Raw genomic sequence first — 461373 nt, 5'->3', positions numbered from 1 at the left:
CGCACGAATTCGTCGACGCGGCGCATCTGGCGCACGATCGCCCACACGGCCAGGCCCACGCCGATCATGGGACTGGCCAGCACCAGGGTGCGCGCCAGGCCGTCGGGCATGCCTTTGCCACAGACGATGGCCAGCGTCAGGATCGCGCCGTAGATGCCGATGGCGCCGAACAGTTCGCGCAGGTAGCGCCGGCCGATGGTCTTTTCGTGCATGTCCGCCTCCTCGTTTGTCAAGTATGCTTTACATGGTAGGCAGGAAGCGGGACGATGTCAAGCATGCTTTACATCTGTTTTTCGCCCGCTGAAGTCGACTACAATGCGGGTCGTCCAACCGCCGCACCGAGAATCCCATGCCCGAAACGTCACCCCAAGCCCGCGTCGCCGTCATCGGCGGCGGTCCGGCCGGCCTGATGGCCGCCGAAGTCCTGAGCCAGGGCGGGGTGGCGGTCGACCTGTACGACGCGATGCCCTCGGTCGGACGCAAGTTCCTGCTGGCCGGCAAGGGCGGGATGAACATCACGCATTCGGAGCCGGCCGCCGATTTCCTCAGGCGCTATGGCGCGCGCGCCGCGCAGGTGGCGCCCTGGCTGGCCGGCTTCGACGCCCGGGCCGTGCGCGAGTGGATCCATGGCCTCGGCGTCGACACCTTCGTCGGCAGCTCCGGCCGCGTGTTCCCGACCGATATGAAGGCCGCGCCGCTGCTGCGCGCCTGGCTGCACCGCTTGCGCGAGGCCGGGGTGCGCTTCCACATGCGCCATCGCTGGCTCGGCTGGCACGGCGCCGCGCTGCGCTTCGCCACACCGGAGGGCGAGCGCGAAGCGCGCGTCGATGCGGTGATCCTGGCCTTGGGCGGCGCAAGCTGGGCGCGTTTGGGCTCGGACGGCGCCTGGGTGCCGCTGCTGCGGCAGCGCGACGTGCCGGTGGCGCCCCTGGCGCCGTCGAACTGCGGCTTCGACACCGACTGGAGCGCGCATTTCAGCAGCCGCCACGCGGGCGCGCCGCTGACCACCGTGGCCGTTACCGCGCTGGGCGCCGACGGCGTGCCGCACAAGCGCCAGGGCCAGTTCGTGATCACCGCCGGCGGCGTCGAAGGCAGCCTCATTTACGCGCTGTCGGCCGACCTGCGCGAGCAGATCGCCGCCACGGGCAGCGCCACCATCTGGCTCGACCTGGTCCCCGATTTCAGCGGGCAGAAGGTGTTCGAGGAAGTGACGCGCCCGCGCGGTTCGCGCTCGATGTCGAGCCACCTGCAAAGCCGCCTGGGGATCAAGGGCGTCAAATCGGGATTGCTGCGCGAATGCCTGTCGGCGCAGGAATTCGGCGACACGGCGCGCCTGGCCGCCGCCCTGAAAATGCTGCCGCTGACCTTAAGGCGCGCGCGTCCGATCGATGAGGCCATCAGCAGCGCCGGCGGGGTGCGCTTCGACGCGCTCGACGCCAATGCCATGCTGCGCGCCGTGCCCGGCGTGTTCGTGGCCGGCGAAATGCTCGACTGGGAAGCGCCGACCGGCGGCTACCTGCTCACCGCCTGCTTCGCCAGCGGGCGCGCCGCCGGCCGAGGCGCGCTGGACTGGATTACTCGAAGCTGACGTCGCCCGAGCCGTTGTGGGTGATGTGGCGATCTTCCGGATTGCCGTGCACCGTGATGTCGCCGCTGCCGCGCAGGACCGCCGTGGCGCTCTTGCGGGCCTGGACGATGGCGCTGCCCGAGCCGATCAGTTCGATGCTGACGGCGTCCGCGCTCAGGTGCTCGGCGTCGAGGTCGCCCGAACCCATCTGCACCACCTTGAAGGCCTTGGCCGCGCCCACCACCGTCATGCTGCCGGAGCCGACCACATGGACGTCGACCTTGTCGCTGCTGCCGCCATTGAGTTCGAGGTCGCCGCTGCCTTGCAGGCCGGCTTCCACCTCGCGGTAGCGGCCGTTGAACTTGACGTTGCCGGAACCGTTCAGTTGCAGCTCCAGCCTGTCGCCGCTGAAACCGTTGACGGTGCTGTCGCCGCTGCCCCGGATGCGGACGGTGTCGAGCTCGGGCAGCACCAGCACCACTTGCAGCGGCTGCTTGTGATGCAGCAGCATGCCCTTGGTGTCGATATTGAGGGTATTGCCTTCGCTGATGGTTTCCACGTTGCCCAGCAGGCGCTGTTCGCCGCGCACGGTCAGCGACGCCACCGCGCCCTGGCGCAGGGTCATGTCGATCGGCCCGCCCAGGTTGATGGTGGTAACGCCGCCGCCCACCGGGCGCACTTCGCTGGCCACGATCCGGCCTTCGGGATTGGCCGGGCGCGACGTTCCCTGTGCGCGCAGCATGCTGTAGAACAGGCCGATCAGCACGAACGCGAGGAGCAGCAGGCCGAAGCCGACTTTGAGTAATGAGCGCATACGATTCTCCGGTTTCGCGTTTAGTTGCCCTTGAGCAGGGAAACATTCATGTCGACATAGCGCCGGATGCCGATCAGGGTGTATTTCGTGATGAGCAGGCACAGCAGGAACACGACGATCCCGGCCAGCACGATACCGAGGCCGAACAAGGTCTGGGTGGTGCGCGAACCGGGTTCGAGTTCGGTGGTGATGCGCACGCCGCGCCCGGCCGCTTCCTCGGCACGGCGCACCACGCTGGGTTTCCTGGCGGCCGTGGCGCTCGCCGCCGCGCGCACGGCGTCGCCCGCTTCTTTCGCCACGCTGGCCGCTTCCCCGCTGCTGGCGATGGCCTGCTCGACCGCTTCGCCGACTTCGTCGACGGCGGCATGCGCCTCGCGCACGGCATCCTTGACGGCGTCGCGGTCGAGGCGCTCCTGGCGGAAATGCACGCCATCTTCGCCGATGGTCACGATCGCCTGCAGCTTGTCGCGCTCTTCTTCCGAGGCATGGCTGAGGATCATGTCGCGAAACGGGCCGTCCAGCACCAGTTCGTTGGCGCCCGCCAGGCCGCTGGCGGTAATGGCGATTCCGGCCACGTAGAACGCCAGGCCGACCGCGTACAGGATCGCCAGCAGCGAGGCGTACACCAGCGCCGGCACCACCATGAAGAGATTGAAAATGGCCAGTCCGACCACCGATACCAGCAGGCGCATCAGGTTGGCCGGATTCTTCGTTTGCTCGAAAGAATGCATGTGCACGCTGGCGCGCAGTGTCATGGCGATCTTTTTCGGGTCGTCCAGTTCGGCGGCGACCTCGGCTTCGGTGCGGCCGGCGGCCACGCCGTCGACGAAGCGCTGTTCGTAGTAGGCCAGGGTCTTGGCCTGGGTGTCGGCGGAAATGCCGGCCATGGCGCGCCGCAGCGCGTCCAGATAGTCGAGTTTGCCCATGATGGTCGCCTTATGCATCAGGAATGGCTCAGCGCCACGCCGGCATGGAAAAGTTGCAGGTCGCCGCCGAGCAGGTGCGGGAAGACGATCACGGCGGTGCTCGCGGCAACGAAGGCCAGGAGTGCGAGTGCGCGAAGTCCGAGTGCGATGTTCATGTGCTGTCCGTGTAAAAAGCCTGTGTCGATGGTGCTACTGTACGAAAACGGACAGTTCAGCTCCACCGGAATGCGACAGGCTGCACTTTCAGCGCCGCAAACGACCGAATCGGGGGATAGCCGTTCACTTGCGTTTGCGGCCAATGGCCGTGAGCAGGCGCGCGGCGGCCACGCCGCTGCGCACGGCGGACTCGATCGTTGCCGGATAGTCACTGGCGGTGTAGTCGCCGGCCAGCGCCAGGCCGGCCAGGCCGGTGGCGTTGGCCGGGCGCGCCAGGCCAGGGGTGCAGGCGAAGGTGGCGCGCTTTTCGCTGATGACCTGGACCCAGTCCGGCCGCGCCAGTTCGGGGCGGCCGAGGACCTGGGCCAGTTGCTCGGCGACGGCCTGGGCCAGCGCCTCGCGCCCCAGTTCCGAGGCCGCGCCCGAGGCGCTGATGACCACCGAAAACAGCCCGCCCTGGGTGGCGTCGAGCTGGCCGCGGTCGAACACGAACTGGCCCCAGTGGCCGCTGGCGGCGTTGTCGCGCAGGGCGTAGAAGGGCAGTGCAAGCCGGGTGGCGGGCGGATATTGCAGGTAGCAGGTGGTGATCGGTTCGTACTCGAAGTGCCCGAGCGAGGCCGCCAGCCCGGGCGCGCCAGCCTGTTCCAGCAGGCTGGCCGCCGCCGGCGGGGCGGTGGCGATCACGACCGCGTCGAAGGTGTCGGCGTCGCCGAGCCGCCAGCGGCCCTGGTCGGGCGCCAGCGCGGCCACCTTGGCGCCGCTGCGCACCGTGCCACCCTTGCTTTCGATAAGAGCGGCGGCCGCCAGCGGAAACAGCGCGCTCAGGTCGAGGCGCGGCAGCAGCATGTCGGAACTGGCGCGCGCGGCGCCCAGGCTGTCGCGCAGCACGGCCAGGAAGACCTGGGCCGAGGCCCGTTCGGGCGGAGTGTTGAGCGCGGCCAGGCACAGCGGGCGCCACATCAGTTCGATCAGGCGCTCGGTCTGGCCGTAGCGCTCCAGCAATTCGCTGACGCTGCAATCGTTGTGCAGGCGCCAGTCCATCCAGCGCGCGGTCGAGGAAAAGCGCGCCAGCGACAGTTTGTCGGCCCACGCCAGGCCGTCCGCGCGCAGCAGGGCGAGCGCCAGGTGCAGCGGGGCCGGCAGGCGCGGGGCGACGAAGTCCATGCCGCCGCTGCCCTTGGGATAGCGCATCTGCAACGGCAGGTGCAGCATGGCGGCGCGCAGGTCGATGCCGACCGCGCGCATCAGGCGCAGCGATTCCTTGTAGGCGCCCAGCAGGATGTGCTGGCCGTTGTCGAGCTGGCGGCCCTGCACCTCGACCGCGCGCGCCCGTCCGCCCAGCGTGCGCGCCGCTTCGAACAGGGTGACCTTGCAGCCGGCGCGCGCCAGTTCGACCGCCGCGCTGCAGCCGGCCCAGCCGGCGCCGATGACGGCAACCGCGTCAGCCACGGACGTAGGTCTTCCACGCCAGCCACAGCTTGCGCAGCGGCGTGAGGGAAATACGCTGGTTCAGGACGTGGAAACTGTCGCGTTCGATCTCGTCGAGCACGGTGCGGTAGATGGCCGCCATCATCAGGCCGGGACGCTGGGCGCGCCGGTCTTCCTTCGGCAGCAGGGCGAAGGCGTCGTCGTAGACGGTTTGCGCGCGTTCGGTCTGGAAACGCATCAGGTTTTCGAACTTGTCGCTGTGGCGCGCGTTGAGCAGGTCGGCCGCCGTCACGCCGAACTGTTGCAGTTCGTTCACGGGCAGGTAGATCCGGCCCTTGCGCGCATCTTCGCCGACATCGCGGATGATGTTGGTCAGCTGAAATGCCAGGCCCAGCTGTTCGGCGTATTCCAGGGTCTTCGGATTGGTCACGCCGAAAATGCTGGCCGACAGGATGCCGACCACGCTCGCCACGTGCCAGCAGTAGCGCTTCATGGCGGTGTAGTCGAGGTAGCGGGTCTGGTCGAGGTCCATTTCCATGCCGTCGACGATGGCCTGCATATGCTTTTCCTGCAGGTTGTAGACGGTCAGGTGCGGCTGCAGGGCTTGCGTGACCGGGTGCGTGGGCGCGCCGGCGTACATGGCCCCGAGCTCGTTGCGCCACCAGGCCAGCTTGATGCGCGCGATCGACTGGTCGGTGCATTCGTCGACCGTGTCGTCCACCTCGCGGCAAAAGGCGTACAGCGCGGTGATCGCGCGGCGCCGCTCCGGGGGCAGGAACAGGAAGCTGTAATAGAAGCTGGAGCCGCTCTGGACGGTCTTTTGTTGGCAGTATTCGTCAGGAGACATGGTCAAAAATGCAAGGGTGTGCGAAGCGAAGCCGCTATTCTATAGCCGATGGGCCCCGGGCGAGGGGGCCGGCGGCGCTTTTTTCACGGGCCAGGGGCGAGACAGCGGGTCACATGCGCACGGCGCGCCACAGAATCGCCATCCAGTCCAGGGTCTTGAGCTGCGGACGCTGGTTGAAGACGTCGTAGTCGACCTTCTCGATTTCTTCCAGGATGCGCAAGCCGCCCTGGATTACCAGGCGCAACTCCCAGCCGATGCGGCCCGGCAGGCGGCGCGCCAGCGGGGCGCCGCTCTGCATCAGGGCGCGCGCCCGCGCCACTTGGAAGGCCATCAGGCTGCGCCAGTTGCCGCCCACCGTCGGTTGATCGAGCTCGGCCGGGGCCACGCCGAAGCGCTGCAAATCGTCCAGGGGGATGTAAATACGGTCTTTTTGGCGGTCGATGCCGACGTCTTGCAGGAAGTTGATCAGCTGCAGGGCGGAGCAGATGGCGTCCGAGTCGCGCACATTGTTCTCGTCGACGGCGCCGTACAGCGACAGCATCAGCAAGCCGACCGGATTGGCCGAGCGCCGGCAATAGTCGAGCAGCAGCTCGAAGCTGGGGTAGCGCTTGGTCGAGACATCCTGCTTGAAGGCCGACAGCAGGTCGTAGAACGGTTGCAGCGGCAGCCTGTACTGGGCAATGACGGCGGCCAGGCGCGCGAACATGGGATCGGGCTGGACCTCGGCGCGGCCGATGGCGTCCAGGGCGGCTTCGTAGGCGCCCAGCGCCGCCAGCCGTTCCGGGCCGCTGGCCTCGCCTTCGTCGGCGATATCGTCAGCGCTGCGGGCGAAGGCGTAGATCGCTTCGACCGCCGGCACCAGCCGTTTCGGCAGCAGGATCGAGGCGACGGGGAAATTCTCGTAGTGATCGACGGGCATGGGATATTAATGACGCAAAAGTCATTTGCAAATACAATTTGCATGATTATAATTACTAACCAGAAAGTCAGTTAGCTCTCAGGGGCGAACGAGTAGTAGCATCTCGACATCATCGCCAGAGTGGCGCCCACCGCATAGTAAAGGAAAACACCGTGTTCCCCGTGAAAAACCTGCGCCAAAGACCTTTGGCACCGATGACTGTAATCAGTGCCGCCGTCATGGCCACCTTGCTGGCCGCCTGCTCCAAGCCGGCCGAAAAAAAGGAAGACATCCGTCCGGTGCGCGCCATCGTGCTCTCGTCCAGTACCGTGGGCGTGAACGCCGAGTTTGCCGGCGAGGTGCGCGCGCGGGTCGAATCGCGGCTCGGCTTCCAGGTGGGCGGCAAGATTACCGCGCGTAAAGTCGATCCCGGCACGGTGGTGAAAAAAGGCCAGGTGCTGATGCAGCTCGACGCCAAGGACTTGCAGTTGTCGCAGGCCCAGGCCCGCGCCAACCTGCGCGCCGCCGAAACCGCGCGCGACCTGGCCAAGGCGGAACTGAAGCGCTATCAGGAATTGCGCGTGAAGAATTTTGTCAGCCAGGCGGTTCTCGATGCCAGGCTGTCCGCCTTCAATTCGGCCCAGGCCAGCGTCGACGCGGCCCAGGCCGGGTATGCCGGCCAGTCGAACCAGGCCGGCTACGCCACCCTGGTCTCGGATGTCGACGGCGTGGTCACCGCCGTGGACGCCGAAGTGGGGCAGGTGGTCGCGCCCGGCACCCCGGTGGTGCGCGTGGCCAAGACGGGCGAGAAGGAAATCGTCATCGGCTTGCCGGAAGACAAGGTCGACGCCCTGCGCAAGCTGGAAGACGTGACCGTGCGCCTGTGGGCCAACCAGGATGTCGTGATTCCGGGCAAGGTGCGCGAAGTCTCGCCGGTGGCCGATCCCGCCACCCGGACCTACGCGGTCAAGGTCTCGATTCCCGATAGCGCGACCGACGTCAAGCTGGGCATGACCGCGATGGTGCAGTTCGCCAGCACCATGGCCACGCCGCAGATCAAGGTGCCGCTCACCGCCCTGTATCACGAAAAGAACACCACCTCGGTGTGGGTGGTCGAGAAGGGCGTGGTGCGCATGGTGCCGGTGACCGTGGCCGGCAGCTCGGCCAACGAGGTGGTGCTGGGCAGCGGCGTGACGGTCGGGCAGACCGTGGTGACGGCCGGCGTGAACCTGATCAAGCAAGGCCAGAAAGTGACGATTTTGCCGCCGGAGACGGCCTCGGGCACGCCAGCGCCGGCGCCGGCGCAGAAGGGCACGGGGGTAGGCACGGCCGCTCCGAAGGTTGAGGTTGCCAAATGAAGGGATTCAATCTTTCTCGCTGGGCACTCGAACATATTCCGCTGACGCGCTACCTGATCGTGGCGCTGCTGCTGGGCGGCGTGATCAGCTACATGAACCTGGGGCAGGATGAAGATCCGCCGTTTACCTTCCGCGTGATGGTGGTGCGCGCGATCTGGCCGGGCGCGACCGCCGTGCAGATGGCCGAGCAGGTCACCGACAAGCTGGAGAAGAAGCTGCAGGAAACGCCCTACATCGACAAGATCAAGAGCTATTCCAAGCCGGGCGAAACCATCATTATTTTGCAGCTGCGCGAATCGACGCCGCCGCGCGAGACCGCCAACTCCTGGTACCAGGTACGGAAAAAAATCGGCGACATCGGCGGCACCCTGCCGCCGGGCGTGATCGGACCGTTCTTCAACGATGAATTCGGCGACACCTACGGCTCGATCTTCGCGCTCTCGGCCGACGGCTTCAACTATGCCGAAGTCAAGGAATACGCCGACTTCGTGCGCCAGCAACTGCTGCGCGTGCCGCTGGTATCGAAAGTCGAACAGTTCGGCGTGCAGGCCGAGAAGGTGAACATCGAGTTCTCGCACAAGAAATTCGCGCAGCTCGGCGTGCCCTTCGAAGTCATCGCCAACCAGATCGCCACGCAGAACGCGGTCGAAGCGACCGGCGTGCTGGTCACCGACAGCGACAACCTGCAGGTGCGCGTCACCGGCGCCCTGACCACCGCCAAGGACCTGGAAAACCTGGAACTGCGCGCCAACGGCACCACCATCCGCCTGGGCGACTTTGCCACCATCAAGCGCGAGTACGAAGACCCGCCGCGCGAAAAGATGCGCTTTAACGGCAAGGAAGTGATCGGCCTGGGCGTGTCGATGGAAAAGGGCGGCAACATCATTCAGATGGGCAAAGGCCTGGAAGAGACCGTGGCGCGCATCAAGTCGCAACTGCCGGTCGGCATCGAACTCGAACGGGTATCGGACCAGCCGCGCGCGGTGACGGCCTCGGTGAGCGAATTCATCAAGGTGCTGATCGAAGCGGTGGTGATCGTGCTGGCGGTCAGTTTCCTGGCGCTGGGCCTGCACACCAAGCCGCTGCGCATCGATGCGCGGCCCGGCCTGGTGGTCGCCCTGACGATTCCGCTGGTGCTGGCCATTACCTTCCTGTTCATGCGCTTTTTCGACATCGACCTGCACAAGATTTCGCTGGGGGCGCTGATCATCGCGCTCGGCCTGCTGGTCGATGACGCCATCATCGCCGTCGAAATGATGGTGCGCAAGATGGAGGAGGGCATGTCGCGCTTCGAAGCGGCCACCTTCGCCTACACCTCGACCGCGATGCCGATGCTGACCGGTACCCTGATCACGGCGGCCGGCTTCCTGCCGATCGGCCTGGCCAAGTCGGCGGCCGGCGAATACACCTTTTCGATGTTCTCGGTCAATGCGCTGGCGCTGCTGATCTCCTGGCTGGTGGCGGTGGTGTTTACGCCGTATATCGGCTACATGATCCTCAAGGTCAAGCCGCATAACGCCGGCGAAAGCGAGCACGACCTGTTCAACACGCCGGGCTTCCAGCGCTTCCGCCGCATCGTCACCTGGTGCGTGGAGTGGCGCAAGACCACCATCGCGCTGAGCCTGGGCGTGTTCTTCCTCGGCGTGTACGGCTTTAACTTCATCGAGAAGCAGTTCTTCCCGGATTCGAGCCGGCCCGAACTGATGGTCGAGATGTGGACGCCGGAAGGCACCTCGTTCAAGGCCAACGAAGCGCTGGTGAAAAAATTCGAGAAGCTGATGGCCAAGGAAACCAACGTCGAGAGCGTGACCAGCTACGTCGGCAACGGCAGCCCGCGCTTCTACCTGCCGCTGGATCAGATCTTCCCGCAATCGAACGTCTCGCAGGTGGTGGTGCTGGCCAAGGGCCTGGAGCACCGCGAAGCGCTGCGCCTGAAGATCGTCGACATTTTCAGCAAGGATTTCCCGGAAGTGCGCGGGCGGGTCAAGCTGCTGCCGAACGGGCCGCCGGTGCCGTATCCGGTGCAGTTCCGCGTCGCCGGTCCCGAAATCGCGGTCGTGCGCGACTTTGCCGACAAGGTCAAGGACATCATGCGCGCCAACCCGAACGCCATCGGCGTGAACGACAACTGGAACGAATCGGTCAAGGTGCTGCGCCTCGACCTGGACCAGGAAAAACTGCGCGCGCTGGGCGTGACCTCGCAGACGGTGATGCGCGCGGCGAACACGATCCTGTCGGGCACCACCATCGGCCAGTTCCGCGAAGACAACAAGCTGATCGACATCGTGGTGCGCCAGCCGGTCGAGGAGCGCGCCACCATCGCGGTGCTCAACGACACCAATATCCCGACCGCCTCGGGCAAGTCGGTGACCATGTCGCAGATTGCGCGCGCGCACTTCGTGTGGGAACCGGGCGTGGTCTGGCGCGAGGGCCGCGAATGGGCGATCACGGCGCAGGCCGATGTGGTTGACGGCATCCAGGGGCCGACCGTGTCGGACCAGATCGGCCTGAAGCTGGCCGACCTGCGCGCGGCGCTGCCGCCGGGCTACACCATCTCGCTGGCGGGCGCTGCTGCCGACAGCGCGGCGGCGGAAGCGTCGATCGCGGCGAATGTGCCGCTGGTGCTGTTCATCGTGTTCACCCTGCTGATGCTGCAGCTGCACAGCTTCTCGCGCTCGCTGCTGGTGTTCCTGACCGGTCCGCTGGGCGTGGCCGGCGCGGCGATGGCGCTGCTGATCCTGGACCGTCCGTTCGGCTTTGTCGCGAACCTGGGCGTAATTGCGCTGTTCGGCATGATCATCCGTAACTCGGTGATCCTGGTGGACCAGATCGAGCAGGATATCGCGGCCGGCGCGGAGCCGTGGAACGCGGTGATCGAAGCGGCGGTGCGTCGTTGCCGGCCGATCATCCTGACGGCGGCCGCTGCCGCGCTGGCGATGATTCCGCTGTCGCGTTCGGTGTTCTGGGGACCGATGGCCGTTGCCATCATGGGCGGGCTGGTGGTGGCGACGGCGCTGACCCTGCTGTTTTTGCCGGCCCTGTATGCGGCCTGGTTCCGGGTCAAGAAGCCGGTCGACGCCGTTGCGCTGCGGACGTAATCGCCGTCCAATCCGCTAGATAAGGCCGTCGTCCCCGCGCAGGCGGGGACCCAAGTTTTCCGCAGCCTCCGGCTGAGCGACGACGGCGGGCTGGTGGTGGCGACGGCGCTGACCCTGCTGTTTTTGCCGGCCCTGTATGCGGCCTGGTTCCGGGTCAAGAAGCCGGTCGACGCCGTTGCGCTGCGGACGTAATCGCCGTCCAATCCGCTAGATAAGGCCGTCGTCCCCGCGCAGGCGGGGACCCAAGTTTTCCGCAGCCTCCGGCTGAGCGACGACNGGCGGCCGCTGCCGCGCTGGCGATGATTCCGCTGTCGCGTTCGGTGTTCTGGGGACCGATGGCCGTTGCCATCATGGGCGGGCTGGTGGTGGCGACGGCGCTGACCCTGCTGTTTTTGCCGGCCCTGTATGCGGCCTGGTTCCGGGTCAAGAAGCCGGTCGACGCCGTTGCGCTGCGGACGTAATCGCCGTCCAATCCGCTAGCTTAAAGCTGTCGTCCCCGCGCAGGCGGGGACCCAAGTTTTCCGCAGCCTTCGGCTGAGCGGCGACATTGGGTCCCCGCCTTCGCGGGGACGACGCCTTTCTGTCGCGGGGATGACGCCTTTCTGTCGCGGGGATGACGCCTTTCTGTCGCGGGGATGACGCCTTTCTGTCGCGGGGATGACGCCTTTCTGTCGCGGGGATGACGCCTTTCTGTCGCGGGGATGACGCCTTTCTGTCGCGGGGATGACGCCTTTCTGTCGCGGGGATGACGCCTTTCTGTCGCGGGGATGACGCCTTTCTGTCGCGGGGATGACGCCTTTCTGTCGCGGGGATGACGCCTTTCTGTCGCGGGGATGACGCCTTTCTGTCGCGGGGATGACGCCTTTCTGTCGCGGGGATGACGCCTTTCTGTCGCGGGGATGACGCCTTTCTGTCGCGGGGATGACGCCTTTCTGTCGCGGGGATGACGCCTTTCTGTCGCGGGGATGACGCCTTTCTGTCGCGGGGATGACGCCTTTCTGTCGCGGGGATGACGCCTTTCTGTCGCGGGGATGACGCCTTTCTGTCGCGGGGATGACGCCTTTCTGTCGCGGGGATGACGCCTTTCTGTCGCGGGGATGACGCCTTTCTGTCGCGGGGATGACGCCTTTCTGTCGCGGGGATGACGCCTTTCTGTCGCGGGGATGACGCCTTTCTGTCGCGGGGATGACGCCTTTCTGTCGCGGGGATGACGCCTTTCTATCTCGGGGGTGACGCCATTCCGTCGCGCGGACGACGCTTTTCTGTCGCGGGGATGACGCCATTCCGTCGGGGGGATGACGCCTTTCTGTCGCGGGGACGACGCCTTTCTGGCCGCGGTCTTTTTGAGTCAAGCCGCCACATGCGCGCGTACCGCGCGTGCATGTTTTTCCCATACCCGGCTTTTCCACCTGGCATACATCGCCAGCCCGCGCACCCACTCGTCGCACGTAAACGCGATCCACACACCAATCAATCCCCAGCCCAGATGCAGGCCCAGCAGCCATGCCAGCGGCACCGCCACGCCCCACATCGAACACACACCCATCAGCACCGGAAAACGCGCATCGCCCGTCGCCCGCAGCGAGTTGATCACCACCAGATTAAAGGTGCGGCCCGGTTCCAGCAGCAGGCTGATCCTGAGCAGCACCGCGCCACCGGCGACGATCGCCGGGTCCTTGCTGAAAAAACCCAGCAGCCACGGCGCCAGCAGGACCACCACGCAGGTGGTCGCCACTGTCACGCCCAGCCCCACGCGCAGGCTGCGCAGCAGTTGCCGGTAGGCTTGGTCGAACTCGCCCGCGCCGATCATGTGGCCGATCATGATCTCGGTACTGATGCCGATTGAAATGCCGAGCATCATCATGATCATCGACAGCTGGATCGCATACGAAAACGTGGCCAGCTGCGCCACGCCCATCTGCCCGACGAAATAGGTGATTACCATGAAGCTGGCTTGCCAGCACAGATTCTCGCCGGCGGCCGGCAAGCCGATCCGCAGGATGCGCGCCAGGGTCGCGCGCGACAGGTCCATCAGCCACGACAGCCGCACGCCCAGCTTGAGCTGGCGCCGCACCAGCCAGGCCAGCGCCACGCAGGCCACGGCGCGGCTGATGACGGTCGACAGCGCGGCGCCGATCACGCCCATCTTCGGCGCGCCCAGCAGGCCGAAAATGAGCACCACGTTCAGGATCAGGTTGAGCACGTTCATGCCGATGGCGACGAACATCGCTTCGCGCGTGTGCCCGTGCGCGCGCAGCACCGAGCCGAAGGCGATGTTGATCGATTCGATGAACAAGGTGCCGCCCATCAGCGCCAGGAAGGGCTGGGCGTAGGGCATCAGTTGCGGCGGCAGGTGCAGCAGGCGCAGCATGTCGGCCGAGAAGGCCCAGATCGCCATGCTGACCACCATCCCCAGCCAGAAATTGATGCCGACCGCCGTGGCCGCCACGCGCTCGGCGCCGGCCCGGTCGCCCGCGCCGAGATAATGGGTCAGCACCACCGCGCTGCCGATCCCGACAAACGAAAACAGGATGATGCAGAAGCCGACAATCTGATTGGCCACCGCCAGCCCGGCCACCGCCGAATCGCCGAGGTGGCTGACCATGAAGGTATCGACCACGCCGGGCAGGATATGCGAGAGCTGTTCGATAAAGATCGGCCAGGTCATGGCGAACAGACTGGCGTTGCGGACTTTGTTGATCTGATTGGAGGGCATGCGGAGGTATTTCTTTAGAGGACTGAAAACGTTTCCAAATTATACGCCGCCCGAGCTCGATTCAAAAAACGCCCTATGTGGTCAGAAAATCCAGTAAAATACCGGGTTGAAGTTGTAGCCCCTAACAAAGGCAGTGCAGGGCGGCCGGTTTCACTGTCGGGCGCCCTTTGTTTTTTCAGATGGAAAGGTGCATGCGGCCGCCCATGGTGGCGCCGGATGCGATCCCGCGAGGATGGCGAAATTGGTAGACGCACCAGGTTTAGGTCCTGACGCCAGCAATGGTGTGGGGGTTCGAGTCCCCCTCCTCGCACCACGAGTTTAATACTATTTTTTGGACGATTTTTACATGGCAACTGCAGTCGAAACCCTGGGTAAACTCGAACGTCGCTTGACGATCTCTTTTCCGCTGACTGACGTCCGTACGGAAGTGGAAAAGCGCCTGAAACAGCAGGCCAAATCGGCCAAGGCACCTGGCTTCCGTCCAGGTAAAGTGCCAATGAAAATGGTTGCCCAGCAATATGGCTACCAGATCGAATCGGACGTACTGAACGACAAAGTCGGCCGCGCATTCAACGAAGCTGCGAACGAGAACCAGCTGCGCGTTGCCGGTTTCCCAAAAATCGAACCAAAGGAAGATTCCGCCGAAGGCGTGCTGTCGTTCGACGCCACCTTCGAAGTCTATCCTGAAGTCGTCATCGGCGACCTGTCGGGCGTCGAGATCGAGACCGTGAAAGCCGACGTGTCGGAAGCGGAAATCGAAAAGACCATCGAAATCCTGCGCAAGCAGCGCGTGCACTACCACACCAAGGGTGAAGCCGGCGAACACGGCGACGGCGGCGAAGCCATCGCAGCCAACGGCGACCGCGTCACCGTCGACTTCGTCGGCGTGATCGATGGCGTCGAATTCCCAGGCGGCAAAGCCGAAGACTACGCCTTCGTGCTCGGCGAAGGCCGCATGCTGCCGGAATTCGAAGCCGCGACCGTCGGCCTGAAGGTCGGCGAAGCAAAGACCTTCCCGCTGGCTTTCCCTGAGGACTACCACGGCGCCGACGTGGCAGGCAAAACCGCCGAGTTCACCATCACCCTGAAAAAGCTGGAATGGGCGCACCTGCCGGCAGTCGATGCCGAGTTCGCCAAATCGCTGGGCATGGAAGATGGCGACCTGGACAAGATGCGCGCCGACATCAAGGTCAACCTGGAACGCGAAGTCGCGGGCCGCGTCAAGGCACGCAACAAGGAAGCCGTGATGGATGCCCTGGTCAAGGTCACCGAAATGGAAGTGCCGAAGGTCATGATCGCCCAGGACGCCGAGCGCCTGGCCGAAATGACCCGCCAGGACATGGCGCAGCGCGGCATGGATGTCAAGGACATGCCATTCCCGCAAGAACTGTTCGCCACCAAGGCCGAGCGCCGCGTGCGCCTGGGCCTGATCCTGTCGCAGCTGGTCGGCGACAACAAGCTGCAGGCAACCCCTGAGCAGGTCAAGGCACAGATCGAAGATTTCGCCCAAAGCTACGAAGATCCGCGCGAAGTGCTGAAGTACTACTACAGCGATCGCCGCCGCCTGTCGGAAGTCGAAGCTCTTGTATTGGAAGAAAACGTCGTTAACTATGTACTCGGTATCGCGAAAGTCACAGCCAAGGCTGTTGCATTCGACGAGTTGATGGGAAGCAACGCACAAGCTTAAGATTGTTTTAGGCTGCTTACAAAGGAAGAGACAGGTATGAATCATAATCCGGCATTGGATACACAAGCACTCGGCCTCGTCCCGATGGTCGTGGAGCAAAGCGGCCGCGGCGAGCGCTCGTACGACATCTACTCGCGCCTGCTCAAGGAACGCGTGATTTTCATGGTCGGGCCGGTGCATGACCAGATGGCCAACCTGATCGTCGCCCAGCTGCTGTTCCTCGAGAGCGAGAATCCGGACAAGGATATTTCGCTCTACATCAACTCGCCTGGCGGATCGGTTTCGGCCGGCCTGGCGATCTTCGATACGATGAACTTCATCAAGCCTGACGTGTCGACCCTGTGCACCGGGATGGCGGCCTCGATGGGCGCCTTCCTGCTGGCGGCCGGCGCCAAGGGCAAGCGTTTCTCGCTGCCGAACTCGCGCATCATGATTCACCAGCCGTCGGGCGGCTCGCAAGGGCAGGCCTCGGACATCGAAATCCAGGCCAAGGAAATCCTGTACCTGCGTGAGCGCCTGAACCACATCCTGGCCGAACGCACGGGCAAGACGATGGAACAGATCCACAAGGATACCGACCGCGATCGTTTCATGTCCGGCGAAGAAGCTGCTGAGTATGGTCTGATCGACAAAGTCCTTGCGAAGCGCGAATAAGTTGTCAGCGCGGGTCGTGCCGGCCGGCGTCGCACAAGGGGGCAACCCCGCGTGCGGCGGCGCGGTTGTCGCGTTCACCTGAGGTGTTGCTGAAAGAACGCCCGGCGCTACAACGTTCGGGCGTTTCGTTTTTATTTCGGGTAGCATGCTGTTAGCGCACACTCATGTTGCGCCTCTGTTCGCGTTACATTTATAGCAATTCAATAGAAACCTGCCCCATGTCAGACAAAAAATCCTCCAGCGGCGAAAAACTCCTCTACTGCTCGTTCTGCGGCAAGAGCCAGCACGAGGTGAAGAAACTCATCGCAGGTCCGTCCGTCTTCATTTGCGACGAGTGCATCGACCTGTGTAACGACATCATCCGCGACGAGACCTCGAACGTCGAAACGGTGGCCGGCGCCAAGTCGGACCTGCCAACCCCGAACGAGATCAAGGAATTGCTGGACCAGTACGTGATCGGCCAGCAGACGGCCAAGCGCATCCTGTCCGTTGCGGTCTACAACCATTACAAGCGCCTCAAGCACCTGGGCAAAAAAGACGAAGTCGAACTGGCAAAGAGCAATATCCTGCTGGTCGGTCCTACCGGTTCGGGCAAGACCCTGCTGGCACAGACCCTGGCGCGCATGCTCAACGTGCCGTTCGTGATCGCCGACGCCACCACCCTGACCGAAGCCGGTTATGTGGGCGAGGACGTCGAGAACATCATCCAGAAACTGCTGCAAAGCTGCAATTACGAAGTCGACAAGGCCCAGCGCGGCATCGTCTACATCGATGAGATCGACAAGATTTCGCGCAAATCGGACAATCCGTCGATCACCCGCGACGTCTCCGGCGAAGGCGTGCAGCAGGCGCTGCTCAAGCTGATCGAAGGCACCATGGCATCGGTACCGCCACAAGGCGGGCGCAAGCATCCGAACCAGGATTTCGTCCAGATCGACACGACCAATATCATGTTCATCTGCGGCGGCGCGTTCGACGGCCTGGTCAAGATCATCCAGAACCGTTCGGAAAAGAGCGGCATCGGCTTCTCGGCCAGCGTCAAGAGCGAGTCGCAGCGCTCCAGCGCCGACGTGCTGCTGGAAGCGGAACCGGAAGACCTGATCAAGTTCGGCCTGATTCCCGAGCTGGTGGGCCGCCTGCCGGTGGTCGCCGCCTTGTCGGAACTGACCGAGGAAGCGCTGATCCAGATCCTGATCGAGCCGAAGAATGCCTTGATCAAGCAGTATTCCAAGCTGCTCGAAATGGAAGGCGCGGAACTGGAAATCCGTCCGGCCGCCTTGCACGCGATTGCCCGCAAGGCATTGGCACGCAAGACCGGTGCGCGCGGTTTGCGTTCGATTCTCGAACATGCGCTGCTCGACGTGATGTACGAATTGCCGAATCAGCAGAATGTGATCAAGGTCGTTATCGATGAAAATTCGATCACGAACGGCGCGAAACCTTTACTGATTTACAGCGAAAGCGCCAAGGCATCCGGCGAAAACTGAAATTCTGCGCCGCGCACGCAACAAAAGCATTGATTCCTGAATTCTTGGCGGTACAATTTACCTCAATAAAAGAATCAGGCTTCATTCGAAAAGCCACTCGCAGCGCATACGCTGCGCAGTGGCTTTTTTATTTGATGTTCCGATAAAGTTTTTTTAGATTATTCCGGTTGTATTTGAATCAAGTTGATGAATACTCAAATAACTTGTAGAAATATTTTATCCGCCGGTCTTGTGTTTTGGCAGATGGTGCCAATATTGTAAACACGCTTTCTATAAGGTATGCCATGACAACTTCCAAATTAACCGAGCAAACGACGCTGCCCTTACTGCCGTTGCGCGACGTGGTCGTCTTCCCGCATATGGTGATCCCGCTGTTTGTCGGCCGCCCCAAGTCCATCAAGGCGCTGGAAGCGGCCATGGAACAGGGCAAGAGCATCATGCTGGCGGCCCAGAAAGCCGCTGCCAAAGACGAGCCGTCCGCGTCCGACATCTACGAGATCGGTTGCGTGGCCAACATCCTGCAAATGCTTAAGCTGCCCGACGGCACCGTCAAGGTGCTGGTCGAAGGCGCCCAGCGTGCGCGCATCAACCACATCAGCGATGCGCCGACGCACTTTATCGCCGACCTGACCCCGCTCAATTCCGAAATCGGCGACGATTCGGAAGTCGAGGCGATGCGCCGCGCGATCGTCCAGCAGTTCGACCAGTACGTCAAACTGAACAAAAAAATTCCGCCTGAAATCCTCGCTTCGCTGGCAGGGATCGACGACGCCGGCCGCCTGGCCGATACCGTCGCCGCCCATCTGCCGCTCAAGCTCGAGCAGAAACAGGTGATCCTCGAAATCTTCAACGTCGCCAAGCGCCTCGAGCACCTGCTCGGCCAGCTCGAAGGCGAGCTCGACATCCTGCAGGTGGAAAAGCGCATCCGCGGCCGCGTCAAGCGCCAGATGGAAAAATCGCAGCGCGAGTACTATCTGAACGAACAGGTCAAGGCGATCCAGAAAGAACTGGGCGAGGGCGAAGATGGCGCCGATATCGACGAACTCGAAAAGAAAGTCATCGCCGCCAAGATGCCGAAGGAAGCGCTGGACAAGGCGACCAACGAACTCAAGAAGCTCAAGCTGATGTCGCCGATGTCGGCCGAAGCGACCGTGGTGCGCAACTACATCGACACCCTGGTCAATCTGCCGTGGAAGAAAAAATCCAAGGTCAATAACGATCTGTCGAACGCCGAAAAAGTGCTCGAAGGCGATCACTACGGTCTCGACAAGGTCAAGGAACGCATCCTGGAATATCTCGCGGTCCAGCAACGCGTCGACAAACTGAAGGCGCCGATCCTGTGCTTCGTCGGTCCTCCCGGCGTCGGCAAGACCTCGCTCGGCCAGTCGATCGCCAAGGCCACGAACCGCAAGTTCGTGCGCATGGCCTTGGGCGGCGTGCGCGACGAAGCCGAGATCCGCGGCCACCGCCGCACCTACATCGGTTCGATGCCGGGCAAGGTGCTGCAATCGCTGGCCAAGGTCGGCGTGCGCAACCCGCTGTTCCTGCTCGACGAAATCGACAAGATGGGCGCGGACTTCCGTGGCGATCCGTCCTCGGCCCTGCTCGAAGTGCTGGACCCGGAACAGAACCACACGTTCTCGGACCACTACATCGAAGTCGACTTCGACCTGTCGGACGTGATGTTCGTGGCGACCTCGAATTCGTTCAACATTCCGCCGGCGCTGCTCGACCGCATGGAAGTCATCCGCCTGTCCGGTTATACGGAAGACGAAAAGACCAGCATCGCCCAGCGTTACCTGCTGCCCAAGCAGATCAAGGCGAATGGCCTGAAGGAAGAAGAAATCGCCGTGGCCGAAGGCGCGATCCGCGACATCATCCGCTACTACACCCGGGAAGCCGGCGTGCGTTCGCTCGAGCGCGAAATCTCGAAGATCTGCCGCAAGGTCGTCAAGATGCTGTTGCTGAAAAAGGCCGATAAAAAGGTCGCCGTCACCAACAAGAATATCGACAAGTTCCTGGGCGTGCGCCGTTACGACTTCGGCGTGGCCGAGAAGGAAAACCAGATCGGCCAGGTGGTCGGCCTTGCATGGACCGAAGTGGGCGGCGATCTGCTGACCATCGAGGCGGTGCAGATGCCGGGCAAGGGCGGCGTGATCCGCACCGGCACCCTGGGCGACGTGATGAAGGAATCGATCGAAGCGGCGCGCACCGTGGTGCGTTCGCGCGCCAACCGCCTCGGCATCAAGAATGACGTGTTCGAAAAAGCCGACATTCACATTCACGTGCCGGAAGGCGCCACCCCGAAAGACGGTCCATCGGCCGGTATTGCGATGACTACCGCGCTGGTGTCGGTGTTTACCGGGATTCCGGTGCGCGCCGATGTGGCGATGACGGGCGAGATTACCCTGCGCGGCGAAGTGCTGCCGATCGGCGGACTGAAAGAGAAACTGCTGGCGGCGCATCGCGGCGGCATCAAGACGGTCCTGATTCCCGAGCAGAACGTCAAGGACCTGGCCGACATTCCGGACAACGTGAAGAACAAGCTCGAAATCGTTCCGGTGCGCTGGATCGACAAGGTGCTTGAAATCGCGCTGGCCAGCATGCCGGTGCCGGTGGTGGAAGTGCCGGCCGTCGCTGCCGTTCCGGCTGCCGCCGGTGTCGATGGCGCGGTTGCGCAGACGGACGTCGTCAAGCACTAAGCCGTCCCTACAGCCGTTCCCAAGCAAGCGTCCTCGTGGCGCTTGTTTCTTTTCAGGGGTGGTATTTGGCTTGACACGCAAGTGGACGGCTTGTTTAATACGCGCTGCGGATTTCTTTTTGCCGCATATCTTATGTAATGGGGCACAAGTGAACAAAACAGAATTGATCGAAGAAATCGCGAAGTCGGCGGACATCACCAAGGCCTCGGCCACGCGCGCACTCGACGCCATGATCGATGCCGTCACCGCAAGCCTGCAGAAGAACGACAGCGTCACGCTGGTCGGCTTCGGCACCTTCTCGGTGGGCGAGCGTGCCGCGCGCACCGGGCGCAATCCGCGCACCAAGGAAGCGATCAAGATCGCGGCGGCGAAAGTTCCTAAATTTAAAGCTGGTAAAGCGCTTAAAGATGCAGTAAACTAATGTCCTTCGGTGAGGTGACAATCACCGGAAAATGTCAGCAACACCTGGTGACACAGGTGTGCTTGCGGGGGTTTAGCTCAGTTGGTAGAGCAGCGCCCTTACAAGGCGCGGGTCGGGAGTTCGAGCCTCTCAGCCCCCACCAGAGCCTGGCATGCAGTACCTAGTATCTTTTACGGAGTGGTAGTTCAGTTGGTTAGAATACCGGCCTGTCACGTCGGGGGTCGCGGGTTCGAGTCCCGTCCGCTCCGCCAGTAAAAGATGCGCATTCGGATTTGAGGAGTGGTAGTTCAGTTGGTTAGAATGCCGGCCTGTCACGTCGGAGGTCGCGGGTTCGAGTCCCGTCCGCTCCGCCAATGAAGAAAAGAAATGATGTTGTGGAGTGGTAGTTCAGTTGGTTAGAATACCGGCCTGTCACGTCGGGGGTCGCGGGTTCGAGTCCCGTCCGCTCCGCCAATGAAAAAGAAGAAACGATTGAGGAGTGGTAGTTCAGTTGGTTAGAATACCGGCCTGTCACGTCGGGGGTCGCGGGTTCGAGTCCCGTCCGCTCCGCCAGTAAAAGATGCGCATTCGGATTTGAGGAGTGGTAGTTCAGTTGGTTAGAATGCCGGCCTGTCACGTCGGAGGTCGCGGGTTCGAGTCCCGTCCGCTCCGCCAATGAAGAAAAGAAATGATGTTGTGGAGTGGTAGTTCAGTTGGTTAGAATACCGGCCTGTCACGTCGGGGGTCGCGGGTTCGAGTCCCGTCCGCTCCGCCAATGAAAAAGAAGAAACGATTTAGGAGTGGTAGTTCAGTTGGTTAGAATACCGGCCTGTCACGTCGGGGGTCGCGGGTTCGAGTCCCGTCCGCTCCGCCAGCATATAGCAGTACGATGGTGCAGTCCCTGATCGGGGAGTGCGCCGGGGTTCAGGAGTCGCCAGCACGCCGATTCCATGGTTCGCACAAGGCGGCCGGGTCCTGGCAGTCCTGTCAAAAAAAAGAAGAGGCGAACGCAAGTTCGCCTTTTTTTATATGTGCGTCTCGATCGCATTCAATCGCAGTTTTATTTATCTCGAATTGGCAAACCATGTTTGAATTTATTCGTAGTCACAAACGCTGGATCCAGATCATGCTGGTCTTGCTGGCTGCCTCGTTCCTGGTGGTCGGCGGCATGGCCACCAACGAAAACACCGACAGCACCATTGAAGTGGCGAACGTGAACGGCAGGAAGATCACGCAGCCCGAGTGGGAAGAAGCCCAGCGCCGTCAGGTCGACCAGTATCGCGCCATGCTCGGTGCGCAGTTCGACCAGAAGCGCTTCGACACCCCTGAATTCAAGCGCGAAGTGCTCGATACCATGATCGCGCAGCGCGCCGTCGAAGCGGAAATCGACCGCAGCCACCTGACCGTGGGCGACGAGGTGCTGGTGAACACGATCCAGCAGAACGAGGAATTCAAAACCAACGGCAAGTTCGACGTCGAGGTCTACAAGGCGGCCCTGCGCAACGCGCGCATGACGGCCGACCAGTACGAGGCCGGCCTGCGCCGCGATTTCGTGGTGCGCCAGGTGACCGGCACCGTGCAGGAAACGGCTTTCCTGCCGCGCACGGTCGGCGACCGCCTGTCGAACATCATCGACGAAGAACGCGAAGTCCAGGAAATGCTGTTCCCGGCCAGCGAGCAGCAAGCCCAGGTCAAGGTCACCGACGAGATGGTCAAGGCGTTCTACGACAAGAACGCGACCCTGTTCCAGGTGCCTGAAAAAGCCAGGATCGAATACGTCGTGCTGGACGCGGCCGCGGTCGAAGGCCTGGTCAGCGTGAGCGATGCGGAAGTGACCGCCTTCTACGAAGCCAACAAGGCGCGTTTCGGCACGCCGGAAGAGCGCCAGTACAGCCACATCCTGTTCACGGCCGCCAAGAACGCGAGCGCGGCCGACAAGGCCGCCGCCAAGGCCAAGGCCGACGCCGCGCTGGCCGAGCTGCGCAAGGCGCCAGCCACCTTCGCCGACGTCGCCAAGGCCAAGTCGCAGGACGTGGCGACCGCCGAGCAGGGCGGCGACCTGGGCGTGGCCAAGAAGGGCACCATGATCAGCCCGGCGGTGGAAGACGCCGTGTACAAGCTCAAGCAGGGTGAGATCAGCGACGTGGTCGAGTCGGAATACGGCTACCACATCGTGACCGTCACCAAGCTGGTGCCGGAAACCATCAAGCCGTTCGCCGACGTCAAGGACACCATCCTGGCCGAAGTGAAGAAGCCGAAGATGTCGAAGAAGTTTTCGGAACTGCAGCAGATCTTCAGCGAAGGCGTGTACGACCAGTCCGCCAGCCTGAAACCGGTGGCCGACAAGCTGAAACTGAAGATCGAGACGCTGGAGAACGTGACGCGTACGCCGAACCCGGCCCTGGGCCAGTCGCCGCTGAACAATCCGAAGTTCCTGAACGCCGTGTTCTCGGACAGCGTGGTCAAGAACAAGCACAATACCGAGGCGATCGAAGTCAAGCCGGGCATGCTGGTATCGGCCCGCATCGTCGAGTACTCGCCGTCGAGCAAGCGTCCGCTGGCGGAAGTGCAGGACATCATCAAAGTGCGCGTGGCCCAGCAGGAAGCGGCCAGCCTGGCCAAGAAAGCCGGCGAAGCCAGGATCGCAGCAGCCAAGGCCAGCGGCGACGCCACCGGCTTCGGCGCGCCGAAAGTCGTCAGCCGCGTGGCACCGACAGCGGTCAACCCGGCAGCGACGCCGGCGCTGCTGAAGGCCGACGCCTCCAAGCTGCCGGCGTATGTGGGCGTGGATCTGCCGGGCATCGGTTACGGTGTCTACCGGATCAGCAAGGTATCGCAGCCGGCCAAGCCGGACGCTGCCCGCCGTAGCGCCGAGCAGCAAGAGATCGCCGGCGTGCTGGGCCAGATCGAGATGCGCGGTTACGTCGACGCGCTCAAGGAAAAAGCCAAGGTCAAGATCGTCGCCAAGACCCAGGTTGCCGCGGCGGATGATAAGGATGCGCCGGCAGTGAAGTAATCGCTGTCGAGTCGGATCGAAACCCGGTCGCTTGCGCTGCCGGGTTTTTTTTCGTCCCTTGCTTGCTCGGGGCGGCAGTCGATCTTGTAAGATCGAGGGCGCAAACCGATCACCCGATCGGCGCACCGGCATGCCGGAATGGGAGATGAATATGGATCAGATCGAAGGACGGGCTCACGACGCGGCCGCCGCTGCAGTCGTGCTCATCGGGAAGGCGGCCTATTCGGTGAATGGTGTCGGCGTAATGCAGGCGTTCGAGATGGTCGATCTGCTTGCGGCGCGAGGAGCCGGGCATATCGCGGTGCGCATCGCGCCGGAGGCAAGGACCGATTTCGACCGTATCGGCAAATTGATCTTTGCGCTCGCGCGTCAGGGCTGGCAAGCGGACACTCCGGACAGCATGCACTGGACGCTGAAACCCGCCGACACAGCGCTGGCAGTGGGCTAAACCTGGAATCCCGTGCCGTTTCCCTTTTCGTACAGCCTAATTCCCTGGAATATTAACAGCAGCAATAGCGGCAGCGCTGCAAAGACGGCGGTGCCGTACCGGCGAATATCCTCGGGGCCAGGCGATTCGGATGCAAGCGGAAAAAAGGCAATCGGAATAAGCGATGATCGGCTTTGCCGCCACAGCGGCCGTGCATTGCGCGCGGCTTTTTCGAATCGGATATTGGCAGGCACCATGTCGTATTCGCGTCATTGGGATATCCGGCGCGCGGCGGATATTATCAGGCGCGGAGAGTGGTAATCCGAAACCCCTGTTTTTATCCAATATAATCACGGCGACACCGGCAACCAATATCTGGATCGCGATGCATACAGATTATCCCGCACTGACATCCTGGAACGATTATCCGCGCATCGGTATCGACGATTTTATCGAGCGCTTTCCCGAGGTGGCGGAACGCGAAGAATCGGCAGAAGACGAGATGGATTGCTGCTCTTGCTTCAGCGATCTGGACGAGGATACGGCATTGATATGGATCGAAGGCGATATCGCGATCAGCGCCGTGCAACTCGAGGAATTGCGCGATGAGCGTGGCGTCCTGCTGGTGATTGACGGCAACGTCGCCATCGAGGGACCTGCGCGTGTTTCCTGCCAAGCAGAGGGGCTTGCGCAACGACGCTGCAAATCAGGGCGCTGTATGCGCCCTGGTATGCCGCCAGCTGGACGTCGCGCGCGATCTTGCCACGTTGTCGATCGCGCATCTGCGCGAAGGTGGCTACGACCGCGACCTGCTGGGGCAGGCGTTCAATGTACGCGCCGAAGCGCAACTGCTGGCCGGCGAGCTGGAGGGCGCGCATGCGGATCTGGCCCGCCAGCGCATCTACCAGCCTGGCCAGGCCAGCGCGCACTGGCTGCTCGGGCTGTATCACTACAAACGCGGCGAGCATGCCGAAGCGCTGGCGTCGCATGCCCTGGCAGTGGCACAGGATGACAAGTTCGCCCCCTTTTACGATGCGGCGGTGAGCCTCGACTTCTTGTACAAACAGCCAGTGCATGTCGATTGGGCGGACGATATGGGCGAACCGTCGAACATCGGGGCAGGCTGACCGCCGGCCCCGGTCTGGTCCGTTGAAAGCGGCTTTACACGCCGCCCACGTCGCCGATCAAGGCGCCAGCACGAAGGCGCGCGCGGCGCTGTTGTCGTAGCCGCTCAAGCGCGACCAGCCGTCGGTCCCCGTGTGCGCGACATACAGCTGCTCGGTAAAACCCGCCAGCGGGCAAGCGTCGAGCAGGCTGCCGACCGTCGGCAGCGGGGCGGCCGGCGGCGACGGCGGAATCGCGCCGGGCATGCCGGCAGCGTTGGCCGCTGCCGTTCCAGCAACGCCATATTCCGGCGGCGACACCGCGCCACGCTGCACGTAGAAGGAATAGGTGGCGAAGCGATTCCTCTGCAGCGCCAGGAAAGGGACCGCCACCGCCTGGTCCGATTCGCCGTAATGCATCACGCCGCACTCGTCGGCCGCCGTGCTGCCGCCCACGGCGGGCGCGTCGATGCGGGCGAAGGTGGGATTATTGTCCACCCGAACCGTCACCACCATGCGGTTGAGCGCCGCATCCACCAGTCCGAGCAAGGCCGCGTCGCGCGTTTGAATCGTCCCGCTCAGGGTCGCGCTGGCCGGGACGCGCCATTTGATGCCCAGCGCCTCCGGATCGACCAGCGTGCCGGCGGCGTCGAACAGCTCGATCCTGATCTGCCAGGTGCCGCCCTGGTCCGGCCCGCTTGCCACGCCGTTGGCATCGAAAGGCACGCCTGGCGCGACCGCCGTGGTGGGAATCACGGCGTTTTGCGTGTCCAGCACGGCGTTCGGGATCGACCATTGGCCGGTCGGGGGCAGCGCCGGCGGAATCTCGTACAGATGGGCGGTCGAACCGACCGTGCGCGGGCCGAGCGGGTATTGCTCAAGGATCAGGTCGCCCGCCACCTCGTGCGTGTAGTGCCGGTTGATCGCGTCGATGCTGGGGCGCCAGGCATGCTCGTCCTCGCCGCTGCGCTTGTACGATACGCGGTAGTAGCGCACGCCCAGGTCGTTGCGCAGGGAACTGTCGAATTCGAGCCGGGGCCGCAACGATCCGCCCCACGGCGCGCTGTCGTCCAGGAGGCCCAGCTGGTCCGGCTGGTGGCCGGGCGCGCCGATCCGGGTGGTGTCGTTGGCGCCGTGGATGCGCCACACCGACGTGTTGCCGATTGCCATGAACAACACCCAGTTGTTGGGCGCGACGACGGGCGGGCAGGGCGGGCAGGCGCGCGCCAGCGGGTGCGTGGTGACCAGCGTGACTTCCGACCCGCACACATAGTTCCACCAGGTGTGGCAGATGACCGGTTTCGGTTCGTAGATGGTCACCCAGAAGCCGGGCCAGATGCGCTGGCGCGCTGTGAAGTACAGGTCGGGCTGGTCGACGTTGAAGATCGAACGCCAGATCAGGGCGCGGAAGTGGCCGCATTCGTCGGTAGTCACCGTGGCGATCCGGGTCCTGCGCACGGGGAAGGGAAACAGCCAGCACAGGAGCGGGCGCAGCAGGTCCAGGTGGCTGAGGACGGCGCGCTCGAAGACCATGCGGGGCGCTCTGGCCGCCAGTACCAAGTCGGCGGGCAGGGTCAAGGCGTTGAGCGCGGTCCGGTCGACGGCGTGCGACTCGATGGCGTGCGGGTCGGCAAGCTGCAATGCGTGGGCGTGCAGCTGGCGCGGCGGCAGCGGTTGCGGATTCAAGGCAACGCTCAGCAGGGGATCGGTCGCGTCCATGTCGGCGCCAAGGAAAGGCTCGGGCGGACGCGGCGGGATCGGCAGGCGCAGCGGCGGCCAGGGGCCGTCGACGATGTCGCGCAGCCGGTCGAGCTCGATCTGAGGCAACTCGGCGATGATGATCGGCCATGGGTCGACTTCGTCGATGTCGACGCTGGCGTTGCATACCGGAAGGTTCAGCACGACGCCGCCGGAAACGATGCGCTTGAGCAGCGTGCCGTTGACCACGCACAGGCGGCCGATCCAGCGGCGCCAGCGGTCCGGTCCCAGTTCGAAGAGGAGCGGCGGCACGCGCTCGGTATTCGGCCGCACCGGCACATGGCGGTCGATGCCGCCGCGCCGCAGCACTTCGCCGATATCGAGCGCGTCCTTGCCCACCTCCGGACCGAGCACCACGCGCACCAGTTGCCCTTCCGCGCCGACGGGCACGGCGAGCCGCGCGCGGCCCTCCTTGTCGAGCGGCTGGAGGTCGAGCAGGGCGCCGCCCTGGCTGAACGCATAGCCGACAATGGCGGGGAGGTCGTCCTGCCGTTCGGTAATGCTCGCCTGGATTTCCAGCGTGACGCTGCGCTCTTGCGTTTGTTTCGTTGACATCGCGGCTCCTTTGTTGTTGGTCTGAGATCCCAACGTAGGCCCGGGCGCGCGGGCGCGCCACCGGCAATGTCATGAAAGCCATGATTTGCTCACTACAGATCTGATAGCTTGCGGCGGACGCAATGGCGGCGCGCTGTGGCAGAATGCGGCACTGGCTACGCCGCGTGGCCTGTCCGCTTGAAGGAAACAGATGCAGAAAATGATGTTGGAACTGAGCCGCTTGTACCTCCCCGCCGGGGCCTTGTCGCCGGAGTCGCTTGCGCAGCGCCGCGGTGGCAATCACGCCCTGCCGGTCGACCTGGTGGAGGCGGGCATGACGCGTGCGCTTGTCATTCCCTTTCGCAAGCAATCCGGCGCGGACGAGGCGCAGCACTGGACCGACCTGTGCACGGTGGCGAATGCGGTCCAGTCCGAGCACGGCTTCCCCGCGCCTGCGGTGAGCATTTCCGGTTCGAATGGCTACTATCTGTGGATGTCGCTGGAAGCGCCGGTGCCCATCGCGCAGGCCCGGACCTTTTTCGAACTGGTCCGCAAGGCTTACGTGCCCGGCATGGCGTCGTTTTCCGACGCGGCCGGCGCGGCGGTGGAATTGCCGCCTTGCCGCGACCCGCAGAGCGGCAAGTGGGCCGCCTTCATCGATGCGGGGCTGGGCGCCGCGTTCGCCGACGAATCGGGCCTGGAGATGGCGCCGCCGCTGGCGGCCCAGGCAGCGTTGCTGGAACGCCTGGAGCGGATCGGCGCCGCCCAGTTCCGCCAGGCCCTGGAGGTGCTCGGGCAAGCGCATGGCGCGGCGACCCCCGCCAGCGCGCCAGCGGGTCTCCCGGCCGCCAGCGCGCCCGATGGGCTGCTGCTGCGCGACGCCACGCTGGAAGACATCGTGCGTTTCCTGCACTCGAAGAATATCGAACCGACGTTCCGGCATCTGCTGAACGCCGGCGACAGAACTGGACAATGACACTACAGCAAAAACCGCGCTAGGCGGACGAGGTGTGCGGCTTTCTTGTCGACGGCGGCTGCGCGAGCAAATCCCGACAACAGACGGCGTCGTCGAGCGCTTCCGGAATCGCCGTCCCGAACTTCAGCGAAATTTGCCATTCGCATCGTCCAGGATCGTCGTGCAACGGCGATGTCAGGCGTGCAGGCGCCGCGCCGCCGCCAGGAAATCGTCCGCGCCGATGTCGTCCAGCTGCACCACCTCGGCCTTGCCGACCTGGATGAAATTGCGGTCGATCGAGCGCAGGTAAGCCGGGTCGTAGTGCGACGCCAGCAGTTCGTCGACCAGCACCGGCATCTGCCCGCCGCTGGCCAGCGCGTGCCAGCTGTCGATCTTGTCGCGCCCGTGCAGCTGGGTCAGGCAATCGAGCTGGGCATTGAGCGTGTCCGGACTGTTGGTGAAATGCTCGTAATCCTCCATCAGCAGGCGCACCCGGTTCGGCCGCGACAGCGTCAGCGACACGCACGGCGACTGGCGCATCTTGTTCATGAGCGCATCGGGCACGCGCAGCTGGCCGACCTTCTTGCTTTCGGACTCGACGAACACCGGCCGCGCCGGATCGAACTTGCGCAGCTTGTCCCAGATCATCGTCTCGAACATTTTCTGCGATGGCTGCGGCTTGCTCGGCAAATTGCCCAGTACCGAACCGCGGTGCGCCGCCAGCTGTTCCAGGTCCAGCACCTGCGCGCCGATCGAATCGAGCACCTGCAGCAGGCGGCTCTTGCCGCTGCCGGTGGTGCCGCAGATGACCTTGAAATCGGGCAGCGGCGTCTCCAGCAGCGCCGCGCTGACATGCGCGCGATAGGCTTTGTAGCCGCCGTCGAGCTGCACCGACGGCCAGCCGATCTTGGCCAGGATCAGCGCCATCGAACCGCTGCGGTTGCCGCCGCGCCAGCAGTAAATCAGGGGACGCCATTCCTTCGGCTTGTCCAGCCACAGCGTCTCGATGTGGCGCGCGATGTTCTTCGATACCAGCGCCGCGCCCACCTTCTTGGCTTCGAACGCGCCGATCTGCTTGTACATGGTGCCGACCCGCACCCGCTCGGCGTCGCTCAGCACCGGGCAATTGATGGCGCCGGGAAGATGGTCGAGCGCGAATTCGGATTCGCTGCGCGCATCGATGATGCAGTCGAACTGGTCGAGCTGCGGCAGCAGGTCCGCAAAATTGTCGAGGGCGGGATATTTCATTGTCATTTCACCAGTGGCAGGATGTGCGGCCAGATATTCGCCAGGATGATCGGATGCGCGTTGGCGGCCGGATGCAGGCGGTCGGCCTGGAACAGCGCCGGCTTGTCGGCCACGCCATCGAGCATGAACGGCACCAGCGGCGTCTTGTACTTGGAGGAGAGCGTCTTGTACATGCCGAAAAAGCTGTCGGTGTATTGACGTCCGTAATTGGGCGGAATGCGCATGCCGACCAGCAGCACGCGCGCCTTGTTCTTTTGCGCCAGCTCGATCATGGTGCGCATGTTCGCTTCGGCGGCCGGCACCGGCAGGCCGCGCAGGCCGTCGTTGGCGCCCAGTTCGATGACCACGACGTCGGGCTTGTGCTGGGTGAGCAGGGCGGGCAGGCGCGCGCGCCCGCCGCTGGTGGTCTCGCCGCTGATGCTGGCGTTGACGATGGCGGCATCGACTTTTTCGGCCTTGAGTTTCTGCTCCATCAGCGCGACCCAGCCGGCGCCGCGGTTCAGTCCATACTCGGCCGAGAGGCTGTCGCCCAGCACAAGCACGGTTTTTGGTGCAGAATAGGCGCTCGCCGAGGCGGCCATCATCAGCAGCCCGCAAACAGACCATTTTTTGAGATAAACAAGCATGCGTGACATTCCTGACTCTTCCAATCGTTACGTAAGTGACCATGCAAAGGCGCCCGCGGCGATCGAGGTGATCGGCCTGTCGAAACGCGTGGCCGACGCCAGCGGCGAACTGACCATCCTGCACAGCGTCGATTTTACAGTGCAACCGGCCGAGACGCTCGCCATCGTGGGCGCGTCCGGTTCCGGCAAGTCGACTTTGCTCGGCCTGCTGGCCGGCCTGGACACGCCATCGGCCGGCAAGGTGATCCTGGCCGGCGACGATATCTTCGCGTTGGATGAAGACGGCCGCGCCAGCCTGCGCAAGGCCAAGCTGGGCTTCGTGTTCCAGTCCTTCCAGTTACTGGCGCATCTGAACGCGCTCGAAAACGTGATGCTGCCGATGGAACTGCGCGGCGAGAGCGATGCCAAAGAAAAGGCGGCCGCCATGCTGGGACGGGTGGGCCTGTCGAGCCGCCTGAAGCATTACCCCAAATTCCTGTCGGGCGGCGAGCAGCAGCGCGTGGCCCTGGCGCGCGCCTTCGTGACCGAGCCGCCGCTGCTGTTTGCCGACGAGCCGACCGGCAGCCTCGATGCGGCCACCGGCGAGGCCGTGATCCAGCTGATGTTCGAATTGAACCGCGAGCGCGGTTCGACCCTGGTGCTGGTGACGCACGATCCGTCGATCGCGGCGCGCTGCGGACGGACGATCACGATTGCGGGCGGACGCCTGGTGTAAGGGAGCGTCTCTCAGCGCGCCAGCGCGTTGAGCACCGCGCGCGCCGCCGCCGGCAGCTCGCCCGCCGTCAAGCCGATCGGCCCGCTGCCGTGCGCCACCAGCCGGTCGGCCGCCGCGCCATGCACCCACACGGCGCCCAACGCCGCTTCGCGCGGCTCCCAGCCCTGCGCCAGCAGACTGCCGCAGATCCCCGCCAGCACATCGCCGCTGCCCGCCGTGGCCAGCCCCGCATTCCCGGTCGGATTGATCGCCACCGCGCCGTCGGCATCGGCGATCACGGTGCCCGAGCCCTTGAGCACCACCACCGCATGCAGGCGCGATGCCAGTTCGCGCGCCGCCGCCAGCCGGTCGCCCTGCACCACGGCGCTGGTCACGCCGAGCAGGCGCGCCGCTTCCAGCGGATGCGGCGTGACGATCGCCGGCGCCTCGCGCTGCGCCAGGCGCCCCTGCAAATCCGGACTGTCGGCGATCAGGTTGAGCGCATCGGCGTCGAGCACCAGCGCCGCCTTGCCTTCGAGTGCCTTGAACAGCACCCGCATCGCGGTCACCGAGTCGCCCATGCCCGGGCCCATGACCAGTGTGGCCGCGCCGCTGTCGAAGTCCTGCGCGTCGCGCAGCATGATCTCGGGATGCACGAAGTCGACCGCGCCGACCGGCTCGATGGCCGCCACGAAGACCCGCCCGGCCCCGGCAAACAATGCTGCGCGCGCCGACAGCAAGGGCGCGCCGGCCATGCCCCTGGCGCCGCCGATCACCGCCACGTCGCCGAAGCTGCCTTTGTGGCTGTTATGCCGGCGCGGCGCCAGGTGGCGCGCGAACAGCGCCGGCTCGTTCAGGCGCGCGCCGGCCGGCGGGCGCTGGCCCGGATCGATGCCGAGCGGCGCCACCTGCACCTGGCCCGCGTAATCGCGTCCCTCGAAAGTGTGCAGGCCCGGTTTGTTGCCGATGAAGGTAATCGTGCGCGTGGCCTGGATCGCCACCCCATCGGGTCCGATCACGGCGCCGGTATCGGCATCGAGCCCGCTCGGCACGTCGAGCGCCAGTACCGGCCGGCCCAGGGCGTTGATGGCCTCGACCAGCGCGCGCATGTCGCCCTCGATCGGGCGCGCCAGGCCGATGCCGAACAAGCCGTCGACGATCAGGCTCCAGTCGCGCCCGAGCGGCAGGGCATCGACGAAGTGCGCCTTGCTGGCGCGCGCGCGGGCCAGCGCTTTTTGCGTTTCCGGCGAAGGCGGCGCCGAGCCGGGGCGATGCAGGACCGTCACCTCGGCATCCAGGTCGGTGTCCGGGCCGGCCAGGATGGCCGCCGCTTCGAGGGCGTCGCCGCCGTTGTTGCCCGGGCCGGCCAGCAGCAGGATCTTGCGCCCGCTCAGCATGGCGCGCGCCGCACTGGCGGCCGCTTCGCCGGCGCGCTGCATCAGCGTGCCTGGCGGCAGCGTTTCTGCCAAGCTGTGTTCGATCTTGCGGATTTCGGCGATGCTAAACAGTGATTTCATCATAACTCCGTTGCAAAGGCGCTAATATTGCGCCATTTTCAAGACGTGTTGGCTAAAAATTTCGGGATGGGCACTACAATATGCGCCATCCCAAACTCATTTAAGGACGGCACATGGATTGGCAATTCTGGATCGATCGCGGCGGCACATTTACCGACATCGTGGCGCGTCGGCCCGACGGCAGCCTGGTGACCCATAAATTGTTGTCCGAGAATCCGGAACAGTACAGCGACGCCGCCGTCGCCGGCATCCGCCATCTGCTCGGCCTCGCGGCCGACGCGCCGATGCCGGTCGAGGCCATCGAAGCCGTCAAGATGGGCACCACGGTTGCCACCAATGCCTTGCTCGAACGCAAAGGCGAACGCACGGCGCTGGCCATCACGCGTGGCTTTCGCGACGCGCTGCGCATAGCGTATCAGAACCGGCCAAAATTGTTCGATCGTCATATCGTGCTGCCGGAATTGCTGTACAGCCACGTGGTGGAAATCGACGAGCGCATGGGCGCCCATGGCGACGTGCTCACCGCCCTCGACGACGACGCCACCCGCGCCGCCCTGCAGACCGCCTACGACGACGGCGCCCGTTCGCTGGCCATCGTCTTCATGCACGGCTACCGCTACAGCGCCCACGAAGCGGCGTGCGCGCGCATCGCCCGCGCGATCGGCTTTACGCAGGTGTCGGTCTCGCACGAAGTGAGCCCGATGATGAAGCTCGTCGCGCGCGGCGACACCACCGTGGTCGACGCCTACCTGTCGCCGATCCTGCGCCGCTACGTCGACCAGGTGGCCGCCGAGATGCCGAGCGTGAACCTGCAGTTCATGCAGTCCAACGGCGGCCTGACCGACGCCCGCGCGTTCCAGGGCAAGGACAGCATCCTGTCCGGTCCCGCCGGCGGCATTGTCGGCATGGCGCGCGCCAGCCAGCTGGCCGGCTTCGACAAGGTGATCGGCTTCGACATGGGCGGCACCTCGACCGACGTGTCGCATTTTTCGGGCGAATTCGAACGCGTGTTCGAAACCCAGGTGGCCGGCGTGCGCATGCGCGCCCCGATGATGAGCATTCACACGGTGGCCGCCGGCGGCGGCTCGCTGCTGCATTTCGACGGCAGCCGCTATCGGGTGGGACCGGACAGCGCCGGCGCCAATCCGGGGCCGGCCAGCTACCGGCGCGGCGGGCCGCTCGCGGTCACCGACTGCAACGTCATGCTGGGCAAAATCCAGCCGGCGCATTTTCCGCGCCTGTTCGGCCCCGACGCCAATCAGCCGCTCGACGTCGAGCGCGTGCGCGCCCAGTTCCTCGCCATGGCGCAGCGCATCGGCGCCGCCACCGGCGTCACGCCGGCGCCGGAACAGGTGGCCGAAGGCTTCATCCAGATCGCGGTCGGGAACATGGCCAACGCGATCAAGCAGATCTCGGTGCAGCGCGGGCACGATGTGACCGACTACGCGCTCACCAGTTTCGGCGGCGCCGGCGGCCAGCACGCTTGCCTGGTGGCCGACGCCCTCGGCATGAAGACGGTATTCGTGCATTCGCTGGCCGGCGTGCTGTCGGCCTACGGCATGGGCCTGGCCGACCAGCGCGCCATGCGCGAGCGCGCGGTCGAACTGCGCCTGCCCGACACCACGCCCGATCTGCTCGACGGCTACCTGAACGCGCTGGGCGACGGCCTGACAAAGGAACTGAGGCACCAGGGCGTGGCCGCCGCGCGCATCCGCCTGGTGCGGCGCGTGCACCTGCGCTACGAAGGCACCGACTCGGCCATCATCGTCCTGTTCGATAATCCCGAGCGCATGAAGAACCAGTTCGAAGCGGCCTACAAGAAGCGCTTCTCGTTCCTGATGCCGTCCAAGGCGCTGCTGGTCGAAGCGGTGTCGGTCGAAGCCATCGGCGCTTCCGACGCGCCGGCCGAGAGCCCGGCGCCGCAGGCCACGCGCGAAGGGCCGCTCAAGGCGCGCGAGACGGTGCGCATGTTCGGCGCCGACTCGTGGCACAACACGGGCCTGTACAAGCGCGCCGACATGCGCCCGGGCGACGTGATCAAGGGGCCGGCCATCGTCGCCGAGGACAACGCCACCACCGTGGTGGAACTGGGCTGGCAGGCCAGGGTCACGCCGCATCATCACCTGGTGCTGACGCGGATCGAGGCGATGCCCGAACGGCGCGCCATCGGCACCACGGCCGACCCGGTGATGCTGGAGATATTCAACAACCTGTTCATGTCGATCGCCGAGCAAATGGGGCTGCGCCTGCAGAACACCGCGTATTCGGTCAACATCAAGGAGCGGCTCGACTTCAGCTGCGCGATTTTCGACGCCGCCGGCAACCTGATCGCCAACGCCCCGCACATGCCGGTGCATCTGGGCTCGATGGGCGAATCGATCAAGACCGTCATGACCGAAAACGCGGGCAGGATGCGCCAGGGCGACGTCTTCATGCTCAACGACCCTTACCACGGCGGCACCCACCTGCCCGACGTCACGGTGATCACGCCGGTGTTCGACGAAGCGGGGAGCGCGATCCTGTTCTACGTCGGCTCGCGCGGCCACCATGCCGACATCGGCGGCACCACGCCGGGGTCGATGCCGCCGGACTCGGTCTTCATCGAGCAGGAGGGCGTGTTGATCGATAACTTCAAGCTGGTCGACGGCGCCGACGGCCTGCTGCGCGACGCCGAAGCGCGCGCGCTGCTGTCCGGCGCGCGCTACCCGGCGCGCAATCCCGACCAGAACATGGCCGACCTGCGCGCGCAGGTGGCGGCCAACCAGAAGGGCGTGGACGAACTGCGCAAGATGGTCGCGCACTTCGGACTGGCCGTGGTGCAGGCCTACATGGGCCACGTGCAGGACAACGCCGAGGAAGCGGTGCGACGCGTGATTGGCGCGCTCAAGGATGGCGACTTCACCACGCAGCTCGATAACGGCGCGCAGATCCAGGTGGCGATCCGGGTCGACCAGGCCGCGCGCAGCGCGACGATCGACTTTTCCGGCACCTCGCCGCAACTGGCGAACAATTTCAACGCGCCGTCGGCGGTGTGCATGGCGGCGGTACTGTACGTGTTCCGCACCCTGGTGGACGACGAGATTCCGCTCAACGCGGGCTGCCTGAAACCGCTCAAGGTAATCATCCCGCCCGGTTCCATGCTCAATCCGCACTATCCGGCGTCTGTCGTCTCGGGCAATGTGGAGACCTCGACCTGCATCACCAACACCCTGTATGGCGCGCTGGGCGTGATGGCTGCCTCGCAGGGCACGATGAACAACTTCACCTTCGGGAACGCCCGGTACCAGTATTACGAAACCATTTCCGGCGGCTCCGGCGCGGGCGAGGGCTTCGACGGCACCGACGTGGTGCAGACGAATATGACCAATTCGCGCCTGACCGACCCCGAAATCCTCGAATTCCGCTTCCCGGTGCGGCTCGAAAGCTACGAAATCCGGCATGGCTCGGGCGGGGCGGGGCGCTGGCATGGGGGTAACGGCGGCGTGCGCAAGGTGCGCTTCCTGGAGCCGATGACGGCGGCGATCCTGTCGAACAACCGCATCCATGCGCCGTTCGGCATGGCCGGCGGCGAACCGGGCGCGTGCGGCGTCAACAGCGTGGTGCGGGCCGACGGCACGGTCGAGCAGCTGGCGCACATCGGCAAAACCGAGATGGCGGCGGGCGACCTGTTTGTGATCGAAACGCCCGGCGGCGGCGGATTTGGCGATTTGTGCTCCAAAAGTTTGTAATATTGGCTACACTTGTGGCTTCGTGCACAAATTAGTGTCGGATCAATAAGGGTTAGATTTTGGAATCACATGAGCAAAATGGGCCTCGGCGGGTCGAGCCGAGCCTGACACCGGACGATGCGACGTTCGACCCCGCACCGCCGGCACCGCCTGCGAGGACGCCGATGCCGTCGCTGTTGCCCGACGAGCCGACCGGGGCGCCGGTGTTGTCGGGTATCCTGCCGGAACAAAAGCCGCCAGCGAGCAACTGGATCGGCACAGCGGTAACGTGGGGCGGTGGTGTGCTTGCGCTGGCGGCGCTGGTCGGCGGCGGATTCTGGTTCTACAACGAGCGCAAGGTCGACAATGCCATGCATGCCGTGGCCATGAGCGCAAAGCTCGATCCCGCCGCGCCGCGCAAAGCGGCCGGTACGCCGCCGCCGGCCGCGGTTCCTCCGGCAGTGTCCGAACCGGTACCGGATAACACCTCGCCGCCGCCCGGCAGGATCACGCCCGCGCCGGATCCGGTGCCGCCGCTGGTCGTCCTGCCGCCCGAGCCGGAAAAGCCGGTCGTCAAAAAGCCGGTCGAGCCTGCGCCAGCGCCGAAGTCCGTGCATCCGCTTGCCACAGCCGTGGTGAAGAAGGCAGCGCCGGCCAAGCCCGTCGTCAAGGCCAAGGCGCCGGTGGCCGTTCCGAAAAAGCCGGCGCCCAAGGCAAAAGCGCCGGTGAAGCCGGGGGTAAAGAAATCCGTCGCGCCGCTGCCAGCCAAAGCGGGCGCGAAGAAAAAGCCGGCGGCCCTGCCGCTCAAGCCGGGCGCCAAGCCCAAGGCCACCCCAAAGCCGGGAGCCAAGCCGGCTCCCAAGGCCAAGCCTGCCGCCGCGAAACCGGTGGCGCGCAAGGAACCTGCCTTCAAGCTGCACACGCCGGCCAGCGCCACACCATGCAAGAGCGGGGCGCTGGCGCGCGAGTGCTGAAACTCGGCGGGACCGATCGATAGCGCGGAGCGGTGTGTGAACGCGGCTTCTCGACATGCCGATGCCGACAAGATGGCGGTAACTCATCGATCTGTTGGCGGCCGTATCGAGCTGCCCAGAGTACGTCACTGGTGATGGATGGGGAATAGATATCATGCGAGAAAATCACGAAATTCGTTTTATCAAGCCTTGTCGTCATCGTTTCGAGCAGCATCGTGACCTTACGCCACAATACGCCAGAAGTGTTTTTGCAACGGGCCGTTTGATCCAGATTAATTTGGACAATTGCTCAATACAGCGCATGGAGCAATTGCCAGCGAATCCGTCACGATCGGACGCGGAAGAGGTAGGATTGCTCCCCTTGGTCGAGATCCTGACCCAGGCGCCTGTTTGTCTCACCGCTATCGGTGTTAATGAAATGCCCGATAATAAGGTAGGGTTCGCCAAGACGGCATACGAGAACTTTTGCTCCAGCTTTTGGCCCGGGCATCAGGATGACATCGAGGCAACCCATCGTCCATACGATCCGGCATCCACGGACAAGAAGGTGAGCTTCGGTCACCTTGACGACGGAGATCGCCTTGCTTACGGCTGCGCTTATGTGGCACTGTTGCAAATGCAAAACATAGCTCGGCGCTATCCGAACATGCGTCCCGAGCAGCGCTTCGAATGCTATTTATACAGCATGATCGGATTGCTGGGGATCGTTAACGCTTTTGAACTCGAGTTGGCGAAATTTGCTTTTTGGTCATTGACTCCGACCGAAATTAATCAGCTGCCGGAGCCCTTGCAACTCCGCCGCCGCGACATCAAGGCAAACTTTACCAAGTTATGGTCGACCTTGGCCAAATGCAGGTTAGCCGCTTATAACGGGGCGATGGATATTTTCTGGCTGAATGGATCGAATTTCGCCGATGAAATAGGATTAACATTGGATGTCGGCGGGAAAAAACTAATTCTCGAAAACTGGGTAGGTACCAACGATCATAAGCTTTATAGAATTTCCAAAGACATCCATTCAACGTTCGGCGACGGAAGTCAAGCCAGATATTTAGCCAGGTCTCGTCACCTTCTCGATGACATCATGTACTGGAAGAACGTCGACGGCATCGCAAACGACATTCTTTCTTATCGACGCAGGATGGGCTACGGTGCAGTGGACACGTTGCTGGAGCGCATTGATGCTGCTGTAAAACATGTAGAGTTCGAGTTGGCCGAGGTGCTAGTCGAATGTGTGCAGTAATCCGTTTTGCATGGAGAGATGAAAAGCCTCGCAGTCCTCATCGCGAGGGCGGGATGGCGCCGGCAATCGGATGTCAGCTCGAAATACCATACTTGCGCTGCGCCCCATGATAATCCTCGGTCAGCCCCGGCAGCAAGGGATTGCCCGGATCGACCTTGCGCACGGCATCGAGCTGGGTGACGCAGACCTCGGCCAGCGGATGGTCCCAGCCCAGGTCTTCGAGCTGGCGCAGGATCGCCTTGGCCAGCGCAATCATGACCTGCACGTTCTTGGGCGCCATGTGCTGGGCTTCGAGCAGGGTCTGCACCGCGCCCTTGACGTCGCCCATATTGCCCTTTTCGGCCGCCAGGTCGAGCAATTCCTGCACCTGGGTCATCAGGCGCGAATTCATGCCTTCCGCCAGGTCCGGACGGCCGGCCTTGACGAACACGCTCATCGCATCCTGCATCGATACCTTGCTGTCGACATCGTTCATCACCGTCAGCATGACTTCCGCCGCCGCATTGTCGAGCCGGTTCGACAGGCAGGTGCGCGCCAGGCCGATCTTGAAGTCGCTCGACAAGCCCTTGCTGAGCCGGGTCGCCGCCACCGCCGCATTCAGTTCCGTTACCGCCGCCGAGGTGTTGCCCGCCGATTCATGCAGCAGCGCCACCGAAATGGCCTTGCAGGCATCGATCGCCGAGTTGCCGCGCAGTGACTTTTCCATATCGCGGATCACGCTGCCGGCCTGGCTGGTGTCGCCCTTCTTCAGCAGGGTCTTGACCAGCTTGACATGGTCTTCCGGATCGCGAAATTCCGAGTATTTGGACTTGGTGACCACCTGCTTGAACGATTTTTCGGCCACCACCACGTCGCCCGCTTCCAGCGCCACCTCGCCCAGGCGGCGCAGGCGGCGCACCATGTGCGGCGAAATCGACACCGCTTCCTCCAGGATCTTCTGCGCGCGATAGGCGGCGCCGTTCATCTCGTGGCATTTGGCCAGCAGGTCGTAGGCGGCCATGTACTTCGGATTGTCTTCGATGAGCTTGGTGACAACGGTTTCCGCTTCCTCGATCTTGTCTTGCGAAAACAGCACACGCGCCAGGCCCAGGCTGGCCCAGCCAATGGATTTGCTGGCCAGGATGCCGCTATAGATCTCTTCGGCCTGCGGCAGTTCGTCGAGCGCCACATGCATTTCCGCGCGCAGGCGGGCAAAATCGGCCACGAAGCGGGGATGCGACGCTTCGCCGGCCGACGCCGACCGGATCGCCTCGCGCAGGTTGCCCTGGGCCATCAGGTTGTAGGTGGGCAGGAACACCGCGCGGCGCTCGATGGCGCGATTGATGCGCGAACTGAGCATGTCCACCGTAAACGGCTTGAGAATGTAATCGGTCGGGGTCAGCTCGGCGGCACTGACCACCTTGCTGTAGACGCCTTCCGACGTGATCATGATAAAGATGGTGGACAGGCCGATCAGCTTGTGATGGCGCATATCCTCCAGCAACTGCTGGCCATCCTGGCCGCTGTCGGCGCCGCCGCCTTCCAGGTCGTATTCGCACAGGATCAGGTCGTACTTGCGCTTGTCCACCTGCTTGATGGCCGTGCTGGCGTTGACCGCGAAGTCGATTTTCGTGATGCTGGACTGCACCAGCATGTTTTGCAGGCTGCCGCGCATGCCCGGATTCGGGTCGATCACCAATACGGACAAGTTGCTGTTATCTTGCATCTGCTCACTCTCGTGCCCCCTGGGATGGGGGTAGTACCACTATTAACGGTTCATGCGGGAAACTCTTGAAACCCTACGATACGCTAATGTCCCGGCCGGCGGCAACTGGCACGCGAGGGCGGTGAGGCGAATACGCCGCGCTGGCAGGGGAGCAACACGGTATAATGTCGGCCTAAAGGATTTCAGCCATACAAGAATTAGTGCCTTCATTACCTTTAACCCTGCAGCCTCGCTGCAACAACCACCATCCCACCATGTTGATACTACCGGGTTCCAATGCCCTGTCCGTATTTCGCAGCCAACGCCTCCTGAGCCAATTGCAAGCTGTCGCCCCGGCGATCACGGCGGTCCAGGCGCGTTTTTATCACTTTATCGATACCAGCGCCGCGCTGTCGGCCGACGACACGTCGCGCCTGGACGCGATGCTGACCTACGGCGAACCTGCCGCAGCGAGCCCGCGCGAGGGCGCCACCGAGGAATTCTTCGTGATTCCGCGCCTGGGCACCATCTCGCCCTGGGCATCGAAAGCGACCGATATCGCGCACAACTGCGGCATGGCGCATGTGCACCGGATCGAGCGCGGGATCGCCTTTACGGTCAGCCTGAAGACCGGCCTGCTCGGTTCCAGCATCGGCGCGGCCAAGAAGCTCTCCGACGAGGAAACCCAGGCCGTCGCAGCCCTGCTGCACGACCGCATGACCGAGAGCGTGCTGCGTAGCGCCGACCAGGCATCGAGCCTGTTCCGCGAACTCGAAGCGCGGCCGCTGGAATCGGTGGACGTGATCGGTGCGGGCAAGCAGGCGCTCGACAAGGCCAACACCGAACTTGGCCTGGCCATGTCGGACGACGAGATCGACTACCTGTTCGACGCATTCACCAAGGCCGGACGCAACCCGACCGACGTCGAACTGATGATGTTCGCGCAGGCGAACAGTGAACATTGCCGCCACAAGATCTTCAACGCCGACTGGATCGTCGACGGCGTGGCGCAGGATAAGTCGCTGTTCCAGATGATCAAGAATACCCACCAGTTGCAGCCGAAGGGGACCATCGTCGCCTACAGCGACAACTCGTCGATCATGGAAGGCGCGACCGTGATGCGCTTCTATCCGCGCGGCGCCGGGCACGAATACGCCCCGTCGACGGAACTGACGCACACCCTGATGAAGGTCGAGACGCACAATCACCCGACCGCGATTTCGCCATTTCCGGGCGCCTCCACCGGCGCCGGCGGCGAGATCCGCGACGAAGGCGCAACCGGCCGTGGCGCCAAGCCGAAAGCTGGCCTGACCGGCTTCACGGTGTCGAACCTGATGATCCCGGACGCTGTGCGTCCATGGGAAAACGCCGCCAACGTCAACCAGCCCGTGAGCCAGCGCGCCCAGGCCGCAGCCTACGGCAAGCCTGACCGCATCGCCTCGCCGCTGCAGATCATGATCGAAGGCCCGCTCGGCGGCGCCGCGTTCAGCAACGAGTTCGGACGTCCGGTCCTGGGCGGCTACTTCCGCACCTACGAACAGAATGTCGGCGCCCTGGTTGCGGGCACGCCCGACGCGGTGTTCGGCTACCACAAGCCGATCATGATCGCCGGCGGCATCGGCAATATCTCCGGCCAGCACACGCACAAGAACGACATCCCGGTCGGCAGCCTGCTGATCCAGCTGGGCGGTCCCGGCATGCGCATCGGGATGGGCGGCAGCGCCGCGTCCTCGATGGCGACCGGCACCAACACGGCCGACCTGGACTTCGACTCGGTCCAGCGCGGCAATCCGGAGATGGAACGGCGCGCGCAGGAAGTCATCAACGCCTGCTGGCAGATGGGTGAGGACAATCCGATCATCTCGATCCACGACGTGGGCGCAGGCGGCCTGTCGAACGCCTTCCCCGAAATCACCAACGACGCCAAGCGCGGCGCGATCTTCGACCTGCGCAAAGTGCCGCTCGAAGAAAGCGGCATGGCGCCGAAGGAGATCTGGTCCAACGAATCGCAGGAACGCTACGTGCTGGCGATCGCGCCGCAAAGCCTGCCGCTGTTCGCCGCCATGTGCGAGCGTGAGCGCTGCCTGTACGCCGCCGTCGGCGTGGCCACCGAAGAACGCCAGCTCAAGCTGATCGATCCGGAGCTGGGCAACTCGCCGGTCGACATGCCGATGGACGTCCTGCTCGGCAAACCGCCGAAGATGCAGCGCGACGTCACGCACGTGCACAACGCATTCCCCGCCATCGATCTGACCGGCCTCGATCTGGCCGATGTGGCCAAGCGCGTGCTGCTGCTGCCGGCAGTGGCCGACAAATCGTTCCTGATCACCATCGGCGACCGCACGGTCGGCGGCACCACGGTGCGCGACCAGATGGTCGGCCCGTGGCAGGTGCCGGTGGCCGATTGCGCCGTCACCGCCATGAGCTTCGAAGGCTACCTGGGCGAAGCGATGGCGATGGGCGAACGCACCCCGCTGGCGGTGATCGACGCCGCCGCGTCGGGCCGCATGGCGGTCGGCGAAGCGGTGACCAACATCGCCGCCGCGCCGATCCGCGACATCTCGGACATCAAGCTGTCCGCCAACTGGATGGCCGCCTGCGGCCAGCCGGGGCAGGATGCCGCGCTGTTCGACACCGTCAAGGCGGTTGGCATGGAACTGTGCCCGGCGCTGGGGATCAGTATCCCGGTCGGCAAGGATTCGCTGTCGATGCGCACGACCTGGAAAGACGAGGGCGATGCCAAAGCTGACAGCTTCGGCATTGCCAAAGCTGTCACCTCGCCGGTTTCGCTGATCGTGTCCTCGTTCGCGCCGGTGTACGATGTGCGCCGTTCGCTCACGCCGCAGATCAAGCAGGACGCCGGCGAGACCGCGCTGATCCTGATCGACCTCGGACGCGGCAAGAACCGCCTTGGCGCGTCGGCCCTGTCGCTGGTGGTCCAGCAGCTCGGCAACGAAACGCCGGACGTGGACAGCGCCGACGACCTGAAAGGCTTCTTCGCCGCAATCCAGCAGCTGAACGCCGACGGCAAGCTGCTGGCCTACCACGACCGTTCCGACGGCGGCCTGTTTGCGACCTTGTGCGAAATGGCTTTCGCGGGCCGCAGCGGCGTGTCGGTCAATCTGGACATCCTCACCCTGGAAGCCGGCCATGGCGCCGACTGGGGCGACGCCAAGAACTGGGCGGGCCAGGTGGCCGAACGGCGCAACGAGCAGACCCTGAGCGCCCTGTTCAACGAAGAACTGGGCGCCGTGATCCAGGTGCGCGCCGATGAGAAGACGCTCGTCATGAACGTCCTGCGCGAGCATAAGCTGGGCGCGTGCAGCCACATCATCGGCAAGCCGAACGAGCGTGGCGTGATCGAATTCACGCGCGACGCCAAGGTGATCTACACCGAAGCGCGCAGCGCGCTGCACCGTGTCTGGAGCGAGACCAGCTGGCGCATCGCGCGCCTGCGCGACAACCCGGCCTGCGCCGACGCCGAATACGACCGCCTGCTGGACGAAACCGATCCCGGCATCACGCCGAAGGTCACTTTCGACGCCAGCGAGAACATCGCTGCGCCGTTTTTGGCGACCGGCGTGCGTCCGCGCGTGGCGATCCTGCGCGAGCAGGGCGTCAACTCGCATATCGAAACCGCGTGGGTGATGCACCAGGCCGGGTTTGCGGCGGTGGACGTGCACATGAGCGACCTGATTGCCGGCCGCGCGAAGCTGGACGACTTCCAGGGCATCATCGCCGTCGGCGGCTTCTCGTACGGCGACGTGCTGGGAGCGGGCGAGGGCTGGGCCAAGACGATCCTGTTCAACGCGCAGCTGGCGGAACAGTTTGCGCGCTTCTTCAACCGTGGCGACACATTCGGGCTTGGGGTGTGCAACGGTTGCCAGATGATGAGCAACCTGAAATCGATCATTCCGGGCGCGCATGCGTGGCCGAAGTTCACGCGCAACAAGTCGGAGCAGTTCGAGGCGCGCTTTGCGATGGTCGAAGTGCTCGATTCGCCGTCGATCTTCTTCAGCGGCATGGCGGGCACGCAGGCGGCGATTGCGATTGCGCACGGCGAAGGCTTTGCCGATTTCTCGCAGACGGGCGACATCGACGCGGTGGTCAAGGCCATGCGCTTTGTCGACAACCGCGGCGCGGCCACCGAAGCGTATCCGTTCAACCCGAACGGTTCGCCGCAGGGCTTGACGTCGGTGACGACGGCGGATGGGCGTTTCAGCGTGCTGATGCCGCACGCGGAACGTGTATTCCGTTCGGTGCAGCAGTCGTGGCATCCGGAGTCGTGGGGCGAGGACTCGCCGTGGATGCGCATGTTCCGCAATGCGCGCAAGTGGGTTGGTTAAACTAAGCTAAGCTGAACGTAGAAGGCAAAAGCGCAGAATGCAGACGGCTGGATGCAGAATGCAGAATGCAGAATGCAGAACGCAGAATGCAGAATGCAGACAGCAGACAGCAGAACGCAGACCGCTGAACGCTGAACGCTGAACGCAGAACGCAGAACGCAGACAGCAGAACGCAGACAGCAGAACGCAGAACGCAGACAGCAGAACGCAAACAGCAGACCGCTGAACGCTGAACGTAAGCCGCCAACCTGAAAACCGTCATTCCCGCGCAGGCGGGAATCCAAGGCCTCTACGCTAAGCGACGGTGCCTTGGATTCCCGCCTGCGCGGGAAAGACGGTTTTTCGGTTAACGTAATTCGATAGAGTCGGTGGGCATCCAGGCAGAGTCGGTGGGCATCCAGGCAGAGTCGGTGGGCATCCAGGCAGAGTCGGTGGGCATCCGGGCAAAGTCGGTGGGCATCAAGGCAAAGTCGATGGGCATCTGGACACACTCGGTGAGCATCTGGCCGAACAGTCCTTTAAGTGGAGCATCCGCGATGAGAATTACAATTGAAGAAATCGATAGCGCATCCATGCGCCTGATCGGTTATACCCCGCAACCGAGCTTCGTGGTTCGCTTTCGCAGCGCTGCCTTCAGTGGCGTCGCGCGCCTGGTTCCGGCGCTCGACAACGCCGAAGACTGCGCCGGCATCGAGATAAGCGTGGAGATCACCCAGGGTTCCGTTACGCAGTTCAGCGTGATCGACCACCCCGAAATGAACTCCGTGGAAGCGCTGGACGAACCCGGATCGTTCAAGGTCGTCGGTACCGTCGAAAGCCAGTCGGGCGAACCGGGCGCGCAGGGCTACGCCTTCATCATGGCCGGCGAAGCGTGCTTCTGCCTGTCCGAGGAAGAAATGGGCGGCATCTGGCCGGACCCGGGCAGCGCCGTCGCCTTCATCGCCCGCGACGTCACCCTCTGGGACGAAGCGCTGTAATACCTGCCGACAGTTCGCTCCACGCCGAACCATTCGCCAGCCAGGCGGCGGTATAGTCAGGTCCTTACCCAACAGAGGACCACCATGACCATCGCCTGCTTCATCCGTTACGAAATCGATCCCTTCCAGCGCGACGCCTTCCGCGCATACGCCGAGAACTGGGGCCGCATTATCCCGCGCTGCGGCGGCAACCTGATCGGCTACTTCCTGCCGCTCGAGGGCACCAACTACGAAGCCTGGGGCCTGGTCGGCTTCGACAGCCTGGCCGCCTACGAAGCCTATCGCGCGCGCCTGCGCACCGACCCCGAAAGCCGCGCCAACTTCGCCATGGCGCAGGAAAAGCGCTTCATCGTGCGCGAAGAACGCACCTTCACCGAGGTGGTCGACGGCGCCTTCCAGCGGCCCGCCCAATGATCGCCGTGATCTTCGAAGTCGTCCCGCACGAGGCCGAGCGCCAGGCCTACCTGGATGCCGCGGCGGCCCTCAAGCCGCACCTGGAACGGATGGACGGCTTCGTATCGATCGAACGCTTCCAGAGCCTGTCCAATCCCGGCAAGATCCTGTCGCTCTCGTTCTGGCGCGACGAGGAGGCCGTGCGCGCATGGCGCAATCAGGGCATGCATCGCGAAACCCAGGCGCAGGGGCGCGCCTTCATCTTCGCCGATTACCGTTTGCGGGTGGCGGCCGTGCTGCGCGACTACGGCATGCAGGAGCGCGCCGAAGCGCCTGCCGATTCGCGCGCCGCGCACGGCTAGTACGGACGTAAAAAAAGCGCATCCTCGGATGCGCTTCTTTCGGCGAACGACCAGCTCTTACTTGATCGTCGCTTTCTTCATCAGCTCTTCGCGGAACGCTTGCAGCTTGCGCTGTTGCAGCTGTTCGCCGATCTGCTGTTTGACTTCTTCCATCGGCGGGATCTTCGCGGCGCGCGTGTCTTCCAGCTTGATGACGTGGTAGCCGAACTGCGACTTGACCGGGGTATCGGTGATGGCGCCTTTTTGCAGGGCGACCATGGCTTTCGAGAACTCGGGCACGTAGGACGCTGGGCTGGCCCAATCCAGGTCGCCGCCGTTGGCAGCCGAACCGTCTTTCGACGAGGCCTTGGCCAGGTCTTCGAACTTGCTGCCGGTCTTCAACTTGGCGATCAGGGCCTTGGCTTCTTCTTCGGTCGGCACCAGGATGTGCTTGGCGTGGTATTCCTTGTCGCCCATCGTGGCCTTGAACTTGTCGTACTCGGCCTTGATGTCGGCATCCTTGACCGGGTTCTTCTTGACGTAGTCGGCCAGCATCGCGTTGATGATGATGCTCTGGCGCGCGTTTTCCAGCGCCGACTTGACTTCAGGACGGATGCCGAAGCCTTGCTTGTCGGCTTCCTGGATCATCACTTCGCGGCCGATCAGGTCTTTCTTGATCGCTTCGCGCAGTTGCGGGGAATCGGTTTGCTTGCCTTGGGCAACGACTTGCTTGACGACTTGGTCTACCTTGGCGGCAGGAATGCCTTTACCGTTGACGGTAGCAATATTTTGCGCGAACGCAGGCACGGCGACCAGCGCGATCAACGCCAACGACAGGCGGGCAGGCTTCAACATCATTATTTTGGATCCTTTAAAAATACGAAAGTAGGCGGCTGGACGGGATCATACCGCCAATCGGTCCAGCGAGCCGCGGCGCACGCGTGCGCCGGGTCTCCGATCTTATTTGATCGACGCTTTCTTGACCATGTCTTCCTGGTAGGCTTGCAGCTTCTTCTGCTGCAGCGACTCGGCGATCTGCGGTTTGACTTCCTCGAACGCAGGCAGTTTTGCCGCGCGGGTGTCGTCGAGCTTGACGACGTGGAAGCCGGCTGGCGTTTGCACCGGGTTCTCGCCTACTGCGCCTTTTTGCAGGCTGACGAAGGCGTCGCTGAACGGTTTCGGGAACGACGACGGCAGTGCCCAGTCGAGGTCGCCGCCATTGTTGGCGGTGCCGGTGTCCTTGGAGGTCTTGGCCAGCTCTTCGAACTTGGCGCCGCCCTTCAGCTTGGCGATGATGGCCTTGGCGTCGGCTTCGGTCTCGGCCAGGATATGGCGCACATGGTATTCCTTGTCGCCGGCCTGGGCCTTGTAGCGGTCGTATTCGGCCTTGATGTCGGCATCGCTGATGGCGTTCTTGCTCACGAAGTCACGTACCAGGGCGTTGATGACGATGGTCTGGCGCGCGCTTTCGAGCTGCTGCTTGACGGTGGCGTCCTTCTCGAAACCCTTCTTGACGGCTTCCTGCATCATGACTTCGCGGGCGATCAGGTCTTTCTTGACCATCTCGCGCAGCTCTGGAGAATCCGGCTGCTGGCCTTGGGCGACAACTTGCTTGACGACTGCTTCGACGCGGGCCGAAGGAATGGGCTTGCCGTTGACAACTGCAACGTTCTGCGCGAAGGCAGGCATGGCGGCAACGGCGATCAGTGCTAACAGCAAGCGGGCTGGCTTAAAGGTCATTATTCGTTCCTGTTCGGGGGATAGTTACTTGGACAAAGATTAGATTAGTTTTTGTACTTTACGTTCAATTGTCGGACAGATTTCTTAAGGCGCTCTGAAAGCGCACGGTTCACAGCTCGGACGGCGCCAGCGCGGTGATGGCCAGTGCGTGTATCTCATTGTGCATCATATCGTGCACGGAATCATACACGAGTCGATGTCGCATGACGAGCCTGAGCCCCTCGAATCGCTCGGAGACGATCCTGAGGCGGAAGTGGCTGCCTCCGGAAGCGGCCCCGGCGTGGCCTGCGTGCAGGGCCGATTCGTCTGTCAGCTCGAGCACGCTGGGCGCCAGCGCGGCGGAAAGGAGGGCGTTGATGCGCTCTGCGCGGCTGGCGTGACTCATGCTTTTTCTTCCTCTTCAATGTACTTCGACAACATCAGCGTCTGCACGATGATGAAGCCGAACAGCAGGCCGTTGATGCCGAACAGCTTGAAGCTGACCCAGGCGCTGGTGTTGCCCTTGAAAATCACAAACGCGGCCAGCAGGTTGATCACGCCGAGCGCGAAAAAGAAGATCATCCACGACAGGCCGACGTTCTTCCATACCGGCTCGGGCAGCTTGATCTGCGCTTCCATCGCCTGGCGCATCAGGTTCTTGCCGAAGCCAAACTGCGTCACGCCCAGCACCAGCGCGAAGATCCAGTAGATGATGGTCGGTTTCCATTTGATGAAAATATCGTCGTGGAAATAGATGGTCATGCTGCCGAACACCGTGATGATGAGAAAGGAGACCCACAGCATGGCGTCGATCTTGCGGCCGCGCAGCTTGAGGTAGACCAGCTGGAAGGTGGTGGCGATGATCGCCACCACCGTGGCGATCATGATCGGCGCCTGGTCCGGCTTGATGTTCCCACCCGAGACGAGTCCGCTCAAGAACTTGGTGGCGATGGCGAACGAGGTCTGCTCGTACATCTCGGCGACCTTGAAGACGCCGAAGAACAGCAGGATGGGGAAAAAGTCGAACAGAAATTTCATTTTATTATTCGTGGATCAGGTTGGGTCGAAGCGCAAGGATGCGGAATTAATGCAATAACGCAGTCCGGTCGGCGGCGGGCCGTCCGGAAACACGTGGCCGAGATGCGCGTCGCAGACCGCGCAGATAATCTCGGTGCGCAGCATACCATGCGTGCGGTCGGTTTTTTCGATCACATTGGCAGGATCGAGCGCCTTGAAGTAGCTTGGCCAGCCGCAGCCGGAATCGAACTTGGCGTCGGAGGCGAACAGCGGCGTCTCGCAGCACACGCAGGTGTAGATGCCGTGTTCGTGGTGGTCCCAGAACTTGCCGGTGAAGGCGCGTTCGGTGGCGGCGTGGCGCGTGACCTCGTATTCCATGGGATCGAGCATGGCACGCCATTCGGCGTCGGTTTTGGTGACTTTGTCGGACATGGTGGACTCTTTCAGGAAGAACAGCTCACTGCCAGGTGGCTCGCCCAATCGGGCGGCAAGGCGGCATAGTGCTCGTTGTGGGGTTGCTCGTCGAATGGATGCTCCAGCACGGCCAGCAGGCGCGCGACTTCGGAGAAATCCCTGGCTTGCGCTTTCTCGATGGCTACCTGGGCCAGGTGATTGCGCAATACATACTTTGGGTTGACACGGTCCATTGCAAGCTTGCGTTCCGCGTCGACGCTGTTTTCCAGGCGCAGGCGGGCGCGGTAGCGCAGCGCCCAGGCGTCGAAGTCCTCGCGCGCGACGAACATGTCGCGCAGCGGGGCGTCGTGTTCCGGCGCGTCCAGGCGCAGCGCGCCCAGCCGGCGGAAGAACAGGGTAAAGTCGGCGTGGCTGGCGTCCATCAGGGTGAACATGGCGTCGAACAGTTGCGCGTCGTCATCTTGCGCGGTCGCCAGGCCCAGCTTGGCACGCAGCAATTCGTCGATCTTGCCGGCGAAGGCCGGCTGGTAGACTTCCAGCGCGTCCTGCGCCTCCTCCACGCTGCCGATCAGCGGCAGCAAGGCCTGCGCCAGCGCATAGCAGTTCCAGTGGCCGACCTGCGGCTGGTTGGCGTAGGAATAGCGGCCCTGCTGGTCGGTGTGGTTGCAGATGTGATCGGAATCGAAGGCATCCATGAAGCCGAAGGGGCCGTAATCGAGGGTCAGGCCGAGGATCGACATATTGTCTGTGTTCATCACGCCATGCATGAAGCCGACCGCTTGCCAGTGCGCAATCATGTGCGCGGTGCGGCGCGTGACTTCTTCCAGCAAGGCGCGGTAGGGATTCGGCGCGCCGGCGAGTTCCGGGTAGAAGGTGGCGATGACGTAATCGGCCAGGATGCGCAGTTCGTCGGGCTTGTCGCGCGAGGACCAGTGCTCGAAGGAGCCGAAGCGCACGAAACTGGGCGCCATGCGGGTGACCACGGAAGCGCTTTCGACCGTCTCGCGCAGCACGCCCTGGTCGGAACCGGTCATGGTCAGTGCGCGGGTGGTGGGGATGCCGAGCGCTGCCATGGCCTCGGAACACAGGAATTCGCGGATCGACGAGCGCAGCACGGCGCGGCCGTCGCCCATGCGCGAGTAGGGCGTCTTGCCGGCGCCCTTGAGTTGCAGTTCCATCGGGCCGTGCGGGCCGGCGAGCTGGCCGAGCAGGATGGCGCGGCCGTCGCCGAGCTGGCCGGCCCAGACACCGAACTGGTGGCCCGAATAGACGGCGGCCAGCGGCTTGGCGCGTGCCAGCACGTGGTTGCCGGCGAAGGTGGCGACGAAATCGTCCCGCGCCAGCAGGGCAGGGTCGAGCCCGACCAGGGCGGCGGCGCGCGCGCTGGCGGCGACGAAATAGGGCGCCGGCAGCGGCGTCGGCATCAGGCGGGTATAGAAAGCGGGAGGCAATTCGGCGAACGAATTGTCCAGCGGCAAGTCATCGACGTTAATGGCGGATCCAGTCGCGGTAAAGGGGTGAAAATAATAGCGGGATTCTACCGTACCGCCCGTGTTTTGGCGGGGCCGTACGCACCGGCAAGGGCGATGCACAGGCGTGGTGCATTGGACCATCCGGTCTGGATGCGCTGCACCATCGAAAATGATTGACTGTTTTAGCACGGTCGTACGAAACTAAGTCCACGGCTGACTTGGCGCAGCCGCAACGCGATGACAGGAGTATCGATGACGTCTTACCCGATGAGCCCACTGATGGGGCAAATGATGGACCAGCCTTTGCTCATCTCTACCATTATCGAATTCGCAGCCAGGCATTACGGCCATACCGAAATCGTTTCACGCCGGGTCGAAGGCGATCTCCACCGCTATACGTACAGCGACTGCCACCAGCGCGCGCGCCAGATGGCCAATGCGCTGACCGGCCTGGGCGTCAAGCTCGGCGACAGGGTCGCCACCCTGGCCTGGAATGGCTACCGCCACATGGAACTGTACTACGCCGTGTCCGGATCGGGCGCCGTGCTGCATACGATCAATCCGCGCCTGCACCCGGAACAGATCGCCTATATCGCCAACCACGCCGAAGACCAGTACCTGTTCTTCGACCTGACCTTCCTGCCGCTGATCGAGGCCGTGGCCACGCACTGCAAGACGGTCAAGGGTTTCATCCTGATGACCGGCCGCGAACACATGCCGGCCGAGACGAAAATTCCTCACCTGCTGTGCTACGAAGACCTGATCTCCAGCAGTTCGGCCGACTACGTCTGGCCGCTGTTCGACGAGAATTCGGCCGCCTCGCTGTGCTACACCTCGGGCACCACCGGCAACCCCAAGGGCGCCCTGTATTCGCACCGCTCCACGGTGCTGCACGCCTTCGGTTCGGCGATGCCGAATGCGCTCAATGTGTCGTCGGCCGATACCGTGCTGCCGGTGGTGCCGATGTTCCACGTCAACGCCTGGGGCTTGCCGTATTCGGTGCTGCTGTCCGGCGCGAAGATGGTTTATCCGGGCGCGGCGCTGGACGGCAAATCGCTGTACGACCTGTTCGAGTCCGAAAAAGTCACGTTTTCGGCCGGCGTGCCGACGGTGTGGCTGGGCCTGGTCAACTATGCGCTGCAGAACCAGCTGCAGTTTTCGACCTTCCGCCGCACGGTGATCGGCGGTTCGGCCTGTCCGCCGGCGATGATGGACACCCTGATCGACAAATTCAACGTCGAGGTCGTCCATGCCTGGGGCATGACCGAAATGTCGCCTTTGGGCACGGCGGGCGGCTTGCAGACCAAGCATCTGGCCCTGCCGAAAGATGCGCAGCGCAAGATCTTGCAGAAGCAGGGCCACGCGATCTATGGCGTGGACATGAAGATCGTCGACGACAACGGCACCGAGTTGCCGTGGGATGGCAGCACTTACGGCCATTTGCTGGTCAAGGGGCCATGGATCGTCAAGAGTTACTTCAAGAACGAGGGCGGCGACGTGCTCCAGGATGGCTGGTTCCCGACCGGCGACGTGGCCACCATCGATGCCGACGGGTACTTGCAGATTACCGACCGCAGCAAGGATGTGATCAAGTCCGGCGGCGAGTGGATCGGCACCATCGACCTCGAGAACATTGCCATGTCGCATCCGGCTGTGCTGCAGGCGGCGTGTATCGGCATCGCGCATCCAAAATGGGATGAACGTCCGCTGTTATTGGTGGTCAAACGTCCAGGCATGACGGTAACGCGCGAGGAGATGCTGGCGTTTTTTGAAGGCAAGATCGCCAAGTTCTGGATGCCCGACGATGTGCTGTTCATCGATGCATTGCCGATGGGCGCGACGGGCAAGATTCAAAAGAACAAACTGCGCGAACAGTTCAAGACGCACCAGTTGCCGGTGGGCTGAGTTCTGAGGGCACGCGCGACGTCGTCGTCCCTGCCTTCGCGGGGACGACGGTAAGGAATTTGTACAGCCACAAGATTAACTTTTAACACGGGGTTTTCAGCATCAGGATGGGCAGCACTTGCTGCAAGGGCATTAGACCCGCATAGACAATAGAGAAGGATGGAGACGCATGAACAAGACTATTCGCCCGTTGACACTGGCTGTTTCGTTTGCATTGCTGTCGGCATCGGCCCATGCCGATACCGTGAAGGTGGCCTTCATCGACCCTCTATCGGGGCCCTTCGCGCCGGTCGGGCAGAACCAGCTCAAGAGCTTCCAGCTGATCGCCGACATGGCGACCCAGCAGAAGTGGGCCGGCGATCACAAGATCGAGGTGGTCGGCTTCGACAACAAGGCCAGCCCGCAGGAATCGCTCACCCTGCTGAAAACCGTCATCGACCAGGGTTACCGCTACATCACCCAGGGCAACGGCTCCGGTGTCGGCCTGGCCCTGCTCGACGCCATCAACAAGCATAACGAGCGCAATCCGGGCAAGGAAGTCGTGTTCCTCAACTACGCGGCCATCGATCCGGACATGACTAACAGCAAGTGCAGCTTCTGGCACTTCCGCTTCGACGCCAATTCCGACATGAAAATGGAGGCGCTGACCTCCTACATGGCGCCCAACAAGGACATCAAGAGCGTCTACATCATCGGCCAGAACTATGCCTTCGGCCAGGCCGTGAGCCGTTCGGCCAAGGAGTACCTCAAGCGCAAGCGGCCGGACATCAAGATCGCCGGCGACGACCTGCATCCGATCGCCCAGGTCAAGGATTTTTCGCCCTACATCGCCAAGATCAAGGCGTCCGGGGCCGACACCGTCATCACCGGCAACTGGGGCGCCGACCTGGCCCTGCTGATCCGCGCCGCCAAGGATGCCGACCTCAAGGCCAATTTCTACACCTACTACGGCGTCACCACCGGCGTGCCGACCGCCATGGGCGCGGCCGGCGCCGACCGCGTCAAGATCGTCGGCAACTGGATGGTCAACAACGAAAAATTCGCCGGCAAGGAGATCGTCGAGGCCTTCAAGAAGAAGTACAACGACGATTACTACGCCGCCCAGACCCATAGCGGCATCGGCATGCTGGCCCAGGCCATCAAGGCCGCCAAGAGCACCGATCCGGTCAAAGTGGCGTTCGCCATGGAAGGCGCCAAGTTCAACAGCGTCAACGGCGAAGTGATGATGAACAAGGCCGATCACCAGCTCCAGCAGCCGCTCTACATCGGCACCTGGACCAAGACCAACGGCAAGGACATCAAGTACGACCAGGAAAATACCGGCTACGGCTGGAGAATGGACAAGAAGATCGACGCCTACCTGGCGAACCAGCCGACTTCCTGCCAGATGAAGCGGCCCGGGGCATAAAGCCACGGCTGCGGGACCGGCCGGCCACAAGCCGGCGGTGCGGTCCCGGTAAGACTGCATGGTGGACGGGCCCGGCTCCGGTAGCCAGGGCGCGCATGTCCACCACCTTCGCGTTGCCGACAACGGTGGGGCGCGCACGCCCACCCAACCTGATCACACCTATGGAATTTACGCTGTTCACCCTGCTGAACGGGATCAGTTACGGACTGCTGCTGTTCATGCTCTCGTCCGGACTGACCCTGATTTTCAGCATGATGGGCGTGCTCAACTTTGCGCACGCCAGTTTCTACATGCTCGGCGCCTACATCGCCTACACCATCAGCAGCGTGCTCGGCTTCTGGCCGGCGCTGGTGCTCGCACCGGTGGCGGTCGGCCTGATCGGCGCGCTGGTGGAGCGCTACGGCCTGCGTCCGCTGCACAAGTTCGGCCACATTCCCGAACTGCTGTTCACCTTCGGCCTGTCCTTCCTGGTGGTCGAGCTGGTCCAGCTGATCTGGGGCAGGGCGGCGGTGCCGTATGCGATTCCCAGGGAGCTCGACGGCCCGCTGTTCACCCTGTTCTCGACCAGTTTCCCGATCTATCGCGGCTTCATGATGGTCGTCGCCCTGTCGATGCTGGCGGCGATCTACCTGGTGCTCACGCGCACCCGGGTCGGGCTGGTGATCCAGGCGGCGCTGACCCATCCGGACGCGGTCGAAGCGCTCGGCCATAACGTGCCGCGCATCTTCATGTGGGTGTTCGGCGGCGGCTGCGCCCTGGCCGGACTGGCGGGCGTAATCGGCGGCAATGCCTTCGTGACCGAGCCCGGCATGGCGGCCACGGTCGGCAGCATCATCTTCGTGGTGGTCGTGGTCGGCGGCATGGGCTCGCTGGCGGGGGCGTTTTATGCCTCGATCCTGATCGGCGTGCTGCAAACCTTTGCCGTGGCGCTCGACTATTCGCTGATGAGCCTGTTCAACGGACTCGGCGCCAACATCACCATGGACACGCCCGGCTACGAAGTGCTCAAGCTGACCATTTCGCAAAGCGCGGCCATCCTGCCGTTCCTGCTGCTGGTGCTGATCCTGATCTTCCGCCCGAAAGGCTTGATGGGGACGCGCGAATGAGGCTCACCTACACCCCCGTCAATGTCGGCCGCTACCTTGTGTGGGGCGGCTTTGCCCTGCTGCTGGTGTTCGCTCCCATGATTTTCAGCAAGGGCGCGGCGCTGTCGATCCTGTCCCAGATCGGCACGCTGATGATCTTCGGCCTGTCCTACAATATGTTGCTGGGACAGGGCGGCATGCTCTCCTTCGGCCATGCCGTCTATTCCGGGCTGGGCGCCTTCTTCGCCATCCATGCGATGAACAGCAGCGGCATCGGCGCGGCGGTGCCGACGTCGCTGATTCCGCTGGTGGGCGGCGTGGCCGGGATGGGCTTCGGCATCCTGTTCGGCTATGTGACGACCAAGAAGTCCGGCACCACCTTCGCCATGATCACGCTGGGACTGGTGGAGCTGGTGTTTGCCTGCTCGCTGATGTTCCCCGGTTTTTTTGGCGGCGAAGGCGGCATCACCACCAACCGCGTGCGCGGCGCAGCATTCATGGGCGTCACCTACGGGCCGCAGGCGCAGGTGTACTACCTGATCGCCGCGTGGCTGTTCGTCAGCACGGTCGCCATGTTCGCCTTCACGCAAACCCCGCTCGGGCGCATGACCAACGCCGTGCGCGACAATCCCGAACGCGTCGAATTCATCGGCTACGACACGCAATGGGTGCGCTACCTGACCCTGATCCTGTCCGCCTTCTTCGCGGGCATTTCGGGCGGGCTGTCGGCGATCAACTTCGAGATCGTCAGCGCCGAAAACGTCAGCGCGATCCGCTCGGGCAGCATCCTGTTGTTCGTGTTCATCGGCGGGATCGGCTTTTTCTTCGGGCCGCTGCTCGGCACCATCGTCGGCGTGTTCTTTTCGGTCATGCTGTCGGAATTCACGCCGGCCTGGCAGCTGTACCTGGGCCTGTTCTTCATCTTGCTGGTGCGCTACGCTCCGGCTGGATTGTCGAGCCTGATCCTGATGCTGCTGCGGGTGGCCGGCGCGCGCAAGTTCGGGCGCATCTGGAAGCCGCTGCTGGGCGTGAGCCTGTGGACGCTGCTCGGGCTGAGCGGACTGGTGATAGGCATCGAGATGCTGTACCACCTGACCCTGGATGCCGCCAACGGCAGCGTCATGACCCGCTTCGGGCAGGCGATCGACACCAAGACGGCCTTGCCGTGGCTGGTAGCCGGCGCGCTGCTGCTCGCAGGCATTGTTGGCTACCGGCGCTTCCAGCCGGGATATTACGCAGTCTGGAGTGACGTCAATGCAGAAATCGTGGCCCAACAGCGCGGAGGTGTCGCATGACGACGGCCGCGCTTGAACTGAAAGACGTGCGCAAGAGTTTCGGCCGCTCCGAGATTATCCGGGGCGCCAACCTGACCGTGCAAAAGGGCGAACGCTGCGCGGTGATCGGGCCGAACGGGGCCGGCAAATCGACCTTGTTCAACCTGGTATCGGGACGCTTCGATATCACTTCGGGCGATATCTGCCTCAATGGCAGCAGCATCAGCGGCTTGCGGCCGTTCGAGATCAACCGCCGCGGTTTATCGCGCAGCTTCCAGATCAGCAATCTGTTCGACAAGCTGTCGGTGTATGAAAACCTGCGCTGCGCGGTATTGTGGTCGCTCGGTTATAAATACTCGTTCTGGCAGCGCTTGAACGGCCTGCGCGACGCCCACGAGCGCGCCGAGGAAGTCTTGGAGCAGATCGGCATGCAGCGCCAGCGCAAGGTGCTGGCCGGGGTATTGACCTATGCCGAACAGCGCGCGCTGGAAATCGGCATTACGATTGCCGGCGGCGCCGATGTGATTCTGCTGGACGAGCCGACCGCCGGCATGAGCCGGTCCGAGTCCGATGCGGCGGTCGAATTGATCCGCAAGGTCACGGTCGGCAAATCGCTGGTGATGGTGGAACACGATATGAGCGTGGTATTCGGGCTGGCCGATAAGATCGCGGTGCTGGTGTACGGTGAAGTCATTGCCTGCGACACGCCGGCGAATATCCGCTCGAATGCGGCGGTGCAGGCGGCTTATCTGGGCATTGACGCCAGCGAGGAAGCGGCATGAGCGCCATCCTGGAGATTCAGAACCTGCATGCGTTTTACGGCAAGGGGCATATTTTGCACGGTGTCGATCTGCAGATCGGCAAAGGCGAGATCGTCAGCCTGCTGGGACGCAATGGGGTGGGCCGCTCGACCCTGGTCAAGGCGGCGATGGGGCAGGTCAATGCGACCGGGTCTGTGCGGTTCAAGGGCGAGGAAGTGCTGGGATTGAAGGCATTCCAGATCGCGCATAAGGGGCTGGCGTATGTGCCGGAGAACCGCGATATCTTTCCGACCCTGACGGTGGAGCAGAACCTGATTCTGGGGCAGAAAAAGACCGGCGCGTCCGGGCGCTGGTCGCTCGACGATATGTACCGGATGTTCCCGCGCTTGCTGGAACGGCGCACCGTGGCGGCCGGGTTTTTATCGGGCGGGGAGCAGCAGATGCTGACCCTTTGCAGGAGTCTGATGGGCGACCCGGACCTGATCATGATCGACGAGCCGACCGAAGGCCTGGCGCCGAAGATCGTGGCGCTGGTGGCCGAGTATTTGCTTGCGCTGAAAGAAAAAGGGATTTCGGTGCTGCTGGTGGAGCAGAAACTGGCCATTGCGCTGGAGATTTCGCAGCGGGTGTATGTGATGGGGCATGGCGCGATTGTGTTCGAGGGGACGCCGCAGGCGTTGAAGGCCGATGCCGGGGTGCGGAAGGAGTGGCTGGAGGTGTAGGGGGAATCGGAACTTGGGTTCCCGCCTGCGCGGGAAGTCCACCACCCTCAAGACCGTCTTTCCCGCGCAGGCGGGAATCCAAGTTCGTCGGCCAATCCCCCACAAAAAATAATACGACCGTTCTATTATCATGTATAGTCGAAGACTGCTGAACCCACTAACAAAGGAAGAGACATGAGCGCCGAATACCTGGTCAATGGCAGCGTTGCCGTCATCACACTGAACAATCCACCGGTCAATGGACTGGGTCTTGAGACGCGTACCGCCGCGGTCGCCGGCATTCGCCGCGCGCTGGCTGACGACGCCGTCAAGGCGATCGTCATCACCGGCGCCGGCAAGGCGTTTTCCGGTGGCGCCGACATCAAGGAATTCAACTCGCCCAAGGCCCTCACCGAGCCGTCGCTGCACTCGCTGATCCACGTCGCCGAAAGCTCGACCAAGCCCGTCATCGCCGCGATCCACACGGTCTGCATGGGCGGCGGGCTCGAACTGGCCCTCGGCTGCAACTACCGCGTCGCCATGCCGGGGGCGCAGATTGCGCTGCCGGAAGTCAAGCTCGGCCTCTTGCCGGGCGCCGGCGGCACCCAGCGCCTGCCGCGCGTGGTCGGCCTGGAAATGGCCCTGAACATGATCGTGTCCGGCACCCCGGTGCCGTCCGAAAAATTCGCCGGCACGGCGCTGTTCGACGAAGTCTTCGCGTCCGACGCCAAGCTGATCGACTCGGCCGTGGCCTTCGCCAACAAGGTCGCCGACGTGCGCCCGCTCCCGCGCGTGCGCGACCGCAAGGTCAACTACCCGAACCACGAAGCCTTCCTGCAATTTTCGCGCAACACGGTCAAGGCCATGTCGGGCGCCTTCCCGGCGCCGCTGGAATGCGTCGAAACCGTGGCCGCCTCGGTCACCAAGAAGTTTGAAGACGGCATCAAGTTCGAACGCGAACGCTTCCTGCACCTGATCCAGACGCCGGAATCGAAGTCGCTGCGCCATGCTTTCTTCGCCGAACGCCTCGCCAGCAAGATTCCGGACGTGCCAGGCGACACGCCGACCCGCGACATCAAGCAGGCGGCGATCATCGGCGCAGGCACCATGGGCGGCGGCATTGCGATGAATTTCGTCAACGCCGGCATTCCCGTCATCCTGCTCGAAACCAAGCAGGAAGCGCTCGACAAAGGCATCGCCACGATCCGCAAGAACTACGAAAACACGATGAAGAAGGGCAAGCTCACGCCCGAGAAGTTCGAACAGCGCGTCGGCCTCATCAGCGGCACCCTGAACTATGCGGACATCGCCCAGGCCGACATCGTCGTCGAAGCCGTGTTCGAAGACATGGGCGTGAAGGAATCGGTCTTCAAGCAGCTCGACGCAGTCATGAAGCCGGGCGCGATCCTGGCGTCCAATACCTCGACCCTGGACGTGAACAGGATCGCCGATTTCACCAGCCGCCCGCAGGATGTGGTCGGTACCCACTTCTTCAGCCCGGCCAACGTGATGAAGCTGCTGGAAATCGTGCGCGGCGCCAAGACCGGCAAGGACGTGCTGGCCACCACCCTGGCGCTGTCGAAAAAGCTGCGCAAGACCGGCGTGGTGTCGGGCGTGTGCGACGGCTTCATCGGTAACCGCATGATCGAACAGTACAGCCGCCAGGCCGGTTTCCTGCTGGAAGAAGGCTGCTTGCCGGAACAGGTCGACAAGGCCGTCGAGAAATTCGGCTTCGCCATGGGCCCGTTCCGCATGGGCGACCTGGCCGGCAACGATATCGGCTGGTATATCCGCAAGCGCCGCTATGTGGAATCGCCCGAGATCACGTATTCGAAAACCGCCGACCTGCTGTGCGAAATGGGCCGCTACGGCCAGAAGACCGGCGCCGGCTGGTACGACTACAAGGCGGGGGACCGCAAGGCTTACGCCTCGCAGGACGTCAACGACATGATCGTCAGGCACTCGGCCGACATCGGCGTCGAGCGCCGCAAGATCAGCGATGAAGAAATCGTCGAGCGCCTGGTGTATTCGCTGGTCAACGAAGGCGCGCTGATCCTGGAAGAAGGCATTGCGATGCGCGCTTCCGATATCGACATGGTGTACCTGACCGGCTACGGCTTCCCGGTCTTCCGCGGCGGTCCGATGTTCTACGCGGACACGGTCGGCCTGGCCAACGTCCTCATGGCGATGGAAAAATACGCCAAGGGCCGCCATGGCGACGCCTGGAAACCGGCTCCGCTGATGGTGCGCCTTGCTGCCGAAGGCAAGGGCTTCAACAGCTGATCCGGCGTCATCCGGCCAAGAAGGCAGCCCCGGTCATCCGGCGCTGCCTTTTTTTTCGCTACAGGGACTTGCCTGGATTCACGGCGTCCATTATATTGGACGGATGGATGCATTAATGGACGATACGGGAAAGGCCATCGCGCGCCGCCTGCGCCTCGAACGCGATGCGCGCGGCTGGTCGCTGGCGGACCTGGCGGCACGCTCCGGCGTCGCCAAGGCCACCATCAGCAAGATCGAGCGCGAGGAGACCAGTCCCACGGCGGTCATCCTGGTGCGGCTGGCCGGCGCCTTCGACCTGACCCTGGCCGGTCTGCTGCTGCGCGCCGAAGGGCATGACGACGCCAGCCGCGTCATGCGCGCGGCGCAGCAGGCGGTGTGGCGCGACCCGGAGAGCGGCTATGCGCGCAGGCAAATCTACGCGCGCCCCGATCACCCCGTCGAAATCGTGCAGGTCGACATGCCGCCGGGCCAGCGCGTGGTGCTGCCCGCGTCATCGTACGCGCACATCCGCCAGGCGCTCTGGGTCCGGAACGGGCCCTTGACGGTAGTCGAGGGGGGCGAGCAGCATCGCCTGGAGGCCGGCGACTGCCTCGGTTTCGGGCTGCCGTCCGAGGTGACGATTGCCAACGAGGGCACGGAGCCCTGCCAGTACGTGGTGGTTCTTTCGAGGAGTTGAGCATGTCCGGCATTCACATTCGTCCCCTGTCGGCCACGCCGGCGCTGATCGACACCCTTGCGGCACTGCTGGCCGAGGTGGTCGCGCAAGGCGGCTCGGTCGGCTTCATGCACCCGCTCGACAAGGCGCAAGGGCGCGCCTTCTGGGAGCGCGCGCTGCAGGCGGCGGCCGATGGCCAGCGCATCGTGTATGGCGCGTTCGACGGCGCTACGCTGGCGGCAACGGTGAGCCTGCTGCTCGACTGTCCGCCCAACCAGCCGCACCGCGCGGAAATCGCCAAGATGATGACCTTGCCGCGCTACCGTGGGCGCGGGATCGCGGCGGCCTTGCTGCGGGAGGCTGAAGCGGCTGCCGTGGAGCGGGGAAAGACCTTGCTGGTGCTCGACACCGCCAGCGAGGGCGGCGCGGCCGGGCTCTACGAGAAACACGGCTTCACCCTGACCGGGGAAATCCCCGACTACGCGCTCAAGCCGCATGGCGGCCTGACGGGCACGCTGTTGTACTGGAAACGGATCGGGATTGAGCGCGCCTGACACCGCTTCGGCTTGCCGATGCAGCAAAAAGACCCGGACACCTGCCTGCAAGGGGCAGCGATCATCGTACTAACAAAGGTTAAATATGGACGCAAAAATCAGTGTTGACAAGCTATGGATCGATGACGATATGGTTGAGCTACATATCGTGGTGAGCGATGGCACGTCGACATTCAGTAACAAGGTGTATGCAGGACATCGCAAACTGAAGGATGTCGTCGCAGGATTGGACCAGTTTAGGCATCAGGTCCATGGTGGCATCTACGACCTGCGATTCGGGCAATTCGGCCCTGAATATGCGTCCGGCGCATTTCATGCCCGGCTGCATTTTCAGGATGGGGGACGGCTGTACATCACTGTCGTTGCTCAGTCAGAGTATATCGATTTCGGCAAGAAGCATGTCGCTCGCGAAAGCACTTTATATCTGACCACCGAACCGGCGCAGCTCGATGATTTCGTGCGCGCCTTGCGAGCCGTCAGCGACGGCCACAGCGACAATGCCACCCTGGACGCGTCGCCGCCTTGGGGCGGCTGACAGTCCGCGCAGAAAAAAAGCGGGCGGTTATGCCGGAAGGGGGTAGACGTAGAAGAAGTCGTCGTCGCGCGTCCACCCTTTCGCTTCATATAGCGCTTGCGCGTTCGCGTTGGTATGCGCGGTCGACAGCGCAAGACGGATTGCCCCAACCGTCTTCGCAAAATCGATGGAAGCGGAAAGCAGCCCGGCACCGACGCCCTTGCGCCGCCCCGCCGCATTCACGAACAGATCGTTGACGATATAAATCCGCCCGAGCGACACACTCGAAAAGCTCGGGTATAACTGGGCAAACCCGACAGGCTCGGTGCCGTCATGCGCGATAAACACGACCGACTCGCCGTGATTAAACCGGTCTGTCAGAAACTGCTTCGCGGCCGCCACATCGCTTTCGCGTTCGTAGAACTGGCGGTAGCCGTCGAACAAAACTGACAATGCGTCGAGATCGGCAAGTACGGCCTGTCGAATCTGAATAGTGCTCATGCGTTTTTCATCCATGAAAGATTTTAAGAAGCAGGGTATCCTGCTTAAATTGCAATGTATCACCAAAATTGAAAAGGCTTGCGTGCGATGGATGAAGCGACCAGGAAGGAAATTCTGGATGGGGGACGCAAGGCGCACGAGCTCACCGAGTCGGCCTACCGCGATAACCCGGCAACGCGCGGCCAAGCGGCCTGGGCGGAAAAGCAGAGAATTCTCCTCGCCGACATGGCCCTGCACCTGCTGCAGACGGCGCTGCGGGACGGCGCACTTCCAGCCGATGAGCTCAAGCGCAATCTGCATGCCATCCTGACGGTGTCCGAGCAATTCATCCCGGACCAAGGCCTGAAAGCGATTGCCGACCGCTTGTACGCCGACTGACGGTAGAATGTCCATAGGAAAACAATTCTAAAAGGACAATCCATGCGCGTTAGCTTCGTGTTTCTGTTTGCCGCCCTGGTCGGCGCCACCTCCGTGCAGGCCGATCCGCTCGATGACGCCATCGTCGCCGAGATGAAACGCGGCAAAGTGCCCGGTCTCGGCATCGCCGTCGTCAAGGATGGCAAGATCGTCAAGGAAATGGGGTATGGCGACGCCGATGTCGAAAACGGCGTGCGGGTGACGCCGCAGACCGTTTTCCAGTCCGGCTCCGTCGGCAAGACGTTCACGGCCGCGCTGGTGATGCTGCTCGCGGAAGACGGCAAGCTCTCGCTCGACGATCCCATCTCGCGCCACCTGGCCAAGACCCCCAGGGCATGGCAAAAGATCACGATCCGCCACTTGCTGACCCACACGTCCGGCCTGGGCGACCCCTACGCGAAGCTGGACATGCGCAAGGATTACACGGACGAGGAACTGATCGCACTGGAAGCGGCCATCCCGGTCCTGTCCGCGCCCGGTGAGAAGTGGTCGTACAGCAATATGGGCTACCACTTGCTGGGCTTCATCTGCAACAAGGTCGGCGGCAAGTTCTACGGCGACCAGCTACGCGAGCGCATTTTTGCGCCGCTGGGCATGAGCACGCGGGTCATCAGCGAAAGCGACATCATCCCGCACCGCGCCCGTGGCTACGAGCGCATCGATGGCGTCCTGAAGAACCAGCAATGGGTGGCGCCGCGCCTGAACACCACCGCCGACGGCAGCCTGTACCTGACCGCGCGCGACCTGGCGCTGTGGGATCTGGCGCTGTACGACGACAAGATCCTTAACGCGCGCGTGCGCGAAGCGAGCTGGACGCCGGCAAAACTCAACGATGGCAAGACCGCGCAATATGGCCTGGGCTGGCAGCTCGATTCGCGCAACGGGCACCGCGTGATCGGCCATGGCGGTGCATGGCAGGGATTCAAAGCCGATTTCGTGCGCTATGTGGATGACAAGCTGACGGTCGTGGTGCTCGCCAATTCGGCGGCGGCCCGCCCGAACAGGTTTGCCGATCTGATCGCGGCCCATTACGAGCCGGCGCTGGCGCGCAAGCTGGCGGTAGCGATTGCGGAAACCGAACCGGCCGTCAACACGCGCGTGCGCGAGCTGGTCGAACAGCTGGCCGGCGGCGTGTTGCCCGCGGGGCTGGACGCCAGCGTCAACAAGCAGTTTTCGCCGGCATTCCTGAAAATGCTGGCATCGGAAGGCCGCGAATGGGGCGCTGTGCAATCGGTCGAGGCACTCGCGCGCGAGACCGAGGGAGAAAAGCGGCGCTACCGTTATCGGGTCAACTACGCCGACACTGCGGTGCTGGTGAACATCGGCTTCGGCAAGGACGGCGTCGTCGATGTACTGAAACTGCGCCTCGAATAGATCGCACCAGAGGGGTGGGAGCGTCGGGTTGGCTTTACGTCAAGCATTGGAGTTGTCAATGTGATTCGGTATGATAACGATATGGACGATAAAAAGAACAGACAGAGCTGGCTCGGCGCCGGCTTGCAGGCACTTGCCGACGACGGCCCCGAAGGTTTGCGCATCATGACGATCGCGCAAAAGATGGGGGTCACCAAGGGCAGTTTTTACTGGCACTTCAAGAATCTGGAAGACTACCAATCCGCGCTGCTGGAAGAGTGGGAGCAGGTGCACACCCAGCAGGTGATGGATATTGTCGACCAGCAGGATGTGGATGTCGCCAGCAAACTCGCCAAGCTGTTCACGGGTGGGCCGCCGCACCTGTTCACCTTGGGCCGGGCGATCCGCGCCTGGTCGATGACCAACGAGCAGGTCAGGGAAGTGCAGGAGCGGGTCGACCGCAAGCGGGTCGATTACGTCGCCAGGCTGCTGACCGATATCGGCTGGCCGGCCGATCAGGCGCCGGTGATCGCACGCTGGAACTACTGCGCCTTCATCGGACACGCCGCCATTGGCGCGCCCGAAATGAGCGAGGCCGAAATCGGCACGGTGGTGCAGTTGCTGACGCCGCCGCGCAAAGGGTAGGTTTCACTTTCGCTGGCGCCTGCCGCCCGCGATATCAGTCCGGACCGCCACTACCTATGCCATCTATCGACCTATGGTGCGCAGCGTCGCGCTCGATGTTGCGCATCCTTTCTTTGGCGCCGCAATGACGAAGTCGGCCGGGTAGCCGACTTCGTTTGGAGCGTGTCACGTTCAAGGCAACATGGCGGCCATCTCGTTTTCAATCCGGAAGCGTGAGTGTCAACCGCCGATGATCGACGTTACTAGTCGAAGTTTACCCGGACTTCCGGGCCGTTCAGCTTCCAGGCGTTACGTGCAATCGGCGAATCCTTCGCCTGCGATAATTTCGTCAATGCCTTGTTAATCGCTGCATCGTATGCGGCAGGAGAGACTGCCGAAAATTGCGAACGGCTTTGGCTGAATGTGAGTGTGAGCTTTTTTGAACCACTTTGCGCGGTGATCGACGTCGGCCGCAATGTCTCGAACTTGCCGATCAATTCATTCAGGAGAAAGGTTACGGCAACGACGGTAAGCGCAGTTGTAAAGGTGGCTGCATAAACCACCACATTGGATGCCGCCCTGATGGCCGGATCGAGTATCAGGTCGCGCGACGCGAGGGGGCCGCTTTCCCAGGCGCCAGCCTCCGTATAGCTGATGACCTCGGTGCTGGATCCGGAGAACGTAACAACGCCTGCATTGCTGACATTGTTCGCAATGATCGTGCCGGTATCTTGCAGATTGCCAAACCATAACTGATACTGATCGATCGGGGTGAGTACTGCCTGGCCGATGTCCATGCCGCTCGCGGTATTGACGAAAATTGTGTTGCCGGCCATATCGCTAAGAATTTCATGCGGATTGCGGGCAAGAGAGTTGTTAACGGTTAAGGTTCCAGCCGTCCCGCCATTGGCGGGGGACGAAAACTCCCCGCCGGAGCTGAGGCTCACCGTCTGCCCCAGGTTCATCGTCACCGGTTTGCCACCAGCACTGAATGTTACCGATCCATCGACCTCGGTCACCGTCCCATAATTGACTTGGTAGGATGGCACCGAGATTTGAAAATTGTTTTCGTACTCATAGCTCGGGCTGCTTGCCGTCGCAATGGGGCCGAGGGACTGCCAGATGACGGTGTATTGGCCGTTAACCATTTTGGCCAGATAGAGGCTGTAATTATTGTTCTGCTGGTTGGTCAGTTGGGTTGGATCGATGTAAACAGTGATGGTTTCGGCAGACATGCTCATCTCCTTGAAAGCGCCGCATAATTGCGGCGTAGTTCCAAGATAAACTTGCTCTGTTTATATTGTAATCACTCCAATAGGGTAGTTGTTTCCGAGCGTAGCCGAATGGCTAGCTCAGCCACGCTATGTACCGCAAATGCGCGAAAGATTGAACGGCGGTGCACGGCAACGGTTTGGTGGCTGATCGCCATATATCGAGCAATCTGTTTGCTGGTAAGCCCTCGTACGACATGGTTTGCAACTTCACGTTGTCGAGGCGTCAGGGCGGCCCACGTATCCGGGATGCTGATTCCGTGTTGTTATTTATTAATTTTGATGCGGATGCGGATGTGGGCGCTGAGGGAGGAAACAAAGCTGTCTGGACCGCAACGCACGCTAATTGTGCGGCCGTGTTTAGCTGCAGTTTGATAAGTATGTTTGAGCGGTGTTTGCGTACCGTGTAGTACGCTATATCGAGTATGGCGGCGATGTGTCGGGTATCTAGTCCTTGGCCAAGCAACTCAAGAATCTGAGTCTCGCGCGTCGTGAGTTTTTTGTTCTGCTGACGCGACATCATGCCCTTAAGTGTTCGTGGAAAAGGTGAAAGGGTGCCTCGCCCATTATGACTGTTTCAACGTAAATACAACATGATGGCGTTTATTAATTCATAACTTTTTGAGAATTAGCGCCGGAGCTCGATCGGATATGCAGATTGGTTTATGTCCGATTTAACTTCGCTTAATTGGCGGCAACTAAAAGGTCCCGCTGGCACTATGCGAATCGCACCCGAGGCATGTTGCGGCATATTTGTGCGCGGATAAAATCAAGGAATGCCCTTGACTTCAGCGGCAGGTGATTGCGGTGTGGGTAATGCAAATACACCGTCCGCCAGGACGCTGTGTTACCGCGCAGTTTTGGCTATCTGGCTCCAAGGGAATAACGGTGGCGAGGGCAGTTGCGCCTTGCAGTAGGGCCAAACCTGGCACAGAGATTGACATTATGTCGAAGTCTGACATAATGTCATCCATGACGATCACCGAAAACGAACTACTCCTACGCGAAGGCAAGAAGATTGTCGAAGCGCTCGGCCGCACCCTGGCGCCCATGGTGGAAGTCGTGCTGCACGACCTCACCCGACCGGCCTCGTCCATCGTCGCGATCTCGAACAGCCTGTCCGGCCGCGAAGTGGGCGATCCGACCACCGAGATCGGCATGGCGCGGATCACCGATCCCGGCTTTCCGGACATCCTGCAGAACTACCCCAACCAGTTTCCCGACGGCCGTCCGGCAAAAAGCACCTCGATCGGCTTGCGCAACAGCGCCGGCGAATACGTGGCCGCGCTGTGCATGAACGTGGACATTTCCATGCTGACCAGCGTCGCCGCCAGCCTGTCGCAGCTCGCGCAAACCCAGCCGGCGGACATGCCCATCCGTGAAACGCTGGCCGCCCCGCGCCTCGACGAACTGCGCGCCGCGCTCGACGCCTTCGCCGGCCGGCTTAACAAGACACCGCACACCCTCACGCCCGCCCAGCGCCGCGACGCCGTGCATCAACTGGCCAACGCCGGCCTGATGGACCTGAAAAACGCCCAGGCGGTCGTGGCGAGCATGCTCGGCGTCGCCCGGCCCACCGTCTATTCCTATCTTCCACAGAAAGATCCATCGCCATGATCCAGCTTCCCATTTCCTTCGACGATGTGGCGCGGGCGCACGAGCGCATCGCCGCCGCAGTCCACCGCACGCCCGTGCTGACCTCGACCACCGCCAACGAGCGCAGCGGCGCCCAGATCTTCTTCAAGTGCGAGAATCTGCAGCGCACCGGCGCCTTCAAGATGCGCGGCGCCTACAACGCGCTGGCGCAGTTTTCGCCGGAGCAGCGCGCCTGCGGCGTCGTCACTTTCTCGTCCGGCAACCACGCTCAGGGCATCGCGCTGGCGGCCAGACTGCTGGGCATCAAGGCGGTGATCGTGATGCCGCTCGACGCGCCGGCGATCAAGGTGGCGGCCACGCGCGGCTACGGCGCCGAGGTCGTCACCTACGACCGCTACACCGAAGACCGCGAAGCGATCGGCAGGGCGCTGGCGGCCGAGCGCGGCCTGACCCTGATTCCGCCCTACGACCACGTGCACGTGATGGCCGGGCAGGGCACCGCCGCCAAGGAACTGATCGAAGACGCCGGCCCGCTCGACGTCCTGCTGGTGCCGCTCGGCGGCGGCGGCCTGCTGTCCGGCTGCGCGACCGCCGCCAAGGCCATGAACCCGGACTGCCGCGTGTTCGGCGTGGAGCCGGAGGCGGGCAACGACGGCCAGCGCAGTTTCCGCAGCGGCGAGATCGTCCACATCGCCACGCCCGACACCATCGCCGACGGCGCCCAGACCCAGCACCTGGGCCAGCACACCTTTGCCGTCATCCGCGAGCGGGTCGACGATATTCTGACCGTGTCCGACGCCGAACTGGTCGAGGCGATGACGTTTTTCGCCGGCCACATGAAAATCACCGTGGAGCCGTCCGGTTGCCTGGGCGCGGCGGTGGCGCTCAATCCGCGCTACGACTTCAGGAACAAGCGCGTCGGGGTGATTCTCTCGGGCGGCAATATCGACCTGCAGCGCATGGCGATGCTGATCCAGAAGGCGGCCTGATGGCACTGACTTCCTACCTCGGTTCCCACCCGCGTATCGGCGGGCAGACCTATATCCATCCTTCGGCGCAAGTCATCGGCGAGGTGACCCTGGGTGAGGATTCATCAATCTGGTGCAATGCGGTGGTGCGCGGCGACGTCAATCGCATCGTGGTCGGGCGCTGCTCGAATATCCAGGATTTCGTGATGTGCCATGTCTCGCACAAGCATCCCGGCAAGCCGCTCGGCTCGCCGCTGGTCATCGGCGACTACGTCACCATCGGGCATAACGCGATCCTGCACGGATGTACCATCGGCGACGAATGCCTGGTCGGGATGGGCGCCATCGTGATGGACGATGCCGTCATTTCATCGCGGGTAATGGTCGGTGCGGGCAGCCTGGTGCCGCCTGGCAAAGTGCTGGAAAGCGGCTTTTTGTATGTCGGCCGCCCGGTGCGCAAGGTGCGCGCGCTGACGGAGGAAGAATCGGCCTTCCTCAGATACTCGGCCGAGCATTATGTGCGGGTGAAGAACAATTATCTCTCCGGAGCGTAAGACAAAAAAAATGCCGCTCCGGAGAGCGGCATTTTTCATCCTGCATCCGGACCGCTTAGTCGGCGGCGTAGATGTCGTTGTCCTTGGTTTCGCGGACAAACAGGCCACCGATAACGACCGTGATCAGCGCCACGATAATCGGGTACCACAGGCCGTAGTAAATATCGCCCTTGTACGCCACCAGTGCGAACGCGGTGGTTGGCAGCAGGCCGCCGAACCAGCCGTTACCGATATGGTAAGGCAGCGACATCGAGGTGTAGCGGATGCGGGTCGGGAACATTTCCACCAGCATGGCCGCAATCGGGCCGTACACGGCGGTCACATACAGTACCAGGATGAACAGCAGCAGCACCACCATCGGTTTGTTGATCTGCTCGCTGTCGGCCTTGGCAGGATAGCCGGCCGCCTTGATCGCGCCGCCGATTTCCGCTTTCAGCGCGGTTTCCTTGGCTTTGCTGTCGGCGTCGAAGTTCAGGCCGTCCGGGGTCATGACCGCATTGAACGAGGTGTATTCCTTCTCGCCGATGCGCACCTTGGCGATCGCGCCGGCTGGCGCGTCTTCCTTGGTGTAGCTGACCGAGGACTGGGTCAGCATGCCGGAGGCAATATCGCAGGACGACGGGAATTTCTTGGTGCCGGTCAGGTTGAACTGGAAGTGGCAGGATTGCGGATCGGCAACGACGACCACTGGCGAGCTTTGCAGCGCGGCTTCGAGGGCCGGGTTGGCGTAGTGGGTGATGCCCTTGAAGATCGGGAAGTAGGTGACCGCGGCAATCGCGCAGCCCGCCAGGATGATCCATTTACGGCCGATCTTGTCCGACAGCGTACCGAATACGATGAAGAACGGCGTCGCCAGCAGCAGCGAAATGGCGATCAGGATGTTGGCGGTGGCGCCGTCGACCTTGAGCGTCTGGGTCAGGAAGAACAGGGCGTAGAACTGGCCGGTGTACCACACCACTGCCTGGCCCATGGTCAGGCCGACCAGTGCGAGGAAGACGATCTTGGCGTTCTTCGGCTTGAGGAAGGCTTCCGACAGCGGTGCCTTGGAGGTCTTGCCTTCGGCTTTCATCTTGGCAAACGCCGGCGATTCGTTCATCGACAGGCGGATCCAAACGGACACGCCCAGCAGCAGGACGGAAACCAGGAACGGGATGCGCCAGCCCCATGCGGCGAACTCGGGTTCGCCGAGGGCGGTACGCGTGCCCAGGATCACCAGCAGCGACAGGAACAGGCCCATGGTGGCGGTGGTCTGGATCCAGGAGGTGAAGAAACCGCGCTTGCCGTGCGGCGCGTGCTCGGCCACATAAGTTGCCGCGCCGCCGTACTCGCCGCCCAGTGCCAGGCCCTGCAGAATGCGCAGGGTGACCAGGATGATTGGCGCGGCAATGCCGATGCTGGCGTAGCTCGGCAGCAGGCCCACGAAGAAGGTCGATGCGCCCATCAGCAGGATGGTGACCAGGAAGGTGTACTTGCGGCCGATCATGTCGCCGAGGCGGCCGAACACCAGCGCCCCGAACGGACGCACGATGAAGCCGGCGGCGAAGGCGAGCAGGGCGAAGATGAAGGTGGTGGTGGGATCGCCGACGAAAAACTGCTTGGCGATGATCGGCGCGAGCGCGCCGTACAGGTAGAAGTCGTACCATTCGAACACCGTGCCCAGGGAAGAGGCAAAAATGACCTTGCGTTCTTCCTTGGTGAGTCCCTCGGCGGCGGGATTCCCCCTGCGCCCGTCGATCGCGTTGCCGGGTGTGATTGCCATATGTGTCTCCGTGTTTAATATAGTTATTGCGTCATCGGAATAGCCGTATGTATCCAGCTAGGTCCGAGTGTGGACTGCGAAACTTACGCGATGCTTGCTTGGAACTTACATGGAACTTACTTTTTCGATATCGAAAAAGCAGGTGTTTTGTGTAAATACAATCATCTGTTGTCGGAGGGGATTTGTGGGCATGCGCCATGGGTTTTTCAGAGGTGCCCGGCCGCGCCCGATGCGGTGCCAGCGCCGCCGATGCTCGGCATCGCAGCAGTTCAAGCGGCGCGCAGCGTGGCCAACAGAAAGAATTTCGGAAAGCCGAGATGATCATCAGCTCAGGCCGGCTGGCCGAGGTGTTTCGCCGCCTCGCGCCGGGTCAGCGGCGACAGCGCCTCGCCCTGCGCCAGCAGGAATGCGCGTACCGCCGCCGGGTCATGGCGGGCGTAGTCGCGCAAGCCCCAGCCGATCGCCTTGCGGATGAAAAAATCGTCCTCGTGCGCCAGCCGCGCCGCATAGCCGAACAGCCGCGCCGGATCGGTGTCGGCGCGCCACCCCAGCTGATGCAGCATGGCGACGCGGCGCGTCCACAGGTCCGCGTGGCGCACGGCCTCGTCCATGCGCGGCTGGCGCAGCGCCCTGTCCGCGCGCACCACTGTGCCGGTCACGACCGCCAGCGCATCGACCGTGTCCCACCACGAGGCCTGGCGCGCCAGCGCGAGCAGCGCATCGATGTGCGCGCAGTCGAGCCGCTTTGCATGGGCGGCGAGCAGGTCGATGGCGGCATACTGGCATTCGCGCTGCGGCGCCCGCCACAGCGCGGCGGCGGCGTCGAGCAGCACATCGGCATCGGCACCCTTGAGGCTGCGCACCAGCGGCGCGATCGCCGCGCGCCGCGCCGGCGTGGGGACGCCGTGGAAGGCGAACTGGCCGCGCATGTAGGCGCTCATGCGCGCCGCCTGCGCCGGATCGGCCAGCGCGGCCAGCGTTGTTTTCATTTGTTCGGCAATACGCATGGTCGGGTTTTTCGAGGCGTTGGGGGAGGGCGCGATTGCTGCAAATAATTTTGCGAACGACCGTACTAAAATGTGCTATTCTCGTAGCGATCAACACAGCGCATTGCGCATACTAATCCAACTCAGGAGACACAAATGATAGATGCCGTCATCGTATCGACCGCCCGCACCGGCCTGGCCAAATCGTGGAAAGGTGCGTTCAACATGACGCACGGCGCCACTCTCGGCGGCCATGTGCTGCAGGCCGCCATCGCGCGCGCCGGGATCGAGCCGGGCGAGGTGGAGGATGTCATCATCGGCTGTGCCAATCCGGAAGGCGCCACCGGCGCCAACATCGCGCGCCAGATCGCCTTGCGCGGCGGCTGCCCGGTGTCCACGGCCGGCATGACGGTCAACCGTTTCTGCTCGTCGGGCCTGCAGACCATCGCCCTGGCGGCGCAGCGCATCATTGCCGGCGAGGGCGATATCTACGCCGCCGGCGGCGTCGAATCGATTTCCTGCGTGCAGCAGGAGATGAACCAGCACATGCTGGCCGATCCCTGGCTCAAGGAACACAAGCCGGAAATCTACTGGCCCATGCTGCAAACGGCCGAAACCGTCGCCAGGCGCTATAACATCGGGCGCGACCGCCAGGACGAATATGGCGTGCAGAGCCAGCAGCGTGCCGCCAATGCCCAGGCCGCCGGCCTGTTCAACGCCGAAATCGTGCCGATGACCACCACCATGGGCGTGGCCGACAAGGCCTCGGGCATGCTGCTCACGCGCGAAGTGACCATCGGCGCCGACGAAGGCATCCGTGCCGACACCACGCTCGAAGCCGTTTCCAAGATCCGCAGCGCGGTGCCGGGCGGCGTGATTTCGGCCGGTAACGCCAGCCAGTTCTCGGACGGCGCCTCGGTTGCCATCCTGATGAGCAGCAATGTCGCGCAAGCGCGCGGCCTGCAGCCGCTCGGCATCTTCCGTGGCTTTGCCGTGGCCGGATGCGAGCCGGACGAGATGGGCATCGGCCCCGTGTTTGCGATTCCCAAGCTGCTGAAAAAGGCGGGCCTGTCGGTGGCCGACATCGGCCTGTGGGAACTGAACGAAGCGTTCGCGGTCCAGGTCTTGTACTGCGCCGACCGCCTCGGCATCCCGATGGACCGCCTCAACGTCAACGGCGGCGCCATTGCCGTCGGCCATCCCTACGGCGTCTCCGGCGCCCGTTTGGTCGGTCACGCCCTCATCGAAGGCAAGCGCCGTGGCGTCAAGTACGTCGTTGCCACGATGTGCATCGGTGGCGGCCAGGGCGCCGCAGGCCTGTTCGAAGTCGTCTGATCCACGCCGGGGCGCGCCGCTCCGGCGCCGCCCCGCTTCCAACCCGGGACACTAGATGCAATCAAAGATATTGTCGCGCCGCGACCTCGACTTCCTGCTCTACGAATGGCTGGATGTCGAGGCGCTGACCGCGCGTCCGCGCTTTTCCGACCACAGCCGCGAAACCTTCAACGCGGCCATCGATACCGCCGAACAGATCGCCACCGACCTGTTTGCGCCGCATAACAAAAAGAACGATCAGCACGAGCCGCATTTCGATGGGCAGACGGTGACGATCATTCCCGAAGTAAAAACCGCACTCGACGCCTTTTCCGCCGCCGGCCTGATGGCGGCCGGGCAAGACTACGAATTCGACGGCATGCAGCTGCCCTGCGTGCTGGAAAAAGCGGTGACTGCCTATTTTACGGCTGCCAACGTGGCCACCTCGGCCTATATCTTCCTTACCATCGGCAACGCCAACACCTTGCTCAAGACGGCCACGCCGCAGCAGATCGCGCGTTTCGTGCGGCCTTTGTATGCGGGCAAGTTCTTCGGGACGATGTGCCTGTCGGAACCGCAGGCCGGTTCCAGCCTGTCCGACATCAGCACCCGCGCCGAACCGGACCCGGTCGACGGCCCCGACGGCGAGCGCCAGTACCGCCTGTCCGGCAACAAGATGTGGATTTCCGCAGGCGAGCACGAGCTCGCAGGCAATATCGTGCACCTGGTGCTGGCCAAGATTCCCGGTCCGGACGGCCGCCTGATTCCGGGCGTTAAGGGCATCTCCCTGTTCATCGTGCCCAAGTTCCTGGTCGGCGACGATGGCGAGCCGGGCGAACGCAACGACGTCGTGCTGGCCGGCCTGAACCACAAGATGGGCAACCGCGGCACCACCAACTGCCTGCTCAACTTCGGCGAAGGCCGCTACAAGCCGCTCGGCAAGGCCGGTGCGGTCGGCTACCTGGTCGGCCAGCCGCACCAGGGCCTGGCGAATATGTTCCACATGATGAACGAAGCGCGCATCGGCGTGGGCCTGGGCGCGGCCGTGCTGGGCGTGACCGGCTACCTGCACGCGCTCGATTACGCGCGCAGCCGTCCGCAAGGGCGCCATCCGGCCGAAAAAGACCCGGTCAAGCCGCAGTTGCCGATCATCGAACACACCGACGTGCGGCGCATGCTGCTGGCCCAGAAAGCCTACGCCGAAGGCGCCATGGCGCTGGTGCTGTACTCGGCGCGCCTGGTCGACGAGCAGCGCACCGCGCCCGATGCGGATGCGCGCGCCCACGCCGGCCGCCTGCTCGACTTCCTCACGCCGATCACCAAATCGTGGCCGTCGCAGTGGTGCGTGGAAGCGAACAGCCTGGCCATCCAGGTACACGGCGGCTACGGCTACACGCGCGAATACAATGTCGAACAGTTCTACCGCGACAACCGCCTCAACGCCATCCATGAGGGCACGCACGGCATCCACGGGCTCGACCTGCTGGGCCGCAAGGCATCGATCCAGGAAGGTGCGCTGTTCAAGGCCATCGGCGGTGAAATTGCCGCCACGATTGCCAGGGCGCGCGCGGCGGATGTGTCGGTGGACCTGCACGCCAACGCCGACCTGCTCGAAGAGCAATGGCAGCGCATCGCCGGCGTCACCAAGACGCTGTACGCGGCCGGCGACATGAACAAGACCCTGGCCAACGCCAGCCTGTACCTGGAAGCGGTCGGCCACACCGTGGTCGCCTGGATCTGGCTGGAACAGGCGCTGGTGGCCACGCGTGCGCTGTCGGCGTCGCCGTCCGCCGACGACAGCAACTTTTATCACGGCAAGCTGCAAGCGAGCCGTTATTTCTTCCACTGGGAGCTGCCCAAGGTCCAGCAACAGCTCGACCTGCTGGCCAGCATCGACACCACCACGCTCGACATGCAGGATGCGTGGTTCTGAGGACCGACCGAACAATGATCAAACACATCGTCATGTGGAAGCTGAAGGACTTTGCCGAAGGCGCCGACCGCGCCACCAACGCGCGCAAGATGAAGGAGCAGCTCGAAGCGTGCAGGAATATCGTGCCGGGCATGTTCGCCTTCGACGTCGCGCTGGCCCAGCCGGGCCTGGAAGCGACCTACGACGTGGTGCTGTACTCGGAATTTGCCGACCAGGAAGCCTTGAAGGCGTACGCCGGGCATCCGACCCACCACGCACTCAAACCATTCTTTGGCGCCATTCGTGAAGCGCGCCAATGCATGGATTACCACATCTGAACACGACAGCAGACCAACAAGGACAAGCGATGCGCACTACGCAAGAATTATTTTCCCTCGCCGGCAAGACGGCACTGATCACCGGCGGCTCGCGCGGACTGGGCCTGCAAATGGCCGAAGCGCTGGGCGAGCAGGGCGCCAAAATCGTCATCTCCTCGCGCAAGCAGGCCGACCTGGACGAAGCGTGCGCCCATCTGAAGGCGCGCGGCATCGATGCCAGCGCCATCGCCGCCGACCTGGCGCAGGAAGCGCACATCCAGCCGCTGGTGGACGAAACGATGAAGCGCCTCGGCCACATCGACATCCTCATCAACAACGCCGGCGCCAGCTGGGGTGCGGCGGCCGAAGACTATCCGGTCGAGGCCTGGGACAAGGTCATGAACCTGAACATCCGCAGCATCTTTCTGGTGACGCAGGCGGTCGGCAAGGCATCGATGATTCCGCGCAAATACGGCCGCATCGTCAACATCGCTTCCATCGCCGGCCTGGCGGGCAATCCGCCGGGGACCATGAAAACCATCGCCTACAACACCTCCAAGGGCGCGGTGGTCAACTTCACCCGCACCCTGGCCGGCGAGTGGGGCCCGTACGGCATTACGGTGAACGCCATCGCGCCGGGATTCTTCCCGTCCAAGATGACCAAGGGCGTGCTGGAGAGCATCGGCGAAGAAGCGCTGGCCAGGAATGCGCCGCTGGGCCGCATCGGCGACGACGAGGATTTAAAAGGGGCAACCTTGCTGTTCGCGTCCGACGCGGGCAAGCACATCACCGGCCAGACGCTGGCGGTGGACGGCGGAGTATCGGCGGTATGACGGCCGCCACCTACCAGCGCGTGGTCCTGGCGTCGCGTCCGCGCGGCGAAGTCCAGCCAGATAACTTCCGCATCGAGAGCGCGCAACTGCCCGAGCTGGCCGACGGCCAGGTGCTGGTGCGCAACCATTACCTTTCGCTCGATCCGTACATGCGCGGGCGCATGAGCGAAGCGAAGAGCTACGCGGCCTCGCAGGCGATCGGCGAGACCATGATCGGCGGCACGGCCGGCGAGGTGCTGGCATCGAAACATCCCAAGTTTGCCGTCGGCGACAAGGTGGTCGGCATGCTGGGCTGGGCCGAGATGGGCGTGGCCGACGGCGCCACCTTGCGCCGTGTCGACACCACGCACATTCCGCTGTCCGCCTACCTAGGCGTGGTCGGCATGCCGGGCATGACCGCCTGGTACGGCCTGAACCAGATCATGATGCCGAAAGAGGGTGAGACCATTCTCGTCTCGGCCGCCAGCGGCGCGGTCGGCAGCGCGGTGGGCCAGCTGGCCAGGCTGAAAGGCTGCCGCGCGGTCGGGATCGCCGGCGGGCCTGAAAAATGCGCCTACGTCGTCGACGAGCTCGGCTTCGATGCCTGCATCGACTACAAGGCCGGCAAGCTGGCCGAGGACCTGGCCGCCGCCACGCCGGACGGCATCGACGCCATTTTCGAGAACGTCGGCGGGGCCGGCTTCGACGCCGCCTTGCCGCGCATGAATGCCTTCGGCCGGATCGCCCTGTGCGGCCTGATCGCCGGCTACAACGGCGACGAGGTACCGATCCGCAATATGCGCTACATGCTGACCAGCCGCCTGACGGTGCGCGGTTTCATCGTCAGCGAGCACATGGACCTGTGGCCGCAAGGATTGGGCGAACTGGGCCAGCTGGTGGCGGGCGGCAAGATCAAGTATCGCGAAACGGTGGCGCCAGGCCTGGCATCGGCGCCGGACGCCTTCATCGGCCTGCTCAAGGGCCGCAACTTCGGCAAACAACTGGTAAAGCTCATCTGACATGAAAAACTTCCAAGACAAAGTCGCCGTGATCACCGGCGGCGCGAGCGGCCTCGGCCGCGAATTCGCGAAGCGTGCCGCCGGCCTCGGCATGAAGCTGGTGCTGGCCGACGTGCAGCAGGATGCGCTCGACGCCACCCGGGCCGAGCTCGAAGGCGAGGGCGCCCAGGTGCTGGCCATGATCTGCGACGTGCGCAAGGGCGAGCAGGTCCAGGCGCTGGCGGACGCCACCATGGCGCGCTACGGCGCGGTGCATCTGGTGTTCAACAATGCGGGCGTGGGCTCGGGTGGCTTGATCTGGGAAAATTCCGAAGCCGATTGGGAATGGGTGCTTGGCGTCAACCTGTGGGGCGTGATCCATGGCGTGCGCATTTTCACGAAGCTGATGCTCGACTGCGCCAAGGACGATCCCCAGTACGAAGGGCATATCGTCAACACGGCATCGATGGCGGGCCTGCTGAACGCGCCGACCATGGGCGTGTACAACGTGTCCAAGCATGCGGTGGTGTCCTTGACCGAAACCTTGTACCAGGACTTGCAGCTGGTGGAAGCGCCGGTCGGGGCGTCGGTGCTGTGCCCGTATTTTGTACCGACCGGCATCAGCCAGTCGCACCGCAACCGGCCCGAGGACGTCAAGATGACGGGCGGGCCGACCGCCAGCCAGAAGGCGGCGCAGGCGATGACGGTCAAGGCGGTCGAGTCGGGCAAGGTGTCGGCCGGCGACGTGGCGCAGATCACCTTCGACGCGATCCGCGACGGGCAGTTCTACATCTATTCGCATCCGGGCGCGCTGGGCAATGTCGGCGAGCGGATGGACGAGATCGTCAAGGGCATCAATCCGGGCGACCCGTACAAGGCCGCGCCGCATATCCGCGATATGTTGCGGGCCAAGATGAAGGGCTAGGCCGGCCGAGGGGCAGGTGGCAACGGTGCGTTGGCGCTAGTGCATATTTGGCCGGTGCTTCGCCAGAACCTCACACGGCGCCACCGGTGGCGATTGCGTTCAATACTTGAGGAGCGGTCGGTCAGCTGTCATTTACCCACCCTCGCAAGGCTTGTCACGCCAGCATCCGCTCGTGCAATTCCGCCGGGGCATCGTCATACAGCTTGACCACGGTCGAGGTGCGCGTGCCGTACCCCGGAATCTCGATGCACACCGCCGACAGCCCGCGTTCCAGGTCGAGCGCGATGCCCGTGTCGGGCAAGCGCATGTCGGCCGCGCGCGTGGTATCGGCCAGCATTTCGAAGTACGCGTCTTCGGGCGCGCCCTGGCACAGCAGACTGGCAAACTGCGCCTTGGTCCGCACCACTTTCGGCCACGGCGCATCGAGCAAGCTGTTGGAAATGCCGTAAATTCCCGGCTCCAGCGCCTGCCCGTTGCGCGCGTCGCCGCTGCCGCGATTCGAAAACCAGTACATGCCGGTCCGGTCGCCCAGCACCAGGTTAAAACCGTTGTACGCCCCGCTGCCGTCGGCAATCTGCGCGATGTACTCGGCGGCCGTCATCGCGCCCGCCAGGAAGTCGGCCACCAGCGCCCCGCGCGAAGGCGCATCGGTACGGCGTTCCTCGGGCGCACGGATATTGGTCAGCGCCGCAAAGCGCGGACCGTTCGCGCCCTCCTGCGTGATGCCCATCCAGCTGCCGCCGAACTTGAGGTCGCGCCCGGCATAGATGTTCGGATGCTCGGGCCAGATGCCGGCCGGCGCGGTCGGGCGGTCGTAGAATTCGTCGCGGTTGGCGGCGGCGATCAGGGGCACGCCGGGAACGACCTGCCATGCAAAAACAATCAGGCACATGTGCTTATATCCGTAAAAACTTCCGTGTGGCGCGGGCCATCGGTGAACTCATCCAGTCCAGCCTGCCGGACCGCCTGCGCCAATGCAATGTCGAACCCCTCAGGGGTGGCAAGGTAGATTTCCATCCAGGTCTGGCGTGCATCGGACGAGCCCGGACGGCGCTTGACCGTGCCCGCCACGCCCGTTTGCGAAGCCAGCCCGGCCTGCATCGCGCGCACGCGCGGAGCAAGCTGCGCCGCGTGCTCGTCGCGCACCTTGTAGTAAATATACAGGTCGACCATGGCAGTCTAGAGGTCGAGGGCGTCGAGCGCGTAGGGCATGGGCAGCATGCGCAGCGGCACGCCGCTGGCCGAGCCGAGGCGCACGTCGCCCTGCTCGATGGCGGCCAGCTTCATTTCCACCAGCGCATCGACGCCACCGGCGCCATTCGGCGCGCTGTTGACGATCATGCCGCATGGCTGGTCGGGGTCGTCGACGGCGAACACCTCGTCGCCAGCCTGGGCCGGCGCGTTGATGGTCGCCAGCGCGGTGCGGCGCTTGAGCTTGCCCAGATACTGGCTGCGGGCCACGATTTCCTGGCCCGGATAGCAGCCTTTCTTGAAATTCACGCCACCCAGCAACTCGAAATTGACCATCTGCGGAACGAACTGTTCCTGGGTGCGCAGCGTTACCTGGGGCACGCCGGCATGGATCTCGGCCAGGCGCCAGGCATCGCTGCCGGCCTGGCGCAGGGCGGCCGAGAGCGCCGGCCAGGCTGCCTGGGCCGCTTCGGGTGTCGCCAGCCACTGGTAGCGGGCCGCGCCGAAGGCGTCGGCCACGCGCACCAGGGTGCCGAGCGCGTGATCGATGCGGGAATAGGGCGTGGCCGGCAAGCTGCCGAACAGGGGCAGCAGCGCGCCATCGGCCGCGGCCCCGCCAATGCCCAGCAGCACCAGCCCGGCGCCAGCGTCGCTGAGCCTGGCCTTGGCGCGCAGCACGAACATCGACAGGCGCTTTTGCAGCGCCGGCTGGAGTTCGCGCGCCAGCTGCAGGAATACCGACTCGCCGCTGCGCCACATCAGGAAGGTCGCCTGCAGGCGGCCCTTGGGCGTGCAGTAACCCGCCAGGCGCACATCGGCCAGGCCCAGGTGTTCGACGTCGTTGGTCAGCTGATTGTGCAGGAAACTGGCGGCATCGTCGCCGCTGACGGCGATCAGGCCCTGGTCGGTGATGGGGGCGACAAAGCCCATCGCCAGCTCGGGAGCGGTGAGCGCATGGCCGAAATCGGGCACGTGGCCCGAGCCGTCGGCGGCGAGTTGCGCGCCCTGCGACGAGAGATATTCATTCCAGTTGTTCATAAATTCCAAATATTTCCCGGTTTAAGCTTTATCATTACGGGCTCATTATAGAGATGTCGCGAAAATCGCGCCGGACACGGCGTAAAACCACAGAATCGGGTACGGACTTGTTCAAAAAACTTCTCATATTGATCCTCCTGCTGTGTACCGCAGCGATGATGGTCTTCTTCAACTGGGCCAAGGAGCCGATCACCACAGCCGGCGAGCCGATCGCGTTCACGATCCATCCCGGCAGCAGCGTGGTCACGGCCGCCCAGGAGATCGCCGACGCCGGCGTGCCGGTCAACCCCTACATGCTGTCGTTGCTGGCGCGCGCCACCCAGACGGCGTCGAAGATCAAGGCCGGCAGCTACGAGCTCAAGCCCAACACCTCGCCGCGCCGCCTGCTCGACCAGCTGGTGCGCGGCGAATTCGCCCAGGAATCGCTGACCATCATCGAAGGCTGGACCTTCAAGCAGATGCGCCAGGCGGTGGCCGCCAACAAGGGCCTCAAGCACGACACGGCAAGCCTGTCCGATACCGAGCTGCTGGCCAGGATCACCACCGACTACAAGGCGGCCGAAGGTTTGTTCTTCCCGGACACCTACCTGTTCGCCAAGGGATCGAGCGACATGCATATCTACAAGCAGGCGCACACCCTGATGATGAACCGGCTCGGCGCCGCCTGGGAAAAGCGCGACCCCAGCCTGCCTTACGAAAACGCCTACCAGGCGCTGGTGATGGCCTCGATTGTCGAAAAAGAAACCGGGCAGAAGTCCGAGCGCGCCATGATCGCCGGCGTCTTCGTGAACCGCCTGCGCCTGGGCATGATGCTGCAGACCGACCCGACCGTCATCTACGGCATGGGCGACAAGTATGCCGGCAACATCCGCAAACGCGACCTCGAAACCGACACCCCTTACAATACCTATACGCGCACCGGCCTGCCGCCGACCCCGATTGCCTTGCCTGGCGTGCAATCGCTGGCGGCGGCGATGGGCCCGGCCAAGACCGACGCCCTGTATTTCGTGGCGCGCAAGGATGGCACCAGCCAGTTTTCCAGTAATCTGTCCGACCATAACCGGGCAGTGAATCAATATCAACGATAGGCGTTTCCCGTTCCATGACCGACAGTACCGCCTCAAAAGGCAAGTTCATCAGCTTTGAAGGCATCGACGGCGCCGGCAAGTCCACCCACATCGGCTTTGTGGCCGCGACCCTGGCGGCGCGGGGCAAGCGCGTCGTGTCCTCGCGCGAGCCGGGCGGCACCGCGCTCGGCGAAAAGCTGCGCGACCTGCTGCTGCACGAAAAAATGCACCTCGAAACCGAGGCGCTGCTGATGTTCGCCAGCCGCCGCGAGCACATCGCGCAAGTCATCGAGCCGGCCCTGGCGCGCGGCGACTGGGTCATCTCGGACCGGTTCACCGACGCCAGCTTTGCCTACCAGGGCGGCGGACGCGGCCTCGACCGCGCCAAGATGGAAGCGCTGGAGCAGTGGGTCCACCCGCACTTGCAACCGGACCTGACCCTGCTGTTCGACGTGCCGCTCGACGTGGCCCGCGCCCGCCTCGACGCGACCCGCACCCTCGACAAGTTCGAACAGGAAAAAGCCGATTTTTTTGCCGCTTGCCGCAATGAATACCTGCGCCGCGCGGCCCAGTTCCCGGCCCGGATCGTGGTCATCGATTCCACGCAATCGATTGCGCAGATCCAGGCCGCGCTCGGCGACATCCTCGACAAACTGCTGCAAGTGATTGATTAAACAAGACTATCGCGATGAGTAAGAGAATTTATCCCTGGCAGGAAAGCGCATGGCAGCAGTTGCAGCTGATGCGCGAGCGCCTGCCGCACGCGATCCTGTTCCATGGCGCCGCCGGCACCGGCAAGGCCGATTTCATCGAAGCCTTTGCCCAGTCCCTGCTGTGCGAGAACGTGCGCCAGGACGGCCACGCCTGCGGCGGCTGCGCTTCCTGCGGCTGGTTTTCCCAGCAAAACCACCCGGACTACCGCCGTGTGCGGCCCGAGGCGCTGGAAGACGAGCCGCCGGCAGAAGGCGAGGAGGGCGCCGACTCCGATGGCGGCAAAAAATCCAAGTCGACCAAGGCGCCGTCGAAAGAGATCAAGATCGAGCAGATCCGCGCGCTGGCCGACTTCATGAACATTTCCACCCACCGCCAGGGGCTGCGGGTGGTGGTCGTGTATCCGGCCGAAGCGCTTAACATGCCGGCCTCCAACGCCTTGCTCAAGACGCTGGAAGAGCCGCCCCCGGAGACGGTGTTCCTGCTCTCCTCGAACAGCCTGGACCGGCTGCTGCCGACCATCCTGTCGCGCTGCCGCAAATTCGCCCTGCCGATGCCCGACCACGCCGCCGCCCTGGCCTGGCTCAAGGAGCAGGGACTGCCTGATGCCGACAGCTGGCTGCGCGAACAGGGCGGCGCGCCGCTGGCCGCGCTGGCCCAATCCGACACGGGGAACCGCGAGGATCTGGAAGCACTATTGCAATGCCTGGCCCATCCCAGCATCGATGGCGCGCTGCGGACTGCCGACAAATTAAGCAAAGCGCCCCTGTCGACGTTGGTTTCTTGGTTGCAGCGCTGGCTTTACGATCTGTTTTCCTACAAACTAGCGGGTAGTATCCGGTATTATCCACGTTACCAGAAGGAACTCGCCGTGCTTGCTGGCAAAGTGCACACCGCGAACCTGCTGCGCGCGATGAAAAACGCAAACGACCGGCGCGCGATCGCGGACCATCCGCTGTCGCCGAAACTGTTTGTCGAAGAACTGTTGCTTGATTACACTGCATGCTGTACTTGAAAGGAATTTAATGTCTGGCAACCCCACTGACCCGAGCGCTCCGCAAATCACGCGTCCCTCGGTCCTGTCGCTTGCCATCAAGGAAAAGGCGGCGCTGTATGCCGCGTATATGCCTTTCCTGCGCAACGGCGGCATGTTCGTGCCCACCGTGAAGCCGTACAAGATCGGCGATGAGATTTACCTGATTCTGGCGTTGATGGACGATACCAACAAGTACCCGATCGCAGGCAAGGTGGCCTGGATCACGCCTGCCGGCGCCAACAATAACAAGGCGCAAGGCATCGGCGTGCATTTCCCCGAGGACGAAACCGGCCAGCGCGCCAAGTTGCGCATCGAAGAGATCCTGGGCGCGGCCCTGCGTTCCTCGCGCGCCACGCACACGCTGTAACCCCCTTTAACCTGACTGTCGCCGCCCGCCGTATGCCGTCTTTCGTTCACCGTGTTGCCCGTCCCGACGACCTGCCTGTCATCGTCGACATTTACAATTCGACAATCGCCTCGCGCGAAGTGACGGCCGATACCGAGCCGGTGTCGGTGGCCTCGCGCCAGCAATGGTTCGACGACCACGATCCGGAACGGCGCCCCCTATGGGTGCTGCACGCGGCCGACGACACGAGCGCCAGCCCGGCCGTGATCGGCTGGATGTCGTACTCCAACTTCTACGGCCGCCCGGCCTACTCGGGCACCGCCGAACTGTCGATTTATATCGCGGAAAGCTGGCGCGGCAAGGGCATCGGACGCTATTGCCTGGAGCAGGCCATTGCCTACGCGCCCAATATTGCCGTCCATACCTTGCTCGGTTTCATTTTCGGCCACAACGCGCCGAGCCTGGCGCTGTTCAAGAAGTTCGGCTTCGATACCTGGGCCAATCTGCCGCGCGTGGCCAAGCTCGACGGTGTCGAGCGCGACCTGATCATTCTGGGCAAGCGTGTAGCCTAGCGTTTACAATGGCGGGATGTATATCGACTCCCACTGCCATATCAATTTCCCCGAGCTTGCCGAGCGCATGCCCGAGATCCTCGCCAAGATGGCGGACAACAAGGTCACCCACGCTTTGTGCGTGTCGGTCGACCTGCCGGATTTTCCGCAGGTGCTGGCCCTGGCCAGGGAATATCCCCACATCTACGCCTCGGTCGGGGTCCATCCCGATTACGAGGACACGCCGGAACCCTCGGTCGACCAGCTGGTCGAACTGTCGGCGCACCCGAAAATCGTCGCGATCGGCGAAACCGGCCTCGACTATTTCCGCCTCCAGGGCGACCTGGAGTGGCAGCGCGAGCGCTTCCGCGTGCATATCCGTGCTTCAAGGATCACGCGCAAGCCCCTGATTATCCACACCCGCGCCGCCAGCGAAGACACCATCCGCATCATGCGGGAAGAGGGCGCCGGTACCGACAAGGGTGGCGTGGCCGGGGTCATGCATTGCTTTACAGAATCGCTGGAAGTGGCCGAGGCCGCCATTGCGATGGGTTTTTACATCTCGTTTTCGGGCATCGTCACCTTTAAAAGCGCCAAGGAGCTGCATGCCGTGGCCAAAGCCGTCCCGCTCGAGCGCATCCTGATCGAGACCGACTCGCCTTACCTGGCGCCGGTGCCGCACCGGGGCAAGATGAACGAACCGGGTTTCGTGTGCCACGTGGCCGAATATCTGGCGGCGCTCAAGGATGTGCCGCTCGCCACCGTAGCGCAGCAGACGACCGACAATTTCTTCAATCTTTTCAACGTTGTACGGGATGAAGTGAAGGTCGAATCTGGAAGTGTGCAATAGTTAAAGCAGTTTCGAGGTTTTTTGATTTTCCTTAATCAATTCAAGGGGCTAGGGCGTTAACCTCATGTTGAATATGATGACTGCTTCGGTGCTCGCCGCCGTCCTTGCAGGGGGCAGCGCGAGCGCCACGGCCGAGCCGGTGCGCGACTTCGTCGTGGCCGCCCAGATGGACAACGCGTCGATGGTGCGCAAGCTGCTCAAAAACGGCGGCAACCCCAACACGGTCGATCCCATCACCGGCCAGAGCGTGCTGATCCTCGCCCTGCGCGAGGGCGCCAACGACGTCGTCATGCTGTTGCTGGCCCAGCCCGGCATCGACCTCGAACTGGCCGCGCCCAACGGCAACCGCGCGCTGATGATGGCCGCTTTCAAGCGCAACAAGCCGGCGCTGCTGGCCTTGCTGGCCAAAGGCGCGATCGTCACCTATCCCGGCTGGACCCCGCTGCATTACGCGGCCGCCGGCGGGGACGAGGAGATCGTCCGCATCCTGCTCGAGCACCACGCGTATATTGACGCCGAAACGCCCAGCAAGCTGACCCCGCTGATGATCGCCGCGCGCGAGGGCCACGAATCGGCCGCCGGGGTACTGCTGCAGGAAGGCGCCGACGCCACCCTCAGGAACAACGAGAGCCTGACCGCCGTCCAGATCGCCGAGCGGGCCGACAAGCCGCGCATCGCCGCCGCCATTGCCGCCCATCTGGCCCAGGCCCGGCGCGAGCCCTGACGGCTCGGCCGCGCCTGCAAGCGTCGAACTGGCACGGAAAAGCGAGTTATCTCGCCGCATCGAAAAGCACCCAGGTTGTCGATAATGAAGACGTCGTACTGATCAAGCCAAGCAAGGGCGCAGGACGGCCTGGCCGCCAATCCAAAGGGAAAACTATGCTGAACGAACGCGAAATCGAAAGCTGCTATCTGGGGCAGTTCATTCCTGTCCATTATCACCACAATATGTTGATGGACCAAAACCGGATGCACGGTTTCAAGTCGGCGATCCATTACGCGGTTTTCCCTGGCGCCAAGGTGCTGGAACTCGGGGGCGGCACCGGCGTGCTGTCCTGGTTCGCCGCCGCCAAGGCCGAAAAAGTCTATTGCGTCGAATTCAATCCGGACATGGTCAAGGAAGCGCGCAAGATGATGTCGATGAACCCCAACGGCCACAAGGTCGAGGTGGTGCATGCCGACGCCTTCGAATACCTGCCGCCGGAGCCGGTCGACATCGTCATCTGCGAAATGATCCACGTCGGCATGCTGCGCGAAAAGCAGGTGGAAGTGATCGAATCGTTCAAACGGCGTTACCTGGCGCGCTTTGGCGGCCCGCTGCCGCGCTTCCTGCCGGAAGCGGTCATCATGGCGGTCCAGCCCTTGCAGCAGGAATACGATTTCGAAGGCTTCTACGCGCCGATCGTGCAGTTCCAGGAAACCCATGTCATCCATCCCGGCACGGTCGAACTGGCGCCGCCGTCGGTGTACAGCATTCTCGACTTCAGCCAGCCGACCGACACCCGTATCGCCTGGCAAGGCAAGTTTGTTGTCGAAAAGAACGGTGTCGTCAACGCGATGCGTTTCATCACCAAAAATGTGCTGGCGGTCGTGAGCGAAGAGAACGCCACCATCGACTGGCTGAACCATTACATGACCTTGCCCTTGCAACAAGGAATCCAGTGCAAGGCCGGCGATGTGCTGCAGGTGAGTTTTCATTACCGCGCCGGCGGCGCGATTCCCGCGCTCGAAGCGGCCATCCGCGTCGACGTGCTGCACGCGGTGGCGCCGGAAACCGCCGAACGGGTCCGTGTCTACGCCTGATCGCCCCGGCCTGCCTGCCGATGCATTTGCCGCGCGGCAGGCAAGCCCGTAAAATGCGGGATTGACCGTTTAATTAAGTGCATATGGAAAAAATTGACCAGCGTTACCTCGTCCAGCAAAACAAACTCAGCGACGACGCGCTGAAACCGCCCGTGTTCGCCAAAGTCATGCGCAGCAAGGAAGGCAAGTTCGAAGGCGTTTCCTTTATCAAGAACAAGGAAAAAGCTACCGTCATGACCGTCGAGCAAGCCCAGGAAGTGATCGACTGGGCAACCAACAAGAAGTCCAACGCCCGCGAGTACGCCACCAAGATCATCTGCGTCGGCCAGTGACCGCCGGCGGGGCGGACCGTGGCGCTTCCGCTTATTTGCCTTGTTCCGCCGCGTTACGCCTCGTTCCGCCTCGTTCCGCTTTTTTCCCTTTTATCCGCGATTTGCGCACTTTGCGCGCCTCCTGGCGCGTTTGGTCGCACGCGCATTGCGGCGCGGCCCCCATGTCCTTACAGTGAACTCACCTGAACTTTTTCCATAGGGAGAAAACGATGTTGAGTTTCCTGGTGTGGCTGGTGGTTCTCTTCCTCTGCTGGCCGTTGGCCCTGCTTGCACTCGTGCTGTATCCGCTGGTGTGGCTGGTCCTGCTGCCGTTCCGCCTGCTGGGCATGGGGGTCGACGCGGTCTTCGAACTGCTGCGCGCGATCGTCATGCTGCCGGCGCGCGTGCTGCGCGGCAGCCCGGGGCGCTGAAGGTCGCTCCCGGGCGCCGCCAGCCCCGGTTCAAGCGTGTTTCAGCTGCCGCTGCCCGGCGCCCGCCAGTCGGCGGGGCGACGCTGCGGCAACGCGCGCGGGCGCGTCCGGCCGTTGTGCGGCTGCTGCTGCCTCATTTCCGAGCGTAAAAATACTCATCGCCTGCACCAGGCTGGCCGCCTGCTCCTGCAAACTGCTCGAGGCGGCGGCGGTCTGCTCGACCAGGGCGGCGTTTTGCTGCGTCATGTCATCCATCTGGGTGACCGCATGGTTGATCTGCTCGATCCCGGCCCCTTGCTGGGCCGAGGCAACGGCGATCTCCGCCATGATGCTGGTGATGCGGGTCACGCTGTTCAGGATGTCGCCCATCGCGCTGCCGGCGTCGCTGGCCAGCTGGTTGCCCGCTTCCACCCGGTCCACGCTGTGATTGATCAGCACCTTGATTTCCTTGGCCGCCGAGGCGGAGCGCTGGGCCAGGTTACGGACCTCGCTCGCCACCACCGCGAAGCCACGGCCCTGTTCGCCGGCGCGCGCCGCTTCCACTGCCGCATTCAGGGCCAGGATATTTGTCTGGAAAGCAATGCCGTCGATGACCGAGATGATGTCGACGATCTTGCGCGAGCCGTCGTTGATGTCGCCCATGGTCTGCACCACCTGCGATACCACCGCCGCACCCTTGGTCGCCGCCTGCGAGGCGCCCAGCACCAGTTCGTTGGCCTGATGGGCGTTGTCGGCGTTCTGCCGCACAGTCGAGGTCAGTTCTTCCATGGACGAGGCCGTCTCTTCCAGGTTCGAGGCCTGCGATTCGAGGCGCGAGGAAACGTCGTTATTGCCCGAGGCAATATCGCGCGTGGCGGCGCTGATGTTTTCGATACTGTCGCGCACATCGCCCACGATGCCGCGCAGGCTGTCGTTCATCTCTTTCAGCGCGCGCAGCATGTGTCCGACTTCATTGTCGGCGCCGACCTCGAATTCGTTGACCAGGTTGCCGCTGGCGACGCTTTGCGCCACCGCCACCGCGTTGTTGAGAGGCACCGTCACAGCCCGCGTAACGAGCACCGTGAACCAGCCGGCGGCAGCCAGCAGCGCCAGCATGATGCCGGCCATGGTCCAGCGCTCCGTATGGAAATTGCCGATCTTGGCGACGAACATGGCGTCCAGATCGGTCTTGGCGGCAGTGTTCAGTGCGAACTGGGCATCGATGGCACTGGTGGCGGCCGCCACGTACTCGCTCGGGCTGTAGCTGAGCGTGTCGGGCTTGAGAATCTGTTCGTTCGCCAGCCCGGTGATGGTGGAGGACAGCGCGACCGCGTCGTTCATCAGCGGCGCGAGACTCTTGCCGATCGCCGGATTGTAGTTGACCGCCTTGCCGAAGGCATTCGAGGTCTGCAGCACGCGGTCGTTGATCTTGCCGATCATCGATGAAATGATCTGGCGCTCGTCCTGGCTGGCTTCTTTTTTCCCGAGCAAACCGGCGCCCTTGGCCCGCAGCTGTCCCAGCTCTTCGGTCAGATACGGCAACTGGTAATACATGGCCTGGATCAACTGGTAGGAATCCTTGTCCGGATCGAGGCTCAGCCCGTAGTAGTCGCCGATCAGTTCGTTCACCTTGAGCGCCTTGGACAGGAGGGCGGTGTGGGCGGCATAGCTTTGCGCCACCGACAAGGTCTTGCCGGCCACGCCCGCGCGCAAGGCATCCCATTCGCGCCGCGGTTCGGCCCAGCGCCGGGCGATGGCGGGATCGCTGATGTGTCCGATGAGGGTATCGACCGCCGCAAACGCCGCGTCGGCCTCCGCCTGCTTGGCCGTGCGCTTGTCTTCGGCCGCGCCGGTGCCGCCCAGCACCAGCGCCGACAGGCCCCGGTGCTGCTGCGTGTACTGGATTACCCGCAGCATGCTGGCCACCCCGGGCATGCCCGCCTGCTCGGAGGAATAGGCGGTCAAGCCCTTGGCCGCTTCCTTGATATACAAATAGGTCGGGATGCTGGCCAACAGGATACCCAGGATGCTGAGGATCAGATAGGTGTGCCACACCTTGAGTTTGCCGAGGTACGATTGCGCAGACATGATGACTCCTCCATAAGGCCGCTCACGACTGCGTCAAGCAAAGTTGCTTTGAGCAATCAGTGATTTCATCATAGCTTGATCAATCTCAATATGCACCAAATGTAACAGCTGAGCAGATAAATACATTGGCACAAAAAAGACATCCGATGTTGAATACTTAACAGACGGGGAGGGAGATGTCCCCTACAGTCAGGCACGAACACCCGCCTCCACGCGGAGCGGGCGTTCGTCTTTTCACTTTATAGGAAAACCATCATGCGCTTGGACATCTACCGCAGGGCCGAACACGACGGCAAGTACTCGTACCTGGCAGTTCCGCAGGATCGCAACATTCCGAATGAAGCGACCAATACCGATTGGGAAGTGGAGGCAAGGGCCTTCGAAATTCCCGACGAGGACGATCGCCTGGCCGACTATGCGATCGAGCACCTCAACGAGCAGATCGCCGAAAAAGGCTATGCCGTCACCGCGCTGATGAACTAGGCAGATCCTTCTTCTTGTCGTGGCAGGCGCTCATGCGCCTGCCTTTTCAGGCACGTCTAGTGGATGCCGAATGCTCCAGCATCCTGCGCCACACCCATCAGCAACGTCGGAACGGCGCTGGACGCCCCTTCCGCCTGGTTATAACCCGGGCTGCCGGCGTTGACGAAAACACCGGCAGTCACTTCCAGCAGCAGGTCCGAGTCGCGAAAGAGGATCTGGCCTTCCCGGGTCGCCACCGCATTTCCCGGCCCGGCGGGGTCGACAATCGAATAAAAGTCCGCCGAATGGCGATCCCAGCTTACCGCCGCATACACGTGGGTCTGCGCGACCGCATTGTCGGCATTGAACAGCGCGCCGATGCCGGCTGCGGTGGAGGTGGCGTCAGTCACTTCGGCGAACGTGATCGACTTGTCCACGGTCAGCGAATTGCTCAGGATTTCTCCGCCCAGCGCGCTCAGATCCACGTGATCGATGCCCGGACCGGTGAAGTCGAAGCCGACAATCCTGTCCAGGCCGAAATCGCGCCCGACGATCAAGGTGTGGTTGCTCGATTGCGCAGGCGTCGCACCTTCCACCGTATCGAGCATGACCAGGTCGACGCCCGGCCCGGGGAGAATCAGGTTATCGCTGGCAGTGTCCACGCTACCGGGGGAGGCGTCGAACAGGACCACATAATCGTCGCCTGCCCCGGCGTCGATGATGGCATCGCCCGTGCCCGACTTGCGGATCGCATCGTCGCCTTCGCCGCCGCCGATCCTGACATTGTTGTTGCGGTCCTGGTCGATGGCCCAGCCCTCCAGCCCCACTGCCGGTGGCAGGATGCGTACATTCAATTGGTCGTGGCCGGCGCCGCCCTGGACGTCGAAACGAAAATCTTCCTGGCCCGCAAGCCGGATAGCGCGGCTGCTCGCGATGGCGGCATCGATATCCACCGAGATGATGTCGCGATTGTTGCCACCAGTATATTGAAAGTCGATCGTCCCGGTGACCGAGCCGGTCTGGGTGCCGGGCGTTGCCAGATATTTCTTCGCGGACGCGGACGTGATCACGGCCGTCAGGTCGACTGCGCCGCTCATCGCACGGGCGTCGACCAGGCGCACATCGTGAAATCCGTAGGGTGCGCCCGGAGCGCCGCGCACGGCAAGGTCGCCTTTGATCGTGCCATTGGACAGGGTCACGATCTGCAGCATATTGTCGGTCGAATCGATCGACTGGAGCGAACTGCTGCGTTCCACGCTGATGTTGAAGGCTTCAAACCCGGAGCGCACGCGTGTCGACAAATACGGCGTGCCGCCGACGATCAGGTCGCCGCTGCTGGCGCCCCGGCCGACATTGTCCAGTTCGATAGTCCCGGTAATGAGGGGCACCGCACCGGAAGACAGGCCAGGCACCAGCGTGCCTTTCTCGCCGGCGCCCGGCATCAGCCAGCCTGCGCCGGGGGCGACGCCAAGGATGCCGGGGCCGGTATTGGCGATCACAATCTCGCGTCCGCTCAGCAACTGCCCGGTCCCGGTGTCGTAGGCCTGGAACGGCTCGCCCAGGCTGACGACCAGCTTTTCCAGCGCGGGCGTCGCGGCCACCTCGGCGCGGATCGCGCTCAACAATGCCTCGTAGGTCTGGGCCTGGTCGATGGCAGCCGACCGTATCTGCACCGGCATCTTGTTCAAAAGGAAGCGAAAGCCATCGTAGGGGCTCTCTTTCAGGGGCGGGCCGCCGGCTTCGCTGGCGGCGGTGTCCATCAGTTGCAGGCGCAACGTTGCCGGAGCGGCAGCAGGCATGCCCGCGCGCAGGGCATGGGGATTGAAATACACCGAAAAATCGGCATCCCCGGCAGTGCTGCCGACCATGGCGATGGTGACGTCTTCCGGCAGTTGCGCGGCGTTGATGTCGACGTTCCGAATGGTCAGGTCGCCATGGCTATGATCGTTTTCCCAGCGCGTCACCCCGTTCATGCGAGCGCCGTCGAGCACTGTCAGGCCGGCCGCGTCGGTGGTGCCGGCGGCATGCACGCGGATCTGCTCGACGCTGACGGTGGCCGGCATCGCGAGCTGGCTGTCCGCCGACGGACGCAGAAACGCGCGCAGGGTGTCGATACCATCGCCCCCGGCGACGCTGTCGCCTGCCTGTAGTGTATTGCCGTTGCCGACGAGGTCGGCCAGGAACAGATTCGCACGGGCGTCGCCTTCCAGCTTGTCGGCCCCCGCTGTCAGCTTGAACGCCGTATCCAGCTGGGCCAGGCCGCTGTCGATCGTCGCCTGGAAGGTCGATGGATCGCTGCTCGCGGTCACGCGCGCGAGCATCTCGCGGGCATACTGGGCTGCCATATTGCCCTGGTAGACGTCGATCTCGTGGGGGGTGTCCAGGGAGGCGGTGAACATGTTGGCGAAAGCGACTTTCTGGTTGACCAGCGCCGCATCGTTGGCATTGGCGGCCAGCGCGCCGGTCAGGATCGCATGCGCGGCGGCGGCCCGGGTCAGCGAACCGGCATCGATCGCATTGATCCAGAACACGAGGCCAACGACATCCGGCGTGCGGCCGAACAGGTTGTTGTAGATCTGGCTGACGAAGCTGTCGGTTCCGAAGCCGGGCGCTGCGGCGCCGTACAGCAGGGCCGACTCCGCGCTGCTGCCGAAAGCGTCGATCAAGGTGCGCACCGCGGCATTGCTTGCGTAGGCGGCGTTGAGACCGGCGGTGTCGGTCGGCGCAGCGGCTGCGGCCAGCGCGGCAGTCATCGCCAGCAAACCGTTGGTATCGGCGGGGCGGCCGAAGTAGGAAACATAGAGTTCCTGCGCTACCTTGTTATATGCACTTGCCGCAGGCATGATCGTTCCTTTGCAGAGTCGTCGGAAGCAGGACCGGCGCCTTGATGCGCGGTCTTGCAAATATGGCTATATTGCCATAATACCGACAAGAATTCCTCAGTTATTTATCGGGCAGGGCCGCTGTCAACGCCTGCGCCTCCAGCACCCGGCGCGCCGTGCCCAGCCAGGCGCCCAGGTCGAGCAGGGCGGCGGCGCGTTCGTTCATCGGCGCCTCTTCCCGCGCCAGGGTCAGGAACAGGCCGCCGGTCTGGCGCCAGCCGAGCAGCTCGCCGTGCTGCTGCCAGGCGCGCCCCCGGTCGAGCAGTTCGCGCCCGGCCATGCTCAAGCCGATTTTCTGCACCTGCGCCAGCCATGCGCAGCCTTCGTCGAGCCAGTCATCGAACGTCATGGTTTTTTCTCCTTGTCGGCGCGCAGCCATGGCGCGCTCAGGTCGCGCCAGCGGGGATTGCCGCTCCAGCGCACGCTGACCGGGCGGATCGACAGTGCGCCGCGTTCGATCCGCAGGTAGCCGAACAGCGCCTCCATGCGCCATCCCGCGCGCTGCGCCTTGTGCAGCTCCTGATGGACGGTGGCGTCCATGCCGTCGAATCCGCCCTGCAGGCGCAGCGGATTGCCTGCCGCATCGCAGGCCGCCATCGACCAGGCGCCGCCGCCACGGTCGCCCTGCAAGGCTTCCTGCCGCGCGATGCCGATGCAGACGGCGGCCGGCGCGGCGACGCGCCACGGGTCCTCGTGCAGGTCGGCGGCCATGCGCGCGATCAGGGGTGTCAGGTCCTCGATCAGCGGCAGGCAAAGTTCGCCCGCCAAGGCGTGCACGCGCGTCCCGTCCCGGCCCGACAACCTGCCATTGCCGCTAACCCAGCCCGACGCCAGCACGCAGGGCGCCGCCAGCATCGATGTCAGGGCCAGGCCCCCGAGGTCGGCGTGCATCAGCGCGTGGTCCGGGTCCCATTCGGGCGCGAGGGCTTGCTGGCGCACCTCCGACCAGACCAGGTAGTCCTGGCGCGCCGGCGCCCAGAAATGCAGCGAAAAGCCGTGATGCCCGCCCGCCGACGACCAGCGTTCGACGCCGGTGCAATGCAGTTCCAGGCCGCCGACCGCGCCGTAACCGCGCCGGTGCACGCCGGTCAGTTCGCGCAGGGGGCGCGGCAGCGGCGACGCCTGCAAGCCGCGCAGCAGCATCCACAGCGCCGCCAGCGCATCCTGCGCGGCGCCGCTATCCTGCCGCAACAGTCCCACCAGCTGCTGCAGGGCCGCGCACACGCGCGGCATCTGCGCCTGTTTCAGTTCCATCGCCAGCGCCTCGCCCTGGTCGAGGAAGGCCTGGCCGCTGCCCGACCATCCCTGGATCACCAGCGATGCCATCCAGCCGCGCAGATGCCCCAGCCGATCGGCGGCGTCGGCGTCGAGCGCCACCGGCGGCAAGGGCGGAATCGGCTGGCCGGACTCGCGCCTGGCTTGCAGCACCACCAGCGCCCGGTGCGCGCAGGCCGGCTTGCGGCAACTGCACAGGGCAGCGGCCAGGCCGCCCACGGCCGGCAAGCGCACGATTACCGGCTCGGTCAGCTCCAGGGTGCCGGTAACGACGCCGGGCAGGTGTTCCAGCTCGGCTTCGGTGTCGTTGGCCAGCCACTGCAAGGCCTTGCGCAGCGCCGCCGTGCCGAGGAGGGCGCCCAGCCTGTCGCTGTCGGCCAGCAGCCAGTCCGCCGGCGCCGGCGCGGCCTCGGCTGCGCTATCGGGCAGGTGCTGGCGCAGGCCGAGCAGGAAGGCGCACAGGTGGTGGCAGGTGACCTGCGCCGGGCAGTCGCAGCGCGCATGCTCGAAACCCAGCTTGCCGATCTGCTGGGTAAATCCTTCGATGCGCGCGCCGGCTTCGCCGTCGCCGATGCGCCATTGCGGGTCGGCGCCGTCGGCCAGCACTTTCAGGCCGCGCCGCACCAGGCCCTTGTTGGCCCAGGCGGCCACGCCGTCGTCGTCGAGACTGCGGATCCAGTCGAACAAGCTCGTCATCAGCGCTGCATCCTCGTGGCCAGCCAGTCGATCAGGGCGTCCGGCGTCATGGCCGCCACCTCGGCGCCGCAGGCCATCATCTGTTGCGCGGTGGTCCGGTCGTAATCGGGTTCGGCCTGGCGGTCGAGCGCCGCCAGCGCCAGCGTGGTCACGCCGCTGCGGGTGAGCGAGGCCACTTCGCGCAGCATCGGCGCGCGCGAGCCGCCTTCGTACAGGTCGCTGATCAGCACCACCACGCTGCGCCGGGGCGTCTCGATCTGCGCGCGCGCGCAGGCCAGCGCCGCGCCGATGTTGGTGCCGCCGCCGATCTGCACCGACATCAGCAGCTTTTCGGGGGCGTGCAACTGGCTGCTGGCATCGGTCACCTGGTCGGCGAACAGCAGCATGCGGGTGCGCACCGCTTTGAGGCGCGCGAAAATGCTGGCCATGACGGCGCTGTGGATCACCGATTCCGACATCGAACCGCTCTGGTCGACCAGGACCCACAAGTGCCAGGGCAGGCGCTGTTCGTGGCGGCGCCGGAAGAACAGGCGTTCGACCACCAGTTCGCCCGTATCGACCTGGTAGTGGCGCAGGTTGTGGCGCATGGTGCGGGCCCAGTCGAGGTCCGACAGGCGCGGCCGCCCGCCATGCGCATGGCGCTGGCGGCGCGGCGCGAAGGCGCTCAAGGCGCGCGGCGCCAGCCGTGCTTCCAGCTCCGCCACCACCTTGGCGACAATCTCCTGCGCCTTGGCCAGCACCGGCGCGGGCAGCATGTGGCGCAGCCCGAGCAGGATGCGCACCAGGTCCATGCTGGGCGCGACCGTGTCGAGCACGGCGGGGTCGCTCAGCAGGCCGTGCAGCTGGTAGCGTTCCAGCGCGTCGCGTTGCAGCACGTCGGCCGCCGTCTGCGGGAACAGGGTACGCACCTTGCCCAGCCATTCCACCGCCGCCGGATCGGCGCGGCCGATGCCGCCGCTGCGATCGCGCTGCTGCCCGTCGCGTTCGCGGTCGTACAGATAGCCGAGCGCCTGGTCGCGCTGCTGGTCGGTCTTGTCCAGCCGCGTGCCCTGCATGGCCTCGCCGGCGGCCGCGCCCAGCACCAGGCGCCAGCGGCGCAAGGTGTCCGCATCGAGTTCGCGCCGGGTCATGGGCCGACTCCCCAGCGCTGCATGATGCCCGCCACCTGTTCCAGGCACAGGCGGCTCTGGTGCAGCGTGTCCATGTCGGGAATGCGCTCGCCGGCCAGGCTCGGGGCCTGCGCTGGCCCGGCCAGCACGCGTGCCAGTTCGTCGGTCTCGCGCCGCGAGAACTGCGAAAACGCCAGCCGCATCGACGGCAGCGCGCTCAAAAAGTCATCCTCGCTCCACGCCGCGAGCACGGCGCTCAGTTGATCGAGGTGCTGCGGACTGGCCAGCATCGAGCTGCGCGCGATGCGCAGGAAGCCCTGCATGTAATCGGCGATCGATTGCGGCGCCATGTGCGCCAGCGCGAAGGTGCCTGTCAGCGCGGCGCTGGTCTGGCTCGGCGACCATGTGCCCGATACCGTCAGGATGGCGGCCGCGCCGCCGCGCACCTGGGCCGCCACGTCCGCCTCGTGCAGGGTGGCGCAGGCGCCGTAGAACAGGGCCGCGTCGGTCCATTGGGCCTGGCGCCGGATCATGCCGTGCATATCGTCGAGGGCGGCCAGCATCGCTTGCGAGCGCGCCGCATCGGTCGTGCCCAGCCAGGGCAGGCGGATGCAGGTCTGGCTGAACGCCCGTTCCAGCAGCGGCAGCAGGCGCGCCATGCCGACGCCGCCGAGCGTGAGCCGCGCTTCGAAGGCCAGCGCCAGCCTGGCCGTGCCCTGGGCCAGCGCCAGCGCGTCGTAACTGTCGCCCAGCCAGCGTTCGACCGCGTCGAGCACCCTGTCGGCCACCTTGTCGAGGCCCATGACCAGCACTTGCAGCACCAGGTCGGCCGGCGAACCGGAAGGCAGCGCCAGTCGTTCCAGCAGTTTGTTGACGGCGGCGTCGGCCAGGCTGGCGCCATAGCGGCTGTTCTCGGTCAGGCTGGTGGCCGTTTCGGTGATCCAGCGCAGGGTCCAGATCTCGCGTACCCGGCCAAGGTCGGTGGCGTTGACGAAATCCGGTCCGGCCAGGCGTTCGCCGTACGGTACCTCCAGGAAGCGCAGCTGGTGCAGAAATTGCGAGACGGCCCGGTGCCGCTCGCTGCGGTAGATGTCCAGGTCCTTCTTCTTGCTTTCGCCAAAACGGCTGGGCATGCGGTGGCGCAGGCAAAAGGCGATGGTTTCAGCCAGCAGCGGCGCCACCGGCATCTTCGGCGGCAGCACGCCGTCCGGCCCCTGTGCCAGCAGGCTGGCCAGGGTGGCGCCGAAGGCTGCTTCGTCGCTGCCGTCCTTGACCATCGTACTGCGCAGCGATTCGCGCAATTCGGCCAGGCCGGGACGGCAGCCGCGCATCCCCGCCAGCCGGTGCGCCATGGAGACCGCTTCCATCGCATCGGGCAGGCTGGCCGGGATGCCGTTCTCGCGCAGGTCCCTGGCCAGCTCGATCGCCAGCGCCGCAAACGGTTCCTGGTAGGGCGCCGGCTCGCCCGCCTGCCAGGCGTGCCACACGCGCTGGTAGAACCCTGGCGCGGGCATGCCGGCGCCGTAGCGCTGCGAACGCTCGAAGCGCGCCAAAGGGTAGGCGATCAGGTGCGCGCCGACTTGCTGCGCCGCCGTCGGGACTTGCGCTGCGGGTGAGTCGAGCATGGCCTCGATGCCGGCCACGTGGTAGGCCCCGCACACCACCAGGCAGCGCTCGCCGTGCGCCAGCGCGGCGCCGATGCGGGCGGCCATGTGCGCCTCGCGCGCTTCGTTGTCGGGCTGCGGGTCCTGGTCGCCCTCGCGCAGCAAGGCGCCGAAGGCCAGCAGGGAGGCAAAATAATCGCGCGCGCCGGGCGCATCGAGCCCCGATTCGAAATGGCGTTCCCACCACGCGTCGAAATCCTGGCAGTCGCTCGACGCCAGCAGGGAGGCGATCACGCCGGGGCGCGGTTCGTCGGCCAGGGTCGGCTCGGGCGCGCGCGCAAAGTAGGCGCTGTTGTCGGCGTCGGCCACGCGGGTGGCGAACGGCAGGTCGATGAAGCTGGCCGGAATGCGCAGGCGCGCCGCTTCGCGCAGGGCCACCCATTCGGGCGAAAACGCCGCCAGCGGCACGTAGGCGCGGCAGCGCAGCGCGTCCTCGCCGGCCACCGCGTGCAGGTACGCCGCCACCGGCGGGCTGGTTTGCCTGTGCTGGAGCAGCGGCAGGAGCGCATTGAGATCGTCCGGCCCTTCGATCAGGATGCGCTGCGGCGCAAAATCGGCGATCAGTTCGCGCAGATGGTGGGCGCAGCGCGGGCTGTGATGGCGCACCGGCGCGAACATCAGCCCCGGGCGTGGCGATAAGCGCGCGACCGCGTCACTCTTCACGCGCGCCTGCCACGAAGTCCATCCAGTCCGGGCGCAGGTTGCGCTTTTTCGCGACGATGCGCAGGTATTCGCTGAAACGGCGCCGGTCTTCCTGGTCGTCCTGGATCACGGTACCGAGCAGGTAGCGCGCCACGTGCGCCGGGCGCAGGGTGGTTTCGCCAAAATACCAGCACTGCGAGGCGGCGTCGCACACCACGCTGATCGCCTGCGCGGTCGAGAGCACGGTGCCCGGACGCTCGATGGCGATGCCTTCGACGGCGCCGGCGCGCAGTTCGTGGAAGGCGCTTGCCAGCAGTGTCAATACGTCGGGCGGCACCGCCACGCCGATGTCGGCCGCCGCCAGTTCGCGCCGCACCTCGTCGCCGATCAGGGTGATCTGGGTGGCGATGCTGTCGAGCGGCTGCATGGTTTCGAAGTTGAAGCGGCGCTTGAGCGCGGCCGACATCTCGTTCACGCCACGGTCGCGCAGGTTGGCGGTGGCGATCACGTTAAATCCCGGCTGCGCCAGCAGGTAGGGCTGTTCTTCCTTCAGTTCCGGAATCTGCAGCAGGCGCTCGGACAGCACCGGTACCAGGCAATCCTGCACTTCGGTGGCGCAGCGGGTGATTTCTTCGAAGCGCAGCAGCAGGCCCAGTTGCATCGCCCGGTGCAGGGGGCCGGGCACGAGCGAGGCGTTGCCGGGACCGTCGCGCAGCAGCAGGGCGTAGTTCCAGCCGTAGCGGATCTGCTCCTCGACCACGCCGGCGCCGCCCTGCACCGAAATGGTGGTGTTGCCCGAAATGGCGGCCGCCAGCAGTTCCGACAGCAGCGATTTGGCGGTGCCCGGCTCGCCCGCGAGCATCAGGCCGCGCTGGCCGGCCAGGGTGACGATGGCGCGTTCGACCAGCGCATCGTTGCCGTGGATTTTGCGGGTAATGCGCATGCCGCCGGCTTGGGCTGCGCCGCTGCCGAGGATGAAGGTGCGCGCCGCGCGCGGCGACAGGCGCCAGCCGGCCGGCCGCAGGCCGCTGTCGGCCTGGGCCAACGCATCGAGTTCGGCGGCAAAGCGCATCTCGGCCGGCAGCCGCTGGGCGGCGATCTTCTTGTTCATGCGTGTACGTCCTTTGTGTTCATGAAGGTGATAGCGTATCAGGCCAGACGCTTTGCATCCAGCAACAAAAGCTGCGACCAGACCGTCGCCAGCAGCGCGGCCGGCCAGTCGGCGGTCGGCACCAGGGCGTCATCGTTGGCGCCATCGCGCAGTTCGACCGAGGCCACGCCGACCGGCGTGCCGGGACTGGGAAACGGCGGGCACGCGCCGTTCATGACCCGCACTTCCAGACCGGCCATCCTCAGGGGCCAGGCGTGCCAGCTGATGTCCGTGGAATGCCCTTCGGCGCGCGTTCCCTCGCGATAGCCGGCCTTGCTCAGGATGGCGGCCAGGTGCTCGTACGTCACAGCCAGTCCGGCCGGCGCCTGCAAACGGTCGCTGCTCAATTGCGCCGCCGGCGGCAGGGCGGCCGGTGCGCCGGTCTGGTCGATCAGCGGCGCCAGCCGGTAGTCGGCCAGGTGGGTGCGCCATGCCTCGGCCTCGCCCGGCTGCGCGCCGGCCGGATGCCACAGGGTGACGCGGGCGTCCGCAGCCAGGTCGCATGGTTCGTCATCGGCCCGGATCAGCGAAAAATCCTCGGCGATGCGGAAACTGGCGCCGTCCGCCTGCCAGATCAGGCTGCGGCCGATAATCCGCAGCAAGGCATGTTCACGGAACAGCCGGGTCCAGCGCGGCGCGCTCCATGATTTGCCCGTCATGAGCGCGCACATCATGCGCGGCGCCTGCAGGCGGGCGCTGTGTTTGACTGCCGCAGCGAGCATGGCGAAGCGGCTGCTGTCCGCGTTCGCCGGTAGCGATTTAAGGGACTTGCCCCTGGCGTCGATCAGGCGCAGGCTCAGGTCGTCCTGGAGTGCGATGCGGTAGCTGTGCGCGCCGGCGCTGAGCGTGGCGCCCTCGGCCAGGCCGAAATCCGGGCTCAGCTCGTCGACCAGCTCGCCCACTGTGCAGTTGCGCCGCCGCGCCGCCGCTGCCAGCGTATCGATGGCGGGATTGACGACGGCGTCTTTGAGCTTGCTGGACTCGGCCGCCTCCATCACGCGCAACAGGGCGTAGGGGGAATCGAGCGCGCTCAACTGCGCCATGGCGACCAGCGCGCGCGGGTATCTGGCTTTCTTGCCCCAGGCGACGATGGCTGCGGCGAGCGGATCGACAATCCGGTCGTCGGCGCCGTCCGCCGCCAGCCGCAGCATCCAGCGCAGTCTGGGCTCGCCTTCGCCGGCGGTCCAGGTCCGTACCGCGTGCAGGGCCAGGCGGGCACGGTTGTCGGCGGAAAGTTGAGCCAGCAAGGCCGTGGCCAGCGGCGGCAGCGCATCGTCGCCCGTGGCCGCCAGGTGCAGCGCGGCGCGCGCGGCGTGTTCGGACAGGGGCTGGAACAGCGCCAGCACCTCGGCATGCTCGAACGGCTTGATGGCAGTCGACCAGCGTGTGACGGCGGCGGCCTGCGTTTCCAGCTCCGCCAGCGAGCAAGCGCCAGAGGGGGCCAGCACGGCCGACAGCGAACTCGATGCCGCCGCATCGAAGCCGCCCGAAGCGAGCATCTTTTCCAGCAGCGGCGTGGCGGCGGCCTGGTCCGGGTGGGCCAGCAGGATGTCGCGGCACGCCAGGCGCAGGTTTTTGCTGCGCACCTCAAACCAGCCTGCCGCTTTCATCTCGTCGATAGCGAAGTGCCCGGACGCGGCGACGATGGCATCGCGCACCGCTTTCGAGGTGGTTTTGGCGATCCTTGTTCCCAGTTGCGGCAGGATCGCACGCAGCTGGTCCGGGGACAGCAGCGCGATCAGCAGGTCGAGATGTCCGGGCAAGGCCGTGAGCACGCGTTGCGGTTCGGACGACAGCAGCGCGCGCAGGGTGTCCGGGTGCTCGGCGATACGGCGGCGTGTTTCTGTCATCAGGGGAAACAGCAAGGGCAGCAAGGCAGGATATTGCTTTTCCCATATCAGTCTGGACAGCGCAACGCCGAACGGCGCGCTGTGCTCCTGCAGCAGCGCCGCGAACAGGGCCTCGTCCCGGCGCATCAGCTGGTCGGCCGCGTCCAGGCCATGGTCGTCCGCGATCGCGCCCAGCAAGGTAAGGCCCATGTCCTTGCGCACCGCCGGCGAAGCGCCGGGCCAGCGCCGCAGGATCAGCGCCGGATCGGGGACGTCCTGGTGAAATTTGTCGTACAGGTCGGGATGGTGCGCAAAGAAGTCGTGCCACGGCAGCCAGCGCTGGCCGGCGGGCAGTTCAAGGCTACGGCGCTGGTACTCGTCCAGCGCTTGCTGGCAGAGACACGCGGCCCTGGCGGCAGCGGCGATCAGGTCCGCCGTGCTCGCCAGGCAGGCGACCAGGCTGGCCCCGTCCCGCCGGCGCAGATTGTCGTCAGCAATGCCGTTTTTCCGCCGCAATGCCAGGATCCAGTCGAGCAGAGCCAATGCCTCGTCCAGCGGCATGCCGGGATAGGGAAGCAGATCGGCGATCTGGTCCAGAACGAAGCGGCGTCCCTCGGCGTCACCGCTGCAGCGTTGGCCCAGCGTGCGCATGTCGGCAGAAAAGGCGGCGTTGCGTTGCTTGTGCAAATTCTCCGCTTCGGTGAACAGGACCTGGCGGCCGACGGTCACGCGCGCCATTCTCAGCCACAGCGCATCATCCTGCTGCCAGACCGCGCGCCCGCCGCCGAGACGCCCCAGAGAGCGCAACAGCGCGATATCGCATCCGGCCAGGTAGGCCATGACCTCCGGTTCGCGCCCCGCCCGCAGCCGGGCGGCGATTTCCCGCGCGACCACCCAGGCGCCGTCCACCCCAAAGTCGAACGCCATCGCCGCCAGGGGAATGGGGAAGCAATTGTCGCCATCCATCGCTCAGGCAAGCCGTTTCGCATCGAGTAATTGCAGGTGCGACCACAGCGTCGCCTGCAGCGCTTTGGGCAAGCTGGCCGGCGCCACCCGCTTGTAGCCGCCGCCTGTGGCGAGGACGGTGATCGACTCGACCTCGACGGGCGAACCGAGCATCATGTACGGCGAGCAGTAGCCGTTCGTCAGCCGGACCGACAGTTGCGCCGCCGGCAACAGCCATTCGTGCCACTCGATGGACGGGCCGTCGCCCACCGGACCCTGGCGGTAGCCGCATTTGCTCACGATCGCAGCAAAATGCTCCTGCGCCACTTTCAGGCCGGCCGGGGCCAGCAGGGCTTCCTTCGTCATCGACGCCGCGGGCGGCAGTTCGGACGGGGCGCCGGTCTGGTCGATCATCGGCGTGAGCGCGTAATCGGCAAAATTGCTGCGCCAGGCCGCGATTTCTTCCGTGGACGCGGTCGCCGGATGCCACAGGGTGACCTGCGCATCGGACGGCAGCGTGAATACCTCATCGTTCGCTTGCAGCAGCGAAAAGTCTTCGGCGATACGGAAACTGGCGCCCCCGGTCTGCCAGATCAGGCTGCGGCCCATGATTTTCAGCAGCGCGTGATCGAGGAATAAGTGGGTCCAGCGCGGCGCGCTCCAGCTCTTGGCGGTCACGAACGCGGCCAGCATGCGCGGCGCCTGGAGCTTGGCAACGGCTTTCAGGCTGGCGGACAGGGTCTTGAACTGGCTGGCGGCCGCGTCCCAGGCCTGTGTCAGGCTGTCGTCCTTGTTCGCAGGCAGCGATTTCGACACCTTGCCCTTGGCATCGACCAGGCGCAGGCTCAGGTCGCCCTGCAGCACGACCTGATACGTCTGCGCGCCGACAGTCAGCGCGATACCCTTGCCGAGCCCGAAATCCGGGGTCAGTTCGTCGAGCAGGTCGCCCAGGGTCAGCTTGCGCCGCTTGGCGGCCGCGCGCAGGGCCATCGCGGCCGCATCGAGCACCATGCTCTTGACCTTGCGCGATTCCGAGATCTCCAGCACGCGGGCCAGCGCGTACGGTGAATCGATCAGCGCCAGTTGCTCCACGGCCACGACCGCGCGCTGTTTCTTGATTTTGCCCCAGGCAAACACCGTCGCACTGAGCAGGTCGACGATGCGGTCGTCCGCGCCGCTCGCCGCCAGGCGCAGCATCCAGCGCATTTTCGGCTCGCCGTCGTTGCCGATCCAGGTTTCGGCCAGGCGCTGGGCCAGGCGCGCCCGGTTTTCAGGCGTCAGTTGCGCCAGCAGGTCGAGCGCCAGCGGCGGCAGGGCGTCGGTGGCGGTCGCGGCAAGGTGCAGGGTGGCGCGCGCCGCGTGCTCGGACAGGGGCTGGAACAGGGCCAGGGTGTCGGCATTGTCGAAGGCGGCAATGGCCACCGACATGCGCTTGACGGCGGCCGCCTCGAATTCGACCCGTTCCAGTTCGCTCGCAAACGGGCCCGCTGGCGCTGGTGCGCGGGCTGCGGCGGCGGCCGCTGCGTCAGCGTCGGCTGCGAGCAGGGTGTCGAGCAGGGGTTTGGCGCCCGCCTTGTCGGGATGGGATTGCAAAATGTCCTTGCAGACCTGGCGCAGGTTCTTGCTGCGCACGTCCAGCCAGCCGGCGCCGGCGATATCGTCGATCGTGAGCTTTTTGGCGGCCTTGACCATGGCCGTGCCGAGCGCCTTCGAGCTGCTCTTGGCGAGCACCGTGCCCAGCACCGGCAGCAGCGCGCGCACGAGTTCCGTGGTCAGCAGCGGGATCACTTTTTCCAGGCTGGCGCCCGGCACGCTCAGCAGCAGGTCGGGCTGGCTGGTCAGCATCGCACGCAGCACGTCGCGGTACTCGTCGAGCGAGTAGCGGTCCTGCAGGATCGTCGGCAGCAGCACCGGCAGCAGGCCGGGATATTGCTTTTTCCAGATCAGGGAGGTGATCTTGCCCCGGAACAGGTAGCTATTTTCCACCATCAGGGCGGCAAAAAAGGCTTCATTGTCGGGAATGAGCCGGTCGAGCGCCTCCAGGAAAGCGGCCTGGTCGGCTTTGTCGTCGTTGTCGCGCGCGTTTTCGAGCAGGGTTTCCGCCATCGCCCGCCGCACTTCCGGCGTCGCTTGCGGCCAGCGCCAGACGATCAGGGCCGGATCGCGCATGGTTTCCTGGCGCTTGTCGAAGCAGGCCGGATGCAGGTGAAAGAAATCGTGCCAGGGCAGCCAGCGCGCGTGCCGGGGCAGCTTGTTGCTGCGGTATTTGTGCACCGAGAACGCGGTATCGAAGTAGCGTTCGTTCTGGCCGGCGAGGGCGATCAGGTCGGCCGGATCGGACAGGCACTCCATCAGGCCCTGCAGGTTGTAGTCGTACTGGTCGTCGGCGATGCCGTTCGCCTGGCGCAATTCCTTGTTCCATTCGAGCAACTCCAGAGCCTCGTCGCGCGGCATGCCCTCGTACGGCAGTCGCTCGATGATGCTGTCCAGCACGAAATGCAGGGCATCCTTGTGGCTGCGTCCCCCCTTGCCGGCCTGGGCGTCGGCGATCAGTTGCTTGCCCATCGCCCGCATTTCATGCGACAACGCGGCGTCGCGCTGTTGCAGGTCGCGGTAGGGCTCGGGAAACAGGATATGGCGCGGCGCGGTCAGGCGCGCAAACGCCAGCCACATGGCGGCACTGCGGCGCCAGACGGCAAATTCGGGTTCGACCATCTGCAACTGCTTGAGCGCATAGCGGTCGCAGTGCTTGATGAAGGCGATCACCTCCTGTTCGCGGCCGTTTTCGAAGCGCTGGCTGATTTCCGTGGCCAGCGCATCTTCGCCGTAGGCTTTGATGCCGATCTCATTCAATGGTTTCGCGGAAAGGACGGTGTCGTTCATGGGCTTCTCTTGTCGGTGAAGGGTAAGGATGGATCGATCAGACGCGCCTGGCGTCAAGCGCGTGCAGATGCGACCACAAGGTGGCCAGCAGCGGCACGGGGAGGCTGGCGGGCGCCACCGTCTCGTAGGTCTCGGCATGCCAGACCCGGATCCCGTTGATCTCGATCGGGCTGCCGATTTCCATCATCGGCGAGCAATAGCCATTTTCCAGGTGCACCGACAGCTGGGCCGCCGGCAGATGCCATTCGTGCCAGTCGATGGACGGACCGTCGTTCACCGGCCCCTTGCGGTAGCCGAAGCGGGCCAGGGTCGACGCCAGTTGCTCCTGCGGGACCCTCAGGCCGGCCGGCGCCAGCAGGCACTCGGCGCTCATCGACGCTGCCGGCGGCAAGGCGGTCGGGGCGCCGATCTGGTCGATCAGGGCCACGATCTCGTAGTCGGCGAAATTGCTGCGCCATGCCTCGGCTTCACCGTCGCGCGCGGTGGCCGGATGCCACAGGCTGAGCTGGGCGTCCGGCGCCAGCGTCACCACCTCGTCGTTCGCCTGCAGCAGCGAAAAGTCTTCGGCGATGCGGAAACTGAGCGGATCGGCGCCCTGGGTCTGCCAGATCAGGCTGCGGCCCATGATTCTCAGCACGGCGTGATCGAGGAACAGCTGGGTCCAGCGCGGCGCGCTCCAGGTCTTGGCGGTCACCAGCGCGGCCAGCATGCGCGGTGCTTGCAGCTTGGCAACCGCCTTCAGGGCCGCGCTGACGGTCTTGAACTGGCTGCTGGCCGCATCCCAGGCCGCCGTCAGTGCGGGGTCCTTGTTGGCCGGCAGGGTTTTCGAGACCTTGCCCCTGGCGTCCACCAGGCGCAGGCTCAGGTCGCCCTGCAGGACGAGCTGCCAGGTCTGGGCGCCGACGCAGAGCGCAATGCCCTGGCCGAGGCCGAAATCCGGGGTCAGCTCGTCGAGCAGTTCGCCCAGGGCCAGCTGGCGGCGCGCCGCTGCCGCCTTCAGGGCATGCAGGGCTGTCTCGGGAATCGCGCCCTTGAGCTTTTTCGATTCCGCGATTTCCAGCACCCGCGCCAGCGCGTACAGCGAATCGATCAGCGCCAGTTGCTCGACGGCGATCACGGCGCGCTGCTTGCGCGTCTTCGCCCAGGCATACACGGTCGCGCTGAGCAGGTCGACGATGCGGTCGTCGGCGCCGTTCAGGGCCAGCCGCAGTATCCAGCGCAGCTTGGGATTGCCGTCGTTGCCGATCCACAGTTCCACCAGATAGCGCGCCAGGCGCGCACGCGCCTCGGCCGGCAGTTGCGCCAGCAGGGAGACAGCCAGCGGCGGCAAACCTTCTTCGGCGGTGGCTGCCAGGTGCAGCGCGGCGCGCGCGGCGTGCCCGGACAAGGGCTGGAACAGGGCCAGCGTGTCCGGCGTGTCGAACTGCTTGATGGCGGCCGACCAGCGCTTGATCGAGGCGGCCTGGGTTTCCAGGCGCGCCAGGGCGTCTTCGCCGGTAGCCGGCGCGGCGTCCGGGCTGCCCTGGGCCAGGTGCGCTTGCACCGTGCTGGCCGTGGCGGCATCGAGCTGGCCGCCGGCGAGCATGGCCGCCAGCAGGGGGCTGGCGCTGGCCTGGTCCGGGTGCGCCATCAGCAAATCCTTGCAGGCCAGGCGCAGGTTCTTGTTGCGCACGTCCAGCCAGCCGGCCTGGACGATGTCGGCGATGTCCAGCCGCCTGCCCATCCGGCTCACCGCTTCGCGCAGCGTTTTCGAGGCGCTCTTGCCGATCAGTGTGCCCAGGTCCGGCAGGACGCTGCGCAGGATGTCCTCGCTCAGCAGCGGAATCAGCGCGTCCAGGCTGGCCGGCACCGCGCTCAGCATCAGCTCGGGCCTGCTGGAGAGCGCATCGAGCAGGACCTCGCGGTACTCGCCGATCGAACCGGGATAGGCCATCGTCAAGGGCAGGAGCAGCGTCGACAGCGCCGGGTATTGGCGCGCCCAGATCAGCCGGGCGGCCGCCGGGTTGAAGCGGTAGAACTGCTCCTGCAGCACGGTGCCGAAAAAGTCTTCGTTGGCGCGGATCAGGGGATCGATGGTCTCGCCGATGTAGTCCAGGTCGGCGCCTTCGTGCCAGCGCAGCGCGTGCAGCAGGCTGCCGATCATATTCTTCCGCACTGTGGTCGAGGCGAGGTCCCAGCGCTCCAGGATCAGTGCGGGGTCGGCCAGTGCTTCGTGGTTGAGGTCGATGTATTCCGGGTGGCGCTGGAAAAAATCGTGCCATGCCGCCCAGCGTCCGCGCAAGGGTTTGCCGGATACGCGGTCGCGAAAGACGTACATGGCCGTCTCGAAATAGCGTTCGGCGATGCCGGACAAGGCGATCAGGTCGGCCGTCTCGGTCAGTTGCCGCACCAGCAGGTGGACCTGATTCGGCGTCTGGTCGTCGGCAAAGCCCGCCGCCCGGGACAGCGTCAGGTTCCATTCGAGCACCTCGAATACTTCCTCGCGCGGCATGCCGGGATACGCCAGGCGGTCGACAATGGCGCTCATGACGAACATGATGGCATCGCGCTGAGCGCCGGCGGCGGCCAGCAATTGCTCGCCCAGCGAGCGCATTTCGTGCGAAAAGGCGGCGTCGCGCTGCCTGAGGGCGTGCCCCGGTTCGCGCAGCAGGACGGCGCGCGGCACGGTGATCCGGGCCAGCGCCAGCCAGACGGCCGGATCGGTTTCCCACGCCAGGTCGCCGCTTGCCCGCGACAGCGAATTGAGGACGTATTTGTCGCACTGGCGGAAGTAGTCGAAGGCTTCTTGGGCGCGGCCATCGCGCAGGCGCAGGCTGATTTCGCTTGCCAGGACGGACTCGTCCGCATGGGTGGTGTCGATCTCGGCGAGCGGCGTCGCAGAATAAATGGTGTCGCTCATGGTCATTGGGCTCCCTCGATGGCCTCGGCCATCCGTTTGGTGTCGAGTAATTGTAATTGCGCCCACAGGGTCGCCAGCAGCGGCACCGGCAAGCCGGCCGGCGCTACCAGCGCCTGGCGGCCATCGGTGCTCCAGACTTCGATGCTGTCGATGTCGATGGGGCTGCCGATGTTCATGTACGGCGACATGATGCCGTTCTGCAGGCGCACTTCGAGCTGGGCGGCGGCCAGCGGCCACGCATGCCAGGTGATCCAGGCGCCGTCGCCGGTCGGTCCCTGGCGGTAGCCGCATTTGTTCATGATCGAGGCCAGCTGCTCCTGGGCCACGCGCAGGCCGGCCGGCGCCAGCAGGCGCTCGGCGTTCATCGACGCCGCCGGCGGCAGCGCGGATGGCGCGTTGAGCTGGTCGATCAGCGGGGTCAGTTCATAGTCGGCCAGGTGCGCACGCCAGGCGTCGAGCTCGCCGGCGGCGGCGCTCGCCGGATGCCACAGCGTGACCATGGCGTCGTCCGGCAATGAAAACACGCTGTCGTCGGCCTGCACCAGCGACAGGTCTTCGGCGATGCGGAAGCTGGCCGGCGCCGTTCCCTGGCTCTGCCAGATCAGGCTGCGCCCCAGGATCTTGAGCAAGGCGTGGTCGCGGAACAGGCGCGTCCAGCGCTGCGCGCTCCAGCGTTTGCCGGTGACCAGGGCCACCAGCATGCGCGGCGTCAATTGTTTAGCGACCGTCTTGAGGGCCGCGCCGAGGGTCTTGAAGCGGCTGTTGGCAGCCTCCCAGGCGGGCTTGAGGCTGTCGTCCCGGACCGCCGGCAGGGTTTTCGACAGCTTGCCCCTGGCGTCGACCAGGCGCAGGCTCAGGTCGCCCTGGAGCGCGACCTGGTAGTGCTGGGCGCCGACGCTCAGCGCGACCCCGTCGCCCAGGCCGAAGTCCGGCGTCAGTTCGTCGAGCAGCTCGCCGATGCCCAGCTGGCGCCGTGCCGCCGCCGCGTGCAGGGCCGCCAGCGCGGCCTCGACCACCATCGGCTTGATCTTGCGCGATTCGGCAATTTCCAGCACCCGCGCCAGCGCGTACAGGGAATCGAGTGCCGCCAGCTGATCGATGGCGATGACGGCGCGCTGCTTGCGCGTCTTGCCCCAAGCAAAGACGGCCGCGCTGAGCAGGTCGACGCTGCGGTCGTCGGCGGCGCCCTGCGCCAGGCGCAGCATCCAGCGCAGCTTCGGTTCGCCATTGCTGGCGATCCAGGTTTCCATGGCTTGCCGGGCGAGGCGCGCCCGATTCTCCGGCGGCACCTGGACCAGCAAGTCGACGGCCAGCGGCGGCAGGCCTTCCTCGCCGGTGGCCGCCAGTTGCAGGGTGGCGCGCGCGGCGTGTTCCGACAGCGGCTGGAACAGGGCCAGGGTCTCGGGATGGTCGAGCGGCTTGATGGCGGCCGACCAGCGCTTGATGCCTGCCGCTTCCGCTTCGAGCCGTGCGCGGTCCTCGTCGCAGGCGAGGACTGGCGCCGCCGGGGCCGCAGCCGGCGCGCGCTGCGCCACCGCCGCCGACACCGTGCTGGCCGAGGCCGCGTCCAGCGCGCCGGCGGCCAGCATCCGGGCCAGCAGGGGCGCGGCGCCATCCTGGTCCGGATGGGCCAGCAGGATGTCCTTGCAGGCCAGGCGCAGGTTCTTGCTGCGCACGGCGAGCCAGCCGGCGCCGACGAGATCGGCGATGTCGAGGCGTTTGGCCGCCTCGGCCATGGCGGCGCGCAGCGACTTCGAGCTGCTGCCGCCGATGACGGTGGTCAACACCGGCAGGCCGGCGCGCAAGGTCGCGGCCGGCAGGAGCACGAGCACGCGGTCCAGGCTGGCCGCCGGCACGGTCAGCATCAGCTCCGGCTGCGCGGCCAGCATGGCGCGCAGCGTGTCGGCATGGGATTCGACGCACTCGTTGCGGCCGAAGATCCTCGGGAACAGCTGGGGCAGCAGCAGCGGATACCGCTCTTTCCAGATCAGGCTGGCGAGCCGCTCGTTGAAAACATAGGACTTTGCGCTGAGAAAATCGGCGAAGCCCGCTTCGTCAGCCCGGATGATCCAGTCCAGGGCCTCGACCAAGTAGTCCTCGTCGGCGCCCATGTCGTAGCGCAGCTTGCGCACCACGGTATTGCGCAGTTCGTCGCGCAGTTCGGGCGAGGCATGCGGCCAGCGCCCGACGATCAATGCCGGGTCGCCCACCACCTCGTGGAATGTGTCGAGATAGCCGGGGTGGGCCTGAAAAAACGCGTGCCATGGCAGCCAGTGCTGGCGCGCCTCGCCTTCCCGCAGGCGGCTGCCGTGCTCGCGCAGGGCGAACTCGCACAGGCGCTTGGCCTGGCCGGCCAGCGCGATCAGGTCGGCCGTATCAGGCAGGCAGGCGAGCAGCTGCGGCAGGCCGCAGCTGGCCTCGGCGTCGTCGCGGATGCCGGCCGCGCGCCGCAGGGACAGGGTCCAGTCGACCAGTTCCAGCACTTCGTCGCGCCCGATGCCGGGATAGGGAAGGGTGTGCACCACGCTGTGCAGCACGAAATAGCGGGCCTCGTTGCCGGGCACCGTGGCGGCGTCCGCCAGGTGCCGGTCGGCGATGGCGCGCAGCTCGTGCGAAAAACTGGCGTCGCCGGGCATGATCTCCGGGTCCGGTGCGCGCCACAGGAAGCCGCGCGGCGCCGTTGTCCGCGCCAGCGTGCGCCATAGGGCCGGGTCGCGTTTCCAGATGGGCGCATAGATATAGGGATCGATATGGCGCACCAGCTCGATGTCGCAGCTGCCCAGGAAGTCGAGTACCTCTTGCAGATGGCCGTTTTGCAAGCGTTCGTCGATTGCCGCAGCCAGGGCCGCCTGCTTGTTGGGCAGCGCGCTCAGCGCGGCGAGGGAGCTTGGGGGCGGTGTCTGGTCGTTCATCGCGTCTTGTCGTCTTATACAGTCGTTGGTGGATTAATGCGGCGTGGCGGCGAGCTCCTGGCGCAGCAGGACGGCCGTTTCGCCAGCTTCGAATTGCTTCAGGAATAGCGGAATGGCGAACATGAAGCCGCCCTCGCAGCGGCGCAGCACGTACGCCAGTTGCAAACGGGCCAGGGCCTGGCGCAGCGCTTCCGGTTCGGTGGCGCGGCCGCTGCCGGCGAACAGGTCGGCCAGTGCGGCCAGGCTGGTTTTGCCGTGCAATGCCGTGTGATAGACGGCGATGCGGTCGATGCGGCAGGCTGTTTCGTCATTGCTCAGCCGGCCCCAGCCGGCCAGTGCATCCTGCACCGCGGTCGAGGCCATCGCTTGCGCGGTGTGGCGCGCTTCGATCACGCGTTCGCCGCTGCCGAGCAGTTCCAGGCATTCGTGGCACAGGATTGCCAGCAGGTTGGCGCGCTGGCCGCTGGCCTCGACCAGCTGCTCGACCAGGCGTGGGTTGTCGACGCCGTAGCGCAGGCGCGCCAGCGGCTTGGTCGCCAGCTCGCGGCAGGCCTCGGTTTCCAGGCCGCCGATGGTCAGCACTTCGCCGAAATTGCGCAGCGGCGACTGATAATCGAGCACCGCCGTCGCGTACAGGTCCCAGAAGCCGGCCAGCATGAACCAGCAGCGCCCTTCGTCGCTCAGGGCGCGCAGCGCCGCCAGCTGGCGGTAGCCGTTGCCGGACTCGTCGCGGAAGAACAGGTCGGCTTCGTCGATCATCAGGAACAGGCGCTTGCCGGCGTAGGTGCTTTCGAGGTGGGCGATGATGTCGTCGAGCGTTGTCGCGGCGGGCAGGCCGAACTGCAGGGCCATGCGCGGCGCCAGCCGGTGGTCGCGCAGCGAGAGGTAATGGCAGACGATGTGCGGATGGTCTTGCAGGCGCCGCTGGACCGCCTTGAGCAGGCTGCTCTTGCCCAGCTGGCGTCCGCCTACCACCAGGTAATTGGCCGGCTCGCGCCCGATCACCCGGGCCAGCAGTTGCTCGCGCCCGAAAAAGGCGCCGGCGCTGGTGATGGCGCCCCGTGTCTGGTAGGGCGAAATGCGGGTCACGCGCAGTTGCGCCGCCAGCAGCCGCAGCAGGACATCGGCCGGGTTGCGGCTCAGCAGGCATTCGGACTGGGCCGCGCCATCGATCATGACGAACAGATTGGTGCGGTCCTCGCAGTAGCCCTGCAGGCGCGGCATTGGCGCCTGCGCCGTGTTGGGCGCCAGGACAAGCATCACATCCGAGCCGGTCGGGGCCGCCATCAGGCGGCGGATCAGCTCGTCTTCATCGCAGCCGGTCTCCGGCACAAAGGCCAGGCAGCGGTCCAGCGAGACGGGCAGGGCGTTGGCGAATTGCCATTCGACGACGATGCCCGGCAGGTCCCAGCCGTCGGCCGGCCTGGCGCGCGTGCCGAGCCGCTCGGCCAGGGTGGCCAGGCGCCGGTCGGCGCCGTGGCGGGCATAGGCGACCGCCCGTTGCCATTCCGGCAAGGCGATCTGGGCGGCCTGCAAGACGGCGCGCAGGCGCCCGCTCAGGCGCAGCAGGCGGTCCACCTGCGGCAGCTGCGGGTAGGGCGTGCGGCGCAGGCGACCCGGACGCAGTTGTCCGGGGCCGATCAGGGGATGGCGCAGCACCCAGAAGATGGCGGCGCCGATGAACAGCAGGGCGCACCAGAGCAGCAGGGTGCCGGGCATGCCGGTCTCGCCGGGGGACGCGTCCATGCCTTCGCAGGAGATCGGCATGTACCCGGCCGGCATCGGCGGGGCGCCGTTGCGGCAGCGCCAGTGCATGCTGGCGGGATCGTAGGTGAACAGCAGTTGCGTGCCGGCCAGGATGCCGAGCTCGGCGTCGCGGGAGATAGTCGCTTCCAGCTGCCACGGGCCCGGCGAGCGCACGCCGATGTGGGGGCCGACGCCTTGCGGGCGGTGTTGCTGGATATCGGCCGGCCAAGCGCCGTCGTCGCTTTCGCGCACGGCCTGGGACAGGGCGATGCGCCACAGGTTGATGTCGTTCCAGACGAGGCCGATGTTCTCGGCCGCCATCACACGCGAGCGCGTGAGCGGATTGAGCTTGGGCGTGAGCACGGCGCTGGCCACCAGCAGGGTCAGGCCGCCGATGATGAGGGCGCGCCGCAGCGTGCGCGGTGGCGTCGCCGGGGTGGTCATGCCAGTACCGCCAGTCCGGCGTCGCGGATCGTGTCGCAGCGCCAATGCAGGCGCGCCTCGTCGCCCTGGCCGCGCACGTGCACCAGGTTGCCCCAGAACAGGCGGCGCAGCTCGTCATCCTGCAGGTAGGGACGGGCGCGGCCCAGGTCCGGGGCGTGCAGCAGTTCGCGCAGGCGCTCGCGCGAGGCCGGCGTGGCGGTCAGCGGCAGGAAGGTTTGCCACAGGCGCGCGCTGTTGGCCAGGTGGACGCGCAGGTCCGGCAAGGCGTCGGGCAGGGTGGCGCCGCGTTCGCTCAGCCACTGCATGCCTTCTTCGAACAGGGCCGGGTGGCCGCCGCACAGGTTCGCCAGCGCCGCGACGGCCCCCGGCGCCAGGCCGTGCGCGGGCCAGCGCTGGCCGGCCAGGATGCGCAGGTCGTCGGCGTCGGCATCCGGCCAGTGGGCCACGCGCGCGATATTGAGCAGCGACAGGTCGCCGCTGCGGTATTTGAGGTCGGCCAGCGCTTCGCCGCCGCACAGCAGCAGATGCAGGCGGCCGCTGTACATTTCGCTCAGGCTGCGCAGGATCCCGGCCAGCGCCTCGCGCAAGGCGGGCGTGCCCTGTTCGAAGCGGCTGACCAGGCAAAACACGCGCTCGCCGGCGCCCAGGCGCTGTTCCATGGCGGCCTCGAACTCGTAGTCCGATGCCACGTTGTCGAAGCCGCACTGGCGGCCGATGGCGGCAAAATACTCGCCGCTGTTGGCGCTGACGCTGTACGGCGGCTGGATGTGCAGGGTGGCGCCGGCCCCGTACTGGGCGCGCGCGCGGGCCAGCAGTTCGTGCCGGAACGGCGGCTGGCCCCAGTGCGCCTGCGACAGCAGCAAGGTGATCGGGTAGGGCGTCGATTGCGCCAATTGCATGAACAATTGCTCGATGAAGGCGGCGAACGGGGTTTCGCCGTCGCCCGCGCCGTCGCCTTGCAGGGGAAATTCGGGTTCCAGGCCGGCGGCGGCGAAGAACTGGTTGGTTTCGGTTTCGGTCAGCCGCAGATAGCGCGCGCAGGCGTGCAGGCGGTCGCGCGACTTGGGGCTGGGCAGCGACGAGCCGTTGCGCCAGTTATTCACCGATTCGCGCGAGAGGCCGATTTCGGTCGCCACGCCGGACGCGCTGGCCCGGATGCGGCGCATGTGTTGGGACAGCAGCAGGGAAAAAGCGTCGTTCGGCATCGCAGGTGGTCGTTACCCCGCTGAGCCAGGTGGGGATGTTCTTGTTCAGGCGTGATGAAAGCGATGCCGGCCAATGCATGCTGAATGGAATTGTAGCATTGTGGAAACTTGCCGGAGACTACACATTTGTCTGGCGGCCGTCGCGCGCTTGACGGCGTGTCAAGCGCGCGACGGCCGCGATCGTCTAACGAGGGGCGGGCGATGCCTGGGACGCCTGGTCTGCCTGCCTGGTCAACATGTCATCGGGAAACGTAATGTGAAAGCCTGCCACGATCTTGTCCATATTGCCCTCCTTGGGCCATCCGGAAAATTGCGACTCCAGCCTGCCGTCCCGAAAGAACAGGAACACGGGCGAGACCCAGTGGGACACTTCGGGCCATTCGTCCCGATCGTGCGTGAGCGTGAACGGGAGGGAAGGATGCGCCTGGTTCCATGCCGCATAGTGCGCGTAGTCGAAGCTGAAATCGTTCATCGCCATCACCGTGATCCTGCTCGCCAGCAGCGGCGCGAGCGTGGGATTGTCCTCGATGGCGGTCAGCGCCGCCCGGGCGAAATGGCAATAAGGCGACGCAATCATCACCAGGTGGCGGCCCTTGTCCAGATTGAGCTCGCGTCGCGTCAGGCCACCTTGTCCCTGAAAGATCCAGGCGGTTCGCTTTACCAGCGGGCCGGAGCGGACTTGCGCGACGATGGGGCGGTACTGTGGGATATCCCGGCCATGGCGCTCGGCGAACGCATTCGCCTTGTTGAATTCACGCAGCGCAAAATACGCCTGCATCAGTTTTTTGTGGTGCTCGGGCGTCGCTTTCCCGGCGAGGTTCAAGCGTTCCACGATCTGCTCGAACAGCGGCAGCCTGGCCTTATCCAGGGTATAAAACATGAGGTATTGGGTGGCCTCGAAATGGGCATCGAGCTCCTCGTCGGGGATGGCCGACGGATCCGCCGCAAAACTGGCGCTGTATGCGGCGTCGATGATAGCGGCCTTTTCCCTGGTCGGTTTGCCGCTGCTGGCGACGGTGTCGGTTTTGGCGATAAACCTCTCGAGCCGGTGAGAAACGTCGGTGCCCGCAAAACAGATGGAAGCATGCCCGAGCAGGGCCATTCCGAAGAAGGTATTGAAGAATATGAGTTTCAGCATGAAGTTACCTTTAAGGAGATCGATGGAAAGGTGGGGTGCTAGTTGAATGGCGAGGCGAATATCGACAGCCGGTGCTGGTCGCCGGCAACGCTGCAGCGCTTGAGCAAGGAGTGCGCATCGTTCAGTTCGGAAGCGGACAGGTGGGAGCGCAGATAGGCGAGGCGCTCGCGCTGTCCGGCGCTTCCCGAGCGGGCCCATGCATGCGTGATCGCATACGCGCTCGCCGCATCTTTGCGGCCGAAGGCGCCAGTCAGGTAGCTGTGCGCAAGCCAGGCCATGGCGCTTTCCGATCCGGAGCGGGCTGCGTCCAGACCGTAACGTTCGGCAAGCGTTCTCAATTCGGAAATGGCTTGTGTGGACGAATCGCCGGCAATCGCCATGACCGACGCCACGGTGGGCGCGTTTTTCGAAATCAGGATCCTGGCGGGCGCGGAACCCGCATCGGCTGCCCGCAGGAGGATGCCGATCGGATTGCGCAGCACGGCATCGGGCAGTTGCGCGCATTCGCGAGCGGAAAAATCGTCGACATCGGCTGCCTCGAATTCCATGTTATCCACATATCGAGTTGCTTCTGAGCATGGCCGCAGGCGCTGAAACAGCAGCAGGGCCGCCGCCGTGTTGCCTTGTTGAGATAATTGGAGCAGCGTCGGGACATCGTACTGTTTCGCGATAAGCGCTTGCATTCCGGCCAGCACGCGTGACTCCTGCTCGGGCGCCATAGCGACCGTCGCGCCGAACATGGGCGGGCACATGGCGGCGGCGACGGTCACGGAAGCGGGCGCTGCCGGCCGGCCATCGCCGTTGCCGTGATCCGGATGCGGCGCGGGCGCGCCGGCATGCGAAGCCGGCCGCTGCGAATAGGTCGTGCGCACGCCCTTATCGGCATGCGAGAAAATCATCGAGGTAGTCAATAGCCCCGCCGCCACGCAGGCGAGCGCAATTATTCTTCGTTTCATCATGTGCCAATGCATTGATGTGCCAATGCGATAAGCCCTTGTCCGGATAGGACTCCATCCCGGGTGTTGTAGATAGTCCCGCTCGATCAATCGAGCGGATCAGCACTTCGCTTTGCAGATCCAGTTATTGTGCGGCGAGCAGGTGCTGCCTGTTACCGCGCATTCCATGTGGTAAATGTCCCCATTTGGCAAAGGCACCGGATGTATGCTGCCCGGAACCGGGTCCGGGCTGGGCGGAATCGGTATCGGAATTTTCGGCTCCGGATGGGGGTGGAACGGTTCGTCCCAAATGCCGTCGCCGGGATCGCAGTTTCCCGGGGAGAATTGCGGCCGTTCGGGATCGGCGTCGAAACAAAAACCCTTGTCGGCGCGTGGACGGGCCTGGGCCGGACGCTTTTGCGCAGCGATGATGCGCGCCGAACTCTCGGAGCCGAACAAGGCGAGAATCTTGGCGATCTGCGCCTCGGAGAGCTCCCGTTGCAGGTCGGTCGTATTAAAACCGGTCAGGCCTTTGGCATTGAATGTCACGCTGGCGATAAAACGTTCCCTTGCGTTTGGTGAAAGCAGGTAAAGCGCATTCGATTTTGGCGGCACCATATGAAGATAGCGTTCCAGGTCGGCCCGGGATTTAATTGGCGCTACCTCCTGGGATAATCGCTCGCGCGCGAGCAGCGCGCTTTTTTCGGCTTCTGTCAAGGAATGCTGCTGCGTCGGGTGGGCATATGCCGCAGCAGAAATACCGAGCGCCATTGCGATCCATCCCGCCAGTAAATATTGTGGTTTCATAATATCAGTCCTTCCATTGTTGGGGCTGATAAGGTTGTTTGCCTCGATCAGTCCTTGGGCGAAACGATCAATGCTACTGACGGAAATGGCGCCTGTCCACGATGGCGCGTTACGCGTATGCGTGAATACTACGTTGTCGATTCGTGCGAATCTGATGATGGCGCAAATGGCGTGAGGATTATCTGGAGTTAATTGTTACGTTGAAATTATGATGCGCAGAAGGGTATGGCGCGCATTGCTTGATGGATAAGGCGCAAGGCCTGATGCAATCATGTTTTGTATTCGGGTATTCTTCCCGATTGGGAATTGATACGATGAAAAATATAATCCGGCCTGAACTGTGATTCGACAAGCCGGAGTGTGCTCAAGCGTACGCGCGCGGGCCGGACGCCCCGATCGTCAATCCCAGTCCGGCGCCAGCCCGGCGGGATCGACCTGGCGGCCATTGCGCTCCAGCGCGGCGATATGGGCCATGTCGTCGGCGCTCAAGCGCAATGCCTGTGCCTGCAAATTACTGGCGAGATTCTCCCGCTTGGTCGACGAGGGAATCACGGCGTAGCCGAGTTGCAGCGCCCAGGCCAGCGCCACCTGAGCGGGCGTCGCCTGATGACGAGCCGCAATCTCGCCGAGCACCGGGTCGCCCAGCACCTTGCCGTAGGCAAGCGTCATGTAGGACGTCACGGGAATGCCCTGTTCCTGCAGGTAGGCGACGAGCTTGCGGTTTTGCAGGTAGGGACTCAGTTCGATCTGGTTGGTGGCGATGGCGTCCTTGCCGACGGCGCCGATGGCCTGCGCGGTGTTGGCAATATTGAAGTTCGACACGCCGATCCGGCGCGTCAGTCCTTGCTGCATGGCGCGCGCCAGGTTGCTCACGGCCGCCTCGAGCGGCACGCCCTTGCCGGGGGCGGGCCAGTGGATCAGGGTCAGGTCGACCTGGTCGAGGCGCAGCTTGTCGAGGCTCTGGCGCAGGCTCGGCATCAGCTTGTCCTCGCTATAGTTGTCGACCCAGATCTTGGTGGTGACGAACAGTTGGTCGCGCGCAATGCCGGATTCGGCGATGGCCTGGCCAAGCTCGGCCTCGTTGCCATAGATTTGCGCGGTATCGATGGCGCGGTAGCCGAGTTCGAGTGCGTTGCGGACCGCATCGATCACGACCTGCCCCTGCAGTCGAAAAGTTCCTGCGCCAAAGGTTGGAATGCCCATGTGAAGTTCCTGGATGATGTTGGAATCGATCCAGTATGAGGCGAGGCCTGCCCCTTAAAAAGGCGTGATTACGCAAAACATCTTTGCCACCACGTCAAGAATGAGCGCGCAGCGGCGGATCGCGCCGCCGTCCAGGGGCAGGCTCGACGCTACGTTCGCGCGCGGTGCGTCATGCCCATCGGAGCACCTGCCAGAGAAGAAAAAGATAGGCCAGCAGTGCGAACGGGGCGCGCGATCCGGCGGCCTCGGCGACACGGATGCCGAGCAGTACGAGGACTAGCGCCATGGCCGCCCAGAGTGCCACCGTAAAATAGTCGGAGGCGACCGTCAGCCAGTTCGGCTGACGCTTCTCATTCCTGCCGCTCAAGGCGGCGCCGGGCGTGGGAATGATAAATTCGCTGATCCCGTCGCGTTCTTCGGTAAACGCGCCATGTCCTCCGGTGAGGAACTTGAAATTCTCGATGTGGCCGCTGGTCGCCGCGTGGTCGGCCGCGTTGAAGCCGTTATAACCAGCGCTGCCGATCTCGTCGCCGAAGAGGAGCCTGGGGCGGTTTTCGAAGAACCTCGGGAGCAGCGCCACGACGAGGTCGTCCTTCGCCACGTAGTTCCTCACCTTCTTGACCTGGCCGTTTTCAAAGTGGGGCGCCCAGGCATAATCTCTCGGCGCCACGCTGCCTGCCAGGACCGCGCGGTCGACGTTGAGCGAGCGGTAGTCTTTCAGTGCCCGCGTGAACAGATAGGTGCCGTTGCTATGCCCGATAAAGTCGATTTCCTTGGTTTTGGGATACCTGGCGACGGCTTCTGTATATTCGTCCATGAACCAGCGCACATAGTAGTCTCGTTCCATTTTCATCAGGAATTGACCCATGCCGAAATAGCCGTAGCGCATCGACTCGACCATCAGTTTTCCTTTGCCGTTCATCACCACATCGTGGCGTTTGCGCAGGTCGCTTTCGAGCGTGGACGACCAGCGCCCCAGGTCGCGGATGCCGTGCAGGATGAAGACGAGTTTCGTCACCGCCGGATCGCTGGGCGAAGGCAGGACCTCGGACTGGCCACGGATGTCGCTGAAACAGGCAGTCGCGGCCAGCATGACTTTGGCCAGGCGATATTGGCCGATATTGTGATCGCTGGTGTCGTCATACGAGAGAATCTCCCTGTGGTTGGTGCCGCGCACCCTCAACCACGCGAAGTCGCCCTGGGGCGCGGCGGCCAGGTCTTCATTGTCTCCCGCGCTGACAATTTCGTCGATATCTCCCAGCAGTTGCACGACCTCCGGGTGCTCGACACCGGTTTGCCTGAAGTGACGCATCCAGTCGAGGCGCAGGTCCGCAACGAAGGGGGTGCCGGTTTGCATGGACATGATCAAGGAGGCGCTGCGGGTGAGGTTGGCCAGCCAGGCGCCGACCGCATACATGGTGTGCGTATGCCATCGCATGTCCGATGGTCGCGGCCCCGACAGGGACCAGCCGCGGTTCATGCCGGCAAGAAGCACAAAGCGGGTCACGATCGTCGACCATGGCTTCCCGGTCCTGGCCGCTTCAAGAAATGCGCGCCGGGCAAGCAGGGCGCCCATGCTAAAGCCGACGATAACGATTTTTTGATAGTTCTTTCCTTGCGACTGGGCCTGGACCAGGGTGCTGATCTGGGCGGAGACATCGTCTGGACGGGCATTCGACCAAGCCGGGAAGTCCAGCAGCAAGACATCGCCGAATGACAGGAGTTGGTCGCGCAAGGGGTGCATCCTGCCCGCACCGCTCAGGCCGTGTACCACGACGAACAAGGTGGTGGAATTGCTGCCGTCAGCGTAATGCGGCTCGACTTGCCGTATCGACGGCCGGCAGCTGGCCGGCAGCAGTCCGTAGAGAGCGCAGAGAGCGAGGGTGATCAGCAGGATCTGGGGCGCTTTTGCGGAAATGTTCATTAACATTTGCATACGACGTGCCTTTCATTCAGTGCAGCGGGGTGTAGGAGGCTAGGAAATAGTCGTGAGTGGATGACAAGAGAAAGGTAGAGATGGCAAGTGTAGATCTTGTATTTACAAAAATACTATTCAATTGTCACGATGCAAACCGAAAGCGGGCGTGTCCGTCGGCCGCTATGCCCTGGGGGCAAAAACGACGATAATGCTGACTCGCTCAATCTGAACACTTTTTTAGAATTCCCCCATGGAAATTAAGGTCAACTTTCTCGATAAGCTTCGTCTCGAAGCCAAGTTCGATGATTTCACAGTGGTCGCCGACCAGCCTGTCCGCTACAAGGGCGACGGTTCCGCGCCCGGTCCGTTCGATTACTTCCTGGCCTCATCGGCTTTGTGCGCCGCTTATTTTGTGAAGTTGTATTGCGTAACTCGCAATATTCCCACCGAAAATATCCGTCTGTCGCAGAATAATATTGTCGATCCGGAAAACCGCTACCAGCAGATTTTCAAGATCGACGTCGAGCTGCCGGCCGATATTTCCGATAAAGACCGCCAGGGCATTCTTCGCTCGATCGAGCGTTGTACGGTCAAAAAAGTGGTGCAGGCCGGGCCCGAGTTCGTGATCAACGAGGTCGAGAATCTGGATGCGGACGCGCAGGCGCTGCTGACGCTGACACCAGGGGCCGACACGAGCACCTACATTACGGGCAAGGATCTGCCGCTGGAGCAAACCATCGCCAATATGTCGGGCGTGCTGGCCGGCCTGGGCATGAAGATCGAGATCGCTTCGTGGCGCAATATCGTTCCCAATGTGTGGTCGCTGCATATCCGCGATGCGCATTCGCCGATGTGTTTTACCAATGGCAAGGGGGCGACCAAGGAAAGCGCGCTGGCGTCGGCCTTGGGGGAGTTTATCGAGCGACTCAATTTCAACCATTTCTACGGCGGTACGTTCTGGGGCGACGACATCGCCAATGCGCCGTTTGTGCATTTCCCTGACGAGCGCTGGTTCAAGCCTGGGCGCAAGGATGCGCTGCCCGCCGGGATTCTGGACGAGTACTGCCTGGAAATTTACAACCCCGACGACGAGCTGCTTGGCTCGCATCTGATCGACACCAATTCCGGCAATGCGGAACGCGGTATCTGCGCGCTGCCGTTCGTACGCAAGTCGGACGGCGCGGTGGTGTATTTCCCGTCCAACCTGGTCGAGAACCTCTACGTCAGCAACGGCATGAGCGCCGGTAACACGCTGGCCGAAGCCCAGGTGCAATGCCTGTCGGAGATTTTCGAAAGGGCGGTCAAACGCGAGATTATCGAAGGGGAAATCGCCTTGCCCGACGTGCCGCAGGAGGTGCTGGCGAAATACCCCGGCATCCTGGCCGGCATCCAGGGATTGGAAGAGCAGGGCTTTCCGGTGCTGGTGAAGGATGCATCGCTCGGTGGCGTCTACCCGGTAATGTGTGTGACCCTGATGAATCCCAAGACGGGCGGGGTGTTTGCCTCGTTCGGCGCGCATCCGAGCCTGGAGGTCGCGCTGGAACGTAGTCTGACGGAATTGCTGCAGGGCCGCAGCTTTGAAGGTCTGAACGATTTACCTCGTCCTACGTTTGTCAGTAACGCCGTCACTGAGCCGAATAATTTTGTCGAACACTTCATCGATTCCAGCGGAATCGTCTCGTGGCGCTTTTTCAGCGCCAAAGCCGACCATGCATTTGTCGAATGGGATTTCAGCAGCCAGGGCGCGAACGCCAATGCCGAGGAAGCCGCGACCTTGTTCGGTATTCTTGAAGGCATGGGCAAAGAGGTGTACATGGCGGTATACGAGAATCTTGGCGCCGCTGCCTGCCGTATCCTGGTGCCGGGGTACTCCGAAGTCTATCCGGTCGACGATCTGGTCTGGGATAACACCAACAAGGCGCTGTTGTTCCGCGCCGATATCCTGAACCTGCATCGCCTGGACGACGCCAGCCTGGAAGCGCTGCTCGACCGCCTGGAAAACAGCGAGCTGGACGAGTACGCCGACATCGCCACGTTGATCGGGATCGAATTCGATGAAAATACGGTCTGGGGACAGCTGACCACGCTGGAATTGAAGCTGCTGATCCATCTGGCCTTGAAGCAGTTCGACGAGGCCAAAGAGCTGGTGGAAGCCTTCCTGCAGTACAACGACAACACGGTCGAGCGCGGATTGTTTTACCAGGCATTGAATGTCGTGCTGGAGGTGGAGCTGGACGACGAGCTGGAACTGGACGATTACGTGGTCAATTTCCGCCGGATGTTCGGCGACGCGCGCATGGATGCCGTCATCGGGTCGGTGGATGGCAGTGTGCGCTTCTACGGCTTGACGCCGACCAGCATGAGACTGGAGGGACTCGACCGGCATGCGCGCCTGATCGACAGCTACAAGAAAGTGCACAGCGCGCGGGCCAAGGCTGCGGCGAAGTCCAGCTAGGTAAAGTGTTGGCGCTCTGTCGATTCCTCGACGGGCGCCACGCGTTCAGTCGACAGAACCGCTTTCATGTCAATCCGAAAAGGGCCGGGAGAAAAAATTCCGGCCTTTTGATTTCCCATCGATAAAAGCAGCTCCACCTATATTTTTACGACGATTTTGCGCCATACAGCCTGACTAGCTTAACTTCGCATAATCTATATTATGTTAAATAAAAGGTGGAAATTGCGCCGTCGTCGGCACGACTGTCCGATAGCTCGGCAGTGCCCAGGGTCGGGATTGGGCGCCCCGAACGGGATGACTTGTCCGGATACGGAGGCAGGCCGGCGGTAAAGTTCAGCTTGTGGGCCTCTCGGGTGCATTTACCGCAATGGGCTGGTTCCATTCGATCATCGATTGATAACTTCCCCGCTCCGATGAGGACCGCGTCAACCAATCCCGGCCGCGATTGCCGCTGGCGTCGGCAGCGAGGCCAGCGCGCAGATTTGCAAGCTGACCTGCATTCGCCGCTGAAGTTGACTGTGGTACACACCATCCTCAACAGGACGGTGCGCAACGACGATTCTGATCTGCACCGGAACCGCCCCAGCAACGTGCTGTGCGCCAGACGAAAGCGGCCGCGATTGCCGCCCAGGGCATGCAAGGAGACGATCCACTCGCCACACGTGATTGACAGTCCACGCAAGACGGCGGCGCCATAAGGCTGCCGGACCTTCCAATATGAATGGGAACGTTTGATGAAAAAGGTCGACGACATTGCCAGTGCGGACAGTCTCTTTCGCATTGAGCTGTTCATGCGCAACGACGGGACGTTCGCTTATGTCGAGTTCACGCACTCCGGTGACGCACTGAACCCACTATGGAAGCGCAGCTCGAAGGCCGAATCGCGCTTCGGATCGTACGCGATTGCGCTGTACGAAGCACGTAAACGACTTTCCTGGCGAAACAATGAGATGGCCTGGCCGGCCAGGGATGCGGAACCGCTCGCCGCACTCAACGAGGTGCCGGACTGGCTGACGTGCCCAGCCTGCGGTATTCGCTTCTGCATGCGCGGCCGCGATCGATGGGCGGCGTTCGCCATCTCAGCTGTGGCCAGCGCATCATCCCGATGGCCCCGGTGTGATCTCCGCTCGCAATGGCCGAGCGAGCCGGCCAATCGGTTTGGCTGCGCAAACGCACATTGCGACGGAGTGGATCGCCTGCCTCGGCTGTCGACAATATCCGTAATTTAAATCGACAATATTTCGGGTAATGTCGATTTAAAGGTTTTACCCAAAAACGATCGGGCATCGCCGCGACCATTGATTGTCCGAGGCATGCCGGTGCCGGCGCGAAGTATCTCGCGCCGTTTCACCGCACAGCCCGGCTTATTCCGCGCCGTTCTGCGCATGCCCCTCGACCCGTTCGATCAGGACTGTGGCAATGCGCCGTTCCATCACCTGCAGGACCTCGAACCGCAGGCCATCGAGTTCGAAGGAATCGCCGACCGCCGGCAAGGTGGCAAAGCGCTCCAGCATGAAACCGGCCAGCGACGTGAATTCGTCACTGTCCCCCAGCAGCGCATCCGTATGCAGCACCTGCTGAAGATAATGCAGGTCCGCCGTGCCGTCGACGCGCCATGTGCCCTTCCCCGTTTCCTGCACCACCGGCTGTTCGTCCTCGTCCGGGAATTCGCCGGCGATCGCCTCCAGGATATCGATCGGCGTTACCAAACCCTGGATCGTTCCGTATTCGTCCGCAATCAGGACCAGCTGCCCTTGCGAGCGCTTCAAGGTATCCATGATTTTCAGCACCCCTACCGATTCGGGCATGATGATCGGCGCGCGCACGCTGCGGCCCAGGTCGATTTTCCCATCCGTGTTCAAGTCCGCGATCACGTCCTTGGCCCGCGCCACGCCCATGATGTCGTCCAGTTCCCCCCGGCAGACGGGAAAGAAACTATGCGGCGTGCCCAGGATCTGGCGCCGGATCGTCGCACTGTCGCTATCGACGTTAATCCAGGTCATGTCCGAGCGCGTGGTCATGATCGACCGGACCGAACGCTGCGACAGGCTCAATACCCCGCTGACCATATTGCGCTCCTCGCTACCGAAAGCGGCAACGTCCGGTGTTTCCGAGGGCACTTCCAATTCCTGGCTGATTTCGGCCCGCGTGCGGCTGCCGAGCAGTCGCAGGACGGCATCGGCGGTGCGTTCGCGCAGCGGCACATGGTCGTCCTTTTTGGTGAAATTGCGGTGCGCCAGCTGATTGAAGAATTCGATCACGATCGAGAATCCGATGGCGGCGTAGAGATAACCTTTCGGAATCTTGAAGCCGAGTCCTTCCGCGACCAGGCTCAGACCGATCATCAGCAGGAAACTCAGGCACAGCACCACCACGCTCGGGTGCGCGTTGACGAAACGGGTCAAGGGCTTCGATGCGAAAATCATCACCGCCATCGAGATAATCACCGCCGCCATCATCACGCCGAGCTGTTCGACCATGCCGACGGCTGTAATCACCGCGTCGAGCGAAAACACCGCATCGAGCACGATAATCTGCGCGATCACGGCCGACAGGCTGGCATACACCTTCGGCCCGGCGTGGACATGGGTCTTGCCCTCGACCCGCTCGTGCAGTTCCATTGTTGCCTTGAACAATAGAAAAACGCCGCCGATCAGCAGAATCAGGTCGCGCCCCGACAAGGCCTTTCCCGCCACCGAAAACAGCGGCTCGGTCAAGGCCACCATCCATGAAATCACGGTGAGCAGCCCCAGGCGCATCAGCATGGCCAGCGATAAGCCGATCAGGCGCGCCTTGTCGCGCTGATGCGGCGGCACTTTTTCGGCAAGGATGGCAATAAAAATCAGGTTATCGATGCCGAGGACGATTTCCAGGACCACGAGTGTGAGTAAACCTACCCAGATATTCGGGTCGAACAGCCATTCCATTGTTTGCCTATAAGTAATTCGGGAAGGTAATTGTAAAGGAATGTAAGCAAGCGAGGCGTTGTGTTGGAGCAGCCAGCCGGCGGTGCGGGCCGAGGCGGCGAAAATGTCGGGCGAGACCGGGCCCGGATAGCCCGGAAACGGCGATAATCCCACACCGTCCGGCGGACTACAGGGAGAAGCGAGCAATGTCATTCAATCGAAGGGGCCATGCCGCCCGAAGCTGGCTGGCCGGCATGGCGCTGTGCCTGCTGGCGGCCGGGGCCGCCGCCCACGGCGTCTCGGAATCGGACCAGGGTTTCCTGCAGGGCGCGACCGGCGTGCACTTCCTGCCTTATCTCTACCTGGGCGCCAAGCATATGGTCACCGGTTACGACCACCTGCTGTTCCTGTGCGGCGTGATTTTCTTCCTGTACCGGATGAAGGACATCGGGGTCTACGTGACCCTGTTCGCGCTCGGCCACAGCACGACGCTGCTGCTTGGCGTGCTCAAGGGCTGGCATATCGATGCCTACCTGGTCGACGCCGTCATCGGCCTGTCGATCGTCTACCGCGCCTTTGACAACTTGGGCGGCTTCAGGACCGTCTTCGGGATTGCGCCGAACAGGAAGGCGGCGGTGCTGATCTTCGGCTTCTTCCACGGCCTGGGACTGGCCACGAAGCTGCAGGATTTTTCTCTCTCGCCCGATGGCCTGGTGCCGAACATGATCGCGTTCAACCTCGGGGTGGAAATCGGCCAGCTGCTCGCGCTCGGCATGATCCTGATCGTCATGCGCTACTGGCGCACCACCGCCAGTTTCGCGCGGCATGCCCTGGCCAGCAATGTTGCGCTCATGAGCGCCGGTTTCGTCCTGGCCGGCCACCAATTCACCGGCTTTCTCAGCCAATAGGAATCACCATGTCCTTGCCTCCATCGAACGCCGGCGTCGCCGCGCCGAAAAAAGAACTCCTGCGCGGCACCCTGCTCGCCGCTGCCGTGGCCGCCGTGCTGCTGACCGTGGCGATCCTGCCTGCCGAATACGGCATCGACCCGACCGGCGCCGGCAAGGCCCTCGGCCTTTCCCGGCTGCACAGCCCGGCCGCGCCGCACGCCGTGCCGCTCAAGGCTGCCGCTCCTGCGGTGCCGCCAGGCGGATCGACCGTGTCGGCGCCCGGCGAAGTGCGCGCGGTGACCATCGCATCGAAGCAAACCGCTGCCTACCGGACCGACACCAGGGAAATCACGCTCGCTCCCGGCAAGGGCGTGGAGCTGAAAACCCATCTCGCCAAGGGCGCGGCCCTGATGTTCTCGTGGAAAACCACCAGGGGCGAAGTGCTCGACCATGACTTTCATGGCGAGCCGGTCAACGCAAAGAACGACGAATTCGAGAGCTTCATCCTCGAAGACGAGGTGAGCCAGTCGCGCGGCGTGCTGATTGCCCCATTCACAGGCGTGCACGGCTGGTATTGGAAGAACCGGACCGACGAGCCGGTGACGGTGGTACTGCAAGCCAGCGGCTTCTACAGCGATATGTTCAAAAAATAGCGGCCGGCATCCATCAGAATGGCCGGACTTGCGCCATCCCATCGGCGCTGGCGCCGGCAAACATCGCTTCCAGAATCAGGCGCATCGACGCCATCGGCGCCTGGCCGAACTTGGCTGCAAGATCTTGCTCGAATTGCTGGTGAAATCGCTGCGCTTCCGCCATGGCCGCCAGCGCCCTCGGCGTCAGTGCCAGGCGCTTGACGCGGCCGTCGCCCGGTTCCTCATGGCGTTCGACGTAGCCCTTCGCGACCATGTCGTTGATGACCTTCAAGGCCCCCTGCGAGGTAATCCCGAGCCCGGAGGCGACCTGGCTCAGGCTCTGCGGCTGCGCCTGCAACATGCGGAACACGTAGCCGAAGGACGATCCCAGGTCGTCGAACCCTGCCTGCGCCAGGCGGGCGTGCAATTGCGCCTTGAACGTGCCGAACGCCACGTTCAGCAAAATCCCGAAATCGGTCGTCCCTGCTGTCGACATTTAATTCACCTAAGCTTATAATCCAAGGTGAATTATATCACAGGAGACTCTCATGCCCTTCATTGCACCTTCCGACGCCCCTGCATTCACACTGCACGGTGCCGTTTTTACCGGTCTGGCCTCGCCCTCGCGCGGCGCGGCCGAAACCGCAACCTGGATCGTCACGCTGCCTGCGGGCGTGCCGGCCACCCCGCACCAGCTTACCCGCGAAGAAATCTTTGTCGGCCTCGAAGGGCGCGCCCTGGCGACCGTCGGCGGGCAGGCATACGAGGTCACCCCCGGCAGCGCGCTGGTGGTCCCGCCCCACACCATGTTTACGATTACCAATCCGGATGCCGCGCCGTTCAAGGCGGTCGCGCTGCTACCCGTCGGCGGGCAGGCCGTGATTGCGGGCCAGGCGCCATTCACGCCGCCCTGGGCCGCCTGAGGCGCCCTACTCGTCCACCAGCCGCACCACCACCTTGCCTTTGGCGCGCCCCGTTTCCAGGTAGGCCAGCGCCTGCTTCGCCTGCGCGAACGGAAACACCCTGTCGATCACGGGGCGGATGCGCGCCTGCGCGAGCAGCTCGCCGATAGCGGCCAGCTGCCTGCCGTCCGGGCGCACGAACAGGAAGGAATAGCGCGCCTGGCGCCGTTTCGCCAGGCCGATGATCTTGCGGCTCAGCATGCCGAAGATGAAGCGCATCAGCGCATTCATCCCGCGTTGACGGGCGAAGGCGGCGTCCGGCGGGCCGATCAGGGACACGACGGCACTGCCCGGCTTGACGATCCGCAAGGCCTTTTCCAGTCCGTCGCCCTTGATCGTGCCCAGCACGGCATCGTAGCCGTGCAGGACCTGTTCGAATTGCTGCTCCTTGTAGTCGACCACCTCGTCCGCGCCGAGTTCGCGCACCATCCGCACATTGGGGGTGCTGGTGGTCGTTCCCACGGTCGCGCCCAGGTGTTTCGCCAGCTGGATCGCAAACGTGCCGATCCCGCCCGATCCGGCCGGAATGAACACTTTCTACCCCGGCCCGACGCGCGCGCGTTCGGCCAGCGCCTGCCACGAGGTCAACCCGACCATGGGCACCGACGCCGCTTGCACGAAGTCCAGATTGGCCGGTTTCAGGGCCGCCGCGTGCTCGGGAACGGCGGCGTACTCGGCCAGCGAGCCGGCGCCCAGGTCGAACAGGCTGGCAAACACCGCGTCGCCGACCTTGAAACGGGTGACGCGGCTGCCGGTTTCCACCACCACACCGGCCAGGTCGCTGCCCATGGTGGCCGGCAGCGTGAGCTTGATGATGGGCTTGAAGTCGCCTTTCGGGATCATGTTGTCGATCGGATCGAGCCCGGCGGCGTGTACACGCACCAGGATCTCGTCCGGCGCGATCGTGGGACGCTCCAGGTCGGCAAATCCGACCGCATCCGGCCCGCCATAGCGCTTCAGTATCAGTGCTTGCATCATGTTCCTTCCGGTGTGGTGGTTACGCTCAGCCTGCTGTCGCGACAGGATAGTCGGTGTAGCCTTTTTCGCCGGGCGTGTAGAAGGTGCCCGGATCCGGATCGTTCAAGGGGGCATTCTCGCGCAGGCGCGCCGGCAGGTCGGGATTGGCCAGGAAGGCGCGGCCGAAAGCGATCAGGTCGGCCTGCCCCGCCGCCAGCGCCTGCTCGGCGCTGGCCTTGTCGAAGCCGCCAGCCAGGATGAAGGGGCCGTCGAAGGCGGCGCGCAGGCTTGCCTTGAGGCTGGCCGGCACCGCGGGCGCACCCATCGCCGAGTGGTCCAGCAGGTGCACGTACATCAGGCCCAGCGCCGACAATGCCTTGACCAGTGCCAGGTATTGCTCGTCGACGCCATCGAAGCTGCCGGTGGCGTTGAACGCGCCGTGCGGCGACAGGCGAATCCCGACCCGCGCCGCGCCGATCGCGGCGGCCGTGGCGCGCGCGACTTCCAGCACGAGCCGGTTGCGGGCGTCGGGCGTGCCGCCGTAGCCGTCGGTCCGCTGGTTCACATTGGCGTTGAGGAACTGTTCGAGCAGATAGCCGTTGGCGGCGTGCAGTTCGATGCCGTCGAAGCCCGCGGCAATCGCCAGGCGCGCGGCGGCGACGTACTCATCGATCGTGCCGGCAATGTCGGCGCTTGTCATGGCGCGCGCCGGCGTATGCGGCACGCTGCCCTGGCCGTCGGTCCAGATCTCGCCCGGGCAGGCGCCGGCCGATGGCCCGAGTACCTCGGCGCCGGACGGCAGGTTGGCCTGCTGCCCTACCCTGCCGGTGTGCATCAGCTGCACCACGATCTTGCCGCCGTTGGCGTGCACGGCGTCCGTGACTTCTTTCCATCCCTGCACCTGGGCGTCGTCGAACAGGCCCGGGATGCGCGCGTAGCCGAGGCCGTTCGGCGAGGGCGAGGTGCCTTCGGTGACGATCAGTCCGGCGCCGGCGCGCTGGGCATAGTAGGTCGCCATCAGGCTGTTGGGAATGTTGCCGATGGCGCGGGTGCGCGTCAGCGGGGACATCACGGCCCGGTTGGCGAGGGAGGTGGCGCGCAGGGAAAAGGTGTCGAATAGCATGTCGGGTCCTTGTTGGCGTGTTATGGAGATCGGCGGCTTCAGGCGGCCAGAAGACGCGGGGCGACCTTGCCGGTTTGCGAGGCGGCGAACAGGGCAGCACGGGCGGCGTCGAAATGCGCGACCAGCTCGCCGTCGGCGACCGACGGCATGGTCATGCTTTCGCCTTTGTCGAGTGCGACCAGGGCGGCGTCGACCATGTGTTCGGTCAGCATGACCGCCTCGGGCGCCAGGGCCGCCAGCGGAACGCCGGACTGGTCCCAGATTTCGGTGGCCGTGGACGCTGGCAGCACGACCTGCACCGTGACGCCGCTCCCGCTCAGTTCTTCCTGCAGACCCTGGCTGAAGGCCAGCACGAAGGCCTTGGTGCCGCTGTAGACCGCGCTGAAGGCCAGCGATTTGAGCGCCAGGACCGAGGCCACGTTGATGATGGTTCCCTCGTTGCGCGCTTTCATGGCGGGCAGGACCGCGTGCGCCAGGCGCGTCAGCGCGGTGATGTTCAGGGCGATCTGGGACAGGGAATCGGGCAGCGGGCCGCCGGTCAGCGGGGCCAGGCGTGCGATGCCGGCGTTGTTGACCAGCACGTTGACCGGGGTCGACGACAGGTAGTGCTCGACCTGCGCCTGGCCCTCCTCCGTGCCGAGGTCGGCGATCAGGTTCTCTACGCGCACGCCGTGCGCCCTGGTAATCGTGTCCGCCAGCGCTTGCAGGCGCTCGGCGCGGCGCGCCACCAGGACCAGGTCGTAGCCGCGCCGGGCCAGGCGCTCGGCGTAGACCGCGCCGATGCCGGACGAGGCGCCTGTGACGAGGGCAATCTTGCGGGAAGTCGTGTTCATGTTCGTTTCCTTATTGTGTGAAGTGGTGACGGTGAAGTGCTTAAACCAGTTGCAAGTCTTTGCGCATGCCGGCGTCGAGCATGCTTGCCGGTGCGAAGGTGCGCAGCAGGCGCAGGCGGGCGGCCAGTCCGCCGGCGGTGTAACGCAGTTTCGGGCGCGCCGCGCTGGCCGCCTTGAGGACCGTTTCGGCAACGACCTCGGGGCCTTCGGCGCCGGCCATGATGTCGTGGATGCGGCGCACCAGCGCCGTGCGCACGGCGTGGTAGGCGTCCAGCTTGGCGTCCGCTTCCAGCAGGTTGGCGTCGAACGGCGTTCTGGTGTAAGCCGGTTCGATCACCACCGAGCGAATGCCCCAGTTGCGCAGTTCGTGGTCGAGCGATTCGGAATAGCCTTCGATGGCGTGCTTGCTGGCGGCGTACAGGGCGCCGTAGGGCATCGGTAAAAAGCCCAGCACGGAGCCGATGTGGACGATGCGCCCGCCGCCCTGCGCCCGCATCTGCGGCAGCACGGCGCGCGTCATGCGCACCGCGCCGAAAAAGTTGGTGTCGAACACGGCCTGGGCCTGGGCGATGGAACTTTCTTCCGCGCCGGCCGCCGCCACGCCGACGCCGGCGTTGTTGACCAGCAGGTCGATCCGCCCTTCCCTCTGCACCACCGCTTCGACGGCCGCCGCCACCGAAGCGTCGCTGGTCACGTCCAGGGCCAGCAGCTCGCCACCGGGCGTGGCGCCTTGCGCCGCGCGCCGGCTGGTGCCGATCACTTTCCAGCCGGCTTGCGCCAGGCGTGCCGCCGTGGCCTGGCCGATACCGGACGAGGCGCCGGTGACCAGTGCGATCTTGCTATTCATGGTGATTCCTCTCAAAAAAACCGACGCAGGGCAGCGTCGGAAAGCGCAAAAATATGATGGTCATCATATTCAAGGTCAAAAAAAAGGACGGCCGCGGTCCTGCTCACTGCGCGGCCGGGTTCAGGTGTTTCCGGGTGGCGGCGCACAAGGCCGCCGACAGCGTGGGGTCGTCCACCGCCCGTGCCAGCATGGTGGTGCCGATCAGGGCGCAGACCATGGCCATGGCCTGTTCGTGGGCGCGCGGCTGGCCCCAGTCGGGCATCTGGCGGGCGAACAGGTCGATCACCTCCTTGATGCGCAAGGTGGCGGCGTGCCGCACTTCCGGCGCCTGGCGCGGCATTTCCGAGCCAAGTGCGCAGACCGGGCAACCGTTTTCGATCGAGGCGACATGCTCGGGCGACAGGTAGGCGTCCATCAGCGCCTGCAGGGCCTGCCCCTTGGGGGCGCCGGCGGCGATGCGCGCCACCAGGGCCACCGAGTCGGCCCCGGCGCGGTCGCCCGCCTCGGCCAGCAAGGCGTCGCGCGATTCGAAGTGGGCGTAGAAGCCGCCGTGGGTCAGGCCGGCCTCTTTCATGATGTCGGCTACGCCGGTGCCGCCGTAGCCGCTGCGGCGGATGGCGCGCGAGGCCACTTCCACGATCCGTTCGTGGGTGGCCTCCTTGCGGCTGGCGGTCGGGCTCTTGGCGGGTTTCGATTTCATGATGGTCATCATATACCATTTCGAAACCGGGTGCACGCCGGCGCGCAAAAATTGCGAGTGCCGGGTTTTGGCTCAGCCAGCCAGTGCTGTGTCCTTGAGCAGGGTTTTCCAGGTCAGCGCCTGCCTGGCAAGGCGCGCATTGCGGCCGATGTAGGACCAGGGGTTGACGAAGCGGGTCATGTAGCGCCAGACCACCAGCGCCGTATCGCCGCTGCGGCGCGGAATGACGTGCAGGTGCACATGCGGCACGTGCTGATTGGCCGCCTTGCCGTTGTTGAGGACGACGGCGGTGGCTTCGCTTTCGCCGTTTTGCCTGAGCACGGCCGAGAATCTGGCCCCGAGCTGGAACAGGTAGGCCACGGTTTCGGGCGGCAAGTCTTCGATGTGTTGCTGGTGTTGATGCGGGATCAGCAGCAGGTGCCCGCGCGTCAGCGGAAAGGCGTCGAGGATCGCAACGCAGTGCGCGTCGCGATAGACGACGGCCGCGGGGCTGCGGTTGGCAATGATCTCGCAAAAGATGCAGGTGTGGGTTGCAGCCATTCTGTCTCCCTCGTTGTTGGTGTTGTTCTCTGTCGGGCGCATAAGGACCAAGCCCGCCGGTGCACGGCGGGCTTGCTGGTACGAACCGCCTCAGGCGACGGTCGGCTCGCCGTCGCGCGCCATCCGCTGCAAGGCGCCGTAGTCGATCTTGCCGTTGGCGTTGAACGGCATCTTGTGCAGGCCGATCACATCTTGCGGCACCATATAGGCCGGCAAGTGCAAGGTGCAGCCCTTGAGGATCTCGGTCGATGATACGGTAAAGCCCCAACCGTAAGCAAGCAGGCCCTGCACGCTGCCGTCGGCCGCGATCGGCCATGGCACCACGGCCACCACGTCCGAGCCGCCGAGGCGGCGGATCACGGCTTCGACCTCCTGCATCTCCACCCGGTAGCCGCGGATCTTGACCTGGTTGTCGATGCGGCCGCTGTACAGCAGGCCCGCTTCCGGATCGATGCTGGCAAGGTCGCCGGTGCGGTACCAGCGCCTCGCCTGCTTGCCGTCGAACGTCATGTCGAGGAAGCGCAGGCGGGTCAGTTCGGTATTTTCCCAGTAGCCCTGCGCGACCTGGGAGCCGCCCAGGTACAGCTCGCCCGTTTCGCCGTCGGCGACCGGCTGGAACGTCTCGTCGAGGACGATGGTTTCCTGGTCCGGCAACGGGGTGCCGATCGGCACCACCGGCAGCGCATCGATCCGTGCGTCACCGGCCTGGTAGCGGTAGGTGGTGAAGGCGATGGTCGCTTCGGTCGGGCCGTACAGATTGTCGATGGTCGAGTTGGGCGCGGCCGGCTGCCAATCCTTGGCCAGGCTGGTCGGCAATGCCTCGCCGCAGAACAAGCTCCATTTCAGGCTCGGCAGAATGCCGGGACGCAGCACGTTGTAGCGCTTCAGGGTGCCGGCCAGGGACGGCACCGAGAACCAGAAGGTCAGCTCGTGGTCCTGCACGAAGCGCAGCGGCATCATCATCACGCGCGAGGGCACGCAGTACAGGCAGGAGCCGGCGGACAGGCTGACGAAGATATCGTGCACCGACAGGTCGAAGGTGAAATCGAAAAACTGGGTGAAGCGGTCTGACGGCCCGGGCTGGTAGCGCGCGATGATGCCGGCCACGTAGGTGCTGGCATTCGCATTCGTGACCGCTACCCCCTTCGGCAGGCCGGTACTGCCCGAGGTAAACATGATGTAGGCGACCGGATTGGCGTCGGCCGGCAGCGTCAGGGAATGCGGATCGGCCTCCGCCATCTGCTGCTTGAGGATGTAGGTGTGCTGGCTGGCGCTCGCGGCCCAGGCCGGCAGGGTGTCGGTTTCCGGCATCAGTACCAGCAGCGGATCGGGATAGGCGCGCAGGATCTCCCCTGCCGTGTCGATCGCGCGGCCGTCCACCACGATGGCCGACGAGGACGACAGCTCGACCATGCGCAGATTGCGCTGGACCGGGAAGCGGGTGTTCAGCGGCACATAGCTCATGCCTGCCAACAAGGTGCCCAGCACCGAGGCATAGGCGGTGACGCTGCGGTCGACCAGCAAGGCGCACTGGCCGGCCGGCGCCACGCCCTCGCGCGCCAGGGTGCGGGCAATCCGGGCCGCGCGCACCAGCAGTTCGGCGTACGTATAGGTTTGTTCGTCGACCCAGAGCGCGTTGCCGTTCGGGTGGCGGCGGGCGCTGTTGAGGAACCCGGCAATCAATAAGCCGGCATCGTCTGTCATCATGAAAACTGTCTCCTTGCTGCAACCATGGCCTGTCGTCGGCCATTACGGAAAATCGGTCGGATGGCTGGGGCCGGATGCGCGCACCGGCGGCGCGCGCATCCGGCCCAGGCGCGATCAGGGGTTGGCAAGCGACGATGGCTGCGCGACCTGCGCTTGCGGCTGGTGTTGCGCCACAAACTGCTTGATCATCGTCGCCACGTCTTCATCGTAGAAGTGCGAGAAGTGGTCGCCGTCCTCGTCGAGGGAAAGCTTACCATTTTGCAGGCCTTCCACCAGGAAGCGGCCGACGTCCGCGTGCGTGACCTGGTCCTTGCCGCCCACGTGCACCAGTACCGGCTGCTTGACGTCGGCAGTCCAGGCGTCGCCGCGCTCGTTGAACAGGCCGTTCATCATGTTGGCGTAGCGGAACAGCGCTTCCGGGGTGCGGAACGGCACGCTGGTCATGTACAGCAGGAACGGGTCGGTGCTGGTCAGGATGGCGGAAATCATCTTGCGGTCTTCGCCGTCGTCGGCGGTCGCGTGGGCGCCGTAGATCAGGTCGCAGTATTTCTGGGCGAAGCGGTAGTTGGCGGCGATTTTCGGGAACAGGGTGCGGATGTTCTTCTCGAACTCGGTGATCTTGATGTCGCCCGAGGCCGGGATCGAGACGCCGCCGTTGAGCAGGATGCCGCACTGGATGCGGTCCGGGAACTCGGCCATGGCGCGCAGGCTGACCTGGGCGCCGCTGCTCCAGCCGGCCACCGGCGCGCTGGCGATGCCGAAGTGGTCGAGAATCGCGATCAGGTCCGACGCGTGGGTCAGCGAATGGCATTTGGCCAGGTCGAATTCGTGCGTGATGGCGGGCACCCAGCGGCTGTCCCAGGTAATGACGCGGAACTGGTCGGCCAGGCGCTTGGCCAGCGGGAACATGAAGTCCGAGGGCATGCCGTAGGCGTTGGCCAGGACCAGCGCCGGCTTGCCGCTGTCGCCGAAGGTCGAGACGCACAGCTCGATGCCGTCCGCCGCCGTGACCTGGGTGCGGGTGAAGGTTTCGCCGCTCTTTTCTTCGTCGAGTTCCTTGATGAAGGCGGTCAGGTAGGTGCCGTAATCGCTCCAGCTCACGCCGGTCTGGGCCGGCAGGCTGCGCGCGAAGCGCTTGATGGTGCGGTAGTAGCCGCCGTAGAACACGGTGCGCTTGTCGAACAGTTCTTCGATGGCCGAGGCCGGCGTATCGCGTTCGGACACGAAGTTGAGGCTCTTCATGCCGAGGGCGACGTCGATTTTTTCCAGCATGGCCTTGATGTTCAGGTCGCTGGAGTTGCTCAGGTGGTAGACCTTGTGCTCGCCGAAGCCGGTGTTGCTGAGGTAGAGCATGTCGAATACGCATTGGTCGACCGGCACCAGGTTGCCGACCGCCGCCATGTCGCCGATCAGGCGCATCGGGGTTTTGAGCTGGCTCAGGGTGTCGCGCAGGCGGTACATTTCTTGCGTGAGGCCATACACGCCGAAGCGCGTGCCGCCGCTGCGGCGCGATGCCAGCGGCCCCATGATGATGGCCGGACGCAGGATGCGGTAATCGATGCCTTGCGCGTCGCAGTATTTGACGACTTCATGCTCGGCGGCGTTCTTGCTGCTTTCGTAGAAGTTGTTGTAGCTGATGTCGAGCGGATGCAGCGTTTCCGGAATGTCGCCCGCCATGTGGCCGGAGGTGTAGGCGGTCGAAATGTGCAGGTAGGTCGGGCAATGGATGCGGTGCGCCAGGTCCATCACATTGTGGGTGCCGTTGATATTGTGGTGATAGATTTCTTCTTTGTGGCGGTCTTCGAATTTCAGGCTGGCGGCGCAATGCCAGAATTCGCTGATGCCGGCCGCGGCCAGTTTTTCCAGGTCGCTCTTGCTGATCGCGCACAGGGTTTCGGTCATGTCGCCCAGAATATAGTCGACCTTGCTGTCGATATCGGCCTTGGGCACCGGCTGGTTGTAGCCGACCGCGCAGACGGCCAGCGCATCGTAGACGCGCTGCCTGGCGTGGGCGATCGATTCGCCGCGCACCAGGACATACACCTTGCCGGGCTGGCGCAGTTTCCAGAACAGGAAATTACTGCCCAAAAAGCCGGTGGCGCCGGTCAGGATGATATTGCGTGCTTCGTTGCGGAAGTGATTGGTCATTGCGAGCAAGTCGCCATACCGGTAATCGGCCGAATGTGTGTCCATGTGCATCTCCTAGTTATTGTCTTGTTTGCGATTGGATTGTCCTGGCTGGGCGGACGGCGGCCCTATTCCATGTAATTGACCTGTACGCGGCCCAGGGTCCGCACTTTGTCCAGCACGGCGTCGTCGACGACGACTTCCTTGCCGCTGATTTCTTCGATCACCAGCACGTATTCCACGAAGCTCAAGGAATCGACGACCGCGTTTTCAATCAGGTCGAGGTCCATCGGGATATCGGTCAGGTATTTCTTCGACGAGAGCAGCCATTGTTTGACTTCGTTGATCTTGTCGAGACTAAGCACTTGGTTCAAGGGACATCTCCTTCTTCAGTAAATGGGTATCGCGCAGCAGGCCGAGGATTTTCTTAAGCAGCTCGTTGGAATGAAAGTGCTGACGCCGTGGATCGGCCAGCAAGGCAGTGCGGATCGCAATCCCGCTGGTGAATCCGGCATCGCGGTACATCGCCGGGTTGTACAGCGATTCGATGGTCAGCTGTATGTACCGGTTCAGATGAACCGAAATCGTTTGCAGCGTTTCCGGCGGATATTCCTGGTCGATGCCGTCGGCAAGCCTGGCGAGCAAGGCGCGGCCGAAGGTGATGTGGCGCGATTCGTCGTTGCGGTGCGCTTCGTTGATTTCGCGGATGAAGGGATGGACCCGCTCGTCGAGCGCGACCTTCAGGTTGTAGTAATGGCCGACTTCCTCGAAGATGAAAATCTGGGCGAAGCGCACCAGGATCGACAGCTTGGCATCGAGCTTCATGTCGGACAGCTGGATCTTCTTGTTGCCGTAGATTTTGCCGCCGTATTTTTCGCAAAACTGGGCGAAGTACCACATGTGCTGGTTCTCTTCGTCGATGAAGTGATGCAGGTACTCGTTGGCCTCTTTCAGCATCGGCGTGTGCAGCAGCTGCGCGACGCCGGCGATCAGTTCCTGTTCGCCGGTGACGTTCAGGCTGAACAGGTTGATGCATTCCCATTTGCTCAACAACTTGCGCTGCGCTTCCGAGGCTTGCTCGTAATACGGCGTGTTGTAGATGGTCAGAAGCTCGGGGCTCATCCACCAGTCGGATTCGGGGATCGATTCGCTCCAGTCGAAGCGGGTGAAGCTGAACACATGCCTGTCACGGGAAAGCTTGACCAGCTTGGCAACGCGATCGTGATAAACCGTCTGTGTGGTAGTCATGGGGATGTCTTTCAAGAGTGTGCCGACCTAAGGTACTGAATTCGCTTGAATATTTGATGCTTCCTTGCATATATTGACAATCTTTAAACCCTCTCATCAATCGAAATTGCTAGAATCTTCCGTCTAGATTTCTGGCACAGAAAATGAGTGCCCCCTCATGCCAGGGCAGCCGCCGCAATCGTCAGATTCAGGCCCAGCAGCGACACGCCGCTGGCCTGCGCAGCCAGCCTGTTGAACGGCGCGGAGGGACGCAGCGCGAGCCTGGCGTGTACCGACAGCACCAGTCCAAACAGGCCGGCCGCCATCGCCACCCCCCACCAGCGTCCGGACAGAAGCAGGCTGAGCACGGCCGCCGCCAGCGAGGCCAGCAAGCTGAAGCAGACGATCAGCAGGCAGCCCGTTCCCAGCCCGAGCACATGGCGGTAGCCTCCCGCCGGTTCCAGCTTGCGGCTCAGTTCGTACTGCATGGCGCCCCCGTAAAACACGGCCATCAGCAGCACATGACTTGTATACACATGGCAGCCGCCGCTGGCCAGGGCGAACTGCCACCATGCGAAGCCCGGCAGCAGCAGGTAGTGCAGCAGCGAGTACAGCAAGGGCCTGGCGGCCAGCACGGGATGGGCCAGCAGCCAGGCGCAGGCCAGCAGCGCGATCCAGACCAGCGCCGGGGCGGCGGCCCCGGCCCGCAAGGTGCAGGCGCCCTGCACTGCCACGATGACCACCAGCAAGGCGCGCAGCTCGCCCAGGCCGACCTCGCCGCGCAGCAGGAAGGAATCGCGTCCGGCGGCCCGGTCCTGGTCGTAGTCCATGGTCTCGTCGAGCAACTTGAGGAGGACGAAAAAGCTCAGGCCGGCCAGCAGGTCGAGCGGCAGCGACCAGCCCGGCCAGCCGGTCCGGCTCACGGCCCGCACGGATAAATACATGCTGGCGAACAGCAGCCATTCGGGCCAGGAAAACGCTTGCCGCAACCAGCGCGCGCAGGACCCGATCCGGTTCACGCGCGGCACACCATGCCGGCCGCGCCGTCCAGGCGCACGCTGTCGCCGTCTTTCAGTAATGTCGTGATGCCGCGCAGGCCGACCACCGCCGGGATGCCCATTTCGCGCGCCACCACGGCCGAATGCGACAGCACGCTGCCGCGCTCGACGATCAGGCCCGAAATGCACGGGAAAAACGGCACCCAGCCGGGATCGGTGCGGCGCGTGACCAGGATTTCGCCGTTCAGCTGTACCTCGGTGGTGTCGTGCACCACCTTCACGCGGCCCTGCACCGTGCCCGAGCTGCATGGCGTGCCCTTGAACAGGCCGGCGATGTCGTCGATCGTGCCGTCGGCCGCCGCATCGCTGGAACTGACCGCCACCATGTTCTCCGGAATCAGCTCGCCGTAGAACTGCAGCCTCGGCGGCAGCTCGGCGGCCCTGGCGAAGGCGGCCTGCTCGCGCAGGCGCACGCCGACGATCTCGCGCACCGTGTCGTGGCTGACGGCGCGCCGTTCGATCAGGCCGAAGGCTTCGTCCAGGGTCAGTGCGTAAATATCCTGCGCCTTCTCCAGCTGGCCCTGCCTGGCGAAGTTGGCGCCCATGGCGTTCGTGATGTAGCGCAGGAAGCCGAAGATCTTGGTGCGGTAGAAACGCAATTCTTCGCGCTCCATCACGCACTGGCGCGAATTGCGGATCAGCCAGCCGGTCGCCGCCCGCAGCAGCCAGTTCTTGCCGCAACGCTCGGCCACGATGCGCTCGGCCGCGCGCGCGGTCTGCTGCTTGTCGCCGTCCATGCTGCGGCGGCCGTCGACGCCCTGCAGCACATAATTCTTCAGCGCCTGGATCACGAAGCTGGGATCGTCCTTGATGCTGGTTTCTTCCAGCTTCAGTTCATTGATGCAGCGGAAACCGAAGTCGCTGCGATAGGCGTCGACGCGCTCCTTCAGCAAGGCATAGCCGGGCGTCGCCGCCTGTTCGATGCGCAGGCGCAGCGCCTGCACGTCCAGCGCGCGCATGTCGGCGCGCAGGTCCGGCGCGTTCTCGATCCAGGCCGCGATTTCGAGCAGCAATCGGGTCGGCGCCACGCTGGCCATGCCGCCTTGGCCGCACAGCAAATCGTTGTGCAGGCGCGAGACTTCCTGCTCGTCGCGCGCGATGTGTTTGACCAGCACGTGACGCAGCACGCCATGGAAGGTTTCCGCAAAAAAATCGTTGATGATGGGCGCGCGCCAGTTGTTCAGCATGCGGTCTTCCACCCGGTCGTAGGTCGCCAGCAGCGCGGTATTGTCCATCGCGGCGAAGTCCAGCTTCATGTAGGGATCCATGAAGCTGTCGAAATCGCGCGCGAAGCGGCGGCACAGCGCATGGCGGCGCAGGTAGAACCAGCCGATCCGGGCGCTGGCGGACAGGGTAAACAATGCCGCGCCGATCCGGCTGTGGCCCCGGCCCTGGCGCACGGTGTCGGCGCTGGCATTGGCCTGCACGCCGATCGAGGCATCGAAATTGTTCTTGTTGGTATCGAAAAAGGGCAACAGCGACAGGCTGCGATACCAGCTGTTCAGGTTGTAATACACATGGCCGTCGTAGTAAGCGAGCATGTTGCGGAACACCGGCTTGAGGCGCCGGATTTCATCGGCCGGCACGCCGAACAGGCCGTAGAACTGCTCGTAGACCTTTTCGTAGACCCGGCTGGCGAAGGAAAAGGTCAGCGGCGAGGTGACGCCCGAAAAGCTTTCGACAATGTTGGAATTGTCGAGAATGGTCCGGGGCCGCGACTTGCTGATGTGGCTCAGGTTGGTGACCGGGCGCGTTTGCAGGATATACAGATCGCTGCCGATGATGGCCCATTCGATATCCTGCGGCGTGCCGCCGTACAGGGTTTCGATGCGCCGTCCCGCCTGCGCGATCTGGGCGATTTGCCGCTCGTCGAGGCAGGCAGCGCTGGCGCGCGCGGCGTCGACGGTTTCATGGCGCAGACCGGCGCCGGCGCTGTCGTCGAAGAACAGGCCGGTGCTCTTGTCGGCAAGTTGCCGCCGCGCTAACGCGCCCGCCTCGTCCAGATACCAGGTGTCGCAATCCATCTCGCCCGACACCACGCCTTCGCCGGCGCCGTAGGTGGCGCTGATGACCGCCTCGTCGGGATTGCAGGTCATCGGATTGCCGGTAAAGATCAGCCCCGACACTTCGGCGAACACCATCGCCTGCACCACCACCGCCGGACGGATGCGCGACGTCGCCAGGCCGCTCTCGCAGCGGTAGGCGAAGCTGCGCTCGTTGTAGGCCGAAGCGAAGCAGTCGACGATGGTGTGGAACAGGCTGTCGTCGGTGCGCACGAACAGGAAGCTGTCGAGTTGACCGGCGAACGAGCTGCCGGCCCCGTCTTCGTCGATGGCCGAGGAGCGCACGGCAAAATAATCGCCCTGCCCGGCCAGCAGCCGCAGGATGGCCGCGCGCTCGTCCTTGCCCAGGTGCCGGGCCAGGACCAGGTCCCTGGCTTGCGCCAGCAAGGCCTTGCGCTCGGCGCCGGCCGCCGCTGCGGCGCAGGCGCACAGGCGGTCGAGCAGCGGCAGCTCGGCGCCCATCAGCTCCTCGAAGAACGCCACCGGCAAGACCACGAAAAACGGTACATTGAAACCGGCCCGGCGCAGCGCGAGCAGGTTTTTCCCCTTGCCGCCCAACTGGCCGGCATCGGCGGCGGTGGACGCGTCCAGGGACGATACGATGGCACAACTGCTTTGCATAGGCTTCCTTGCGACGAGCTCAGCTTGCAGACGAACGGCCGATCCGTTCGCCCTGCAAGACAATGGTTTCGATTCCTTGCGCGGAATAGCTGCGGATATCCGCATCGAGTTCCACCGCGCCGGCCTTGAACAGCAAAATGACGGTCGAGCCGCCGAATTCGAAATAACCCTTCTCTTCACCGCGCTCGACCGGCCCGCCTTCGGGACGGTGCTGGACGATGCGCCCGACCACCATCGCGCCCACATCGACATGGATTACCGGGCCGAACTGCTCGGTCTCGATACGGCAGTATTCCCTTGCATTCTCGGTAAATACCGCCAGCATGTTGCGCAGTGCCAAGGGGCTGACCGAATGCAGGTAGCCGTTGATGCGCCGCACCGGGCCCTGGGTGCCGCGATCGATATGGATGAAGCGGTGGTAATCGGCCGGCGCCAGGCGCAGCACGCAACAGGTGCCGCCCCAATACTCGTGCGCCAGCGTGTCGTCGCCCAGTAACTGCGCCACCGTGAAGGCGCGGCTCTTGACCGGCACCACCAGGCCGTCCACGATGTCCCAGGCCAGCACGCGGGCATCGGCCGGCGACGCCAGCGTCTTGCAATCGGCCGGCAACGGCCGGGCGCCGGGTTTCAGGCGGCGCGTAAAGAAATCGTTGAAGCTGCGGTAATCCTCGACCGGCAGTTCCACCTCGGACAGATCGATCCCGTATTGACGGACGAAGCCGTCGATCTGCCGCCGCGAGGCGGCCCGCTTCCTGGAGGCGCCATAGGCGCGCGAAAACCAGCGCCGCTTCAACAGCAGCTCGGACAAGATCAGTCCCACGCGGCTGCCGTAAAAGAAATCCATGAAGCCGCGCTCGAAGACCTGCTCGGCCACCAGCGTCGAGCTCGCCCGGGAGTGCAGCAGGATCGGCGCGCCGCTCACGCGACGGAACCGCGATACACCAGCGCGCCGCACAAGCCCAGCAGGACCAGCAGGCAGCCGGCATACGCCTTGCCGCTCGGTTTCTTGAACGGCATCCGGCTCACGAACAGGCTGCCGACGGCCAGCAGCCAGGCGCAGCCCAGCCATTCCCATCCCGCCTGCCAGGGCAGCAAGGACGCCAGCGCGACACTGGCCGGCAGCAGAAAGGCGGCGTAGGTGACCGGCATGCCGGTGTAGTACTTGCCGTTTCCCTTGCCGGCGGCCTCCTCCGCCAGGCCGTGCACCGAAAAGTACGACAGGCGCAGCACGGCAGCGGCCAGATACAGAAAGGCGCACACATGCAGCGAATACGATGGCGTGCCTTGCAGCGCGTACAGGAAGGCGCACGGCGCCACGCCGAAGCTGAGCACGTCGACCAGGCTGTCGAGCGCCTGCCCGAACTGGCGCTGCTGCTCGGTGCGCGCGGTGCGGCGCGCGACGGCGCCGTCGAGCAGGTCGCACACGCCGGCCAGCAGCAGCGCCGCCAGCGAGAATGCCAGCGCCCCCTGCAAGGCCAGGGATATACTTGCCAGCGCGAACAGCATCCCGATCAGGGTAATGGCGTTGGGAAGATTGAGATAAGCGATCACCAGCATGCAGCGCCCTTAGAATTGTTGATTTTTGAGTTTGAGACGGAACAAGAGCTGGTTCACCAGCAGATGCAGGCCGCCGCACAGCAGCACGATCATGGCCGCATCGCTCCAGCGCAGCGGCGTGACCAGCATGGCCGCCAGCAGGCAACCGAGCACCGAATCGATCTGGTCGATGACGACGAACAGCATGCCGGTCCAGCCGTTCGCGTTGGCGCCCGGCGCAATGTCGAGGCGCCGCTTGATGTAACTGTTGGGCAATTCGGCCAGCACATAGGCGAATCCGAACAGGGCGCCGCCGGCGACAGCGCCGATGGGCGCGCGCGGCAGCCTGGCGCCGGACCACGCGATGGCGAGGTCGATCATGACGGCGCACAGCGCCGTGAGCACGACCATGCCCCAAAAGCCCTTCCAGGTCTTGTTGGCGCCGAACAGGCGGCGGCCATCCTGTGCCCGGCGGGCGCCGTCGATGGGACGCTTCAAGCCGTCGAGCCAGGGCGACTTGACGAACATCATGTTGAAAACGCCGCCCAGCAGCACCGGCAGGATCACATGCAGCAGCAAGCCGCTGTACTCATTCATGGGGCACCTCGATCACTTCGACCAGGCCGCGTCCGCCGTCGATGCGCACCAGTTGCCCGTCCACCAGCAAGGCGGTCAGGTTCTTGACGGCCAGCACCGCCGGAATCCCGTACTCGCGCGAGATGACGGCCGCGTGCGACAGCAGGCCGCCGGTCTCGGTCGCCACCGCCGCCAGCAGCGGGAACTTGGCGGTCCAGCCGGGGTCGGTGAAGCGCGTGATCAGGATGTCGCCTTTTTCCAGCCGCTCCGCGTCGTGGATGTCGGCAATGATCTTGACCCTGCCTTCGACCATGCCCTGGCTGCAGGGAATGCCGTGGAAACGGGTGGCCGAGGCCGCCCCGGCGCTGGCCGGTTCGTCCTGCAGGAAGCGCGCGCCGATCTCGTCGGGCGGAGAGAACTTGCGGAAGGATAAGTAATAGTCTTTATTCTTCTGGCAACGCACCCTTGCCGTTGCGCCATCCATTTTGTCGCTGAGGACGGCGTTGATGTCGTCTTTCGGCAAGTGGAAGATATCTTCCACGCTGTCGATGATGCCCTCGCGCACGAAACGCTGGCCGACGCGCAGGGTCAGCTGGCGCACCCAGTGGTAATACGCGGTCGACAGGTCGCGCAATTCCTCGCGCCACCACAGGTAAAAGCGCAGTTCCTCGATGCGCTTGATCATGCCGCCGCGCTTGTGGACAGGCAGGCTGGCGGCAAAATCGCGCAGGGTCTTCTCATGCCGGTCGGCCTGGTCCCTGACGCCGTCGTGCGGATTGCTGCCGGCCCCCAGGGCCAGGCATTGCTTGATATTATCGAAAAGGAACTCGGGATTTTCGCCGAAGCGCTCGACCGTAATGTCGAGCTCGCGAGTGGAACGGTACTTGTGGCGCTCCACCACGGCCGCCGCCCTGGCCATGCCATGCTCCTGGGAACCGGCGCGCCAGGCGGCGATCAGCGCCGGCGTCGGGGTCTCGGCCCAATACGCGGCCGTGGCGGGATCGGCGCGCAGTTCCTGCGCCACATCCCACAGGTCCACATTCAGGTGCAGGTGCGACAGGCCGGCCAGGCCGGAGATCAGGTCGAGCACGGTGTAGCGCGATTTGAGCTTCTTGAAGCCGTCCCGGAACAGGGTCATCGCGTTGTTGGTGCTGAAAATATGGTGGAAATAACTGTATTCGCTGCGGAAAAATTCCTCATTCACGAAGCGAATATAGAATGCCGGCAGCGCCTGTTCGGACAGCGCGGCCAGCACGCGCGGCAATTCTGCCAGGCGGGCGGCCTGCTCCCGCTTGAAGCCGGGCAGGCGCGACTTGCTGCGCCACAGGATCCATTTCAGGCGCGCCAGCACACTGACGCCGCGCGCCAGGATTTTCAGGCTCAGCGGCGTGACGTGGCCGTTGCCTTCGTAGGTGACCTTGACCCCCACGCCCTCGTCGAATTCGCGCTCGACAAAACCGGGCAGCGACTTGACGCCGGCCTTGATCGCGGTGAGGTTCCAGTAAGGACGGGAAAAGAACATGCGTCCCCAGGCATCGACCTTGAAGTCGGGGTGGACCCGGATGCTGGACGTGTAATTGGGACAGATCGCTTCCCACACCGCGTCGTACAGGGACCACATGAAGGCCGAACACACCGACGAGGACACGCCGCCGTCCTTGAAGTCGGCATTGCTCCATTCCATCTGCAGCGCGCCGTAATGGATGGCGGTGACCGGCCGCGCCTGCACAAAGTAAAACTTCCCGCCTTCCAGCGCCCATTCGATGTCGACCGGGAAGCCGTAGGCTTTCTGGATGCGCAGGCACTCCCTGGCCAGGGTGGCGACCTGGGCATCGGTCAGTACGGCGCGCGTGGCGGCCTGCTCGTCCAGCATCTCGGTCAGGTTGCTGCCGTCCGGCTGGGCCAGGATGCGCAAGCCCTTGTGGTTGACCTGGCGGCCGGTCTCCTGGTCCCGATACCAGTCGTAGCGGTACTGGTCGGGCGTGATGTGGCCCGACACCAGCGCCTCGCCCAGGCCGAAACAGGCTTCGATCACCATTTCGGTATCGTGGCCGCTTTGCGGATTGACGGAAAAGGCGACGCCGCTGGCATCGGAATTGACCATGCGCTGCAGGATCACGGCCATGCCGCCCTGCCCCAGGTCGATCCGGTTGCGCGCGCAGTAGCGCTCGGCCATGTCGCTGAACATCGATGCCCAGCATTGTTTCACCGCCGCGTGCAAGGCGGCCTCGCCGCGTACATTGAGCACCGATTCGTAAATGCCGGCAAAGGAGGCGCCGGCCATGTCTTCCTGCGTGCAACTGCTGCGCACGGCCCAGGCCGCCTGTGGCGCGCCGTCGGCGATGGCGGCTATCGCGCTGGCGATGCCCTGCGGCATGCGCGCTTCGTGCATCGCCTGCTTCAAGGCCGCGATGGCGTCGGCGACGCCGCCCGCATCCGGCGTGCGCAGGCGCAGCAGGACCTCGCTGACCTGCGACTCCAGGCGGTTGAAGGCGGCGAATTGCTTGAAGGCGACGGTCGTGAGCACCGCGCCATCCGGCACCGGGACCCCGATTTTCAGGAGTTCGACCAGCGAAACCGCCTTGCGGCCGGCCACAGCCACGGCATCGTCCTGCGCCGCCAGTTCGGCGAATGTGTAAGAGGTATTCATATCAGTAGCTCGCTTCCAGGCGCGGACGCGCCAGTGTCAGGCCGTGTTGCCTTGCCAGGCGCGAAATTTCTTCGACCTGGCCCTTGGTGATCTTGCCGTAGCTGTAATGCGATGTCATATTGGCCAGGCCCATGAGGATGGTTTCGGCATTGCAGGCAAATGCCAGCCCCGGTTCCAGCGGCATGCCGGGAATCGTGTAGGCCGATTCTTGCGGCAATCTCACCAGCCCGCCCTGGATCGTCAGGACGTTCGGGCACTGCGCGTGCACCGAGGGATGCACGTCGAGCGGCACCGCGATGTCGCAGATGACCACCGGGCCGCTGCCGATATGGTGCGGATAGATCAGGGCCGCGGGCGTGCTGCTGGCACTGAGGATCAGGTTGGCGGAGCGCAGGTCGGCGAGCTCTTCGCTGATCCGGATCGGCGCTTCCTTCTCGCCTGCCGCCACGGCATCGAACAGCCAGGCGCCGATGTCGGCCGGGCGTTCGCCGGCTGGCAGGGCCAGCAGGCGGAGGGTGCAGGGATGGGCCACCAGGGCGCCCGCCACCCCGGCCAGGGCGGCCGCCTCGCCGGCGGCCATTTTCGCGGTCAGGTCGGCGAAGGCGCTGGCGTAGATATGCCTGGCCACCTGCTCGACGCGCTTGCGCGAGCCGGCCGTGCCGATCAGCAGCAGGCGCGGCACGCGGTTGGCCATCAGCTCGGCGTAGATGCTGGCGATATTGCCGGCCGCGCCGACGGCCGCAAAGCAGCTCTGCTCCAGGTCCACGCCCTGCTCGGCGGCCGAATCGAGCAGCGCCTGCACGCCCATGGCCACGGTCAGCGAATTGCCGGTCGTCAGCGCCACGTTCTGGCGCAGCTGCACCCGCTTGCAATTGCCGGTGACGATGGAACTGTAGCCGCCGAAACCGATCGCTTCGCAGCCGCGTTCGGTCGCAAAATCGACCGCGCGCTGGATCCGGTCCTTGATCGCGTCCTGTTTGCCGGCCTTGACCTGCTCGGAGATCATTTCCGAATCAAAATACAGGGTGATGAACTCCAGCAGGACGCGCTCGCCGGTGATCGATTCGATCACCTCGGACTTGTGCACCAGCGGCCCGACCATGGGACTGAGGATGCGCAGCCAGGCCGCCGCTTCCTCGTCGCTCAATTGCGCCAGCGACGGGTCCCAGTGGCGCAGGTTGGAAATGGTCGACAGGTGGCCCAGGAAGGCGACCTTGCGCTGGATTTTCCCGGGCGCCGCCGCCCAGCTTCCGCTGCCGCTGCCGCGTGCAGGGAACAGCGGGCGGCAGTCGGCGATCTGGTCGAGCGCCTTGGGGGCCTGGCTGCCGACAATATAATTGGTCAATTCGTAGGCGTTTTGCCGGCGCAGGATTTCGCACACCAGCGCCAGGGCGTCGAGCAGGCGCCGGCACTCGTCGGGGCCGATCAGGGCGGACGGCTCCAGCCGGATGGTGGCCGGACTGGACAGGGTGGGCGCCACGCGGATGCCGTGCTTGTTCAGCAGGTAGCCGGCAATAATATAGCCGAGCCGGCCTTCCATGAAGATATCGCGCAGGGTCGGGCTGCCATCTTCGCGCGGCACGAATTCGAGGCCGATCAGCAGGCCGACGCCGCGCACCTCGCGGATCACGTCGGGATAGCGCTGTTGCAGTTCACGCAGCATGACGCCCAGCAAACGGCCCTTGTCCGCGCACTGTTGCAGGATGCCTTCGCTGGCCATCACATCGAGCACGCGGCAGGCCATGCTGGACGAATAATCGTCCTCGGCGAAGGTGGAACTGTGCAGCAGGCCGAAATCGGGCTCGTACCATTGCTCGTCGACCATGATGGCGCTGATCTTGGCGAGTGCGCCGCCCAGGCTTTTGCCGAGCAGATAAAAGTCGCCGCGCACGCCCAGTTGCTCGGCATAAAACAGGGTGCCGGTGCGGCCCATGCCGGTCTGGATTTCGTCTAGCACCAGCGGAAAATCGTGCCGGTCGGCACGCTCGCGGATGCGCTGCAGGTAGCCGGCGTCGAGCGGGTGGATGCCGCCCTCGCCCTGGATCGGTTCGGCGAAAAAGGCGGCGATGTTCGAAAAGGCGCTTTTGCTCAGGCGTAGCTCGCCGGCGCTGTCGGTCACCGAATACAGGCTCACTTCGCTGTCGGCGATCGCCTCGTCGGCCGCCGCGAGATCGCCGGGATCGAGAAAGCGCACAGGCGTGCCCAGCCGTTCGAAGGGGGCGCGATACGCCTCGTTGTGGGTCAACTGCAGCGCCCCCGTGGTCTTGCCGTGAAAGCCGCGCCGCAGTCCCAGCAACATGGGACGCGCTGCGGCGGCACGGCGGTTGTAGCGCTCGAGCGCGCCGAACAGCTCGGCCGGGGAAGCGTCGCCGCCGCCCGCCACCAGTGCCCGGATCGCCTCCAGGTCGCCGGCGCGCAGGCGCTTGCCGGCTTGCGCGGCGCAGGACGATGCGTACAGTTCGGTCTCGATCCGCTTGAGCGCCTGCGATATCCTGGCGCGCTTGGCAAATTCGGCCGCTTTCAGGGCCAGTTCCACCGCCTCCGCCCCGGAATTGGCCTGCAGGACCATGAAGCGGCGCCCGGTGGCGGCGTGAAGATGTTCGCTGAGACGCCGTCCCAGCTGGCCCGCATGCGCCCGCACACTGAGCTGGCCGTGATGGACCATGTTTCCCTGCAGGTTGGCGATGGCATGGCGGATCAGTTCCGGATGGTTGTGTCCGAGCAAAGTCGAACCGTAGCCGCCCAGAAAGTCGATGACCTCGCGCTCGGCACCGTCGGCGCCGCGATAGCGGATGCGGCTGCCCTCACCTTGGAAATAGTGCTTGTCCAGTCCGACGATGCCCATCATTTCCGTCAGCCGGGGCTGGCAGTAGGTGGCGTAATCGGTAGACGGCGGCGCTGCGGTGTTCGGTTGCGGATTCATGACATGCCTGCTTTCTGGATGCGGTGGACATTGGCTGCCCACCGACGACGTCCTGCGGTCGAAACTGACGATGTGAACGCCCCCGCACCCGGGCCATCAGGCAGGTGGACGATCACGGCGAGGTGGAAAAAATTGTTAAATGGTCAGCCGGCTGCGAGGTGTGGGTGGCGTTAAGCGCTGCATTTTGCTGCGTTTCCCAAAATTTAATTCAGAAATGTATTTGCCTATCCAAACTTCGGATGCCTTCGATTCTATTTTTAATATATTGAATAGTTGACATGCACCGCAATTATTTCGTTAGAGCATTTAGACTATTTTGCTGGCATAAAAAATGAGACTAGCAGATGTGCTAGGTGTGTCTTGCACGCAACGTCGGCATCGATGCACATGTCAATACGAAATGCAGGTGTAAGATTAGAGGGATTCTTCGAATTTTTTCAATAAAGCTTGCTATCAAGTCAGGCGCTCGCTAGCATCGATTGCAACAATAATAAGCACCGCCTTGCAGCTCACGTCAGGGAAGCCCGAAAACACCGTCGCGAGCGGCGTCAATGTCGTTTCAAAAGCGCAATCGCAGGCCGGAGGTGTTCCCCAGGTTCCCGTCAGACGTGCCGCCGCAATTCCGGTGCGCCACACCATTCCTATTACAAAAAGAGAACGGAGACGGAGATGGAAAAGATTTGGCTTGAATCCTACCCAAAGGGCATGCCGGCGGAGATCGACCCCACGCAGTACAGGTCCCTCGTGCATTTGATGGAAGAGTCTTTCCAGAAATACGCGCAGCGCAATGCCTACGTGTGCATGGACAAGTACATGACGTATGGCGAAGTCGATCAGTTGTCGAAGACCTTCGCCGCCTGGCTGCAGAGCCGGGGCCTGGCAAAGGGCGCGCGCGTCGCCATCATGATGCCGAACGTGCTGCAGTACCCGGTGGTGATCGCGGCCGTGCTGCGCGCCGGCTACACCGCGGTCAACGTCAATCCCCTGTATACGCCGCGCGAACTGGAGCACCAGTTGAACGATTCCGGTTCGGAAGCGATCATCATCCTGGAAAACTTCGCCACGACGCTGGAACAGGTCATCACCAAAACCAGGATCAAGCATGTGGTCGTGACCAGCATGGGCGAGATGCTGGGCGGCCTGAAAGGCATGATCGTCAATTTCGTCGTGCGTAATATCAAGAAAATGGTGCCTGCGTTTTCTTTACCACACGCGATTCGCTTCAAGCAGGCCCTGTCCGATGGGGCCGGCATGCCCTTGTCGCCGGCAACGCTCGGCCATGACGACATTGCATTCCTCCAGTACACGGGCGGCACGACCGGGGTGTCGAAAGGCGCCGCCCTCTCGCACCGCAATGTGGTCGCCAACGTTCTGCAGAACGAAGCCTGGGCCCAGCCGGCGCTGAACAAGGCGCCCAAGGTCGAGTCCATGACCATCGTGTGCGCGCTGCCGCTGTACCATATCTTCGCGCTGACCGGCTGCTGCCTGATGGGCACGCGCCTGGGTGCGCTCAACGTGCTCATTCCCAACCCGCGCGACATTCCCGGCCTGGTCAAGACCCTCTCCAGCCACAAGATCAGCATGCTGCCGGCCGTAAACACCCTGTACAACGGCTTGCTGAACAATCCCGACTTCGCCAAGCTCGATTTTTCGCTGCTCAAGGTGTGCAACGGCGGCGGCACGGCAGTCCAGAGCGCCGTGGCGGAACGCTGGAAGAGCGTTACCGGCTGCACCATCGTCGAGGGCTACGGCTTGTCCGAAACCTCGCCGGTGGCCACCTGCAACCCGACCGACGCCACCACCTTCAGCGCCACCATCGGCTTGCCGCTGCCCTCCACCGAGATCGCCATCCTCGACGACGCGGGCAATCCGGTCGCCCTGGGCGAAGCCGGCGAAATCTCGATCCGCGGACCGCAGGTCATGGTCGGCTACTGGAATCGCCCCGACGAGACGGCCAAGGTCATGACCTCGGACGGCTACTTCAAGTCGGGCGACGTCGGCATCATGGACGCCAAGGGCTACATCAAGGTGGTCGACCGCAAGAAAGACATGATCCTCGTTTCCGGCTTCAATGTGTACCCGAACGAGATCGAAGGCGTCGCCGCCGCCCATCCGGGCGTGCTGGAATGCGCCTGCATCGGCGTGCCGGACGACAATTCGGGCGAAGCCGTCAAGCTCTACGTGGTGCGCAAGGATCCCCAGCTGACCACCGAGCAGTTGATGGATTTCTGCAAACAGCAGTTGACCGGGTACAAGCGGCCGAAGCTCATCGAGTTCCGTACCGAACTGCCGAAGTCGAACGTCGGCAAGATCCTGCGGCGCGAACTGCGCGACGAAAAGAAGGTCGCGTAAGCGAAACAGCCTGGCGCGGAAGCCCTGCGCCAGGCAGCCCTGCCCGCGCTCGCCGGGCAGGCGCGGGCGCTACTTCACGATCAGGTCGTTCTTCACTTCGCGCACGCCGTCGACACGCCGGGCCACATCGGTGGCGCGCCGTACGTTCTCTTGGGAATCGACGAATCCGCTCAATTGCACGACGCCACGATAGGTTTCGACCTGCACATCGCGCGCCTTGACATCCGGGGCGCCGGCCAGGGCCGCCTTGACACGGGTGCTGATGGCGGCATCCTCGACAACGACCCCGACGGAGCGGTCGGCCGGCGCCGACGCGCAGCCTGACAGCGCCAGGGCGGCGGCGAGGAAGATGCTGCGAATGACAGTCGATCTGCTTGTGTTGGCAAGATTCATGGCGTTCTCCATAGGAATACGATCCGGCCCGAGAATCCGGGCAACCATGATTGGATCGAAAAAATCGCCGGCGGTTCCGGCGTCAGCGCCGCGCGCGTACAAGCCAGGCGCGTACCTGGTTGGCGTCGCTGGCGCGCGAAAACTTTCCCTGGGAGTCGAGGAACACCATCACCACCGCCCGTCCCTTCACCTTTGCGTGCAGCACCATGCAGCGCCCCGCTTCCGAGATGTAACCGGTCTTCTGGGTGCCGATCTGCCAGCCCGGACTGGCGATCAGGCGGTTCGAGTTGCGGTAGCGCGTGGACTGGCGGCCTTGCGCGATCGTATGGTCGCGATCGGTCGAATAGCGCCGGATCAGGGGCTCGCGCTGCGCCGCCAGCACCAGTTTGGCCAGGTCCTCGGGGGTCGACACGTTCAGGCTCGACAAGCCGGTCGGTTCGACGAAGCGCGTGCGTCCCATGCCCAGCTCGCGCGCCTTGGCATTCATGGCCCGCACCAACGCCGGCGTGCCGCCGGGATAATGGCGCCCCAGGGCCGAGGCCGCGCGGTTCTCCGAACTCATCAGGGCAATGTGCAGCATGCCCGAGCGCGTCAGGCGCGTGCCGACCTTCAGGCGCGAGGAAGAGTACTTGAGGCGGTCGACGTCGGCGTCGCTCACCGTCAGCATCTCGCCCAGGTCCTGCCCGGCCCCGATCACCACCAGCGCCGTCATCAGCTTGGTGAGCGAGGCAATCGGCATGACCGCATCGGCGTTCTTTTGGTACAGCACCTTGTGCGCCGCCGGATCGAGAATCAGCACCGCGCTCGACCTGAGCGCGGCCAGCGTCACCTGGCGCGGCGCGCTCGCGCGGTGGCGCGACGCAGCCTTGCGCCCGCTCACGTCCTTGCGCTTGGCGAGCCGCACCCTCGGCTTCGCCTTGAGTTTGACAATCGGCTTCACTTGCGCGTGGCGCACGCTGCCTGCGACCGCGTGGGCGCCGGCCCTGGCGCTGCGGGCCAGGGCCGGCGCCGCCAGCACGGCCAGCGCCATGGCCGCCACGCCGATCGCGACTGGAATGGATAGTTTCATGCTTGCCTGAATGTGACAGTGACCCGCAGCCCCGTTTGCGGGGGCCGCGCATCGGACAAGGCGATGCTCGCCTGCATGCTCTCGGCGACGCTGCGGGTAATCGCCAGGCCCAGGCCCGAGCCGATCTCGCCGTTGCCCAGGACCCGGTAGAAGGCATCGAAGACGCGCTCGCGCTCGTCAAGCGCGATGCCCGGGCCGGTATCGTCCACCTGCAAGATCAGCGCGCCGCCTTCGCGCCGCACCGCCAGGTCGACCCGGCCGCCGGGCGGGGTGTAGCGCACGGCATTGTCGAGCAGGTTCTTGACCAGCACCTTGAGGTCGACCTGGCGCGCCCGGATGTCGCCGTCGGCCTCGCCGATCACGCCCAGGTCGATCTGCTTCGCTTCGGCCAGCGGAATCAGGTCTTCCAGCACCTCGCGAATGACCAGCGCGATGGAGACCGTGGCGGCCGTCTCGCGCGGCGCTTCCTGGGCGCGCGCCAGGGTCAGCAGCTGGTCGAGCAGGATGCGGGTGCGCTGCAGGCCGGCGCTGAGGGCGTCGAGGCGCGCGCGCGCTTCCTGCGGCATGTTGGCCGCGCCGAGGCGTTCGGCCTGCAGCGACATCGCCGTCAGCGGCGAGCGCAGCTCGTGCGCGGCATCGGCGATGAAGCGGCGCTGCGCCGCCAGCGACCGGCCCATCCTGACCAGCAGCGCATTGATCGCCACCACGAACGGCCAGACTTCCGACGGCAGGCCCGTATGGCGCAAGGGGCCGAGCTCGGCTTCGCTGCGCCCGCCAAGTTCGGCGGCAAGCGTCTCGAACGGCTTGAACATTTGCCGCAGCAGCACCCCCACCAGCAACACCAGCACCGGCACCAGCAGCAGGATCGGGGTCAGGGTGCGCATGGCGCTGGCGCGGGCGGCGGCGTCGCGCACCGTGGTCTGCTGGCCGACCGCGACCCGCACGCCCCTGGCGTTGGTCTTGACGAAGACCCGCCATTGCTCGCTGCCGACGAACACCGTCTGCAGGCCGTCGCTGAGCAGGCTGGAAAACACCGGCGGGCGCGGCGGCGTGGCCGCCGGTTTGCCGTTGCCGGAATTGAGGAAGCGCACCACCACGCGCGCATCGAAGTCGACGTCGCCCACCTTTTCGCGCGCCAGCGGCGAGGCCGGCACCGCATCGAGGCGGCTGATCAGGTAGCCGGTCTGGCGCAATTGCAAGTCCTGCAGGCTGTGCGCTTCCGCCGTCGCCCAGACATAGGAAATGACGCCGGTGCCGGCCGCGATCGCCACGATCGCCAATGTCAGCCACAGCGACAGGCGCCAGCGCAGCGAGGCCCCTAGCGGCCCTTCGACACCATCCATCCGACACCCCTCACATTTTTGATGACCTCGGCGCCGAGTTTCTTGCGCAGGCCATGGATCAGGAATTCGACCGCATTGCTTTCCACCTCTTCGTTCCAGCCGTACAGCCGGTTTTCGAGTTCGGCGCGCGACAGGATCGCGCCCGGACGCAGCAACAGGGACTGCAACAGGGAAAACTCGCGCGCCGTCAGGCGCACCTCGACCTCGCCGACCCGGGCCTCGTGGGTGGCCGGATCGAGGGTGACGATGCCGTTGCTCAGGTTCGGGCCGATGGCCTGCTCCTTGCGACGGGTCAGCGCGCGCATGCGCGCCAGCAGCTCGCTCATCGCAAACGGCTTGACCAGGTAGTCGTCGGCGCCGCCATCGAGTCCGGCCACCCGGTCGTCGGTGGCGTCGCGCGCGGTCAGCACCAGCACCGGCACATCGTTGCGGGCCAGGCGCAGCGCGCGCAGCACCGCCATGCCGTCCATCCTGGGCAAGCCCAGGTCCAGCAGCACGAAGGAGTAGCCGTGCGCCACGGCGATGCTGGTCAGCGCCGCCTGGCCGTCGCGCACCCAGTCGACCGCGTAGCCGGCGTCGCGCAGTTCCTGCTGCACCACGCTGCCGATCATCGGGTCGTCCTCGACCAGCAGCACCCTCATGCGCCCGCCCCGCCCGGCGCGCGGTCGAACAGTTCGCTGGCCACGCGCGCCAGGTCGTTCATGCCCGAGCCGGCGTCCAGGTGGGCCCTGAGCCAGCGCGCCTGCCCGCCCCTCTCCATCAGTTCCCCGATGGTGCGGCGCGCCTCGGGGAAGCCGGGGTCGGTCGAGCGCGCGGCCAGGCGTTCGAGGTCGTCCAGCACCACCTGGCGCACCGGCAGGCCGATCCCGGTGCAGGGATCGATCCAGACCGCCTCGACCCCGTCCTTGGCGGCGTTAAACCGGTTCCAGGCGTACAGCTCGCGCGAATCGTCGCTCGGCCAGGTGCCCGGCGCCTGGTAGGCCTCGATGCACAGTTCGCGCGCATAGCAGGCCAGCGCGGCCGCATACGAGGCATGCAGCGGGGTATCGAGCACGCGCAGTTCGATCGTGCCGAATTCGGGCTTGGGCCGCACGTCCCAGTAAAAATCCTTGATGCTGTTGACGATGCCATGGCCCGCCAGGCGCGCGAAATGCTGCTCGAAATCGTGCCAGCTGCGGATGTGGGACGGCATGGTGCCGCTCATCGGAAAGGCGCCGACCACATTGCTGCGGGCGCTGCAAAAGCCGGAATCCTCCCCCTGCCAGCAGGGCGAGTTGGCCGACAGCGCAATGAACAGCGGTGCGCGCTGGGTCAGCCAGGCGCACAGGCGAATGGCTTCGTCGGCGCTGGGCACGCCCACGTGCACGTGCATGCCGAACACGGTGAACATCTTGGCCAGGTAGCCGTACTTCCTGGCCGACTCGCGGTAGCGTTCCTTCGGATAGATGCGCTGTTCGTTCCAGCGCTGGAAAGGATGGGCGCCGCCGCCCGAGATGGCCGCGCCCACCTGGAAGGCGGCGCGCTGCACGCTGGCGCGGATTTCCTCGATCTCGGCGGCCGCTTCGGCATAGCTGCCGAGGATGGAACTGGCCACTTCCAGCATGGAGGTGGTGATTTCGGGCGTGGCGATCCATTTCTTGGTCTGCATGTCGAGCAGGCGCAGGATGTCGGGCGCGGCCGGCATCAGGTCGTGGGTGAGCCGGTCGAGCACCATCAGTTCGAGTTCGATGCCCATCGTCCCGAGTCGCGATTCGGTGAACGGCGGCAGGTAGGCCGGTCCCTGGCCGGCCACCGCCAGGGCCTGCGCGGCGGCGAGGTGCGCCTGTTCCGTGACGGCGTCAGCCATGTTCATCTCCTTCGTGCGTTTCGTCGGCCAGCTTCAGGCCCCACCAGGTCAGGCCGGGTCCGGCCAGCACGTTCAGGGCCAGCAGCGCCGCCATGACGGCGGCCGCGCCCTCGCTCATGTACGACGCCCCGCTCATCGAATTATCCACCACCAGCGAGCCGAAACTGACCAGCGAGCAGAGCGACAGCGCAATGGCGTTCTTCTTGTTGCCGCTCCAGGCAGCGCTCGGCATCAGGGCCAGCCGGGTCAGCCCGATGCGCAGTGCAAACACCAGCAGCGCCGCCAGCATCGGCAGCCACTGGAACAGCTGTTGCACCTGGACCAGCGCGGCCGACATCATGAACAATAGCGCATAGCCGATATCCTGGGCGGTCTTGACCTGGGCCTGGAACACATTGTCGCGCGTTTCGGCATTCCGCAGCAGCAGTCCCATCAGCAGGAGCGACAACAGCGCGCTGGCCGAGGTCACCGAGCACAGGCCCAGGTCCATCATCAGGGCGGCCAGCAGGATTCCAGGACGCAATCCGGCCTGGGCCTTCGAGATGCGCGCGGCCAGCGCGTACAGGCCGTAACAGAGCAGCGCGATGGCGACGCCCAGCGCGAGCTGGCTGCCCTGGCGCAGCAATTCGCGTCCGAAACCGAACTCGGCGTTGATATTATGGCTGCGCATCCACGCCAGCGACAGCGACAGGGCCAGCAAGGCCAGCAGGTTGCTGATGCCGACCGTGTTCGCCGCCGCGTAGGTGGCCACGCCGCTCGCGTTCGAGTCCGACACCATCGACGTAAACACCACCGGATTGACGGCGATCAGGATGGCGGCGATGAAGGCCGCCTCGCCCCAGCCCAGGCCGAAGGCCGCCAGCAGCGCCCACGCGCCCATGCCGCGCAGCACGCAGCCGAGTACCAGCGCGCCACCCTGGCGGCCGCTGCGCCACAGCCACGCCAGGTCCATCTTGCGCCCGACTTCGAACAGGACCAGCGCCGAGGCCGCATTGAACAGTTCCTGGAACTGCGCCAGCAGCGCGGCGTCGACCATGCCGGCGCCGCTTACCCCGAGCAGCAGGCCGGCGATCACCGCGCCGTACAGCTTGGGCAGGCCGCGCGCCTGCAGCACGACCCCGATCACCTGGGACAGCAGCAGTCCCGCGCCGATGACGGCCAGCGGCGACAGCAGCCACAGCGGCAGCGTTGCAACGTCCTCATTCATGTTCGGCCACCCAGCGCGCGGCCAGCGCCCGCAATTCCCGCAGCATCAGCTGTTCGGCGCGCGCACGGGCTTCGTCCTGCGCCGCCGCGCCCGGCGCCAGCGCGGTGACCAGGCGCAGCCGCACCAGCGGGCCGTCGCCCCTGGTCGGTATCCACAGCTGGCCTTTGAGGGTGGTGTTTTCGATCCACACGGCGTGGAACTTGGCGCCGCCACGGGCATGCGGCGCCGCCGGCACCAGGCTGAACGGCGTGAGCCAGGTCGCCTTGGGATAGCGCCGCGCCAGTTGCAGCTGCATCGCGGCGCGCTGCTCGCGGCGGCTGTCGTCGGCCGCGTACGGCAGTTGCATCAGTTGCTGGCCCAGCCCGAGGGCGTCGACGCCGATGCACAGGTTCTGCGCCGGCCATTGCCAGGCCTGCCCGGCAGCCTCGGCCACGCGCCCGCCGAGGTGCGCTTCGAGGACGCGCTGCAGCATGCGCGCCTCGGCCGCTCCCGAGGCCGGCTCGGGAGCCGATTGCCATTGCGCGGCCCTGGCCTTGAGCAGCGCCCAGCGCTGCTCCTGCCAGCGCCGGGTGGCGGCGCGTGCGGACGGGTCCCAGCGCCACTCCGTCACGTTCCAGCCGCCGTCGTCCAGGCGGCGCAGCGCGACGATGCGTTTCAGCGGCCCCTGCTCGTCGACGATGCTCTGGCTGGTCCAGCCGCTGCGCCAGACCGGCGCCCCGGTACCGGCGCGGGCCCAGGCCCACCAGTGCGCCTGCGCGCTGACGCACGCTCCCGGCACGGCTGCGCCCGCACCGCTCCAGCGCCGCATGCGCAAACGGTTTTGCCAGGCGCATTCGGCTTGCCCGCCGCTCAGGCCCGGTCCGGGCGCCTGTGCGCCGCCCTGGTCGGGGCAGGCCCACGGCCGTTGCTGGGCAAGCGCGCGCAATTGCGTACCGACATCGGTCTCCGGCGCCTTGCGCGTCGTCGCGGCGATGGCGCCGGCAGGCCAGGCGAACGCCACGAAGACGGCTGGCAATATGCTGCATAACAAGGACGTACCGGGGCTAAACTGTCGGGGCAATATGCTCTCCTCCGCATGATGGGCGTGTTGACGCGCAGCATCGTCGTGCATGCCGGCGCAGCCATGGTAGAGCGGCTCACTTAGCGAATACTTAGTGACTTCGCTTTCTTGCCCGATCGTTGAAATAGGCCATATCGCGGCGGAAAACCGCTGCGCGCCTGCGTATCCTCGATATACAATTATTGCCCCTTAAACATTACGGGCGGCCATTGCACCGTTCCGTACCACCGCAACAATGGCGAAAAAACCGATTCCTCGCGCGGTACGCCGCCTGATCGCGGAGCATCTTGTTTCCGTACCGCACCTCGAAGCGCTGATGCTGTTGCATGCCAGCGCGCCGGCCCCGTGGTCCGCAGCGGAGCTGGCGCAACGCCTGTATATCCAGACTGCCGCAGCCCGGGAAGTGCTCGACGCGCTGCGGCAAGCGGGCATGCTGGCCGGCGCCGAGTCGCCGTCGCGCTTCAGTTTCGGCCCACAGGACGACGCGCTGGCCGCGCTGGTCGACAGCCTCGCGCAGCTGTATTCGAGCCACCTGGTGGAAATTACCCTGCTCATCCATGCGCGCGCCGTCGCTGCCGGCCCGGATGGCGGGAAAACGTAGCGCTTGGGGCCGATCTGCTGAGATGGGCGCTCAGGCAGCGCCCCTGCCGATCACCGACGCGAGGATCTCGTCGTGGCGTTCGTTGTCGGTCTTGTGCAGGTAGGCCGCCGTGGTGGCGATGTTGGCGTGCCCGGCGGTATCCTGCAGGGTTTTGAGTTGCACGCCGTTGTTGGCATGGTTGGTCAGCATGCTGTGGCGCAGCCAGTGCGGCGAGGCCTGGCGCAGCACGGCGGCGGTTTCCGTGTCGCCCCGGGCGGCGGCGGCCGAGGCGGCTTCACCGAACACGGCCTTGAGCGCCTGGGCGGCCGCTTCGTCGGTGATGCGCGCCAGCGAATGGGTGCGGCTCGACAGGACCAGCGGCGTGCGGTCGGTGCGCGCGGTCTGCGGCAGCAGCCCGTACGCCTGGCGGTAGTCGCGCAAGGCGTCCAGCATGTCCGGCGGCACCGGCAGGCGGCGCGGCTTGTTGCCCTTGCCGATGACGTCGAGCCACCAGCGGCCGTTGCCTTCGGTATAAATCGCGCCCATGTGCGCGCTGACGATTTCGTTCAGGCGCGCGCCCGTATGCGTGAACGCCACCAGCAGGAAGCGGTCGCGCGCGCGCCGGCGCAGGGCCGAGGGCGTGTCGGCGGCGCGCGCCGACACCGTGGCCAGGGCCAGCGCGATGGCGTCCGGCGTCAGGTAGCGCGTGATGCGGCTGGCCACCGGCGCCCTGACATTCTTGACCAGGCGCGCCGGATTGCGCCGCATGTAGCCGGTCTGTTCCGCGAAAGCCAGCAAACCCTTGACGGCGATCATCGCCTGGCGCCGGCTGGCATCCGACAGCGGCCCCGTAAACGGGCGGTAGCGCGGATCGGTGCGCGGCCACTTGGTGGTGGCGACCCAGTCGGGCGGCGGGTTCTTGAGGAATTCCTTGTACAGGTTCAGGTCGGCCACGCTGAGCTGGTGGAAAGACCGGCCCGCTTCTTCGCGGCACCAGGTGAGAAAGCGAAACAATTCCTTTTGCGTGTTGGCGATCGACTTTTCGCTCAGTTCGCCGTGGGCGATGAATTCGCGCGCGATTTCGCTGTCGGTGGCGGCGTTCGTGATGGCGTCGTCGGCCACGTGGAAAATGCCGATGTCCGGGCGTTTGGTTTCGCTGGGAACAGGACCGCTGCGGGCCACCGGTTCCAGGTTGATCGGCGTGAATTTGTGCATGCGGAATGGGTCGGGTACTGTGTTAACGTACAGTATAGCATTTCGGCCACTTCCTGGTACGCATCCGGACGCGGCGCAATGGCCGTCCCGAGCTGTCGGCCGCGGCCGTTTCATGGCTCATCGGTGGCTATATAAGAGGTATAATCTGCCGCCTTTTCCGCGAGCGCCACAGGCGCCGGATGCATCGCCCGGCTGGTCCGGGTCGATCGGCAACGTTATTCGCTTCCCGGAGTCGACGGCATGTCCAAATTTCCCTTGTTGCCATTGTTGTTTGCGATTGCGCTGGCCTTCCTGCTTCAGCATTTCCTGCGCTCGCTGGCCTGGGCCGGACTGCTTGCCGTCATCACCTGGCCGCTGCACGAACGGCTGCTGCGACGCGGATGGTCGCGCCTGGCCAGCGCGGCCTCGCTGGTTGCGGTGCTGGTGGTCAGCTTCATGGGACCGACCGTGTTCCTGTTCAATACCCTCAGCAACGAGCTGGCCACGGTCGAGCGCTTGCTGGGCCAGATCAACCAGACCGGCGTGCCGGCGCCGGAATGGCTCGCGCGCGTGCCCCTGGTCGCCGCCTCGGCACTGAAATGGTGGGAACAGCACCTGGCGCAACCGGGCGGACTCGGCACCCTGATCCAGACCACGGCGGGCGACTTCGTGCCCTTCCTGACCGGTACCGCCCGCACCCTGGGCGCGACCATCCTGACCCAGGCCCTGTACCTGTTCCTGGCGATGCTCACCCTGTTCATCCTGTACCTGCACGGCCCCGCCGTGGCGCATTACGTCGATCACGCGGGCGACCGGCTGATGCCGAAGCACTACCCCGTGCTGCGCCGCCTGCTGCCGCTGTCCGTGCGCGGCACCGCGCTGGGCCTGTGCTCGGTGGCGATCCTGGAAGGGGTGGTCCTGGGGCTGGCCTACGCGGTGGCCGGCGCGCCCGCCCCGGTACTGCTGGGCGTCATCACCGGCTACCTCGCGCTGATACCGGGCGGCGCGCCGCTGGCGTTCACCTCGGTATCGCTGCTGCTGCTGGGACAGGGCCATCCCGGCCCGGCGCTCGGCCTGTTCTGCTGGGGCGCGTTCGAATTGTTCCTGGTCGATAAATTCGTGCGCCCGAAGCTGATCGGCCAGCGCGTCAACCTGCCCTTCCTGGCCGTGCTCTTCGGCTTGCTGGGCGGCGTCTCGACCATCGGCGTGCTCGGCCTGTTTATCGGTCCCTTCATGATGGCGGTGCTGTTCTGGTGGCTGCGCGGCGCGCAGCCGGACCCCGCGCCGGCCGCTCCGGACCAGCACGCGGCCTGAGCCGCCCGCCCGTTTCCCCCTGCCGCAGGTAGCCAGGCGCTGCCTGCGCGCGTCAATACGCACGACTGTTTTCGTCGCGCCCTCCCAACACATCCTCACAAAAAACCACCAAATGCCATGGTAACGTTTCCAGATTGCCATATGTGCATGTTATAAAGATGCAAATTGAAAGCAGTGTATTCAAGAAACTGCGCGGCGCCAGGATGGCCGATCACCCTGGCCACAACAAGAGAAGCATGCGGGCCGAACCGACACTGCCCGTATCACTTTTTAATGAAGTCCGACTACAACGAGGTAAACATGAGGTATTCAACATCGGGATCGCGCCGGCCTGGAGCGACGCGGGGACCATTGCGCAAGCTGTCGGTCCAGGGCCTGCCCCTTGCCCTGACCCTGCTGCTGGCCGCTTGCGGCGGCAATGGCGGCGGCGAATCGGCACCGGTCGGCCAGGGCGGCATGAGCGGCACGTCGCGCATGGCGGCCGGCGCGGCGGCCGAAACCGCGCTCACGCCGGTTGGCGCCAGTGCCAGTTCGGCCGAGCGCGGCGACCTGGGCGGCGCTTCCGCCATCGACCACAACGACAAGACGCGCTGGGGCAGCGGCTTCAACGACGGCGAATCGCTCACGCTCGACTTCGGCAAGTCCGAACTCGTCACCCGCGTGCGGATCGACTGGGAAAACGCCCACGCCAGCGCCTACCTCTTGCAAGTATCGGAAGACAACGCCAACTGGACCACGATCCGCAGCGTCGAGAACAGCCAGGGCGGCACCGAAGACATCGCCGGCCTGAACGGCAAAGGCCGCTATCTGCGCATGCAGGGCGTCAAGCGCTCCTCGCAGTACGGCTACTCGATCTTCGAAATCCAGGCCTTCACGGGCGCGCCGGTGCCGGCCACGCCGACCCCGACGCCGGTCCCCGCCCCCGGCCCGGTCGACCCCGGCCAGCCTGGCGTGGCGATCAAACCGGTCGCGGCAACGTCCTCGGCGGTGGAAAACCAGGGCATGTCGGCCGCCCAGGCCATCGACGGCAAGGCGGGCACGCGCTGGGCCAGCCGGTCGGAAGACGGCGCCTGGATCGAATTCGACTTCGGCGCGAAGACCCAGGTCGGCTACATGAAGCTGCAATGGGAAAACGCCTACGGCAAGCAGTACGAACTGCGCGTATCCGATGACGGCCAGAACTGGACCCAGGTGCGCAGCGTCAGCAACGGCCGCGGCGGCATCGAAGAATTCTTCAACCTGGGCATCAACGCCCGCTTCATCCGCCTGCAGGGCGTGGCCCGCGCCACCCAGTACGGCTACTCGCTGTTCGAAGTCGAATTCAAGACGCCGGGCAGCGACAACACGGTGCCGCCGACGGTCACCTCGGCCCATCCCTTCCCGGCCAACGGCAGCGCCCTCACGCCCCTGCCGACCAGCGCCGAACCGCTCGAAACGCTGCAGTTCACCCTGCCCGACGGCACCCTGGTCACCCGCTTCGGCGCACGCGGCCTGGCGCGCCACGGCCGCGAGCGCGGCGAGGACTGGAACGAAATCGGCTACGGTCCCAACGAAACGGTCGACCCGGCCACCGGCCAGGCCGTCGACAAAGGCCCGGGCAACTACCTCACCTTCGTGCCGCAGTACTTCAAGAACCGCACCTGGGGCGTGGAGATCATCGACAACAGCCGCGTGGCCGGCGTCACCAAGCCGCAGCTGATCGTCAACCAGTACACCCAGACCGACTTTTTGTCGGGCGGGATCGCCTTCTTCCGCGCCTTCGACCGTCCCGGCGTGACCGGCTACGGCTGGATGAATCCCGGCGAACTGGTCGACCGCAGCGTGGCCCAGTGCGCCCCGATCCCCTACCCCGCCAACAGCAAGCTGACCAATGCCAACGGCATCAACGGCGCCTGCACCCTGCTGGTCAAGGGCTATCCGGGCCACGGCGGCATCGACGCCAACGGCATGCCGAACGGTAAGAGCGTGCCGGGACGGCCGCTGGTCGCCGGCGACATCATCGAAGTGTCGCCCTCGTTCTTCTCGACCAAGGAATCGATGGCCGCCAAGGGCGATACCGGCGGCATCCGCTATTACTCCTACGAATGGGTGTACGTGGTCGGCGCCGGCCTGAAGCCGTGGTACGGCGTGCAGCCGCGCCTGAATTCGGTGCCGCTGCCGGAAGAGACCCTGTCCGGCGGCCAGGGTTCGATTTCGTACAACTACACCGACAACGGCCTGTTCATGTTCCAGCAGCCGCACAACAACGTCGGCATGCAGAACATGCAGCGTTTCGTCGAAGGCCGGCGCCTGGTGCACACCAACTTCCTGACCGGCGACCATAACGAGGGCGGCAACGACCGCTATGCTCCGGCGGTCGGCCTGCAAGGCCAGCGCTACAACCAGTCGGCCTGTATCGCCTGCCACGTCAACAACGGCCGCAGCCCGGCGCCGGCCGCACTCGGTCAGCGCCTGGACAGCATGTCGGTGCGCGTCGCTGCCAGCGGCGCCAACGGCCAGCAGGTACCGCATCCGCTGTACGGCACCGCGGTCCAGATGAACGCCGTGTCGCCGAGCGGCACTGCGCAGAACTGGGGCATGGGCGCGCGCGTGGCCGGCTTCGAGACCCGTTCGGTCAAGCTGGCCGACGGCACCACGGTCGAACTGCGCAAGCCGACGCTGGGCTTCGAAGGCCCGGTCCCGGACGCCTTTTCGCTGCGCGCGGCGCAGCCGATGATCGGCACCGGCCTGCTCGAAGCGATTCCTGAAAGCGACATCCTGGCGCGCGCGGCCCAGCCGGCCGACGCCGACGGGATCAAGGGCGTTGCCAACTTCGTGTTCGACCCGGAAAGCGGCGCGGTGCGCCTCGGCCGCTTCGGCTGGAAGGCTTCCAAGGCGACCCTGCGTCACCAGAGCGCCGACGCGCTGCTGCTCGACATGTCGGTCACCTCGCCGGTGTACCCGAACCGCAGCTGCGCCGCCGATCCGGCCGGTTGCGCCTCGAAAGGCGCGCAGAAAGGCATCATCGAAGCCGACCTGAAGTCGATCTCGCACTACCTGGCCCTGGTCGGCGTGCCGGCCCAGCGCAGCGTTGCCAGCGGCTTTCCGAAGGGTGTGGCACCGCTCGACGAGCACCGCGTCGACGCCCAGCAGATCAGCGCCGGCGCCAAGCTGTTCCAGGGCATGCGCTGCGCCGCCTGCCACACGGTCCAGATGAAGACCGGCCCCGGCCACCTGTTCGCCGAGCTGCGCAACCAGACCATCCGTCCGTACACCGACATGCTGCTGCATGACATGGGACCCGGACTGGCCGACAAGTTCGCCGAAGGCCAGGCCAAGGGCAATATGTGGCGTACCGCGCCGCTGTGGGGGATCGGGTACACCGACATGGTCATGGGCAAGGAAGGCAAGTCCGGCTACCTGCACGACGGCCGCGCGCGCAACCTGACCGAAGCGATCCTGTGGCACGGCGGCGAAGCCGATCGCTCGCGCCAGCGTTTCGAAGCGCTCTCGGCGCAGGACCGCGAAGCCTTGCTGGGATTCCTCAAGTCGCTGTAAGGACTTAACGAGGAGCAAGCGAACAGAGCGCCGGACCGAACGATGTCCGGCGCTCTTTTTTTATCGTGTCCACTCCGGTGCCTGTCACCGGGTCGGACATAGCCGATTAGTCAATGATGAGCCTGTGTCCACTCCGGTGCCTGTCACCGCTTTGGACAATTATTAAATGATGAGCCTGTGTCCACTCCGGTGCCTGTCACCGCTTTGGACAATTATTAAATGATGAGCCTGTGTCCACTCCGGTGCCTGTCACCGGTTCGGACATAACCGATTAGTGGATGATGAGCCTGTGTCCACTTCGGTGCCTGTCCACTCCGGTGCCTGTCACCGGTTCGGACATAACCGATTAGTGGATGATGAGCCTGTGTCCACTTCGGTGCCTGTCACCGGTTCGGACATAACCGATTAGTGGATGATGAGCCTGTGTCCACTTCGGTGCCTGTCACCGCTTTGGACATGGGGCCGCTTAGGAGCAGCCGAGGTTGTTGCCTGGACAAAAGAATCTGCACTACGTACACTGAGGAAACATTAATGAACAGGAATCAGTGTCATGAAATTCAATTCAGTGGTGATCTTGCTTGGCATGATCTTTCTCGCGCCGGCCGCATCCGCCCACGCTCCCGCTAAAAAGGCGAGGCCGCGCGATACGGCGCCGGCACCGCAGGCCAGGCCCGAAGCGGCGCCGCCGACACCGTTCGTTCCCGTGTTTTGGGACCCTGCCTTGCCGGCCATGGCCTATGAAAAGAACACGCCTGAACTGGTCTACCGCTGGCTGGAAGAAAAACGCAATGCGGTCCCCGGCAAGATCGACGAATTTTCGTCGACGGCGGACCGGGCGGCGCACGCGCTTGCCGTCAACGATGCGCTGGCCGGCGTCGCGCCGATCGCCTTTCCGCTTCCTTGCTACGCAAGCTACGACGGCGACAAGAAGATGTTCAGGGTCGAGCGCAGCGCTCCCCCATTCAAGGACGTGTTGATGAAGGCCCCGGCCGCCGATAAACTGAATATGCGCAAGCTCAGCGATGCGCGCCGTTTTATCAGCAGAGAAGAAACCCGCCTCTCCTCGTCCGGAACGCTGGTCGGCCAAAACAAGTCGGTCTATTATGAATTTGTGCTGGGGATTCCCGCCGGCCCGGCGAACGAACCGGCAGCGGCCGTCGTCAATCCCGATTACAAAGTGTGGACCTACACCCAGAATTCGGCGCTTTATGTGTCCTATGTGTCGATGCCGGCGGAGCAGGCACGCGAACAGCACAAGCAGATTGCCTGTCTGGCGGTCTTGTCGGTGCAGGCGCCCTACGTTTTCACGTATACCGAGGGGGAGTCGTCCGATTCCTTCCCCAAGCGGTATACGGACATCCTGGGTTTTGGCGTGTTCGGCAAGCTGGACCGCTGGGCCGTCGTCAACAAGGCGAGCGGCGAAACCTACGTCGAGGATGTGCGCACCGGGCTGTAAGCCGGCGGCAGCGCCGGCCGGTTCCCGCCAGCCCGGGAATCGGCTATACTGCACCCTGGGTGTCCACACGTCCGTGTGGCAGGTGTAGCGATGGTCGGGCCGCCACGCGGCTTTTCTGCGACCTATGAACCCACTTTCCCTTCCCTTTCCGCTTTCCCGCACTCTTCCCATTGCTCGTCCAGGGCACCGCTTTTCCTGATCGAACCACCATGCCAATCTTTGGCGAAAGGAATTACATGGCGATTATCGCAAGAAGCCTGTCCAACAGTTTCAAGGAGTTCTTTGCATCGAGCAAAGCCGGAGGCATCGTCCTGATTGTCTGCACCCTGTTGTCGCTGGCGTTGGCGAACTCCGCCTTCGGCAGCGATTACCTGGCCTTCTGGCACCTCAAGCTGGCCGGACTCAGCGTCGAGCACTGGATCAACGATGCCCTGATGGCCATTTTCTTCCTGCTGATCGGGCTGGAACTGGAACGCGAGCTGTATAACGGCGAACTGTCCAACTTCAAGAACGCGCTGCTGCCGATCGTGGCGGCGGTGGGCGGCATTTGCGTGCCGGCGCTGATTCATTTCGGCTTCAACAGCGGTTCGCCCAAGCAGGCCGGCATCGGCATTCCGATGGCGACCGACATCGCCTTCGCCCTCGGCGTACTGGCCCTGCTGGGCAGCCGCGTGCCGGCCTCGCTCAAGATTTTCCTCACCGCGCTGGCGGTCATGGACGACCTCGGCGCCATCATCGTGATCGCCGTCTTCTACACCGCGCAATTGTCGGTGCCATACCTGCTGGGCGCAATGGCCGTGTTCGGGCTGCTGGTCTGCATGAACCGTGTCATGCGCATCATGGCGCTGGCGCCCTACCTGCTCGGCGGCGCCATCATGTGGTTCCTGATGCTCAAGTCGGGCGTGCATGCGACGATTGCCGGCGTGCTGCTGGCCTTCGCCATCCCCTTCTCGGCCAAGCAGGACGACCAGCAAGCGCCCTCGCACCGGCTCGAACACTTCCTGCACAAGCCGGTCGCCTTTGTCATCCTGCCGATTTTTGCGTTGGCCAATACCGGCATCATCATCGCATCGGGCTGGACCGCCGACCTGGCGTCCACCAACAGCGCCGGCATCCTGGCCGGGCTGGTGATCGGCAAGCCGCTCGGCATCACCCTGTTTTGCCTGGCGGCGGTGACCATGGGGATCTGCCGGCTGCCGCTGGACCTCGGCTGGCGCCATGTGTTCGGCGCCGGCTTGCTGGGCGGAATCGGATTTACGATGTCGATCTTTATCACCAACCTGGCCTTCGCTGGTCAGGCCGAGGTCGTCAATGCCTCGAAAATGGCGATCCTGCTGGCCTCGCTGGTTGCCGGTGTGATCGGATTTACCTGGCTCAAATTGTTCGGCCGACCGCAGGCGAACGACAGCGATCCGGATACGCTCGACTTCGACGACGGCCTGGCGACGCCACCCCCGAAGGGCTGACGCCGCCCGCGCCTACGCCTTGTTCCCGTCCCCCGGGAACAGGCGCGCCAGGCGCCGTTCGATCTCCTTGATATCGGTGCCGGTCTCGCGCACATTGTCCCAGATGCTATGGTCGAGCCGCATCTTGTGGTTCATGGCGCTGATCAGGGGCAGCAGGGCTTGTTCGTAGGAGTCCGCCAGGCGCAGCACCGCATCCTGCAGGCGAACCTGTTCCGGCACGTTGACGTGCACCGCCGGCGCCATGGATTGCCCGAGCGCGGCGATCTGCCTGCCGATCTCGGACAGGGTGTTGGCCACGCGCGTGGCGCCGTCGGCATCGGCCCCGCCCTGCTTGCGCAGGCGCACGAAATCGGCCACCAGCGCCGTCCAGCGCGCTTGCTCGGCCTCGCTCGGCTGCCCCAGCAGGTGCGCCAGCTTGAGCAGGTTTTCCTCGGCCCCCGTGGTCAGCGTCTGCGCTTCGCCGCGATAATGGTCGCGCAGCAGCGCATCGAGCTCGGCATCGTTCATCAGGGCCGATACCTTGGGCGCGAGCTTGCTCATGTTGCGGTAGCTGCCCTGCAGCTTGAAGGGCGGCTCGGTGCGGTAGGCGTCGTCCTGCGCGGCCGAGGCGATGTAGGCCATGTTCACGCCCAGCAGCGCGTCGCGCACCTTGAACAGGCGCTGCAAGACCTTGACGATCTCGGCCACCTCGGCACTGCTGTAGGGATGCGCCAGTTCGCCCGCGGAAAGCGCTTCGCCCTGCGCCATGCGGATCAGGCGCAGCACATCCCGCGGCTCGCGCATGGCCAGCGCCTGCAGTTCCGGATGCGATACCAGCGCATTTTCGATGTAGGACATGGCAAACACGTCTTCCCGTCCGCTGAGCACGTCGCCGAGATTGTAGATGTCGGCCCGGTTGGCCAGCATGTCGGGAATCTTGAAAACATCGCCCGATTCGGTGTAGGGGTTGCCGGCCATGACGATGGCAAAGCGCTTGCCGCGCAGGTCGTAGCTGCGGCTGCCGCCCTGCCAGATGCCTTCGATGCGGCGCGTGCCGTCGGCCAGGCCGATGAACTTTTGCAGGAATTCCGGGTTGGTGTGCTGGATGTCGTCCAGGTACAGCATGACGTTGTTACCCATCGCCAGGCCCAGGTTCAGTTTTTCCAGTTCGGCGCGCGCCGCGCTGTTGTCGGCCCGGGCCGGATCGAGCGAGGTGATTCCATGCCCCAGCACCGGGCAGTTGATGCGCACGAAGATCATGCCGAGGCGGTCGGCCAGGTATTCCATCAGCGTGGTCTTGCCATAGCCTGGCGGTGAAATCAGCAGCAGCATGCCCATGGAATCGGTGCGGCGGGCGTCGCCTGCCGCCCCGATCTGCTTGGCGAGGTTGTCGCCCACCAGCGGCAGGTAGACTTCGTCGATCAGGCGGTTGCGCACGAAACTCGACAGCGGCCTGGCCTGGAACTGTTCCAGCCGCAGGCGCCGCTTTTCTTCCTGGACCAGGCTCTGGCGCAGTTGCCGCAATTGCTCGCAGGCCGGCACGATCACGCTTGCATGCCAGTCCAGGCGCCGCAGGTAGTCGTTCAGATGCAGCGGCATGGCCTGGTTGCCGATGCGCGCATGCTCGCCCAGCAAACCGTCGACGCGCGCGGCCAGCTCGGCCGGCTGGACCCGGCGCGGCAGGCCGCACAAGAGGCTGGCGGCCGCTTCCGGCAACAGGGCCAGGTCATGCTGTCCTTGCCGCATGAAGGCATGCAGCCATTCCGTGGCGAGTTGCCAGCGGGCGCGCCAGGCGAGCGTGGTGTCGAGCCATGGCAGCGCGATGGCATGCCGTTCCAGGTGCTGACGCAAGGCGTGGGCGAGGTCGGTGCCGGCGCGGCTGGCGACCCATTCGTGCGGGGCGGCATGGTGCGCATCGGCCGCCTGCGCGCCGAGTTCGGCCAGCAGGTAGGCGGCGCCCTGGTCGAGCACCGTGTCGGGCGTTTCGGTCGCGCTGTCGAGCCAGGGGGCGAGATCGAGCGCGTGCTGCGCCACGAATTCGCGCAGCGCGCCGGTCAACTGCGCCCGCACCTGCCGGCCCATGCGTTCGCTGCCGAACTGGATGCGCATCAGCTCGGCTTGTTCGGCCTGCTGTTTCGCGGCCTGGGCCGCGGCGTGCAGGCCGGGGGTGTCTTGCAGGTGTTGCCAGTAGATCAGGGCAACGGCGCGCGCGAGCGGGCTGTAGCGCAGCAGGCCGGCGTCTTCCAGCATCGGCAGCAGCTGGCGCAGGATCAGGCTGGCGTCGTGGTCGTGGATGCCTTTCTGGTAGCCTTCGTGAAAGCGCGGCGCGGCGAAGCGGCGCACGGCCTCTTCCAGCGCCGGGTCGGCCGGGTCGCGCGCGGCCTGCACCAGCGCAGTCCATTCCAGTTCGGCCTGCCCCTGCTGCGCGGCCAGCACCACTTGCCAGGCCAGGTATTCGGCGCGGTAGACCTGGGCGCTTTCGGAGACGGTGTCAAAGCCCCAGTAGACCTGCAGCGCGTCGAGGCGCGGCTCGGCGAGCGGCATGAAGTAGTCGGTGCCGGCCAGGTGATAGGCCGGCTTGCCCTCGTGCGTGACCAGGGCCAGGTCGAGCGCCTGCTGGTTGACGGTGAAGGCGTGCTTGCCGAGGCGGATGGTGTTGCCGGTCACCAGTTCGTTGCGGTCGCGCAGGGTGCGCTGGCCCTGCTCGCGCAGCGCCTTCAATTGCCCGGCCAGGTCGTCGGCGCCGACCGCGCCGCCCAGCTTGCGCAGTTCGGCGATGCTGGCGCGCAGCTTGTTCAGCAAGGCGTCGGAAGCGAAGTAGGCTTCCATCTGGGCGGCATCGTTCAGCTGCGCCAGGCGCTTGGGGACGCCGGCCAGGATGCGCCGCGCCGCGTCGGCGATGGCTTGCACGCGCCGGCCGCGCTGCTCCAGCAGGGACTGCTTGCGGCCTTCCAGCGCTTCGTAGACCGATTCGCGCTTGTGGCCGATTTCGGCCAGATAATCTTCTTGCTCGGAAAAGCGGGCTTCCAGGTCTTCCAGCTGAGCCAGCAGTCGGGTCAGCAGCTCGTCGCAGCGTTCGGGCGTGTCGCATTGTTCCAGCGCGCTCTCGACCGACTGGCCGAACAGCTGGAACTGGGCGGCGAATTCGGCCGCCGACTCGCCCTGCGAGAGTTGCTTGCGCCGCTGGCGCGCCTGGGCGCGCAACTTGTTGAGGTCGGCGTAGATGGCGGAAATGGTGTTGAGGATGCGGGTGCGCAAGGTGGCGTCGCCCACGGCCAGCGTGCCCAGCAGTTCGGTCAGGCCGTCCAGGCGCGCGGCGTTCCGGTCCAGCGTGTCGTTGAGCGGGGCTAGCGCGGCCGTGGTGTGCATCTCCGGCAACTGGGCGCGCTGCCTGGCCAGTTCCTCGGTGAAGCGGGCGAAGGCATCTTCGCGCGCCAGGAAGGTGACGGTATTGGCGGCCACGCGCGCTTCTTCCGCCGCCAGTTCCTCGTCCAGCGCGCCGAGCCGCGCCACGTCCATGTAGCGTTGCTCCCTGAGGCTGGCCAGGCGCCCGCGCGCCAGCCGGATCGCGTCCGCCGCGTCGATGAAGTCGGCCGGCGAGTTCCACAGGCGGCTGGCGGTATCGGTGAGCAACTGGCGCTGCGCCAGCGCGGCCTGCGCCAGGGTGGCGGCAGCGTCGCGCCGCACGGCGGCCGCCTTGTCGAATTCGTCGAGGGTGGCTTCGGCCACCGTGATCATGGCCTGCACGTCGCCGCCGGCGTCGTGCGCCTGCGGCGTGCCCAGCCAGTGGAAGGCGTCGGCGATGCGGCGGCACTGGCGCAGCAGCGTTTCGAACACGAAGCGGCCCGGCAGCTGGTCGCGCGGGGCGTCGGCCTGCTCGCGCACCAGGCGCGCCACCGACAGCAGTTCCGACAGGCCGCGCACCAGCTCGCGGTTGCCGATCTTGCCCAGGAAGCTCTGGCGCGGCGCCTGCAGCGCGGCATGGTCGTCGCTCAGAAAGGCGGTCTGCCACAGCTGCATGGGGTGGTTGCGGGTCGGTTCCTCGCTTTCGGCGGTAAACAGCAGCATGGCGCCGTCGGCGTAGTGGGCATAGCCGTGCGCCACCAGCGGCTGGGCCAGCGTCTTGCCGATCAGATTGTAGGTGAGCAGGACGTACACGCCCTGCTCCACGCCGTAGAACACGTACAGCACGTCTTCGCCATTGGGCGACATCACGCGCCGTTCGAACTGCAGTCCTTGCGGCATGTCGGCGAACACCTTGGCCTCGCCGCTTTGCAGGATGTAGCCTTCGGGGAAGACGATGCCGTGGTCTTCGGGCAGCTGGACGCAGGAGGCGCCGATGGCGTCGACCCGGCTCACCTGCGCGGTGCGGCGGTTGAACACCAGGTAGCGGAACAGCGCTTCGCGGTAGGGCTTGATGCGCAGCAGGATCAGTTCGCCCACGGCGGCGTAGGCGATGTCGCCATCGTTGAGCGACTGGTTGCGGTCCTCGACCGCTTCGGCGTAGATCCCGAGGCCGGTTTCGGTATTGTTTTCGATCTTGACGGTCAGGTCGCCGCCCACCGTCTCGACGAACAGGGTGTCGAGGATGTTGATGTGGGGATGCTTGCCGAGCACGTGCTGCTCGCGCGTGGTCTGGGTCCACTCGAAATCGTGGGTCGGCGGCAGCGCAATGTCGCGCTCGCCACGGTTGTCGATGTAGCTGGCCCGGCCCTCATTGTCGAGCTGCCAGCGGAACACCCGCACATCGCTGATGCGCTCGCCGATCTTGAAGGCGGCCAGCAGCTTGCCCTGGTGCACACGCAGCTGGACCAGCTGGGCGTTCTTGTAATAGCTGTACAGCTCGCGGAATTCGGCCAGGAAGCGCGCTTCGGCGAGAAAGGTGTTTTCCAGCGCGAGCGCTTCGAGTTCGGCCTCGCCGCCGTCGGCGCGCAGGCGGTACAGGGCGAACACGTCGGCAACCTGGGTTTCCTGGCGCAAGCCCATGAACACCTTGTAGCCGAACAGCAGCACATCGCCCACCAGGACCAGGTCGCGCGCGACGCAATTGTTCTCGGTGCGGGCGCGGGTGCGGGCGCGCAGCAGCATGTCCTGGCGCCCGAATTCGGCCAGGCGCGATGCGTTGAGCAAGCCGGCCTTGGCTTGCAGGGCTTTGCCGTGCTCGCCCAGGCGCGCGCGCAGCAGGTCGACACTGCTCGATGCGAGCGCGCTGTCGGCGCTGTCGGCGATATCGGATGGGGTGCCGGAATCGGCCGGCGCCGGTGCTGCGTGTGCGTCGTTCATTGACTTAATCCGCTTTGGCGTTGAGGAAGGCGATCATCTCGGACTGGTTCGGCTGGGCCGTCAGCCAGCTGCGCATCTGCACCAGCTGCTCGTAGGCGGCGTCGCCGAAGCGCAGGCGCATGGCTTTGTCGGCGCGCTCGCGCGAGGCGGCGTGCTTCAGGTCGTTCTGCCAGCGCTCCGACACGATCGCGTCGAGCTGATCGTGCAAGCCCATGGCGAGCAGGCGTTCCCACTCGCCCTTGTCGAGCCAGACCGCCTGCGCCATGGCGCTGTAGTCGAGGCGCAGCGGATTGTCGTTGCTGACCTTGATGCGCGTCATCAGGCGGCCGGTGGTGGCGCATACGCGCACCGGTTCGTTGACCTGGGAAATCTCGCCGGCGTACTCGGGCGCGGCGACCTGGGGCCGGGTACGGCGCCAGTCGCGGTAGCGCTCCAGTTCGACCCAGGCGCCGTGGCAGTCGGCGCAACGCTCGGCCGGCAGGCCGCCTTCGATCTTCACTGGCGCAAAATGGCGGCTGCCGCATGCTGGACACATCATGGTCACTCCTGAAAATGGTGAATGCCGGCGGGGCCGCGCCCCGCCGTGCGACAGGTACTCAGTTGGCGCGTGGCGCGTCGAGGGCCGGCTGGAAGGTGGCCAGCAAGCTTTGCAGCGCTTGCTGCTGCTGCGCCGTGCCGTCGCGGCCGACCTTGGCCAGCAGGGCCGAGACGGTCAGGTTCTGCAGTTCGCCCGAGGAGCTGCCCAGTGCGCCGATCAGGCCGCGGATATCGCCCACCATGTCGCGCTCGCCGCTGAGGTGGTCTTTCAGGCCCACCTGCAGGGTACGGCTTTTTTCGACGGTGGCGTCGATCCCCTTGCCGATCGAGAGCGCCTTGACGAAGCGGTCGAAATAATCGCCTTCGCCGCCGACGATGTCGATTTTCGCGTTCTGCAGGGCCTTGCCCAGCACCTCGGCCTGGTCCTTGGCGATCAGGGTTTGCGCATCGATGCCCTTGTTGATCTGCTGGTTGGCGATTTCAAGCTGCATGCGGAACTCTTCGTGGGCCCGGGTTTCCTGGCTCATGGCCGACATGGCTTCGAATTTCAGGGCCAGCCCCTTCGATTCGGCTTCGAAGCGCGCCTGGATCACTTGCGCCTCGGCGTCGCCGTGGGTGGCGGTGGCGGCGGCGTCGGCGCTCTTGACGGCCGCTTGCGCCAGACCCATCTGTTCGACACCGGCCGCTTCGGCCTGCATGCGCAGGCGCATCGCTTCGGCTTCGGCCGTGCCCTGCTTGAGGATCGCTTCGGACGAGGCGACCATCACCCTGGCGCTGGCCAGCCCTGGCGCTGCCAGTTCGGCTTCCTTGCCTTCGGCTTCGCGCTTTTGCGCTTCGGCATGGCGTTCGGCCACTTTCAGGGCGGCGTCGGCGGCGGTCAGGTCTTGCATGGCGCGGTGCTTGGCCGACCGTTCATCGGCCTCGGCCGCCTTGACGGTCATGACCATTTTTTCCTCGGCGGATGCTTCGGCCGAGATGATGACCGATTTTTTCAGGCGGTCGGCTTCGGCGATCGCGCGCACATCCTTGATCGCTTCTTCCTGCTCGGCGACCGTGCGCTCGACCACGATGCGCTCGCGCACCACGTCGGCGATCGCCTTCTTCTGGATTTCGATGGCCTTTTCCTTCTCGATGGTTTGCAGCGCGACCTCCTTTTCGCGCTCGACCACTTCCAGCTGGCGCGCGCGGGTGACGCGTTCTTCCTCGATGGCGACGGCGCGCTTGCGGTTGTTTTCGGCCACTTCCTTCTCGCGCGTGGTGTTTTCCTGCTGCACCATCACCAATTGCTCGGACTGCAGGCGCGCCAGTTCGGACTTGGTGAATTCTTCCGACTGCACTTTCTGCGTCTCGGCCTGCTCGCGCGCGCGCACCGAACTCACTTCGCGGCCCTGGCGCGACTCGGCGTCGGCCTGCTGGCGTTCCAGTTCGAGGATCGCTTCGCGCGTTTCCACATCCTTCTTCTTGATGCGCATTTCTTCATCGCGCTTGAGCTCGTTGGTGCGGATGTTTTCGATGGCGGTCAGCTCGGTGATCTTCTTGATGCCCTGGGCGTCGAGGATGTTGTGGCCGTCGAGTTTTTCGAGCGGGGTTTGCTCGATGTAGTCGATGGCCGCGTCTTCCAGCACATAGCCGGACAGGTCGTCGCCGATCTGGCGGATGATGTCGTCGCGGAAGCGGTCGCGCGCCTGGTACAGCTCGACGAAATCCATGGCCTTGCCGACCGTCTTGAGCGCCTCGGCGAACTTGGCGGCGAACAGGTTTTCCAGGGTTTGCTGGTTCGATGCGCGCACGCAGCCGACCGCCTGCGCCACTTTCAGCACGTCCTGGGTGGTCTTGTTGACGCGCAGGAAGAACGTGACCTTGATGTCGGCGCGGATATTGTCCTGGCAAATCAGGCCATCCTTGCCGAGGCGATTGATTTCGATCGTCTTGAGCGAGATTTCCATCATCTCTTTTTTATGGATGATCGGATACACCATGCCGCCGGTGAAGGTGACTTCCGGCTCGGCGCGCAGGGTATTGATGATCATGACGTGGCCCTGTTCCACCTTGTGGTAAAACTTGGAGAACAGCGCAAAACAGCCCAGTACGATGACGGTGATGATGCCGATCGAGAGCAACAGTATGTCCATGGTTTCTTTCAGGTTCTGATTATGGGTGATTAAAAAGCGGCGGGTGCGGCTTCGACTTCATATTGTTGTGTGGCCGGGTCGTAGGCCACGATGATCGCCCTCGCCCCCTTGTCCAGCGCATTCGGCACGGCGGCCCAGACCCGGATATTGATGCTGGCGCCGTGCGCTTCGACGTCGGCGCGGCCGAAGTGCCGGTCCACGCTGCCGGTGCTGATCCGGCAGTCGAAGCCGACCAGGCTTTCGTTGCTGCGCGCGCCGTGCTTGACGAACAGGCCGCGCAGGGGTTTGAGCACGCGCGCCGCGATCGGGATCGACAAGGCGCCCGCGAACAGCAGCACCCCCACCCCGGCCGCCACGCGCAGCGGCGCCGTCGGCACCCAGGCCAGCAGGTACTGCTGCAGCAGGGCGGTGGCGAGCCAGGTGCAAAACACCAGCACGCTGGCCACCACCGACAGCGGCACCCCGCCCAGGCCCAGCGCCACCAGGTAGCCGGCCAGGGTGTGCACGTCGGGCAGCTCGTGGGCGCCGTCGACGCCGTCGACGTGAAGATCGACCGATTCGCCCATGTCGACCAGACCCACGATCGACAGCGTCCAGTACACCATCAGGACGGCCAGCAGCACCGTGGGGATGGCGGTCGGAAAACTGCTTAAGAGCTGCCAGAGAGTCATGCCGGGTATTCCTTCTTGTCGAGGTTGGTCGTTGTCATTATGCGGTGTCGGTATCGGGCGCTTTTTGCCGCATGGCGAACGCGATCAGGGCTTCGTGCAGGGCTTCCTTGATCTTGCGCCTGTCGTCCGCCGCCAGGCCGAAGCGCTCTCCCAGGAGGGCGTAGTCGGCATCGCTGAGCGAGACGGTCAGGCGCGGCCGCACCGGCTTGGTGGTGCACGGCAAGCCGAGGATGTGGCGGATCTGGTCCGAGGGCGAGCACTGGTTTCGGAAGGCGGCGTAGCGCACCGCATCGATCACCTGTTTTTCGACGTCGAAAGCGACCTGGAGCGAGCGCAAGGCGGCGTCCGATCCTGTCCAGCGTGGGGAACTGCGTACCATCGCGCCCCCTTATGCCGGCTTGTCGCCGCCATCGGCGGCCGCGCTGGCGGCGATGGCGGCGCGCTGTTGCAGGCGCGCCATCACGTCGGCCTTGCGGTTGGGAGCGTCGCCGATGCCGGCGGCGGCCAGCTTGCGTTCGAGCGCCTTGTCGCCGAATTCGCCGTCGAGGGCGTCGGCCGCCTGCATGCGGTCGGCGGTATCCTGGTGGCGCTGCTTGATGCGTTCGAGCGATTCCTTGGCGCTCATCAGCTTCGAGCCGCTGTTGCCCATGCTGCTGGAAATGGTGGCGGTGGCGCGGTACACGCTCTCGGTGGTCTTGGCCATCGCCAGTTCGCGCTCATGGTCGCGCAGCAATGCCTCGGCGCCGCGGATCAGGTCTTTCAGGCGTGCGATATGGCCCGCCAGATCGTCGCGCACGGCGCTCTGGCCGGCGATCGCCACTTCGATGTCGGCCACCTTGCCGGCCACCTCCTCGGCCAGCGCGCCGTGGTCCTTTTGCAGCGCTTCCAGGGCCAGGCTTTCGTAGCGCCGCAGTTCGCCTTGCAGGCGCGCGATCTCGCGGCTGGCCTGCATTTCCTTGGCCATGACGGCGGTCAGGTCCTGGCGCGCGCTGGCGACGTGGGCCTTGGCTTCGACGATTTCCTGCTCGTAGATGCGGTTGGCGTTGTTGTCGACGATGCTCTGCCCGATCGCATGCACGTCGCCGCGCAGCATGGTGAGGATTTTTGAAAAGACAGCCATGATGGACTCCTTATTTTAAGAATTCTGAAAAGACGTCGAGGGCCTCGTACGCGTTGTCGGCGACCATCGCCACATCGGTTGCAATGCTGTCGGCGCTGGCGTCGTGCGCGAGCGAGCCGAAAATCACGTAGTGCTCCCCGACCCGACCGAAGTTCGACAGCGGAATGGCCATGTTCAGGTCCATCATCGCTTCGAGCATCTCGGCGCGGCGCTCGGCGCGGATTTCGGCCTCGGTCCACAGGTAGCAGATGCATAGCACCTGGCTGGGCGTGGCGGTGATGAACACCGGCAGCTCTTCCAGACCTTCGATGCTGATGCGCATCACGGGCACGCCGTCGGCGTCGGCCGGCGGCAGCAGGTTGCTGCTCACGCCTGCGGCATTCGGCCTGCGCAGCATCGCCCGCTCGATTTCCATCATCTGTTTCATTGCTATTTCCATCGTCCTGCTCCTTGCACGGTGCGCTAAATCGATCATCCCTCATGGGCTCGCCAGACATATTATGTCCAAAGTATAGATGCGTGACATAAAATGTCAAGCTGCGCTGCAACATGCCGAAGCGCGAGAACCGATGGGAGAATGGGGATGGCGCCGGACGCTCAGCGCCCGGGCCCGGATGGAAGGAAGCGGCGCGGGGGAACGCCGCGTTCGGATGGCGCGGCGCCGTGGGTCGATCGGAAGCGGTGCTGGCCGATCAGAAGCGGTACTTCGCGCTGAGCGTGAAGGAACGCGGCGCGCCCGGATAGGTCGGGTTGCCCTGCGAATGGAAGGCCAGGTGCCGCTTCCATCCATCGAAAGGGAATGCGACTCGCTCCGACCGCATGCCGGCATGCCCTTGCAAAAAATGTGCAACTGCAATATATTCAAGCCATGAACACGCCCTTCGCCCTCCTCTCGCGCACCCGCCCGGCTACGAACGCCGAAGCCGGCTTGCGCACGGGCGCAGGTGTTGCACGAATTATCCGAGCGGCTGCATGCGTCGCTCGCTTTCGTGTGCCAGTCGTCGGATAAACTTCAAGCGAGCACTTGGCGGTAATTCGCGAAGCGTTCCGCGCAAGTCTCACCCAGCTTTGCTCCCGACTTTATCGGAGCACACCATGTCTACCTCGTTTTCCCCATCGCACGACCACGCCGCCGGCGCGCCCGCCGCCCCCAAATACGCCCTGCGCCTGAAGCAGCCGGCCTTCTGGAACACCCCCAATCCCGCCATGGAAGAGCGCCTGCTGGCCGACTGGCGCGCAACAGGCCAGCGCCGGCAGGTCGGCGCCGAACGCCAGGGCCGGCCGCGCTACTGGCTGCTCGACGGTCCGCCTTACGCCAACGGCAACGCCCACTTCGGCCACCTGCTCAACAAAACCCTCAAGGACGTACATGCCCGCTACGCCAGCGCGTGCGGGCACGCCGTGACCTGGCGCGCGGGCTGGGATTGCCACGGCCTGCCGCTCGAACTGGCGGTGGAAAAGCGCCACGGCCCGCAAGCGAAGCAAGACCCGCTGCGCTTCATGCGCCAATGCCGCGACGAAGCGGCGCACTGGAAGGATCTGCAGGCGGGCGCGATGTCGCGCCTGGGCCTGATGGCCGACATGGACCGGCCATGGCTGACCATGGACCCGGCGCGCGAGGCGGCGTCGCTGTCGCTGCTGCTGGAGTTGTGGCAGGCCGGCCTGCTGGTGGAACGGCACTCGCCCGTGCACTGGTGTCCCGCCTGCCGCAGCGCGCTGGCCGCGAGCGAACTGGAACGCACCGTCAAGGAGCGCATGGAAACCTTCTTCAGCGTGCCGTTGACGCCTGCCTCCTGCGAAGCGATGGCGCGGCGCGCGCGCCGGAACGGGGCGGCCTGGCCGGAGGGGCCGCTGCATCTGCTGTCGTGGACCACGACGCCATGGACCTTGTGGGCCAACGCCGGTTTCGGCCATCCGCGGACCGGCGCGCTGACCGTGGCCACGCTGGCCGGCGGCGTGCGGGTCGTGCTCGCCGTGCAGGCGCGCGATCGCCTGCTGCGCGACGATCCATCGATGTTCAGCCATGCCGGCCAGGGATTCGACGGCGCGCTGGACTTCGCCGAACTGCGTGCCTTGTCGCTGGCCGCCGCCAGTCCCCTCACCGCCCTGGAGGCGCCCTTGCTGGCGGCGGCGTTTGCCAGCGAGAGCGAGGGTTCCGGCTTCGTCCACCTGGCGCCGGCCTTCGGGCCGGACGACTTTGCGCTGCACGAATCCGATGGCGTGCGCCTCGACTGCCATGTGGGCAAGGATGGCCGCCTGGTGGACGTGGGGCCGGTGCCGATGCCGGCCGCGCTGCAGGGCGCCACGCTGGAGGTGGCGTCGCAGGTATCGTGCGCGATGCTGGCCGACGCCGGCCTGCTGGTGCGCATGGCGCGCAGGAGCGTCGAGACGACTATGTGCTGGCGCCACAAGAAGGCCGTGTTCTACCGCGCCAGCGGCCAATGGGCGCTCGATTTGCACAAGGGCTTCGATGGCTGTCCCGAGGGCCTGGCGCAGCGCGCGCTGGCCGCGCTGGACGCCACCGTGTTCCTGCCGGACGACAAAGCGCGCGCGCCGCTGACGCTGATGATGTCGACGCGCCGCTTCTGGACCCTGTCGCGCGACCGTTTGTGGGGCGTGCCGCTGCCGTTCTTCCGGCACCAGACCAGCGGCGAACTGCATCCCGATACCGCCGCCCTGTGGCGCGCGCTGCTCGATCGGGTGCGCACCGAGGGCGTGGAAGCCTGGCAGGCGTGCGAGACGCCGGCCGGCTACGTGAAGAGCGCGCAGAGCGTCGACGTCTGGTTTGACGCCGGCGCCGCGTGGCACAGCGCGGCCGAAGATGGCGGCGGCCAGGCCGACATGGTGGTCGAAGGCCAGGACCAGACGCGCGGCTGGTTCTTATCGTCGTTCCTGCTGCATGCCTTCAAGAGTCCCCTGCCCCCGTTCAAAAAAGTGATGACCCATCGCTTCGTGGTCGATGAAGAAGGGATGAAGTTTTCCAAGGAAAAGGGCAATGCGCCGGACAGCGCGGCGCTGTTCGCCCGGTCCGGCGCCGACGTGTTCCGCCTGTGGGCATGCAGCCAGGACGTGGGCGACGAGATGAAGTGGTCCGCCACCTCGCTCAGGCAGGCGACCCAGGACGCCAAGGACTGGCGCAGCTTCCTGCGCTTTCATCTGGCGAACATGGAAGACGCGGCCCACACCGCCCGCCCATCCACGCTGCGCGATCTCGACCGCCTGGCGCTGCGCAAACTGCAGGCGGCGCGCGCCGAATGGCATGCGTGCATGGACGGCGGGCGCTTTTACCAGGCGCTGGGCTGCCTGGCACAGTTCCGCCAGTGGGCCAGTGCGGAGTGGTTCGAGCTGTCGAAACGCACCCTGTACTGCGCAAACGACGGCAGCGCCGAACTGGCGAGCGTGCAATGGGCGCTGCGCGAATCGTTTCTGCTCTGCGCGCAGATGCTGGCGACGGTGATGCCGTTCGCCTGCGAGGAGGCTTACCTGGCGTGGCCCGGCCATCCGCGTGCGTCGCTGTTCCTGCATGCGCTGCCCGCACGGGAGGCGGTCTCGGAGCCGGATGCCGCGCTGCGCCGGGCCGAGTCGATGCTGGCCTGGCGCCGCGCGTTGCAGCCCCTGGTCGAACGCACCCGCGCGCTGGTCGAGAAAGGAACGCCGGTGTGCCTGGTGTTCGGTGCGGGACAAGACCCGGAGGTCCCGCAAGACGCGCAAAATCCGCAAAATCCGCAAGACCCGCACGGGGAGGAGCGCCTGCGCGCCCTCTTCCCCGGTTGCTTTGTGCTGCAGGGCGAGCATGCGCGCGCGCTCGACATGTGGGAGGCCGGTCCGGTCGGTGACGGGGTGCCGGTCAGGGTCGGCAAGCCGGCCGTCCGTCCGCACCGGTGCGGCCGCTGCCGCGACTATGTGGGCGCTGCGCTTGAGGCGCCGGGCTTGTGCCGCCAGTGCGTCGCCGACATGACGCCGGGGGTGACGCCGATGTGACGCCGATGTGACGCAAAGGCGCCAGGGGCATCCGGCCAGGCCGGACGCCCCTGCGCTTACGCCGCCATGTTCGGTACGGTGCCCGCAGCCAGCAGCCAGGAAAGGAAGAGGATGAAGACCATGACGACCTGGAATATCACGACCAGGCGGCGGCAATCGGACTCGCTATCGAACATTTTCGGCCGGTCGTATCCGATGCCGACCATGTAGGCCGCAAATACCGTGGCGAGGTAGTGCACCGCACCGAACATCTCGCCCAATTCTCCCTTGCGCGGATGATCGATCAGAACATGCGACAGGATGACCAGCACCAGATAGATAATCGACACCGGCAGCGGCGGCAGGTAGAGGCCGACCGACTCGACGTAGCGCTTGATCGCCGGACGCGAGCGCGCCAGCAGCGGCAGCACCAGGTTGTGCGCGAGTCCGGTGATAAGGATCAGCTTCAGGATGACGGTTTTATGCAGGCTGCCGCTGCCCAGCGCCAGATTGTGCAGATTGGTTTCGGCCTGACGGTTATTCTGGCGGAAGAATTCGGAACTTTCCACGCCAAGCACACGCTGGAACCAGCTGATTTCTTCCAGGGCGGCCAGTCCCACCAGCAAGCTCAGGCCCGCAATGCCCAGCACTTCCAGGCTCAACGGCGAAACATGGCGCGCGCGCTCCACCGCCACCAGGCCAAGCATCACCGAGATAACGGTGAAGCAGAGAAACTGCATCCATTCGACCAGGCGGTCCTCGGCGAGCAGGCCCCAGAGCGGGGCCGGATCGGTGCCGGACAGGGCGCACGCATACACGAGGACGCCGGCGTTGATGCCGATAGCAGCGAAGTACGCCGGATGAATATACCAATTGCGTTTTGTCACAGACCTAACTCCACTTAAGATTAAAAAACGACCGGACTGGCTTGCGCGGCATCGGCAGTCGTCGAGGCGGCACGCGTCGAGCGATGGCGGAAACGGGCCGCAAGCGATAACAATGCCCAAGCCCATAAAAAGGGGTCGAGCAGCGTGTCCCAAAGATTGCCCGTCGGAAGGCGCAGAACGGCAAACAGCAGCAATGCCGCGAGCACGGCCGCCGCTTGCGGCCGTGCATGGCCGCGGACGATCGCCGCCGAACAGAGTACCGCGAGCAGCAGCGCCAGCAGCGGTGCGCCGCGCGGACCGAAGCCCGCATAGAAGAATCCCTGCGACAGCAGGCCGATGGCGTCGAGGTAAAGTGCCACGCCCGCCAGCGCAACCAGCGCCGCCAGCGGAGCGGGCATGACCTTGGTCGCGGGCCGGCCTTGCCAGGCGCAGTGTAACTTGAGCGCACTGAGTCTCACAAGCAAGGCGCTTGGCCATTGAAAGACCAGGCCCAGCCAGAACGCCGGCGATGCTTCGCCCGGCAGCATCTGCGGCAAGGCGGCGCATGCGGCGATGGCGGCCAGCCTGGCGCGCGCGAGCTGCCATGCGCGCGGCCACAGCGCCACGATCAAGGCGGCGAGCACGATCGCCCACGCCGCCCGCCCGTACACGATCTGCCAGGCCAGTTCCGGCAAGCTCATTATGATCCCCTGCCGTAGCTGATCTGGTATACGTGGTGCGCGATGGCGGTGCGGCGCGATGTGTAGGTGACATGCAGTTCGTTACCGAGCTGCTGCAGGGTCGGATACGAAAACTCTTCGCCCGGCCCACCGCTCGCCACGTCGAAAAGATGCTCCCATGCGCGCGCGTCTTTTGAGATGGAAAGACGAAGTACGTTGCGATCCGAGCCCCCCGCGCCCACGTGGTTGTGCAGGAGCAGGAAACCGCCTTTGCTCAACTGCTGCGCAGCCAGCGAACTGGAATGATTGGCAATATCGAGCGCGGGCAAGTCCTCCCAGCTGGCGCCGCCGTCGCGGCTGAATGCCTGCTGCACGCGGCGTTCCGGCCCGGAATCGCGCATCCAGGCATGCGCCTCGAACGCCGACACCGGCACCAGGGCCGGTTGCAGCGAGGTGGTCCTGGTACCGATGCGCGTGAGCGAACGCGGATTCCCGGCGTCGTCGAAGGCCATGAAGATCGGGTACTTGATGCCGAGCTCAAAGTAGGCGGGCAACCACCATCCGCCGTCCGGGTGCGCGACCGGCGACGTCCGGACCAGGACGCTCGTGTTGAACATCGGCGACATCGGGAGCACGCGCCTGACGTCGAAGCGCTCGCCGGCATCGGACGAGACCAGGTGGACGACGCGCGATGCGGCCCAGCCACCGAGCCCGGTCACTACCACGTACAGATTGATCTTGCCGTCGCGGGCGGTCCAGGCCACCGGGTTGCCGATGCGCCGCACGCCGAAGCCCAGCGCGGCAGCGAGGGAATCGCGGCTGGCGATTTCGCGCGGCGGGCCCCAGATACCCGCGCTCCAGCGGGCGGCGTAGACTTTCACGTCGGGTCCGCTCTCCCGGCTTCCCGCCCACCAGAACGCCATCATGCGCTCGCCGGGCAATGACGCCAATGCGCTCGCATGGGCCGATGGCACGCCCGCAGGCATGGGAATAAGGGTGGAGGAAAGCGTCGTCAGCGTGACGCCCCCGGCCGCCGCCGCGATCGCGGCGACCGCTGTCGACTTCGCGGGGGCGCGAAACCATCGATGGAGCTCGGCCGCCGACATCGCCAGCAGCGCGAGCAGGCAGGCCACTGCCAGCAGCCTGGAGGCGCCGGCGGGCAGGTGCGGCGCCGGATCGCCCCGCGTGGGCGCCGGGCCTGCTTCGATGCCAGCCGCATAAGGCGCGCCGGGTAGTTTTCTGGAAAACATGCTTTTGGGTCCATTCATACGACAGTACCCTTGACGGAGGACGAATGCGCAGCGCCGCCTGTCGAATGGCGCACGACTGGACATGCGGTACCAGGGGCGATGCGGATGGCGGACGAACAGGAACAGCCAGATGTCTCGAAGCCTGCCGGCTGCCGGCACCTGATCGTCACGACATTGAAACGGTGAGCGGGTTGCGGAAGGCTCCGCGTGATATGGGAAGACTACATAGGTCGATCGCGGTGAATTGTGGGTTTCGTCCTCAGCGCAAAGCATGGCAGCACACATGCGCCGTCATGAGAATGCTCACTCGACCTGCTGGCAAGTATTGAGAATCTCGCAACTTCAGACTGCCGCCAGTATGCCACGCGGTCGTTCCCAGCATCAAGCTTTTCCACCAGTTGTTACTCTTCGCTACATGACGCACTACGCGGCGCACTACTTGACGCACTACGTGACGCACTACGTGACGCACAATGTGGCGCACTACGTGACGCACTACGTGGCGCACTAAACACCTCGCCAGTTGCGCGCCGCCCGCTAAAGAAGGCTGTCAATACAAGTCCTCATTGAAAAGCGGCGCGCAGCCGATTACCTTGGGCGCTCCCTCACCGCTGGAGAGACACCATGACCCACCAACGCACGGCGGCCATCCGCCTGCTCGCCCTGACGGCCGCCCTGGCGCTGCCCGCACACACCCAGGCGGCCGATCCCGGCACCTGCTCCGTCAACCAGAAAACCTGGCCCATCTGCGGCACGGATAACCGAGGCTGGAACGTCGAAAACGGTAACTACTGCGTGTCGCGCAGCTTTTGCACCAGCGCGCCGCCGACGGCCAGCCGCAGCGCCCCGGTCGACGCCAGCGCCAACGGCAAAACGCGCGCGGTGTTCAGCTATCTGCGCAGCGTCTGGGGCAAGCAGGTCATCGCCGGCCAGGCCGACCTGACCTGGAGGGATGCGATCGACATGGAAGCGCGGGTGCGCGACGATACCGGCAAGACGCCCGCGCTGATGGGCTACGACTTCATGAACTACGGCCTGACCGCAAACTGGGTCGAAGGCCGGCACCAGACCGAGGAAGCGATCGCCTTCGCCGGCAAGGGCGGGCTGGTGACGTTCGCCTGGCACTGGCGCGACCCGGCGCTGCTCAAGACAGCGCAGGTCAACAGTGCCAACTTCTATGCGCGCGAGAGCGACGCCAGCAAAAATACGAATTTCATGATCCCGATGGCCAATGGTGCGCTGGACAGGAACAGCCCGGCCTACCAGCACATCAACGATGGCATCGACCTGATCGCGGTGGAGCTCAAGCGGCTCTCGGACGCGGGGGTGACGGTGCTGTGGCGGCCCTTGCACGAAGCTTCGGGCTACAAGGGCGACGGCTGGTTCTGGTGGGGCCGCACCCGTACCGACGGCGCGCCGCAGGCGTATGCCAACATCCTCCTGTGGCGCCATATGTACGACCGCCTGGTGAACCGGCATGGCCTGCATAACCTGATCTGGGTGTGGAACGGCCAGGACCCGGCCTGGTATCCGGGCGACGATGTGGTGGACATCGTCAGTCACGATATTTACGACGGCAACGACAACAAGAGCTATGGGGCGCAACTGGCCACCTATCAGCAGGCGCTGAACACGCCGGTCAAGCGCAAACCGGTCGCCCTGAGCGAGAACAGCTACATTCCCGACCCGGACAAGATCGCGCTCGACAAGGCGTGGTGGCTATGGTTCATGACCTGGAGCGATGGCGACGGTCCCGCCGGCGTCAGTAGTCCGAACAACTTCTGGACCGGCGAGTACTACAACACCAATGCGCACAAACAGAAGGTCTACCACCATCCGAATGTGATTACGCTGGAGCGCCTGCCACGCTTCTGAGTCAGTGCATGTCGGTCGCGTCGAGGAAGGCCTTGACCATCGCTTCGAGGCCGACCCGGTCTTCTTCGCTGAAGCGGTCCAGCAGCGGGCTGTCGATGTCGAACACGCCGTACAGCTGGCCGTCCTTGATCAGGGGGATGACGATTTCGGCGTTCGAGGCGCTGTCGCAGGCGATGTGGCCGTCGAACGCGTGCACGTCGGCGACCACGATGGTGCGGCGCTCCTGTGCGGAAGTGCCGCACACGCCCCGGCCCAGGGGAATGCGCGCGCACGCGACCTTGCCCTGGAAGGGGCCGACCAGCAGTTCCTGCGCGTCGCCCTTTTTGCCCGGACGGAGCAGGTAGAAGCCTGCCCAGTTCAGGTCGGGGATGGTGGAATACACCAGGGCGGAAAATTGCGAGGCGTTTGCGGTCAGATCGCGCTCGCCTTCGAGGATGCTGCTCACCTGGCGCGCGAGAAGAGGATAGTCACCTGAGTTGCTTGTCATGTCGGAGTGCATACGGCTGGCTGATTGTCTGGTAGTTGAAGAAAAGCCGCGATGTGCGCGGAGGTGCGCATTGTAGCGCGTTACGGCCGATCCTTGCGGCGCCGGGCGTGCCGATGGCGTCGTAGTGCCCCCCCCGGCGACGAACGGCAGCGCGCCGCCATCGATCCTGAATCGCCCCTGCCGGCCACGCCAGCCCTCGCGGATTGCCCTTCAGACTAATAAGATTCAGTTTGAATCTAATCGTCGAATCATGACGAATTTAGCCCTTCAATCGAATTTCGCTTGCTGTTTCATTTTGAAACTAAGTACAATGCAAGCATGTCAACTCAATCCAACCTTCCACAGGAGCCCCGCGTGAATGACGTCATCTGCACGGTCGACACGGTCCTGCTGACCCTGGGCGACGACGGCCTGTCGGTCGCCCTGCTCAAGCGCGAACGCGAACCGTACAAGGGCGTGGCCGCCCTCCCCGGCGGCTACATCCACACCGACAAGGACCTGGACGGCTACGGCGCCGCCCTGCGCGTCCTCAAGACCAAGACCGGCATCGACGTGCCCTACCTCGAACAGCTGGCCGCGTTTACCGGCGCGGCGCGCGATCCGCGCGGCTGGTCGGTGTCGCTGGCCTATTACGCGCTGGTGCCGCACGCGGTCATCGCGGCGGCCGGCCATCCCGGCGTGAAGCTGGTCGGCGTCGATCGCCTGCACACGCTGCCGTTCGACCACGCGGCCATCGTGGCGGCGGCCGTGCAGCGCCTGCGCGGCAAGACCCAGTATTCGTCGCTGCCGTGCTTCCTGGTCGGGGAGCTGTTCACGCTCCCGCAGCTGCAGCGCGTGTACGAGGCACTGATGGGCGAGCCGCTGAACAAGGTCAGCTTTCGCCGCAAGATGGCCGAACTCGATGTGCTGGAGGCGGCCGAAGGACAGATGGATGCGTCGAGCCCGAGCCGCCCGGCGCAGTTGTACCGCTTGCGGCCGGAATTTCGCGACCGCTTAGGGCTGCTCAAGCGCGGCCTGTGAGCATTCAACCAAGGAGAACACGATCATGGCCATTATCGACAGGGTAAAGTGGGACGGCAGCCCGAGCCAGCTCGCATGGAAGTACCCTTCGCAGGAGCTGTCCACGGGCACGCAGCTGATTGTCAACGAGTCGCAGCTCGCCTTTATGGTGCGCGACGGCGTGTACGAAGGCCCGTTCGGGGCCGGCCGCCACACGCTTTCGACCAGCAACATGCCTTTGCTGCGCAAGCTGGTGGGCTTGCCCTTCGGCGGCCAGTCGCCGTTTTCGGCCGAAGTCTGGTTCGTCAACCTGGCCACCACGCTCGATGTGCGCTGGGGGACGCCCGATCCGATCCAGCTGCAGGACCCGAAGTTCGGGATCATGGTGCCGGTGCGCGCCTTCGGCCAGTACGGCATCCGGATCGACGATCCGAAGCTGTTCCTGATGTCGCTGGTCGGCACCGCGCGCGGCATGGATGCGGCCACGCTGGCCGACTATTTCCGCGCCGTGAACACGACCCGCATCAAGACTGCGATCGCCGCTGCGATCGGTGGGAGCGGCGTATCGGTGCTGGAGATCTCGACCCGGCTCGATGCGCTGTCAGGCGCCTTGAAGGATTCGCTGGCCGATGAAACCGCGCAGTACGGTGTGGCGCTGACACACTTCAGTATCGAATCGGTCAACGTACCGGAGGCCGATCCGGCCGTCCAGACACTCAAGGCGGCGCTGGCGCGGCGCGCTGAAATGAATATCGTCGGCTTCGACTACCAGCAGGAGCGCCGTTTCGACGTGCTGCAGACAGCTGCCGCCAACCAGGGCAGCGCCGCAACGGTGCTCGGCGCCGGCATGGGCCTGGCCATGGGCGGTGCGCTGGGGGCCAGCGTGGGCCAGATGGCCCAGGCCATCGCGCCGGCCGCCCACGGCGAGCGCATCGCCCTGCTGCGCGAGCTGGCCGCGCTGCGCGAACGGAACATCCTGACCGACGCCGAATTCGACGCCGAGAAAAAACGCATCCTGGCTTGATTCCGACATGACGCCGCTCACCCTCCTTTGCCCCCAATGCGGCAGCCCGCTGCCCCGGCAGGCGCTGTGGCGCATCGTCAGCTGCACCTACTGCGGGGCGGACGTGACGCACAGCGAAGACCTGGTGCGCGCCGCCGATTTTCGTGCCGCCTACCTGCGCTCGCGCGCAGGCGACGCGGAGGCGGACATTGCCTGCGGCGGCCAGCGCTACAAAACCATCGCCCACCTGGGCGCCGGCGGCTGCGCAACCGTGTCGCTGGCCGACCGGAGCGGCGCCATGCCGGGACGCGTGGTGCTCAAGCTCGCCCACCCCGGTGCGCCCGCCGGCCATCTGGCACGCGAAAAAGCCATCCTCGACCAGTTGCAGGCCGACGACGGGCCGGGCGCCGCTTACTATACCCAGCGCCTGCCGCAGGCGGTCGCCGTGGGCGCGGGCGCCGGCGCGGATGGCCAGCGGCGCGAGGTGCTGGTGCTGCGCCACCCCACCGGATTCTGGGGCAGCCTGGCCGACGTGCGGCTGTCCTATGGGCGCGCCATCGACCCGCGCCATGCAGTGTGGATGTGGCGCCGCGTGCTCGAAGTGCTGGCGTACGTACACGCCGGCGGCTGGAGCCATGGCCGGCTGGCGCCCGAGCACCTGCTGGTGCACCCGGCCGACCATGGCGTGCTGATTATCGGCTGGTCCGGCGCAACCCGCAGGCACGATCGCGGCGCCCAGGCGCGCGACCTGGTGCAGCTGGCCTGGGCCATGCGCGCGATGCTGTCCGACTCCCCGGGCGAGCCGGCCTTGTCAAACGCCATTCCGGCCCCGCTGGCGCGGTTGCTGGAGCGGGCCAGCATGGACGCCGCATGGTGCGCGTCACTCGGCGCGGAAGGCATGCGCCAGGCGGTCGGCGGCGCGGCGAAAGACGCGTTCGGCCCGGCCAGATTTATCGATTTCAGTCCCACTCCGTAACCAATAAAGGAACTATCATGGGTCAAGGTAACTATTCCCACGCTGCGCACGCAGCACTGGTCGCCGACCGCGCGTCGGCATCCCGCACCGAGGTGTTCACCCAGCGCGGATGCCACCCGCTGATGAACCCCAAAGGCCTGAAAATCCGCGAATCGCGCGACAGCGAGGACCATCCCAACTCGCTGGGCATCGTGTTCGCGCTCGACGTCACCGGCTCGATGGGCGACATTCCGCAAAGCCTGGCCACCAAAGAGCTGCCGACTTTCATGGCGCTGCTCGGCGCGGTCGGCGTCGCCGATCCGCAACTGCTGTTCATGGCCATCGGCGACGCCACGTCCGACCGCGCCCCGCTGCAGGTCGGCCAGTTCGAGTCGACCGCCGAACTGATGGACCAGTGGCTGACCTGGAGCTACCTCGAAGGCGGCGGTGGCGGCAGCGGCGAAGAGAGCTACGAGCTGGCCTTCTATATGGTGGCGCAGCACACCGACATCGACTGCTGGGTCAAGCGCCGCAAAAAGGGCTATCTGTTCATCACCGGCGACGAGCTGCCCTACCCGGCGGTCTCGCGCCACCAGATCGGCAGCCTGGTGGGCGACAAGCTCGATGCGGACGTGCCGATCGCCGAGGCGATTGCGGCGGCGGCCGAAACGTACCATGTGTTCTTCCTGATTCCCGACCTGGGCCGGCGCGCCCGCTGCGAAAAACGCTGGCGCGACCTGCTGGGCGACCATGTGATCTGCATGGAGGAGCCGGGCGACGCCTGCGCGGTGGCCGCCGCCATCGTCGGCCTGACCGAGCGCGCCATTCCGGACATGGATGCGCTGGTGACCACGCTGGGCGCCAACGGCATTGCGCCGCAGCGCGTCTCGGCCATCGTGCGCGCCCTGCGCCCGTACGCCGACCTGCTCGATCCGGATGCCGCCGCACGCGTGCATGTGCCGGCGGCGGGTACGCCGGCGACGCCGTCGGCGTGGTGGAAACGCATGTTCGCATAAGGATAGCCATGTCTTCGACACGTCTGGTGTCCCTGCTGGGGCTTGGCTTCGGCGATTGCGGCAAGGGCCTGTTCACCGATTTCCTGTGCCGGCAATGGGGCGCGCACACGGTGGTGCGCTTCAATGGCGGCGCCCAGGCGGGCCACAATGTGGTGCTGCCGGACGGACGGCATCATACCTTCGCGCAGTTCGGCGCGGGCAGCTTTGTGCCGGGTACGGTCACCTTGCTCGCCTCTCCGGTGGTCGTGCATCCGACCGCGCTGCTGGTGGAAGACGCTTACTTGCGCCGCGCCGGCGTAGATGACGCCCTGCGGAGGATCGTCATCGACGGCCGCTGCCGCGTCACCACACCGTATCACCAGGCTGCGGGCCGCATGCGCGAACTGCGGCGCGGTGCGCAGGCGCACGGCAGCTGCGGCGTCGGCGTGGGCGAAACGGTGGGCCACGGCATCGATTATCCCGCACAGATCGTGCATTACGCCGATCTGGTGCAGCCGGCGGTGGCGCTGGCCAAACTGGAGCTGATGCGGCGCACACTGCGCGCCGGTTTCAGCGAGCATTGCGAGGAACCGGCCAACCAGCGTGCCTATGCGGCGGAACTGGCGGTGCTGGACGACCCGGGCATCGCCGCGCGCTGGCTCGACCAGGTGGCGCAGCTGACCCAGCAGGTGCCGCCGGCCCCGCGCGCACAGGTGTCCGAGCGGCTGCACCTGCCCGGCTGCGTGCTGTTCGAAGGCGCGCAGGGCGTGCTGCTGGACGAATGGCGCGGTTTTCATCCGCATACGACGTGGAGCAGCATCCATCCGGCGTCGGTGCAGGCGGTGGCGGCCGACGCGGGCCAGCATGCGCGCATCGAACACCTTGGCATCCTGCGTTCGTACATGACCCGGCATGGCAACGGGCCGCTGCCGACGCACGATGCGCGCCTCGATCGGCTGCCCGAGCCGCACAATGCGTCGGACGGCTGGCAAGGGCGCTTCCGGCGCGGGCATCCCGATGCGCTACTGCTGCGCTATGCGCTTCAGGTGGCGGGGCCGCTCGACGGCCTGCTGGTGAGTCATCTGGATGTATTCGACCGCGCGCCGGGCCTGCACTGGTGCACCGGGTACGAGGCGGACGATGCGAATGGTGCGAATGGTGCGGATTGTGGGAGTGGTTCGAATGGTGCGGATTGTGGGAGCGGTTCGAATGGTGCGGATGACGGCTTGTGCACGCGCGATCCGGTGTCGGGACGGATCGACGCCATCCTGCCTGGTGCGGCGCACGACCTGGCGCATCAGGAGCGGCTGGGCCGACTGCTCGCGCGGGTCACGCCACACTACGCGAACGAGCCAGTGCCCGATGCGGCGGCATTCGTGGCGCAGCTGGAGGCGCTGGCCGGCGTCCCGGTGTTGTTCGGCTCGCATGGGCCGACGTACGCCACGGTGAGAAGCCTGAAACCGTTGCCAACGCCGCGCGGAGCGTTATAAAAAGATATTCATTTTTGAATTGAGGTTGTTTTGCCTGATTCGGATGTCTTCGAGGCGTGCTATACCCAGGCCGGGCCGCGCCACTTGGCTGCATTCCGTTTTATAATGGCCCGGTGCCAACTCGAAACAAAGCGAAACAAGAAATGGAAAATCCGAACGGCGCAGCGCCGGAACGAAACCCGGGCCCCGACAAGGGCCGCCTCCTGGCCGAACGACGGCGCCAGATCGTGGAACTGGTCGAAGCGCAGGAACAGGTCACGGTCGAAGAACTGTCGGCCCGCTTCGGCATTTCGGTCGTGACCATCCGCAGCGACCTGAAAGCGCTGGAAGACGTCGGCGCGCTGGTACGCACCCACGGCGGCGCGCTGGTGCAGCGCGATGGCGACGACCTGCCCATCAGCGTCAAGGAAAACCAGCATCACGCCGAGAAGAAGCGCATCGCCGCCGCCGCCGCGCGCCTGATCGCCGACGGCGATACCATCATCCTCGATTCGGGCACCACCACGGCCGAAATCGCCAAGCTCATTCGCGGCATGAAGCTCACGTCCATCAACGTGATCACCAACGCGCTCAATATCGCGGTCCTGTTGGCCAATGTGCAGCATGTGAACCTGATCATGCTGGGCGGGCAGCTGCGTTCGCGCTCGTATTCGCTGTCCGGGCCACAGGCCGAAGCCGCGCTGGAGCACCTGCAGGCGGACCGCCTGTTCCTCGGCGTCGACTGCCTCGACCCAGAGATCGGCCTGATGACGCCCTACCTGCTCGAAGCGCAGCTCAATGCGAAAATGATGAAGGTGGCGCGCCATGTGGTGGCGGTGGCCGATTCGTCCAAGCTGCTGCGCCGCACCTTGTCGGTGATCGCGCGCGTCGACGATATCCACATGCTCATCACCGACCGTGGCGCCGACCAGCAAGTGGTCGATACCCTGATCGAAAAAGGCGTCGAGGTCGTGCTGGCCTAGCGCCACACCCTGCGCAGTTTTTTACCCGCTTTTCCCTCCCCGCTTGTCCGACCCGCGCCGCTGCCGGCTGTGCGCAGGTCACGCCCGCCGCTACCCATCTCGCATGAAACCGTCTTGCTTTTGCTTTCGCGTTGGACGAAAACGACATTGCGAAAGTTTTCGAAAGTTTCTTGTTCTTTCGAATTGATTACTTTAGTATGACTTCATCTTCTCTCCACCGCAAAAGGTCAGGCCGATGATTATCAGAAATGGAAACAGGTTTACGCGCACGCTCATGGTCGTGGCGATCGAACTGGCGCTGTATGGCAGCGCCAGCGCGCAGGAAGCGGCGGCGCCGGTGGCGGCGCCCCTGGCCGATCCCGCGGTTCCGGCCGCGGCCACGGTGACCGTCAGCGGAACCCGCGCCAGCCTGGCCAAATCGCGCGAACGCAAGCGCGACGCCGCCATCGTCATGGATACCATCACCGCCGAAGACCTGGGCCGCTTCCCGGACGATAACGTGGCCGATTCGCTGTCGCATATCAGCGGCATCACCGTGTCGCGCACCCATGGCGGCGAAGGCCAGTACGTCAATGTGCGCGGCCTGGGGCCGGCCTACAGCATCGTCACCCTGAACAACCGTACCCTGGCCACCGATGGCGACGGCCGCGAATTCGCTTTCGACGTGCTGCCGTCGGAGACCATCTCCGGTGCGGACGTGATGAAGTCGGCGGACGCCACCCAGATCGAAGGCAGCATCGGCGGGGCGATCAACCTGCGCTCGGCACGCCCGCTCGACACGCCCGGCTTTCGGTCCAACTGGCGCGTGGAGAGCGACTACAACGACCTGTCGCGCAACCATGGCGGCAAAATCTCGGGCGTGGTGAAGAATACCTACGACGACAATCGCCTCGGCGTACAGCTCGGCCTCGTGCTCGGCAAGAGCAAGACGCGCTCGGACACGCTCAACGAATTCGCCTACACCACCTTGCACGCAAGCCTGGACAAGAACGGCAAGCAGATCGATTCGCCCGATGGCCGCGACCTGCTGGCGCCCTGCTGCTTTTCGGTCGGCACGCTGGACCAGGAAAAGAAGCGCGGCGCGCTGTCGGGCGCCATCGAATGGAAGCCGAGCACGAACATTCGCATGGCATTCGACGTGCTGGCCACGAAGCTGGACGCGCCTTCCACCGGCTACAACCAGTCGTATTTCGTGGACCACGCGGAAGGCCGCTACAGCGATGTGGCCATCAAGGACAACCTGGTCACCGGCATGACGGTCAAGCACCTGACGCCGGAAATCATCAATCGCACCGACAACCGCGTCGTCAACAGCGGCCAGATCGGATGGAACGGCGAATGGAAGGTCAACGAAGCACTGAAACTGACGGGCGACGTGTACCGTTCGACTGCCAAGCGCGATTCGGGCGGCAAGAACAGCTGGGCGGTGGCCGGGATCCCGGGCGACCATACCGGTTACTACAGCATCAGGGACGGCCTGCCCCACATGCGCGTCACGCTCGCCGACGGGCGCGACCTGGCGGCGGCCGCGCCGACCCTGGGCGACAAGGACTACGCGCTGCACTGGGCGCAGCTCGATGGCACCAGGATCAAGGACACCGTCGATGGCGCTTCGCTGGCGGGCAGGCTGCAACTCGACAAAGGCGTGTTGAACAGCCTGCGCTTCGGCGCCAGCAACACCAGGCGCGCCAAGACGCGCAGCACCTTCGACAATCTCGATTACGCCTGCCAGTACTGCAATTACCAGCATACCTTCGCGTCGCTGGGTGCGAACGTGATCGGCTCGATCACGCCGCGCGACTTCATGCGCCATGGCGGCGGGAGTTTTCCGGGCACCCTGGGCACCTTCGACCTGCCGGCCTACTTCAATGCGATGAAGGCGCTCGATGGCAAGGAGATCGTCGACGCCCTGGGCCAGCCGACCGGCACCTTCTACAACGCCGCGCTGATGACGCCCGCGTTCAACCCCACGGCGTCGTACGACGTGACAGAAAAGACGCTGGCCTCGTACGTCTCGGCGGAACTGGCCGGCGACGACTGGTTCGGCAGCGTCGGGCTGCGCTGGGTGCGCACCAGAACCGCATCGGAAAGCGCGGTGCGGCGCGTGCTCAAGGTCGACGACCTGACCCCGAACGACCCGACCTCCAGCCCGACCATTACCTACAGCCTGCCGACGCCCGACATCGTCGACGGCAAATACAGCAAGCTGCTGCCGTCCCTGAACCTCGGTTACTGGGCGCAGAAAAACCTGCTGGCGCGCTTTGCGCTGGCCAGGACCATGGCGCGTCCTTCGCTCGACCAGCTGGCGCCCCTGACCACCGACGGCTCGGTCAACCGCATCTGGGAAGTCAGCGTCCAGGGCGACGCCCACCTGAAACCGGTCGAAGCGCGCCAGGGCGACCTGTCGCTGGAGTGGTATTACAACCCCAAGTCGATGCTGACCGGGGCGCTCTACTGGAAGAACATCAAGAACTTCGTCACCTATGCGCGCGACGAGAATGTGGACATCGGCGTACCGGGACAGCTCTACACCGTGATCCACCCGATCAATGGCGATGGCGCCAGGGTGCGCGGGCTGGAACTGGGCGTGCAGCACCTGTTCTCGAACGGCTTCGGCGTGAACTATAAATACAGCTACACCAGGACCAGGTCGCAGGTGGGCGGGGTCGATGTGGGACCGCTGGAAGGCGTGGCGCGCACCTCGTCGGCGGCAGCGCTGCTGTACGAGGACGACAGGATCAATGCGCAGATCGCACTCGACTACACCGGGCGCACGGTGGAAGTACGCGAGTCCTACGGCGGCATGGCCAAGATCGCCGACCCGATCACCTGGATTTCGGCCTCGCTTTCGTACAGCATCAACAAGAGCCTGAATGTGTTCATCGAAGGGAAAAACCTGGGCGACGCGGTCTACAAGGCGAACCTGAACCGCCGCAGCGACGCGCTGGCCGGATTCGAAACCTGGGGCCGCACGGTCACCATCGGCGCCACCGCCAAATTCTGAGCGGGGCACTCATGTTCAAGCATGTATTGAAACGCTTGCCGGCACTGGCGCTCAGTTGCGCGGCCAGCCTGGCGGGGGCCGCGCCGCTGGCGCAGACGCCGCCCATGGGCTGGGTGAGCTGGCTGCAATTTGCCGACAACATCAACGAGCAGTTGATTATCGAGACCATCGACGCCATGGCATCGAACGGGATGCGCGAGGCCGGCTACCGGTATGTGAACCTGGACGATGGCTGGCAGCGCTACAAGGGAAACCGGCGCGACCATCCGCTGGAGGCCGATCCGGTCAAGTTCCCGCGCGGGATCAGGTACCTGGCCGACTATGCCCATGCGAAAGGACTCAAGTTCGGGATCTATTCGGGTCCCGGCCAGAGCACCTGCGCCGGCTATACCGGCAGCGAGGGCCACGAGGCGCAGGATGCGAAGCTGTTCGCGTCGTGGGGCGTGGACCACCTCAAGTACGACAGCTGCTGCTCGCACAAGGATGCGCCGGTGCCGGTCCTGAAAACCATTTTCGGGGCGATGTCGCGCGCGCTGGTGGCGCAACAGCGCGACATCGTGCTCAACGCATGCCACTGCGGCTGGGGCAAGCCGTGGGAATGGGCGGCTGATCTGGGAGCGCATCACTGGCGCATCGGGCAGGATATTTCGGACGATTTCGATTATCCGGCCAGGCGCGAGAAGTACTTTTTCGATGTGCTGGACCTGATCGACCACGGCATCGGACTGGAAAAATACTCGGGACCGGGGCACTGGAACGACTACGACATGCTGATCGTGGGCCTGAACGGCAACAGCATGCAGCTACCGGGCGCCGGTGCGTCGAACGTCGAATACCGGACCCACTTCAGCATGTGGGCGATGCTGGCCTCGCCCCTGCTGGCGGGGGCCGACCTGCGCAAGCTCGACCCCTACTCGCTGGAGACGCTGACCAACAAGGAGATCACGGCGCTCAACCAGGACAGCCTGGGCAAACCGGCGCGCAAGGTGCGCGACGACGGCCAGCTGCAAGTGTATGCGAAGGAGCTGGCCGACGGCAGCTGGGCGGTCGCCCTGCTCAATCGCGGCAGCGCCACGGCCGACATGAGCTTCAGCCCCCGGCGCGACCTGACCCTGACCTGGGACGCGTACACCGTGCGCGACCTGTGGCAGCACAAGGACCTGGGCAGTTTCACGATTCCTTTCACGACCGAAGTGACCAGCCACGAGGCGCGCATCCTGCGCATCGCGCCCATCGCCAGACCAGGGAAAACACCATGAAATCAAGTAATTGGCTTACCTACGCCGGCATTACGACGCTGCTGTGGGGCGTATGGGGCGCGTTTGCGGGAGCGCCCAGCGGGAATGGCTTTCCCGAGACGCTCAATTATGTCGTGTGGGCGCTGACGATGATCGTGCCGGCCTGGGTGGTGATGCGGCGCGCGGGCTGGCGCCTGCAGCGCGATGCGCGTTCGGTGTGGCTCGGGATGGTGATCGGCGTGCTTGGCGCGGGCGGCCAGATGATCCTGTTCCATGCGGTGAAAATCGGACCGACCTACCTGATCTTCCCCATCATCTCGCTCTCGCCGATGGTGACCATCGCCCTCTCCTTCTTCTTGCTCAAGGAGCGGGTCGGCAAGCTGGGGATGGCCGGCATCGTGCTGGCGGCATGCGCGCTGCCGCTGTTCGACTATGCGCCCGGCCAGCCGGCCAGTATGGGCCTGTGGTTCGCACTGTCGCTGGCGGTGCTGCTGGCATGGGGCTTGCAGTCGTACTTCATCCGCCTTGCCAACGCCAGCATGGACGCGGAGAGCATCTTCTTTTACATGACCGTCAGCGGCCTGGCGTTCATTCCGGTGGCGCTGCTGCTGACGGACTTCAGCCAGCCGGTCAACTATGGCATGAGCGGGCCGGGGCTGGCGGCGGCGATCCAGGTTCTCAATGCCATCGGCGCGCTGACGCTGGTGTACGCCTTCCGCTTCGGCAAAGCGATCGTGGTCTCGCCGATGGTCAATGCGGGCGCCCCTTTGCTTACCGCGATCGTCGCCATGGCCGTGGCGGGCGTGATGCCGGGGCAGTTCAAGCTGGCCGGGATCCTGCTTGCGCTGCTGGCCGCGCTGCTGCTTGCCTTGCCCGAGGGCGAAGCCGAACCCGATACCGATTTTTCTAACAGGACGCAACCATGAAGGCTTTACTGAACATCATCCGCCAACACAAGGCCGGCGCGCCGGTCGGTATTTACTCGGTCTGCTCGGCCCATCCCGTGGTGCTGGAAGCGGCGCTGCGCGAAGGGCTGGCGCATGGCACGCCGGTGCTGATCGAGGCGACGTCGAACCAGGTCAACCAGTTCGGCGGCTACACCGGCATGAAGCCGGCCGACTTCCACCGCTTCGTGATGGCGATCGCCGACCGCGTCGGCTTCCCGCGCGACCTGGTGCTGCTCGGGGGCGACCATCTGGGGCCGAACTGCTGGCAGTCCGCCCCGTCGGACGAGGCCATGAACAAGTCCGATGTGCTGATCGAGCAGTATGTGGCGGCGGGCTTTCGCAAGATCCATCTCGATTGTTCGATGTCGTGCAAGGACGATCCGGCGCCGCTTCCCGAACATGTGGTGGCGGCGCGCGCGGCGCGCCTGTGCGCGGTGGCCGAGCGCACCTGGCGCCGCTGCGGCGGCGAGGCGCCGGTGTATGTGATCGGCACCGAAGTGCCGGTGCCCGGCGGTGCGCAGGAAGACCTGCACGACCTGCAGGCGACCAGCCCGGAGGCGGCGGCCGGCACCATCGCTGCGCACCGCGCGGCGTTTGCGGCGGCCGGGCTGGAAGCGGCGTGGGAGCGCATCGTCGGCCTGGTGGTGCAGCCGGGGGTGGAATTCGACCATCACAAGGTGATCGACTATCGCGCGCCGCTGGCGCAAGCGCTCAGCGCCTACATCGAAAGCGATGCGCTGATGGTGTACGAGGCCCATTCGACCGATTACCAGACGCCCGCCAACCTGAAGTCGCTGGTGCGCGACCACTTTGCGATCCTCAAGGTCGGACCGGCGGCCACCTTCGCGCTGCGCGAGACCCTGTGGGCGCTGGCGGACATCGAGCATGAATGGCTGGGCGCGCGCCGCAGCGCGGGCCTCAAGTCCGTGGTGCTCGACACCATGCGCGCGCGGCCCGCCTACTGGCGCGGCTATTACGCCGACCCGGCGCGCGAGCAGGTCGACCTGCAGTTTTCGCTGAGCGACCGGATTCGCTACTATTGGCCGGCGCCCGAAGTGCGGCAGGCATGCGAGGCGATGCTGGCCAACCTGGATCGCGATCCGCCGCCCTTGACGCTGGTCAGTCAATACCTGCCGGACCAGTATGCGGCGATCCGCGCAGGCCGGATCGCGGCGAACACCGGACACCTGCTGCAGGCGGGCGTGTCCGCCCTGCTGCGTCAATATCGATATGCATGCTCGCCGACGGCGGGACACCTGGAGCTGGCACAATGAACGATGCACTGAACGAGCGCCGACTCGGATACGCGCTGACGGAGCTGGAAGCGCTCGGCGCCGGCTGGACCGCGCGCGAAATCGACCAGCAACCGCAGGTCTGGGCCAGGGTCCTCGACCTGCTGCGCCAGCGGCGCGGCGCCATCGACGATTTTTTGCGGCCGCTGCTGGCCAACCCGGATTTGCGCATTGTGCTGACCGGCGCCGGCACGTCGGCCTTCATCGGCGCGTGCCTGGTGCCGGCGCTGTCGCGCGGACCGGCGCGCGCGGTGGAAGCCGTGCCCACCACCGACCTGGTGGCGGGACCGGACCGCTACCTGCGCGCGGACGTGCCGACCCTGCTGGTGTCGTTTGCGCGCTCGGGCAGCAGCCCGGAAAGCGTGGCGGCCTTCGATCTGGCCGAGCGCCTGGTAAAGAACTGCCATCACCTGGTCGTGACCTGCAACGTGGCCGGCGCGCTGTATGCACGCTGCCAGTCGCATCCCAGGGCATTCGCGCTGCTGCTGCCGGACGAAACGCACGACCGCGCGTTTGCGATGACGTCCAGCTTTTCGTCGATGCTGCTGGCGGCGGCGTCGATGTTCGGGGCGATCGTTGCGCCGCCGGAAGGCGAAGCCCGGTTTGCCGGCGCCGCGCAGGCGCTGCTGCGGGACGCGCTGCCGCTGGCGCGGGAGCTGGCCGACGCGGGTTTCGAGCGCGTGGTATACCTGGGCAGCAATGAGCTGGGCGGGCTGGCGCGCGAAGCGGCCTTGAAGCTGCTGGAACTGACCGACGGCCGGGTGGTGGCCAGCTTCGATTCGCCGCTGGGCTTCCGGCACGGGCCGAAAAGCGTCGTCAACGATAGCACGCTGGTGGTGCTGTTCCTGTCGAACGACGCCTACACGCGGCGCTACGACCTGGACCTGCTGGGCGAACTGCGCAGGGATGGCCGCGCGGCCCGGGTGCTGGCGTTGAGCGCCCAGGCGGACGGCATCGGGGCCGGCGACCTGCTGCTCGACGGGGCGGCCGCGGCGCCGGACATCGAACTGGCGCTGCCTTTCGTGGTGTTCGCCCAGATGTTCGCGCTGCTGCAATCGCTGCGGCTGGGGATCCGCTCCGATACGCCGAGCGTGTCGGGCACGGTGAACCGTGTGGTGGCGGGCGTGACGATCTACCCGTGGGAAGGAAAGGACGATCATGTACCTGGGCGTTGACGGCGGCGGCACCAAGACCGCGTTCGCCCTGCTCGACGCGGACGGACGCCTGCTGGCGCGGCACGAGAGCGGCAGCGCCTATTATCTCGTAACGGGGCTGGAGCGGACCGCCGCCATGCTCAATGCCGGCGTGGCCGAGACGCTGGCATTGGCGGGGGCGACGCCGGACGCGGTGGCGTTCGCGTTTTTCGGCTTGCCCGCCTATGGCGAAGACAGCCTGCTGCACGCGGCGCTCGATGCGCTGCCCGGCGAGCTGTTTGCGCCGCAGCGCTACCGCTGCGGTAACGACATGGTGTGCAGCTGGGCCGGATCGCTGGCCTGCGCCGACGGCATCAGCATCGTGGCCGGCACCGGCTCGATCGGCTACGGCCGTTACGATGGCCGCGAAGCGCGCGCCGGCGGCTGGGGGGAACTGTTCAGCGACGAAGGCTCGGCGTACTGGATCGCACGCGAAGGACTGGCCCTGTTCGCGCGCATGAGCGACGGCCGGACCCCGCGCGGGCCGCTGCATGCTATTTTCCGGCGCGGCCTGGCGCTCGGCGCGGACCTGGACCTGTGCGCGGAAGTATACAGCCGGCGCAAGGGCGAACGCAGCCAGCTCGCGCAACTGGCGCGCCTGGTGCAGCAGGCGGCGCTGGAGGGGGATGCCGAGGCGAACGCGATTTTCGAACAGGCCGCGCACGAACTGGCGGCGATCGTGGACGCGGTGCGGCGCCAGCTGGGCGTGCCGGCGGACGTGGCGCTGCCGGTCTCGTACAGCGGCGGGGTATTTAACAGCGCATCGCCGCTACTTGGTCCATTTACGCAGCGGCTGGCGCGGCACGGCGGCTTTGCCTTGCAGGAGCCGCAGTTCGAGCCGGTCATCGGCGCGGCCTTGTACGCTGCGCAGTGCGACGGCAAGCTTCCCGGGCGCGTGGCGCTGGCGCGGCTGGCGCAGCGCACATGAGGCGCATCGCGGGCGCCGCCCTGCTGCTGGCCGCAGGCGTGGCGGCGGCGGCGCCGACTTACAGCCGGGCCGACTTTTACCGGGTCGAGAAGATCGACGCCCACATGCACCTGCACGGCGAACTGCCGGCCTTTTTTGCCAGGGCCAAGGCGGACAAGGTGCGCGTGCTGACGATCAACGTCGATTATCCGGATTTTCCGGCGCTCGACGCGCAGCGCGAGGCCGCGCTGTCCCTGCTGCGGCGCCACCCCGCCGAGGTGGCGTTTGCGGCCACCTTTCCGGTGGCGCGCTTCGAGCAGCCCGAGTGGGCGGCGCGGACCATCGCCGATCTCGACAAGGCCGTGGCCGACGGCGCGGTCGGGGTCAAGGTCTGGAAGAATATCGGCATGGCCTTGCGCGGCAAGGATGGCCGGCCGGTGATGGTGGACGACGCCCGCTTCGCACCGGTGTTCGCCCATCTGGCCGAACGCGGCGTGCCGGTGCTGGGCCATCAGGGCGAGCCGAAAAACTGCTGGCTGCCGCTCGCCAAGATGACTGTCGACAGCGACCGCCAGTACTTCCGCGAGCACCCCCAGTACCATATGTACAGGCAAGCCGCGTGGCCGGGCTACGCGCAGCAGCTGGCGGCGCGCGACCATCTGCTCGAGCGGCACCCGACGATGCGCTTTGTGGCGGTGCACCTGGCGTCGCTGGAATGGGACGTGGAAGCGCTGGCGCGCTTCCTGGACGCGCATCCCGACGCGCGGGTCGACCTGGCGGCACGCATGGTGCATTTGCAGCAGCAGGCGATCGGGCGCCGCGCCAAGGTGCGCGCCTTCCTGATCCGCTACCAGGACCGGGTGCTGTACGGGACCGACCTGGCCAGTTCCCCCGGCCAGGGCGACACCGGGTTCGCCGGCGCGGCGCATGCGGCATGGCTCGACGACTGGGCCTTCCTCACTTCCGGGCGCGTGATGCGTTCGCCCGACCTCGACGCCCCTTTCCGCGGCCTGGCGCTGCCGCGCCGGGTGGTCGACAAAATCTATTCGCGCAACGCGCGCAAGCTGTTCCCGCAGGCCTGGCCGACGGCCGGCGCCTCCCTTTCAACGCACGCATCGGATCAACCATGACGACATCTCTTCTTCGCAGCGCCAGGCGCTGTGCGCTGGCCCTTCTTGCACCGCTGGTGCTGTCCATGCCGGCGGCCGCGGCCAAACCTGTCAGCAACGGGCTGGCGTTGACGCCGCCGATGGGCTGGAGCAGCTGGAACAACTTCGGCGACAGCATCGACGAAAAGCTGATCGTCGAGACCATCGACGCGATGGTGGCCAACGGCATGCGCGACGCCGGCTACCAGTATGTGAACCTGGACGACGGCTGGCAGCGCTACAAGGGCAACCGGCGCGACAGGCCGCTGGAATTCGACCCGGTGCGCTTCCCGCGCGGGATCAAGTACCTGGCCGACTACGCGCATGCGAAGGGCATGAAGTTCGGGATTTACTCGGGGCCGGGCCAGACCACCTGCGCCGGCTACACCGGCAGCGAGGGCCACGAGGCGGAAGACGCGAAGCTGTTCGCGTCGTGGGGCGTCGATCACCTGAAATACGACAGCTGCTGTTCGCACAAGGAGGCGCCGGTACCGGTGCTGAAGACGATTTTCGGGACCATGTCGCGCGCCCTGATGGCGCAGCGGCGCGGCATCGTGCTGCACGCCTGCCATTGCGGCTGGGGCCAGCCGTGGGAATGGGCGGCGGACATGGGCATCAATCACTGGCGCATCGGGCAGGATATCTCGGACGATTTCGATTATCCGGGCAACCGCGAGAAGTACTATTTCGACGTGCTCGATACGCTCGATCGCGGCATCGGGCTGGAAAAGCATTCCGGTCCCGGACACTGGAACGATTACGACATGCTGATCGTGGGCCTCAATGGGCGCAGCAAGGAGCTGGTCGGGGCGGGTGCGTCGAACGTCGAGTACCGCACGCATTTCAGCATGTGGGCGATGGTCGGCTCGCCCCTGCTGGCCGGCGCCGACCTGCGTTCGCTCGATGCGGACACGCTGGCGACCTTCACCAACAAGGAAATCATCGCGCTCAATCAGGACCCGCTGGGCAAACCTGCCGAGAAGGTGCGCGACGATGGCGTGCTGCAGGTGTATGCCAAGGAGCTGGCGGACGGCAGTTACGCGGTGGCCCTGCTCAATCGCGGCAGCGCCACGGCCGACATGACCCTGAGCCTGCGGCGCGACCTGGCGCTGACCTGGAAAAAATACAGGGTGCGCGACCTGTGGCGGCACCAGGATATCGGGACCTACGATATTCCGTTCACCACGGAGGTGATCAGCCACGAGGCGCGGGTGCTGCGGCTGTATCCGGTGGCCGAGTAGGAGCGCCTGCTATTTTTTCCAGAGCGGATTGAAAAAACTGCCCGCGCTGCTGCAACTCGGTCCGCTGTGCGGCCGGTCCTGGCCGACCGTCCAGTAGCCCGGATGGGCTTTCCAGCCGGCTCCCTGGCGCGCCGGCTCGCCATTGAGGACGAGGTTGCGCACATCGTTCAGCAGCGGCAGGGTCGAGGCGATGTAGGTATGCGAGGGAAAATCCTCGGGCACGAAGGAGACGACGCTGTCGATCTCCTTGATGCGGGCCTGCGGTTTGTCGCCGCAGCCGACGCGCGGATAAAAATGGAGGTCCTGCGAGAGGCCCAGCGCGACGTCGAATGGCGACAGGTACACCGTGGTGCGTTCGGCCACCCTGAGGTAGTTGTGCGCATGGTGCGTGAAGACGTCGCGATCGACATCGGGCGCGGCCAGGATGATCTGCCCGAACGGTTTGCTCTCCCCCGGCGCCAGCTGCAGGCGCGAGATGACGCGCATCAGCGGGCGGTTTCCCATGCTGTGCGCGATGATGTGCACCTTTCTCGCGCCGGCCGCCGCGCGCACGGTTTTCAGGAACGCTTCCAGGTGAATCTCGCTGGCGTCGGCGGTCGCTTCATCGTAGGTGTAGGTGCGGTAGTCCTTTTTTGCCGCCCACGAGAAGAACATCATGTCGTTCGGCGCCACATCCAGGTCGTAGCCGAGTTGCGCCGCCCGCAGCGCGGCATCGTCGAAGGAGCTGTTATAGCCGTGGATGAACACCAGGAGGTAGCTGCCCTTCCCAGGACGTCCGGCCGCCAGTTTCATGAAGCTGTCCGGGCTATGGAATTCGATATTGCCGGGCGCGATAAACAGGCGCGTATCGGGCGAAAACAGGGTCCCCTTCTCGCCCAGCGAACCGGTCGCGTGGCCCTTGGGGATGGTGACGATCACCCTGCCGTATTGCACTCCGGGGCCGCGTTCGTCCAGATAGCCGGTCCGGGCACCATTCGGCTTGCGCGAGGTGCCGTACAGGACCGGGTAGCGAACGTCATTCTCGGTGTAGGTCGACCTCAATTCGGGCAGCGGCGCCGCGCCACGCTCGGGCATCGCGCAGGCGCTCAGCAGCAAGGGCAGGAAGACAAGCGCGAAGGCACGGTTCATTGAATTGGTCGATTCCTTGAGTAATGCTACAGCGGGGTAAAAACCGGCAAACAGGCCGGTATAATAATGCAAAGACAATCTTGAAAGAATTTATATGTTCGCACGTCCGACGGTGCCTGGCGCCCTGCTCCTGTTATCGCTGTCGGCCGCCCAGGCGCAGACGGCGCCGGATCCGCCGCCACCGCCCATGTCGATATCGGGCGACAGTAGCGGCCCGGGACGCAAGCAGGCGCCGCTGGCGTCGATGACAACGCAATGGCAGCGCGAGCTGCGCAAGGATGCGCGCGTCGACAAGCGCGGTTTTCGTGCGGTGGTCGTGCCTGCAGCGTTCATCGGCCAGCTCGACGCGGTGAAAACGCTGCCCGCCTTCGTGCCGGTGCGCTTCGGCGGCGCCGCGCGGGTCGGCGAACTCGATTTGCTGGGCAGCGTCGAAGAGAGCAAACGCCGGAAGAACTACCTGTTCGGCCGGCAGGGACGCGCCGGCGCGATGCTGACCGTGTGGCGCTACAAGGAAGATGGCGCCTCGTACACCGTGGTCAGCGAATTGCTGAACCAGACGGTCGACGGCACGCCTGCCACGCTGTCATTGGCGACGACCGGGGACAGCCGGCAATGCCAGTGGAAACTGCTCGCTGTGGGCGACGCGGTGTCGCACGAGATCGTCATTGCCGATGCCCTGAACGACAAGAACGAAGCGGGCATGACGGTGGCGCAGGTGATGGCGACGGCAAAGGCGCTGGTCGGCTTCGCCGCGAAGCAGCGATAGTCGACACCCGGTCCCAGGCTGCGCACTGTTTCTGCACGAAGGCGAGGTGCGGCCGGGTGCGCCGCACCGCGCCCTGCCTTACACGTTGACGCCGAACGACGATGCCAGGGGACCGAGGCCGCCGTTGAAGCCCTGGCCGACCGCGCGGAATTTCCAGTCGCCGGAATGGCGGTAGATTTCACCGAAAATCATGGCCGCTTCGGTCGAGCCGTCTTCGGACAGGTCGAAACGCGCGATTTCGGTATTGCCGCTGGCATTGACGCAGCGGATGAAGGCATTCGACACCATGCCGAAGTTCTGCTTGCGCGCCGCCGCGTCGTGGATGGTGACGCAGACGGAGATTTTTTCGACATCGGCCGGCACGCGGCTCAGGTCCACGGTGAGGCTTTCGTCGTCGCCATCGCCGTCGCCGGTGCGGTTGTCGCCCGAGTGAACCACGCTGCCGTCGACCGATTTGAGGTTGTTATAGAAAATCATGTCGGTGTCGGCGCGGACTTTGCCGTCGGCCTTCAACAAGAACACGCTGCCGTCAAGGTCGAACTCGGCGCCGCTGGTGGAACGGGCGTCCCAGCCAAGACCGACGACCATTTTCGTCAGGCCGGGCGCTTCCTTGCTCAGGTTGACGTTGCCACCCTTGGTCAGACTAATTGCCATCTTTGATTCTCCTGTTGTAATGACTGCACGAGCCATCATTATAGAGGGTGCGTGGCGGATGGGAGGCGAGCGCGCGTAAAAATCGGCGGCCGGCGGCAGGCCGCAGGCCGCCTCCGGACGGGCCGGAGCGGCCTGCATGGCGGCGCGGTCACAGCCGCTTCAGGTACTCGAGCAGGTCGAGGCGCTCCTGTTCCGTGAGCGCCGGCAGCGGTTTGCCGTCCTGGACGGTGTCGGCCGTGCCGTATTCGTGCCCGGTGTTGGCGTTGCCTGGCAGCGTGGTGTCGAACCGGAAGCCCTCGTAGCCTTCGCTGCGCAATCCGACTTTGACGGGGTCGAATTCGCGCGAGCCGACCATGAAGTTGGCGGGCCGGCATTCGCCCTGTTTGGCGGCGGGTGCGCAGGCAGCCGGCAGCAGCAGGTCGTACAGGGTCGGCACCGAGCCGTTGTGCAGATAGGGCGCGGTGGCCCAGATACCGTTCAAGGCGCGGCCCTTGTAGGCATGCAAGGAGGCGTAGGGGGTGATGGTGGTGTCGATCGGATAGCTGCCCTGCTTGTTGGACGGCTTGATTTCATTGCCGAAAAAGGCGATGGCCATATTGCGCAGCCACTCGGCCCAGCGCCGCACGAACGATTTGTCGGGGTCGCGCGTTTCGAGCACGCTCATGGTGGCCTTGGTCAGCAGCGCGGCGATCGGCGCCTTTTTATCGAGCAGGATGTTGCCGACGTTCGCGCCCACATATTCGTTGCGCAGGATACCGGAATAGCCCTGGTACTTGACGCTGTTATTGGCCATGGTGGGATCGGTGCCGACCTCGTCCAGTCCGGACATGTGGGCGACGATGCGCCGCGCCGGCGAATCGCGGTCGATATTGGCGTGGCAGCTGGCGCAGTAACTGTTGAACAGGCGCTTGCCGTTGAGCAGGCGCCCCTGGTCGCTCGTGGCATGGCCGACCACGTCGACGGGCCACATCGGCGATTGCAGGGAGACCAGGTGATTCTCGATGCGGCGCAGGTTCTCCACGTTGACCGAGGAATCGAAGCGGATGGCTTTCTGGACGATGCCTTTGCCGGCCAGCAGGGAGCCGAGCGAATACTCGGTCGACTCGTGCCAGTTGAGGGTGCCGAACACGCCGATCACTTCGCCGGCATTGCGGCCCAGCGGACCGAGGCCGGCGTTGTTGCCCAGGCCGTTCCACTGGACCACGTCGTGCTGGGGAATGTCCCACAGGAAGGGATAGCTGACGGGGGCGTCGGCGTTGATGAAGAGCTCTTTCTTCAGCGCTTCGACGGCGGAGGTGTTGGCCACTTGCTGGATGATCGTGTCGCGCTGGGTCGAGGTCAGTGTGTCGCCGGTTCCGGTTCCGGCCATGGCGGCCTGCACCTGGGCGGGGCTGAGGAAATTCTGCAGGACGTTGTCGAGCTGCCTGCGGTTGAGCAGGTGTTCGAGGGTGCGGTTGTAGATGCGGCCGAAGGCGTCCAGGCGCGCGTAGCCGTAGTCGGTCGGGCTGTGGTTGATGATGTTGTAGCTGACCAGGCGCTGGGTGTAGACGGCGACGTCCTTGACGACGTCGTCGGCCGTGGCGTAGCCGCCGCGCGCCAGCACCGCCTTGACGAAACGCTGCTGCACCGCCGGCTGGTCGCGCACCGCGCGCATCGAGTCGGTCAAGGCCTTGAGGAAGCCCACCATGTCGGCCGCGCCAGGGCCGCCGTCGATGCGCATGGCGATGCCGCGATAGTTGATCTGCGCCGTGTGGCAGGCGGCGCAGGTCAGGCCGATGTAATCCTTTTTCAGGTAGCCGTCCTTGACGAAGCCGACCGGCAAGCCGTCGGGATTGGACGCCGTGGCGCGCTGCGGCAGGTAGCGGAAGCGGTTCATGTTTTCGTTGGCGCGGAACGGCGGCGCGGCGACGGCGGGCGTGGCACTCGGCTGTTCGAGCGCGATGAAAAAATCGTAGGGCAGCAGGTTCGAGCCCTGGGTGGTGTTGTAGAACCACAGGCTGTCTTCGGGCTTCCAGTTCTGCTCCAGGTACGTCACCTTGGTGAAGCTGTCGCCGAAGATGTCCTGGGTGACCAGGGCGGCGCCCCGGCCGGGGTCGGTATCGGACTTTTCCTGCCTGTCCGACAGCGACAGCAGCAGCGGCGGCGCGGCCACCAGCAGGATCAGGAGAAGGACGATGATGAGCAGCCAGTGCTTGAGCAAGCGGCGAATGATGGTCACGAATCCTCCGGCGTGTAGGTGGCGTACAGAGCAAAGCGTTTTTTCATGGTACGTCGGCCGAGCAAGTCATGCAATGCTGTCGAAACGACCAGAGTGAAATATTCCTTGATTTGTGCACACGCGCGCGGCGCCGGCTAGGTTGCGGGTTCGGGCTTGCGCCGTCCGGCGCGCAGCAAGGCGCCGGCGGCGTTGTCGTCGAAGCGGCCGGCTTCTTCGATATATCCCTGCACCGTGCCGTCGTGGCGCCAGCCGCCCTGCCGCTTGATGTCGCGGAAGTTGGCGCCGGCGCGGTGCGCGCTGGTGGCCATGCCGCGCCGCAGGCTGTGGCTCGACAGATCGGGCACATAGTCGAGGCCGGCCAGGCGCGCGCACTGTGCCAGGATGGTGTTGACGCTGCCTTCGTGCAGGCCGGACTGCGCGACCTCGCCCCATTTGCTGATCGGGCGGAACACCGGACCGGCGCGAATGCCGGCGGCGTCCAGCCAGGCGCGCAGCGCAGTGCCGGGGCAGCAGGCGCCGTCGCCGTAGGGGATGGCCTTGACGATGCCCTCCCCCATCTGGTCGGTCTTGGAGCGCGGGAGCGTGATGGTGACGCCCTCGGTTTGCCAGCCAAGGTGGGCGACGTCGATGGCGACCAGCTCGCTGCGGCGCAATCCGCCGAAAAAACCGATCTGCAGCAAGGCCTTGTCGCGCGCCGCTTTCAGGGTGGCCAGGCCGGCGAGCTGCACGACGATGCGTTCCAGGTCTTCCACCGGCAAGGCCTTGGCTTTCTTTTTGGGCTTGCCGTTGGTGCGCGCGATGCCGGCCAGGGTTTTGCGGACGGTGGGCGTGGAGGCGGCGTCCGCAAAACCCTGGTGTACGTGCCATTGCGACAGCGCGGTCAGGCGCAGCGCCAGGGTGCGCGGGTTGAGCGCGTTGGCGAAAGCGAGCAGGTAGCCAATCATGCCGGCTTCGTCGGCGGGAAGGACGCCGCCCCATGCCAGGTAATGCCTGAGCGCCGAGCGGTAGGCGCGGCGCGTGTTATCGGAGGTCGCGGCGGCCAGGAAGGCCCGGTGCTGGGCGCTGAGCTCGGCATCGAGCGGGGTCAGGGCGTGAGGCGGCAGCGTCACGCCATCGGCGGACGGTGCCGCGACGGGAGCGATTTCATCAGGCATGGAAAAACGCGGCAAAACGCGATCTGTAACGAGAGTGACGCAGGATACCACGCGGCGGTGGCGGATCACTCACGATAATGGTTCTTATCGCGATCAAGAATACCGCATTCATTGATCCAATTTTAACGTAATCTGCTATCATATTACGTAACACGTAATACGGTATCTAATTCAGGAGTCCCCACATGGCACGTCCCGGCATCCTCTATTCCCACGTCGCAGCCGCCGCTGCCGGCCTTGCTGCCGATAACAAGAATCCCACGGTCGATACCGTGCGCGAGGCGCTGGGCGGCACGGGCAGCAAAAGTACGATCGCGCCCATGCTCAAACGCTGGAAGGAAGAACACCAGCAGGCCCCCTCGCCCGCCGGTCCCGGCGTGCCGGCCGGCTTGCTGCAAGCGGTCAAGGGCGTGTACGAGTCGATCAAGACCGATTTCGCGCAAGACCTGGACCTCGAAAAGCGCGCCCATGCCGAGGGCATGCGGGCACTGGCCGATGAACTGGACAAATCCCGCCAGGAACGGGCCGCACTGGAAGAGCGCGTCAAGGCGCTCGACGCCGAGCTGGCCGGCGCCAACGCCACCATCGCCCAAACCAGGCAGGCCAATCACCTGTTGACGGTCGACCTGGCCGGCGCGCGCAGCGAACAGGCCGGCCTGCAGCAGCGCCTGGCCGACCGCGCGGCGGAAGTCGCTGCGCTCAACGCCCAGCTGACCCAGGCGCGCGCCCAGTTCGACCATTACCACCAAGCCACCGCCACCCAGCGCGCCGAGGAGCGCCAGGGTTTCGAGCAGCGCGCCGCCCTGGTCGAGCGCGAGTTGGTGACCCTGCGCCAGCAATTGCTGCACCACAAAGGACAATCCGCCCAGTTCTCCGGCCAGCTATCCCAGGCGAGTGCGGAAAACGCCCGCCTGCACCAGGCTGCCGAAGCTGCGCTAAGCGAAGCAAGCCGTGAACGCAGCGCCGCCGAGCGCGCCGCGTTCGAGGCGGCGGCCCTCTCCGCCCAGCTGGACAAATTGCAGGCGCGGCACGACGCCATGCAGGCCCAGCTCGGGGAAAGCAGGATTGCCCTGGCAGTCAGGGCGCGCGAAGCAGAAATCGCGGCGTCGCGGCTGGCAGCCGCCGAAAGCGAAGCGCATGCGGGCGCCGAGGAAAAACAGGCGCTGATGCGGGAATTGACGGTACGCGACACCGAATTGCGACAGGAACGGGAGGCGCGCCAGCGCGAAGCGACGCAACGGCCGACATAGTGGCATTACTGCCACAGTGCGGGCCGCTGCATCCGCTGCATGACATACTGGAGGCTGGGTCACTTTGATACGCAATGGGAGCGCAGATGAATCCAGCAATGCAATATAGTGCGACCGGCCTGAGCTTGACAGAACAATGCGAAGGTTGCCGCCTGAGCGCCTATCAGGATAGCGCGGGCGTGTGGACCAACGGCTACGGCAATACCCACGGCGTCGTGCCGGGTTCCACCATCACACAGCAACAAGCCGACGCCGATCTGAAGGCGAATATCCAGAATAGCGTCAACGACGTCAATCGCCTGGTAACTGTCCAGCTGACGCCGGGAGAATTCGACGCGCTGGTCGATTTCGATTTCAATCTCGGCCGAGGCAACCTGGCCTCGTCCACCCTGTTATCCCGATTGAACGCCGGCGACTTCGCTGGCGCCGCCGCGCAGTTCGACAGGTGGGACCGCTCCAAGGGGACGGTGCTGGCCGGCTTGCTGCGGCGCCGCCAGGCTGAAACGGCTGAATTTACCGGCAAGCCCGATCCTGCGGCTTGAATCGCGTGTCGCCCCAGCGCGATGGCGGCGCGCGCCGGTCCATTTATTCGGCCTCGATAACGCCCTTGTGTATCCGGGTGCCGCCGGCGCGCCGACAGGCGCGCTGCGCGCTCGTCATTGCCGTGCCGGAGAACGGAAAAATCGACGACTTCCGCCTGTTCCACGGCGCCCTGGGCGGCGCCGACGTGGCTGCGCCGATGCGCATCCAGGATGGACCTTGGCGGCCTATCGACCTGCGAAAGGAGCACGATGATCACCCCGGAACCGCTGGAAGCACTGAGGGAAGCCTTTCAATCCGACGACGGCTTCCTGCTCGAACTGCGCAGCACGGGCCGCTGGAACAAGGCGTCGTTTGCCCGCCTTGTCGCCGCCATGCAGCGCTATCTGGAGACCACCCGGCACGGCGCGCATCTCGAACGCTGGATCGCCGAAGGCTTCTGGATTCACGACAGCCTGGCGCGGGACTTGTCGTCCTCGATTTCGCGCGGTGAGTTGAACCAGGCGTATCTCGACGCCGCGTGCCAGCGCCTCAACGTGCTGGCCTCCTGGTTCTTCATCGGCGAGTCGGTCCATCTGGGCGACATGCCGCCCTTCGACGCCTAGCCGGTCCGCTTAGTCAGCCGCGTTCCGGTCGGGAATCTCCAGCCCCTTGGCCACCGCCGGCCGCGCCACGAAGCCTTCCAGCGCGCGCGTCACATGCGGGAAGTCGGCGATGCCGACCAGGTCCCCGGCTTCGTAATAGCCGATCAGGTTGCGCACCCAAGGGAAGATGGCGATATCGGCGATGGTGTAGGTCTCGCCCATGATCCAGGCGCGCTGCGCCAGCCGCTCGTCGAGCACCCCGAGCAGGCGCTTCGATTCCGCCACGTAGCGCTCGCGCGGCCGCTTGTCCTCGTAGTCCTTGCCTGCGAATTTGTGAAAGAAGCCGAGCTGCCCGAACATCGGGCCGATGCCGCCCATCTGGAACATCAGCCACTGGATGGTTTCGTAGCGTCCGGCCGCATCGGGCGGCAGGAACCGGCCGCTCTTCTCGGCCAGGTAGATCAGGATTGCACCGGATTCGAACAGCGCCAACGGTTTGCCGTCCGGGCCATTCGGGTCGATGATGGCCGGGATCTTGTTGTTCGGGTTCAGCGACAGGAACTCCGGCGTGAGCTGGTCGTTGTGATCGAAGCGCACCAGGTGCGGCTCGTACGCCAGCCCGGTTTCTTCCAGCATGATGGAAACCTTCACGCCGTTCGGCGTCGGCAGCGAATACAGCTGGATGCGCTCGGGATGCGCAGCAGGCCATTTTTTCGTGATCGGGAAAGTCGACAGGTCGTTCATGGCTCACTCCTTTAAAGCGGTTCTGATGACGCTCCTCGTGGGAGCATCCGGCCCGACAACATAGCAGAAATTTCACGTTTGCTGTTCTCGCCCCTTCTCCGCGCTCACGGCGATGAGCAGCGCCGCCGCCAGCAGCAGGGCCGCCAGCGCAAAGGTCCTGTGCATGCCCACAGTGACCGTCGCTCCACCGTAGGCAAACACGGCCCCCATCAGCGACGCCCCGCTGACCAGCCCCAGGTTGCGCGCCAGGTTCAGCATGCTCGAGACCAGCCCGCGCCGGTCGGCGCCCGCCGCGTCCATCAGCGCCGTATTGTTCGCCGCCTGGAACAGCGCGTAGCCGATGGTGATGACCGCCATCGGCACGAGGTAGCCCGGCACCCCGGCCGCTGGCGACAGGAGCGCCAGCGGCACGGCTCCGGCCAGCATCAGTCCCAGCCCGGCGATAGTGACCCTGGCCGTCCCGGCACAGTCGACCAGACGCCCGGCCGGCACGCCCGACAGCGCCGCCACCAGCGGACCGCTGGATAACACCAGGCCGACGGCGGCCGGTTCCAAGGCCAGTGCGCGCGACAGGTAAAACGGCCCGACCACCAGCGTCGCCATCATCACGGTCGACACCAGCGCCGTGGTAGCGAGGCGCGCACCGAGCAGGCGGTCGCGCAGCAATGCCAGCGGAATCAGGGGCGAGTCCGCCCGTCTCGCGGCCAGCACGAACAGCCAGGCACCCACGGCCGCGCCACCAAGCAAGACCAGGTTGCCGCCTGCCGTCATGGCCAGCGCGTAGGCGCCCAGGGTCGACGCCAGCAGGACCGTTCCGACGCCATCGAATGCCATCCGTTCGCCGTCCGCCCGCGCCATATCGGCCGGCAGAGCGCGATACGCCAGCAGCCACGCCGCGATCGCGAGCGGCGCGGTGACGAGAAACAGCGCGCGCCAGCCGGCCGCCCCGATCAGCAAGCCGCCCAGGGTTGGCCCCAGCGCGGTGCCGACGGCCGACATGGTTCCCAACAGGCCCATGACGCTGCCGGTGCCGCCCGCGGATGCGGCGCCGGCGGCAAAACTCATGGTCAGCCCCATCATCGCCGCCGCGCCCAGGCCCTGCAGCGCGCGCGCGGCGATCAGCCACGCCAGCGTCGGCGCCGCTGCGCACAGGATCGATGCCGCCGCAAACAGTGCAATGCCCGCCAACAGCAGCCGGCGCCGCCCGGCGATGTCGCCGAGCCGGCCCACGCCGACGATCAGCGTCGTCACCGCCAGCAGGTAGGCCAGCACGATCCATTGCACCTGGGCGAACGTGGCGCCGAAGGCCTGCGCCAGTGTCGGCAGGCCGACGTTGGCAATGCTGGTGCCGAGCGACGACAGCAGCATCGACATTGCCAGCGCCGCCAGCATCGCACGCCGCTCGCCTACGAAAGCAGCCATACCGCTTCCAGCGCCGGGAAACGGCCCTTGAAGCCGCCCGCCACCTCGGCCCGCTCCAGCAAGGTCAATCCATACGCGTCGCCGTAGCGCTCCCGCACCTCTTCGTCGCTGATCGAAAACGGCGGCCCGGCCATGATGGCCTGCTCGTACTGGTAGCAGATCAGCACTTGCGGCGCCCTGGCCGCCAGCTGCGTCACATGGGCGGCGTAAGGAACGCGCATCGCTTCCGGCAGCGCGACCAGCGCCGCCCTGTCGTACACGGCGTCGACAGCACCGAGCATGTCGGCGGACAGCGAAAAAATATCGCCCACGAAGATATCGATCTTTTCGGCGCGGTAATGCAGCAGCTCGCCGGCCACGCTGACGTCCGGCCGCACGCCCAGCCTTGCAAACAGCTGGTCCACGGCAAGCCGGCTCAGCTCGACACCGGCCACGCGGTAGCCTTCGGACAGCATCCAGTCAAGATCGAGCGACTTGCCGCACAGCGGCACGAACACCCGGCTGCCGGCCGCCAGCGCCAGCCTGCCGAAATGCGCCAGCATCAGCGCGTTGGCGGCGCCCTCATGAAAAGCGATCTCCTCGCTTGCCCACTTGCGATGCCAAAAATCTGTGTCCATATGCAACATCCTTGTCTGATCGTGCCGACGTCCGGCACCCAAACCCAGTGTACCCGGCGGCAATGCATGGCGGAAGACGCACCATTTGCACTATATTGCTGCACCAGACGCCACATCGACGCCGAACTGCGCTATCGTTAAGCCCATGTCCCTGCCCGACCTGAACCTCCTGATTACCCTCGACGTGCTGCTGAGCGAAGCCAGCGTCGCCCGTGCCGCCCGCCGTTTGCACCTCAGTCCCTCCGCCATGAGCCGCGCGCTGGCGCGCCTGCGCGAGGCCACCGGCGACCCTCTGCTGGTGCGCGCCGGACGCGGCCTGGTGCCCACGCCGCGCGCCATCGCCCTGCGCGAACAGGTCGGCCAACTGGTGCACGACAGCGCGGCCGTGCTGCGCCCCGTCGACAGGCTCGACCTGGCGCAATTGGCACGCACCTTCACGATCCGCACCAGGGAAGGATTCGTGGAAAATTTCGGCGCCGGACTGATCGCGCGCTTACGGGCCGACGCTCCCGGCGTGCGCCTGCGCTTCGTCCCCAAGTCCGACAAGGACAGCACCGGCCTGCGCGACGGCAGCATCGACCTCGAAACCGGCGTCATCGGCAAGTCGACCGGCCCCGAAGTGCGCACCCAGGCCCTGTTGCGCGACCGCTTCGTCGGCGTCGTGCGCGCCGGCCACGCCCTGGCGAGCGGAGCGATGACCCCCGCGCGCTACGCGGCCGCCGAGCATGTCGGCATCTCGCGCCAGGGTAGGGACAAGGGCCCTGTCGACGACGCCCTCCTGCCGCTCGGCCTGCATCGCGCGATCGTCGCCACCGTGGCCGGATTCGCTCCCGCCCTGTCGCTGGCGCGCGCGAGCGAGCTGGTCGCCACTGTCCCGGAACGCCATACCGGCCTGCTGCGCGACGGCATGCACAGTTTCCCCCTGCCCTTTCCGATGCCCGACTTGACGGTTTCGATGCTGTGGCATCCCCGGCTCGACGCCGACCCCGCCCACCGCTGGTTGCGGGCACACGTCAGGGAAGTTTGCCGCGAGGAATCCATATAGATTTAAACTATCGATACGATATTTATAATTGCGTATACATATCAGCTTGAATTCCTTATTGTTTAGACACATTTACAAAAAAAGGAATCGAGATGACCATCACAACCGAACCGCGTAGTTCCGGAGAACGCTACGCGGCCCGCTCGGCCATGGCATTTGCCATCGCCGCACTGATCTCCCCCTTCACCTCGGCGGCACCCCAGCTCACACGCGACAACGGGGCGCCGGTCGGCGACAACCAGAACTCGCAGACGGCCGGCCAGAACGGCCCGACCCTGCTGCAGGATGTGCACCTCCTGCAAAAACTCCAGCGCTTCGACCGCGAACGCATCCCCGAACGCGTGGTCCACGCACGCGGTACCGGCGCCCACGGCGTCTTCGTCGCCAGCAACGATGTCTCGGCCCTGACCCGCGCCAAGGTCTTTGCCAAAGGCACGGAAACGCCGGTCTTCGTGCGCTTCTCGACCGTTATCCACGGCAACCATTCGCCCGAAACCCTGCGCGATCCGCGCGGCTTTGCCACCAAGTTCTACACCAGCGAAGGCAACTGGGATCTGGTCGGCAATAACCTGCCGATTTTCTTCATCCGCGACGCCATCAAGTTCCCGGACATGGTGCATTCGCTGAAACCCGCACCGGAAACCAATGTGCAGGACCCGAACCGCTTCTTCGACTTCTTCTCGCACCAGCCGGAATCGACCCACATGCTGACCCAGGTGTATTCCGACCTCGGCACGCCCAAGGGTTACCGCTTCATGGACGGCCACGGCGTGCACGCCTATAAATTCGTCAACGCCGCCGGCAACGTCAACTACGTCAAACTCCACTGGAAGTCGCTGCAAGGCATCCAGAGCCTGACCGGACCGGAGGCCACGGCGGTCCAGGGCAAGGACTTCAACCACGCCAGCAACGACCTGGTCAACGCCATCAAGGCGAAGCAATTCCCGCGCTGGGACCTGTACGTGCAGGTGCTCAAGCCCGCCGAGCTGTCCAGATTCGACTTCGACGCCCTCGACGCCACCAAGGAATGGACCGGCGTGCCCGAAACCAGGGTCGGCACCATGACCCTGAACCGCAATCCGGCCAACATCTTCCAGGAAACCGAGCAAAGCGCGTTTGCGCCGTCGAACCTGGTGCCCGGCATCGAACCGTCGGAAGACAAATTGCTGCAAGGCCGCGTGTTCTCCTACGCCGACACCCAGATGTACCGCCTCGGCGCCAACGCGCTGCAATTGCCGATCAACCAGCCGCGCGTGGTCGCCACCAATCACCACCAGGACGGCGCCATGAATCCCGGCAAGCGCACCGGCAACGTCAACTACGAGCCGAGCCGCCAGTTCCCGCTGACGGTCGACGCCACGTTCAAGCCGAGCCAGCTTCCCCTCTCGGGCAGCACGCTGCAGCAGCGCATCGCCAAGACCTTGAACTTCCGCCAGGCCGGCGAGTTCTACCGCGCATTGCCCGCGCAGCAGCAAAAGAATCTGGTGGCCAACCTGGCCGGCGACCTGGGCCAGGTCAAGGACGAGGAAGTGCGCTACACCATGCTGTCGCACTTCTACAAGGCGGACGCCGCTTACGGCACGGCGCTGGCGGCCGCGCTGGGCGACAAGGTCGCGCAGGTGGCGTCGCGCGCCAAGGCACTGGCCGACTGATGGAAATGACGGCCGCCTGCGGGCGGCCGTCCGGGAGACTGCCATGAACTACCTGATCGCCCTCGCGGCGCTGGCACTGGCCCAACTGGCCCATGCCGCGCCGCCAGAGCCTGCCCGCCTGGCCGACCAGCTGAAGGGCTACTATTTCGACGCCGCGCGCCGTGGCGATGTGGCGATGCTCCAGGAATTCACCAAGGCATCGTACGACCTCGACACGCGCGACGACAAAGGCTACACCGCCCTGATCCTGGCCGCCTACCATGGCCGGGGCGCGGCGGTCGACTTGCTGATCGGCGCCGGCGCCGATCCCTGCGCCGCGGACAAGCGCGGCAACACGGCCCTGATGGGGGCGATTTTCAAGGGCGAGCTGCGCATCGCCAGGCGCCTGGCCGATACCGCCTGCCAGCCGAACCAGCGCAACAACGCCGGCCAGACCGCCGCCATGTACGCAGCCTTGTTCCAGCGCAGCGAGATCCTGCAGGCACTGGTCGAGCGCGGCGCCGACCTGAAAGCCGCCGACGCCGCCGGCAATACCCCGGCCAGCCTCGCGCGCGGCGAATTTCGCCAGGCCGGCCGCCAACCCTGAGCACCGATCAACCCTGGTCGAATAAGCGCCTGCAGTCGATTTTTCACGCCCAGGACGCTTGCGAAAAATATATATAAGCGCTTATATAAATGGTGCTAACATAGCGCCATGAAACAAGGACTCGGAACCCAATTACGCCATTTGATCGAACTGCTCGATGGCGCGGTCCTGCAAGCCTATATGGATGCGGGCCTCGACTACCGGCCGCGCTACACCCCCGTGATGCGGGTACTGGCGCAGCAGGAAAGCGCGACCATCGGCCAGCTCGCCGCGCTGGCCGGCATCACCCAGCCGGCCGCAACCCAGACCGTGGCGCTGATGAAAAAGGAAGGCTTGCTGCTGGTGGTAGCCGGCGGCGGCGATGGGCGGCAACGCGTGGTGCGCCTGAGCCCGCAGGGCGAGCAGCTGTTGCCACGCTTGCAAGCCTGCTGGCAAGCCACCAAGCGCGCGGCCGACAGCCTCGATGCGGAACTGGCGTTTCCCTTGTCCGCCTGCCTGGCGCAAGCCATCGCCGTCCTGGAGCAACGCCCCTTTGGCGAGCGGATTGCACAGGCAGGCAAGCCAACACCTCCCACCACCTGACGAAAGCGTTTATGGAAAACACATTGGACACGCCGCTCGACAAACCCGGACTGGCCTCGCGCTGCCTGGCGTATCCCCTGGTGCGGATCGTGCTCGGCATCCTGCTGACCTTCGCCTGGGTGCCGCTGGTCATGATCGCCGCGTCGACACTGGTGGACAAGCCCTACCGCATCGTCTGGCCGCAATTGCTGGCTGCCGCGCTGGTATGGTTCGGCTACCGCTGTTACGTGCGCCGCATCGACAAGCGCCAGCCGGCCGAACTGGCGCTGCCGGGCATGCCGCGACAACTCGGGCTCGGCTTGCTGATCGGCGCCGGCCTGGTGATCCTGACGTTCGCCACCCTGGCGGCGCTGGGCGTGTACCGCTTCGACGGCGTCGGCAGCCCCGGCCTGACAGCGATGCTCGTCCCGCTGGCCGAACTGCTGCTGGTCGGCATGGCCGAAGAAATGGTATTCCGGGGCATCATTTTTGGCGTCACCCGGCGTGCGCTGGGGACCAGGGCCGCCATCGTCATCTCGGCGCTGGCGTTCAGCCTGGCGCACCTGCCCAATGACGGCGTGTCGCTGCTGGCCATGGCGGTGATTGCCGCCTACGCCGTCATGCAGGCCGCGCTGTACATGACAACGCGCACCCTGTGGGCGTGCATCGGTACCCATGTCGCCTGGAACTACTGTGTCGGCCAGCTGTTTTCGTCGACCGTGTCGGGGCATGCCGGCAGCGGCGGGCTGCTGCGCGGCGAGCTGGTCGGCAACACCATGCTCACCGGCGGCGCGTTCGGGGTCGAAGCGTCGCTGGTCGCGCTGCTGCTGATCGGTGGCGCCGCCGCAGTCCTGCTACGCCGGTCGCCGTCTAGCCCGCGTACTTGATCGAGCAGCCGTAGGGCCTGGTATTGGCCTTCTCGACCGGTTTTCCGGCGCTGATGGCGGCCAGTGCGGCGCTCACGTAGTTTTCGGCTTTCGGCAAATCGTTCTTGTCGGCCGTGGGAATGCTGTCGATGCCACCCTTGTAGACCAGCTGGCCGGCCGCATTGACGATGAAGATGTGCGGCGTCGTTTGTGCGCCGTACAGCTTGCCGATCTTGCCGTCCGGATCGAGCACGGTAGCGGTCGGCGCGGCCTTGCGGCTGCCATTGAGCTTCTGGGCTGTCGCGCCGTCCACATGGCCTTGCTTGCCGGGCGCCGACGACAGCACCTGCAGCCACACTACGCCTTTGCCAGCGGCATCTTTCTGCAGGTTCGGGATGTTGCCGCTGTCATAGTGCTTGGCGACGAAGGGGCACTCATGGTTGGTCCATTCCAGCACCACCGTCTTGCCCTTGTAGCCATCGAGCTTGAGCGGCTTGCCATCGGCCCCGAGCGCGTCGAACGCCGGCGCCGCCTTGTTCAGTTCAGCGTTCGCCAGCGCGGCCGTTGCGGCGGCCAGAAAACCCGCCGCAACGGCGGCCTTGAGCAGATGCTTGATTGTGTCCGACATGGCGTTTCTCCTTGAAATATCAGTTGAACGAACAATGGCCCGGCGCTATTTCGAGCGTAATGCCGAGCTGACGATGTCATGCGTCAGGATCTGGGGCAGCACCTGCGCCTCCGATCCCGTGCCTGATGGATAAAACAGGTACAGCGGCACGCCCGAGCGCCCGTATTCCTTGAGCAAGGCGCTGATCCGGGCATCCTGGTTGGTCCAGTCGCCTTTTAAATAGGTGATGCCCTCTTCCCGCAACAATGCCTTGAAGGCCGGCTGGCTCAGCGCCACCTTTTCGTTGACCAGGCAGGTGATGCACCAGGCGGCGGTCAGGTTGACGAACACGGGCTTGCCCTGCTGGCGCAGTTCGGCAAGGCGCGGCGGGGAATACGCTTCCCACTCCTGCCCTGCCCCGCCTTGCGCCAGTTGCGCAGGCACAGCAGCCAGCACGCCCACCGCCTGGAAACTGATTCCGACCGTGATCAGCATGCCTGCCAGCAGCACGCCGTTGGCCGCCAGACGGGCCCTCCCGCTGGTGTTGCGGGTGCTGTCGAACAGCCAGGCGATCAATGCCAGTACGGTCATGCCGCCCAGCGCCACCGGCACCGAGTTGACGCCGGCCTGCTGCGCCAGCACCCACACCAGCCACACCGCCGCCGCGTACATCGGAAAGGCCAGCGCCTGCTTGAGCCGCTCCATCCACAGGCCGGGTTTGGGCAGTACCCGGTGCAGCGCCGGCCAGGCGCTGACCAGCATGTACGGCAGCGCCAGGCCCAGGCCGAGCGAGAGGAAGACCAGCCACAGCACGAGCGGCGGCTGGGTCAGCGCGAAACCGAGCGCCGCTCCCATGAAAGGCGCCGTGCACGGGGTGGCGACAATGGTGGCCAATACCCCCGTGAAAAAACTGCCGCTGTAGCCCTGGCGCTCGGCCAGGCCCGCGCCGAGGTTGGCCGGGCCCGCCAGCGCGAACACACCGGACAGGCTGAGGCCGACGACAAAGATCAGGTAAGCCACCCCCAGCACGAAATACGGCGACTGGAACTGGAAGCCCCAGCCCACTTGCGCGCCCAGGCTCTTGATGACGATCAGCGCCAGGGCCAGCAGGCTGAAACTGGCCAGCACGCCGGCCGTGTAGGCCACGCCCTGCATGCGTTTCTGCGCGCCGCTGAGGTCGGAGTGCTTGAGCAGGCCGAGGGCCTTGATCGACAACACCGGAAAGACGCAGGGCATCAGGTTGAGCACGATGCCGCCGGCAAAGGCCAGCAGCAGCGCACGGGCCAGCGTCATGCCGTCCTCGTTCCCGGCGGGCGCCGGCGCCGCCTTGGCGGCTGGCGGCGCCAGCGCGCCCGCGCCCAGTTCCACCGCGTGGACAATCGCGCCATGGCCGCCGGAGGACGATTTTTCTTCCGCCACCAATACGCCACGCACCGGGCTGCCTTCCGCAGGCGGCGTCTCGCCGGGCGACAGCGCGATCGTGAGCTGTTGTCCCTCCAGTTTGAATGTCTGGGCGGCATTGTGGGCCGCCATTCCCCATTCGGCCGGATAAAAGCGCAAGGTATGCCGCTGGACGAAGGCCGTGGCGCTCATGGCGCCCACGTCCGCCGGCAAGGTCAGCCGTGCCAGCAGTTTGCCGTCCTGCCGCTGATAGGCAGCCTTCCAGTCGACCGCTTGCGGGATCTTGCCGAGGGCCGCGTCGATGATCGCCTTGTGCTCGCTGTCGACCGACGCCGTGGCCGCCACCGTCAGCGTGGTCCGCAAGGTGGCGTCCTGCGGAATGCAGCTTTCCTCGCACACCAGCCAGCTGGTCTTGGCTTCGAGCGGGATGTCGCTGCCGACCGCCTGCGACGCCGGTATTGTGAGTTTTGTCAGCAGGACGACCTGGTCCGAGTACCCGTAGTTGCTGATGGGGCCGATGTCGAAGCGGCTCGGCGCCGGCCAGAGGATCTCGCCTGCCGTCACCCCGGCCGGAAGTGTCCAGGCGATGCGGGTACTGGTGCCCGAGTCGCCCGGATTTTTCCAGTAGGTATGCCAGTGCGGAATGATCTTTTGTTCGAGGCCCAGATAGACCGTCTGTCCGGGCGCCACCGTGGCATGGTCGCTGATCAGCCTTACCGCCACCTGCTCGGTGCGCGCGCTATCGGGCGGCAACTGCGCCGCTGCGCAGAGGGGCGCAAGCGTCAGCGCCACGGCGCCAATCCAGCGAACGGAAACAGGGACCATGAAGACACTCCGGGTAGCGTAAAGACGCGCTCTGCGCTGCAAGAAACATGCGCGATCCGGCTATACTAATCAAACTGCGGCGCCGAGGCAACGCATGCGCGCGCTGCGCCAAACGGCAAAAAGCCCGCCGGCGCGAGGCGCGGGCGGGCTTTTTGCTACTTGCAAGGACGGATCAGCGCAGGTCGAGCGCCTCGGCCAGCGACCACTTGAGCGGCTTGCCGCTGCTGTCGGTGATCGTGGTCAGGTCGCCGAAGATGCGGCCCTGCATGGTGTCCGGCAGGCGCACGAAGTTGGCGTTGCCGACGATCGAATCGCCGTGCGCGAAGCCCCAGGCGAAGAACTTCAGCGTGGCAATCGTCTTTTCCGGATTGTTGGTCGCCTGCGACGCCACGATGAAGGTGCCGGACGTGATCGGCCAGGTGGTCGGACCGACGCGGTCGGTCAGCATTTCTTCATACTTGGCCTGGCTGACCCACGGGCTGTTCAGCAGCGCGGCAGTGAAACTTTCGGCGCCCGGCGCGACCACTTTGCCGTCGCGGTTTTTCAGGCGGGTATAGGCCAGCTTGTCCTGCACCACATACTGATAGTCGACATAGGCAATCGCACCCGGCGTCTGCTTGAGCGCGCTGACCGCACCGTTGCTGCCGTTTACCTGCGTTACGCCATTGGCCCAGGCGACAGTGAAGTTGCGGCCGTAGGCCTGCTTCCATGCCGGGCTGACCTTGCTCAGGTAATCGCTGAAGTTATACGTCGTGCCCGAACCGTCCTGGCGCGCGATTACGGCAATGGCCAGGTCCGGCAAGGCCACGCCCGGGTTGGCGGCGGTCAGCTTCGGATCGTTCCATTTGGTAATCTTGCGCGAGAAAATGTCGGCCAGCAGTTCGCCAGTCAACTGCACATCACCGCGCTTGAGGCCCGGCAGGTTGACGACAGGTACCACGCCCGATACCGCGCTCGGGAAGCAGATCATTTTGCCGGCCTTGAGGTCGGCTTGCGACGGTGCGATGTCGGTCGCGCCGAATTCGACGGTCTTGGCCTTGACCTGCTTGATGCCTTCGCTGGAACCGTTGGCCTGGTAGCTCAGTTTCAGGTTTTGCGATTTGCCGTAAACATCGGCAAGTTTGACGTACAGCGGTTGTGCCGCGGACGAGCCGGCGCCGCTGATATCGACGGCGTTGGCAGAAAATGCGGAAAGGAGTAATGACAGCGTGACAGTAGTTTTAGCGACAGAGAACATAAATCCCATGGGTCTTGAAGAAATCGGAAACGCGCCGGCTGCCAGGGCAGCCGGGAAACGAGCAACCGATGATCATAACAGACGGACAACACCCCGACAATCCGTGTAAATACTTAGTTTCGCGTCATTGGATAAAAAAACCCTCTAATAAACAGGCACTTATGATCGCTGCATTAAATATATTCCGTTCGCATGAGCGGCCCGCCGGCGGCTTGTCGCGAGACGAGCGGGTTCGCCTCGCTGCTGTTACAATTCGCCCATGCGACGTTTGTTCATCATTTTCATGCTGCTGATCTTTCCGCTCCAGGTGAGCTGGGCGGTTGCGAGCGCATATTGCGCGCATGAGACGTCGTCGACCATGTCCCATCCCGGGCATCACGAGCACGCCGACGACAATCACGCCAGCCACGGCGACACCCCGTTCGGCATCGACCAGGATTGCGGCGACTGCCACTTCACCAGCGTCGGCATCACGACCACCACCAGCGGCAACATCGCGCCCCCTCCCACGGCGTATGCGCACGCAGCCGAGGCCGCTCGTCTGGGCACCTTGCGCCCCGCGCGTCCCGAACGTCCCAAGTGGCAAGGCCCTGCCTGATCCGGCTGCCGCTGCCGCACTGTTGATGCCACTACGCTGCTGATGCCAGCACCCTGCTGGCCATCACTGCCGTCAACGACACTTGCACCGCTGGCGCGCCCGGCCGGATTCCCTTGCCATTTCAACCAGGAGAATTCGATGTACAAACTCGTCTTGCCGATTGCAATCGCCGCGGCATGGCCTTGCCATACGCAGGCCCGGACTGCGCCCGCCACCGCGTCTGCTGTCATGAAAGCCGATCCGGCCGACACGACCTTACTGACCAAAATCGATGCGGCGTCCCCGTCCGGCTCGCCACTATTGCTGGCCGGCGCCCTGGCGCGCGTACTGCAAGCCAATCCCGAACTGCGCGCCGGCACCCTCGAAATCGATGCCCAGGCCGGCGCCGTCATGCAGGCCGGGGCCGCGCCCAATCCCGAGCTGGCCACGCTGGTCGAAGACGCGCGCGAGCCGACCCGGACCACGACCATGCAGCTCAACGTCCCTATCGAACTGGGCGGCAAGCGCACGGCGCGCATCAATGCCGCCCAGCTCGGGCAGGATGCGGCAAACGCCGAACTGGCCGTGAAGCGCAATGCCGTGCTCGCCTCCGCCCGCGCCGCCTTCTACGACCTGCTGGCTGCCCAGCAACGCCAGCACATCGCCAACGAAGCGCTGGCCCTGGCCGACGGCGCGCTCGCAGCGGCAGCCAAGCGCGTCCTGGCCGGCAAGAACTCGCCGGTCGACGAAACGCGCGCCCGCATCGCCGCCTCCGGCGTCAAGGTCGACCTGGCCCAGGCCGGCGGCGAGCTGGCCGGCGCCCGACACCGCCTGGCCGCGCTATGGGGCGGCACTGGACGCGACATCGGCCGCGTGGAAGGCCGGCTCGACCAGCTGCCGGCGCAAGCACCCCTGTCCCGCCTGATGGACCAACTCAACGCCGCACCCGCAGTACGACTGGCGCAGATCGAACTGGCGCGCCGCCAGGCCCTGTCGCAAGTCGAACGGACCAGCCGCGTGCCCGACCTGACCGTCAGCATCGGCGCCAAGCGCGACCGGCAAGCGGGCCGCAACCAGGCGCTCTTCGGACTGGCCATTCCCCTGCCCCTGTTCGACCGCAACCAGGGCAAGCTGCACGAAGCGCTGCAACGCAGCGAAAAAGCCCGTGTCGAACTCGATGGCGCCCGCGCGCGCCTCACCGGCGAACTGGCTCAGGCGCACGAAGCCCTGGCCGTCGCCCGCGAACAAGCGCGCCTGCTGAACGAGGACATTCTGCCCGGCGCGCACAGCGCCTACGAGGCCGCGCGCACCGGTTTCGAGTACGGGAAGTTCAACTTTATCGATGTGATCGACGCCCAGCGCACCTTGCTGCAAGCCCGCACCCAGCACCTGCGCGCCCTGGCCGACGCCCACCGCGCCGCCGCCGACATCGACAGCATCCTTGGCGCCCCAGGCGCCGCACAGACAGTGGAGTAATGCATGACATCCCCTTTGAACAAGAAACAAACCATCGTCATCGTCGCCGCCCTGCTGATCGGCGCCCTGCTCGCGGCGCTGATCCTGGCGCGCAAGCCCGCGCAGTCGCATGACGACCATGACGAACACGGCGGCCATGCGGACAGCGAACAGGTCGACCACGGCGGCAAACCGCACCAGGAAGACGCGGTACCGGCGCGCGGCCCCCATGGCGGCAAGCTCTTCGTCAGCAACGGCTACGGCCTGGAAGCATCTATCTTCGACCACAGCGCCGGTCCGCAGTTCCGTATTTATACCTACCAGGACGGCAAAGCGCTCGATCCCTCGGCCAGCAAGGTGCAGGTGACCCTGGAACGCCTGGGCCGCGCCGCGCAGACCATGCGCTTCGCGCGCGAAGAAGACTACCTGCGCGGCGACGCCGTGGTCGGCGAGCCGCATTCCTTCAAGGTCGGCATCCTGGCCGAACACGGCGGCAAGACCTACCGCTTCGGCTACGAGCAGGTCGAGGCGCGGGTGACGATGTCGGAGACCCAGGTCGCCCAGAATGGCGTCGATATCCACACGGCCGGTCCGGCGCGCATCAAGAGCGTGCTCAAACTCAATGGCGAGATCGCCCTCAACGCCGACCGCACCGTGCACGTGGCCCCGCGCCTGGCCGGCATGGTCGAGTCGGTCAGCGCCAACGCGGGCCAGTCGGTGCGCAAGGGCCAGGTGCTGGCCGTGCTGTCGAGCCAGGCCCTGGCCGGCGAACGCAGCGCCTTGCTGGCCGCGCAGCAGCGGCTGGGGCTGGCGCGCAGCGTGTTCGAGCGCGAACGCAGCTTGTGGCAACAGAAAATCACGGCGGAACAGGATTACCAGCAAGCCCGCGCCGCCCTGCAGGAAGCCGAGATCGCCACCCAGAGCGCGCGCCAGAAGCTCGACGCGCTCGGTGTCGGCGCCGGCAGCCTCAAGCAACTGGCGCGCTATGAAGTGCGGGCGCCGATCGATGGCGTGATCACGCAAAAGACCGTTGCCGCCGGCGAATCGGTGAAGGAAGAAGCGAGCCTGTTCGTGGTGGCCGACATGTCCACCGTCTGGGCCGAGCTGAGCGTGAGCGCGCGCGACCTGGAAACCATCCGCCAGGGCCAGGACGCCACCGTGCGCGCGGCCGACGCCAGCGCCGGCGGCACCATTTCCTACGTCAGCACCCTGGTCGGCGAGCAGACCCGCGCCGCCAGGGCGCGCGTGGTCTTGCCGAACCCCAAGGGCGTCTGGCGTCCCGGCCTGCCGGTGACGGTCGACGTGGTCGCCGCCGAAGTCACCGTGCCGGTCGCGGTGCTGCTCGAAGCGGTGCAGAACGTCAACGAATTGCCCTCGGTGTTCGGGCGCTACGGCGACCATTTCGAAGCGCGTCCGCTGGTGCTGGGGCGCAGCGACGGCGAGTCGGTCGAGGTGGTCAGCGGCCTGCTGGCCGGTGAAAAATATGCCGCCAAGAACAGCTTCCTGATCAAGGCCGACCTCGGTAAAGCCGGCGCCAGCCACGACCATTAAGGACCGCCATGTTCGATACCCTGATTCGTTTTTCCATCGAACGCCGGTGGCTGGTGCTGATGCTGGCCGCTTTCATGGCCGCGCTCGGCGTCTACAGTTACCGCCAGTTGCCGATCGACGCCGTGCCGGACATTACCAATGTCCAGGTCCAGGTCAACACCGCCCTGCCCGGCTATTCGCCGCTCGAAGCCGAGCAGCGCATCACCTTCCCGGTAGAAACGGCGATGGCCGGCCTGCCCAACCTGGAACAGACCCGTTCGCTCTCGCGCTACGGCCTGTCGCAGGTGACGGTGATCTTCAAGGATGGCACCGACATCTACTTCGCGCGCCAGCTGGTCAACGAACGCCTGCAGCAGGCGCGCGCCAGCCTGCCCGCCGGCGCCTCGCCCGAGATGGGGCCGATGTCGACCGGCCTGGGCGAAATCTATATGTGGACCGTGGAGGCCAAGCCCGGCGCTCTGAAGACCGACGGCACGCCCTACGATTCGACCGACCTGCGCCAGATCCAGGACTGGATCGTCAAGCCGCAGCTGCGCAATGTGCCCGGCGTGACCGACATCAATACCATCGGCGGCTACGCGCGCGAGCTGCACGTGGCCCCGAATCCCGGGCAGATGGTGGCGCACGGCCTGGCCCTGTCCGACATCGTCGAGGCGCTGGAGCGCAACAACAGCAATGTCGGCGCCGGCTACATCGAGCGCGGCGGCGAACAATACCTGGTGCGCGTGCCGGGCCAGGTCGGTTCGAGCGAGGATATCGGCGGCATCATCCTGCGCTCGTCCCAGGGCGTGCCGCTGTACATCCGCGACGTGGCCGAAGTGGGCGTGGGCAAGGAATTGCGCACCGGGGCCGCCTCCGAAAACGGCCAGGAAGTCGTGCTCGGCACGGTATTCATGCTGATCGGCGAAAACAGCCGCGCCGTCTCCGCCGCCGTGGACAAGAAACTCGGCGAGATCAACCGCACCCTGCCGCCCGGCGTGATCGCCCGCACCGTCTACGACCGTACCGACCTGGTCGACAAGGCGATCGCCACCGTGCGCCAGAACCTGCTGGAAGGCGCGGCGCTGGTGATCGTCGTGCTGTTCCTGTTCCTCGGTAACATCCGGGCCGCGCTGATCACTGCCATGGTGATTCCCCTGGCCATGCTGGCCACCTTCAGCGGCATGGTCGCCAAGGGCGTCAGCGCCAACCTGATGAGCCTGGGCGCCCTCGATTTCGGCATCATCATCGACGGCGCGGTGGTGATCGTGGAAAACTGCGTGCGGCGCCTGGCCCATGCGCAGGCCGCCGCCGGCCGCCCGCTCACGCGCGAGGAACGCCTGCGCGAAGTGTTCGCCGCCGCCGGCGAAGCGCGCCGCCCGCTGCTGTTCGGCCAGCTGATCATCATGGTGGTGTACCTGCCGATCTTCGCCCTCACCGGCGTCGAAGGCAAGATGTTCCATCCGATGGCGTTCACGGTCGTGGCCGCGCTGCTGGCGGCGACGGTGCTGTCGGTCACCTTCATCCCGGCCGCCGTGGCCCTGCTGATCGGCAACAAGGTGAGCGAGCACGACAGCCGCCTGATGGCCTGGGCGCGCCGCGCCTACCTGCCCCTGCTGCGCCGCACGACGGCCAACAAGGCGCCGGTGATGGTCATCGCCGGCGTGGCGATCGGCCTGTCGGCATTGCTGGCAACGCGCCTGGGCAGCGAATTCGTGCCCAGCCTGAACGAAGGCGACGTCACCATGCACGCCCTGCGCATTCCCGGCACCAGCCTGTCGCAGGCGGTCGAGATGCAACTGGCGCTGGAACGCACCATCAAGCAGATGCCCGAAGTCGACACGGTGTTTTCCAAGATGGGCACGGCGGAAGTGGCGACCGACCCCATGCCGCCCAGCGTGGCGGACACCTTCATCATGCTCAAACCCGAGTCCGAATGGCCGAAGCCGAAGCGCAGCCGGGAAGCGTTTCTCGCCGCGCTGGAGCAGGCGGTCGGCAAGGTTCCCGGCAATAACTACGAGTTCACCCAGCCGATCCAGATGCGCTTCAACGAGTTGCTCTCCGGCGTGCGCAGCGACGTGGCGATCAAGGTCTTCGGCGACGACAGCGCCGTCATGAGCCGCAGCGCCGGACAGATCGCCGCCGTGCTCGACACCATCCCCGGCGCGGCCGATGTGAAGGTCGAGCAGACCACGGGCTTGCCGATGCTCACCATCCGCATCGACCGCGCCCGCACCGCGCGCGTCGGCGTCAACGTCGGCGACGTGCAGCAGGCGATCGCCACCGCCATCGGCGGGTCCGGCGCCGGCTCGCTGTTCGAAGGCGACCGCCGGGTCGACATCGTGGTGCGCCTGCCGGAACCTCTGCGCGCCGACCTGGAAGCGATCCGGCGCCTGCCGATCCGGGTGGCCCAGCGCGAAGGCAACCAGCCGGCCGCCTATGTGCCGCTCGGCGATGTGGCGCAGCTGGACATGGCGCCCGGCCCGAACCAGGTCAGCCGCGAGAATGGCAAGCGTCTCGTGATCGTGACCGCCAACGTGCGCGGGCGCGACATCGGCTCGTTCGTGGCGGATGCGGGCGCGGCCATCGGCCAGCAGGTGAAGATTCCGCCGGGATACTGGATTACCTGGGGCGGCACCTTCGAGCAGTTGCAGTCGGCCACCAGCCGCCTGCAACTCGTGGTGCCGGCTACCCTGGCGCTGGTGTTCATGCTGCTGTTCTTCATGTTCGGGAATGTGCGCGACGGCTTGCTGGTGTTTACGGGCGTGCCGTTCGCGCTGACCGGCGGCATCGTGGCGCTGTGGATGCGCGGCATTCCGCTGTCGATCTCGGCGGCGGTCGGTTTCATTGCCCTGTCCGGCGTGGCGGTGCTCAATGGGCTGGTGATGATTTCCTTCATTCGCGGCTTGCGGGCGGAAGGCATGCCGCTCGCGCTGGCGGTCGAGACCGGCGCCATGACCAGGCTGCGCCCGGTGCTGATGACGGCGCTGGTGGCCTCGCTCGGCTTCGTGCCGATGGCGCTGGCGACCGGCACCGGAGCGGAAGTGCAGCGTCCGCTGGCGACGGTGGTGATCGGCGGCGTGTTGTCGTCGACCTTGCTGACCTTACTGGTGCTGCCGCTGCTGTATCAGTGGGCGCACCGGCGCGACGACTGATCCTGTTATCCGGCGCAGGCGCCAGCCACGCCTGCGCCGTCAGGCACGCTGGCGGCCGTCGCGGCTGCGCAGCCCGGAGCGAATCGACATCGCGGGCTGGCCGTTGGCCGCAGCGATGCCGGAACAATCGCAAGGACTGAATGGACTATTCCGAGACCTTCGACAGCATCATCCCGGTATCGACGTCAAGGTGATTATTCATTGACTGCCCCTGCGCATAATTACTGAGGCCGAATAACGACACAAATCGCTCTTATTTTCTGTTCGTGCTTTTGCTAAGCGGAAATCCAATACGTAATGAATCGACACATACATTGCTTTCGATGTTCGTTCGGGTGATAAAGCAAGCAAATCGTCCGCCAGGGAGCAATTGCCAATATCACCTTCTTATGTAATAGGGTTGCTCGGCAAGGTTCATATTTTATGAGGAAGGTCGTCGCTCGCCCCTGTATTGACAGCTGAATATCGATTGCAATTATCAATGCTTTAACAAGGTCGCTGCGCCCCATACTCGTACCGCCATGTGGCGCACACTTTAGGAGGCAGACATGAAGCCGTATCTGAACAAGCTATGCATCGGACTCGCTGTGGCAGCACTGAATCTGCCGCTGTCGGCGGCAGCGGCTACATACACCCTCACCTCCCCCGGAACGGACCAGGTCGCATGGGTCAATGGCGGACAGTTCGAAATCGGTCGCTTCTCGCTCCAGTCGACGGTCGGCGACATACTCGGCCTCAATACATCGGTGACCTTGATGGATCAGGGATGGGGCGGCCAGGACCCGACCAATGGCGTGTACGTCGGTTTGTTTGCCGGGGAGACCGCCTTGTACACCCTGCACGTCGCCGGTGCCAACCACAGCTGGAAGACGGATAACTACTCCCTCACCGCCAATCAAGGCGACTTCGCCGGCCTCAATGCCGCACTCGACAGCGCCCAATGGAACGCCGGCGTCACCGTTCGCATGTACACCAACGCCTGGGACTACCAGGGATGGCAGCTCCACACCCGCAACGTCAGCCTCGACATGACGTCGGGCGTCATGGCCCCGGTGCCGGAACCGGCAAGCTACGCAATGCTGCTGGGCGGCCTGACCTTGCTCGGCGCGGCCGCCCGGCGCCGGCAGGGTCGGGCAGTGTCGTAAGGTCGACCCGGCCTTGCCGCTGGCGTACCGTGGCGTCGCCCGGCGCCGCCGGTACGCCAGCATGCTCCCGCTGGCGGCGGCGCCTCCGAGTATCCTTTCTCCCCTTATTCGAAAAAGTGATGCACGTGCGCGCTTCGGCCGGCAGGCGAGAATTGCCCCGGGCTGCCGGATCACCTGGAGCGGCGTTTTTCGCTTTGCCTCAGCTCACGACCCGGACGGGGACCGCATCGCCCGGGCGCGTCCGCCCTCGACACATCGATTACGCTGGCCGGCGTGCGGCACTGTGCGGTTCCGGCACGCCCACTAGCGCAGAGCTTGCCTTGTCGATGCGCGTGCGTTAGCATGATGACACCTCGAACTTCGGGATCGTGCCATGCAAACGTCAACGCCCGTCAGCACAGTCAAGATCGACCAGTGGCAGCGCAAGCGCCAGCAGGGGTTCAAATCGGTCCCCGGCGCGGGACGCACCATCACCTACCTGGGCAAGGCGTTTCATGTCTACCCCGACACCTTCTGGCCATTCCTGGACAGCCAGCCGCTGGTGCGCGCGATGCGCATCGCGCCCGGCCAGAGCGTGCTCGATGTCGGTACCGGCTCCGGCGTGATCGCCGTCTTCGCCGGCCTCGGCGGGGCCAGCCGGGTGCTGGCGGTCGACATCAATCCCGCCGCCATCCGCAGCGCGCGCCGCAACGCGCGCCAGCACGGCGTCGACAGCGTGATGGAAGTGCGCCGTTCCGACCTGTTCGACGAGGTGGGCGACGAGCGCTTCGATGTCATCACCGCCAACCTGCCTTTTCGCAACAAGCCCGCGCCCGATGTGGTGGCGCGCTCCCAGTGGGATACCGGCTTCCAGACCAATACCCGTTTTTTCGAACAGGTGGGCGCCCACCTCAAGCCGGGCGGGCGCGTGTACTTTGCGCACGCCAATTTCGGCGAGGTCGACCTGGTCAGGCGCCTGGCCAGGCAGGCCGGCATGCGCGTGCGCCTGCTCGCCAGCAGTGTCCCCGGCGAGGCCGAGGAGCGTCAGTTTCACGTATTCCTGATCAAGCCCGCAGCCTCGGCGTAGCGCCGGTGGAGCGTTTGCTGGCGAAGGTCAATGCCTTGCGCGCCGTGCCGCCGGCGCCCTGGCGCGGGCGGGTACGGCGCGTGCTCGTGATACTGACCAGTTCCCGCTCCGGCTCGACCGTGTTCAAGGACGCGCTCAGCCGCCATCCCGACATCGCCGCGCTGGAAGGCGAAATGGAACCCTTCCTGGCACTTTGCGGCAACGGCTTCGGGCACGACCCCGCGTGCGCCAGCGACGCGCTGGGGCGCCTGCGCAATCCCGATGCGCTGGCCGACAATGTCTTCGATGGGCTGACCGTGGCGTGCCCCGCATGGGCGCCGCGCGCCGAACTGGCGGCGCGCTGGTGCAAGCGCATGCTGCTGCAGTTCCCGGCGCTGTTCGCAGCGCCGGCGCCGTACGCGCAACTGCGGCGCGCGGTCGAGCAGGCCCTGGACGAGGCCTGCCACGGCGCCGCCCGCCCCAGCGCGCGCGCTGCCGCGCAAGCCGTGCTCGAACGCGTGTTTCGGCACAGCGACTGGCGCATCGACTATTACGACGGCGCGGCCGGGCCCGGAAAGTGCAGCCCGTTCGCCGAAGCGGCCAAACTCGAGGAACCGCCCTTCGTCCAGCCCGACCCGCTGCGGCGCCGCTTTACCGGGGACGATGCGCACACCAAGGTCTTGCTGTTCAAGACCCCCTCCGATGCCTACCGGCCCGGCCTGTACCAGCAATTGTTTCCGCAGGCCGAGGTGCGCTATGTGCACCTGAGCCGCGGTTTCGCCCAGAGCGTCAACGGCCTGATGGACGGCTGGCTGTCGCCGACCGGCTTCTTCGCCCACGACATGGCGCGCGCCGGCGTGCGCCTGCGTATCGGCGGCTATTCGCGGCGCCGCGCGTTCGGGCGGCGCTGGTGGAAGTTCGACCTCCCGCCCAACTGGCCGGCCTTCACCTGCGCGCGCCTGGAAGAGGTCTGCCTGAACCAGTGGCTGTCCTGCCACCGCGCCATTCTCGACAGCGGCGTGCGCGCGCACCGGATCGCCTTCGAAGACTTCCTCGACGATCCCGGCGGCGTCCTCGACGCGCTCGGGCGCTGGCTCGGACTCGCCCTGGCGCCGGCGCCGGGGCCGCTGCCGGTGACCATGGCCACCGCCGATCCGGCCCCGTGCCGCTGGCACAAGCGCGCGGCCCTGCTGATGCCGATGGCGCGCCGGGTGGCGGTGGCGCGCACCATGGACCAGCTGGGATACCGGCAAGACGCGGAAAGCTGGCGTTGATCAAGCCCCTGCTCGTTCCCTACCTGATGGGGCAGCGGCGCGACGGCTTGCGCCGCGTGGCGCCGCTGCGCGGCCAGCCATGGCAGGTCGTCAGCGCGGCCGATCCGGGGCCCGAGCGCATCGTCGCCAAGGACCAGCAATTGCGCAGCATGGAAGCGGTCTATGCGCGCCTGGCGGCGGCGGTGCGCGGCGTGCTCCGGGACGGCCACTTCCCGTGCAGCCTGGCGGGCGACTGCGTCTCGGCCATGGGCATGCTGGCCGGACTGCAGCAGGCCGGCCGCGCGCCGCGCCGCATCCTGTGGCTCGATGCGCACGGCGACTTCCACACCTGGGGCACGACCCAGACCCAGTACCTGGGTGGCATGCCGCTGGCGATGCTGGTCGGACGCCCGGACCGGCGCGGCGAGCAGCGCGACGCCATCGCCTCCTTGCGCAACGCGCTCGGCGTGCGCCCCTATCCCGAACGGCGCGTGGTGCTCTCCGACGCGCGCGACCTCGACCCGGGCGAGGACCAGGCCCTGCGCCGCTCCGCCATCGTGCACTGCCCGCTGGACGCGGTGTTGTCCCATCTGCACCCGCAGGAAAGCCTGTACGTGCATTTCGATACCGACGTGCTCGACGAACCGCTGCGCATGCCGGCCCTGAAATACCACGTGCCCGGCGGGCCGCGCCTGGAACAGATGGCGCAGCTGTTCGACCGCCTGCGCGGCTACCGGCTGGTGGCCCTGTCGGTCTCGGCATGGCATGCCGAGCAGGACGAGGATGGCCAGGCCGCGCGCGCCTGCCTGGCCCTGATCGAGCGCCTGCTGCCCGACTCGGGAGACTAGCCTGGCGCCCCGGCCCGCTCGCCCAGCGCGCGCTCGACGACGGAAACGAACACGTCGATGTCGAGCGGCTTGGTGAGATAGCAGTAGAAGCCGGCGTCCTTGCCGAGCGCCATATCGTCCGGCATGGCGCGCGCCGAGACGGCGATGACGGGAATGCCGGCCGTTTGCGGGTCCTCCAGCAGGGCGCGCCGGATTGCATAGCCGTCGATCCCGGGCAGGTTGATGTCGACCAGGATCAGCTGCGGCAGATGGCGGCGCGCCAGCGCGATGCCGCTTTGCCCGTCGCGCGCCGACAGCAGGCGCAGGTCTGCGCGCGGGCGCACGATTTCTTCCACCAGGCACAGGCTGGCGGGATTGTCCTCGATGTACAGCAGCGTGCTCACCGGCTGCGCCGCGCGCGCGGGGCCGGCGCCGGCCCCGCTGGCGGCCCGCGCCGCCGGCGCGCACGGGGCGAACGCGACCCGGAACGTGGTGCCGGCCCCGGGCACGCTCTCGACCTCGATGGTTCCGCCCATCAGTTGCACCAGGTGGCGCGTCAGCGCCAGGCCGATCCCGGTTCCCTCTTCCGTGCCGGCCTCGCGTCCGAGGCGGTTGAACGGCTCGAACAGCTGCGCCAGCTGTCCCGGATCGAGGCCGGCGCCGGTGTCGCGCACCGCGATGCGCACCGCGCCGGTGGCGCCGGTGTCGCAGCCGACCGTGACGCAGCCGTGTTCGCGGTTGTACTTGATCGCATTCGACAGGATATTGATCAGCACCTGTTTCAGGCGCAGGCGGTCGCACAGCAGATGCACAGGGCCGGGGGCGGGAAAGCACAGCGCGACCTTGTGCCGGTCCGCCAGCGGCGCCATCAGGGCCTGGCATTCGGCCAGCACCGGCGCCAGCGCCACCGGCTCCATGGTCACACTCAGGGCGCCCGATTCGACCCTGGCCAGGTCCAGCACTTCATTGATCAGGGCCAGCAGGTGCTTGCCGGCCTGCAGGATGTGGCCGACGAACACCTTCTTCTGAACCGGCGTCGATGGCAGGCTGTCCGAATTGAGGATCTGGGCGAAGCCGAGGATGGCGTTGAGCGGGGTGCGCAATTCGTGGCTCATGGTGGCCAGGAAGGCCGATTTCATGGCGCTGGCGCGCTCGGCTTCGCGCCGCGCCCGTTCAAGGTCCGCATTCATGGCGGCCAGTTCGGCGGCGTGCTGGCGCACCTGCCGCTCCAGGGTGGCGTTATCGATGCGCAGCTGGCGCGTTTCGATGGCGCGGCCCAGCACCGGCAGGATGGCCGCCAGCCGGCACGGCTTCAGAATGTAGTCGAGGGCGCCGACCTGCATGGCCTGGACCGCCGAGGCAATGCTGCCTTCGCCGGTCATGATGATGCAGGCCAGGTCCGGGTCGAGCGCGCGCGCCTCGCGCACCAGGGCGATGCCGCCCGTGCCCGGCATGACCAGGTCGGCCAGCAGCAGCTCGAAGCGCCCCTGGCGCAGCAGCTCCAGCGCCTGCGCCGCACTGGTGCAGCCGCTCATCGCATAGCCCTGCGCGCCGAGCGTGTCGCACAGCGCGCGCACATGGTTCTGTTCATCGTCGGCGACCAGGATCCGGATCGCGGCGTTGCTCGGCTCGGCTTGTTCCTGCATCACGCATCGTCTCCGTCGGGTACGCACGCGGCCAGCGCCTCGCGCAATTCGTGCAGCTTGGGTGGCTTGCTGATGACCAGGTTCACGTCGGCCGGCAAGTCCTCGTCGTTGGCGATGCGCTGTCCCCATCCGGTCAGCAGGATCACCGGCGTGTGCGGCGCCATGGCCTTGACGGCGGCGGCCACGCGCCGTCCGTCCACATGCGGCATGCCGAGGTCGGTGATGACCAGGGCGAACGGCGCACCGTCCTGCAAGGCGCTGCGGAACTGGTCGATGCCGGCCTGGCCGCCGTCGGCCGCCAGCACCTGGTGGCCATCGCTTTCGAGCACCGTGCGCAGCGCCTTTTGCACCAGCGGATCGTCGTCCACGGTCAGGATGCGCAGCGGCGCCTTCCTGCGCGCCGGCGCCCCCGGCGCCGCGGCGGCGGCGGGCGTGTCCGGCAGCGAGAAGGCCAGGCGCATGGTGGTGCCCTGGCCGCGCACCGATTCGATGTCGATGCGGGCGCCGTGGCGTTCGACCATGCCGTACACCATCGCCAGGCCGAGTCCGGTGCCGCGCTCGCCCTTGGTCGTGAAAAACGGTTCCAGGCAGCGGCGCCGGGTATCCTCGTCCATGCCGACGCCGCTGTCGCCCACTTCCAGCACGACCTCGGCCTGCGCGCCGGCGCTGCCGGCCACGCCGCGCGTGGCCAGGGTCAGGGTGCCGCCGTCGGGCATGGCGTCGACCGCGTTGAAGACCAGGTTGGTCAGCGCCTCGCGAATTTCGCTGTCGATGCCCGGCAGCGGCGCCAGGCCGGCCTCGAAGCGCCGGCACAGTTCGATCACGATGCCGCGTTGCTGCGGCATGTCGCTCCAGCGCGCGCGCGTGAGGTCGGCCACTTCCTGCATCAGGCGGTTGGCGTCGACCTGGCCCAGGTGGACCCGGGTTTCGCGCTGGCGATAGAATTCGCGCATGCGCGCCACGGTCGCAGCCACGTCGTCGATGGCGCGTTTGATCACTTCCAGGCTGGCGCGCGCCCTGTCGCTGAGGCCGGGCTCGGTTTCGAGCAGCGACTCGGTGTACAGCGCCACCGGCGAAATCGCATTGTTGATGTCGTGCGCGATGCCGCTGGCCATTTGCCCGAGCGCGCGCAGGCGCTCCTGCTGCACCGCCGTCTTCTGGCTCTGGCGCAAGTCTTCGTAGGCGCGCTGCAGCGCGCCATGGAGTTCGGTCTGGTTGGAGGCCAGCGCCACATGCTCGCTCAGCTGGCGCAGGAATTCGCATTCGCCGCTGCTGAAGCTCGACGGCGCCACGCGCGCCGTCACCAGCACCCCGAACACGGTCGACTCGACCAGCAGTGGCGCCATCACCAGCGCGCGCAGGCCGCCGCCGGCCAGCCGTTGCGGAAACGGAAACGGCACCTCGGCCACGTCCGGTTCGTACACGAGTTCGCCCGCGACGCAGCGCGACAGGCCGTTCTGGCCGACTTCGATGCGGGCATGCTCGCGCATCGCGAACTCCTCGGCCAGGGCGGCGCTGCGCAAGCCCACGCAACTGACCTGGAGCGCCGCGCTGCCTTGCCGGTACAGGCAGATGCAGCAGAAATCGACCGGCAGCTGCTCTTCCAGGCTGCGGATGACGACCTGGAAAATGCTGCGCATGTCCTGGCGTTCGCCCACCGAGCGGGTGATGTGTTGCAGCAGACTCAAGCGTGCGAGCTGGGATCGGACCTTGTTTTCGGCCTGCGCCCGTTCGGCGATCTCGGCCTGCAAGGCCAGGTTGGCGGCGCTCAGCTCGCGCCGCGAGACCGTGCTTTGCTTGAGTTTTTCGGTCATGCCGTCGAAGGCGCTGGCCAGTTCGCCCAGTTCGTCGCGGCCGTGCCAGCCCAGCTTGAAATCGAGATCGCCGGCGCCGACCTTCCTGGTGCCTTCGCGCAGGCGCTCGAGCGGGCCCACCAGGCTGCGAAAGGTCAGCAGGCTGCTGGCCACGATCGTGGCCAGCACCACCGCTCCGAAGGCCGCCACGGCGGCGATCTCGCGCTGCTGCGCAGCCAGCACGCCCTGGCGGCTGCGTTCCGCCAGGGCCATGGCGTCGGCGATCATGGCCTGGGTCTTGCCCGAGATTTGCCCGGTCAGGCGCGAAGCGAGTTCGTCGGAGACCGCGTCGGCGGGCTGGGCGCGCGAGGCCACCAGCTGCGAGAACAGGCGGCCGACGCTGGCGAAGCTGGTGCGCAGCGAGGCCATGCTGGCCGCGTCCTCGGCGCCGCTGAAGGTCGTGTCGGAGGCCAGCAGCGTGGCCAGCGATGCGCTGCGCAGGCGCCATTGGGCAAACACCCGGCGTTCGCTGCGCAAGCCGTATTCGAGGGACAGGTAGCGCAGGGCGGTCACCGCGTTGAGCACCTCGTCGGCCGCCTGGTTCTTGTTCAGCTCGCGCCGCACCTGGTTCGTGGTCGACAGCAGGATGGCCGCCACCAGGGCGACCACGATGGCGCAGAACAGGCCGATCAGTTTAAGGCGGGTTGCAATCTTCATCGCCGCTCCTCAGCGAACCACGGTGACCGCCGCTGGGGCCACCTGGACCAGGGCGTCGAGATACATATTGTCGAGGAAATTCGGCGTCTCGCCGGGCGCGGCCAGCCCGTTCGCGACGGCCCAGCGCGACTGGTCCTCGAGCGCCAGGATCAAGCCCTGGTCGAGCGTCAGCCTGAAGCCCGGGCGCGGCCAGCGCGCGCGCCACGCGCCGCCGTCGGTGCCCAGCACGGCGCCCATCACGGCGCGCGCCTGCTCGGGCCGTTCGCGGCAATCGCGCACGCCGTGCTGCAGGGCGCGCAAGACGCGCCGCATCAACTCCGGGTTGGCGGCGACGTAGGCACGGCTGCCGGCCAGGCTGTAGGGGATTTCGTAGATGTCGTCCGCATGGAACAGCGCGCCGTTCTTGCCCAGCGCGCCCAGCAGCGAGTCGAGGAAGGGTTCCCAGGTCGACACGGCATCGACCTCGCCGGCGCCGAGCGCGGCGGCGAAGCGTTCCGGCTTCATGTCGACCACCGTCACCTGGTGCGCAGCCAGATGCTGGCGGCTGAGGAAACCGTCGAGCACGAAATGGGCCGAGGTGCCCAGGGTGACGCCGATCCGCTTGCCTCTCAGGTCGGCCAGGCTGGCGATCCCGCTGTCGCGCCGCGCCACCAGGCCGTGATCGTGTTCGGTCTTGAAAAAGGTCGCCACCACCGACACCGGCATGTTTTGCATGGCCGCGAACATGATCGGGATATCGGCGGTCGTCGCCAGGTCGGCCTGTCCGGACAGCGCCGCCGCCAGCGCCCCTTTTCCGGTCAGGTGGGTCTGCAGCCGGGCCGCCACCCCCTCCTGCCTGAAATACCCGCTGCCGAAGGCCACCGTGACGGGGCAGGTGCCGACGTACGCCGAGTTCGACGCGATGGTCAGCGTATATGCGGCGGGCGGGTGGCCGGACGCGCGCGGCTGGCGCAGCCACAGCCACAGCGTTCCCGCCAGGACGAGCGCCAGCAACGCTGCCAGCGCATACCGGTAAACGTGCGTCGGAACTGTTCCCGCCATCGCGCCCTCCTCGCGGATGATCCGCGCAGCAACACCAGCGTGACATAAATACACGAAGAAATTCTATCCAATACTCACGGTGTCGCAAAATAATTGCAATTTCGCCATCTCAGGGCGCGGCGCGGCCCCAAGCTGGCCGTTTGCGCACGACATCGGACAGCGTTTTCAGCTGTTCGTACTGGGTTGAAAGGTTCGAAGGACAGGCGCAAAGATCGTCGGAAGCGACCTCGGCAGCACCAACAGCCTCACACTGGGCCAGGCGTGCCGGCCTGGGCGGTCCTGCGGCGCGCCTCGGTCAAGCGCGACACCGGCCAGCATCGCTAACTGCAGCCAAAGTGTCGCGCATCAAAGACGTTCCGCACCAGCCTTTGATGCCGCGCAAAGTCCGTGCACATGATGCCGGTTGGGTGAAGGGGGATGCCTATACTTTAGGCAGCAGACAGCCTCAGCATTAACGCCTGGGACGGCGCTGCCGGGGACAATGCGACGCATTTCCCGAGGAAACTTTCCAATCACCCATACCACAGGAGCGCCACGTCATGGATAGCAACGCCGTCGATCTGCGTACCACCCTGGCTGCACAGCCCGCCACCCGGGCCGTCAGCGTTTCGCTGCCGAGCCAGGTCTACTTCGACCTGGACCAGTTCCAGCGCGTCCAGAAAGAGCTGCTCGGGCAGCTCGGCTGCCCGGCCTGCACCTCGGGCTTCGATATCCGCTACGATATCCAGCGCCGTTTCGTCGTCGATGCCAGCTTGTCGGTGCAGGCAAGCGGGCTGGCGCAAGACCCGCTTTCGCCCTGACATGCGCGAGCTGCCCGAGTCAGGCGTCGGCATGGTCTGCCTGCCCGGCCTCGAAGCGTTCATCGAAGCCGCGCACGACCTGATCGACGTGATCGAAATCGAGCCCCAGCCGCTGTGGTTCAAATCGGCGGCCGCCGGCGTGCCGTACGCCGTCAATGGCGCCGCACTGGCGCAGCTGTGCGCCGATCCGCATCCGAAACTCGTGCATGGCGTGGGATTCCCGGTCGGCGGCAGCGTGGCGCCCGAGCCGGACCAGGTGGCGCTGTTCGTCGATGTCATCGAGGCGCTGGACGCTTCCTGGGCCAGCGAGCACCTGAGTTTTTCGCGCGTCGACGGCGCCGGCGGCGTTTTCAATACCGGCTTTTTGCTGCCTCCGCTGCAAAGCGCGCACACCGTGGCGCTGGCGGCGGCCAATATCCGCGCCTTGAGCAGGCAGTTGCCGGTGCCGTTCGCGTTCGAAACCGGCGTCAACTACCTGCGCCCGGTGCCTGGCGAAATGTCGGACGGCGCGTTTTTCGGGGCGATCGCCGAGGAAGCCGATTGCGCCATCCTGCTCGACTTGCATAATCTGTGGTGCAACGAGCGCAATGGCCGCCAGGGCGTGCTGGCCGCGCTCGACGACATGCCGCTCGAACGCGTGTGCGAAGTCCATCTGGCCGGCGGCGACTATCTCGACGGCTATTATCTCGACGCCCATTCCGGACTGGTGCCGCCGGAGCTGATGCAATTGGCGCAGGCGGTGCTGCCACGGCTGCCCAACGTGAAGGCGCTGATCTTCGAAATCGTTCCCGCCTATATGCCGGCGCGCGACATCGCCCAGGGCCAGTTGACGGCGCAACTGCTCGACCTGCGCCGCCTGTGGGACTCGCGCAAGAAGACGCTGCAGGTGGCATGCGCCCCACGCGCGACAGGCTGCCCCCCCGCGCCCTGCGCTACAGCCTTGCCGTCGCCGGTCGAATGGGAACGCGCGCTGGCCGCGCGCGTGCTGGAACGCGATCCGGACGCGCCGTTTGCGCCGATATTCGACGCCGACAATGGCGTGGCGGTATTGCGCCAGCTGGTCGCGGCGGTGCGCAGCGGGACCGTGGTCGATTCGATGACGCTCAGTTACCGCCTGATCGTCCTGAGCCTGGGCGAGCCGGCCTTTTTGTCGCTGCTGCGGGCATTCTGGAAAACCCGCCCGCCCGAGCCGTTTGCGACCGAGGAAGCGCTCAATTTCGCCGAGTTCCTGCGCGCCCAGGCGCTCCCGATACCGCATCTGGGCGAGGTGCTGGCCTTCGAACTGGCGTCGCACCAGGTGCGCATGTACGCGCAGCGGAAAACCGTGCGCTTCACCTGTTCGCCGCTGCCCCTGCTGATGGCCCTGCGCCACGCGCGCATGCCCGATTTTGCCGACCATGGCGAATTTGCGCTGACCATCGAGCCGCAAGGCCGCTGACGGGCGCCGGCCTCAGCGCGCCTGGCGCCGCACCAGTTCGATCTCGAACAGCCGCGGCCACAGCTTGCCGGTGACGAACAGGCGCTTTTTCTTGCTGTCGTAGGCGATGCCGTTGAGGACATCGACCGTCGCGCCGGCGCGGCTTTTTTCGTCCAGCAGGCCGGCCAGGTCGATCCAGCCGACCACCTTGCCGCTGGCGGGGTCGATGCGCGCGATCACGTCCGAACCCCACACATTCGCATACAGCTCGCCGTCGATCCATTCCATTTCGTTAAGGCGGTCGATCGGCTTGCCCTCGGCCGTGACCTGGATGCGGCGCACTTCCGCCAGCGTCCCGGGATTGAGCACGCGAATGACGGCGGTGCCGTCGCTCATGAACACATCGCTGCCGTTGCTGGCCAGCCCCCAGCCTTCGCCGGGATACGAAAACGTCTGCTTCATCTTCAGCGTTGCCTTGTCGAACACGAAGCCGACGCGCGAGGTCCAGGTCAGGCCGACGATGGTGTTGCCGACATCGGTAATGCCTTCCGCAAAGTAGTCGGCCGCGATATCGGTCTTCATCAGCACCTTGCCGGTTTTCAGGTCGGTCTTGCGGACCGAGGACTTGCCGTTCAGGCCGGTGCTTTCGTACAAAACGCCGTCGCTATAGAACAAGCCCTGGGTGAACGCGTCCGGATCGTGCGGATAGCTGTTCTTGACGATGAAGCCGTACACGGGAATCGCAGCCTGCGCCGCGCCGGCGCCGGCCAACAGCAAAGCGGCGGCCAAAATGGTCAATCTCTTCAAATAACACCTCGGGTCGGATCGATGAAACAGCCGTCTGACCGTTTCTCAAGGCATGAATACTAATACAATTGTGCCAGCACGGCGCCGCAAGCACGGGCGCTGCCGAAAAATCGATCACTCGCCATGGGAGTCCTGCTTGAACATTCGTGATGCCAGCGCCGCCGACGCGGCCGACATTGTCGCCATCTATAACCACTACATCCTCACGACCACCATTTCGTTCGAAGAAGAAAGCGTCAGCGCCGACACCATGGCTGGCCGCATCGCGGACATCCAGGGCGGCGGCCACCCCTTCCTGGTCCTGACCGAGGGCGACACCCTCGTCGGCTATGCCTACGCCACCAAATGGCGCGCGCGCCGCGCCTACCGCTTTGCCGTCGAAAGCTCGGTTTACCTGCAACCCGGCAACGGCGGCAAGGGCCACGGCGCCGCACTGTACACCGCTTTGCTGGCGCGCCTGGCCGATGACGGCTTTCATATGGTCATCGGCGGCATCGCCCAACCGAACCCGGCCAGCGTGGCGCTGCACGAAAAGTTCGGCTTCAGGAAGGTCGCGCATTTCAGCGACAGCGGCTTCAAATTCGGGCGCTGGATCGACGTCGGGTACTGGGAATTGAAACTGAAGGACGCGTAAAAGGCGACCAACGATCTGCCGGTAGCGGTTTCCCTTGGGACTGATAGTATGCAAATTGCCAGGTTTGCAAGCCAAGGAAAATTGGATGGACGTCTTTTTGTTATTGCTATCGGTCGCCTTCTACGCGCACTTCCTCAGTGCGCGCAAGGCATTTCGACGGCGCGCCGATGCGCTGGAAAGCCAGCTCGCCGACCTGCGCTCGCAAGTCGCGCAGCTCAGGGACGACGCGGGCCGGCGCCCGCCGGGCGCGCAAGCGACGCCAGCGCCCGTACAGCCTAGCCTGGCGCGCAATGCGGCGCATGCCGCTTCCGCCCCCATCGCGCCGCCGACACCGCCTGTCCCGCCCGCCGCCCCAGTTGCCCCCGCCGCCCCAGCTGCCCCAGCTGCGGCACCGGCTCGCGCGGCGCCGGCCGTCGCGCCCCTGCCGCCCCAGCCTGCCGAGGCAGCGCCTGCCCCATCGCGCCCTGCTCCGCGCCCTACTCCGCGCCCGCAGCGCGACAGCGCCGCCCGCACGTGGTTCATGGCGGCCAAGACATGGCTGTTCACCGGCAACCTGGTCGCCAAGCTCGGCTTGCTGATCCTGTTTATCGGCGTTAGTTTCCTGCTCAAATACGCGGCCGAACGCACCGTCGTGCCGATCGAACTGCGCCTGGCCGGCATCGTCATTGCCGACATCGCCTTGCTGGTGTGGGGCTGGCGTATCCGCGACAGCCGGCGCGGCATCGGCCTGCCGGTCCAGGGCGCGGCCCTGGGCATCCTGATGCTGGTCACCTTCGGCGCGTTCCGGATCTACGGACTGATTCCAAGCGGCATGGCGTTCGGCCTGCTGTTCGCCCTGACCTTGTTCACCTGCCTGCTGGCAGTGCTGCAAAATGCCTTCTGGCTGGCCGTGTTCGGCATTTCCGGCGGCTTCCTGGCGCCGGTCATGACCTCCACCGGCCAGGGCAGCCATATCGCGCTGTTCTCCTACTACAGCTTGCTAAACGCCGGCATCCTCGGCATTGCCTTCAAGCGCGCCTGGCGCACGCTCAACCTGATCGGCTTCGCCTTCACCTTCGTCATCGGCAGCGCCTGGGGCGTGTTGCGTTACGCGCCAGAACACTATCTGTCGACGCAGCTGTTCCTGATCCTGTTCGTGCTCTTCTACGTCGCCATCGCGATTGCCTACGCCACGCGCCAGGCGCCGGCGCTGAAAAACTACGTCGACGCCACCCTGGTGTTCGGCGTGCCGCTGGTCGCCTTCGGCCTGCAGTACGGCATGGTCAAGGACAGCCGATTCGGGGTGGCATTCTCGGCGCTCGGCCTGGGCCTGTTCTATACCACCGTCGCCCTGCTCATGTGGCGGCGCGGCAAACAGAACTTCAGGCTGCTGGTCGAATCCTTCCTGGCCATGGGCCTGGTCTTCGGCACGCTGGCCCTGCCTTTCGCCCTGGACGGACGCTGGACCTCGGCCGCCTGGGCGCTGGAAGGCGCCGGCGTGGTCTGGGTCGGCCTGCGCCAGCGCCAGGCCCTCACTTGCGCCTTCGGGCTGCTGGTGCAGGCCGGCGCCTGGATCGCCTTCCTTGCGGCCACGACCGGCATGAGCGACGCGGCCGATGCCAATCTGTGGCTCGGCTTCCTGCTGCTGACCGGAACCGCTTTCCTGATGGCCACCAATTTCCGCGCCCGCGCCGCCGACCTGCCGTCGCCGCTGCCGGCCTGGCTGGCCGGCGCCTTCCTGACGGTGGCGGCGATCTGGCTGGTCGCCGGCGCCTGGACCGAAGCGATTCTGCGTACCGACGGCGGCGTCCTGACCAGCCTGCTGGCCGCCAGCGCGCTGGCGGCATCGGCGCTTCTCGCGCTCGTCGCCAGGCGCATGCAGTGGCCGCTGGCGCGCACCCTGGCGCTGATCGTGCAGGCGGTGACGGGCGCCCTGCTTGCGCTGCTGATCTGCGTCATGCTGCTGCTCGCATGGACCCAGGACAAGAACCTGTTCGACACGCCCTTCCTGGCCGCGCTGCTGATCTTTGCCGGCGCCATCTTCAGCAGCTGGGCCATGCAGCGCGGGCCGCAGCCGCAGCAGCCGGCACTGTCGCAAGCCATGCTGCTGTGGTCGGCCGCGTGGTGGTACGGGCCGGTACTGATGGTGTTGTGCGCATGGCTGAACCGCCGCTACCAGCTGATCGGCGGCGGCGGCACGCCCGACGGCGCCGCCGTGTCGGCCTACGGCGTGGCACTGGCCTTGTCGGCGCTGGCCTTCGCGGCGGCCGCACAGCGCCTGGCCTGGCCGGCGTTGCGCTGGCTGAGCGCCGTCGCCTGGGCCGGCCTGCTGGCGGCCAGCGTCTGGATCCTGGCGCTCCTGTACGGCGGCGACACGGTGTCGCTCGAAGCCGGCCTGGCGCTGGCCTGTCTATGGCTGAGCTCGGAATACATGCTCAGGCGCTGGCCGGCCAATGGCTGGGCCGTGGTCGAGCCCTGGCTGCAAGCCCTGCACACGGTGCGCACCGCCGGCCCGTGGCTGATGATCTGGCCGGCCGTCTCGATCGCCGTATCGCGCTGGCTGTATGGCGTCGACGACGCCGACGCCCTGCTGCTCGGCATGGCCGGCTGGCAGACCAGCGGCAGCTGGGCGCGCTTCATCCCGGCCTGGCTGATGATGCTCGCCATCATGTGGATGATCGGCCGCGCGCGCGCCGCCAAATGGCCTGCGGCGCCGGTCGCCGCCTGGCACCGCGGCGTGCTGATTCCGCTGGCGACCGGCTGGTCGCTGTTGCTGGCTGCCGTGTGGAACCTGAGCCAGGATGGCGCCATGACGCCGCTGCCCTATCTGCCCGTGCTCAATCCGCTCGACCTGACCAGCGGCTTCGCCATGGTGCTGGCGGTGGCCTGCTACCGCATGTGCCTGGCTGATGCGCGCAGCGGGGCGGACCGCCTGCCGCTGGCGCGCGTACCCACGGCGCTGGCCTGGGCCGGCTACGCCTGGTTCAACCTGATGCTGCTGCGCACGGCGGCGCATTATCTGGGCATCCCGTATGACTTTGAACAGCTGTTCGGCTCGCAGTTCATCCAGGCCATGCTGTCGCTGGTGTGGAGCGTGTCGGCGCTGCTGCTGATGTGGCGCGCGGCACAACAGGCGTCGCGCAAGCAATGGGTGGTCGGCGCGGTGCTGCTCGGGCTGGTGGTCGGCAAGCTGTTCCTGGTCGACCTGTCGGCTGTCGGCGGGGTGGCGCGCATCGTCAGCTTTGTCGGGGTCGGCTTGCTGATGGTCGTGATCGGCTATATTGCACCGTTCCCAACGCAACAAGAAACAGCGCCGCCAGTGGCGGCGCAATGAACCAAGGATCCATGCCGATGTCGAACCTATCCCTGGCTGCGCTGTGCCTGGCGGCGCTGGCTGCCACAGCTTCTCCCCTGGCGGCGGCCAAGGCCCCGGCCAGCGACGTGCCGGCAGACTACCGTTACGCCTTGCCCCTCACCGTCGGCGGCAGGGAGTCGGTGGTCCAGTTGCGCCTTCCCAAGGACGTGTACCTGCACGCCCGCACGGCGGACTTGCGCGATGTGCGCCTGTTCGATGCGCTAGGCAACAAGTTGCCGTTCAGCTTGCAGGAACCGATGCCACGGCCCGAGCGGTCGCGGCGCGACCTGCCGGTGCGCCTGTTCGGGGTGCGGGCGGCGCGCCCGGCCGGGCCCGTGGGCGAGATGGACATCGACGTGCGGCGCTCCGGCGATGGCACGGTGCTGTCGGTCAGCACAAGCACGCGGCCGGCCGCGCCGGAGGCGGCCGATGGCATCGACACGCTGGTGCTCGACCTCGGCGCGGCCGCCACCACCGCCGCCATCGATGCGCTGCGCTTCAGCTTGCCTGCCGGCGTGAGCGGCTACAGTGCGCGCGTGGCGCTGGAAGTGAGCGACGATCTCACGCGCTGGGACGCGGTCGGCGAGAGCGAGCTGTCCTGGCTGGTCAACGAGCGCAAGGAAACCCTGGCCAGCGCCCGCATGGAATTCGACGCGCGCGCCTTTCGCTATGCGCGCCTGAGCTGGCGCCAGGGCAGGCCGCTGCGCTTCGCGTCGATCACCGCCGAGTCGCCCCTCGATACCTGGGTCGCGCCGCAGCTGGAACGCCTGGTGATCGAGCCCGGACCGGGGCGCTTCCCAGGAGACCATGTGTATCCGGCCTCGCTGGCGATTCCCGTGCAGCGCATCGGCCTCGACCTGGGCGAGCAGAACGCGGTGGTGCCGGCCCAGCTCGGCCATTACGTGGAATTGCCCGACCGCCAGGCAGGCAAGGCCAGCACCTGGCACTTTGCACCGCTGGCGGCCGCGACGTTCTATCAGTTGACCCAGGGCAGCAAGCGCCGCGCCTCGGGCGAGATCAGCATTCCACCGGCGCACCGGGCCGAGTGGGTGCTGCGGACGCAAGCGGCCGGCGTGGCTGCGCCGCGCCTGCGCCTGGCCTGGACGCCGTCCACGCTGGTCTTCCTGGCCAACGGCAAGCCGCCCTACCGGCTGGCCTTCGGACGGGCCGACGCCAGGCCGGCCGCCGTGGACCTGACGCAGGTCGCGCCCGGGTTCAGCGCGGCGGAAATTGCAAGCCTCGGCAACGCGGTGGCCGGGCCGCTGGAAACGCGCACGGCCGCTGTGTCGGACGGGCCTGGGGCGGCGGAACAAGCCGCCGCCGCCGCGCGCATGCGCCTGTTCGCCCTGTGGGGCGCCCTGCTGGCCGGCGTCGGCGTGCTCGGTTTCATGGCGTGGCGCCTGATCAGGCAGATGAGATAGAACGGCCGCTTGCGGCAGCGCTCAGGTGAACAACAGCGAAACGCAATGCAGCGTCAGCCCGACCAGTCCGCCGACGATGGTGCCGTTGATGCGGATATATTGCAGGTCGCGCCCCACATGCAGCTCGAACTTGCGCGAAATGGTTTCCGCATCCCAGCTGCGGATCACGCGCCGCACCAGGGCGATGATCAGCTCGCGCTTGGCGACGATGGTCTCGGCCGCGAAGGTGCGCAGCCAGTCGTTGATGCGCGTCTGGATCGCCGGATTGCGCTCCAGTGCGCGGCTGAAGGCCTGCAAGGCCGTTTGCAGATGGGCCGACAGCTGCGAATCGTCCGACTCGGCATCGGCCAGCAAGCGGTCGCGCACATCTTCCCACACCTGGCCCACATAGGTGCGGAACAGCGGATGATTCAGGCTGCTTTCGAGCAGGGCACGCAGTTTTTCCTCGTATTCCGGCGAATGCGCGAGATTGTCGATCAGCTCTTCGGTGGCGGCCTGGAAACGGACGCGCCATTCGCTGTCTTCGCCGCGGATCTCTTCCAGCGTATTGTGCACCCCTTCCATCAGGCGCTCGTAGAATTTTTCGTCTATGGCGCGCGGCAACCAGCGCGGGCTATGATCGTGCACCTTCTGGCGGATGTACGGACGGTGCGCCTCCAGCGCGCCGGACACCAGTTCCAGCAAGCGCTCCAGCAGCACATGATGCTGGCGTCCCGCCACCAGCACCGAGAGCACCTGTGACAGGATCGGCGCCAGCTTGACGTCCTGCAAGGCCCCCGACAGCGCTTCGCGCAGGAAACCGGCGGCATCCTTGTCGTCGATCATGCGCAGCAGCACCGGTACCGCGCTGACAGCCTGGTCGGCCACGGCGCGGCTGTTGTCCGGCTGAGCCAGCCAGTGCGCGGCCGAGCCGGCGAAGTCGATGCGCACCAGTTCGGCATGCACCACCTCGTAGCTCATGAAATTCGTTTCGAGAAAATTGCCCAGGTTCTCGCCGATCTTTTCCTTATTCGTCGGAATGATGGCGGTATGCGGGATGGGCAAGCCCAGCGGGTGGCGGAACAGGGCGGTCACGGCGAACCAGTCGGCAATCGCGCCGACCATGGCCGCTTCCGCGAACGCGGCCACGAAAGCGAAGGCCGCGTGGCGCGGCTCGAGCAGGCGCGCGGCAACGAACACCAGCGCCATCGCCACCAGCAGGCCGGTGGCGATCAGGCGCATGCGCGTCAACCCTGCCTGCTGTTCGCTTTCACGCACGGAGCGGGGCGGGATCAGAGCTTGATCGTGCCGTGTTCGCCCGGTTCCACCTCGGGCGTGGAGCCGGTGAGGACGGCCTTGGCCATCTCGAACAGGCTGACCACCTTGCCGGCGTTCGAATCCCAGTATTCGGCGCTGGAAGACACCACGCGCACCAGCACGACATGCGGATCATCCGGGCCGTGCGGATACCAGGCCTGGACCGCCGGGTTCCACATGGCCTTGATCCTGGCGCGGTCGACGATGCGCTCGGCGCGGCCGCTGACCGACACGTAGGTGTGGTCGTCCGGTTCGGCGAAGCTGACATTGACTTCCGGACGGGAAACGATGTCTTCCCACAGTTCGGTATCGGTCGAGGTGTAGAACCAGAGGTTGCCGTCGGCATCGGTTTCCTGGTTGGTCATCGGACGGCTGACCAGGCGGTTCTGCTCGTTAACGGTGGTGAACATGGCGAAGCGAATCGACTTGATCTTGGACTTCAACTCAGCCACTTGATCGGAATGGTTATATGCTGACATGGGCTTTTCCTTCACGCAGTTCTAGGTTATTAAGAAACTGTATCGTAATCGTAATACCCATGTGCTTCTGTGCGCAAGCGAACGTATGGCACAGCATGGCTCAGCGGGATCGTGAGGTCCCCAGATGCGCCACATACCAGTCCAGCGCTTCCTTCAAGCCGTCTTCCAGGCGGTGCGTCGGCTGGTAGCCGAGCAGGCGTGCCGCTTTCGAAATATCGGCTTGCGAATGGCGCACGTCGCCGGCCCGGAATGCGCCGTATTCCGGCCGGTAACCGTCCAGATGGGCAAAGCGGCCGGCCAGCAGCCCATGCATCATCGCGAACAGCTCGTTCAGGGTGGTGCGCGCGTTCACCGCCACGTTATAGACCTGGTTGACCGCCGCGCGGTCGTCGACCAGGCTGGCCAGCAGATTGGCCTGCACCACGTTGTCGATGAAGCAGAAATCGCGGCTGCTGTCGCCATCGCCGTTGATGCGCAGCGGGCGGTTGTGGATCATGGCGTCAAACCACTGCGGAATCACGGCCGCGTAGTCGCCGCGCGGGTCCTGGCGCGGGCCGAACACATTAAAGTAGCGCAAGCCGATGGCATCGGTCGCGTAACAGCGGGCGAACATGTCGGCATACACTTCATTGACGTGTTTGGTCAGCGCATACGGCGAGAGCGGCCGGCCGATGTGCTCTTCCACCTTGGGCAGGTCGGGATGGTCGCCGTAGGCGGCGCTCGACGCCGCGTAGACGAGGCGCCGCACGCGGGCGTCGCGCGCGGCCACCAGCACGTTCAGGAAGCCGATCAGGTTGACGTCGCTGGTAAGGATCGGATCGGCGATCGAGCGCCCGACCGATCCGAGCGCAGCCTGGTGCAGCACGATATCGACGCCCTGGCAGGCGCGCCGGCAACTGTCGAGGCAGCGGATATCGCCCTCGATGAAGTCGAATCGCGCCCAGGCCGAGGCCGGCACCACGGCGCGCACCTGCGCCAGGTTGGCGCGGTACCCGGTCATCAGATTATCCAGGCCGGTCACGCGCTGGCCCAGGCCGAGCAGGGTTTCCAGCAGATTCGAGCCGACAAAACCGGCCACGCCCGTGATCAGCCAGTGGTGTCGCGTCTCGCGCAGGCCGGACAAGGCCAGCTGGTAAGCGCTGTTTTCGGGGGGGCTTTGCATCGACATCTCCAGGCAGTGCAGACAGCACCAGGGCGCATCGGCCAGGGTGCAACGATCGGCCAGCCGGCGTCAGGCACGCCGGCATCTCAGGAAATTCTACGGAGCATGGCCAGGAAAATTTTTGATTCTGAGCAACATCATGCCGATCGGCGCGCCATTTCCACAGATGAAGAATATTGACGCGACACAATGACCTGCTGCGCCGACTCCCTACCCTAGGCAAGATGCCAGTGCGCTGGCGCATCAGGAGAAACGCCATGTCCCGTACGATTTCCCGCTTGCCGCGTCCCTTGGCTGCGGCCGCCATCGCCCTTGCCCTGCTCTTTGCCGCCGTGCTCGGCGCATGCAAGTCGGGCGACCCCGCCGCCCTGGTGGCCGAGGCCCGCCGGCACAGGGCCAACGGGGATTTGCGGGCGGCGGTGATCGTGCTCAAGAATGCGATCCAGCTGGATGGCGCCCACCGCGACGCCCGCCTTCTGCTGGGCGAGGTCTATCTGGCGCAAGGCGACGCGCCCTCGGCCGACAAGGAATTGCGGCGCGCGCGCCAACTCGGCGCGGCCGCGCCGGGACTGCAACTGCTGCTGGGCAGGGCCATGCTGATGCAGGGCCAGCACGAGCGCGTGCTGGCCGAAATCGGCCCGGCGGCCCCGGCAGCCGAGCTTCCCGCCATCCTGGCCCTGCGCGCCAACGCCCATCTCGGCAGCGGCGACAAGGCGCGGGCCGACGCGCTGTTCGCGCAGGCGCTCGGCCTGCAAGCGAACCTGCCGGAGGCCCTGCTCGGCCTGGCCCGCATCGCGCTGGACGGTAACCGGGACGCCGAGGCCGCCGCCCTGGTCGCGCGGGCATTGGCCGCCCATCCCGACGACGTCGAGTGCCTGCGTTTCCATGCCGACTTGCGGCGGGCCGCCGGCCGGCCGGCAGAGGCACTGGCCGCGCACGAGCGCATCCTGGCCTTGCAACCTTACAATGTGCAAGCCCGGCTCGACGTGGCCACGCTGCACATCGATGGCGCGCGTTTCAGCGACGCGCGCCAGGCGATCGCCGCCGCCCGCAAGCTGGGCGGCGCCTCGCTCGCGGTGCTGTACGCCGACGCCATGGTCGACTTCCGCGAGCACAAGCTGAAATCCGCCCTGGCATCGCTGCAGCAGGTGCTGCGCGTGGCGCCGGACTACTACCCCGCCATCCTGCTCGCCGGCGCGGTGCAGTCGGGGCTGGGCGCGACGGGACAGGCGGAACAGCACTTGCAGAAGTTTCTTGCAGCCTATCCCGGCGACCTGTATGCCACCAAGCTGATGAGCGCCCTGCACGTGCGCGCCGACGCTCCCCAGTCCGCGCTCGCGCTGCTCACCCCCTTGCTGGCCCGGTATCCCGCCGATGTCGAACTCCTGACGCTGGCCGGTGAAGCGAACTTGCGCGCGCGCCGCTTTGACGCGGCCAGCGTGCTCTTCGAACAAGCGCTGGCGCTCGCTCCGGACGGCGCCGCCCTGCACACCTCGCTGGCATTGAGCCGCCTGGGCAGCGGCGACACGGGACGCGCGCTGGCGGAACTGGAACGTGCCTCGGCGCTCGACGCCGGCGGGCCGCGCACCGGTTTGCTGCTGGTCATGGCGCATCTGCGCGCCAACAAGCCCGACAAGGCGCTCGCCGCTGTGCAGGACATGGAACGGCGCGGCGACAATCCGCTGGTCCAGAACCTGAAAGGCGGCATCCACCTGGCGCGGCGCGATGCCCGTCTGGCCCGGGCCAGTTTCGACAAGGCCTTGCTGCTGGAACCGCTCTACCTGCCCGCGCTCGCCAATCTCGCCCAACTCGACCTGGTCGAACGCAAGCCGGCCGCTGCCCGCCAGCGCTACGAAGCGGCGCTGCGGAAGGCGCCGCGCAACACCGCGCTGCTCGACGCGCTGGCCGGCCTGGCGCAACGCGAAGGCAGGGCCGCCGACGCCGTCGCCTTGCTCGAGCGCGCCCGCCAGATCGAGCCAGACTCCCTGCCGCTCGGTTTACGGCTTGCCGACCTGTATGCCCGCGCGGGCAGCAAGGACAAAGCCCTGCGGCTGGCGCGCACGCTGCAGACGGCCAATCCGTCGAATCCGCAAGCGGCGGCGATGCTCGCCCAGGCCCACGTGCTCAAGCAGGACCTGGACGCCGCCATCGAGGCCTACGGCCGCCTTGCGGCCCTGCTCCCGGCCTCGCCCGCGCCGCTGCTGCGGATGGCCAGCCTGCATAGCGAAAAGCAGGATGATGGCGCCGCGCTGGCCCTGCTGCGCCAGGCGCTCACCATCGAGCCCGCCTCGTTCGAAGCCCAGATGACCATGATCAACATCCTGCTGCGGCAAAAGAACTACGCCGAAGCGCGTAGCGTCGCCCTGGACGCCCAGCAGCGCGCACCGGCGTCGGCGAGCGGCTACAAGCTCGAAGGCGACGTCCACGCCGCCCAGGGCCAGCACGCTGCGGCGCTCGGCGCATGGGAACGCGCCTTTTCCCGCAAGCCCGACGGCGCCTTGCTGATCCAGATCAACGGCGCCCTCAGGGCGCTCGGCCGCAGCGCCGAGGCGGATGCGCGCATGGCCGCCTGGTTCAGGGAGCATCCAGCCGACGTGCCCGCACGCCTTTACTACGCCAGCAGCAAGCTGGTCGCGAACGACCACAAGGGCGCCATCGCCCATCTGGAAGCGGTGCTCAACGCCGATCCCGACAACGTTATTGCGCTCAACGACCTTGCCTGGGCTTGCCAGCAGGCGGGCGATGCGCGCGCCCTGGCGTACGCCGAGCGTGCGCACGCGCTCGCGCCAGGCAACCCGGCCGTGCTCGACACGCTCGGCTGGATCGATGTCGAGCGCGGCAACCTGGCGCGCGCCCTGCCCTTGCTGCGCAAAGCCAATTCCCTGGCGCCGGCCGCGGGCAACATCCACTTCCACCTGGGCACGGCGCTTGCGCGCTCGGGCGACAAACGGGCGGCGCGGCGCGAACTCGAACGCTTGCTGGCGCAACCGCAGCGTTCGGCCCATCATGAACAGGCCGCCGCGCTGCTGCGCACCTTGTAGAGCGGCGGCCAGCGCGATCCCGCCGCTGGGCGCTTCGCATGGGCGCCTTGGGCAGCTGGGCGCTTCGCATGGACGCCCTGGCTGGCGTTTCCGCCTGGCGGCCGGAGCGCCTGTTGTTCCGGCCGGCGTGAGGTCTCCGCGCCATGCTTGCTCCTGGCGTGCCGGCCGCTACAGCTGGCGTGCCCGTGCTCGCGCCGCATCCGCGCCGCGCCGCCTGCGGTCGATGGCGCGTGGCGCAAGCGCGCTTACGCCCGCCCCGGCTCGTAACGTCCCGGCGCAATGATGCCGGCGGGATCGAGCGCAGCCTTGATCCGCGCCACCGTTTTCCAGTACACATCGCCGTGCGGGTCGAGCTGCCCCATCGACTGGTTGCCGACCCGATAGGGAATATAGCCGGCGCCCATCACGCTGTCGAATACCGCCTGGTAGCACGCCATGGCGCTCCCCGCTTCATCCGCATCCTCCTTGTCGTAGGCAATCGTCAACACCGCACCGAGCGCGCGCTCGTTGATCATGCTGAACGTGACAAACAGATCGAAACCATGCACGGCGAACAGCGGTTCGACCAGCGCATGCAACGCCATCACGTCGGCCCCGCGCATGGGCAGCACCGGCGAGATCCACAACATGCCGCAATTGTCCTGCGCCGGGTCGGCCCGGTGCGGAAATCCGGCCGGCAGCGCCGCGCGCCGCCGCCAGTAGGCGCCCGCGAGAAAGCGCCCGTTCGGTTTGCCCCGATTCATCGCGAGCAGCGCTTCGCCGAGCGCGACCTGCGCGCGCAGGCGCTGTCCGGCGCGCGACGTACCGAGCAGGCGTGCCAGCATCCCACCCCAGCGCAGCTTGCGTTCGCTCAAGAACGCCGTGCGCGCCCGCGTCGCGCGCAGGGCGTTCTTGAGCGCCGCACGCGCCGCCGCCACCTGCGCGGCGCTGCCATGCAGCGCGCCCGACACGGTCCACGCGCCGACCGCCGCCGCCGCGCGCAGGGTGCCACGCACGTCCGGCGGCAGGCAGGACCGGTCCGGCGCCAAGGAACGCGGAAACACGCGTCCGCCCGAAATCACGCGCAGATCGTTACCGATATGAACAATGCTGCGCAAGGTGCCATTCATGCGCAGCGGACGCAACGCGTCGACCACCGCAGCGATCTCCTCATGTTCAGACACCGTGCACAGAAAATGGTTCACGCAATCGGCGGCCGGCATCAGCCAGATGCCGATGCGCGTCACGATGCCGAAGTTCGATTGGGTGAACATGCCATCGATGAACGGCCCCACGCCGTAAGGAAACAGGTGCGTCGCGCGGGCGCCCGGATAGTGCCCGAAGCCGGTTTCGAGCACCTCGCCGCTGGCCAGCACGACCCGCATGCCGGCAACGTGCTGCAGGCGGTTGCCATACGGCGAGTGGCCGAAGCCCCGTTCCAGGATATTGCCCATGAAGCTGGTGTCGGGACCGGCGCCGGTGCAGTCGATCCACCAGTCGAGTTTCTCGGCCTGTAAATAGTCCGACAACTGCTGCTGGGTCACGCCGGGCTCGATCACCGCATAGCCGAGCTCGGCATCGACGGCGACGATCCGGTTCATCCGTCCCAGGTCGACGATCAGCTGGGCCTCGCCCACCGCGCAGGCGTCGCCGTATCCCCAGTTGCGGCCGGTGCTGAGCGGATACAGGGGCAAGCCCAGCTCCGCGCCCAGCCGCACCACGCCCACCACCTCGGCCTCGGTGGCCGGCGCCACCACCGCCAGCGGCGTGGTGGCGCGCGCGGCGGTGCTGCAGCGGTAGCGCCGCAGCGCGTCGAGCTCCGCGCTGGCATGCGCATGGCCGACGATGGCGCGCAAGGCGGCCAGCACCCGGTCTTGCCCGAGCGCGGCGCCGTCCGGCCCGCCGTGTCGGCATATCTGCTCATCGAGAATCCGCATCGCCCCCCCGTGTCAGTCATGTCCGCCGCGCAGGCGCGCGCTGATGCCCGGCTCGTCCCACAGCGGAAAAAAATAGGGATAGAAGGAGCGCTCGTCGCCATGCTGCTCCATCAGGCCGCCCCATTTGCGGATCTGCACGCCCATCTGGTCGAGCGGCAGGCGCAGCAGCACCGCCGGCGCCCCGACCCGGCTGCACGGACGCTCGCCGCCGAAATCGCTGAAACCGAGCATGCGCTTGTAGAACATCACATGGCGCGGATTGACTTCGATCACGTAATCGCTGAACCCGTGCAGCTTGTGCGAATACAGGTAAGAAATATGAATCAGTGCGGCGAACACGCGCTTGCTCACGCCCTTGTCGATCGCCAGGCGCGACGGCTCGCACAGGCGCCGGCCCTGGCTGCGCAGCGCATCGAGCCTGTCGCGAAAATTGTCATCGGCCGGCAGGCCGAATTCGCTGTCCAGGCACAAGCTCATGGTACCGACCAGTTCGCCGCCGGTCTCGGCATACAGGGTCACCTTGTTCGGATCGTGTTGCAGACTGGGCTCGAAGGCGTAACCGCGCCAGCCATACATCTTGCGGATCAGCAGGCTGGCAGCCTCGCGCCGCCCGGCCGAATTGGCCAGGCGGATATGGAAAACCTGCATCTCCCGCCCGGGCTCGGGCAACGCCGGCGGCGTCGCGCACGGTTGCGGCGCGCGCAGGCAGGCCGGCATTTCGAACGTTGCAATCGGTAGCTCGTCTTGAAACATGGTTGTCATCCTTCCACGTGATCGCGCAGTCCGCCTGTCGGTCCGCACGCAAAGTTGTGTAGGTCAGACAGGGCCATCGGGACGGAAGTTCGCACAGTCGGACAAGACATTGTTCTGCGACAAACGCGCGACGTCGGGAAATTTTGCATGCCTGCCAGCACCCATCAAGACTGCTGAGCTCGAATTCGCAAGTCGTTGATTACACAGATGAATTCGTGCTGGCACGCTTGCTGCATACAGGGTTGGCACGGCGGCGCCGCCAGCTGTCGACGCTACCCCACCTGATCCCCACCGGAGAGTTAACTATGAAACTAGTCCCGACATCCCTGATGAAACATGCGGCGATTGCCGGTCTCTGCCTGGCCGCCATGAACGGCGCGCGCGCCGATGCGTTTGCCCAGGCCGTCCTCGTGATCGACAATTTCCGCCTGCTCCATTCCAGCGGTGCTGCCTTCAAGTCGACGGATTTCACGATGCTCGACGGCACCAACTCGGCCCATGCCACCGCCTCCCTGAACGGCGTCGCGTCGACCGCGATCCCGCAAAACCGCGGCATCCTGAGCGGCACCGGTCCCGATGTGGCGCACCAGTTCGTCGGCCTGCCCAATCCGCCGCGCGCGGAAAACAATTTCACCGCCTTTTCCGGGACGCCGCCGGTGCCGGGCACCTTCGGCTACGCCGACCAGAACATGACCGGCAGCGCCATGAGCATCGGGGCCCAGCAGGCCGGCGTACGCGCCGAAACCCGCGCCGACGCTTCCCTCGCCAACGATGGCGAGGCCGCCGGCGACTCCGACGTCGGCACCTCGACCGCGTTCAACTTCATGCTCGGGGTGGGTGAAAGCATCACCTTCGCCTTCGACGGCACGCCGTTCACCCAGGCCTATGCCAGCACCGGTAGCGGCATGGAAACGAACGCCATCGCGCGCCTGTCGTGGAGCGTGAACATCATGAACCTGCAGACCGGCCAGATGGTGTTCGCCTACCAGCCGGGTGAGCTCAACGGCTACGGCAACGTCAGCCGCACCGACAGCTTCCCCGGCATGTCGACCTACAACCCCGGCAAGCTCAGCTTCACGGCCACCACGCCCATGCTCAAGGCGTCGGAAACCTACCAGCTGACCATCAACCAGACCACCCTCGCCAATGCCCTGCAGGATACGGTCGCGGTGCCGGAACCGGGCAGCCTGGCGATCTTCGGCCTCGGCCTGCTGGGCATGTCGCTGATGGCGCGGCGCCGCAACTAGGCCGGCCATGAAGACAAGAAGAACAAGATGGCCGTGCCGTTCCCGGCCGATCCAGGGCCCGCAGCCGCTGCTGCGCGGTCGGCGCCGGCTGGGGATGCGGGCGTCGGACCGCCCCGGAGGACCCTGATGCGCGGCTCGCAGTCAGCCGCCATTTTTCCGGTCAGGAGCGCGCCTGACCGGGCAGTTTTTTTGGTGCGGACAGGCGCCGCGCCCATGCGCTTTTTAATTTTGACGCCAATCAACGCGTCACTGATCAGCGGGAACCACAAGTTTCCACGGACATATAATCGAACGAGTAGTGAAGCTGGCAGTGTCGCTTCCGATCGCCGCCCGACTTACGGAGACCAACACGATATGGAGGACTTCATCAGCCAGTTGCTGCTGCATGTACGGGGCATCTGGAAATATCGCTGGCTCGCCATCGGCACCATGTGGGTCGTGGCAGGGGTGGGCTGGGTGGTGGTGCTGCGCCTGCCGAACGATTACCAGAGTTCGGCGCGCGTGTTTGTCGACACCCAGAGCATCCTCAAGCCGCTGATGGCCGGCATGACCAGCATTCCGAACGTACAGCAGCAGGTATCGATCATGAGCCGCACCCTGCTCAGCCGGCCGAACCTGGAACGCGTGCTGCGCATGGTCGACCTCGACGTCGACGCCACCAGCGCGCGCCAGCGCGAACACCAGATCGACGAGCTGGCCCTGCGCCTGAAGATTTCCGGCACCAGCACCAACGATATCTACTCGATCAGCTACGCAGGCGACAACCCCAGGCAGGTGCACGACGTGGTGCAATCGCTGCTGACCATCTTCCTCGAAGGCAGCTTCAAAGGCAAGAAGGCCGACTCGCAGCAAGCCATCCGCTTCATCGACGAGCAGATCAAGAGCTACGAACAGCGCCTGGTGGCGGCCGAAAACACGGTCAAGGAATTCAAGCTGCGCAACAGCGCGCTGCTGCCGCGCCAGGGCGTCGATTACAGCGCCCAGCTGGCCATCGCCAGCGACGCGCTCAGCACCGCGCGCATCGACCTGCTCGAAGCGGAGCAGGCGCGCATCGCAATCCAGGCGCGCATCAATGGCGATCCGCTTCCGGCCGGGGCCGATCCGCGCCCGCGCGCCATCGTCAATCCCGACATCGACGCGCGCATCGCCGCCATCAACAAGAATCTCGACACCCTGCGCCTGCAATACACCGACCTGCATCCCGACGTGGTCGGCGCGCGCCGCCTGCTGGCCCAGCTCGAAGCGCGCAAGATCGAGGAAAGCAAACTGGCCGCGCGCGACGCCGACCCGGGGCGCTTTTACAGTCCCATGCTGCAGCAGCTCAAGGTGGCGCTGACCGAAGCCGACGCCAAGGTGGCCGCGATGCGCGTGCGGGTGCACGAATACAGCGTGCGCCACGAACGCCTGCGCGAGCAGAGCAATGCCGTCCCGGAAGTCGAGTCGCAGCTGGCCCGCCTCAACCGCGACTATGAAATCAACAAGGACAACTATGAAAAGCTGATCGCCCGGCGCGAGTCGGCCAGGATCTCGGGCGACCTGAGTTCCTCGACCGAGATGATGACTTTCCGCATCATCGATCCGCCGACCATGCCGATCTCGCCGGTCGGGCCCAACCGGCGCCTGTTCCACAGCGGCGTGCTGCTGATCGCCCTGTGCGCCGGCCTGGGCGCGGCGCTGCTGATGAGCCAGGTGCGTCCGACCTTCGTGAGCCCGAGCGCGTTGCGCGAGATCACCGGACTGAACGTGCTCGGGACGGTGTCGATGAGCTGGAACGATGCCGAACGCCACAAACTGCGCCGCGGGCAATACCTGCTCGGCGGCGCCTTCACCGCCTTGCTCGGCCTGTACGGCGCGGTCATGGCATCCGGATTTCTCACGGGCTGAGCCCCAGGGAGTACAACATGGACAATTCCCTCATTCCGGCCGCCGCGCCGAACGGCCCCGACGCGCCCGCGGCCATCCCGCATGCGGAGCCGCTGCGCGAGGTCGACATCAACCTGGCGCGCCTGCAGCAGATGGGCATGGTGACGCACGACGGCGGGCGCACCAGCGTGGCCGAGGACTTCCGCATCATCAAGCGGCCGCTGTTGCGCAATGCGCGCGCGGCGGTCTCGGGCGGGGTACGGCACGGCAACCTGATCGTCGTCACCAGCGCCCTTCCCGGCGAAGGCAAGACCTACTGCGCGATCAACCTGGCGATGAGCATCGCCATGGAAAAGGACCACACCGTGCTGCTGGTCGACGCCGACGTCGCGCGCCCGTCGGTGCTGCGCACGCTGGGCCTGGCGCCGGGGCTGGGCTTGATGGACATCCTGCTCAATGACGACCTGAGCCTGTCGGACGTGATCCTCAAGACCAACATCCCCACCCTGAGCCTGTTGCCGGCGGGCCGCAACAACAAGCATGCAACGGAGCTGCTGGCGAGCCAGGCGATGAGCAAGCTGCTCTCCGAGATAGCCAACCGCTATCCCGACAGGATCGTGATCTTCGACTCGCCGCCCTTGCTCCTGACCACCGAAGCGGCGGTCCTGGCGGCCCAGATGGGCCAGGTCGTGATGGTGGTCGAATCCGAGACGACGACCCAGCGCGAAGTCAAGGAAGCGCTGCTGCGGCTCGACAACTGCGCCCGCGTCGACCTCATCTGCAACAAGGCGCGCGCCTTCAACGGCGGCGACTACCACGGCTACTACGACTAGCCGGCGCCAGCTCGCGCGCAGACGAGCCCGTGTCCACCCCGGTGTCAGGTCTGACAATCGGACACGGACTCGACCGATTTTGCGGCCCGGTCCGTGTCCACCCCGGTGCCAGGTCTGACAATCGGACACGGACTCGACGGGCAGTACGGTCCCGTCCGTGTCTGAAAGTCAGACCTGGCACCAGCGTGGACACGGGCTCGACAGGCAGTACGGTTCGGTTCGTGTCCGATTGTCAGACCTGGCACCGGGGTGGACAAGACCTGGCATCGGGGTGGACACCCGGATTGTTTCAGTTCGTTCGATTAACCTTTGCGGAGTCGACCATGACTACTTCCCTTGAACCGCCGCGCCTCGTGGTGCATCTGATCCATCAGCTCGACGTCGGCGGTCTCGAAAACGGTTTGATCAACCTGATCAAGCACATGCCGCCCGAGCGCTACCGGCACGCCATCGTCTGCCTCAAGGATTATTCGGATTACCACGCGCACATCAAGACGCGCGGGGTCGAGATCATCAGCCTGAACAAGCGCGAAGGCAAGGATTGGGGCCATTACCTGCGCCTGTTCCGCGCCCTGCGCACCCTGCAGCCGGACCTGATCCACACGCGCAACCTGTGCGGCATCGAGGGCCAGCTGGTGGCCGCGCTGGCCGGAGTCAAGCTGCGCGTGCACGGCGAACATGGCCGCGATATGAGCGACCTGTACGGCAAGCGCCTGAAGTACAAGCTGCTGCGCCGCCTGCTGCGCCCGCTGATCGGCCATTTCATCGCCGTCAGCGCCGACCTCGAACACTGGCTGATCGACAGCGTCGGCGCCGAACCGGAAAAAGTCTCGCACATCTCGAACGGGGTCGACAGCATCCAGTTCCATCCGCGCCTCGGCCCACCGGCCGCGGTCGGCCCGGCCGGCTTCATGCAGGACAATGCCTTCGTCATCGGCAGCGTCGGCCGCATGGAGGAAATCAAGGATTACGGCACCCTGGTCGAAGCGTTCCTGCGCCTGATCGCCTCGCCCCACCCTGCGCACCAGCGCATGCGCCTGCTGATCGTGGGCGACGGGCCGCAGCGCGCCGCCTGCATGGAAACCCTGACCCGCGCCGGCGCCGCCCACCGCGCCTGGCTGCCGGGCGAACGCAGCGATATCGCCCAGCTGCTGCGCGCCATGGACGTGTTCGTGCTGCCCTCGCTGGCCGAAGGCAGTTCGAATACCATCCTCGAAGCGATGGCGACCGGGCTGCCGGTGGTGGCCACCGCCGTGGGCGGCAATCCGGTGCTCGTGCATCCGGGCTTTACCGGCATCCTGGTGCCGCCGCGCGCGCCCGACCTGATGGCCGCCGCCATCGCCGACTATTGCCGGATTCCCGACATGGCGGCGCGCCACGGCATGCGCGCGCGCAGCCAGGTCATCGCCAACCACAGCCTGCCCGAAATGGCGCGCGGCTACCTGCGCGTGTACGACGCGCTGGCGCACCCGGACGGCGGTTGCCCGGGACCATCCGCGCATCCCTAGCCGGCATGGCTCAGGCCAGCGCCGCCTGGCGCCCGTGCCGCGCCCGGTGCACCTGCGCGTAGCAGGCAAGCACCTGCCGCGCCACCCGCTCCCAGCTGTCGCCGCGCACCAGGGCGCGCACCTGCTCGCGCGGCGGCGGCGATACCAGCAGGCGCAGCACCGCGCGCTGCTGGGCGTCGGTATCGTCCCAGTCGACCCGGGCCAGCGCGAACTCGCCGCCAGGCAGGCTGAAGGGCGACTCGCGCGCGATCAGCAGCGGCGTGCCGGCCGCCAGCGCATCGCGCAGCGCCAGCGGCGCCCCCTGGCCGTCGCCGGGTGCGATGCACAGTGCCGCCGCCGCGTAGGTGCTGGTCAGCATCGCTTCATCCTGGCGCAGCGCGCCCAGACAAGTGAGCCCGCGCACGCCGCGCAATTCGCGCAGGTACGCCTGGTCGCGCTCCCCGGCCTCGCCCACCAGCACCATCGGCAGCGACAGCGCCGCCATCGCCTGGGCCATCGGCAACTGGTTCTGGTAAGGCGAGATCGGCCCGGCCATCAGGGCGAACGGGCCGTTCATGCCGGTGCGCTTGCGAAACAGCTCGCCATCGGCCGCCAGCAGCGCCGGGTTGACGCCATTCGGCAACACCCGCACCCGCTCGCCATCGATCAGGAAGCCGGCGCCGATGGCTTGCTTCTCGGCTTCCCCGAGCGCCACGATCAGGCTGGCCTGCTGCAGGGCACGCCGGGTCTGGGCGTAGCCGGACTGCACATTCCACGAGGTCAGGTTGCCCAGCCGATGGTCGCCTGCGCGCGCGCTGGTGCCGGTGGCGCGGTTCCAGCCGGCGGCAATCAGCGGCGTCAGCACCACCGGGATGGCCTGCTCGACCGCCAGTTCCACCAGGCGCTGGTTACCGTGGGTGGCCGAAAAGACGTGGATCAGGTCGTACTCGTCGAGGCGGCTGGCATACGGATTGACCAGCTCGACGGCGACCGGCGACCCTTCCTGCGCGCCCAGCGCGACCAGGGCGCGGATGGTTTCGCGCACCTGCTGCTGGACGCCATCCTCGCGCTCGAACAACATGGGATAAGACAGAATTCCGATTCGCATGTACGCCTCCATGGTGAAAACGGGCCGGGCCCTGGGGCACGGGCAAGGCGGGCGGCATGAGAATGCTCAACAAGTCGCCACCCGCGCTGATTTAGTATTGCTTCACATTAAAAGTCCAGTGTACCGACGGGCACCGGGGCTTCATTGAGGCAAGTCAACTAGTTTCGCCAAAGAAAAACCCATGCGCGTCCCCCTTTCGATCCTCGTCTATCAGCGCGTCCATGCCGCGCCCGACCCGCTGTTTCCCGAATCCCTGCACGCGCGCCGTTTCGAGCAGCAGTTGCGCCTGCTGCGCCGCTGGTTCCGCCTGATGCCGCTCGCGCGCGCCGTCACCCACCTGGCCGAGGGCACGCTGCCGGCGCGCGCCGCCTGCCTGACCTTCGACCATGGCTACGCCGAGCACGCCTCGGTCGTCCTGCCCCTGCTGCAGCGCTACGGCGTACCGGCCACCTTCTTCGTGGCCGCGAGCTACCTCGACGGCGGCTGCACCTGGAGCGACATCGTCACCGAAGTGGTGCGCAACGCCCCGGGAGAACGCCTGAACCTGGGCCGCAGCGGCTTTGCCAGCTACGATATCGGCTGCCCGCTGCGCCGCCGCGCCGTGATCGAGATGCTGCTGGCCGCGCTGCGCCTGCTGCCGCCGGCCGAACGCCTGGCGCGCGCCCTGTCGATGGCGCGCCGCCCGACTCCAACCATGATGAGTTCCGACCAGCTGCTGGCCCTGCACCGCGCCGGCATGGGCATCGGCGCCCATCCCTTGCACCACACGGTGCTTTCGAGCCTGTCCAACGCCGCCGCGCGCGCCGAAATCGCCGAAGGCCGGCAGCGCATCGAAGCGCTGATCCGGGCCCCGGTGCGCCTGTTCGCCTATCCCAGCGGCAAGCCGGGCCAGGATTTCGAACAGCGCCACGGCCTGATGCTGCGCGCCCAGGGTTTCGAGGCGGCGGTCGGTTCGGCGCGCGGCGCCGCCCGCAGCGGCAGCGACCTGTTCGCCCTGCCGCGCCTGACTCCTTGCGAAGGCGGCAGCGGCGCGTTTCTCATGCGCATGGCCGGCAATCTGTTCGCACGCGGCTAAGCCGGGACAGTCAGGCCGCGCCCGCCATCTGCGCGGCCAGCAGGCGCCGGTCGAACTTGCCGTTGGGACTGCGCGGCAAGGCCGCCGCCCGCACTTGCGCCAGCAGCGGCATCATGTAAGCCGGCAACTTGGCGCGGCAAGCCGCCAGCAGCGCCGCCGGCTCCAGCGGGCAGCCGGAGCGCGCCGTCACCGCCAGCGCGATCGACTGTCCCAGCACCGGATGATCGAGCCCCAGCGCCGCCGCTTCCTCCACCAGCCCGGTCGCGTACAGCACGTCCTCGATCTCGCTCGGACTGACCCGGTAGCCGCCGGTCTTGATGGTCTCGTCGCTGCGCCCGAGAAAGTACAGATAGCCTTCCTCGTCGATGCGCACCGTATCCCCGGTCCACAGCGCCAGTTCGGCCAGCGGCGCGCCGTCGCGCGAGGGCAAGGGGCGGAAGCGCTCGGCGCTGCGCGCCGCGTCGTTCCAGTAGCCGAGCGCCACCAGCGGTCCGCGATGCACCAGTTCGCCCGGCTCGCCCGGCGCGCACGGCTGGCCGTCCGGCCGCAGCACCAGCACCTCGGCATTCGCGATCGCCTTGCCGATGGAATCGGGACGCAGCGCGCGCTGCTCGGGCGTCAGGCAGGTCGAGCGGAACGCCTCGGTCATCCCGAACATCAGGTACATGCGTGCCTGCGGCAGGCGCCGCCGCAGCGCGTCCAGGGTGGCGCGCGGCAAGGTCCCGCCGGAACTGGTCAGGTAGCGCAGGCTGCCGGCCGCTTCCCAGTGCAGCTCGGCCAACTGGATCCACAGCGGCGGCAGCGCGGCCAGGCCGGTAATGCGTTCGCGCGCGGCCAGGGCCGGAATATCGCGCGTCAACAGTGGATTCATCAGCACCACGGCGGCGCCGGCGGCAAAGGCGCCGGTCAGCTGGCTCAGGCCGTAAGCCAGGCTGAACGGCAGCAGCGCCAGGATGCGGTCTTGCGCCGTGTGCCCGAGTTCGCCGGACACGCTGGCCGCGCCCGCCACCAGGTTGCGGTGCGACAGCACCACGCCCTTGGGCGCGCCGCTCCCGCCCGAGGTGTACAACAGGGCCGCGATGTCGCTTTCGATGCGCCGATGCGCCGCGCGCGCAGGGCCGGCGGCGGCGCGCCGCAGCCAGCCGTCCCAGCCGAGCACGCCCAGCCCGGGCAGCATGCCATCCTCGCGCCCGGTCTGCAGTACGCAGCGCAGGCCCGGGCACTGCGCCAGTTCGAGCTCGAGCGCCGCCAGCCGGCCGGGCGAGGTCAGCAGCACGCGGGCGCCGCTGTCGCGCAGCACATGGCCGACCTGGCCCGCTTTCAGCAGGGGATTGACGGGCACGAACACCAGCCCGGCGGCGGCCGCGCCGAACATGGCCAGCACCGCTTCCTCGCACTTGTCGAGAAAAATCGCGACCCGCTCGCCGCGCTCCAGCCCCAGGGCCAGCAAGCCCTGCGCCGCAACCTCGACCCCCTGCGCCAGCTCGGCATACGCGAGGCTGTTGTCGAGATAGCGCAAGGCCAGGCCCTGCGGCGTGCGGCGGGCCGCCTCCGTGATGAGTTCGTGCACGAGCTGGGGCATGGTGTCCTCGATTAGTTTGTTTCCAGTGGGAATCTATGGTCAGGAAAAACGGCGGCGCTGTCCTTGACCCGTATCAAACAAGGCCCGGGCACTCTTGAGCTTGTGCCCGCTCAAGAGGCCGCTCTGTCGGGGGTGTTTAATGAAACCGGTTCCGCGGACACGACAGGGGCGACGGAACCGTGCATGGCATCACCAGCGCGCCCGTAATCTTGCGACCCGGGCCGAGACCGGGGTCCGTACAGGAGATCCGACCACCATGAATGCGCCCCTGCTGCCGCTACCGCGCGTGTATCCGTTTTTCTTCGATGTCGATCCCGGCACCCGTTTCAGCCTGTATCACGCGCCCGCGCCGCAGGTGCCCGCGCGCGGGGCGATCCTGTACGTCCATCCCTTCGCCGACGAAATGAACAAGGCGCGCCGCATGGCCAGCCTGCAGGCGCGGCGCTTCGCGGCGGCCGGCTACGCGGTGCTGCAGATCGACCTGTTCGGCTGCGGCGACAGTTGCGGCGACCTGAGCGTGGCACGCTGGGACATCTGGAAACGCGACCTTGCCAGCGCCCGCGCATGGCTGCGCGAGCGCGCGGGCAGCGGGCCGATGCACCTGTGGGGCGTGCGCCTGGGCGGCTTGCTGGCCCTCGACGCCGCCTGCGGGATGCAGGTCGACGGCATCATCCTGTGGCAGCCCTTCCTCAACGGGCACACCTGCATCAACCAGTTCCTGCGCCAGGACCTGGCGGCGCGCATGCGCGCCAGCGACCCGGGCGACCCGGCCACCCTGGGCACCACCGGCCAGCTGCGCGCCGCATTGAGGACGCGCGGCATGCTCGAAGTCGGCGGCTACGAACTGGCCGCGCCGCTGGCGCATGCCATCGATGCCTGCGACGCGGCGGCGCTGCCGCTGCCGCCCTGCCAGGTGCACTGGTTCGCCAGCGGCTCGCCGGCGCCGCTGCGCCTGGCCGCCAGCGCCGCCCGCATCGCGCGCCGCTGGAACGCGCGCGGGGCCACCCTGCATTTCCACCCGATCGAGGGGCGGCCGTTCTGGGGCGCCAACGACATCGCCGATTGCCCGGCGCTGCTCGACGCCACCAGCGCCGTCTTCATGGGGGAACGCTGATGTTTGCCGAACAACGCGCAGTCCAGTTCAGCTGCCAGGGCAATTCCCTGATCGGCATCCTCGACCTGCCCGAGCGCCCGCTGGCGCGCGGCGTCCTGGTCGTCACCAGCGGTCCGCAATACCGCATCGGCCAGCACCGCCATTTCACGCTGCTGGCGCGGGTGCTGGCCGGGCGCGGCATCCCGGTGCTGCGTTTCGACCACCGCGGCATGGGCGACAGCGAGGGCGAAGCGCGCACCATCGACGCCCTAGCCGACGATGTCGATGCCGCCATCCGCGCCTTCTTCGCCCAGGTCCCGGAGCTGCGCGAGCTGGTGCTGTGGGGCCTTGGCGACGCCGCCATGGCCGCCCTGCGCTACGCGCAAGCCGAGGCCCGCGTGGCCGGCGTGGTGCTGCTCAATCCCTGGCTCGCGCCGCGCGCCGACGCCGCGCCGGACATGCTGGCGCAGCGCGTGCTGGCCGGCCTGGCCGGTTTCGACGGCGCCGCGCTGCTGATCCTGGGCGGCCAGGATGCGGCGGCGCAGCAGTTGCCCGCCCTGATCGCGCGCCATGCGCTGCGCTGCAAATGCGTCACCATCGCCGGCGCCGGCCGCACCTTCGCCAGCCGTGCGTGGCGAGACGAGGTGGCGGAGGTCAGCGCCAACTGGATCGCTTCCTGGTGAGGCGCATCGCCCCGTTCAGGGCGATATCCGGATCCCGTGATGGTGCATCAGGTCGTACAGGGTCGGCCGGCTGACCCCCAGCAGCTCGGCCGCCTTGACGATCGAACCGTTGGTGCGCGCCAGCGCCGTCACCATCACCTTGTATTCGGCGGCGTCGCGCACCTGGCGCAGGTTGACCGGGGCGTCCGCCTGCGGCACGCCGCCCAGGCCAAGGTCGCGCGCGCAGATCTGCGGCCCTTCCGCCATGATCACCGCGCGCCGGATGCAGTTTTCCAGCTCGCGCACATTGCCCGGCCAGCCGTACTGCTCGATCGCCAGCACCGCGTCTTCGGTCAAGGCCGGCACGTGGCGCCGTTCCATCAGGCTGGCCTGGTGCTTGAAATGGTGCGCCAGCAGCACGGCGTCGCCGACCCGTTCGCGCAGCGGCGGAATGGCCAGCACCACTTCGCTCAGGCGATAGTACAGGTCCTCGCGAAAGCGCCCCTCGCGCACCAGCTTCGGCAAATCCTGGTGGGTGGCGCAGACGATGCGCGCGTCGATCGCGATTTCGCTGCGCCCGCCGATCCGTTCGATCACGCGCTCCTGCACGAAGCGCAGCAGCTTGGCCTGCAGCGCCATCGCCATGTCGCCGATTTCGTCGAGGAAGAAGGTGCCGCCCTGGGCCATTTCGATCTTGCCCAGGGTTTGCTGGCCGGCGCCGGTGAACGCCCCTTTTTCGTGGCCGAACAATTCGCTCTCGAGCAGGTCGGCGGGAATCGCGGCGCAGTTGATCGCCACGAAGCGCTTGTCGTGGCGCGCCGACAGGTCGTGCAGGCCGCGCGCGAACAGCTCCTTGCCGCTGCCCGAGTCCCCCAGCAGCATCACGGTGGCCGACGACGGCGCCAGCTTTTCGACGCTGCGGCACAGGCGCAGCATGGCCGGGTCGCGCGTGACGATGCGCGCCAGCGGCGAGTCCGCCCCGATCTGCAGCATGCGCTGGTTCTCTTCCTGCATGGCGTGCAGGTAGTAGGCGCGCTCCACCACCAGCTTCAGGGTGTCGGCGTCGAACGGCTTCTGGTGGAAATCGTAGGCGCCCATCCCGATCGCCTTGAGCGCGTGGGCGCGTTCCTGGTTGCCGGACAAGACGATCACCTTGGTGTCGGGGGCCTCCGCCAGCAGCGCCTGCAAGGTCGCCAGTCCCTCGGCGGCGCCGTCCGGGTCGGGCGGCAGGCCCAGGTCGAGCGTGACCACGGCCGGCCGGTGGCGGCGCAGCTGCGCCAGCGCGCTCTCGCGGTCTTCGGCGATCAGCACCTCGTAGCCGTCGAAGCTCCAGCGCAGCTGCTTTTGCAGACCCTTGTCATCCTCGACCACCAACAGCTTCTTTTTGCCCATGTCGCAGCTCCTTGTAAGAGACGGGTCGCCTTCAGCGGCTTCCCTTGCCCAACAAAACCACCTGCACCGTATCGATCAGGATCAGCAGATCGAGGAACAGGCTGTTGTTCTTCACGTAGTACAGGTCGTACTGCAGTTTCTGGATCGCGTCTTCGACCGAGGCGCCATACTGGTAGCGCACCTGGGCCAGGCCCGTCACGCCCGGCTTGATGCTGTGGCGGACGTTGTAGTAAGGGATATCGCGCGCCAGCTGGTCGACGAAAAAGGCGCGCTCCGGGCGCGGGCCGACGAAACTCATCTCGCCCCGGAACACATTGAGCATCTGCGGCAGCTCGTCGATGCGCAGCTTGCGCAGGTAGCGCCCGACGCGCGTGATGCGCGGATCGTCGGCGGCAGCCCAGGTGGGCACCCCGAGCGCCTCGGCGTTCTTGCGCATGCTGCGGAACTTGAGCACATTGAAGATCGCGCCATCCTTGCCGACCCGCTCCTGCTGGTAGAACACCGGCCCGCCATCCTCGCAGCGGATCGCGGCCGCCGCCGCCAGCATCACCGGCAGCGCGGCCACGGCGATCAAGCCGCTGGCGAGCAGGTCGAAGCTGCGCTTGACGCTGGCGCGCCAGAAGCTCTGGTCGAAACCGCCGCCGAATATCAGGTAGCTCGGTTGCAGCGAGTCGAGCCGGATCTGGCACGCTTCGCGCTCGAAAAACGTGGCGGCGTCGATCACGCGCACCCCGCCCAGGGCGCAGGCCAGCAGCTCGCGCACCGGAAACTCCTTGCTGCGCCGGTTGGTCACCGTCACCACCAGCTCGCGCGCCTCGTAGCGGCGCGCCATGGCCAGCAGCGACTCGCCCAGCGGCAGCAGCTGGGAGGTCGGCACGCAGCTGTCTTCGCCGGCGATCGGCACGCAGCCGACCACGCTGAACTGGTGCAGGCCGATCTTGCTGTGCGCCAGGTCCATGCATTCGCGCGCCAGCGGGCCGCTGCCGACGAACATCAGGCGCGCTTCGAGCAGGGCCGACTCGGCCGACTTGAACACCACCAGGCGCGTGAGCACCACGGCGGTGGCGCCGATGGCGAAGATCGCGCTGCTGATGCCGCGCCCGAAATAGATCTCCGGACGCACCGCGATCAGCGCGGACAGCAGTGCGAAACCGAGCGCGAACGAGGGCATGATGCGGATCAGGGTGGTGCGGATGCCCTCGCGCGAGCCATGCTGGTACATCCCGAGGGCGCTCATGCTGAAAATGATGACCAGGGCGAAGGTCAGGGAAGACAGGTAGAGGTTATCGGCCCGAAAATTGCCATGCTGGTCGGAAAACCACAGCACCGAGGCCACGCTGGCCGATGCGAGCAACATCAACAGTTCGAGCAAGAGCAGCACGAAGGCCATCTTGGATACGTAGTGACTGAAGATCCGGATCACGTTTCCCCCATGCGAGCAATGCCTGCCGCGTCCGTGCCCACGGCACGGCGTGCTAGATAATCGCTTACAGAAGCACAAAAGGTATTGACTGGAAACAAGGAATTTTGGGCATTTCCGGAAGGCCAGACGCGCTGCACCCAAATAGACTATAGTGATGCTTCGCTATCAATTACTCACCTAACATGAAATTTGACGTCGCTATTGTCGGCAGCGGACTGGCCGGTCTGTCGGTTGCCCTGCATCTCGCGCAGACGCGCACCGTGGCCATCATCTCCAAACGGGCCCTGCTCGACGGAGCCAGCAACTGGGCCCAGGGCGGCATCGCCGCGGTGCTGGACTCGGGCGACAGCCACGCCCAGCACATCGACGACACCCTGGTCGCCGGCGGCGGCCTGTGCGACGAGGCGGCCACCCGCTTCATCGTCGAACACGGGCGCGAAGCGATCGAATGGCTGATCGACCAGGGCGTGCCGTTCACGCGCGACCCGAGCGCCGAAATGGGCTTTCACCTGACCCGCGAGGGAGGCCACAGCCAGCGCCGCATCATCCACGCGGCCGACGCCACCGGGCACGCGGTCCAGGTCACGCTCGAACAGAAGGTGCGCGCGCATCCGAACATCACCCTGTTCGAGCAGCACTGCGCCATCGACGTCATCACCTCCGACAAGGTGGGACCGAAGCCGGCCGCCGCCAGCGCCGGCCAGCCGCACTGCTACGGCCTGTACGTGCAGGACGAAAAAACCGGCAAGGTGCTCACCTTCGAGGCCGAGCACACGGTGCTGGCCACCGGCGGCGCCGGCAAGGTGTATTTATATACGACCAATCCGGATACCGCGACCGGCGACGGCATCGCCATGGCCTGGCGCGCCGGCTGCCGCGTCTCGAACATGGAATTCATCCAGTTCCACCCGACCTGCCTGTACCACCCGTACGCCAAGTCCTTCCTGATCACCGAAGCGATCCGCGGCGAAGGCGGCTTGCTCAAGCTGCCGCCCGAAGCCGGCGCCGCCGCCGGCACGCGCTTCATGCCGATGCACGACGAGCGTGGCGAACTGGCCCCGCGCGACGTGGTGGCGCGCGCCATCGACTTCGAGATGAAAAAGCGCGGCCTCGATTACGTCAATCTCGATATCAGCCACCAGTCGCCGGAATTCCTCAAGGAGCACTTCCCGACCATTTATGCGCGCTGCCTGGAACTGGGCATCGACATCACCAGGGAACCGATTCCGGTGGTGCCGGCCGTGCACTTCACCTGCGGCGGCATCGTCACCGACCTGGCCGGGCGCACCGATGTCCCGGGCCTGTACGCGGTCGGCGAAACGGCCTGCACCGGCCTGCACGGGGCCAACCGCCTGGCCAGCAATTCGCTGCTCGAATGCCTGGTGGTCGGTCGCGCCTGCGCGCACGACATCGCCGCCATGCCGAAAGGCGAAGCACGCGACCTGCCGGCCTGGGACGAAAGCCGCGTCACCAACGCCGACGAGGAAGTCGTCATCGCCCACAACTGGGACGAACTGCGCCGCTTCATGTGGAATTACGTCGGCATCGTGCGCACCACCAAGCGCCTGGAGCGCGCCCAGCACCGCATCGCGCTGCTCAAGGAAGAAATCGACGAGTACTACCGCAACTTCCGCATCACGCACGATTTGCTGGAACTGCGCAACCTGGTCGACGTGGCGTCGCTGATCGTCAACAGCGCGCTGACGAGGCGCGAAAGCCGTGGCCTGCATTTCAGCCGCGACTATCCGAATACGCTGCCGAAAGCCTTGCCGAGCGTGCTCACTCCTCCACGCCGTTAACGTCGGTCCCGCGCCAAGGCGGCTCTCGGCGCGAACGACGGCGACTCATGAACCAGAGACTGTCTCCCTCCACCATCGGTTTGCTGACCCTGCCCCCGCTTCTGTGGGCAGGTAACGCCATCGTCGGCCGCCTGGTGCGCGAGGCGGTGCCGCCGATGACGCTCAACCTGCTGCGCTGGTCGATCGCCATGCTGATCCTGCTGCCGCTGGGACGGCGCCTGTTCGCCAGCGACGCCCTGCGCGCCAACTGGCGCCGCTTCGCGCTTCTGGGCCTGCTCGGCATCGGCCTGTATAACTCCCTTCAATACCTGGCGCTGCAGAGCTCCACCCCGATCAACGTCACCCTGGTGGCGGCCGGCATGCCGGTCTGGATGCTGGCCATCGGCGCCCTGTTCTTCGGCGTGAAGGTCGGGCGCCAGCAGGTCGTCGGCGCCGCCATGTCGATCGCCGGCGTGCTGGTGGTGCTGTGCCGGGGCGACTGGCAGCAGTTGGCCGCGATGCGCCTGGTCGCCGGCGACCTGTACATGATCCTGGCGACCATCGCCTGGTCCTTCTATAGCTGGCTGCTGACGCGCCACAACGATCCGCCCGCCGTACGCGCCGACTGGGCCGCCTTCTTGCTGGCCCAGGTCATCTACGGCGTGCTGTGGTCGGGCGTATTCGCCGGAGTCGAATGGACCGGCGGCGCTGTATCCGTCCACTGGAGCTGGACCGTCGCCGCCGCCCTGATGTACGTGGCCATCGGCCCGGCCATCATCGCCTTTCGCTGCTGGGGGGCCGGCGTGCAGCGCGCGGGACCGAACGTAGGCGCCTTCTTCAGCAACCTGACCCCGCTGTTCGCAGCCATGATGTCGTCCGCTTTCCTGGGCGAACTGCCGCACCTGTACCACGGAGCGGCGTTTGCGCTGATCGTCGGCGGGATCGTGTTCTCGTCGCGCCGCAAGGCCGGGTAGAATCGGGCGCATGAAGACACTTCCCCTCCGACTGCAACCGGGCCAGGACTTGCGCGCCGCCCTGGCCGGCGTGCTGGCCGATCAGGGCGCGGCGGCCGGCTTCGTTTTGCAGGGCATCGGCAGCCTGCGCGGCGCGCGCCTGCGCCTGGCCGGTGCCTCCGACGCGACCGAAGTCGAAGGCGACATCGAAATCCTGACCCTGGCCGGCTCGCTGTCGCCGGACGGCCCGCACCTGCACATGGCGCTGGCCGATGCGGCCGGACGCGTCGTGGGCGGCCATGTGCTGGCCGGCTGCACCATCCGCACCACGGCCGAAATCCTGGTCGCCCTGCTGCCCGCGCACCGCTTCACGCGCGAGCCGGACGCCGCCTCCGGCTTCGACGAACTGGTGGTGCATTCCCATGACGGCTGACGGCGACGCCCTGGCCGGCTTTGTCGGGCGCCACCGGCGCATCCTGGTCTTGAGCGGCGCCGGCATGAGCACCGCGTCCGGCATCCCCGACTACCGCGACCGCGACGGCGTGCGGCGCGGCAAAACGCCGGTCCAGGGCCCGGAATTCCGCAAGCTCGAGGCGGTGCGCAAGCGCTACTGGGCGCGCAGCATGGTCGGCTATCCTGCCCTGTCGGCCGCCGCGCCCAACGCCGGTCACGCCGCCCTGGCCGGCCTGCAGGCGGCGGGAAGGCTGGGCGCGCTGATGACGCAGAATGTCGACGGCCTGCACCAGCGCGCCGGCAGCGCCGATGTCCTTGAACTGCACGGCAACATCCACAAGGTGGTCTGCCTGGACTGCCACGCCAGCTTTCCGCGCAGTTTCGTGCAGGGGCAGCTGGTCGAAGCCAATCCGGCGCTGGCCGGCGCCGTGGCCACGCCCGCACCGGACGGCGACGCCCACCTGGAGCCGGACGCGCTGGCCGAATTCCACCTGCCGTACTGCGTCCACTGCGGCGGCACGCTGAAACCGGACGTGGTGTTTTTCGGCGACGGCGTGCCGGCCGCCGTCACGCGCGAGGCGCTCGCGCGCATGGAGGCGGCCGATGCCCTGCTGGTCGTCGGCTCTTCGCTGGTGGTGTATTCCGGATATCGCTTCTGCCGCATGGCGGCCGCCAGCGGCAAGCCGATCGCCGCCATCAACCTGGGCAAAACCCGGGCCGACGACCTGCTCGCGCTCAAGCTCGAAGCCAGCGCCGAGAGCGCCCTGCCCGCCCTGCATATCCGTTTAGCATAAAGCACCATTGCCGGATTGAAATCAAACCGCTATAATTGAGAATAATTCTCATTCAATAGCCAGCCATCGCATCAACAGCCAGCCATTGCACTTTATCTCAGGATGGTTCCCATGGCGCACTACGCACCTGTCGGCCCGGCGTATGCCGGCGCCGCGCACTGTAATCCCCTTCCGCTGGCCGCAGCGGTCCGCTCCGCCCTCATCTTCGCCGCGCTCGCCGCTCCCGCTTCCCTGGCCTACGCCGGCGAGGCGGCCGACGACGCCCCCGCCGCTGTCGCCATGCCGGTCATCACCGTCGACGGCAAGAAGGAAGACAACGGCTACGTCGCGCGCCGCAGCGGCGCCGGCACCAAGACCGACACCCCGCTGATCGAAACCCCGCAGTCGATCAGCGTGATTCCGCGCGAGCGTTTCGAGGAACAGGGCGCGCAGACCCTGCGCCAGACCCTGAACTACAGCGCCGGACTGGTATCGAGCTACTTCGACAGCCGGGTCGATTCGGTCACCTCGCGCGGCGGCAATCCGGCCATGCTGCAGGACGGCGTGCAGTCGAACTTCGGCACCTACAACACCACCCGCCCCGATCCGTACACGCTCGAACGGGTCGAAGTGCTGCGCGGGCCGTCGTCGGTCCTGTACGGCCAGGGCGGCATCGGCGGCGTGGTCAACCTGGTCTCCAAGCGGCCGATGGCGACCTCGCAACGCGAAGTGCAGGTGCAAATCGGCAGCAACAGCCGCAAGCAGGTTTCGCTCGACATCAACCAGGTGCTGGACAAGGACGGCCACTGGCTGGCGCGCCTGGTCGCCGTGGGCCGCAACAGCGGCACGCAGGTGAACATGGTCGACGACGACCGCAAGCTGATCGCCCCCTCGCTGACCTGGGCGCCGAACGCGAATACCTCGCTCACCTTGCTGGCCCTGCGCCAGGAAGACCAGAGCGGCTCGATGATCGGCTTCTTCCCATGGCAGGGCACCCTGCTGCCGACCAAATACGGCCAGATTCCGACCAGCCTGTTCACCGGCGAGCCGGGTTACGACGCCTACGACACCGAGCAGACAGCGCTCGGCTACCTGTTCAGCCACCGCTTCAACGATGCCCTGAGCCTGCGCCAGACCATGCGCAAGACCAAAAGCGAAGTCGATTACCGCAGCGCCTACACCAGCTTCACCGCCGTTGCGGCGACCGGCCGGCCGGCGCGCCCGGTGTTCAACGCCGACCAGCGCACCATCAACCGCGACCTGACGCAGAACCTGAACAATCTGGAGACCCTGCTGGTCGACACCCAGCTGGAAGCCAAGCTGGCCACCGGTCCGCTGCAGCACACGATCCTGTTCGGCGCCGATGTGCAGCGCGTCGAAACGCGCCAGGCCAGCGGGCGTGGCGTGGCCGCGCCGCTGGACGTGTACGCGCCGGTGTACGGCAACTACACCCGCCCGGCATCGCTGGCCCACCTGCCGACCACCAATCTGCGCCAGAACGGCTACTACCTGCAGGACCAGGTCAAGTACGGCCCGCACTGGGTCGCGGTGCTCGGCCTGCGCCACGACGGCGTGACCAACGATGTCGAAGGCCGCGCCAGCGCGCGCACCGACGATAGCGCGAATACGAAGCGCGTCGGCCTGCTCTACCTGGCCGACGGCGGCTGGTCGCCGTATGTCAGCTACGCCGAATCGTTCCTGCCGCTCGGCGGCGTGGACCTGGGCGGCAAGGCGTTCGAACCGCAGCGCGGCGAACAGTGGGAAGCCGGCCTGAAATGGCAGCCCCCGGGCCGCAACCTGATGACCACCCTGGCCGTCTACGACCTGCGCGACACCAACCGCAAGACCGCCGACCCGGCCAATCCGCTCAACAGCATCCAGATCGGCGAAGTGCACGTGCGCGGCCTGGAACTGGAAAGCGCCGGCAACCTGGGACGCGACTGGGACTGGACCGCCGGCTACGCCTACACCGACGCCACCGTCTCGCGCAGCAACGGCGCCGACAAGGGCAAGCGCCTGAGCGGCATCCCCAAGCACAATGTGTCGGCCTGGCTGACGCACCGCTTCTCGGTCGCGCAGCAGGACGGCTTTTCGGCCGGCGCCGGCGTGCGCTACCTCGGCTCCTCGATGGACGGCCTCGACCAGCTCGAAACGCCCGACATCACCCTGCTCGACGCCATGCTCTCGTACAGCAGCGGTCCGCTGCGGGTGGCGCTCAACGTCACCAACCTGACCGACAAAGTCCAGATTTCGACCTGCCTCGCGCGCGGCGACTGCTTCTACGGCCAACGCCGCGCCGTCGCCCTGACCGCCCGCTACACTTTTTAAGCATCCGTCAATGAACATGACCTTACATCCCCTTGCATTGGCAGTCCGCTCGGCGCTGCTGCTTTCCATCGCCGGCGCGGCCCATGCCGCCGCCCCTGAAGCGGCGCCCGACGACGCGCCCGTGAGCGTGGTCGAAATCCACGGCGACAAGAACGACGGCACCTCGTACGGCGCGCGCGCCGCCAGCACCGCCACCCGCTTCAACCTGTCGCTGCGCGAAACGCCGCAGTCGGTCACCGTCATCACGCGCCAGCGCATGGACGACATGAACCTGACCAGCATCGCCGACGTGCTGGTGCAAACGCCCGGCATCACGGTGCAGGAAAACGATAGCGAGCGCACCGGCTTTTCGTCGCGCGGCTTCTCGATCAGTAACTTCCAGGTGGACGGCGTGGCCGCCAACTACAGCTCGGGCAACAGCGCCCTGTTCGACACCGCCCTGTACGAGCGCATCGAAGTGGTGCGCGGCGCCACCGGCCTGGTAACCGGCGCGGGCGACCCGTCGGCCACGATCAACATGGTGCACAAGCGCCCGACGCGCGAATTGAGCGGTTCGGCCTCGGTCAACGTCGGTTCGTGGGACATGCGGCGCGTGCAGGCCAACATCTCGGCGCCCCTGAATGCGTCAGGCAGCGTGCGCGGCAGCCTGACCGGCGTGGTGCAGAACCGCCATTCGCACCTGGACCTGTACAAGGAGCGCAAGATCGTCGCCGGCGCCATGGTCGAGGCGGACCTGGGCCGCGACAGCCTGCTGACCGTGGGCGTCGACTACCAGCACAACACGCCCAAAGGCACGACCTGGGGCACCACGCCGCTGTTCTTCAGCGACGGCACCCCGGCCAACCTGCCGCGCTCATTCAATGTGGCGGCCGAGTGGAGCAGCTGGGAGCGCACCTACCGCAATGCGTACGCCAACCTCGAACACCGCATCAACGACGACTGGAAGGTCAAGGTCTCGTACAACCGGCTCGATTCCACCTCCGACGGCGCGCTGTTCTACGGCGGCAGCGGCTATCCGAACCGCGACGGCACCGGGCTGTCCGTGTGGACCAACGTCTTCCCGTATGAGGAAACGCAGGACAACCTGGACCTGTACGCGACCGGCGCCTTCCATCTGTTCGGACGCAAGCACGAGCTGGTGGCCGGCTGGAACGGCTGGCGCCGCGACGGCGTCAGTCCCGCGATGGCGATTGAAGACCCGCTGCCGTTCCCGCTGACGATTCCGGACTTCCGCAACTGGACCGGCAAGGTGCCGCAGCCGAAATCGTGGCGCACCGGCGCGAGCAGCGCGGCGGTGACCGAGCAATCGGGCGCCTACCTGGCCACGCGCCTGCGCCTGGCCGATCCGCTGCAGGTGATTGCCGGCGCGCGCCTGAGCACCTGGAAGACGCGCACCGACAACTTCAACACCAGCGGCGGTTTTGTCAACGCCACCGGGCGCTACGAATCGAAGGACGTGCTGACGCCGTATGCGGGCGTGGTGTTCGACCTGGCGCCGGCGACCTCGCTGTACGCCAGCTACAGCGACTTGTTCAAGCCGCAGAACTACAAGGACAAGAACAACAACTTCCTCGACCCGGTCACCGGCAGCAATGTGGAAGCGGGCGTGAAGGCCGAATTCTTCGGCGGCCGCCTGAATGCCGCCGTCGCCGTGTTCGAAGCCAAGCAGGATAACCTGGGCGAGGAAGACAGCTCGGTGCCGCAGGGCGTGCTGCTGCCCGATGGCAGCCGTCCGTACGTCTCGACCGGCAAGGGCACCAAGAGCCGCGGCGTGGAAGCCGAAGTGGCGGGCACGCCGATGCCGGGCTGGCAGCTGTCGGCCGGCGTCACGCGCAGCACCTCGCGCAATGCCAAGGATGTTCTGGTCAACACGATCCAGCCGCGCGACATGGTGCGCATCACCAGCACCTGGCGCCTGCCGGGCGCATGGCGCGATGTGACGATCGGCGGCGGCGTGAACTGGCAGAGCGAAATCTACACCACGGCCACCGCGCCGACCGGCAAGGTGCGCACCAGCCAGGCCGCCTACACGCTGCTCAACCTGATGGCCCGCTACCAGATCACGCGCCAGCTGTCGGCCGGGATCAACATCAACAACCTGCTCGACAAGACTTACTACCGCCGCGTGGGGTTCTACAACGGCGGCTATTACGGCGAGCCGCGTTCGGTATCGGCCAACCTGCGTTATCAATACTAATCACAACAAGGACAACCATGAAACACTACGCAAGCACCCTCCTCGCCACGCTGCTGTGCGGCGCCTTTGCCAGCGCGAACGCGCACCAGATCTGGATCGAACAGGATGGCAAGACCGCCTCCGTCTACTTCGGCGAGTTCGGTGAAAACCTGCGCGAAGCCTCGCCCGGCCTGCTCGACAAATTCGTCGCGCCGAGCGCCACCCTGATCGGCGCCGGCGCCGACCGCAAACTGAAACTCGACAAAACCGCCGGCGCCTTCGTGCTGTCGGCGCGCGCCGCCGAGGGCCAGAGCATCGTGGCCGAAGAAGCGAACTACCCGGCTTTCGAAAAGAAGACCGGCGACACGGTGGTGCGCTCGATCTGGACTCCGGCCGCGCGCCTGGTCAACGGCAGCGCCGCGCAGCAGGCCCGCCTGACGCTCGACATCGTCCCGACCGGCAAACCGGGCCAGTTCCAGCTGAGCTACCAGGGCAAGCCGCTGGCCAAAACCAAGGTCGGCGTGGTGGCGCAATCGGGTTGGGCCAAGGAAGCGCAGAGCGATGAGCAAGGCCTGGTCAGCTTCGCCATGCCGTGGAAAGGCACCTACGTGCTGGAAGCGCACCACACCGACAAGAGCGGCGGCCAGCGCGACGGCAAGCCCTACGACGTGGCCAACTACGTCACCACCATGAGCATGGTGCAGAGCACCGGCGCCGCCGCCATCGCGCCGCCGCCGGCCGCCAAACCGAACGTCAATACGCCGTAAGATGCGCCTGTCCGCCCCTCTCGCTTACCGGCTGGGCGTCGGATCGCGCGCGCTGGCCGCCATCCTCGGCGGCTATGCGCTGGCGGCGGCGGCCAGCGCCCTGCTCGCGCTGCTGCTGCCGCGCGTGCTGGGTACCGGACGCGCCGATGCCGTCATCGCCGCCACCCTGTCCTCGTTCGCCGTCTACACCGGCGCCGTGATCTGGGTGTTCGCCGCCCGCAGCGCCACGCGCGCCTGGCTTGGCCTGCTGCTGCCGGCGGCCGGCATGGCCGCCATCGTCTATCTTTTGTACCGGAACGTCCCATGAAAGAAAATCTCCGCCAGTCGATGGCCTGGCTGCACACCTGGTCCGGCCTGTTGACGTGCTGGGTCCTGCTGGTGATCTTCGCCGGCGGCACCGCCAGCTACTATCAGGAAGAAATCACCTTCTGGATGGAGCCGGAACTGCACGGCGTGGCCGCGAACAAGGCCAGCAGCGTCGACGCCGCCGAGATGGCGGTCAAGGCGCTGCAGGCGCGCGCGCCGGATGCCCCGCGCTGGTTCATCAACCTGCCGACCGCGCGCAACGAGGCCGTGCGCATCGCCTGGACCGCGCCGCCACCGCCGGAAGGCGCGCCGCGCAAACGCCAGCGCCTCAAATCGGCCCTGATCGATCCGGTCACCGGCGCCGCGCTGGCCGAACCGCGCGATACCCGCGGCGGACAATTCCTGTATCGCCTGCACTTCGACCTGCACTACATGTCGCCCCTGTGGGCGCGCTGGATCGTGGGCTTTTGCGCGATGTTCATGCTGGTGTCGATCATCAGCGGCGTGATCACGCACAAGCGCATCTTCAAGGACTTCTTCACCTTCCGCCCCAACAAGGGCCAGCGCTCCTGGCTCGACGCGCACAATGCGACGGCGGTACTGGCGCTGCCGTTCCACCTGATGATCACCTACACGGGCCTGGTGACCTTGATGTTCATGTACATGCCCAGTGCGGCCGAGGTGGCGTACAGGGGCGACCGCGACAAGTTTACCGAGGAAGTCTTCCCCAGCGCCGGCAAGCCGGCCAAGAAGCCGGGCGAAGCGGCCGTGCTGGCGCCGCTGCGGCCGATGCTGGAACAGGCCGAGCGCCACTGGGGCGGCAACGGCCACGCCGGATCGATCACGGTCAATCATCCGAACCACGCCAACGCCAGCATCTCGATCACGCGCGCCAGCGCACGCGATCTGTCGTACAAGCAGCCGGCCATGCAGTTCGACGGCGTGAGCGGCGCGCTGCTGGCCAGCGCCGGCGACCAGCTGGCGCCGCCGGCGGCGACGCACGGCGTGATGTACGGCCTGCACGTGGCGCGCTTTGCGGAGCCGCTGCTGCGCGCCCTGTTCTTCATTTCCGGCCTGGCCGGGTATGCGATGGTGGCCACCGGCGCGATCCTGTGGGCGGTCAAGAGCCGCCAGTCGCAGGCCAAGGCGCTCAAGGCCGGCGCCCGCATCGGCTTCGGCACGCGCCTGGTGGAGGCGCTCAACATCGGCGCGATTGCCGGCTTGCCGATCGCCCTGGCTTGCTACTTCTGGGCCAATCGCCTGCTGCCGGTCGGGATGGACAAACGCCCGGACAATGAAATCGCCGTCTTCTTCGCCGCCTGGGGCGCTGCCGCGCTGCTGGCGCAGATCAAGCCGGACCGCGCGATGTGGCGTTTGCAGCTGGCCGCCGGCGCGCTGCTGTTCGGCGCGATCCCGCTATTGAATGCTTTCACCACGACCTCGCACCTCGGCGTGAGCCTGTTCAAGGGACCGAGTGCGGTGGCGTGGTTCGACATCACGGTCCTGGCACTCGGGCTGCTGCTCGGCTACGCCGCGTTGCGGCTCGGCCGTGGCAAGGCCAAGGACGCCAGGACGCCGGCGGTCGGCGCCGGGATCGGGGCGGCATCATGAGCGGCGCCTTGTATATGGTGGCGGTGTTCGCGCTCTGCCACGCCGGTTTCGGCGCGCTCAGCGTGGCGATGGACCGCCATTACGCCGACATGCACGGACGCGGGCAAGAGCCGCCGCCGGCCGTGCGCCAGCGCCTGCAGGCGGCCGGCGCGGCCGCGCTGGCGCTGGCCTTGGCCGCTGCCGTGCTCAAGGCGGGCGGCGGCCATGGTCCGCTGGTCTGGCTGGGCGGGATGACCGCGGCGGCGCTCGCGCTGGTACTGCTGCTGACCTACGCCCCGCAGCGGGTGGCGCGGCTGGCCCAGGCGGCGGGCGCGGTCGGCGCGATCGCGTTCGCACTCGGCGCGCTGCTGTAGCAATCGCGCAAGGGGCTGGCCACCCCTTGGGCTACAATCGAACTCGACATTCTTAGCGTGGAGTTCACCATGAAAATATTGCTTGCTGTGATGGCGTTCGTACTGGCCGGCTGCGTGTCCAAGCCGCCGGGCATCGAACCGGTCGCCAATTTCGACTCGGCCCGCTATCTGGGCAAATGGTACGAAATCGCCCGCCTGGATCATTCTTTCGAACGCGGCTTGAGCCGGGTATCGGCCGAGTACAGCCTGCGCGACGATGGCGGCATCAAGGTCGTCAACCGTGGCTATAACGCCGAGAAAAAGGAATGGAAGCAGTCGGAGGGCAAGGCGTATTTTGTCGAGAAGCCGGATGTGGGCTTTCTGAAAGTGTCGTTCTTCGGTCCCTTTTACGGCTCGTATATCGTGTTCGACCTCGATCGCGACAAGTACGGCTATTCGCTCGTCAGCGGACCCGATCGCGACAACTTATGGCTCTTGTCGCGCACCCCGACCATGGACGAGGCAACAAAAAAGCGCCTGGTCGATAAAGCCCAGGCGCTCGGTTTCGATACATCGAAACTGATCTACGTCGACCAGTCCCCGCTCAGTCAATAATCCGCAGCGAGAAATCGGTGGCCTTGATGTCCTTGGTCAGGCTGCCGATGGAAATGCGGTCGACGCCCGTTTCGGCGATGGCCCGCACACTCTCCATATTCACCCCACCGGACGCTTCCAGCAGCGCGCGTCCGGCATTGAGCGCGACCGCGTGGCGCATCGTCGCCAGCTCGAAATTATCGAGCAGGATCGAGGTGGCGCCGGCATCGAGCGCTTCGCCCAACTGGGCCAGGGTTTCGACTTCGATCTGGATCGACACGCCGGCGTCGAGCGCCTGCGCGGCCGCCAGCGCCTTGGCCACGCCGCCGGCGGCCGCGATATGATTTTCCTTGATCAGGATGCCGTCGTATAAAGCCATGCGCTGGTTCTTGCCACCGCCGACACGCACCGCGTACTTTTGGGCCTGGCGCAGGCCCGGCAGGGTTTTGCGCGTATCGAGGATGGCGGCCTTGGTGCCTTCGACCACGTCCACATAGCTGCGCGTGACGGTCGCCACGCCCGACAGCAGTTGCATGAAGTTCAGCGCGGCGCGCTCGGCCGTCAGCAAGGCGCGCGGCGGCGCCTCGATGGTGCAGACCACGCTGCCGGCGTTCATCAGGTCGCCTTCGGCATATTGCCAGTCGACATCAATGCTCGGATCGAGGGCCAGCATCACGCCTTCGAACCACGGTCCGCCGCAGAGCACGGCTTCTTCGCGGACGATGACGCGGGCGCGCACGCGGGTGTCGTCCGGCACCAGTTTGCCGGTCAGGTCGCCGCTGCCGACGTCTTCCAGCAAGGCGGCCAGCAGGTTCGATTCGAAGGCCGCTTGCAGCGCTTCGTCGAAGACGGCGTAGGGATTCTGTAGATTACTCATGCTGGGCCCACTCCGGAAAACAGGGTTGCTTCATTGGCCAACGCACTGGTCGGCAAGGCTTTGGCTTTTTTTGCTGCGGCGAAATCGAGCATGCGGTCGATGGCGCGCACGGCTTCCTTGCCCACGTGCGGGTCGACATGGATTTCGTTGCTGCCGCTCTCGAGCACATCGGCCAGGTTTTGCAGGCCGTTCATGGCCATCCACGGACAGTGCGCGCAGCTCTTGCAGGTCGCGCTGTTGCCGGCGGTCGGCGCTTCGATGAAATGCTTGCCCGGCGCGGCGGCGCGCATCTTGTGCAGGATGCCATTGTCGGTGGCGACGATGAAGGTGGTGGCATCCATCGTTTGCGCGGCGTTGATCAGCTGGGTCGTCGAGCCGACCACATCGGCCAGGGCCACCACGTTGGCGGGCGATTCCGGATGGACCAGTACGCGCGCTTCGGGATGCTCGGCCTTGAGCAGGTCGAGTTCGATCCCCTTGAATTCGTCGTGCACCAGACAGGAGCCCTGCCACAGCAGCATGTCGGCGCCGGTTTGCTTTTGAATGTAGGAACCGAGGTGCTTGTCCGGCGCCCACAGGATCTTCTTGCCCTGCGCATGCAGGTGGGCCACGATGTCGAGGCCGATGGACGAGGTCACCATCCAGTCGGCGCGCGCCTTGACGGCGGCGCTGGTGTTGGCGTACACCACGACCGTGCGGTCGGGATGGGCGTCGCAAAAGCGCGAAAATTCGTCGGCCGGGCAGCCCAGGTCGAGCGAACAGGTGGCGTCCAGGTCAGGCATCAGGATGCGTTTTTCGGGGCTGAGGATCTTCGCCGTTTCGCCCATGAAACGCACGCCGGCGACGACCAGCGTTTTTGCCGGATGATCGCGGCCGAAGCGCGCCATTTCGAGTGAATCGGAAACGCAGCCGCCGGTTTCTTCGGCCAGGTCTTGCAGGTCGCCATCGACGTAATAATGGGCGACCAGTACCGCTTCGCGTTCCTTCAGCAGGCGCTTGATGCGCTCCTTGAGGGCGGTTTTTTCGGCGGCGGACGGGACCGCCGGGGTGCGCGCCCAGGCCTGGGCGGTGCAGCTCTGGCCGGCCTGGGGATGCTCGTATTCGACGGCTTTGATAGGGAGAATATTCATGTCGGTACTATCTCACAAGAGAGGAATCGTTGCAGGAAGGCGCCGTGAAACGACGCGCGGGCACCTCGGTGCCCGCCCTGCTCCAGCGCCGACGGGACGCCTGGCGCCCCGTCCCATGACTTAGTCGATGCCCTGGCTCTTCAGATAATCCTCGTAGTTGCCACGGAAATCGACGATTTCGTTTTCCTTGATTTCGAGGATGCGGTCGGCCAGCGACGAGACGAATTCGCGATCGTGCGACACGAAAATCAGGGTGCCGGTGTATTTTTCGAGTGCGATGTTGAGCGACTCGATCGATTCCATGTCCATGTGGTTGGTCGGCTCGTCGAGCAGCATGACGTTGTGACGGCCGAGCATCAGCTTGCCGTACATCATGCGGCCTTTTTCACCGCCGGACAGCACGCGCACCGATTTCTTCACGTCGTCGCCGCCGAACAGCAGGCGGCCGAGGATCGAGCGCACAGCCTGGTCGTCGTCGCCTTCCTTGGTCCACTGGCCGATCCAGTCGGTCAGGACGGCATCGCTGGCGAAGTCTTCGGTCGGATCTTGCGGCATGTAGCCGACGTTGGCGTTTTCCGCCCACTTGACGCGGCCGGTGTCCGGCTGCAGGCCGGTCAGTTCGGCGCCGATCGAGCGCAGCAAGGTGGTCTTGCCGGCGCCGTTGGCGCCGATGATGGCGATGCGCTCGCCCGCTTCGACCATGATGCTGAAATTCTTGAACAGCTGGCGGTCGTACTTCTTGGAAATGCCTTCGACTTCCACCGCCAGGCGGTGCAATTTCTTCTCGGCTTCGAAGCGCACGAATGGATAGGCGCGCGACGACGGCTTGATGTCGTCGACCTTGATCTTCTCGATCTGCTTGGCGCGGGACGTTGCCTGGCGCGCCTTGGATTTGTTGGCGGCGAAGCGGCGCACGAAGTCTTGCAGCTCGGCGACTTTTTCCTTGGCCTTGGCGTTGTTGGCCAGTTGCTGGTTGCGCGCCTGGGTCGAGGCGAACATGTACTCGTCGTAATTGCCCGGATACACCTTGAGGGTGCCGTAGTCCATGTCGGCCACGTGGGTGCACACCTGGTTCAGGAAGTGGCGATCGTGGGAAATGATGACCATGGTCGAATTGCGGTCGTTGAGCACGTCTTCGAGCCAGCGAATCGTGTTGATGTCCAGGTTGTTGGTCGGCTCGTCGAGCAGCAGGATGTCCGGATTCGAGAACAGGGCCTGGGCCAGCAGCACGCGCAGCTTCCAGCCCGGCGCCACGGCGCTCATCGGGCCCTGGTGCTGGTCGATCGAGACGCCGGCGCCGAGCAGCAGTTCGCCGGCGCGCGCTTCGGCCGAGTAGCCGTCGTATTCGGCAACCTTGCTTTCGAGCTCGGCCGCGTGCATGTAGTCGTCGTCGGTCGCGTCCGGATTGGCGTAGATGGCGTCGCGCTCGGAGATGGCGTTCCACAGCTCGGTGTGGCCCATCATCACCACGTCCAGCACGCGCATTTCTTCGAAGGCGAACTGGTCCTGGCGCAGCTTGCCGAGGCGCTCGTTCGGATCGAGCATGACGGTGCCGGCCGACGGCTCGAGGTCGCCGCCGAGGATCTTCATGAAGGTCGACTTGCCGCAGCCGTTGGCGCCGATCAGGCCGTAGCGATTGCCGTCGCCAAATTTGACGGAGATGTTCTCAAACAGCGGCTTGGCGCCGAACTGCATCGTGATATTTGCTGTGGATAACATGCTTTTTTGTATGTTTTGTGTATAGAATCAGGCGCTTAAGCGCGAAAGCGCCATTATACAATACCCACTACAGGCCACTGTAGTGCACGCTGAAAAACAATGACCTGCAGCGGTGTTTCAAACGCCGCATGGCCGGGCGGTTCGAGCGGCGGGCGCGGCCGGATTAATCGTCATCGCCGGCAAGGCTGGCAAACCGCAGCCCACAATGGCGCCGCTCCTCTCGGACCAGGGCAACGCACGGTTGACGGTCTGGGTCGGCACGCAGAACGGTCGAGATGACGCCGCCTATCCCGCCGCACCTGGTCCACGCAGCATCGGAATCCGCAGGCGTTCGACGCGCGCGGCAGCGCCGGGACGTCAGCCGCATGTCGGCGTACGGCGATCGGGGAAGTTGCTCGAGTGCCGGGCTACCTGGGCAGCCGGGCGCCCGGAGCGTCGGAAATTCTGACATGCCGGCGGCGCAGAATTGAGCTACCTCAAAATCCTGGCACGTCGCTCGCTCATGATTCGCCTATCCGCCGACTTCACGGCGGCCCAAAGGAGGCATCATGGACAGCGTCGTCAGAGGCGATCTGCAGGACATCGAAACCCGGCTGAATCGCTTGATGCTACAAGCACCGGACAGCCCAAATCAAGGAGACATTGGCGCAATGGATATCGTTGGACTCGGGGCAGCCCTTGGCGCCGGTTTTGGCGCGCATGTTGTTCAGCAGGCGGGGCCCGTGGCCGGCAGTTCCGCCCTTGGGGTCTATGGAGCCGCCATAGGCGGCGTTGCTGCCGCTGGCGTGGCAGGCTGGAAGATCGGAGGCATAATCGGAGAAATCCCCGCCGTGAGCAAATATCTTGACTATGCGACTGGGATCATCGTGAATATTCCGTCCGAACTCGGCCACCTTTATGTGAAGCCAGCCTTCCCAGATGAGCACTGGAAATTCAACCCAGGGCCTGGCTCGACGCCAAGCGACGTGTGGTGGTACGTGCCCGAGATTGGTGATCATGTTGCGGGGACCGGCGATACTGTGTTCAGAGACCCGTTCGAGGCAATCGGGCGTGCTGGCATCGACAATCACAGCGACGATGCAGGCGGCGGAAGCAAGATCGCTTTAATGGCCATCGCAAAGGCATAAACCCCATGAAACCGGACAGCCGATTTTGGCGCGATGCTGCTGTTATTGTCGCAGTGGGCCTCGTTGTGTGTAGCATGTTCTGGCTTTTGCTGAATACATTCTACATCAACGACATGCCGGCGGTGGTCAGGCACTGGATGCCCGTTTTTGTGTTTATCGTGGCTGTCTGGCAGTTGATTGCCCATCGGCTGAGGAATCAGCCACAGGAACAGGCGGGGCAAGATTCTGCTGCACCGCCGCCTTGAGCCCGATCGGTTCGGCCTCGCTGCGCCGGAAATAAACGGCGCGATGGCTGCAAATGTCATAAGTGCCCATGAATGGCGACGAACAGCATGCGGCTTTGAACTTCGCGCGGGCGCAGCGGTCGAACACCAGTGCGATGCGGATCTCGGTGCCGGGTAGCCGCAGAGGGATTTGTTATGCGGACTTTATTTGCATTTTTTTGTACATTGCTTGTCATTGTTGCGCCAGCGACGGCGGTCGATACAGTCAATCTCGACGAGCCGAGTGCGTTGTCGCGGGTAGAGCGCGACAACCCGGCGCACGCCAGATCAATCAACCGGATTTTGCGAGCAGCGCCCACAATGACACCGGGGCATCTCGCGCAATGGTTGAAAACCAGTTTCGATGCGCAGACGGTGTCGACGCAGTTGATGAAAACGAGCGATCCGCCTCAAGCCAGGCTGTCGTTTATGCTTGGGAATACACAGTATAAGGCGACCGTAACGCTCGTTTCAGCCGGTGCGATGCGCGTGCCAACGGGCTGAGCCAACGCTTGCAGCCTACCCAACCGGTGGGGCCGCCCGCTACGTGCGCTTGATGCCGAAATCGCTCGCCTTGATTTTGGCCATGCGCCCATCCGGGTGGTGCCAGACAATGCCCTCGATAATGTGTTCGCTCAGGTACTCGCGCAGGGCGGCAAAGCTGCGCGGGCAGTCGAGCAGTTGATCCCTGCCATGCGGAACCAGGATGTGTTCGGTCAGGCGCTCGGGATTGGCGCCGTGGCGCGTGCCGATCTTTGGGCCGCACACTTCATACGTTCCGTCGGGAACCGCCCCGCCACCGAACAACTCGCGCGCGCCCCACTCCACGCCTTCGATGATGCGCGCCGAATCCGGCCCGACCGCCGGAACCCAACCCGGCCAGTGACCGGTCGCCTCGTCCGCCGCCGGCTGGGCGGGCATGAAGTCGGCAGGCGGCGTGCGTCCCGCCTTGGCGTCGTAGCGTTTATAAACGACGCCATCGGCGACCAAGACCGCCATGCCGTCCCACTTGCGGGTCGCCACGCCCTCGCCGGCGGCCACCCATTCGGCGCCCGGCACGATGTCGTCGCGTACCTGGCGGTCGCCGTCGTAATTACGTTGAAACAGAGAAACGATTTTCTTCATGGAGTCCTTCCAATCGGCGCGATTAAACGGGTCGCGCCGGCCCCGATCCTGTCACCGCATCGGAGACTGAAAAACGTTCCCTGAGCGATTTGACTATCTTATTCATATGGCATGATTGATACTTTTGCCATGTTTCCGTTTATAATTCCGGCCAGCAATGGCCGATCACCTTCAGGCCGTCGCATAAACCCACTCAGGATAGTCCATGCGAATGATAATCGGCAGTGCGCTGCTCGCACTCGTCACCGTTGTTTCCACACCGGTACTGGCGGTACAAAACGGTCCCGGCGTCTACGCCGGTATCCAGGTCGGCCAGGCATCTTCATCGAACGACCGGATCGAACGCGATGAACTGTCGATCGGACTTCGTACCGGCTACCAGATCGACAAACACATCGGCGTCGAGCTGTTCAGCCATTCGCTCAGTTTCATCGAATTCGGCTATGGCTTCAGCCGCAACGAGCCGGCCTACCCGGAGCAGCACTACGGCATCGCGGTCACGGGCACGATTGCGCTGGACGGGCGATTCAGCCTGACCGGCCGCGCCGGCATCGGGCGCACTAAAATGCACTCGTACTGGTCGGGCAAGGACGATTATAACGAGAACGATCCGAGTATTGGCGGCGGCCTGCGTTTCAATTTCAATCCGCACTGGTCGATCAACGCCGAAGCGATGCGCCTGACAAAAACCAGGGTGACGGTCGTCTCGACCGGATTTCGCTATCAGTTCTGATGAATTCAATCCACAAGGACGCGCAATGGACAATACGCAGGCACAAGAGCACATCATCGGGCTGGAAGAACAGTTGCGGGACGCCATGCTGGGCACGGACATCGACGCGCTCGACCGCCTGATCGCGCCCGACTTGCAATTTACCACCCATATGGGCCAGGTGATCGGCAAGCAGCAAGACCTCGACATGCACCGTTCGGGCTTGCTGAAGTTTCGCGCGATCGAGGCGGCCGAACGCCTCGTCACGGCGGACGGCCAGGTCGGCGTCATCTCGGCCCGCATGCGCCTGGTCGGCAGCTTCGGCGAGGCGCCATTCAACCTCGATCTGCGGTGCACCCGCACGTGGCGCCGGGCGTCAGACGGACAGTGGCAGATCCTGGCCGGTCACATGAGCGTCGTCTGAGCCGCTGCTAAGCCCCCGCAGCAAAGCGGCGCCACAGCGCTTCCATCGGCCCCTGGGCGTGGCGCTGCATCCACCAGCGGCTCCACAGCGCCTGCGCCGCCATCAGCAGCACGCACAGGCAAAGCAGTCCGGCATGCGACAGCCGCGCGCCCAGGCCCAGGCCCGTCCCCTGGATCAGGAAGCCGAGCAGCACCGACTGCGCCAGGTAATTGGTCAGCGCCATCCGCCCCACCGGCGCAAGCCAGTGCGCCAGGGATGCCACCGCGCGCTCCGGCGCGCGCATCGCCAGGGCCACGTAGCCGGCCGCCATCAGCGGTCCGGCGACTTCGACCAGGAACGAGACAAAGGCCGCCAGCGCCCCGCCGGCATGGGGATCGACCGCATCGCGCAGCGCGGCCCAGCCCCACCACAGGTTGACCGGTACGCCCACCCACAGTGCGGCCAGCAGCACCCTGCCCCAGAATGCGCGATGGCGGCCGGGCCGCGTGAGCCAGCCCAGGCGCACGCTGACCACCCCCAGCAGGAACAGCAGCGCGACCTTCGGCAGGAAGAACAGCGAGTTGAGAAGGTTGCCCCAGAAGTCATCCAGCCGCTCGCGCGCGATCTCGGCCAGCGTCCCCTGGCTGTAGACAGCCTGCGTGCGCGCAATCTCGTCCACGCCCCAGCTCACGGCCGCTGGCGGCATCGTCATCAACTGCTGCGTGAGGTAAGCCATGAAGCACAGCACCGCGATATTGAGCGCGACCAAGCGGCCGAGCGAGGCGACGATGTCGGCCAGCCTGCGCCCCGCCTGCGTCATCAGCCAGAAGCCGCACATCGCGTACACGGTCAGAATGTCGCCGAACCACAGCAGGGAGCCATGCAGCACGCCGCAGCCCAGAAGCCAGGCGATGCGCCGGCGGTAGGTGGTCTTGATGCGCTCGAGCTGCGGGCCCGGAAAATGCCGTCCGCCCGTCTGCAGCGCGAAACCGGCGCCGAACAGGAATGCGAAGACCGGATAGAACTTCTGCTCCGCGAACGCGGCCACTACGAATACCACCACCTGGTCGAGCAGCGGCGCATGCTCGCCGATGATGCCGTAGCGCGAAAAGTTATTCCCGATCGCGAAGCCCCAGACATTGACCAGCATGATGCCGAAGACGGCGATCCCGCGCAGCGTATCGATGCGCACCGAGCGCGCGGCCTTCATTGGCGCATCCAGTCGCGCAGTTGGTAGTACCAGTAGGTCATCTGCGCGGCGGCCAGGCCCGCCGGACCGCCGGCGAACGGCAGGCCCCAGGGGGCGAAGCGCGCCAGCGCGGCGCCGTCGCCGGCGATGGCGGCGGCGATGGCCTCGCCGGCCAGGGTGGTCGGCGCCACGCCATGGCCGCCGAAGCCCATGCCGTACCACAGGCCATCCGGCAGGCGCCCGAGCTGCGGCATCTGATGGCGCGCGTAGCTCATCATGCCGCTCCACGCATGCGCCACGCGCACGCCCGCCAGTTGCGGATAGACCTTGAGCATATCCCGGTGCAGCAGGCGCGCCACCTCAAGGCCGCCGCGTTCGCGCACGGCGATGCGTCCGCCCCACAGCAGGCGCGTATCGGCCAGCGGGCGGTAATAGTCGAAGGCGAAACGGGTGTCGTAGACCGCCGCGCCGGTGCGCATGGCCGTGTGCAGGCGCTCGCCGAGCGGCTCGGTCACCATGACGTAGGTGGCGATCGGCAGGGCCGCGCGCGACAGGCGCGGAAGCAGTTTGTCGATGTAGCCGCCGCAGCACACGACCACCTCGCGCGCCCGCACGCTGCCGCCTGGCGTCGTCACGCGCCAGCCCTCGCCTTCGGCGACGATGGTGGTAGCCCTGCTGTGTTCATGCACGCGCACGCCCTTGTGCGCCAGCACGCGGGCCAGGCCCTGCGCGTATTTAAGGGGATGAAAATGAAACGCGGCCGGCTCGAACAGGCCGCCGAAATAGCGCGCCGAATCGAGTTTTTCGGCCAGCTGCGCACGCGACACGCGCTCCCACTCGACGCCCATGCAATCGCTCATGAAGCGTTGATGCGCGTCGAGCAGGCGGGCGTCGTCGAACCAGTTGGCCAGGTACACGCCTTCATGGCGCGCGTCGCAGTCGATGCCGTAGTCGGCGATGCGGCGGCGGATGCGCTCGACGGCGTCGAGCGTCATCCGGTACAGCACGCGCGCGGCGTCCACGCCGATGCTGGCGGCGATGCGCCGCTCGCCGAGCGAAAAGCCGCCGAAGACAAAACCGCCGTTACGCCCCGAAGCGCCATGGCCGACCCGTGCGGCGTCGAGCAGCACGATATCGCGCACGCCGCGCTCCATCAGCCCGATGGCCGTCGCCAGCCCGGCGAAACCGGCGCCGACGATGCACACCGCCGCGTCGGCCGGCCCGGCCAGCGGCGCGTAGGTGTCGCCAGGCGACGTGGCGCGGTAGTAGTCGTGCGCCGCCAGGGCCTCAGGCATGCGCGATGGTGGGATAGCCGCTCATGGTCAGCGTGAAGCCGGCGTCGTCGGAGACCAGCTGCGCGTGCGCGCCGAAGGGAATCGTCACGCGCTGCGCCATATGCCCGAACTGCAGGCCGGTGAGCACCGGAATGGGCAAGGTGGCGCGCAGGTAGGCCAGCATGGCGGCAAAATCGTAGCCGTTATCGGCGGGCGTGAGGCGATAGCCCGAAAAATCGCCCAGGACCAGCGCCTTCTGGCGCGCCAGCACGCCGGACTGCAGCAACTGCAGCAGCATGCGCTCGACGCGGTAAGGATGCTCGTTGATGTCTTCGACGAAGACGATGCCGTCGTCGATGCGCGCGAAGTAGTCGGTGCCGACCAGCGAGATGAGCATGGCCAGGTTGCCGCCCCAGATCGTGCCTTCCGTCGCCAGCGCCGGATTGCCGTCCGCGCAGGCGCGGATCACGTGGCGCGGACCGCGCAGGCAGTGCCAGAAGTCGTCCTGCGTGAACGCCACCGGCTCTGCGGTCCCGAAGTCGCTGTAGAACATCGGGCCGGCGTAGCTTTGCGCGCCGGTCTTTGCCATCAGGCCCATATGAAACGCGGTGAAGTCGCTGTAGCCGACAAAGATCTTGCCGCTGGCCGCCATGCGCGCGAAATCGATGCGCGGCAGCAGGCGCGTGAGGCCATACTGGCCGCGCAGGGCCATGACCACCTGCACCTGCGGATCGCAGGCGGCGGCGTCGAGCTGCGCGAGGCGGGCGTCGTCGGTGCCGCCGAAGCGCTGGAATACCTTGTCGGCCTCAAAGTAGTTATGGACCGTGTGGCCCTGCGCAACGAGGGAGGCGATGCCGCGTTCGATGGCGGCGTTGTCGCTGCCAAAGCCGCTCGGAGCAACGATGGCGATGCCGATGCCGTTAGGGTGTGTGGTCACTGTTTTTCGAAAAGCCGCGCTGTGGAGTCGGGGCTTATCTTACCGTGCGCGTGCTCATCGATCAAGGCGAGCAGGCGCTCGATCAGTTGCGGCGGCAGGTCGTGGCCCATGCCCTCGATGACGTGCAGGCGCGCGCCGGGCACCAGGCGCGCCGTGTCTTCGCCGGCGGCCAGCGGTACCAGCGGATCGGCCGCGCCGTGGATCACCATCGTGCGCACGCGGATCGACTTGAGCAGTTCGCTGCGGTCGCCCGTGGCGACGATGGCGACCAGCTGGCGCGCCAGCCCGGCCGGGCACAGGTTGCGCTTGACCGAACGCAGGATGCGCTCGCGCAGCAGGCGTTCGGGAGTCGGATAGGCCGGGCTGCCGATCACGCGCATGGTGTGCACCATGTGCTCGACCAGGCTGTCGAGGTCGCGCGTGTTGCGGGCCGGGCGCATCAGCAGTGCGCGCGCTTCCTTGCTCGGTCCGGGCAGGCCGCGGCGCCCGCTGTCGGACATGATGGAGGTCAGGCTGATGACGCGCTCCGGATGCAGGGCGGCCAGGATCTGCGCAATCATGCCGCCCATCGACGCGCCCACCACGTGCGCCCGCGCGATGCCGAGGGCGTTGAGGACGCCGAGCGCATCGTCCGCCATGTCGGACAGGGTGTAGGCGCCGCGCTGCGGCCAGCGCAGCAGGCGCCTGAGCCAGGCCAGCGGCAGGCTGGGCGTGCCGGCATGGTCGAATTTGGTGGACAGGCCGCTGTCGCGGTTGTCGAAGCGGATGACGTAGAACCCGAGGTCGACCAGGCCGTCGACGAAATCGTCCGGCCAGGCCGTCAGTTGCATGCCCAGGCCCATGATCAGCAGCAGCGGCGCGTCCTTGGGGTCGCCTGCTGTTTCGTAGGCGATCCGGATCCCGTTGGCGGTCAGAATAGGCATGCTGGCTGGCTTGCTGGTGATGGGTTAAGTCGCGGGTTCAGCCGCGGCCGGTGCGCACCGCCTGCGCTGGCGCTGGAGCGCAGGACCGGATGCGATCGAGCATACCATTTTTGCGCGGCGGCTGACATACCTTGCGTGCCGGCACGCGCTGCCGCCACGCTTCCATCGATTGCCTACTCGCCGCAAGCAGCCGCCTGCGCAGCCAGCCGCGCCGCCTGCGCCGCCCGGCGCCGTTCGGCAAAAAATGCACGCAGCATGCTGCTGGCCTCGTCGGCCATCACGCCGCCCACCAGGTCGGTATGGTGATTCAACTGTTCCTGCTCGAACAGATTGAGCACCGAGCCGCACGCGCCTGTTTTCGGGTCGGGCGCGCCGAACACCACGCGCGCCAGGCGCGCATGCATCATCGCCCCCGAGCACATCGCGCAGGGCTCCAGGGTCACGTACAGCTCGCATCCGGGCAGCCGGTAGTTGCCCAGCTTTTCCGCCGCCGCGCGCAGCGCGACAATTTCGGCGTGCGCGGTCGGATCGTGGCGGCCGATCGGCTGGTTGAAGCCGGTGGCGACCACCTCGCCATCCTTGACCACCACGGCGCCCACCGGCACTTCGCCCAGGCTCCATGCATGTTGCGCCTGTTCCAGCGCCAGTTGCATGAAGGCGGGATCAGGCATCGGTAATCTCTGCCCAGCAGTTCGGGGTCTCGTGCAGCACCAGCTTGTGCAGGTGCAAACCGGTGCCGAAACGGTCGGTATACGCCGCTTTCAGGATATCGAAGGCGATCTGCGCCAGGTTCTCGACCGTCGGAATGCGGTCGATCACGACGGTCTTGTGGCCCGGCAGCGAGGCCAGGAAGTCGCGCACCTTGTCGTCCTTTTCGTAGACCAGGAAAGCATGGTCCCAGACGTCGACCAGGTGTTCCTTGGCCAATGCCTTGATATCGGAAAAGTCCATGATCATCCCGTTGTCGGAGTTGCCTTCGACCTGGATGACGGCGCCGGTGAGCGTGATTTCGAGCGTGTAGCGGTGCCCGTGCAGGTTGCGGCACTGGCTTTTGTGGTCGGGAATGCGGTGGCCTGCATCGAATTCGAGCTTGCGTGTAATCGTGAGCATGAAGTGCTTTATGGTATCTGTAACAGTTTATGGGTTTGCAAGCTCAACTTCCACTTGGGATGGCGCTTGCAGGTCTCGATGGCGAGACGGGTATTGTGTTCGCCCAGCGGGCCGTCCATCGGCTGCACGAAAAAGTTCTCGAAATCGAGGCTTTCGTAGGCGGCCAGATCCTGGTTGGTCTGGGGAATCACCACTTTCAGCTCATTGCCCTTGGCCACGACCAGCTTCGAGCCCATCTTCGGGCTGACGCAGATCCAGTCGACCCCGGGCGGCACCGGCAAGGTGCCGTTGGTTTCGATGGCAATCTCGAAGCCGGCCGCGTGCATGGCGTCGATCAGGGGCGCGTCGAGCTGCAAGAGCGGCTCGCCGCCGGTGAAGACCACGTACTTGCTCTGCGGGTAGGATGCGGGCCACAGGCTGTCGATCGACGACGCCAGGGCCTCGGCAGTGGCAAACTTGCCGCCGCGTTCGCCATCGGTGCCGACGAAATCGGTATCGCAGAAGGTGCAGACGGCGTTGGCGCGGTCGCTTTCGCGCCCGGTCCACAGGTTGCAGCCGGAAAAACGGCAAAACACCGCGGGCCGCCCCGCATGCGCGCCTTCTCCCTGCAGGGTATAGAAAATCTCTTTGATGCTGTAAGTCACGTGATTATCCTGATCGTCAACCCTCCATTATAGCAAGGTCGCGTAGCCCCATCCCAAATCACGAAAAATGATGCCTTTACGACAGAGAAGTTCTCAAGTGAAACAGAGTTGATCGGAGACAATAACAATAGTAATGACGGGGAGTAACTTGATCCGAGTCAGCTTGGACTTGTCTGCTTATCGGCTCTCTCCGGAAGGTACTCATGCACATCACGCCCACCGCCCTGCTCGCCCTGATCTGGATGCTGTTGATCGGCTGGGGCTTCTACGCCTTGCTGCAACGCCACCTGCGCCTCGACGACCAGCTCGCCGACACCGAAGCGCAGCTGCGCATCGAGCGCCACGCCCGCGCGGTAGCCGAACTGGCGCTGGCGAACGCCCATCTGTCGCTGTGCCAGGCGAGCAAACAACAGGACAGCGTGCGCGAGAGCGAACGCCAGCGCATCGCGCGCGACATCCACGACGATCTCGGCCAGAATCTGCTGGCGCTCAAGATCGACCTGCAATTGCTGCATGTGAGCACCACCGGCGCCCATCCGCAGATCGCGAAGAAGCTCGACGGCATGATGGGCAACCTCGACAACACGATCAAATCCTTGCGCGCGATCATCTATGACTTGCGCCCGGTCGTGCTGGAAGCGGGCTTCCAGAGCGCGATGGAATGGCAATTGAGCGAATTTACCCGCATGCACGGGATTCGCCACGCTTTCACGGCCGACCCCGACGCACTCCATGCGCCCGAGGACGTGGAACGCGACGCGATGCTGTACCGCATCGCGCAGGAAGCGCTGTCGAATGTCGCGCGCCATGCGCATGCCACCGAGGTCGACATCAAGCTGCAGCGTTTCGGCAATATGCTCACCCTGCGCGTGCAAGACAACGGGGTCGGCATGGTGGAGCTCGGCAATGGGCGCGGCTGCGGCCTGCCCGGCATGCGCGAACGCGTGCGCGCCATCGGCGGCTGTTTCGCCATCGACAGCCTGCCCGGCAGCGGCGTGGTGCTGTCGGTCTCGATCCCGCTGACGGTTGCCATTCCCGCACACTGAAGAGGACGATCGCACGCACCCTTGTGCTTTATCAATAGAACCGCAGTGCGCCACAGGCAAAATCAAATCTTGTCGGCAATCAACAGTTTGCCGTCGAGATATTGTCCGGAACTATCTAACAGGGGCGGCAGATGATGAGCACCATGAAGGTCCAGAGCGCAAGGGCGCAAGCCGTACCCGAGCACGGGCGTGCGTTTGCCTACAAGCTCATGGAAATGCTGGCCGTGCCCGCCTTTGTGCTGGACAAGGAGCGCCGGGTCATCATCTGGAACCGCGCCTGCGAGCGCCTGACCGGGGTGGCGGCCGAGGAAGTGCTGGGCACGCGCGACCACTGGCGCAGTTTCTACCGGGAGGCGCGGCCGACCCTGGCCGATCTGGTGGCACAGGACCGTGGCGACGAGCTCGATTCGCTGTATCCGCAGGCGGCCAGAAGCAGCCATGTGGCAGGACAGCTGGTGGCGGAAAGCTGGTGCGACATGCCGCGCGGCGGGCAGCGCCGTTACCTGGCGACCGATGCCATCCCGATCCTGGACGAGCACGGCAAACTCGAAGCGGTAGTCCAGACCCTGCGCGACATTACCGACGAGAAAGCGGCCCAGGTCGCGCTGGAGCAGCTGGCCACGCTCGACGGCCTGACCGGGCTGGCCAACCGGCGCTGTTTCGATACGACGCTGGGCGCCGAGTGGTCGCGTGCCTTGCGCCAGCAACAGCCGCTGTCCTTGCTGATGGTCGATGTCGACAATTTCAAGGCATACAACGACGCCAACGGGCACCTGGGAGGCGACGAATGCCTCAAGCGCATCGCCACTGCCGTGGCGAGCGAAATGCGGGCGAACGACCTGGTGGCGCGCTATGGTGGCGAGGAATTCGCGGTGATTCTGCCGAACCAGTCGCTCAAGGGGGCGGCCATCGTGGCCGAGCGGATCCGGCGCCGGGTCGAGCGGCTCGCGGTGCCGAACGGGCGCGGCGCCGACGAGCACGTGACGGTCAGCATCGGCGCGGCCACCGCGATCGCCTCGTCCGACACGACGGCGTGCCAGCTGGTGGCGACGGCGGACGCCGCCTTGTACCGCGCCAAGCACATGGGCCGCAACAGGATCAGCCTGCCGGCCAGCGAGCCCGAGCACATCCCCGGCGCCCGTCCGGACAGTCCGGTTGCCATGAACCTCTCCTGAGCCCGTGTCCACCCCGGTGCCTGTCACCGCAGTGGACATTTTTCACCGGTCCAGCCCGTGTCCACCCCGGTGCCTGTCACCGCAGTGGACATTTTCCACCGGTCCAGCCCGTGTCCACTTCGGTGCCTGTCACCGCAGTGGACATTTTTCACCGGTCCAGCCCGTGTCCACCCCGGTGCCTGTCACCGCAGTGGACATTTTTCACCGGTCCAGCCCGTGTCCACTTCGGTGCCTGTCACCGCAGTGGACATTGTTCGTGAGGATATATGCACAATTTTTCGCTGTCTTTTCTGGGCTGATTCTTTTATCCTGCGGCTACTATTTTTTAGCCTCAGGAGACATTGTGTCGAAACTTATCCCGATCAGCCTGCTCGCCCTGCCCGCTTTCGCCATGAACGCGATGGCGGCGGCCCCGGCAGCAACCGGCAACAAGGCGGACGTCCTGCCCTTCAAGGCCACCGAAAAAACCCTCGCCAACGGCCTCAAAATCATCGTCGTCCCAACCGGCTTCCCCAACCTGGTGTCGGTACAGATCCCCGTCCAGACCGGTTCGCGCAATGAAATCGAGCCGGGCAAGTCGGGTTTCGCGCACTTTTTCGAACACATGATGTTCCGGGGCACCAAAGCCTATCCGCCTGAGAAATACCAGGACGTCATCACCAAATCGGGCGCGCGCCAGAATGCCTATACCAGCGACGACCTGACCAATTACCACACCACCTTCGCCAAGGAAGACCTGGAAACCATCCTCAAGGTCGAGGCCGACCGCTTCCAGAACCTGTCGTACGGCGAGGATGCGTTCAAGACCGAATCGCGCGCCGTGCTGGGCGAATACAACAAGAACAGCGCCAATCCGATGTCGAAACTGTTCGAGGTGCAGCGCGACGCCGCCTACACCACGCATACCTACAAGCACACCACGATGGGTTTCATCAAGGACATCGAGGACATGCCGAACCAGTATGCCTACTCGAAAGTGTTCTTCGACCGCTGGTACCGCCCGGAACGCACTACCGTGATCATCGCGGGCGACGTGGAGCCGCAAAAAGCCATCGCCCTGGTCGAGAAGTACTGGAGCACATGGCAGAAAGGCAGCTACAAGAGCGAGGTTCCGGCAGAGCCCGCACCGCGCGGGGCGCTCTACAAGCATGTCGCCTGGCCAACCCAGACGCTGCCCTTCGTCACGGTCGGTTTCCGCGCGCCGGCGTTTTCGGCCACGGCCAAGGACCACGCCGCGCTGTCGATGCTGCTGTCGCTGTCCTTCGGCCGCACCTCGCCGCTGTACAAGCGCCTGGTTCAGGATGAACAGAAAGTCGACCAGTTCGGCGACTACACGCCCGGCAGGATCGACCCCAGCCTGGCGACCATCATCGCGCGCGTGAAAAAGCTGGAAGACACGGTCTACGTGCGCGACCAGATCATGCAAACCATCGCGCAACTGCGCACGGTACCGGTCACCGCGCAGGCACTGGCCGACGCCAAGTCCGCCCAGAAATACGGCCTGATCCGCTCACTCGACAATACCGAGCAGATCGCCGGCACCCTCGCCTCGTACGTGCACTACAACCGTTCCTACGGCACGCTGAACCAGTTCTACCGCGTCACCGACAGCCTGACGCCGGACGACCTGCTCGCTGCGGCCCGTAAATACCTGGTGGACGAGGGCATGATTGTCACCACCCTGTCGAACCAGGCCCTGCCTGAAACGATGGCCACCCTGCCGAAGCTGGCGACCCTGCCCGGCACGGCCGCCGCCGCCGCACCGGCTGCCGATGCCACCCCGCTCGCGCTCGCGCCGTCGCGTGCCGCCGGACCGCAGGCCAAGGTCGACGTGCTGGTGCAAAAATCGGCCCTGCCGCAGATCCGCTTCAAGCTCCTGTTCGCCGCCGGTTCGGCGCACGATCCCAAAGGCAAGGAAGGCCTGGCGGCGCTGACCGCGATGATGGTCGCCTCGGCCGGGTCGAGCGAGCGCAAGATCGACGAGGTGACCAAAGCCCTGTTCCCGCTGGCCGGTTCGTTCAGCGAGCAGACCGACAAGGAAATGACCACCTTCACGGGCTCGATCCACAAGGATAACTGGACGACATACATGGGCGTGGCCATGCCCCAGTTGCTCGCGCCGGGCTTTCGCGAAGAAGACTTCCGCCGGCTCAAGGATTCGCTCAAGAACGCCCTGCTGGTCGACCTGAAGGACAATAACGAGGAAGAACTGGGCAAGGAACGCCTGCAGACCAATGTGTTCGCCGGCACCGCCTACGACCATCCCGTACTCGGCACCGCCAAGGGCATCGACGCGATCACGCTCGACGATGTGAAGGCGTTCTACAAGAAGGCCTATACCCAGGGATCGGTCAAGGTCGGCATTTCCGGCGACGTGTCGGACGCGATGACCGCCGACCTCAGGCAGGCGCTGGCCAAACTGCCGGCCGGCCCCGGCTTGCCGGCCACCACGGCGCCGCTGGCGAAGATGCCGAACGGCCTGGAAGTCGAAATCATCGAGAAAAATACGCGCGCGACAGCGCTCTCGTTCGGCTTGCCGATCGACGTACGCCGTGGCCATCCGGACTTCCCGGCGCTGTGGCTGGCAAAAACCTTCCTCGGCGAACACCGCGCCTCGAATGCCTATCTGTACCAGCGCATCCGTGAGCTGCGCGGCATGAATTATGGCGACTACAGCTATATCGAAGCTTTCCCACGCGGTATGTTCCAGTTCTTCCCGACCCCGAACGTCGGCCGCAAGGGCCAGCTGTTCGAAGTCTGGATCCGCCCTGTCGCGCCGGAAAATGCCCATATGGCACTGCGTATCGCGCTTACCGAACTCGACAAAGTCATCCAGCAGGGCCTGACCCAGGAGCAATTCGAGATCACCCGCGGCTACCTGATGAAAAACGTGTTCGTGATGACGGCAACGCAAGACCAGTACCTCGGCTATGCGCTCGATTCGCAGTGGTACGGCACGCCCGAGTTCACCACGATGATGCGCGAGGGCTTGAGCAAGCTGACCCTGGCCGACCTCAATGCCGCCATCAAGAAGCATCTGTCGACCAAGAACATGTCGCTGGTGTTTATCACCAAGGATGCTGCCGGACTCAAGGAAAAACTGGTGAGCGACGCGGAGTCGACGATCAAGTACGACGGCAACAAGCCGCAGAGCTTGCTCGACGAAGACAAGCGCATCGGCAGCATGAAGCTCGACATCAAGCCGGAGGCCGTCAGGATCACGCCGGCGAGCGCGGTGTTCGCCGAGTAAAAGCGCTGACGGGGCGCGCCGGCGCCCGCCCCGCTGGCGCCGGCCCGACGTTCAGGAAGTCATGCGCTCCCAGCCATGCCGGATCGCGGCCTTCATCCTTTCCCAGGTCGAGCCGGGATTGCGCGCTTCCCAGTCGCGCCGCAGTCCCGGTTCGATCTCTTCCCACGCCCGCCCCCGGTACATCTCGCTGCCTGCCACGCTGCCGCCGTAGCGGTAGGCCGGCGCGTAATCGTCGAAGCTGCCGCCCTCGCGCGCGAAATTGCTGGTCCAGTGGCCGCGGAAATAGGCATCGTCGTCCGGCGCAAGCCGCTCGACATCGACTTCGGTATGGCGCAGCGTTTCCTTGATCTGCTCCTGGCGCTGCGTCACTTCCTTGCCGACGATAACTTCTTCCACCATGCGCGCCGATTTTTCGACGACCGCTTCTTCCGCCGTTTCGCGCAGCTCGATCGTGTTTTCCTGGAAGGCGGCAATGTCGGCCGGATCGACCAGCCTGTCGACCGCGCGCCGCTGCACGTTGACGTGCTCTTCGCGCAGGCCGATGCTGTCGGTCACGGGCGTCTCCACGATGCGCTGGTAGATCCGCACGCCGCCGCGCTGCACCTCGCGCTTGCCGACCTTGAGCTCTTCCTGGATCACGGGAATGGCGGTGCCGCCGTCGGCGCGCTGTTGCGAGGCGCCCATGGCCGATCCCTGCGCGCTGCCGCCGCTCATGCCGCCCTGGGATGCGCCGGGCGTCGACTGCTGCGACATGGCTTGCGCGCGCATGGCCTCCCCGCCCTGCATGGCGCCCTGCCACTGGCCGGCATGCTCGTCGATATCGATCGGGCTGTGGCGCTCGACAATGTCGGCGGCGCGCTCGACCTCGTGCTCGCTCGCGGCCGTCACCGTCAGCACGTAATGGCCACGGTCGAGCGCCTCGGCGTACATCCGCGCATGCTCGCTGCGCTCGCCGCCGAACAGGTCGGTGAAAAAGTGCTTGATGCTCGATCCGAACGAGGCGCCGTCGTCCTCGTCGCTGCGATAGGCCGAGCGATCGGTATCGCCATCGCTCAAACGCACGTCCTGGCGTGCATAACCCGACCCCAGCAGGTCGTCCTGCGCCTGCACGGCATCGCCGCGATTGTCAAATACCGCTACCAGTGTGTGTTCCATGATGACTACCTCCGTGTAGTTGAACTCGCTTCCTTGTGAGGGCCTTCGTCGAACCGTTCGACGACAAGGTCTTCCGCGCGCAGGATCACGGTCCCGGTCTGGGTGCGCGAGCGCCGGATGCGCGTGACGTGGACTTCTTCCTTGATGCGCAGGCGCTTTTCGGTCACCAGCACTTCTTCGAGCACCGGCACGATCAGCGTGTCGCCCTCCTGGCGCGTGGACGGCGCCTCGGACAGGGGGACGATTTTGTCGATGAGCACATGCTCGACGACGAGCTCGTCGTAGAGCAGGGTCTGGTCGACCTGGTGGGGATGCTCGCTGACGGTTTTATGCATCCGGACGCCGCGTCCGGTGTCGACGACGCGCCTTCCCAGCCGCAGTTCCTCGCGGTGCAGCGGCACGGTGAGCGTGTCGCTGCCGGGTTCGTCAACTGCCTCGGGACTGTCGGTGGACATGCGGTGCGCTCCTCGAAAAACGCTGCGGCGAGAGTGATCGAGAGTACCGCAAAGCGCACCGACCCTGCGCACCATTGACCCGCTTCAAGTTTTTGATCGCATGCGACGCGCCTGGGTCGGGCGATGCGCGCTGGTGCGGCCTGGCTGGAGACGGCCCCGTCAAGGCAGAAGGCTCAGCTCGTGTCCGAATGTCAGACCTGGCACCGGGGTGGACACGGCCTGGTCGATGGCCGGGAGCTTAATTGAAGGGGTTGTCGACTTCGCCTACGGCCGGCGGGGGCAGCTCGGCCGGCAGCTTCATCGCTTCCAGCTTGGCCACGATCTTCTCCAGCACCGCGTGCAGCTTGCGCGCGTGCGCCAGGCCGGCTTCGTCGGCCGTCAGATCGACGTCGCCGCTGAGCGTGATCCGGTCGAGCCGGTTTTCGAGCATCAACTTGCCGACCGCGAGCACGTCGGCTTCGTTGGCGTACGGGTCAAAACCTTGTTTCTTGCCACTCATTGCGTCTCCTTGATAGGTCAAAACGGCCAGCGGCGCGATTTCTTCTGCTTCGGCTGCGCCAGGTCCAGCATCGCCGACTTCTGGCGCGCGCTCAGCGAGGGCATCAGGTCGATGCCGATTTTTTCTTCCAGCTCGGCGATCGTCATCACGTCCAGCTCGTCCGCCGAGCGGTTTTCCACGATCCAGGCCGCGCCCGCTTTCAGGCTCGGACTATACACCGCCTTGTACAAATGGCTCGGCACCAGCACGTTGCCCACCTTTTTCAGGCGCCCGCCGATGAAGGCCGGCCCGGTGATGACGTACATGGCGCCGTCCTTCCTGACCATGTCGCGCACGCGCCCTTCCAGCCCGGCCCACAGGTGGCGGTTGTTGTCGGCATCCTGGGGCACCATGTTGGCCAGCGTAAAACTCTCGTGCTGGGTCTTGCGGTCCGGCATATTCCCGTTGGGCGCCATGTGGCCCCGGTCGAAGCCGCTGCGGGCATAGTCGGACAGCTCGGCCCGCTGCGATGGCGACAGCCGTTCTTCGGCATGGAAGGAGTCGTCGCGCGACAGTTTCTTGGCCAGCTTCAGGTTTTCCGGACGCACGCGTTCGGCCGACCACAGCGGGGTGCGCGTCACGCCCGAGTGCATCACGCCGAACACGCCGTAGCATAGTTCGGTCGTCGCTTTCGCCAGCTTGGGGTTGCGGATCTCGGGCAGACGCCCATCGATGTAATGTGCGGGACAGCCGCCGGCAAGCGCGCTGCCGGCCGCCAGCAGGGTCCATCCGAGGACCATGCCGGCCAGTGTTTTCTGAATCATGTTATCCAAAATTAATATTGTCGAGCGCCGCATTCTAGCCGAGCGCACCCGCCGTGCGAAGCAGTCGTTCACCTAATCTTGCAAGACTGGCGCGCAGCAGCGCCGGCGCGCGCACCTCGAACTCGAACGGCAGGCCGGCCAGGTGCCCGGCGAACCAGTCGACATGGTCGGTACTGCAGCGCAGCAGCACGCCGCCATCGATCTGTTCGAGCACGCCGAGCGCGCCGAAAAAATGCGCGCTGGCCGTCTGCAGGTCGGTATGCAGCACGATCTCGACCGGGTGCTCGCGCGGCATCGAGGCCATCGACCGGGTCAGGTAGCCGAGCGCGTCGAAGCCGGCCGGACGCGCAAACGAGACCGGGCGCGTTTCCACCTTGAGAATGCGGTCGAGCCGGAACGAGCGCATCCCGGCACGCAGGTGGCACATGCCGATCACGTACCAGCAGCCGCCGCGAAACGCCAGGCCGTAGGCGTCGAAGTCGCGCTCGCTGTCGTCGCCCTCGGGGGTGCGGTAGCGCAGGCAGACGCGCTGCTGCGCCAGCGCCGCCGAACTGAGGGTGACCAGCGCGTCGTTGTCCTGCGGCGCCACCGCGCGCAGCATGTCGAGCCGCACGGTTTCATCGATGGCGCGCACGCGCCGCTTGAGGTTGGCCGGCATGATGCGTTCGAGCTTGGCCTGGGCACTGGCCACCGCCGGCGCCGCTTCGGCAAAGCCCAGGCTGCGCGCGGCCAGCAGGCCGATCGCCAGGGCCAGCGCTTCGTCGTTGGTAAACATCATCGGCGGCAGCTTGAAGCCGGCCATCAGCGCGTAGCCGCCGTGGCGCCCGCGCTCGGTGGTGATGGGAATGCCCATCTCGTCGAGCGTGACGATATAACGGCGCAAGGTGCGCGTGTCGACGCCCAGCCGCGCCGACATCTCGGCGCCGCTCAGGCGGCCATGGGTTTGCAGCAGTTCGAGCACTGCCAGCACACGGGTGGTTGGATGGTACATGGCGCCAGAATACCACCGTATCAGGACGAAATCTGTCCTGATTGGCATGTAGGCTAACACTTGTCGATGTTTCATCACCAAGCAAGGAGCCACCATGAACACCGTTGTATCCAACGACGCCTGCCCCGTCATCGAACTGCGCCGCTACACGGCCGCGCGCGAGGAGCGTGCGGAGCTGGCGCGCCGCTTCGACGAGGCCTTCGCGCCGGCCTTCGAGCAGCTGGGCGGCGTGGCGATCGGCCATTTTTGCGAGCGCGACCGGCCCGATGGCGTGGCCTGGCTGCGCGGTTTCCGCAGCGGCGCGGCGCGCTCGGCCATCGGCCGGGCCTTCGATGCGCAGGCCCGGCTGCCGGCCGCGGGCGACGCGGTCCTGCTGCTCCGGGCACTGCATCCGGGCAGCGGGCTCGCCCTGCCGACGCTCGCCAGCGATGCCCAGGGCATCGTGGTTGCGCACATCCTGCACGTACGGCAGGGCCTGCTGGCTGCGTGCGCGCGCGCAGCCGAGGCGCGCTTTGCCGCCTACCATGGGCGCGGGGTGATCGAAGCGGGCATCCTGGCCACGCACGATGGACAGCCGGGCGCGCCCGGCGCAGCCCTGGTCTGGCTCGGCGTGGTGCGCGACGATGCGGCCCTGGCCGACCTGCGTCCGGCCCTGGACGGCGCCGCCGCCGCATTGGCCGCGCGCGGCCTGCTGGCGGCTCCGGCCGAGGTGCTGGTGCTCGATCCCTGCCGCCACGCGCGCCTGCGCTGGATCAGCGCGGCCAGCGTGACCGCCCCCGCCTACGCCTGCACGAGGGCGGCGGCATGAGCGATGACGCCAACCTGTGGCTGTACTTCGTGGTGGTGTTCGGCATCATCGCCCTGCCCGGCCTGGACATGGCCTTCGTCATGGGCAGCGCCGTGCTGGGCGGACGGCGCGCCGGCCTGGCGGCCGTGGCCGGCATCGTCAGCGGCGGCGTTTGCCACCTGGCCATGGGCGCGCTGGGCGCGGCGGCAGTGCTGCGCCTGTGGCCGCCCCTGTTCGATGCGATGCTCGCCGCCGGCGCCCTCTACACGGCCTGGATCGGCTGGCGCTTCCTGCGCAGCACCAGCCAGTTTGCCCAGCGCCTGCCGCAGCGCGCCTGCGGCGCCGGCGCCACCTTCCTGCGCGCCCTCGTCACCAGCCTGCTCAATCCGAAAGCCTATCTGTTCATGCTGGCCATCTTTCCGCAATTCCTGAAGCCCGGTCCCGAGCCGCTGTGGGCCCAGGCCGCGCTGCTCGGTGCGATCACGGCCCTGACCCAGGCCGGCGTGTACGGCGCGCTGGCCTGGCTGGGCGGGGGCGCCGGGCGCTGGCTGGAACAGCGGCCAGGCGCCGCCACCGTGCTGGCGCGCGCCATGGGCGTGCTGCTGATGGCGCTGGCGGCGCTGAGCGCGGCGCAGCTGGGGCGCGGCCTGCTGTTTCCGGCGTCGGCGCTTGCTGTCATGACACACTGAAACGTCAATCCATAACAATGATGCATGCTTGATAAGCAAAATCGACTAGAATACGCGTTTTGGACCGCGTTGGCTTTGCTTGGCGCAATGGATTCTTGTACATCATGGTGCCCCAACCGATTCCCGAAGAGCTGCGTCGTTTCGTGCTGACGAGCATTGCCTCCGTGCCCCACCTGGAGGCGCTGCTGCTTTTGCGCGGCAGCGCGGACCAGGACTGGCCCGTGCACAAGGTGGCCGAGCGGCTGTACATCGGCGACAAGCTGGCCGCGAGCCTGCTGGCCGACCTGGCGCGCGCGGGGATGACGGTCGCCCTGCGCCACGAGAATGGCGAGCCGGTGTTCCGCTACCAGCCGGCCACGGCGGCGCTGGGCCAGGTGATCGATGCGCTGGCCGAGCTGTACGCGCGGCGCCTGGTCGACGTGACCCATCTGATTCATTCGAAACTCGAACGCAAGGCGCAGCAGTTCGCCGACGCGTTCACCTGGCGAAAGGACGCGTAATGGCGGCAGCGATTTATGGCCTTTGCATGCTCACCGCGCTTGCCTGCGCCTGGCTGTTACTGGCCAGCTACGCCCGCACCCGGCACCGCCTGCTGTTCTGGAGCGGCCTGTGCTTTTGCGGCATGACCCTGAACAACCTGATCCTGGTGCTCGACAAGCTGGTCTTCCCCCAGGTCGATCTGCTGACCCTGCGCCTGGTGACGGCGCTGATGTCGGTCGCCCTGCTGTTGTACGGCCTGGTCTACGAGAAGGAATAGGCGATGGATTTGCTGCTGGCCGGTGCGGGCGCCATGGGCTCGCTGGTGATCGGACTGTTCTTCCTGCGCTTCTGGCGCACTTCGGGCGACCGTTTCTTCCTGTATTTCGCGCTGTCCTTCCTGATCGAAGGCGGACACCGCATCTATGTGAGCCTGACCCCGGGCATGAGCGAAGACTCGCCCTTCCACTTTTTGCTGCGCCTGCTCTCCTACTGCCTGATCCTGTGGGCGATTGTTTCCCGTAATTTACCCCGCAACAAGTCCACCAGGTAATCGGCATGGCGCCAACTGTCGCGCTGGCGGCGCTGCCAGCCCGGCCCGCCCGGCGGGGGCAGCGCGGCGCTTGTGCGCAGGCGTGCTGTTGACCCGCCACAGAAGGGTGCGTTCGATTGACTTTCGGTGGCCGAGCCCCTACATTGACAATCCGACCTCCTCCACCCACATGCACTTGATGCCGACATTCTCCGCTCCCGATATCACCTTCGCCACGGAGCGGATCGCACGATGAGGGCGAGCGTTTCCGCGCGCATTTTGCTGGTCGACCAGCACGATGCCGCCAGCGAGGCATTGGCGCATCTCTTGAGCGAGTCGGGCCATGCGCCCCTGCGGCTCGACGCCAACGCCGCCGCAGGCCATAGCGCCAGCGCGGAACTGGCGCTGATCCTCGTCGCTGCGGGTTCCAGCGCCGCCAGCGCCGCCAGCGCCGATGCCACCGCCGCCATCGAACTGGTGCGGCGCCTGCGCGCCGCACCCGGCCTGGCCGGCATTCCCCTGATCGCCGTCGCGGCCGAAGGCGATCCCGCCTTCCCGTTCGCCCAGGCATACGCCGCCGGCGCCATCGATGTGCTGTCCAGTCCGGTACTGCCGGCGGCGCTCAGGGCCAAGATCGATTTCCTGATCGAGGCGCGCCAGGCCGCCACGCGCCAGCGCCAGAGCGACAACGAGCTGCGCGACGCCCGCGCCCGCCTCGAAATCACCCTGGCCGCCGCCGAACTGGCCACCTGGACCTGGGATGTCTCGGCCGACAGCGTGACCGCCGACGCCGCCATGGCGCGCCTGTTCAACGTCCCGCCCGAGGTCGCCGCCGGCGGCCCGGTGCAGCACTACCTGAACGCGATCCACCCGGACGACCTGGTCCACACCACCGCCCATATCGACGCGGCGCTCGCCAGCGGCCAGTCCTACGATGTCGAATACCGGGTGCGCGGCAGCGACGGCCTGTACCATCACGTGATCGCGCGCGGCCAGCTGGTGTCCCACCAGGCCGGCGCCGGCCAGCACCTGCGCGGCGTGGTGATCGACATCACGCGCCAGAAACAGGCCGAAGCCCGGCTCGGCGCCAGCGAGGAACGCTACCGCACCCTGTTCGATTCGCTCGATACCGGGGTGTGCATCATCGAAGTGCTGTTCGAGGGCGAGACCGCGTACGACTACCGCTTCATCGAGCTCAACCCGGCCTTCGTCAAGCACACGGGCCTGGTCGACGCGGTCGGCAAGACCGTGCTCGAACTGGTGCCGGGCCACGACAGCCACTGGTTTTCCCTGTACGGCCAGGTCGCCACCAGCGGCGAGCCGGTGCGCCTGATCGACGAGGCGCGCGCCATGGGGCGCTGGTTCGACGTGTACGCCACCCGCGTGGGCGGCCCCGGCAGCCGGCTGGTGGCGGTGCTGTTTACCGACATCAGCGAGCGCGTCGCCGCCGATGCCGAGTTGCGCCGCCTGGCGGCCGACCTGTCCGAGGCCGACCGCCGCAAGACCGAGTTCCTGGCCACCCTGGCGCACGAGCTGCGCAATCCGCTGGCGCCGATCCGCAGCGGCTTGCAGGTGATGCGCCTGAACGGAAGCGACACCCGGGTCGCCGCGCGCGTGCAGGACATCATGGACCGCCAGCTCGACCACCTGGTGGCGCTGGTCGACGACCTGCTCGACGTGGCGCGCATCACGCGCGGCCGGATCGCGCTCAAGCCCGAGTGGACCAGCGTGCAGCAGGTGGTGGCCGACGCGGTCGAGACCAGCCGTCCCCTGATCGAGGCAAGCGGCCACCAGCTGCGCGTGGACCTGCCCACCGAGCCGCTGGCCCTGTACGCCGACCCGACCCGGGTGCGCCAGATCCTCAACAACCTGCTCAACAATGCCGCCAGGTACACCCCGCAGGGGGGACGCATCAGCCTGGCCGCGCGCCAGGAAGGCGCCGACCTGCTGCTGTCGGTGACCGACAACGGGATCGGCATCGCGCCCGACCAGCTGGCGGCGGTGTTCGACATGTTTACCCAGGTCGGACGGAGCGCGCACCGCTCGGGCGGGCTGGGCATCGGCCTGTCGCTGGTGCGCAGCCTGGCCGAGCAGCACGGCGGCAGCGTCGGCGCCGCCAGCGCGGGCCTGGACAAGGGCAGCGTGTTCAGCGTGCGCCTGCCGCTGGCCCCGCCCGGCGCGCCGGCCGCCGCGCCCGCCCGGGCCGACGCGCCCGACGCCGGCGCCGAGGCCGCCCTGCGCGTGATGGTGGTCGACGATAACGTGGACGCCGCCGCCACCCTGGCCGAATTGCTGGGCCTGATCGGCCATGAGGCCGCCGTGGCCAACGACGGCGCCGCCGCGCTGGCCATGGCGGCCCGGCTGCGCCCGCAAGTGATGTTGCTCGATATCGGCATGCCCGGCATGGATGGCTACCAGCTGGCGCGCGCCCTGCGCCAGGATGGCCGGCACGCCGGCGTCCTACTGGTGGCCCTGACCGGCTGGGGCAGCGGCGAAGACCGCGCGCGCAGCCGCGCGGCCGGCTTCGACCTGCACCTGACCAAGCCGGTCGACCTGGCGGCCGTGTCCGGCCTGATGGCCGAGCACGCGCAGCGCCTCGCCAGGGCCCTCGCCTGAGGCTTTACCAGTCCAGCCCGACCAGCAGCTTGCCCATGCGCGGCCAGCACAGGCGCGTCAGTTCGCCGCGCGCCGCCCAGCGGAAAGCGTCGGTTTCCGGGGTCGGCTGCCCGCTCAGCGGATGCGCAAAGAAACTGGTGCACACCAGGTGCGCCAGGCTGTCCAGCTCGTCGCCCGAGCGCACCCGGAACAGGTGCAGGCGCTTGTCGCTGCGGTAGGCGAACTCGCCCAGGTCCTCGAAGCGTTCGGGCGCAAAGCCGATCCCCGCTTCCTCGCGCAGTTCGCGCATGGCCGCTTGCAGCGGGGTTTCGCCGGGATCGAGCATGCCTTTCGGAATGTCCCAGCTCGGCGTATTCGTGACGTGGCACAGAAGCAATTGCGAGGCCGGATTGACCACCAGGGTGCCGCACGACACCGTCTGCACGCGCTTCGGCGCGCTCATGACAGCGCCCCGCCGCGCACGGCCGCGTCCAGCACCATGGAGAGGGCGCCGATGTCGACCGGCTTGGTCAGGTGGCGGTCGAAGCCGGCCTGCCGCGACATCGCCACGTCGGCACGCGCGCCCCAGCCGGTCAGGGCCACCAGCAGCATGCCGTCCAGCTCGGCGCTGGCGCGGATCGCGCGCGCCAGCTGGTGGCCGCTCATGCCGGGCAGGCCGATGTCGAGAAAGGCCAGGTGCGGGCGGAACTCGGCCGCCAGCACCAGCCCCCGTTCGCCGTCGAGCGCCACGCGGGTGCTGTGGCCGAGCGCTTCGAGCAGGGTCGAGAGGGTGTCGCCGGCGTCCACGTTATCGTCCACCACCAGCACCCGCAAGGCGGCGCCGGCCGCGCCCTCGGCGCCGGCGTGCGGCGCGGGCGCGGCTGCCGCACCGTCCGGGCGCAGCGGCAGGCGCACGGTGAACGTGCTGCCCTGGTCGCGCCCGGCGCTGGCGGCGCTGACGCTGCCGCCGTGCAATTCGACCAGGCGGCGCACCAGCGACAGGCCGATGCCCAGCCCGCCCTGGGAGCGGTCGAGGTTGCGCCCGACCTGGGTAAACATATCGAACAGGGTGCCCATGTCGTCGGGAGCAATGCCCACCCCGCTGTCGCCCACCGACAGCAGCACCTCGGCGCCGTCGCGCGCGGCGCGCAGCACGATGCGCCCGCCGGCCGGGGTGTATTTGGCGGCGTTGTTGAGCAGGTTGCTGAGCACCTGCACGATGCGGGTGACGTCGACGTCGAGCGGCAGCGCTTCCCCGGCCACCTCGATGGCGAGCGTGTGGCCGCCCGCGTTCAGGGCCGCCATGCTGGTTTCGACCGCCATCGCGACCAGGGTGGCGACGTCGCTCGCTTCGCGCCGCAGTTCGATCTTGCCGCGCGTGATGCGCGCCACGTCCAGCAGGTCGTTGACCAGGTGGATCAGGTGGCCGAGCTGGCGGTCCATCATGTCGTGCACCCGGCCCATGTCGCGGCTGCCGGCCGGCATGCGGATCAGGTCGAGCCCGGTACGGATCGGCGCCAGCGGGTTACGCAGCTCGTGCGCCAGGGTGGCCAGGAATTCGGATTTGCGGCGGTCCGCCTCGGCCAGGTCGGCCGCGACCCGGCGCAAGTCGTTTTCGGCCTGTTTTTGCGCCGTAATGTCGCGCATGATCGAGGCCAGGCCGATATTCTGGCCGTCATCGTCGAACACCGCGAAGCCCTTGTAATACACCGGCAGGATGGCGCCGGTGGAAAAATTGCGGATGTGCAGTTCGCCTTCCCAGCGCGCCTGCGCGCCGCGCATGGCGGGCAGCACCACCGCCTCCACGAACGCCTGGCAGTCGGGCGAAAAAAAGTCGCCGATGCGCTGCTCGCCCAGCGCGGCGTCGGGCGCCAGCCCCGCCAGGCGCCGCCCGGCCGGGTTGACGTAGCTGGCGCGCGCCTCCGAACTGGCGATCCCGATGAAGTCGGACGACTGCGCCGCCACCGCCGCCAGGCGCCGCATGCCCTCTTCGGCGCGCTGCGATCGCTGGCGCGATTCGCCCAGTTGCAGTTCGGACATTTCGAGCTGCTCGGCGGCCAGGCGCTCGGTGGTCGCGTCGCGGAAAATCTTGGCGTAGCCGCGCAGCTTGCCGCCATCGTCCCACAGCGGCACCATCACGCCGTCCGCAAAGAAGCGGGTGCCGTCGCGGCGCACGTGCCAGCGCTTGTCGTCGGCCCGCCCGGTCTCGCGCGCGGTCCGCATTTCGCGCCCGGGCACGCCGGCGGCGCGGTCTTCGGGGGTGAAGATGATCGCGCTCGGCTGGCCGCAGGCCCTGGCCGCGAACCAGCCCGTGATGGTTTCGGCGCCGCCTTCCCATTCGGTGACGATGCCGTCGGTATCGGTGCCGATGAAGGCGTAATCGCGGGTGTTGTCGAGAATCAGGCGGATCCGCTCGTCGCGCGTGCGCAGTGCCGCCAGGTGCGTCGCTTGCGCGTGCAGGGCGATCTCGGCGGTCTTGCGGTAGAGGTCGATGAACACCGCCACCTTGGCGCGCAGGATCACCGGACTGATCGGTTTGCTCAGGTAATCGACCGCGCCCAGGGCATACGCCTGTTCGACCAGGGCGCGCTCGTCGCCGGCGGCGGTCAGGAAGATGATCGGCACGGCGCGCGAACGCGGGTGGCTGCGGATCAGCCCGGCCGCCTCGAAGCCGCTCATGGTCGGCATCTGCACGTCCATCAGCACCACGGCGAAATCGCGCACCAGCAGTTCGCGCAGCGCCTGTTCGCCCGAGGACACGCTGACCAGCACTTCGTCGAGCTCGGCCAGCACCGCTTCGAGCACCCGCAGGTTGGCGTCCTGGTCGTCCACCAGCAGGATGTTGATCTTGGCCTTGGGCGTGCTGTTCTCGTTGAGCATGGGGGTGTCCGATGTGCCTCGTGGCGATCGCCCAGGTCAGGAGCGCAATGTAGGCCGACAATGAAAAAAAGTCAATTGTGCAAGAACTAAAAAATATTTGCAGATTCGGGGAACTTCACCCATTTCGCTTCCCTCCAAGACCTTTTGCACCAATCACAGGTGGGGGTTGCGCATGCCCGAACGTTTCCTCGCGTCCACATTGCCTCGGCACGAAGCCGCCGAGCTGTACCGCCTGATGGTGGTCGGCATCCGCGACGTGGCCGTTTTCCTGATGGATCCCGATGGCTATATTACCGTGTGGAACGCCGGCGCGCAGGACATGAAGGGCTATACCGCCGACGAGGCGATCGGCAGCCATCTCTCGCTACTGTACACCGACCAGGACCGCGCGCGCGGCTGGCCCCAGCATAACCTGGGCAAGGCCGCCGAGGACGGCTTCTACAGCGAGGAAACCTGGCGCAAGCGCAAGGACGGCAGCCTGTTCTGGGCCCATATCGCCCTCACCGCCCTGCGCGGCGAGGACAGGCAACTCCTCGGCTTTTCCAAGATCACCATGGACATGACCCACCACAAGCTGCTTGAGTCTTGCGAAAAGGAAAAGCAGGAAATCGACCTGATCCTGCGCGCGGCCCAGGCCGGCACCTGGAAATGGGATGTCGGCAGCGGCAAGGTCGACCTGTCGCGCCAGCTGCTCGAACTGCTCGGCTACGACGGCGCGCCGCGCGAACTCGACTTCGACGCCTGCCTCGCCTACGTGCACCCGGACGATCGGGCGCGCTTTCGCACGCTGCTGGAAGACACGCGCAGCGATCCGCTGACGGCGCCGCTCGAAACCGAACTGCGCTTCCTGCGCAGCGACGGCCGCGGCCAGTGGTTCTTCCTGCGCGCCAACTGGCACCGCGACATCGAGCACGGGCCGATGCAGTTGCTCGGCGCCTGCGTCGGCATCGACAGCCTCAAGGCGGCCGAGCAGGAAAAGGAGGTCCTGCTGTCGCAGTTGCGCCAGGAACGCGCGCGCTTTTCCGACATCCTCGAGCAGATGCCCTCGGGCGTGGTGCTGGCCGAGGTGCCCTCGGGCCGCCTGACCTACCAGAACCGCGCCGCCGCCGGCATGATGGGGCGCGACTTTTCCGGGGTCGACAGCTACCTCGACTACCGCCAGTACGTGTTCGTCGACGCCAAGGGCGAGCGCATCGCCTCGGAAAACCTGCCGCTCACGCGCGCCGTGCGCGGCCAGGACGTGGCGCGCACCGACACCCTGATCTACGAGCGCGGCGACGGCGCGCGCCTGCACCTCGACGTGACCACCGCCGCCATCGTCGACAGCGACGGCGTGGCGCGGGTCGCCATCGCCGTGCTGCACGACGTCAGCAAGCTCAAGCACATGGAATTGTCGGCCGCCGCCGAAAAGGAACGCGCGCTGGTGACCCTGGCGGCGCTCACCGACGGCGTGGTGACGGCCGATCCCGGCGGCATCGTCATGAGCGTCAACCCGGCCGCCGAACGCATGATCGGCGTGCCCGAAGCGGCCGCGCGCGGGCAGCGCCTGCGCGACGTGCTGCAGATCGAGGAGCGCGCCGCCGCCGACGCCACCTTCGCCGCCATCGAGCACTGCCTGTCCCAGCACCGGACCTGCGCCGGCTTGCCGCACGCCACCCTGATCGCGCAGGACGGCGCCCGCTTCGCGGTCGAGAACGCGGTGGCGCCGGTGATCCTCGATAGTGGCGAGCTGATCGGCGCGGTGCTGATCATGCACGACGTCACAGAATCGAAGCGCCTGCTGCGCCGCCTCGGTTTCGAAGCCAGCCACGACGCGCTCACCGGCCTGGTCAACCGGCGCGAGTTCGAAGTGCGCCTGCAGCGCACCATCGAACGCGCGCAGCATCCCGGCGGCGCCTGCGCGGCCCTGCTGTACATGGACCTGGACCAGTTCAAGGTGGTCAACGATACCTGCGGGCACCAGGCCGGCGACGAGCTGCTCAAGCGCCTGGCCGCCACCTACAGCGAGCACGTGCGCGAGCGCGACACCCTGGCGCGCATCGGCGGCGACGAATTCGCCCTCATCGTCGAGCATTGCGACGTCGACGAAGCGCTGGCGGTGGCGCACAAGATCCTCGACGCCACCCGCACCTTCCGCTACGTCTGCAAGGGGCGCGTGTTCCAGCTCGGCGTGTCGATCGGCCTGACCCCGATCGACGGCGGCACCATCGATGTCGAAGAAGCCATGCGGCGCGCCGACCACGCCTGCTACATCGCCAAGGACCGCGGGCGCAACCGCATCTACGTGCATTACAAGGGCGACCTCGACTTTGCCCAGCGGCGCAGCGACATGCACTGGGTCACGCGCCTGACGCACGCCTTCCAGAACGAGCAGCTGCAGCTGTACTACCAGCCGATCCTGGCGCTCGACGATGGCGAGGCCCCGCGCCACTACGAAATCCTGTTGCGCATGCGCAACGGCCGCAACGGGCCGATCGGCCCGGGCATCTTCCTCCCGGCCGCCGAGCGCTACGATGTGATCGTCAAGATCGACCGCTGGGTGCTGACGCGCACACTGGAATGGCTGGCGAGCAACCCCGAGCACATGGAAACGCTGGAAATGTGCAGCATCAACCTGTCGCGCCGCTCGCTGGGCGACCCCAGCTTCCACAAATTCGCGGCCGAGCTGATCGACGCGTCCGAGGTACCGGCCGCCAAGCTGTGCTTCGAAATCACCGAGAACGGTGCAATTGCCGACATGCAAAAGACGATTTCCTTCATCGAAGCGCTGTCGGCGCGCGGCTGCCGCTTTTCGCTCGACGATTTCGGCACCGGCATGACCTCGTTCTCGTATCTGAAACAGCTGCCGGTCGATTTCATCAAGATCGACGGCTCCTTCATCCAGATGATGTCGTCCAGCCAGGTCGATTTTGAAATGGTGCGCTTCACCAACGACATCAGCCACATGATGGGGCGCAAGACCATCGCCGAATACGTGAGCGACTCGGCCATCCTGGCCAGCCTGAAAGCGATCGGGGTCGATTTTGCGCAGGGATACTGGGTCGGCAAGCCGCGTCCGCTGACCCCGTGAGCTGGCGCGCACCGCCGCGGCAAGGATGGGGTTATAGTCCATCATCCACCAAAGGTCCCGCCATGGCAGATACGCCCACCACCGAGCAAGGCGCCGACGGCGAACTGCCCTTCCTCACGCTCTGGTATCGCTTCCTGTTCTTCGACTGGCTGTTCGCCGACGTCGGCGCGGCGCGCAATGCGTTCGAACGCCATGCGGCGCTGCAACACAACCGCCGCATGTGCCGCTACTTTCCGGTCTACCTGCGGCGCTGGTCGGTGCTGACCCTGTTCGGCTTCGGCATGGGCTGCCTGTTCGAGCGCGCCATGCAGGCCAGCCTGTGGCCGGCCTGGTTCTTCACCTGCGCCTGCCTGACCCTGAGCGGGATGGTGGTGATGCTGGTGGCCTGGGCCTTCCTCGCCAACGCCAGGCGCAACTGATCGGCCGGCGGGCGCCGGCTCAGGCCTGGTAGAGCGTCGCTTCCAGCGGCTGGCCATCCTCGCCGAAGCGCGCCGCCACCCACATCGAGACGATCCCCAGCGCGGCCAGCGCATCGCACACATCGTCGAGCTCACCCTGCAGGTCGGCCGCCACGTCGAGCGGTTTTTCCAGCGAGGCCAGCAGGACGCCGGCCGGATCGCTCAGGTTGACCCGCATCACCACCTCGTCTTCCACGGCGGCCGGGCCGATCACGGCGCGCACCTCGGCCGCCGCCACCCCGCCCTCTTCCAGCGCCGCGTTGACGTCGCTGATCATCTGCAGCATGGCCAGTTCGGCCACGCCCTGCTCCTTGGCGCCGTAGAACAGGTCCTGGTACAGGAAGTGCAATTCCAGCGCCGCCGGGTCGCGCGCCAGGCAGCGCTTGACCAGCGGCCCGGCCTGCACGGTCCAGGCGCGGTAACGCGCCATGCGCGCCTCGAAATAGGCGTCGGCCGCGGCGTCGTCCTCCGGGGCCGCGTAAAACGGGTCGTCCACGCGCTTCATCGCGAAACCGAGCAGGAAGCGCAGTTCGACCGCCGTGTCGGCCGGGCCGAAATGGGTCGCGGCCCAGCCGCTCATGCTGCGTTCCAGGGCCGGGCGCGCCACCAGTTTTTTCTCGGTCATCGAGCCGGCCGCGTCGCGCACCATGTCGTTCAGGTGGCTGTAGGTGATGGCGTCGACTTCGTCGAGGTCGTAGGCGTGGCTGATCATCACCACCGTCGCGTCGGGGCTTTCCAGGCCGCCCTGCTTGATGCTGGCGACCAGCGCGTCGAAGGCCTCGCCGTCGTTGAAGCCGTCGGCTTCCTTCAGCCCGCCCGTGCTGTGGACGAAGACCGGCAGCGCGAAGGCGTCGATTTCCATTTCCGGGCCGCTGTCGCGCCGCAGCGTCACCGTGCCGGCCGCCTCTTCGATGCGCTCGCGCAGCAGGCGGTAGGCCAGCGCGTCGCTGTAGCGCGCACGCTCGATGGCGCCGTACAGGACGTCGTCGTTCTTCTTGCGCATGGCGTTGCGCACCAGGCGAGCCAATTCGAGGTCGCGCGCGGCGGTCGCGGCGTCGGCGCCATTGTCGCCCTCGCCCTCGCCCTCGCCCTCGCCCTCGCCGGCGGCGACGGCCAGCGCCAGGTCGGCCAGTTGCTGGGCCAGCACATCGTCGTCCTCCTGCGGCGGGACGGCGGATTTGCGGGGGACGGGACGCTTGTTTTTGGGCATGGGAAGACGGGTCGGTGGCTAATGAGGCGACATGGTAGCAAATTTAAGCCTGGCGCTGGGCATTCCCGCGTCCGGCCGCCTGGCGCGGCAGGCGCAGCAGTTCGAGCACGTACTGCGGATCGGCCGGCTTGGCCAGGTGATGGTCGAAGCCGGCGTCGCGCGCCAGCTGCTGGTCTTGCGGCTGGCCGTAGCCGGTCAGGGCGATGAACAGGGCGTCGGCGAACTCGGGCATGGCGCGCAGGCGGCGCGCCAGCTCGTAGCCGGTCATGTCGGGCAGGCCGATGTCGAGGATGAAGGCGTCCGGCGCCTCCGACACGGCCCAGGCCAGGGCGGCGCCGGCGTCGTAATAGGTGCAGACGTTGTGGCCGCCGGCCGCTTCCAGGAACAGCGACAGGCTGATCGCCCCGTCCACATTGTCGTCCACGATCATCACGCGCAGCGAGGGGCCGGACACGTCGCCGCGCCGGCGCCGCGGCGGGACCGGGCCGCCGGCCTTGGGCTCGCACGGCAGGGTCACGGTGAAGCTGCTGCCCTGCCCCGGTCCCGGGCTGGCGGCCGTGACCTTGCCGCCGTGCAGCTCGACCAGGCTGCGCACCAGCGCCAGTCCCAGCCCGAGTCCGCCCTGGGCCCGGTCCGGCGTGCGCTCGCCCTGCGAGAACAGGTCGAACACGCGCGGCGCCAGTTCCGGGGCCAGCCCTTCGCCGCTGTCGCTGACCACCACCACCACGTGCTCGCCCTCCAGGCGCGCATCGATGGCGATGCGCCCGTTGGGCGGGGTGTACTTGGCGGCATTATTGAGCAGGTTGGCGAAGATCTGGACCAGCCGGGTCTGGTCGCCGCGCAGGCGGATCGGGGTCGGCGGCAGCCTGAGCTCGACCTTGTGGTGCGCCGACTCGACCAGGCTGTGGGTCTGTTCCAGCGCGCGCTCGATGACCGTGTCGAGTTCGATGTCTTCCAGGCTCAGGGTGACCAGGCCGCGCGTCACGCGCGAGACGTCGAGCATGTCGCCCAGCAGGCTGTTCATGTGATCGACCTGGCGCGAGATCACGTCGCTGGCGTAGCGCACCCGGCGCGCGTCGCCCGGCTGCAGGCGCAGCAACTGGGCGGCGGTGCTGATCGGCGCCAGCGGATTGCGCAGCTCGTGGCCGAGCATGGCCAGGAACTGGTCCTTGGCGCTGTTCTGCTGTTCGGCCATGCGGCGCGCCTTCATTTCGCCGTCGAGCAGGGCCTGGCGCTCGGCCTCGGCGTGGCGCCGGTAGGCCTGGGCCTGCAGCATCTGTTCGCCCGCCGCGTGCAGGGCCGCGTGCAAGGCGTTCATCTCGACCACGCGCGAGCGCACCGGCTTGGGCGACTGGCCGGCCCCCAGCTCGGTGGCGGCCTTGACCGCGCGTCCGATCGAGCGCACGTGCTGCCCGCCGAAATACGCGGCCAGCGCGGCCGCGCACAGCATCGCCGCCAGCAGCCCCATGGCGGCGACGAAGGAAGCGTGGCGCGCCGAGCGTTCGATCAGCTCGACCGGCGCGGCCACGGCCAGGGTCCAGCCCGACAAACCCGAATGGGTGAACACGTCGTAGGCTTCGGTGCCTTCCAGGGTGTTATGGCGGATCTGGCCGCTGTGCGCGCGGGCGGCGGCCGCAATCAGTTCCGGGCGCGCCTGCCTGCCGACCAGGGCGCCCGGATTCTGGCTGCGCGCGATGAAGCGGCCCTCGCTGTCGATGATCCCGACCACCCAGCCGGGCGGCACGTCGACGCTGGCGATCAGGCGCGTGAAATGGTCGGTCGAAAACGCCACCGTCAGGACAAAGCGCTTGCCGTCGTCGAGCGGCACCGGCACCGTCACCGTGGTGACCAGTCCCTTGAACACCGGGCCCGGAATCACATCCGAGACGAAGGTTTTCTGGGTGGCGATGACGTGCTGCACCAGGCCGCTGGCATGGGGCTTGGGCAATTCGCTGCCGTAGGGAAGCAGCGTATTGATCAGTTGCTGGCCCTGGGCGTCGAGCAGGACGGTCCAGCCGGTGCTGCCGCGGTTGGCGCGCCGCGCCTGGGCGTAAAACGCCTTCAGGTCGCCGTCGGCCAGCGAAGGCGAGCCGCCCAGCACGCGCAAGCCCGCTTCGGCGCTGTAGAGTTCGCGGTCGACCAGCAAGGCGATGCTGTTCGCGCTTTCCCTGAGCCCGCGCAAGGCCGCGTCGCGCTCGGCGTTTTGCAGCATGCCCAAGGCCAGTCCGGCGAACACGATCACCGGCACCAGGATGCCGGCGGCCATCAGGAACAGATAAGCGCGAATATGCATGCCAATTGCCGCCTGTAATCAGTGTATTAGCTGAGACCGCTTGTTTACAACATTGTACTTTCCTTATCGGCGTGCCTGGCGCGCCGGCCAAGCGTGCGCGCCCGTTTACGCCAGAATAATAATTCCATGAGCGAAATTTCAATGCAAAAACAACAGCGTGTGGTAACGAACAGATCATGGTCGACGAACTGCGCAGAATGGACACATACGCAAACAGGAGCACCACCATGATTCACCGAGCCCTTACCCGCAGCATGTTCTTCGCCGGCCTGATGTTGTCCAGCACCGTCTTCGCCGACCCGGACATCGTCAAATGCATCGACAGCGACGGCAAGGTCACCTTGACCGATGCGCGCTGCCCGGCGGCGGACCAGACCGTGGCGGTGGTGGCCGGCGGCACCGGTCCGGCGGCGCCGGAAGAATCCGGCGATGAGAACGAGATGGCCGCGATCGCCGGCGAATCGTCGGACACGCCGGCCGGGGCCAGCGCGCCCACGGTCGAGCGCCATTACACGGCGGCGGTGTGGCCCAAGCGCGACTTTCCGGGCGTACGCAAGCATGCCGGCGGCGGCCTCTCGCGCGACGTGGCCACGCTCAAGGCGGCCCGCCACAATCTGATGTTGCAGGACAGCGCGGCCCAGGCGGCGCGCTCGCAGCGCCTGGCCGCATTGCAATAGCGCTCAGCGCAGCTGCGCGGCGATTGTCTCCAGCAAGGACTGGACCTGGGAGAAATCGGCAGGCTTGGTCAGGTGGACATCGAAGCCGGCCGCGCTGGCGCGCTGCTTGTCGGCCTGCGCGCCCCAGCCGGTCAGTGCGATCAGCCTGGCCTGCGCCATGCCATCGATTCTGCGCAGCAGCGGCGCGGCGGCGTAGCCGCTCATGTCGGGCAGGCCGATATCGAGGAACACCACCTGCGGCGGCGCAAGCGCGGCCAGATCGAGCGCGGCGGCCCCGCTGTGCGCCACCGTGACCTGGTGGCCGCCGAATTCGAGCAGGGTCGCCAGGATGCTGGCGGCGTCGACATTGTCGTCCACCACCAGGATGCGCAGCGCCCCCTGCGCGGCGGCCGGCTCCGCCACCAGCGCAGCCGGCGCCGCTTTCTGCTCCTCATCGTGCCGCTCCTTATCGTCCTGCTCCTCATCGCGCAAAGGCAGCCATACCGTAAAGCACGTGCCCTGGTCCACGCCGGCGCTGTGCGCGCTCACCCGGCCGTCGTGCAGCTGCACCAGGCGCCGCACCAGGTTCAGGCCCACCCCGATCCCGCCCTGCGCCATGCCTTCGCCGGCCGGCGACTGGGCGTACATGTCGAACACCGTCGGCAGCAGCTCGGCGGCGATGCCGATCCCGTTGTCGCTCACGCTGATCGCCAGTTCGCCGTTCTCGCGGCGCGCGGCGACCTCGATGCGCCCCTGCGGCGGCGTGTACTTGGCCGCGTTGTTGACCAGGTTGCTCAGCACCTGGGCGATGCGGTGGCGGTCGATGCACAGCGTCACCGGCGGCTGCGGCAGATGCAGGCTCAGGGTATGCCGGGCGGCCTCGATCAGCGGCATGCTCATGTCGATCGCGTCGTTCATCACGTCCGCCAGCGCCACCCTGGCAAGCCGCAGCGCGACCTTGCCTTCGGTCAGGCGCGCCATGTCCAGCAGGTCGTCCACCAGGTGCACCATGTGCTCGACCTGGCGCCGCATCACCGCCTGGATCCTGGCGGCCGCCGCTTCGGCCGGCAGGGTGGCCATCAGGTCCAGTCCGGCGCGGATCGGCGCCAGCGGGTTGCGCAGCTCGTGCGCCAGGGTAAACAGGAACTCGCTCTGCAAGCGGTTCTTCTCGGTCAGTTCGCCGGCCAGGCGCCGCTGTTCATCCTGCAACAGCATGCGGTCGTGGATGTCGATCACCGTGCCGACGAAGCCGGCCGGCGCGCCCGCCTCGTCCACGCGCGGCATGCCGGCGTCGACCGCCCAGCGGTATTGGCCGTCATGCCGGCGCAGCCGGTAGTCCATCGAAAACGGGGTCATCGTCGCATTCGCGCGCAGGAACACCTCCCTGCAGCGCTGCAGATCGTCCGGATGCAGGTTCTCCAGCCAGCCCACGCCCAGGTCCTGGGCCGGGGTGCGGCCGGTCAGCTCGTACCAGCGCTGGCTCAAATAGGTGCACTGGCCGTCGGCGTCGGTGGTCCACAGGGTGGCGGGCGAGGCGTCGATCAGCGAACGCACGTAGGCATTGCGGGTGGCCGATTCGCGCTCCTGCTGCTGGCGCTGGCGGGCCAGCAGCACCTGGCGCCGCACGCGCGCCAGCAATTCGCTGGTGGAAAACGGCTTGACCAGGTAATCGTCGGCGCCGGCCTGCAAGCCTTCCACCTTGGCCTCCTCGCCGGCGCGCGCCGACAGCAAAATCACCGGCAGCTGGCGCAGCGCCCCGGTGGCGCGGATGCGCGCGATCAGGCCGAAGCCGTCCAGCCGCGGCATCATCACGTCGCTCAGCAGCACGTCGGGCGGATCGGCCAGCAGCTGCGCAAAGGCGGCTTCGCCGTCGCCGCACAGCGCCACTTCCGCGTACGGCGCCAGCAGCGAGGCCAGGTAGGCGCGCATGTCGCTGTTGTCGTCGGCGATCAGGATGCGCGGCCGCGCCGCTTCCGCCTGCAAGGGCGAGGCGGCCGGGCGCGGCGCCGGGGCCGGCGCGCCGCTGTCGGCGTCGGGCAGCCAGCGCAGCGCTTCCTCGACGAAGGCCGCGCCCGCGCGCGGCGTGGCCGGCGGCGCGGCGCCGATGCGCTCGGCCGGCAGATGGGCGTGGCCGAGCGGAATGGCGACGACGAACTCGCTGCCTTCGCCCTCCACGCTATGGGCCGTGATGGTGCCGCCGTGCAGGCGCGCCAGTTCCTGGATCAGCGCCAGGCCGATGCCGCTGCCTTCCATGCTGCGCCCGGCGGCGCCCTCGATGCGGTGGAAGCGCTCGAACACGCGCCCCAGCTCCGCTTCGGCAATGCCGATGCCGCTGTCGCGCACCGACAGGATGGCCATCCCGCCGCGCTCGCGCAAGCTGAGCGCCACGCCGCCCGCCAGGGTGTACTTGAAGGCGTTCGACAGCAGGTTGAGGACGATCTTTTCCCACATGTCGCGGTCCACCCAGGCCGGCTGCGACAGCGCCTGCACGTCGAGCGTGTAGGCCAGCCCGCCTTTTGCCATCGCCGCTTCGAACACGCTGGCGATATCGGTGGTCAGGCGCGCCAGGTCCAGCGCCAGGTAGCTGGCCTGCACGCGGCCGGCCTCGATGCGGGAAAAATCCAGCAGCGAGTTGACCAGTTTCAGCAGCCGCAGGGCGTTGCGCTGGGTGGTTTCGAGATGGCGCCGCTGGGCCGGCGCCAGGCCGTCCGAGGCCAGCGCGTCGTCGAGCGGGCCCAGGATCAGCGTCAGCGGGGTGCGCAATTCGTGCGACACATTCGAAAAGAAGGCCGTCTTGGCGCGGTCGATGCGCGCCAGCTCCGCGATCCGGCCCTGCTCGCGCTCGTAGGCGGTGACGTTGCCGATGGCGGCGTTGAAGGCGGCATTGAGCAAGGCGTAGAAATTGCGGTACTCGGCATCGAGCGCGCGGCAGGCGCTCACGCCGGCCACCACGAAGCCGAAGGGCTGCTGCTGGCCCGGCAGGGTCAGCGGCAATACCATGGCCGATGCCGGCGCCTGTTCGTACGGACCGCAGGCAAGCGCGCCGAAGCGGGCCGCCAGGCCATCGACGCGCTGCGGCTCGCCGCTGGCGGCGCTGGCGGCAAACGGCCAGCAGGCGTCGTCCGGCGCGCACACGGATGGCGCCAGCGCGCTGCCCGGGGCGATGCCGGCGCTGCCGCGCAGGTGCAGCGCGCCGCTGCCGGCATCGCACTGGTAAAACAGCAGAAACGGCACGTCGAGCGGCAGTTCCGGGTCCGGCACGGCCAGCTGGCGCCCGATCTCGTCGATGGTGCGGGCGCTGTCGATGGCGGCGCCCAGCTTGCGCAGGCTCTGGGTGCGGCGCGCGTTGAGCACCTGGACCGTGGTTTCCGTGATCGGGTGAAAGATGCCGCCGACCTGGCCCGACTCGTCGCGGATCGGCGAAAACGAGAAGGTCATGAAGGCTTCTTCCAGGTAGCCGTCGCGGTCGAGGAACATGCGCTGGTCCTTGATGTAGGCGCCCTCGCCCTGCTGGGCGCGCTCGAACTTGTCGCCCACCACCGGCAGCGCCGTGGCCCAGCACACCTTGAACGGCTCGCCCATCGAGGCCGGATGCTTGCCGCCGCAGATCGGCCGGTAGGCGTCGTTGTAGATCTGGATATATTCCGGCCCCCATGCCACCAGGATCGGAAAGGTCGACGACAGGCACAGGCTGACCGAGGTGCGCAGGCTTTGCGGCCAGCGCTCGAGGGGGCCGAGCGGCGTGCGCGACCAGTCGATGGTGCGGATCAGGGCCCCCATCTCGCCGCCGCCGGAGAGCCAGCTGACATCATCGGGACCGATCGGCGTGAAGTGGTGCTCGGACATGGTGGCGGGGCTCGGTCTGGAACGCAGGGAAACTTCCCATTCTAAAGCACAACTCCGCCGCCACCCAGCGAATCCGCTGCGGCGGGCGGACAAAGCCGAGCTCGGTTACAATGCGAACAATCTTTCACCCGCATCAAGCCGCACATGAAATTTCTACCGCTCATCGCCATGGCTGTGGCCTGCGCCCCGGCCCTTGCCGCCGACCGCAGCGACGACAGCTGGCACACCTCCGCCGAACTGGGCGCCATCAGCACCTCCGGCAACACCGCCGGCACCTCGGTGTCGGGCAAGATCGACGCCCGCCAGGAGCTCGACGACTGGAGCAACCAGTACGTCGTGGCCGGCCACTTCAAGGAAGACGAAGTCAACGACGACGAGGGCAAGCGCAGCTCGCAGCGCTCGGCCGAACGCTATTCGCTCTCGGCCAAGGCGGCCTACAAGCTGGTCAAGGACAATGAAAAGCTGTTCGTGCTGGCCGCCCACGTGGGCGACAAATTCGGCGCCTACACCACCTACACCACCATGGCGGTCGGACGCAGCACTCGCTGGTACAGCTCGCCGGCGGCCACTGTCGACGTCGAAATCGGCCCCGGTTATTTCAGCGGCGAGCGCGCCACCGGCGAACCGGAAAGCGGCTTTACCGTGCGCGGCGCGGCGGCCATGCGCTGGCAGGTGAGCCCGAGCGCACAGTTCTCGCAGATCGTCAGCGTCGAACGCGGCACCTCGAATATCCATTCGATTGCCGAATCGTCCCTGAGCACCAAGATCAACGGCACCATGCAGATGAAGGCGGCCTTCAGCGCCCGCAACGACACCAACGTGCCCGCCGACAAGAAGAACACCGATACCCAGACCTCGCTGACCCTGGTCTACTCGTTCTGAGGGCGCGGGCCCGGGTAATGCGGGGTGCCGTCGTCGCCGCGGTCCCAGCTCAGGCGATACCCGTCGAAGGTATGGTCGTGCGGGGCCAGCGGCTCCGGATCGTCCAGGCTGCAGGTGGTGACGTCGATCTCGTCCGGACAATCGCTGCGGGCGTAGCTCAGCTGGGTGCCGCAGGCGCCGCAAAAGCTGCGCGTCACGCCTCTACTCGACTGCCATTGCGCGGGCCTGCCGGCGGTGATGCGATAGTCGGCGCGCGCCACGCTGAACCAGGCCACGTGCGGCGCCGCGCAACTGCGGCGGCAGGTCGGGCAGTGGCAGATCGTCCGGTGGAACACCTGGTCCGAGGTTTCGTAGCGCACCGCGCCGCAGCAACATCCTCCCAGCAAGCTCATGCTCTTCTCCCCGCAGTCAATCGGCCTCGATCGCCAGTCTGCCATGCGTTGGCGCAGCGTGGCGCACGGCGCCGGCAAAGCGGGCCGATTGCGCGGATAATTGCACTTTTGAAACAGATCGAGCACGCCGATGCCCCCCGCTTCCCCCCTCCCCGCCAGCGCCGTGCCGCTGCTGTCCCTGGCCGCCTTCGGCAGCGGCATCTCGATGCGCGCCGCCGATCCGCTGCTGCCGCTGCTGTCGACCGAGTTCGGGGTGGCGCTGGGCGAGGCCTCGCTGGCGATCACGGTGTTCTCGATCGCGTATGGCGTCGCGCAGCTCGGTTTCGGTCCGCTGGGCGACCGCTACGGTAAATACCTGGTGATCGCGCTGGCGGCGCTGGCCAGTTCCGCCACCGCCCTGCTGTGCGCCGCCGCCGGCAGCCTGCCCGTCCTGCTGGCGGTGCGCCTGCTGGCCGGAGCCACGGCCGCCGCCATCATTCCCCTGTCGATGGCCTGGATCGGCGACGTGATCGACTACGAACACCGGCAGCCGGTGCTGGCGCGTTTCCTGATCGGCCAGATCCTGGGCGTGTCGGCCGGCGTGCTGGTGGGCGGCTTCGCGGCCGACGCGCACCAGTGGCGCCTGCCCTTCCTGCTGGTGGCGGCGATTTTCCTGCTGGTCGGGCTGGGATTGCTGGCCTTGAACCGGCGCCTGCCGCCGCATGCGACAAGCGTGCGCCCGATCGCCGGCAGCGCCGCGCGCCACATGCTGGCCGAGTTCGGCCACATCGCCGCCCTGCCCTGGGCCCGGCTGGTCTTGCTGACCGCCTTCCTGGAAGGCGGTTTGCTGTACGGCCCGTTTGCCTTCATCGCCAGCCACCTGCACCACCAGCACGGCATGTCGCTGGCGCGCGCCGGCGCCGTGATCATGCTGTTCGGTTTCGGCGGCTTTGCCTTTGCCATGGGCTCGAAGGCGATGCTGGCGCGCCTGGGGGAAGCCGGCCTGGCGCGCTGGGGCGGCATCGTGCTGGCCCTGTCGCTGGCCGCGGTCGGGCTGGCGCCGCTGTGGTGGCTGGCGATGCCGGCCAGCTTTTGCGCCGGCCTGGGCTTTTACATGCTGCACAACACCTTGCAGACCAACGCCACCCAGATGGCGCCCGAGCGGCGCGGGGCGGCGGTATCGGCCTTCGCCTCCTGCTTTTTCATGGGCCAGGCGATGGGCGTGGGCGTGGCGGGACTGCTGCTGGCCTGCGTGGGAACGGCGGCGCTGCTGGTCGGCGGCGCGGCGGGATTACTGGCGGTGGCGCTGCACTTTGCGCGCCGGGTGCGGCTCAAACAAGCGGCAGGCAAGGCCGGCCCCTGATGCGCGGCCCCGCCCTTGTTCAACCATGCGCGGGCCCGACGCGCTCGCACAATTGCGCGTAACGCTCTTCGGACACGCCGAGCCGGCGCAGCCAGTTGCCGAAATACAGCTGCAACTTGTCGCTGTCGGCGTGCTTGCCCAGATGGAAACGCTCGAAATCCTTGCGGTTCTGGATCTTATCGGCGATCAGCATCTGGTTGACCTCGTCCACGCAGCTGAGGGCGATCGCGTCGTCCGCGCCCTCGCAATGGTGCGCCAGATAATCGTTGGCGACGCGCCGGTATTCCATTGCCAGCAGCACCACCACCGGGTCGGGCTGCGATTCGGCGAACAGCGATGCGCTGGCCAGCGCCGCCAGCAGCGCGCTGTCGTCCTGGACCAGGGGATGCAGGCAAAACGCTTCCTTGGCCTGTTCCGGCGCGCCGATTTCATCGAGCAGCGCCAGGCCTTCATCGATGTGCGAGATCAGCAGCGCGCCCGAACGCGCGGCGCGCCGGTCGCCGTAAAAGCGGCGCACCGCCGCGTAGTGTTTATTGTTTTTCATTGCGCTGGCTTTCTACAAAAGTGATCAATTCGGGAAAAAACACGTCGAAACCGTCGGCAATCGTGGCGGCGTGCCGTTCCAGGTCGCCCAGGGCCTCGCGCATCACCTCGCCGTTTCGCGACAGCCGGGTCGAAATGCGGCGCACCGCCAGGTCCACCCCGGCATAGCTGCGGTAGGAGCCGAGCCAGTCCTGTTCGATCATGTACGGCGCCATTTCCGCCAGCCTGGACGGCAGTACCGCCGCGTGCCGGGTCAGGGTGCCGTAGAAGGCGGCGATGAAGGCGGCCAGCGGCACCTCGGAGTAACGCGCCCAGCGCAGCGCCAGCACATGGTCGTAGAACACATCGAGCAGGATGCCGGAATAGCGCCGGCCCGGACCGTCGAACAGGCTCTTCGCGGTCAAGACCACAGGGTGACTGTCGGTAAATGTGTCGACCTTGCGATGCATCAGGATTTCGGCTTGCATCGCGGCGCTGAATTGCCCGTCGGCACTTGGTTTGACGAAGTCGCCCAGCAGGGCGCCGAGCATGGCCTCCTCGCTGTGGCGGGCCAGGTAAATATGCGCAAGGTAATTCATGTGGTGCCTGGAAACCGGTGATCGGGATGGCAGCATGCCTGAATCTTCGATTTCTTGCAGAAAACATCAGAAACCATGCCGACTGGATAAACATGACACGGCATCTACTTTACCGAGGTCATCGCATAGCGGTTGCGGCCGGAATCCTTGGCGCGGTACAGGGCGTCGTCGGCATGCTTGAGCAGGGTGTCGACCCCGGCCAGGCCGTTCTCGGCGGTCGCCACGCCGATGCTGGTGCTGACGATGCGCGCCACGCCGTCGATGTCGAAGGGCTTTTCCATGACCTTGATGATCTTGCGCGCCACCACCGCGCATTCGGCCACGTTCTGCAAGCCTTCCAGCAGGATCACGAATTCGTCGCCGGCCAGGCGGCCCACGGTGTCGCTCTGGCGCACGCAGGCGCCCAAGCGGCGCCCGAATTCGACCAGGACCGCGTCCCCGCCGCTGTGGCCGAAGCTGTCGTTGATCGACTTGAATTTGTCCAGGTCCAGGTACATCACCGCCATCACCGTGCCGTTGCGGGCGCTGCGGGTCTGGGCGCGCGCGATGCGCTCGGTCAGCTGGGTGCGGTTGGGCAAACCGGTGAGCGCGTCGAAGCGGGCCAGCGCGCTCAGCTGTTCTTCGAGCAGCTTGGCATCGGTCACGTCGTTGACCAGGCCGGTCACCCCGACCGCGTTGCCGGCCGCGTCGACCTGCGGAATGTAGGTGGCGTGGTAGTGGCGCTTCTCGCCGCCGTGCATGCGCGCGAAGTCGAACCTGACGGTGCGCCCGGTCAGCGCCTCGTCGAAGGCGCTTTGATGGATTTCTCCTTCGGCCTCGCTGAACAGGCTGCGCACCAGGCTGCCGTGGATGCGCGCCAGCGGCAGCCCGAACCAGCTTTCGTGATGGCGGTTGACGAAGCCGAAGCGGCCCTCGCGGTCCATGAAATTGACCAGCGCCGGCAGGTTGTCGGTCACCGTGTGCAGCAGGCGCTGCTGCGCGGCCAGGGCCAGCTCGGCCGCCTTGCGTTCGGTGATGTCCATCACCATGGTGTAGAAACCGGCCACCTTGCCGTCCAGCCCGACGTCGGGAATGTATTCGGTCTGCAGGTAGCGGTTGCCGGCAAGCTCGACGGCGGGCCGCTCGAACGAGCCGCGCCGCCCGGCCAGCGCCGCCGCCATCTGCGCCGCCACCGCCGCGAATACCTGCGGCCCGAACACGTCGCTGACGGTACGGCCGACGATCCGTTCCGGCGCGATCCCGGTCACGGTGCCGTAGGCCTGGTTGCAGAAGCTGTAGCGGTATTCGGTATCGATGTAGCCGATCAGGGCCGGCATATTGTCGGCGATGGTGCGGATGCGCTTTTCGCTGGCCGCCAGCACCTGCTGGGTCGCCTTGAGCTCGGTGATGTCGTCGACCAGCACGAAGTAGCCCTGCACCACGCCCCGGGCGTCGATGTCGGGGTTGTAGGCGACCCGGTCCCATTGGGCCAGGCCGTGGCGCTGCACCTGGCGCTCGAAGCGCACCGCGCGCCCGCTCAGGGCGGCGTCCAGGTAGGGCTTGCTGACCTTGTAGACCGCCTCGCCGACCACCTCGCGCACGGTCTTGCCGGGAAGCTGGGCGGCGGACACGCCGAAATAGGCGCTGTAGCGCTCGTTTCCGAAGACAAAGCGCTCGTGCTTGTCGACATAGCCGACCAGCGCCGGCAGGTTGTCGGCCACCAGGCGCAGATTGCGTTCGCTGTCGGCGACGGCGCGCTCGGCCTGGTCGCGCTCGCTCATCAGGGTATCGAAGGCGCGCCGCAGCTCGCCGATTTCGTCATCCGCATACGGTGCGCCGGGCACCACGGCGCCGCGCCCGGCCGCCATCTGCTGGCGCAGGCGCTTCAAGGGCAGCAACTGGCGATCGATCAGCAGCCAGGCGACCGGGCCGATCACCAGCAGCAGCAAGGCGGCGATGATGGCGGCATTCCAGCGGATCTTGTTGGCAAAGGCGAACGCCTCGGCGGTCGGGTAGACGGCGCACAGCAGCCAGCCGGTGCTGGCCAGGCGCTTGTACGAGACCAGGGCGTCGGCGCCGTTCTCGGCGCTCGAGCGCAAGGTGCCCTCGAAGCCGGCCATGGCGCGGTCGACCGAGGGCGCGCGCTTGCCGCTCTCGCCGATGTGTTGCAGGATGCGCCGCTCGTCGGGATGCGAGACGAACTCGCCCTCGCGGCTCAGGATATAAAAGTAGCCGGTCTTGCCGACCTGGCCGATCGACAGTTCCTTGATGAAGCTATCCTTGGCCAGGTCGATGCTGCCGATCAGGATGTGGCTGATCTGGCCATCCTTGCCGTGAATCGGCGCGGTCATGATCACCACCGGCCGGCCGCTGATCTGGCTGCGCAGCGGGCGCGAGATGATGGGGCCGTCGCTGCGGATGGTATCGACGAAATAATCGCGCGTGGAAAAATTGACCTGGCCGCGCGTGTCCGGATAGTCCATGTTGGCGACATGTTCGCCCTGGGCGTCGAGCACCGACAGGTTGGTAAAAAAGCCATCCATGCTGTGATGCTCTTCCAGCTTGTCCTGGAAGGCGGAGGATGGGTGGGCGCGCACTTCGAGGTCGCGCGCGAGGCGCACCAGGGCTTGCTGGCGGATATGGAATTTGTTGTCGAGGCCGCGCGCGACCTGGCTGATCAGCGACGCTTCGCGCTCGCCGACCACGGTTTCGATGCCGCGCTGCACGATCAACACCGCCGCGACCGTCAACACCGTCGCGGTCAGGACGATCAGCATGCCGACCGCGAGCGAGAAACGCGCCTTGAGCGAGAGAGGGCCTGGTAACCAGCGGCGACGGTTGGACATGAGGTGATTGTCGGTATTGGTTCAATGACGACGAATCGGCGGGGCAGGGCCGGGAACTTGTTCTCGCCGGCGATGCATTGGCGGCGACGATTGCACTGCCGGCGCGGGTTATGGCGCCGGCGAACTGATGCCACAGAGTGTACATTATTTCCAAGACGGAATAACGTTCCCTCGCGAAACAACAACAGTTTCTGCCGCAACATATATGCAGCGCAAACCCTTTAGCTTCAGTTCACACGCTTCCGGTCAAAGTCGATGCTTCCGGCGCGCCGATGGTGCGCAGGAAGCGCTGCAGGGCGTCGGGAATGCCCAGCACCTCGTCGTGGGTGGCGGCGATCAGCAGGCTCGAGCGCGGCAACAGGCGGTGCAGTTCGCGCGCCGCTGCCAGGGGATGGGCCGGGTCGCCGGGCCAGGCCACGATCAGGGCGGGCACGGCGGCCAGGGCGGCCAGCGCCTCGCGCGGCGGCAGGTCGGACCGGGCCGCCCCCTCGAACAGGCAGGGGATCGATGGCGCGGCCATGCGCAGCGTGGCATCGCGCATGGCCGCGCCCATCCGCGGCGCCGCCTGCAGCAGCCAGGGCGGCAAACCGGCGTCGGTGGCGGCCAGCCTGGCGAAGCGCGCCGGGCCGACCGCCTGGCACAGCCGCAGCGCGCGCCGGTACAGGGCCGCCTGCGCGCTGCGCCCCTCCCACACGGCCGGCGGCAGCATCAGCACCAGGCCCTGGATGCGCGCCGGGGCTTGCAGGGCGGCATGCAGTACAGTGGCGCAACCCATCGACCAGCCGCCGCCGACGAAGCTGGCGGCCGCGCCGGCATCGGCCACGGCCAGCATGTCGCGCGCCAGTTGCGGCCAGGTGTGCTGGCGCGGGTCCGTGGAAGCGGCGCTGGCGCCGTGGCCGCGCGCGTCGTAGCGCAGCAGGCGCCAGGTGGCGGGGAATCGGTCCCAGCGCAGGATGCCGAGAGCGTCCTCGGCCGCCATCGATCCCATCATCCCGTGCGCCCAGAGGAAAGACGGGCCGGCGCCGGCGATGTGGATGTTCAATCCGGATGGGTGCAGGGTCATGGCGGGGGCGATCGGCGCACTGGAGACGGGATACGGGATACGGGATACGGGATACGGGAGGCGCAATGTAGCACGGCGCCGGCCGCGGCGGTGCATGCGCGGCGCCAAGCGAACCGCTGTCCTCGGCGCTCCCGTGTAGTATTTGACATGAGATCGACGGCGCTTCGCACGTCGCCACCACCACCGAGTCGACGATGAAACGAGATGAACCCAGCGCCGCGCCCCCTGCACCTTCCGGCGAGGTGCTCGCCGCCGCCAGATCCGCCGGATTACGCTATGTTAACGACAGTGCGCCCGGGATCACGCGCAAGGCGCGCGCCAAGGACTTTGTCTATCTCGATGCCAGTGGCGAGCCGATCGGCGACGACGACACGCTGGCGCGGATCCGCGCGCTCGCCATCCCGCCGGCCTGGACCGACGTGTGGATCTGCAAGTCGCCCAACGGCCACCTGCAGGCCACCGGGCGCGACGCCAAGAAGCGCAAGCAATACCGCTACCACGCCAGGTGGCGCACGCTGCGCGACGAGGTCAAGTACGAGCGCATGATCAGCTTCGGCAAGGCCCTGCCCGCCATCCGGCGCGCCGTCGACGCCGACCTCAAGCGCCCCGGCCTGCCGCGCGAAAAGGTGCTTGCCACCATCGTCTACCTGCTGGAAGCGACCATGATGCGGATCGGTAACGAGGAATATGCGCGCACCAACAAATCCTTCGGGCTGACCACCTTGCGCGACCGCCATGTGCGCATCGACGGCAAGGCGGTCGAATTCCGTTTTCGCGGCAAGAGCGGCGTGTTCCATAACGTCAAGGTGGAAGACAAGCGCCTGGCGCGCATCATCAGCCGCATCCGCGACCTGCCGGGGCAGGAACTGTTTCATTACGAAGATGACGAGGGCAAGGCGCACACGGTCGATTCGTCCGACGTCAACGATTACCTGCGCGAGATCAGCGGCGAGGACTACACCGCCAAGGATTTCCGTACCTGGTCGGGCACGGTGCTGGCGGCGCTGGCCTTGCAGGAATTCGAAAAATTCGACTCGGAGGCGCAGGCCAAGAAAAACATCGTCCGCGCGATCGAGTCGGTGGCCGAAAAGCTGGGCAATACGCCCTCGATCTGCCGCAAGTGCTATGTGCACCCGGCGATCCTGGAGGCGTATCTGGATGGCACGGTACTGGAAGCCATGCGCGAGAGCACGCGGCGCGAGCTGGTCGAGGATTTGCACGCGTTGCAGCCGGAAGAAGCGGCCGTGGTGGCGTTCTTGCAGCAGCGCCTGCAGCAGGCGCCGGTCAAGCGCAAGGCGGCCGCCTAGGGGCAGCCTGCTACGACGCCAGCTTTTCTCTGACGGAACCCAGCCGCCCGGCCAAGTCACGCTTGATTGCAGTAAGCAAAAACCATCGATGCGACACGACCGCGGCCGTCAGTCCTTCGTCCGAGAGCCCCGTGCGAAAGACCTCCGGCCCCCATCGTTCGTCGTGCGACAGGGGACGCAGGACGACCACGGCCTCGGCCAGCGCCTGCTCGAACCAGCGACGTACTTCGAGCGTGCAGATTTTTCGCAAGGTATCGTCGCCGACCTCGCTTGTCATGCGGCGCCTGGCCTCCTCGACGCTCCATTCGAGCAGGTCGGCATAGAAGCTGAAACGCGCATTCGCCGTCACGACATGGCTGGTGTGGGTATATGTTGCCGCGCGTCCGGGCGGAACGGTGCTTCCTTCCTCGTCCCAGACAATCCTGGGAATCGGGTCGGCGTCGATGCGCTTGGCCCGCAAGCGGTTCATCTCCTCATGCGCGCGCCGCAGGTAGTCGCTGCCGACGCGTTCGATCGCATCGGTGTCCGGTGGCGGGCCAGGTTCGGGAGGGCGCGCTTCTCGCGGACGCTCGGTTTGCGTCGTACGGCCAATCAATTCGGGCTCGACACGTACGAGTTTTCCCGCATTCGACCGTTTGAAACGCGCCTGTTCCAACGCGGCCTCGACTTCCTTGAGATTCTTGAGAATCGATTTTCGGTTATCTGCATGATCGGACGACACCTGTCCGGCCATGAAACCAGCGAGTTGTTCCGGCATTTCATCCGCGAATGCGGCGCCGATACCGGCGTAGTCGACTGGAACGTTTCCCTTCAATACCAGACTCGAACGCGCCGCGTTCGCGCCAATCACGTTGGTCGGTTCAACATAGATCACCACGCGGCCGAAACCGGCGTAAATACCGAAATCCTTCAATGCCGAAGTGCGTTCCGTGCCGCCACGCACATGATATAACTCGCCCTGATAAAGCGCGGCGACGTGCCCACGGTTATTCCACGCCTGCCCCCCGGTCTCGGGTTCGGAAAGAAGCCACCAAAGGACATTGGCTTCACTGCGGCGTAGCCGGACCACCCCGGAACAATCGGAATGTTTATCGAGATAATAATGTTGGCCACGGATGATATGGTGAATCGGGCGCATCGCGTGAATGCCGGAATCATAAATTTCCGAAGGACGCAACACGCGCACGGTAATTCCGGGCGGCAGTTCATAATATCGGCGCTCGAGAAACGCCGCGACCCACTGCGACGGAAATTCCACGCCGCGTGGCGCCAGCGTCGTATCATCCTGCCTGGATTTGCCCAGCAAGACGACCGATACGCCACTGTCTTTGATGATCGGATGCTTATCGCTGCCAGGCAGCGGCAGCCAGTAGTCGACACTGCCGTCATCGGGATTGCGCGCCCCGATTCTTCCGTAACGGCCCTGGTGATGGCCAAGTATCGTCACGGAACCGACACCGTCTTTCCAGGCTTTGTACATGACCCCATGCGGATTGCGGACGGCTGCGGTGATTTTCGCCCCGATTCCGAAATTCTTGTCGAAAGCTTGCGTACCACCGGACGCGGACAGGCGGTTAAGATTTTCCTGAACCTCATCCGGCGTCATGCCGATGCCATTGTCTGTTATCCGAAGTTTTTTAACGCCGGCTATTTCCTCAAAATCGATCTCGACCCTGCCGTCGTCCACGACGCGCTTGCGCAGGATCGCTTCGAGGGCATTCTGGACCAGTTCTCGAAGATATTGGAGCGGGCCCGCCTCCTTTGCAAGGTTTTCCAGCAAGAAGCCGACATTGGCGACTCCCATGTCATCAATTAATGCAATGCCAGGCATAAGCCCTTTCCTCCCCCGGAACCCGGCCGTAGCGGGGTCGCTCAGGTTGACGGTCAGCGCGGGATGGAACGGCTACGGCGGTTCGCAAGCCGCGGGAACATGGTCAATATGCATCAGTCCGATAAAGCAAGCGATCATCGTGCGACGCATATCGCCTCCATGGTAGATCGTCTGCGCCGATAATCAAGGACGAATGCGATATGCCGAATACAGTTAATCGCATAGGGGCTGCCATGTATGTTTCAAATCAATTTCGCAAATTAAATTTCAACTGGCCAGAGGCTAAATACCATGGAGACATTTTCGGACGGAGACCTGCCCAAGGCAAGCTCATGACCTGCGCCACAGATGCTGCTCCCGCGCCGAGCGGACGCCTAGCGCAGCATGCCCCGCGCCCGGTCCAGCAAGCCGCCGATGCCTACGCCCACGGTGTAAGCGACCAGGTCGCGCCAGTCGAAGCCGCTGCCGAGCACCAGATGGCCCAGTTTGGTGGCGCGCAGGTGCCTGATCCACGGGGCCTGGTACAACTGCAGGAATTCGACTGCGAACGCGGTGAGCAGGGCCAGCATGACCAGGGTGCCGGTCTTGGCGCGCGGCAGGCAGAACGCCCACAGCAAGAACACCAGCAAAGCCCATAGCGCATCGCCGGGGTAGTTGCCGAAGTAGTGCGACAACACCGACGGGTATGTGCGCGTCGCCATGCCGCACGCGATCACGATGACACATCCCGCAGCAATCCAACGTCTGTCACGCACCATCCGGGCAACCCTCTTTCTGTCAATATAGTCTGATGGCGGTGGCGATATTGCCGCCGGCCTGGGCCGAAAATCAAGGCCGCTCATCATACAAGAACATGGGGCCCCTCGCGGTACATAATTGCCGATTCACAAGCCGCCTCGCCTGACGGTGTATGATCCGCAACCTCACTTTGCCCCACCTCGCCTCATGCCTTCATACATCTGGTCTTGCCTCGCTTGCGGTAACGCGAACAGTCCGGCCGAGTCACTCTGCATCCAATGCACCTGCCCGGCGGCCGCCTCGACGCGCCAGATAACGGCGTTTCGCGACGCCCATCGGGCGCGTGGCGGCACGGTCCTCCCCGGCGCCGGCAAACTGCCCGAAGACGGCGATAACGACGTACCGAAAGCGCTGTGGCATGTACTATCCTGGCTGATGAGATTTGTCCTGGGTATGCCAGGCAGACGATGACCGTCGTTCTCGTGCGGCCTCGATGGGCGACACGCCGCCGCGGGCCGGGATGCTGCTCTTTGCGCATGGCGGCCATGGCATGGGATGAAGGCGGGGCTGGGCAGCGCGTGGCACAGGCCGCACCGGGCTGCGGACGGGCCTTTCCGAGGCGCGTACGTAAAGCGAATCAGCCTGCGCTCAGCAGCAGGCCGGCTTCTTGGCGATCGCGCAGCTGACGCAGAACGAGCGGTTCTTGAGGTGGGCGGCAAAGATGAACAAGCCGCCGAGGCTGGTCAATATCGCTTCGGCGCCGTGGCCGTACAGCGGGCCGACCAGCAGCACCGCCGCGCAGCAGCAGGCGAAGCCGCAGGCGCCGAGCGCCAGGACCAGCGAGCGCCGATGCTGGCGAAAGCCGGCCACGAGGGCCACCAGCGCCGGCAGCGCCACCAGGATCAGCAGCCAGGCATGCAAGCCATCGTCATGCGGGAACCAGTCGACCAGGGGAAAGGCCGCCAGCAACAGCGGAGGGCCGAGGCAATGCAGCAGGCACAATGCGGCCGCCGTCATCCCGGCGTAGTCCGCCACTCCAATTACTCGTTTTATCATCGACCTGACCAGCCTTGCGCCGCTTGGTGCAACTGTGTTGCAAAACAGGATGATAGCCCAAGCCCACCTCAAATGCAACCGAATTGCATATGCCATGTCCATTGCGGTGCTGTCCACTGCGGTGCCAGGTCTGACAATCGGACACGGACTGGACAGTGCTAACAACTTAAGGCTGAGCTTGTCCACTGCGGTGCCAGGTCTGACAATCGGACACGGACTGGACAACGTTACATCGCCTATCTCGGATGAGGTCGTGTCCACCCCGGTGCCAGGTCTGACAATCAGACACGACCTGGACAATATCCAATGGCGTTTCGTTGATGAGGTCGTGTCCAGTCCGGTGCCAGGTCTGACAATCAGACACGGCCTCGACAATGTCAGATGGCATATCTCGGATGAGGTCGTGTCCGAATTTCAGACCTGACACCAGGGTGGACACGACCTGGACAATATCCAATGGCGTTTCGTTGATGAGGTCGTGTCCAGTCCGGTGCCAGGTCTGACAATCGGACACGGCCTCGACAATGTCAGATGGCATATCTCGGATGAGGTCGTGTCCGAATTTCAGACCTGACACCAGGGTGGACACGACCTGGACAATATCCAATGGCGTTTCGTTGATGAGGTCGTGTCCAGTCCGGTGCCAGGTCTGACAATCGGACACGGCCTCGACAATGTCAGATGGCATATCTCGGATGAGGTCGTGTCCGAATTTCAGACCTGACACCAGGGTGGACACGACCTGGACAATATCCAATGGCGTTTCGTTGATGAGGTCGTGTCCAGTCCGGTGCCAGGTCTGACAATCAGACACGGCCTCGACAATGTCAGATGGCATATCTCGGATGAGGTCGTGTCCGAATGTCAGACCTGACACCGGGGTGGACACGGCCTGGACAATGTCAGATGGCATATCTCGGATGAGGTCGTGTCCGAATGTCAGACCTGACACCGGGGTGGACCCGGCCTGGACAATGTCAGATGGCATATCTCGGATGAGGTCGAGTCCGAATGTCAAACTTGCACCGGGGTGGATACGGGCTCAGGGACGGCCCTTGACCCTGCGGTTGACCAGGTACTCCGCCAGCGGGGCGTCGCTGTCGCACGGGACGTTGGCGTTGTTCGCCGCTTCCTGCAAACGGCTGGCCTGGCCCGGATTGCGGGTGACGCCATCGCCGTGGCGCAACGCCTGTGCGTAGCGGCAGCGCCCCGCCGGATGACCGGCGTCGGCCGCAACCTTGTACAGCTCCACCGCCGCCGTCTTGTTGGCGCGCACGCCCCAGCCCTTGAAAGTCATGTCCGCCAGGTTCACCGTCGCCTGCATATTGCCGCTCTCATGCGCCTGCCTGAACATGCCGACCGCCTTCTTCTGGTCCTTCGGCACGCCTTCGCCGAAACGGTACATGTTGCCGAGGTTGTTGACGGCCGTCGGCTCGCCCTGCTTGGCGGCGCGCTGGTACAGCGCGAGCGCCTTGCGCTTGTCCGCCTTGACACCATAGCCGTTGCCGTAAATTACGCCGAGGTTGTATTGCGCTTCCGCATCGTTGCCGGCGGCCGCCTGTTCCAGCCACTGGCGCGCCTTGGCGAAGTCGCGCTCCTTGCCTTCCTGAAGGTACATCTTGCCCAGCTCGGACTGCGCGGCCACGATCGCCCCCGGGCCGCTGCCCGCCTCCGCAAACAAGCTCATCGCTCCGGCATTGTCTTGCGGCACGCCCGCGCCCCCGGCCAGCGCCACGGCGGCGTTGAAGGCGCAGCGCTTCTCGCCTTGCGCCGCGCACTTGCGCCAATAGGCCAGCGCCTTCGGCACATCCCTGGCCACGCCGTCGCCCTTGTTGTAGCGCTGCGCCAGCTGGACCTGCGCTTCGGCGTAGTTGCCGTCGGCCGCCTTGTGCAGCCAGGCCAGCGCCTTGACCACGTTCGGCGCGCCATTGTCGCCGTCGCTTTCCATGACGCTGATATTGAACTGCGATTCCGCGTAGCCCTGCTCGGCGATGCCCAGCCATTCGGAATACGCCAGCGCCTTGTTCCCCGCCTGATATGCCTTGAACGCGCGTTCGCGGCGCGCTTCGCCTTCCGCCGTCAGTTTTCCGTTGGCGTACAGGCTGCCCGGCGCGGCGCCGCTGGCGCCCGCTGCCGCATCGGCCGTGCCGGTTTCCTGCGTGGCACAGGCGGAGAGCATTAACAGGGCGATCAGGCCGCTCGCGTAGCGGCTGGAGAGGGTGTTCATAGTCAAATTCCTGCTGTATGTAGCTGTGTAGTCGGCAACTCGCGCGCCCGCTGCGCGCCAGTCGAAATAGTCATTGTGCAACAAAGCGGTATTTTTACATCAGTCACCATATAAATGTTGGCTAAATTCAATGTTTTACGCAAAACAGACGGCGAGCGGCGCGTCCGGGCGCCCGAGAGCGCCTTCCGCGTGCCGGAACAACAACAAAATGAACGCTTGACATTTCGCAAACGCGGCCATAAGCTTGCGGCCATGAACTCAATGGACATCCTCTTTTTTACCTTCGCCCTTCCCGGCACGTTGCCTCAACGTCCCGGGCCGCGATAGTGCGCCCTTGATTCGCTCGCCAGAGCATCCATCGACAAAGGCCCACTCGGGCCTTTTTTGTTTTTGCAGCACCGTTTTTTCACACTTAATAGTTTCTCAGGAGCATATATATCATGAAGTCAGCCGACGAAGAACGCGCGCGGGATCACTGAACAAGGGTGGTCGCATGGCTCCCGCGGCGCTTGTCTCAAGACAATCCACGACCGCCCGCCATGTTTAGAAAGCACCATCATGACTGCGACAGTCCTTCGCGCCAACGCGCGCAACTTCGGTATCATTGCCCACATCGACGCCGGCAAAACCACCTTATCCGAACGCATCCTGCTCAAAACCGGCGAGATCCATCGCACCGGCGAAGTCCATGAGGGCACGGCCACCATGGACAGCATGGACCTGGAAAAAGAACGCGGCATCACCATCGGCGCCGCCGCCACCCGCGTCTCCTGGAACGGTCATGCCTTCACGCTGATCGATACGCCCGGCCACATCGACTTCGCCATCGAAGTCGAACGTTCGCTGCGCGTGCTCGACGGCGCCGTGACCGTGCTGTGCGGCGTGGCCGGCATCCAGCCCCAGACCGAAACGGTCTGGCGCCAGGCCCAGAAGCATGGCGTGCCGAGCATCGTCTTCGTCAACAAGATGGATCGCGGCGGGGCCGATTTCGCCCGCGTCGTGGGCCAGGTCGCCTCGCGCCTGGGCGCCGTGGCCGTGCCCCTGGCCATTCCGGTCGGCGCCGGCGACGCCTTTGAAGGCGTGATCGATGTGCTGGGCCAGCGCTTCCTGGCGTGGGATGCGGCCGGCCTGATGACCTCGACCGCCCTGCCCGCGCAGCTGCAGGCGCAGGCAGCGGCGGCCTACGCCCACGCGGCGGCGGTCGCGGCCGATGCCAGCGACGCGCTCACGCTCGCCTTCCTGGCCGACGACACCCTGTCGCCGGCCGATGTGCGCAGCGGCTTGCGCGCCATGACCCTGGCCAGGCGCGCGGTGCCGGTGCTGGCCGGTTCGGCCTACCGCAACGCCGGCATCGAGCCGCTGCTCGACGCCGTCGTCGACTGGCTGCCCGCGCCCGACGAACGCGCCGCGCCGGTGGCGCGTCTGGACGATGCGACGGTGGCAGTCGGCACCGGCGACGCCGATCCGCTGGCGGCGCTGGTGTTCAAGGTGGTGCACGACGACCACGGCTCGCTGTCGTATGTGCGGCTGTACGGCGGCACCCTGCGTGAAGGCGACCTGGTCTGGAACGCCTCGCTCGGCGCGACCGTGCGCGTGGGCCGGCTGTATGTGATCCATGCGGACCGCCGCACCGGCGTGGCCCAGGCGCAGGCGGGCAGTATCATCGCCATCGCCGGCCTGAAAGATGCGCTGACCGGTCACACGCTCTCGACCAGGGCGGCGCCGCTGGTGCTCGAAACCATCCACGCCGGCGAACCGGTGGTGGCGCTGGCGATCGAGCCCGGCAAGGGCGGCGACCGTGCCAAGATGCTGGCCGCGCTCGAGCGCTTCCGGCGCGAGGATCCGTCCTTGCGCCTGGAAAGCGACCCGCTCAGCGGCGAGACGGTGCTGTGGGGCATGGGCGAGCTGCATCTGGACGTGGTGCTGGAACGTGTGCGCCGCGAAACCGGCGTGGACGTGTCCGTCGGCGCGCCCCAGGTGGCCTACCGCGAAACCATCGCCGGGCCGGGGGTGGAGGTGGAAGGCAAAGTGTCGAAGCAAAACGGCGGCAGCGGGCAGTACGCGCGCGTCGTGCTGCGGGTGGAACCCTTCGATGGCGCGTTTGCCTTCGAGAATGCGATCAAGGGCGGCGTCGTGCCTGCGAATTTCATTCCGGCTATCGAAAAAGGCGTGCGGCAGGCGCTGGCGCAAGGTCCTCTCGGCTACCCGGTCACGGGCGTCAGGGTGACCCTGCTCGATGGCGACTACCACAGCGTCGACAGCAACGACATGGCCTTCATGGTCGCGGCCAAGGAAGGCGCCCTGGCCGGGCTGAAGCGAGCGCATCCGCTGATGCTGGAACCGGTCATGACGGTCAGCGTCGACGCGCCGGCGGGAAATGCGGGCGACGTCATCGGCGACCTGCAGCGCCGTGGCGGCAAGGTGCTCGGCATCGAGGAGCAGACCGGCCGGGTGGAAGTGCTTGCGGAGGTTCCGCTGGCGAAGCTGTTCGGTCACACGACCAGCCTGCGTTCGCTGACACAAGGCCGCGCCTTCGCCAGCGCCGTGTATGCAAGGCACGCGCCTCGCATGCAAGCTCGCAGCGAGGCCATGGCTGCATGACGACTTAATCAGGTAAGCACGGGGCCGGAAAGCGATTTCCGGCCCTTTTTTTCGCCCTCGCCTGTCGAAATCCGATTGAGCAATCTTGGCAGAAATGGTAAGGTGATTGTCCGAGCATCGATGTCATCGACGCTGCTGGGCGCCGCGTCCATGCAAAACACACTTCCGGAATAGCTCAATGGTAGAGCGCTTGGCTCCGGTCTGAGCAGGTGCTGGTTCGATTCCAGCTTCCGGACCCAACACTGCTTGTCATTGGATACCACGTGGATAACGACGACGCCGGCATCGGCCGGATCCGGATTGCGCCCGGCTATGCGACGCTTCAACTGGCTGCCGCCCTGCGCGCCGTCGGCGACCATCCCGACCCGCAGGTGCGCGCCCGCGCCGCCGTCAAGGCGCAGCGGTGGGAACAGCTCATGGCCGGCATGTTCACCGGCGCGATCGAGGTCGGTTCGCGCACCCCGCTCTCCGGCGTGCCGGCCTGGGTCACGCCCGATGTCGCCAAGGGCGGCTTCGCCACCGGCGACTTCAAGGCCGGCGGCCCTTTGCTCGAACACGAACTGCGCACCCTCGCCACGGCCGGCATCGCGCCGGCGCCGGACGCGCGCAGCTGGCTCAACGCGCGCCTGCTGAGCGAGGAAGGACTGGCCAGCCTGTACGCCCTGCTCGACGCGGGCTGCTACGAGATCGACGCGCCGGAAGAAGGCGCCCTGCTGGTCGTTGCCTGGCTGACCCGGCACGGCAAGCCTGAGCAGGCGCGCGAGGTGCTGGACGCGATCGCGCCGTGGTTCGCCCGCCTGCGCTTCTATCCGCGGCCGGCCGCGCAGCCGCGCCGCTACGGCGAACAGGTATTCCTCGCGCCGGTGCGTGAGGTGGTGGCCGCACTGCAAAAACGCGCTCGCGCCACCAATCTGCGCATCCTGGCGCAGCGCGCCGCCGTGCGCGTGCGCCTGCCGCTGTACGACCGCGTGGTGCAGCTGTTCCTCGATAGCGTCGACGGCGAAGCACCGTTCATCGACATCGGCGACGACGGCGCATGGCGCGACAGCGCCAGCGGCAAGTTCCGCATCGCCGGCGGCTGGCCGTGCCGCTGCTACCCCGCCGACTGGCGCCGACGGGCGCAAGCCCTGCTGCACGAACCGGAGGCCCGCGCCGCCTCCGCCCGCAAGGGCGATTGCCTGGCGGAGCTGCTCGGCTACCTGCACCTGTGCGTCACCGAACCGGCGCTGCTGATCGGACGCGACGTCGGCCGCATCCGCCTGATCCTGGGGCGCTACGTCAGCAAGCGCGGCTTGCCGGGATCGGCGCAACTGGCTGCGCTGCGCAGCGAACAGGCCAGGCAGGTCGAGGCCACACCCTACCATTTGCTGGCCGGCGTCCTGGCCGAACGCCTGGGTGCCAGTGCGCAGGACGGCGGACTGGAAGACCCGGCGAAATTCGGCGCACCGCTCAGTGCCGCCGAGGCGGACAGCCTCGGCGAAGCCGCCGGCACGCCGATTCCCGCCGTCCTGCTGGACAAGCTCGATCGCTGCGGCATCGAGACGGTGTCCGTGCTGGTCGAGCGCGGCGTCATCGCCTCGGCCGAAGTGCTGGCCGAAGTGCTGCCGCAATTGAGCGCCGCGATCAACGGCGCCGCGCTGGCCGAGCCCTCGCTCAAGCAGTTGTACGGCGCGCTGTACCACGCTTTCCGGCGCCGCCGCTCGCTGCTGCTGCAAAACCTGGAAAGCCAGGTGCGCATCGGTGAATTGCCATGGGTTGCCGCAGTCAATGCCCAACGCCAGCAAGGACTGGCGCCGCGCGCGCTGGCGCGCCGCACGCTCGACGAACTCGCGCTGCTGGCACTGACCTCGTTCCCGCAGACGGCCATTCCCAATCCGCTGATTAACGAACTGGGCACCCTGGCCGGCAACGCGGGGCTGGACCTGCCGCTGGCCGAGGAACTGGCGGCCGATATTTTCATGGGGGTATTCGCGCACAAATTCACCCTTGTCGCGGCGCACGCGACAAGCATGCTGGACGACAGCCTGTACAGCCGCTATTACGGCATCGATGCCGCCGTGCGCGAGCAGTTGCGCGAACTGGCGCGCGAGCGCGTCGCCAAGGACGGCGCGCAGCCGGGTGTGCGCAGCCTGACCGCCCTGTGCGAAGCGCGCGCGGGCGTGCGCTGCGGCTACGGCTCGGTGCGCGACAACGCCATGATTATCGAGCAGCAGCAGATCCTCACCACGCACAACCTGGCGGCCCTGGTGGCCAGGCTCGATCTGGACGGCGAACTGCGGCCGCACTACGAGCGCATGGCGCAGCAGTGCTTCGCGTGGATGTGCGCGAACCAGCAGAACGCGCTCGACACGTGGCCGGGCAATCTGCGCGCGATCAGGCACGCCGCTTACGCCTGGCGCCAGATGATGTTCTTCCTGTCGATGACGCCGGCCGCATCGCAGGCGCAGTTCATCGCATGGGACCAGGCGCACCTGGCGCAGGCGTCGCCCCGCTTGCAGCAGCGCCTCGCCCCCGCGCTGGCCGGACTGGCACTGGCGGCGGCCGGCCATTCGCTCGACGAGCGCGCCAGCCTTTCCGGCGGCGCGCGCCGGCTGCTGGCCTATGCCAAGGGAGAGCACTGGATGGCGCTGGCCTGATCACCCCTGCTTGATCCTGGCCTTGACGACCTCGATGCGTTCGAAACCGGCCGGCGGCCAGTGCGGCTGCGCATACGCGAGCGACTGGACCTTGCGTACGAAGCGCCAGAACGGCAGCAGCACCTGCGCGCGGCTGCCGCTCGCCTGCGCCACCGTCTGCGCCCGCGCAGCGTCGCTGTCGTGAGCGAAGTCGATGCGGAAGTGGACCGCGCCGCCCTGCGGCGTGAAGTACATGAAGTAGCCGTCCGGTTCCAGGTGCCACCACACCCGTGACGGCGTGCCGTGGGCAGCCAGGTCGATCGCCTCGAGCAGGTCGGCGACCGGGTTGTTCGGCACATCCGACGCATCGATCTCCACCACCTGCGCGCCGACGCTCAGCGTCACGGCCATCCAGCCGTGCCTGGGCGGCTGGTGGCTGATCTTGATCGGCGCTGTCGCGCTGTCCGTCATGAGGCAATAATCCGTTCGAAAAACGCCATCATCGCCGCCGCGCTCCGTCGCGTCAACTCCCTACGCGGTGTCGCGCCAGCGCTCCAGGCCATGGCGCAGCAGCGCATGCAGCGGGGCCGCCGCCGATGCTGCGGGCAGGCGCCGCAGCGCGGCCCCGGCGTCCTGCGCATGGCGCGCCATCTCCCCGGCCATGGCCGCCCGCACCGCCGGCAGCGCAACCAGTGCCGCCAGCACGGCGCGGTCCGGCGGATCGGCATTCAGGGCGGCCTGCACGGGAGCCGGCTGGCAGCTTGCGGCATACAGCAGCGGCAGGCCGGCCACGCGGCGGGTCAGGTCGCTGGCCAGCACCGCCATGGCCTGCGGCGCACGCTCGGTAAAGGCGAGCATCTCTTCGCCGCAGGCGAACAACAGGCCCAGTGCGCGGCCATACTCGCCCAGCGCCTGCGCCACGCCGGGCGCCGCGCCGGCAACCGCCGCCCCCATCGTCAAGGGCAGGATGAACAGCGGCGCGATGCGGTCGGCCAGCTGCGACCGGGCCACGTCGGGAGACAGGTCGACGCGCCCGGCGGTGGACAACTGGGCCAGGCAGCCCCGGCAACTTGTTTCGAGCGCGCCCATGATGGCGTCGGCGTGGATCGCGTCGTCCGGATCGGCCTGGCACAGCGCATGCGAGAACAGGAAGTCGCCGAGCAGCAGGGCAAATTTGTTGCTCCAGTTATCGCGCGCCCCGGACAGGTCTTCCTCGACGCCGGACTGGGCCATCAAGCCGAGGTAGGCCAGGTCGAGCGCCACGCCCAGGCGCCGCAAGGGCCGCGCGTCGGCCGCGCCGAAGCGGGCCGCCAGCAGCATCAGCAGCGAGGGCCGGAACACGATCCCGCGCGCAGCGCCGCGCGCGCTGTCGAGGCGGCCGAGGAAGGGCCAGTCGCGCCGCACCACCGCCACCAGCGCCGCGCCGATATCGATCAGCTGGCGGCGCAGCAGCGGGTCGCCGCGTCCCACCACCGGGCCCAGGTCGTCCATCAGCGCGCTGTCGCCGGCGCCGCTACCCGCTCCCTCGGGCAGCAAGGCGGCGCGGCGCAGCAGTCCGAACAGGGGACGTTCGCTGTCGAAACTGCTGTCGAGCACCTTCCAGAACAGCAGATGGCGGCGCGCCGAGTGCCGCCCGAGTTCGAAGTAGCCGGCGAAGTGGTGCGCCATCAACATGCGGTAATCGTCTTCGACGTCCGGCCGGCGCGGCGCGGCGCGCAGTGCGCGATCGATGGTGCGCGCGGCCAGCCGTCCCGATTCGAGGCCGTAGCTGATGCCCTCGCCCGTGAAGGGGCTGGTGAGCCCGGCGGCGTCGCCGACCAGCAGCAGGCCGGGCGCGGCGCAGCGCTCGGGCGCGAAATCGAAGCGCAGCGGCGCCCCCAGCAGGGGCGCGCTGTCGCGGGCATCGGCAAAGCGCGGGTCGCTGGCGCGCAGCGTGGCCCAGAAGCGGGTCGACAGGCGGCGCACGTCGTCGAGCGGAGTGCGGCCCATGATGCCGACGCCGACATTGGCGCTGGTGGCGCTTGTCGGAAAAATCCAGCCGTAGGCGGGCAGCAGGTAGTCGCCGCTGGCGTCGGCCAGCGGCAGGTGGATTTCCTGGCAGGGATCGAGGCCGCGCAGGCCCTCGCAGTAGCCGCGCAAGGCAAAGCCGAGCTGGCCCGCCTGTCCGCCGAGTCCCATGCCGGCGGCCAGGCGCGAATTGGCGCCGTCCGCCGCGACCACCACCTCGGCATCGAGGCGCAGCGCGCGCGGCCCGTGTTCGCAGTCGACCAGTACGCCCAGCGCCCGCCCCGCCTCGCGCACCAGTTCCCGCACCTGGATGCCTTCGGCCAGCACGGCGCCGGCCGCGACGGCGGCCTGGCACACCAGCTGGTCGAGCCGCATGCGCGGCACCACCAGCCCGTAGTCGTAACGGCCGGGGACCCCGTCGTAGCCAAAATCGCGCTGCCGCAGCGGCGGACCGCGATGCACCACGCGCACGCGCGCGATGCGCCCGTATCCGTCCAGTTGGGCCAGCACGCCCATCTCGTCGAGCAGTTCGAGGCAGCGCGGGGTCAGTCCGTCGCCGCAGCTCTTGTCGCGCGGGAAGTGGTGGCGCTCCAGCAGCAGCACGCGGCGCCCGGCGCGCGCCAGGTGCCAGGCGCAGGCGCTGCCGGCCGGGCCGGCGCCGACCACGATGGCGTCCCAGCCGGACGTGGCGAAGAGCGCGGCCGTCATGCCTGGCGCGCCACGGACAGCGCCGCCAGCGCGGCCAGCGAACTGCGCACCGGTCCCTGCGCCAGTGCGCCCAGCGCGGCGCCGGCTTGCGCCGCCAGCGCGGCGGCCCGGCGCCGCACCGGGGCCACGCCGCTTGCCAGCACGATCGCCTGTACCCTGGCCAGGTCGGCCTCGTCGGGCGCGCGCTTGTGCAGGATCAGGCGCAGGGCCTGGGCCTCGCTGCCTGGGGCGGCCAGCGCCGTCAGCAGCGGCAGGTTGTAGACGCCGCCGCGCAGGTCGGCGCCGGTGGCCTTGCCCAGCGTGGCGGCGGCGCCGGTCCAGTCGAGCAGGTCGTCGGCCAGCTGGAACGCCAGCCCCAGGCTGGCCGCATACGAGGCCAGCGCCGCGCATTCGGGCGCGCTGCGTCCGCCCAGGGTGGCGCCGAGTTCGGCGGCCAGCATGAACAGGGTGGCGGTCTTGTCGTGCAGGATGGTCAGGTGCTCGTCCACGCCCAGCTCCAGGTTATAGGCGTTCTCCGCCTCGCGCAATTGTCCGGCGCACAGGGCGGCGGCGGTGCGCGCCGCCGCCGGCGCCGCAGCCGGTCCGGCCGGACGCAGCAATTGCTGGGCGCGGGCGAACAGCCAGGTGCCGGCCAGCGCGGCCGCGCCATTGCCCCAGCGGCTGTGGGCGCTGGCGGCGCCGCGCCGGGTCGGGCTGCGGTCCATGACGTCGTCGTGGTAGAGCGAGGCCACGTGGATCAGCTCGACGGCGGCGGCGGCGTCCAGCGCGGTGGCGTCGGCCGGCCGCGCGGCCAGCGCGTCGCCGCGCGCCAGCAGCAGCAAGGCCGGGCGCAGGCGCTTGCCGCCACCGGCCAGCAGGTGGCGGGTCAGTGCCGCCATGCGCGGATCGTCGCCGCCGGCGCACCCCATCAGCAGGGGCCCCAGGCGCGCGAGATCGGCGCCGACGGCGTCGCAGGCCAGCCAGCTGGCAGGGGCCGCCACGGTCAGCCGTGCGCGCCGCCGGTGGCGGACAGGCTCAGCGCGCGAAACTCCTTGAGCACCGATTGCAGCTGTTGCGAACGCAGCGCGGTATCGGTGTACTTGACCATCAGGCCGTAGGCGCGGTGCAGGTCGTCGGATTCGGCGCGCACCACCAGGTCGCCCGAGTGAAAGGCTTCGATCGGCGTCATGCGGCCCTCGGACAGCGCCAGGATGGTTTCCGGGTAGAGCGCCGCGCGCCCGACCAGCCGGGCAGGCTTGTCCGGGGCGCGCTCGGCAATCGCCGCTTCGCCGCCGCTGACCGTCAGGATCACCGAACCGAGCCCGAAGATGCCGATCACGGCGCTGCTGTTGTCGTACTCCCTGACCAGCTGCGCATAGGCTTCCTGGGAATCGTTGCGGAACGCGGCCAGCGCGCGGCGCGCGATATCGGCCAGTTGGCACTGACCTTCGGGTGTCTGTTTCAACCAGTTCTCATCCATGATGTTTCTCCTGTGATGGCGTGATTTATACGGCGCTGACGGCGGCGAAGGCGTCGACCCGGCCGGCGCCCGCTTCGTCGGCGGTGCCGCCGATGGCGACCGCGGTGTCCATGAGAACGGCCTTGACCTGGGCCGGGGTCAGGTTGGGATTGCGCTCAAGCATTAACGCCGCCACCCCGCTGACATGCGGGGTCGACATGCTGGTGCCGCTGGCCTGGGACCAGATCTCGTCGACCACCGGCGCCGCGCCGCCCATGTCGCTGCCGATCGAGGAGCGCGCCGAGACAATGTCGACGCCGGGCGCGACCAGGTCCGGCTTGGCGCGGCCGTCGGCGGCCGGCCCGATGCTCGAGCTGCCGTACAGGCCGTCGCTCTTGTCGCTGCCGCCGACCGTGATCGCATCGGTGGCGTGGCCGGGGCAGCGGATATGCGTGTCGTAGGTGTCGCAGCTGTCGTTGTTCTCGTTGCCGGCGGCGACGACCACGATCTGGCCGGCGGCGACGGCGGCGTTGGCGGCCGTGCACAGCACGCAGCTGCCGTCGGCACAGGTCCAGAGCCCGTTCCGATGGCTGAATCCCCAGCTGTTGCTGCTCACGGCGATGCCGTCCGTGACCGACTGCTGCATCCCCGCGATACAGTTGCTGGCGTTGCCGGAACCGTTGGCGTCGAGGATCTTGTAGTCGCTCACCAGGGCGCGCGGGGCCACGCCGCGCCGCGTGCCGTCGGTGCTGGCCACCACGCCGGCGCAATGGGTGCCATGCCCGAGCAGGTCGCCCACGCCGGTGCCGGTGAAGTCGAACTGGCTGCCCATGACCGGCGCCAGCGCCGGGTGGGTGAAGTCGACCCCGGAGTCGAGCACGCCCACGCGCACCCCGCCGCCGGCGATGCCGAGGGTGTTTTCGACCTGGTCGGCGCGGATCAGGGGGCGGCTGGCGTCGAGCGCGATCGCGATCATCGGTTTATCGTGCGCCACGCCGACCACGTCGGCCCGCTGCGCCAGCTCGACCACGGTGGCGCCATCGGCGTCGAGCGCCAGGCTGCGGGTCAGCCACAGCACGCGGCGCACGCTCACGCCCTCGCACCGCTCCAGGGCCGGGCGCAAGCGTTCGAGCGCGCGCAGTCCGCTGCGCCGTATCAGGCTGGCCTTGAGCAGGCTGGCGCGCGAGCCGGGCGCCGCCTGCGGCGCGCTGCCCGGCGCCGCCTGGCGCATGGTCACGATGACCTTGTAGCGGCGCGCGGGCGGCGCACTCGCGTGCCACAGCCGGCTCAGCGCCCGTTCGCGCAGCGCCAGGCCGAGGTCGCGCTCGGTCACGCGGTCCAGCTTGGCGACAATGTCGCTGTCATAGGCCTGGCGCAAGGCGGCCTTGCGCTCGCGGTCGCGCTCCTTGAAGCGCCGGTACACGCGATGGCTGACATCCTCCGGCTTGCCTTTGATTTCGGTATCCATCGACTGCTCTCCTTGTCGTCAAATCAGCTTTTGCTCGGCATCGCGCGCGATGCGCGTGACGAGGTCCTCGGCCGCCAGTTGCTCCAGCGCCGCGCGCGGCAGGCGCGCCGCCACGGCATTCGCGATCCAGAGCGGACGCACGCGCTCGGCCCCGAGTGCCGCAAGGCGCGCCAGCAAGGGCGCGGCCGCCGCCTCGAAGCGCGCCTGCGCCTGCGCCGCCAGGCCGGCCTGGCCGATGGCCGGGCCGCCCTGCGCGATGGCGGGGTTGGCGATACTGACGATTACATCGACCAGCTCGCTTTCTTGCCCGGGCAGCGGATGCAGCGCCGGGTCGATCTTCGGGTGCGGGTTGTCGCTCATGGTCCTCTCCTCGCGCGGGGCGCCGCCTCCCTGCCCCGCTTGTATGTCGCGTTCGATACAGATGTCGATCAGCATGGCCTCTTGCGCGATCAGCTGCACGCCGGCCAGCGCGCTTCCCGTCAATTCGACGGTGATCGCGCCGGTGGAAGATGTGGCATCGATGCTGCCGGCCGCGCTGCCGTCAGGGTGCAAGCCCTTCATCTGCGCCGGCTTGCCGCCGAAGCCGATCAGCCGCGCGACGACGCGCGAGGCCGGGTACGGGAAGCGCACCAGCACGCCCGCCGGGGTCAGCACCAGGGCGGTCTGGCCGGCCGCGATGCCCAGCTGGACAATCCCGCTGCCCGCCCCCGGCAAGAACTGCATGCCCTTGACCAGCAGCGACTGCACCCGGCCGGGCTGGATGCGCGCGAAGTCGACGCACAGCCGTTCGCGCCCGGGTGGCGTCGTCGGCGGCGCCGGGCACAGGTCCTGCATCGCGACGAACGCGACGTCGTCGAGATAGCCGGCAGCGCGCGGACGTTCGGATTCGACATCGATGAACACCGTGACCGCGCGCTGCGGCCCGGCCGCCGCCACCACGCTGGTGCACAGGCTTACCCAGGCGTCGGCCGCATGCGCCGGAACCCAGCGGATCGCCGCCGCCAGCGGATCGGCGCCGCCGTCCGGGTCGAGCCCGAGCCAGGCCGTCACGCCCGGTTCGAGGAAGGCGAACACGCTGACCTGGTAGGTCCAGCGCGGATTCGCGCCCAGCCGCTGGTACAGGCCGGCACGGGTGCGCGGCGCCGGGACGATGCGCTGCGCGCGCTGGCCGCCGTGCACCACGCATTGCTCGCAGTCGTACTCGGCCGGCCCGCTCGCAACACGGGCGCCGGTCATCGCAGCGGCGTAGCGCGATGGCGCCGTGTAGGGCGTCCAGGCGTTGCCGACCTTGTTCGTCCCTATCGTCCTGAAGCCCTGTTCGAAGCCGGGATTGGCGATCGCGGTCACTTCAACCCGGACCCGGTCGCTGCCGGCCGCGCCGTCATCGTCGGTGACCGTGGCGACCGCCTCGAACGCGCCGCAGCAGGCATAGATATGGGCGGCGCTGGCCGTGCCCAGGCCCGCTGGCGGCGCATTCGTCTCGACCACGATCGCGCTCAGCGCGGGACTGCAATCGCCGAAATCCCAGCGCGCCGTGTGCGTGTCGCACCAGCCGGGGTCCTTGAAGCGGGCCGTCAGCAGGATCGGCGTGCACAGGTAGGCGTACAGGTCGGGGCCGGCGTCGACAACCGGCGCGACGTTCAGCACCGTCACCGACAGGGTGTCCTGGGCGATGCCGCCGTTCTGGTCGCGCACGGTGAAGGTGACCGTAAACTTGCCGTTGTCGCACCAGGCGTGGGTGACGGTGGAGGTGCCCACCGCTTGCGGCGGCAGGTGCGATGCGCTGACCGTGCCCGGCTGCGGCGCCTGGTGGTCGCCGAAGCTCCACGAGGTTTCGTGGGTGTCCAGGTATTCGACGTCGCGGAAGCGCCCGACCAGGGTCACCAGTTCGCCTTCCTTGACCGTGATGTCGGGGCCGGCGTCGACGGTGGGCGCCACGTTGCGCACGTTGACGGCGGCGAAGTGGCGCGTCAGCACCCCGCCCGGCTGCTGCATCAGCAGGCTGTGCTTGGCGACATACATGCCGCTTGCCGTGTAGCTGTGGCTGATATCGCGCGCCAGCCGCAGCGGGCTGCCGTCGCCCGGCAACCAGCTGTAGGCGGCGTCCGGGTGGGTGCGGCGCGCCGTCATGACCAGCGCCGCCGCCGCCGATGCGCTGTAGCTGCCGCCGCTGTCGGCAAAGGCGATCGCGGTGTTTTCGCAGGAACTGATCACCTCGACCGTGCCGGCGATCAGCAAGCCGCTGGTGTCCACCAGCACCGGGTTATTGAAGCGGGTGCTGACGAAGCCGATGCGCGAGAGCCGCTCGGGCCAGCCTCCCAGCCCGATGACCTTGCCGCTGATCTCGTCGGTGACGAGCGAGCCGCCGACCGCCTGCGCCACATTGCTGATTACCGCCTGCACGATGGCCAGAATGATGAGGGCGATCACGCCGCCGGCCAGTCCGCCCGTAAACAGGCCGATCAGCAGGCCGATCACCCACAGGGCCACCGATTCTTCCGGATCGATATCGGGGTCGCCCTGCGGCACGTCGCGCAGGCGCTGCTTACCGTCGGGCAGGTCTTCCCAGGCCAGGCCGGTATCGGCGCGGAAGGTGGCGTCCACATCGATGCTGCCGAGGACGGCGTCGATCACCGTCACCTCGCCGCTGGTGCGGATCGCACTGTCGACCAGGAACACGTCGAGCGACTTGAGGTCGACGTCGTGGCCGTCGGCCGACATGCGCTTGGGCAGGTCGGCGTTGCTCAGGGCATTTTCTTCGCGCGCATTGGCGATCGCGGCCTCGACCCGGCCGCGGCTCAGTTGAATCGCGAATTCCTGCATGGCCGGCATGAAATCGGCGATCGCGTTGAGGTCGGCGCCCTCGCCCGCGTTGATGGCAATCACCAGCGCGGCCGGCAGCACGCGCGTGGCGACGTCGCGGATGGTCAGCTCGACCTCGGGCGCATCGGTCGGGGTCCAGACCGACAGGCGCCCGCGCCGTTCCAGTTCGGCATGGAAGAAGCGGGCAATCGCGCCTTCGATCTCGGCCACGGTCGGCACCGCCACTTCGCGCACGCCCATCTGGGCCACCATCGCTTCGCCCTGCTTGCGGATTTCGCTCTGCAGCAAGGTATCGATGTTCAGGCCGCCCAACGGCAATCCCAGCAGGGCGGTCTTGTTGGCGCTGTAGTTGGGCCCTTCGACGCCGTGCACCGGGCCGGCCGGCGCGATGGCGTCGACCGCCACCGTGGCCAGGTCGAAGCGGGCCCGCAGCAGCCCGGCCGGCTGTTCCAGCGGGGCGGTAATCACGATCCGGGTGTCGATCCCCATCGGCTGCAGCAGCGTGACGAAGCCGGCGCCAGGGCCGGACTTGCGGATGTTGTGCAGGCGCAGGTAGATCGGGATGCTGATCGCGATCGCGCCCGCGCTCGGCCCGGTGACCACGATTTCGCGGGCCGGGTTGCCGACCTCGTCGTAGAGCTCGGCGTAGCTGTCGATCAAAACCTGCGCCACGGTAAAATTCCAGCTGAGGTCGGTTTTGGTGACGCTGTGCGGAAATGCGCTGCCGTCGTCCTCGTACATCTTATGGGCATATTCGCGCAGCAAGGCGTTGACCTTCCCGGCCAGCGGATCGCCACTGGTCAGGACGGCTGTGACCTTATCGATGGGCAAGTCGTCGAGAACCAGGAACACGCCGAGCTCGCCCGCCGGTACGCGGATCGGCACGCGCGCGCTCACCTGCGCCGTCATGTCGAGCAGCGCCAGGGATGGCAGCGGCGGATCCTTCAGCTCGACCTGGATGTCCAGGCCGAAGCCGAGCGCGGCGCCGTCGATGTCCGGCGCCATCGCCGCGCTCAACTGGTCTTGCGGCAACTGCACCTGGCCGTCGCGCACCACGTAGCCGCCGAGCGAGATATTGTCGCCTTCGTCGATGTCGATATTTTCGGGAATGCGCCCCTCGTCGCCAGGCGCCACCGGGCAGGCGGCCGACTTCCAGGCGCCGCGCAAGGCCTTGGTCAGCAAGGCCGCGGTGGCCTCGACCACCAGCTCGAATCCATGTGTATCAGCCATGATCGTTCTCCCCGCCGCTGCGGGCACGCTGGGCCGGCTTGCCGGAGATGGCCTCGATCGGCAGGCTCAGCTTGCCGGAGCGCACGTCCCGGTACTGGTCGTGCGTGGCGAAGCGCAGTGCGTGCCGTTCGATATCGCGCAGGCCCAGCAAGGCGGGCAGCGCGGGATGGGCATCGGCCAGTGCTTCCAGCGGGTCCGGGCCAGCACCGCGCGGGAGATCGAGGTCGCACGGTATGCGCGCGTCGGCGATGTCCAGGGTCTCGCGCAGCAGGCGGCGCACCTGGGCGGACGAGAGCAGGTCGGCATCCTCGATGGCAAAGTCGGGCACCAGTCTGGCAAAGTCGGCCCGCAGCGCGTCCAGGCGCACCAGCTGGCGTTTGGTGTAGCGGCTGCGGCGCTCGATCTCGCGGCGCACCGGCGGCGCCAGGCGATAGCCGAGCTCTTCGAGCGCCAGCAAGGGATTGACCGCCGCCGCCAGGGCCAGGCGCCGATCCGAATTGATGCGCTCAAGCAGCGCCATGATTTGTTCTTGTAGTTGGGCGATATCGGCGATCTCGGTCGGCGGATCGCCGCGCTGGGGGCCGTCGCCACGGGTGTTGGCAGTCATGGGTACTCTCCGATGCTGGCGTTATATGCGTTTCAGAAGGAACGAACCATCGAACAAACAGCTCAATTGAATGTACTCCCTGGCGCTCGCGCGCTTGCGCATTTCGGCACATCTGTTGATCTGCACAGGTCCTCGCGCAGGACGCGCTGTTTAACGGCGGCATGACTTGCTGTGCAGGAAAGGCAGGTCGAGTGTGCGCCGGAAGCGGCGGGCAACCAACTTTTTTTCGATGCGCGGTGGGCCGCCGTCGGCATTAAAACAACTTTTCCAACAATGCCGAGGCCGCTATGGGACAAATTGGCGGCCGTACATATATCAATCTCCCGGCCGCGCGTCGCTTGCTACATGAGGGGATACGCGACCGCATGCGCCTCGGTCGGCAAGGGCACTTCCCACTTGAACAGCATGCGCTCGATCGCCTTGTTCGGCAGGCTGGTGTCGCGCTCGGTGTTGCGCTTGAAGATGACGTTCGGCGGCTGTTCCAGGTACACCAGCTCGACCTCGGCATGGTAGGCATACAGCAGGTCCAGCGTCTTCTTGCGCATCTGCGCGCTCAGGTGGGTGGTGTTCCACACGAACGGCGCCTTATCGCGCAGCATCTCCTTGGCGAAATCGACCGCCCGGTGCGCCACCGCGCCTTCATTCGCGCCGTGGCGCAGTCCCAGCTCTTCGCGCGCGTCGTCGATCGACACCACCGGCAGGCGCGCGCGGTTGGCCGCGACCCAGTGGTTCTTGCCCGATGCCGGCAGGCCGGACATCACGGTCACGCGCGAACCGGGATGCTGGTGATGCGCGAAACCGGGCGCGATGCTCGCCCCGCGCATGTAGGCGACGCGGGTATGCGCATCGGCGAAGGCCTTGGGCGTGCCGTAGCAGCCTTCCTCGCGCGCCAACTCGCGAAACAGCGCGATGTCGACCAGGCAGTCGTCCTTTTTTTCGTACCAGCGCCCTTCCATGTCGGCCTGCGCCACCGCCGACAGCAGGCGCAGGTCGAGTTCGTGCGACAGTTTGCGGATCAAAAATTCGGCCGGCTGGCCGTTCTTGTTCCCGCCCAGCGCGAAGAACGGCAGCTGGTGCACGGTGATGATGCGGCAGAGATGTTCGCGCAGCGCGAACGGCACGCCCGCGTGCCAGCACAGGATGCGCGCATCGACCGCGCCGCGCCGCGAGTGGCCCGGCTGGCCGATGCGCCCGGAGTCGGGATCGACGACCGTGGTGGCCGGCTTGGCGATATCGTGCAGCAGCGCCGCATAGAACAGGATGAAGCGGTCCTCGTCGCTGCCGTCGATGTACTCGGCGCCGCGCATCAGCGCCTCGATCACCATGCGCGTGTGAATCCAGACGTCGCCTTCGGCGTGGTAGTACGGGTCCTGCGGCGTCGTGGCCAGCAGGGCCAGCGCCGGAATCGCGTGCAGGAACCAGGCCCAGTCGGGCGCCTCGCCGGGTGCCGGCACGTGCGCGGCCATGGCCTTGTAAGTCAGTTTGTCCATCATTCGGCTCCTTCGGCGGCCAGGCCCAGGTCTTCCCATGTCGTGGTCAGGCGCGGTGCGTAGATATCGACCCCGGGCGCCAGCTGGTTCGGCACGTAGGGCTGCTGCGAGTGGTGCATCTTCGAGTCCAGGATCGCCTGCACGAAGTCGCTGCGCACCCATTTGTAGCGCGCCGTGACCACGCCGTCTTGCTCGACCTTGATGTACAGGCCTTCGGCCAGGTCGGACTTGTCGGCCTGGGCCCAGCACTTGGCCAGGTCCAGTCCTTCGCGTTCGACGGTCGCTTCGAAGTCCTGGCGCCAGCGCGCGGTCTTGGCCAGCGAAAAGCGGATGCAGGCTTTCAGGTCGGCCAGGCGCGGCGGCGCGATTCCCGCGTACAGCACCGGCACCGGCAGCACCGGCGCCTCGCCCAGCAGGACGGCGCGCGCGGCGGTCGACAGGAACACCTGCCTGTCGCGGTCGTAGATGTCGAACTCGCAGAACAGGTGCGGCAGGTGGTTGTAGAAGACGCTGTGCTTCTTGCCCAGCCACTCGCCGTACATGACGTAGCGCTCGCCCAGGCGCTCGAGCAGCGCGCTCTCGTGGGCGGCGGCCCAGCGCTTGAAGATGCTGAACTGGCGTTCGCGTCCGCCGCCGGCGAGGTAGTGGCCACGGCTTTGCAGCAGCAGTTCGCCGCCTTCGGAAAAGCTCACGCCCGCATTCGCGCCGTCGAGCTTTTCTTCGACCACGATGTGGCGCCCGGCCAGCGCGGCGTAGGGCGCGCGCGTGTCGTAGCGCTTGCCCGGTTTGTCGAAACCGTTATCGCCCTGCTGCAGCTGCGAGCCTTCCAGATGGCGGGTGGACGGGTATTTTTGTAATTCCAGATGTTGAACGAAGTTCGTCATGATGCGCTCCATGGTGTAGATCGGAGCTGACGACAAAGGGAGAACTACGCCACGACGCACAGGTCGTGGAAAAGCGGCATGCACAGCCTGCCGGGCGCTGGTGAAAGCGACACCCCGGGCAGGTCAATCCGATATCGTCAGCAGATAGATTGGCTGTGTACAGGCACGTCAGGTTCTCGATTCAGTAGTGGGTTCTCTTGCGAAGGCACGCAGTCTAACCCGGCTTTTGCAAGGATGTAAAGAAAAATGTGGAACACGCGGCACCGGCCGGCGCCGCGTGTTCCCAGTGCTCAGTGTTGATACGCGCCGATGTCGTAGCCCGAAAACACATTGCGCGGACGGCCATTGAAATCGGTCGCGGCGGCATGCTGCGGCGTGGCCCGGCCGATCGCCGGCGAGCTGGCGCTCAGGCTCAAGTCCGGCAGGTCCGCCTGCGTGTCGCCCGCGAACAGCGGCGCCGAGCTGACCGTGCCGCTGTGCGTCAGGCCGTTTTTCAGGCGCCAGTCGTAGGTGGTGTTTTTGTAGACCAGGTTATTCCGGTAGCTGTTGTTGGGCCCTGTGCGGCCCTGCTCCGAAATGCCCATCCTGTTGTCGTAGACGATATTGTTGTACACCGCCGTGCGGTCGTTGGGACCGGAAGCGTGATAGAAGTCGCCGCCGCCGACCACGATGCCGGTGTTCGATCCGGTCACGGTATTGTTGGCGACGATGACGTCGCGCGCGTCGTGCCACAGGTGGATGCCCGCTTCGGCCACGCGGTACACCACGTTGTTCTTCACGCTGCCCGAGGTGCTCACGTAGATTCCCTGCATGAAGCGGCAGCCGGCCGGCCCGATGTCGTGGACCAGGTTGGCGATGACGTGCGACTGCACGCCGCGATAGTAGCTGTCCACGCCGATGCCGGCGCCGCCGCTGCTGTTGCAGGGGGCTTCGCGCGCGATGTGGTGCACGTGGTTGCTGCGGATGCTGTCGTGCGAGCCGCCGTTGTAGATGCCGCCGGTCCAGCGCGTGCCGCCGCGATGGTCGCTGCCGTCGATGTCGAAACCGACGATGTCGACATGGTCGCCGCGGTTGTCCCACGCGCTCTTGCTGGCCGAGCGGGCCGGCGGCACGATGCGCGCGCCCCAGCGTTCGGTGGAGACGAAGGCGATGCGCGCGTCGGCGCGGCCGCTGGCGGTGGTCCGGATGCCGCCGCTGTAGGTGCCCGGCGCAACGTACACGGTCACACCCGGCGCCACCGCGCGCGCGGCCCGCGCCAGCGTGCGGAAGGGCAGCGCGGCCGTGCCGGGATTGTCGTCCGCCCCCTGCGGCGACACGTACAGCGCGCGGTCCGGCCTGACGGCGGCGCGCGCCTGCTGCTCGTCACCCGAGGCGGCCGCGTAGACGGGCGGCGCGAACGACTCCGGCGCAACATCATGCACCTGGGCGGCCGGCGCGGCTACCGGCGCGGCACCCGGCGCGGCATCCGGTCCGCCGGCGCCGGCCTGCTCGTCGTCGGCCGCCGGGTCGGGCGGCCTGGCTTGCTGCGGCACCGTGGCGCCGGCGGCGGTCTGCGCCTGGGCCGGCGCGCGCTCGCCGTCCCCGCCGCCGCAGGCAGCCAGTAACAACGTAAAAGTGCTGCAGGCAAGTGTCACGGCGCGATACTCCCAATCGATCAAGCTCATCTTACTCATGCCGGGTTCCTCTTCCAAAAGCGTGAATGGCCTGGTTTGAGGCCAATCAAGCGCCAAGGTTCCGCTTGTCGTGCAGCTTTCTTTCAATGATGCCAATTGGAAATTTCGACAGCGGCGGCGCGCCCTGCTTGCCGTTCCGGCATCGTTTTGGATTATCGCAACACCTTAGACCTCAAACCGGCGCGCAACATTGCCAAACAAATACGGCTGGAGTGCGGCGAATAGACAGTGTCCGGACAAGTGCGTATGCTTTCAGGAAAGGCGGGCCCGTCCCCGGGGACGCCGCGGCATCCGATTCCACCGACAGGAGCGCGTCCCGACTTGAACGTCCTCGCCATACCCGGCCGTCGCCAACCCCGCGTTTCGCGGCGCCGCTGGCTGGCGCCATTGATCGCCGCGCTCTGCCTGTTCGCCGGTTCCGCGCTGGCGGCGGCGGGTGCGCCGGACCGTTGGGAAAAGCTGGCGACGCCGCTGTTCGAACACATTGGCCTGGAACAGGGCTTGCCGCATCCGGTGGCGATGGCCCTGGCCCAGGACGGCGACGGTTTTGTCTGGATCGGCACCCAGCGCGGGCTGGGGCGCTGGGACGGCTACCGCATGCTCACTTTCGTGCACAACGCCGCCGACCCGTATTCGATACCGGCCGACTTCATCCAGGCCCTGCACGTCGACCGGCGCGGGCGCCTGTGGATCGGCACCGCCACCGGCGGGCTGGCCATGTACGACAAGATGCACGAACGTTTCATCCGTTTTCCGGCCGGCGCGGCCGGCCTGGCCGATGCCGCCATCAACGCCATCGCCAGCGACGGCATGGGCGGGGTCTGGGTCGGCACGCCGTCGGGGCTGGACTATATCGACCCGGCGCGCGGCGCGGTGCGCCACTACCGCGCGGAGCCGGGCGTGCCGGGCGCCCTGCCCGACGCCCGCGTGCGCGCCCTGCACCTGGACCGCAAGGGCAACCTGTGGATCGGCACCAGCAGCGGCCTGGCGCGGCGCGATGCCGCCAGCGGGCGCTTCGAACAGGTCCAGGTGGGCGACAATGGCATGGACGGCGCCTGGCGCGACGCGGTGCTCTCGTTCGGCGAAAACAGCCGTGGACAGGTCGCTTTCGGCACCCTCAAAAGCGGGATCGGCCTGGTCGACGCCGGCGGAGCGCGGGCGCGCCTGATGACGCTCGACGGCGTCCCCGACGCCCACGCCAACATGGTGCTGGCGATCGCCGAGATCATGCCGGGGCGCTGGTGGGCCAGCACCTACGGCGGCGGCATCATCGACATCGACGCCGCCACCCTGCGCGCGCACCGCATCCTGCACCAGGCGGCGGTGCCGGCCAGCCTGGCCAACGACCGCGCGGCGGCGCTGCTGCGCGACCGCAGTGGCCTGATCTGGGTCAGCAACGAGCGCAGCGTCGATTTCCATGATCCCAACAACCGCGCCGTGGCCGCCGTGTTCGGCGCCCAGGGCTTGCCGGAAGCGGCGGTCAGCGCCATGATGACCGACGCCGGCGGGCGGGTCTGGCTGGGCCTGGCCGACCAGGGCGTCGACCTGATCGACCCGGACGGCACGCGCAGCGCGGCGCTGCGCCCGGACCCGGCGCGCCTGGACAGCGCCCTGCCCAACCGCATGCTGCTGGCGATGGCCGAAGCGAGCCCGCAGGAAGCCTGGATCGGCACCCAGCTGGGCCTGTACCGCACCTCGGACCATGGGCGCAGCGTGACGCGCATTGCGCTGCCGCAGGCGAACCCCTACCCGCGCATCGGCACCATCGCCCCCCAGGGCGGCCAGCTGTGGCTCGGCACCTTCGAAGGCTTGCTGCGCTACGACCCGGCCGCCAATACCCTGTCCAGCTACACCAGCGGTCCGGGAGGCCTGACCGACAACCGCATCCAGGCCCTGATGACGGACCCCGGCGGCGCGCTCTGGATCGGCACCCGCAACGGCTTGAACCGGCTCGATCCGGTCAGCGGCAAGATCGAACAGATCCTCGCCAATCCGAGCAACGAAAGCGCCCTGTCCGACCCGGTGATCAGCGCGCTGGCCATGGACGGACGCGGGCGCCTGTGGGTGGCGACCCACGGCGGCGGCATCAATGTGCTGGAAATGCGCACCCCGCTCGGCGCGCCGGTGTTCCGGCGCCTGGGACTCAACGACGGCCTGCCCAGCAGCGCCGTGTCGGCCCTGCGCCTGGACCGCAGCGCGCGCATGTGGGCCGCCACCGGCAACGGCATCGCCGTGATCGACAGCGGCAGCCTGAAAGCGCGCCCGCTGGCGCGCGCCGAAGGCCTGGGCTTTCCCACCTACTTCATCGGCGCGGCCACCGCCACCCCGGAAGACGACCTGCTGTTCGGCGCCACCGGCGGCCTGACGGTGATCCATCCCTCGCGCCTGGCCAACTGGGAATACCGCCCGCCGCTGGCGATCAGCTCCCTGCGCACCGACGGCCATCCGGTGCCCGGCGCGCAGGTGCTGGCGCAGCGCGACAGCCGCCTGATCCTGCCGCCCGGGATCAAGGGCTTCGAGATCGAAGTGGCGGCCCTCGATTTTTCGGACGCCAAGCGCAACCGCTATTCCTTCCGGCTGGAAGGCTACGACCAGACCTGGGTCGACAACGACGCCAACCGGCGCGTGGCGGCCTACAGCAACCTGGCGCCGGGTTCCTACCGCCTGCGCGTGCGCGGCGCCAACCGCGACGGCGTCTGGGCCGACGAAGAACTGTCGATCCGCGTCAAAGTGCTGCCGGCCTGGCACCAGACCTGGTGGGCCTACCTGGCCTATGTGCTGGCCGCGCTGGCGGCCATGTATGGGCTGTACCGCTGGCGCGTGCGCCAGCTCGAACGCAGCCGCGCGGCGCTGCAGGCGCTGGTCTACTCGCGCACCCAGCACCTGGAAAAACTCAACGCCATCGTCAAGTCGATCAACGAGCAGCTCGACTTCGACGCCCTGCTGCAAACCATCCTGCGCGAATCGATGTTCATCAAGGGGATCGACGCCGCCTGGGCGCTGGTGCGCGAGACCGATACCGACAGCCTGGCCGTGCGCGCCGCCTGGGACCGCGACGGCGGCGCGCCGGTGGAAGAGCGCATGGAGCTGCGCGAGGCCGAAGCGCGCTATGTCGACGCGGCCGAGATGATCACCACCGACATCTACCTGACCCGTGCCGGCGCCAGGGCCGGCAGCCGCGCCGGCCACGCGCAGCTGGCGGTGCGCATCTGCATCGAGCACCGCATCGAAGGCTTCCTGGTGTTCGAAAACCGCGCGCCGCAGGTGCCGCTGCAGGAGAGCGACCTGGAACTGCTCAAGGCGCTCAAGGAGCCGTTCGTGTCGGCCTTCCAGAAAGCCAACGCGCTGCGCCTGATCGAACAGGCGCGCGCGCGCGCCGAAGCGGCCACGCGCGCCAAGAGCGAATTCCTGGCCAATATCAGCCACGAGATCCGCACGCCGATGAACGCCATCCTCGGCTTCGCCGGCCTGGGCACCCACCTGGAACTGGACGCCAAGCCGCGCGACTACTTCCGCAAGATCGCCCGGGCCGGCAACAACCTGCTCGACATCATCAACGACATCCTCGACTTTTCCAAGATCGAGGCCGGCAAGCTGGAACTGGAAGTGGTGCCCTTCGACCTGCCCGACACGCTGACCAATATCGTCGACCTGTTTGCCTGGCGCGCCGCCGAAAAGGAACTCGAACTGGTGATCTGGGCCGCCCCCGACGTGCCGCAGATCCTGATGGGCGACCCGCTGCGGCTGGGCCAGGTGCTGATCAACCTGGTCGGCAACGCGCTCAAATTCACCGCGCACGGCCACATCCAGCTGCGCGTGGAGCGCGCCAAGGACTGGCAGGGCGACGAGAAGCAGGTGCGCCTGTGCTTTTCGGTCGAGGATTCCGGAGTCGGCATCAGGCCCGAGCAGCAGGAGCGCCTGTTCCAGGCCTTTGCCCAGGCCGACGCCAGCACCACCCGCATCTACGGCGGCACCGGGCTGGGACTGGCGATTTCGCAGCAGCTGGTGCGCAAGATGGGCGGCGAGATCGGCGTCGACAGCGAACTTGGCAGCGGCAGCCGCTTCCACTTCACGCTGACGCTGAACGTGGCGCCGGCACAGGGCGCCGCGCGCCTGCAGGCCGGCGCCGGCGCGCGCGGCAAGAAGGTGCTGGTGGTCGACGACAGCGCGCCCACCCGCGAAATGCTGGAGCTGCAGCTGCGCAGCTTCGGCTTCGACGCCAGCGCGGTCGGTTCCGGCGCGGCCGCCCTGTTCGCGCTGCAGCTGGAAGCCTACGACCTGGTGCTGATGGACTGGAACATGCCCGACATGGACGGCCTGGAAACGGCACGCCGCATCAAGGACGACCCGACCCTGGCGGCGATCCCGTCGATCATCATGGTCACCGCCTTCGCGCGCGACCATATCAAGGCGGCGGCCGAGGAAGCCGGGATCGGCGCCTTCCTGGTGAAACCGGTCACCGCCTCGCAGCTGCTCGACAGCGTGCTGGCGACCATGGGCTTCGACGCCGCCGTGCCGTCGCGCGATGCCACGCCCTTCCCTTCGCAGGCGGCGGAAACCATCCTGGGCGCGCGCGTGCTGGTGGTGGACGACAACCTGGTCAACCAGCAGGTGGCCAGCGAGATCCTGCGCCGCGCCGGCGTCCACGTGGACCTGGCCGGCAACGGGGTCGACGCGGTGCGCCTGGTCGACCAGGACGATTACGACGCGGTGCTGATGGATATCCAGATGCCCGAAATGGACGGCTACCAGGCCAGCGCGCGCATCCGCGCCAATCCGCGCCACGCCGACCTGCCGATCATCGCCATGACCGCGCACGCGGTGGCCGGCTACCGCGACAGCTGCCTGGCGATGGGCATGAACGATTACCTGTCCAAGCCGATCGAGCCGGCCATCCTGTACGCCGTGCTGGCCGAGTGGATCCGTCCCGACCCGACGCGCGTGGCGGCGCCGGCCGCGCCCGTGCCGCCGCAGGCCGGCGCCGCGCCGCTGCACCTGCCCGGCATCGACGTCGGCGCCGCCATGGCGCGCCTGGGCCACAACGGCCCGCTGCTCAAGCGTTTGCTGTCGATGTTCGCCAAGGACTTCGTCACCAGCCGCGCCGACATCGAACACGCGCTCGGCGGCGGCGAACTGGAACGGGCCGGCCTGCTGGTGCACAAGATCAAGGGCGCGGCCGGCAACCTGTCGGCCCTGGCCCTGTACCACGCCGCTGGCGAGCTGGAAGAGCGCCTGATGGCGCGCGATGGCGAAGCGGCAAGCCAATTGTTACCGGACTTTCTGCGCCTATTTGACGAAGTGATGGGTGGCGCCAACAGCGACGAAAATAATACATAGCTATGTTCACTAAAGCTTGATACCGATCAATATTTATCCTACGATGGTTGGGTGCTTCTCTTACGTGACTCATCATTTTCCTACACGAAAAGGCCCCCATCATGACGACCCATCTGCATAGCGATATGGACTCCCTGCTGCATAAACTGTCCAGCGACGATGTGTTCCGCGCACGCCTGCTGGGCGACCCGGTGGCGGCCCTGGGCAGCCTCGGGATTACGCTCGCGCCGGGACAGATTCCCGCCGAGCGCAGCCTGCCGGCCAAGGATGCGATCGCGCTCGACCGCATGGCCTTCATGTCCAAGCTCGATAGCGCCGCCGGCGCGATTCCCTTCTTTTTATCGGGTACCGCGTAAGCGGCGCCGCCTACTGTTCATAGCGTAACTCCAGCGTGGTCTGGCCGTCGGCTGCGACACCGCAGCCGCACACGGCGAGCACCGCGTCGGACAGGGGATCGAGCCCGAACGCGCGCTCGATCGCCTTTTCGTTCACGGCCGCCGTCACGAAGGCCGGTATCCCCGCTTCCGTCGCCAGCAGATAGAACGTTTGCGACAGGTGGCCGGCATCGAGCATCAGGGCGCGATAGGCCTTGGCGTGGTTGCGGTACTTCCAGAAATTGCGCACCACCCGCGCCGCCATCACCACCATCACCGGAGCATCGACGAACCAGTGCTGGTCGGCCACGAACTGGCGCGCCAGCTCGCTTGCTTGCGCGGGCGCAAGCGCGGCCATCGGCTCCAGCGCATGCCTGACAGCGTGATAATGGTACAGGCCGGGCGCGACGCCCGGCACGCGCTGCGCCAGCACGTAGGCCTCGGTCGGATGCAGGCCGCCGGCCGAGGGGCTGGTCTTCTTGAACACCGTCGCTTCCTGCGCCACCATGCGTTCGGCCTGGGCGCCGAAGGTGCGCTGCAGCAGGCGCGCCAGCACGTCCAGCGGCAGCACGGCGCCGGGATCGTAGTTGCGGCCGGTATAGCGCTGCAGCAGCTGGGCGTCCAGCGGGCCTGGCTGCGCGGGCGGCAGGGCGATGGCATGCGCACTGTCGCCATGGGCGATGCCGGGTTCGGGCGGGGCGCCGTAGGCTTGCACCAGTTCTTCGAAACTGGGGAAATGCATGCCCTTGTCGACCAGCATGCCGTCCCAGCGGCTGAACATGTGGGCGGCGGCCGAGAGCGGGCGCCAGTGCTGGGCCCGCAGCACAGCGTCGCGTTCGCGCGCGGGGTTCTCGCCGCTGCCGTCGTCGAGCAGCAGGCCGAGCGCGAGCAGGCTGTCGAGCATGGCGGCGCCGACCTGGCGCTCGGCGTCGTCGCGCTCGGTCCAGGCGGTCTGGCCGATGGCGCCGAGGGCGGCCACCTGGGCGGCATCGATGGTCGTTTCGCGGTCCAGGTGCGGCGCCAGCGCCACCCAGCGCAGCGAGGCGCTGAGCGCGCCCGCGCCCGAGAATAAAGCCGCCCAGTCGATGCCGAGGTCTTCGCGCGGTTCGATGAACAGCACTGCACAACGCCGTATCTTCATAAGGATTCGCCCTGTCGAGGCCGGACGCTGCCCGGCTGGATGAGTGCTGGTATGCAGGACGATCATAGCCTGCGCGCGGCGTCGACGCACGACATTTGCGACGGGACGCGGCAGCTTACAACGGTCGGGGCCGCGTTTCCGGGGGATCGCGACAAAAGAAGCTGTGGGCGATCCTTCAACCATAGTCGAGCTCGTGTCCGAATGTCAGACCTGTCACCGGGGTGGACACGGGCTCGACAGGGGTGAACCGGTGCTGGCGTCATCAGCTTGTCATGGATGCCACCTAGAATTCCGCGTTTCATCTACGGAGACTTGGTAATGGCAATCAAAAGGAATCTGGCGGCAATGTGCGCGGCAACCCTGGCGCTGGGCGCCTGTAACAGCAACGACCCGGTCGTCCTCAACACCCTCGACGGCAAGGCGCCGCTGGTGGTGGCGCATCGCGGCGCCAGCGGCTATCTGCCGGAAGAAACCGTCGAAGCCTACGCCATGGCCATCGAGCAAGGCGCCGACGCCATCGAGCCGGACGTGGTGTCGACCAAGGATGGCGTGCTGATCGCGCGCCACGACCCCAACCTGGTCTACAGCACCGACGTCGCCTCGCGTCCGGAATTCGCCAGCCGCAAGCGCAAGATGAACGTCGACGGCCTGGTCGAGGAAGGCTGGTTCGCGGGCGACTTCACCCTGGCCGAAATCAAGACCCTGGGCGGCATTTCCACCGACGCCGAACGGCCGCAGCAATTCAACGGGCGCTACAAGATCGCAACGATCCAGGAAATCGTCGACATGATCAAGAAAAGCGGCCGCAACATCGTCATGTATCCGGAAACCAAGAACCCGACCTTCCACCGCCAGGCCGGCCTGCCGCTCGAAGACAAGCTGCTGGACCTGCTCACCGCCGCCGGCTGGAACAACCGCGCGGCGCCGGTGTTCGTGCAGTCCTTCGAACCGGGCAGCCTGAAGTACATGCGCGGCAAGGGCTCGACTTTGCGCATGGTGCAATTGATCGATGCCGACGATGTCGACCTGAAAACCGGCGCCCTCACCTACGCCGCGCCGTTCGACCGCCCGTACGACTGGGCGGTCGCGGGCGACAAGCGCCTGTTCAGCGCCATGGTCACGCCGGCCGGACTGGCCGAGATCAAGACCTATGCCGACGCCATCGGCCCATGGAAGCGCTACATCGTCAGCACCAGGGGCACGCTCGGCGCGGACGGCAAGGTGGTCGACGCCAACGGCGACGGCAAGGTCAACGAGGCCGATACCACGACCACCGCCCCGACCTCGCTGGTGGCGGACGCGCACAAGGCCGGCCTGCTGGTCCACCCTTACACCTTCCGCAACGAAAAACGCCGCCTCGCGCTCGACTACAAGGGCGATCCGAAGCGCGAATACAAGCAGTTCTACGCACTTGGCGTGGACGGCGTGTTCGCCGATTTTGCCGACACGGCGCTGGCGGCGCGTGCGGATTATCTGAAAGAAATCGGCTACTAGCCCGAAACGCCGGCCGCGCGGTCCGATCGACAGCGGGAGGGTGCGCACGTGCGCCGCATCCTCCCGCTTCTTTTGAGGACCCGATACGGGCTTTGCGCGGCCTGTCGGGCATTGACTTGTTTCCATAGGAAAATTAAATGCACTGGCGACAACACTAAGCTGCTCAGGACGATGCACCATTCGCCGAGCCGTCCTCGGCAGCAGCCTGCGCAGGCCGACATTTTGTTGCGCTGGCGCTACCATTTTTATAACTTTTTGCCAACGTAGACCTTATTCCCGACCGCTTCGTTTAAGATGGTCGGGTTTTTACTGTCTGGAAACTTAAATGATCGTCGGCAAACGAAGCTTCCGCCTTGGCGCCATTGCGCTGGCGCTTGTGGTCTGGCTTCCTCACGGCGCTGCCGGCGCAGCGGCACCGGCCCCGGCACCCGCCGTTGCCGCCCCGGCGCCCACCGGCATCGCCGCCGAATTGCGCACCCTGGCCATCAGCGCGGCCGCCGTGACGACGCGCGGTTCGCGCCCCTATGACGAACGCGACTGGCTGGCGCGCTTCTATATCGCCCGCGGCTACGCGCCGGCCTGGCAGGACCGCGGCTACAAACAGGCCAGCGCCGCCCTTTCGCTGCTGCAAAACGCCGGCGTGCACGGCCTCGCGCCGGCCGAGTACAACGTCGACGGCCTGGCGCGCCAGCTGGCCGATCCGGCCCTGCGCACCAGCGCCCGCTTCGACGCCGGCCTGACCCAGGCCATGCTGCACTACCTGGCCGACCTGCGCGTGGGCCGGGTCAAGTCCGAATACCACACCAGCCTGCCCGACCCGCGCCTGACCAGGACCGATCCGGTCGACCAGCTGCGCACGGCACTGCTGAGCCAGCGCCTGGACCAGGCGGTGGCCGCGTCCGAACCGCGCATCCCGCTGTACCGGCGCACGATGGCGACCCTGGCGACCTACCGCAAGCTGGCCGAGCAGCCGTTCACGGCGCTGCCGCCGCTGCCCGAAGGCGTCAAGAAGCTCGAACCGGGCGCCTCCTACGCCGGCGTGGCCACCCTGCGCGCGCGCCTGGTCCAGCTGGGCGACCTGAGCGCCAGTGCACCCGCCGAGCCGGCCAAGGCCGGCATCTATACCGACGCGCTGGCCGACGGCGTCAAGCGCTTCCAGGCGCGCCACGCGCTCAATGACGATGGCGTGATCGGCGCCGGCACCCTGGCCGCGCTGAACGTGCCGCTGACCAGGCGCGTGCGCCAGCTGGAACTGGGCCTGGAGCGCCTGCGCTGGCTGCCCGACTTTCCGGACGGGCGCCTGATCGCGGTCAACCTGCCCTCGTTCCGCCTGTGGGCGCTGGAACTGGGGCCGGGCGAAAAAAATCCGCTGATCGAAATGCGCGTCATCGTCGGCGCCGCCGTCAAGACGCCGACCCCGCTGTTCGTCGGCTCGATGCGCTACGTGGAATTCAATCCCTACTGGAATGTGCCGCGCAGCATAGAAAAAGGCGAAATCATTCCCAAGCTGGCGCGCGATCCGGGCTACCTGGGCAAGAACGAGATGGAATTGGTGCCGCTGGCCGGCGGCGCGCCGGTGTCGACGGTCGACGCGGCGACGCTGGACGGCTTGCGCGCCGGCCAGTACCGCGTGCGCCAGCGCCCGGGGCCGCGCAATGCGCTCGGCGCGGTCAAGTTCGCCATGCCGAATACCGACAATATCTACCTGCACTCGACCTCGGCGCAAAGCCTGTTCAAGCGCGGCCGCCGCGACCTGAGCCACGGCTGCATCCGCGTCGAAAACCCGACCGGGCTGGCCAAGTTCGTGTTCGGCGACCAGCCGCAGATGACCCCGGCGGTCATCGAGACGCTGATGAAGCCGGCGCCGATGAAAACCGTCAGCCTCAAGAAGCCGATCCCGGTGGTGCTGTTCTATTCGACCGCCGTGACCGACCGCGAAGGGCTGGCCCTGTTTCCGGAAGACGTGTACAAACGCGATCCGGCGCTGGAAAAGATGCTGAAGGTGCGCAGCGACGCTATTGCGCAGCTGCGCTGACGACGCGCTTGAGGCGCTGGCCGTGGATGCCCCAGCGGCAGTCCTCGCCATCGACGCGGCCGGTCAGGACCCAGCCGGTGCCGATTTTCTCGACGCCCACCTCGCTGCCGATCTCGGCGGCGAGTTTTTCGGCCCACATGCTGGCCGAGCCTTTGCCCTTGAACAGTTCATTTCCTTCAAAGATGACCGTGGCATCGAACACGGGCATCGCAAATACGGTTGTCATTTTTTCTTGATCGCTTCAGTTGGTTAAGAGGGACTTGCCAGGGCCGCTATCCTACCATTTCCCGCCATCGCGCCTCAGCCCTCGCGCCCGTCGATGCGGGCGCGCCACAGATACGGCGTGTACACCAGCAGGAACAGCGCGAACGACAGGGTCCAGCACAGGCCCGACGCCAGCAGCGCCGCGTTGCGCCAGTCGGCGGGCACGCATTGCGCCAGCAGGCGCAGGACGGCGCCGGCCTGGATCAGCCCGTACATGACCGGCTCGTAGCGGCCGGCCTTGAGCATGCGGCCGGTGTGGCCCAAGGTGGTGCGGGTCATCATGCCGATCACCAGCCCGGCCATGGAACCGACCGCCAGCGCGTGGAAGCCGGCGCTGGCCGTCACGATCCCGAGCGCGGCCAGCGACAGCAGCGCAAAGCCGAGCGCAATCCAGGCGTAGCCCAGGTGCAGGATCCACAGCAGCGGCACGTGCACGGTGCGCTGCGGCCGCCAGCCGGCCAGGCGCAGCAGCATGGCGCAGGCGGCCGCCATCATCAGCGCGGCGGCGATCGCGCCCGGCAGCGGCAGCACCCAGGCGACGCTGGCGCCCACCGTCAGGCCGAGCGCCACGCGGTCGTGGCGCGGCCGCACCACCGGATTGCTGCCGGGTGCGCCATTGTTGGTGAACATCGGAATCACGCGCCCGCCGATCACCGCTTCGATGACGACGATCACCAGGATCGCCGCATGCACCGGCGTCAGGGGCGAGAGCGCGATCCAGCCCAGCGTGGCGGCATGGAACAGCGCATTGGCCAAGGTCAGCAAACCGAGCAGGAACACCAGGAACAGGTTGCGCTTGTTGCCCGATTGCCTGAGCACGCGGTACAGCGGCCAGGCGGCCAGCGGCAGGAACAGCAGGTCGACCACGGCGGCGGCCAGCGGCGGCGCGGCGAGCATGGCGCCGCGTCCGGCCAGCCAGACCCCGGCCAGGGCCGCCAGGTGGGCGCCGCGCGGGGTCCACAGATTGGTCCAGTTGCGCCCCGCCGTGAACAGGAAGCCGACGATGACGGCGATCGCCATGCCGTACACCATCTCGTGCGCATGCCAGCCCAGGCCGCCGTGCGGCCAGCTCAGCCAGCCGAGGTATTGCGCCAGCCACAGCGGCACCGCGAGCGCCGCGAAGGCCGCCGTCAGGATGTAGAAAGGCCGGAAGCCGAGCGCCCACACAGGGTGCTGCGCGCTCCACGGCGCATGGTGGACCGGCGCGGCCGGTTCGTCGATGGTCAGGAGGCTCATGTCGTGGATCCTTAAAGATATATTCAATATACTACTTAAAGGCGCGCCCGCGGGCAATGGCTATTGCGTGCGTTTTGCGCCCATCGGGTGCGCGGCGCCGCTTAAGTGGGCTGTTCTTGATGCAGATCGTGTTTTTCGAACAAATCGCAGAGGCTTCTGGACGCCAGCCGGGCCCGGCTTTAGGCTATTCGCATCCACCCACGTCAATCATTGGAGAACGTATGCAAACCGCCTTACTGACCATTCCCGCCATGCAGGACCAAAGCGCCGCGCTGGCCGTCGCCAAAGCCCTGGAAGCCGTGGCCGGCGTCGAAACCGTGCACCTGACCCTGGCCACCGGCCGCGCGCGGGTCGGCTTCGACGAGGCGCGCGCCTCGGCCGACCAGCTGCGCATTGCGGTGGCCGCCGCCGGCTTCACCGTGGCGCCGGCCGCCAGCGGCGGATGCTGCGGCGGCTGCGGCGGCTGACGCCACGCCACAGCACCGACGGGGGCTGTCCGGCTCCCGGGACGTGCTTATTTCATGCGGTGTTCGACCGCAAACACGGCCGCCTGCACGCGGCTGGCCAGCTTGAGTTTCTTGAGCACGTTCTGGACGTGGATCTTGACCGTGCTTTCGGCCAGGTCGAGGTTGCGGGCGATGGATTTGTTGCTTTCGCCGCGCGCCAGGCAATCGAGGATTTCGCGCTCGCGCGGGGTCAGCTTGTCGAGCTCGGACGCGGGGGCTTCGGCCGCCGTGCCAGCCTGCAACTGGGCCACCAGCTTGCCGGTCATCGCTTCGGCCACCACGGTTTCGCCGGCGGCGGCGCGGCGGATCGCGCGCAGCAGGTAATCGGTGTCGATATTCTTGATCAGGTAGCCGCTGGCCCCGGCGCGCAGGGCCGTGCCGAGGTCTTGCGCCTCTTCCGAGACGGTCAGCATGACGATCGCCGCCTCCGGACAGTCCTGCTTCATCAGCTGCAATGTTTCCACGCCGGACATGCCGGGCATGTTCAGGTCCAGCAGCACCACGTCCGGCTGCAGCTGGCGGGCGCGCTTGATGCCTTCGACGCCGTCGGCCGCCTCGCCGACGACGGCGAACTCGGCGTGGCGCTGCAGGAGCGAGCGGATGCCGCTGCGAAACAGGCTGTGGTCGTCGACCAGCAGCACGCGGATCGGTTGGTCGGTAGTCTCCATTGTTTCCTCTGTTTAAATGTCAGGCGGCGCGGCGGTGCGCCTGCGGCAGGGTCAGGGCAATCCTGGTGCCGACGCCGGGGGTCGAGCTGAGCGAAAGGCTCGCTTCGATGCGCTGGGCGCGCTCGCGCATGATGTGGATGCCGACGTGGCTGTCGCCGCGCCCTTCGAGCAGGGCCGGATCGAAGCCGGCGCCGTTGTCTTCGATGCTGAGCAGGAAGTCGTGGCTGTCCTTCAGGCGCACCGTGACCCGGCTCGCGCCGGCGTGCTTGCGCACGTTCGACAGCGCTTCCTGCACGATGAACAGCAGTTGCAACTGCTGCTCGCGCGGGAACGGGGCGCCGTCGACATCGGCCACCAGCTCGGCGGCGATGCCGGTCTGGCGGCGGAATTTGTCGACCGTGGTTTCCAGCGCGCCGACCAGGTTGCCTTCGACCAGGCGGCTGCGGAAATTGTGCAGCAGCTCGCGCACGTCTTCGTAGCTTTCCTGCACCCCGGCGCGCAGGGCCGGGACGATCTCGGCGACGTCGTCCAATTTGCCGTCGCGCACCGACTGGTCCAGCATCTGGACTTGCAGGTTGAGGAAGTTCAGGCCCTGGGCGATGCTGTCGTGCAAGCCCTGGGCCACCAGGTTGCGCTCTTCCGAAACCGCCATCTCGCGCTCGCGCGCGCCCAGGCGCAGGTTTTCGATGGCGGTGCCGAGCAGCTGGCCCAGGGTTTCGAGCAAGCCCTGCTCGCGCGCGTCGAGTTCGCGTGGGGTGCGGAAATGCAGATTGAAAAAGCCCAGGTGCTGCTGGTGCGCATAAATGTGGAACACCGACACGGTGGCGAAGCCTTCGCGCCGGCATTCGAGTTCGTAGCCGTTGTTGAGCTTGCGCAGGTCGTGGATGACCGTGACTTTTTTCTGCACCGCTTCGCCGCACAGGCAGTCGCCGACCTTGATGCAATGTTCGCGTTCGACCAGTTTCGGCGACAGGCCGTGGTGCACCACCATATGCAGGTTGTCGCGGCCGGCGTCGAGCACGCGCACCGAGCCGCCATCGGCCTGGAAATAGTCGCTGATGCGCTGCAGGAAGCCCTGGCACAGCGGCTCGACCGGTTGCGGACGCTGCAGGAAGGCGGCGCTGTCGTACAGCAAGGCCAGTTCGCGGTTCTGGTGTTCCAGCGCGGCCGTCTTGGTCTGGACCAGGCCTTCCAGCTTGCCGTACAAGGCTTGCAGGCGGTCGGCCATCTGGTTGAAGCCTTGCGCCAGTTGCCCGAATTCGTCGCCGCTGTCGACCGCCAGGCGCACTTCGAAGTCTTTTTCCTTCATGCGGTGCAAGCCCTCGTGCAGGCGGGTCACCGGTTCGATGATCAGGCTGAACATGAGGTAGATCAGGCTCACGGTGCCGATCATGGCCAGGGCCAGCAGCGCCAGTTGCGAGGCGCGCAGCCAGAAGGTGCGGGCTTCGCTGTCGCGCTCGATCAGCTGGACCAGCGCGTTGACGCGGGCCACGAAGCGGTCGGTGTGCGCGAGGTAGCTTTGCAGGCCGCCGGCGCCCTGCCCGCTGGCCAGCGCCTGGGCGGCGGGACGCAGTTCGCGCCGCCATTCGCTGCCGATCCGCTCGAACTCGCCGTGGATGGCGCGGGTCGGCGGCAGGAACAGCGGGCGCTGCGGATCGCCCTGTTGCAATTGCGCCAGGGTGGCGTCGATCTGGCCCATCTGGCGCGCGGCCAGCGCCTGGCGCGCGGCCATGTCCTTGTCCGTCCCGGATTGCGACAGCACGATGGCGAGCCGGTAGCTGCTCATGCGCAGGCTGCCGGTATCGTTGATCGCGGCCGCGCTGCCTTCGAGCTGCCAGGACAGGTACAAGGTGACGCCGATGGCGCACAGGGCCAGTCCGAGGAAGCCGAGCAGCGCGCCGACGATCTTGGCGGAGAGCTTCTGGCGGGAGGGAATCAGGGTAGTGAGGGGCATGCGTTCTCCTTGCTGACGCCATGATACGCCGCCGCGTTGCCGAACGGAACCGTCGCGGCTGCGCTCATCCACCGGTTTGCGACATGAAACGGATAATTTTGCCGGGCTGTTCGCGGAATTCGTGCTTTTCGGGTTTCAGTTCGACGGCGGCGCGGATCGCCTGTTCCAGTTCGGCATCGCTGGCGCCGCCGCGCAGCAGCGGGCGCAGCTCGACCTTGTCTTCCTGGCCGAGGCACAGGTAGAGGGTGCCGTCGACCGACAGGCGCACGCGGTTGCAGTCGGCGCAGAAATGTTGCGACATCGGGGTGATGAAACCGACACTGGTGCGCCCGTCCGGCGTGGCCAGGTAGCGCGCCGGTCCGCCGCCGAGCTTGGCCGGCTGGTGGATCAGGCCAAAACGGCGGCGCAGGTGGCGCTCGACCGGCCCCAGGTCGAGCCAGGTGGCATCGCGCCCGGTCGCGCCCATCGGCATGGCTTCGATCAGGCGCAGAACGAACTGGTGCTCGATGCAGAAAGCGACCATGGCATCGATCTGGTGCTCGTTGACGCCGCGCAGCGCCACCATATTGATCTTGATCGGCTCGAAGCCGGCGGCCTTGCCGGCCATGATGCCGTCGAGGATCATTGCCAGGCTGTCGCGGCCGGTGATCTGCTGCATGCAGGCGCGGTCGAGCGAATCGAGGCTGACGTTGATGCGCGAGACACCCGCCGCGCGCAAGGCCTCGGCATGGTGCGCCAGGCGGGTGGCGTTGGTCGAGAGCGACAGGTCCTCGATGCCGGGCAGGCTGGACAGGCGTCCGGCCAGTTCCGGCAGGTTGCGGCGCAGCAGCGGCTCGCCGCCGGTCAGGCGCAGGCGGCGCGTGCCGAGGCGGCCGAAGGCGCCCACCAGGCGCGCGATTTCGTCGAAGGTGAGCCAGTGCTGCGGCTCTTCGAATCCTTTGAAGCCTTTCGGGATGCAATAACTGCAACGCAGGTCGCAGCGGTCCGTCACCGACAGGCGCAGGTATTCGATGGATCGCCCGTACCGGTCGCGCAACATGGCCCTGCTCCCCTGATGATTGATGACAGGACGATTGTAGCGGGATGGCAGGGGTTTGAATGTGCCCATGACGGGCTAAGGCGACTAGTCATAAAGGACTATGCCGCGCGCGCGCCCTGCATGCTCCGCCATGCAATGTGGGTCGTCGAGATGCCGATGCCCAGATGCAGCAGCATGACCCACAGCAGGCTCTGGGAAAGCCAGACCGCGGTTGCGAGCACGATGGCCAGGGCCATGTTGCCCGGGATATCGCGCGGCTTGTCGTAGCCGTAAGTCATTGCGTCGGCCAGCGAGGCCAGCATGATCGCCAGGAAGGCGCCGCTCAGCGGCGCCAGGGTCGTGAGCAGGAAACCACGGTACAGCAGATCGCTGCCGACTGCGACGGCAATCAGGTACAGGGCGAACAGGCGCGCCTCCGCACCCGTGCGCGGCAGCAGCTGGTTATTGCCCATCTTGCCAATGGCCTCGGCCATGCCGGGGTCGCCCTGCGCCAGCCGCATGGCGCCGTGCATGGCCAGGTGCCACAGCGCGATGACGGCGATGGCGGCGGCCAGCAGATAGCGTTCCCTGGCCGGCATCGCGAAGCGGATGCCGAATGCATCGGGGCCGAGTCCGCGTTGCCAGGCATGGGCCAGCAACAGCAGTAACAGCACGCACATGGTCCCGATCGAGGTCCAGTAGCGGGAGATGCGGCTGCGCGGCAGCCTCTGGCGCCGGATCGCATCCCACAGCTGATAAGCGGGAAAGACGAGCAGCAGGCACAGGCCGAAAATCCAGTCGAGCAGCATGGGGGTTTCTCCGAAGGCGTGGATGGCAGCCCGATTTTACCTTGCAAAAGGTGCAAGAGCGGCGCCGCTCGTGTCCTGAGTTGGAAATTGGTTGATGATTGAATGTGGCGACATCGTACCGGGACAGGGAGCAAAGCGCAGACAGGCCGAGGCCTGGCGAGCACTTAGGTTAGGTATGCCACATACGCTGGCGCGCTTGTTCCGTACCATCGGGGCTGGCTGCTCCCCATCGCGAGCACGGACACCGAATCACCAACTTGAACGGAGAAGCACATGGACTCGATTAACAAGAACCAGCCGGAAGACAATTACAAGGACCTGGGCGGCAGCGAGGCGCTGGAAAAACTGAAGGACATCGTCGACAGCGCCGAAACCTGCTTTTTCTGCACCCGGCACGAAGGCGGCGCGCGGCCGATGAGCGTGCGCCAGGTGGACGAACAGGGCAATCTGTGGTTCCTCAGCGCCGACGACAGCCACAAGAATGCGGAGATCGCCGCCAATCCGGCCGTGAAACTGTATTTCCAGGGGTCGACCAATTCCGAATTCCTGGTGCTCGACGGCGTGGCCACCATCACGCGCGACAAGGCCAGGATCAAACAATTGTGGAACTTCATCCTGAAAACCTGGTTCACCGAGGGCGAGGACGATCCGCGCATCACCGCCATTAAAGTCGCCCCGGGCCAGGGATATTATTGGGATAACAAGCACGGCAAGGCCGTCGCCGGCGTGAAAATGCTGGTCGGTGCGGTGATCGGCAAAACCCTGGATGATTCGATCGAAGGCAAGATCGCCGTTTGAGTCGTTTGAGCCGTTTGAGCCGTTTGAGCCGCTTGGGCCGCTTGGGCCGTTTGGGCCGATTACACCGCCATCGGCTTGTGGTCGCGATACGCGGCGACGACGCTGATGGCGCCGTACAGCGGCAAACCGATATGCAGCACGATCAGCCACCACAGGCTCTGGGTAAAATAAAAAGCCAGGGTAAATAGGAAGGCCGATACGATGCTGCCGATGAACTGCGACTTCTTTTCGTAGCCATGTCCGATGCCGTACGCCAGCGCAGAGAGAATGACGGCGCCGGCCGTGCCGGCCACGGGCGTGAGCAGCATTAACAGGAAGCCGCGATACAGCAATTCCCAGCCTGCGCCGACCAGCACGACCACCGGCACGAAGGCGGCCAGTTCGCGCGGGCTGCGCGGCATCTTGTCGTTTTCCCTGATCTGCTTGAGCATCTGCGCGCGCCGGACGCCGTCGAGCCCGGATGCATACAGCTTTTGACCAAGATACAAACCCGCGAACAGCAGCGCGGCGAAGCCCAGTCCCCATTTGCCCGCGGCCGACACCGGCATGTCCAGCCCCAGGGCCGCCGCGCCGCGCCCGCTCTGCCAGCAACTCAATCCCAGCACCGCCAGCATGACAAGCATTTTCGCGGCGCTCTTCCACTGCCCGGCGCCGCGCGCGCGCAGCGGTCGATCCTTTCGGTAAAAGCTCTTCCACATCTGCGTGCAGGGAAGAACAATCAGGAGATAGAACGCGAGGAGCCAGTCGACCATGAACAGATGCCTTTAAAAAGAAACGATGACGTCACGATGCCTTGCGGCGCAGCGCAAGGAAGATCTTCTACGACGGAAGTGCGCCCAACACCCCGCCGCTGTGCGTGACCCGGCTGTTCGAGTCCGGATACAGCGCGATCAGCTGGCGGTCGATGAAGTAGTACTCGGCCAGGATGGCCGGGCTGCCATTGTCGTCATAGCGCACCATGAAGCAGCTTGCCTCGTCCATTCTGTGCTGCGCATGCGCCGAACGGAACGCAGCAAGCGATTCCGGCGCCAGGCCGCGCTCGACGGCCTTGCCGGCAAAGGCCTGTTCAGCGTAGACCGACACCAGGCAGCGGAACAGGAAACCATCGATCGATTCGTGCACCTTGCCGTATTTAATTCCTTCGTCATAGGCGAAGATCTTTCCCGAGTTCAGGTCCAGGCAAAAAGCGTCGCCGGTCAGGCTCGATCCAAAGTAAGACGTCCCGGCCGGTAATGCCATATCGGGATGGCCGTCCAGGTAAACGCTTTTCAGCAATTCAAAATCAAAATCGCCCTCATACCACCTGAAGATCCGCAGCCGTCCTTGCTTCCCGCCGCCAAACCTCGTCAGGCATTGCACATGATCGTCGCGCAGGACGATCCCGTGCCCGTCGGCGAATTGCCGGATCGCCGATTCGGCGACCGGAGCGGCATCGTCGACATATGGTGTCAGCAGGTCAAGCAGTCTACGCAACAGGCTCACGTCAATCCCTTCACATGGTGGCCGCCAGTGGCGGGATGACGACAGATCGCCTCGCTGTCCGCAAGCCCGCCATCGTCGCACGCCTTGATGGGCCCAATGCAAGAAAAGGAAGATTATCGTTTTGGAAAGTGTGTATACTGTCACAAACACATTTGTCCGATCGGACTTTTTCGCGCACATCGACTATCACGAGCCAAAGCATTTCCTGAATGACAACTATTCTCGATCAAGACAGCTCGGCTAACTTCAACAGTGCACTGCGCACCATGCGGCGCGGCCAGGCACGGCTCACAGGCGATGGCACGGCGCCTTGTCCGCTGCGATTGCTGAGAGCCAATCCCGTCAATCCGATTTCCGGCAGCAAGATCCTCGCCGGCGTCAGCGAGCTCGACTTCGCCCTGCCCGCCGCCCTGCCCCTGGCCTGGCAACGCCTGTACAGTTCCGCGCAGCGCAGGAGCGGCCTGCTGGGCCAGGGCTGGAGCACGCCGCTGTCGGAGGCGCTGTATGTCAGCGACGGCCAGGTGGTCATCCTCGACGCCTTCCAGCGTGACATGACGTTCGCGCTGCCGCGCGTGGGCGATGCCCTGTATTCGCTGTCGGAAAAAATCACGCTGGAACGCACCGGCGAGCGCAGTTTCGAACTGATCGACGAGAACGGCCTGCGCAAGCTGTTCGCCATGTTGCCGCGCGCGTATGACAGCGCCGTGCTCGTCGCGCTGATCGACGCCAACGACAACAAGATCGGCATCGCCTGGAACGCCCGCCAGTTGCCCGAGAGCGTCGAAGACAGCGCCGGACGCGTGTTCGTGCTGGACTACATCTCTCATCGCGGACAGCTGCGACTGGGCAGCATCAGCGTGCAGCGCGAGGCGGTCGACTACGAGGAGCCGGTCAATGAAGTAGTCATGCGCTACGAATACGACGAGCTGGGCAACCTGTTCCGGGTGCTCAACCGCGCCGGCGAGGTGACGCGCCAGTTCGCCTACATGAACCACATCATGATCGAGCACGCGCAGCCTGGCGGCCTGGTCTCGCGCTACGAGTACGACGAATACGAATGGACCGGCAAGGTCACGCGCAACTGGACCAACGACGGCAGGTCGTGGAATTTCCGCTACCTGAACGGCGAAACCCTGGTCTACGACAACATTGGCCGCGAAGAGCTGTTCCGCTTCGACAAAAAACGCCGCTTCACCAGCATGCTCGACGCGCTCGGCGGCGAGACGGTGCGCCGCCTCGACAACCACGGTCATGTGCTCGGCGTTACCGCGCCGGGCGGACACAACACCACCTACCGCTACGACCGCCGCAGCCGGCTGATGCGCTCCGAATGCAACGGCAAGGGCACGGGGATCGTGTACGACGCCAGGCTCGACAAGCCGGCCCTGATCACCGATGCGCTCGGCGCCACCACGGCGCGGCGCTACGACGAGCGCGGCAATCTGCTCAGCGTGACCGACGCGCTCGGCAACCGCACGGCCTACGAGTACGACGCGCACGGCTCGCCGGTAAAGGCGACCGACGCATCCGGCGGCGTCAGGACCCTGGCCTACAACCGCGCGGCGCAAGTGACCAGCGTCACCGACTGCGCGGACAACAGCACCGGTTTCAGCTACGACGTCGACGGCAGGCTGCTGCGCGTGAGCGATGCGCGCGGCCGCGCGAGCTCCTTCAGCTACGATGCGGCGGGCCGCCTGACGGCGCTGGTCCGGCCGGACGGCGCCGCCGAGCGCTACGAGTACGACGCGCTGGGGCGCCTGCTGGCGTTCACGGACGCTGCCGACAAGCGCGTGAGCTACGAGCGCGATGTCGATGGCAAGCCGCTCAGGCGCATCGACGCGCGCGGCGGCGTGCTGGAATACCGCTACGACGCCGTGCGCCGCCTTAGCGAGTTGATCGACGAGCATGGCGGCGTGCAGCGCTTCGCCTACGATGCGCTCGACCGCCTGATCGAAGACGCCGGCGTCGACGGGCGCCAGACGCGCTATCGCTACGACGAGTCCGGCTGGCTGGCGGCAAAGGAAGAACTCGGCGGCGCGGCCCGCATCGAGACCACCTATGTGCGCAACAGCGCCGGCCAGGTGGTGGACACCTTCATTTCGTCCGGCACGGAGCAGTCGCGCCGGCGCTTCAGCTACGACGACCTGGGCCGCGTGACGCAGGCCATCCATGCCGATGCGATCGTGTCGCTGGAATACGACGCGCTGGGGCAGCTTTTGGTCGAGCGCACCGAGAGCGGCGGGGAAATCAGGGTCGTGCGCCATGCGTACGACCAGCTGGGCAACTGCATCCAGACCGTGCTGCCGGACGGGCGCGTGCTCGACAGGCTGTCGGACGGCTGCGGGCATCCGCACCAGATCGAGCTCGACGGCGAGTGCGGCCAGTTCCATTACGATCCGATCGGGCGCGTGCTGTCGCAGGTCGCGGGCCAGATCGTCGCCGCGCAAGGCGCAGCGCCGCCGGCGGCGCGCAAGGTCGCGTATGACGGGAACGGCAACCTGCAAGCCATCGACGGCAAGCGCCAGGGCCGCGAAGACCTGATCGGGCGCATGCTGTCGGCGCTGCAGCCGCCGCCGGATGAGCGCTTCGCGTTCGATCCCGCATACACGCTGCGCCCGCCCTTTTAACATCGGAAAAATTTTTTCAGCAACACGTGCCATGCAGGCGCTGGCCGCATGAGCACCTTCCCTACAAGGAAACAGCGACATGCAACGGTTCGAATATGACGATGGCAGCTCCCGCAAATTCTGGGAAGTCGACCAGGTGGGAGACACCGTCAACGTCCGCTACGGAAAAATCGGCGCGCACGGCCAATCGCAGAGCAAGAAACACAGCGACGCCGCCAGCGCGCACGCCGCGATGCTCAAACTGATCAGGGAAAAAACCGGCAAGGGCTACACCGAAACCGCAGCAGCCCCTGTTGCGGCAGCGGCCAGCGCGCCGCCAGCCGCCAGGCCCGCCGCCCCGGTCCGCGCTGCGACCACGCCTGCCCCTGCCCCTGCCCCAGCCCCAGCCGCGCAGCCACAGGCGCCGGGCGTGGCGCCATGGCTGGCGCCGGGCGATCCGGTCGCGATCCCCGCCGAACTGGCGGCGCAGGCACTGCCGACCCGCGCCGCACCGCGCCCGATCGATGCCAAAGCGGCGGCCGAGAGCTGGGCCGACTTCGTGCACGGCCGCGAGCGCTACGGCAGCGTCATCGCCGATGCCTCGGCGCCGCACCTGGCAGCGGCCGTCGACGAAGCCAACCAGCGGCTGGCGACCGCCAACGCCGACGGCTCGCCGGCATCCGACGCGATCCTGATGGCCGTTGCCGCCGGCCGCAGCGCACGCTTCAGCGACGAAGAAGCCAGTTCCTTTACCGACTTCCTGGTCGCCGCCAAAGGGCTGCCGTATGCGCTGGACGTCCTGCTCGACGCCCAGCGTCTGGGAACCGCGAACGAATGGCACGATCCGATCCGCGACTACCGCATCATCGTGCATGCCGCCATCGAGCGCCCGCTGGGGGTGAACCAGCGCGGCTACAGCCCTGCCGAAGTGCGCTTTCGCGACCATCTCGCGCTCGCGCCGCAGGCTGTCTGGGACCGCTGCGCCGCCCGCATCGAGGCGGCGGCGCCCGAACTGTCGCCATGGCGCCGCCCCTTGCTGGGACTGATCCTGCCCGACCTGCCGGACTTTTCCGAGACGATGGCGCGGGAACTGGGCCACGCCGACGGCCCCTCGAGCGCGCTCGCGCTGTACTGCAGCGTGCGCAGCGAGGCCGCCCTGTCCGCGCTGGCGCAACTCGCGCCCCACCACGACGACCTGCTGGCCTTCCTGCTCACGCCGTGGGTCGCGCCGACCCTGGTGCGCTCGTTCGGAGCACGCGCGCTGGAGATCCTGATGCCGGTCCTCGGCTACGACGATGTCAGCGACTATTTCCTGCATATCGGCACGCCTGAGGCGCTCACCGCGCTGGCCCGCGCGTCGAGCATCAACAAGGCCGCGCTGCAGCGCTTCCAGGCCGCCATGGGGCGCTGGCCGCTGGCCGCCATCGCGGCGCTCGCGGAACTGGCCGCCGGCAGCGGCAAGGATGCCGGCCGCTTTGCCTCCAGCCTGGCCACGCTGCTGCCGGCGCACCTGGCCGCGCTGCCGTCCCTGACGCCGTGGATGTCGGCATCGGCCCAGGCGGCCGTGGCACAGATCGCAGGCAAACTCGCGGCCGCGCCCGCGCTGGCCGACAGCGCCGAGCTGCCGCGCGTACTGTCCAATCCCCCCTGGCTGGCGCCGCGCAAGAAGACGGTGGCCGCGCTCGACCTGGCACCGCTGGCGCTGCCGGTGCGCGACACCTGGGAGGCCTCGGAGCGCGCGGCGCTGCTCGACAGCGACTGGGTCCAGCGCAGCCTGCGCCAGTCGAGCGCGCCGGATGTCGTGGTACGCAATCTGGGCATCGACGGGCGCAGTTCGAAGGGTGTCGACACCGCCGGCTTCGCGGCGCGCGCGGAGCAGGCCATTCGTGCGGGCGACGCGGCCGCCTTCTGCGCCAGCTGGAGCGACTATGCCAACAGCGGCGCGCACCGCTACAACTACCTCAGTTCACTGTACCTGCTGCAGTTGCCGGAGCCGCTGGGACTGGCGATCTGGAATACGCTGGGCGGCGAAGACGGCTACGGCGCCAATCTCGCGCTGGCCCACTTCGGCCTGGCCGCCCTGCCCGGACTGGTCGCCGCGCTGCGCCAGCGCCCCAACGAGGTGATCGACTGCGCCGCCCATGTGGCGGCGGTGGAGATGGCCGCGCCGATCGCGCGCGCCTACCTGAAGATGAAAACCTCGCGCGCCGCCGCGCAGGCGTGGCTGCTGGCGCATCCGGAATACGCCGCCTGCGGCCTGATCGCGCCGGCGCTGGGCAAAGCCGGCGAAGCGCGCGACTGCGCCGGCGCCGCCCTGCGCATGCTGGCGCGCCAGGGCCATGAAGCCCAGTTGATGGAGGTCGCCGCGCGCTACGGGCGCGCCGACGTCAACGCCGCCATGCGCGCCATGTTGGACGAAGACCCGCTCGACCTGCATCCGAAAAAAGTCGGCGCCGCGCCCGAGTTCTGGAAGCCTGCCACCTGGACCCGGCCTGTCCTGGCCAGCAACGGCAAGGCGCTGCCCGACGCGGCGCTCGATCACCTCGGCGCCATGCTGCGTTTTCCCAGTTCGGAAGGGGTATATCCGGGCATCGCCCAGGCACGCGAGGCCTGCGAAGCGCAGTCGCTCGCCAACTTCATGTGGGATGCCTTCAACGCCTGGATCGCCGCCGGCGCACCCTCGAAGGAAGGCTGGGTCATGGCCGGCCTCGGCCTGCTCGGCAACGACAACACCGCGCGCGAACTGACCCGCTTCATCCGCGCCTGGCCGGGCGAAGGCCAGCATACGCGCGCCGTCACCGGCCTCGATGTGCTGGCCACCATCGGCAGCGACACCGCGCTCATGCTGCTCAACGGGATCGCGCAAAAGATCAAGTTCAAGGCCCTGCAGGACCGGGCGCGCGAAAAGATCCAGCAAGTCGCCCAGGCGCGCGAGATGAGTCCCGAGGAACTCGCGGACCGCCTGGCGCCGGACCTGGGGCTGGACGCGCAAGGCGGCATCGACCTCGATTTCGGCCCGCGCCGCTTCCGCGCCGGCTTCGACGAAGCGCTCAAGCCGTATGTGCTGGACCAGGATGGCGCGCGCCTGCCGGACCTGCCCAAGCCGCGCCAGAGCGACGATGCGGCGCTGGCGGCGGCCGCCGTGGAGCGCTTCAAGATACTCAAGAAAGATGCGCGCACCATCGCCTCGCAGCAGGTGCTGCGCCTGGAGACGGCGATGTGCGCACAGCGGCGCTGGACGCCCGGGGTGTTCGACACCTTCCTGGCGCGCCATCCCCTGCTCGGGCACCTGGCGCGGCGCATCGTGTGGGGCGCGTATCGCCCGGCGGCCGACGCCACCCATGGCGGCGAGCTGCTGGCCTGCTTCCGCATCTCGTCCGAGGGCGGCTTCACGGACGGCGCCGACGACCCGTTCGACCTGCCGGCGGACGTGGTGATCGGCATTCCGCATGCGCTCGACATGGCGCCCGACACCGCGACCGCGTTCGCGCAGCTGCTGGCCGATTACGAAGTGGTCCAGCCATTTCGGCAACTGGGGCGCGACACCCATGCCATCGGCGCGCAGGAACTGGCGGCGTCCGCGCTCAAGCGCTGGGACGGCGTCACCGTGGACAGCGCGCGCCTGCGCGGCCTGGCCGGCAAGGGATGGCGGCGCGGCGATGCGGGGGACGGCGGCATGATCACCTACCTGTCCAGGGAACTGGGGCGCGGACGCCTGATCGAACTGTATTTCACGCCCGGTCTCCAGGTCGGCATGAGCGAGGAACATCCGCGCCAGACCCTGGGCGAACTGCTCACCGGGCGCGCCGGCAAATGGGGACAGATCGAGCAAGCCGAGCCGTTTTCCACGCTCGATCCGGTGCATGCCAGCGAAATGGTGCGCGATATCGACAGCCTGCGCGGTTGACGAAGCGGCAGCTGATCGACGTCGACCTGGGCGCAGCCATCATCGACGCGCACTCGATGTGGCCTTGCGTCGGGCCTCGCGCCATCTAAGCGACCGTACTCAGGAGTGCGTTGTCGAGCGCAGCCATGAAATCCAGCAATTCTGGATGCTTGCCGTCGTGCTGAGTACGGAAGGATTCGATGGTACTGATCGCCGAATTGAGTCCGGGCGCGGCGTCGAGCAGCATGCGTTCTTTGGCGACCTTGTGCAACAGTGCCGTACAGAGGTGGCGTCCCTGGGGCGTCAAGCCCTTATAGATCGAAATACTTCCATGGTTCGTCGCGATGTGGACGAAATCGACATGGTCGGCATAATTGTGGAAGCGCGGGTGAAACATGTCGGGGTATTCCCCCGGATGCGGATAGGCGAAGCGCCGCAGCGGAATCGATCCCCACACGTCGGCCCCCTTCAGCCGATTACAATCGGCACAGGCCACTGCGAGATTCCAGAAGTGCAGGGAAAAGTGCGGATAATCTTTTTTCGGAAGCACATGTTCGATCGGCTTCGCATGCGCCATACGGAACAGCCACTGCCGGCAGTAACAGCAGCGCTCCAACTGCTGTACGGTCAGGAAGTCGCGCAGTGCCGTTTTGATGTTCTGGGCATTGACCGGATCCTTGGCCTTGTCCTTTTCCGCATTATGTTTCGACAGCGGCCCCCAGCCGTCGAGCCGCTCGCGACGGGAAGTACGCCAATATGCCGCAATGACACCGAGCGTGGCGGCGCGGTGTTTTTTCGTCCTGTGGACCTGGTCGCAATAGGACTTGAATTGTTCGCGCATTTCCGCGCGGGTAATCAGGGTACGCATCGTTGCCTTCTCAGTTCCTGCCCAGCAGCTCTACGATTGCCTTGCGGGCGCGCTCCAGCAGGTCCAGGTCGCCGTTTGCCAGGCTATCGGGCAAAGCGTCGGCGGACGCTTTCACGATCGCCCTTGCGCGCGCGATCGCATCCACTGCTGCGCTCTCGTCCGCATCGTCGCCCCGCACGCCATTGACGCGCCTGATCGTGTCGGCGACGAGATAGGCGCAGCGCTCCGCCACCCTGCGCGTATGCGGCGTATACGTCTCGAAGTTATCGAACAGCACGGCGTCCACGGATTGCTGGCTACCGTGTTCAATTTTCGTCAAGGCCCATTCATGGGCGGAAAAACAGTCAAGGCCCGCTTCAAGCGCGCTGGAGATAACGACTGGTGAATGGGTTGCGACGGCAATGCCACATCCGAATTGGGTGCTGACGATCTCAAACATGCGCGGAATGGCACGCTGCCACGCGACGTGCAGGCTGTTTTCCGGCTCGTCGACCAAAAACAGCATGCCGTCAATGGCGACGGCGCACAGTTTAATCGCGAGTGTAAGTAACTGTTGCTCGCCTGAACTCAAGGTGTTAATTTCAATGACTTTGTAAGTAGCGTTGCTCCGTTTAAACCCAAGGCTCGTTTTAGAAAGCGATACCTTGCTGTACAGCTCAGCGTTCACCTCAGCAATAGGGGTCAAGGCGAGGATCGAGCTCCTGTGATTGGCGCGTAGTCCATCATTTAACACCGAGGCGTCTTTCGGCAGGATGAACAGCTCGCACTGAAATCCGATCGCTTCCAGAATTTGCCGGAAGATGTCGAGTCGCACCTGATCGGTTTGGACGATTTTTGTCAGCCGGACGATTTGCTCGGCCGTTTTAGCACCGGTAATGCTGGTCTCGGTCGTACGCGCCCCCAGATACTTGAAGCGCGACATATCTCTCGTCCTGGCAAACGGAAAACGGTCACGGTGGCCAAACGCGATGCCGGTGGTGTGCATCCCTTTGCCGGACATCGTTTTGGCTAGCTGCAACAACAGAGCACTTTTTCCCGCGCCGTTATTTCCGATAACGAAGACCGGCCGTGGCTGTGCGTGCCGCATCCGACCTTCCAGCAACTCCTCCAGGTGCAGACTGTCTATTTTGGGGAATTGAATGTCTCCCGCCTTGGCTTTGCCCTGATATCGTCCCCTCGCCAGCGACCATTGAGCGCGCTCGATGTCGGTGCGCGGCACCAATTTGCACAGTGAGGCCACGTCGCGATAACCGTTGCTGAAGTGACGCGAGAAATACCCCCGCAAGTGCCCAAGATCGCGCACCGGGGCGGAGTGAAAGGAGACGTCCTCGCCCTCGCCCCACAGGCGAATCAGGCTACCGACGAATACCATGGCGTACTGGCCGGCGTTCTCCGCGTCTTCCTCGAGAAGCCTTGCCGCGTTAATAAAAAGGACCTCAGGCATCGGCAGCGGGGTTCTGCCGCCCAGCACCAGCAAGGACGTGGCCGGACCTCTTGGTTTTCCCGGCCGAAGCGATCCCAGGTCGACGACGGCGTGCAGAAAACGATGGTGGACGATGTGCTGGCGTACCGTTTCGGCGATACCTGTACTTGTCAGTTCCGCTGCACGTACGGCAACGATGGCAAGTTCGAACGTTTCCTGCCTGGCAAAGATTTGGTCCAGGACACCGGTAGCGTCTCCGGCGTCGACGGGATGATTTCCGGTGAACGGCACGTTAATCAATAACAGTTCGGCGAGCCCCCTTGCGTCACCGCCCGTATCGACCGTGATGCCATGGATCGCCAATCGCAGCCGGACGAAAAAATCATCCTCGGGAAGCATGCTGCAGCGTACTGCGCTTAGCGGATGGCCAAGGCGCTTTAACCTGACTGGCAAGTCGCCGGTATACAGCGAATATTCCCAGATAGAATCGGAGGAGGCACCCAGTTCCGCGGCAAGGCGCGACGCCAGGTGGCTCTTGGGCGCGCCCGCACCGTACTCGTCCTCACAATGGGTTTCATAAAGCAGCTCGAAGAAATAGCTAGGCGTCAATTGCCGGATGAAACCACCTCGCGCAAACTCTAGCGCTTGCTCAAACGTCGTGTCGGGATAAGAAAACGGATTATCTCGATTCTCACATTGCAACTGGTCGCGCAGGGTGCCAAGCACTTGCGCATAAGACAGACTGCGTTCGCTGTCCCCACCTACTCTGAACATGTTACCGAGCTCTTCCTGCAGAGCCGGGAAAATGATGTCCGAGCGCTCGCTTGCGGCCAGACACATGCACCCGGAAATAGCGAGCAGCAGCGATTTCAGTTCCGCAGGAGAAATCCCCATCGTCCTTGCCGCAAAATCCAACTCGCGCAACAGATCGTCCATTGCTAATTGTCGCTCGTCCAACATGCTCTCCAGGCACCATTTAATGCATCAGAGTAAGCTATAAAATGCACTGAAAAGTCACCAAAAGTAACAAATCCACTGCATCGCGCAACTGGGCGAACGATGTGCGCCGTTCCAGACCCGGCGCCGTGTTAACGGCGGATCGGGGGAAGCAAGGAGGCCGACTTGACACGGATTCGACGCTTGGCCGTGCGCGTTGTATAGTCCACCTATCTCCATTTTCAGAAAAGCGATCCATGGCCGAGAAATCAGACATCCTGTTCGGCGTTGCCGAAGCCAATGACGAGACCCTCGCCGCCATGCGCCTGCGCGCCATGGCCACCGAACTGGGCGAGGCCGATCACATGGATCTGGACGACGATCCGGCCCTGCGCATCAATATCTATGCCTTCGGCCGCAACTTTGTCGAGGAATGCGACGTCGATGCCGAGGACCAGGAAGGCTATGTGCTGGTCACCTCGGGCATGAGCGACCGCCTGATGCACGGCCCGGATGAGGCCGACCTGGAAGAGACCCTGGCCGTGGAACTGGTCTGGAACGTCCCCGACCTCCATCCCGCCTATTTCGCCACCTTGCGCTGGCTGGCCAAGCTCCCGGAGATCGACAACACCTGGTTCGGCCAGGGGCACACCGTGCCGATGCCGACGCCGCCGCTGGAAGGCTGCCCGTTCAAGACCTTCCTGTTCCTGCCATCGATTATCCGCACCGACCGCGAACTGTTCGAGCATATCGACCACGACGGCCATGCGATCGGCACGCTGTGCGTGCACATGATTTCCGACAGCGAATATGCCCTGGTCCGCAACAGCGAGGACGGCCTCGGCGAGTTCCTCGACCTGCTCGACGATAACGACCACCCGCATGTGTTCAATCCTGCGCGGCCGCCGTACGTCTGAGCGTCATGCCGCTAAGGTCAGCTCCGTCATTGCCGCGCATGAACTGACGGAGCTGAGATTTGGGCGCCATGGAGCCTGTTGTAGCGGCATTCACTCCGACTGCGCCAGCACGGTTTCCAGGGTCCCCTTGTAACGGCTTTTTACTGCACCAGCGGACTGTCCGCGCCTTCCATGCTCAAGCCCTCGATCTGTGCCTGGCCGACCAGGATATGCAGGTACTGGTGCGTGGCGCGCTGGCTCGACTGGCGGTCGAGATAGGCCGCAATCTCGCTTTTCACCGCGTCGAAGGGCAGCAGGCGCCCCGCCACCCGCCGCAGCACCTGCACGATGTGCAGGCCGAAGCGGGTTTCCAGCAAGCGGCCGGCCAGTTCGCCTTCGCCCAGGCGGAACACCAGTTCCTCGAACTCCGGCACAGATTGTCCGCGCGACAATTGTCCCAGGCTGCCGCCCACCTTGCCCGAACTGCAGTTCGAATACTGCCCGGCCAGTTCGGCGAAGCGTTCCGGATGCGCCTGCAACTCTTCCAGCACGGCTTCACCGGTGGCGCGCAGCAATTCCAGCGGCGCGCCCGGGGTGACCTGAAACAGGATGTGGCGTGCCTCGACCATCTCGCCGCTGGTATAGCGCTGCGCATTGTTCCGGTACCAGGTCATGCACGCGGCCTCGTCGGCCTTCGGCACCTTGACCTGCAGCGCCAGCAGCGCTTCGATGCGGGCGTCGTCATCGCCCCCGCGCATGTCCAGCGCATCGGCCTGTTGCAGCAGCAAGGTGCGCAGCACCAGTTCGTGCACCGCTTCCTTCAGCGGATTGCCCGCCTCCCGATGATGCGGCAACTCGCGTTCGATGGCGACATCGTCGATCTCCACGCCATTCACAGAAATTCCCATGATGTTTCTCCCGATTAACGGCTACGCACGAGCTGGTAAGCACGGCCGAGGTAGGTCAGCGCGCCGAAGCCGCTCCACACGTGCACCAGGCGGGTGAACGGGAAGATCACGAACAGCGACATGCCCATGAACAGATGCAGCTTGAACAGCAGCGGTGCGTCGGCGATGAAGGCGGCGGCATCGGCGCGGAAGGTCACGATGTGCTGAGCCCAGCTCATCAGCAGCACCATCGTGTGGCCGTCCATATGGCCTGCCGACACGTAGATCGACGACAGTCCCAGCAGCAAGGTGGCAAGGATCCACAGCAGCACGATCTTGTCCTTGAAGGTCGTGGCCTTGCGCAGGCGGTCGTTGGCGAAGCGGCGCGCCAGCAACAGCACGATGCCCACCAGGCACAAGGTGCCCATGATGCCGCCGGCCACCATCGCCACCAGTTGCTTGAGGCCATGGCTCACGCCCAGGGTGTCCCACACCCACACCGGCGTCAGCAAGCCCGCCATGTGGCCGAAGAACAGGCCGATGATGCCGATATGAAACAGCGTGCTGCCCAGTTGCAGGCTGCCGCGATGCAAGACCTGGGTCGACTCCGATTTCCACGTGTATTGCTCGCGGTCGAAACGGATCAGGCTGCCGAGTAAAAAGATGGCCAGCGCGATGTAGGGATAAATCCCGAACAAAAATTGATGCAGGTAGTCCATGATGCCTCCTTTACGCACTGGCAGCGGCGCGCGCCGTGCGGGGATAAAAATTGATCGGATGCGTGCCGGGCGAGGCGAGCGGCTTGAGCAAGGGCTCGACGCCGTCCGCGCCCGGACCGAAGGTTTCCAGCGCCTCGTCCATGTCGCGCACCGGCGGCTCGCTCAGTTCCTCGGGCGCTACCGGGCTCAGATGCTCCAGCACGGCGAACACCCCCGCGTACGGGCTGGCGTTGGCGGCCAGCTTGCGCCCGATGTGCGCCAGCACATGCACCGCGTCCGACAGCAGGCGCGCGGCCTCTTCCGTGGTCTGCTGCGCCAGGAATTCGAGGAACAGCGGCACGAAGTCGGGCAGGTCGTCGCCCGTCATGTGCAGCCCGCCGCGCTTGTATTCCTCCATCAGGTCGACCATGGCCTGGCCGCGGTCGCGCGATTCGCCGTGAATATGCTCGAACAGGTGCAGCGAGTGCGAGGGATTGCGGTCGAAGGTGGTCACATAGTTCTGCTGCAGGTCGATCAGGGCGCCGTCGCTCAGGTAAGCGAACAGCGGCAGCAGCGGCGCGTGCAGCGCCGGCGAATGCGCCATCGCATTGGCCAGCGAGGGCAGCTCGGCGATCAGCTCCGGCTCCGGGTACAGCAACAGGCTCGACAGCACCTGATAGTGTCGATTGGTCGTCATCATGCCTCCTGCACGTCTTTCTTCTTGCGCGACTTGGGCATCGACATGAAGATGGTCGAGCCCTGCTTTTTCTTGCCGAACAGGCTGGTGTCGGTCACGCCGTCGGAACAGCCGTTGCCGAAGCTGAAGCCGCACGCGCCTTTTTCGTTGAAGCTGTCTTCCGCCATTTCCTTGTGGCTGCTCGGGATCACGAAACGGTCCTCGTAATTGGCGATCGCCATGATGTGGTACATGTCCTCGACCACGTTCTTGCTCAGGCCGACCTGCTCGAGCACGGCCAGGTTCTCGACCTTGTCCACGCTCTTGCTGCGCATGTAGGCGCGCATCGCCAGCATGCGGTCGAGTGCGCGGATCACGGGCGGCTGGTCGCCGGCGGTCAGCAGGTTGGCCAGGTACTGCACCGGAATGCGCAGGCTGCTGGTATCCGGCAAGATGCCGTTCATGCCCAGCTTGCCCGACTCGGCCGCGGCCTGGATCGGCGACAGCGGCGGGATGTACCACACCATCGGCAGGGTCCGGTATTCCGGATGCAGGGGGAAGGCCACCTTCCACTCCACCGCCATCTTGTAGACCGGCGAGCGCTTGGCCGATTCCAGCCAGGAATCGGGAATGCCCTGGCGCCGCGCTTCGTCGATGATGGCTGGGTCGTGCGGATCGAGGAACAGGCCCAGCTGCGACTGGTACAGGTCGCGCTCGTCGGGTACCGATGCGGCCGCTTCGATCCTGTCGGCGTCGTACAGCAGCACGCCCAGGTAGCGGATGCGGCCGACGCAGGTTTCCGAGCACACGGTCGGCTGGCCCGCTTCGATGCGCGGATAGCAGAAGGTGCACTTTTCGGCCTTGCCGGACGACCAGTTGTAGTAAATCTTCTTGTACGGGCAGCCGGAAATGCACATGCGCCAGCCGCGGCATTTATCCTGGTCGATCAGCACGATGCCGTCGTCTTCGCGCTTGTACACCGAGCCGGACGGGCAGGAGGCCACGCAGGTCGGGTTCAGGCAGTGCTCGCACAGGCGCGGCAGGTACATCATGAAGGTGTTCTCGAAGGTGCCGTACATCTCCTTCTGCATGTTGTCGAACAGCTTGTCCTTGCTGCGGGACGCAAACTCGCCGCCCAGGTCGTCTTCCCAGTTGGGACCCCATTCGATCTTGTCCATCTTCTTGCCGGTCAAGACCGAGATCGGGCGCGCCGTCGGCGGCGTTTCGGACAGCGGCGCGTTCTGCAGGCGCTCGTAGTCGTAGGTGAACGGTTCGTAGTATTCGTCGATGGCCGGCAGGTTCGGGTTGGCGAAAATGTTGGCGAGGATCTTCAGCCGGCCGCCCTGGCGCGGTTCGATCTTGCCGGCGGCATTGCGTTTCCAGCCGCCATTCCATTTATCCTGGTTTTCCCATTCCTTCGGGTAACCGATGCCGGGCTTGGTTTCAACGTTGTTGAACCAGGCATATTCGACGCCGTCGCGGCTGGTCCAGACGTTCTTGCAGGTGACCGAACAAGTGTGGCAGCCGATGCACTTGTCCAGGTTTAACACCATGCCGATTTGCGCTCTGATCTTCATACGTGTGCTCCGTTCGTTTCTTCTACCAGGGGGCCTTCCAGCCACTCCACCTTGTCCATCTTGCGTACCAACACAAATTCATCGCGGTTCGAGCCCACCGTGCCGTAGTAATTGAAGCCCCACGACAACTGTGCATAGCCGCCGATCATGTGGGTCGGCTTGGTCACGGTGCGCGTGACCGAGTTGTGGATGCCGCCCCGCTTGCCCGACTGTTCCGCCCCCGGCGTGTTGATGATCTTTTCCTGGGCGTGATACATCAGGGTCATGCCGACCGGAATGCGCTGGCTGACCACCGCCCGCGCCGTCAGGGTGCCATTGACGTTGAACACTTCGATCCAGTCGTTGTCGACGATGCCGGCATTCTTCGCGTCCGCTTCCGAAATCCACACGTGCGGGCCGCCGCGCGACAGGGTCAGCATGCGCAGGTTGTCCGAATACGTGGAGTGGATGCCCCATTTCTGGTGCGGCGTCAGGAAGTTCAGCGCGATTTCCTTGTTGCCGTTGGGCGCCGCGCCCAGCATCGCCGCCGTGGTCTTGGTGTCGATCGCCGGCTTGTACACGCACAGTCCCTCGCCGAAATCGCGCATCCAGCGGTGATCCTGGTAGAACTGCTGGCGGCCGGTCAGGGTGCGCCATGGAATCAGTTCATGCACATTGGTATAGCCGGCGTTGTAGCTCACTTCTTCCGACTCCAGCCCCGACCAGGTCGGCGACGAAATGATCTTGCGCGGCTGCGCCTGCACATCGCGGAAGCGGATCGAGTCGTGTTCGCGCGGCAGCGCCAGGTGCGTGTGGTCGCGCCCGGTCATGGCCGAGAGCGCCGCCCAGGCCTTGACCGCCACGTGGCCGTTGGTTTCCGGCGCCAGCGACAGGATCATCTCGGCCGCGTCGATGGCGGTGTCCAGGCGCGGCTGGCCTTGCGAGACGCCCTCTTCCGTCACCGTGCGGTTGATGCCGCGCAGCACGTCCACCTCGTGCCCCGTCTTCCAGCCGATGCCCTTGCCGCCATTGCCCAGTTTTTCCAGCAAGGGGCCGATCGAGGTGAATTTCTTGTACACCTCTTTGTAGTCGCGGTTCACGACGGTCAGGTTCGGCATGGTTTTGCCGGGAATCGGCTCGCACTCGCCGGCGCGCCAGTCTTTCGGATCGAAGGGCTGGCCCAGTTCGCCCGGGGTATCGTGCATCAGCGGCGTCAGCACCAGGTCTTGCTGGGTGCCGAGGTAGGCGCCGCCGATTTCCGAGAATTTTTCGGCGATGCCCTTGTAGATCTCCCAGTCCGACTTGGATTGCCACAGCGGTTGCACGGCTTCCGACAGCGGATGGATGAAGGGATGCATGTCCGAGGTGTTGAGATCGTCCTTTTCGTACCAGGTCGCGGTCGGCAGCACGATGTCGCCGTACAGGCAGGTGGTCGACATGCGGAAGTCCAGCACCACCACCAGGTCCAGCTTGCCTTCGGCGGCGGGACGGATCTTCACGTCGCGCGGCTTGACGCAGTGGCTTTCGTCGCTCATCAGCGCGTTCTGGGTGCCTAGCAAGTACTTGAGGAAATACTCATGCCCCTTGCCGGAGCTGCCCAGGATATTCGAGCGCCACACAAACATATTGCGCGGGAAATTGGCCGGATTGTCCGGGTCGTCGCACGAGAAGTTCAGCTTGCCGGCCTTGATCTGCGATACCGCGTAGGCGGCCGGTTCCATGCCGGCGGCCTGGGCCGCGCGGGTGACTTCCAGCGGATTGGTTTCCAGCTGCGGGGCCGAGGGCAGCCAGCCCATGCGTTCGGCCTTGGCGTTGTAGTCGATCAGCGACATCGGCGCAACGTCGGCGCCGGCCGAGGGCGAGGAAATTTCGCTCGTGTGCAGCTTTTCGTGGCGCCACTGGCTGGTGTGGGCGTAGAAGAAGGAGGTGCCGTTCATCTGGCGCATCGGACGGTTCCAGTCCTGGGCAAAGGCCAGCGGGGTCCAGCCGGTTTGCGGACGCAGCTTTTCCTGGCCCACATAGTGCGCCCAGCCGCCGCCCGACTGGCCGACGCAGCCGCACATCATCAGCAGATTGATGATGCCGCGGTAGGTCATGTCCATGTGGTACCAGTGATTCAGCGCGGCGCCGACGATGACCATGCTCTTGCCGTGGGTCTTGTCGGCATTCTCGGCGAACTGGCGCGCCACGGTGATGACGTCGGCCGCCTTGACGCCGGTGTGCTTGACTTGCCAGCCCGGGGTGTAGGGAACGTCGTCTTCATAGCTGGTGGCAACGTTGCTGCCGCCCAGGCCACGGTCGATGCCGTAGTTGGCCAGGGTCAGGTCGAACACGGTGGTGACCGTGGCGGTGCTGCCGTCGGCCAGCAGCACTTTCTTGACCGGCACGCGGCGCAGCAGCATATCGCTGGCATCCTTGCCGCCGAAGTAGGCAAAGCCCACTTCCTCGACGGCATCGCGGCAATCGATCAGCGACAGCAGAGGATCGATGGCCTTGCCGCTGGTGCCCTCTTTCTGTTCCAGGTTCCAGCGGCCGGACTCGCCCCAGCGGAAGCCGATCGAGCCGGCCGGCGCGCAGATATTGCCGCTGGCTTCGTCGATGACCAGGGTTTTCCAGTCCGGATTATTGGTTTCGTCCAGGTTGTCGGCCAGGTGCGATGCGCGCAGGAAGTAGTCGGGCACCAGGGCGCCGTTGGTTTCCTTGAGCAGCACCAGCATCGGGAAGTCGGTGTACTGCTTGGCGTAGCCACGGAAATAGTCCGAGCCGCCGTGCAGGTGGAATTCCTTGAGCACCACATGGCCCATGGCCAGCGCCAGCGCGGCGTCGGTGCCTTGCTTGGGCGCGAGCCAGATATCGCCGAACTTGGCCATTTCGCCGAAATCGGAGGATACCGCCACCGTTTTCGTGCCTTTGTAGCGCACTTCGGTGTAGAAGTGGGCGTCCGGGGTGCGCGTCATCGGCACGTTCGAACCCCACACCATCAGGTAGGTGGAGTTGTACCAGTCGGCCGATTCCGGCACGTCGGTCTGTTCGCCCCAGACTTGCGGGCTGGCGGGCGGCAGGTCGCAGTACCAGTCGTAGAAACTGAGGGCCACGCCGCCGATCAGCGACAGGTAGCGCGTACCGGCGGCGTAGCTGACCATCGACATGGCGGGAATCGGCGAAAAGCCGACGATCCGGTCCGGGCCGTATTTCTTGATGGTGAAGGCGTTGGCGGCGGCGATGATTTCGTTGACGTCGTCCCATTTGGCGCGCACGAAACCGCCCAGGCCGCGAATCGACTTGTACGACTTGGCGCGTTCCGGGTCCTGGCTGATGTAGGCCCAGGCCGCGATCGGGTCCATGGTCAGGCGCGCTTCGCGCCACATTTGCATCAGGCGCCCGCGCACCATCGGATATTTGACGCGCTGGGCCGAATACACGTACCAGGAATAGCTGGCGCCGCGCGGGCAGCCGCGCGGCTCGTGGTTGGGCAGGTCGGGCCGGGTGCGCGGGTAATCGGTCTGCTGGGTTTCCCAGGTGATCAGGCCATTCTTGACATACACCTTCCAGCTGCACGAACCGGTGCAATTGACGCCGTGCGTCGAGCGCACGATCTTATCGTGCTGCCAACGTTGGCGATAGGCGTTTTCCCAGGTACGGTCCTCGTGGACCACGGCGCCGTGGCCGTCGGAAAACGTCTCCTTGGGGCGATTGAAGAACTTCAGACGATCCAGAAAATGACTCATGCTGCCTCCGCTTGAATGAGAGCGGCGCCTTCGATCGCGGCGCAACCCGATGAAAGCAGTCTACGCAGCCGCACTCACGATGCATATTGGCAAGAAGTCGGTCCGGCGCGGCGACAAGGCGTAGTCCGTCTAGTCCTTTGTGGCTATGGAGGGTGCCGGATGGATACGGTATACATGCGGTATACGCAATCGACCTGGAAGGAATGAACGATGAATATCAGCAGTTACGACGACCTGATCCGCGCCGCGCGCGCCCAGCCGCAACCGCAGCGCCTGCTGTTTGCCTTCGCCAAGGCGGAGCTGCCGGACGACGCAGGGGCCGCCGAGCGCGCCGGTTTCGCCGAACGGCGCGGCGGCGCCCTGGCTCCGGTCATGTGCGTGGACAAGACGCCGGAGCAGCTGGGCAGCTTCGACGACCTGGTGGCCGAGTCGAGACATACCGGCAAGGAGTGGGACATCGTGTTCGTCACCACCATGTCCGGCCGCAACGGCAAACCGCCAGCCTCGGCCGATGCGGAAGCGCCGCTGAACATGATGGTGACCTATATTCACACCGGCCAGATCGGACAGTTCCTGGCGTTTGGGCGGGATGGGGAGCTGCGGCGCTTCGCTCCGGCATAAGCGCAAGCCACCGTGTGCGGCCGGGCCAGGGACGCCCAGGTGTTGTCTTGACGCCGCATGACAATAGATCAAACATCGCCCGCGCACTTCGCCTGCACGCCCCGGTATCAGGGGCCAGCGCTGTGGTGACAGGCGCCAGTGCGGACAAAATGTCCGCTGCGGTGACAGGCACCGTGTCCACTGCGGTGACAGGCACCGGGATGGACAAAATGTCCGCTGCGGTGACAGGCACCGGGATGGACAGGGATGGACAAAATGTCCGCTGCGGTGACAGGCACCGGGATGGACAGGGATGGACAAAATGTCCGCTGCGGTGACAGGCACCGGGGTAGATACTGGAATCACAAGCGAAATCGCGTCATTCACGCGGCCAGGCGCAGACGCAGCGGTTGGGTGCGCGATCGCCATCGGCGATGTTCAAGACGGCTCCCCTGGATGAGTGACGCCTGGCGCATGGGCGATCAGCCTGTCGAGCAGCGGCTGGTATAACTCGCTTCCCCGCAGCTGTGCGCGCCAGCGCTCCGGAATCCCGTGGATGCCGACACGCAGGCCGGCAATGCCGCCGGCGATGCAGGCGGTGGTGTCGGTATCGTTGCCCAGAGCGATGCCGGCGCGCACCACGTCTTCATAGCCACCTGCATCCTGCACCATACGCGCCGAGCGCAGCGAATCGACCACGTAACCGGAGCCGTATCCGTCGGCCGGCTCGTCGGGCCGGACCGACCATTCCAGTTCCTCCAGCGCGTCCGGCGTCGCGGCGTACATGGCGCGCAGGCTGGACACCGCATCGCCCCAGGGATCGCCAGTTCCCTCCAGCACGCGCCGCGCCCACAGGCAGTACAACGCACAGCACACCTGCGAGCGCAGGTGGCCGTGGGTGGGCAGGGATTGCTGGTGGGCGTCGTGCACCAGGCTGGCGTCGGATCCGCGGTGCCACAGCGCCAGCGGCAAGGCGCGCATCAGCGAGCCGTTGCCGTTGTCGTACTGGCCGCTGGGACCGGCCTGCGCCGCCCGGGTGCCGTCACGCAGCGCGCGAATCGCGGCGCCGCACGTCAGGCCGACATCGAACACGATGCCGTCGACCGCCATATACCCGTGCTCGTACCACGCCAGCAGGCGCTCGCCGAGGTCCTCAAGGTCGAGGCGGCCGCAGTCGAGCAGCGAGGCCAGCAGGCACAGCGCGTGGGCGCCATCGTCCGACCACGTTCCCGGCGTCACGCTGTGATGCGCACGCGCGAACTGCGGCGGCGGCGTGAAATCGATCAGGCTCGGCGATGGAATATCGCCCGCCTTGCGGAACTCATAGGGGACGCCCAGGGCATCGCCGACCAGCAGGCCAAGCAGGCCACCGGCCAGACGCTCGTGGTAGCTTGGGCCGGGCGCCCTCATGGGCGCTGGCCTGCACGCGGCATTGTCCTCGTTGCAGCTTTTTGAGGGGAATCAGTCTCGCATTATCAGGAGTGTACAGCCACGCGGCAAGCAAATTCGCCCGAGGAGCCCGGCGCGATCGTCGTTCCAGGCGAATTCATGCTATTCACACACTCTCCTGCCCCGCCCCCGCGCGTTCCTCGATGACCCGGGCCGCGTTGGCGCGCACGTCCCCGTGCCGGTCCTGCAGCAGGACCTGGAGCGTCTCCAGCGACGTGGCCGGATGGTTGGCAACGCGGATGCGCACCGCGTAGTTGCGGTTGGCCGCCACCAGGCCGGCCATCATCGCGCTGTCGCAGTGCGGATTTTGCGCGAGCCCCGCCAGCACGTCTTCTTGCTTGTTGGCAAGCAGCTGGCGCTGCAGCGCGACGTCGCTCGTCATCTTCGCCAGCGCAGCCCTCACTTCGGTCGCCGGATCGTTCACGAAATGGCTTGCCAGCCGGGTGTTCCAGCCGGCCAGTGCGGCCCGCACCTCGGGATCGGCGTCGCTCTTGAGCACGTCCGCCGCGTGCGCGGGCAAGGCAGGATTGCCCGCCAGCGCCTCGCGCCCGGCGCTGCCTTCCTGCATCACGCGCGCGATGACCTCATCGTCCAGGTGCTTGCTCAAGCGCGCCGCCCAGTGACGGTTTTCCCGGCTCGTCTGCGGCCCCAGCGAGCGCGCGAGCAGCGCCTGCATGCCGGGGTCGTCCGGGTAGCGCTCGACGATGGCCTGTACCGTATAGTAGGTGAAAATAATCCGCTCGCCCTCCTGCTCGAAGTAGGTGCGGATGCGCTCCAGATGGTGCCGCTGCTGCTGCTCGTCGGGCGCGGCGTACAGCACCCGCAAGCTGAGCAGCGGATCGCCGCGCCGATGGTCGAGGACCTGCAACAGGAAATCGGCCGCCTTCAGCGAAAACCCCGGCAGCCCTTCCAGATTGCCCGCCACGCGCTGCAGGGCATCGATGGCGCCGTGGTAAAGATAGTGCTCGGCCAGGGCCGGCGCCAGGTGGTCGTTGTACGCCAGGCGCCGTTCGTACTTGCCCAGCATCTGCTCCTGGAGCGCCGGATTCCTGGTGTGATCGGCGACGCTCTCGGCCACCACGCCGCCTTCGGCCAGCAGCGCGCTCTCGATGGCGGCGCTCTGCTCGATCGGGAAAGCGGCCAGGTAGGCCGGCATCCGGCGCCGGATGTCGAGTTCGGCGTCGCGCGACAGCAGCGCCACCACCGCCCACGGCAAGCTCGATTGATTCGTCAGCGCATCGCGCACCTCGCTCAGCTTATCGGCGGCCAGGGCCAGCAGGATGGCTTCGTCGGTCGAGGTCGAGGCCAGGGCGATTCTTTCCTTTTTGTTCCCCTTGATGGCGCCCCTGGCATCGATTTTGACAGCGGGCGCAGCAACGGCACTGGCGGGCGCGGCGCGAAAATCGGTCAACTGGCGCGCCGCCTTGTTGGCTTTCAAGGCAGCGCGCACGGACTCGCCGCCCAGCAGCCACAGCATTTCGTAAAAGAAGCGCGGCATATCGGTGCGCTGCGCCAGTTTTTTGAGCAGCACCGTATCCGGCACCAGCCAGAGCGGCAACAGCAGCGCCTTGTCGCAGCCGATGTGGTCGCAGGCCATGCGCTGCACGCTCAGTTCCTTGCTGAGCAGGAGGTGGTTGATGTAGTAGCCGGGATATTTGCCCACTTCGGGACCGTTCATCTTCCATTCAGGAACCGGTTCCGGATCGGGCAACGGCAAGCCTTCCAGCAGGCGCAGCTGCACGCCGGGATTGGCGGCGATCAGCTCGGGCAGCGCATGGCGCATCTTGCCGAGCAGTTTTTCCGGCACCTTGGGATGCCTGGCGATGGCGTATCCCAGGCTGCTGGCCAGCGCTTCGCCGTTGCTGCGCCGGGTATTGGTGGCCGCTTGCAGGTTGCCGATCTTGCTGGCGGGACTTTTCGGATCGATGGCCACGGCCAGCAATTGCTCGAACGTCGTGTGTACATCCGCCCTGCCCGGCTGCGCGGCGATCAGCGACAGCACCGCGTGCGAACTCGTGTGATCGGCCAGGTGCAGGCGCACCATGCGCGAGGGATGAACCGCCAGTGTCAGCTGCAGGGCTTCCGGCAAGGCCGGATTGCCGGCCAGGGCGAAGGCGATGTCGACGCTGTCGATGTCCGCCAGTTGCGTCATCATCGCCACCGGCAACGCGGGGTTGAGCGCGGCGGCGGCTTTTCTCCAGTCCTCGGGCTCGGCCAGCGTGGCCCGCAGCAGCGCCTCGCTGGCGTTCGGATGCATGGCGCAGGCGAAGCGAATGGCCGCGTCGTCGCGCGCGGCGAGGATGTCCAGTCCTTCGGCCGGAAAGTCCGGATTGCCGAGGAAGTCGCCCAGCTCCTTCCAGCCCAGCGTTTCCAGGCGGTCGAGGCGGTCGCCCTGGCGTGCTTCCTCGTGCTGGGCGACGAGTTCGAGCGCGTCGCCGGGAAACTGCTTGTGCGAAGCCGCCGCTTTGGCAATCTTTTCGTCGCGGTCGGTGCACAGCAGGCGCAGGGCGTCCGGGCCCGCGTGCTCGTGGCGCGCCACGGCCAGGCGCACGGTCGCGTACTTGCTGGTCGCGAACTTGTCCAGGATCGGCCCCATGGTCGCCGCGTCGACCGCATACTGGTCCATGATGCGCAGGTCGATCGACTGGTGCCCGAGCGCCATCAGGTCGCTGCCCCAGCGTGCGACGAAGCCCTTGTCGACCGAATGCGATTCCAGCACCAGGCAGAGCGCCTTGATGTTCTTTTGCGCGATCAGGTGGCGCACATAATATGCCGGCACCTGGCCCCAGTTGCGGTTTGGGGCCGGCAACTCGCGCTGCGCCTGCGCCACCGCGGCCGCCCACGCCGGATGCTGCGCCAGCTCGGCCCAGCGCGGCTGCGCCTCCACGAAGTCAGGGGCGAAACGCCAGGCTTCGGCGATCAGCGCCAGTTCGGCGTCGGGATGGCCGATGAAGGTGGCAATCACGTCCCAGTCGTACCAGTGGATCTCGTAGGAAAAATTGAGCTGCTGCGCCATCGTCTTCTCGCGCGAGGTGCCCTCGGCATAGTGGTGGCTGATCTGGACGATATGGAGGAATTCTTCGGCGGTCATGGTTGCCTTCGATGGAAATGGAGGATAGGGGCCGTTTCTGGCGCTTACGCCATGCGGATCACCTGGCCGAACGGAAAACGTTCGCTGGGAATGGCGCCCGGAAGCGCCACCCACAACACCGGATAATGCGGGGGTTTGGTGGGAAAGCGTCCCTCGCCGTCGGTAAAATAGATCGCCGCGTCGACCTGGCGCTCGCCTTGCTGCCGGTTCAGGTAGTTAAAAAAGGGCCGGAACTCGGTGCCGCCGCCCCCGCGCACACGCGGCAGCTTGAAGTCGGGCCCCAGTTCGTACGGGCCGGCCAGCTCGGTGTCGCAAAAATACAGGCGGCAGAGGATGTGCGGGTAGCTGCTGACGATGGCGCGCAGTTCGGAAGCGAACTGTTCCAGCTCGTCCGGGCCGATCGAGCCCGAAGTATCGATTGCGACATCGATGTTGACGCGTTCTTGCACCAGCGCTTCGAGGTAGAGGCCGGCATGCACGAAGCGGCGGTCGAGGCCGGCGAAGTCGGTGGGGGTCTGGATCGTGAAGCGCCACAGCAAGGTGCGCCAGTCGACTTGCGGCGCGCAGGCCGCTTCCAGCTCCTTGATCCAGGCGCTGCGGTCCTTGCCCTGCTGGCGCGCACTGGCCTGGTCGCGTGCCTTGATCAGGGCCGATTCCCAGTGCAACTGCATTGCTTCCTTGCCTACACCGGCCGGGGCCGGACGGATATCGCGCAGCGGCGCCGTTGGGGCGGGCAAGGCCTCAGTCGCGGGCGCCGCCGACGGCACCGCCGTTGCGCTGGCCGGGGACGGCGCAGCCTTGCCGCCGAAACGCCTGGCCATGGCGGCGGCCAGGCCGGTGCTGCGGGTCTGGTCGGCGCGGGCGCTGCCGTCCGGCTGTTTCGGCTCGGCGGCGGCGCTGCCGGCCGGCTGGGTGCCGGATAATTTGCCGGCAAGTTGATCGGGATCGAGCCGGTGTTTCAGCAGGTATTCGTAGACGTGTTCGGCGGACAAAGGTACGAAGCCCGGCGCCAACTGTGCCGCCACATAACTGCCGGGCGGCACAGGAAACGTGGTCTGCGTGGTGATGATGTGATTCACGATCACGTCGCAGGCGATATTCCACAAGACCGGATTGCGCCCGTGCAGGCGCACCGGGTGCAGCAGCGCCGCGTGCAAAGTGACGTGCAGCAGCAAACCGGTGGCAACGGGGTCGGGCAGCGCCAGGAAGGCGTCCGCATTCAGGCGCACCACGCGGCCGTCGGTGTCGGCCAGTTCGACGGCGGGATCGCTGCGGTAGATGGCGAACAGGGTCAGCACCGCAAAATACGGATGCTGCTGGCGCAGCCGGATCTTGCAGCGCGACAGGGCTTCCAGGGCGACGCTGTCGCTCATGCGGCCAGTGTGAGGAATTCGGCGAGGAAACCCAGCAATTCCGTATCGCCCTGCACTTCGCGCATAAAGCTGTCATACAGCTTGCGCGAGCGCAGCTTGGGAAACAGGTCGGCGGCCACCATCTGCACCCATTCCGGCGCCGCGTTGCGGCTCAGCCAGCGCAGTGCGTTGAGGGCTTGCTCGACATTGCCGATCCGGCTCACCAGTCCGCTGCTCAGGGCGTACTGGACCGACGGCTCGTCCGGAAACGCCTGCTTCGACTTGCCCTTGAGGATCGCATCGATGGCGGGAATCTGTGCGGCCGCCTGGCGGAACACGCGAAACTCGGCCGCCGCGCCGGCGCCGATGGCCGGCGCCAGGTCGAGGTCGAGTTTTAACAGGGTATCGGCCATTTCCCAGCTGCGCGGCGACGGCCACGATTCGCTGTTGAGGTCGGGCTTGTGCAGCAGCGAGGGCCGGAAATTGAGGAAACCGACGATCTGCTCGTGCAGGTTCTTGCCGATCGCATAATGACGGAAACTGTCCAGGTTCGGCTCCACGCGCAAGTGCAGGAAGCGGTTCGCCAGCGGCGCCGGCATGTCGAACACGGCGGCGCGGTCTTCCTTGCGGTTGCCCGCCGCCCACACGAACCAGCCCGGCGGCACCGTGTAGTTGCCCACGCGGCGGTCCAGCACCAGCTGCTGGGCAACGCCCTGCAGCGCCGGCGGCGCCAGGTTGATTTCGTCGAGGAACAGGATGCCCTCTCCGTCGCGCGGCAAGAATTCCGGCGGGAACCAGTACGTCACGCCGTCGCGCGGCACCGGCACCCCGCGCAGGTCGGTCGGCGCCAGCTGGCTCAGGCGAATATCGATGAAGCCGATCCGGCGCTGCGCCGCCACCTGGGCCACCACGCTCGACTTGCCGATCCCCGGCGGCCCCCAGATCATCACGCTGTGCTGCACCTGGTGCGCGATCAGGGTCGACAAATAATCCGAAAGGTGGCCGGGGTGCATACAGTCCTTGGTGAAGTGCGTCCGAGCGACGCGTGGCCCCCTATTGTGCTGAAAACGATGAGAATCGGCAATAATTTACTTTACATTTAGCAAGTTTTTATGCCCTGCGCATGGTCAGACGGTGTCGGCCGGCCCCTGGCTGGCGCTGCCCCTGTCGGCCACGGTGCTGCCGTCATCCTGCCAGCGGTCGAAGGTGGCCATGATGTTGGCGCGGGTTTTCTCGCTCAGTTCCGGCAACTTGCCGCCCAGGGCTTGGGCGGCATCCTCGAAGCCCTTCTCGACGGCGGCGCGGACCGAGGCGAGCTTGGACGGATCGTCGCCGATCTGGGCTTTGGCGAAGACGAGGATGCGTTCGGACACCTTCTCAACGCTGAACTCGCCACCCTCGGCGGTGGCCGCCTTGGCCGCTTCGATGGTGGCCGGGTCGGCGCTGAGTTTTTGCTCGCCGCTGACGACCTTGGCCAGGTTCAGCCCCTGCTGCTCGACTGCCGGCAGGATCAGGTTGATGATTTCCTGCGCCTGGCGGTCGGACTCGGCCAGCAAGGCGTCGAGGTCGGGCGGGGGTTGCACCACGGTTGCCGAGGAACGCGGGGCGCCGTAGGTCAGGGGCGGCTCGGCCGGACCGCTCAGGGTCACCTTGTCGGTCTTGACGCCCTGCTCGCCCTGGGCGTCCTCGTTCGGACGGCGCACCGCCTCGCGTGGGGCAATCGGTGCGGCGCTGGCGGACGCCGTGGTGCTGGAAATCGTGATGCTCATGACCTCTCCTTGTAGGCGTGTACGACGCCGTAACGTTCGATCTTGACAGGAATGGACGGCATTTTGCCGCGCTCGTCTTTGATTAACGGCAGGCCTCGGGAAAAGTTGAATGATTTGAATATGGCTGGGACGAAAACTTTCCCCAGCCATGTGACGACGCGCCGCCGGCACGCCTTCGGCGGATCAGTTCAGGTTGAGCGTCCAGGTGGTCACGCCTTCCGCCGCATCGGTCGACATCGGCACATCCTGGTTCCAGCTGGCAATATAGGTCCATTCCGGATCTTCCAGCCAGGCCAGGGTATCGAAACTGGTGGCGCGCAGGCGGATGAACTTGACGTACAGGTCGATATTGTCTTTTATCCACATATCGTCGCCGTTAATGCGCAGCCGGATTTGCAGATGGCCGCTCAAGCCTTGCGAGAATTCGAAACCGTAGCCCGGATAGGGCATCGGAATCATGCCGACGCCGGGTGGCAGCTCCGGCGTCAGGTCGTTCCTGCGCGGCAGCTTGGCCGGGCCGCTATAGACGTAACTGCGGTCGTCGCCGCGTTCGTGGTCGTCCAGTTCCTCATAATCCAGGTTCAGCACCCGGATCGGGGTCCCGTTTCTTAAAATAGTCGCTTGCACCAGGCTATCGGTGCCCGCATCGGCAACATTCTTGGTCGCTGCGACCAGTCCGATCGATCCGATCCACATCATATTCTCCTTGAAATAGTGGCGACGAGCATGTACTTGCCATGCCGCGATAAGTGGCTCGCCGCAATTTTCCTTTTAAAACAAGGATTTGCGGCGATCACTCTCATCCATTATTCTGTGGAGTGCCGCACCGTCGTTTGCGCGGCATTAACCGCAGACCAGCGCCCGCCCGGGGCCGCCGGCGCTTATTTCCATTCGATCTCGTGCGAGAAAGAAAATGCGGTGGCTTTGCCGTCCACCAGCTTGGGCGCGAATTTCCCGTCCCGATAATAGTTGTCAAAAACAGGCAACATCAATTCCATCGACGCAAATGTTTCCCCGTTGGCGCTCTCCACAAAGGATGGGGCCAGGCTGTTCCAGTTGGTCGTCACGGCGGATACCTTGCCGGCCTCATCCACGCTGACGTTGACATTCACGACACCGCTTACCTTGCGCTTTTGCAGCAGCAAGGGAAGGTAAATGGAGGCCTTTCCGGGAGTAAAATCTTGCCTGGTCAACGCAGGCACGCGCAGCGGGGCCTGTTGCGCGAACGCGCTTGAGTACGCCGAGTGCGTCACACTTTTCCTGAGCAGGCTGGCGTCGGCGACCGTGGCATCGAGGATGGCGTGGCTCGCGGCCCAGACATTGTTGCACTCCTGTTGCGGCGTGCGCGGCATGCGTTTGTCGTGGGCAAACTCGTTGGAGAGAATGGCGGCATCGTCGGCCGGCAAGGCTTTTACCAGGTTCTTGAACGCGGCCATGACGCGCATCGTCTCGACCTGCCCCGGCGGACGGTCGCCCGGCGCGGGATGCCTGATCCGCGCCAGCTCGCGCAGATAGGCCGCCGCGATGGCGTCCGCCAGCCGGTCCTTGTGTTCGTCGAGCAGCGCATGACGGGTGCGATGCACCACTTCGTAGGTTTCCTTCTGGCTGCGCGTCTCGCAAGCGCTGCGGGCTGTGCCGTAAAGCGGGTTCAAGCGCGGCAGCCGGAACAGGATCGCGACATCCTGCTTATCCAGGAAATCGAAGGAAGCCAGCCTGATCTGCTGATAACGGCGCAACCAGTTGCTCACCAATTCTTCCTGCGTGACTGCCGGATTGGCGGCCAGCCACGCCTGCAAGTCATCGCGGTACGCTTTCTGCTCGCCGAGCCGGCTCAGGATGGCGGAAGCGAATTGTCGTCCGTGCTCATCGGCATACAATCCGGTCACCGCGAACTGGTCGTAGCTGTCGCTGGTTGCCTGTCTGTGCAGGATCTGCAGGAACTGTTCGGCGTCGGGCGTGGGAGCGGCACCGGCGGTGAGCGCCGCGCCGGACAGCAAGACAGTGGCGAGCAGGCGGGCGACGGGGGTACTGCAAAGGGGCATCATGGTTCGAACAGAATGGTCAAACCATCAAGTGTGACATGTGGAAATACCCTGCACAAGCCTCATGCCGCGAAAGTGTATGCACGACGCATCATTACGGCGTTCCTACCGGCACCACTCGCCCCTTGGCCGCATCGATCGGGCACACCATCGGCAAGAATTGTTGCTGGCGCGCCGAATAGCCCATCAGGGCGCCGCTGTCGATGTCGAAATACCAGCCATGCAGCACCAGCTTGCCCTCTTCCACCCGGCGCTTTACCCACGGATAGGTCAGCAGGTTGTCGAGCGACTGCAGGATGCTGGCCTGCTCGCACGCCTTGTGGCGCTCGTCCGAACTCTTGTGCGCCAGGTCGCGCATCACGCGCACCCGCACCGGCTCGGCGATGCGCATCCAGCGCTCCACGAAGCCGGTTTCCTGCTGCTCCGGCGCCAGCGGCTGCGGCGTCAACAGCGCGCGGATCCCGCCGCAGCGCGCATGCCCGAGCACGATCACGCGCACCACCTCCAGGTTGCAGATGGCGAATTCGATGGCCGAACTGACGCCCGGCGGCGCGTCCGGGGTGCACGGCGGCACCAGGTTGGCGATATTGCGGATCACGAACATGTCGCCCGGACCGCTGCCGGTCAGCAGCATCGGGTCGACCCGCGAATCGCAGCAGCCGATCAGCAGGGTGCTGGGGCGCTGCCCGCCGCGCAGGCTTTCGTAGACGCCATGTTCCTCGCTGAAATACTGTTCCTGGAAGCGGCTGAAACCGCGTACGAATTTTTCGATATCTTGCATGTGTGCTACTCCCATGTCCTGCTTCGTTCAGCCCGCGTACTCGCGCAGGCCGTCGATATCCACAATGGTGACGTTGCGCCCCTGCACGCCGATCAGGCCGTGCGCGCTCAGGTCCGCCAGAATCCGTGAAAAATGTTCCGGCGTCAGGTTCAGGCGCGAGGCCACCACCGCCTTGCTTACCGGCAGCGTCAGCTGGGCGCCCTGGCCGATGCCCTCTTCCTGCAGCAGGTAACCGATCACACGCTGGGTGCCCGACTGCAAGGCCACCGACTCCAGGTCGCAGATCAGGCCATGCATGCGCCGGCTCAGGCCGGCCAGCATCTTGCGCGCGAACGCGGGGTCGCGCGCAATGCCCTCGAACACCGCTTCCTTGGTCACATGCAGCAGCAGCGAGTCGGCCAGCGCCGTGGCCGAGACGATGTAGGGCTTTTCCATGAACATCAGCGCCTCGCCGAAACTGTGGCCGGGGCCGATCAGCTCGATGATCTTTTCGGCGCCGTTGGCCACCCCGGCCGCCAGCTTCACCTGGCCGAAGATGACCAGGTGAAAGCCCTTGCAGGTATCGCCGCGCTGGAAGATGATCTCGCCGCGCGCCACATGGCGTTCGCTGGTGCCGGCCGCGATGGCGTCCAGTTCCTCGGGCGACATCGCATCGAACAGCGGCAGGCGCGCCAGGAAGGTCTGGGGCGAGAACCGGGTCTTTTCCATGACCGCTCCCATGTCAGCAAGGCATGTCGGCGTTGCGGCGCGCGTAGTACCACCACGTCACCAGGATGCACGACACGTAGAAGCCAATGAAGCTCCACAGCGCCGCGTCGGGACCGCCGGTCATGGCGATCGAGGTGCCGTAGCACTTGGGAATGAAGAACGCGCCGTAGGCCGCCACCGCCGAGGTAAAGCCGAGCACCGCCGCGCCTTCCTTGTTGGCGTCGACGATCGCCTGTTCCTTGGCCGCATGGCCCTTGCCTTCGGCGGCACGCTGGCGTTCGGTCAGGAAGATCACCGGAATCATGCGGAAGGTCGAGGCATTGCCCACGCCGGTACCGGCGAACAGCAGCATGAACATCCAGAAGAAGCCGGTGAAGTTGCCGGCCACGCCGCCATGCGGCAGGAAGTGAATGACGCCGTACACCGCCGCGATCATCAGCACGAAGGTCCACAGGGTCACGCGCGCGCCGCCCAGCTTGTCCGCCACGATGCCGCCCACCACCCGCGCCAGCGCGCCGACCAGGGGGCCGAGGAAGGCGTAGTCGAGCGGATTCACATCAGGAAACTGGGTCTTGATCAGCAGCGGAAAGCCGGCCGAGTAACCGATGAAGGAACCGAAAGTACCCGTGTACAGCCAGCACATCAGCCAGTTATGCTTGCGCTTGAAGATCACGGCCTGCTCCGAGAACGAGGCCTTGGCCGAGGCCAGGTCGTTCATGCCGAACCACGATGCCAGCGCCGTCAGGGCGATGAAGGGCACCCAGATGAAGCCCGCGTTCTGCAGCCACATGGCTTTCGACTCGCCGCCCTTGACCCACTGCTGGGCCTCGCCGCCGAAGGCACCGAACACGCCGGCGGTGATCACCAGCGGCACCACGAACTGCACCGCCGACACGCCCAGGTTGCCGAGACCGGCATTCATGCCGAGCGCGTAACCCTTCTGCGCCTTGGGATAGAAAAAGCTGATGTTCGCCATCGACGAGGCAAAATTGCCGCCGCCAAAGCCGCACAGCAGGGCCAGGATCAGCATGACCGGGTAGCTGGTGTTTACGTCCTGCACCGCGAAACCGATGCCGATGGCCGGAATCAGCAGCGAGGCGGTGGAAATCGTGGTCCACTTGCGCCCGCCGAAAATCGGCACCATGAAGGAATAGAAGATGCGCAAGGTGGCGCCGGACAGGCCCGGCAGCGCCGTCAGCCAGAACAGCTGGTTGGTGCTGTACTTGAAGCCGATATTCGGCAGGTTGACCACGACCACGCTCCATACCATCCACACCGCAAAAGCGAACAGCAGCGCCGGAATCGAGATCCACAGGTTGCGGTTGGCGGTCGACTTGCCGCTGCTTTGCCAGAAGGCCGGCAGTTCCGGCTCCCATGTGGCGATGACATATTTACTCATAGTAGATTCTCCTTTGAATTAGGCGACCACGGCCAGACGGGCCGGCGCGGCGGGCCGCGCGCTGTCTTTGAAGCTGTAATGCATCCACACCAGCGACACGCACACCGTGCCGTAGAGCAGCATGAAGGTGGAGGAGCGCACGCCCGTCAGGTCGACCAGCGCGCCGAACAGGATCGGCAGCACGAAGCCGCCCAGGCCGCCGGCCAGGCCCACCACGCCCGAGACGGCGCCGATGTTGTCGGAAAAGTCGTCGCCGATGAACTTGAACACCGAGGCCTTGCCGACCGCCATGGCGACGCCGACCACGAACAGCAGCACGGTGAACATCACGGGCGTCACGCCGATGTCGACGGTGGCGCTGCCGGTCACGGTCTTGATGACCATGCTGGTCTGCGGATACGACAGCAGGAAGAAGCACACCCAGCACACCCACATTACCCACCAGGTGACCTTGTAGGCGCCGTATTTGTCCGAGATCCAGCCGCCCAGGGCACGCAGCACGCCGCCGGGCAAGGAGAAGCAGGCCGCCAGCAGCGCGGCGAGGCGCATGTCGAAACCGTATTCGGTGACGTAATACTTGGTCATCCACAGGGCCAGGCCCACATAGCCGCCGAACACCACCGAGTAATACTGGCAGTAGCGCCACACGCGCGGGTCTTTCAGCACCTTCATCTGGTCGACGAAGGACACGCCGGCCGGCACATTGTGGGTGGGATCGCTGAACGAACACAGCCAGAATCCGACGGCCGTGACCAGCATGGCCACCGCGTACACCTTGGGCAGCATTTGCCAGCCGAAGGCGGCGATAATGGCCGGGGCCACGAACTTGGTCAGCGCCGAGCCCGAATTACCGGCGCCGAAGATGCCCATCGCCAGCCCGCGCCGTTCCTTGCCGAACCAGCGCGCCACGTAGGGCGTGCCGACCGAGAACGACCCGCCGGCCAGGCCGACGAACAGGCCGAGCACGAGGAAGTGCCAGAATTGGGTGGCGTACGCGATCAGCCAGATCGGCAGCGCGGTGGTGAGCATGAGGATGAAAAACACGATGCGTCCGCCGTAGCGGTCGGTCCAGATGCCGAGCGGCACCCGTACCAGCGAGCCGCTCAGCACCGGCGTTGCCGCCAGCAGGCCGAATTCGGTCTCGTTCAGGCCCAGCTGCGCCTTGATGGGGATGCCCAGTACCGCGAACATCATCCAGATGGCGAAGCAGATGGTGAAGGCGAAAGTACTGCTCGCCAGCACCGCTATTTGTTGTTGATTCTTGCTAGACACGTTGTTCTCCCGGATCGATGACCTGATACAGGAAGCTTACGTGCTGCCGTAAAGCACGACTATTAGCCTGAGGGCGAGTTTTCTGCGGCAATCTGGCTAGTGAACTAGCCCAAAAGAACTAGGCAGCACAGTGAGCGGCACGTCGTGTTGATATGGATCAACGATGCGCTTCTTCGTTTTGAGGTATAACAACAGACCCAGAAACCGTGAGGCAACGCCATGCAAGATTTTGCAACATCCGATTCCCTCTGCGAACCCGGCTGCGGCACGCAGGATGCGGCACAGCTGAACGCCAGTTGCTTCTGCGCGGGACCGTCGGCCGAGGCCCTGGCCGCGGCGCTGCGGAACGACCACGCCGGACCGGAGGTGTATGGCTTGATCAGCGAACGCTGCCCGCACCTGTTCGCGGCGCTGCCGGTCTTTGTCTCGCCGGCCCAGTCGGCGCGCATGGCGCGGCTGATCGAGGCGATCGAACAGGTGGTGGCGCTGCCGGCTTACCGGGAAGCGGTGCTGGCGGACGCGCCAGCGATTGCGCGCCACGATCCGGGCGCGCGCGGCGTCTTTTACGGCTACGACTTCCACGTGGGAGACGATGCGGTCGGCCTCATCGAAATCAACACCAACGCCGGCGGCGCCCTGCTCAATGCGGCACTGGCCCGGGCAGGACGCGGATGCAGTGCGATCGGCGATGCCGGCGACGGCGCGGCGCGCGCGGCGGCGCTGGAACAGGCCATCGTCGCCATGTTCCGCGAGGAGTGGCGCCTGGGCGGGCGCAGTACGCCGCTGCGCACCATCGTCATTGTCGACGACGAGCCGGAGAACCAGTACCTGTACCCGGAGTTCCTGCTGTTCCGCCAGCTGTTCGCGCGCCACGACATCGAAGCGCTGATCGTCGACCCGTCGATGCTGCGCTGGGAAGCGGGCAGCCTGTGGCGGGGCGACCTGATCGTCGACCTGGTCTACAACCGCCTGACCGACTTCATGCTCGACGCGCCGGAACATGCGGCACTGCGCGACGCCTACCTGGCCAGCGCGGTGGTGCTCACGCCGCATCCGCGCGCGCATGCGCTGTACGCGGACAAGCGCAACCTGGCGCTGCTGACCGACGAGGCGCGGCTGGCGGCGCTGGGCGTTGCGCCAGAAACGCGCGCGATCCTGCTCGGCGCGATTCCGCACACGGAGCTGGTACGGCCGGCCGAGGCCGAGCGCCTGTGGCGCACGCGGCGCGACTGGTTCTTCAAGCCGGTGGCCGGCTACGGCGGGCGCGCCGCCTACCGTGGCGACAAGCTGACCAAACGCGCCTGGCAGGATATCCTCGACGGCGACTACGTCGCGCAAGCGATCATGGCGCCGTCGGCACGCACCGGCGGCAGCGCCGAGGCGCCGGACCGGCTCAAGTTCGACATCCGCAGCTACACCTACGACGGCCAGGTGCAGTGGACCGCCGCGCGCGTGTACCAGGGCCAGACCACCAACTTCCGCACACCGGGCGGCGGTTTTGCGATGGTGTACACCGCCAACGCATAGCGGGCGCCCTGGACGGCGCCAGAGGGTGTGCCTGGCTGAATCGACGAGAAAACTGCAATCTTCCCCGCCGTTTCCGTGAAGGCGGGAACCCAAGAATGCACTTTCCCCGCCGTTTCCGCGAAGGCGGGAACCCAAGAATGCACTTTCCCCGCCGTTTCCGCGAAGGCGGGAACCCAAGAATGCACTTTCCCCGTCGTTCCCGCGAAGGCGGGAACCCAAGATGCACTTTCCCCGTCGTTCCCGCGCAGGCGGGAACCCAAGATGCACTTTCCCCGTCGTTCCGCGAAGGCGGGAACCCAAGATGCACTTTCCCCGTCGTTCCCGCGCAGGCGGGAACCCAAGTTCGTCGAGCAAGCAGTGGCTATTGTGCGAAATTGGGTTCCCGCCTGCGCGGGAACGACGGTTCAACGTGATCGAAGGGCGCCCCTCGCCGGGCGCCCCTCGCCGGGCGCCCCTACTTCCAGACGACGATCGCCTTGTCCGCCCGCCCTCCCGGCCGCGCGCTGTGCGCGATCAGTTCCGCCAGCGTCACGCCATCGAGCACCTTCAGGTAGGCCGCCGTCGCCGACTTGAGCACGCCCTTGAGCGCGCAGGCCGGCGCCAAGGTGCACGAGGTGCTCTCCGGATCGAAGCACTCGGCCATATAGAAATCGGTCTCGCTGTGACGCACCACGGCCCCGATATTGATGTCTTCCGGCTCCAGCTTGAGCCGCAGCCCGCCATTGCGCCCCCTTACCGTCTCCACCATGCCCGACAGGCCAAGCTGATACACCACTTTCATCAGGTGGTTCTTCGAGATGCCGTGGACGTCGGCGATATCCTGGATGGTGGCCAGGCGATCGCGGTGCATGCCCAGGTAGATCAGGGTGCGCAGGGTGTAATCGGTATAGGCGGTCAGTCGCATGGCGTCGGATCGTGAGAGTCAGGGTCAAATGAGGCATTCAGTATACATCTATTGATCCAGATGGCGACGTTTGCGCGAAAAGAAGTATTTAACTTGCTTGTTTAAATAGATGTATCTAGAATCTTTCTTTAACGGAGCGGACTGTACCGCCCCGTTCTAATAACAAGGAAACCACGCCATGCACGCCTCACGCAAACTATGGACCTGGCTCGCAGTGATCTGCGTCCTGTCCTTCGCCGTTCTCGGCTGGGTCGGGACCGAGATCTACCTGAGCGCTCCCCCGATTCCCAAACAGGTCGCCAGCCGCCAAGGCGACGTTCTCTTCTCCCAAGGCCAGGTCGAGCGCGGCCAGCAAGCCTGGCTCTCGGCCGGCGGCCAGCAGCTCGGCTCCGTCTGGGGTCACGGCAGCTACCTGGCCCCGGACTGGTCGGCCGACTGGCTGCACCGCGAAGCGCTGGCACTGCGCGAGATCTACGCCACCAAGGAGCACAGCAAGCCGTTCGCCGAGCTCGATTTCGAACAGCAGGCTGGCCTGAACGAGCGCCTCAAGCGCGAAATGCGCGCCAATACCTACGACGCCCGCAGCGGCGCCATCACCCTGTCGCCGGAACGCGCGCAAGCCGTGCGTGAAGTCGCCGCCCACTACAGCGCCCTGTTCGGCGCCGATCCCAAACTCGACGCCCTGCGCGAGCAGTACGCCATGAGTGCGGGCAGCCTGGCCGATGCCGAGGACCTGCGCGCCCTGCCCGCCTTTATCTTCTGGTCGTCCTGGTCGGCCGCCGCCGACCGTCCGGGGGAAACGGCGATCAGCTACACCAGCAACTGGCCGCACGAACCGCTGGTCGGCAACGGCCCCACCGCCGGCGCCGGCATCTGGTCGATCGCCAGCGTGATCCTGATGATCGCGGCGATCGCCGGCATGATCTTCTACCACGGCCGCGCCCACGAAGGCGACGACCCGGCGCCACCCAAATCCGACCCGCTGTTCGACCTCAAACCGACACCGTCGATGCGCGCCACCCGCAAGTACTTCTGGGTCGTCATCGCGCTGGTGCTGGCGCAGGTCGGCATGGGCATCATCACCGCCCACTACGCGGTCGAAGGCCAGAGCTTCTTCGGCTTCCCGCTCGGCGAAATCCTGCCGTTCACCGTCAGCCGCACCATCCACACCCAGTTCGCCGTGCTGTGGATCGCCACCGCCTGGCTTGCGACGGGCCTGTATATCGCCCCCGCCATCTCCGGGCACGAACCGAAATACCAGGCGCTCGGCGTCAACGTCCTGTTCTACGCGCTGCTGTTCATCGTGGCCGGCTCCACCATCACCGGCTGGCTCGGCACCCTGCAGCACATGGGTAACGACTACAGCTTCTGGATCGGCAACCAGGGGCTCGAATTCACCAGCATGGGGCGCGTCTGGCAAATCCTGCTGTTCGTCGGCCTGCTGTTCTGGGTCCTGCTGCTCGGACGCGGCCTGCTGCCGGCCCTGCGCAAGCCATCGGAAAGCCGTGGCCTGATCGCCATGGTGTTCCTGGCGGCCCTGTGCATCGGCGGCTTCTACGCCACTTCGCTGACCTGGGGTCCGCGCACCCACTACGCCATGGTCGAATACTGGCGCTGGTGGCTGGTCCACCTGTGGGTCGAAGGCTTCTTCGAGGTATTCGCCACCGCCGTCATCGCCCTGCTGTTCTCGCGTCTCGGCCTGATCGCCGCATCGACCGCCAACAGCGCCATTATTCTGGAAACCATCGTGTTCCTGTTCGGCGGCATCCTGGGCACGCTGCACCACCTGTACTTCACCGGTACGCCGACGTTCGTGATCGCGATCGGCGCCATGTTCTCCGCGCTGGAAGTGGTCCCGCTGGCGATGATCGGCGTCGAAGCATGGCGCAACTACCAGCGCTCGAAAGCGGCGCCCTGGGTGCAAGCCTATAAATGGCCGATCCTGTGCTTCATCGCCGTCGGGTTCTGGAACGTGGTCGGCGCCGGGCTGCTCGGTTTCGCCATCAACACCCCGATCGCGCTGTACTACATGCAGGGCATGAACATGACCGCCGCCCACGGCCACGCGGCACTGTTCGGCGTCTACGGCATGCTCGGCATCGGCCTGATGCTGTTCTGCCTGCGCGGCCTGACCGAACGCGCCGCCTGGTCCGACAAACTGCTCGCGCCCATGTTCTGGACCCTGAACGCCGGCCTGGCGATGATGGTCTTCATGTCGCTCCTGCCTTCCGGTATCTACCAGGCCTGGGCCAGCGTCACGCAAGGCACCTGGTTCGCCCGCTCGCCCGAGGTGGTTCACTCGCCGGTGATGGAAACCCTGGTCTGGCTGCGCGTGCCGGGTGACGTGGTGTTCGCGGTCGGCTGCGTGTTCCTCGCCCTGTTCGCCATCAAGCTCGTTACCGGGGCGCGCGGCAGCAATGTCGTCGTCGGCTCGGTCGCACCGGGCAAGCACTGAAACGCATTTTCCCCGGCCGGCGCTTCCGGCCGGGGCCCGCATCGATTACACTACGCAAGGAGCAGCAACATGACACACGCAATTGCCTCATCCGCCTCGATCGGCCTCTATCCCTTCGACGCGCGCGGCGTCGCCAAGCGCTTCCGGCACGCCGCCATCTTCGGCGCGCTGTCCGCGCTGGAGCCGGGAGAGACCATGCGCTTTTATAACGACCACGATCCGCTGCCGCTGCTGGCGCAGATCGAGGCCCACTTCGGATCGAGCGTGACGATCGCCTACGTGGCGCGCGCGCCGGGCGAAATCATCATCGACTTCGGGATCGCCTGAAGAGAAGGACAAGCATGGGGTACCTCGCCGTCAAACACCTGCATATGAGCTGCGCGGCGCTCAGCATCTTCCTGTTCATGTTGCGCGGTATCTGGATGCTGCGCGACTCGCCGCAACTGGGACAGCGCTGGGTGAAGAGCGTACCGCATATCGTCGACTCGGTACTGCTGGCCAGCGCCATCACCATGGTGGTGTGGAGCGGCCAGTACCCGTTTGCGCAGCCCTGGCTGGGCGCCAAGGTGGTCGCGCTGGTACTGTACATCGTGCTGGGCGTGGTCGCACTCAAGCCGGGGCGTCCGAAAGCGGTGCGCGCGGCGGCCTTCGGCGCGGCCATGCTCACCGTGGCTTACATCGTCGAGGTGGCGCTCACGCGCCAGGTGGTCCCGTTCGGCTAAGGCAGTTCGGCTCACTCGCGATGAGGCTTGGGCGGTATGCCATACCAGGGATTGTCAATCTCCTGGCGGCAGACCTGGCCTTCGGGCATTGGGGCCGAATGCCGCTTTACCTCTGACGACGCGAGCGGTTTCGCCGTCATTTCATTTGCTAGCTGCGCCTGCACCGAACCGTCGGCGAGGAAGTGAAACGCCACCATATCCGGACGATCGGGACCCGCCGCCGGCCGGATATCGACGATGGCCTGACACCAGCGCCCGCCGCGCGGGTTGTTCCTGGAAGGCGCTTCGTACCCTTCCGGCTCCGCGTCATAGTAGCCGAGATTATGAATCACGAGCCAGACGAGGCGTACGCGCCCGGGCTTGTCCAGCGGGCCGCTCCACATGAAGCAGCACGTGCTCGCGCTACGGGTGATCTTTTCACCGTTATCGAGTGTCTCTTCGCTCCCATTGACCCGGTAAGTGGAGCCGCCCGACGGCGCATTATCGATCTTGAAGGGCAGCGCGCTGTCCTTGAACGCGATCTGGTGAAGGATGTACCGCGTGTAGTTGTACGAGGTCGCGGTAAACGTGCGATCGAGTTCCTCCTGCCGCTGGCGCGCTTCACGCTCCTTCCAGTCGCAGCCCGCCAATGCGAGCAGCGACAACAGCCCGGCAATCGTCATGTTCATCTTCCGGTTCGCTGCGCATTGTCGATGCATGATCTTCTTTCAAAGCCGCCCGGTTGGGCATGCCAGCAGAATGCCCGGAAATACAATCTACATCAAGGAATTTCCAGAACGCAAACCTTAGCATTCTGTTGACGGCTGCCTTTCGCAGCGTCCAACAGAAAAAGAAAAGGTCTTATCATGCGCTCGCTTCCTCTCCGCCTCGCCGGCACCTGCTTCGCCACCGCTTCCGCTCTCCTTTCGCTGCACGCCATCTCCGCTCCGGCCGCCGAGCCGGCGCTGCCCGTCATCCATCAGCAATTGCTGGCGCCGCCCTTGCTGCCGCCGCAAATCACGCGCAAGACCCCGGCGCGCGTGGTCGTCAACCTGACCGTCGAGGAAGTCGAGCGCGAAATCGCACCCGGCACGCGCTACACCTTCTGGACCTTCGGCGGCACCGTCCCCGGCAAGATGATCCGCGTGCGCGAAGGCGACACGGTCGAACTCAATCTGCAAAACCTGGCCGGCAACAAGCTGCCCCACAATATCGACCTGCACGCCGTCACCGGTCCCGGCGGCGGGGCCGGACAAACCCTGATCGCGCCGGGCAACCAGGCCAGCTTCACCTTCAAGGCGCTGGCTCCCGGCCTGTACGTCTACCACTGCGCCACCGCGCCGGTCGGCATGCACGTCGCCAACGGCATGTACGGCATGATCCTGGTCGAACCGAAGGAAGGCATGTCCAAGGTCGACAAGGAATACTACGTCATGCAGGGCGACTTCTACACCACCGGCGCCTACCGCGCTCCCGGCCTGCAGGGCTTCGACATGCAGAAGGCGGTCGACGAGCGCCCAACCTATGTGCTGTTCAACGGCGCCGACGGCGCACTGACCGGCCAGGGCGCGCTGACCGCCAAGGCGGGCGAGAAGGTGCGCATGTTCTTCGGCGTGGGCGGTCCGAATATCGTCTCGAGCTTCCACGTCATCGGCGCCATCTTCGACAAGGTCTATACCGAAGGCGGTTCGCGCTTCACGGAAAACGTCCAGACCACGCTGGTGCCAGCGGGCGGCTCGACCATCGTCGAATTCGTGCCGCGTGTGCCGGGCAACCTGACCCTGGTCGACCACTCGCTCACGCGCGCCTTCAACAAGGGCGCGGTCGGCCTGATGTCGGTCAGCGGACCTGAGCGGCCGGACATCTACGGCAAGGGCATCAAGACGCCGCTGCCCGGCTCGAAGCCGCCAGCCGTCGCGGCCAAGGCGCCGCCGGTACCCGCCGCCACCGATGCGCAGCGCCTGCGCGGCAAGGCCGTGTACGACAATACCTGCGCGTCCTGCCATCTGCCGGACGGCAAAGGCGTACCGGGCGTGTTCCCGCCGCTGGCCAATTCGGACTTCTTCCAGGAGCGGCCTTACGAAATGGCGCACATCGTGCTGCATGGCCGCAGCGGAGAGCTGGTCGTCAACGGCGAGCATTACAACTCGGTCATGCCGCCGCAGGACCTCGACGACGACGATGTGGCCGCCGTCATCAACTACGTCAGCACCGAGATGAACGCCGGTAAACCGGTCATCACGCCGGCCCAGGTCAAGCAGATGCGCCAGGTCAAAGCCAATTGAACGCGCGATGAACCGCTCCCTGACCACCTTCGCCTGCGCGGCGATGTTGTGCGGCGCCGCCGCTGCCGGCGAGTACGTCGCGCTGCCCGGCGGCGTGCTGCGCTCCGTGATGCCGGCCGACGGCAAGGAGGCGCCGGCCGTGGTGGCGCCGTTTTCGATGCGCGCCGCACCGGTCAGCAACGCCGAGTTCCGCCAGTTCCTGCTCGCCCATCCGGAATGGCAGCGCGGCCAGGCGCCGGCGGTGCTGGCCGCACCGACGTATCTGACAGCGTGGAGCGGCGCCGCCGACCATGGCACGCTGGCGCCCGACGCGCCGGTCACCAACGTCAGCTGGCACGCGGCGAATGCCTTTTGCGCCAGCGAGGGCGCACGCCTGCCGCGCTGGTACGAATGGGAATTCGCCGCCTCGGCCGACGCCACCCGTGCCGACGCCCGCGACGATCCCCAGTGGCTGGAGCACATCCTCAACTGGTACGCCCATCCGGCCAGCACGCCGCCATCCCGGACGCGCGCCGACGCGCCCAATTACTACGGCCTGTATGACATGCACGGCCTGGTATGGGAATGGGTCGAGGATTACAGCGCACTGTTCGTCAGCGCCGACAGCCGCACGCAAGACCCGCGCAAGCAGCTCGATTACTGCGGCGGCGCGGCGCTCTCGCTGGGCGACCGCCGCAACTACGCGGTCCTGATGCGCATCGCCCTGCTGGCGGCGATGGATGGCGCGCAGGACGGCGGCTACCTGGGTTTTCGCTGCGCACGCGGCGCAACTCCCGATGCACCCAAACCGAAAGACAGACCATGAACCCCTTCAATCCCTTACGCCGCACCGCGCTGCGTGCCGGCGCGCTCGCCGCCGCACTGATCGCGGCGCCGCTGGCGCACGCCGAGGCGCTGCCCGCCGAGTCGCTGTACCGCCTGTCGGTCCCGCTGAAGGACAGCCAGGGGCGCCAGTTCGACTGGCGCGCGCTGGCCGGCCGCCCACTGCTGGTGACCATGTTCTACGGCGACTGCAACGCGGCCTGCCCGATCATCATCGAAAACCTGCGCCGCACCGTCGACGAGGTCAAGCCCGCGCCGGGCCGGCTGGCGGTGCTGATGGTCAGCCTCGATCCGCTGTACGATTCGCCCGCCTCGCTGGCCGACCTGGCCAAATCGCACAAGCTCGATCCGGCCATCTTCCGCCTCGCCGTGGCCGCCAACGAGACCCATACGCGGGCCATGGCCGGCGCGCTGCAGGTCAAGTACCGCAGCGTCAGCAACGGCGAGATCAACCACACAACGCGGGTCAGCCTGCTCGACGCGAACGGCAAGGTCCTGGCCAGCAGCACCCAACTGAGCCCCCTGCCGGATCCGGCCCTGGTGGCGCAGATCAAGCTGGCAGTGAAGTAGGCGACGGCGAAAAACCAATCTGCATCAAGGATTTTCGCATCGCTCCACAAACCTCGTTGACCACACTAGATATAGTCAATAACCTCTCCCCATGCACTATATCTTGTGCCTCATGGAGAGCAAATGACCATTCCACCGTTTCACGTCCCCACCCAACTGCGCAAGCGCGACGGCGCCATCAAGCCGTTCGACGCCGGCCGCATCGAGTCGGCCCTGCGCCGCGCCGCGCAGGCCAGCGGCGAGTTCGATGCCGATACCGCCCATCTGCTGACCACCAGCGCCGTACTGCCCGCGCTGGCCGCCCTGTCGACCGGCATCCCCGGCGTCGAGCAGGTCCAGGATGCGGTGGAGGCGGCCCTGTTCGAGGCCGGCCACCGCGCCACCCTGCGCGCCTATGTCGTCTACCGCGAGCAGCACCACGGCTTGCGGCGCGACCGCAAAAGCCTGATCGATGTCGAGGCGTCGATGAACGAATACCTGGAACAGCGCGACTGGCGCGTCAACGCCAACGCCAACCAGGGCTACTCGCTGGGCGGGCTGATTCTCAACGTGTCGGGCAAGGTGATCGCCAACTACTGGCTCGATCATGTCTATCCGCCGGCCGTGGGCGAGGCCCACCGCAGCGCCGACCTGCATATCCACGACCTCGACATGCTGGCCGGGTATTGCGCCGGCTGGTCGCTGCGCACGCTCCTGCATGAAGGCCTGAATGGCGTGCCGGGCAAGATCGAATCGTCGCCGCCGAAGCACATGTCGAGCGCGATCGGCCAGATCGTCAATTTCCTCGGCACCCTGCAGAACGAGTGGGCCGGCGCCCAGGCCTTCAGCTCCTTCGATACCTACATGGCGCCGTACGTGCGGGTCGACGAATTGAGCTACGAGAGCGTCAAGCAGTACATCCAGGAGCTAATCTACAACCTGAACGTGCCGTCGCGCTGGGGCACGCAGACGCCGTTTACCAACCTGACGTTCGACTGGGTATGCCCTGAGGACCTGCGCGAGCAGGTACCGCAGATCGCCGGCGTCGAGATGCCGTTCACCTACGGCGAGCTGCAGGTCGAGATGGACATGATCAACCGCGCCTATATCGAGATCATGATGGCCGGCGACGCCAAGGGGCGCGTCTTTACCTTCCCCATCCCGACCTACAACATCACCGAGGACTTTGCCTGGAACAGCCCCAACGCCGAGCTGCTGTTCGAGATGACGGCGCGCTACGGCCTGCCCTACTTCCAGAACTTCCTGAACTCGGAACTCAAGCCGAACATGATCCGCTCGATGTGCTGCCGCCTGCAGCTCGACCTGCGCGAACTGCTCAAGCGCGGCAACGGCCTGTTCGGATCGGCCGAGCAAACCGGCTCGCTCGGCGTGGTGACGGTCAACTGCGCGCGCCTCGGTTACCTGCATGCGGACGACGAGGAAGGCCTGTTCGACGCGCTCGACCGCCTGCTGGAGCTGGGACGCGACAGCCTGGAAATCAAGCGCAAGGTGATCCAGCGGCATATGGACAATGGCCTGTTCCCGTACACCAAGCGCTACCTCGGCACCTTGCGCAATCACTTTTCGACGCTGGGCGTGAACGGGGTCAATGAAATGATCCGCAATTTCAGCTGGGGCGAGCAGGATATCTCGACCGAATGGGGCCATGCCTTCGCCCTGCGCCTGCTGGACCACGTGCGTGCGCGCATGCTCGAATTCCAGGAGCAGACCGGCCATATGTACAACCTCGAAGCGACACCCGCCGAAGGCACCACCTACCGTTTTGCGCGCGAAGACCGCAAGCGCCATCCGGACATCCTGCAGGCCGGAACCAACGCCATGCCCTACTACACCAACTCCTCGCAGCTGCCGGTGGGGTTTACCGACGATCCCTTCGAGGCGCTGGAGCGCCAGGATCCGCTGCAGCGCAAGTACACCGGCGGCACCGTACTGCACCTGTACATGAGCGAGCCGCTGTCCACCGCCGACGCCTGCCGGCAGCTGGTCAGGCGCGCGCTCGGGCGTTTCGGCCTGCCGTATATCACCGTTACGCCGACGTTTTCGATCTGCCCCAAGCACGGTTATCTGGCGGGCAGCCATCCATTTTGTCCCAAATGCGATCTTGACCTGATCGCGCGCAAGCAACGCGAAGTTGCCTAACCAAGCAAGGAGTAGTCCATGTCAGACCTGAGCCAAGCCGTCTTTTTTGCACCCCAAACCATCACCCTCACCGATGCCGAACGCCAGCCGTGCGAAATCTGGACCCGCGTGATGGGCTATCACCGCCCTGTATCGTCCTTCAATACCGGCAAGAAGGGCGAGTTCCACGAGCGCACCTGGTTTACCGAGCGCGCCATCGCGGCGCGCGGCTAGCGTGGGCGCCGCAGCATTGCGGGTGGGCGGGGTGACCGCCTTTACCGCCACCGATTTCCCCGGCAAGCTGGCGGCCGCGGTGTTCGTCCAGGGCTGCCCGTGGCGCTGCGGCTACTGCCACAATCCGCACCTGCAGCCGCGCGGCCGCGGGCCGCTCTCGTGGGCGGACGTGACGGCGCTGCTGGTGCGGCGCGCCGGCCTGCTCGACGGCGTGGTGTTCAGCGGCGGCGAGCCGACCATCGACCCGGCGCTGCCGGATGCGATGGCGGCGGTGCGCCAGATGGGGCTTGCGGTCGGACTGCACACGGCCTGCATTTATCCGCGCCAGTTGAAGGAAGTTCTGCCGCTGGTCGATTGGGTGGGCTTCGACATCAAGGCCCCGTTCGACGCCTACCAGCGCGTAACCGGTGTGTACGGGAGCGGCGAGCCGGCCCGCGCCTGCCTCGACCTGATCGTCGACAGCGGCGTGGCGCACGAGTGCCGGACCACGCTGCATCCGACCCTGCTGTCGGAGTCCGATGTGGAAGGGTTGGCCGAAACGCTGGCCAGTGCGGGCGTGCGCAATTACGCGCTCCAGACCTTCCGCGCGCAGGGCTGCGCGGACGCGGGCCTGAATGCGGCCTCCGGTCCGGTCATGGGCGCTGCGGCGCTGGAACGCATCGCCGCGCGCTTCGAGACCTTTGTGCTGCGGCCCGCATAGCACTCAAGCCGCTCACCCCGTCGTGCCCGCGCAGGCGGGAACGACGGGGATGGGACTATCGCAATGTCCCAAGATCGTCGAGTAACTGCGTACTCAACTCATCCGCATGCGCCCTGTCGAAGTCCGCGTGCAGCTTCTTGCGCACCCCGAGTTCGTTGAGCAGCACATGCTTGTCCGGCACCACGCCATGCTGCGCCAGGCACTGGCGCGCACACGCGAGCGGACAACCGTCGATGGCCAGCACCGGCCGGCCCGAGCGCGCCAGCTTGACCAGCGGCGCCACGCCGCCGCCAACGCCGGCGATGCACGACATTTCGGCAGCCCCGCTGCGGTCGAGCGCCAGCGCCAGATGATTCGCCATCTGCGCCGCGCTCGAACACCCGGAACACGAATACACCAGCGGCAGCGCCGCCCTGTCCGTTCCCATCACCGACCTCCTTTACATGGCGGAACCCCGGCGCCAGCGCGCCGGCAGCAAACGCTCCGGATCGAACAGGGCCACGTCGATCGCGTCGATCGTGTTCTTTACCAGCAGCCCCAGTTCGGTGTCGCCCTCCATGATCAGGCGACGCGAAAAGAACAGCGTGTCAGGGTCTTCGCGCCGCTGCGCCAGCAGCAGGAAGTCGCGCGCACTGGCACGGATCGACAGGTCAGGCTGGGCGGCCGGGGGGACCGCCACGAAGCGCGATCCGCGCCAGACGACGTCGAAACGCAGCCCGGCGTCAAGCACGCCGATGCTGATCGAGCGCCCCTCCAGCGCGGCGCGTACGTCGCCCTGCAACTGCGGACCGAGCACGCGGCTCAACCCGGCCGCGAACAACAGCGAGCCGGGATAACGCGGCAGGCGCCCCAGCACCTTGGCCAGCGGCGCGGGAATGGCAGGATAAGCGTGCGGCTTCATGCCGCCACCCGCTTGTCGAACGCCATGCCCGGCTTGCCGTGCCAGTAACCGTCGCAGGCTCCGGCCGGCATCAGCGGCGCCAGTCCGGCCTGCGCCTGCGCCGTGTCCAGCGCGCCCGAACGCGCGCGGTCGAACAGCGCAATCACGTCGCCGGTGTGCCGGGCCTGTGGGCTGATGCGCAGCACGTCCACGCCCATCGCTTCCATGGCCGCCATTTCGCCCAGCAGGTTGTAGACCAGGTGCGACTGGATCTGGGTGCCGTTCAGGATCAGGAAGGTATCGGCGTCGCGCGTGCGCAGCTCCAGCCCGTCCGGGTGCGCCATGCAACTGAACTGGCAATCGTCCTTGCCCAGGTTGCGGTGGCGCGCCGTAAAGCAGCGCGCGGAGAAAGCGAGCGGCATGCGGCCGTACGCAAACACCTCGGTTTCCAGCCCGCCTGGGCGGCTTTGCTGCATGGTCGCCAGCGCGGCGCGGCCCATTTCGAGCGGCATGACCCAGCGCCGCGCGCCCAGTTGCGCCATCAGCGCCACGCTGTCTTCGTTGTACAGGTTCAGGTGCGGGCCGGCCACGAAGGGCAGCTTGCCGTCGAGGCAGTGCACGGCGCCGATGTCGTTCGCTTCGATCGCAAAGCGTCCGTTCGAGGTGAGCTTGCGCAGGTTGGTCAGGTCGCTGCCCGATTCGAGCAGCGCCTGGGTCGACAGCACCACCTCCTTGCCGGCGTCGGCCAGCATGGCCGCCAGCGACAGCCAGTCCGGCAGGCGCAGCTCGTGGCGGCGCGAGCACACCGTCTCGCCGAGGTAGACGATATCGACCGCGCTGTTCGCCATCGATTCGTAAAACGCCATCATCGTCTCGCGCGGCCAGTAGTACAACACCGGTCCGAGGGCCAGTTTCATCATCGTGCCTCTCCTATTTCCATGAGCGGTGGTAGGCGCCCAGCGTGTGCTGCTGCCCCTCTGCCACCTTGTTCAGATCGGCCATCCAGGCCTGCCTGGCCGAGAACCGTTTCGGACTGGCGCGGTACTGGTCGATCGCCTCGCGCCACACGCGCGTAACCTGCGCCACGTACGCGGGACTGCGCTGGCGCCCTTCGATCTTGATGGCGCTCACGCCCAGTTCGATCAGCTGCGGCAGCAGTTCCAGGGTATTCAGGCTGGCCGGCTCCTCGATCGCGTAAAACTGTTCGCCGGCGACGTCGAAACGGCCCTTGCACAGGGTCGGGTAGTTGGCCTGTTCGCCGTCGGCGTAGCGGTCGATCAGCACCTCGTTCAGGCGCGACTCCAGCCCGGCCGGGGTCTGCTGCCAGCGTACCGCCTTGGCGGGCGAGCAGACGCCGTGCGTGTTGGGCGATTCGCCGGTGGCGTAGGACGACAGCGCGCAGCGCCCTTCGACCATCACGCACAGGCTGCCGAAGCCGAACACCTCGATTTCGACAGGCGTATTGCGCACCACCTGCTCGACCTGCGCCACCGACAGCACGCGCGGCAGCACCGCGCGCGCTATGCCGAAATGGCGATGGAAGAAGTTGATGGCCTCGTAGTTGGTGGCCGAGCCCTGCACCGACAGGTGCAGGCGCAGCGCCGGATAGCGCTCGGCGGCATAGCGCATCAGGCCCGGGTCGGCCAGGATGATGGCGTCGATGCCGGCGCCTGCGGCGCGGTCGATGGCGCGCCGCCACAGGGCGCCGGCCGAGGGCTGCGGATAGGTGTTCAGCGCCAGCAGGACCTTGCGCCCGCGCGCATGGGCGTAGGCGATGCCCTGCTCGATCGCGGCTTCGTCGAAGTTCAGGCCGGCGAAATTGCGCGCGTTGGTCGCATCGCGAAAACCGAGGTACACGCAGTCGGCGCCGTTGTCCACGGCCGCCTTGAGTGCCGGCAGGCTGCCGGCCGGGCACACCAGTTCGAACGGCGTGGCGCCGTCGGAAGAATTTGACATCATGTTCATTCGTCGTAAGGTGGGGGACTGCACTGTAGCCCGATGGCAGTCCGAAAATCTTTGACCTGCATCAAGGATTTCCGGACTGCGAAGCGGCGACAATGGCGCCATGCACAAACAGCAGGAGGAGACGATGGACACTATCGGCAGCTATCTCGAAGCCGACCATGTGCGTTGCGACGCGCTGTTCGGAGAAGCGCGCCACGCCGTGCGCAAAGGCCTGTGGCGCGAGGCGGGACACGCCTTCGCCACGTTTTGCCACGCGCTCGAAAGACATCTTCTGATCGAAGAGCGGATTGTCTTTCCGGCCTTCGAAAACGCCATCGGCGCCGCCAGCGCGCCCACCGCCTCGATGCGCAGCGAACACCTGCGCATCCGCGGCGTGGTGCAGCGCCTGTCGAACGCGCTGCGCGAGCGCGACACCGAGGCCTTTCTCAACCATGCCGACACGCTCGGCGTCGTGCTGTACCAGCACAGCGAAAAGGAAGAAGGCGTCCTCTATCCGATGATCGAACGGGTGCTGGCGCCGAGCCGCCACAAGCTGGTCGCCGCCATGCAAGCCTTCGGCGCGATGGACGACATGGCCAGCGCGGCATGAGCGCCGCCGTCCGGCCGCAGCCGCAGACCCACCACATCGACGTGCGCGGACTGGAGCCGCCCGAGCCGCTGGAACGGGTGCTGGAAGCGCTCGACCGCCTGCCGGAAGGCGACCACCTGTGCATGCTGATCGAACGCGAGCCGCGTCCGCTGTACCGCATCCTCGCGCAAAACGGCTACGGCCACGCCACCTCCGCCTTGCCCGACTACCTGTACGAGGTGCGCATCTGGCGCCGCGTGCCGGCCGCCTGACGCATGCAGCGCACACTCTCGCTCGAACAATCGCCGCCGCTCGGAGCGGTCCTGCGCTATTTCTTTGCCACCCCCGTCTTCGCGCTGCTGGCCGGCGCGCTGCTGCTGTGGCAAGGGGCGCCGGCGCTGGCCTCGCGCTGGTCGCCGTCCACGCTGGCGCTGACCCACCTGCTCACCCTCGGCACGCTGGGCATGGCCATGGCCGGCGCGCTGATCCAGATCCTGCCCGTGGTGGCGGGCGTCTCGCTGCCGCGCGCGCGCATCCTGGCGCCCGGCGTGCACACCCTGCTGGCAGGCGGCACGGCAGCCCTGTCGTGCGCCTTCCTGTTCTCGCAGCCATGGCTGTTCCAGCTCGCGCTGGTCCTGCTGCTGCCGGGCTTCGCCTGGCTGATCGGGGCGCTGACGCTCGCCCTGTGGCAGATGCCGCCGCCCGGCGCGATCCCGATGACGGCCACCGTGCGGCTGGCCCTGGGCTGCCTCGTGGTCACGGTCTGCCTCGGCGCGCTGATGGCGTGGACCTTCGCCTGGCCGGCGCGCGGCGCGCTGCTGCCGCTGATGCTGGCCACCGACCTGCATGCCTTGTGGGGCGTGTTCGGATGGGGCGGACTGCTGCTGGTCGGGGTATCGTTCCAGGTGGTGCCGATGTTCCAGGTCACGCCGCTGTACGACAGGCCGCTGCCGCAGGTGCTGGGCGTGGCGATCTTTTTGCTGCTGGTGCTGTGGACTGTGAGCGCCGCCGCGTTGCGCGCGCGCCTGGCGTGGATCGACACCGTGGCCGGCGCGCTGCTGCTGGCCGCTTACGCCGTGTTCGCGCTGGCCACCCTGCGCCTGCTGGCGCGCCGCAAGCGGCCGCAGGCCGACGCCATGACCCTGTTCTGGCGCCTGGCGATGGCCAGCATGCTCGCCTGCGCGGCGCTGTGGGCACTGCCCGATCGCATGGCGGGGGACGGCCGCACCCTGGCCATGGGCGTGCTGATGCTGGTCGGCTTTTTGTACTCGACCATTAACGGCATGCTGTACAAGATCGTGCCCTTCCTGGTCTGGCGCGAGCTGCAGGAACGCGCCGCCGAAGGCCAGCGCGCCCCTGCCATCAAGACCCTGATCGCCGACGCGGTGGCGCAGCGCCAGTTCTGGCTGCACGCTGCGGCCCTGGCCTTGCTGCTGGCGGCCTGCTGGTGGCCGGCGCAGCTGGCAAGGCCGGCGGCCGGCGCCATGTGCCTGTCGGCGGCATTCCTGCTGCTGAACCTGTCGCTGGCGCTCAAGCGCGGCTACGGCGCGATGAACGCCAGCGTATCGCGCGCAGCCTCGTTGAACTCGCTGACTTAAGATTCCCTGAATACAGAGCTGTACGGCAACACGACCGAAATAAAATGTTATATCGTGACGGCTGGCGCCGAGGTCCCTCAGCGCCGCTCAACGAAGTGGTATTCATGCTCGATCAACATTTGCCCGCCAATGCGCCGGCCGCCGCCCATCCTGACATCCTCTACGGCCCGGCGGCGCCTTCCCTGCTCAGGCACGACATCCTGGCCGACCTGCTCGAAGCGACCGCCCTGCGCGCGCCCGGCCAGCTTGCACTGATTTTCCGGGACCGCAGCCTGAGCTACGCCGAACTGGACACGCTGGCCGACATCGGCGCCTCGCGCCTGATCGGGCTGGGCGTGCGTCCCGGCCACATTGTCGGCCTGTGGATGATGCGCGGCATCGAATTGCTGGTCGCGCAAGCGGCCATCGCCAAGGCCGGCGCCGCCTGGCTGCCGGTCGACCAGGATACGCCGGCCGAGCGCCTCGCGGTTTGCGTGGAGGATGCCGGCGCCATCGGCGTCATCGCCAGCGCCGCCCTCGCCGGCCAACTGGCCGGCGGCGCCATCCCCGCCTGGTGCGCCGACGACGTGCTGGCGCCGCTCGCGGACGGCGAACGCCTTCAGCGCCGTGGCGACGTCTCGCCCGACCAGCCGGCGTACGTCATCTATACCTCCGGCTCGACCGGCAAGCCGAAAGGCATCCTGATTTCCCAGCGCAGCATCTGCCATTTCCTGCGCAGCGAAAACGCGGTCCTCGGCGTGCGGCAAGACGACCGCGTTTATCAAGGCTTTTCGGTGGCCTTCGACATGTCGTTCGAGGAAATCTGGATTTCCTACCTGGTCGGCGCCACGCTCTGGATCGGCCCGAAGGACATTGCCGGCGATCCCGAAACGCTGCCGCGCATGCTCGCCGCCAACAATGTGACCGTGCTGCATGCCGTGCCGACCCTGCTGGCCCTGTTCAGCGACGAAGTGCCGGGCTTGCGCCTGATTAACCTGGGCGGCGAAATGTGCCCGGAATCCCTGGTCGAACGCTGGGCCGCGCCGGGCCGCCAGATCTTCAATACCTACGGGCCGACCGAAGCGACCGTGTCGTGCAGCCTGGCACGGCTGGAACCGGGCCGCCCGATCACCATCGGCACGCCGCTGCCCAACTACGGCCTGCTGGTGATCGGCACCGACGGCCCCGGCTTGACCCTGCAGCCACGCGGCACGACGGGCGAGCTGTGCATTACCGGTCCGGGGCTGGCGGCCGGCTACCTCGGCCGGCCGGACCTGACGGCCGAAAAATTCCTCGCCAATCCCTGGTCCAGCGGCCCGCACGACGCCCGCCTGTACCGCACCGGCGACCTGGCCCGCATCGATGCCGATGGCCAAGTGCAATGCCTGGGCCGCACCGACGACCAGGTGAAGATTCGTGGTTTCCGGGTCGAACTGGGCGAGATCGAAGCCGTGCTGGCCCAGCAGGCGGGCGTGGGCACGGTGGCGGTGCTGCTGCGCAAGGACGATGGCATCGACCAGCTGGTCGCCTACCTGGTCGCGGCGGCCGGCGCTGGCGACGCGTCGGTGTCGGGCGCCACCCTGCGCCGCGCGCTGGCGGAACAGTTACCGGCGTACATGGTCCCGAGCCGCTATGAGGTCTTGCCGCTGATGCCGCGCTTAACATCCGGCAAGATCGACCGCAAGGCGCTCAAGGCCATGCCGCTGGCCGCGCTGCAAGCGGCCGGCGGCTCGGACCAGCCCGAAACCCCGGCCGAAGCGGCCCTGTTCGCGGCCCTGGCCGGCCTCTTTCCCGGCTTGCCGATCCGGCGCGAGGCCGATTTTTTTGCCGACCTGGGCGGGCACTCGCTGCTGGCCGCGCGGCTGGCCTCGGCCCTGCGCGCCGATCCCGCGTTTGCCCATGTCACCGTGCGTGATATTTATCAGCAGCGCCAGATCGGCAAGATCGCCATCGCCCTGATGGATGCGCCCGGCGCTGGGGCGCTTGAAGCGGACTGGAGCCCGCCGTCCGCCAGCCGCCGCTGGATCTGCGCGGCCGGCCAGGCGCTGGCGATTCCGCCGCTGGTCACCCTGCGCATGGCGCAATGGCTGGCGCCGTTTTTTACCTATCACTTTTTTACCGGGGAAGCGGGCGACTCGGTCGCGCGCGCCGTGGCGGCCTCGATCGGCGTGTTCCTGCTCGCCACCCTGCTCGAATTCGTCATCGCGATTGCGGGCAAATGGCTGGTCGCCGGACGCCTGAAGGCCGGTTCCTACCCGCTGTGGGGCTGGACCTACTACCGCTGGTGGCTGGCCGACCGCCTGGTCGAGTCGGCCCCGGTGTACCTGCTGAGCGGCTCCTCGCTGTACGTGTGGTGGTTGCGTGCGCTCGGCGCGCGCATCGGCAAGGAAGTGCTGGTCGGCTCGCTGAGCCTGCGCGCGCCCGACCTGCTCGACATCGCCGATGGCGTGAGCATCGGCAACGCCGTCAACCTCGAAAACGCCCGTGTCGAGCGCGGCCGGCTGTTGCTGGGCACGATTTCGCTGGGCGCAAATGCCTCGGTATCGTCCTACGCCGTCCTCGAAGGCAACACCTCGATCGGCGCCCTCGGCCACCTCGACGGCCAGGCGGCCCTGGCCGATGGCGCCAGCGTTCCGGCCGCGCGCCTGTGGGGCGGCTCGCCGGCGCGCGACCTGGGGCCGTTCGTGTCCGACCTGCCGCCCCGGCCACCGGTCACGCGCGGGCGCCTGGCGGGCGAAGCCGTCTTCTTTGTGCTCGGCATCTTGCTGGTGACCACGGTGTTCTTCATGCCCGTGTTCCCGAGCTTCGTGCTGATCGACTGGCTCGACGAGATGGAAGTCATGCCCTGGCTACAGGGCAATCAGGTGAGCACCCAGCTGCTGCGCTACTTCCTGCTGGCATTTCCGGCCAGCGCCGTACTGATCGTGCTGACCGCGCTGGTCTCGGCCGCAATCCGCTGGGGCGGCCTGCCGCGCCTGAAACCGGGGCGCTCCGCCGTGCACAGCAATATTTACTGTGCAAAATGGCTGGTGAGCCATATCCAGGAATCGAGCCTGAACGTCTTGCACGGCATTTATGCCACCGTGTTCGCCCCTTTCTGGTACCGCCTGCTGGGCGCCAAGGTCGGCCGCGACGCCGAAATTTCCACCGCGCTCGGCGTGGTGCCCGACATGCTGACCCTGGGCGACGAAACCTTCATCGCCGACGCCGTCATGCTCGGCGACGAACACATCGACGGCGGCTGGATGACCATGCAGGCGACGGTGGTGTCGCACCGCAGCTTCGTCGGCAATGGCAGCTATATTCCGGACGGCACGGTCCTGCCGGAACGGGTGCTGGTCGGCGTGCACACCCATGCGCCCGACAATGCGCGCATGGCCAGCGGCGACACCTGGCTCGGTTCGCCGCCGATCCACCTGCCGGCGCGCGAGCAGGTCGGCGGCTATCCAGAATGGCTGACCTACCGGCCCTCGGCGCTGCGGCGCATCGGCCGTACGCTGGTGGAGACTTTCCGCATCGTCGCGCCGCACGCGCTGGTGATTGCCGTCGGTTACACGGTGGTGCTGGACGTCATGCCGGCGGCCGCCGCCGGACTGTGGGGAGAAGTGATCGCCGACCTGGCGCTGGCCGGGCTGGTGTATGGGATCGGCAATTTTGTGTTCGTGCTGATCCTCAAATGGCTGCTGCTGGGCCGCTACCGCAAGCGCTCGGCGCCGATGTGGACGCCGTTCGTGTGGCTGTCGGAAGGCGTGACCAATCTGTATGAAGGCATTGCCGTCCCCAACTTCATGCGCTACCTGCGCGGCACGCCATGGCTGCCTCTCGCGTTTCGCCTGCTGGGATGCAAGATGGGGCGCGGCGTGTATCTGGACACCACGGACATTACCGAGTTCGACTGCGTGGAAATCGGCGACTACAGCGAGCTCAACGCCTTCGCCTGCCCGCAGACCCACCTGTTCGAAGACCGCGTGATGAAGATCGACCATGTCGCGATCGGCAGCAAGGTGACGATGGGACCGCGCAGTGCCGTGCTCTACAGCGCCAGGGTCGGCGACAACGCCCGCCTGGGGCCGCTGACGCTGGTGATGAAGGGGGAAACTATTCCCGCCGGAACCAGCTGGGCTGGGTGCCCGGCGGCGCCGGCGCGTGCCTGAGGTGCGCAAGCCGGGGTCAGACCCCGGCTTGATTTCCATCGAATCAATGCCCGACGTCGGCCTGACCCCGGTCAAACACGCATTGGCTTGACCAGGCTGGCCACCAGCGCATCGGCCAGTTCGCGCACGACGGCATGCCGCTTGCGCGCTTCCGAGCGCTTTTTCGACTGGATCTGTTCCATGTCCGGCTCCTGCACCGGCTCGCAGGCGAGCGCATAATCGCCATCCGCGCGCCGCTCGGCGCCGAGCTCGTTCCACATCTGGTCGTAGTCGGCCATCACCTTGCCTCGGCGAATGGCGCCGTGCACCACCCGGTTCGCGTTCCCGACCAGGCGCACGCGGCTGCAACCGAAGGCATGGCCCAGCTGGCGCACCAGCGTCACCAGCAAGTGCTTGGGCCGCGCGCCGTGCAGCTCGCGCGTTGCAGTGCGGATCGCTTCGAGCCCGTCGCTGCCCTTCGGCCCCTGGATGCAGCCGATGCACACGATCGGCTGTCCGCCTTCTTCCGCAAAGGTGAACGCCAGCGAAAACACGGGCACGCCGCCCTCGCACAGTTGCAGCACCAGTTCGCCTTCGCGTTCCATGGTGGAGACGGCGCGCAATTGCAGATCGTAGCTGCCGCCGCTTTTGCCTTCGACCGATCCGAGCGGCACGCCGGCGCGCGCGGCCGCGACGATCATCGGTCCCAGCCCCCGGCTGAACACGAAGCCGTAATGCGTTGCCAGCACACGCATGCGGGCTTGTGCGCACAGCACGTTGCTCATGTACGGGCGGTAAATCTTGTACAGCAACTTGGGCGAATCGCGCATCAGGTCGCAAAACACCGGATGCGCATTGAGCACGCGCAGCCACTGGGCCGTGACACGCCGGTGCAACAGCGCACGCGCATGCAGCTTGACGCGCTCGCGCCAATATTGCGATAGAGGCAAGTTTTGCGGCACACCCGAGCCGATGGTAATCGATGGTGTCAGGAAAAACGTCTCCAGCCCTCCTGCGAAAGGGCCTTCTTTAAAATTCATTACTCAACTCCGCTGACAATCAGAAACCTGCAAACGTTATTTCCAATAGATAACTAGCGTTGCAGGGATTGTCTATTGTAAATTAAAACACTGCAAGTAAATACATTAAATTTCCAGTGATACACATAATAATTGTCACGCGGGTAGCTAGACCGATTACAAGTTTCTATAGGGCAGTTCTAGTAGAATGGCCGTTTCATCCCGATCACTGGCAGGAATGGCCCCCGAAGACACCGCAATCGTTCCTCTGCCCCCATACCGGCGCCTGTTCGGCCCGGTGACCCAGGCCAGGATAGGCCGCCTGCTGCTGCTCTATCTGCTCATGCTGGCGGCCGGATCGGCCTTGCTGGTCCTGTCGCGCCACGACCAGCTGCACATCCTGGGCATGGGCCTGATCCTGCCCGGCGGCGGCTTCCTGGCCCACGCCGACCTTTGCACCGCCGGCGGCATCGGCCATCTGTTGGCCGCGGCCGCCGGCATGGGCGCTTTCGCTTTCTCCGTGCTGGTCTGGTTCGGCACCGGGAATATCCTCGCCCCGCCGCTCGTCTGGCTGGGCATGGCCGTGGGAGCGGCCACCATGCGCCACGGTGCCGTGCGCGCGTCCACGATCGAGATGGTGTTCACCGGCCTGGCGCTGGCAGGCGCAGCGCTGGGACTGGCCATGGCCGCCCGCTTCGCGCTGGCGCGCCGTCGAAGGACGATCGACAACGCCTGGCTGTCCGGCCAGGCCGGCCGGCTTGGCGAGATTTTCAGCGCCACCCGCGACACCGCCGTCATGCCAGAAATGTCGCTCGATCACCTCCAGCGCCTGCGCTTCGCCCTCGACCGCGCCCTGCAGCCGCTCGACCAGTTCAACGGCTTCGAAAGAATCGACCAGTTCCAGACCGCCGCCACGCGCTATCAGCTGAACTTCCTCGCCTACGGCGTGGCGCTGACGCAGGCGCGCTACACGCCCGCGTTTCGCGGCTACATGCAAGCGGCCCAGATCGCGCTGCTGGACAAACAGACGCAGCACCGGGTCTGGTCGTACTGGGGCCTGGAAAACCTGTGGGGCAACCTGCAAGCCGACCCGGACCCGGTCGCGCGCGAAAACATCATGTACACCGGCTTCGTGGCGCTGCAGATGGCGCTGTTCAGTGCCAGCACCGGCCGCCGCGATTTTTCGCAAGCCGGCCGCTTTACGCTCACCCATCCATCGGGCCAGCGCTACACGCATGACGCAAGCTCGCTGGTGCGGCGCCTCGAACACGAATATACGACCTCGCCCTACTACCTGATCGCCTGCGAGCCGAATTGGGTCTACCCCTTGTGTAACACCATCGGCGCCAGCGCGATCATGGCTTTCGACGCGCAGCACGGCGAACAGCGCTGGGCGCACCACGCGAGCGACTTCCGCCACAATCTCGAAGCCGAATTCCTCGATGGCTCCGGCCGCTATGTGCCGTGCAAATCGGCGCGCACCGGCCTGGCCCTGCCGGCCATCGGCGGCGCCATGCCGCTGGCGATGCCGTGCTTTTTCCTCAATGCGGTCGCGCCCGACCTGGCGCGCCGCCAGTGGCTGCTGCTGCGGCGCCGGTTGTTCGACAGCGCCGGCGCATTCCGCCGCCGCGCCTTCTGGCCTATCGACACGGGCAACTACGGCTTCTCGCGCGCCAGCGCCTACAGCGCCACTGCGCTGGCGGCGGCGGAACTGGGCGACAGCGCCGTCTACCGCGCCTGCATGGACGCGCTGGAAGCGGAGTGTCCGAGTGTGCTCAAGAATGGCGTGATCCACCGCCAGCGCGCATCGGTGTGGGCGCACGGCGTCGAACTGATGGCGCGGGCCGGTACGCGCGACGGCTTTCGCCAGGTGATCGGCGCTCCGCGCCCGGTGGCGGGGCCGCAGCTGGACGAACTGCCCTACCCCGCCATCCTGGTCGCCAGCGCCCATGCCGACGCAATGGGCCTGCGCGCGGTGCTGTACGCCGACGGCGTGCACACGATCGGCTTGTGCGGCCTGCAGGCAAACGGGCAGTATCGCGCCAACGGCGTCGCCGTCACGGCCGACGCCGATGACAAGGCCAGCGTCAGCATGGCGTTCGACGGGCGCACAAATCTGCACGTCGAAGCCCAAGGAGGCAGATAATGGCGTGCTGCGTCCTGTTGGCCGCCATTATCGGCGGCATCGCCGCAATCAGGTCGTGGCTGACCATGTCGGCGCGCCGCCCGGGCGAGGCGCAGGACTGGCGTTTGAACAAACCTACGGATACACCATGAACGAGACCAAAAACGTCGGTACGCCGCAGCGTTTTTCGCTGGCGGCCCGCTCCAAGAGCTTCGGCTATGCCATCGCGGGCATCGCCTTCATGCTCAAGACCCAGCATAACGCCTGGCTGCACCTGGCCGCCAGCGTGATCGTGGTCGGCCTCGGGCTATATTTTAATGTCAGCAGCGCCGACTGGCGCTGGCTGGTCGCCGCCATGGTGGCGGTATGGGTGGCCGAAACCATCAACACGGCGGTCGAATACGTGTGCGATGTGGTGTCGCCCGGCTACGCCATCGCCGTCAAGCATGCCAAGGACATCGGCGCCGGCGGCGTGCTGATTGCTGCAGCCGGCGCGGTGCTGATCGGCGCGCTGACCTTCTGGCCTTATCTCCAGAACGGTTAGGCGGGCAGGATGTCCAGTACCAGGTCGCCGGGACGGCACAGGCGCACGCCCAGCGGCGTGACCACGAACGGGCGGTTGATCAGGGCCGGATGCGCTACCATGGCGTCGAGCAGCGCATCGTCTGCCGCATCGGCCAGGCCCAGACCGGCATATTCCTTTTCCTTCGTGCGCATGGCGTCGCGCACGGACAGGCCAGCGCGGGAGATCAGGTCGGCCAGCACCGCGCGCGTGGGTGGTTCGGCAAGGTAGTCGATGACATGCGGCTCGGCGCCGCTGGCGAGGATCAGTTCGAGCGCGCGGCGCGAATTGCTGCAACGCGCATTGTGGTAAATCGTGATGGTCATGACAGATGGACGCGCGATGCGGACTCGTTTCGATGCGCCGATCATAGTCGAAGCGACGCATCGAGACAAGCCGGCGCCCCGCTCAAGCCATGGCGGCCAGCAGGAATACGCCGCCCGCCGCAATCGCCGCACCGGCCGCGCGTGCCGCACGCGTACCGCCCGCCGCGTAGCCGGCAGCCAGCAGCAGCGCGCTCGCCGCCAGGAAGCCCGCCGCACTGGCGGCGCCGATCAGTTCGCGGCCATGCGCCTGCCCGTGCAGCAGCGCGAAACCGGCCACCATCGCCACGGCCAGCGCCGCAGGCACGCGCGCGGCGGCGGCGACCAGCGCGCCGACAAGCAGCACGCTCGCGGCCAGCCCCGCTTCGACCGGCACGCCCACCTGGGCAACGGCGCCCAGCGCCATCATCAGCACGAACGCCGGCAGCAGCATGGCGCGGCCCTGCTGGCGGCTCCATACGCCCACGCCCAGCATCGCCAGCAGATGATCGATGCCGCCGAACGGATGCGCAAAGCCGGCCGCGAAACCGGCCACGGCGTCGTGGCCTTGATGGGCGGCGGCGGGCAAGGCGAGCAGGCACAGTGCGATGGCGAGTGATTTTTTCATGGTGGATTCCTCCTTATTTGGCATCGAGCAGGCCCTGCTCGCGGATGAAGGCCGCCACCGCCTCCACGCCTTCGCCGCTGCGCAGGTTGGTGAAAATGAAGGGGCGTTCGCCGCGCTGGCGTTTGGCGTCGTGCGCCATGATGCCGAGGTCGGCCCCCACGTGCGGCGCGAGGTCGGTCTTGTTGATGATCAGCAGATCCGAGCGCGTGATGCCCGGGCCGCCCTTGCGCGGGATCTTCTCGCCGCCGGCCACGTCGATCACGTACAGGGTCAGGTCCGACAGTTCGGGACTGAAGGTGGCGGCCAGGTTGTCGCCGCCGGACTCGATCAGGATCAGGTCGAGGTCGGGAAAGTCCGCCTGCATGCGCGCGATGGCTTCCAGGTTGATCGAGGCGTCTTCGCGGATCGCCGTATGCGGGCAGCCGCCGGTCTCCACGCCCATCAGGCGCTCGGCCGGCAGCGCGCCCGCGCGCAGCAGGATTTCCATGTCTTCGCGGGTGTAGATGTCGTTGGTGATGACCGCCATGTCGTACTGCTCGCGCATGCTCTTGCAGAGCATTTCGCACAGCGCCGTCTTGCCGGAACCAACCGGGCCGCCGATGCCGACCCGCAGGGGATTCGATGTCATTGTCTGTCTCTCTTTCGTCAATATCATGATCGGTATAACCTGCCGTGCTGCACCTCGTGCCGCATCGACAGCATGGACAGGCCGGGCGACCAGTTCGACAGGTCTTCGTCGCCCAGCGATTGCGCGCGCCGCGCCGCCTGTTCGATGTGCGGGCGCAGCGCCAGCAGCACGCGCTGGCCCGCCACCTGCCCCAGCGGCACCGACTTGACGCACACCAGCACCTGGTTTTCGGCCCAGGAGAACAGCATCGCCAGCAGCGCCTCCTCGTGCGGGATGCCAAGCGCATCGACGGCGCAGGCAAAGGCGGTCGGCAGCGATACGTCCGGCCCGAGCGAGGCCACGTCGGCCACGCCCAGTTCCGCGATCAGGCGCGTGAGCGAGTAACCCATCTGGATGGTCTCGGCGCGAAACTCGGCGCTGTCGCGCGAGGCCAGGAAGCGCTCGCTCCACAGGGCTACCGAGGCGTCGTCGTGCGCCTCGAAGGCCTTGAGCAGGCGCCAGAGCAGCGGCGCGTCCCACTGCGCCACCACCTCGTCGAGATGCCGGGCGATCCACGCGCGGGCGCTGTCGGCGTCCGTGACCAGGCCTGCGTCCAGTGCCGCCTCCAGCCCTTGCGAGTAGCTGTAGCCGCCGATCGGCAGCGCCGGACTGGCAAACTGCAGCAGGTGCAGCAGCGCGCTGGCGTTCATGCCGGCGCCGGATCGCTCGGACGGTGGATCTTCTGGCGCAGCGGCACCGGCGCCAGCGGATGGCCGTCGTGGCCGTGGCTGTGCCCCGCGCCCGCGTACGCGCCCGCTTCCGGTTCGAAAGGGGCGTCTTCCTGCACCACGCGCGCCCCCAGGCCTTCGACCATCTCCCTGAGCACCGGGTCGACCCGGATGCGCAGGAAGCCGTCGCCGATCTGCGCCTGCGTATGCCGGTTACCGAGGTGAAAAGCGCAGCGCGCCATCACCAGCGGCGTGTCGCAATGGACCGCGTAAGTCGGTTCGCTGGCGGCGACCACGCGCACCACGCGCTTTTCGGCGCCGCTCAATAACTCGCCGTCGCGCAGCACGCTGCCGCGCACCATGAACAGGGCGACTTCCTCGCCGGACGCGAGGCGCGCGCGCAGGCGGCACTTTTCGCGCTGGTCGTAGGCCAGCACCAGTTCGTCGTCGACGCGTTCGGCGTGCGCCAGCTTGGTATGCAATGTCATCATCGTTGGGCTCTCTCAGAACAGGAAATAGCGCTGCGCCATCGGCAGCACCGCTGCCGCCTCGCACACCAGCAACTGGCCGTCGGCGCGCACTTCATAGGTTTCGGGATCGACTTCCATGTAGGGCGTGGCGCCGTTGTGGATCATGTCGCGCTTCCTCAGGTGGCGCATGCCGCGCACGGGAATGAGCGTCTTGTTCAAGCCCAGCTGCTTGCCGATGCCGGCGTCGTAGGCGGCTTGCGAGACGAAGGTGAACGACTTTTTCAGGCCGCCGCCGAAGGCCCCGAACATCATCCGGTAGTGCACCGGCTGCGGCGTGGGAATCGAGGCATTGGGGTCGCCCATCTGGGCCGCCGCGATCATGCCGCCTTTCAGGATCAGCGAAGGCTTGACGCCGAAGAAGGCCGGCTTCCACAAAACGATGTCGGCGATCTTGCCCACCTCCAGCGAGCCGACCGCGTGCGCGACGCCATGCGTGATGGCCGGATTGATGGTGTATTTGGCGATGTAGCGCCTGACGCGGAAGTTGTCGCTGCGCGCCGTGTCCGGCGCCAGCGCGCCGCGCTGCTGCTTCATCTTGTGCGCGGTCTGCCAGGTGCGCATGATCACCTCGCCCACGCGGCCCATGGCCTGGGAGTCGGACGACATCATCGAAATCGCGCCCAGGTCGTGCAGGATATCCTCGGCGGCGATGGTCTCGCGCCGGATGCGCGATTCGGCGAACGCCACGTCTTCCGCAATGGCCGGGTCGAGGTGGTGGCACACCATCAGCATGTCGAGGTGTTCGTCGAGGGTGTTGACAGTGAAGGGCCGGGTCGGATTGGTCGACGACGGCAGCACGTTGTCCTGGCCGACGGCGGCGATGATGTCCGGCGCATGGCCGCCGCCCGCGCCTTCGGTATGGAAGGTGTGGATGGTGCGGTCCTTGAAGGCGTCAAGCGTGGACTCCAGGAAGCCGCCTTCGTTGAGCGTATCCGAATGCAGCGCCACCTGCACGTCCATGCGCTCGGCCACGGCCAGGCAGTTGTCGATGGCGGCCGGCGTGCTGCCCCAGTCCTCGTGCAGTTTGAGGCCGATCGCGCCGGCGAGTACCTGTTCCTCCAGCGGCCCTGGCAGGCTGACGTTCCCCTTGCCCATGAAGCCCAGGTTCATCGGAAAGGCGTCCGCCGCGCCCAGCATGGCGTGCAGGTGCCACGGACCCGGCGTGCAGGTGGTGGCCGCGGTGCCGGTCGCCGGCCCGGTGCCGCCGCCGATCATGGTGGTGATGCCGCTCATGAGCGCTTCTTCGATCTGCTGCGGACAGATGAAGTGGATGTGCGTATCGACCCCGCCGGCGGTGACGATCATGCCTTCGCCGGCGATGATTTCGGTGGCGCCGCCAATGGCCATGGTCACGCCGGGCTGCACGTCCGGGTTGCCGGCCTTGCCGATGGCGGCGATCAGGCCGTTCTTCAGGCCGATGTCGGCCTTGACGATGCCCCAGTGGTCGACGATGACGGCGTTGGTGATGACGGTATCCATGACGTCCGCATGCAGGCGCTGCGACTGGCCCATGCCGTCGCGGATGGTCTTGCCGCCGCCGAACTTGACTTCCTCGCCATGGATGGCGAAGTCGCGCTCGATCTCGATGAACAGCCCGGTGTCGGCGAGGCGGATGCGGTCGCCCGTGGTGGGGCCGAACATGTCGGCATAGGCGCGGCGGCTGATCGACGGCATCTCAATCGCCTCCGTGCGGCGGCAGTTCGCCCATCACCAGGGCGTTGAAGCCGTACACCATGCGCTCGCCGCCAAAGGCGACCAGTTCCACGGTGCGCTGCTGGCCCGGTTCGAAGCGGATGGCGGTGCCGGCGGCGATATTGAGGCGCATGCCGATCGCCGCGCTGCGCCCGAACTGCAAGGCGCTATTGACCTCGAAGAAGTGGAAGTGCGAGCCGACCTGGATCGGCCGGTCGCTGCTGTTGGACACCACCACGGTGCGGGTGGCGCGGCCGGCGTTGATCTCGATGTCGCCATCGGCCAGCAGGTATTCGCCCGGGATCATTGGCATGTGCGCTCTCATGGAATGGGGTTGTGGACGGTCACCAGCTTGCTCCCGTCCGGGAAGGTCGCCTCGACCTGGATATCGGGAATCATCTCGGCGATGCCGTCCATGACGTCCGCGCGCGTGAGGATGGCTGCGCCGTCGGACATCAGCTGCGCCACCGTCTTGCCGTCGCGCGCGCCCTCCATGATGGCGGCGCTGATCAGGGCCACGGCTTCCGGATAATTGAGCTTGAGGCCGCGCGCCATGCGCCGTTCGGCCAGCAGGGCGGCGGTGAAGATGAGCAGCTTGTCTTTTTCGCGCGGGGTCAGGTCCATGGGTCGTGGTCTCTTTTCTAGGTGTTCCAGATGCGCGGCAGCGGCGCGGCGCACCCGAGCAAGTGAGGGCGCAGCATCTGCCACACGCCGAACATGGCGCGGCGCGCGCTCTCGCTGTCGTGGCCCAGGTAGCGCGCCACAAAAACCGATTTGACCTGGCTGACGCCGAGTGCGGGATCGAGCGCGCGCATGGCGTCGATCAGTGCGCCGCCGGCCGGCGTGCCGATGCCGACCAGGGTGGCGCATACGCTGGCGCCGTTCAGTCCCAGGGGACTGTGCATGGCCGCGCCGCCGCCGTGCAGCGCGCCCTGCTCCCACCACAGCAGCTTGCCGCCACGGCGGATCTGCGTGTGCTGGGTGATGGTGCCGCTGTCGAAGGTTTCGCCCGAGGCGCGCCGGCCCAGGCACAGGATGTCGCAGCCGATGTAGCGGGCGTCGGCCGCCAGGTCGACCCGTTGTTCCAGCGCCACATGGGCGCCGTTGAAGAAAATGGCTTCCTGCGGCATCCATTCGACCGCCGCGCCGGCGCCGGCCTCGATCGTCACCGCCTGGCGCGAGACCTTGCCGTTGGCGCGGTACCATTTGGCGGCGCCGGGCGAGGTCAGAAAGGCGTGCGCGGCCGCGCCGGCAGCCACGTCGACCGACAGCCGGTCCCCACCCACCACGCCCCCGGGCGGATGGACGACGATCGCGTGGCAGATGCGCGTCCCTTCCGGATACAGCGGCTTTTGCACCCGCAGCGGTCCGCTGTGGACGCGCTCCATCAGGCGCGTGGTGCCCGCATCGTCGGCGAAGCGCAGCCGCAGGCTGGCTTGCCATGCGCTGTGGGTCGGTTCGGTCGGGTGGCAATCTCGCATACTACGACAGGAGCAGGATGCGTGCCAGCAGGCGCGGCACGTTCGCGGTGCGGCCCGCACGGCGCGGGGGATCGGGCGCACCGCCACGGCGCGCGCGCACCGCCATGGTGCGCTAGAACTTGAGCGCCACCGATACCGCCACCACGTCGCGGTCGACCTGGGTGTTGTACACGCCGCCCCAGACCGGCGCGTAGCTCACTTCCGCAATATAGCGCTTGAGGTATTCCAGGCGCACGCCGGTGTTCATCGTTCGCCGGCCTTCATTGAGAATGAAGTCGTAAGACCAGCCCTTCACGTCGTGTTGCAGTTGCGCCCATGCGTGCAGGTTCAGTCCAGGAGCCGCCTGCGCCATGCGCGCATCGACGCGTAGGCGGTAAGCATAGGCGCTTGGGGTCACGTAGCCATCGACACTGCACTGGCGGGCGGCATCGACCGTGGTGACGACGCAGACGCCGTTAACCGGACCGCCGCCGTACTGGTCGACGCGGCCGTAGCGCCGCACGGATGGATCGGGCAAGCCCGCGACATGCTTGACCACCAGTTCGCCGAGGGTGCTCAGGGCGACCGCGCCGATGCGCGGCCAATCGCGCTGCGCGCCCACCTGCAACTGCACGGTGCGATAACGGTCGTAGGGGTGGTACAGCGCGCCCGGGGCAATTGCATCGACGTCCTTGCGCAGCAGCGACGGAAAGGCGGGATTGAGCAGGGCCGGCAAGGTGTCGCCGGGCGGCAGTTGCAAGGGCTGGTTGGCGCGCCAGGCCAGCTCGCCGAACAGGCTCCCGTGCGTGCGCCGCTGCGCAAAGGTCAGCGCCGTCATGGCGATGCCGCCCACATGCTCGGTGAAGTAGCGCATGTTTCCGCCGTCCGGGTCGCCCGCGATCAATCCCAGGCCCTGGCGCCGCGCCTTGCGCACTCCGGGCAGCGGGGTGCGGCTGGTGTAGCGCGCATGATACAGGCCCACGTCCAGCGCCAGCGGCGCCGACTTCCACGTCAGGGCCGCGCCGTACTGGCTGTCGTCGCGCGGCGCCGGATTGTCGATGCTCTCGACAAAGGCGCCGCGCGCCAGGCGCTCGCGGTCGCTCGCCACCATCGGTCCGGCGAATGCCAGCTTGCAGCCTTGCGCCATATAGTCGGTGCCGGACCAGAAGGTGCCGCACAGGTCCAGCGTCGACGGCCGGAACGCCGTCTGGTAAAAGCCCTCGACGCCAACTCCATCGCCCGCCTCCAGGCGCGCGAACAGCATCGGCGCGGGAACCAGGGTCTCCTGCGGCACGGCATCGGCCCGCCGGCGCGCCGGGAAGTCTACCGCGTTGAGCGCAGCCAGGCCGCCCGGAAAACCGCCGCGCTCTCCCCACGACAGCGACTGCTGCCCGAGGCGCGTCAGCAGGCGCGCATGATCGAACTGTGCGCTGTGCTGGACGAAGGCGTCGCCCAGCGCCACGCCCGAAAAACGCGCCAGCCGCGCGCCACCGGCGTCGTCCAGCGGCTGGCCCGCAGCATAGCCGTTAATGCTGTTGCCCCACGCGCGCGGATGGTCGCTCAGCGCGACATCGTGCCAGGCCTTGATGCGCACCAGGGCGCTGACCTTGCCTTCAAACGCCCGCAGGTCCAGATAACCCTTGAGCGCGCGGGTGACGGCATCGCCGCGCCGGAAATTGAGGTTGGCGTCGTCGCTGTTTTGTCCTGCGCTGGCCAGGCCCGCCAGCCCGACCGCCTGCGCATTGTATGCAACCAGCATATGCGGGGCCGGTGCTTCGGTGCGGAAGCTGGCGCCGAAGCTGAGCCTCCCGCTGACCTGCGTCTCCAACGCGCACGCCGGCAGCGTGCCCGCGAACGCGACGGCCGTGAATGCGGCGTGCAACTGCCGACGCCTGGACCGGTGCATGAGGGACCTGTAGTGGATTACACGAAACCGCCGCCGGCAACATCCCGCTGCCGGCGCCCCGGTTTTAACTTTTGGTATATTTACAGAATTTACCATGCATCAGAGGCACTGTCACGGAAGCTTATTCACCCCACACATCGGCTTCGGTGAAACCGAGTTCGGCGAAATCCTGCGCGCGGTCGGCAGCCTCGCCACGGCTGTAGAATTCGTCGAGCTGCGGTGGCGCGACACAGGTCCCGGCGAGCATCGCGTGGACCTGGCCGCGATGGTGGACCTGGTGCTGGAACAAGTGCGCCAGCAGGCGCGCGGGCGTGTCGAGTTTGAGTCCGTCGTCGCGCAGGATGCCGACATCGCGCGCAAGCGTGGCCTCGTCGAGCCGGCGGCAGTAGGCGATCAGGCGCTTGTCGCTCAGCCTTTGCGCGGCCCACACCTCGGCACAGGTGGCGAACGGCTCTTCCGGCTCGAAAAACGCGGCGCAGTAGTCGGGATGCGGTTCATCGCCGCGCGCCGCGCGTTCGATGGCGTCGATGTAGAACCAGTCGACCGTCAGGTTGTGATTCAGGGTGGCTTTGATCGACGGGAAGAAGCTGGTGCGCGTGGACAGCTCGAATTCGTCCTGCGGCAGTTCGGCGCAGGCGCGCAGCAGGCGGTGATTGGCCCAGGCATTGTTGTAGGCCTGGGCGATCAGATAACGGAGAAATTGGTTCATGGTGTCGAAAGGTAAAGTGGCATCAGGTCAGGCAGGTGGGCCATACAGCACTTCGGCGCGCTGGAACAGGATCCAGGAGGTGGCAATGTATTTGTCGCCGCTGCGCGCGATGTGCCCCTTGTGGGAATGGGTAAAGCCGGCCGGCGCGATGATCAGCCGTCCCTGGCGCGCTTCGATCTTGCGCTGCTGGTAGTAGAACTCCGTCTCGCCGCCCTCCTCCACGTCGTTCAGGTAGAACTGGAACAGCAGCGCGCGGTGCAGGCTCTCGCAGCTGGGGTTCTGCGGATAGATTTCGGAATGCCAGTGATGGTAGCCACCGCTGGCCTGCACGTATTTTTGCACGTTGATCTGGCCGGCGCGGTACATCATGCGCATCAGTTCATCGATGTGGGCCACGCCGCATTCGTCGAAATTCTCCGGCGAGAGCACCACCGGCTCGCCTGTTACTGGATGCATGACCTGCGGCGACAGCGCGCCGATCAGCATCATGCGGTACTTGTTCATGTAGGCGCACAGGTGCTCGCGCACGGCCTGCATCAGGATGCCGCTCACGTCCTGCCATTCCTCGTGCGCGGAAATGGTCAGGTCGTAGCTGTCCTTCCTGGTGGTGTCGACGCCGTTGCCGGTCTTGCCGCGCATGACCTTGTCGCTGGCGTCGAAGCGCGCGATGACGGCGGCGCACTGCTCGCCCGTCAACGCCGTGTCGTATATCTCGATGAAGTCGTCCATCGTCGGTCTCCGGATCCGGTTTTTCTGATACCGGCATAGTACACAAGGTGCGCCGCCGGGTCACTAGCCGTCTTGCACGGCGATGCTCCATGCGAGCCCGTGCGGGAGCGCGCGCGGTCCGTACACGAAGTGCAGCACGCGCCGCCGGCTCTGCCCCTGCCCCTTGGAAGACGCGTGCAGCAGCAATGGCCGCATCACCAGCGCGCCACCGATGCCCGACAGGCAGGCCAGCGGCGGCGTGGCCTCGCGCATGGCGGCGGCATCCGGTTGCGCAAGCACGCCGGCGCGGTGCGATCCCGGCACCACCAGCAGCGGCCCGTCATCGGGACCGCAAGGGTCGAGGTGCACGCGCACGGCCACCAGTTTTTCCAGCACTTCCAGCGGCGGCTGCACGAACACCGTGCCTTCCTTGACCGACCAGCCGCGCAGCGCGGGCGCAGCGACGCGCGCCGCCACCGGAATGCTCAGGTCCTGATGCAGCGGCACCAGCCAGTTGCGGTCGGCGGATTTTTCGAAGTAGGTGCACTGCACGGCGAGCGCATCGGGATCGAGGAAGGACGCCAGCCGGGGATCGGCACGCAGTCGTGCTGCCAGCGCGGCGCACCACGGCTGCGCCAGCAGGCAGCGCGTGCCGCCCGACGCCGCCGCAGCCGGCTGCACCGCGTCCGCAAGATGCGCGCAGTCGGCCGCCGACAGCAGGTCGGGAACGAGCGCGTAGCCCAGTTGCCCGAACTGCGCCATCATTTGACGGCCAGGGCGTCCGACGCCATCGCCGCGCTCAGGAAAATCCGGCCGTTGAGCGCACCGGGCAGGTCGCTCGCTTTCAGGCGGTCCATGACCGGGCCCTTGACCTCGGCCAGGTGCAGGCCGATGCCGCGCTGGCGCAGCGCCAGATTCAGTTCGCCCAGTCCGAACAGGGCCGAGGTATCGATCGAACTGACCGCCGTCATCACCAGTACCAGATGGCGCGCGGCCGGATGCAGCGCCAGTTCATCCTCGATGCGGGCGTTGACCGCTTCCACGTTGCCGAAAAAGAGATTCGCGTCGATGCGCAGCATCAGCACGTCCGGCACGGTGCCGGCGGGATAACGCTCGATATTGCGAAAATGTTCGGTGCCCGCGATACGCCCCAGTACCGCGATATGCGGCCGGCTGGCGCGCCAGATCAGGGTGCCGAGCGAGAGCAGCACGCCCAGGACGACGCCGACGTCGACCCCGAGCGCAATCACGCCGCCGGCCGTCGCCAGCAGGGCCAGCGCGTCGCCGCGATCGTAGCGCCAGGCGGTACGCAAGGTGTCCAGTTCCAGCATGCCGAGCACCGCCACGATGATCGTCGCCGCCAGCGCGGGCAGCGGCAGCAGCGCCAGCCAGCCGGTCGGCGCCACCAGCGCCAGTGCCAGCAGCACGCCGGTAATGATGCTCGCCAGCGGTGTGTTGGCCCCGGCCGCGAAGTTCACGCCCGAACGCGACAGGCTGCCGGTGACCGGCAAGCCGCCGGTAAGCGCGCTGCCGATGTTGGCCACGCCCAGGCCGACCAGCTCCATATTACTTTGCAGTTTTTCCTGGCGTTTGAGCGCCAGCGTCTGGGCGGCCGACATCCCCAGCAAAAAGACCATGAAGCCGATCAGCAGCGCCGGTTGCAGCAGCGCGCGCCAGTGGGCGCTGGACGTGGCCAGGTTCAGGCCAGGCAGGCCGGCGGGCACCTCGCCGGTGCTTTGCACGCCCATCGCGGACAAGTCCAACAGGCTTGATAGCAGCATCGCGCCGAGCACCACCAGCATCGGTGCGAGGCGCGCGCCGATGTCGGCCGCCCCGGCGGACAGGCCCGCGCGGCGCAGCATTGGAGCCATGAATCGTTTGGCCAGCAGCAGCATGGCGATGGCGCCGCCGCCCAGCAGCGCGCTCGGCATGTGCACCTGCGGCAGCGCGCCGCCGGCCAGCACCTTGACCTGGCCGAGCGCGATGACAATGGCGGCGCCGATGGTGAAGCCGCTCATCACGGGACGCGAGAAGAAATTGGCGACGTAGCCGAGCCGCAGCAGGCCGCAGACCAGCAGCACCGCGCCGGAAGCGAGGGCCAGCTGGGCGGCCAGCACGACGTACAGGCCGGAACCGGGAGCGGCCAGCGGCGCCAGGGCGGCCGCCGTCATGAGCGAGATGATCGCCATCGGGCCGACCGACTGGGTCATGCTCGATCCGAACAGGGCATACAGGATCGGCGGAAGGATGCTGGCATAGATGCCGGCCACCGGCGGCAAGCCGGCCACCAGGGCGTAGGCCATCCCCTGCGGGATCATCATGAGGGCGACGACGATGCCAGCGCTGATGTCACCGGGCAGCGAGGCGCGCCGGTAGTGTCTTAACCATTGCAGCATGCCCACTTGATCTGTTTATCCTTTTGCCGGTGATGGCCGATTATACAGCGGCGCCGGTCAGGACATCGCCAGCTCCACGCAATTGCGGCCGGCGCGCTTGGCACGGCTCAGGGCCGCGTCGACCCGCAGCATCAGCGCATCCGCGCTTTCCTGGTCGGCCAGCTGCGCCACGCCGAGCGAAATGGTCAGCCTGTCGCAGCCGGCGATATCGGTCTGCGCCACCGCCACCCGGATCTTCTCGGCGATCTTGAGCGCGTCGATCGCGCTGGTATGCGGCACGATAATGAGGAATTCCTCGCCGCCCGAGCGGATCAGCGCATCGCTGGTGCGCAGCGTGGCCTGCACCACGCCGGCCACCGTCCGCAACGCCGCGTCGCCGACCGGATACCCGAACTGGTCGTTGATGGCCTTGAAGCGGTCGATGTCGAAGCCGATCAGCGCGGCCGGCACCTTGTACCTGCGGGCGCGCTTGATTTCCAGTTCGAGCAGGTGCTCGCCGTGGCGCCGGTTCGATACCCCGGTCAGCGCATCCACCGTCGCCAGGTGCGTCACGCGCCCGAGCAAGGCTTCGTTCTCGCGCGCCACCGCCGCCATGCGCAGGCCGAAGCCGGCCAGCTGCGCCAGCGCCACGAAGGAATCGAGTTCGTCGAGGCTGAACTGGCGCGCGCGCCCGAACATCAGGCACAGCGAACCGGCCAGCGCACTGCCAGGCGCGGACCCGAGCGGCAGCCCGACCACCATTTCCACGCCCTTGTCGACCAGCGACAGCGCCAGTTCCGGCTCGCCCGCCTTGGCCGGCGCATCGAGCAGCGCCATCTCGTTGCTGCACGCCGCCACCAGCCCGGGGAAGGCATGCCGCAGCGGCGACTGCAGCAGCCGGTCGCTGCGATGGAGCACGCGCGTCAGGTTCAGCCCCGTGGGCGAGTACTGCGCCTCGAGCTGCAGGTCGCCCGGAACGTCCATGCGAAACAGCGACGCATGCACGGCGCCGGCGGCGTCGCACAGGGCCACGCAAATCTGTTCCGCCACGGTGGTGAGGTCGTCGACATCGACCAGCGCCTGCTGCAGGCGCGTGCGCAATGCCAGCAGCGCGCGCAGGTCGTCCGGGTGCGTCACGGCAGGTTCGGTCGCCTCCAGCTGGGTCGTGATGGCGGCGCGCAGGTCGCCCTCGTCGAGCGGCGTGATGGCGTAGCCGATCGGGCCGAATTTCATCAGCGCGGGCAGCCAGCCGGCGCTTGAAAACGGGCACAGGACCAGCACCGGGGCTCCGGCGCGGCGCCCGATCAGTTCACCGAGGGCCTCCAGGTCGAAACTGCGGTCGAAGCGTTCGAGGTCGATGATCAGCAGGTCGACCCGCTCCTGGCCCATCAGGTCGGTGGCCTGCTCGCTGCCGTCGGCGATGAACAGGCGCGCGAACATATCGGCATACATACCCTGGAAATCGACCCGACGCTGACCTACCGGATTCAGAAAAAGTCCTATCTGCTGCGCCATCGAATCTCCCTTGAGCACCTAAAGCATGCGGATTAAATACGCAGTGGCAACATACCTTGCGTTCCGCCCGTCTCACAGTTTGCCATAAAGCACCAAACCAGCAAACACGAACGCGCGCGCAGTGTGCGCGGGCGCACTGTCAGCACCTTATCACGGTCGGATACTGCCTGATCTGACGGAGGAAGCACCATGGCAAATACAGATGAGAACGAACTGAACTCGCAGGTCGAGGCGGTGGCCGACAAGCAGCGCGCGATCCAGAGCAGGCAGGATCGCAAGGACGCGTCGAGCGACAAGAAAGAAGGCAAGGACCAAGGCAAGGACCAAGGCAAGGACCAAGGCAAGGAAGAAAGCAAGGAAGCCGTGCAGACGGGCGGGCCGGAGCAGCCGGCGCCGCCGCTGCCGTCGCAGCACCTGGTCAAGCCGGGCATCGAAGCGTCGATGGAACTCAAGCCGCGCTTCATGGCCGAACTCTACAAGGGCAGCGGCAAGCTGCAGGGCCAGGCCGCCATCATCACCGGCGGCGACTCGGGCATCGGGCGCGCGGTGGCGGTGCTGTTCGCGCGCGAAGGCGCCGACGTGGCCATCTTTTACCTGAACGAACACGAAGACGCGGAAGAAACCAAACGCTGCGTCGAAGCCGAAGGACAGCGCTGCATCACGGTGGCCGGCGATGTCAAGGACATGGCCTTCTGCCAGGAGGCCGTGGACAGGGTGGTGGCCGAATTCGGGCGCCTCGATGTGCTGGTCAATAACGCCGCCTTCCAGGAGCATGCCGAATCGCTGCTGGACCTGAGCGAAGAGCGCTTCGACGAAACCATGCGTACCAATATCTACGGCTACTTCCACATGGCGAAGGCCGCCCTGCCCTACCTCAAGCGCGGCGCGGCGATCGTCAACACCGGATCGGTAACCGGGCTGCAGGGCTCGGGCAAGCTGCTCGACTACTCGGCCACCAAGGGCGCGATCCATGCGTTCACGATGTCGCTGGCCTCCAACCTGCTGGACCAGGGCATCCGCGTGAACGCGATCGCGCCAGGCCCGGTCTGGACGCCGCTCAATCCGGCCGACCAGTCGCCCGAGAAGATCGCCAAGTTCGGGCAGAGCACCGACATGCGCCGTCCGGCCCAGCCGGAGGAGCTGTCGCCGGCGTATGTCTTCCTGGCCTCGGCGGCATGTTCGAGCTACATCACCGGCATCGTGTTGCCGGTCACCGGCAGCGTGGGCGGATAAGGAAAGGACCGGCATATGGGACGCAGTCTGTGGAAAGGCGCTATCAGCTTCGGGCTGGTGCATATTCCGGTCGAGATGTATCCGGCCGTCCGTGACAACGCGCTCGACCTGACGATGCTCGACCGGCGCGACTTCTCGCCGGTCGGCTTCAAGCGCTATAACAAGGGGAACAACAAGGAAGTCGTCTGGGACAATATCGTCAAGGGCTACGAATACACCGACGGCGAGTACGTGGTGCTGTCCGAGGAAGACCTGCGCCGCGCCAATCCCGAAGCGACCGGCACCATCGACATCCTCGCCTTTGTCGACGCCGAAACGGTGCCGCTGCTGTACTACGAGCAGCCCTACTACCTGGCGCCCGGCAAGGGGGGAGACAAGGTGTATGCGCTGCTGCGCGAAACCCTGAAAAAAGTCGGCAAGATCGGCATCGCCACGGTGGTCATCCGCGTCAAGCAGCATCTGGCGGCGCTGGTGTGCGAAGGAGACACCATCGTCCTCAATACGCTGCGCTACAGCGACGAGATCCGCCCCACCGACGAACTCAAGATCCCGACTTCCAGGTCGAAAAGCGCCGCCATCTCCGACAAGGAACTCAAGATGGCGATGGCGCTGGTCGAAGGCATGAGCGAGGACTGGGAACCGGAGCAGTACCACGACACCTATCGCGAAGACATCCTGGCGCTGGTCGAGAAAAAGGTGAAGGCCAAACAGACCAAGACCATCACCATGCCTGAAAAGGAAAAGGCGCCGGCCAGCAAGGGCAACGTCATCGACCTGGTGGCGCTGCTGCAGCAAAGCCTGGGTAAGCCCGGCAAAGGCAAGGCCGCCAACGACGACAGCGAGGACGAGACCGAGGACGAGAGCGAGGACGAGAGCGAGGAGGAGGACCAGGCACCCGCCTCCAAACCGCGCAAGGCCGCAGCGAAGACGCCGGCCCGCGCCAAGGCGCCAGCCAAGGCGCCAGTCAAGGCGCCGGCCAAGCCGGCGGCAAAGGCGGCCGCCAAGCCCGCAGCCAAAGCCAAAGCCGCGCCGGCCCGGCGCAAGGCCGCCTGACGCCAAAGGGGACGCATGGACGAGATGTTTGCCTTACTCGAATGGCCGGCAATGGCGATCAGCCTTGCCGCCGCATGGTGGATGGGATCGAAAAAAGCCGGCAAGCGCATCGTCGCCTTCTGGATGCTCATCGTCGGTAACCTGATGTGGATCGCCTGGGGCTGGGGCGAGGCCGCCTGGGCGCTCATTGCCCTCAACATCGGACTGCTGGTTCTGAACGTGCGCGGCATTCGCAAGAACGAGGATAGCTGACTATCCAGATCGATGTCCGATGAGCATGCGATAATGTCAACAACCAGTTAACAGGACATCAGCATGACATTGACTCACTTGACAGCGGCGGTGGTGCTGGCGGCAAGCTGCGGCGCGGCACTCGCCGATGCGACCGAGCAGGAAGCCATCCAGGCGCAGGTGGCGGCCGCCATGGCGTCGGCCGACTACGCCGCCGCAAACTGCCCCAAGCTGACCGTCGACAAGGAACGCCTGGAGAGCCAGGTCAAGCGCTCCGGCATGAGCGCCGACCAGCTGCGCGCGTCCGAAGACTACGACGATCAGCGCCAGGTAATCAAATCGATCGCCGGCACCGACAAGGCGGCCATGCTGTGCATCCTGCTGCCGAAGGCGCACGGCGGCTACGGCCGTGGCATCGTCGTCGTCAAGGACTGAAGCGCCCATGAGCAGCAAGGGCGCCAGGCACCTGTGCGCTGCGGCGGTCTACGTCGCCTTCCTGTCGTGCGCCATCGGCGCGGTCGCCCTGGCTAGCCCGTACGCGCTGATCTGGCTCATGCTGTGCTGGCCGGTGGCATTCATTTCGGCGTGGCTCATCTGGTACCTGGCGTTTTCCGGCATGCCCTTCAAAACCAAAGCCATCCGGTTCGGCATGTACGTCCTGCTCTGCGTCCTGACGCCCATCGTCGGATTCGCCAGCGGTGGCGACGCATTCGGCGTCGCCTTCATCACCACCCTTCTGCCGGCGCTGGGCATGTTCGTTGTCAGCTACCTCTTCCCGGCTCCCGCCAAGGTCGATTGAACAAAACTATTAAACGGATATATTTAATTGCCTTTGACTAATTGGTTGCCTCAACTACACTTCTTGCATCGAATCACCACTGAGGAGTTGCAAGCATGAGCCAGGACCAACAGATCACCACCGCATCCGGCATCCCGGTTGCCGATAACCAGAACGCCATCAGCGCCGGCCCGCGCGGCCCGCTGCTGCTGCAGGACTTCCACCTGATCGAAAAGCTCCAGCACTTCAACCGCGAGCGCATTCCCGAGCGCGTGGTGCACGCCAAGGGATCGGGCGCCTACGGCAGCTTCACCGTCACGCACGACATCACCCACCTCACCAAGGCGACACTGTTCGGCGCCGTCGGCAAGAAGACCGACACCTTCGCCCGCTTTTCCACCGTTGGCGGTGAACGCGGCAGCGCCGACACCGAACGCGATCCGCGCGGTTTCGCCGTGCGCTTCTACACGGAAGAAGGCAACTGGGACCTGGTCGGCAACAACACACCGATGTTCTTCATCAAGGACCCGATCAAATTCCCCGACTTCATCCACACCCAGAAGCGCTGCCCGCGCAGCAACCTGAAGTCGCCGACGATGATGTTCGACTTCTGGAGCAAGGCGCCGGAAAGCCTGCACCAGGTGACGATGCTGTTCTCAGACCGTGGCACGCCGGACGGCTACCGCCACATGGACGGTTTCGGCAGCCACACCTATAGCCTGATCAACGCCGCCGGCGAACGTGTCTACGTCAAGTGGCACTTCAAGACGCGCCAGGGGATCAAGAACCTGTCGGCCGCCGACGCCGCGCGCATCGCCGGCGAAGACCCGGACTACGCCCAGCGCGACCTGTTCGGCGCCATCGAACGCGGCGAATTCCCGCAGTGGGAAGTGCGGCTGCAGGTGGCGACGGAGCAGCAGCTGGAAGACTGGGAAGCGCGCACCGGCTGGAATCCGTTCGACCTGACCAAGGTCTGGCCGCACCGCGATTTTCCGCTGCACCCGGTCGGCATTTTCGAGCTCAATCGCAATCCCGACAACTACCACGCGGAAGTCGAGCAGGTGGCGTTTTCGCCAGCGAACGCGGTGCCGGGCATGGGCTACTCGCCGGACAAGATGCTGCAAGGCCGCCTGTTCGCCTACCACGACGCCCAGTTGTACCGCGTCGGCACCAACCACCAGCACCTGCCGGTGAACGCGCCGCGCTGCCCGTTCCACAACCAGCAGCGCGACGGCACGATGGCCGTCCATAACGGCGGCGCGGCGCAGAACTACGCCACCGTCAATGCGACCGGCAGCGCCCCGCGCGGCATGGGCCACGGCGAGCCGGAACTGGCCCTGCGCGGCGGCGCCGGCCGCTTCGACGGACGCGGCGTGGAAGACGACTACACCCAGGCCGGCAACCTGTTCCGCCTCCTGAGCGCGCAGGAAAAGCTGAACCTGTGCGCCAACCTGGCCGGTCCCCTGAGCCAGGTCAGCGACGAGATCCTGCAGCGCCAGCTGGCCCACTTCGACAAGGCCGACAGCGCCTACGGCGCCGGCGTGCGGGCCGCGCTGAACATCGGGTAAGCACCCGGCGCGCGGGCTCCTGCCGCGCGCGCGTCATTGCTTCTTGAAGCCCAGCTTCTTCATGGCCGCCGTCAGCGTTTTGGCGGCTTTGGCGTAGCCGTCCCACGGCGCGTTGCCGTGATCGAGCCGGGTGTGCACGTTCTTCACCGTCCACTGGTCGCCCGACTTGAGCGCGGCCAGTTCATCCCACCCCACCGGCACCGAAATCCCCAGCCCCGGGCGCACCCGCGCCGACCACGCGCACGCGGTGGTGGCGCCACGCCCGTTGCGCAGGTAATCGATGAAGATCTTTCCGACCCGGTTTTTCGGCCCGCTCTTGAACGCAAACCGGTCCGGCAAGGTGGCCGCCAGATGGCGCACCACCTCCTGCGAAAAATCCTTGACCGTATCCCAATCGAGTCCGCCCTTGAGCGGCACTACCACGTGCAAGCCCTTGCCGCCGCTGGTCTTGAGGAAGGACGGCAGGCCGAGTTCCTCCAGGAAGGCGTGCATCAGCTGCGCCGCCTCCTGGATGGCGGCCCAGTCGACGCCCTCGCCCGGATCCAGGTCGAACACCATGCGGTTGGGCGCGTCGTAGCTTTTGCCTGTCGCGTTCTGGGTGTGGAACTCCACCACGTTCCACTGCGCCGCCGACAGGATGCCTCCCACGCTGCCCACTTCGAGCATCGGCGGATGATCGGGGTCGAGCGCCTGGTCCATCTGCTTGACGCCGGGCAGTTTGTCCACCTCGGAGTGCTTCTGGAAGAACAGCTCGCCGCCCACGCCGCTCGGCGCGCGCACCAGCGATACCGGGCGTCCCTTGAGGTGCTCCATCATCAGCGAGCCCACCAGCGCGTAATAGCGAATCAAATCCAGCTTGGTGGTGCCGCTTTTGTCGTCAATGACACGTTCGCCGTTGGTGACCTTGAGCGTGGCCGGCAGCTTGCCCTCGGGCGCCACCGGTTCCGCCTTCTTCGCCGCAGCCCTGGCCCTGGTTTTCGGCTGCGCCTTGCTATCCGTTTGGGTGTGCATCGTATCCTCCATCTGTCTGGCGACTTCGCGCCGTATTCCTTTTGCCGGTTTATCGATGCGCAGGCCCTGGAACACGGCATGGCGGATCGACCCGGCACTGGTCCACGCGGCGAAGCTGACCTCCGCCACCAGCGTGGGCTTGACCCAATGGTGCTTGCGGCCCGCCACCGACTTCGGCGGAAACGGGCTCTGGTCCGTATCGAGGGCGCTCAACTTGTCTTTCAGGTCGCGCAGGGTAGCCTGGGTAAAGCCGCTGCCGACGTTACCGGCGTAGCGCAGCACGCCGTCCTTGTCGTGCGTCCCGAGCAGCAGCGCCCCGATGCCGGCGCGCGAGCCCTGCGGATCGGTATAGCCGCCGATGACGAATTCCTGGCGCTGACCGCATTTGAGCTTGATCCAGTCCGGCGAACGGCGCGTGACATAGCGCGAATCGCGCCGTTTGCCGATCACGCCCTCCAGTCCGAGCTTGCAGGCGGCCACCACCAGTTCCTCCGGATCGGTGCCGAATTCGGCCGAAAAACGCACCGCATCGGATGGCGCCTTGTCCAGCACCGCGCCCAGCAGCGCGCGGCGCGCTTCCAGCGGCGCGTCGCGCAGGTCGTGGCCCTTGAAATAAGGCGCGTCGAACATGAAATACACGATATCGGCCGTGCTGGCGCCGTCGAACGCCCCTTGCAGCAGCCCGAAGTCGGGGCGGCCGTTCTCGTCATGCACCACGATTTCGCCGTCGTACCAGCCGTCCGGCAGCTTGAGTTTGACCAGTTCCTTGTGCAGCGGTTCGAGCTTGTGGGTCCAGTCGTGGCCATTGCGGGTGATCAGCTGCACCTGCTTGCCTTCGATGCGCGCCAGCAGGCGGTAGCCGTCGAACTTGACCTCGAAGATCCACTCGTCCGGGTCGCCCGGCGGCTGGTCGACCAGGGTTGCCAGTTCCGGCGCGAGCGACGCCGGCAGCGCCGCCTTGCGCGCCTGCGCCGGCATGCCATGGCTGGCGTTTTTCCGGGCTGCGGGCGGCGCCGTCGTCCCGGCTTTGGGTTTGGCCCTGGATTTGACGGCCTTGGCGCCCGGCATGGGCAGCTTGCTGACGCTGTCGGGCATCTCGTCGACCACCGAAAACTCGGCGGCGGGTTTGGCGTAATCGTCCTTTTCCTTGATCAAGAGCCAGGGCTCCTGCTTCTCGCCCTTGCCCTTCATCCGCACCAGCACCCACTTGCCGCGCATTTTATGGCCGTGGATCTCGAACTTGAGGTTCCCGCTGCGGTAGCCCTTGTGCGGATCGTCGAGCGGCTGCCAGATGCCCTTGTCCCAGATGATCACCTTGCCCGCACCGTACTGCTTCTCCGGAATCGTGCCCTCGAAGCTCGCATACGAGATCGGATGGTCCTCGACGTGCACCGCCATGCGCTTGTCCCTGGTATCGTAACTGGGGCCCTTGGGTACGGCCCAGCTCTTCATGGTGCCGTCCAGTTCCAGCCGGAAGTCGTAATGCAGGCGGCTGGCCCAATGCTTCTGGATGACGAAGGTCAGCGCATCGGGAGCCGCCTCCCCGCCCTCGGCGGGTTCGGAGGTAATCGAAAAGTCGCGTTTGGACTTGTAGACCTTGAGTGCGTCCGGCATGGCGGCAACCTCTTCAATGTGGTGTTCGCCGAGTCTAGGACCAGGCGAGCCCGACGACTGTTCGCCAGCTAACCGAGCGCCGGCCTGGACTGATTGTAAGTAGTTGTAAAACGCGTCAACTGGGATGGAAGCGGGCGCGTTAGTGGCTCTGTAGCACCCAAGAAATGATCCACCATACAACCACACTGAGGAAACACCATGAAAAAAGTTATCGCATCGCTGATCGCCGGTCTGTTCGCTACCTCGGTTTTTGCCCAGGCTCCTGCCGCGCCAGTCGCTAAAGCCGAAGCAAAAGAAACGAAAGAAGTCGTCAAAGCCGACGCCAAAGCCGCCAAAGCCGAAGCCAAAGCGGACGCCAAGGTAGAAAAAGCGGCTGCCGAAGCCAAGGCCGACGTCGCCGAAGCCAACGCCGACGCCACCAAATCGAAAGCCAAAGCCCATTCGAAAGCCAAAAAAGCCAAGGCGGAAGCCAAAGCCGACAAGGCTGTCGAGGCCGCAGAAGCCAAAAAAGACGCAGCAATGAAATAAGTTGTTCCGCAGTGAGAAGAAAGAGACAGGCCCCCCCTGTCTTTTTTTTCGTCCCGCGCCCCCGTAACCGCCCCGTCCGTGTCCACCCCGGTGCCAGGTCTGACATTCGGACACGAACTCATCAATTCACCAGGCATCTATGCGGATTGGCTTGCCGTTTAGCATCCTTTCCACAATAAAACGTCCGCCATCACAATTTTTCACGGTCCCTAACCCCGTTTCGCCCTCCGCTCCGTTCCATACCCAATGCCGGCATGACCGGTGCACCGGAGCTTCCCATGATCAACCGATTCCTCACCCTCGCGCTGCTGCTGGCCGCCAGTCCCGTGACCCACGCGCTCACTCCCCGCATCATCGACCGCCCGCCCCCGCCGTTGATCCAGACAGTGGCCGACGCCAGGCCGATCGAGCTGCAGGCCTTGTCCATCAGCGCCGAGATCAGCGGCGGCATGGCGCAAACCACCGTGCGCATGGAGTTCTACAACCCGAACCCGCGCCAGCTCGAGGGGAACCTGCAATTCCCGCTGCCCGACGGCCAGCAGGTGAACGCCTTCGCCCTCGACATCGACGGCAAAATGCGTCCCGCCGTCCCCGTCGAAAAAGCGCGTGGCCGCGCCGTGTTCGAAGAAATCGAGCGCCGTGGCGTCGATCCGGCCCTGCTCGAAGTCACCCAGGGGAACAACTTCAAGCTGCGCGTCTACCCCATCATGCCGCGCCAGACCCGCACGGTGGAACTGAGCTACGCCGGCCCCTTGATCCGCAGCGGCGCCCATTGGGCCTACCAGCTGCCGCTGGCCTTTGGCGAGGTACGCAAATTCGACCTGGCCATCCGCGTTAACGATGCCGCGCAAGCGCCGCTGGTCTCCAGCAACGGCCACGATCTGCGCTTCGAACGCACGGCCGGCGGTTACGAGGCGCGTCTGCAGCGCCAGAACTACAAGGCAGAGCAGGAAATCGGCATCCGTACCGGCGCCGCCGCAGAAGCGCGCGTGTATCGCGAGACCCGCCTCGGCCAGTCCTGGTTCCTGGCCGAGATCCCGGTAGCGCCCACGCAGATAGCGCGCCCCCGTCCGCGCGTCATCGGCCTGCTGTGGGACAGCTCCGGCTCCGGCGAACAACGCAACATCCACCAGGAGCTGGCCGGACTCGATCACTATTTCCGTACGCTTGGCTCGGTCCAGGTGCGCCTGACGCGCCTGCGCGACCGCCCGGAAGCGCAGCAGGTATTCGAGATCCGAGGCGGCGACTGGAGCGCCCTGCGGCGCGCGCTCGAAAGCACACGCTACGACGGCGCCAGCGCACTCAATGACTGGAAGCCGGAATCCGCCGTCGACCAGTACCTGCTGGTCAGCGACGGCCTGTCCAACTACGGGTCGGCGCGCGCGCCGGTCCTCGCGGCGCACCAGAGCCTGTTTGCGCTGGTCTCGTCCATCTCGTCCGATGTCAACCGCCTGGCCGCGCTGGCGGAACGCAACCATGGGCAGGTGGTCAGGTTCGACCACGGCGCCCCAGGCGGCTTGACCGGGCAGCTGCTGTCCGCGCAGCCGCGCATCGACCAAGTCTCGGCCACCGGCGCCACCGATATCGAAGCCGGCGGCGGACGCGTGGAAAACGGCATGCTGCGCATCGCCGGACGGCTGCTCGACCCGGACGCCACGTTGTCGGTCACGCTGGCGGGCGGCGCCAAAAAAGAGACGGTCAAACTGCAGCTCGGCGCCGACAGCCCGCAGCATCCGCTGGCCGCGTCGACCTGGGCCTTGCTGCGCCTGCGCGCACTGGAAGCGGACCCCGAGCTGCATCGCTCCGAAATCGCGCGCATCGGCCGCCGCTTCGGCATCCCGACCCGCGAAACCTCGCTGATCGTGCTGGAGACGATTGAAGACTACGTGCGTTACGAGATCGAGCCGCCGCAGGACTATCTCGATACATGGCGCAAACTGAACGAACAACGCGGCGGCGAGCGAAAGGCAGCGCGCGTCAAGCACCTGGACCAGGTAGTGAGAAATTTCGAGAACCGGACAGCCTGGTGGAACACGAGCTATGCCCGCGCGCCGTCGAAGCCGGTACCGCAATTGCGCGAAGCACTGCCGGCGCCTGCGATGGCGTCTCCGGCGCCGATGCCGGAGGCGCAACCCGCCCCTGTCGCGCGACGTATCGAGATCGTCGGCAGCTCCATCTCGGGCAATCACCTGGCTGCGGCGCCGATGGCACAGTTCAGCAAGGAAAAATCGGCCGCCAGTCCAGCGACAATCGGCATCGGCCTGAAAAAATGGGTGCCGAACGCACCCTACATCCAGCGCTTGCGCGACGCCGATGCCGCCAGCGTGTACGCGATCTACCTGGACCAGAAGCCGGACTACGCCAACAGCAGCGCCTTCTACCTCGACGCCGCCGACATCCTGCTGGAAAAAGGCCAGCGCGACCTGGCCCTGCGCGTACTGTCCAACCTGGCCGAGATGGACCTGGAAAACCGCGCGGTGCTGCGCATTCTGGGGTATCGCCTGCTGCAGGCCGGCGCGCCGCAACTGGCGGTGCCGGTGTTCCGGAAAGTGCTGCGCCTGGCCGGGGAAGAACCGCAATCCTACCGCGACCTGGGCCTCGCGCTCGCTGCCACCGGCCAGACCCAGGAAGCGATCGACACGCTGTACGAGGTGGTCGAGCGCCCATGGAACGGCCGCTTCCCGGACATCGAAACGATCGTGCTGGCCGAGATCAACGCCATCGCCGCCGCGTCGCCCAAGGCGCTGGACCTGCGCCGCATCGACCCGCGCCTGCGCGCCAACCTGCCGCTCGACCTGCGCGTGGTGCTGACCTGGGACGCCGACAACAGCGACATGGATTTGTGGGTAACGGACCCGCATGGCGAAAAATCGAGCTATGCGCACCGC

376 protein-coding genes, 10 tRNA genes and 3 pseudogenes (2 of these 389 running past the window's edge) are annotated in these 461373 nt (G+C 65.8%); 188 read left to right on the top strand and 201 right to left on the bottom strand.

Annotated features, from left to right (window positions below; translation table 11 throughout):
• Nucleotides 1–212: the 5' portion of a hypothetical protein gene (locus tag EJB06_RS02465; protein WP_126072395.1), read on the bottom strand. The gene continues 175 nt to the left of window position 1, outside the view; 212 of the gene's 387 nt are visible here — the first part of the coding sequence; its start codon is at nucleotides 210–212; its stop codon lies off the left edge, out of view.
• A gap of 137 nt (nucleotides 213–349) precedes the next feature.
• On the opposite strand from EJB06_RS02465, the gene EJB06_RS02460 reads away from it, so the two are divergent.
• The gene (locus tag EJB06_RS02460; RefSeq protein ID WP_126072394.1) at nucleotides 350–1588 is read left to right on the top strand and encodes a TIGR03862 family flavoprotein; all 1239 of its coding nucleotides are present in this window, start codon (nucleotides 350–352) and stop codon (nucleotides 1586–1588) included.
• On the opposite strand, the gene EJB06_RS02455 is transcribed toward EJB06_RS02460, so the two are convergent.
• From EJB06_RS02455 to hpnC, 6 genes are all read right to left on the bottom strand, one after another.
• A complete protein-coding gene (locus EJB06_RS02455; protein ID WP_126072393.1) occupies nucleotides 1575–2381 on the bottom strand; it encodes a head GIN domain-containing protein in 807 nt (268 codons plus the stop codon). The genes EJB06_RS02460 and EJB06_RS02455 overlap by 14 nt on opposite strands.
• 20 nt (nucleotides 2382–2401) lie before the next feature.
• Nucleotides 2402–3307: a DUF1700 domain-containing protein gene (locus tag EJB06_RS02450; protein WP_126072392.1), complete on the bottom strand. Its 906-nt coding sequence runs from the start codon at nucleotides 3305–3307 to the stop codon at nucleotides 2402–2404.
• A 17-nt stretch (nucleotides 3308–3324) separates the two neighbouring features.
• Nucleotides 3325–3462, bottom strand: coding sequence for a hypothetical protein (locus EJB06_RS31660; protein ID WP_164557780.1), 138 nt, complete (start codon nucleotides 3460–3462; stop codon nucleotides 3325–3327).
• Between the two features lie 124 nt (nucleotides 3463–3586).
• Nucleotides 3587–4912: a hydroxysqualene dehydroxylase HpnE gene (hpnE, locus tag EJB06_RS02445; RefSeq protein ID WP_126072391.1), complete on the bottom strand. Its 1326-nt coding sequence runs from the start codon at nucleotides 4910–4912 to the stop codon at nucleotides 3587–3589.
• Nucleotides 4905–5738 (bottom strand): presqualene diphosphate synthase HpnD, encoded by an 834-nt coding sequence (gene hpnD, locus EJB06_RS02440; RefSeq protein ID WP_126072390.1) that lies wholly within the window; start codon nucleotides 5736–5738, stop codon nucleotides 4905–4907. The genes hpnE and hpnD overlap by 8 nt, the downstream gene beginning before the upstream one ends.
• Before the next feature lie 109 nt (nucleotides 5739–5847).
• Entirely contained in the window at nucleotides 5848–6657 is an 810-nt protein-coding gene (hpnC, locus tag EJB06_RS02435; protein ID WP_126072389.1) for a squalene synthase HpnC, read from the bottom strand.
• Nucleotides 6658–6851: 194 nt separating this feature from the next.
• On the opposite strand from hpnC, the gene EJB06_RS02430 reads away from it, so the two are divergent.
• The 3 genes and pseudogenes from EJB06_RS02430 to EJB06_RS02420 form a co-directional block, all read left to right on the top strand.
• Nucleotides 6852–7994 (top strand): efflux RND transporter periplasmic adaptor subunit, encoded by a 1143-nt coding sequence (locus tag EJB06_RS02430; protein ID WP_126072388.1) that lies wholly within the window; start codon nucleotides 6852–6854, stop codon nucleotides 7992–7994.
• A complete protein-coding gene (locus EJB06_RS02425) occupies nucleotides 7991–11092 on the top strand; it encodes an efflux RND transporter permease subunit (RefSeq protein WP_126072387.1) in 3102 nt (1033 codons plus the stop codon). Before EJB06_RS02430 ends, EJB06_RS02425 begins: the two co-directional genes overlap by 4 nt.
• Before the next feature lie 278 nt (nucleotides 11093–11370).
• Nucleotides 11371–11553: pseudogene (locus EJB06_RS02420) on the top strand (hypothetical protein); the annotation flags it as partial.
• Nucleotides 11554–12440: 887 nt separating this feature from the next.
• Here EJB06_RS02420 and EJB06_RS02415 read toward each other — a convergent pair.
• Nucleotides 12441–13808: an MATE family efflux transporter gene (locus tag EJB06_RS02415; RefSeq protein WP_126072385.1), complete on the bottom strand. Its 1368-nt coding sequence runs from the start codon at nucleotides 13806–13808 to the stop codon at nucleotides 12441–12443.
• Nucleotides 13809–14034: 226 nt separating this feature from the next.
• On the opposite strand from EJB06_RS02415, the gene EJB06_RS02410 reads away from it, so the two are divergent.
• From EJB06_RS02410 to EJB06_RS02335, 16 genes are all read left to right on the top strand, one after another.
• Nucleotides 14035–14121 (top strand) — tRNA-Leu (locus EJB06_RS02410).
• Nucleotides 14122–14154: 33 nt separating this feature from the next.
• The gene (tig, locus tag EJB06_RS02405; protein WP_126072384.1) at nucleotides 14155–15495 is read left to right on the top strand and encodes a trigger factor; all 1341 of its coding nucleotides are present in this window, start codon (nucleotides 14155–14157) and stop codon (nucleotides 15493–15495) included.
• Between the two features lie 36 nt (nucleotides 15496–15531).
• The gene (gene clpP, locus EJB06_RS02400; RefSeq protein WP_126072383.1) at nucleotides 15532–16149 is read left to right on the top strand and encodes an ATP-dependent Clp endopeptidase proteolytic subunit ClpP; all 618 of its coding nucleotides are present in this window, start codon (nucleotides 15532–15534) and stop codon (nucleotides 16147–16149) included.
• A gap of 218 nt (nucleotides 16150–16367) precedes the next feature.
• A complete protein-coding gene (gene clpX / locus EJB06_RS02395) occupies nucleotides 16368–17636 on the top strand; it encodes an ATP-dependent Clp protease ATP-binding subunit ClpX (RefSeq protein ID WP_126072382.1) in 1269 nt (422 codons plus the stop codon).
• Nucleotides 17637–17920: 284 nt separating this feature from the next.
• On the top strand, nucleotides 17921–20338 hold the full coding sequence (lon, locus tag EJB06_RS02390) for an endopeptidase La (RefSeq protein WP_126072381.1): 2418 nt from the start codon (nucleotides 17921–17923) through the stop codon (nucleotides 20336–20338).
• Between the two features lie 148 nt (nucleotides 20339–20486).
• Nucleotides 20487–20759: a non-specific DNA-binding protein Hbs gene (hbs, locus tag EJB06_RS33035; RefSeq protein WP_054262580.1), complete on the top strand. Its 273-nt coding sequence runs from the start codon at nucleotides 20487–20489 to the stop codon at nucleotides 20757–20759.
• A 66-nt stretch (nucleotides 20760–20825) separates the two neighbouring features.
• Nucleotides 20826–20901 (top strand) — tRNA-Val (locus EJB06_RS02380).
• Between the two features lie 32 nt (nucleotides 20902–20933).
• Nucleotides 20934–21010: transfer RNA gene (locus EJB06_RS02375), tRNA-Asp, on the top strand.
• A 25-nt stretch (nucleotides 21011–21035) separates the two neighbouring features.
• A tRNA-Asp gene (locus tag EJB06_RS02370) sits at nucleotides 21036–21112 on the top strand.
• Nucleotides 21113–21135: 23 nt separating this feature from the next.
• Nucleotides 21136–21212, top strand: a tRNA-Asp gene (locus EJB06_RS02365).
• A gap of 22 nt (nucleotides 21213–21234) precedes the next feature.
• Nucleotides 21235–21311 (top strand) — tRNA-Asp (locus tag EJB06_RS02360).
• A 25-nt stretch (nucleotides 21312–21336) separates the two neighbouring features.
• Nucleotides 21337–21413, top strand: a tRNA-Asp gene (locus EJB06_RS02355).
• A gap of 23 nt (nucleotides 21414–21436) precedes the next feature.
• Nucleotides 21437–21513 (top strand) — tRNA-Asp (locus tag EJB06_RS02350).
• 22 nt (nucleotides 21514–21535) lie between these two features.
• A tRNA-Asp gene (locus tag EJB06_RS02345) sits at nucleotides 21536–21612 on the top strand.
• A 210-nt stretch (nucleotides 21613–21822) separates the two neighbouring features.
• A complete protein-coding gene (locus tag EJB06_RS02340; RefSeq protein WP_126072380.1) occupies nucleotides 21823–23754 on the top strand; it encodes a SurA N-terminal domain-containing protein in 1932 nt (643 codons plus the stop codon).
• A gap of 151 nt (nucleotides 23755–23905) precedes the next feature.
• Nucleotides 23906–24202: a hypothetical protein gene (locus EJB06_RS02335; protein ID WP_126072379.1), complete on the top strand. Its 297-nt coding sequence runs from the start codon at nucleotides 23906–23908 to the stop codon at nucleotides 24200–24202.
• Here the strand turns inward: EJB06_RS02335 and EJB06_RS02330 are convergent.
• Both EJB06_RS02330 and EJB06_RS02325 read right to left on the bottom strand, forming a co-directional pair.
• Entirely contained in the window at nucleotides 24199–24438 is a 240-nt protein-coding gene (locus EJB06_RS02330; RefSeq protein WP_126072378.1) for a hypothetical protein, read from the bottom strand. The two genes, EJB06_RS02335 and EJB06_RS02330, sit on opposite strands and share 4 nt — an antisense overlap.
• A gap of 80 nt (nucleotides 24439–24518) precedes the next feature.
• Complete coding sequence (locus tag EJB06_RS02325; RefSeq protein ID WP_126072377.1) at nucleotides 24519–24875, bottom strand: hypothetical protein; 357 nt, start codon at nucleotides 24873–24875, stop codon at nucleotides 24519–24521.
• Between EJB06_RS02325 and EJB06_RS02320 the strand changes: the two genes are divergently transcribed.
• Nucleotides 24868–25308, top strand: coding sequence for a tetratricopeptide repeat protein (locus EJB06_RS02320; protein ID WP_126072376.1), 441 nt, complete (start codon nucleotides 24868–24870; stop codon nucleotides 25306–25308). The genes EJB06_RS02325 and EJB06_RS02320 overlap by 8 nt on opposite strands.
• A gap of 57 nt (nucleotides 25309–25365) precedes the next feature.
• Here EJB06_RS02320 and EJB06_RS02315 read toward each other — a convergent pair whose 3' ends face one another.
• Nucleotides 25366–27597, bottom strand: a complete 2232-nt coding sequence (locus EJB06_RS02315) for a hypothetical protein (protein ID WP_126072375.1) — start codon at nucleotides 27595–27597, stop codon at nucleotides 25366–25368.
• 190 nt (nucleotides 27598–27787) lie between these two features.
• On the opposite strand from EJB06_RS02315, the gene EJB06_RS02310 reads away from it, so the two are divergent.
• Nucleotides 27788–28552 carry a hypothetical protein gene (locus tag EJB06_RS02310; protein ID WP_126072374.1) on the top strand — a complete coding sequence of 255 codons (765 nt, stop codon included), beginning with the start codon at nucleotides 27788–27790 and terminating at the stop codon, nucleotides 28550–28552.
• A 174-nt stretch (nucleotides 28553–28726) separates the two neighbouring features.
• Here the strand turns inward: EJB06_RS02310 and mnmH are convergent, their stop codons facing one another.
• Together mnmH and EJB06_RS02300 are read right to left on the bottom strand one after the other, a co-directional pair.
• A complete protein-coding gene (gene mnmH, locus EJB06_RS02305; RefSeq protein ID WP_126072373.1) occupies nucleotides 28727–29779 on the bottom strand; it encodes a tRNA 2-selenouridine(34) synthase MnmH in 1053 nt (350 codons plus the stop codon).
• A gap of 2 nt (nucleotides 29780–29781) precedes the next feature.
• Nucleotides 29782–30405: an arylesterase gene (locus EJB06_RS02300; RefSeq protein WP_370660104.1), complete on the bottom strand. Its 624-nt coding sequence runs from the start codon at nucleotides 30403–30405 to the stop codon at nucleotides 29782–29784.
• On the opposite strand from EJB06_RS02300, the gene EJB06_RS02295 reads away from it, so the two are divergent.
• Complete coding sequence (locus tag EJB06_RS02295) at nucleotides 30404–31120, top strand: ABC transporter ATP-binding protein (protein WP_126072371.1); 717 nt, start codon at nucleotides 30404–30406, stop codon at nucleotides 31118–31120. The genes EJB06_RS02300 and EJB06_RS02295 overlap by 2 nt on opposite strands.
• Before the next feature lie 11 nt (nucleotides 31121–31131).
• Here the strand turns inward: EJB06_RS02295 and EJB06_RS02290 are convergent, their stop codons facing one another.
• Nucleotides 31132–32616 carry an NAD(P)H-hydrate dehydratase gene (locus EJB06_RS02290; RefSeq protein WP_126072370.1) on the bottom strand — a complete coding sequence of 495 codons (1485 nt, stop codon included), beginning with the start codon at nucleotides 32614–32616 and terminating at the stop codon, nucleotides 31132–31134.
• 113 nt (nucleotides 32617–32729) lie between these two features.
• Between EJB06_RS02290 and EJB06_RS02285 the strand changes: the two genes are divergently transcribed.
• From EJB06_RS02285 to EJB06_RS02275, 3 genes are all read left to right on the top strand, one after another.
• Entirely contained in the window at nucleotides 32730–36344 is a 3615-nt protein-coding gene (locus EJB06_RS02285) for a hydantoinase B/oxoprolinase family protein (RefSeq protein WP_126072369.1), read from the top strand.
• A 164-nt stretch (nucleotides 36345–36508) separates the two neighbouring features.
• Nucleotides 36509–37297 (top strand): hypothetical protein, encoded by a 789-nt coding sequence (locus EJB06_RS02280; protein WP_126072368.1) that lies wholly within the window; start codon nucleotides 36509–36511, stop codon nucleotides 37295–37297.
• Nucleotides 37298–37451: 154 nt separating this feature from the next.
• The gene (locus EJB06_RS02275; protein WP_198420740.1) at nucleotides 37452–38540 is read left to right on the top strand and encodes a hypothetical protein; all 1089 of its coding nucleotides are present in this window, start codon (nucleotides 37452–37454) and stop codon (nucleotides 38538–38540) included.
• A 73-nt stretch (nucleotides 38541–38613) separates the two neighbouring features.
• Here the strand turns inward: EJB06_RS02275 and EJB06_RS02270 are convergent, their stop codons facing one another.
• Entirely contained in the window at nucleotides 38614–40245 is a 1632-nt protein-coding gene (locus EJB06_RS02270; RefSeq protein ID WP_126072367.1) for a tetratricopeptide repeat-containing response regulator, read from the bottom strand.
• A gap of 254 nt (nucleotides 40246–40499) precedes the next feature.
• Between EJB06_RS02270 and purL the strand changes: the two genes are divergently transcribed.
• The 4 genes from purL to EJB06_RS02245 all read left to right on the top strand — a co-directional run bounded on the left by purL (nucleotide 40500) and on the right by EJB06_RS02245 (nucleotide 46302).
• Entirely contained in the window at nucleotides 40500–44570 is a 4071-nt protein-coding gene (gene purL / locus EJB06_RS02265) for a phosphoribosylformylglycinamidine synthase (RefSeq protein ID WP_126072366.1), read from the top strand.
• A gap of 536 nt (nucleotides 44571–45106) precedes the next feature.
• Nucleotides 45107–45547, top strand: a complete 441-nt coding sequence (locus EJB06_RS02255; protein ID WP_126072364.1) for a hypothetical protein — start codon at nucleotides 45107–45109, stop codon at nucleotides 45545–45547.
• A gap of 84 nt (nucleotides 45548–45631) precedes the next feature.
• Nucleotides 45632–45961 (top strand): NIPSNAP family protein, encoded by a 330-nt coding sequence (locus EJB06_RS02250; RefSeq protein WP_126072363.1) that lies wholly within the window; start codon nucleotides 45632–45634, stop codon nucleotides 45959–45961.
• A complete protein-coding gene (locus EJB06_RS02245) occupies nucleotides 45958–46302 on the top strand; it encodes an antibiotic biosynthesis monooxygenase family protein (protein ID WP_126072362.1) in 345 nt (114 codons plus the stop codon). The genes EJB06_RS02250 and EJB06_RS02245 overlap by 4 nt, the downstream gene beginning before the upstream one ends.
• A 57-nt stretch (nucleotides 46303–46359) precedes the next feature.
• On the opposite strand, the gene EJB06_RS02240 is transcribed toward EJB06_RS02245, so the two are convergent.
• The 6 genes from EJB06_RS02240 to EJB06_RS02215 all read right to left on the bottom strand — a co-directional run bounded on the left by EJB06_RS02240 (nucleotide 46360) and on the right by EJB06_RS02215 (nucleotide 50855).
• Complete coding sequence (locus EJB06_RS02240; RefSeq protein WP_126072361.1) at nucleotides 46360–47139, bottom strand: peptidylprolyl isomerase; 780 nt, start codon at nucleotides 47137–47139, stop codon at nucleotides 46360–46362.
• A gap of 102 nt (nucleotides 47140–47241) precedes the next feature.
• Nucleotides 47242–48021, bottom strand: a complete 780-nt coding sequence (locus EJB06_RS02235) for a peptidylprolyl isomerase (protein ID WP_126072360.1) — start codon at nucleotides 48019–48021, stop codon at nucleotides 47242–47244.
• Between the two features lie 109 nt (nucleotides 48022–48130).
• Nucleotides 48131–48406: a BolA family protein gene (locus tag EJB06_RS02230; protein ID WP_126072359.1), complete on the bottom strand. Its 276-nt coding sequence runs from the start codon at nucleotides 48404–48406 to the stop codon at nucleotides 48131–48133.
• Nucleotides 48403–49038, bottom strand: a complete 636-nt coding sequence (locus EJB06_RS02225) for a septation protein A (RefSeq protein WP_126072358.1) — start codon at nucleotides 49036–49038, stop codon at nucleotides 48403–48405. The genes EJB06_RS02230 and EJB06_RS02225 overlap by 4 nt, the downstream gene beginning before the upstream one ends.
• Nucleotides 49039–49053: 15 nt before the next feature.
• Nucleotides 49054–49449, bottom strand: a complete 396-nt coding sequence (gene msrB / locus EJB06_RS02220; protein ID WP_126072357.1) for a peptide-methionine (R)-S-oxide reductase MsrB — start codon at nucleotides 49447–49449, stop codon at nucleotides 49054–49056.
• A gap of 11 nt (nucleotides 49450–49460) precedes the next feature.
• A complete protein-coding gene (locus EJB06_RS02215; protein ID WP_229426899.1) occupies nucleotides 49461–50855 on the bottom strand; it encodes a protein adenylyltransferase SelO in 1395 nt (464 codons plus the stop codon).
• A 300-nt stretch (nucleotides 50856–51155) separates the two neighbouring features.
• On the opposite strand from EJB06_RS02215, the gene EJB06_RS02210 reads away from it, so the two are divergent.
• From EJB06_RS02210 to EJB06_RS02165, 10 genes are all read left to right on the top strand, one after another.
• Nucleotides 51156–52808 (top strand): 3-(methylthio)propionyl-CoA ligase, encoded by a 1653-nt coding sequence (locus EJB06_RS02210; protein ID WP_126072355.1) that lies wholly within the window; start codon nucleotides 51156–51158, stop codon nucleotides 52806–52808.
• A 169-nt stretch (nucleotides 52809–52977) separates the two neighbouring features.
• A complete protein-coding gene (locus EJB06_RS02205; RefSeq protein ID WP_126072354.1) occupies nucleotides 52978–54216 on the top strand; it encodes a branched-chain amino acid ABC transporter substrate-binding protein in 1239 nt (412 codons plus the stop codon).
• A gap of 161 nt (nucleotides 54217–54377) precedes the next feature.
• Nucleotides 54378–55322 carry a branched-chain amino acid ABC transporter permease gene (locus tag EJB06_RS02200; protein ID WP_126072353.1) on the top strand — a complete coding sequence of 315 codons (945 nt, stop codon included), beginning with the start codon at nucleotides 54378–54380 and terminating at the stop codon, nucleotides 55320–55322.
• The gene (locus tag EJB06_RS02195) at nucleotides 55319–56596 is read left to right on the top strand and encodes a branched-chain amino acid ABC transporter permease (protein ID WP_126072352.1); all 1278 of its coding nucleotides are present in this window, start codon (nucleotides 55319–55321) and stop codon (nucleotides 56594–56596) included. Before EJB06_RS02200 ends, EJB06_RS02195 begins: the two co-directional genes overlap by 4 nt.
• Nucleotides 56593–57357 (top strand): ABC transporter ATP-binding protein, encoded by a 765-nt coding sequence (locus EJB06_RS02190; RefSeq protein ID WP_126072351.1) that lies wholly within the window; start codon nucleotides 56593–56595, stop codon nucleotides 57355–57357. Before EJB06_RS02195 ends, EJB06_RS02190 begins: the two co-directional genes overlap by 4 nt.
• A complete protein-coding gene (locus EJB06_RS02185; RefSeq protein WP_198420739.1) occupies nucleotides 57354–58058 on the top strand; it encodes an ABC transporter ATP-binding protein in 705 nt (234 codons plus the stop codon). The genes EJB06_RS02190 and EJB06_RS02185 overlap by 4 nt, the downstream gene beginning before the upstream one ends.
• Nucleotides 58059–58232: 174 nt before the next feature.
• A complete protein-coding gene (locus tag EJB06_RS02180) occupies nucleotides 58233–60320 on the top strand; it encodes a 3-hydroxyacyl-CoA dehydrogenase NAD-binding domain-containing protein (protein ID WP_126072350.1) in 2088 nt (695 codons plus the stop codon).
• A 115-nt stretch (nucleotides 60321–60435) separates the two neighbouring features.
• Complete coding sequence (locus tag EJB06_RS02175) at nucleotides 60436–60996, top strand: helix-turn-helix domain-containing protein (RefSeq protein WP_229426886.1); 561 nt, start codon at nucleotides 60436–60438, stop codon at nucleotides 60994–60996.
• 2 nt (nucleotides 60997–60998) lie between these two features.
• Nucleotides 60999–61529, top strand: coding sequence for a GNAT family N-acetyltransferase (locus EJB06_RS02170; RefSeq protein ID WP_126072348.1), 531 nt, complete (start codon nucleotides 60999–61001; stop codon nucleotides 61527–61529).
• Between the two features lie 85 nt (nucleotides 61530–61614).
• Nucleotides 61615–62064, top strand: a complete 450-nt coding sequence (locus EJB06_RS02165; protein ID WP_198420738.1) for a hypothetical protein — start codon at nucleotides 61615–61617, stop codon at nucleotides 62062–62064.
• A gap of 27 nt (nucleotides 62065–62091) precedes the next feature.
• Here the strand turns inward: EJB06_RS02165 and EJB06_RS02160 are convergent, their stop codons facing one another.
• On the bottom strand, nucleotides 62092–62544 hold the full coding sequence (locus EJB06_RS02160; RefSeq protein WP_126072347.1) for a GNAT family N-acetyltransferase: 453 nt from the start codon (nucleotides 62542–62544) through the stop codon (nucleotides 62092–62094).
• A gap of 87 nt (nucleotides 62545–62631) precedes the next feature.
• Here EJB06_RS02160 and EJB06_RS02155 point away from each other — a divergent pair, with 87 nt between their 5' ends.
• The 3 genes from EJB06_RS02155 (at nucleotide 62632) to EJB06_RS02145 (ending at nucleotide 64959) form a co-directional block, all read left to right on the top strand.
• On the top strand, nucleotides 62632–62922 hold the full coding sequence (locus tag EJB06_RS02155; RefSeq protein WP_126072346.1) for a PDDEXK family nuclease: 291 nt from the start codon (nucleotides 62632–62634) through the stop codon (nucleotides 62920–62922).
• Between the two features lie 42 nt (nucleotides 62923–62964).
• A complete protein-coding gene (locus EJB06_RS02150; protein WP_126072345.1) occupies nucleotides 62965–64335 on the top strand; it encodes a serine hydrolase domain-containing protein in 1371 nt (456 codons plus the stop codon).
• An 81-nt stretch (nucleotides 64336–64416) separates the two neighbouring features.
• On the top strand, nucleotides 64417–64959 hold the full coding sequence (locus EJB06_RS02145; RefSeq protein ID WP_126072344.1) for a TetR/AcrR family transcriptional regulator: 543 nt from the start codon (nucleotides 64417–64419) through the stop codon (nucleotides 64957–64959).
• 242 nt (nucleotides 64960–65201) lie between these two features.
• Here the strand turns inward: EJB06_RS02145 and EJB06_RS32150 are convergent, their stop codons facing one another.
• The 3 genes from EJB06_RS32150 to EJB06_RS33030 all read right to left on the bottom strand — a co-directional run bounded on the left by EJB06_RS32150 (nucleotide 65202) and on the right by EJB06_RS33030 (nucleotide 66729).
• Entirely contained in the window at nucleotides 65202–66173 is a 972-nt protein-coding gene (locus EJB06_RS32150) for a hypothetical protein (protein WP_198420737.1), read from the bottom strand.
• 71 nt (nucleotides 66174–66244) lie between these two features.
• Complete coding sequence (locus tag EJB06_RS02135; RefSeq protein WP_229426898.1) at nucleotides 66245–66439, bottom strand: LuxR C-terminal-related transcriptional regulator; 195 nt, start codon at nucleotides 66437–66439, stop codon at nucleotides 66245–66247.
• A complete protein-coding gene (locus EJB06_RS33030) occupies nucleotides 66436–66729 on the bottom strand; it encodes a response regulator transcription factor (RefSeq protein ID WP_370660106.1) in 294 nt (97 codons plus the stop codon). Before EJB06_RS33030 ends, EJB06_RS02135 begins: the two co-directional genes overlap by 4 nt.
• 452 nt (nucleotides 66730–67181) lie before the next feature.
• Here EJB06_RS33030 and EJB06_RS02125 point away from each other — a divergent pair, with 452 nt between their 5' ends.
• From EJB06_RS02125 to EJB06_RS02115, 3 genes are read left to right on the top strand one after another with little or no spacing between them, the layout of a single operon-like run.
• Nucleotides 67182–67826, top strand: coding sequence for a helix-turn-helix transcriptional regulator (locus tag EJB06_RS02125; RefSeq protein ID WP_126072342.1), 645 nt, complete (start codon nucleotides 67182–67184; stop codon nucleotides 67824–67826).
• Nucleotides 67823–68794: a threo-3-hydroxy-L-aspartate ammonia-lyase gene (locus tag EJB06_RS02120; protein ID WP_126072341.1), complete on the top strand. Its 972-nt coding sequence runs from the start codon at nucleotides 67823–67825 to the stop codon at nucleotides 68792–68794. The genes EJB06_RS02125 and EJB06_RS02120 overlap by 4 nt, the downstream gene beginning before the upstream one ends.
• A complete protein-coding gene (locus EJB06_RS02115; RefSeq protein WP_126072340.1) occupies nucleotides 68794–69327 on the top strand; it encodes a gamma carbonic anhydrase family protein in 534 nt (177 codons plus the stop codon). The genes EJB06_RS02120 and EJB06_RS02115 overlap by 1 nt, the downstream gene beginning before the upstream one ends.
• Before the next feature lie 55 nt (nucleotides 69328–69382).
• On the opposite strand, the gene EJB06_RS02110 is transcribed toward EJB06_RS02115, so the two are convergent.
• A complete protein-coding gene (locus tag EJB06_RS02110) occupies nucleotides 69383–71086 on the bottom strand; it encodes an MFS transporter (RefSeq protein WP_126072339.1) in 1704 nt (567 codons plus the stop codon).
• A 329-nt stretch (nucleotides 71087–71415) separates the two neighbouring features.
• Nucleotides 71416–72093, bottom strand: coding sequence for a DNA alkylation repair protein (locus EJB06_RS02105; RefSeq protein ID WP_126072338.1), 678 nt, complete (start codon nucleotides 72091–72093; stop codon nucleotides 71416–71418).
• 135 nt (nucleotides 72094–72228) lie between these two features.
• Between EJB06_RS02105 and EJB06_RS02100 the strand changes: the two genes are divergently transcribed.
• Genes EJB06_RS02100 through EJB06_RS02075 form a run of 6 tightly spaced genes read left to right on the top strand, consistent with a single transcriptional unit; the run spans nucleotide 72229 to nucleotide 78350 of the window.
• The gene (locus EJB06_RS02100; RefSeq protein WP_126072337.1) at nucleotides 72229–73407 is read left to right on the top strand and encodes an acetyl-CoA C-acyltransferase; all 1179 of its coding nucleotides are present in this window, start codon (nucleotides 72229–72231) and stop codon (nucleotides 73405–73407) included.
• A gap of 55 nt (nucleotides 73408–73462) precedes the next feature.
• The gene (locus EJB06_RS02095) at nucleotides 73463–75319 is read left to right on the top strand and encodes an acyl-CoA dehydrogenase (protein ID WP_126072336.1); all 1857 of its coding nucleotides are present in this window, start codon (nucleotides 73463–73465) and stop codon (nucleotides 75317–75319) included.
• A gap of 14 nt (nucleotides 75320–75333) precedes the next feature.
• A complete protein-coding gene (locus EJB06_RS02090) occupies nucleotides 75334–75636 on the top strand; it encodes a Dabb family protein (RefSeq protein ID WP_126072335.1) in 303 nt (100 codons plus the stop codon).
• A 29-nt stretch (nucleotides 75637–75665) separates the two neighbouring features.
• On the top strand, nucleotides 75666–76448 hold the full coding sequence (locus EJB06_RS02085; protein ID WP_126072334.1) for an SDR family oxidoreductase: 783 nt from the start codon (nucleotides 75666–75668) through the stop codon (nucleotides 76446–76448).
• Complete coding sequence (locus tag EJB06_RS02080; protein ID WP_126072333.1) at nucleotides 76445–77446, top strand: NADP-dependent oxidoreductase; 1002 nt, start codon at nucleotides 76445–76447, stop codon at nucleotides 77444–77446. Before EJB06_RS02085 ends, EJB06_RS02080 begins: the two co-directional genes overlap by 4 nt.
• Before the next feature lies 1 nt (nucleotide 77447).
• Nucleotides 77448–78350, top strand: coding sequence for an SDR family oxidoreductase (locus EJB06_RS02075; RefSeq protein ID WP_126072332.1), 903 nt, complete (start codon nucleotides 77448–77450; stop codon nucleotides 78348–78350).
• Between the two features lie 154 nt (nucleotides 78351–78504).
• Here the strand turns inward: EJB06_RS02075 and EJB06_RS02070 are convergent, their stop codons facing one another.
• From EJB06_RS02070 to ygfZ, 3 genes are read right to left on the bottom strand one after another with little or no spacing between them, the layout of a single operon-like run.
• Nucleotides 78505–79242 (bottom strand): NRDE family protein, encoded by a 738-nt coding sequence (locus tag EJB06_RS02070; RefSeq protein ID WP_126072331.1) that lies wholly within the window; start codon nucleotides 79240–79242, stop codon nucleotides 78505–78507.
• Nucleotides 79233–79523, bottom strand: a complete 291-nt coding sequence (locus EJB06_RS02065; protein ID WP_126072330.1) for a DUF4936 family protein — start codon at nucleotides 79521–79523, stop codon at nucleotides 79233–79235. Before EJB06_RS02065 ends, EJB06_RS02070 begins: the two co-directional genes overlap by 10 nt.
• A gap of 6 nt (nucleotides 79524–79529) precedes the next feature.
• Nucleotides 79530–80579 carry a CAF17-like 4Fe-4S cluster assembly/insertion protein YgfZ gene (gene ygfZ / locus EJB06_RS02060; RefSeq protein ID WP_126072329.1) on the bottom strand — a complete coding sequence of 350 codons (1050 nt, stop codon included), beginning with the start codon at nucleotides 80577–80579 and terminating at the stop codon, nucleotides 79530–79532.
• Between the two features lie 53 nt (nucleotides 80580–80632).
• Between ygfZ and mltG the strand changes: the two genes are divergently transcribed.
• The 10 genes from mltG (at nucleotide 80633) to EJB06_RS02010 (ending at nucleotide 87685) form a co-directional block, all read left to right on the top strand.
• Complete coding sequence (gene mltG / locus EJB06_RS02055) at nucleotides 80633–81667, top strand: endolytic transglycosylase MltG (RefSeq protein ID WP_126072328.1); 1035 nt, start codon at nucleotides 80633–80635, stop codon at nucleotides 81665–81667.
• A 14-nt stretch (nucleotides 81668–81681) separates the two neighbouring features.
• Complete coding sequence (tmk, locus tag EJB06_RS02050) at nucleotides 81682–82320, top strand: dTMP kinase (protein ID WP_126072327.1); 639 nt, start codon at nucleotides 81682–81684, stop codon at nucleotides 82318–82320.
• 14 nt (nucleotides 82321–82334) lie between these two features.
• Nucleotides 82335–83372, top strand: a complete 1038-nt coding sequence (locus EJB06_RS02045; protein ID WP_126072326.1) for a DNA polymerase III subunit delta' — start codon at nucleotides 82335–82337, stop codon at nucleotides 83370–83372.
• Between the two features lie 10 nt (nucleotides 83373–83382).
• The gene (locus EJB06_RS02040; RefSeq protein ID WP_126072325.1) at nucleotides 83383–83760 is read left to right on the top strand and encodes a PilZ domain-containing protein; all 378 of its coding nucleotides are present in this window, start codon (nucleotides 83383–83385) and stop codon (nucleotides 83758–83760) included.
• A 32-nt stretch (nucleotides 83761–83792) separates the two neighbouring features.
• Nucleotides 83793–84311, top strand: coding sequence for a GNAT family N-acetyltransferase (locus EJB06_RS02035; protein WP_126072324.1), 519 nt, complete (start codon nucleotides 83793–83795; stop codon nucleotides 84309–84311).
• 16 nt (nucleotides 84312–84327) lie between these two features.
• Nucleotides 84328–85140: a TatD family hydrolase gene (locus EJB06_RS02030; protein ID WP_126072323.1), complete on the top strand. Its 813-nt coding sequence runs from the start codon at nucleotides 84328–84330 to the stop codon at nucleotides 85138–85140.
• Between the two features lie 73 nt (nucleotides 85141–85213).
• Nucleotides 85214–85864: an ankyrin repeat domain-containing protein gene (locus tag EJB06_RS02025; RefSeq protein ID WP_229426885.1), complete on the top strand. Its 651-nt coding sequence runs from the start codon at nucleotides 85214–85216 to the stop codon at nucleotides 85862–85864.
• A 155-nt stretch (nucleotides 85865–86019) separates the two neighbouring features.
• Complete coding sequence (locus tag EJB06_RS02020) at nucleotides 86020–86943, top strand: class I SAM-dependent methyltransferase (RefSeq protein ID WP_126072321.1); 924 nt, start codon at nucleotides 86020–86022, stop codon at nucleotides 86941–86943.
• 83 nt (nucleotides 86944–87026) lie between these two features.
• Nucleotides 87027–87275 (top strand): hypothetical protein, encoded by a 249-nt coding sequence (locus EJB06_RS02015; RefSeq protein WP_126072320.1) that lies wholly within the window; start codon nucleotides 87027–87029, stop codon nucleotides 87273–87275.
• 209 nt (nucleotides 87276–87484) lie between these two features.
• A complete protein-coding gene (locus tag EJB06_RS02010; RefSeq protein ID WP_126072319.1) occupies nucleotides 87485–87685 on the top strand; it encodes a hypothetical protein in 201 nt (66 codons plus the stop codon).
• A gap of 30 nt (nucleotides 87686–87715) precedes the next feature.
• Here EJB06_RS02010 and EJB06_RS32950 read toward each other — a convergent pair whose 3' ends face one another.
• Nucleotides 87716–89752: a methyl-accepting chemotaxis protein gene (locus tag EJB06_RS32950; protein WP_126072318.1), complete on the bottom strand. Its 2037-nt coding sequence runs from the start codon at nucleotides 89750–89752 to the stop codon at nucleotides 87716–87718.
• 255 nt (nucleotides 89753–90007) lie between these two features.
• On the opposite strand from EJB06_RS32950, the gene EJB06_RS02000 reads away from it, so the two are divergent.
• Nucleotides 90008–90235 (top strand): DUF6139 family protein, encoded by a 228-nt coding sequence (locus EJB06_RS02000; RefSeq protein WP_126072317.1) that lies wholly within the window; start codon nucleotides 90008–90010, stop codon nucleotides 90233–90235.
• A 56-nt stretch (nucleotides 90236–90291) separates the two neighbouring features.
• On the opposite strand, the gene EJB06_RS01995 is transcribed toward EJB06_RS02000, so the two are convergent.
• The 17 genes from EJB06_RS01995 to EJB06_RS01915 form a co-directional block, all read right to left on the bottom strand.
• Nucleotides 90292–93057 carry a DUF4214 domain-containing protein gene (locus tag EJB06_RS01995; protein WP_126072316.1) on the bottom strand — a complete coding sequence of 922 codons (2766 nt, stop codon included), beginning with the start codon at nucleotides 93055–93057 and terminating at the stop codon, nucleotides 90292–90294.
• Nucleotides 93058–93157: 100 nt separating this feature from the next.
• Nucleotides 93158–93445 (bottom strand): hypothetical protein, encoded by a 288-nt coding sequence (locus EJB06_RS01990; RefSeq protein ID WP_229426884.1) that lies wholly within the window; start codon nucleotides 93443–93445, stop codon nucleotides 93158–93160.
• A complete protein-coding gene (locus tag EJB06_RS01985; protein WP_126072314.1) occupies nucleotides 93442–95067 on the bottom strand; it encodes a hypothetical protein in 1626 nt (541 codons plus the stop codon). Before EJB06_RS01985 ends, EJB06_RS01990 begins: the two co-directional genes overlap by 4 nt.
• A complete protein-coding gene (locus tag EJB06_RS01980) occupies nucleotides 95067–96197 on the bottom strand; it encodes a VWA domain-containing protein (protein WP_126072313.1) in 1131 nt (376 codons plus the stop codon). The genes EJB06_RS01985 and EJB06_RS01980 overlap by 1 nt, the downstream gene beginning before the upstream one ends.
• Entirely contained in the window at nucleotides 96194–98503 is a 2310-nt protein-coding gene (locus EJB06_RS01975) for a DUF5682 family protein (RefSeq protein WP_126072312.1), read from the bottom strand. Before EJB06_RS01975 ends, EJB06_RS01980 begins: the two co-directional genes overlap by 4 nt.
• Nucleotides 98493–99593 carry an ATP-binding protein gene (locus EJB06_RS01970; RefSeq protein ID WP_126072311.1) on the bottom strand — a complete coding sequence of 367 codons (1101 nt, stop codon included), beginning with the start codon at nucleotides 99591–99593 and terminating at the stop codon, nucleotides 98493–98495. The genes EJB06_RS01975 and EJB06_RS01970 overlap by 11 nt, the downstream gene beginning before the upstream one ends.
• A 38-nt stretch (nucleotides 99594–99631) precedes the next feature.
• A complete protein-coding gene (locus EJB06_RS01965; RefSeq protein ID WP_126072310.1) occupies nucleotides 99632–102427 on the bottom strand; it encodes a DUF4132 domain-containing protein in 2796 nt (931 codons plus the stop codon).
• 3 nt (nucleotides 102428–102430) lie between these two features.
• The gene (locus EJB06_RS01960) at nucleotides 102431–105289 is read right to left on the bottom strand and encodes a DUF4132 domain-containing protein (protein WP_126072309.1); all 2859 of its coding nucleotides are present in this window, start codon (nucleotides 105287–105289) and stop codon (nucleotides 102431–102433) included.
• Nucleotides 105290–105326: 37 nt separating this feature from the next.
• Nucleotides 105327–108188 carry a DUF4132 domain-containing protein gene (locus EJB06_RS01955; RefSeq protein ID WP_164557779.1) on the bottom strand — a complete coding sequence of 954 codons (2862 nt, stop codon included), beginning with the start codon at nucleotides 108186–108188 and terminating at the stop codon, nucleotides 105327–105329.
• Between the two features lie 2 nt (nucleotides 108189–108190).
• Nucleotides 108191–111100, bottom strand: coding sequence for a DUF4132 domain-containing protein (locus EJB06_RS01950; RefSeq protein ID WP_126072307.1), 2910 nt, complete (start codon nucleotides 111098–111100; stop codon nucleotides 108191–108193).
• A gap of 33 nt (nucleotides 111101–111133) precedes the next feature.
• Nucleotides 111134–113290 carry an ATP-binding protein gene (locus tag EJB06_RS01945; RefSeq protein WP_126072306.1) on the bottom strand — a complete coding sequence of 719 codons (2157 nt, stop codon included), beginning with the start codon at nucleotides 113288–113290 and terminating at the stop codon, nucleotides 111134–111136.
• Nucleotides 113287–114495: a hypothetical protein gene (locus tag EJB06_RS01940; RefSeq protein ID WP_126072305.1), complete on the bottom strand. Its 1209-nt coding sequence runs from the start codon at nucleotides 114493–114495 to the stop codon at nucleotides 113287–113289. Before EJB06_RS01940 ends, EJB06_RS01945 begins: the two co-directional genes overlap by 4 nt.
• A gap of 184 nt (nucleotides 114496–114679) precedes the next feature.
• Nucleotides 114680–115633 (bottom strand): hypothetical protein, encoded by a 954-nt coding sequence (locus EJB06_RS01935; RefSeq protein WP_126072304.1) that lies wholly within the window; start codon nucleotides 115631–115633, stop codon nucleotides 114680–114682.
• Nucleotides 115634–115671: 38 nt separating this feature from the next.
• Nucleotides 115672–116592, bottom strand: coding sequence for a hypothetical protein (locus tag EJB06_RS01930; RefSeq protein WP_126072303.1), 921 nt, complete (start codon nucleotides 116590–116592; stop codon nucleotides 115672–115674).
• 96 nt (nucleotides 116593–116688) lie between these two features.
• A complete protein-coding gene (locus EJB06_RS01925; protein WP_126072302.1) occupies nucleotides 116689–117375 on the bottom strand; it encodes a hypothetical protein in 687 nt (228 codons plus the stop codon).
• A 399-nt stretch (nucleotides 117376–117774) separates the two neighbouring features.
• Nucleotides 117775–118578: a 2,5-didehydrogluconate reductase DkgB gene (gene dkgB, locus EJB06_RS01920; protein WP_126072301.1), complete on the bottom strand. Its 804-nt coding sequence runs from the start codon at nucleotides 118576–118578 to the stop codon at nucleotides 117775–117777.
• A gap of 169 nt (nucleotides 118579–118747) precedes the next feature.
• Nucleotides 118748–120502, bottom strand: coding sequence for an alpha/beta hydrolase (locus EJB06_RS01915; protein WP_164557778.1), 1755 nt, complete (start codon nucleotides 120500–120502; stop codon nucleotides 118748–118750).
• A 244-nt stretch (nucleotides 120503–120746) separates the two neighbouring features.
• On the opposite strand from EJB06_RS01915, the gene EJB06_RS01910 reads away from it, so the two are divergent.
• The gene (locus EJB06_RS01910; protein ID WP_126072299.1) at nucleotides 120747–122951 is read left to right on the top strand and encodes an OsmC domain/YcaO domain-containing protein; all 2205 of its coding nucleotides are present in this window, start codon (nucleotides 120747–120749) and stop codon (nucleotides 122949–122951) included.
• 734 nt (nucleotides 122952–123685) lie between these two features.
• Nucleotides 123686–124180: a hypothetical protein gene (locus EJB06_RS01905; RefSeq protein WP_126072298.1), complete on the top strand. Its 495-nt coding sequence runs from the start codon at nucleotides 123686–123688 to the stop codon at nucleotides 124178–124180.
• Between the two features lie 135 nt (nucleotides 124181–124315).
• Here EJB06_RS01905 and EJB06_RS01900 read toward each other — a convergent pair whose 3' ends face one another.
• Nucleotides 124316–125878, bottom strand: coding sequence for a TerC family protein (locus tag EJB06_RS01900; RefSeq protein ID WP_126072541.1), 1563 nt, complete (start codon nucleotides 125876–125878; stop codon nucleotides 124316–124318).
• A 185-nt stretch (nucleotides 125879–126063) separates the two neighbouring features.
• Between EJB06_RS01900 and EJB06_RS01895 the strand changes: the two genes are divergently transcribed.
• Together EJB06_RS01895 and EJB06_RS01890 are read left to right on the top strand one after the other, a co-directional pair.
• Entirely contained in the window at nucleotides 126064–126765 is a 702-nt protein-coding gene (locus tag EJB06_RS01895) for a HupE/UreJ family protein (protein WP_198420736.1), read from the top strand.
• Nucleotides 126766–126773: 8 nt separating this feature from the next.
• Nucleotides 126774–127400, top strand: a complete 627-nt coding sequence (locus tag EJB06_RS01890; protein ID WP_126072297.1) for a hypothetical protein — start codon at nucleotides 126774–126776, stop codon at nucleotides 127398–127400.
• A gap of 13 nt (nucleotides 127401–127413) precedes the next feature.
• On the opposite strand, the gene EJB06_RS01885 is transcribed toward EJB06_RS01890, so the two are convergent.
• A complete protein-coding gene (locus EJB06_RS01885) occupies nucleotides 127414–127875 on the bottom strand; it encodes a MarR family winged helix-turn-helix transcriptional regulator (protein WP_126072296.1) in 462 nt (153 codons plus the stop codon).
• Nucleotides 127876–127927: 52 nt separating this feature from the next.
• On the opposite strand from EJB06_RS01885, the gene EJB06_RS01880 reads away from it, so the two are divergent.
• Nucleotides 127928–128302, top strand: a complete 375-nt coding sequence (locus EJB06_RS01880) for a cupin domain-containing protein (RefSeq protein ID WP_126072295.1) — start codon at nucleotides 127928–127930, stop codon at nucleotides 128300–128302.
• A 6-nt stretch (nucleotides 128303–128308) separates the two neighbouring features.
• Here EJB06_RS01880 and EJB06_RS01875 read toward each other — a convergent pair.
• The 17 genes and pseudogenes from EJB06_RS01875 to EJB06_RS01790 form a co-directional block, all read right to left on the bottom strand.
• Nucleotides 128309–129316, bottom strand: a pseudogene (locus EJB06_RS01875) (NADP-dependent oxidoreductase).
• Nucleotides 129317–129344: 28 nt separating this feature from the next.
• Nucleotides 129345–130421, bottom strand: coding sequence for an alkene reductase (locus EJB06_RS01870; RefSeq protein WP_126072294.1), 1077 nt, complete (start codon nucleotides 130419–130421; stop codon nucleotides 129345–129347).
• Nucleotides 130422–130459: 38 nt separating this feature from the next.
• Nucleotides 130460–131254, bottom strand: coding sequence for an SDR family NAD(P)-dependent oxidoreductase (locus EJB06_RS01865; protein WP_126072293.1), 795 nt, complete (start codon nucleotides 131252–131254; stop codon nucleotides 130460–130462).
• Between the two features lie 40 nt (nucleotides 131255–131294).
• Nucleotides 131295–132101 carry an oxidoreductase gene (locus EJB06_RS01860; protein ID WP_126072292.1) on the bottom strand — a complete coding sequence of 269 codons (807 nt, stop codon included), beginning with the start codon at nucleotides 132099–132101 and terminating at the stop codon, nucleotides 131295–131297.
• 103 nt (nucleotides 132102–132204) lie between these two features.
• Nucleotides 132205–132813, bottom strand: a complete 609-nt coding sequence (locus EJB06_RS01855; protein ID WP_126072291.1) for a TetR/AcrR family transcriptional regulator — start codon at nucleotides 132811–132813, stop codon at nucleotides 132205–132207.
• A gap of 60 nt (nucleotides 132814–132873) precedes the next feature.
• Entirely contained in the window at nucleotides 132874–133341 is a 468-nt protein-coding gene (locus EJB06_RS01850) for an HIT family protein (protein WP_164557777.1), read from the bottom strand.
• A 90-nt stretch (nucleotides 133342–133431) separates the two neighbouring features.
• On the bottom strand, nucleotides 133432–135048 hold the full coding sequence (locus tag EJB06_RS01845; RefSeq protein ID WP_126072289.1) for an amino acid adenylation domain-containing protein: 1617 nt from the start codon (nucleotides 135046–135048) through the stop codon (nucleotides 133432–133434).
• Nucleotides 135049–135162: 114 nt separating this feature from the next.
• Nucleotides 135163–137241, bottom strand: coding sequence for an alpha/beta fold hydrolase (locus EJB06_RS01840; protein ID WP_164557776.1), 2079 nt, complete (start codon nucleotides 137239–137241; stop codon nucleotides 135163–135165).
• Between the two features lie 62 nt (nucleotides 137242–137303).
• A complete protein-coding gene (locus tag EJB06_RS01835) occupies nucleotides 137304–137549 on the bottom strand; it encodes an acyl carrier protein (protein ID WP_126072287.1) in 246 nt (81 codons plus the stop codon).
• Nucleotides 137533–138423 (bottom strand): diiron oxygenase, encoded by an 891-nt coding sequence (locus EJB06_RS01830; protein WP_126072286.1) that lies wholly within the window; start codon nucleotides 138421–138423, stop codon nucleotides 137533–137535. Before EJB06_RS01830 ends, EJB06_RS01835 begins: the two co-directional genes overlap by 17 nt.
• 155 nt (nucleotides 138424–138578) lie before the next feature.
• Nucleotides 138579–139421, bottom strand: coding sequence for a hypothetical protein (locus EJB06_RS31655; protein WP_164557775.1), 843 nt, complete (start codon nucleotides 139419–139421; stop codon nucleotides 138579–138581).
• A complete protein-coding gene (locus tag EJB06_RS01815; protein WP_164557774.1) occupies nucleotides 139418–142144 on the bottom strand; it encodes a PEP/pyruvate-binding domain-containing protein in 2727 nt (908 codons plus the stop codon). The genes EJB06_RS31655 and EJB06_RS01815 overlap by 4 nt, the downstream gene beginning before the upstream one ends.
• Nucleotides 142145–142163: 19 nt before the next feature.
• Nucleotides 142164–143066, bottom strand: coding sequence for a phosphatidylserine decarboxylase (locus EJB06_RS01810; protein WP_164557773.1), 903 nt, complete (start codon nucleotides 143064–143066; stop codon nucleotides 142164–142166).
• On the bottom strand, nucleotides 143063–143701 hold the full coding sequence (locus EJB06_RS01805; RefSeq protein WP_126072281.1) for a CDP-alcohol phosphatidyltransferase family protein: 639 nt from the start codon (nucleotides 143699–143701) through the stop codon (nucleotides 143063–143065). The genes EJB06_RS01810 and EJB06_RS01805 overlap by 4 nt, the downstream gene beginning before the upstream one ends.
• A gap of 9 nt (nucleotides 143702–143710) precedes the next feature.
• Nucleotides 143711–144277, bottom strand: coding sequence for a CDP-archaeol synthase (locus EJB06_RS01800; protein ID WP_126072280.1), 567 nt, complete (start codon nucleotides 144275–144277; stop codon nucleotides 143711–143713).
• On the bottom strand, nucleotides 144270–146906 hold the full coding sequence (locus tag EJB06_RS01795) for a PEP/pyruvate-binding domain-containing protein (RefSeq protein ID WP_126072279.1): 2637 nt from the start codon (nucleotides 146904–146906) through the stop codon (nucleotides 144270–144272). Before EJB06_RS01795 ends, EJB06_RS01800 begins: the two co-directional genes overlap by 8 nt.
• Before the next feature lies 1 nt (nucleotide 146907).
• Nucleotides 146908–149829 (bottom strand): aminotransferase class III-fold pyridoxal phosphate-dependent enzyme, encoded by a 2922-nt coding sequence (locus EJB06_RS01790; RefSeq protein ID WP_126072278.1) that lies wholly within the window; start codon nucleotides 149827–149829, stop codon nucleotides 146908–146910.
• Nucleotides 149830–150498: 669 nt separating this feature from the next.
• On the opposite strand from EJB06_RS01790, the gene EJB06_RS01785 reads away from it, so the two are divergent.
• A complete protein-coding gene (locus tag EJB06_RS01785) occupies nucleotides 150499–152181 on the top strand; it encodes a long-chain fatty acid--CoA ligase (protein ID WP_126072277.1) in 1683 nt (560 codons plus the stop codon).
• Between the two features lie 69 nt (nucleotides 152182–152250).
• Here EJB06_RS01785 and EJB06_RS01780 read toward each other — a convergent pair whose 3' ends face one another.
• The 7 genes from EJB06_RS01780 to EJB06_RS01750 all read right to left on the bottom strand — a co-directional run bounded on the left by EJB06_RS01780 (nucleotide 152251) and on the right by EJB06_RS01750 (nucleotide 159054).
• On the bottom strand, nucleotides 152251–152574 hold the full coding sequence (locus EJB06_RS01780) for a BON domain-containing protein (RefSeq protein WP_126072276.1): 324 nt from the start codon (nucleotides 152572–152574) through the stop codon (nucleotides 152251–152253).
• 82 nt (nucleotides 152575–152656) lie between these two features.
• Nucleotides 152657–153643, bottom strand: coding sequence for a serine hydrolase (locus tag EJB06_RS01775; RefSeq protein WP_164557772.1), 987 nt, complete (start codon nucleotides 153641–153643; stop codon nucleotides 152657–152659).
• Nucleotides 153640–154986: a sensor histidine kinase gene (locus EJB06_RS01770; RefSeq protein ID WP_126072275.1), complete on the bottom strand. Its 1347-nt coding sequence runs from the start codon at nucleotides 154984–154986 to the stop codon at nucleotides 153640–153642. Before EJB06_RS01770 ends, EJB06_RS01775 begins: the two co-directional genes overlap by 4 nt.
• Complete coding sequence (locus EJB06_RS01765) at nucleotides 154962–155627, bottom strand: response regulator (RefSeq protein ID WP_126072274.1); 666 nt, start codon at nucleotides 155625–155627, stop codon at nucleotides 154962–154964. The genes EJB06_RS01770 and EJB06_RS01765 overlap by 25 nt, the downstream gene beginning before the upstream one ends.
• A complete protein-coding gene (locus EJB06_RS01760; protein ID WP_126072273.1) occupies nucleotides 155624–156832 on the bottom strand; it encodes a YbdK family carboxylate-amine ligase in 1209 nt (402 codons plus the stop codon). The genes EJB06_RS01765 and EJB06_RS01760 overlap by 4 nt, the downstream gene beginning before the upstream one ends.
• Nucleotides 156825–158039 carry a cation:proton antiporter domain-containing protein gene (locus tag EJB06_RS01755; protein ID WP_126072272.1) on the bottom strand — a complete coding sequence of 405 codons (1215 nt, stop codon included), beginning with the start codon at nucleotides 158037–158039 and terminating at the stop codon, nucleotides 156825–156827. The genes EJB06_RS01760 and EJB06_RS01755 overlap by 8 nt, the downstream gene beginning before the upstream one ends.
• Nucleotides 158032–159054, bottom strand: coding sequence for a hypothetical protein (locus tag EJB06_RS01750; protein WP_126072271.1), 1023 nt, complete (start codon nucleotides 159052–159054; stop codon nucleotides 158032–158034). Before EJB06_RS01750 ends, EJB06_RS01755 begins: the two co-directional genes overlap by 8 nt.
• A 361-nt stretch (nucleotides 159055–159415) precedes the next feature.
• Between EJB06_RS01750 and EJB06_RS01745 the strand changes: the two genes are divergently transcribed.
• Nucleotides 159416–159700 (top strand): hypothetical protein, encoded by a 285-nt coding sequence (locus tag EJB06_RS01745; RefSeq protein WP_126072270.1) that lies wholly within the window; start codon nucleotides 159416–159418, stop codon nucleotides 159698–159700.
• A gap of 30 nt (nucleotides 159701–159730) precedes the next feature.
• On the opposite strand, the gene EJB06_RS01740 is transcribed toward EJB06_RS01745, so the two are convergent.
• Nucleotides 159731–160894 (bottom strand): tyrosine-type recombinase/integrase, encoded by a 1164-nt coding sequence (locus EJB06_RS01740; protein ID WP_126072269.1) that lies wholly within the window; start codon nucleotides 160892–160894, stop codon nucleotides 159731–159733.
• Nucleotides 160895–161134: 240 nt separating this feature from the next.
• On the opposite strand from EJB06_RS01740, the gene EJB06_RS01735 reads away from it, so the two are divergent.
• From EJB06_RS01735 to nhaA, 4 genes are all read left to right on the top strand, one after another.
• A complete protein-coding gene (locus tag EJB06_RS01735) occupies nucleotides 161135–162187 on the top strand; it encodes an AI-2E family transporter (protein WP_229426882.1) in 1053 nt (350 codons plus the stop codon).
• 300 nt (nucleotides 162188–162487) lie between these two features.
• Complete coding sequence (locus tag EJB06_RS01730) at nucleotides 162488–165724, top strand: di-heme oxidoredictase family protein (RefSeq protein WP_126072268.1); 3237 nt, start codon at nucleotides 162488–162490, stop codon at nucleotides 165722–165724.
• Nucleotides 165725–166274: 550 nt separating this feature from the next.
• Nucleotides 166275–167180 (top strand): hypothetical protein, encoded by a 906-nt coding sequence (locus EJB06_RS01720; protein WP_164557771.1) that lies wholly within the window; start codon nucleotides 166275–166277, stop codon nucleotides 167178–167180.
• A 236-nt stretch (nucleotides 167181–167416) separates the two neighbouring features.
• On the top strand, nucleotides 167417–168646 hold the full coding sequence (nhaA, locus tag EJB06_RS01715) for a Na+/H+ antiporter NhaA (RefSeq protein ID WP_126072265.1): 1230 nt from the start codon (nucleotides 167417–167419) through the stop codon (nucleotides 168644–168646).
• A 12-nt stretch (nucleotides 168647–168658) separates the two neighbouring features.
• On the opposite strand, the gene EJB06_RS01710 is transcribed toward nhaA, so the two are convergent.
• The 8 genes from EJB06_RS01710 to EJB06_RS32830 all read right to left on the bottom strand — a co-directional run bounded on the left by EJB06_RS01710 (nucleotide 168659) and on the right by EJB06_RS32830 (nucleotide 179189).
• Nucleotides 168659–173908 (bottom strand): DNA repair ATPase, encoded by a 5250-nt coding sequence (locus tag EJB06_RS01710; RefSeq protein WP_126072264.1) that lies wholly within the window; start codon nucleotides 173906–173908, stop codon nucleotides 168659–168661.
• 4 nt (nucleotides 173909–173912) lie between these two features.
• Nucleotides 173913–174446 carry a zf-TFIIB domain-containing protein gene (locus tag EJB06_RS01705; RefSeq protein ID WP_126072263.1) on the bottom strand — a complete coding sequence of 178 codons (534 nt, stop codon included), beginning with the start codon at nucleotides 174444–174446 and terminating at the stop codon, nucleotides 173913–173915.
• A 58-nt stretch (nucleotides 174447–174504) separates the two neighbouring features.
• The gene (locus EJB06_RS01700; protein ID WP_126072262.1) at nucleotides 174505–176577 is read right to left on the bottom strand and encodes a flotillin family protein; all 2073 of its coding nucleotides are present in this window, start codon (nucleotides 176575–176577) and stop codon (nucleotides 174505–174507) included.
• A 29-nt stretch (nucleotides 176578–176606) separates the two neighbouring features.
• Complete coding sequence (locus EJB06_RS01695; protein WP_126072261.1) at nucleotides 176607–177248, bottom strand: ubiquinone biosynthesis protein; 642 nt, start codon at nucleotides 177246–177248, stop codon at nucleotides 176607–176609.
• Nucleotides 177249–177285: 37 nt separating this feature from the next.
• A complete protein-coding gene (locus EJB06_RS01690) occupies nucleotides 177286–177627 on the bottom strand; it encodes a hypothetical protein (RefSeq protein WP_126072260.1) in 342 nt (113 codons plus the stop codon).
• Between the two features lie 9 nt (nucleotides 177628–177636).
• Nucleotides 177637–178368: a PspA/IM30 family protein gene (locus EJB06_RS01685; RefSeq protein ID WP_126072259.1), complete on the bottom strand. Its 732-nt coding sequence runs from the start codon at nucleotides 178366–178368 to the stop codon at nucleotides 177637–177639.
• Between the two features lie 10 nt (nucleotides 178369–178378).
• The gene (locus EJB06_RS01680) at nucleotides 178379–178795 is read right to left on the bottom strand and encodes a DUF2170 family protein (protein WP_164557770.1); all 417 of its coding nucleotides are present in this window, start codon (nucleotides 178793–178795) and stop codon (nucleotides 178379–178381) included.
• A 265-nt stretch (nucleotides 178796–179060) separates the two neighbouring features.
• Nucleotides 179061–179189, bottom strand: a complete 129-nt coding sequence (locus EJB06_RS32830) for a hypothetical protein (RefSeq protein WP_267876881.1) — start codon at nucleotides 179187–179189, stop codon at nucleotides 179061–179063.
• Between the two features lie 274 nt (nucleotides 179190–179463).
• On the opposite strand from EJB06_RS32830, the gene EJB06_RS01675 reads away from it, so the two are divergent.
• Nucleotides 179464–182349, top strand: coding sequence for a class I tRNA ligase family protein (locus EJB06_RS01675; RefSeq protein WP_164557769.1), 2886 nt, complete (start codon nucleotides 179464–179466; stop codon nucleotides 182347–182349).
• Between the two features lie 56 nt (nucleotides 182350–182405).
• Here EJB06_RS01675 and EJB06_RS01670 read toward each other — a convergent pair whose 3' ends face one another.
• From EJB06_RS01670 to EJB06_RS01660, 3 genes are read right to left on the bottom strand one after another with little or no spacing between them, the layout of a single operon-like run.
• Nucleotides 182406–183215: a hypothetical protein gene (locus tag EJB06_RS01670; protein WP_229426881.1), complete on the bottom strand. Its 810-nt coding sequence runs from the start codon at nucleotides 183213–183215 to the stop codon at nucleotides 182406–182408.
• A gap of 20 nt (nucleotides 183216–183235) precedes the next feature.
• Nucleotides 183236–183895, bottom strand: a complete 660-nt coding sequence (locus EJB06_RS01665) for a hypothetical protein (protein WP_126072256.1) — start codon at nucleotides 183893–183895, stop codon at nucleotides 183236–183238.
• The gene (locus tag EJB06_RS01660; protein WP_126072255.1) at nucleotides 183895–185124 is read right to left on the bottom strand and encodes an exo-alpha-sialidase; all 1230 of its coding nucleotides are present in this window, start codon (nucleotides 185122–185124) and stop codon (nucleotides 183895–183897) included. Before EJB06_RS01660 ends, EJB06_RS01665 begins: the two co-directional genes overlap by 1 nt.
• 624 nt (nucleotides 185125–185748) lie before the next feature.
• Here EJB06_RS01660 and EJB06_RS01655 point away from each other — a divergent pair.
• Complete coding sequence (locus EJB06_RS01655; RefSeq protein WP_126072254.1) at nucleotides 185749–186999, top strand: glycosyl hydrolase; 1251 nt, start codon at nucleotides 185749–185751, stop codon at nucleotides 186997–186999.
• A gap of 1 nt (nucleotide 187000) precedes the next feature.
• Here the strand turns inward: EJB06_RS01655 and msrC are convergent, their stop codons facing one another.
• Nucleotides 187001–187486 carry a free L-methionine (R)-S-oxide reductase MsrC gene (gene msrC / locus EJB06_RS01650; RefSeq protein WP_229426880.1) on the bottom strand — a complete coding sequence of 162 codons (486 nt, stop codon included), beginning with the start codon at nucleotides 187484–187486 and terminating at the stop codon, nucleotides 187001–187003.
• A 354-nt stretch (nucleotides 187487–187840) separates the two neighbouring features.
• On the opposite strand from msrC, the gene EJB06_RS01645 reads away from it, so the two are divergent.
• The 14 genes from EJB06_RS01645 to EJB06_RS01580 all read left to right on the top strand — a co-directional run bounded on the left by EJB06_RS01645 (nucleotide 187841) and on the right by EJB06_RS01580 (nucleotide 204860).
• A complete protein-coding gene (locus tag EJB06_RS01645) occupies nucleotides 187841–188506 on the top strand; it encodes an NUDIX hydrolase (RefSeq protein WP_126072252.1) in 666 nt (221 codons plus the stop codon).
• A 25-nt stretch (nucleotides 188507–188531) separates the two neighbouring features.
• Entirely contained in the window at nucleotides 188532–189509 is a 978-nt protein-coding gene (locus EJB06_RS01640) for an SPFH domain-containing protein (RefSeq protein WP_126072251.1), read from the top strand.
• A gap of 7 nt (nucleotides 189510–189516) precedes the next feature.
• Complete coding sequence (locus EJB06_RS01635) at nucleotides 189517–190464, top strand: lipopolysaccharide kinase InaA family protein (RefSeq protein ID WP_126072250.1); 948 nt, start codon at nucleotides 189517–189519, stop codon at nucleotides 190462–190464.
• A 17-nt stretch (nucleotides 190465–190481) separates the two neighbouring features.
• Nucleotides 190482–191459, top strand: coding sequence for a VWA domain-containing protein (locus tag EJB06_RS01630; protein WP_126072249.1), 978 nt, complete (start codon nucleotides 190482–190484; stop codon nucleotides 191457–191459).
• 8 nt (nucleotides 191460–191467) lie between these two features.
• Nucleotides 191468–192928: an adenylosuccinate synthetase gene (locus EJB06_RS01625; protein WP_126072248.1), complete on the top strand. Its 1461-nt coding sequence runs from the start codon at nucleotides 191468–191470 to the stop codon at nucleotides 192926–192928.
• Nucleotides 192929–193071: 143 nt separating this feature from the next.
• Nucleotides 193072–193890, top strand: coding sequence for a DeoR/GlpR family DNA-binding transcription regulator (locus EJB06_RS01620; protein WP_126072247.1), 819 nt, complete (start codon nucleotides 193072–193074; stop codon nucleotides 193888–193890).
• A gap of 235 nt (nucleotides 193891–194125) precedes the next feature.
• A complete protein-coding gene (locus EJB06_RS01615; protein ID WP_126072246.1) occupies nucleotides 194126–196894 on the top strand; it encodes a TonB-dependent receptor in 2769 nt (922 codons plus the stop codon).
• Between the two features lie 11 nt (nucleotides 196895–196905).
• Nucleotides 196906–198153, top strand: coding sequence for a glycoside hydrolase family 27 protein (locus EJB06_RS01610; RefSeq protein WP_126072245.1), 1248 nt, complete (start codon nucleotides 196906–196908; stop codon nucleotides 198151–198153).
• Nucleotides 198150–199058 carry an EamA family transporter gene (locus tag EJB06_RS01605; RefSeq protein ID WP_126072244.1) on the top strand — a complete coding sequence of 303 codons (909 nt, stop codon included), beginning with the start codon at nucleotides 198150–198152 and terminating at the stop codon, nucleotides 199056–199058. The genes EJB06_RS01610 and EJB06_RS01605 overlap by 4 nt, the downstream gene beginning before the upstream one ends.
• Nucleotides 199055–200353 (top strand): D-tagatose-bisphosphate aldolase, class II, non-catalytic subunit, encoded by a 1299-nt coding sequence (locus tag EJB06_RS01600; protein WP_126072243.1) that lies wholly within the window; start codon nucleotides 199055–199057, stop codon nucleotides 200351–200353. Before EJB06_RS01605 ends, EJB06_RS01600 begins: the two co-directional genes overlap by 4 nt.
• Nucleotides 200350–201546, top strand: coding sequence for an SIS domain-containing protein (locus EJB06_RS01595; RefSeq protein WP_126072242.1), 1197 nt, complete (start codon nucleotides 200350–200352; stop codon nucleotides 201544–201546). The genes EJB06_RS01600 and EJB06_RS01595 overlap by 4 nt, the downstream gene beginning before the upstream one ends.
• Entirely contained in the window at nucleotides 201530–202492 is a 963-nt protein-coding gene (locus EJB06_RS01590) for an N-acetylglucosamine kinase (protein ID WP_126072241.1), read from the top strand. The genes EJB06_RS01595 and EJB06_RS01590 overlap by 17 nt, the downstream gene beginning before the upstream one ends.
• Complete coding sequence (locus EJB06_RS01585; protein ID WP_126072240.1) at nucleotides 202489–203601, top strand: amidohydrolase family protein; 1113 nt, start codon at nucleotides 202489–202491, stop codon at nucleotides 203599–203601. The genes EJB06_RS01590 and EJB06_RS01585 overlap by 4 nt, the downstream gene beginning before the upstream one ends.
• Nucleotides 203598–204860, top strand: coding sequence for a glycoside hydrolase family 27 protein (locus tag EJB06_RS01580; protein WP_126072239.1), 1263 nt, complete (start codon nucleotides 203598–203600; stop codon nucleotides 204858–204860). The genes EJB06_RS01585 and EJB06_RS01580 overlap by 4 nt, the downstream gene beginning before the upstream one ends.
• Before the next feature lie 9 nt (nucleotides 204861–204869).
• Here EJB06_RS01580 and EJB06_RS01575 read toward each other — a convergent pair whose 3' ends face one another.
• Complete coding sequence (locus EJB06_RS01575; protein ID WP_126072238.1) at nucleotides 204870–205988, bottom strand: alpha/beta hydrolase; 1119 nt, start codon at nucleotides 205986–205988, stop codon at nucleotides 204870–204872.
• 94 nt (nucleotides 205989–206082) lie between these two features.
• Here EJB06_RS01575 and EJB06_RS01570 point away from each other — a divergent pair, with 94 nt between their 5' ends.
• Nucleotides 206083–206754 (top strand): hypothetical protein, encoded by a 672-nt coding sequence (locus EJB06_RS01570; protein ID WP_126072237.1) that lies wholly within the window; start codon nucleotides 206083–206085, stop codon nucleotides 206752–206754.
• A gap of 78 nt (nucleotides 206755–206832) precedes the next feature.
• On the opposite strand, the gene EJB06_RS01565 is transcribed toward EJB06_RS01570, so the two are convergent.
• From EJB06_RS01565 to EJB06_RS01555, 3 genes are all read right to left on the bottom strand, one after another.
• The gene (locus EJB06_RS01565) at nucleotides 206833–207408 is read right to left on the bottom strand and encodes a TerD family protein (protein ID WP_126072236.1); all 576 of its coding nucleotides are present in this window, start codon (nucleotides 207406–207408) and stop codon (nucleotides 206833–206835) included.
• A gap of 148 nt (nucleotides 207409–207556) precedes the next feature.
• Nucleotides 207557–209626, bottom strand: coding sequence for a di-heme-cytochrome C peroxidase (locus EJB06_RS01560; RefSeq protein ID WP_164557768.1), 2070 nt, complete (start codon nucleotides 209624–209626; stop codon nucleotides 207557–207559).
• A 134-nt stretch (nucleotides 209627–209760) separates the two neighbouring features.
• Nucleotides 209761–210780 (bottom strand): site-specific integrase, encoded by a 1020-nt coding sequence (locus EJB06_RS01555; protein ID WP_126072235.1) that lies wholly within the window; start codon nucleotides 210778–210780, stop codon nucleotides 209761–209763.
• A gap of 185 nt (nucleotides 210781–210965) precedes the next feature.
• On the opposite strand from EJB06_RS01555, the gene EJB06_RS01550 reads away from it, so the two are divergent.
• The 3 genes from EJB06_RS01550 (at nucleotide 210966) to EJB06_RS01540 (ending at nucleotide 213175) form a co-directional block, all read left to right on the top strand.
• A complete protein-coding gene (locus tag EJB06_RS01550; RefSeq protein WP_126072234.1) occupies nucleotides 210966–212030 on the top strand; it encodes a DNA-binding protein in 1065 nt (354 codons plus the stop codon).
• A gap of 86 nt (nucleotides 212031–212116) precedes the next feature.
• Nucleotides 212117–212572: a lysozyme gene (locus tag EJB06_RS01545; RefSeq protein ID WP_198420734.1), complete on the top strand. Its 456-nt coding sequence runs from the start codon at nucleotides 212117–212119 to the stop codon at nucleotides 212570–212572.
• Between the two features lie 249 nt (nucleotides 212573–212821).
• Nucleotides 212822–213175 carry a hypothetical protein gene (locus EJB06_RS01540; RefSeq protein ID WP_126072233.1) on the top strand — a complete coding sequence of 118 codons (354 nt, stop codon included), beginning with the start codon at nucleotides 212822–212824 and terminating at the stop codon, nucleotides 213173–213175.
• A gap of 9 nt (nucleotides 213176–213184) precedes the next feature.
• Here the strand turns inward: EJB06_RS01540 and EJB06_RS01535 are convergent, their stop codons facing one another.
• The 3 genes from EJB06_RS01535 to tmpT all read right to left on the bottom strand — a co-directional run bounded on the left by EJB06_RS01535 (nucleotide 213185) and on the right by tmpT (nucleotide 215937).
• Nucleotides 213185–213898 (bottom strand): glutathione S-transferase N-terminal domain-containing protein, encoded by a 714-nt coding sequence (locus EJB06_RS01535; protein WP_126072232.1) that lies wholly within the window; start codon nucleotides 213896–213898, stop codon nucleotides 213185–213187.
• A 72-nt stretch (nucleotides 213899–213970) separates the two neighbouring features.
• Complete coding sequence (locus EJB06_RS01530) at nucleotides 213971–215320, bottom strand: MFS transporter (protein WP_126072231.1); 1350 nt, start codon at nucleotides 215318–215320, stop codon at nucleotides 213971–213973.
• Nucleotides 215305–215937: a thiopurine S-methyltransferase gene (gene tmpT, locus EJB06_RS01525; RefSeq protein ID WP_126072230.1), complete on the bottom strand. Its 633-nt coding sequence runs from the start codon at nucleotides 215935–215937 to the stop codon at nucleotides 215305–215307. Before tmpT ends, EJB06_RS01530 begins: the two co-directional genes overlap by 16 nt.
• A 145-nt stretch (nucleotides 215938–216082) precedes the next feature.
• On the opposite strand from tmpT, the gene EJB06_RS01520 reads away from it, so the two are divergent.
• The 5 genes from EJB06_RS01520 (at nucleotide 216083) to EJB06_RS01500 (ending at nucleotide 220668) form a co-directional block, all read left to right on the top strand.
• Nucleotides 216083–216982: a LysR family transcriptional regulator gene (locus EJB06_RS01520; protein ID WP_126072229.1), complete on the top strand. Its 900-nt coding sequence runs from the start codon at nucleotides 216083–216085 to the stop codon at nucleotides 216980–216982.
• A 149-nt stretch (nucleotides 216983–217131) separates the two neighbouring features.
• Nucleotides 217132–218634: a catalase gene (locus EJB06_RS01515; RefSeq protein WP_126072534.1), complete on the top strand. Its 1503-nt coding sequence runs from the start codon at nucleotides 217132–217134 to the stop codon at nucleotides 218632–218634.
• A 43-nt stretch (nucleotides 218635–218677) separates the two neighbouring features.
• Entirely contained in the window at nucleotides 218678–219220 is a 543-nt protein-coding gene (locus tag EJB06_RS01510; RefSeq protein WP_126072228.1) for an ankyrin repeat domain-containing protein, read from the top strand.
• A 108-nt stretch (nucleotides 219221–219328) separates the two neighbouring features.
• Nucleotides 219329–219802 carry a MarR family winged helix-turn-helix transcriptional regulator gene (locus EJB06_RS01505; protein WP_126072227.1) on the top strand — a complete coding sequence of 158 codons (474 nt, stop codon included), beginning with the start codon at nucleotides 219329–219331 and terminating at the stop codon, nucleotides 219800–219802.
• An 11-nt stretch (nucleotides 219803–219813) separates the two neighbouring features.
• Complete coding sequence (locus EJB06_RS01500; RefSeq protein WP_126072226.1) at nucleotides 219814–220668, top strand: CPBP family intramembrane glutamic endopeptidase; 855 nt, start codon at nucleotides 219814–219816, stop codon at nucleotides 220666–220668.
• Here the strand turns inward: EJB06_RS01500 and EJB06_RS01495 are convergent.
• From EJB06_RS01495 to pstS, 3 genes are all read right to left on the bottom strand, one after another.
• The gene (locus EJB06_RS01495) at nucleotides 220652–221275 is read right to left on the bottom strand and encodes a redoxin family protein (RefSeq protein WP_126072225.1); all 624 of its coding nucleotides are present in this window, start codon (nucleotides 221273–221275) and stop codon (nucleotides 220652–220654) included. The genes EJB06_RS01500 and EJB06_RS01495 overlap by 17 nt on opposite strands.
• Nucleotides 221276–221320: 45 nt before the next feature.
• Nucleotides 221321–223480 carry a protein-disulfide reductase DsbD family protein gene (locus EJB06_RS01490; protein ID WP_126072224.1) on the bottom strand — a complete coding sequence of 720 codons (2160 nt, stop codon included), beginning with the start codon at nucleotides 223478–223480 and terminating at the stop codon, nucleotides 221321–221323.
• A 172-nt stretch (nucleotides 223481–223652) separates the two neighbouring features.
• The gene (pstS, locus tag EJB06_RS01485; protein ID WP_126072223.1) at nucleotides 223653–224717 is read right to left on the bottom strand and encodes a phosphate ABC transporter substrate-binding protein PstS; all 1065 of its coding nucleotides are present in this window, start codon (nucleotides 224715–224717) and stop codon (nucleotides 223653–223655) included.
• A gap of 307 nt (nucleotides 224718–225024) precedes the next feature.
• On the opposite strand from pstS, the gene EJB06_RS01480 reads away from it, so the two are divergent.
• The 8 genes from EJB06_RS01480 to EJB06_RS01445 all read left to right on the top strand — a co-directional run bounded on the left by EJB06_RS01480 (nucleotide 225025) and on the right by EJB06_RS01445 (nucleotide 235725).
• Nucleotides 225025–225315 (top strand): hypothetical protein, encoded by a 291-nt coding sequence (locus EJB06_RS01480; RefSeq protein WP_370660105.1) that lies wholly within the window; start codon nucleotides 225025–225027, stop codon nucleotides 225313–225315.
• A gap of 138 nt (nucleotides 225316–225453) precedes the next feature.
• Nucleotides 225454–226770 carry a TolC family protein gene (locus EJB06_RS01475; RefSeq protein ID WP_126072221.1) on the top strand — a complete coding sequence of 439 codons (1317 nt, stop codon included), beginning with the start codon at nucleotides 225454–225456 and terminating at the stop codon, nucleotides 226768–226770.
• 3 nt (nucleotides 226771–226773) lie between these two features.
• Nucleotides 226774–228300: an efflux RND transporter periplasmic adaptor subunit gene (locus EJB06_RS01470; protein WP_126072220.1), complete on the top strand. Its 1527-nt coding sequence runs from the start codon at nucleotides 226774–226776 to the stop codon at nucleotides 228298–228300.
• A gap of 8 nt (nucleotides 228301–228308) precedes the next feature.
• Complete coding sequence (locus EJB06_RS01465) at nucleotides 228309–231434, top strand: efflux RND transporter permease subunit (RefSeq protein WP_126072219.1); 3126 nt, start codon at nucleotides 228309–228311, stop codon at nucleotides 231432–231434.
• Between the two features lie 548 nt (nucleotides 231435–231982).
• Nucleotides 231983–232579 carry a PEP-CTERM sorting domain-containing protein gene (locus tag EJB06_RS01460; protein ID WP_126072218.1) on the top strand — a complete coding sequence of 199 codons (597 nt, stop codon included), beginning with the start codon at nucleotides 231983–231985 and terminating at the stop codon, nucleotides 232577–232579.
• 373 nt (nucleotides 232580–232952) lie between these two features.
• On the top strand, nucleotides 232953–233645 hold the full coding sequence (locus tag EJB06_RS01455; RefSeq protein WP_126072217.1) for a methyltransferase: 693 nt from the start codon (nucleotides 232953–232955) through the stop codon (nucleotides 233643–233645).
• A 5-nt stretch (nucleotides 233646–233650) separates the two neighbouring features.
• Complete coding sequence (locus tag EJB06_RS01450) at nucleotides 233651–234898, top strand: hypothetical protein (protein WP_126072216.1); 1248 nt, start codon at nucleotides 233651–233653, stop codon at nucleotides 234896–234898.
• Nucleotides 234895–235725: an arginase family protein gene (locus EJB06_RS01445; protein WP_126072215.1), complete on the top strand. Its 831-nt coding sequence runs from the start codon at nucleotides 234895–234897 to the stop codon at nucleotides 235723–235725. Before EJB06_RS01450 ends, EJB06_RS01445 begins: the two co-directional genes overlap by 4 nt.
• Here the strand turns inward: EJB06_RS01445 and EJB06_RS01440 are convergent.
• The 3 genes from EJB06_RS01440 to EJB06_RS01430 are packed head-to-tail and all read right to left on the bottom strand — an operon-like array spanning nucleotide 235722 to nucleotide 240901.
• On the bottom strand, nucleotides 235722–237350 hold the full coding sequence (locus EJB06_RS01440) for a response regulator (protein ID WP_126072533.1): 1629 nt from the start codon (nucleotides 237348–237350) through the stop codon (nucleotides 235722–235724). The genes EJB06_RS01445 and EJB06_RS01440 overlap by 4 nt on opposite strands.
• A complete protein-coding gene (locus EJB06_RS01435) occupies nucleotides 237350–239860 on the bottom strand; it encodes an ATP-binding protein (RefSeq protein WP_126072214.1) in 2511 nt (836 codons plus the stop codon). Before EJB06_RS01435 ends, EJB06_RS01440 begins: the two co-directional genes overlap by 1 nt.
• Before the next feature lie 9 nt (nucleotides 239861–239869).
• Nucleotides 239870–240901, bottom strand: a complete 1032-nt coding sequence (locus EJB06_RS01430; RefSeq protein ID WP_126072213.1) for an ABC transporter substrate-binding protein — start codon at nucleotides 240899–240901, stop codon at nucleotides 239870–239872.
• A 539-nt stretch (nucleotides 240902–241440) separates the two neighbouring features.
• On the opposite strand from EJB06_RS01430, the gene EJB06_RS01425 reads away from it, so the two are divergent.
• Nucleotides 241441–241701, top strand: a complete 261-nt coding sequence (locus EJB06_RS01425; protein ID WP_126072212.1) for a hypothetical protein — start codon at nucleotides 241441–241443, stop codon at nucleotides 241699–241701.
• A 1-nt stretch (nucleotide 241702) separates the two neighbouring features.
• Complete coding sequence (locus EJB06_RS01420; protein ID WP_164557767.1) at nucleotides 241703–243139, top strand: MbnB/TglH/ChrH family RiPP precursor modification enzyme; 1437 nt, start codon at nucleotides 241703–241705, stop codon at nucleotides 243137–243139.
• A gap of 12 nt (nucleotides 243140–243151) precedes the next feature.
• Here the strand turns inward: EJB06_RS01420 and EJB06_RS01415 are convergent, their stop codons facing one another.
• Nucleotides 243152–243925, bottom strand: coding sequence for a glutaminyl-peptide cyclotransferase (locus tag EJB06_RS01415; RefSeq protein ID WP_126072210.1), 774 nt, complete (start codon nucleotides 243923–243925; stop codon nucleotides 243152–243154).
• A 136-nt stretch (nucleotides 243926–244061) separates the two neighbouring features.
• Between EJB06_RS01415 and EJB06_RS01410 the strand changes: the two genes are divergently transcribed.
• The 3 genes from EJB06_RS01410 to EJB06_RS01400 all read left to right on the top strand — a co-directional run bounded on the left by EJB06_RS01410 (nucleotide 244062) and on the right by EJB06_RS01400 (nucleotide 249314).
• Complete coding sequence (locus EJB06_RS01410; protein WP_229426878.1) at nucleotides 244062–244559, top strand: arsinothricin resistance N-acetyltransferase ArsN1 family B; 498 nt, start codon at nucleotides 244062–244064, stop codon at nucleotides 244557–244559.
• Nucleotides 244560–244644: 85 nt separating this feature from the next.
• Nucleotides 244645–247872 carry a DUF2339 domain-containing protein gene (locus EJB06_RS01405; RefSeq protein WP_126072208.1) on the top strand — a complete coding sequence of 1076 codons (3228 nt, stop codon included), beginning with the start codon at nucleotides 244645–244647 and terminating at the stop codon, nucleotides 247870–247872.
• A gap of 17 nt (nucleotides 247873–247889) precedes the next feature.
• Nucleotides 247890–249314, top strand: coding sequence for a DUF3999 family protein (locus EJB06_RS01400; RefSeq protein ID WP_164557766.1), 1425 nt, complete (start codon nucleotides 247890–247892; stop codon nucleotides 249312–249314).
• Nucleotides 249315–249335: 21 nt separating this feature from the next.
• On the opposite strand, the gene EJB06_RS01395 is transcribed toward EJB06_RS01400, so the two are convergent.
• From EJB06_RS01395 to EJB06_RS01385, 3 genes are all read right to left on the bottom strand, one after another.
• Nucleotides 249336–250535 carry a DUF445 domain-containing protein gene (locus EJB06_RS01395; protein ID WP_126072532.1) on the bottom strand — a complete coding sequence of 400 codons (1200 nt, stop codon included), beginning with the start codon at nucleotides 250533–250535 and terminating at the stop codon, nucleotides 249336–249338.
• Between the two features lie 50 nt (nucleotides 250536–250585).
• Entirely contained in the window at nucleotides 250586–251089 is a 504-nt protein-coding gene (locus EJB06_RS01390) for a pyridoxamine 5'-phosphate oxidase family protein (protein ID WP_126072206.1), read from the bottom strand.
• A 100-nt stretch (nucleotides 251090–251189) separates the two neighbouring features.
• Complete coding sequence (locus tag EJB06_RS01385; RefSeq protein WP_126072205.1) at nucleotides 251190–252251, bottom strand: SDR family oxidoreductase; 1062 nt, start codon at nucleotides 252249–252251, stop codon at nucleotides 251190–251192.
• Nucleotides 252252–252508: 257 nt separating this feature from the next.
• Here EJB06_RS01385 and prsT point away from each other — a divergent pair, with 257 nt between their 5' ends.
• Nucleotides 252509–255292, top strand: a complete 2784-nt coding sequence (gene prsT / locus EJB06_RS01380; RefSeq protein WP_164557765.1) for an XrtA/PEP-CTERM system TPR-repeat protein PrsT — start codon at nucleotides 252509–252511, stop codon at nucleotides 255290–255292.
• A 245-nt stretch (nucleotides 255293–255537) separates the two neighbouring features.
• Here the strand turns inward: prsT and EJB06_RS01375 are convergent, their stop codons facing one another.
• Nucleotides 255538–257208, bottom strand: a complete 1671-nt coding sequence (locus EJB06_RS01375; RefSeq protein ID WP_126072203.1) for an FAD-binding oxidoreductase — start codon at nucleotides 257206–257208, stop codon at nucleotides 255538–255540.
• Between the two features lie 12 nt (nucleotides 257209–257220).
• Complete coding sequence (locus EJB06_RS01370) at nucleotides 257221–257961, bottom strand: N-acyl amino acid synthase FeeM domain-containing protein (protein WP_126072202.1); 741 nt, start codon at nucleotides 257959–257961, stop codon at nucleotides 257221–257223.
• Nucleotides 257962–258266: 305 nt separating this feature from the next.
• Between EJB06_RS01370 and EJB06_RS01365 the strand changes: the two genes are divergently transcribed.
• The 4 genes from EJB06_RS01365 to EJB06_RS01350 all read left to right on the top strand — a co-directional run bounded on the left by EJB06_RS01365 (nucleotide 258267) and on the right by EJB06_RS01350 (nucleotide 263412).
• Complete coding sequence (locus EJB06_RS01365) at nucleotides 258267–259208, top strand: PEP-CTERM sorting domain-containing protein (protein WP_126072201.1); 942 nt, start codon at nucleotides 258267–258269, stop codon at nucleotides 259206–259208.
• 354 nt (nucleotides 259209–259562) lie between these two features.
• The gene (locus tag EJB06_RS01360; RefSeq protein ID WP_126072200.1) at nucleotides 259563–261092 is read left to right on the top strand and encodes an XrtA system polysaccharide chain length determinant; all 1530 of its coding nucleotides are present in this window, start codon (nucleotides 259563–259565) and stop codon (nucleotides 261090–261092) included.
• A gap of 17 nt (nucleotides 261093–261109) precedes the next feature.
• Entirely contained in the window at nucleotides 261110–261904 is a 795-nt protein-coding gene (locus tag EJB06_RS01355) for an XrtA-associated tyrosine autokinase (protein WP_126072199.1), read from the top strand.
• A 323-nt stretch (nucleotides 261905–262227) separates the two neighbouring features.
• Nucleotides 262228–263412 (top strand): TIGR03088 family PEP-CTERM/XrtA system glycosyltransferase, encoded by a 1185-nt coding sequence (locus tag EJB06_RS01350; protein WP_126072198.1) that lies wholly within the window; start codon nucleotides 262228–262230, stop codon nucleotides 263410–263412.
• A gap of 10 nt (nucleotides 263413–263422) precedes the next feature.
• Here the strand turns inward: EJB06_RS01350 and EJB06_RS01345 are convergent, their stop codons facing one another.
• Entirely contained in the window at nucleotides 263423–264499 is a 1077-nt protein-coding gene (locus EJB06_RS01345; protein ID WP_126072197.1) for a glycosyltransferase family 4 protein, read from the bottom strand.
• Nucleotides 264500–264680: 181 nt separating this feature from the next.
• Here EJB06_RS01345 and EJB06_RS01340 point away from each other — a divergent pair, with 181 nt between their 5' ends.
• A complete protein-coding gene (locus EJB06_RS01340) occupies nucleotides 264681–265574 on the top strand; it encodes a polysaccharide deacetylase family protein (RefSeq protein WP_126072196.1) in 894 nt (297 codons plus the stop codon).
• 10 nt (nucleotides 265575–265584) lie between these two features.
• Here EJB06_RS01340 and EJB06_RS01335 read toward each other — a convergent pair whose 3' ends face one another.
• Nucleotides 265585–267156 (bottom strand): acyl-CoA ligase (AMP-forming), exosortase A system-associated, encoded by a 1572-nt coding sequence (locus EJB06_RS01335; protein WP_126072195.1) that lies wholly within the window; start codon nucleotides 267154–267156, stop codon nucleotides 265585–265587.
• Nucleotides 267157–267412: 256 nt separating this feature from the next.
• Between EJB06_RS01335 and EJB06_RS01330 the strand changes: the two genes are divergently transcribed.
• Both EJB06_RS01330 and EJB06_RS01325 read left to right on the top strand, forming a co-directional pair.
• Entirely contained in the window at nucleotides 267413–268270 is an 858-nt protein-coding gene (locus EJB06_RS01330; protein ID WP_126072194.1) for a hydrolase 2, exosortase A system-associated, read from the top strand.
• Complete coding sequence (locus EJB06_RS01325) at nucleotides 268270–268932, top strand: hydrolase 1, exosortase A system-associated (protein ID WP_126072193.1); 663 nt, start codon at nucleotides 268270–268272, stop codon at nucleotides 268930–268932. Before EJB06_RS01330 ends, EJB06_RS01325 begins: the two co-directional genes overlap by 1 nt.
• Nucleotides 268933–268947: 15 nt before the next feature.
• Here EJB06_RS01325 and prsR read toward each other — a convergent pair whose 3' ends face one another.
• Nucleotides 268948–270303, bottom strand: coding sequence for a PEP-CTERM-box response regulator transcription factor (gene prsR / locus EJB06_RS01320; RefSeq protein WP_126072192.1), 1356 nt, complete (start codon nucleotides 270301–270303; stop codon nucleotides 268948–268950).
• 31 nt (nucleotides 270304–270334) lie between these two features.
• Nucleotides 270335–271726, bottom strand: coding sequence for a TIGR03013 family XrtA/PEP-CTERM system glycosyltransferase (locus EJB06_RS01315; RefSeq protein ID WP_126072191.1), 1392 nt, complete (start codon nucleotides 271724–271726; stop codon nucleotides 270335–270337).
• Nucleotides 271727–271908: 182 nt separating this feature from the next.
• Between EJB06_RS01315 and nadB the strand changes: the two genes are divergently transcribed.
• The 11 genes from nadB to EJB06_RS01260 all read left to right on the top strand — a co-directional run bounded on the left by nadB (nucleotide 271909) and on the right by EJB06_RS01260 (nucleotide 283818).
• Nucleotides 271909–273525 carry an L-aspartate oxidase gene (gene nadB / locus EJB06_RS01310; RefSeq protein ID WP_126072190.1) on the top strand — a complete coding sequence of 539 codons (1617 nt, stop codon included), beginning with the start codon at nucleotides 271909–271911 and terminating at the stop codon, nucleotides 273523–273525.
• Between the two features lie 47 nt (nucleotides 273526–273572).
• Complete coding sequence (locus EJB06_RS01305) at nucleotides 273573–274478, top strand: DMT family transporter (protein WP_126072189.1); 906 nt, start codon at nucleotides 273573–273575, stop codon at nucleotides 274476–274478.
• A 10-nt stretch (nucleotides 274479–274488) separates the two neighbouring features.
• Nucleotides 274489–274890, top strand: a complete 402-nt coding sequence (locus EJB06_RS01300) for a PPC domain-containing DNA-binding protein (protein ID WP_126072188.1) — start codon at nucleotides 274489–274491, stop codon at nucleotides 274888–274890.
• Nucleotides 274880–275704, top strand: a complete 825-nt coding sequence (locus EJB06_RS01295) for an NAD-dependent protein deacetylase (RefSeq protein WP_126072187.1) — start codon at nucleotides 274880–274882, stop codon at nucleotides 275702–275704. The genes EJB06_RS01300 and EJB06_RS01295 overlap by 11 nt, the downstream gene beginning before the upstream one ends.
• 111 nt (nucleotides 275705–275815) lie before the next feature.
• The gene (locus tag EJB06_RS01290) at nucleotides 275816–278011 is read left to right on the top strand and encodes a TonB-dependent siderophore receptor (protein WP_126072186.1); all 2196 of its coding nucleotides are present in this window, start codon (nucleotides 275816–275818) and stop codon (nucleotides 278009–278011) included.
• Between the two features lie 10 nt (nucleotides 278012–278021).
• Nucleotides 278022–280208, top strand: a complete 2187-nt coding sequence (locus EJB06_RS01285) for a TonB-dependent siderophore receptor (RefSeq protein ID WP_126072185.1) — start codon at nucleotides 278022–278024, stop codon at nucleotides 280206–280208.
• A 17-nt stretch (nucleotides 280209–280225) separates the two neighbouring features.
• A complete protein-coding gene (locus EJB06_RS01280) occupies nucleotides 280226–280954 on the top strand; it encodes a DUF4198 domain-containing protein (RefSeq protein WP_126072184.1) in 729 nt (242 codons plus the stop codon).
• Nucleotide 280955: 1 nt separating this feature from the next.
• Nucleotides 280956–281261 carry a DUF3649 domain-containing protein gene (locus tag EJB06_RS01275; RefSeq protein WP_126072183.1) on the top strand — a complete coding sequence of 102 codons (306 nt, stop codon included), beginning with the start codon at nucleotides 280956–280958 and terminating at the stop codon, nucleotides 281259–281261.
• Nucleotides 281258–282871 carry a PepSY-associated TM helix domain-containing protein gene (locus tag EJB06_RS01270; RefSeq protein WP_126072182.1) on the top strand — a complete coding sequence of 538 codons (1614 nt, stop codon included), beginning with the start codon at nucleotides 281258–281260 and terminating at the stop codon, nucleotides 282869–282871. Before EJB06_RS01275 ends, EJB06_RS01270 begins: the two co-directional genes overlap by 4 nt.
• Nucleotides 282868–283224: a DUF3325 domain-containing protein gene (locus EJB06_RS01265; protein WP_126072181.1), complete on the top strand. Its 357-nt coding sequence runs from the start codon at nucleotides 282868–282870 to the stop codon at nucleotides 283222–283224. Before EJB06_RS01270 ends, EJB06_RS01265 begins: the two co-directional genes overlap by 4 nt.
• Before the next feature lie 69 nt (nucleotides 283225–283293).
• Nucleotides 283294–283818 (top strand): lipocalin family protein, encoded by a 525-nt coding sequence (locus tag EJB06_RS01260; RefSeq protein WP_126072180.1) that lies wholly within the window; start codon nucleotides 283294–283296, stop codon nucleotides 283816–283818.
• On the opposite strand, the gene nadC is transcribed toward EJB06_RS01260, so the two are convergent.
• From nadC to EJB06_RS01245, 3 genes are all read right to left on the bottom strand, one after another.
• Nucleotides 283808–284674 (bottom strand): carboxylating nicotinate-nucleotide diphosphorylase, encoded by an 867-nt coding sequence (gene nadC, locus EJB06_RS01255; protein ID WP_126072179.1) that lies wholly within the window; start codon nucleotides 284672–284674, stop codon nucleotides 283808–283810. The two genes, EJB06_RS01260 and nadC, sit on opposite strands and share 11 nt — an antisense overlap.
• The gene (gene nadA / locus EJB06_RS01250) at nucleotides 284671–285804 is read right to left on the bottom strand and encodes a quinolinate synthase NadA (RefSeq protein WP_126072178.1); all 1134 of its coding nucleotides are present in this window, start codon (nucleotides 285802–285804) and stop codon (nucleotides 284671–284673) included. Before nadA ends, nadC begins: the two co-directional genes overlap by 4 nt.
• Nucleotides 285805–285924: 120 nt before the next feature.
• Nucleotides 285925–287523 (bottom strand): ABC-F family ATPase, encoded by a 1599-nt coding sequence (locus EJB06_RS01245; protein WP_126072177.1) that lies wholly within the window; start codon nucleotides 287521–287523, stop codon nucleotides 285925–285927.
• Nucleotides 287524–288071: 548 nt separating this feature from the next.
• Between EJB06_RS01245 and EJB06_RS01240 the strand changes: the two genes are divergently transcribed.
• The 3 genes from EJB06_RS01240 to EJB06_RS01230 all read left to right on the top strand — a co-directional run bounded on the left by EJB06_RS01240 (nucleotide 288072) and on the right by EJB06_RS01230 (nucleotide 289417).
• Complete coding sequence (locus tag EJB06_RS01240) at nucleotides 288072–288650, top strand: hypothetical protein (protein WP_126072176.1); 579 nt, start codon at nucleotides 288072–288074, stop codon at nucleotides 288648–288650.
• Nucleotides 288651–288655: 5 nt separating this feature from the next.
• Entirely contained in the window at nucleotides 288656–288895 is a 240-nt protein-coding gene (locus EJB06_RS01235; protein ID WP_126072175.1) for a hypothetical protein, read from the top strand.
• 174 nt (nucleotides 288896–289069) lie between these two features.
• Complete coding sequence (locus EJB06_RS01230) at nucleotides 289070–289417, top strand: hypothetical protein (protein WP_126072174.1); 348 nt, start codon at nucleotides 289070–289072, stop codon at nucleotides 289415–289417.
• Nucleotides 289418–289456: 39 nt separating this feature from the next.
• Here the strand turns inward: EJB06_RS01230 and EJB06_RS01225 are convergent, their stop codons facing one another.
• Complete coding sequence (locus EJB06_RS01225; RefSeq protein ID WP_126072173.1) at nucleotides 289457–290038, bottom strand: hypothetical protein; 582 nt, start codon at nucleotides 290036–290038, stop codon at nucleotides 289457–289459.
• 205 nt (nucleotides 290039–290243) lie between these two features.
• On the opposite strand from EJB06_RS01225, the gene EJB06_RS01220 reads away from it, so the two are divergent.
• Together EJB06_RS01220 and EJB06_RS01215 are read left to right on the top strand one after the other, a co-directional pair.
• Nucleotides 290244–290771 carry a porin family protein gene (locus EJB06_RS01220; protein ID WP_126072172.1) on the top strand — a complete coding sequence of 176 codons (528 nt, stop codon included), beginning with the start codon at nucleotides 290244–290246 and terminating at the stop codon, nucleotides 290769–290771.
• 25 nt (nucleotides 290772–290796) lie between these two features.
• Nucleotides 290797–291174 (top strand): nuclear transport factor 2 family protein, encoded by a 378-nt coding sequence (locus EJB06_RS01215; protein WP_126072171.1) that lies wholly within the window; start codon nucleotides 290797–290799, stop codon nucleotides 291172–291174.
• 7 nt (nucleotides 291175–291181) lie between these two features.
• Here the strand turns inward: EJB06_RS01215 and EJB06_RS01210 are convergent, their stop codons facing one another.
• From EJB06_RS01210 to queE, 7 genes are all read right to left on the bottom strand, one after another.
• Nucleotides 291182–292363 carry a DUF418 domain-containing protein gene (locus EJB06_RS01210; protein ID WP_126072170.1) on the bottom strand — a complete coding sequence of 394 codons (1182 nt, stop codon included), beginning with the start codon at nucleotides 292361–292363 and terminating at the stop codon, nucleotides 291182–291184.
• Nucleotides 292360–293637, bottom strand: coding sequence for an NAD(P)/FAD-dependent oxidoreductase (locus EJB06_RS01205; RefSeq protein WP_126072169.1), 1278 nt, complete (start codon nucleotides 293635–293637; stop codon nucleotides 292360–292362). Before EJB06_RS01205 ends, EJB06_RS01210 begins: the two co-directional genes overlap by 4 nt.
• The gene (ldcA, locus tag EJB06_RS01200; protein ID WP_126072168.1) at nucleotides 293630–294553 is read right to left on the bottom strand and encodes a muramoyltetrapeptide carboxypeptidase; all 924 of its coding nucleotides are present in this window, start codon (nucleotides 294551–294553) and stop codon (nucleotides 293630–293632) included. Before ldcA ends, EJB06_RS01205 begins: the two co-directional genes overlap by 8 nt.
• Nucleotides 294550–295476, bottom strand: a complete 927-nt coding sequence (locus EJB06_RS01195; protein ID WP_126072167.1) for an alpha/beta fold hydrolase — start codon at nucleotides 295474–295476, stop codon at nucleotides 294550–294552. The genes ldcA and EJB06_RS01195 overlap by 4 nt, the downstream gene beginning before the upstream one ends.
• A gap of 173 nt (nucleotides 295477–295649) precedes the next feature.
• Complete coding sequence (tadA, locus tag EJB06_RS01190; protein WP_126072166.1) at nucleotides 295650–296147, bottom strand: tRNA adenosine(34) deaminase TadA; 498 nt, start codon at nucleotides 296145–296147, stop codon at nucleotides 295650–295652.
• Nucleotides 296140–296586, bottom strand: coding sequence for a 6-carboxytetrahydropterin synthase QueD (queD, locus tag EJB06_RS01185; protein WP_126072165.1), 447 nt, complete (start codon nucleotides 296584–296586; stop codon nucleotides 296140–296142). The genes tadA and queD overlap by 8 nt, the downstream gene beginning before the upstream one ends.
• 8 nt (nucleotides 296587–296594) lie before the next feature.
• Nucleotides 296595–297230 carry a 7-carboxy-7-deazaguanine synthase gene (queE, locus tag EJB06_RS01180; RefSeq protein ID WP_126072164.1) on the bottom strand — a complete coding sequence of 212 codons (636 nt, stop codon included), beginning with the start codon at nucleotides 297228–297230 and terminating at the stop codon, nucleotides 296595–296597.
• 203 nt (nucleotides 297231–297433) lie between these two features.
• Between queE and EJB06_RS01175 the strand changes: the two genes are divergently transcribed.
• The 3 genes from EJB06_RS01175 to EJB06_RS01165 all read left to right on the top strand — a co-directional run bounded on the left by EJB06_RS01175 (nucleotide 297434) and on the right by EJB06_RS01165 (nucleotide 302701).
• The gene (locus tag EJB06_RS01175; RefSeq protein WP_126072163.1) at nucleotides 297434–298276 is read left to right on the top strand and encodes a sensor histidine kinase; all 843 of its coding nucleotides are present in this window, start codon (nucleotides 297434–297436) and stop codon (nucleotides 298274–298276) included.
• 131 nt (nucleotides 298277–298407) lie between these two features.
• A complete protein-coding gene (locus EJB06_RS01170) occupies nucleotides 298408–299451 on the top strand; it encodes a sensor domain-containing diguanylate cyclase (RefSeq protein ID WP_370660103.1) in 1044 nt (347 codons plus the stop codon).
• A 343-nt stretch (nucleotides 299452–299794) separates the two neighbouring features.
• The gene (locus tag EJB06_RS01165) at nucleotides 299795–302701 is read left to right on the top strand and encodes a M16 family metallopeptidase (RefSeq protein ID WP_229426877.1); all 2907 of its coding nucleotides are present in this window, start codon (nucleotides 299795–299797) and stop codon (nucleotides 302699–302701) included.
• A gap of 51 nt (nucleotides 302702–302752) precedes the next feature.
• Here the strand turns inward: EJB06_RS01165 and EJB06_RS01160 are convergent, their stop codons facing one another.
• The 5 genes from EJB06_RS01160 to EJB06_RS01140 form a co-directional block, all read right to left on the bottom strand.
• The gene (locus EJB06_RS01160) at nucleotides 302753–303856 is read right to left on the bottom strand and encodes a YsnF/AvaK domain-containing protein (RefSeq protein ID WP_126072162.1); all 1104 of its coding nucleotides are present in this window, start codon (nucleotides 303854–303856) and stop codon (nucleotides 302753–302755) included.
• Between the two features lie 5 nt (nucleotides 303857–303861).
• Nucleotides 303862–304311, bottom strand: coding sequence for a YsnF/AvaK domain-containing protein (locus EJB06_RS01155; protein WP_229426876.1), 450 nt, complete (start codon nucleotides 304309–304311; stop codon nucleotides 303862–303864).
• Nucleotides 304312–304549: 238 nt separating this feature from the next.
• Complete coding sequence (locus tag EJB06_RS01150; protein WP_126072161.1) at nucleotides 304550–304810, bottom strand: hypothetical protein; 261 nt, start codon at nucleotides 304808–304810, stop codon at nucleotides 304550–304552.
• A 17-nt stretch (nucleotides 304811–304827) separates the two neighbouring features.
• On the bottom strand, nucleotides 304828–305613 hold the full coding sequence (locus EJB06_RS01145) for a DNA/RNA non-specific endonuclease (RefSeq protein WP_126072160.1): 786 nt from the start codon (nucleotides 305611–305613) through the stop codon (nucleotides 304828–304830).
• Between the two features lie 34 nt (nucleotides 305614–305647).
• Nucleotides 305648–306604, bottom strand: coding sequence for a helix-turn-helix transcriptional regulator (locus tag EJB06_RS01140; protein ID WP_126072159.1), 957 nt, complete (start codon nucleotides 306602–306604; stop codon nucleotides 305648–305650).
• Between the two features lie 94 nt (nucleotides 306605–306698).
• Here EJB06_RS01140 and EJB06_RS01135 point away from each other — a divergent pair, with 94 nt between their 5' ends.
• From EJB06_RS01135 to EJB06_RS01110, 6 genes are all read left to right on the top strand, one after another.
• Nucleotides 306699–307412, top strand: coding sequence for an NIPSNAP family protein (locus tag EJB06_RS01135; protein ID WP_126072158.1), 714 nt, complete (start codon nucleotides 306699–306701; stop codon nucleotides 307410–307412).
• Entirely contained in the window at nucleotides 307409–308080 is a 672-nt protein-coding gene (locus EJB06_RS01130) for a LysE family translocator (RefSeq protein WP_126072157.1), read from the top strand. Before EJB06_RS01135 ends, EJB06_RS01130 begins: the two co-directional genes overlap by 4 nt.
• 104 nt (nucleotides 308081–308184) lie before the next feature.
• Nucleotides 308185–308580 carry a hypothetical protein gene (locus tag EJB06_RS01125; protein WP_126072156.1) on the top strand — a complete coding sequence of 132 codons (396 nt, stop codon included), beginning with the start codon at nucleotides 308185–308187 and terminating at the stop codon, nucleotides 308578–308580.
• Nucleotides 308580–308837 carry a DUF5985 family protein gene (locus tag EJB06_RS01120; RefSeq protein ID WP_126072155.1) on the top strand — a complete coding sequence of 86 codons (258 nt, stop codon included), beginning with the start codon at nucleotides 308580–308582 and terminating at the stop codon, nucleotides 308835–308837. The genes EJB06_RS01125 and EJB06_RS01120 overlap by 1 nt, the downstream gene beginning before the upstream one ends.
• 3 nt (nucleotides 308838–308840) lie before the next feature.
• Nucleotides 308841–309110 (top strand): DUF5985 family protein, encoded by a 270-nt coding sequence (locus tag EJB06_RS01115; protein WP_126072154.1) that lies wholly within the window; start codon nucleotides 308841–308843, stop codon nucleotides 309108–309110.
• A gap of 231 nt (nucleotides 309111–309341) precedes the next feature.
• Entirely contained in the window at nucleotides 309342–311705 is a 2364-nt protein-coding gene (locus tag EJB06_RS01110) for an ATP-binding protein (RefSeq protein ID WP_126072153.1), read from the top strand.
• A 4-nt stretch (nucleotides 311706–311709) separates the two neighbouring features.
• Here the strand turns inward: EJB06_RS01110 and EJB06_RS01105 are convergent, their stop codons facing one another.
• Both EJB06_RS01105 and EJB06_RS01100 read right to left on the bottom strand, forming a co-directional pair.
• Entirely contained in the window at nucleotides 311710–312147 is a 438-nt protein-coding gene (locus EJB06_RS01105; protein WP_126072152.1) for an NUDIX hydrolase, read from the bottom strand.
• A complete protein-coding gene (locus EJB06_RS01100) occupies nucleotides 312144–314564 on the bottom strand; it encodes a hybrid sensor histidine kinase/response regulator (RefSeq protein ID WP_126072151.1) in 2421 nt (806 codons plus the stop codon). The genes EJB06_RS01105 and EJB06_RS01100 overlap by 4 nt, the downstream gene beginning before the upstream one ends.
• A gap of 172 nt (nucleotides 314565–314736) precedes the next feature.
• Here EJB06_RS01100 and EJB06_RS01095 point away from each other — a divergent pair, with 172 nt between their 5' ends.
• The gene (locus EJB06_RS01095) at nucleotides 314737–317634 is read left to right on the top strand and encodes a bifunctional diguanylate cyclase/phosphodiesterase (RefSeq protein ID WP_126072150.1); all 2898 of its coding nucleotides are present in this window, start codon (nucleotides 314737–314739) and stop codon (nucleotides 317632–317634) included.
• 62 nt (nucleotides 317635–317696) lie between these two features.
• Entirely contained in the window at nucleotides 317697–318053 is a 357-nt protein-coding gene (locus EJB06_RS01090; protein WP_126072149.1) for a hypothetical protein, read from the top strand.
• A 19-nt stretch (nucleotides 318054–318072) separates the two neighbouring features.
• Here EJB06_RS01090 and EJB06_RS01085 read toward each other — a convergent pair whose 3' ends face one another.
• Nucleotides 318073–319302 (bottom strand): hypothetical protein, encoded by a 1230-nt coding sequence (locus EJB06_RS01085; RefSeq protein WP_126072148.1) that lies wholly within the window; start codon nucleotides 319300–319302, stop codon nucleotides 318073–318075.
• A gap of 43 nt (nucleotides 319303–319345) precedes the next feature.
• Complete coding sequence (locus EJB06_RS01080) at nucleotides 319346–321595, bottom strand: hybrid sensor histidine kinase/response regulator (protein WP_126072147.1); 2250 nt, start codon at nucleotides 321593–321595, stop codon at nucleotides 319346–319348.
• 227 nt (nucleotides 321596–321822) lie between these two features.
• Here EJB06_RS01080 and EJB06_RS01075 point away from each other — a divergent pair, with 227 nt between their 5' ends.
• Nucleotides 321823–322272: a DUF4124 domain-containing protein gene (locus EJB06_RS01075; protein WP_164557763.1), complete on the top strand. Its 450-nt coding sequence runs from the start codon at nucleotides 321823–321825 to the stop codon at nucleotides 322270–322272.
• Between the two features lie 3 nt (nucleotides 322273–322275).
• On the opposite strand, the gene EJB06_RS01070 is transcribed toward EJB06_RS01075, so the two are convergent.
• Complete coding sequence (locus EJB06_RS01070; protein ID WP_126072145.1) at nucleotides 322276–326097, bottom strand: ATP-binding protein; 3822 nt, start codon at nucleotides 326095–326097, stop codon at nucleotides 322276–322278.
• A gap of 144 nt (nucleotides 326098–326241) precedes the next feature.
• Between EJB06_RS01070 and EJB06_RS01065 the strand changes: the two genes are divergently transcribed.
• Nucleotides 326242–326979 (top strand): DUF481 domain-containing protein, encoded by a 738-nt coding sequence (locus EJB06_RS01065; protein ID WP_126072144.1) that lies wholly within the window; start codon nucleotides 326242–326244, stop codon nucleotides 326977–326979.
• Here EJB06_RS01065 and EJB06_RS01060 read toward each other — a convergent pair.
• A complete protein-coding gene (locus EJB06_RS01060; protein ID WP_126072143.1) occupies nucleotides 326967–327371 on the bottom strand; it encodes a GFA family protein in 405 nt (134 codons plus the stop codon). The two genes, EJB06_RS01065 and EJB06_RS01060, sit on opposite strands and share 13 nt — an antisense overlap.
• Nucleotides 327372–327501: 130 nt before the next feature.
• On the opposite strand from EJB06_RS01060, the gene EJB06_RS01055 reads away from it, so the two are divergent.
• Nucleotides 327502–328713: an MFS transporter gene (locus EJB06_RS01055; protein WP_126072142.1), complete on the top strand. Its 1212-nt coding sequence runs from the start codon at nucleotides 327502–327504 to the stop codon at nucleotides 328711–328713.
• Between the two features lie 19 nt (nucleotides 328714–328732).
• Here EJB06_RS01055 and EJB06_RS01050 read toward each other — a convergent pair whose 3' ends face one another.
• The 4 genes from EJB06_RS01050 to EJB06_RS01035 form a co-directional block, all read right to left on the bottom strand.
• Nucleotides 328733–329257 (bottom strand): hypothetical protein, encoded by a 525-nt coding sequence (locus EJB06_RS01050; protein WP_126072141.1) that lies wholly within the window; start codon nucleotides 329255–329257, stop codon nucleotides 328733–328735.
• A complete protein-coding gene (locus EJB06_RS01045; RefSeq protein WP_126072140.1) occupies nucleotides 329244–329834 on the bottom strand; it encodes an acyl carrier protein phosphodiesterase in 591 nt (196 codons plus the stop codon). The genes EJB06_RS01050 and EJB06_RS01045 overlap by 14 nt, the downstream gene beginning before the upstream one ends.
• 104 nt (nucleotides 329835–329938) lie before the next feature.
• Nucleotides 329939–332659, bottom strand: a complete 2721-nt coding sequence (locus EJB06_RS01040; protein WP_126072139.1) for a sensor domain-containing diguanylate cyclase — start codon at nucleotides 332657–332659, stop codon at nucleotides 329939–329941.
• Between the two features lie 232 nt (nucleotides 332660–332891).
• Nucleotides 332892–333722, bottom strand: a complete 831-nt coding sequence (locus EJB06_RS01035; protein ID WP_164557762.1) for an alpha/beta fold hydrolase — start codon at nucleotides 333720–333722, stop codon at nucleotides 332892–332894.
• A gap of 194 nt (nucleotides 333723–333916) precedes the next feature.
• On the opposite strand from EJB06_RS01035, the gene EJB06_RS01030 reads away from it, so the two are divergent.
• Entirely contained in the window at nucleotides 333917–335029 is a 1113-nt protein-coding gene (locus EJB06_RS01030; protein ID WP_126072137.1) for a DNA topoisomerase IB, read from the top strand.
• A 10-nt stretch (nucleotides 335030–335039) separates the two neighbouring features.
• Here the strand turns inward: EJB06_RS01030 and EJB06_RS01025 are convergent, their stop codons facing one another.
• From EJB06_RS01025 to EJB06_RS01005, 5 genes are all read right to left on the bottom strand, one after another.
• A complete protein-coding gene (locus tag EJB06_RS01025) occupies nucleotides 335040–336860 on the bottom strand; it encodes an ATP-binding protein (RefSeq protein WP_126072136.1) in 1821 nt (606 codons plus the stop codon).
• Between the two features lie 374 nt (nucleotides 336861–337234).
• Nucleotides 337235–337561 (bottom strand): ribosomal maturation YjgA family protein, encoded by a 327-nt coding sequence (locus tag EJB06_RS01020; protein ID WP_229426874.1) that lies wholly within the window; start codon nucleotides 337559–337561, stop codon nucleotides 337235–337237.
• A 685-nt stretch (nucleotides 337562–338246) separates the two neighbouring features.
• Nucleotides 338247–338633 (bottom strand): MerC domain-containing protein, encoded by a 387-nt coding sequence (locus tag EJB06_RS01015; protein ID WP_164557761.1) that lies wholly within the window; start codon nucleotides 338631–338633, stop codon nucleotides 338247–338249.
• Between the two features lie 187 nt (nucleotides 338634–338820).
• Nucleotides 338821–339672, bottom strand: coding sequence for a hypothetical protein (locus EJB06_RS01010; RefSeq protein WP_126072133.1), 852 nt, complete (start codon nucleotides 339670–339672; stop codon nucleotides 338821–338823).
• Nucleotides 339673–339696: 24 nt separating this feature from the next.
• Complete coding sequence (locus EJB06_RS01005) at nucleotides 339697–340881, bottom strand: tetratricopeptide repeat protein (protein WP_126072132.1); 1185 nt, start codon at nucleotides 340879–340881, stop codon at nucleotides 339697–339699.
• Nucleotides 340882–340995: 114 nt separating this feature from the next.
• Between EJB06_RS01005 and EJB06_RS01000 the strand changes: the two genes are divergently transcribed.
• The 4 genes from EJB06_RS01000 (at nucleotide 340996) to EJB06_RS00985 (ending at nucleotide 346118) form a co-directional block, all read left to right on the top strand.
• Nucleotides 340996–341208 carry a hypothetical protein gene (locus tag EJB06_RS01000; RefSeq protein ID WP_126072131.1) on the top strand — a complete coding sequence of 71 codons (213 nt, stop codon included), beginning with the start codon at nucleotides 340996–340998 and terminating at the stop codon, nucleotides 341206–341208.
• 231 nt (nucleotides 341209–341439) lie between these two features.
• Nucleotides 341440–343482, top strand: a complete 2043-nt coding sequence (gene fusA / locus EJB06_RS00995) for an elongation factor G (RefSeq protein WP_126072130.1) — start codon at nucleotides 341440–341442, stop codon at nucleotides 343480–343482.
• Nucleotides 343483–343646: 164 nt separating this feature from the next.
• Nucleotides 343647–343721, top strand: a tRNA-Arg gene (locus EJB06_RS00990).
• A gap of 24 nt (nucleotides 343722–343745) precedes the next feature.
• On the top strand, nucleotides 343746–346118 hold the full coding sequence (locus tag EJB06_RS00985) for a hypothetical protein (RefSeq protein WP_126072129.1): 2373 nt from the start codon (nucleotides 343746–343748) through the stop codon (nucleotides 346116–346118).
• Here the strand turns inward: EJB06_RS00985 and EJB06_RS00980 are convergent, their stop codons facing one another.
• The 10 genes from EJB06_RS00980 to EJB06_RS00935 all read right to left on the bottom strand — a co-directional run bounded on the left by EJB06_RS00980 (nucleotide 346119) and on the right by EJB06_RS00935 (nucleotide 360425).
• On the bottom strand, nucleotides 346119–346568 hold the full coding sequence (locus EJB06_RS00980; protein WP_126072128.1) for a hypothetical protein: 450 nt from the start codon (nucleotides 346566–346568) through the stop codon (nucleotides 346119–346121).
• A 60-nt stretch (nucleotides 346569–346628) separates the two neighbouring features.
• The gene (locus EJB06_RS00975) at nucleotides 346629–348812 is read right to left on the bottom strand and encodes a geranylgeranyl reductase family protein (protein WP_126072127.1); all 2184 of its coding nucleotides are present in this window, start codon (nucleotides 348810–348812) and stop codon (nucleotides 346629–346631) included.
• Nucleotides 348809–349792, bottom strand: a complete 984-nt coding sequence (locus tag EJB06_RS00970; RefSeq protein ID WP_126072126.1) for a polyprenyl synthetase family protein — start codon at nucleotides 349790–349792, stop codon at nucleotides 348809–348811. Before EJB06_RS00970 ends, EJB06_RS00975 begins: the two co-directional genes overlap by 4 nt.
• Nucleotides 349793–349794: 2 nt before the next feature.
• A complete protein-coding gene (locus EJB06_RS00965) occupies nucleotides 349795–350271 on the bottom strand; it encodes a hypothetical protein (RefSeq protein WP_126072125.1) in 477 nt (158 codons plus the stop codon).
• Nucleotides 350272–350296: 25 nt separating this feature from the next.
• Nucleotides 350297–351718, bottom strand: a complete 1422-nt coding sequence (locus EJB06_RS00960) for a S8 family serine peptidase (RefSeq protein ID WP_126072124.1) — start codon at nucleotides 351716–351718, stop codon at nucleotides 350297–350299.
• 18 nt (nucleotides 351719–351736) lie between these two features.
• Entirely contained in the window at nucleotides 351737–355771 is a 4035-nt protein-coding gene (locus EJB06_RS00955) for a PKD domain-containing protein (protein WP_126072123.1), read from the bottom strand.
• Nucleotides 355764–356378, bottom strand: coding sequence for a hypothetical protein (locus EJB06_RS00950; protein ID WP_126072122.1), 615 nt, complete (start codon nucleotides 356376–356378; stop codon nucleotides 355764–355766). The genes EJB06_RS00955 and EJB06_RS00950 overlap by 8 nt, the downstream gene beginning before the upstream one ends.
• A gap of 341 nt (nucleotides 356379–356719) precedes the next feature.
• Nucleotides 356720–357859: an AAA family ATPase gene (locus EJB06_RS00945; RefSeq protein WP_198420747.1), complete on the bottom strand. Its 1140-nt coding sequence runs from the start codon at nucleotides 357857–357859 to the stop codon at nucleotides 356720–356722.
• Between the two features lie 8 nt (nucleotides 357860–357867).
• Entirely contained in the window at nucleotides 357868–358752 is an 885-nt protein-coding gene (locus tag EJB06_RS00940) for an RNA ligase family protein (protein ID WP_126072120.1), read from the bottom strand.
• 290 nt (nucleotides 358753–359042) lie between these two features.
• Entirely contained in the window at nucleotides 359043–360425 is a 1383-nt protein-coding gene (locus tag EJB06_RS00935) for a DUF1565 domain-containing protein (RefSeq protein WP_126072119.1), read from the bottom strand.
• 387 nt (nucleotides 360426–360812) lie between these two features.
• Here EJB06_RS00935 and EJB06_RS00930 point away from each other — a divergent pair, with 387 nt between their 5' ends.
• Together EJB06_RS00930 and EJB06_RS00925 are read left to right on the top strand one after the other, a co-directional pair.
• The gene (locus EJB06_RS00930) at nucleotides 360813–365762 is read left to right on the top strand and encodes a hybrid sensor histidine kinase/response regulator (protein ID WP_229426873.1); all 4950 of its coding nucleotides are present in this window, start codon (nucleotides 360813–360815) and stop codon (nucleotides 365760–365762) included.
• Nucleotides 365763–365863: 101 nt separating this feature from the next.
• Entirely contained in the window at nucleotides 365864–366118 is a 255-nt protein-coding gene (locus tag EJB06_RS00925; protein WP_126072117.1) for an NHLP-related RiPP peptide, read from the top strand.
• Between the two features lie 10 nt (nucleotides 366119–366128).
• On the opposite strand, the gene EJB06_RS00920 is transcribed toward EJB06_RS00925, so the two are convergent.
• Nucleotides 366129–367277 carry a putative peptide maturation dehydrogenase gene (locus tag EJB06_RS00920; RefSeq protein WP_126072116.1) on the bottom strand — a complete coding sequence of 383 codons (1149 nt, stop codon included), beginning with the start codon at nucleotides 367275–367277 and terminating at the stop codon, nucleotides 366129–366131.
• 318 nt (nucleotides 367278–367595) lie between these two features.
• Here EJB06_RS00920 and EJB06_RS00915 point away from each other — a divergent pair, with 318 nt between their 5' ends.
• Together EJB06_RS00915 and EJB06_RS00910 are read left to right on the top strand one after the other, a co-directional pair.
• The gene (locus EJB06_RS00915) at nucleotides 367596–368771 is read left to right on the top strand and encodes a glycerophosphodiester phosphodiesterase (protein ID WP_126072115.1); all 1176 of its coding nucleotides are present in this window, start codon (nucleotides 367596–367598) and stop codon (nucleotides 368769–368771) included.
• Nucleotides 368772–369096: 325 nt separating this feature from the next.
• Nucleotides 369097–370806 (top strand): L,D-transpeptidase family protein, encoded by a 1710-nt coding sequence (locus EJB06_RS00910; RefSeq protein WP_126072114.1) that lies wholly within the window; start codon nucleotides 369097–369099, stop codon nucleotides 370804–370806.
• On the opposite strand, the gene EJB06_RS00905 is transcribed toward EJB06_RS00910, so the two are convergent.
• Nucleotides 370787–371032, bottom strand: coding sequence for a hypothetical protein (locus tag EJB06_RS00905; protein WP_126072113.1), 246 nt, complete (start codon nucleotides 371030–371032; stop codon nucleotides 370787–370789). The genes EJB06_RS00910 and EJB06_RS00905 overlap by 20 nt on opposite strands.
• Before the next feature lie 74 nt (nucleotides 371033–371106).
• On the bottom strand, nucleotides 371107–372306 hold the full coding sequence (locus tag EJB06_RS00900) for an NnrS family protein (RefSeq protein ID WP_126072112.1): 1200 nt from the start codon (nucleotides 372304–372306) through the stop codon (nucleotides 371107–371109).
• A 221-nt stretch (nucleotides 372307–372527) separates the two neighbouring features.
• Here EJB06_RS00900 and EJB06_RS00895 point away from each other — a divergent pair, with 221 nt between their 5' ends.
• Complete coding sequence (locus EJB06_RS00895; RefSeq protein WP_198420733.1) at nucleotides 372528–372773, top strand: heavy-metal-associated domain-containing protein; 246 nt, start codon at nucleotides 372528–372530, stop codon at nucleotides 372771–372773.
• 47 nt (nucleotides 372774–372820) lie between these two features.
• Here the strand turns inward: EJB06_RS00895 and EJB06_RS00890 are convergent, their stop codons facing one another.
• From EJB06_RS00890 to EJB06_RS00875, 4 genes are all read right to left on the bottom strand, one after another.
• Nucleotides 372821–373480 carry a response regulator gene (locus EJB06_RS00890; RefSeq protein WP_126072111.1) on the bottom strand — a complete coding sequence of 220 codons (660 nt, stop codon included), beginning with the start codon at nucleotides 373478–373480 and terminating at the stop codon, nucleotides 372821–372823.
• Between the two features lie 19 nt (nucleotides 373481–373499).
• A complete protein-coding gene (locus tag EJB06_RS00885; RefSeq protein WP_126072110.1) occupies nucleotides 373500–375434 on the bottom strand; it encodes a type IV pili methyl-accepting chemotaxis transducer N-terminal domain-containing protein in 1935 nt (644 codons plus the stop codon).
• 64 nt (nucleotides 375435–375498) lie between these two features.
• A complete protein-coding gene (moaA, locus tag EJB06_RS00880; protein WP_126072109.1) occupies nucleotides 375499–376473 on the bottom strand; it encodes a GTP 3',8-cyclase MoaA in 975 nt (324 codons plus the stop codon).
• Between the two features lie 98 nt (nucleotides 376474–376571).
• A complete protein-coding gene (locus tag EJB06_RS00875) occupies nucleotides 376572–377261 on the bottom strand; it encodes a CPBP family intramembrane glutamic endopeptidase (RefSeq protein ID WP_126072108.1) in 690 nt (229 codons plus the stop codon).
• 273 nt (nucleotides 377262–377534) lie between these two features.
• On the opposite strand from EJB06_RS00875, the gene EJB06_RS00870 reads away from it, so the two are divergent.
• Nucleotides 377535–378059 carry a pyridoxamine 5'-phosphate oxidase family protein gene (locus EJB06_RS00870; RefSeq protein ID WP_126072107.1) on the top strand — a complete coding sequence of 175 codons (525 nt, stop codon included), beginning with the start codon at nucleotides 377535–377537 and terminating at the stop codon, nucleotides 378057–378059.
• Nucleotides 378060–378118: 59 nt separating this feature from the next.
• Here the strand turns inward: EJB06_RS00870 and EJB06_RS00865 are convergent, their stop codons facing one another.
• Entirely contained in the window at nucleotides 378119–378811 is a 693-nt protein-coding gene (locus EJB06_RS00865) for a CPBP family intramembrane glutamic endopeptidase (protein ID WP_126072106.1), read from the bottom strand.
• Between the two features lie 67 nt (nucleotides 378812–378878).
• Nucleotides 378879–379541, bottom strand: a complete 663-nt coding sequence (locus EJB06_RS00860) for an SMI1/KNR4 family protein (protein ID WP_126072105.1) — start codon at nucleotides 379539–379541, stop codon at nucleotides 378879–378881.
• Between the two features lie 209 nt (nucleotides 379542–379750).
• Here EJB06_RS00860 and EJB06_RS00855 point away from each other — a divergent pair, with 209 nt between their 5' ends.
• Nucleotides 379751–382168 carry a DUF6531 domain-containing protein gene (locus tag EJB06_RS00855; RefSeq protein WP_126072104.1) on the top strand — a complete coding sequence of 806 codons (2418 nt, stop codon included), beginning with the start codon at nucleotides 379751–379753 and terminating at the stop codon, nucleotides 382166–382168.
• A gap of 79 nt (nucleotides 382169–382247) precedes the next feature.
• A complete protein-coding gene (locus EJB06_RS00850; RefSeq protein ID WP_126072103.1) occupies nucleotides 382248–386054 on the top strand; it encodes a DUF4132 domain-containing protein in 3807 nt (1268 codons plus the stop codon).
• Between the two features lie 85 nt (nucleotides 386055–386139).
• Here the strand turns inward: EJB06_RS00850 and EJB06_RS00845 are convergent, their stop codons facing one another.
• Nucleotides 386140–386901 (bottom strand): HNH endonuclease, encoded by a 762-nt coding sequence (locus tag EJB06_RS00845; RefSeq protein WP_126072102.1) that lies wholly within the window; start codon nucleotides 386899–386901, stop codon nucleotides 386140–386142.
• Between the two features lie 10 nt (nucleotides 386902–386911).
• A complete protein-coding gene (locus EJB06_RS00840) occupies nucleotides 386912–389284 on the bottom strand; it encodes an AAA family ATPase (protein WP_126072101.1) in 2373 nt (790 codons plus the stop codon).
• A gap of 233 nt (nucleotides 389285–389517) precedes the next feature.
• On the opposite strand from EJB06_RS00840, the gene EJB06_RS00835 reads away from it, so the two are divergent.
• On the top strand, nucleotides 389518–390177 hold the full coding sequence (locus EJB06_RS00835; protein ID WP_126072100.1) for a suppressor of fused domain protein: 660 nt from the start codon (nucleotides 389518–389520) through the stop codon (nucleotides 390175–390177).
• A 140-nt stretch (nucleotides 390178–390317) separates the two neighbouring features.
• Here EJB06_RS00835 and EJB06_RS00830 read toward each other — a convergent pair whose 3' ends face one another.
• From EJB06_RS00830 to EJB06_RS00810, 5 genes are read right to left on the bottom strand one after another with little or no spacing between them, the layout of a single operon-like run.
• Nucleotides 390318–391064 carry a peptidylprolyl isomerase gene (locus EJB06_RS00830; RefSeq protein ID WP_126072099.1) on the bottom strand — a complete coding sequence of 249 codons (747 nt, stop codon included), beginning with the start codon at nucleotides 391062–391064 and terminating at the stop codon, nucleotides 390318–390320.
• Between the two features lie 14 nt (nucleotides 391065–391078).
• The gene (gene narI, locus EJB06_RS00825) at nucleotides 391079–391762 is read right to left on the bottom strand and encodes a respiratory nitrate reductase subunit gamma (protein WP_126072098.1); all 684 of its coding nucleotides are present in this window, start codon (nucleotides 391760–391762) and stop codon (nucleotides 391079–391081) included.
• 10 nt (nucleotides 391763–391772) lie between these two features.
• Complete coding sequence (gene narJ, locus EJB06_RS00820) at nucleotides 391773–392438, bottom strand: nitrate reductase molybdenum cofactor assembly chaperone (protein ID WP_370660102.1); 666 nt, start codon at nucleotides 392436–392438, stop codon at nucleotides 391773–391775.
• Nucleotides 392438–393994 carry a nitrate reductase subunit beta gene (narH, locus tag EJB06_RS00815; protein WP_126072096.1) on the bottom strand — a complete coding sequence of 519 codons (1557 nt, stop codon included), beginning with the start codon at nucleotides 393992–393994 and terminating at the stop codon, nucleotides 392438–392440. The genes narJ and narH overlap by 1 nt, the downstream gene beginning before the upstream one ends.
• On the bottom strand, nucleotides 393991–397701 hold the full coding sequence (locus tag EJB06_RS00810) for a nitrate reductase subunit alpha (RefSeq protein ID WP_126072095.1): 3711 nt from the start codon (nucleotides 397699–397701) through the stop codon (nucleotides 393991–393993). The genes narH and EJB06_RS00810 overlap by 4 nt, the downstream gene beginning before the upstream one ends.
• Nucleotides 397702–397911: 210 nt before the next feature.
• On the opposite strand from EJB06_RS00810, the gene EJB06_RS00805 reads away from it, so the two are divergent.
• Entirely contained in the window at nucleotides 397912–398322 is a 411-nt protein-coding gene (locus EJB06_RS00805; RefSeq protein WP_126072094.1) for a ribonucleotide reductase subunit alpha, read from the top strand.
• 417 nt (nucleotides 398323–398739) lie between these two features.
• Here EJB06_RS00805 and EJB06_RS00800 read toward each other — a convergent pair whose 3' ends face one another.
• From EJB06_RS00800 to EJB06_RS00750, 11 genes are all read right to left on the bottom strand, one after another.
• On the bottom strand, nucleotides 398740–399711 hold the full coding sequence (locus EJB06_RS00800) for an ADP-ribosylglycohydrolase family protein (RefSeq protein ID WP_126072093.1): 972 nt from the start codon (nucleotides 399709–399711) through the stop codon (nucleotides 398740–398742).
• A gap of 145 nt (nucleotides 399712–399856) precedes the next feature.
• Nucleotides 399857–402841 (bottom strand): hypothetical protein, encoded by a 2985-nt coding sequence (locus EJB06_RS00795; protein ID WP_126072092.1) that lies wholly within the window; start codon nucleotides 402839–402841, stop codon nucleotides 399857–399859.
• A gap of 44 nt (nucleotides 402842–402885) precedes the next feature.
• On the bottom strand, nucleotides 402886–404214 hold the full coding sequence (locus EJB06_RS00790; protein ID WP_126072091.1) for a vWA domain-containing protein: 1329 nt from the start codon (nucleotides 404212–404214) through the stop codon (nucleotides 402886–402888).
• Entirely contained in the window at nucleotides 404211–405206 is a 996-nt protein-coding gene (locus EJB06_RS00785) for an AAA family ATPase (protein WP_126072090.1), read from the bottom strand. The genes EJB06_RS00790 and EJB06_RS00785 overlap by 4 nt, the downstream gene beginning before the upstream one ends.
• Nucleotides 405207–405320: 114 nt before the next feature.
• A complete protein-coding gene (locus EJB06_RS00780) occupies nucleotides 405321–405962 on the bottom strand; it encodes a hypothetical protein (protein WP_126072089.1) in 642 nt (213 codons plus the stop codon).
• Between the two features lie 183 nt (nucleotides 405963–406145).
• Nucleotides 406146–406661, bottom strand: coding sequence for a hypothetical protein (locus EJB06_RS00775; RefSeq protein ID WP_126072088.1), 516 nt, complete (start codon nucleotides 406659–406661; stop codon nucleotides 406146–406148).
• 182 nt (nucleotides 406662–406843) lie between these two features.
• Entirely contained in the window at nucleotides 406844–408007 is a 1164-nt protein-coding gene (locus EJB06_RS00770; protein WP_126072087.1) for a hypothetical protein, read from the bottom strand.
• Between the two features lie 91 nt (nucleotides 408008–408098).
• Nucleotides 408099–408785: a carbonic anhydrase gene (locus EJB06_RS00765; RefSeq protein ID WP_126072086.1), complete on the bottom strand. Its 687-nt coding sequence runs from the start codon at nucleotides 408783–408785 to the stop codon at nucleotides 408099–408101.
• A gap of 27 nt (nucleotides 408786–408812) precedes the next feature.
• Complete coding sequence (locus EJB06_RS00760) at nucleotides 408813–409493, bottom strand: Crp/Fnr family transcriptional regulator (RefSeq protein WP_126072085.1); 681 nt, start codon at nucleotides 409491–409493, stop codon at nucleotides 408813–408815.
• 13 nt (nucleotides 409494–409506) lie between these two features.
• A complete protein-coding gene (locus EJB06_RS00755) occupies nucleotides 409507–410892 on the bottom strand; it encodes a NarK family nitrate/nitrite MFS transporter (RefSeq protein ID WP_126072084.1) in 1386 nt (461 codons plus the stop codon).
• Between the two features lie 18 nt (nucleotides 410893–410910).
• Nucleotides 410911–412164 carry an MFS transporter gene (locus EJB06_RS00750; protein ID WP_126072083.1) on the bottom strand — a complete coding sequence of 418 codons (1254 nt, stop codon included), beginning with the start codon at nucleotides 412162–412164 and terminating at the stop codon, nucleotides 410911–410913.
• Between the two features lie 219 nt (nucleotides 412165–412383).
• On the opposite strand from EJB06_RS00750, the gene EJB06_RS00745 reads away from it, so the two are divergent.
• Nucleotides 412384–413691, top strand: coding sequence for a hypothetical protein (locus EJB06_RS00745; protein WP_126072082.1), 1308 nt, complete (start codon nucleotides 412384–412386; stop codon nucleotides 413689–413691).
• A 454-nt stretch (nucleotides 413692–414145) separates the two neighbouring features.
• On the opposite strand, the gene EJB06_RS00740 is transcribed toward EJB06_RS00745, so the two are convergent.
• Complete coding sequence (locus EJB06_RS00740; RefSeq protein WP_126072081.1) at nucleotides 414146–414595, bottom strand: RrF2 family transcriptional regulator; 450 nt, start codon at nucleotides 414593–414595, stop codon at nucleotides 414146–414148.
• Nucleotides 414596–414773: 178 nt separating this feature from the next.
• Here EJB06_RS00740 and EJB06_RS00735 point away from each other — a divergent pair, with 178 nt between their 5' ends.
• The 3 genes from EJB06_RS00735 (at nucleotide 414774) to EJB06_RS00725 (ending at nucleotide 417772) form a co-directional block, all read left to right on the top strand.
• A complete protein-coding gene (locus tag EJB06_RS00735; RefSeq protein WP_126072080.1) occupies nucleotides 414774–417050 on the top strand; it encodes a nitric-oxide reductase large subunit in 2277 nt (758 codons plus the stop codon).
• A 69-nt stretch (nucleotides 417051–417119) separates the two neighbouring features.
• Nucleotides 417120–417377, top strand: a complete 258-nt coding sequence (locus tag EJB06_RS00730) for a DUF2249 domain-containing protein (protein ID WP_126072079.1) — start codon at nucleotides 417120–417122, stop codon at nucleotides 417375–417377.
• Between the two features lie 14 nt (nucleotides 417378–417391).
• The gene (locus tag EJB06_RS00725) at nucleotides 417392–417772 is read left to right on the top strand and encodes a SirB2 family protein (RefSeq protein WP_126072078.1); all 381 of its coding nucleotides are present in this window, start codon (nucleotides 417392–417394) and stop codon (nucleotides 417770–417772) included.
• A gap of 11 nt (nucleotides 417773–417783) precedes the next feature.
• On the opposite strand, the gene EJB06_RS00720 is transcribed toward EJB06_RS00725, so the two are convergent.
• Nucleotides 417784–418440 carry a hypothetical protein gene (locus tag EJB06_RS00720; RefSeq protein WP_126072077.1) on the bottom strand — a complete coding sequence of 219 codons (657 nt, stop codon included), beginning with the start codon at nucleotides 418438–418440 and terminating at the stop codon, nucleotides 417784–417786.
• 177 nt (nucleotides 418441–418617) lie between these two features.
• Here EJB06_RS00720 and nirK point away from each other — a divergent pair, with 177 nt between their 5' ends.
• The 5 genes and pseudogenes from nirK to EJB06_RS00690 all read left to right on the top strand — a co-directional run bounded on the left by nirK (nucleotide 418618) and on the right by EJB06_RS00690 (nucleotide 424480).
• Complete coding sequence (gene nirK, locus EJB06_RS00715; protein ID WP_126072076.1) at nucleotides 418618–420036, top strand: copper-containing nitrite reductase; 1419 nt, start codon at nucleotides 418618–418620, stop codon at nucleotides 420034–420036.
• Between the two features lie 7 nt (nucleotides 420037–420043).
• Complete coding sequence (locus EJB06_RS00710; RefSeq protein ID WP_126072075.1) at nucleotides 420044–420841, top strand: formylglycine-generating enzyme family protein; 798 nt, start codon at nucleotides 420044–420046, stop codon at nucleotides 420839–420841.
• Nucleotides 420838–421428, top strand: a complete 591-nt coding sequence (locus EJB06_RS00705) for an SCO family protein (protein WP_126072074.1) — start codon at nucleotides 420838–420840, stop codon at nucleotides 421426–421428. The genes EJB06_RS00710 and EJB06_RS00705 overlap by 4 nt, the downstream gene beginning before the upstream one ends.
• 123 nt (nucleotides 421429–421551) lie before the next feature.
• Nucleotides 421552–423780: pseudogene (locus EJB06_RS00700) on the top strand (ribonucleoside triphosphate reductase).
• Nucleotide 423781: 1 nt separating this feature from the next.
• Nucleotides 423782–424480 (top strand): anaerobic ribonucleoside-triphosphate reductase activating protein, encoded by a 699-nt coding sequence (locus EJB06_RS00690; RefSeq protein ID WP_126072071.1) that lies wholly within the window; start codon nucleotides 423782–423784, stop codon nucleotides 424478–424480.
• Nucleotides 424481–424535: 55 nt separating this feature from the next.
• Here EJB06_RS00690 and EJB06_RS00685 read toward each other — a convergent pair whose 3' ends face one another.
• From EJB06_RS00685 to ubiU, 4 genes are read right to left on the bottom strand one after another with little or no spacing between them, the layout of a single operon-like run.
• Complete coding sequence (locus EJB06_RS00685; RefSeq protein ID WP_126072070.1) at nucleotides 424536–424907, bottom strand: putative zinc-binding protein; 372 nt, start codon at nucleotides 424905–424907, stop codon at nucleotides 424536–424538.
• Nucleotides 424908–424919: 12 nt separating this feature from the next.
• Entirely contained in the window at nucleotides 424920–425381 is a 462-nt protein-coding gene (ubiT, locus tag EJB06_RS00680; RefSeq protein ID WP_126072069.1) for a ubiquinone anaerobic biosynthesis accessory factor UbiT, read from the bottom strand.
• On the bottom strand, nucleotides 425378–426280 hold the full coding sequence (ubiV, locus tag EJB06_RS00675) for a ubiquinone anaerobic biosynthesis protein UbiV (protein WP_229426871.1): 903 nt from the start codon (nucleotides 426278–426280) through the stop codon (nucleotides 425378–425380). Before ubiV ends, ubiT begins: the two co-directional genes overlap by 4 nt.
• Before the next feature lie 10 nt (nucleotides 426281–426290).
• Nucleotides 426291–427316 (bottom strand): ubiquinone anaerobic biosynthesis protein UbiU, encoded by a 1026-nt coding sequence (gene ubiU / locus EJB06_RS00670; RefSeq protein WP_441295154.1) that lies wholly within the window; start codon nucleotides 427314–427316, stop codon nucleotides 426291–426293.
• Nucleotides 427317–427449: 133 nt separating this feature from the next.
• On the opposite strand from ubiU, the gene EJB06_RS00665 reads away from it, so the two are divergent.
• The 4 genes from EJB06_RS00665 to EJB06_RS00650 all read left to right on the top strand — a co-directional run bounded on the left by EJB06_RS00665 (nucleotide 427450) and on the right by EJB06_RS00650 (nucleotide 433624).
• Nucleotides 427450–427914, top strand: a complete 465-nt coding sequence (locus EJB06_RS00665) for a hemerythrin domain-containing protein (protein WP_164557760.1) — start codon at nucleotides 427450–427452, stop codon at nucleotides 427912–427914.
• On the top strand, nucleotides 427911–428165 hold the full coding sequence (locus tag EJB06_RS00660; protein WP_126072066.1) for a DUF2249 domain-containing protein: 255 nt from the start codon (nucleotides 427911–427913) through the stop codon (nucleotides 428163–428165). The genes EJB06_RS00665 and EJB06_RS00660 overlap by 4 nt, the downstream gene beginning before the upstream one ends.
• 3 nt (nucleotides 428166–428168) lie before the next feature.
• Nucleotides 428169–429491 carry a permease gene (locus EJB06_RS00655; RefSeq protein WP_126072065.1) on the top strand — a complete coding sequence of 441 codons (1323 nt, stop codon included), beginning with the start codon at nucleotides 428169–428171 and terminating at the stop codon, nucleotides 429489–429491.
• Between the two features lie 104 nt (nucleotides 429492–429595).
• Nucleotides 429596–433624, top strand: a complete 4029-nt coding sequence (locus EJB06_RS00650; RefSeq protein ID WP_126072064.1) for a Pls/PosA family non-ribosomal peptide synthetase — start codon at nucleotides 429596–429598, stop codon at nucleotides 433622–433624.
• Between the two features lie 71 nt (nucleotides 433625–433695).
• On the opposite strand, the gene EJB06_RS00645 is transcribed toward EJB06_RS00650, so the two are convergent.
• Nucleotides 433696–434643, bottom strand: coding sequence for a VirK/YbjX family protein (locus EJB06_RS00645; RefSeq protein WP_126072063.1), 948 nt, complete (start codon nucleotides 434641–434643; stop codon nucleotides 433696–433698).
• Nucleotides 434644–434860: 217 nt separating this feature from the next.
• On the opposite strand from EJB06_RS00645, the gene EJB06_RS00640 reads away from it, so the two are divergent.
• Together EJB06_RS00640 and EJB06_RS00635 are read left to right on the top strand one after the other, a co-directional pair.
• Nucleotides 434861–436768: a linalool dehydratase/isomerase domain-containing protein gene (locus EJB06_RS00640; protein WP_126072062.1), complete on the top strand. Its 1908-nt coding sequence runs from the start codon at nucleotides 434861–434863 to the stop codon at nucleotides 436766–436768.
• A 127-nt stretch (nucleotides 436769–436895) separates the two neighbouring features.
• Entirely contained in the window at nucleotides 436896–437291 is a 396-nt protein-coding gene (locus tag EJB06_RS00635) for a diacylglycerol kinase family protein (protein ID WP_126072061.1), read from the top strand.
• Here EJB06_RS00635 and arsC read toward each other — a convergent pair.
• From arsC to EJB06_RS00560, 15 genes are all read right to left on the bottom strand, one after another.
• The gene (arsC, locus tag EJB06_RS00630) at nucleotides 437288–437635 is read right to left on the bottom strand and encodes an arsenate reductase (glutaredoxin) (protein WP_126072060.1); all 348 of its coding nucleotides are present in this window, start codon (nucleotides 437633–437635) and stop codon (nucleotides 437288–437290) included. The two genes, EJB06_RS00635 and arsC, sit on opposite strands and share 4 nt — an antisense overlap.
• Before the next feature lie 82 nt (nucleotides 437636–437717).
• The gene (locus EJB06_RS00625; RefSeq protein ID WP_126072059.1) at nucleotides 437718–438239 is read right to left on the bottom strand and encodes a HupE/UreJ family protein; all 522 of its coding nucleotides are present in this window, start codon (nucleotides 438237–438239) and stop codon (nucleotides 437718–437720) included.
• A 13-nt stretch (nucleotides 438240–438252) separates the two neighbouring features.
• Complete coding sequence (ureG, locus tag EJB06_RS00620) at nucleotides 438253–438867, bottom strand: urease accessory protein UreG (protein ID WP_126072058.1); 615 nt, start codon at nucleotides 438865–438867, stop codon at nucleotides 438253–438255.
• Between the two features lie 23 nt (nucleotides 438868–438890).
• Nucleotides 438891–439556, bottom strand: coding sequence for an urease accessory protein UreF (locus EJB06_RS00615; RefSeq protein WP_126072057.1), 666 nt, complete (start codon nucleotides 439554–439556; stop codon nucleotides 438891–438893).
• Entirely contained in the window at nucleotides 439553–440065 is a 513-nt protein-coding gene (ureE, locus tag EJB06_RS00610) for an urease accessory protein UreE (RefSeq protein ID WP_126072056.1), read from the bottom strand. The genes EJB06_RS00615 and ureE overlap by 4 nt, the downstream gene beginning before the upstream one ends.
• Before the next feature lie 12 nt (nucleotides 440066–440077).
• Nucleotides 440078–441778: an urease subunit alpha gene (ureC, locus tag EJB06_RS00605; protein WP_126072055.1), complete on the bottom strand. Its 1701-nt coding sequence runs from the start codon at nucleotides 441776–441778 to the stop codon at nucleotides 440078–440080.
• A gap of 1 nt (nucleotide 441779) precedes the next feature.
• The gene (locus EJB06_RS00600) at nucleotides 441780–442103 is read right to left on the bottom strand and encodes an urease subunit beta (protein ID WP_126072526.1); all 324 of its coding nucleotides are present in this window, start codon (nucleotides 442101–442103) and stop codon (nucleotides 441780–441782) included.
• A 14-nt stretch (nucleotides 442104–442117) separates the two neighbouring features.
• The gene (locus tag EJB06_RS00595; RefSeq protein ID WP_126072054.1) at nucleotides 442118–442420 is read right to left on the bottom strand and encodes an urease subunit gamma; all 303 of its coding nucleotides are present in this window, start codon (nucleotides 442418–442420) and stop codon (nucleotides 442118–442120) included.
• Nucleotides 442421–442437: 17 nt separating this feature from the next.
• On the bottom strand, nucleotides 442438–443277 hold the full coding sequence (locus tag EJB06_RS00590; protein ID WP_126072053.1) for an urease accessory protein UreD: 840 nt from the start codon (nucleotides 443275–443277) through the stop codon (nucleotides 442438–442440).
• Between the two features lie 112 nt (nucleotides 443278–443389).
• Nucleotides 443390–445138, bottom strand: coding sequence for a DUF1302 domain-containing protein (locus tag EJB06_RS00585; RefSeq protein ID WP_164557759.1), 1749 nt, complete (start codon nucleotides 445136–445138; stop codon nucleotides 443390–443392).
• A 145-nt stretch (nucleotides 445139–445283) separates the two neighbouring features.
• On the bottom strand, nucleotides 445284–445871 hold the full coding sequence (locus EJB06_RS00580; protein WP_126072051.1) for a DinB family protein: 588 nt from the start codon (nucleotides 445869–445871) through the stop codon (nucleotides 445284–445286).
• 27 nt (nucleotides 445872–445898) lie between these two features.
• On the bottom strand, nucleotides 445899–446600 hold the full coding sequence (locus EJB06_RS00575; RefSeq protein WP_126072050.1) for a 2OG-Fe(II) oxygenase: 702 nt from the start codon (nucleotides 446598–446600) through the stop codon (nucleotides 445899–445901).
• A gap of 63 nt (nucleotides 446601–446663) precedes the next feature.
• Nucleotides 446664–447344, bottom strand: a complete 681-nt coding sequence (locus EJB06_RS00570) for a phytanoyl-CoA dioxygenase family protein (protein WP_229426870.1) — start codon at nucleotides 447342–447344, stop codon at nucleotides 446664–446666.
• A complete protein-coding gene (locus EJB06_RS00565) occupies nucleotides 447341–448975 on the bottom strand; it encodes a SulP family inorganic anion transporter (protein WP_126072049.1) in 1635 nt (544 codons plus the stop codon). Before EJB06_RS00565 ends, EJB06_RS00570 begins: the two co-directional genes overlap by 4 nt.
• A gap of 57 nt (nucleotides 448976–449032) precedes the next feature.
• Nucleotides 449033–450406, bottom strand: coding sequence for a diguanylate cyclase (locus EJB06_RS00560; RefSeq protein WP_229426869.1), 1374 nt, complete (start codon nucleotides 450404–450406; stop codon nucleotides 449033–449035).
• Nucleotides 450407–450658: 252 nt separating this feature from the next.
• On the opposite strand from EJB06_RS00560, the gene EJB06_RS00555 reads away from it, so the two are divergent.
• The 6 genes from EJB06_RS00555 (at nucleotide 450659) to EJB06_RS00530 (ending at nucleotide 455332) form a co-directional block, all read left to right on the top strand.
• Complete coding sequence (locus EJB06_RS00555) at nucleotides 450659–451702, top strand: SDR family oxidoreductase (RefSeq protein ID WP_126072047.1); 1044 nt, start codon at nucleotides 450659–450661, stop codon at nucleotides 451700–451702.
• A gap of 15 nt (nucleotides 451703–451717) precedes the next feature.
• Nucleotides 451718–452755 carry a non-homologous end joining protein Ku gene (gene ku, locus EJB06_RS00550; RefSeq protein ID WP_126072046.1) on the top strand — a complete coding sequence of 346 codons (1038 nt, stop codon included), beginning with the start codon at nucleotides 451718–451720 and terminating at the stop codon, nucleotides 452753–452755.
• A 15-nt stretch (nucleotides 452756–452770) separates the two neighbouring features.
• On the top strand, nucleotides 452771–453007 hold the full coding sequence (locus EJB06_RS00545) for a hypothetical protein (RefSeq protein ID WP_126072045.1): 237 nt from the start codon (nucleotides 452771–452773) through the stop codon (nucleotides 453005–453007).
• 63 nt (nucleotides 453008–453070) lie between these two features.
• Nucleotides 453071–453421 (top strand): hypothetical protein, encoded by a 351-nt coding sequence (locus tag EJB06_RS00540; protein WP_126072044.1) that lies wholly within the window; start codon nucleotides 453071–453073, stop codon nucleotides 453419–453421.
• Between the two features lie 7 nt (nucleotides 453422–453428).
• Nucleotides 453429–453785: a hypothetical protein gene (locus EJB06_RS00535; protein WP_126072043.1), complete on the top strand. Its 357-nt coding sequence runs from the start codon at nucleotides 453429–453431 to the stop codon at nucleotides 453783–453785.
• A 95-nt stretch (nucleotides 453786–453880) separates the two neighbouring features.
• Nucleotides 453881–455332: a catalase gene (locus tag EJB06_RS00530; protein ID WP_126072042.1), complete on the top strand. Its 1452-nt coding sequence runs from the start codon at nucleotides 453881–453883 to the stop codon at nucleotides 455330–455332.
• Between the two features lie 33 nt (nucleotides 455333–455365).
• Here EJB06_RS00530 and ligD read toward each other — a convergent pair whose 3' ends face one another.
• Entirely contained in the window at nucleotides 455366–457957 is a 2592-nt protein-coding gene (gene ligD, locus EJB06_RS00525; protein ID WP_126072041.1) for a DNA ligase D, read from the bottom strand.
• Between the two features lie 198 nt (nucleotides 457958–458155).
• Here ligD and EJB06_RS00520 point away from each other — a divergent pair, with 198 nt between their 5' ends.
• Together EJB06_RS00520 and EJB06_RS00515 are read left to right on the top strand one after the other, a co-directional pair.
• Complete coding sequence (locus EJB06_RS00520; protein ID WP_126072040.1) at nucleotides 458156–458485, top strand: hypothetical protein; 330 nt, start codon at nucleotides 458156–458158, stop codon at nucleotides 458483–458485.
• Nucleotides 458486–458763: 278 nt separating this feature from the next.
• Nucleotides 458764–461373, top strand: the 5' portion of a protein-coding gene (locus EJB06_RS00515; RefSeq protein WP_164557758.1) for a DUF2135 domain-containing protein. It continues 270 nt past the right edge of the window; the window shows 2610 of its 2880 coding nt (coding positions 1–2610); its start codon is at nucleotides 458764–458766; its stop codon lies off the right edge, out of view.

This window comes from Massilia atriviolacea (assembly GCF_003953935.1).
Classification (GTDB): Bacteria; Pseudomonadota; Gammaproteobacteria; order Burkholderiales; family Burkholderiaceae_D; genus Telluria_A; species Telluria_A atriviolacea.
The sequence above is the reverse complement of the archived record's forward strand: the minus strand, read 5'-3'. Positions and strand labels throughout refer to the sequence as shown.

Coding starts and splice junctions, on each gene's coding strand:
- EJB06_RS01535 (WP_126072232.1), bottom strand. CDS start 213,898: ATGAACGACCTGTCGACTTTCCCGATCACGAAAAAATGGCCTGCTGCG.
- EJB06_RS01930 (WP_126072303.1), bottom strand. CDS start 116,592: ATGATGAAACGAAGAATAATTGCGCTCGCCTGCGTGGCGGCGGGGCTA.
- EJB06_RS02165 (WP_198420738.1), top strand. CDS start 61,615: ATGGACGCAAAAATCAGTGTTGACAAGCTATGGATCGATGACGATATG.
- EJB06_RS02250 (WP_126072363.1), top strand. CDS start 45,632: ATGACCATCGCCTGCTTCATCCGTTACGAAATCGATCCCTTCCAGCGC.
- EJB06_RS01405 (WP_126072208.1), top strand. CDS start 244,645: ATGGACGTCTTTTTGTTATTGCTATCGGTCGCCTTCTACGCGCACTTC.
- EJB06_RS00900 (WP_126072112.1), bottom strand. CDS start 372,306: ATGAGCCTCCTGACCATCGACGAACCGGCCGCGCCGGTCCACCATGCG.
- EJB06_RS01055 (WP_126072142.1), top strand. CDS start 327,502: ATGCCCCCCGCTTCCCCCCTCCCCGCCAGCGCCGTGCCGCTGCTGTCC.
- lon (WP_126072381.1), top strand. CDS start 17,921: ATGACAACTTCCAAATTAACCGAGCAAACGACGCTGCCCTTACTGCCG.
- EJB06_RS02040 (WP_126072325.1), top strand. CDS start 83,383: ATGTCTGGCAACCCCACTGACCCGAGCGCTCCGCAAATCACGCGTCCC.
- EJB06_RS32830 (WP_267876881.1), bottom strand. CDS start 179,189: ATGCGGTCGGAGCGAGTCGCATTCCCTTTCGATGGATGGAAGCGGCAC.
- EJB06_RS02030 (WP_126072323.1), top strand. CDS start 84,328: ATGTATATCGACTCCCACTGCCATATCAATTTCCCCGAGCTTGCCGAG.
- EJB06_RS01860 (WP_126072292.1), bottom strand. CDS start 132,101: ATGAATAGCAAGATCGCACTGGTCACCGGCGCCTCGTCCGGTATCGGC.
- EJB06_RS31660 (WP_164557780.1), bottom strand. CDS start 3,462: ATGAACATCGCACTCGGACTTCGCGCACTCGCACTCCTGGCCTTCGTT.
- narH (WP_126072096.1), bottom strand. CDS start 393,994: ATGAAGATCAGAGCGCAAATCGGCATGGTGTTAAACCTGGACAAGTGC.
- EJB06_RS01790 (WP_126072278.1), bottom strand. CDS start 149,829: ATGAATCCGCAACCGAACACCGCAGCGCCGCCGTCTACCGATTACGCC.
- EJB06_RS02120 (WP_126072341.1), top strand. CDS start 67,823: ATGATCCAGCTTCCCATTTCCTTCGACGATGTGGCGCGGGCGCACGAG.
- EJB06_RS02175 (WP_229426886.1), top strand. CDS start 60,436: ATGGACGATACGGGAAAGGCCATCGCGCGCCGCCTGCGCCTCGAACGC.
- EJB06_RS01550 (WP_126072234.1), top strand. CDS start 210,966: ATGGCACGTCCCGGCATCCTCTATTCCCACGTCGCAGCCGCCGCTGCC.
- EJB06_RS01430 (WP_126072213.1), bottom strand. CDS start 240,901: ATGGCGGGAACAGTTCCGACGCACGTTTACCGGTATGCGCTGGCAGCG.
- EJB06_RS01680 (WP_164557770.1), bottom strand. CDS start 178,795: ATGAAACAGATGATGGAAATCGAGCGGGCGATGCTGCGCAGGCCGAAT.
- EJB06_RS01705 (WP_126072263.1), bottom strand. CDS start 174,446: ATGATGTGTCCAGCATGCGGCAGCCGCCATTTTGCGCCAGTGAAGATC.
- EJB06_RS01305 (WP_126072189.1), top strand. CDS start 273,573: ATGAACCAGAGACTGTCTCCCTCCACCATCGGTTTGCTGACCCTGCCC.
- EJB06_RS32950 (WP_126072318.1), bottom strand. CDS start 89,752: ATGTCTGCGCAATCGTACCTCGGCAAACTCAAGGTGTGGCACACCTAT.
- EJB06_RS01745 (WP_126072270.1), top strand. CDS start 159,416: ATGCTGTTGCATGCCAGCGCGCCGGCCCCGTGGTCCGCAGCGGAGCTG.
- tadA (WP_126072166.1), bottom strand. CDS start 296,147: ATGCCTGATCCCGCCTTCATGCAACTGGCGCTGGAACAGGCGCAACAT.
- EJB06_RS01605 (WP_126072244.1), top strand. CDS start 198,150: ATGAAATCAAGTAATTGGCTTACCTACGCCGGCATTACGACGCTGCTG.
- nadC (WP_126072179.1), bottom strand. CDS start 284,674: ATGAGTAATCTACAGAATCCCTACGCCGTCTTCGACGAAGCGCTGCAA.
- EJB06_RS00965 (WP_126072125.1), bottom strand. CDS start 350,271: ATGGATGAGAACTGGTTGAAACAGACACCCGAAGGTCAGTGCCAACTG.
- EJB06_RS00885 (WP_126072110.1), bottom strand. CDS start 375,434: ATGCCCCTCACTACCCTGATTCCCTCCCGCCAGAAGCTCTCCGCCAAG.
- pstS (WP_126072223.1), bottom strand. CDS start 224,717: ATGTTCTCTGTCGCTAAAACTACTGTCACGCTGTCATTACTCCTTTCC.
- EJB06_RS00595 (WP_126072054.1), bottom strand. CDS start 442,420: ATGGACCTGACCCCGCGCGAAAAAGACAAGCTGCTCATCTTCACCGCC.
- EJB06_RS01765 (WP_126072274.1), bottom strand. CDS start 155,627: ATGAGGGTGCTGCTGGTCGAGGACGACCCGATGATCGGCAGCGTGGTG.
- EJB06_RS00760 (WP_126072085.1), bottom strand. CDS start 409,493: ATGGAAAAGACCCGGTTCTCGCCCCAGACCTTCCTGGCGCGCCTGCCG.
- EJB06_RS01850 (WP_164557777.1), bottom strand. CDS start 133,341: ATGGCTGCAACCCACACCTGCATCTTTTGCGAGATCATTGCCAACCGC.
- EJB06_RS02310 (WP_126072374.1), top strand. CDS start 27,788: ATGCAGAAAATGATGTTGGAACTGAGCCGCTTGTACCTCCCCGCCGGG.
- EJB06_RS01755 (WP_126072272.1), bottom strand. CDS start 158,039: ATGAATGAGGACGTTGCAACGCTGCCGCTGTGGCTGCTGTCGCCGCTG.
- EJB06_RS02025 (WP_229426885.1), top strand. CDS start 85,214: ATGATGACTGCTTCGGTGCTCGCCGCCGTCCTTGCAGGGGGCAGCGCG.
- EJB06_RS01350 (WP_126072198.1), top strand. CDS start 262,228: ATGACTACTTCCCTTGAACCGCCGCGCCTCGTGGTGCATCTGATCCAT.
- EJB06_RS01710 (WP_126072264.1), bottom strand. CDS start 173,908: ATGAACGACGCACACGCAGCACCGGCGCCGGCCGATTCCGGCACCCCA.
- EJB06_RS01240 (WP_126072176.1), top strand. CDS start 288,072: ATGGACAGCGTCGTCAGAGGCGATCTGCAGGACATCGAAACCCGGCTG.
- dkgB (WP_126072301.1), bottom strand. CDS start 118,578: ATGGGCATTCCAACCTTTGGCGCAGGAACTTTTCGACTGCAGGGGCAG.
- EJB06_RS00740 (WP_126072081.1), bottom strand. CDS start 414,595: ATGCGACTGACCGCCTATACCGATTACACCCTGCGCACCCTGATCTAC.
- msrB (WP_126072357.1), bottom strand. CDS start 49,449: ATGTCCGACAAAGTCACCAAAACCGACGCCGAATGGCGTGCCATGCTC.
- EJB06_RS01955 (WP_164557779.1), bottom strand. CDS start 108,188: ATGAGCGACACCATTTATTCTGCGACGCCGCTCGCCGAGATCGACACC.
- EJB06_RS02170 (WP_126072348.1), top strand. CDS start 60,999: ATGTCCGGCATTCACATTCGTCCCCTGTCGGCCACGCCGGCGCTGATC.
- EJB06_RS01635 (WP_126072250.1), top strand. CDS start 189,517: ATGACGCCGCTCACCCTCCTTTGCCCCCAATGCGGCAGCCCGCTGCCC.
- EJB06_RS01905 (WP_126072298.1), top strand. CDS start 123,686: ATGAAAAAGGTCGACGACATTGCCAGTGCGGACAGTCTCTTTCGCATT.
- ygfZ (WP_126072329.1), bottom strand. CDS start 80,579: ATGAACAACTGGAATGAATATCTCTCGTCGCAGGGCGCGCAACTCGCC.
- EJB06_RS00730 (WP_126072079.1), top strand. CDS start 417,120: ATGACACACGCAATTGCCTCATCCGCCTCGATCGGCCTCTATCCCTTC.
- EJB06_RS01500 (WP_126072226.1), top strand. CDS start 219,814: ATGGAAAACACATTGGACACGCCGCTCGACAAACCCGGACTGGCCTCG.
- EJB06_RS02245 (WP_126072362.1), top strand. CDS start 45,958: ATGATCGCCGTGATCTTCGAAGTCGTCCCGCACGAGGCCGAGCGCCAG.
- EJB06_RS01980 (WP_126072313.1), bottom strand. CDS start 96,197: ATGACCCGGCGCGAACTCGATGCGGACACCTTGCGCCGCTGGCGCCTG.
- EJB06_RS00755 (WP_126072084.1), bottom strand. CDS start 410,892: ATGAGTAAATATGTCATCGCCACATGGGAGCCGGAACTGCCGGCCTTC.
- EJB06_RS01960 (WP_126072309.1), bottom strand. CDS start 105,289: ATGAACGACACCGTCCTTTCCGCGAAACCATTGAATGAGATCGGCATC.
- EJB06_RS01760 (WP_126072273.1), bottom strand. CDS start 156,832: ATGGCTGACGCCGTCACGGAACAGGCGCACCTCGCCGCCGCGCAGGCC.
- EJB06_RS01740 (WP_126072269.1), bottom strand. CDS start 160,894: ATGCACAAATTCACGCCGATCAACCTGGAACCGGTGGCCCGCAGCGGT.
- EJB06_RS00725 (WP_126072078.1), top strand. CDS start 417,392: ATGGGGTACCTCGCCGTCAAACACCTGCATATGAGCTGCGCGGCGCTC.
- EJB06_RS01660 (WP_126072255.1), bottom strand. CDS start 185,124: ATGTTTTCCAGAAAACTACCCGGCGCGCCTTATGCGGCTGGCATCGAA.
- EJB06_RS01220 (WP_126072172.1), top strand. CDS start 290,244: ATGCGAATGATAATCGGCAGTGCGCTGCTCGCACTCGTCACCGTTGTT.
- EJB06_RS00615 (WP_126072057.1), bottom strand. CDS start 439,556: ATGAACGCCAGCGCGCTGCTGCACCTGCTGCAGTTTGCCAGTCCGGCG.
- tmk (WP_126072327.1), top strand. CDS start 81,682: ATGACCGACAGTACCGCCTCAAAAGGCAAGTTCATCAGCTTTGAAGGC.
- EJB06_RS02000 (WP_126072317.1), top strand. CDS start 90,008: ATGCGCTTGGACATCTACCGCAGGGCCGAACACGACGGCAAGTACTCG.
- EJB06_RS00835 (WP_126072100.1), top strand. CDS start 389,518: ATGGCCGAGAAATCAGACATCCTGTTCGGCGTTGCCGAAGCCAATGAC.
- EJB06_RS00980 (WP_126072128.1), bottom strand. CDS start 346,568: ATGACGGACAGCGCGACAGCGCCGATCAAGATCAGCCACCAGCCGCCC.
- EJB06_RS01210 (WP_126072170.1), bottom strand. CDS start 292,363: ATGAAGGCCGCGCGCTCGGTGCGCATCGATACGCTGCGCGGGATCGCC.
- EJB06_RS00540 (WP_126072044.1), top strand. CDS start 453,071: ATGACATTGACTCACTTGACAGCGGCGGTGGTGCTGGCGGCAAGCTGC.
- EJB06_RS01285 (WP_126072185.1), top strand. CDS start 278,022: ATGAACATGACCTTACATCCCCTTGCATTGGCAGTCCGCTCGGCGCTG.
- EJB06_RS01675 (WP_164557769.1), top strand. CDS start 179,464: ATGTCTACCTCGTTTTCCCCATCGCACGACCACGCCGCCGGCGCGCCC.
- EJB06_RS01160 (WP_126072162.1), bottom strand. CDS start 303,856: ATGGAACACACACTGGTAGCGGTATTTGACAATCGCGGCGATGCCGTG.
- EJB06_RS02205 (WP_126072354.1), top strand. CDS start 52,978: ATGAACAAGACTATTCGCCCGTTGACACTGGCTGTTTCGTTTGCATTG.
- nirK (WP_126072076.1), top strand. CDS start 418,618: ATGCGCTCGCTTCCTCTCCGCCTCGCCGGCACCTGCTTCGCCACCGCT.
- EJB06_RS01880 (WP_126072295.1), top strand. CDS start 127,928: ATGCCCTTCATTGCACCTTCCGACGCCCCTGCATTCACACTGCACGGT.
- EJB06_RS01570 (WP_126072237.1), top strand. CDS start 206,083: ATGTTCGCACGTCCGACGGTGCCTGGCGCCCTGCTCCTGTTATCGCTG.
- EJB06_RS01590 (WP_126072241.1), top strand. CDS start 201,530: ATGTACCTGGGCGTTGACGGCGGCGGCACCAAGACCGCGTTCGCCCTG.
- fusA (WP_126072130.1), top strand. CDS start 341,440: ATGACTGCGACAGTCCTTCGCGCCAACGCGCGCAACTTCGGTATCATT.
- EJB06_RS00810 (WP_126072095.1), bottom strand. CDS start 397,701: ATGAGTCATTTTCTGGATCGTCTGAAGTTCTTCAATCGCCCCAAGGAG.
- EJB06_RS02045 (WP_126072326.1), top strand. CDS start 82,335: ATGAGTAAGAGAATTTATCCCTGGCAGGAAAGCGCATGGCAGCAGTTG.
- mnmH (WP_126072373.1), bottom strand. CDS start 29,779: ATGAAATATCCCGCCCTCGACAATTTTGCGGACCTGCTGCCGCAGCTC.
- EJB06_RS01685 (WP_126072259.1), bottom strand. CDS start 178,368: ATGGCTGTCTTTTCAAAAATCCTCACCATGCTGCGCGGCGACGTGCAT.
- EJB06_RS01230 (WP_126072174.1), top strand. CDS start 289,070: ATGCGGACTTTATTTGCATTTTTTTGTACATTGCTTGTCATTGTTGCG.
- EJB06_RS02230 (WP_126072359.1), bottom strand. CDS start 48,406: ATGAGTCACGCCAGCCGCGCAGAGCGCATCAACGCCCTCCTTTCCGCC.
- EJB06_RS01000 (WP_126072131.1), top strand. CDS start 340,996: ATGTTGGCTAAATTCAATGTTTTACGCAAAACAGACGGCGAGCGGCGC.
- EJB06_RS02200 (WP_126072353.1), top strand. CDS start 54,378: ATGGAATTTACGCTGTTCACCCTGCTGAACGGGATCAGTTACGGACTG.
- EJB06_RS01070 (WP_126072145.1), bottom strand. CDS start 326,097: ATGTCCGAGCACCACTTCACGCCGATCGGTCCCGATGATGTCAGCTGG.
- EJB06_RS01895 (WP_198420736.1), top strand. CDS start 126,064: ATGTCATTCAATCGAAGGGGCCATGCCGCCCGAAGCTGGCTGGCCGGC.
- EJB06_RS01020 (WP_229426874.1), bottom strand. CDS start 337,561: ATGGCGACGCGCACATACCCGTCGGTGTTGTCGCACTACTTCGGCAAC.
- moaA (WP_126072109.1), bottom strand. CDS start 376,473: ATGTTGCGCGACCGGTACGGGCGATCCATCGAATACCTGCGCCTGTCG.
- EJB06_RS01065 (WP_126072144.1), top strand. CDS start 326,242: ATGAAATTTCTACCGCTCATCGCCATGGCTGTGGCCTGCGCCCCGGCC.
- EJB06_RS33030 (WP_370660106.1), bottom strand. CDS start 66,729: ATGTCGCGTCAGCAGAACAAAAAACTCACGACGCGCGAGACTCAGATT.
- EJB06_RS01730 (WP_126072268.1), top strand. CDS start 162,488: ATGAGGTATTCAACATCGGGATCGCGCCGGCCTGGAGCGACGCGGGGA.
- EJB06_RS01990 (WP_229426884.1), bottom strand. CDS start 93,445: ATGACGTTCGATGACTGGCTCGACGAAGGCTGCGCATGGCTGGCGCAG.
- EJB06_RS00555 (WP_126072047.1), top strand. CDS start 450,659: ATGGCAAATACAGATGAGAACGAACTGAACTCGCAGGTCGAGGCGGTG.
- EJB06_RS02280 (WP_126072368.1), top strand. CDS start 36,509: ATGCCGTCGCTGTTGCCCGACGAGCCGACCGGGGCGCCGGTGTTGTCG.
- ubiT (WP_126072069.1), bottom strand. CDS start 425,381: ATGAAGCCGCACGCTTATCCTGCCATTCCCGCGCCGCTGGCCAAGGTG.
- EJB06_RS01800 (WP_126072280.1), bottom strand. CDS start 144,277: ATGAATGAGTACAGCGGCTTGCTGCTGCATGTGATCCTGCCGGTGCTG.
- EJB06_RS00865 (WP_126072106.1), bottom strand. CDS start 378,811: ATGGTCGACTGGCTCCTCGCGTTCTATCTCCTGATTGTTCTTCCCTGC.
- EJB06_RS01110 (WP_126072153.1), top strand. CDS start 309,342: ATGAGGGCGAGCGTTTCCGCGCGCATTTTGCTGGTCGACCAGCACGAT.
- EJB06_RS00705 (WP_126072074.1), top strand. CDS start 420,838: ATGAACCCCTTCAATCCCTTACGCCGCACCGCGCTGCGTGCCGGCGCG.
- EJB06_RS02125 (WP_126072342.1), top strand. CDS start 67,182: ATGACGATCACCGAAAACGAACTACTCCTACGCGAAGGCAAGAAGATT.
- EJB06_RS02070 (WP_126072331.1), bottom strand. CDS start 79,242: ATGTGCCTGATTGTTTTTGCATGGCAGGTCGTTCCCGGCGTGCCCCTG.
- tig (WP_126072384.1), top strand. CDS start 14,155: ATGGCAACTGCAGTCGAAACCCTGGGTAAACTCGAACGTCGCTTGACG.
- EJB06_RS02195 (WP_126072352.1), top strand. CDS start 55,319: ATGAGGCTCACCTACACCCCCGTCAATGTCGGCCGCTACCTTGTGTGG.
- EJB06_RS01290 (WP_126072186.1), top strand. CDS start 275,816: ATGGCGCACTACGCACCTGTCGGCCCGGCGTATGCCGGCGCCGCGCAC.
- EJB06_RS01735 (WP_229426882.1), top strand. CDS start 161,135: ATGTCCAAATTTCCCTTGTTGCCATTGTTGTTTGCGATTGCGCTGGCC.
- EJB06_RS01425 (WP_126072212.1), top strand. CDS start 241,441: ATGGATAGCAACGCCGTCGATCTGCGTACCACCCTGGCTGCACAGCCC.
- EJB06_RS01260 (WP_126072180.1), top strand. CDS start 283,294: ATGAAAATATTGCTTGCTGTGATGGCGTTCGTACTGGCCGGCTGCGTG.
- EJB06_RS01965 (WP_126072310.1), bottom strand. CDS start 102,427: ATGGATGGCGACAATTGCTTCCCCATTCCCCTGGCGGCGATGGCGTTC.
- EJB06_RS01620 (WP_126072247.1), top strand. CDS start 193,072: ATGGAAAATCCGAACGGCGCAGCGCCGGAACGAAACCCGGGCCCCGAC.
- EJB06_RS02240 (WP_126072361.1), bottom strand. CDS start 47,139: ATGATGTTGAAGCCTGCCCGCCTGTCGTTGGCGTTGATCGCGCTGGTC.
- EJB06_RS01565 (WP_126072236.1), bottom strand. CDS start 207,408: ATGGCAATTAGTCTGACCAAGGGTGGCAACGTCAACCTGAGCAAGGAA.
- EJB06_RS00735 (WP_126072080.1), top strand. CDS start 414,774: ATGCACGCCTCACGCAAACTATGGACCTGGCTCGCAGTGATCTGCGTC.
- EJB06_RS01235 (WP_126072175.1), top strand. CDS start 288,656: ATGAAACCGGACAGCCGATTTTGGCGCGATGCTGCTGTTATTGTCGCA.
- EJB06_RS02315 (WP_126072375.1), bottom strand. CDS start 27,597: ATGTCAACGAAACAAACGCAAGAGCGCAGCGTCACGCTGGAAATCCAG.
- EJB06_RS00520 (WP_126072040.1), top strand. CDS start 458,156: ATGAAAAAAGTTATCGCATCGCTGATCGCCGGTCTGTTCGCTACCTCG.
- EJB06_RS01050 (WP_126072141.1), bottom strand. CDS start 329,257: ATGAAAAACAATAAACACTACGCGGCGGTGCGCCGCTTTTACGGCGAC.
- EJB06_RS01365 (WP_126072201.1), top strand. CDS start 258,267: ATGAAACTAGTCCCGACATCCCTGATGAAACATGCGGCGATTGCCGGT.
- EJB06_RS02275 (WP_198420740.1), top strand. CDS start 37,452: ATGCGAGAAAATCACGAAATTCGTTTTATCAAGCCTTGTCGTCATCGT.
- EJB06_RS02270 (WP_126072367.1), bottom strand. CDS start 40,245: ATGCAAGATAACAGCAACTTGTCCGTATTGGTGATCGACCCGAATCCG.
- EJB06_RS01300 (WP_126072188.1), top strand. CDS start 274,489: ATGAAGACACTTCCCCTCCGACTGCAACCGGGCCAGGACTTGCGCGCC.
- EJB06_RS02295 (WP_126072371.1), top strand. CDS start 30,404: ATGCGTGACATTCCTGACTCTTCCAATCGTTACGTAAGTGACCATGCA.
- EJB06_RS01925 (WP_126072302.1), bottom strand. CDS start 117,375: ATGAAACCACAATATTTACTGGCGGGATGGATCGCAATGGCGCTCGGT.
- mltG (WP_126072328.1), top strand. CDS start 80,633: ATGTCGCGAAAATCGCGCCGGACACGGCGTAAAACCACAGAATCGGGT.
- EJB06_RS01400 (WP_164557766.1), top strand. CDS start 247,890: ATGTCGAACCTATCCCTGGCTGCGCTGTGCCTGGCGGCGCTGGCTGCC.
- EJB06_RS01795 (WP_126072279.1), bottom strand. CDS start 146,906: ATGAATACCTCTTACACATTCGCCGAACTGGCGGCGCAGGACGATGCC.
- EJB06_RS01910 (WP_126072299.1), top strand. CDS start 120,747: ATGGAAATTAAGGTCAACTTTCTCGATAAGCTTCGTCTCGAAGCCAAG.
- EJB06_RS00805 (WP_126072094.1), top strand. CDS start 397,912: ATGAATATCAGCAGTTACGACGACCTGATCCGCGCCGCGCGCGCCCAG.
- EJB06_RS01225 (WP_126072173.1), bottom strand. CDS start 290,038: ATGAAGAAAATCGTTTCTCTGTTTCAACGTAATTACGACGGCGACCGC.
- ubiV (WP_229426871.1), bottom strand. CDS start 426,280: ATGATGAAACTGGCCCTCGGACCGGTGTTGTACTACTGGCCGCGCGAG.
- EJB06_RS01120 (WP_126072155.1), top strand. CDS start 308,580: ATGGCGGCAGCGATTTATGGCCTTTGCATGCTCACCGCGCTTGCCTGC.
- tmpT (WP_126072230.1), bottom strand. CDS start 215,937: ATGGACACAGATTTTTGGCATCGCAAGTGGGCAAGCGAGGAGATCGCT.
- EJB06_RS00580 (WP_126072051.1), bottom strand. CDS start 445,871: ATGAACCAATTTCTCCGTTATCTGATCGCCCAGGCCTACAACAATGCC.
- purL (WP_126072366.1), top strand. CDS start 40,500: ATGTTGATACTACCGGGTTCCAATGCCCTGTCCGTATTTCGCAGCCAA.
- EJB06_RS01950 (WP_126072307.1), bottom strand. CDS start 111,100: ATGAACGACCAGACACCGCCCCCAAGCTCCCTCGCCGCGCTGAGCGCG.
- EJB06_RS01640 (WP_126072251.1), top strand. CDS start 188,532: ATGGCCATTATCGACAGGGTAAAGTGGGACGGCAGCCCGAGCCAGCTC.
- EJB06_RS01435 (WP_126072214.1), bottom strand. CDS start 239,860: ATGAAGATTGCAACCCGCCTTAAACTGATCGGCCTGTTCTGCGCCATC.
- EJB06_RS01595 (WP_126072242.1), top strand. CDS start 200,350: ATGAACGATGCACTGAACGAGCGCCGACTCGGATACGCGCTGACGGAG.
- EJB06_RS01700 (WP_126072262.1), bottom strand. CDS start 176,577: ATGGACATACTGTTGCTCTCGATCGGCATCATCACCGTCATCGTACTG.
- EJB06_RS01615 (WP_126072246.1), top strand. CDS start 194,126: ATGATTATCAGAAATGGAAACAGGTTTACGCGCACGCTCATGGTCGTG.
- EJB06_RS01720 (WP_164557771.1), top strand. CDS start 166,275: ATGAAATTCAATTCAGTGGTGATCTTGCTTGGCATGATCTTTCTCGCG.
- EJB06_RS02225 (WP_126072358.1), bottom strand. CDS start 49,038: ATGAAATTTCTGTTCGACTTTTTCCCCATCCTGCTGTTCTTCGGCGTC.
- EJB06_RS00570 (WP_229426870.1), bottom strand. CDS start 447,344: ATGATGGCGCAGTTCGGGCAACTGGGCTACGCGCTCGTTCCCGACCTG.
- nadB (WP_126072190.1), top strand. CDS start 271,909: ATGAAATTTGACGTCGCTATTGTCGGCAGCGGACTGGCCGGTCTGTCG.
- EJB06_RS01655 (WP_126072254.1), top strand. CDS start 185,749: ATGACCCACCAACGCACGGCGGCCATCCGCCTGCTCGCCCTGACGGCC.
- queD (WP_126072165.1), bottom strand. CDS start 296,586: ATGCTCACGATTACACGCAAGCTCGAATTCGATGCAGGCCACCGCATT.
- EJB06_RS01940 (WP_126072305.1), bottom strand. CDS start 114,495: ATGCCGAACGACGCTTTTTCCCTGCTGCTGTCCCAACACATGCGCCGC.
- EJB06_RS00660 (WP_126072066.1), top strand. CDS start 427,911: ATGAGCGCCGCCGTCCGGCCGCAGCCGCAGACCCACCACATCGACGTG.
- EJB06_RS00635 (WP_126072061.1), top strand. CDS start 436,896: ATGAACGAGACCAAAAACGTCGGTACGCCGCAGCGTTTTTCGCTGGCG.
- EJB06_RS01075 (WP_164557763.1), top strand. CDS start 321,823: ATGATTCACCGAGCCCTTACCCGCAGCATGTTCTTCGCCGGCCTGATG.
- EJB06_RS01005 (WP_126072132.1), bottom strand. CDS start 340,881: ATGAACACCCTCTCCAGCCGCTACGCGAGCGGCCTGATCGCCCTGTTA.
- EJB06_RS00955 (WP_126072123.1), bottom strand. CDS start 355,771: ATGGCTGATACACATGGATTCGAGCTGGTGGTCGAGGCCACCGCGGCC.
- EJB06_RS01495 (WP_126072225.1), bottom strand. CDS start 221,275: ATGTCGGACACAATCAAGCATCTGCTCAAGGCCGCCGTTGCGGCGGGT.
- EJB06_RS01215 (WP_126072171.1), top strand. CDS start 290,797: ATGGACAATACGCAGGCACAAGAGCACATCATCGGGCTGGAAGAACAG.
- narJ (WP_370660102.1), bottom strand. CDS start 392,438: ATGACGACCAATCGACACTATCAGGTGCTGTCGAGCCTGTTGCTGTAC.
- EJB06_RS01080 (WP_126072147.1), bottom strand. CDS start 321,595: ATGCATATTCGCGCTTATCTGTTCCTGATGGCCGCCGGCATCCTGGTG.
- EJB06_RS01580 (WP_126072239.1), top strand. CDS start 203,598: ATGACGACATCTCTTCTTCGCAGCGCCAGGCGCTGTGCGCTGGCCCTT.
- EJB06_RS02160 (WP_126072347.1), bottom strand. CDS start 62,544: ATGAGCACTATTCAGATTCGACAGGCCGTACTTGCCGATCTCGACGCA.
- EJB06_RS01130 (WP_126072157.1), top strand. CDS start 307,409: ATGAGCGATGACGCCAACCTGTGGCTGTACTTCGTGGTGGTGTTCGGC.
- EJB06_RS00790 (WP_126072091.1), bottom strand. CDS start 404,214: ATGAGCGACAGCGTCGCCCTGGAAGCCCTGTCGCGCTGCAAGATCCGG.
- ku (WP_126072046.1), top strand. CDS start 451,718: ATGGGACGCAGTCTGTGGAAAGGCGCTATCAGCTTCGGGCTGGTGCAT.
- ureC (WP_126072055.1), bottom strand. CDS start 441,778: ATGCCGTCGATCAGCCGCCGCGCCTATGCCGACATGTTCGGCCCCACC.
- EJB06_RS01040 (WP_126072139.1), bottom strand. CDS start 332,659: ATGTCCAACCGTCGCCGCTGGTTACCAGGCCCTCTCTCGCTCAAGGCG.
- EJB06_RS00850 (WP_126072103.1), top strand. CDS start 382,248: ATGCAACGGTTCGAATATGACGATGGCAGCTCCCGCAAATTCTGGGAA.
- EJB06_RS02155 (WP_126072346.1), top strand. CDS start 62,632: ATGGATGAAGCGACCAGGAAGGAAATTCTGGATGGGGGACGCAAGGCG.
- EJB06_RS01600 (WP_126072243.1), top strand. CDS start 199,055: ATGAAGGCTTTACTGAACATCATCCGCCAACACAAGGCCGGCGCGCCG.
- EJB06_RS01995 (WP_126072316.1), bottom strand. CDS start 93,057: ATGCCTGCGGCAAGTGCATATAACAAGGTAGCGCAGGAACTCTATGTT.
- EJB06_RS02185 (WP_198420739.1), top strand. CDS start 57,354: ATGAGCGCCATCCTGGAGATTCAGAACCTGCATGCGTTTTACGGCAAG.
- EJB06_RS01330 (WP_126072194.1), top strand. CDS start 267,413: ATGAATGCGCCCCTGCTGCCGCTACCGCGCGTGTATCCGTTTTTCTTC.
- EJB06_RS00855 (WP_126072104.1), top strand. CDS start 379,751: ATGACAACTATTCTCGATCAAGACAGCTCGGCTAACTTCAACAGTGCA.
- EJB06_RS01610 (WP_126072245.1), top strand. CDS start 196,906: ATGTTCAAGCATGTATTGAAACGCTTGCCGGCACTGGCGCTCAGTTGC.
- EJB06_RS01360 (WP_126072200.1), top strand. CDS start 259,563: ATGGAGGACTTCATCAGCCAGTTGCTGCTGCATGTACGGGGCATCTGG.
- EJB06_RS01510 (WP_126072228.1), top strand. CDS start 218,678: ATGAACTACCTGATCGCCCTCGCGGCGCTGGCACTGGCCCAACTGGCC.
- EJB06_RS02430 (WP_126072388.1), top strand. CDS start 6,852: ATGACTGTAATCAGTGCCGCCGTCATGGCCACCTTGCTGGCCGCCTGC.
- EJB06_RS01690 (WP_126072260.1), bottom strand. CDS start 177,627: ATGGTACGCAGTTCCCCACGCTGGACAGGATCGGACGCCGCCTTGCGC.
- hpnC (WP_126072389.1), bottom strand. CDS start 6,657: ATGCCCGTCGATCACTACGAGAATTTCCCCGTCGCCTCGATCCTGCTG.
- EJB06_RS01345 (WP_126072197.1), bottom strand. CDS start 264,499: ATGCGAATCGGAATTCTGTCTTATCCCATGTTGTTCGAGCGCGAGGAT.
- EJB06_RS01780 (WP_126072276.1), bottom strand. CDS start 152,574: ATGAATCTTGCCAACACAAGCAGATCGACTGTCATTCGCAGCATCTTC.
- hpnD (WP_126072390.1), bottom strand. CDS start 5,738: ATGTCTCCTGACGAATACTGCCAACAAAAGACCGTCCAGAGCGGCTCC.
- EJB06_RS00645 (WP_126072063.1), bottom strand. CDS start 434,643: ATGAATTTTAAAGAAGGCCCTTTCGCAGGAGGGCTGGAGACGTTTTTC.
- prsR (WP_126072192.1), bottom strand. CDS start 270,303: ATGGGCAAAAAGAAGCTGTTGGTGGTCGAGGATGACAAGGGTCTGCAA.
- EJB06_RS00975 (WP_126072127.1), bottom strand. CDS start 348,812: ATGACGGCCGCGCTCTTCGCCACGTCCGGCTGGGACGCCATCGTGGTC.
- EJB06_RS01035 (WP_164557762.1), bottom strand. CDS start 333,722: ATGACCCTGCACCCATCCGGATTGAACATCCACATCGCCGGCGCCGGC.
- EJB06_RS01175 (WP_126072163.1), top strand. CDS start 297,434: ATGCACATCACGCCCACCGCCCTGCTCGCCCTGATCTGGATGCTGTTG.
- EJB06_RS01295 (WP_126072187.1), top strand. CDS start 274,880: ATGACGGCTGACGGCGACGCCCTGGCCGGCTTTGTCGGGCGCCACCGG.
- EJB06_RS01150 (WP_126072161.1), bottom strand. CDS start 304,810: ATGAGTGGCAAGAAACAAGGTTTTGACCCGTACGCCAACGAAGCCGAC.
- EJB06_RS02075 (WP_126072332.1), top strand. CDS start 77,448: ATGAAAAACTTCCAAGACAAAGTCGCCGTGATCACCGGCGGCGCGAGC.
- EJB06_RS02100 (WP_126072337.1), top strand. CDS start 72,229: ATGATAGATGCCGTCATCGTATCGACCGCCCGCACCGGCCTGGCCAAA.
- nadA (WP_126072178.1), bottom strand. CDS start 285,804: ATGAATATTCTCCCTATCAAAGCCGTCGAATACGAGCATCCCCAGGCC.
- arsC (WP_126072060.1), bottom strand. CDS start 437,635: ATGACCATCACGATTTACCACAATGCGCGTTGCAGCAATTCGCGCCGC.
- EJB06_RS02090 (WP_126072335.1), top strand. CDS start 75,334: ATGATCAAACACATCGTCATGTGGAAGCTGAAGGACTTTGCCGAAGGC.
- EJB06_RS01155 (WP_229426876.1), bottom strand. CDS start 304,311: ATGTCCACCGACAGTCCCGAGGCAGTTGACGAACCCGGCAGCGACACG.
- EJB06_RS02415 (WP_126072385.1), bottom strand. CDS start 13,808: ATGCCCTCCAATCAGATCAACAAAGTCCGCAACGCCAGTCTGTTCGCC.
- EJB06_RS01125 (WP_126072156.1), top strand. CDS start 308,185: ATGGTGCCCCAACCGATTCCCGAAGAGCTGCGTCGTTTCGTGCTGACG.
- EJB06_RS01045 (WP_126072140.1), bottom strand. CDS start 329,834: ATGAATTACCTTGCGCATATTTACCTGGCCCGCCACAGCGAGGAGGCC.
- EJB06_RS01575 (WP_126072238.1), bottom strand. CDS start 205,988: ATGAACCGTGCCTTCGCGCTTGTCTTCCTGCCCTTGCTGCTGAGCGCC.
- EJB06_RS01865 (WP_126072293.1), bottom strand. CDS start 131,254: ATGAACACGACTTCCCGCAAGATTGCCCTCGTCACAGGCGCCTCGTCC.
- EJB06_RS01665 (WP_126072256.1), bottom strand. CDS start 183,895: ATGAGCTTGCCGGAACTGGCCTGGCAGATCGTGTACGGGCGGGCGGCG.
- EJB06_RS01870 (WP_126072294.1), bottom strand. CDS start 130,421: ATGCTATTCGACACCTTTTCCCTGCGCGCCACCTCCCTCGCCAACCGG.
- EJB06_RS01785 (WP_126072277.1), top strand. CDS start 150,499: ATGGAAAAGATTTGGCTTGAATCCTACCCAAAGGGCATGCCGGCGGAG.
- EJB06_RS00530 (WP_126072042.1), top strand. CDS start 453,881: ATGAGCCAGGACCAACAGATCACCACCGCATCCGGCATCCCGGTTGCC.
- ureG (WP_126072058.1), bottom strand. CDS start 438,867: ATGACATCGAATCCCCTGCGGGTCGGCATCGGCGGCCCGGTTGGTTCC.
- EJB06_RS02455 (WP_126072393.1), bottom strand. CDS start 2,381: ATGCGCTCATTACTCAAAGTCGGCTTCGGCCTGCTGCTCCTCGCGTTC.
- EJB06_RS02290 (WP_126072370.1), bottom strand. CDS start 32,616: ATGAAATCACTGTTTAGCATCGCCGAAATCCGCAAGATCGAACACAGC.
- EJB06_RS00950 (WP_126072122.1), bottom strand. CDS start 356,378: ATGACTGCCAACACCCGTGGCGACGGCCCCCAGCGCGGCGATCCGCCG.
- EJB06_RS01555 (WP_126072235.1), bottom strand. CDS start 210,780: ATGCCTGATGAAATCGCTCCCGTCGCGGCACCGTCCGCCGATGGCGTG.
- EJB06_RS00575 (WP_126072050.1), bottom strand. CDS start 446,600: ATGGACGACTTCATCGAGATATACGACACGGCGTTGACGGGCGAGCAG.
- nhaA (WP_126072265.1), top strand. CDS start 167,417: ATGGCGATTATCGCAAGAAGCCTGTCCAACAGTTTCAAGGAGTTCTTT.
- EJB06_RS00830 (WP_126072099.1), bottom strand. CDS start 391,064: ATGGGAATTTCTGTGAATGGCGTGGAGATCGACGATGTCGCCATCGAA.
- EJB06_RS01625 (WP_126072248.1), top strand. CDS start 191,468: ATGTCTTCGACACGTCTGGTGTCCCTGCTGGGGCTTGGCTTCGGCGAT.
- EJB06_RS02015 (WP_126072320.1), top strand. CDS start 87,027: ATGGAAAAAATTGACCAGCGTTACCTCGTCCAGCAAAACAAACTCAGC.
- EJB06_RS02150 (WP_126072345.1), top strand. CDS start 62,965: ATGCGCGTTAGCTTCGTGTTTCTGTTTGCCGCCCTGGTCGGCGCCACC.
- EJB06_RS02065 (WP_126072330.1), bottom strand. CDS start 79,523: ATGGTCGACCTGTATATTTACTACAAGGTGCGCGACGAGCACGCGGCG.
- EJB06_RS01090 (WP_126072149.1), top strand. CDS start 317,697: ATGGCAGATACGCCCACCACCGAGCAAGGCGCCGACGGCGAACTGCCC.
- EJB06_RS01370 (WP_126072202.1), bottom strand. CDS start 257,961: ATGTTTCAAGACGAGCTACCGATTGCAACGTTCGAAATGCCGGCCTGC.
- EJB06_RS01085 (WP_126072148.1), bottom strand. CDS start 319,302: ATGCCCAAAAACAAGCGTCCCGTCCCCCGCAAATCCGCCGTCCCGCCG.
- EJB06_RS01340 (WP_126072196.1), top strand. CDS start 264,681: ATGCGCGTCCCCCTTTCGATCCTCGTCTATCAGCGCGTCCATGCCGCG.
- EJB06_RS01025 (WP_126072136.1), bottom strand. CDS start 336,860: ATGCCTGGCATTGCATTAATTGATGACATGGGAGTCGCCAATGTCGGC.
- EJB06_RS01545 (WP_198420734.1), top strand. CDS start 212,117: ATGAATCCAGCAATGCAATATAGTGCGACCGGCCTGAGCTTGACAGAA.
- EJB06_RS01100 (WP_126072151.1), bottom strand. CDS start 314,564: ATGCTCAACGAGAACAGCACGCCCAAGGCCAAGATCAACATCCTGCTG.
- EJB06_RS32150 (WP_198420737.1), bottom strand. CDS start 66,173: ATGTCTGCCGAAACCATCACTGTTTACATCGATCCAACCCAACTGACC.
- EJB06_RS02180 (WP_126072350.1), top strand. CDS start 58,233: ATGAGCGCCGAATACCTGGTCAATGGCAGCGTTGCCGTCATCACACTG.
- EJB06_RS01140 (WP_126072159.1), bottom strand. CDS start 306,604: ATGTACCATCCAACCACCCGTGTGCTGGCAGTGCTCGAACTGCTGCAA.
- EJB06_RS01540 (WP_126072233.1), top strand. CDS start 212,822: ATGATCACCCCGGAACCGCTGGAAGCACTGAGGGAAGCCTTTCAATCC.
- EJB06_RS02105 (WP_126072338.1), bottom strand. CDS start 72,093: ATGCGTATTGCCGAACAAATGAAAACAACGCTGGCCGCGCTGGCCGAT.
- EJB06_RS01970 (WP_126072311.1), bottom strand. CDS start 99,593: ATGAACAAGAAGATCGCCGCCCAGCGGCTGCCGGCCGAGATGCGCTTT.
- EJB06_RS01890 (WP_126072297.1), top strand. CDS start 126,774: ATGTCCTTGCCTCCATCGAACGCCGGCGTCGCCGCGCCGAAAAAAGAA.
- EJB06_RS02330 (WP_126072378.1), bottom strand. CDS start 24,438: ATGGTGCCTGCCAATATCCGATTCGAAAAAGCCGCGCGCAATGCACGG.
- EJB06_RS00720 (WP_126072077.1), bottom strand. CDS start 418,440: ATGAACATGACGATTGCCGGGCTGTTGTCGCTGCTCGCATTGGCGGGC.
- EJB06_RS02085 (WP_126072334.1), top strand. CDS start 75,666: ATGCGCACTACGCAAGAATTATTTTCCCTCGCCGGCAAGACGGCACTG.
- EJB06_RS00640 (WP_126072062.1), top strand. CDS start 434,861: ATGGCCCCCGAAGACACCGCAATCGTTCCTCTGCCCCCATACCGGCGC.
- EJB06_RS02285 (WP_126072369.1), top strand. CDS start 32,730: ATGGATTGGCAATTCTGGATCGATCGCGGCGGCACATTTACCGACATC.
- EJB06_RS01270 (WP_126072182.1), top strand. CDS start 281,258: ATGAAAGAAAATCTCCGCCAGTCGATGGCCTGGCTGCACACCTGGTCC.
- EJB06_RS00890 (WP_126072111.1), bottom strand. CDS start 373,480: ATGGAGACTACCGACCAACCGATCCGCGTGCTGCTGGTCGACGACCAC.
- EJB06_RS00685 (WP_126072070.1), bottom strand. CDS start 424,907: ATGGGAACGGACAGGGCGGCGCTGCCGCTGGTGTATTCGTGTTCCGGG.
- EJB06_RS00895 (WP_198420733.1), top strand. CDS start 372,528: ATGCAAACCGCCTTACTGACCATTCCCGCCATGCAGGACCAAAGCGCC.
- EJB06_RS01060 (WP_126072143.1), bottom strand. CDS start 327,371: ATGAGCTTGCTGGGAGGATGTTGCTGCGGCGCGGTGCGCTACGAAACC.
- EJB06_RS01815 (WP_164557774.1), bottom strand. CDS start 142,144: ATGCAAAGCAGTTGTGCCATCGTATCGTCCCTGGACGCGTCCACCGCC.
- EJB06_RS02190 (WP_126072351.1), top strand. CDS start 56,593: ATGACGACGGCCGCGCTTGAACTGAAAGACGTGCGCAAGAGTTTCGGC.
- EJB06_RS01695 (WP_126072261.1), bottom strand. CDS start 177,248: ATGACTCTCTGGCAGCTCTTAAGCAGTTTTCCGACCGCCATCCCCACG.
- EJB06_RS00845 (WP_126072102.1), bottom strand. CDS start 386,901: ATGCGTACCCTGATTACCCGCGCGGAAATGCGCGAACAATTCAAGTCC.
- EJB06_RS01935 (WP_126072304.1), bottom strand. CDS start 115,633: ATGCTGAAACTCATATTCTTCAATACCTTCTTCGGAATGGCCCTGCTC.
- EJB06_RS00940 (WP_126072120.1), bottom strand. CDS start 358,752: ATGACGAACTTCGTTCAACATCTGGAATTACAAAAATACCCGTCCACC.
- EJB06_RS00905 (WP_126072113.1), bottom strand. CDS start 371,032: ATGACAACCGTATTTGCGATGCCCGTGTTCGATGCCACGGTCATCTTT.
- EJB06_RS00625 (WP_126072059.1), bottom strand. CDS start 438,239: ATGAAAAAATCACTCGCCATCGCACTGTGCCTGCTCGCCTTGCCCGCC.
- EJB06_RS02460 (WP_126072394.1), top strand. CDS start 350: ATGCCCGAAACGTCACCCCAAGCCCGCGTCGCCGTCATCGGCGGCGGT.
- EJB06_RS01385 (WP_126072205.1), bottom strand. CDS start 252,251: ATGCAAAGCCCCCCCGAAAACAGCGCTTACCAGCTGGCCTTGTCCGGC.
- msrC (WP_229426880.1), bottom strand. CDS start 187,486: ATGACAAGCAACTCAGGTGACTATCCTCTTCTCGCGCGCCAGGTGAGC.
- EJB06_RS02145 (WP_126072344.1), top strand. CDS start 64,417: ATGGACGATAAAAAGAACAGACAGAGCTGGCTCGGCGCCGGCTTGCAG.
- EJB06_RS00545 (WP_126072045.1), top strand. CDS start 452,771: ATGGACGAGATGTTTGCCTTACTCGAATGGCCGGCAATGGCGATCAGC.
- EJB06_RS01195 (WP_126072167.1), bottom strand. CDS start 295,476: ATGCCTATTCTGACCGCCAACGGGATCCGGATCGCCTACGAAACAGCA.
- EJB06_RS02340 (WP_126072380.1), top strand. CDS start 21,823: ATGTTTGAATTTATTCGTAGTCACAAACGCTGGATCCAGATCATGCTG.
- EJB06_RS01490 (WP_126072224.1), bottom strand. CDS start 223,480: ATGGTCCCTGTTTCCGTTCGCTGGATTGGCGCCGTGGCGCTGACGCTT.
- EJB06_RS01840 (WP_164557776.1), bottom strand. CDS start 137,241: ATGGACACACATTCGGCCGATTACCGGTATGGCGACTTGCTCGCAATG.
- EJB06_RS01505 (WP_126072227.1), top strand. CDS start 219,329: ATGAAACAAGGACTCGGAACCCAATTACGCCATTTGATCGAACTGCTC.
- EJB06_RS01770 (WP_126072275.1), bottom strand. CDS start 154,986: ATGGATGGTGTCGAAGGGCCGCTAGGGGCCTCGCTGCGCTGGCGCCTG.
- EJB06_RS01030 (WP_126072137.1), top strand. CDS start 333,917: ATGAAACGAGATGAACCCAGCGCCGCGCCCCCTGCACCTTCCGGCGAG.
- EJB06_RS01105 (WP_126072152.1), bottom strand. CDS start 312,147: ATGAGCGCGCCGAAGCGCGTGCAGACGGTGTCGTGCGGCACCCTGGTG.
- EJB06_RS01475 (WP_126072221.1), top strand. CDS start 225,454: ATGTACAAACTCGTCTTGCCGATTGCAATCGCCGCGGCATGGCCTTGC.
- EJB06_RS01170 (WP_370660103.1), top strand. CDS start 298,408: ATGATGAGCACCATGAAGGTCCAGAGCGCAAGGGCGCAAGCCGTACCC.
- EJB06_RS02035 (WP_126072324.1), top strand. CDS start 83,793: ATGCCGTCTTTCGTTCACCGTGTTGCCCGTCCCGACGACCTGCCTGTC.
- EJB06_RS00710 (WP_126072075.1), top strand. CDS start 420,044: ATGAACCGCTCCCTGACCACCTTCGCCTGCGCGGCGATGTTGTGCGGC.
- EJB06_RS01355 (WP_126072199.1), top strand. CDS start 261,110: ATGGACAATTCCCTCATTCCGGCCGCCGCGCCGAACGGCCCCGACGCG.
- EJB06_RS01205 (WP_126072169.1), bottom strand. CDS start 293,637: ATGCCTGAGGCCCTGGCGGCGCACGACTACTACCGCGCCACGTCGCCT.
- EJB06_RS02095 (WP_126072336.1), top strand. CDS start 73,463: ATGCAATCAAAGATATTGTCGCGCCGCGACCTCGACTTCCTGCTCTAC.
- EJB06_RS01115 (WP_126072154.1), top strand. CDS start 308,841: ATGGATTTGCTGCTGGCCGGTGCGGGCGCCATGGGCTCGCTGGTGATC.
- prsT (WP_164557765.1), top strand. CDS start 252,509: ATGTCCCGTACGATTTCCCGCTTGCCGCGTCCCTTGGCTGCGGCCGCC.
- EJB06_RS02080 (WP_126072333.1), top strand. CDS start 76,445: ATGACGGCCGCCACCTACCAGCGCGTGGTCCTGGCGTCGCGTCCGCGC.
- EJB06_RS01530 (WP_126072231.1), bottom strand. CDS start 215,320: ATGGCTGCTTTCGTAGGCGAGCGGCGTGCGATGCTGGCGGCGCTGGCA.
- EJB06_RS00565 (WP_126072049.1), bottom strand. CDS start 448,975: ATGCTGCAATGGTTAAGACACTACCGGCGCGCCTCGCTGCCCGGTGAC.
- EJB06_RS00795 (WP_126072092.1), bottom strand. CDS start 402,841: ATGACCGCCGAAGAATTCCTCCATATCGTCCAGATCAGCCACCACTAT.
- EJB06_RS01515 (WP_126072534.1), top strand. CDS start 217,132: ATGGCATTTGCCATCGCCGCACTGATCTCCCCCTTCACCTCGGCGGCA.
- EJB06_RS01830 (WP_126072286.1), bottom strand. CDS start 138,423: ATGACTACCACACAGACGGTTTATCACGATCGCGTTGCCAAGCTGGTC.
- ubiU (WP_441295154.1), bottom strand. CDS start 427,316: ATGTCAAATTCTTCCGACGGCGCCACGCCGTTCGAACTGGTGTGCCCG.
- EJB06_RS00765 (WP_126072086.1), bottom strand. CDS start 408,785: ATGCAAGATATCGAAAAATTCGTACGCGGTTTCAGCCGCTTCCAGGAA.
- EJB06_RS02300 (WP_370660104.1), bottom strand. CDS start 30,405: ATGCTTGTTTATCTCAAAAAATGGTCTGTTTGCGGGCTGCTGATGATG.
- EJB06_RS02215 (WP_229426899.1), bottom strand. CDS start 50,855: ATGCCGACGCCGCTGCCGGCGCCCTATTTCGTCGCCGCCAGCGCGCGC.
- EJB06_RS01945 (WP_126072306.1), bottom strand. CDS start 113,290: ATGACCACCCCGGCGACGCCACCGCGCACGCTGCGGCGCGCCCTCATC.
- EJB06_RS01275 (WP_126072183.1), top strand. CDS start 280,956: ATGCGCCTGTCCGCCCCTCTCGCTTACCGGCTGGGCGTCGGATCGCGC.
- EJB06_RS00770 (WP_126072087.1), bottom strand. CDS start 408,007: ATGATGCCCCTTTGCAGTACCCCCGTCGCCCGCCTGCTCGCCACTGTC.
- EJB06_RS00935 (WP_126072119.1), bottom strand. CDS start 360,425: ATGAGTAAGATGAGCTTGATCGATTGGGAGTATCGCGCCGTGACACTT.
- EJB06_RS01470 (WP_126072220.1), top strand. CDS start 226,774: ATGACATCCCCTTTGAACAAGAAACAAACCATCGTCATCGTCGCCGCC.
- clpP (WP_126072383.1), top strand. CDS start 15,532: ATGAATCATAATCCGGCATTGGATACACAAGCACTCGGCCTCGTCCCG.
- EJB06_RS02020 (WP_126072321.1), top strand. CDS start 86,020: ATGCTGAACGAACGCGAAATCGAAAGCTGCTATCTGGGGCAGTTCATT.
- EJB06_RS01245 (WP_126072177.1), bottom strand. CDS start 287,523: ATGTTATCCACAGCAAATATCACGATGCAGTTCGGCGCCAAGCCGCTG.
- narI (WP_126072098.1), bottom strand. CDS start 391,762: ATGGACTACCTGCATCAATTTTTGTTCGGGATTTATCCCTACATCGCG.
- EJB06_RS00650 (WP_126072064.1), top strand. CDS start 429,596: ATGCTCGATCAACATTTGCCCGCCAATGCGCCGGCCGCCGCCCATCCT.
- EJB06_RS01985 (WP_126072314.1), bottom strand. CDS start 95,067: ATGACGAGCTTGTTCGACTGGATCCGCAGTCTCGACGACGACGGCGTG.
- EJB06_RS02425 (WP_126072387.1), top strand. CDS start 7,991: ATGAAGGGATTCAATCTTTCTCGCTGGGCACTCGAACATATTCCGCTG.
- EJB06_RS01455 (WP_126072217.1), top strand. CDS start 232,953: ATGCAAACGTCAACGCCCGTCAGCACAGTCAAGATCGACCAGTGGCAG.
- EJB06_RS01145 (WP_126072160.1), bottom strand. CDS start 305,613: ATGATTCAGAAAACACTGGCCGGCATGGTCCTCGGATGGACCCTGCTG.
- EJB06_RS00655 (WP_126072065.1), top strand. CDS start 428,169: ATGCAGCGCACACTCTCGCTCGAACAATCGCCGCCGCTCGGAGCGGTC.
- EJB06_RS01775 (WP_164557772.1), bottom strand. CDS start 153,643: ATGAAACTATCCATTCCAGTCGCGATCGGCGTGGCGGCCATGGCGCTG.
- EJB06_RS00535 (WP_126072043.1), top strand. CDS start 453,429: ATGAGCAGCAAGGGCGCCAGGCACCTGTGCGCTGCGGCGGTCTACGTC.
- ureE (WP_126072056.1), bottom strand. CDS start 440,065: ATGATGACATTGCATACCAAGCTGGCGCACGCCGAACGCGTCGACGAC.
- EJB06_RS01325 (WP_126072193.1), top strand. CDS start 268,270: ATGTTTGCCGAACAACGCGCAGTCCAGTTCAGCTGCCAGGGCAATTCC.
- EJB06_RS00665 (WP_164557760.1), top strand. CDS start 427,450: ATGGACACTATCGGCAGCTATCTCGAAGCCGACCATGTGCGTTGCGAC.
- EJB06_RS01805 (WP_126072281.1), bottom strand. CDS start 143,701: ATGCTGGTGATCGCTTATCTCAATCTTCCCAACGCCATTACCCTGATC.
- ligD (WP_126072041.1), bottom strand. CDS start 457,957: ATGCCGGACGCACTCAAGGTCTACAAGTCCAAACGCGACTTTTCGATT.
- EJB06_RS02210 (WP_126072355.1), top strand. CDS start 51,156: ATGACGTCTTACCCGATGAGCCCACTGATGGGGCAAATGATGGACCAG.
- EJB06_RS02115 (WP_126072340.1), top strand. CDS start 68,794: ATGGCACTGACTTCCTACCTCGGTTCCCACCCGCGTATCGGCGGGCAG.
- EJB06_RS00600 (WP_126072526.1), bottom strand. CDS start 442,103: ATGATCCCGGGCGAATACCTGCTGGCCGATGGCGACATCGAGATCAAC.
- EJB06_RS01520 (WP_126072229.1), top strand. CDS start 216,083: ATGTCCCTGCCCGACCTGAACCTCCTGATTACCCTCGACGTGCTGCTG.
- EJB06_RS00590 (WP_126072053.1), bottom strand. CDS start 443,277: ATGCGAGATTGCCACCCGACCGAACCGACCCACAGCGCATGGCAAGCC.
- EJB06_RS00915 (WP_126072115.1), top strand. CDS start 367,596: ATGGCAATCAAAAGGAATCTGGCGGCAATGTGCGCGGCAACCCTGGCG.
- EJB06_RS00910 (WP_126072114.1), top strand. CDS start 369,097: ATGATCGTCGGCAAACGAAGCTTCCGCCTTGGCGCCATTGCGCTGGCG.
- clpX (WP_126072382.1), top strand. CDS start 16,368: ATGTCAGACAAAAAATCCTCCAGCGGCGAAAAACTCCTCTACTGCTCG.
- EJB06_RS00800 (WP_126072093.1), bottom strand. CDS start 399,711: ATGAGGGCGCCCGGCCCAAGCTACCACGAGCGTCTGGCCGGTGGCCTG.
- EJB06_RS01855 (WP_126072291.1), bottom strand. CDS start 132,813: ATGATGACCATCATGAAATCGAAACCCGCCAAGAGCCCGACCGCCAGC.
- EJB06_RS01420 (WP_164557767.1), top strand. CDS start 241,703: ATGCGCGAGCTGCCCGAGTCAGGCGTCGGCATGGTCTGCCTGCCCGGC.
- EJB06_RS01460 (WP_126072218.1), top strand. CDS start 231,983: ATGAAGCCGTATCTGAACAAGCTATGCATCGGACTCGCTGTGGCAGCA.
- EJB06_RS01440 (WP_126072533.1), bottom strand. CDS start 237,350: ATGCAGGAACAAGCCGAGCCGAGCAACGCCGCGATCCGGATCCTGGTC.
- EJB06_RS00775 (WP_126072088.1), bottom strand. CDS start 406,661: ATGATGTGGATCGGATCGATCGGACTGGTCGCAGCGACCAAGAATGTT.
- EJB06_RS00960 (WP_126072124.1), bottom strand. CDS start 351,718: ATGGATACCGAAATCAAAGGCAAGCCGGAGGATGTCAGCCATCGCGTG.
- EJB06_RS02235 (WP_126072360.1), bottom strand. CDS start 48,021: ATGACCTTTAAGCCAGCCCGCTTGCTGTTAGCACTGATCGCCGTTGCC.
- EJB06_RS00785 (WP_126072090.1), bottom strand. CDS start 405,206: ATGCACCCCGGCCACCTTTCGGATTATTTGTCGACCCTGATCGCGCAC.
- EJB06_RS00560 (WP_229426869.1), bottom strand. CDS start 450,406: ATGTATGCCGATATGTTCGCGCGCCTGTTCATCGCCGACGGCAGCGAG.
- EJB06_RS01265 (WP_126072181.1), top strand. CDS start 282,868: ATGAGCGGCGCCTTGTATATGGTGGCGGTGTTCGCGCTCTGCCACGCC.
- EJB06_RS02010 (WP_126072319.1), top strand. CDS start 87,485: ATGTTGAGTTTCCTGGTGTGGCTGGTGGTTCTCTTCCTCTGCTGGCCG.
- EJB06_RS00745 (WP_126072082.1), top strand. CDS start 412,384: ATGCAAGATTTTGCAACATCCGATTCCCTCTGCGAACCCGGCTGCGGC.
- EJB06_RS01135 (WP_126072158.1), top strand. CDS start 306,699: ATGAACACCGTTGTATCCAACGACGCCTGCCCCGTCATCGAACTGCGC.
- EJB06_RS00840 (WP_126072101.1), bottom strand. CDS start 389,284: ATGTTGGACGAGCGACAATTAGCAATGGACGATCTGTTGCGCGAGTTG.
- EJB06_RS02450 (WP_126072392.1), bottom strand. CDS start 3,307: ATGGGCAAACTCGACTATCTGGACGCGCTGCGGCGCGCCATGGCCGGC.
- EJB06_RS02335 (WP_126072379.1), top strand. CDS start 23,906: ATGGATCAGATCGAAGGACGGGCTCACGACGCGGCCGCCGCTGCAGTC.
- EJB06_RS01915 (WP_164557778.1), bottom strand. CDS start 120,502: ATGAACATTTCCGCAAAAGCGCCCCAGATCCTGCTGATCACCCTCGCT.
- EJB06_RS01375 (WP_126072203.1), bottom strand. CDS start 257,208: ATGCGGATTCTCGATGAGCAGATATGCCGACACGGCGGGCCGGACGGC.
- EJB06_RS01465 (WP_126072219.1), top strand. CDS start 228,309: ATGTTCGATACCCTGATTCGTTTTTCCATCGAACGCCGGTGGCTGGTG.
- EJB06_RS00875 (WP_126072108.1), bottom strand. CDS start 377,261: ATGCTGCTCGACTGGATTTTCGGCCTGTGCCTGCTGCTCGTCTTTCCC.
- EJB06_RS00780 (WP_126072089.1), bottom strand. CDS start 405,962: ATGAGCATCACGATTTCCAGCACCACGGCGTCCGCCAGCGCCGCACCG.
- EJB06_RS01095 (WP_126072150.1), top strand. CDS start 314,737: ATGCCCGAACGTTTCCTCGCGTCCACATTGCCTCGGCACGAAGCCGCC.
- EJB06_RS02110 (WP_126072339.1), bottom strand. CDS start 71,086: ATGGCAATCACACCCGGCAACGCGATCGACGGGCGCAGGGGGAATCCC.
- EJB06_RS01900 (WP_126072541.1), bottom strand. CDS start 125,878: ATGGAATGGCTGTTCGACCCGAATATCTGGGTAGGTTTACTCACACTC.
- EJB06_RS01390 (WP_126072206.1), bottom strand. CDS start 251,089: ATGTCAGCATATAACCATTCCGATCAAGTGGCTGAGTTGAAGTCCAAG.
- EJB06_RS01630 (WP_126072249.1), top strand. CDS start 190,482: ATGGGTCAAGGTAACTATTCCCACGCTGCGCACGCAGCACTGGTCGCC.
- EJB06_RS01885 (WP_126072296.1), bottom strand. CDS start 127,875: ATGTCGACAGCAGGGACGACCGATTTCGGGATTTTGCTGAACGTGGCG.
- EJB06_RS01845 (WP_126072289.1), bottom strand. CDS start 135,048: ATGATGACAGACGATGCCGGCTTATTGATTGCCGGGTTCCTCAACAGC.
- EJB06_RS00925 (WP_126072117.1), top strand. CDS start 365,864: ATGACGACCCATCTGCATAGCGATATGGACTCCCTGCTGCATAAACTG.
- EJB06_RS01280 (WP_126072184.1), top strand. CDS start 280,226: ATGAAACACTACGCAAGCACCCTCCTCGCCACGCTGCTGTGCGGCGCC.
- EJB06_RS02255 (WP_126072364.1), top strand. CDS start 45,107: ATGAGAATTACAATTGAAGAAATCGATAGCGCATCCATGCGCCTGATC.
- EJB06_RS00870 (WP_126072107.1), top strand. CDS start 377,535: ATGGACTCGATTAACAAGAACCAGCCGGAAGACAATTACAAGGACCTG.
- EJB06_RS01335 (WP_126072195.1), bottom strand. CDS start 267,156: ATGCCCCAGCTCGTGCACGAACTCATCACGGAGGCGGCCCGCCGCACG.
- EJB06_RS00920 (WP_126072116.1), bottom strand. CDS start 367,277: ATGAAGATACGGCGTTGTGCAGTGCTGTTCATCGAACCGCGCGAAGAC.
- EJB06_RS01585 (WP_126072240.1), top strand. CDS start 202,489: ATGAGGCGCATCGCGGGCGCCGCCCTGCTGCTGGCCGCAGGCGTGGCG.
- EJB06_RS01395 (WP_126072532.1), bottom strand. CDS start 250,535: ATGCGCCTGATCGCCACCGGCCTGCTGGTGGCGATGGCGCTGGTGTTC.